At 49.5% G+C, this 461,373-nt stretch carries 390 protein-coding genes, 6 tRNA genes, 1 riboswitch and 1 other annotated feature (1 of these 398 only partly in view); of the genes, 173 read left to right on the top strand and 223 right to left on the bottom strand.

The window, feature by feature from the left end:
• Positions 1 to 252: 252 nt before the first annotated feature.
• From J0X00_RS18580 to J0X00_RS18565, 4 genes are all read right to left on the bottom strand, one after another.
• On the bottom strand, positions 253 to 1,227 hold the full coding sequence (locus J0X00_RS18580; RefSeq protein ID WP_168797059.1) for a chemotaxis protein: 975 nt from the start codon (positions 1,225 to 1,227) through the stop codon (positions 253 to 255).
• A 23-nt stretch (positions 1,228 to 1,250) separates the two neighbouring features.
• Positions 1,251 to 1,946, bottom strand: coding sequence for a transporter substrate-binding domain-containing protein (locus tag J0X00_RS18575; RefSeq protein ID WP_282477435.1), 696 nt, complete (start codon positions 1,944 to 1,946; stop codon positions 1,251 to 1,253).
• Between the two features lie 187 nt (positions 1,947 to 2,133).
• Positions 2,134 to 2,817: a response regulator gene (locus J0X00_RS18570; RefSeq protein WP_282477434.1), complete on the bottom strand. Its 684-nt coding sequence runs from the start codon at positions 2,815 to 2,817 to the stop codon at positions 2,134 to 2,136.
• Positions 2,814 to 4,439: a sensor histidine kinase gene (locus J0X00_RS18565; protein WP_282477433.1), complete on the bottom strand. Its 1,626-nt coding sequence runs from the start codon at positions 4,437 to 4,439 to the stop codon at positions 2,814 to 2,816. Before J0X00_RS18565 ends, J0X00_RS18570 begins: the two co-directional genes overlap by 4 nt.
• A 351-nt stretch (positions 4,440 to 4,790) precedes the next feature.
• On the opposite strand from J0X00_RS18565, the gene J0X00_RS18560 reads away from it, so the two are divergent.
• The 5 genes from J0X00_RS18560 (at position 4,791) to J0X00_RS18540 (ending at position 10,014) form a co-directional block, all read left to right on the top strand.
• On the top strand, positions 4,791 to 5,009 hold the full coding sequence (locus J0X00_RS18560; RefSeq protein WP_136487523.1) for a hypothetical protein: 219 nt from the start codon (positions 4,791 to 4,793) through the stop codon (positions 5,007 to 5,009).
• A 203-nt stretch (positions 5,010 to 5,212) separates the two neighbouring features.
• Positions 5,213 to 6,649, top strand: coding sequence for a TolC family protein (locus J0X00_RS18555; RefSeq protein ID WP_136487524.1), 1,437 nt, complete (start codon positions 5,213 to 5,215; stop codon positions 6,647 to 6,649).
• Positions 6,646 to 7,620 carry a biotin/lipoyl-binding protein gene (locus J0X00_RS18550; protein WP_282477432.1) on the top strand — a complete coding sequence of 325 codons (975 nt, stop codon included), beginning with the start codon at positions 6,646 to 6,648 and terminating at the stop codon, positions 7,618 to 7,620. Before J0X00_RS18555 ends, J0X00_RS18550 begins: the two co-directional genes overlap by 4 nt.
• Positions 7,621 to 7,622: 2 nt before the next feature.
• Positions 7,623 to 8,870, top strand: coding sequence for an ABC transporter permease (locus tag J0X00_RS18545; RefSeq protein WP_282477431.1), 1,248 nt, complete (start codon positions 7,623 to 7,625; stop codon positions 8,868 to 8,870).
• Positions 8,857 to 10,014: an ABC transporter permease gene (locus J0X00_RS18540; protein WP_282477430.1), complete on the top strand. Its 1,158-nt coding sequence runs from the start codon at positions 8,857 to 8,859 to the stop codon at positions 10,012 to 10,014. Before J0X00_RS18545 ends, J0X00_RS18540 begins: the two co-directional genes overlap by 14 nt.
• 86 nt (positions 10,015 to 10,100) lie before the next feature.
• On the opposite strand, the gene J0X00_RS18535 is transcribed toward J0X00_RS18540, so the two are convergent.
• Positions 10,101 to 10,475, bottom strand: a complete 375-nt coding sequence (locus J0X00_RS18535) for an ATP-binding protein (RefSeq protein ID WP_136487528.1) — start codon at positions 10,473 to 10,475, stop codon at positions 10,101 to 10,103.
• Positions 10,476 to 10,615: 140 nt separating this feature from the next.
• On the opposite strand from J0X00_RS18535, the gene metA reads away from it, so the two are divergent.
• Positions 10,616 to 11,557 carry a homoserine O-succinyltransferase gene (gene metA / locus J0X00_RS18530; protein ID WP_136487529.1) on the top strand — a complete coding sequence of 314 codons (942 nt, stop codon included), beginning with the start codon at positions 10,616 to 10,618 and terminating at the stop codon, positions 11,555 to 11,557.
• 310 nt (positions 11,558 to 11,867) lie between these two features.
• Positions 11,868 to 12,545 (top strand): type IV pilus biogenesis/stability protein PilW, encoded by a 678-nt coding sequence (gene pilW, locus J0X00_RS18525; RefSeq protein WP_282477429.1) that lies wholly within the window; start codon positions 11,868 to 11,870, stop codon positions 12,543 to 12,545.
• A gap of 66 nt (positions 12,546 to 12,611) precedes the next feature.
• On the opposite strand, the gene J0X00_RS18520 is transcribed toward pilW, so the two are convergent.
• The 3 genes from J0X00_RS18520 to J0X00_RS18510 all read right to left on the bottom strand — a co-directional run bounded on the left by J0X00_RS18520 (position 12,612) and on the right by J0X00_RS18510 (position 14,613).
• Positions 12,612 to 12,842 (bottom strand): hypothetical protein, encoded by a 231-nt coding sequence (locus J0X00_RS18520; RefSeq protein ID WP_136487531.1) that lies wholly within the window; start codon positions 12,840 to 12,842, stop codon positions 12,612 to 12,614.
• 53 nt (positions 12,843 to 12,895) lie between these two features.
• Positions 12,896 to 13,981, bottom strand: a complete 1,086-nt coding sequence (gene rlmF / locus J0X00_RS18515) for a 23S rRNA (adenine(1618)-N(6))-methyltransferase RlmF (protein ID WP_348984828.1) — start codon at positions 13,979 to 13,981, stop codon at positions 12,896 to 12,898.
• Positions 13,982 to 14,109: 128 nt separating this feature from the next.
• Positions 14,110 to 14,613 (bottom strand): M48 family metallopeptidase, encoded by a 504-nt coding sequence (locus J0X00_RS18510; RefSeq protein WP_218563193.1) that lies wholly within the window; start codon positions 14,611 to 14,613, stop codon positions 14,110 to 14,112.
• A gap of 221 nt (positions 14,614 to 14,834) precedes the next feature.
• Here J0X00_RS18510 and J0X00_RS18505 point away from each other — a divergent pair, with 221 nt between their 5' ends.
• Positions 14,835 to 15,068: a glutaredoxin family protein gene (locus tag J0X00_RS18505; protein ID WP_136487534.1), complete on the top strand. Its 234-nt coding sequence runs from the start codon at positions 14,835 to 14,837 to the stop codon at positions 15,066 to 15,068.
• 81 nt (positions 15,069 to 15,149) lie between these two features.
• On the opposite strand, the gene J0X00_RS18500 is transcribed toward J0X00_RS18505, so the two are convergent.
• Complete coding sequence (locus J0X00_RS18500; protein ID WP_136487535.1) at positions 15,150 to 16,019, bottom strand: LysR family transcriptional regulator; 870 nt, start codon at positions 16,017 to 16,019, stop codon at positions 15,150 to 15,152.
• Positions 16,020 to 16,137: 118 nt separating this feature from the next.
• On the opposite strand from J0X00_RS18500, the gene J0X00_RS18495 reads away from it, so the two are divergent.
• The 4 genes from J0X00_RS18495 (at position 16,138) to J0X00_RS18480 (ending at position 19,342) form a co-directional block, all read left to right on the top strand.
• Complete coding sequence (locus tag J0X00_RS18495; RefSeq protein WP_282477427.1) at positions 16,138 to 17,364, top strand: MFS transporter; 1,227 nt, start codon at positions 16,138 to 16,140, stop codon at positions 17,362 to 17,364.
• Between the two features lie 104 nt (positions 17,365 to 17,468).
• The gene (locus J0X00_RS18490; RefSeq protein ID WP_136487537.1) at positions 17,469 to 18,029 is read left to right on the top strand and encodes a DUF1415 domain-containing protein; all 561 of its coding nucleotides are present in this window, start codon (positions 17,469 to 17,471) and stop codon (positions 18,027 to 18,029) included.
• 208 nt (positions 18,030 to 18,237) lie between these two features.
• Positions 18,238 to 18,588 (top strand): DUF2750 domain-containing protein, encoded by a 351-nt coding sequence (locus J0X00_RS18485; protein ID WP_136487538.1) that lies wholly within the window; start codon positions 18,238 to 18,240, stop codon positions 18,586 to 18,588.
• Positions 18,589 to 18,766: 178 nt separating this feature from the next.
• A complete protein-coding gene (locus tag J0X00_RS18480; protein WP_282477426.1) occupies positions 18,767 to 19,342 on the top strand; it encodes a nucleoside triphosphate pyrophosphohydrolase family protein in 576 nt (191 codons plus the stop codon).
• Between the two features lie 87 nt (positions 19,343 to 19,429).
• On the opposite strand, the gene J0X00_RS18475 is transcribed toward J0X00_RS18480, so the two are convergent.
• Complete coding sequence (locus tag J0X00_RS18475) at positions 19,430 to 19,834, bottom strand: MazG nucleotide pyrophosphohydrolase domain-containing protein (protein ID WP_282477425.1); 405 nt, start codon at positions 19,832 to 19,834, stop codon at positions 19,430 to 19,432.
• Positions 19,835 to 19,871: 37 nt separating this feature from the next.
• Positions 19,872 to 20,180 carry a DUF1272 domain-containing protein gene (locus tag J0X00_RS18470; protein ID WP_136484021.1) on the bottom strand — a complete coding sequence of 103 codons (309 nt, stop codon included), beginning with the start codon at positions 20,178 to 20,180 and terminating at the stop codon, positions 19,872 to 19,874.
• A gap of 707 nt (positions 20,181 to 20,887) precedes the next feature.
• Here J0X00_RS18470 and J0X00_RS18465 point away from each other — a divergent pair.
• Positions 20,888 to 21,400 carry a DinB family protein gene (locus J0X00_RS18465; protein ID WP_282477424.1) on the top strand — a complete coding sequence of 171 codons (513 nt, stop codon included), beginning with the start codon at positions 20,888 to 20,890 and terminating at the stop codon, positions 21,398 to 21,400.
• Positions 21,401 to 21,481: 81 nt separating this feature from the next.
• Here the strand turns inward: J0X00_RS18465 and J0X00_RS18460 are convergent, their stop codons facing one another.
• The 9 genes from J0X00_RS18460 to J0X00_RS18420 all read right to left on the bottom strand — a co-directional run bounded on the left by J0X00_RS18460 (position 21,482) and on the right by J0X00_RS18420 (position 29,355).
• Positions 21,482 to 22,054, bottom strand: coding sequence for an NADPH-dependent FMN reductase (locus J0X00_RS18460; protein ID WP_282477423.1), 573 nt, complete (start codon positions 22,052 to 22,054; stop codon positions 21,482 to 21,484).
• A gap of 490 nt (positions 22,055 to 22,544) precedes the next feature.
• Positions 22,545 to 23,300, bottom strand: coding sequence for a vitamin B12 ABC transporter ATP-binding protein BtuD (btuD, locus tag J0X00_RS18455; protein ID WP_218563198.1), 756 nt, complete (start codon positions 23,298 to 23,300; stop codon positions 22,545 to 22,547).
• Positions 23,301 to 23,335: 35 nt separating this feature from the next.
• The gene (gene btuC / locus J0X00_RS18450) at positions 23,336 to 24,325 is read right to left on the bottom strand and encodes a vitamin B12 ABC transporter permease BtuC (protein WP_282477422.1); all 990 of its coding nucleotides are present in this window, start codon (positions 24,323 to 24,325) and stop codon (positions 23,336 to 23,338) included.
• A gap of 117 nt (positions 24,326 to 24,442) precedes the next feature.
• Positions 24,443 to 25,471, bottom strand: coding sequence for a succinylglutamate desuccinylase (locus J0X00_RS18445; RefSeq protein WP_282477421.1), 1,029 nt, complete (start codon positions 25,469 to 25,471; stop codon positions 24,443 to 24,445).
• A 249-nt stretch (positions 25,472 to 25,720) separates the two neighbouring features.
• Positions 25,721 to 26,341, bottom strand: coding sequence for a histidine phosphatase family protein (locus tag J0X00_RS18440; RefSeq protein ID WP_136484025.1), 621 nt, complete (start codon positions 26,339 to 26,341; stop codon positions 25,721 to 25,723).
• Positions 26,338 to 26,883, bottom strand: coding sequence for a bifunctional adenosylcobinamide kinase/adenosylcobinamide-phosphate guanylyltransferase (gene cobU / locus J0X00_RS18435; protein WP_282477420.1), 546 nt, complete (start codon positions 26,881 to 26,883; stop codon positions 26,338 to 26,340). Before cobU ends, J0X00_RS18440 begins: the two co-directional genes overlap by 4 nt.
• Before the next feature lie 7 nt (positions 26,884 to 26,890).
• The gene (locus J0X00_RS18430; RefSeq protein ID WP_282478321.1) at positions 26,891 to 27,700 is read right to left on the bottom strand and encodes an adenosylcobinamide-GDP ribazoletransferase; all 810 of its coding nucleotides are present in this window, start codon (positions 27,698 to 27,700) and stop codon (positions 26,891 to 26,893) included.
• Positions 27,701 to 27,702: 2 nt separating this feature from the next.
• On the bottom strand, positions 27,703 to 28,731 hold the full coding sequence (gene cobT, locus J0X00_RS18425; protein WP_136484028.1) for a nicotinate-nucleotide--dimethylbenzimidazole phosphoribosyltransferase: 1,029 nt from the start codon (positions 28,729 to 28,731) through the stop codon (positions 27,703 to 27,705).
• Between the two features lie 12 nt (positions 28,732 to 28,743).
• On the bottom strand, positions 28,744 to 29,355 hold the full coding sequence (locus J0X00_RS18420; RefSeq protein WP_136484029.1) for a flavin reductase family protein: 612 nt from the start codon (positions 29,353 to 29,355) through the stop codon (positions 28,744 to 28,746).
• A 435-nt stretch (positions 29,356 to 29,790) separates the two neighbouring features.
• On the opposite strand from J0X00_RS18420, the gene J0X00_RS18415 reads away from it, so the two are divergent.
• Positions 29,791 to 30,534, top strand: coding sequence for an NAD(P)H-binding protein (locus J0X00_RS18415; protein WP_282477419.1), 744 nt, complete (start codon positions 29,791 to 29,793; stop codon positions 30,532 to 30,534).
• 341 nt (positions 30,535 to 30,875) lie between these two features.
• Positions 30,876 to 32,252 (top strand): L-cystine transporter, encoded by a 1,377-nt coding sequence (locus J0X00_RS18410; protein ID WP_136484031.1) that lies wholly within the window; start codon positions 30,876 to 30,878, stop codon positions 32,250 to 32,252.
• Between the two features lie 202 nt (positions 32,253 to 32,454).
• On the opposite strand, the gene J0X00_RS18405 is transcribed toward J0X00_RS18410, so the two are convergent.
• Positions 32,455 to 33,504: an NAD(P)-dependent alcohol dehydrogenase gene (locus J0X00_RS18405; RefSeq protein ID WP_136484032.1), complete on the bottom strand. Its 1,050-nt coding sequence runs from the start codon at positions 33,502 to 33,504 to the stop codon at positions 32,455 to 32,457.
• A 275-nt stretch (positions 33,505 to 33,779) separates the two neighbouring features.
• Positions 33,780 to 35,402: a methyl-accepting chemotaxis protein gene (locus J0X00_RS18400; RefSeq protein WP_282477418.1), complete on the bottom strand. Its 1,623-nt coding sequence runs from the start codon at positions 35,400 to 35,402 to the stop codon at positions 33,780 to 33,782.
• Between the two features lie 422 nt (positions 35,403 to 35,824).
• Here J0X00_RS18400 and sbcB point away from each other — a divergent pair, with 422 nt between their 5' ends.
• From sbcB to purT, 7 genes are all read left to right on the top strand, one after another.
• Positions 35,825 to 37,270 (top strand): exodeoxyribonuclease I, encoded by a 1,446-nt coding sequence (gene sbcB, locus J0X00_RS18395; protein WP_218563205.1) that lies wholly within the window; start codon positions 35,825 to 35,827, stop codon positions 37,268 to 37,270.
• A gap of 194 nt (positions 37,271 to 37,464) precedes the next feature.
• On the top strand, positions 37,465 to 37,839 hold the full coding sequence (locus J0X00_RS18390) for a CidA/LrgA family protein (protein ID WP_218563206.1): 375 nt from the start codon (positions 37,465 to 37,467) through the stop codon (positions 37,837 to 37,839).
• Positions 37,830 to 38,510 (top strand): CidB/LrgB family autolysis modulator, encoded by a 681-nt coding sequence (locus J0X00_RS18385; RefSeq protein ID WP_136484036.1) that lies wholly within the window; start codon positions 37,830 to 37,832, stop codon positions 38,508 to 38,510. Before J0X00_RS18390 ends, J0X00_RS18385 begins: the two co-directional genes overlap by 10 nt.
• 219 nt (positions 38,511 to 38,729) lie before the next feature.
• Positions 38,730 to 39,620 carry a cytidine deaminase gene (gene cdd / locus J0X00_RS18380; protein ID WP_282477417.1) on the top strand — a complete coding sequence of 297 codons (891 nt, stop codon included), beginning with the start codon at positions 38,730 to 38,732 and terminating at the stop codon, positions 39,618 to 39,620.
• Between the two features lie 320 nt (positions 39,621 to 39,940).
• On the top strand, positions 39,941 to 40,822 hold the full coding sequence (locus J0X00_RS18375; RefSeq protein ID WP_282477416.1) for an AEC family transporter: 882 nt from the start codon (positions 39,941 to 39,943) through the stop codon (positions 40,820 to 40,822).
• A 182-nt stretch (positions 40,823 to 41,004) separates the two neighbouring features.
• Positions 41,005 to 41,364, top strand: coding sequence for a hypothetical protein (locus J0X00_RS18370; protein WP_348984827.1), 360 nt, complete (start codon positions 41,005 to 41,007; stop codon positions 41,362 to 41,364).
• Between the two features lie 108 nt (positions 41,365 to 41,472).
• Complete coding sequence (gene purT / locus J0X00_RS18365; RefSeq protein ID WP_282477415.1) at positions 41,473 to 42,648, top strand: phosphoribosylglycinamide formyltransferase 2; 1,176 nt, start codon at positions 41,473 to 41,475, stop codon at positions 42,646 to 42,648.
• Positions 42,649 to 42,838: 190 nt separating this feature from the next.
• Here the strand turns inward: purT and J0X00_RS18360 are convergent, their stop codons facing one another.
• Positions 42,839 to 44,152 (bottom strand): PAS domain-containing methyl-accepting chemotaxis protein, encoded by a 1,314-nt coding sequence (locus J0X00_RS18360; protein ID WP_282477414.1) that lies wholly within the window; start codon positions 44,150 to 44,152, stop codon positions 42,839 to 42,841.
• A gap of 192 nt (positions 44,153 to 44,344) precedes the next feature.
• Complete coding sequence (locus tag J0X00_RS18355; RefSeq protein ID WP_282477413.1) at positions 44,345 to 44,992, bottom strand: thiopurine S-methyltransferase; 648 nt, start codon at positions 44,990 to 44,992, stop codon at positions 44,345 to 44,347.
• Positions 44,993 to 45,311: 319 nt separating this feature from the next.
• Here J0X00_RS18355 and J0X00_RS18350 point away from each other — a divergent pair, with 319 nt between their 5' ends.
• A complete protein-coding gene (locus J0X00_RS18350; protein WP_136484042.1) occupies positions 45,312 to 46,088 on the top strand; it encodes a phosphoribosylglycinamide formyltransferase in 777 nt (258 codons plus the stop codon).
• A gap of 75 nt (positions 46,089 to 46,163) precedes the next feature.
• On the opposite strand, the gene ihfA is transcribed toward J0X00_RS18350, so the two are convergent.
• The 3 genes from ihfA to pheS all read right to left on the bottom strand — a co-directional run bounded on the left by ihfA (position 46,164) and on the right by pheS (position 50,301).
• Positions 46,164 to 46,460 carry an integration host factor subunit alpha gene (gene ihfA, locus J0X00_RS18345; protein ID WP_136484043.1) on the bottom strand — a complete coding sequence of 99 codons (297 nt, stop codon included), beginning with the start codon at positions 46,458 to 46,460 and terminating at the stop codon, positions 46,164 to 46,166.
• Between the two features lie 451 nt (positions 46,461 to 46,911).
• Complete coding sequence (gene pheT / locus J0X00_RS18340) at positions 46,912 to 49,299, bottom strand: phenylalanine--tRNA ligase subunit beta (protein ID WP_282477412.1); 2,388 nt, start codon at positions 49,297 to 49,299, stop codon at positions 46,912 to 46,914.
• 18 nt (positions 49,300 to 49,317) lie between these two features.
• On the bottom strand, positions 49,318 to 50,301 hold the full coding sequence (pheS, locus tag J0X00_RS18335) for a phenylalanine--tRNA ligase subunit alpha (protein ID WP_136484045.1): 984 nt from the start codon (positions 50,299 to 50,301) through the stop codon (positions 49,318 to 49,320).
• A gap of 376 nt (positions 50,302 to 50,677) precedes the next feature.
• Between pheS and J0X00_RS18330 the strand changes: the two genes are divergently transcribed.
• Together J0X00_RS18330 and J0X00_RS18325 are read left to right on the top strand one after the other, a co-directional pair.
• Positions 50,678 to 51,178 (top strand): GNAT family N-acetyltransferase, encoded by a 501-nt coding sequence (locus tag J0X00_RS18330; protein ID WP_136484046.1) that lies wholly within the window; start codon positions 50,678 to 50,680, stop codon positions 51,176 to 51,178.
• A gap of 284 nt (positions 51,179 to 51,462) precedes the next feature.
• Positions 51,463 to 52,455 carry a PQQ-dependent sugar dehydrogenase gene (locus J0X00_RS18325; RefSeq protein WP_282478319.1) on the top strand — a complete coding sequence of 331 codons (993 nt, stop codon included), beginning with the start codon at positions 51,463 to 51,465 and terminating at the stop codon, positions 52,453 to 52,455.
• Positions 52,456 to 52,516: 61 nt separating this feature from the next.
• Here J0X00_RS18325 and J0X00_RS18320 read toward each other — a convergent pair.
• From J0X00_RS18320 to uvrY, 7 genes are all read right to left on the bottom strand, one after another.
• Positions 52,517 to 52,592: transfer RNA gene (locus J0X00_RS18320), tRNA-Gly, on the bottom strand.
• A 22-nt stretch (positions 52,593 to 52,614) separates the two neighbouring features.
• Positions 52,615 to 52,701, bottom strand: a tRNA-Leu gene (locus tag J0X00_RS18315).
• 68 nt (positions 52,702 to 52,769) lie between these two features.
• A tRNA-Gly gene (locus tag J0X00_RS18310) sits at positions 52,770 to 52,845 on the bottom strand.
• Positions 52,846 to 52,848: 3 nt separating this feature from the next.
• Positions 52,849 to 52,922, bottom strand: a tRNA-Cys gene (locus tag J0X00_RS18305).
• 273 nt (positions 52,923 to 53,195) lie between these two features.
• The gene (gene pgsA / locus J0X00_RS18300; protein ID WP_282477411.1) at positions 53,196 to 53,753 is read right to left on the bottom strand and encodes a CDP-diacylglycerol--glycerol-3-phosphate 3-phosphatidyltransferase; all 558 of its coding nucleotides are present in this window, start codon (positions 53,751 to 53,753) and stop codon (positions 53,196 to 53,198) included.
• 46 nt (positions 53,754 to 53,799) lie between these two features.
• Entirely contained in the window at positions 53,800 to 55,629 is a 1,830-nt protein-coding gene (gene uvrC, locus J0X00_RS18295; protein ID WP_282477410.1) for an excinuclease ABC subunit UvrC, read from the bottom strand.
• Entirely contained in the window at positions 55,629 to 56,273 is a 645-nt protein-coding gene (uvrY, locus tag J0X00_RS18290; protein WP_024374216.1) for a UvrY/SirA/GacA family response regulator transcription factor, read from the bottom strand. The genes uvrC and uvrY overlap by 1 nt, the downstream gene beginning before the upstream one ends.
• Positions 56,274 to 56,854: 581 nt before the next feature.
• On the opposite strand from uvrY, the gene J0X00_RS18285 reads away from it, so the two are divergent.
• Complete coding sequence (locus J0X00_RS18285) at positions 56,855 to 59,218, top strand: DNA polymerase II (RefSeq protein WP_282477409.1); 2,364 nt, start codon at positions 56,855 to 56,857, stop codon at positions 59,216 to 59,218.
• Here J0X00_RS18285 and J0X00_RS18280 read toward each other — a convergent pair.
• Complete coding sequence (locus J0X00_RS18280; RefSeq protein ID WP_282477408.1) at positions 59,200 to 61,281, bottom strand: EAL domain-containing protein; 2,082 nt, start codon at positions 61,279 to 61,281, stop codon at positions 59,200 to 59,202. The genes J0X00_RS18285 and J0X00_RS18280 overlap by 19 nt on opposite strands.
• 149 nt (positions 61,282 to 61,430) lie before the next feature.
• Positions 61,431 to 62,198 carry a nucleotidyltransferase domain-containing protein gene (locus tag J0X00_RS18275; protein ID WP_136484052.1) on the bottom strand — a complete coding sequence of 256 codons (768 nt, stop codon included), beginning with the start codon at positions 62,196 to 62,198 and terminating at the stop codon, positions 61,431 to 61,433.
• Positions 62,199 to 62,412: 214 nt separating this feature from the next.
• Between J0X00_RS18275 and yeiP the strand changes: the two genes are divergently transcribed.
• Both yeiP and J0X00_RS18265 read left to right on the top strand, forming a co-directional pair.
• Positions 62,413 to 62,979, top strand: a complete 567-nt coding sequence (gene yeiP / locus J0X00_RS18270; RefSeq protein ID WP_136484053.1) for an elongation factor P-like protein YeiP — start codon at positions 62,413 to 62,415, stop codon at positions 62,977 to 62,979.
• A 2-nt stretch (positions 62,980 to 62,981) separates the two neighbouring features.
• Positions 62,982 to 63,302, top strand: coding sequence for an HI1450 family dsDNA-mimic protein (locus J0X00_RS18265; RefSeq protein WP_136484054.1), 321 nt, complete (start codon positions 62,982 to 62,984; stop codon positions 63,300 to 63,302).
• Positions 63,303 to 63,440: 138 nt separating this feature from the next.
• On the opposite strand, the gene yqfB is transcribed toward J0X00_RS18265, so the two are convergent.
• Complete coding sequence (gene yqfB / locus J0X00_RS18260) at positions 63,441 to 63,755, bottom strand: N(4)-acetylcytidine aminohydrolase (RefSeq protein WP_282477407.1); 315 nt, start codon at positions 63,753 to 63,755, stop codon at positions 63,441 to 63,443.
• Positions 63,756 to 63,918: 163 nt separating this feature from the next.
• Here yqfB and J0X00_RS18255 point away from each other — a divergent pair, with 163 nt between their 5' ends.
• From J0X00_RS18255 to hutH, 6 genes are all read left to right on the top strand, one after another.
• Entirely contained in the window at positions 63,919 to 64,887 is a 969-nt protein-coding gene (locus J0X00_RS18255; RefSeq protein WP_282477406.1) for a DUF3187 family protein, read from the top strand.
• Positions 64,888 to 64,989: 102 nt separating this feature from the next.
• Entirely contained in the window at positions 64,990 to 65,703 is a 714-nt protein-coding gene (hutC, locus tag J0X00_RS18250) for a histidine utilization repressor (RefSeq protein WP_282477405.1), read from the top strand.
• A 320-nt stretch (positions 65,704 to 66,023) separates the two neighbouring features.
• On the top strand, positions 66,024 to 67,241 hold the full coding sequence (hutI, locus tag J0X00_RS18245; RefSeq protein WP_282477404.1) for an imidazolonepropionase: 1,218 nt from the start codon (positions 66,024 to 66,026) through the stop codon (positions 67,239 to 67,241).
• Positions 67,234 to 68,250, top strand: coding sequence for a formimidoylglutamase (hutG, locus tag J0X00_RS18240; protein WP_282477403.1), 1,017 nt, complete (start codon positions 67,234 to 67,236; stop codon positions 68,248 to 68,250). Before hutI ends, hutG begins: the two co-directional genes overlap by 8 nt.
• 148 nt (positions 68,251 to 68,398) lie before the next feature.
• Positions 68,399 to 70,096, top strand: coding sequence for a urocanate hydratase (gene hutU / locus J0X00_RS18235; RefSeq protein ID WP_282477402.1), 1,698 nt, complete (start codon positions 68,399 to 68,401; stop codon positions 70,094 to 70,096).
• Between the two features lie 11 nt (positions 70,097 to 70,107).
• Positions 70,108 to 71,643, top strand: a complete 1,536-nt coding sequence (gene hutH / locus J0X00_RS18230) for a histidine ammonia-lyase (RefSeq protein WP_282477401.1) — start codon at positions 70,108 to 70,110, stop codon at positions 71,641 to 71,643.
• Between the two features lie 107 nt (positions 71,644 to 71,750).
• On the opposite strand, the gene J0X00_RS18225 is transcribed toward hutH, so the two are convergent.
• The gene (locus tag J0X00_RS18225) at positions 71,751 to 71,903 is read right to left on the bottom strand and encodes a DUF2256 domain-containing protein (protein WP_136484062.1); all 153 of its coding nucleotides are present in this window, start codon (positions 71,901 to 71,903) and stop codon (positions 71,751 to 71,753) included.
• Between the two features lie 180 nt (positions 71,904 to 72,083).
• Here J0X00_RS18225 and J0X00_RS18220 point away from each other — a divergent pair, with 180 nt between their 5' ends.
• A complete protein-coding gene (locus tag J0X00_RS18220) occupies positions 72,084 to 72,809 on the top strand; it encodes a DUF3581 domain-containing protein (RefSeq protein WP_136484063.1) in 726 nt (241 codons plus the stop codon).
• 96 nt (positions 72,810 to 72,905) lie between these two features.
• Here J0X00_RS18220 and J0X00_RS18215 read toward each other — a convergent pair whose 3' ends face one another.
• Together J0X00_RS18215 and J0X00_RS18210 are read right to left on the bottom strand one after the other, a co-directional pair.
• Complete coding sequence (locus J0X00_RS18215; RefSeq protein WP_136484064.1) at positions 72,906 to 73,367, bottom strand: isoprenylcysteine carboxylmethyltransferase family protein; 462 nt, start codon at positions 73,365 to 73,367, stop codon at positions 72,906 to 72,908.
• 120 nt (positions 73,368 to 73,487) lie between these two features.
• Positions 73,488 to 76,526: an FAD-binding and (Fe-S)-binding domain-containing protein gene (locus tag J0X00_RS18210; protein ID WP_136484065.1), complete on the bottom strand. Its 3,039-nt coding sequence runs from the start codon at positions 76,524 to 76,526 to the stop codon at positions 73,488 to 73,490.
• Positions 76,527 to 76,848: 322 nt separating this feature from the next.
• Between J0X00_RS18210 and J0X00_RS18205 the strand changes: the two genes are divergently transcribed.
• The 7 genes from J0X00_RS18205 to J0X00_RS18175 all read left to right on the top strand — a co-directional run bounded on the left by J0X00_RS18205 (position 76,849) and on the right by J0X00_RS18175 (position 83,772).
• A complete protein-coding gene (locus J0X00_RS18205; protein WP_136484066.1) occupies positions 76,849 to 77,532 on the top strand; it encodes a DUF3334 family protein in 684 nt (227 codons plus the stop codon).
• Between the two features lie 177 nt (positions 77,533 to 77,709).
• A complete protein-coding gene (locus J0X00_RS18200) occupies positions 77,710 to 78,393 on the top strand; it encodes a DUF2786 domain-containing protein (protein WP_168796994.1) in 684 nt (227 codons plus the stop codon).
• A gap of 186 nt (positions 78,394 to 78,579) precedes the next feature.
• On the top strand, positions 78,580 to 79,248 hold the full coding sequence (locus tag J0X00_RS18195) for an OmpA family protein (RefSeq protein WP_136484068.1): 669 nt from the start codon (positions 78,580 to 78,582) through the stop codon (positions 79,246 to 79,248).
• 226 nt (positions 79,249 to 79,474) lie between these two features.
• The gene (locus J0X00_RS18190; RefSeq protein ID WP_282477400.1) at positions 79,475 to 80,503 is read left to right on the top strand and encodes a hypothetical protein; all 1,029 of its coding nucleotides are present in this window, start codon (positions 79,475 to 79,477) and stop codon (positions 80,501 to 80,503) included.
• 142 nt (positions 80,504 to 80,645) lie between these two features.
• Positions 80,646 to 80,840 carry a hypothetical protein gene (locus J0X00_RS18185; RefSeq protein WP_136484070.1) on the top strand — a complete coding sequence of 65 codons (195 nt, stop codon included), beginning with the start codon at positions 80,646 to 80,648 and terminating at the stop codon, positions 80,838 to 80,840.
• A gap of 410 nt (positions 80,841 to 81,250) precedes the next feature.
• A complete protein-coding gene (locus tag J0X00_RS18180; protein ID WP_282477399.1) occupies positions 81,251 to 81,646 on the top strand; it encodes a hypothetical protein in 396 nt (131 codons plus the stop codon).
• A gap of 287 nt (positions 81,647 to 81,933) precedes the next feature.
• Complete coding sequence (locus tag J0X00_RS18175) at positions 81,934 to 83,772, top strand: hypothetical protein (RefSeq protein WP_282477398.1); 1,839 nt, start codon at positions 81,934 to 81,936, stop codon at positions 83,770 to 83,772.
• Positions 83,773 to 84,180: 408 nt separating this feature from the next.
• On the opposite strand, the gene J0X00_RS18170 is transcribed toward J0X00_RS18175, so the two are convergent.
• The gene (locus J0X00_RS18170; RefSeq protein ID WP_282477397.1) at positions 84,181 to 85,020 is read right to left on the bottom strand and encodes a MurR/RpiR family transcriptional regulator; all 840 of its coding nucleotides are present in this window, start codon (positions 85,018 to 85,020) and stop codon (positions 84,181 to 84,183) included.
• A 362-nt stretch (positions 85,021 to 85,382) separates the two neighbouring features.
• Between J0X00_RS18170 and J0X00_RS18165 the strand changes: the two genes are divergently transcribed.
• Positions 85,383 to 87,218 (top strand): nitrilase-related carbon-nitrogen hydrolase, encoded by a 1,836-nt coding sequence (locus J0X00_RS18165; protein WP_218563225.1) that lies wholly within the window; start codon positions 85,383 to 85,385, stop codon positions 87,216 to 87,218.
• Between the two features lie 241 nt (positions 87,219 to 87,459).
• Here J0X00_RS18165 and J0X00_RS18160 read toward each other — a convergent pair whose 3' ends face one another.
• Together J0X00_RS18160 and J0X00_RS18155 are read right to left on the bottom strand one after the other, a co-directional pair.
• A complete protein-coding gene (locus J0X00_RS18160) occupies positions 87,460 to 88,662 on the bottom strand; it encodes an IS256 family transposase (RefSeq protein WP_282476317.1) in 1,203 nt (400 codons plus the stop codon).
• 233 nt (positions 88,663 to 88,895) lie between these two features.
• The gene (locus J0X00_RS18155; protein ID WP_020329986.1) at positions 88,896 to 89,375 is read right to left on the bottom strand and encodes a DUF1456 family protein; all 480 of its coding nucleotides are present in this window, start codon (positions 89,373 to 89,375) and stop codon (positions 88,896 to 88,898) included.
• Positions 89,376 to 89,795: 420 nt separating this feature from the next.
• Between J0X00_RS18155 and J0X00_RS18150 the strand changes: the two genes are divergently transcribed.
• Positions 89,796 to 90,254: a MerR family transcriptional regulator gene (locus tag J0X00_RS18150; protein WP_282477396.1), complete on the top strand. Its 459-nt coding sequence runs from the start codon at positions 89,796 to 89,798 to the stop codon at positions 90,252 to 90,254.
• Between the two features lie 84 nt (positions 90,255 to 90,338).
• Entirely contained in the window at positions 90,339 to 91,265 is a 927-nt protein-coding gene (locus tag J0X00_RS18145; RefSeq protein WP_282477395.1) for an SDR family oxidoreductase, read from the top strand.
• A 285-nt stretch (positions 91,266 to 91,550) separates the two neighbouring features.
• Here J0X00_RS18145 and alsE read toward each other — a convergent pair whose 3' ends face one another.
• The 5 genes from alsE to J0X00_RS18120 all read right to left on the bottom strand — a co-directional run bounded on the left by alsE (position 91,551) and on the right by J0X00_RS18120 (position 95,944).
• The gene (alsE, locus tag J0X00_RS18140) at positions 91,551 to 92,243 is read right to left on the bottom strand and encodes a D-allulose 6-phosphate 3-epimerase (protein ID WP_282477394.1); all 693 of its coding nucleotides are present in this window, start codon (positions 92,241 to 92,243) and stop codon (positions 91,551 to 91,553) included.
• Positions 92,244 to 92,361: 118 nt separating this feature from the next.
• Positions 92,362 to 93,468: a PTS fructose transporter subunit IIC gene (locus J0X00_RS18135; protein ID WP_282477393.1), complete on the bottom strand. Its 1,107-nt coding sequence runs from the start codon at positions 93,466 to 93,468 to the stop codon at positions 92,362 to 92,364.
• Between the two features lie 43 nt (positions 93,469 to 93,511).
• Positions 93,512 to 93,826 carry a PTS fructose transporter subunit IIB gene (locus J0X00_RS18130; RefSeq protein WP_240798148.1) on the bottom strand — a complete coding sequence of 105 codons (315 nt, stop codon included), beginning with the start codon at positions 93,824 to 93,826 and terminating at the stop codon, positions 93,512 to 93,514.
• A 64-nt stretch (positions 93,827 to 93,890) separates the two neighbouring features.
• On the bottom strand, positions 93,891 to 94,355 hold the full coding sequence (locus tag J0X00_RS18125; RefSeq protein ID WP_136484076.1) for a PTS sugar transporter subunit IIA: 465 nt from the start codon (positions 94,353 to 94,355) through the stop codon (positions 93,891 to 93,893).
• Between the two features lie 23 nt (positions 94,356 to 94,378).
• Positions 94,379 to 95,944 (bottom strand): transcription antiterminator, encoded by a 1,566-nt coding sequence (locus J0X00_RS18120; protein WP_282477392.1) that lies wholly within the window; start codon positions 95,942 to 95,944, stop codon positions 94,379 to 94,381.
• A gap of 601 nt (positions 95,945 to 96,545) precedes the next feature.
• On the opposite strand from J0X00_RS18120, the gene J0X00_RS18115 reads away from it, so the two are divergent.
• Entirely contained in the window at positions 96,546 to 97,502 is a 957-nt protein-coding gene (locus tag J0X00_RS18115) for a ParB/Srx family N-terminal domain-containing protein (protein ID WP_282477391.1), read from the top strand.
• Positions 97,503 to 97,894: 392 nt separating this feature from the next.
• The gene (locus tag J0X00_RS18110; RefSeq protein WP_282477390.1) at positions 97,895 to 98,998 is read left to right on the top strand and encodes a phosphoribosylaminoimidazolesuccinocarboxamide synthase; all 1,104 of its coding nucleotides are present in this window, start codon (positions 97,895 to 97,897) and stop codon (positions 98,996 to 98,998) included.
• Positions 98,999 to 99,091: 93 nt separating this feature from the next.
• Here the strand turns inward: J0X00_RS18110 and J0X00_RS18105 are convergent, their stop codons facing one another.
• Together J0X00_RS18105 and J0X00_RS18100 are read right to left on the bottom strand one after the other, a co-directional pair.
• A complete protein-coding gene (locus J0X00_RS18105) occupies positions 99,092 to 99,469 on the bottom strand; it encodes a transporter (protein WP_136484086.1) in 378 nt (125 codons plus the stop codon).
• 207 nt (positions 99,470 to 99,676) lie between these two features.
• Complete coding sequence (locus J0X00_RS18100) at positions 99,677 to 102,025, bottom strand: helicase-related protein (RefSeq protein WP_282477389.1); 2,349 nt, start codon at positions 102,023 to 102,025, stop codon at positions 99,677 to 99,679.
• A 219-nt stretch (positions 102,026 to 102,244) separates the two neighbouring features.
• Between J0X00_RS18100 and J0X00_RS18095 the strand changes: the two genes are divergently transcribed.
• The 4 genes from J0X00_RS18095 (at position 102,245) to J0X00_RS18080 (ending at position 106,160) form a co-directional block, all read left to right on the top strand.
• A complete protein-coding gene (locus tag J0X00_RS18095) occupies positions 102,245 to 103,933 on the top strand; it encodes an NAD-dependent malic enzyme (RefSeq protein ID WP_136484088.1) in 1,689 nt (562 codons plus the stop codon).
• 137 nt (positions 103,934 to 104,070) lie between these two features.
• The gene (locus J0X00_RS18090; RefSeq protein WP_168796980.1) at positions 104,071 to 104,394 is read left to right on the top strand and encodes a DUF3392 domain-containing protein; all 324 of its coding nucleotides are present in this window, start codon (positions 104,071 to 104,073) and stop codon (positions 104,392 to 104,394) included.
• A complete protein-coding gene (locus tag J0X00_RS18085; protein WP_282477388.1) occupies positions 104,367 to 105,206 on the top strand; it encodes an ElyC/SanA/YdcF family protein in 840 nt (279 codons plus the stop codon). Before J0X00_RS18090 ends, J0X00_RS18085 begins: the two co-directional genes overlap by 28 nt.
• Before the next feature lie 123 nt (positions 105,207 to 105,329).
• Entirely contained in the window at positions 105,330 to 106,160 is an 831-nt protein-coding gene (locus J0X00_RS18080) for a DUF2797 domain-containing protein (RefSeq protein WP_282477387.1), read from the top strand.
• Between the two features lie 91 nt (positions 106,161 to 106,251).
• On the opposite strand, the gene J0X00_RS18075 is transcribed toward J0X00_RS18080, so the two are convergent.
• The 4 genes from J0X00_RS18075 to J0X00_RS18060 all read right to left on the bottom strand — a co-directional run bounded on the left by J0X00_RS18075 (position 106,252) and on the right by J0X00_RS18060 (position 109,515).
• Complete coding sequence (locus J0X00_RS18075; protein WP_136484392.1) at positions 106,252 to 106,905, bottom strand: 2OG-Fe dioxygenase family protein; 654 nt, start codon at positions 106,903 to 106,905, stop codon at positions 106,252 to 106,254.
• A gap of 500 nt (positions 106,906 to 107,405) precedes the next feature.
• On the bottom strand, positions 107,406 to 108,599 hold the full coding sequence (locus J0X00_RS18070) for a sugar efflux transporter (RefSeq protein WP_282477386.1): 1,194 nt from the start codon (positions 108,597 to 108,599) through the stop codon (positions 107,406 to 107,408).
• 134 nt (positions 108,600 to 108,733) lie between these two features.
• Entirely contained in the window at positions 108,734 to 109,135 is a 402-nt protein-coding gene (locus J0X00_RS18065) for an ACT domain-containing protein (RefSeq protein WP_282477385.1), read from the bottom strand.
• 38 nt (positions 109,136 to 109,173) lie between these two features.
• Entirely contained in the window at positions 109,174 to 109,515 is a 342-nt protein-coding gene (locus J0X00_RS18060; protein WP_282477384.1) for a DUF4144 family protein, read from the bottom strand.
• A gap of 375 nt (positions 109,516 to 109,890) precedes the next feature.
• On the opposite strand from J0X00_RS18060, the gene trxB reads away from it, so the two are divergent.
• From trxB to cydC, 3 genes are all read left to right on the top strand, one after another.
• Complete coding sequence (gene trxB, locus J0X00_RS18055) at positions 109,891 to 110,850, top strand: thioredoxin-disulfide reductase (RefSeq protein ID WP_136484094.1); 960 nt, start codon at positions 109,891 to 109,893, stop codon at positions 110,848 to 110,850.
• A gap of 123 nt (positions 110,851 to 110,973) precedes the next feature.
• Complete coding sequence (gene cydD, locus J0X00_RS18050) at positions 110,974 to 112,761, top strand: cysteine/glutathione ABC transporter permease/ATP-binding protein CydD (protein WP_282477383.1); 1,788 nt, start codon at positions 110,974 to 110,976, stop codon at positions 112,759 to 112,761.
• Positions 112,754 to 114,475: a cysteine/glutathione ABC transporter ATP-binding protein/permease CydC gene (gene cydC / locus J0X00_RS18045; RefSeq protein WP_282477382.1), complete on the top strand. Its 1,722-nt coding sequence runs from the start codon at positions 112,754 to 112,756 to the stop codon at positions 114,473 to 114,475. The genes cydD and cydC overlap by 8 nt, the downstream gene beginning before the upstream one ends.
• A gap of 125 nt (positions 114,476 to 114,600) precedes the next feature.
• Here cydC and J0X00_RS18040 read toward each other — a convergent pair whose 3' ends face one another.
• The 4 genes from J0X00_RS18040 to J0X00_RS18025 form a co-directional block, all read right to left on the bottom strand.
• Positions 114,601 to 115,794 carry an ISL3 family transposase gene (locus J0X00_RS18040; protein ID WP_282476786.1) on the bottom strand — a complete coding sequence of 398 codons (1,194 nt, stop codon included), beginning with the start codon at positions 115,792 to 115,794 and terminating at the stop codon, positions 114,601 to 114,603.
• A 196-nt stretch (positions 115,795 to 115,990) separates the two neighbouring features.
• Positions 115,991 to 116,929, bottom strand: coding sequence for a 23S rRNA pseudouridine(2605) synthase RluB (gene rluB / locus J0X00_RS18035; RefSeq protein ID WP_136484097.1), 939 nt, complete (start codon positions 116,927 to 116,929; stop codon positions 115,991 to 115,993).
• Between the two features lie 120 nt (positions 116,930 to 117,049).
• Positions 117,050 to 117,670 carry an L-threonylcarbamoyladenylate synthase gene (locus J0X00_RS18030; protein ID WP_136484098.1) on the bottom strand — a complete coding sequence of 207 codons (621 nt, stop codon included), beginning with the start codon at positions 117,668 to 117,670 and terminating at the stop codon, positions 117,050 to 117,052.
• The gene (locus J0X00_RS18025) at positions 117,667 to 118,545 is read right to left on the bottom strand and encodes a PHP domain-containing protein (protein WP_136484099.1); all 879 of its coding nucleotides are present in this window, start codon (positions 118,543 to 118,545) and stop codon (positions 117,667 to 117,669) included. The genes J0X00_RS18030 and J0X00_RS18025 overlap by 4 nt, the downstream gene beginning before the upstream one ends.
• Before the next feature lie 93 nt (positions 118,546 to 118,638).
• Between J0X00_RS18025 and J0X00_RS21185 the strand changes: the two genes are divergently transcribed.
• From J0X00_RS21185 to J0X00_RS17965, 13 genes are all read left to right on the top strand, one after another.
• Complete coding sequence (locus J0X00_RS21185) at positions 118,639 to 118,728, top strand: Trp operon leader peptide (RefSeq protein WP_322972733.1); 90 nt, start codon at positions 118,639 to 118,641, stop codon at positions 118,726 to 118,728.
• Positions 118,696 to 118,798, top strand: a sequence feature (Trp leader region). It overlaps the preceding gene by 33 nt.
• Before the next feature lie 103 nt (positions 118,799 to 118,901).
• On the top strand, positions 118,902 to 120,467 hold the full coding sequence (locus J0X00_RS18020; protein WP_282477381.1) for an anthranilate synthase component 1: 1,566 nt from the start codon (positions 118,902 to 118,904) through the stop codon (positions 120,465 to 120,467).
• Between the two features lie 11 nt (positions 120,468 to 120,478).
• Positions 120,479 to 121,081: an aminodeoxychorismate/anthranilate synthase component II gene (locus J0X00_RS18015; RefSeq protein WP_136484102.1), complete on the top strand. Its 603-nt coding sequence runs from the start codon at positions 120,479 to 120,481 to the stop codon at positions 121,079 to 121,081.
• 134 nt (positions 121,082 to 121,215) lie between these two features.
• The gene (gene trpD, locus J0X00_RS18010; protein WP_218563231.1) at positions 121,216 to 122,214 is read left to right on the top strand and encodes an anthranilate phosphoribosyltransferase; all 999 of its coding nucleotides are present in this window, start codon (positions 121,216 to 121,218) and stop codon (positions 122,212 to 122,214) included.
• A gap of 7 nt (positions 122,215 to 122,221) precedes the next feature.
• The gene (trpCF, locus tag J0X00_RS18005; protein WP_136484104.1) at positions 122,222 to 123,673 is read left to right on the top strand and encodes a bifunctional indole-3-glycerol-phosphate synthase TrpC/phosphoribosylanthranilate isomerase TrpF; all 1,452 of its coding nucleotides are present in this window, start codon (positions 122,222 to 122,224) and stop codon (positions 123,671 to 123,673) included.
• A 49-nt stretch (positions 123,674 to 123,722) separates the two neighbouring features.
• Positions 123,723 to 124,913 (top strand): tryptophan synthase subunit beta, encoded by a 1,191-nt coding sequence (gene trpB, locus J0X00_RS18000; RefSeq protein WP_218563232.1) that lies wholly within the window; start codon positions 123,723 to 123,725, stop codon positions 124,911 to 124,913.
• Complete coding sequence (gene trpA, locus J0X00_RS17995) at positions 124,913 to 125,719, top strand: tryptophan synthase subunit alpha (RefSeq protein ID WP_282477380.1); 807 nt, start codon at positions 124,913 to 124,915, stop codon at positions 125,717 to 125,719. Before trpB ends, trpA begins: the two co-directional genes overlap by 1 nt.
• A 320-nt stretch (positions 125,720 to 126,039) precedes the next feature.
• Positions 126,040 to 127,302, top strand: coding sequence for a dicarboxylate/amino acid:cation symporter (locus tag J0X00_RS17990; RefSeq protein WP_282477379.1), 1,263 nt, complete (start codon positions 126,040 to 126,042; stop codon positions 127,300 to 127,302).
• Between the two features lie 166 nt (positions 127,303 to 127,468).
• A complete protein-coding gene (locus tag J0X00_RS17985) occupies positions 127,469 to 127,699 on the top strand; it encodes a phage protein GemA/Gp16 family protein (protein ID WP_136484108.1) in 231 nt (76 codons plus the stop codon).
• A 107-nt stretch (positions 127,700 to 127,806) separates the two neighbouring features.
• Complete coding sequence (locus J0X00_RS17980; RefSeq protein ID WP_136484109.1) at positions 127,807 to 128,352, top strand: septation protein A; 546 nt, start codon at positions 127,807 to 127,809, stop codon at positions 128,350 to 128,352.
• A 114-nt stretch (positions 128,353 to 128,466) separates the two neighbouring features.
• Positions 128,467 to 128,868 (top strand): acyl-CoA thioester hydrolase YciA, encoded by a 402-nt coding sequence (yciA, locus tag J0X00_RS17975; protein WP_136484110.1) that lies wholly within the window; start codon positions 128,467 to 128,469, stop codon positions 128,866 to 128,868.
• 110 nt (positions 128,869 to 128,978) lie between these two features.
• A complete protein-coding gene (locus J0X00_RS17970) occupies positions 128,979 to 129,275 on the top strand; it encodes a YciI family protein (protein ID WP_136484111.1) in 297 nt (98 codons plus the stop codon).
• Between the two features lies 1 nt (position 129,276).
• Positions 129,277 to 129,666, top strand: coding sequence for a GspS/AspS pilotin family protein (locus J0X00_RS17965; protein ID WP_282477378.1), 390 nt, complete (start codon positions 129,277 to 129,279; stop codon positions 129,664 to 129,666).
• 63 nt (positions 129,667 to 129,729) lie between these two features.
• Here the strand turns inward: J0X00_RS17965 and J0X00_RS17960 are convergent, their stop codons facing one another.
• The gene (locus J0X00_RS17960; protein WP_282477377.1) at positions 129,730 to 131,652 is read right to left on the bottom strand and encodes a methyl-accepting chemotaxis protein; all 1,923 of its coding nucleotides are present in this window, start codon (positions 131,650 to 131,652) and stop codon (positions 129,730 to 129,732) included.
• Between the two features lie 393 nt (positions 131,653 to 132,045).
• Between J0X00_RS17960 and metR the strand changes: the two genes are divergently transcribed.
• Positions 132,046 to 132,957 carry an HTH-type transcriptional regulator MetR gene (gene metR / locus J0X00_RS17955; protein ID WP_136484114.1) on the top strand — a complete coding sequence of 304 codons (912 nt, stop codon included), beginning with the start codon at positions 132,046 to 132,048 and terminating at the stop codon, positions 132,955 to 132,957.
• 58 nt (positions 132,958 to 133,015) lie between these two features.
• Here the strand turns inward: metR and J0X00_RS17950 are convergent, their stop codons facing one another.
• Both J0X00_RS17950 and J0X00_RS17945 read right to left on the bottom strand, forming a co-directional pair.
• Entirely contained in the window at positions 133,016 to 133,219 is a 204-nt protein-coding gene (locus J0X00_RS17950) for a DUF4250 domain-containing protein (protein ID WP_218563428.1), read from the bottom strand.
• Between the two features lie 229 nt (positions 133,220 to 133,448).
• On the bottom strand, positions 133,449 to 134,129 hold the full coding sequence (locus tag J0X00_RS17945; protein ID WP_282477376.1) for a hypothetical protein: 681 nt from the start codon (positions 134,127 to 134,129) through the stop codon (positions 133,449 to 133,451).
• A 377-nt stretch (positions 134,130 to 134,506) separates the two neighbouring features.
• Between J0X00_RS17945 and J0X00_RS17940 the strand changes: the two genes are divergently transcribed.
• The gene (locus tag J0X00_RS17940; RefSeq protein WP_136484117.1) at positions 134,507 to 136,036 is read left to right on the top strand and encodes an EAL domain-containing protein; all 1,530 of its coding nucleotides are present in this window, start codon (positions 134,507 to 134,509) and stop codon (positions 136,034 to 136,036) included.
• Between the two features lie 175 nt (positions 136,037 to 136,211).
• Here the strand turns inward: J0X00_RS17940 and J0X00_RS17935 are convergent, their stop codons facing one another.
• The 4 genes from J0X00_RS17935 to J0X00_RS17920 form a co-directional block, all read right to left on the bottom strand.
• A complete protein-coding gene (locus J0X00_RS17935; protein WP_218563237.1) occupies positions 136,212 to 136,910 on the bottom strand; it encodes an aspartate/glutamate racemase family protein in 699 nt (232 codons plus the stop codon).
• Positions 136,911 to 136,977: 67 nt separating this feature from the next.
• A complete protein-coding gene (locus J0X00_RS17930) occupies positions 136,978 to 138,285 on the bottom strand; it encodes a TRAP transporter large permease (protein WP_282477375.1) in 1,308 nt (435 codons plus the stop codon).
• A gap of 18 nt (positions 138,286 to 138,303) precedes the next feature.
• Complete coding sequence (locus J0X00_RS17925; protein ID WP_218563238.1) at positions 138,304 to 138,789, bottom strand: TRAP transporter small permease subunit; 486 nt, start codon at positions 138,787 to 138,789, stop codon at positions 138,304 to 138,306.
• A 127-nt stretch (positions 138,790 to 138,916) separates the two neighbouring features.
• Entirely contained in the window at positions 138,917 to 139,900 is a 984-nt protein-coding gene (locus tag J0X00_RS17920; RefSeq protein WP_282477374.1) for a DctP family TRAP transporter solute-binding subunit, read from the bottom strand.
• Between the two features lie 487 nt (positions 139,901 to 140,387).
• On the opposite strand from J0X00_RS17920, the gene J0X00_RS17915 reads away from it, so the two are divergent.
• The 9 genes from J0X00_RS17915 to J0X00_RS17875 all read left to right on the top strand — a co-directional run bounded on the left by J0X00_RS17915 (position 140,388) and on the right by J0X00_RS17875 (position 151,672).
• On the top strand, positions 140,388 to 140,897 hold the full coding sequence (locus J0X00_RS17915) for a GNAT family N-acetyltransferase (RefSeq protein ID WP_282477373.1): 510 nt from the start codon (positions 140,388 to 140,390) through the stop codon (positions 140,895 to 140,897).
• A gap of 245 nt (positions 140,898 to 141,142) precedes the next feature.
• A complete protein-coding gene (locus J0X00_RS17910) occupies positions 141,143 to 141,310 on the top strand; it encodes an entericidin EcnAB (RefSeq protein WP_206208391.1) in 168 nt (55 codons plus the stop codon).
• 369 nt (positions 141,311 to 141,679) lie between these two features.
• On the top strand, positions 141,680 to 142,939 hold the full coding sequence (gene codB, locus J0X00_RS17905) for a cytosine permease (protein ID WP_282477372.1): 1,260 nt from the start codon (positions 141,680 to 141,682) through the stop codon (positions 142,937 to 142,939).
• A complete protein-coding gene (locus J0X00_RS17900) occupies positions 142,929 to 144,134 on the top strand; it encodes a PucR family transcriptional regulator (RefSeq protein WP_282477371.1) in 1,206 nt (401 codons plus the stop codon). Before codB ends, J0X00_RS17900 begins: the two co-directional genes overlap by 11 nt.
• An 11-nt stretch (positions 144,135 to 144,145) precedes the next feature.
• The gene (codA, locus tag J0X00_RS17895; RefSeq protein WP_282477370.1) at positions 144,146 to 145,399 is read left to right on the top strand and encodes a cytosine deaminase; all 1,254 of its coding nucleotides are present in this window, start codon (positions 144,146 to 144,148) and stop codon (positions 145,397 to 145,399) included.
• A 493-nt stretch (positions 145,400 to 145,892) separates the two neighbouring features.
• Positions 145,893 to 148,238 carry a YgiQ family radical SAM protein gene (locus J0X00_RS17890; RefSeq protein WP_282477369.1) on the top strand — a complete coding sequence of 782 codons (2,346 nt, stop codon included), beginning with the start codon at positions 145,893 to 145,895 and terminating at the stop codon, positions 148,236 to 148,238.
• Between the two features lie 447 nt (positions 148,239 to 148,685).
• The gene (locus J0X00_RS17885) at positions 148,686 to 150,080 is read left to right on the top strand and encodes an MFS transporter (protein ID WP_282477368.1); all 1,395 of its coding nucleotides are present in this window, start codon (positions 148,686 to 148,688) and stop codon (positions 150,078 to 150,080) included.
• A 10-nt stretch (positions 150,081 to 150,090) separates the two neighbouring features.
• Positions 150,091 to 151,029 (top strand): glycoside hydrolase family 43 protein, encoded by a 939-nt coding sequence (locus J0X00_RS17880; RefSeq protein WP_282477367.1) that lies wholly within the window; start codon positions 150,091 to 150,093, stop codon positions 151,027 to 151,029.
• Between the two features lie 73 nt (positions 151,030 to 151,102).
• Complete coding sequence (locus J0X00_RS17875; protein WP_168796982.1) at positions 151,103 to 151,672, top strand: sugar O-acetyltransferase; 570 nt, start codon at positions 151,103 to 151,105, stop codon at positions 151,670 to 151,672.
• 128 nt (positions 151,673 to 151,800) lie between these two features.
• On the opposite strand, the gene serC is transcribed toward J0X00_RS17875, so the two are convergent.
• A complete protein-coding gene (gene serC / locus J0X00_RS17870) occupies positions 151,801 to 152,895 on the bottom strand; it encodes a 3-phosphoserine/phosphohydroxythreonine transaminase (RefSeq protein ID WP_168796983.1) in 1,095 nt (364 codons plus the stop codon).
• 122 nt (positions 152,896 to 153,017) lie between these two features.
• On the bottom strand, positions 153,018 to 154,286 hold the full coding sequence (locus tag J0X00_RS17865; protein WP_282477366.1) for a DUF945 family protein: 1,269 nt from the start codon (positions 154,284 to 154,286) through the stop codon (positions 153,018 to 153,020).
• Positions 154,287 to 154,503: 217 nt separating this feature from the next.
• Between J0X00_RS17865 and J0X00_RS17860 the strand changes: the two genes are divergently transcribed.
• The 3 genes from J0X00_RS17860 (at position 154,504) to J0X00_RS17850 (ending at position 157,853) form a co-directional block, all read left to right on the top strand.
• Entirely contained in the window at positions 154,504 to 156,423 is a 1,920-nt protein-coding gene (locus tag J0X00_RS17860; RefSeq protein ID WP_282477365.1) for an ATP-binding protein, read from the top strand.
• Between the two features lie 127 nt (positions 156,424 to 156,550).
• Positions 156,551 to 157,048 (top strand): response regulator, encoded by a 498-nt coding sequence (locus J0X00_RS17855; protein WP_136484132.1) that lies wholly within the window; start codon positions 156,551 to 156,553, stop codon positions 157,046 to 157,048.
• Between the two features lie 256 nt (positions 157,049 to 157,304).
• Positions 157,305 to 157,853, top strand: a complete 549-nt coding sequence (locus J0X00_RS17850; RefSeq protein ID WP_136484133.1) for a hypothetical protein — start codon at positions 157,305 to 157,307, stop codon at positions 157,851 to 157,853.
• Between the two features lie 100 nt (positions 157,854 to 157,953).
• Here the strand turns inward: J0X00_RS17850 and J0X00_RS17845 are convergent, their stop codons facing one another.
• Complete coding sequence (locus J0X00_RS17845) at positions 157,954 to 158,538, bottom strand: TfoX/Sxy family DNA transformation protein (protein ID WP_282477364.1); 585 nt, start codon at positions 158,536 to 158,538, stop codon at positions 157,954 to 157,956.
• Positions 158,539 to 158,901: 363 nt separating this feature from the next.
• On the opposite strand from J0X00_RS17845, the gene J0X00_RS17840 reads away from it, so the two are divergent.
• From J0X00_RS17840 to J0X00_RS17810, 7 genes are all read left to right on the top strand, one after another.
• A complete protein-coding gene (locus J0X00_RS17840; RefSeq protein ID WP_136484135.1) occupies positions 158,902 to 159,822 on the top strand; it encodes an HDOD domain-containing protein in 921 nt (306 codons plus the stop codon).
• Positions 159,823 to 159,843: 21 nt separating this feature from the next.
• Positions 159,844 to 160,749, top strand: a complete 906-nt coding sequence (locus tag J0X00_RS17835) for a lysine exporter LysO family protein (RefSeq protein WP_282477363.1) — start codon at positions 159,844 to 159,846, stop codon at positions 160,747 to 160,749.
• Positions 160,750 to 160,909: 160 nt separating this feature from the next.
• Complete coding sequence (locus J0X00_RS17830; protein ID WP_136484137.1) at positions 160,910 to 161,422, top strand: hypothetical protein; 513 nt, start codon at positions 160,910 to 160,912, stop codon at positions 161,420 to 161,422.
• A 141-nt stretch (positions 161,423 to 161,563) separates the two neighbouring features.
• Positions 161,564 to 163,207: a pyridoxal-dependent aspartate 1-decarboxylase PanP gene (gene panP, locus J0X00_RS17825; protein WP_282477362.1), complete on the top strand. Its 1,644-nt coding sequence runs from the start codon at positions 161,564 to 161,566 to the stop codon at positions 163,205 to 163,207.
• Positions 163,208 to 163,512: 305 nt separating this feature from the next.
• A complete protein-coding gene (locus tag J0X00_RS17820) occupies positions 163,513 to 164,367 on the top strand; it encodes a MurR/RpiR family transcriptional regulator (RefSeq protein WP_218563252.1) in 855 nt (284 codons plus the stop codon).
• A 291-nt stretch (positions 164,368 to 164,658) separates the two neighbouring features.
• Entirely contained in the window at positions 164,659 to 164,922 is a 264-nt protein-coding gene (locus J0X00_RS17815; protein ID WP_136484140.1) for a GrxA family glutaredoxin, read from the top strand.
• Between the two features lie 187 nt (positions 164,923 to 165,109).
• The gene (locus J0X00_RS17810; protein WP_136484141.1) at positions 165,110 to 166,792 is read left to right on the top strand and encodes an aspartate:alanine antiporter; all 1,683 of its coding nucleotides are present in this window, start codon (positions 165,110 to 165,112) and stop codon (positions 166,790 to 166,792) included.
• Positions 166,793 to 167,050: 258 nt separating this feature from the next.
• Here J0X00_RS17810 and fabV read toward each other — a convergent pair whose 3' ends face one another.
• The 3 genes from fabV to J0X00_RS17795 all read right to left on the bottom strand — a co-directional run bounded on the left by fabV (position 167,051) and on the right by J0X00_RS17795 (position 171,542).
• Positions 167,051 to 168,253, bottom strand: coding sequence for an enoyl-ACP reductase FabV (fabV, locus tag J0X00_RS17805; RefSeq protein WP_218563253.1), 1,203 nt, complete (start codon positions 168,251 to 168,253; stop codon positions 167,051 to 167,053).
• 241 nt (positions 168,254 to 168,494) lie between these two features.
• On the bottom strand, positions 168,495 to 170,777 hold the full coding sequence (locus J0X00_RS17800) for an acyl-CoA dehydrogenase (RefSeq protein ID WP_282477361.1): 2,283 nt from the start codon (positions 170,775 to 170,777) through the stop codon (positions 168,495 to 168,497).
• 138 nt (positions 170,778 to 170,915) lie between these two features.
• The gene (locus J0X00_RS17795) at positions 170,916 to 171,542 is read right to left on the bottom strand and encodes a TetR/AcrR family transcriptional regulator (protein WP_136484144.1); all 627 of its coding nucleotides are present in this window, start codon (positions 171,540 to 171,542) and stop codon (positions 170,916 to 170,918) included.
• 445 nt (positions 171,543 to 171,987) lie between these two features.
• On the opposite strand from J0X00_RS17795, the gene J0X00_RS17790 reads away from it, so the two are divergent.
• Positions 171,988 to 172,929 carry a 1-aminocyclopropane-1-carboxylate deaminase/D-cysteine desulfhydrase gene (locus tag J0X00_RS17790; RefSeq protein ID WP_282477360.1) on the top strand — a complete coding sequence of 314 codons (942 nt, stop codon included), beginning with the start codon at positions 171,988 to 171,990 and terminating at the stop codon, positions 172,927 to 172,929.
• 126 nt (positions 172,930 to 173,055) lie between these two features.
• Positions 173,056 to 173,346, top strand: a complete 291-nt coding sequence (locus J0X00_RS17785; RefSeq protein ID WP_240798149.1) for a DUF1496 domain-containing protein — start codon at positions 173,056 to 173,058, stop codon at positions 173,344 to 173,346.
• Between the two features lie 13 nt (positions 173,347 to 173,359).
• On the opposite strand, the gene J0X00_RS17780 is transcribed toward J0X00_RS17785, so the two are convergent.
• From J0X00_RS17780 to ascB, 9 genes are all read right to left on the bottom strand, one after another.
• A complete protein-coding gene (locus J0X00_RS17780; RefSeq protein ID WP_282477359.1) occupies positions 173,360 to 174,808 on the bottom strand; it encodes an NAD-dependent succinate-semialdehyde dehydrogenase in 1,449 nt (482 codons plus the stop codon).
• A gap of 279 nt (positions 174,809 to 175,087) precedes the next feature.
• Complete coding sequence (locus J0X00_RS17775) at positions 175,088 to 176,530, bottom strand: glycoside hydrolase family 1 protein (protein WP_282477358.1); 1,443 nt, start codon at positions 176,528 to 176,530, stop codon at positions 175,088 to 175,090.
• Positions 176,531 to 176,670: 140 nt separating this feature from the next.
• Positions 176,671 to 178,098, bottom strand: coding sequence for a PTS transporter subunit EIIC (locus J0X00_RS17770; protein ID WP_282477357.1), 1,428 nt, complete (start codon positions 178,096 to 178,098; stop codon positions 176,671 to 176,673).
• Between the two features lie 502 nt (positions 178,099 to 178,600).
• Entirely contained in the window at positions 178,601 to 179,101 is a 501-nt protein-coding gene (locus J0X00_RS17765; RefSeq protein WP_282477356.1) for a hypothetical protein, read from the bottom strand.
• 74 nt (positions 179,102 to 179,175) lie between these two features.
• The gene (locus J0X00_RS17760; RefSeq protein ID WP_282477355.1) at positions 179,176 to 180,357 is read right to left on the bottom strand and encodes an anaerobic sulfatase maturase; all 1,182 of its coding nucleotides are present in this window, start codon (positions 180,355 to 180,357) and stop codon (positions 179,176 to 179,178) included.
• A 344-nt stretch (positions 180,358 to 180,701) separates the two neighbouring features.
• Positions 180,702 to 182,387: a sulfatase gene (locus tag J0X00_RS17755; RefSeq protein ID WP_282477354.1), complete on the bottom strand. Its 1,686-nt coding sequence runs from the start codon at positions 182,385 to 182,387 to the stop codon at positions 180,702 to 180,704.
• Between the two features lie 157 nt (positions 182,388 to 182,544).
• Complete coding sequence (locus tag J0X00_RS17750; protein WP_282477353.1) at positions 182,545 to 183,957, bottom strand: carbohydrate porin; 1,413 nt, start codon at positions 183,955 to 183,957, stop codon at positions 182,545 to 182,547.
• A gap of 190 nt (positions 183,958 to 184,147) precedes the next feature.
• Positions 184,148 to 185,542, bottom strand: coding sequence for a PTS transporter subunit EIIC (locus J0X00_RS17745; RefSeq protein ID WP_282477352.1), 1,395 nt, complete (start codon positions 185,540 to 185,542; stop codon positions 184,148 to 184,150).
• A 535-nt stretch (positions 185,543 to 186,077) separates the two neighbouring features.
• Positions 186,078 to 187,481 carry a 6-phospho-beta-glucosidase gene (gene ascB / locus J0X00_RS17740; protein WP_282477351.1) on the bottom strand — a complete coding sequence of 468 codons (1,404 nt, stop codon included), beginning with the start codon at positions 187,479 to 187,481 and terminating at the stop codon, positions 186,078 to 186,080.
• 778 nt (positions 187,482 to 188,259) lie between these two features.
• On the opposite strand from ascB, the gene J0X00_RS17735 reads away from it, so the two are divergent.
• Together J0X00_RS17735 and J0X00_RS17730 are read left to right on the top strand one after the other, a co-directional pair.
• Positions 188,260 to 189,111, top strand: coding sequence for a PRD domain-containing protein (locus J0X00_RS17735; protein WP_282477350.1), 852 nt, complete (start codon positions 188,260 to 188,262; stop codon positions 189,109 to 189,111).
• A gap of 8 nt (positions 189,112 to 189,119) precedes the next feature.
• Positions 189,120 to 191,039 carry a beta-glucoside-specific PTS transporter subunit IIABC gene (locus J0X00_RS17730; RefSeq protein ID WP_282477349.1) on the top strand — a complete coding sequence of 640 codons (1,920 nt, stop codon included), beginning with the start codon at positions 189,120 to 189,122 and terminating at the stop codon, positions 191,037 to 191,039.
• 85 nt (positions 191,040 to 191,124) lie between these two features.
• Here the strand turns inward: J0X00_RS17730 and J0X00_RS17725 are convergent, their stop codons facing one another.
• A complete protein-coding gene (locus J0X00_RS17725; RefSeq protein WP_282477348.1) occupies positions 191,125 to 192,105 on the bottom strand; it encodes a DHH family phosphoesterase in 981 nt (326 codons plus the stop codon).
• A gap of 546 nt (positions 192,106 to 192,651) precedes the next feature.
• Here J0X00_RS17725 and fdhA point away from each other — a divergent pair.
• Positions 192,652 to 193,854: a formaldehyde dehydrogenase, glutathione-independent gene (fdhA, locus tag J0X00_RS17720; protein ID WP_136484148.1), complete on the top strand. Its 1,203-nt coding sequence runs from the start codon at positions 192,652 to 192,654 to the stop codon at positions 193,852 to 193,854.
• 436 nt (positions 193,855 to 194,290) lie between these two features.
• Here fdhA and nhaC read toward each other — a convergent pair whose 3' ends face one another.
• Entirely contained in the window at positions 194,291 to 195,853 is a 1,563-nt protein-coding gene (gene nhaC, locus J0X00_RS17715; protein ID WP_282477347.1) for a Na+/H+ antiporter NhaC, read from the bottom strand.
• 754 nt (positions 195,854 to 196,607) lie between these two features.
• Here nhaC and J0X00_RS17710 point away from each other — a divergent pair.
• Genes J0X00_RS17710 through J0X00_RS17700 form a run of 3 tightly spaced genes read left to right on the top strand, consistent with a single transcriptional unit; the run spans position 196,608 to position 200,494 of the window.
• Positions 196,608 to 197,339, top strand: coding sequence for a response regulator (locus J0X00_RS17710; protein WP_136484150.1), 732 nt, complete (start codon positions 196,608 to 196,610; stop codon positions 197,337 to 197,339).
• Positions 197,340 to 197,349: 10 nt separating this feature from the next.
• Entirely contained in the window at positions 197,350 to 198,141 is a 792-nt protein-coding gene (locus J0X00_RS17705) for a transporter substrate-binding domain-containing protein (protein ID WP_282477346.1), read from the top strand.
• On the top strand, positions 198,134 to 200,494 hold the full coding sequence (locus J0X00_RS17700) for an ATP-binding protein (protein ID WP_282477345.1): 2,361 nt from the start codon (positions 198,134 to 198,136) through the stop codon (positions 200,492 to 200,494). Before J0X00_RS17705 ends, J0X00_RS17700 begins: the two co-directional genes overlap by 8 nt.
• A 218-nt stretch (positions 200,495 to 200,712) precedes the next feature.
• Here J0X00_RS17700 and J0X00_RS17695 read toward each other — a convergent pair whose 3' ends face one another.
• The 4 genes from J0X00_RS17695 to J0X00_RS17680 all read right to left on the bottom strand — a co-directional run bounded on the left by J0X00_RS17695 (position 200,713) and on the right by J0X00_RS17680 (position 208,469).
• Complete coding sequence (locus J0X00_RS17695) at positions 200,713 to 202,071, bottom strand: SidA/IucD/PvdA family monooxygenase (protein WP_218563258.1); 1,359 nt, start codon at positions 202,069 to 202,071, stop codon at positions 200,713 to 200,715.
• Between the two features lie 10 nt (positions 202,072 to 202,081).
• Positions 202,082 to 204,757: a GNAT family N-acetyltransferase gene (locus J0X00_RS17690; RefSeq protein ID WP_282477344.1), complete on the bottom strand. Its 2,676-nt coding sequence runs from the start codon at positions 204,755 to 204,757 to the stop codon at positions 202,082 to 202,084.
• 308 nt (positions 204,758 to 205,065) lie between these two features.
• Positions 205,066 to 207,255 carry a TonB-dependent receptor gene (locus J0X00_RS17685; protein WP_282477343.1) on the bottom strand — a complete coding sequence of 730 codons (2,190 nt, stop codon included), beginning with the start codon at positions 207,253 to 207,255 and terminating at the stop codon, positions 205,066 to 205,068.
• Between the two features lie 20 nt (positions 207,256 to 207,275).
• Positions 207,276 to 208,469 carry an MFS transporter gene (locus tag J0X00_RS17680; RefSeq protein ID WP_282477342.1) on the bottom strand — a complete coding sequence of 398 codons (1,194 nt, stop codon included), beginning with the start codon at positions 208,467 to 208,469 and terminating at the stop codon, positions 207,276 to 207,278.
• A gap of 181 nt (positions 208,470 to 208,650) precedes the next feature.
• On the opposite strand from J0X00_RS17680, the gene J0X00_RS17675 reads away from it, so the two are divergent.
• Positions 208,651 to 210,366: an IucA/IucC family protein gene (locus J0X00_RS17675; protein ID WP_282477341.1), complete on the top strand. Its 1,716-nt coding sequence runs from the start codon at positions 208,651 to 208,653 to the stop codon at positions 210,364 to 210,366.
• A gap of 311 nt (positions 210,367 to 210,677) precedes the next feature.
• Here J0X00_RS17675 and J0X00_RS17670 read toward each other — a convergent pair whose 3' ends face one another.
• Positions 210,678 to 211,142, bottom strand: coding sequence for a MarR family transcriptional regulator (locus J0X00_RS17670; protein WP_136484158.1), 465 nt, complete (start codon positions 211,140 to 211,142; stop codon positions 210,678 to 210,680).
• Positions 211,143 to 211,454: 312 nt separating this feature from the next.
• Here J0X00_RS17670 and J0X00_RS17665 point away from each other — a divergent pair, with 312 nt between their 5' ends.
• Complete coding sequence (locus tag J0X00_RS17665; protein WP_282477340.1) at positions 211,455 to 212,222, top strand: prolyl oligopeptidase family serine peptidase; 768 nt, start codon at positions 211,455 to 211,457, stop codon at positions 212,220 to 212,222.
• A 229-nt stretch (positions 212,223 to 212,451) separates the two neighbouring features.
• Complete coding sequence (locus J0X00_RS17660) at positions 212,452 to 212,646, top strand: hypothetical protein (protein WP_136484159.1); 195 nt, start codon at positions 212,452 to 212,454, stop codon at positions 212,644 to 212,646.
• A gap of 188 nt (positions 212,647 to 212,834) precedes the next feature.
• Here the strand turns inward: J0X00_RS17660 and J0X00_RS17655 are convergent, their stop codons facing one another.
• The 18 genes from J0X00_RS17655 to J0X00_RS17570 all read right to left on the bottom strand — a co-directional run bounded on the left by J0X00_RS17655 (position 212,835) and on the right by J0X00_RS17570 (position 241,721).
• Positions 212,835 to 212,978 (bottom strand): DUF2474 domain-containing protein, encoded by a 144-nt coding sequence (locus J0X00_RS17655; protein WP_136484160.1) that lies wholly within the window; start codon positions 212,976 to 212,978, stop codon positions 212,835 to 212,837.
• Between the two features lie 18 nt (positions 212,979 to 212,996).
• Positions 212,997 to 214,004, bottom strand: a complete 1,008-nt coding sequence (cydB, locus tag J0X00_RS17650; RefSeq protein WP_136484161.1) for a cytochrome d ubiquinol oxidase subunit II — start codon at positions 214,002 to 214,004, stop codon at positions 212,997 to 212,999.
• Position 214,005: 1 nt separating this feature from the next.
• A complete protein-coding gene (locus J0X00_RS17645) occupies positions 214,006 to 215,421 on the bottom strand; it encodes a cytochrome ubiquinol oxidase subunit I (protein ID WP_282477339.1) in 1,416 nt (471 codons plus the stop codon).
• A gap of 452 nt (positions 215,422 to 215,873) precedes the next feature.
• On the bottom strand, positions 215,874 to 217,001 hold the full coding sequence (locus J0X00_RS17640; RefSeq protein WP_282477338.1) for an HNH endonuclease: 1,128 nt from the start codon (positions 216,999 to 217,001) through the stop codon (positions 215,874 to 215,876).
• A gap of 3 nt (positions 217,002 to 217,004) precedes the next feature.
• Positions 217,005 to 217,613, bottom strand: a complete 609-nt coding sequence (locus tag J0X00_RS17635; protein WP_282477337.1) for a class I SAM-dependent methyltransferase — start codon at positions 217,611 to 217,613, stop codon at positions 217,005 to 217,007.
• 537 nt (positions 217,614 to 218,150) lie between these two features.
• Positions 218,151 to 219,824, bottom strand: coding sequence for an NERD domain-containing protein (locus tag J0X00_RS17630; protein WP_282477336.1), 1,674 nt, complete (start codon positions 219,822 to 219,824; stop codon positions 218,151 to 218,153).
• A gap of 16 nt (positions 219,825 to 219,840) precedes the next feature.
• Entirely contained in the window at positions 219,841 to 220,986 is a 1,146-nt protein-coding gene (drmC, locus tag J0X00_RS17625; protein WP_282477335.1) for a DISARM system phospholipase D-like protein DrmC, read from the bottom strand.
• A complete protein-coding gene (locus tag J0X00_RS17620; protein ID WP_282477334.1) occupies positions 220,986 to 222,863 on the bottom strand; it encodes a DUF1998 domain-containing protein in 1,878 nt (625 codons plus the stop codon). The genes drmC and J0X00_RS17620 overlap by 1 nt, the downstream gene beginning before the upstream one ends.
• The gene (drmA, locus tag J0X00_RS17615; RefSeq protein WP_282477333.1) at positions 222,863 to 226,861 is read right to left on the bottom strand and encodes a DISARM system helicase DrmA; all 3,999 of its coding nucleotides are present in this window, start codon (positions 226,859 to 226,861) and stop codon (positions 222,863 to 222,865) included. Before drmA ends, J0X00_RS17620 begins: the two co-directional genes overlap by 1 nt.
• A 13-nt stretch (positions 226,862 to 226,874) precedes the next feature.
• Entirely contained in the window at positions 226,875 to 230,921 is a 4,047-nt protein-coding gene (locus J0X00_RS17610) for a type IIL restriction-modification enzyme MmeI (protein WP_282477332.1), read from the bottom strand.
• Positions 230,921 to 234,043, bottom strand: a complete 3,123-nt coding sequence (gene drmD / locus J0X00_RS17605; RefSeq protein ID WP_282477331.1) for a DISARM system SNF2-like helicase DrmD — start codon at positions 234,041 to 234,043, stop codon at positions 230,921 to 230,923. The genes J0X00_RS17610 and drmD overlap by 1 nt, the downstream gene beginning before the upstream one ends.
• A gap of 162 nt (positions 234,044 to 234,205) precedes the next feature.
• Complete coding sequence (locus tag J0X00_RS17600) at positions 234,206 to 235,249, bottom strand: DNA cytosine methyltransferase (RefSeq protein ID WP_230850522.1); 1,044 nt, start codon at positions 235,247 to 235,249, stop codon at positions 234,206 to 234,208.
• A gap of 82 nt (positions 235,250 to 235,331) precedes the next feature.
• A complete protein-coding gene (locus J0X00_RS17595) occupies positions 235,332 to 236,180 on the bottom strand; it encodes an HNH endonuclease signature motif containing protein (RefSeq protein ID WP_282477330.1) in 849 nt (282 codons plus the stop codon).
• 50 nt (positions 236,181 to 236,230) lie between these two features.
• Positions 236,231 to 237,408 (bottom strand): IS3 family transposase gene (locus tag J0X00_RS17590; RefSeq protein WP_282477329.1). Its coding sequence is split into 2 segments (ribosomal slippage): positions 236,231 to 237,141 and positions 237,141 to 237,408, totalling 1,179 coding nucleotides; the frame shifts between segments, so codons are not numbered across the junction.
• A gap of 60 nt (positions 237,409 to 237,468) precedes the next feature.
• Entirely contained in the window at positions 237,469 to 238,335 is an 867-nt protein-coding gene (locus J0X00_RS17585; RefSeq protein WP_282477328.1) for a DUF6538 domain-containing protein, read from the bottom strand.
• Between the two features lie 51 nt (positions 238,336 to 238,386).
• Positions 238,387 to 238,474 (bottom strand) — tRNA-Ser (locus tag J0X00_RS17580).
• 136 nt (positions 238,475 to 238,610) lie between these two features.
• Positions 238,611 to 239,060 (bottom strand): L-alanine exporter AlaE, encoded by a 450-nt coding sequence (locus J0X00_RS17575; RefSeq protein WP_218563274.1) that lies wholly within the window; start codon positions 239,058 to 239,060, stop codon positions 238,611 to 238,613.
• Positions 239,061 to 239,297: 237 nt separating this feature from the next.
• On the bottom strand, positions 239,298 to 241,721 hold the full coding sequence (locus tag J0X00_RS17570) for a hybrid sensor histidine kinase/response regulator (RefSeq protein ID WP_282477327.1): 2,424 nt from the start codon (positions 241,719 to 241,721) through the stop codon (positions 239,298 to 239,300).
• A gap of 215 nt (positions 241,722 to 241,936) precedes the next feature.
• Here J0X00_RS17570 and J0X00_RS17565 point away from each other — a divergent pair, with 215 nt between their 5' ends.
• Positions 241,937 to 242,506 carry a UPF0149 family protein gene (locus J0X00_RS17565; protein ID WP_136484176.1) on the top strand — a complete coding sequence of 190 codons (570 nt, stop codon included), beginning with the start codon at positions 241,937 to 241,939 and terminating at the stop codon, positions 242,504 to 242,506.
• Positions 242,507 to 242,671: 165 nt separating this feature from the next.
• Here the strand turns inward: J0X00_RS17565 and nadA are convergent, their stop codons facing one another.
• The 17 genes from nadA to cysS all read right to left on the bottom strand — a co-directional run bounded on the left by nadA (position 242,672) and on the right by cysS (position 257,959).
• The gene (gene nadA / locus J0X00_RS17560; RefSeq protein ID WP_136484177.1) at positions 242,672 to 243,733 is read right to left on the bottom strand and encodes a quinolinate synthase NadA; all 1,062 of its coding nucleotides are present in this window, start codon (positions 243,731 to 243,733) and stop codon (positions 242,672 to 242,674) included.
• Between the two features lie 168 nt (positions 243,734 to 243,901).
• Positions 243,902 to 244,678, bottom strand: a complete 777-nt coding sequence (gene ybgF / locus J0X00_RS17555; RefSeq protein WP_136484397.1) for a tol-pal system protein YbgF — start codon at positions 244,676 to 244,678, stop codon at positions 243,902 to 243,904.
• An 18-nt stretch (positions 244,679 to 244,696) separates the two neighbouring features.
• Positions 244,697 to 245,236 carry a peptidoglycan-associated lipoprotein Pal gene (pal, locus tag J0X00_RS17550; protein WP_136484178.1) on the bottom strand — a complete coding sequence of 180 codons (540 nt, stop codon included), beginning with the start codon at positions 245,234 to 245,236 and terminating at the stop codon, positions 244,697 to 244,699.
• Between the two features lie 31 nt (positions 245,237 to 245,267).
• Positions 245,268 to 246,587 (bottom strand): Tol-Pal system beta propeller repeat protein TolB, encoded by a 1,320-nt coding sequence (gene tolB, locus J0X00_RS17545; protein ID WP_282478318.1) that lies wholly within the window; start codon positions 246,585 to 246,587, stop codon positions 245,268 to 245,270.
• Between the two features lie 57 nt (positions 246,588 to 246,644).
• Positions 246,645 to 247,754 carry a cell envelope integrity protein TolA gene (tolA, locus tag J0X00_RS17540; RefSeq protein ID WP_282477326.1) on the bottom strand — a complete coding sequence of 370 codons (1,110 nt, stop codon included), beginning with the start codon at positions 247,752 to 247,754 and terminating at the stop codon, positions 246,645 to 246,647.
• A 14-nt stretch (positions 247,755 to 247,768) separates the two neighbouring features.
• Entirely contained in the window at positions 247,769 to 248,212 is a 444-nt protein-coding gene (tolR, locus tag J0X00_RS17535; RefSeq protein ID WP_136484181.1) for a protein TolR, read from the bottom strand.
• Positions 248,213 to 248,215: 3 nt separating this feature from the next.
• Positions 248,216 to 248,899 carry a protein TolQ gene (tolQ, locus tag J0X00_RS17530; RefSeq protein ID WP_136484182.1) on the bottom strand — a complete coding sequence of 228 codons (684 nt, stop codon included), beginning with the start codon at positions 248,897 to 248,899 and terminating at the stop codon, positions 248,216 to 248,218.
• The gene (gene ybgC, locus J0X00_RS17525; protein ID WP_136484183.1) at positions 248,889 to 249,296 is read right to left on the bottom strand and encodes a tol-pal system-associated acyl-CoA thioesterase; all 408 of its coding nucleotides are present in this window, start codon (positions 249,294 to 249,296) and stop codon (positions 248,889 to 248,891) included. Before ybgC ends, tolQ begins: the two co-directional genes overlap by 11 nt.
• 191 nt (positions 249,297 to 249,487) lie before the next feature.
• On the bottom strand, positions 249,488 to 249,790 hold the full coding sequence (ybgE, locus tag J0X00_RS17520; RefSeq protein WP_282477325.1) for a cyd operon protein YbgE: 303 nt from the start codon (positions 249,788 to 249,790) through the stop codon (positions 249,488 to 249,490).
• Entirely contained in the window at positions 249,783 to 249,890 is a 108-nt protein-coding gene (gene cydX, locus J0X00_RS17515; protein WP_000270284.1) for a cytochrome bd-I oxidase subunit CydX, read from the bottom strand. The genes ybgE and cydX overlap by 8 nt, the downstream gene beginning before the upstream one ends.
• 12 nt (positions 249,891 to 249,902) lie before the next feature.
• Positions 249,903 to 251,039, bottom strand: a complete 1,137-nt coding sequence (gene cydB / locus J0X00_RS17510) for a cytochrome d ubiquinol oxidase subunit II (RefSeq protein WP_282477324.1) — start codon at positions 251,037 to 251,039, stop codon at positions 249,903 to 249,905.
• Between the two features lie 17 nt (positions 251,040 to 251,056).
• Positions 251,057 to 252,643 carry a cytochrome ubiquinol oxidase subunit I gene (cydA, locus tag J0X00_RS17505; protein WP_168796985.1) on the bottom strand — a complete coding sequence of 529 codons (1,587 nt, stop codon included), beginning with the start codon at positions 252,641 to 252,643 and terminating at the stop codon, positions 251,057 to 251,059.
• Positions 252,644 to 253,103: 460 nt separating this feature from the next.
• A complete protein-coding gene (gene ruvB, locus J0X00_RS17500; RefSeq protein WP_282477323.1) occupies positions 253,104 to 254,108 on the bottom strand; it encodes a Holliday junction branch migration DNA helicase RuvB in 1,005 nt (334 codons plus the stop codon).
• Positions 254,109 to 254,226: 118 nt separating this feature from the next.
• Positions 254,227 to 254,844, bottom strand: coding sequence for a Holliday junction branch migration protein RuvA (gene ruvA, locus J0X00_RS17495; protein ID WP_136484188.1), 618 nt, complete (start codon positions 254,842 to 254,844; stop codon positions 254,227 to 254,229).
• 127 nt (positions 254,845 to 254,971) lie between these two features.
• Positions 254,972 to 255,493 carry a crossover junction endodeoxyribonuclease RuvC gene (ruvC, locus tag J0X00_RS17490; protein WP_282477322.1) on the bottom strand — a complete coding sequence of 174 codons (522 nt, stop codon included), beginning with the start codon at positions 255,491 to 255,493 and terminating at the stop codon, positions 254,972 to 254,974.
• Between the two features lie 14 nt (positions 255,494 to 255,507).
• Positions 255,508 to 256,257: a YebC/PmpR family DNA-binding transcriptional regulator gene (locus J0X00_RS17485; RefSeq protein ID WP_282477321.1), complete on the bottom strand. Its 750-nt coding sequence runs from the start codon at positions 256,255 to 256,257 to the stop codon at positions 255,508 to 255,510.
• Between the two features lie 319 nt (positions 256,258 to 256,576).
• Positions 256,577 to 257,959 (bottom strand): cysteine--tRNA ligase, encoded by a 1,383-nt coding sequence (gene cysS / locus J0X00_RS17480; RefSeq protein ID WP_136484191.1) that lies wholly within the window; start codon positions 257,957 to 257,959, stop codon positions 256,577 to 256,579.
• A 145-nt stretch (positions 257,960 to 258,104) separates the two neighbouring features.
• On the opposite strand from cysS, the gene J0X00_RS17475 reads away from it, so the two are divergent.
• The 4 genes from J0X00_RS17475 to J0X00_RS17460 all read left to right on the top strand — a co-directional run bounded on the left by J0X00_RS17475 (position 258,105) and on the right by J0X00_RS17460 (position 261,312).
• The gene (locus tag J0X00_RS17475) at positions 258,105 to 258,599 is read left to right on the top strand and encodes a peptidylprolyl isomerase (RefSeq protein WP_136484192.1); all 495 of its coding nucleotides are present in this window, start codon (positions 258,105 to 258,107) and stop codon (positions 258,597 to 258,599) included.
• Positions 258,600 to 258,641: 42 nt separating this feature from the next.
• Entirely contained in the window at positions 258,642 to 259,379 is a 738-nt protein-coding gene (gene lpxH, locus J0X00_RS17470; RefSeq protein WP_136484193.1) for a UDP-2,3-diacylglucosamine diphosphatase, read from the top strand.
• A gap of 151 nt (positions 259,380 to 259,530) precedes the next feature.
• Entirely contained in the window at positions 259,531 to 260,748 is a 1,218-nt protein-coding gene (locus J0X00_RS17465; protein ID WP_282477320.1) for an HDOD domain-containing protein, read from the top strand.
• A gap of 96 nt (positions 260,749 to 260,844) precedes the next feature.
• Positions 260,845 to 261,312 (top strand): YchJ family protein, encoded by a 468-nt coding sequence (locus tag J0X00_RS17460; RefSeq protein WP_282477319.1) that lies wholly within the window; start codon positions 260,845 to 260,847, stop codon positions 261,310 to 261,312.
• Between the two features lie 79 nt (positions 261,313 to 261,391).
• Here J0X00_RS17460 and J0X00_RS17455 read toward each other — a convergent pair whose 3' ends face one another.
• Positions 261,392 to 262,108 carry a DUF2057 family protein gene (locus J0X00_RS17455; RefSeq protein WP_282477318.1) on the bottom strand — a complete coding sequence of 239 codons (717 nt, stop codon included), beginning with the start codon at positions 262,106 to 262,108 and terminating at the stop codon, positions 261,392 to 261,394.
• A 63-nt stretch (positions 262,109 to 262,171) separates the two neighbouring features.
• Positions 262,172 to 263,119, bottom strand: a complete 948-nt coding sequence (locus J0X00_RS17450) for a porin (RefSeq protein WP_136484197.1) — start codon at positions 263,117 to 263,119, stop codon at positions 262,172 to 262,174.
• Positions 263,120 to 263,631: 512 nt separating this feature from the next.
• Here J0X00_RS17450 and dinG point away from each other — a divergent pair.
• From dinG to rsmS, 3 genes are all read left to right on the top strand, one after another.
• A complete protein-coding gene (gene dinG, locus J0X00_RS17445) occupies positions 263,632 to 265,707 on the top strand; it encodes an ATP-dependent DNA helicase DinG (protein WP_282477317.1) in 2,076 nt (691 codons plus the stop codon).
• Positions 265,708 to 265,842: 135 nt separating this feature from the next.
• Positions 265,843 to 266,391, top strand: coding sequence for a primosomal replication protein (locus tag J0X00_RS17440; RefSeq protein WP_282477316.1), 549 nt, complete (start codon positions 265,843 to 265,845; stop codon positions 266,389 to 266,391).
• Complete coding sequence (gene rsmS / locus J0X00_RS17435) at positions 266,391 to 266,555, top strand: pleiotropic regulatory protein RsmS (protein ID WP_136484200.1); 165 nt, start codon at positions 266,391 to 266,393, stop codon at positions 266,553 to 266,555. Before J0X00_RS17440 ends, rsmS begins: the two co-directional genes overlap by 1 nt.
• Before the next feature lie 153 nt (positions 266,556 to 266,708).
• Here the strand turns inward: rsmS and J0X00_RS17430 are convergent, their stop codons facing one another.
• A complete protein-coding gene (locus tag J0X00_RS17430; protein ID WP_282477315.1) occupies positions 266,709 to 267,722 on the bottom strand; it encodes an NAD(P)-dependent alcohol dehydrogenase in 1,014 nt (337 codons plus the stop codon).
• Between the two features lie 229 nt (positions 267,723 to 267,951).
• On the opposite strand from J0X00_RS17430, the gene xthA reads away from it, so the two are divergent.
• Complete coding sequence (xthA, locus tag J0X00_RS17425) at positions 267,952 to 268,761, top strand: exodeoxyribonuclease III (RefSeq protein WP_282477314.1); 810 nt, start codon at positions 267,952 to 267,954, stop codon at positions 268,759 to 268,761.
• Between the two features lie 95 nt (positions 268,762 to 268,856).
• On the opposite strand, the gene J0X00_RS17420 is transcribed toward xthA, so the two are convergent.
• The 4 genes from J0X00_RS17420 to J0X00_RS17405 all read right to left on the bottom strand — a co-directional run bounded on the left by J0X00_RS17420 (position 268,857) and on the right by J0X00_RS17405 (position 272,190).
• Positions 268,857 to 269,534, bottom strand: a complete 678-nt coding sequence (locus J0X00_RS17420) for an ABC transporter permease (protein ID WP_136484203.1) — start codon at positions 269,532 to 269,534, stop codon at positions 268,857 to 268,859.
• A gap of 2 nt (positions 269,535 to 269,536) precedes the next feature.
• Positions 269,537 to 270,277 carry an ABC transporter permease gene (locus J0X00_RS17415; protein WP_136484204.1) on the bottom strand — a complete coding sequence of 247 codons (741 nt, stop codon included), beginning with the start codon at positions 270,275 to 270,277 and terminating at the stop codon, positions 269,537 to 269,539.
• A 219-nt stretch (positions 270,278 to 270,496) separates the two neighbouring features.
• Positions 270,497 to 271,273 (bottom strand): ABC transporter substrate-binding protein, encoded by a 777-nt coding sequence (locus J0X00_RS17410; protein ID WP_168796987.1) that lies wholly within the window; start codon positions 271,271 to 271,273, stop codon positions 270,497 to 270,499.
• 146 nt (positions 271,274 to 271,419) lie between these two features.
• Entirely contained in the window at positions 271,420 to 272,190 is a 771-nt protein-coding gene (locus J0X00_RS17405; protein WP_136484206.1) for an ABC transporter ATP-binding protein, read from the bottom strand.
• A gap of 605 nt (positions 272,191 to 272,795) precedes the next feature.
• Here J0X00_RS17405 and J0X00_RS17400 point away from each other — a divergent pair.
• The 5 genes from J0X00_RS17400 (at position 272,796) to J0X00_RS17380 (ending at position 279,482) form a co-directional block, all read left to right on the top strand.
• Positions 272,796 to 274,340 carry a DUF3360 family protein gene (locus tag J0X00_RS17400; protein WP_136484207.1) on the top strand — a complete coding sequence of 515 codons (1,545 nt, stop codon included), beginning with the start codon at positions 272,796 to 272,798 and terminating at the stop codon, positions 274,338 to 274,340.
• A gap of 375 nt (positions 274,341 to 274,715) precedes the next feature.
• Positions 274,716 to 276,992 carry a formate C-acetyltransferase gene (gene pflB / locus J0X00_RS17395; RefSeq protein ID WP_218563286.1) on the top strand — a complete coding sequence of 759 codons (2,277 nt, stop codon included), beginning with the start codon at positions 274,716 to 274,718 and terminating at the stop codon, positions 276,990 to 276,992.
• A 305-nt stretch (positions 276,993 to 277,297) separates the two neighbouring features.
• Positions 277,298 to 278,038: a pyruvate formate lyase 1-activating protein gene (gene pflA, locus J0X00_RS17390; protein WP_282477313.1), complete on the top strand. Its 741-nt coding sequence runs from the start codon at positions 277,298 to 277,300 to the stop codon at positions 278,036 to 278,038.
• A gap of 87 nt (positions 278,039 to 278,125) precedes the next feature.
• On the top strand, positions 278,126 to 278,767 hold the full coding sequence (locus J0X00_RS17385; protein ID WP_282478317.1) for a hypothetical protein: 642 nt from the start codon (positions 278,126 to 278,128) through the stop codon (positions 278,765 to 278,767).
• Positions 278,768 to 278,981: 214 nt separating this feature from the next.
• The gene (locus J0X00_RS17380; protein ID WP_136484211.1) at positions 278,982 to 279,482 is read left to right on the top strand and encodes a YfbU family protein; all 501 of its coding nucleotides are present in this window, start codon (positions 278,982 to 278,984) and stop codon (positions 279,480 to 279,482) included.
• A gap of 91 nt (positions 279,483 to 279,573) precedes the next feature.
• Here J0X00_RS17380 and J0X00_RS17375 read toward each other — a convergent pair whose 3' ends face one another.
• On the bottom strand, positions 279,574 to 280,329 hold the full coding sequence (locus J0X00_RS17375; RefSeq protein ID WP_282477312.1) for a MipA/OmpV family protein: 756 nt from the start codon (positions 280,327 to 280,329) through the stop codon (positions 279,574 to 279,576).
• Positions 280,330 to 280,685: 356 nt separating this feature from the next.
• Here J0X00_RS17375 and J0X00_RS17370 point away from each other — a divergent pair, with 356 nt between their 5' ends.
• The 3 genes from J0X00_RS17370 to J0X00_RS17360 all read left to right on the top strand — a co-directional run bounded on the left by J0X00_RS17370 (position 280,686) and on the right by J0X00_RS17360 (position 285,616).
• Positions 280,686 to 282,620 carry a PrkA family serine protein kinase gene (locus tag J0X00_RS17370; protein WP_136484213.1) on the top strand — a complete coding sequence of 645 codons (1,935 nt, stop codon included), beginning with the start codon at positions 280,686 to 280,688 and terminating at the stop codon, positions 282,618 to 282,620.
• A gap of 167 nt (positions 282,621 to 282,787) precedes the next feature.
• Positions 282,788 to 284,056, top strand: a complete 1,269-nt coding sequence (locus J0X00_RS17365) for a YeaH/YhbH family protein (protein ID WP_136484214.1) — start codon at positions 282,788 to 282,790, stop codon at positions 284,054 to 284,056.
• Between the two features lie 12 nt (positions 284,057 to 284,068).
• On the top strand, positions 284,069 to 285,616 hold the full coding sequence (locus J0X00_RS17360) for a SpoVR family protein (RefSeq protein ID WP_282477311.1): 1,548 nt from the start codon (positions 284,069 to 284,071) through the stop codon (positions 285,614 to 285,616).
• A gap of 123 nt (positions 285,617 to 285,739) precedes the next feature.
• Here J0X00_RS17360 and kdsB read toward each other — a convergent pair whose 3' ends face one another.
• Genes kdsB through J0X00_RS17335 form a run of 5 tightly spaced genes read right to left on the bottom strand, consistent with a single transcriptional unit; the run spans position 285,740 to position 291,712 of the window.
• Positions 285,740 to 286,486: a 3-deoxy-manno-octulosonate cytidylyltransferase gene (gene kdsB / locus J0X00_RS17355; protein ID WP_136484216.1), complete on the bottom strand. Its 747-nt coding sequence runs from the start codon at positions 286,484 to 286,486 to the stop codon at positions 285,740 to 285,742.
• Positions 286,486 to 286,665: a Trm112 family protein gene (locus J0X00_RS17350; RefSeq protein ID WP_136484217.1), complete on the bottom strand. Its 180-nt coding sequence runs from the start codon at positions 286,663 to 286,665 to the stop codon at positions 286,486 to 286,488. The genes kdsB and J0X00_RS17350 overlap by 1 nt, the downstream gene beginning before the upstream one ends.
• Positions 286,646 to 287,653 (bottom strand): tetraacyldisaccharide 4'-kinase, encoded by a 1,008-nt coding sequence (lpxK, locus tag J0X00_RS17345; RefSeq protein WP_136484218.1) that lies wholly within the window; start codon positions 287,651 to 287,653, stop codon positions 286,646 to 286,648. Before lpxK ends, J0X00_RS17350 begins: the two co-directional genes overlap by 20 nt.
• A 21-nt stretch (positions 287,654 to 287,674) precedes the next feature.
• On the bottom strand, positions 287,675 to 289,426 hold the full coding sequence (gene msbA / locus J0X00_RS17340; protein WP_136484219.1) for a lipid A ABC transporter ATP-binding protein/permease MsbA: 1,752 nt from the start codon (positions 289,424 to 289,426) through the stop codon (positions 287,675 to 287,677).
• 33 nt (positions 289,427 to 289,459) lie between these two features.
• Positions 289,460 to 291,712 carry a DNA internalization-related competence protein ComEC/Rec2 gene (locus J0X00_RS17335; protein ID WP_282477310.1) on the bottom strand — a complete coding sequence of 751 codons (2,253 nt, stop codon included), beginning with the start codon at positions 291,710 to 291,712 and terminating at the stop codon, positions 289,460 to 289,462.
• Positions 291,713 to 291,720: 8 nt separating this feature from the next.
• Between J0X00_RS17335 and J0X00_RS17330 the strand changes: the two genes are divergently transcribed.
• Positions 291,721 to 292,251 carry a DUF2062 domain-containing protein gene (locus tag J0X00_RS17330; protein ID WP_136484221.1) on the top strand — a complete coding sequence of 177 codons (531 nt, stop codon included), beginning with the start codon at positions 291,721 to 291,723 and terminating at the stop codon, positions 292,249 to 292,251.
• 239 nt (positions 292,252 to 292,490) lie between these two features.
• Here the strand turns inward: J0X00_RS17330 and lolE are convergent, their stop codons facing one another.
• The 3 genes from lolE to lolC are packed head-to-tail and all read right to left on the bottom strand — an operon-like array spanning position 292,491 to position 295,623.
• Positions 292,491 to 293,735 carry a lipoprotein-releasing ABC transporter permease subunit LolE gene (gene lolE / locus J0X00_RS17325; protein ID WP_282477309.1) on the bottom strand — a complete coding sequence of 415 codons (1,245 nt, stop codon included), beginning with the start codon at positions 293,733 to 293,735 and terminating at the stop codon, positions 292,491 to 292,493.
• Complete coding sequence (lolD, locus tag J0X00_RS17320; RefSeq protein ID WP_136484223.1) at positions 293,736 to 294,422, bottom strand: lipoprotein-releasing ABC transporter ATP-binding protein LolD; 687 nt, start codon at positions 294,420 to 294,422, stop codon at positions 293,736 to 293,738.
• Entirely contained in the window at positions 294,415 to 295,623 is a 1,209-nt protein-coding gene (lolC, locus tag J0X00_RS17315) for a lipoprotein-releasing ABC transporter permease subunit LolC (RefSeq protein ID WP_168796988.1), read from the bottom strand. Before lolC ends, lolD begins: the two co-directional genes overlap by 8 nt.
• A gap of 175 nt (positions 295,624 to 295,798) precedes the next feature.
• Between lolC and J0X00_RS17310 the strand changes: the two genes are divergently transcribed.
• The 4 genes from J0X00_RS17310 to J0X00_RS17295 all read left to right on the top strand — a co-directional run bounded on the left by J0X00_RS17310 (position 295,799) and on the right by J0X00_RS17295 (position 301,285).
• Positions 295,799 to 296,368, top strand: a complete 570-nt coding sequence (locus tag J0X00_RS17310) for a PilZ domain-containing protein (protein ID WP_136484225.1) — start codon at positions 295,799 to 295,801, stop codon at positions 296,366 to 296,368.
• An 8-nt stretch (positions 296,369 to 296,376) separates the two neighbouring features.
• The gene (mfd, locus tag J0X00_RS17305) at positions 296,377 to 299,838 is read left to right on the top strand and encodes a transcription-repair coupling factor (RefSeq protein WP_282477308.1); all 3,462 of its coding nucleotides are present in this window, start codon (positions 296,377 to 296,379) and stop codon (positions 299,836 to 299,838) included.
• Between the two features lie 70 nt (positions 299,839 to 299,908).
• Positions 299,909 to 300,685, top strand: a complete 777-nt coding sequence (locus J0X00_RS17300) for a peptidoglycan binding protein CsiV (protein ID WP_218563292.1) — start codon at positions 299,909 to 299,911, stop codon at positions 300,683 to 300,685.
• A gap of 63 nt (positions 300,686 to 300,748) precedes the next feature.
• The gene (locus J0X00_RS17295) at positions 300,749 to 301,285 is read left to right on the top strand and encodes a GNAT family protein (protein WP_282477307.1); all 537 of its coding nucleotides are present in this window, start codon (positions 300,749 to 300,751) and stop codon (positions 301,283 to 301,285) included.
• Between the two features lie 122 nt (positions 301,286 to 301,407).
• Here J0X00_RS17295 and J0X00_RS17290 read toward each other — a convergent pair whose 3' ends face one another.
• The 7 genes from J0X00_RS17290 to hinT form a co-directional block, all read right to left on the bottom strand.
• Positions 301,408 to 302,697 (bottom strand): NAD(P)/FAD-dependent oxidoreductase, encoded by a 1,290-nt coding sequence (locus J0X00_RS17290; protein WP_218563293.1) that lies wholly within the window; start codon positions 302,695 to 302,697, stop codon positions 301,408 to 301,410.
• Positions 302,698 to 303,051: 354 nt separating this feature from the next.
• A complete protein-coding gene (gene ycfP, locus J0X00_RS17285) occupies positions 303,052 to 303,591 on the bottom strand; it encodes an alpha/beta hydrolase YcfP (RefSeq protein WP_282477306.1) in 540 nt (179 codons plus the stop codon).
• A gap of 103 nt (positions 303,592 to 303,694) precedes the next feature.
• Entirely contained in the window at positions 303,695 to 304,546 is an 852-nt protein-coding gene (locus tag J0X00_RS17280; protein WP_218563294.1) for a phosphotransferase, read from the bottom strand.
• A 40-nt stretch (positions 304,547 to 304,586) separates the two neighbouring features.
• The gene (gene lpoB, locus J0X00_RS17275) at positions 304,587 to 305,177 is read right to left on the bottom strand and encodes a penicillin-binding protein activator LpoB (protein ID WP_136484232.1); all 591 of its coding nucleotides are present in this window, start codon (positions 305,175 to 305,177) and stop codon (positions 304,587 to 304,589) included.
• 28 nt (positions 305,178 to 305,205) lie between these two features.
• A complete protein-coding gene (locus tag J0X00_RS17270) occupies positions 305,206 to 305,595 on the bottom strand; it encodes a YcfL family protein (RefSeq protein WP_136484233.1) in 390 nt (129 codons plus the stop codon).
• The gene (locus J0X00_RS17265) at positions 305,595 to 306,944 is read right to left on the bottom strand and encodes a hypothetical protein (RefSeq protein ID WP_282478316.1); all 1,350 of its coding nucleotides are present in this window, start codon (positions 306,942 to 306,944) and stop codon (positions 305,595 to 305,597) included. The genes J0X00_RS17270 and J0X00_RS17265 overlap by 1 nt, the downstream gene beginning before the upstream one ends.
• Before the next feature lie 103 nt (positions 306,945 to 307,047).
• A complete protein-coding gene (gene hinT, locus J0X00_RS17260; RefSeq protein ID WP_136484235.1) occupies positions 307,048 to 307,398 on the bottom strand; it encodes a purine nucleoside phosphoramidase in 351 nt (116 codons plus the stop codon).
• Positions 307,399 to 307,651: 253 nt separating this feature from the next.
• Between hinT and J0X00_RS17255 the strand changes: the two genes are divergently transcribed.
• Together J0X00_RS17255 and J0X00_RS17250 are read left to right on the top strand one after the other, a co-directional pair.
• Positions 307,652 to 309,643, top strand: coding sequence for a methyl-accepting chemotaxis protein (locus J0X00_RS17255; RefSeq protein WP_282477305.1), 1,992 nt, complete (start codon positions 307,652 to 307,654; stop codon positions 309,641 to 309,643).
• A gap of 174 nt (positions 309,644 to 309,817) precedes the next feature.
• Positions 309,818 to 310,978: a DUF1887 family protein gene (locus J0X00_RS17250; protein WP_282477304.1), complete on the top strand. Its 1,161-nt coding sequence runs from the start codon at positions 309,818 to 309,820 to the stop codon at positions 310,976 to 310,978.
• Between the two features lie 113 nt (positions 310,979 to 311,091).
• On the opposite strand, the gene fadR is transcribed toward J0X00_RS17250, so the two are convergent.
• Positions 311,092 to 311,931: a fatty acid metabolism transcriptional regulator FadR gene (gene fadR, locus J0X00_RS17245; RefSeq protein ID WP_136484238.1), complete on the bottom strand. Its 840-nt coding sequence runs from the start codon at positions 311,929 to 311,931 to the stop codon at positions 311,092 to 311,094.
• Positions 311,932 to 312,598: 667 nt separating this feature from the next.
• On the opposite strand from fadR, the gene nhaB reads away from it, so the two are divergent.
• Both nhaB and dsbB read left to right on the top strand, forming a co-directional pair.
• Positions 312,599 to 314,191 carry a Na(+)/H(+) antiporter NhaB gene (gene nhaB / locus J0X00_RS17240; protein WP_282477303.1) on the top strand — a complete coding sequence of 531 codons (1,593 nt, stop codon included), beginning with the start codon at positions 312,599 to 312,601 and terminating at the stop codon, positions 314,189 to 314,191.
• Positions 314,192 to 314,273: 82 nt separating this feature from the next.
• Entirely contained in the window at positions 314,274 to 314,795 is a 522-nt protein-coding gene (gene dsbB / locus J0X00_RS17235) for a disulfide bond formation protein DsbB (protein WP_218563298.1), read from the top strand.
• 124 nt (positions 314,796 to 314,919) lie between these two features.
• Here the strand turns inward: dsbB and J0X00_RS17230 are convergent, their stop codons facing one another.
• Both J0X00_RS17230 and lrp read right to left on the bottom strand, forming a co-directional pair.
• Positions 314,920 to 317,925 carry a DNA translocase FtsK gene (locus tag J0X00_RS17230; protein WP_136484241.1) on the bottom strand — a complete coding sequence of 1,002 codons (3,006 nt, stop codon included), beginning with the start codon at positions 317,923 to 317,925 and terminating at the stop codon, positions 314,920 to 314,922.
• A gap of 183 nt (positions 317,926 to 318,108) precedes the next feature.
• Positions 318,109 to 318,603 carry a leucine-responsive transcriptional regulator Lrp gene (lrp, locus tag J0X00_RS17225; protein ID WP_004726475.1) on the bottom strand — a complete coding sequence of 165 codons (495 nt, stop codon included), beginning with the start codon at positions 318,601 to 318,603 and terminating at the stop codon, positions 318,109 to 318,111.
• Between the two features lie 155 nt (positions 318,604 to 318,758).
• On the opposite strand from lrp, the gene ald reads away from it, so the two are divergent.
• Entirely contained in the window at positions 318,759 to 319,883 is a 1,125-nt protein-coding gene (gene ald / locus J0X00_RS17220; protein WP_136484242.1) for an alanine dehydrogenase, read from the top strand.
• A gap of 135 nt (positions 319,884 to 320,018) precedes the next feature.
• Here the strand turns inward: ald and J0X00_RS17215 are convergent, their stop codons facing one another.
• Positions 320,019 to 321,206, bottom strand: coding sequence for a methyltransferase (locus J0X00_RS17215; protein WP_282477302.1), 1,188 nt, complete (start codon positions 321,204 to 321,206; stop codon positions 320,019 to 320,021).
• Between the two features lie 167 nt (positions 321,207 to 321,373).
• Positions 321,374 to 322,348, bottom strand: a complete 975-nt coding sequence (gene cysB / locus J0X00_RS17210) for an HTH-type transcriptional regulator CysB (protein ID WP_136484244.1) — start codon at positions 322,346 to 322,348, stop codon at positions 321,374 to 321,376.
• A 297-nt stretch (positions 322,349 to 322,645) separates the two neighbouring features.
• Here cysB and J0X00_RS17205 point away from each other — a divergent pair, with 297 nt between their 5' ends.
• Entirely contained in the window at positions 322,646 to 323,410 is a 765-nt protein-coding gene (locus J0X00_RS17205) for a DNA repair protein (protein WP_136484245.1), read from the top strand.
• Positions 323,411 to 323,481: 71 nt separating this feature from the next.
• Positions 323,482 to 324,258: a tRNA isopentenyl-2-thiomethyl-A-37 hydroxylase MiaE gene (locus J0X00_RS17200; RefSeq protein ID WP_282477301.1), complete on the top strand. Its 777-nt coding sequence runs from the start codon at positions 323,482 to 323,484 to the stop codon at positions 324,256 to 324,258.
• A gap of 140 nt (positions 324,259 to 324,398) precedes the next feature.
• On the opposite strand, the gene pyrF is transcribed toward J0X00_RS17200, so the two are convergent.
• The 13 genes from pyrF to tig form a co-directional block, all read right to left on the bottom strand.
• A complete protein-coding gene (gene pyrF, locus J0X00_RS17195) occupies positions 324,399 to 325,094 on the bottom strand; it encodes an orotidine-5'-phosphate decarboxylase (RefSeq protein WP_282477300.1) in 696 nt (231 codons plus the stop codon).
• Positions 325,095 to 325,183: 89 nt separating this feature from the next.
• Positions 325,184 to 326,353, bottom strand: a complete 1,170-nt coding sequence (lapB, locus tag J0X00_RS17190; protein WP_218563303.1) for a lipopolysaccharide assembly protein LapB — start codon at positions 326,351 to 326,353, stop codon at positions 325,184 to 325,186.
• A 12-nt stretch (positions 326,354 to 326,365) separates the two neighbouring features.
• Positions 326,366 to 326,650 carry a lipopolysaccharide assembly protein LapA domain-containing protein gene (locus tag J0X00_RS17185; RefSeq protein ID WP_136484249.1) on the bottom strand — a complete coding sequence of 95 codons (285 nt, stop codon included), beginning with the start codon at positions 326,648 to 326,650 and terminating at the stop codon, positions 326,366 to 326,368.
• A gap of 279 nt (positions 326,651 to 326,929) precedes the next feature.
• The gene (ihfB, locus tag J0X00_RS17180; RefSeq protein ID WP_136484250.1) at positions 326,930 to 327,214 is read right to left on the bottom strand and encodes an integration host factor subunit beta; all 285 of its coding nucleotides are present in this window, start codon (positions 327,212 to 327,214) and stop codon (positions 326,930 to 326,932) included.
• Positions 327,215 to 327,447: 233 nt separating this feature from the next.
• On the bottom strand, positions 327,448 to 329,118 hold the full coding sequence (rpsA, locus tag J0X00_RS17175; protein ID WP_282477299.1) for a 30S ribosomal protein S1: 1,671 nt from the start codon (positions 329,116 to 329,118) through the stop codon (positions 327,448 to 327,450).
• A gap of 104 nt (positions 329,119 to 329,222) precedes the next feature.
• Entirely contained in the window at positions 329,223 to 329,903 is a 681-nt protein-coding gene (gene cmk, locus J0X00_RS17170) for a (d)CMP kinase (protein WP_136484252.1), read from the bottom strand.
• A gap of 291 nt (positions 329,904 to 330,194) precedes the next feature.
• A complete protein-coding gene (locus J0X00_RS17165) occupies positions 330,195 to 330,506 on the bottom strand; it encodes a ComEA family DNA-binding protein (RefSeq protein WP_136484253.1) in 312 nt (103 codons plus the stop codon).
• Positions 330,507 to 330,641: 135 nt separating this feature from the next.
• On the bottom strand, positions 330,642 to 332,501 hold the full coding sequence (gene ppiD, locus J0X00_RS17160; protein WP_282477298.1) for a peptidylprolyl isomerase: 1,860 nt from the start codon (positions 332,499 to 332,501) through the stop codon (positions 330,642 to 330,644).
• A gap of 189 nt (positions 332,502 to 332,690) precedes the next feature.
• A complete protein-coding gene (locus tag J0X00_RS17155) occupies positions 332,691 to 332,963 on the bottom strand; it encodes an HU family DNA-binding protein (protein WP_136484255.1) in 273 nt (90 codons plus the stop codon).
• Between the two features lie 190 nt (positions 332,964 to 333,153).
• The gene (lon, locus tag J0X00_RS17150; protein WP_282477297.1) at positions 333,154 to 335,508 is read right to left on the bottom strand and encodes an endopeptidase La; all 2,355 of its coding nucleotides are present in this window, start codon (positions 335,506 to 335,508) and stop codon (positions 333,154 to 333,156) included.
• Positions 335,509 to 335,628: 120 nt separating this feature from the next.
• Complete coding sequence (gene clpX / locus J0X00_RS17145) at positions 335,629 to 336,909, bottom strand: ATP-dependent protease ATP-binding subunit ClpX (RefSeq protein WP_136484257.1); 1,281 nt, start codon at positions 336,907 to 336,909, stop codon at positions 335,629 to 335,631.
• Between the two features lie 83 nt (positions 336,910 to 336,992).
• The gene (gene clpP, locus J0X00_RS17140) at positions 336,993 to 337,619 is read right to left on the bottom strand and encodes an ATP-dependent Clp endopeptidase proteolytic subunit ClpP (RefSeq protein ID WP_136484258.1); all 627 of its coding nucleotides are present in this window, start codon (positions 337,617 to 337,619) and stop codon (positions 336,993 to 336,995) included.
• A 107-nt stretch (positions 337,620 to 337,726) separates the two neighbouring features.
• Positions 337,727 to 339,031 carry a trigger factor gene (gene tig, locus J0X00_RS17135; RefSeq protein WP_136484259.1) on the bottom strand — a complete coding sequence of 435 codons (1,305 nt, stop codon included), beginning with the start codon at positions 339,029 to 339,031 and terminating at the stop codon, positions 337,727 to 337,729.
• Positions 339,032 to 339,544: 513 nt separating this feature from the next.
• Here tig and J0X00_RS17130 point away from each other — a divergent pair.
• From J0X00_RS17130 to J0X00_RS17120, 3 genes are all read left to right on the top strand, one after another.
• Positions 339,545 to 341,395, top strand: a complete 1,851-nt coding sequence (locus tag J0X00_RS17130; RefSeq protein WP_136484260.1) for a sensor histidine kinase — start codon at positions 339,545 to 339,547, stop codon at positions 341,393 to 341,395.
• Positions 341,388 to 342,725: a sigma-54 dependent transcriptional regulator gene (locus tag J0X00_RS17125; RefSeq protein WP_282477296.1), complete on the top strand. Its 1,338-nt coding sequence runs from the start codon at positions 341,388 to 341,390 to the stop codon at positions 342,723 to 342,725. The genes J0X00_RS17130 and J0X00_RS17125 overlap by 8 nt, the downstream gene beginning before the upstream one ends.
• Positions 342,726 to 342,805: 80 nt before the next feature.
• Positions 342,806 to 342,985 (top strand): hypothetical protein, encoded by a 180-nt coding sequence (locus tag J0X00_RS17120; protein WP_136484262.1) that lies wholly within the window; start codon positions 342,806 to 342,808, stop codon positions 342,983 to 342,985.
• A gap of 7 nt (positions 342,986 to 342,992) precedes the next feature.
• On the opposite strand, the gene J0X00_RS17115 is transcribed toward J0X00_RS17120, so the two are convergent.
• From J0X00_RS17115 to J0X00_RS17070, 10 genes are all read right to left on the bottom strand, one after another.
• Positions 342,993 to 344,354 carry a TRAP transporter large permease gene (locus J0X00_RS17115; protein WP_218563305.1) on the bottom strand — a complete coding sequence of 454 codons (1,362 nt, stop codon included), beginning with the start codon at positions 344,352 to 344,354 and terminating at the stop codon, positions 342,993 to 342,995.
• Between the two features lie 3 nt (positions 344,355 to 344,357).
• On the bottom strand, positions 344,358 to 345,026 hold the full coding sequence (locus J0X00_RS17110; RefSeq protein ID WP_136484264.1) for a TRAP transporter small permease: 669 nt from the start codon (positions 345,024 to 345,026) through the stop codon (positions 344,358 to 344,360).
• 69 nt (positions 345,027 to 345,095) lie between these two features.
• Positions 345,096 to 346,094, bottom strand: coding sequence for a DctP family TRAP transporter solute-binding subunit (locus J0X00_RS17105; protein WP_136484265.1), 999 nt, complete (start codon positions 346,092 to 346,094; stop codon positions 345,096 to 345,098).
• A gap of 537 nt (positions 346,095 to 346,631) precedes the next feature.
• Positions 346,632 to 347,744 carry a sn-glycerol-3-phosphate ABC transporter ATP-binding protein UgpC gene (gene ugpC, locus J0X00_RS17100; RefSeq protein ID WP_282477295.1) on the bottom strand — a complete coding sequence of 371 codons (1,113 nt, stop codon included), beginning with the start codon at positions 347,742 to 347,744 and terminating at the stop codon, positions 346,632 to 346,634.
• A gap of 5 nt (positions 347,745 to 347,749) precedes the next feature.
• Positions 347,750 to 348,607 (bottom strand): carbohydrate ABC transporter permease, encoded by an 858-nt coding sequence (locus tag J0X00_RS17095; RefSeq protein WP_136484267.1) that lies wholly within the window; start codon positions 348,605 to 348,607, stop codon positions 347,750 to 347,752.
• Complete coding sequence (locus J0X00_RS17090) at positions 348,604 to 349,527, bottom strand: sugar ABC transporter permease (protein ID WP_136484268.1); 924 nt, start codon at positions 349,525 to 349,527, stop codon at positions 348,604 to 348,606. The genes J0X00_RS17095 and J0X00_RS17090 overlap by 4 nt, the downstream gene beginning before the upstream one ends.
• A 97-nt stretch (positions 349,528 to 349,624) precedes the next feature.
• Positions 349,625 to 350,872: an ABC transporter substrate-binding protein gene (locus J0X00_RS17085; protein ID WP_282477294.1), complete on the bottom strand. Its 1,248-nt coding sequence runs from the start codon at positions 350,870 to 350,872 to the stop codon at positions 349,625 to 349,627.
• 121 nt (positions 350,873 to 350,993) lie between these two features.
• Positions 350,994 to 352,448: an ATP-binding protein gene (locus tag J0X00_RS17080; protein WP_282477293.1), complete on the bottom strand. Its 1,455-nt coding sequence runs from the start codon at positions 352,446 to 352,448 to the stop codon at positions 350,994 to 350,996.
• 2 nt (positions 352,449 to 352,450) lie between these two features.
• Complete coding sequence (locus J0X00_RS17075) at positions 352,451 to 353,176, bottom strand: response regulator transcription factor (RefSeq protein ID WP_218563308.1); 726 nt, start codon at positions 353,174 to 353,176, stop codon at positions 352,451 to 352,453.
• 118 nt (positions 353,177 to 353,294) lie between these two features.
• Complete coding sequence (locus J0X00_RS17070; protein ID WP_282477292.1) at positions 353,295 to 354,764, bottom strand: protein adenylyltransferase SelO; 1,470 nt, start codon at positions 354,762 to 354,764, stop codon at positions 353,295 to 353,297.
• A 612-nt stretch (positions 354,765 to 355,376) separates the two neighbouring features.
• On the opposite strand from J0X00_RS17070, the gene J0X00_RS17065 reads away from it, so the two are divergent.
• On the top strand, positions 355,377 to 356,744 hold the full coding sequence (locus J0X00_RS17065; RefSeq protein WP_282477291.1) for an L-serine ammonia-lyase: 1,368 nt from the start codon (positions 355,377 to 355,379) through the stop codon (positions 356,742 to 356,744).
• 5 nt (positions 356,745 to 356,749) lie between these two features.
• Here the strand turns inward: J0X00_RS17065 and J0X00_RS17060 are convergent, their stop codons facing one another.
• Positions 356,750 to 357,502 (bottom strand): hypothetical protein, encoded by a 753-nt coding sequence (locus J0X00_RS17060; RefSeq protein WP_282477290.1) that lies wholly within the window; start codon positions 357,500 to 357,502, stop codon positions 356,750 to 356,752.
• 252 nt (positions 357,503 to 357,754) lie between these two features.
• On the opposite strand from J0X00_RS17060, the gene J0X00_RS17055 reads away from it, so the two are divergent.
• The 3 genes from J0X00_RS17055 (at position 357,755) to J0X00_RS17045 (ending at position 362,048) form a co-directional block, all read left to right on the top strand.
• On the top strand, positions 357,755 to 359,287 hold the full coding sequence (locus J0X00_RS17055; protein ID WP_282477289.1) for a bifunctional GNAT family N-acetyltransferase/carbon-nitrogen hydrolase family protein: 1,533 nt from the start codon (positions 357,755 to 357,757) through the stop codon (positions 359,285 to 359,287).
• Between the two features lie 328 nt (positions 359,288 to 359,615).
• A complete protein-coding gene (locus J0X00_RS17050) occupies positions 359,616 to 360,098 on the top strand; it encodes an oxidoreductase (RefSeq protein ID WP_240798150.1) in 483 nt (160 codons plus the stop codon).
• Between the two features lie 24 nt (positions 360,099 to 360,122).
• Positions 360,123 to 362,048, top strand: a complete 1,926-nt coding sequence (locus J0X00_RS17045) for a bifunctional diguanylate cyclase/phosphodiesterase (protein ID WP_282477288.1) — start codon at positions 360,123 to 360,125, stop codon at positions 362,046 to 362,048.
• 102 nt (positions 362,049 to 362,150) lie between these two features.
• Here the strand turns inward: J0X00_RS17045 and J0X00_RS17040 are convergent, their stop codons facing one another.
• Positions 362,151 to 362,906 (bottom strand): ferredoxin--NADP reductase, encoded by a 756-nt coding sequence (locus J0X00_RS17040; protein WP_282477287.1) that lies wholly within the window; start codon positions 362,904 to 362,906, stop codon positions 362,151 to 362,153.
• A gap of 172 nt (positions 362,907 to 363,078) precedes the next feature.
• Between J0X00_RS17040 and J0X00_RS17035 the strand changes: the two genes are divergently transcribed.
• The 7 genes from J0X00_RS17035 to J0X00_RS17005 all read left to right on the top strand — a co-directional run bounded on the left by J0X00_RS17035 (position 363,079) and on the right by J0X00_RS17005 (position 371,634).
• Positions 363,079 to 363,558, top strand: a complete 480-nt coding sequence (locus J0X00_RS17035) for a thioesterase family protein (protein ID WP_218563312.1) — start codon at positions 363,079 to 363,081, stop codon at positions 363,556 to 363,558.
• Positions 363,559 to 363,653: 95 nt separating this feature from the next.
• Positions 363,654 to 364,274, top strand: a complete 621-nt coding sequence (locus J0X00_RS17030) for a LysE family translocator (protein ID WP_218563313.1) — start codon at positions 363,654 to 363,656, stop codon at positions 364,272 to 364,274.
• 254 nt (positions 364,275 to 364,528) lie between these two features.
• Positions 364,529 to 365,161: a recombinase family protein gene (locus J0X00_RS17025; RefSeq protein WP_282477286.1), complete on the top strand. Its 633-nt coding sequence runs from the start codon at positions 364,529 to 364,531 to the stop codon at positions 365,159 to 365,161.
• A gap of 293 nt (positions 365,162 to 365,454) precedes the next feature.
• Complete coding sequence (locus J0X00_RS17020; protein WP_282477285.1) at positions 365,455 to 367,338, top strand: beta-glucoside-specific PTS transporter subunit IIABC; 1,884 nt, start codon at positions 365,455 to 365,457, stop codon at positions 367,336 to 367,338.
• Between the two features lie 11 nt (positions 367,339 to 367,349).
• A complete protein-coding gene (locus J0X00_RS17015; RefSeq protein ID WP_282477284.1) occupies positions 367,350 to 368,789 on the top strand; it encodes a 6-phospho-beta-glucosidase in 1,440 nt (479 codons plus the stop codon).
• A 136-nt stretch (positions 368,790 to 368,925) separates the two neighbouring features.
• Positions 368,926 to 369,912: a LacI family DNA-binding transcriptional regulator gene (locus J0X00_RS17010; protein ID WP_282478315.1), complete on the top strand. Its 987-nt coding sequence runs from the start codon at positions 368,926 to 368,928 to the stop codon at positions 369,910 to 369,912.
• Between the two features lie 195 nt (positions 369,913 to 370,107).
• A complete protein-coding gene (locus J0X00_RS17005; protein WP_282477283.1) occupies positions 370,108 to 371,634 on the top strand; it encodes a hypothetical protein in 1,527 nt (508 codons plus the stop codon).
• Positions 371,635 to 371,795: 161 nt separating this feature from the next.
• Here the strand turns inward: J0X00_RS17005 and J0X00_RS17000 are convergent.
• Positions 371,796 to 371,872: transfer RNA gene (locus J0X00_RS17000), tRNA-Arg, on the bottom strand.
• A gap of 202 nt (positions 371,873 to 372,074) precedes the next feature.
• Between J0X00_RS17000 and folD the strand changes: the two genes are divergently transcribed.
• Positions 372,075 to 372,932, top strand: coding sequence for a bifunctional methylenetetrahydrofolate dehydrogenase/methenyltetrahydrofolate cyclohydrolase FolD (gene folD, locus J0X00_RS16995; protein ID WP_136484282.1), 858 nt, complete (start codon positions 372,075 to 372,077; stop codon positions 372,930 to 372,932).
• Positions 372,933 to 373,043: 111 nt separating this feature from the next.
• Here the strand turns inward: folD and J0X00_RS16990 are convergent, their stop codons facing one another.
• From J0X00_RS16990 to J0X00_RS16975, 4 genes are all read right to left on the bottom strand, one after another.
• Entirely contained in the window at positions 373,044 to 374,249 is a 1,206-nt protein-coding gene (locus J0X00_RS16990; RefSeq protein WP_282477282.1) for a NupC/NupG family nucleoside CNT transporter, read from the bottom strand.
• 316 nt (positions 374,250 to 374,565) lie between these two features.
• Positions 374,566 to 375,504, bottom strand: a complete 939-nt coding sequence (locus J0X00_RS16985) for a LysR family transcriptional regulator (protein WP_282477281.1) — start codon at positions 375,502 to 375,504, stop codon at positions 374,566 to 374,568.
• A 96-nt stretch (positions 375,505 to 375,600) separates the two neighbouring features.
• A complete protein-coding gene (locus tag J0X00_RS16980; protein WP_282477280.1) occupies positions 375,601 to 376,572 on the bottom strand; it encodes a lytic murein transglycosylase in 972 nt (323 codons plus the stop codon).
• A gap of 24 nt (positions 376,573 to 376,596) precedes the next feature.
• Positions 376,597 to 376,875, bottom strand: coding sequence for a YcgL domain-containing protein (locus J0X00_RS16975; protein WP_136484286.1), 279 nt, complete (start codon positions 376,873 to 376,875; stop codon positions 376,597 to 376,599).
• 191 nt (positions 376,876 to 377,066) lie between these two features.
• Here J0X00_RS16975 and minC point away from each other — a divergent pair, with 191 nt between their 5' ends.
• Genes minC through minE form a run of 3 tightly spaced genes read left to right on the top strand, consistent with a single transcriptional unit; the run spans position 377,067 to position 378,847 of the window.
• Positions 377,067 to 377,729 (top strand): septum site-determining protein MinC, encoded by a 663-nt coding sequence (gene minC / locus J0X00_RS16970; RefSeq protein ID WP_136484287.1) that lies wholly within the window; start codon positions 377,067 to 377,069, stop codon positions 377,727 to 377,729.
• Between the two features lie 35 nt (positions 377,730 to 377,764).
• The gene (minD, locus tag J0X00_RS16965) at positions 377,765 to 378,577 is read left to right on the top strand and encodes a septum site-determining protein MinD (protein WP_136484288.1); all 813 of its coding nucleotides are present in this window, start codon (positions 377,765 to 377,767) and stop codon (positions 378,575 to 378,577) included.
• Between the two features lie 6 nt (positions 378,578 to 378,583).
• Entirely contained in the window at positions 378,584 to 378,847 is a 264-nt protein-coding gene (gene minE, locus J0X00_RS16960) for a cell division topological specificity factor MinE (protein ID WP_136484289.1), read from the top strand.
• 49 nt (positions 378,848 to 378,896) lie between these two features.
• On the opposite strand, the gene J0X00_RS16955 is transcribed toward minE, so the two are convergent.
• The 8 genes from J0X00_RS16955 to J0X00_RS16920 form a co-directional block, all read right to left on the bottom strand.
• The gene (locus J0X00_RS16955; protein ID WP_282477279.1) at positions 378,897 to 380,744 is read right to left on the bottom strand and encodes a M3 family metallopeptidase; all 1,848 of its coding nucleotides are present in this window, start codon (positions 380,742 to 380,744) and stop codon (positions 378,897 to 378,899) included.
• Positions 380,745 to 380,949: 205 nt separating this feature from the next.
• Entirely contained in the window at positions 380,950 to 382,065 is a 1,116-nt protein-coding gene (gene rnd, locus J0X00_RS16950) for a ribonuclease D (RefSeq protein ID WP_136484291.1), read from the bottom strand.
• Between the two features lie 105 nt (positions 382,066 to 382,170).
• Positions 382,171 to 383,868 (bottom strand): long-chain-fatty-acid--CoA ligase FadD, encoded by a 1,698-nt coding sequence (gene fadD / locus J0X00_RS16945; RefSeq protein ID WP_136484292.1) that lies wholly within the window; start codon positions 383,866 to 383,868, stop codon positions 382,171 to 382,173.
• A 107-nt stretch (positions 383,869 to 383,975) separates the two neighbouring features.
• Positions 383,976 to 384,833, bottom strand: a complete 858-nt coding sequence (locus J0X00_RS16940; protein ID WP_282477278.1) for an alpha/beta hydrolase — start codon at positions 384,831 to 384,833, stop codon at positions 383,976 to 383,978.
• Between the two features lie 43 nt (positions 384,834 to 384,876).
• Positions 384,877 to 385,437, bottom strand: a complete 561-nt coding sequence (locus J0X00_RS16935) for a Slp family lipoprotein (RefSeq protein ID WP_282477277.1) — start codon at positions 385,435 to 385,437, stop codon at positions 384,877 to 384,879.
• A gap of 38 nt (positions 385,438 to 385,475) precedes the next feature.
• The gene (locus J0X00_RS16930; RefSeq protein WP_136484295.1) at positions 385,476 to 385,775 is read right to left on the bottom strand and encodes a chromosome partitioning protein ParA; all 300 of its coding nucleotides are present in this window, start codon (positions 385,773 to 385,775) and stop codon (positions 385,476 to 385,478) included.
• A 70-nt stretch (positions 385,776 to 385,845) separates the two neighbouring features.
• Entirely contained in the window at positions 385,846 to 386,547 is a 702-nt protein-coding gene (gene tsaB / locus J0X00_RS16925) for a tRNA (adenosine(37)-N6)-threonylcarbamoyltransferase complex dimerization subunit type 1 TsaB (RefSeq protein ID WP_136484296.1), read from the bottom strand.
• Positions 386,548 to 386,624: 77 nt separating this feature from the next.
• Positions 386,625 to 388,547 carry an ATP-dependent DNA helicase gene (locus tag J0X00_RS16920; RefSeq protein ID WP_282477276.1) on the bottom strand — a complete coding sequence of 641 codons (1,923 nt, stop codon included), beginning with the start codon at positions 388,545 to 388,547 and terminating at the stop codon, positions 386,625 to 386,627.
• Positions 388,548 to 388,881: 334 nt separating this feature from the next.
• On the opposite strand from J0X00_RS16920, the gene purU reads away from it, so the two are divergent.
• Positions 388,882 to 389,715 carry a formyltetrahydrofolate deformylase gene (purU, locus tag J0X00_RS16915; RefSeq protein ID WP_218563328.1) on the top strand — a complete coding sequence of 278 codons (834 nt, stop codon included), beginning with the start codon at positions 388,882 to 388,884 and terminating at the stop codon, positions 389,713 to 389,715.
• A gap of 75 nt (positions 389,716 to 389,790) precedes the next feature.
• Here purU and J0X00_RS16910 read toward each other — a convergent pair whose 3' ends face one another.
• Positions 389,791 to 391,794 carry an NADPH-dependent 2,4-dienoyl-CoA reductase gene (locus J0X00_RS16910; protein WP_282478314.1) on the bottom strand — a complete coding sequence of 668 codons (2,004 nt, stop codon included), beginning with the start codon at positions 391,792 to 391,794 and terminating at the stop codon, positions 389,791 to 389,793.
• A gap of 383 nt (positions 391,795 to 392,177) precedes the next feature.
• Between J0X00_RS16910 and sppA the strand changes: the two genes are divergently transcribed.
• Both sppA and ansA read left to right on the top strand, forming a co-directional pair.
• Complete coding sequence (gene sppA / locus J0X00_RS16905) at positions 392,178 to 394,028, top strand: signal peptide peptidase SppA (RefSeq protein ID WP_282477275.1); 1,851 nt, start codon at positions 392,178 to 392,180, stop codon at positions 394,026 to 394,028.
• Between the two features lie 152 nt (positions 394,029 to 394,180).
• The gene (ansA, locus tag J0X00_RS16900; protein ID WP_282477274.1) at positions 394,181 to 395,194 is read left to right on the top strand and encodes an asparaginase; all 1,014 of its coding nucleotides are present in this window, start codon (positions 394,181 to 394,183) and stop codon (positions 395,192 to 395,194) included.
• Positions 395,195 to 395,246: 52 nt separating this feature from the next.
• Here ansA and J0X00_RS16895 read toward each other — a convergent pair whose 3' ends face one another.
• On the bottom strand, positions 395,247 to 395,531 hold the full coding sequence (locus J0X00_RS16895; protein WP_136484301.1) for a DUF1315 family protein: 285 nt from the start codon (positions 395,529 to 395,531) through the stop codon (positions 395,247 to 395,249).
• Positions 395,532 to 395,648: 117 nt separating this feature from the next.
• Between J0X00_RS16895 and J0X00_RS16890 the strand changes: the two genes are divergently transcribed.
• Positions 395,649 to 396,470 carry a DUF2989 domain-containing protein gene (locus tag J0X00_RS16890; protein ID WP_218563330.1) on the top strand — a complete coding sequence of 274 codons (822 nt, stop codon included), beginning with the start codon at positions 395,649 to 395,651 and terminating at the stop codon, positions 396,468 to 396,470.
• 60 nt (positions 396,471 to 396,530) lie between these two features.
• Here J0X00_RS16890 and msrB read toward each other — a convergent pair whose 3' ends face one another.
• Complete coding sequence (gene msrB, locus J0X00_RS16885; RefSeq protein ID WP_136484303.1) at positions 396,531 to 396,938, bottom strand: peptide-methionine (R)-S-oxide reductase MsrB; 408 nt, start codon at positions 396,936 to 396,938, stop codon at positions 396,531 to 396,533.
• A gap of 336 nt (positions 396,939 to 397,274) precedes the next feature.
• Here msrB and gap point away from each other — a divergent pair, with 336 nt between their 5' ends.
• The 5 genes from gap (at position 397,275) to J0X00_RS16860 (ending at position 402,083) form a co-directional block, all read left to right on the top strand.
• The gene (gene gap / locus J0X00_RS16880; RefSeq protein ID WP_282477273.1) at positions 397,275 to 398,270 is read left to right on the top strand and encodes a type I glyceraldehyde-3-phosphate dehydrogenase; all 996 of its coding nucleotides are present in this window, start codon (positions 397,275 to 397,277) and stop codon (positions 398,268 to 398,270) included.
• A 295-nt stretch (positions 398,271 to 398,565) separates the two neighbouring features.
• Positions 398,566 to 399,450 carry a D-hexose-6-phosphate mutarotase gene (locus J0X00_RS16875; RefSeq protein WP_136484305.1) on the top strand — a complete coding sequence of 295 codons (885 nt, stop codon included), beginning with the start codon at positions 398,566 to 398,568 and terminating at the stop codon, positions 399,448 to 399,450.
• A gap of 179 nt (positions 399,451 to 399,629) precedes the next feature.
• Positions 399,630 to 400,454, top strand: coding sequence for a 23S rRNA (guanine(745)-N(1))-methyltransferase (rlmA, locus tag J0X00_RS16870; RefSeq protein ID WP_282478313.1), 825 nt, complete (start codon positions 399,630 to 399,632; stop codon positions 400,452 to 400,454).
• 174 nt (positions 400,455 to 400,628) lie between these two features.
• Entirely contained in the window at positions 400,629 to 401,549 is a 921-nt protein-coding gene (locus J0X00_RS16865) for a ChaN family lipoprotein (protein WP_282477272.1), read from the top strand.
• A gap of 168 nt (positions 401,550 to 401,717) precedes the next feature.
• On the top strand, positions 401,718 to 402,083 hold the full coding sequence (locus J0X00_RS16860) for a hypothetical protein (protein ID WP_282477271.1): 366 nt from the start codon (positions 401,718 to 401,720) through the stop codon (positions 402,081 to 402,083).
• Between the two features lie 68 nt (positions 402,084 to 402,151).
• Here the strand turns inward: J0X00_RS16860 and J0X00_RS16855 are convergent, their stop codons facing one another.
• Positions 402,152 to 402,715, bottom strand: a complete 564-nt coding sequence (locus J0X00_RS16855) for an SOS response-associated peptidase family protein (RefSeq protein WP_282477270.1) — start codon at positions 402,713 to 402,715, stop codon at positions 402,152 to 402,154.
• 549 nt (positions 402,716 to 403,264) lie between these two features.
• Between J0X00_RS16855 and J0X00_RS16850 the strand changes: the two genes are divergently transcribed.
• From J0X00_RS16850 to J0X00_RS16830, 5 genes are all read left to right on the top strand, one after another.
• Positions 403,265 to 403,441 (top strand): DUF4223 family protein, encoded by a 177-nt coding sequence (locus J0X00_RS16850; protein WP_136484310.1) that lies wholly within the window; start codon positions 403,265 to 403,267, stop codon positions 403,439 to 403,441.
• A 250-nt stretch (positions 403,442 to 403,691) separates the two neighbouring features.
• On the top strand, positions 403,692 to 404,363 hold the full coding sequence (locus J0X00_RS16845; protein ID WP_282477269.1) for a cupin domain-containing protein: 672 nt from the start codon (positions 403,692 to 403,694) through the stop codon (positions 404,361 to 404,363).
• Positions 404,364 to 404,995: 632 nt separating this feature from the next.
• Positions 404,996 to 405,523 carry a sugar dehydrogenase complex small subunit gene (locus J0X00_RS16840; RefSeq protein ID WP_282477268.1) on the top strand — a complete coding sequence of 176 codons (528 nt, stop codon included), beginning with the start codon at positions 404,996 to 404,998 and terminating at the stop codon, positions 405,521 to 405,523.
• A complete protein-coding gene (locus tag J0X00_RS16835; RefSeq protein ID WP_282477267.1) occupies positions 405,523 to 407,103 on the top strand; it encodes a GMC family oxidoreductase in 1,581 nt (526 codons plus the stop codon). The genes J0X00_RS16840 and J0X00_RS16835 overlap by 1 nt, the downstream gene beginning before the upstream one ends.
• 3 nt (positions 407,104 to 407,106) lie before the next feature.
• Positions 407,107 to 408,444 (top strand): cytochrome c, encoded by a 1,338-nt coding sequence (locus J0X00_RS16830; RefSeq protein ID WP_282477266.1) that lies wholly within the window; start codon positions 407,107 to 407,109, stop codon positions 408,442 to 408,444.
• Positions 408,445 to 408,559: 115 nt separating this feature from the next.
• Here the strand turns inward: J0X00_RS16830 and J0X00_RS16825 are convergent, their stop codons facing one another.
• Entirely contained in the window at positions 408,560 to 409,912 is a 1,353-nt protein-coding gene (locus J0X00_RS16825; protein WP_282477265.1) for a sigma-54 dependent transcriptional regulator, read from the bottom strand.
• Positions 409,909 to 411,363: a HAMP domain-containing sensor histidine kinase gene (locus tag J0X00_RS16820; protein WP_282477264.1), complete on the bottom strand. Its 1,455-nt coding sequence runs from the start codon at positions 411,361 to 411,363 to the stop codon at positions 409,909 to 409,911. The genes J0X00_RS16825 and J0X00_RS16820 overlap by 4 nt, the downstream gene beginning before the upstream one ends.
• A 364-nt stretch (positions 411,364 to 411,727) precedes the next feature.
• Between J0X00_RS16820 and J0X00_RS16815 the strand changes: the two genes are divergently transcribed.
• The gene (locus J0X00_RS16815) at positions 411,728 to 412,123 is read left to right on the top strand and encodes a DUF4168 domain-containing protein (protein WP_282477263.1); all 396 of its coding nucleotides are present in this window, start codon (positions 411,728 to 411,730) and stop codon (positions 412,121 to 412,123) included.
• Between the two features lie 75 nt (positions 412,124 to 412,198).
• Here the strand turns inward: J0X00_RS16815 and J0X00_RS16810 are convergent, their stop codons facing one another.
• The 3 genes from J0X00_RS16810 to J0X00_RS16800 form a co-directional block, all read right to left on the bottom strand.
• The gene (locus J0X00_RS16810; protein WP_282477262.1) at positions 412,199 to 415,396 is read right to left on the bottom strand and encodes an alpha-amylase family glycosyl hydrolase; all 3,198 of its coding nucleotides are present in this window, start codon (positions 415,394 to 415,396) and stop codon (positions 412,199 to 412,201) included.
• Positions 415,389 to 417,725: a starch-binding protein gene (locus J0X00_RS16805; protein WP_282477261.1), complete on the bottom strand. Its 2,337-nt coding sequence runs from the start codon at positions 417,723 to 417,725 to the stop codon at positions 415,389 to 415,391. The genes J0X00_RS16810 and J0X00_RS16805 overlap by 8 nt, the downstream gene beginning before the upstream one ends.
• 484 nt (positions 417,726 to 418,209) lie before the next feature.
• Positions 418,210 to 418,647, bottom strand: a complete 438-nt coding sequence (locus tag J0X00_RS16800; protein WP_282477260.1) for a YcgN family cysteine cluster protein — start codon at positions 418,645 to 418,647, stop codon at positions 418,210 to 418,212.
• Between the two features lie 156 nt (positions 418,648 to 418,803).
• On the opposite strand from J0X00_RS16800, the gene J0X00_RS16795 reads away from it, so the two are divergent.
• Entirely contained in the window at positions 418,804 to 419,052 is a 249-nt protein-coding gene (locus J0X00_RS16795) for a YkgJ family cysteine cluster protein (RefSeq protein ID WP_136484402.1), read from the top strand.
• 66 nt (positions 419,053 to 419,118) lie between these two features.
• On the opposite strand, the gene recR is transcribed toward J0X00_RS16795, so the two are convergent.
• From recR to J0X00_RS16760, 7 genes are all read right to left on the bottom strand, one after another.
• The gene (gene recR, locus J0X00_RS16790) at positions 419,119 to 419,718 is read right to left on the bottom strand and encodes a recombination mediator RecR (protein WP_136484322.1); all 600 of its coding nucleotides are present in this window, start codon (positions 419,716 to 419,718) and stop codon (positions 419,119 to 419,121) included.
• Between the two features lie 15 nt (positions 419,719 to 419,733).
• Positions 419,734 to 420,063 carry a YbaB/EbfC family nucleoid-associated protein gene (locus J0X00_RS16785; RefSeq protein WP_136484323.1) on the bottom strand — a complete coding sequence of 110 codons (330 nt, stop codon included), beginning with the start codon at positions 420,061 to 420,063 and terminating at the stop codon, positions 419,734 to 419,736.
• Positions 420,064 to 420,140: 77 nt separating this feature from the next.
• A complete protein-coding gene (dnaX, locus tag J0X00_RS16780) occupies positions 420,141 to 422,255 on the bottom strand; it encodes a DNA polymerase III subunit gamma/tau (protein WP_282477259.1) in 2,115 nt (704 codons plus the stop codon).
• Positions 422,256 to 422,268: 13 nt separating this feature from the next.
• Positions 422,269 to 422,814, bottom strand: a complete 546-nt coding sequence (gene apt / locus J0X00_RS16775; protein WP_136484325.1) for an adenine phosphoribosyltransferase — start codon at positions 422,812 to 422,814, stop codon at positions 422,269 to 422,271.
• A gap of 135 nt (positions 422,815 to 422,949) precedes the next feature.
• A complete protein-coding gene (locus J0X00_RS16770; RefSeq protein ID WP_136484326.1) occupies positions 422,950 to 423,354 on the bottom strand; it encodes a YbaN family protein in 405 nt (134 codons plus the stop codon).
• A 90-nt stretch (positions 423,355 to 423,444) separates the two neighbouring features.
• Positions 423,445 to 423,576, bottom strand: coding sequence for a hypothetical protein (locus tag J0X00_RS16765; RefSeq protein WP_136484327.1), 132 nt, complete (start codon positions 423,574 to 423,576; stop codon positions 423,445 to 423,447).
• A gap of 459 nt (positions 423,577 to 424,035) precedes the next feature.
• The gene (locus J0X00_RS16760; protein ID WP_282477258.1) at positions 424,036 to 425,139 is read right to left on the bottom strand and encodes a response regulator; all 1,104 of its coding nucleotides are present in this window, start codon (positions 425,137 to 425,139) and stop codon (positions 424,036 to 424,038) included.
• Between the two features lie 251 nt (positions 425,140 to 425,390).
• On the opposite strand from J0X00_RS16760, the gene J0X00_RS16755 reads away from it, so the two are divergent.
• Positions 425,391 to 426,266, top strand: a complete 876-nt coding sequence (locus tag J0X00_RS16755; protein WP_136484329.1) for a LysR family transcriptional regulator — start codon at positions 425,391 to 425,393, stop codon at positions 426,264 to 426,266.
• A gap of 98 nt (positions 426,267 to 426,364) precedes the next feature.
• On the opposite strand, the gene J0X00_RS16750 is transcribed toward J0X00_RS16755, so the two are convergent.
• Positions 426,365 to 426,913 carry an NAD(P)H nitroreductase gene (locus tag J0X00_RS16750; RefSeq protein WP_136484330.1) on the bottom strand — a complete coding sequence of 183 codons (549 nt, stop codon included), beginning with the start codon at positions 426,911 to 426,913 and terminating at the stop codon, positions 426,365 to 426,367.
• 243 nt (positions 426,914 to 427,156) lie between these two features.
• On the opposite strand from J0X00_RS16750, the gene J0X00_RS16745 reads away from it, so the two are divergent.
• Positions 427,157 to 428,350, top strand: coding sequence for an ISL3 family transposase (locus J0X00_RS16745; RefSeq protein ID WP_282476786.1), 1,194 nt, complete (start codon positions 427,157 to 427,159; stop codon positions 428,348 to 428,350).
• A gap of 55 nt (positions 428,351 to 428,405) precedes the next feature.
• Here the strand turns inward: J0X00_RS16745 and fadJ are convergent, their stop codons facing one another.
• Positions 428,406 to 430,544, bottom strand: a complete 2,139-nt coding sequence (gene fadJ, locus J0X00_RS16740) for a fatty acid oxidation complex subunit alpha FadJ (protein ID WP_282477257.1) — start codon at positions 430,542 to 430,544, stop codon at positions 428,406 to 428,408.
• The gene (gene fadI, locus J0X00_RS16735) at positions 430,544 to 431,851 is read right to left on the bottom strand and encodes an acetyl-CoA C-acyltransferase FadI (RefSeq protein ID WP_218563391.1); all 1,308 of its coding nucleotides are present in this window, start codon (positions 431,849 to 431,851) and stop codon (positions 430,544 to 430,546) included. The genes fadJ and fadI overlap by 1 nt, the downstream gene beginning before the upstream one ends.
• A gap of 646 nt (positions 431,852 to 432,497) precedes the next feature.
• On the opposite strand from fadI, the gene J0X00_RS16730 reads away from it, so the two are divergent.
• From J0X00_RS16730 to J0X00_RS16715, 4 genes are all read left to right on the top strand, one after another.
• Positions 432,498 to 433,004 (top strand): sigma-70 family RNA polymerase sigma factor, encoded by a 507-nt coding sequence (locus J0X00_RS16730; protein ID WP_240798158.1) that lies wholly within the window; start codon positions 432,498 to 432,500, stop codon positions 433,002 to 433,004.
• Complete coding sequence (locus J0X00_RS16725; RefSeq protein ID WP_282477256.1) at positions 432,997 to 433,722, top strand: DUF3379 family protein; 726 nt, start codon at positions 432,997 to 432,999, stop codon at positions 433,720 to 433,722. The genes J0X00_RS16730 and J0X00_RS16725 overlap by 8 nt, the downstream gene beginning before the upstream one ends.
• A gap of 232 nt (positions 433,723 to 433,954) precedes the next feature.
• Entirely contained in the window at positions 433,955 to 435,217 is a 1,263-nt protein-coding gene (locus J0X00_RS16720; RefSeq protein WP_282477255.1) for an outer membrane protein transport protein, read from the top strand.
• A gap of 300 nt (positions 435,218 to 435,517) precedes the next feature.
• Positions 435,518 to 436,789, top strand: a complete 1,272-nt coding sequence (locus J0X00_RS16715) for an outer membrane protein transport protein (protein ID WP_282477254.1) — start codon at positions 435,518 to 435,520, stop codon at positions 436,787 to 436,789.
• A gap of 114 nt (positions 436,790 to 436,903) precedes the next feature.
• On the opposite strand, the gene J0X00_RS16710 is transcribed toward J0X00_RS16715, so the two are convergent.
• Complete coding sequence (locus tag J0X00_RS16710; RefSeq protein WP_282477253.1) at positions 436,904 to 437,386, bottom strand: low molecular weight protein-tyrosine-phosphatase; 483 nt, start codon at positions 437,384 to 437,386, stop codon at positions 436,904 to 436,906.
• Between the two features lie 226 nt (positions 437,387 to 437,612).
• Between J0X00_RS16710 and J0X00_RS16705 the strand changes: the two genes are divergently transcribed.
• A complete protein-coding gene (locus J0X00_RS16705; protein WP_282477252.1) occupies positions 437,613 to 438,911 on the top strand; it encodes a PAS domain-containing methyl-accepting chemotaxis protein in 1,299 nt (432 codons plus the stop codon).
• Positions 438,912 to 439,167: 256 nt separating this feature from the next.
• Complete coding sequence (gene cobO, locus J0X00_RS16700) at positions 439,168 to 439,773, top strand: cob(I)yrinic acid a,c-diamide adenosyltransferase (protein WP_136484338.1); 606 nt, start codon at positions 439,168 to 439,170, stop codon at positions 439,771 to 439,773.
• A 218-nt stretch (positions 439,774 to 439,991) separates the two neighbouring features.
• Here cobO and J0X00_RS16695 read toward each other — a convergent pair whose 3' ends face one another.
• The 3 genes from J0X00_RS16695 to apbC all read right to left on the bottom strand — a co-directional run bounded on the left by J0X00_RS16695 (position 439,992) and on the right by apbC (position 444,145).
• Complete coding sequence (locus J0X00_RS16695; protein ID WP_282477251.1) at positions 439,992 to 442,118, bottom strand: AsmA family protein; 2,127 nt, start codon at positions 442,116 to 442,118, stop codon at positions 439,992 to 439,994.
• Between the two features lie 133 nt (positions 442,119 to 442,251).
• A complete protein-coding gene (udk, locus tag J0X00_RS16690) occupies positions 442,252 to 442,893 on the bottom strand; it encodes a uridine kinase (protein WP_136484340.1) in 642 nt (213 codons plus the stop codon).
• Positions 442,894 to 443,068: 175 nt separating this feature from the next.
• Positions 443,069 to 444,145 carry an iron-sulfur cluster carrier protein ApbC gene (apbC, locus tag J0X00_RS16685; protein WP_136484341.1) on the bottom strand — a complete coding sequence of 359 codons (1,077 nt, stop codon included), beginning with the start codon at positions 444,143 to 444,145 and terminating at the stop codon, positions 443,069 to 443,071.
• Positions 444,146 to 444,451: 306 nt separating this feature from the next.
• Between apbC and metG the strand changes: the two genes are divergently transcribed.
• On the top strand, positions 444,452 to 446,518 hold the full coding sequence (gene metG / locus J0X00_RS16680) for a methionine--tRNA ligase (RefSeq protein WP_282477250.1): 2,067 nt from the start codon (positions 444,452 to 444,454) through the stop codon (positions 446,516 to 446,518).
• A 216-nt stretch (positions 446,519 to 446,734) separates the two neighbouring features.
• Complete coding sequence (locus tag J0X00_RS16675; RefSeq protein ID WP_136484343.1) at positions 446,735 to 447,541, top strand: hypothetical protein; 807 nt, start codon at positions 446,735 to 446,737, stop codon at positions 447,539 to 447,541.
• A gap of 123 nt (positions 447,542 to 447,664) precedes the next feature.
• Here J0X00_RS16675 and udp read toward each other — a convergent pair whose 3' ends face one another.
• The 8 genes from udp to moaA form a co-directional block, all read right to left on the bottom strand.
• Entirely contained in the window at positions 447,665 to 448,426 is a 762-nt protein-coding gene (gene udp / locus J0X00_RS16670) for a uridine phosphorylase (RefSeq protein WP_282477249.1), read from the bottom strand.
• 278 nt (positions 448,427 to 448,704) lie between these two features.
• Positions 448,705 to 451,089, bottom strand: a complete 2,385-nt coding sequence (locus J0X00_RS16665; RefSeq protein WP_282477248.1) for a zinc/cadmium/mercury/lead-transporting ATPase — start codon at positions 451,087 to 451,089, stop codon at positions 448,705 to 448,707.
• A gap of 407 nt (positions 451,090 to 451,496) precedes the next feature.
• Positions 451,497 to 451,913: a CBS domain-containing protein gene (locus tag J0X00_RS16660; protein ID WP_136484346.1), complete on the bottom strand. Its 417-nt coding sequence runs from the start codon at positions 451,911 to 451,913 to the stop codon at positions 451,497 to 451,499.
• Between the two features lie 333 nt (positions 451,914 to 452,246).
• Positions 452,247 to 452,702 carry a molybdopterin synthase catalytic subunit MoaE gene (gene moaE / locus J0X00_RS16655; RefSeq protein ID WP_282477247.1) on the bottom strand — a complete coding sequence of 152 codons (456 nt, stop codon included), beginning with the start codon at positions 452,700 to 452,702 and terminating at the stop codon, positions 452,247 to 452,249.
• 1 nt (position 452,703) lies between these two features.
• Positions 452,704 to 452,949 carry a molybdopterin synthase sulfur carrier subunit gene (gene moaD / locus J0X00_RS16650; protein ID WP_136484348.1) on the bottom strand — a complete coding sequence of 82 codons (246 nt, stop codon included), beginning with the start codon at positions 452,947 to 452,949 and terminating at the stop codon, positions 452,704 to 452,706.
• A complete protein-coding gene (moaC, locus tag J0X00_RS16645; protein ID WP_136484349.1) occupies positions 452,946 to 453,425 on the bottom strand; it encodes a cyclic pyranopterin monophosphate synthase MoaC in 480 nt (159 codons plus the stop codon). Before moaC ends, moaD begins: the two co-directional genes overlap by 4 nt.
• A gap of 11 nt (positions 453,426 to 453,436) precedes the next feature.
• A complete protein-coding gene (gene moaB / locus J0X00_RS16640) occupies positions 453,437 to 453,949 on the bottom strand; it encodes a molybdenum cofactor biosynthesis protein B (RefSeq protein ID WP_136484350.1) in 513 nt (170 codons plus the stop codon).
• Positions 453,950 to 454,057: 108 nt separating this feature from the next.
• The gene (gene moaA / locus J0X00_RS16635; RefSeq protein WP_136484351.1) at positions 454,058 to 455,047 is read right to left on the bottom strand and encodes a GTP 3',8-cyclase MoaA; all 990 of its coding nucleotides are present in this window, start codon (positions 455,045 to 455,047) and stop codon (positions 454,058 to 454,060) included.
• Positions 455,036 to 455,189: riboswitch (molybdenum cofactor riboswitch) on the bottom strand. It overlaps the preceding gene by 12 nt.
• A gap of 188 nt (positions 455,190 to 455,377) precedes the next feature.
• Between moaA and J0X00_RS16630 the strand changes: the two genes are divergently transcribed.
• Positions 455,378 to 456,283 carry a YvcK family protein gene (locus J0X00_RS16630; protein ID WP_136484352.1) on the top strand — a complete coding sequence of 302 codons (906 nt, stop codon included), beginning with the start codon at positions 455,378 to 455,380 and terminating at the stop codon, positions 456,281 to 456,283.
• Positions 456,284 to 456,503: 220 nt separating this feature from the next.
• On the opposite strand, the gene luxU is transcribed toward J0X00_RS16630, so the two are convergent.
• From luxU to uvrB, 4 genes are all read right to left on the bottom strand, one after another.
• Positions 456,504 to 456,842, bottom strand: coding sequence for a quorum-sensing phosphorelay protein LuxU (luxU, locus tag J0X00_RS16625; protein ID WP_136484353.1), 339 nt, complete (start codon positions 456,840 to 456,842; stop codon positions 456,504 to 456,506).
• A gap of 6 nt (positions 456,843 to 456,848) precedes the next feature.
• Positions 456,849 to 458,213 (bottom strand): quorum-sensing sigma-54 dependent transcriptional regulator LuxO, encoded by a 1,365-nt coding sequence (gene luxO / locus J0X00_RS16620; protein WP_282478312.1) that lies wholly within the window; start codon positions 458,211 to 458,213, stop codon positions 456,849 to 456,851.
• A 289-nt stretch (positions 458,214 to 458,502) separates the two neighbouring features.
• The gene (locus J0X00_RS16615) at positions 458,503 to 459,696 is read right to left on the bottom strand and encodes an ISL3 family transposase (RefSeq protein WP_282476786.1); all 1,194 of its coding nucleotides are present in this window, start codon (positions 459,694 to 459,696) and stop codon (positions 458,503 to 458,505) included.
• A gap of 101 nt (positions 459,697 to 459,797) precedes the next feature.
• Positions 459,798 to 461,373: the 3' portion of an excinuclease ABC subunit UvrB gene (gene uvrB, locus J0X00_RS16610; protein ID WP_282477246.1), read on the bottom strand. The gene runs 455 nt beyond the window's last position; only the last 1,576 of its 2,031 coding nucleotides appear in the window; the start codon falls outside the window, past its right edge — the gene reads right to left on this strand; it ends in the stop codon at positions 459,798 to 459,800.

The raw sequence follows: 461,373 nt of genomic DNA, 5'->3' as shown, positions 1-461,373 counted from the left end.
TGTGTAAACCTGACACTAAGTTCCTCGAGCTATCTCCAGTCCATATAACTATCTCCAGTCCGGAGAACTATCTCAAAGCCGAAAACGCTCGCAAAGCCACACAACTATGGTGAAGCAGCCAAACTAACAAGAAGACCCGCCAATGCGGGCCCCAATCACTCAACAAAACGCAATAAGCTTAGCCGCGCCCCGTCATTACTGTGACGATTCATGTCACAATGCTGGCTCGCGCTTTAGCTCTGGTCGGAAGACTTAACTGAAGATTAAACCGTCCATTAAGGATACCAGCTTGCCAATTTGTGGTTTGGTAATGGTGTCATTGGCTCCGAGCGACAAAGCTTTGGTACGGTTGTCGTCACTCATCAGAGACGAGAACATCACGATGGGGGTGTTACAGTACGCTTCGGTATCGCGTAATCGCTTCAGTAAATGCATTCCATCCATGCGCGGCATTTCCACATCAGATACAATCGCATCAATAAGCTCACTGACCGCCAGATTTTCTTCTTTTGCGATACGCTCGACGTCCATCAATTTCTCATGCGCTTCACCACCATCTTTGCTGGCAATAACGTTATAGCCAGCAGTACTTAACGTATCTTGAATCAGACTGCGGATGAATGCTGAATCATCGACCACCATCACCGTTTTCGCATTACGCTTACTGACCATGGTCTGATTCAGGTTGACCGAGCGGTCGACTTTCACATCATACTTCTCCATACTCAATTCCGGATTGATGTCAGCAATAATCTTCTCGAAATCGAGGATCATGATCAGCTTGCCTTCTTTACGCACCACAGCAACCACACAGTCCTGTTCACCTGACTCCAGAAATTGACTCGGAGATTCGACATCATTCCAGGAAATACGATGAATGCGGCTGATGCTGTCAATCAGGAAGCCATTGGTCATACGGTTAAAATCAGTCACAATCACATATTTGTTGCTGTTTACCGAGCTGGTCGGTACACCGAGCCAACCGGCCAGATCCACTAACGGTGTCAAAATGTCGCGTGAAGAGAACACACCAATCATATGAGGCTGAGCATTAGGATAGTCGGTGGTGTCCGGTACACGGATCACCTCTCTGACTTTGGCGACGTTAATGCCGTAATAACAGGTTTTGGTTTCGCCATTTGCCAGTTGTTTTTCGAGATGAAATTCAATTATTTCTAATTCGTTGGTACCGCTTTCAAGAAGAATGTTACTGCTGGGGTTACTCATATTGGTCACTTCAGTTAGGCAAGTTATCGGTATTTGTCTAAAATGGCCTGATATAAGTTCACGCCATCTTTACCGGAAGTATCCCTAATTATATCAATCCCTTTTTGTAAGTCATTCACCAACTGCTGATCTATTTCTTTATTGAAGGCAAAATAGAGTAAGCCTTGCTGCAAAACAAAAATTGTCGCCAGATCTTCTGCCTGGTAGCCCGACCTGATAGCCCACCAGTGCGTCGCCTGTTCGTTATAGGCGATAAGATCGATACGGTTTTTGAGCAGCAATTCGGTCAGCACGCCGACATTGGCCGCTTCCTGCATCAACTCTCGCGGGATGCCGAGTTGGAGCAGGAGCTGTTCACCGACATCATCCCGGATAACGCCGATGCGATATTTCGCCAGGTCAATGGGCTGGTCAATTTTTATTTTGGTGTCACTGCGAGCCAACACGGAAACCCGGATTTCCCCTATCGGTCCGACCCAGTTGAACAGGGATTCGCGGTGCTGAGTCCGGGTTGCAGAAAACAGAACCGAACCGGGTTTGAGCAACACCGAGCGATAAGCTCTCGGCCAGGGCTGCATGACAATTTGCTCACTTGAAATTTCACGGCCAACTTGCTGGCTGGCCTGTTGCAACAAATCCACTGCAATGCCGGTAATCTGGCCATTATTTGAAAAATTATAAGGCGGGTACTCTTCAGTGTAGAAAGTCAGCTCGCTCATATCCGCAGCTGATGACACAGACCAGACCAAAACCGACACAACAGCCGACTTTGCTAACCGTTTCGTTATTCTCATTCTGATGCCCTTGCGACTCTACTGAACTTTAACGCTAGATGAGTCAGATGGGCTTAGACGAGAGCAAGGTCGCAAAAATTCTACTCTGCAATGACTGGCTGTCCGATTAACCTCATATTCGAGTGACTTTCTTATAGCTGCGCTCAGGACGGCCCACAGAACCATAACGGACATCCGCTTCCAGCTCTCCCGAACCAATCAAATACTCAAGATAGCGTCGTGCGGTCGTGCGGCTGGCCCCTATTTTCTCACCGGCCTCATCGGCAGTGAGAGTGACAGAATCGGCGAACAACTGGCGGATTTTATCCAGCGTTACACTGTCTATGCCTTTCGGTAACCGCGAGGCTGACATATCCTGCTGAGCAGAAGAGGTTAACATCTTATCCACCAGTCCCTGATCCAAGTCGGCCAATTTTCCCAACTCAACCTGACGTGCCAAATACTTTTTCAGGGCCGTTTCCAAACGAGGAAACATCACGGGTTTGAGCAGATAATCGACCACACCGCCGCGCATCGCCTGCTGCAGTGTTTCCACATCACGCGCCGCGGTAATTAGGATCACGTCACAGCGGGCATTACGGCTGCGTACCCACTGCAGAATATCCAAGCCCGTGCCGTCCGGCAGATAAACATCCAGTAACACTAAATCCGGTTGCAGCACTTCTAACTGCATCTCGGCTTCCGCTTGTGAGGTTGCAATCCCGACCACATCAAAGCCACCCGTCTGGTTAAGATATTTATGATGCAACTGAGCGATCGCCACATCATCTTCAATGATCAATACCCGGGTTGTCATAGCAGCTCTTCCTTGGGCAGATAAACCGTCATACGTGTTCCATATTCTTTGTCATTACTATACATCTCTAATTGACCCTGATAGCGATCAGATAACTGCTTGACCAGATACAATCCAACCCCCCGGTTATACTTCGCTTTACTCGATACCCCTTTTTGCAGCAACAGATCCGGGCTGAAATCCTGAGGCAAACCACAGCCCTGATCTTCAACCTCAAGTATGATTTCATTGCCGTAGTCGCTGATCGAGACATCGATAACACGCCTCTCCTTTGGAAAACGTTGCGAGTGGCGTATCGCAGTCAGTGTCGCATCAAAGGCATTGTCTATCAGGTTGCCCAGAATAGTCACTATGTCTTCCGCGTTGATATAACCCGGTAAACAGGCCAGATGCGAGCCATCATCGACATTAAGCTCCAGGCCAATCTCACGCGCTCGCTCTGTCTTACCCAGCAGCATACCGGCGATCAACGGGTCTTTAATCGTTTCACGCAGAAACTCGATCAAACTCTGGTAATGGGCGGTTTCCTGACCAATTAGCTGCTGTACCGCCTCCAGCTCTCCCATTTGCACGAGTCCACTGATGGTATTGAGTTTATTGCGATGTTCATGAGTTTGAGAGCGCAGCATTTCTGCGTACTCTCTGGTCTGGGATAGCTGCTCCGTAAGCTCGTTGATCTCACCACGCAAACGAAAGCTGGATACCGCCCCGACCACTCTGCCTTCAACAACAATCGGACTTCGGTTGGCAATCAAACGCTGTTTGTTGAGATACAACTCGATATCATGGTCTATGGCCCCGGTTTCCAGCACTTTGTACAGATCGCTATTGGGTAATGAGTCGGTCAACAAGCGATTAATGGCCTTATCGCGGTCGATACCTAAAATGTCACAGGCACTTTTATTAATTGAACGCAATACGCCTTTATCATCAATACTGAGAATACCCTCTCTGATCGTACTCATGGTGACATCCAGCTCGACATACAGACGGCCAATCTCCTCCGGCTCAAAGCCCAGAATCGCCTTTTGAAAACGACGTGACACATAACTTGAGACAATACCATTGGCAATTAGCACCAAAAAGGTGATCGCGATAAGGTACGTCAGAAATGGTTCGATCCTGTCTTGTAAACGAGCGAGCAGATACCCCACCGAAACAACGCCGATCACCTGGCCGTTGCTGTCAACTACCGCGGCCTTACCGCGCACCGACTGCCCCAGAGAGCCCTGTGCAAACGAGATGTACTCTTCACCGCCCAGCAAAGCGCGCTCATTATCACCGCCTACCATTGGCTTACCGATTCTCGCGTCAATCGGATGAACAATCCGCATCCCTTTATCATCACCAATCACGATGAAAGTGGCGCCGATCAATTGGGTTAAATCGCGGAAACGTTGCTGGATCTCATCAGAGTCATCCGCACGTTGAATAACGTCAATCACTATCGACGAGCGGGCCAGAAACGAAGCCACGCCCAGAGCCTTAAGCCCCATCTCTTCTTCCTGAGAATGTTTGATGTAGGCAAAGCCGGCGGCGACCAAGACCAACAACTCAATCAAGCCGGACAATGTCATTATGATCAGCATACGTTTGCGAAAGCTGATATCGTTCCATGTCATGAATATCTCCCTGTCCGCCCAAAACTAACACTAATTTAACAAAGGTGCGAAAAGCGGGTTCGATAACTGTGAACACAGCGTGTGTTAGCAACTTGCTCATTTTAGTGACAAATTTTCATACATCCTCGCCAGCATCAAATTGAGTAAAAAACCATCAACAACTGGATTTTTTTGCAACAATAAAACATGACATAGATCACATGCGATTTAGTTTTTTTTAGCCTGTAGAGGTTCATTCGGTCATATACTGATTGGGCAGTGAGGGCAGAAACGTTGCAGGCAGGGCCAACATAATAATTAACTCAATCCTGGTTTGTCGCTTGCGCTACTATCGTAAGAAGGATACTCACCATGGAAAGAGATGCGTTTGGAATATGTTTGTCGCAACAAATGCTGGCCGAGCACCTGCAGTCAACTTTTACTCATGTTCGTGCTTACGGATCAGAGCAGCAGGATGATCTGCAAGTCGTGCTATCGATACCGCAAATGACAGGACAAGATCTGCTCGATACCATTCAAAGCACAGAAGAGCTGGTGTGGCGCGCCGACTTTCACTGTCCCGGACGATGAGCCTGTCTACAAGCAGAAACAGGACTGGGCTCCTCAGCAACGATAGAGCCCAAAGGCATCATAAAATTGGCCTAACCAACGCTAAATCGACTCTAAGTCTACGCATTTGACTCTTGATGTGTTGATTAGGAAAATGCTGTTATACTCAACGGAAAACCGATAACATAGAGTATAAACTCTAATATCGACGTTTGAGCTTAAGCATGAAAGTGAAATCAATCAGTGTGCTGTTAACTTCTCTGTTGGCGCTCCCGTCAGCGTTTGCAGCGCCGATCTCCTTTGACCAGGCGTGGGAGATTTTGCAGCGTCAAAACCATTCGTTAGCCGCCGAGCGTGCCAACGTAGATCATTTTGAGCACCTGCATAACGCCACTTCCAGTCTGAATTTACCTTCAGTGACCGTGGGAGCCAATTATACCCGCCTCGACCAAGATGTGACATTGTCACTTAAGCAGGTCGCAGACAGCGCAGGGGGCATCGTCGCACCGGCTGCTCTAGCCCCTCTTTTCACCTCTCTCGGCTCTCTGACCTCTACCATCACGGAACGCGATATTTTCAGCTCTTCGATTCGGGCAGTCTGGCCTATTTTTACCGGTGGTCGCATTACTGCTGCGCAAAATGCTGCCGAAGGCAAAAAGGAAGAAGCACAAAGCCAACTGGCTATGGAAGTTCAGGCACGATATGAAGACCTGGCAAAATATTATTTCAGCGTGGTCTTGGCGCAGGAAGTGCTGCAAACCCGTATTGAAGTAGAAAAAGGGCTGACTCAACATCGGGACAACGCGCTTAAGCTCGAACAGCAAGGCCAGATCGCCAGAGTCGAGCGGTTGCAGGCCGAAGCATCGCTTGATAAAGCAACCGTTGAGCGTAAAAAAGCGCAAAAAGATCTCGATATTGCTCAAAGCGCCCTCACCCAAATCCTCAACCAACCACAAATGGTTGAGCCGAGCGGTGATTTGTTTATTAACCCCAGCTTACCGCCAATGAGCGCCTTCATCGATCAGACCCTGGCGACTTACCCGGGGCTGGACTTGCTCAACGCGAAAGAAAAACAGGCCAGCAGCCTTATCAAAGCTGAAAAAGGCAAATACTACCCAGAAGTCTATCTGTACGGCACTTACAACTTATACGAAGATGACTCCCTCGCCAGTGACCTGCGCCCGGACTGGTTAGTCGGCGTCGGCGTCAATGTGCCACTGGTGGAAAATACCGGGCGTAGTGAGCAAGTGAAAGCCGCCAGCAGTCTGGTCACCCAGGTGAAATACCGTCGTGAACAGGCTAAGCAAGATCTCAGTGTGCTGGTTGAAAAAACCTATAAAGAAGCCGAGCAAGCTCAGGAAGAAGTGGAAGGACTTAACTCGAGCCTGCAACTGGCTCAGGAAAACCTGCGCTTACGCCAGAAAGCCTTCACTCAAGGACTGTCGACCTCAGTGGATGTAGTCGATGCCGAGTTATACCTCGCCAGCATTCGTACCCAACAGGCGGTGGCCGGCTTTCACTATCTGATCGCACTGACCAAACTACTGGCTATTTCCAGTGAAATGGCCACTTTCCCGCAATACCAGCAAAGTGCACAGCCACTCAGTACAGCGCCGAATCCATCTGCTGCCATTTCGATGACGGAGAACCCAATTTCATGAAAACCGTTAAAACGCCTCTGCTCGCGATTATCGCTCTGGCCGCCGCAGGCTGGATCGGTTACAGCTTTTATCTGGCCTATCAACCAGAACCGGTGCGCCTGCAAGGTCAGATAGAATCCCAGCAATACAGCATTTCTTCCAAAGTGGCCGGTCGTATTGATCAGGTGTTCGTGCGTAAAGGCGATGAAGTAAAAAAAGGCCAGTTAATCTTCAGCCTGCACAGCCCGGAAATCGAAGCCAAACTCGAACAGGCGGTCGCCAACCAGAAAGCCGCTGGTGCCATGGCAAAAGAGGCTGAAAACGGCGCGCGTCAGCAACAGGTACGTGCGGCGCAAGATCAATGGTTAAAAGCTAAAGCCGCTGCAGAACTGGCCGAGAAAACCTACCAGCGGGTCAATAACCTTTATAAAGACGGCGTAGTGGCTGAACAGAAACGCGATGAAGCCAACACCCAGTGGCAAGCCGCCAAGTACACCGAAAGCGCAGCGTTGCAGATGTATAACATGGCACGTGAAGGTGCGCGCAGCGAAACCAAACAAGCCGCTCAGGAAAAAGTCAACGTCGCAGCAGGTGCCGTGGCGGAAGTTGAGGCCTACGCTGCCGATACTAAGATTGAAAGCTGGTTTGACGGCGAAGTCGCGCAAGTCCTGATGCAAAGTGGTGAATTAGCACCACAGGGCTTTCCCGTGGTCACCGTGGTGGATAGACAGGATTCCTGGGCAGTACTCAATGTGCGTGAAGATCTGCTCAGTCAGTTTAAAAAAGGCAGCACGTTCAAGGCCTATCTTCCCGCACTCGATAAGCAGATTGAATTTACCGTTTCCCATATTGCAGTCATGGGTGATTTTGCCACCTGGCGTTCGACAGATTCGGCGCAGGGCTTTGATCTACGGACTTTTGAAGTCGAAGCGCGCCCGACAAATCCACAGGCGGATTTACGTATGGGCATGAGCCTGGTGGTTGAGTTGTAGCCATGAAGCACGCTTCGGTTGACCGCAGTCATAGCGGCGCTCATCACGTGGCGAGCCGTGCTACCGACGGTACCAGTCCGGCTGAAGGCGACGCTGGTCGCCTGCCTGCACAGTGGCCGCTGCTGCGCAAGGATAAATGGTTGCTGGCCTGCCTGACCTGGTTGCCTATCCTGCTGGCGGCCAGTATTTGGTGGATATTCTCAGCCGGTATCGTTCATAACCTGCCCATCGGTGTGGTGGATTTGTCACACAGTCAGCTATCGCGTCAGTTGCAGCGCCATCTTGATGCGACGTCAACCTTAGCGGTCACCCGCCATTACCAGAATGTCGCTGCAGCGAAGCAGGACATGGTCACCAGCAACATCTACGCGTTTATTGTGATTCCCAGCCAGTTTGATAAGTCGGTCTATCGCAGTGAATTGCCGCAGGTCACCACGTTTTACAACAGCCAGTACATTCTGGTCGGACGGGTCATCAGCTCAGCAATCATGCAGGCCGTCGCAACGCTCAACGCTGAAATCGGGATCGTCACAAGCCTCTCCGCCGGCAATCAGACCACCCAGAGCGCAATGGGCCAGGTCGTGCCGGTACGCACTCAAATCACGCCATTATTTAATAAGAACACCAATTACGCCCAATTTCTGGTGTCTGCCATTATTCCGGCCATCTGGCAGATTGTTATCGTGGTGAGCACCATTCTGATTCTCAGCGCCAATACTCGAATTTATGGATTACATCGCTGGCTTGGCCAACGGCCCTTATTGCATCTGAGCCAGACACTGCTGCGTTACTATCCAATTTTCATTATTCAGGGCGCAGCGTATCTGTTCTGGTTCTACAGCGTATTGCAATGGCCGATGCATGGTAACCTGCTGGTCTTAATCCTGGCCCAGATGATTACCACTATCGGCTGTATGATCATGGGCGCCGTTTTTTTCTTCCTTAGCCTGGATCCCGCACGTGCTATGAGCTTCGCGGGTGCATTTACCGCCCCCAGTTTTGCCTTTATGGGCATTACCTTTCCAACCAGCGATATGGGGACGATTGCCCAGGCCTGGCGCAGTCTGCTGCCGGTCAGTCACTATATCGAAGTGCAGGTCAGTCAGGTCAGCTACGGTCTGGGCGGGTTCCAGTCGCTAACACATCTGTTGCCGATGTTCGGGTATTTATTCCCACTGCTATTAACGGTCGTCCTGATGCGCAAGCATCTGCGCACGACACCGGTAAGGAGTGACCATGCGACTGACTGATTTATTTAAAGCCGAATTAAAGGCCTTATTGAGCAATCCGGTCGTGATGCTGACCATGTTTGGTGGCGTGCTGTTTTACTCATTCCTCTATCCACTGCCCTACAGCCATCAAACGCCGCGTGAGCAGGCGATCAGCATCGTGAATCTGGATAAGAGTCAGATTAGCTATCAGCTCGAACGCATGGTCGATGCCACCCCGCAGGTCAAAGTGGTGCAACGGGATCATTCGCTGGAACAAGCAAAGCAGGCTTTTCTGGATCGGAAAGTGAGCGGAATACTGGTGATACCAGAGCACTTCTATAAAGATCTGCTACTTGGTACCAGCCCGACCCTGGCATTTGCCGGAGACGCTTCCTACTTTCTGGTCTACGGCACTATCGTTGAAGGTCTGGCGCAAGCGGGCGGCACGCTGTCGGCCCGTGCCCGGGTGACCCGCCTGCTGAGCCAAGGGGAACCTCTTGAGAGTGCGGCCCATCACTATGCCGCAGTGCAATCGAATTTAAAGCCGACTTTTAACCCGCGTGTCGGTTATGTCGATTACGTCGTTCCTGCGGTGTTTATCCTCATTCTGCAGCAAACTCTGGCGATGTCTGCCGGGCTGTTAACCGGCACGCAGCGAGCTGAGTCAGGCGACTGGCAGCAGATTCCGGTACTGCCCCTGCTCTTCATGCGTACCTTCATCATAGTGGCGTTCTACTACCTGCTCAGCATGTACTATTTCGGGGCCAGCTTCAGCTTGCAAGGCGTGAGTACAATAGGTCAGCCGATACAATTACTGACTCTGCTGCTGCCGTTTTTGCTCACAGCCTGTTTTATCGGGATCTGGCTCGGAGCGGTGACACCACGCCGCGAACTGGTCACATTGATCGTGCTGATAAGCTCAATGCCGCTGGTGTTTTCCGCCGGATTTATCTGGCCTCTGGAAGCTATACCTACACCTATCATCTGGCTGTCGAACCTGTTCCCGAGTACACCCGGCATCCAGGGCTTTCTGGCACTCAATCAGATGGGGGCAGAATGGCGCCAAATCGCGCCGCAATGGACCCTGCTGTGGGCACAAGCCGTGGCATGGGGCAGCCTCGCTTGGTGGCAGCTGCAGCGCAATCACGGCACTTTAACTGTGAAAGTCAGTCAAGCAGGATAGCTGTCAGGCTAGCCCGCCTTGTAACACCGCGGATGTGAGATGAGGGACGGTGGGGCAAAGCGCGCATTAAGCCGTGCTCGCTGATGTTAGTCCTGCCATTTTTTACGCATACGTTCGATGGTCGCCTGCTCTACGCCATGGATGTTGGGATACTCGCCACGACATACCTTAATCACCAGTTTTGCCCGGTACTGACGGGCGATTTTCTTATACGCGGTCATCTCCCAGTGCCGCACAAACGTGTTGGCGACCACTACGCTTTTGCCCTGCTTGAGGCAATTTTCTGTCTCTTGCTGACACCAGGCGTGTGCCTGTGCTATCTGCTCCGGACGGTAGTGATATTCGCCCTGCGCATTGATAAAAAACATATCCGCTTCAAGATGCACCGCCGGTAAAGACTGGGCTAACGTCGATTTTCCCGAGCCGGGTAAACCACGAATTAAGGTCAGTGTCGGAATCATATGTGTTCAAATTATGCAAATCATAGCCGGCATACTAACTTAATTTTGTGGCGCACGCATTTTGCTATCGACAACGCCTATCAGTTAGGTTATAAGTCTAGATGTATAGACGTCCAAATGTAACGCTTAGGGAGAAAGCTGTGCCGATTAAGATCCCCGATCAACTGCCTGCAACTGATGTTTTACGTACTGAGAATATCTTCGTCATGTCGGAAACCCGCGCATCGACCCAGGGTATTCGTCCGCTGAAGGTTCTGATTCTTAACCTGATGCCAAAAAAAATTGAAACCGAAACTCAGTTCCTGCGTCTGTTATCAAATTCACCGCTTCAAGTGGATATTGAACTGCTGCGTATCGATGATCGCCCAAGCAAGAACACACCAGAAGAGCACTTAAACGAATTTTATCGCCAGTTTGAACTGGTCAGACACCGTAACTTCGATGGTCTGATCATTACTGGTGCGCCTTTAGGTTTAGTGCAATTTGAAGATGTCGTCTACTGGGATCACCTGCAGCAGATTATGAAATGGGCCAAAGAGCATGTGACCTCAACACTTTATGTATGTTGGGCAGCACAAGCCGGCCTGAAATTGTTGTATAACCTGCCCAAACAGACACGTGAAGAGAAACTGTCCGGGGTTTATGTGCATGAAAACCTGCAGCCGTACCATCCGCTGCTGCGTGGTTTCGATGATACCTTCCTGGCACCGCATTCACGTTATGCCGATTTTGCGCCTGGTTATCTGGAAACTCATACCGACCTGGATATTCTTGCGACATCTGATGTCGCAGGCGTTTACCTTGCATCGACTAAAGATAAACGTAACGTGTTTGTGACTGGTCATCCGGAGTACGACGCACTGACCCTGCATAACGAGTACATTCGTGATCTGGGTGCGGGCTTGGAACCGGTCATGCCGGTGAACTATTATCCGAATGATGATGTTGATAACACCCCACGTGCCAGCTGGCGTAGTCACGGACACTTGTTGTTCGCTAACTGGCTGAACTACTGCGTTTATCAGCAAACGCCGTACGATCTGGAGCATTTCAGCGAAGATAAGTTCACCAAAGACGATTAATTCTCCATCGAGATTCGCCACAGTTCACTAACATGTTTTGATGACATTGGAAGGCCGCCCATCACGCGGCCTTTTTTCATCCCCTCAGCCATTAGGTCTCTCTCACAAGCCACAATAAATATGCCGGGTGGCTCGCATTATCCTCTCAGACCGCTGCCGCGCCACCACCATGCTGCTTACTATTTGTTAATCGAAGCAAAGCTAGCAGACGCTAAGGGGTTAGCTGCAAGCAAAAGTATCGCTGCAAGCGCGCAAAGCATCGTTAGCTTTGTACTGCAACGCGCGGTTGGGGTATACAGAGGTGGATAGAATGCAATTCAAACAACTGATGCTAGTGGGGATAATAACGACGGCAGGCTGTGTCACTGTTACCGATATCCCTGACAATCATCCTCAGGCGATGGCCGATTCAAGAATTGATCTGGGATTAGGCTATCTCAGCCAAGGTAATATGAATAAAGCACGTGAAAATCTTTACCGCGCTGCGCGTCATGCGCCGGACTACGCCCGTTCTCAATTAGCGCTGGCGCACTATCTGGACCAGGTCGGTGATACTGAAAAAGCGCGTCACGTCTATCTGCAAGCCCGGCTAGACCATCCTGAAAATGGGGATGTGTTGAACAACTTTGGCACATTTTTATGTAAGCACGGCGACTACCTTTCTGCTGATACACTGTTTAATCAGGCGCTGCAAAGGCCGGATTACAATCAGCCCGCCGCCACTTTAGAAAATGCGGCGCTGTGTGCAAACAAGTCCGGCAACCAAAAACAAGCGATACACTATCTTGACCGCAGCCTGGATTATGACCCGTCTCAAGCCTCCGCTTGGCTGGCACTGACCCGCATGCAATTAGCTGCGGGTAACACAGAAGGTGCTCGCAACACGCTGCGCGGGTTTAGCCAGCGTTTCGGTAACCCAAAGGCAGTGCAACAACTTTGGCTGGAAGTGAATGCGGCTTGGGGGGAGACACAAAAAAACCAGCGCTGAGCGCCGGCTTCTGTTGGAGTGAATGACTTATCATGTAAATCAACAACTACCTCTGTCATTTAGTCACTAGCGTTTTTGGTTGATATTGGTCGGACGGCCATCCTTGCCACCTTTGCGATCCCGATAATGGGTCCGGCGCAGGCGACGCACCTTGGTGGAACGGTTAATCTTTTTGTATTCACGATACAGGATGCGAATAAACAGCCCCAATCCGATCAAAAACAACACGGACAAAATGGAAAGTGAAGGCACACACAACCAATCCGGCTGACACGGTGAATAGAATTCGAATTCCATTCTACACCTCCTTGACTGTTTATTCCGTTGAGTAGGCTAACTTCTACATAAGTTTAGCGCTTTAAGCTTAACCACAGCTTGCGTTGCTCCGCATTGTGAAAAGTCCAGGCCACAAAACGACTGATTTTCTGGCCTTGCTGCATCTCTACTATCTGTATCGACGCCGCGCCGACTTTCTGAAGCTGTTTTTTCATCCAGCGTACGTTATCGCTTTTCGAGATCAAGGTCGTGAACCACAGAACCTGCCTGGCAAAGTGCTGACTTTCCTGCGCCATATTCTTAATAAACTCGGCTTCGCCTCCGGGGCACCACAACTCAGCCTTCTGACCACCAAAGTTAAGCGTATTCGCGCTATGTTGCGGCGCTGTCATTTGCACGACCGGCGCTCCACGTTTACGCTGGTTATCACGCAAGTTACGAATTTTACGTTCAGTGCCTTGCTGCGCTTCGGCCAGCGAAGCATGAAACGGCGGGTTACAAGTCGTCACATCAAAACGCTCATCAGCCCCGATAATGCCGCTGAACATCGCCTTACTGTTTTTTTGCAGTCGCGCTGCAATTTTTCCTTTCAATAGCGGATTATTGCTGGCAATCAGATTGGCCTGTTTGACCGATACCGGATCGACGTCGCTGCCGACATAACTCCAGCCATACTCGGTCACGCCGATGATCGGATAAATGCAGTTGGCACCAATGCCAATATCTAACGCTCGTATGGCTTTATGATTCAGCGCCAGAAAATCCTGGCTGAGCAAGTCCGCCACGCGGTGGATATAATCTGCACGTCCCGGAATAGGCGGACATAAATAGCCTTCCTGAATATCCCAGTTCATCACACCATAATGATGAGCCAGCAAGGCTTTATTAAGCAGTTTCACCGCCAGTGGATCAGAAAAGGCAATCGTCCAATCCCCTTTGGGATTTTTGATCAGGTGACGCTTGAGATCCGGTAAAGCCTGACACAAAGCATCAAAATCATAATTCCCTTTGTGACGGTTACGGACATGCAGACCGGCTTTTCCTGTCTGTTTCGCCGATTGCGGCTTCGCCGAGGGCGATTTGCCAGGCTTCTGACCCGGCGTTCGCTGACTCGCCGTTTGCGGATTTGTTTTGCCAGACGGCTTACGACCAGGTTTCACGTCCGACTTACGTTGATGCTCTGCTTTCGGCTGCTCTGCTTTATCCTGACGGTTTTTATAACGACGCGGTTTGTCAGTGACACGAGCTGGGTGGTTGCCGGATGATTTAAGTGGTGGTTTAGGCATGATTATTTTCCTGCTCTCAGTTCAAGAACCATCATGTATAAGCGCGCATCCAATTCGAGTTGATGGTAATTCGGTTCCATATGGCAACAAAGCTGATAAAACGCTTTATTGTGTTCCTTTTCGCGCAGGTGAGCCAGTTCATGCACCACTAACATACGCAGCAGCGGCTCCGGCGCATTTTTAAATGCACTGGCAATTCGAATTTCATTTTTGGCTTTGATTTTGTTGCCATGCACCCGGGAAACATAGGTGTGCAGGCCCAGCGCGTTATTGATGAGGTGAATCTTGCCGTCATACACTACTTTGCTCAGTGGCGCGGTCTTCTTCATGTACTGGTTTTTTATCTCCAGCGTGTAGGCATACAGTGCCTTCTCACTCTGGACGTCATGGCGCTGCGGATAACGCTGCTCGAACCAGCTGACCAGTTTATCGGCGTCGACCAGGCGTTCTACCGATTCGATAATGTGAGCAGGATAACCCTGGATATATTTCAGTACGGGATTCATAGTGACAACGCTTTTTCAGGTCAAACATGTTCGCGAAAAGTCGGGGGCGCAAAGTGTACCCGAAACCTGGCGCTGAATCATCCGCGATTTACTCGCCACGGATTCAAAAAATCCGTCAAGCCGGGGCAGAAGATTGAATGCTGACAAAACCGATGCGGGTTTGCATCTGATCCGCTGGATGGTTAAACTCAGCGCCCTTGTTCCATTTACAGGCCCGAACCATGAAACGAGTTGTACTTTACGTTAAAGATAAATGTCCGCATTGCAAAGATGCCCAGCGCCACCTGGACGCCAAAGGCATCAAATACCGTTTATGCAACGCGAAAATGGAACGCGGCCGTAAAGAGCTCGACGCTATGGGTGCACGCAGCCTGCCAGCGCTGAAAATCGGCGATCGCGTCATGATCGGCTGGAATCCCAGCAACTTTGAGCGCATTTACAACAGCAAAAACTAAACGCCCGCAGAAAGCCACCGTACCGAAAAGATTGACCGGCACTCATAGTGGGACGAACCTCTGGATCGCTCATGCACGGGATCACACGTACTGCTTCACAAACTCTATAAAGGTCCGGTCGGCATTGGATAAGTAGCCATCTTTGCGCCATGCCAGTGCCAGATCGAGCCACACCGGCGGATGGAACGGAATCGCTTTTACCTCCGGTTCGTTATCCGTAACCAGCTCCAGTAGCGCCGTTACCGCATATTCATGCTTCACAATGCTTAGGATCATCGGCAGCAAATTGGTTTCAAACGAGAAATTGGCGTTTAGCTTGTGCTCTTTGCAGACCTTGTCGATGAATTCACGGTGAAAATAACCCGGTTTGAACATCACCAGCTCGTGCCGGAAGAACTCTTCAAATTCAATTTGCTGATGCTGCGCCAGTTCGTGCTCTTTACCGACCACCGCAACCATCTGGGAAGCAAGCAGTGGATCCACTTCCAGATCCGGCGGCAAATCCTGATTGAGAATCACCCCGATATCCAGCTCGCCGGATAACAACATCTTACGAATTGATTGCGTGCCTGCGTCGACTACCGTCATCTTAAGATGCGGAAAGTGGCTTTTAAACGCCATCACAATTTGCGGAAAAAAGTAAGAGCCCATCATACTCGGTGCACCAAGGCGCACTTCACCTTTGACTAACCCTTTCAGCTCATCGATAGCCAGTTGTGCATCTTCGATTTGCTGTAAAATCCGCGTCGCATGCTCCAGCAGTACCTGACCTTCATGGGTCAGCGTCACTTTACGCTCATCGCGCTTAAACAGGACCACACCAAGTTGCTGCTCGAACTTCTTGATTGAGATACTCAGGGCCGGCTGAGCGATATGCAGCGCCTGAGCAGCATGAGTAAAACTTTCATTGCGCGCCACGGTGACAAAATGACGCAGGTGCCGGGTTTCCATCACTGACGTTCTCCATATATAAAATATATTACAACCATATTTTTAATATATTTTATTAATTCGCTTCACACTGGTAGTTTGATCACATTGCCGTAACCGCCTTATCCGAGTTGTTAACATGATCGAATTGCACAGTCCACAGTATCGTAAAGTCACTTTCGCCCTCGCCTTCGGCTCGTTCCTGGTCTTTTGTAATTTGTATCTTTTCCAGCCGATGTTGCCCTACATGGCCAAACACTTTGCGGTCTCTGAAACCCAGATCAACTGGGTATTCGCCGCCGCAACACTCGCGCTTTCCGTCAGCCTGGTGCCTTGGGCGATCAGCTCCGAAGCGATTGGGCGACGCCGCGTTATGTTGCTTGGTCTGTTCGCTATGCCGGCTATTGGCGCCCTGATGCTGATCAGCAGCGAATTCTGGGTACTGGTTCTGGCACGCGCATTAATGGGCGTCGCGCTAGCTGCATTCGCCTCAGTTGCCGTCGCCTATATGGTCGAAGAGCTGTCTCCACAAGCATTCAGTAAAGCGATTGGCGGTTATATTGCGGCGAACTCCCTTGGTGGTATCAGCGGCCGTATCGTCGGCGGGCTACTCACCGATGCCATGGGCTGGCAGCAAGCCGTGATGGCCATGTCCGCCTTTACTCTGGCCGGTGCCGTCATCGTACTCTTCTGTCTGCCGGTACAAGCACACTTTAAGCCCCAGCGCGGTATGTTCTTTCATCACAACCGTGCGCTGGTCAAACACCTTTCCAACCGCACAATATGGCTGGCGATGCTGATTGGCGGCACCAACTTCGCTTTGTTTGTTAACCTCTATTCGGTGATGGGTTTTCGTCTGGTCGCTGAACCTTACAACATGCCGATCGGGCTGGCTTCGCTGATCTTCCTGTGTTATCTGGCCGGGACACTGAGTTCAAAACTGACTGCCAACTGGAGCAGGCGTTATGCGCCGATTCCGGGCATGGTGCTGGGCGCTCTGCTCAGTATGTCCGGTATGCTGATTGCGATGATTGAATCTATTCCGTTTATGATGCTGGGGCTGATGCTGATCAGTTTCGGCGCGTTCTTTACTCACACACTGGCGTACGCCTGGGTCAGCCAGAAAGCGACCGAAGCCAAGGCCACCGCGACAGCCCTGTACCTGGTGCACTATTACGTCGGCGGTAGTATCGGCGGATTCTTCCTGCTCTATTGCTGGCAGCATGGCGGTTGGGAGATGGTAACCAGCGGTGGCATGGCACTGTATGCGATGCTGTTTACTTTGTGCTGGCGCCTGAGCCTGCGCCAGAAAAAGATCGTTAACAACGGCGCAACGGCAGTACTGAACTCATCACACCAGAATTAAGCTTAGTGCTCGCGCGCAACCGCTATCCAAGCGACAAATTATGTTATTCTTGGCGCCAATTTTATTCGCAACACTATTTCTACCGATAAAGGCGACAAAATAACATGAGCTCAACCATCAACAATCAGGCCATTGCTGCCAGCGTTAACCAATGGTTAGACGACGTAGTCATTGGCCTGAACCTGTGCCCTTTTGCCGCAAAGCCCCAACGCAATAAGCAGATCAAAATCCAGGTCAGCAACGCAACCCGCGAAGAAGATCTGCTGCAGGATATCTTGGATCAACTGCTGGAACTCGACAGCAAGCAGCCCGACGAACTGGAAACCACCCTGGTAGTGGTGCCGGACATGCTGCATGATTTCACCGATTACAACTTCTTCATCGACTGGGTGGAAGCACTGATCCGCCAGGAAAACTGGGAAGGTGTCTACCAGGTCGCCACTTTTCATCCGGATTACTGCTTTGCCGGCAGCGAACCGGAAGATGCCGAAAACCTGACTAACCGCGCCCCTTACCCGATCTTTCACCTGATCCGCGAAGAGAGCATGGAAAAGGTGCTCAAGCACTATCCGAACCCGGAAGCGATCCCCGACATCAATATCGAGCGGGTCTCCAACCTGAGTGAAGCCGAACGTAAAGCGCTGTTTCCTTATCTGTTTGGTTAATTCCGTTATCCGATGAGCTAACCGCCGATATCCGTAGCGGTTAAATGATGCTATACCCAAACAATCTGGAGTTGTAGCCAGCACCGCTGCAGCTTCGAGTAAGAAGGGGATATTTCTTGCTGTTACGGCAGGACAGGAACCAATTCTTAATGGGATTTAGCCGTTGAAAATGCTACTCTTACGCCATCATTCTTAGTGAGAGAATAAAATGAGCAAATTAACGACAGATATTCAAGCTAACCTTGAGCTGTTCATCAAAGAGTCCAAAGAAAACAACCTGGTTTGGGGTCTGCGCAATGAAGAAGGCTGGTTGTCTTGTGAGTCGACAGAATTTGAAGAAAGCGAAGTCATGCCTTTCTGGTCTTCAAAAGAAGATGCAGAGCTGCATAACGTTGAAGAGTGGGCCGATTTTGAAGTGCTGGAAATCCCGCTTGATATCTTCGTTGAAGACTGGCTGATCACGCTGGATGAAGACGGTGTACTGGTTGGTATCAACTGGAACGCGACACTGGAAGGCAAAGAGCTTGAGCCAGTAGAACTTGCCAAGCTGTATCTGTAATTGCTTTTAATTAAGGCGCCTGATGTGGCGCCTTAATTGTTTCTGCCACTCTCTGCCTTTACACCCTGTATCGGCCGACAAATCTCCAATCAGTCGACATCCTTTATCATGCCAATAGATGCGGGTCGCAACCTCTGTTACCATTAGTGTTTTGATTTTGACTAACCGGACTGACAGCATGCATTTATCTAAGCTGACGCAAGAGATTTTTGATCACCTTTACCGCGATATCACTGAGTTTCGCAGCACTTTTGACCTGCCGGTTGCTGCACCAGCCAGCCTGGACGATAAAGCAGATACGCTGCACACATCTCTGGCGATTGAAGAACTGACCGAGCTTGCTGAAGCCGACAACAAAACTGAACAGGCTGATGCGATTGTCGACAGCGTGTATGTCCTGATGGGCCGCCTGGTGCACCTCGGCGACGCCAAAGTCAGTGACAACCTGGCAATCAGCTATCTGATTGACCTGTTGCTCAACGTTGCCGTTAACCGTGGTATCGACTTCGTTCCGTGCTGGGATGAAGTACATAGCTCGAACATGAGTAAAGTGTGCCGCAACGAGCAGGAATACGCGGAAACTGAAGCCTTCTACGCTGAGCAAGGTATCAAGTTAATGGCAGTACAAAAAGGCGATTACATTATCGCGAAATGTGCTGAGGACTTCGTTGCTGAGGGCAAAACCATTCGTCAGGGCAAAGTGCTGAAATCCGTGTATTACCGCCCAGCCGATCTGGCCAAGCTGACTCAATAGTATGAGTCCGGCTTAGCAGCCTGAGTCAATGGGCCGGCAGTCATGGCAAAAAGCCAGAGCGATGCGAATCACTCTGGCTTTTTAGTATTATTTCTCGCAGATCACGTTACGCTGGAGCACTACATTCTGAGCGGCTAAGTATTCCTGTTGCAGATTTTGTTGCTGTTTACGCTTAATCTCATCCCATGAACCACCCGCTTCGAGCGTCGCCAGACGCTGTTGGTATTTGTCACAGGCCCGTTGAATCACAGATTCTACGCTGACACCTGCCTCTTTTTGCAGAGCTAAGATCGCGTTTAGATAATCCCACAGCACATCACCTAATTCATCTTCCAGATAACAGAGACGATGTTTAGGGATCTCCTCACTGACCTCATCCACTTCACTTTTTAACGCAGCTAAATAGGTTTCAGGCCCGGTGTACCAGGGATTATTTTCATCAAACCCGGCTTTGCGTCTGGCGATATCCAATAATCGTTCAAAATCCTGCATGTCATATCCTTCGCAATGGGTGACTCTAAGGAAAAGCTCAACGCTGTGCTGGCTCAATATGACGGACTTTGGCCGCAAATGCTCTCAGCTCCTGCTCAGAATACGGCGTATGTACCCGTTCGCTTGATGGCGGCCGTTGGGTAAGGCTGACTCCGGTACGCCATTCATTGTGCGGACGAATCGGACGAGCCACAAAGCCACCACCGCAATTAGGGCAGACGTTATCAAGAATCTGTTTAACGCACGAAGCGCAAAATGTACATTCAAAGCTGCAGATCATGGCCTGAGTGGAGTCAGGCTCCAGATCTATATCACAACACTCACAGTTTGGCTTTATTTGTAGCATGGTTGAGTTCCCTCTCCAATGATGATTTTTCCGCATAGTTAACTTATGCTTTTTCAACTGATAAAAACAATACGCAGAGAAAAATAAATCAGAAAATATCGTCTTCACCTCACACAAAAATTTAATTATCAGAAATGTCAGCACTATTATTCGTTATGTGTGCAGTCGTGCGAGCGATTCCCTTTAAGCACGATATTATCGCCAAATAACAAAATTTCGATAAACGGCTGACAAAATTTGCGCTATGGTGGGTAGATTGAAATATATCTAACGTCTTCACTTTCATCATATTAATTTATTAAGTTAACTAATAGGTGCAAATTATGAATTTATTTCCGCTTGACGCACAGCAGCAGCCACTCGTCACGATAAAACAGAGGCAATTGGCCGGGACCACGGCAGAAAATATTACTATTTTTAAAGGGATTCCTTATGCCGCGTCCCTGGTTGGCAACTTACGCTGAAAGCGTCTCAGCCAGCCGCCGCGTGGCAAGACACACGGCAGGCGGTAATTTTTGAGTCAGCCGGTACGCAGCCGGGAAATCCCTTCACCTATGTTCCGGGTCAGACCCGCAGTAAGGACTGCCTGTACCTCAATGTCTGGTCACCGGCAGCCGCCAAGACGAACCTCTGCCCGTGTTGGTATGGATACATGGTGGTGGATTCTCCTCTGGCTCGATTAGAACAAAGCAACCAGCGAGGCAAGCATGAACTGGGTAAAAGCGTTTGAGTATAAGAAGTGGGCCAATGACGAGTTATTAAGCCTGGGCGAGCAACAGTGGAGCGCGCTGCCAGAAGATGACGCAAAATTTTTTATCCGTATCCTCCAGCATACAACCGTCGTGGATGCTTTGTTCATCCATCGTATCCTGGGTAAACCTGATCCCTATCAGGCAGACAATGCGGAACAAACACCCTCGCCCATTGAGCTGCGTCAAGTAATGCAGCAAAGGGATAACTGGCTGATTGATTACAGCAAAAATGCCGATGAACAGGAGTTAAAGCGTGAAATTTCGTTTTGTTTTACCGACGGTAAATTGGGTTTGCTCACGGTCGAAGAAATCCTGCTGCATCTGTTAACGCACGGCAGTAACCACAGAGGCATGGCGTCCCGGACTCTGGCTGTGAACGGCTTACAGCGCCCGGCCGACACCTTTACCCGCTACCTGCATCAGGCTGAGCCAGGCCGCAGAGTCACGGCGGCCGAAGATCTGGGTTAACACCCAGCAAATCGCATCATAAAGAAGCATAGAGCGACTCCAAACGCCGCTCTATGCTTTAGAATATTCCCGTCAAACCGGCTAACTGTGACGCGGCAGTACCGTCAGTACCCGCACTACAAACGCATGCAGTTCGTGCATGTACTTTTGCAGGAACTGCTCTGTTCGCTCGTTGGTGATGGCGTGATTATCATCAATCATACCATCATGGTACTGAATATAAGCCTCCATCGTATTCATCAGCGGCGAATTACAAAAACACAGCACACTGCGCAACTGGCTCTGTGCGATGGCCGTACCAATCGCGCCAGGCGAAGTACCAATGACCGCCGAAGGCTTACTTGAGAAAGAGTTCTGGCCCCAAGGGCGGCTGGCCCAGTCAATCGCGTTTTTCAGGCAACCGGGAATCGAGCGGTTAAATTCAGGGGTCACAAATAACAAGCCATCACATTCAGCAATAGACTGTTTCAGCGCGCGCGCAACCGGCGGAAAATTATCATCGTAATCTTGGCTGTAAAGCGGCAAATCCTTAATGGGTATTTCGACTAACTGCATGTCAGGCGGTGCAAGTTTAGCCAAGGCCAGGGCGAGCTTTCTGTTTATCGACGTCGAAGATAAACTGCCGACAAAGTAACCTATTTTATAGTTAGCCATAGCAACTCCTCATCAGAATAGCGGCATCTACTATCGGTAGATTTTATCGCTGCCACCAAACCAGCACGCAGCAACGACTCGATTTAATCAGTATTGAGTCTAGTTGAAATAACGTCCTTTATACACGAGCAGGACTGAACCATTGGATTGGTTGAATACGGATTTGGCTGACGGCCAGCGATAGTCAGGAGTTCAGAAATCATGACGCCATGTACGGTCAGCAAAGCCTTGGAGAACAAAAAACCAACAAAGAAACCAGAAAATAGTCGGAAGACAGGTAAAAAAAGGCCACCTTGGGAGCAAGGTGGCTAAGGAGACTATAAAAAGCCTAACAAGAACGAGAATGTATCGATCTTACTAATGCCATAACTGTGCCAACTTTTAAAAACAACATAACTGTTTGTTTTTAATAAAAATAATGGATTGTGCTATTTTTAGCGTTCTGACTCTAAAGGAGTAGCTGAACCAGAGTTGTGCTCAGTGCACCAAATTAGTCGAAGATCAGGTAAGGTTTACCTTCCAGCTCAACCCGCTTGATTGAGGTTTCAAACACTTGGGCCAGATTTTCCGCACTCAGTACCTCATCTGCGCGGCCAAAGCGATGGACAACGCCCTGATTCAGCAACAGCACTTTATCGGCATGACGCAGTGAACGGTTAAGATCATGATTCGCCATAATCACCGTGATACCCTGCTCTGCCATTTGCTCAATCAGGGCATACAGCAAACCTTCCTGAGCAATATCGAGCGGAGCAGCTGGCTCATCAAGAATCATCAGCTTGGCATACGGGTTGAGTGGCAGCCAGACTTGCAGACAGCTGCCGGCTAAACGCACACGCTGCCATTCTCCTCCGGACAGATGATGAATGGAACGATGCAACTTATCCGCAATTTTCAGCATGGCGGTGATGGTTTTAATCGCCTGATTAACCTCTTCTTCCATCCCGGTCGCGCTGGCTGGTAATGACAATGCCAGATACTGGAACACGTCCAGATTAAAGGCAGGCTTTTCACTTTGTGACAGATAAGCACGATGCAGGGCTAAATCTGCCAAACTGGCCCCCCGAACATCCATCTCACCCACCCGGATGTCGCCATCACTGTCGAGTACGCCGGCCAGAGCCGCCAGCAGTGTACTTTTACCGCTGCCATTCGGGCCCACAACGTGCAGCACTTCGCCCGCCTGGCAATCAAACGAGAGAGGTAATAAACGTGAGTCTACATTGAGGCTTTTAATCTGAATCATGGCGTCGCAATTCCGGACAGTTCGAATAACAGGAGCTAGTGGTGATTTTTAATCAACATCCAGATAAAGATAGGTGCACCGAGTGACGTGGTCACTACCCCGAGTGGCAGTTCAGCAGAATTGAGTGCCAGACGTGCGATGGTATCGGCAAACACCAGCAGCAAAGCGCCACTTATCGCTGAAAGCGGTAACAACATACGATTTTCAGTACCTAGCGCCAGACGCAGCAGATGCGGTACCACCAGGCCAACAAAACCAATCACTCCGCCCAGGGCGACCGCCGCACCCACCAGAACAGAGACGGCCAGGATCAATTGCCAGCGCAAACGAGCGACATCAACACCTAACTGCTTGGCGTGGGTTTCTCCCAGCATCAGCTTATCGAGTGTTTTCCCCTGCAGCATCAGCCAGATGATGACTGGCACCGCGACCAGAGACAAAGTATGCTGATACCAGCTTGCCCCGCCGATACTGCCCATCAGCCAGTACATCAACTGACGTAAGCTGAGATCATCGCTAAAGTAAAACGCCCAGGTCACCACCGCACCGGATAAGATGCCCAGCGCCACCCCGACTAACAGTAACCGAGTTGTGGTGAGACGCATCGCTTTCGCTATTGAGACCAGCAGCAGAGTAAACAGCAAAGAGCCAATCACGGCCGAGATCATGAAAAGCTCCGGGCTGGCAGACTCTGGAAAGAAGAACAGCACCACAACCATAGCCACGCTGGCGCCGCCGGAAATGCCAATCACGCCCGGTTCGGCCAGTACATTGCCGAGCAGCACCTGCAAAGTCGCGCCGGAAACGGCCAGCGCAGCACCAATGACGATAGCGGCGAACAGACGCGGCAGACGCAAATCCAGCAATAGTTTCTGCTCCAACGGGCTCATGGGTTCGAAGGGTGAGACAAACAGTTCTCCGACCATCAGATAGGACAGACTGGCCACCAGCAACAGGAGCAGCATGACCACCGCGGCGCGCTGCCAACGGCGCTGTTTATGTTGTATTAGCTGACTAAAATCCATGAAACTCGGGCGATAAATAAGAATGGCCTAACATTAACGTTAAGCCACTCAAATAGAAAGAACTAACTTTGCTTGCAACCGACGCACCGCCGCATTAAGCGCCAGGCTGGTTACGCTTTAATCGTATACCAGTTGATCGTCTTCGTAACGAACATCAACTTTACACACCATCAAAGCGGCACGTTGACCAATCGCGACCCGGCGGTTGGGGAACACAATGGCTTCCCCTTCATTTTTCGCCATTAAAGGTTTATCACCATCATGACCGAACACTTCACCATGGACGAACGAAGTAAAGTTTTCGACCGCATCATCGAAACGGAAATCGAAATCGTCATGCAGACGCACAATGGTGCGACTGACCCGATACATGACTGCTTTTTTCGGTAAATGCTCGGAAGGTTCGCGCGAAATCAGGTCACGGGTTGCCAAATCAAAAGCAACCAGACGCTTCAAATCGTTCTCACCGATCCGGGCCACCTGGCCCAGTTCCAGCGTCAGTGCCTGGGCACCAAATGTCTCAGCGCTATACCAGCTGAATGTCGCCGAAGGGGCATTGGACAGCATCACCGCTTCAACATGAGCACTTTCAACAAAATCCATCAGGGCACGGCTGCGCACTGCATGGCGGGCGCGAGGGCTGACCGCAAACGAATAGTGTTTGGAACCACGGATCGCGCAGTGCAAATCAAGGTGCCAGCGCTGCTCCATCGGCGTATCGGCAAAAAACTCATGCAGTAAGATTTTAAGCTGATCAGCAATCACCAGCTCAGTGCTGGTTTCTCGCGGCTTGTCATCGAAAAGGCGGTTAAGGTTCTCTTCGATAAAACGGGTGTGCTGATTGGTAGCTTGCGGATGCGCGATAATCAGCAATAGACGCTCGTTGACCGGCTGGAAACCGCTCATGATATCTTCAACCAGCTTATCAATGAGTTCCATCGGCGCGGTTTCATCGCCATGGATACCGGTAGAAATCACAATGTGTCGGGTTTCGTGGTCAAGCCGGGCCGGTATCACTTCGAGAATACCGCGCTCATGGAGCTTAAGTGTCACCCCGCCGCCAGTTTGCATTTCTGCTGCACTGACCGCCTGGTCGAGATCTAAACTGTCAAAAAGAAAAGATTGGCGAAATAGAGACTTCGTCATGCGCTACTCCTTTATTGCACAGCGGTATGTTAAAGAATTGTGCAGCCAAATTATGTTGGTACGATCCCACTTATGGAGACCTGTTGGCCGGGTTCAGTCAAAAACAGCGACTCTTTAAATGCCCACACCGAATCATCAGATAAAAACAACGGGGTGACGAATTGCTGGTTAGCGCGAATTCTATCACTAACTGCTTCAGATACTCTATATTGAATTAGTTCAACACGTTATCTTTTCATTCACTATGAATTACTCACCACTAACCGGCGGGGCCGAGAGCTCACTGCCAATACACTTCACGCTAACCACTGGTGGCTGAGCAGGATAGATATCCAGCCGGGTCAGCGTTTGATTACCAATCGCCAGTGAAGCGAACCAGGCCGGGTTACGCCAGTCCACCTTGAGAATATGCGCCAGTAACAGCCGGATCGTTCCGCCATGGGCGATAATCAGGCTGTTATCCTGCAAAGAAGGCAACCAACGCTGCCAGGCTGCCGTGACTCTTTGATAGCAAGCCTGTAATGTTTCGGCCTGTGGCAGAGGATTATCGGCAGGTGAACGCCAGAACGCTTCCAGCTCCGTCCAGTACGGCGCAAGATCATCAAAGCTGCGCCCGTCATACAGACCAAAATCCATCTCCTGAAAGTCAGCTTCCAGGCTGACAGGCAACTGCGGAGAGTGCTGCTGCAACAACAGCGCTAAATCGGCGCAGCGGCTAAGCGGCGAGCTGATCACCTGCTGAAAGTGGTACGCTTGCAACTGACTGGCTACCTCACGCTGACGCTCCGGTGCCACCAAAACATCAGTCCGGCCATTTAACGCCGCCGGACCTTGCGTTTTGGCATGCCGTAACAGGGACACCCGAATCATGAGGAACTCTTCAGTGTCAGTGGCAGACCTGCCGCGACTAACACAACGGAGTCTGCGACCGCGGCAATCGCCTGGTTCATCCAGCCTGCGTGGTCGACAAACAAACGGGAGACCTCGCCCATCGGCACCACCCCCATGCCAACCTCATTAGAAACTAACAGTACCGTGGCTTGCGTGCGCGCCAGAGACTGAGCCAGCTGTTCCACCTGCTGCCTGATTTGCGTGGCATTCATCGTCTGGCCATCATTGTAAATGACGTTATTAAGCCACAGAGTCAGACAGTCAACCAGCACCACATCGCCGGCTTGCATCTCAGCCAGAGTCTGAGCCAGTTGCGTCGGCGCTTCATGCTCTTGCCAGTCACCACCACGCTGCTGCTGGTGATGGACAATACGTTCACGCATCTCGTCATCAAACGCAATCGCGGTCGCCACGTAATGCAAACGCCCGCCCGGAGTACTGGCCAGATGCTGCCTGGCCTGACGCTCGGCATAGCTGGATTTACCGCTGCGGGCACCGCCCAGAATCAGATGAATACTCATACAACCCCTACCAAAATGCGCATAGCACTCCTCCAAGAATGGTCATGCCGTTGTGTCCTAACCCAATCAAAAGGATGTAGAGCGCTAATTCAGTGATCTGCTGAACCCCGCCCAAACAGTCGCCGGTAAAGCCGCCCAAGCGCTTCATCAACCAGTGCTTCATTGCGTAGCGCAGACCTAAACAGATGAGCACAGCCCACAACCAGACCACCGCAGTGAATGCCAATAACGGCAAGAGACCACACAGACACAATACCACCAGTTCCAGGCGGCTCTGCCGGTTAGCTAACGGTTTGGATTTACTGCTGTCGGGATCGGAGACATAAGGCATGTCATAAATCAGCGTCGCGGCGACAGTGCGGCTTAAGGTGTAGCCAAGCAGCAGCACCGGAACCAGCGAGATTTGCCCGGCCAGCGTAGTCAGCAACACATACTTGCCAAGCAACGCCATGATCAGAGCTGATGCGCCGTAAGTGCCGATACGGCTGTCTTTCATGATCGTCAGGCGCCGTTCCAGCGTCATGCCACCACCGATACCATCCGCCATATCGGTCAGGCCATCTTCATGAAATGCGCCGGTCAGCAGTAAGCTGGCTGCCATGGTCAGTAATATCGCGATATTAGCAGGCAGAAACTGGCTTAGTAAGCCATACACCGCGGCACAAATTGCCCCCAGCAGCAAACCGACCAGAGCGAAATAGCGCCCGGCCTGATTCATTCGCTCACTGCTGTAAGGTAAATTTCGGGGTACTGGCAGACGGGAAAAGAAGCTTAATGCCAGCAGAAACAGCTGGCATTGATAAGTCATGCCGCGCAGCATTACACGGTTACTCCTGCCTCAGCAAAGCTGGCCATTGAGTTGTAAAATTCAGCTGCGGCGCGCAGCAGAGGAACCGCCAGCACAGCGCCGGTGCCCTCGCCCAGACGCAGGTCCAGGTCAAGTAAAGGTTGCGCTTGCAGAAGTTCCAGCACCGCTTTGTGGCCTGACTCATGGGAACGATGGGCAAACAGCATATAATCGCGGCATTCAGGTTGGAGCAGAGTCGCAATATAAGCGGCAACAGTGACAATAAAGCCATCAACCAGAACCGGTGTGCGTTGTTCACAAGCCCCCAGAAAAGCGCCCACCATCTGCACTATCTCAAAGCCACCCACTTGTGCCAGTGCGGCTTTTGGATCCGCACGCTCACAACGGCTGACGCCCTGGGCAACCAACTGACACTTTTTCTGGTACTGCTGTGCGGAAATACCGGTGCCTAAACCAACACACTGTTCAACCGGTAAAGCACTCAATGCCGCCAATAATGCCGCTGCGCTGCTGGTATTCGCGATACCCATTTCACCAAACATCACCAGGTTAGATCCGGATTCAATTACCTGTCGGGTAATCCGACGGCCATACTCCAGCCCTTGCTCAACTTGATCTGCCGTCATTGCCGGCTGCTGCGCCAAGTTAGCGGTACGCTCGCCCAGACGCTGCATCACAAAATCCTGATGGTCCGATTCCACTGGCATTAAAATGCCACAATCAATCACCTTCATGGCGACCTGGTTAGCACGACAGAAACAGTTAACGGCCGCTCCGCCAGCCAGAAAGTTCAGCACCATTTGTTGAGTGACAGCACTCGGTGCAATGCTGACCCCTTCATCGGCAATACCGTGGTCACCGGCAAATACCAACACTGTCGGTTGGTGAATCTCAATCTGAGTTGTCGCTTCACTGCGTCCCTGACTCTGAATCAAGGCAAGCTGCGCGGCAACAGTTTCTAATTGGCCAAGCGCGCCAAGCGGCTTAGTTTTTTGATCAATTCGCTGCATAATCGCATCGCGAAAAGAGAGATCTAACATGTGTGTTCCTGATTATTTCGGTCGTTGAAAACTGAATACTTTATCTAATGTGGCATATTCACCACCGCCCAAACGGGACAGCGGGTTGAGTTTACGTGCATCGACCTTCAGCCCTTCGCCATGTTGCTCTGCGATGTAGCTGGCCAGATAGACTTTTTCTACCTTAGCGATCAGCAGAGTTTGCGGCGTCGCGCCGATTTCCTGAATCTCGTACAATGAGCAACCAAAGGCCACCGGACAATTACTGACTCTTGGCAGCGAAAATCCTTCAAATTCTTCCAGTTCAATATCGTTAGCGGTCACTTCTGACTCGCCATGCTCAAGCGTTGCCGCAGTGCGGGTAACGCTCTTAGCTAATGAGCCATTAGCAATATGGATCACCAACTTACGTGTTTTTTTCACGTTGACCGCAGTGTCCTTGATATCTCCATTGGGCTTTTTACCAATCGAAATCATCAACAGAGGCGGATTACTCGACACCGGAGTAAAATAAGAAAAAGGCGCCAGATTGAAATTATCTTCCTGAGATTCGGTTAATACCCATGCGATGGGACGAGGGACGACGGTCTGTGTCATTAAATGATAAATGTTAGCCGGGTCCCACTGACTTAAATCAATATACATACAATTTATCCGTAAATTGGGTAAACACATTAAGATGAAGTCTTTTAGGCAGTCTAACCGTAATCGTTTACCGATAACAAACGAAACCCACTCGCCAGCCTATTTAAATCACAAAATCGATCAAACATTCACCATCGGATATGTAAAAAGTTGCTCATAAACTTAATAAGTGGTTGATAGAAATATGGTCTACACTAATTAATGACAAACCATCCTATCAAGGAGATGTTATGTTTGCTAATCAACGTTCACAAAAACAACCCGCAAAGCCTTCTGACCATAAGAAAAGCCATCAGGTCCCTCTGGGTTTAACATAACTGTGATGCTCTTTAAGACCGCCATTATCGTGTGTCTGTTAAACATCCATACACTCACCAACCGACTGTTAACTCACTAACTGTGTCAGTCACGCCGGCTCACCCTACAGCGACAGCAATGAATCATCATCACTCAGACAAAAAGGTACCTTCACCACCTATGGTTTCATCAGCTAAACCTACTCATTGCGTTATGATTGCCGGAGCCAGCGGATTGGTCGGCTCACATACTCTGGACCAGTTACTGCGGCATGCGGCGATCGATCAGGTCATCGCCCTTACCCGCTTTCCTCTCAAGGTTCAGCATGACAAACTGAGCGAAGTGATTTCGCCAGTGCTTGACACCAAAGACGGGGTAAAAGCGGCCATAACAATACAACTTGGCATCATCGCTTTAGGCACCACCCTTAAACAAGCCGGTTCAAAGTCTGCGCTGGAGTTGGTGGACTATACCTTGGTGTGTCAGGTCGCCCAACGAATGAAAGAGGCAGGAGTCACCCGTTTAGCGGTGGTATCCAGTTATGGGGCCCGTCCCGACTCAATGTCGCATTATCTGCGGTGCAAAGGGAGAGCTGAACAGACCATCAGTCAAATGGGGTTTGAACAGGTTATCTTTGTACGCCCCGGCCCCTTACTCGGAAAGCGGAAAGAAATTCGGTCCAGTGAGCTATGGTTGCAGCGCTTCATGACGTTTGGCCGATACCTGATGTTAGGCGAGTTAAAAAATTTTATTCCGATCTCAGCGAAAGATGTCGCTGCCGTGATGATAGACGGATTATTGAATGACCAGCACGCACCTGTTACGTGCTTAAATTCACAAGCCATGCGCCGGGTGCTAACCAAGACCGATAAATCGTTATAAGCACGTATTCCTTTTCGGACTGCTCATTCTTTCTGGGTGAGCTTTGGTTACTGCCCGTCAACACGTCCGCCAAGCCCAGTAGACACTCACTTTATTACCAGTGAATAGAAAATAGGCAAATTAACCAGAATTTACCGACAACACCCAAATAAAACACCAGTAATATAACTTTTAATTATAAATAATTCGGTTTTTATCTTTTCTATTTGAAATCATCCTCGCTAGAGTGCGCCCTGAATCACTGACTCTCTTGTATATCCAATGCAATTCGTCTTAATTGCATCGACGAGTTCCAGCCTGGTCTGGCTCGTGGATATAACCCCAATTTAAGGATTTTGACCATGTCATTTGCCTCTATCGCAGCGATTGCGGTATTTGTCGGCATTCTGTTCTTCCTATTCGGACAACAGAAAAAGTCACACACCCTGTCTCGTATGGTTTTAATGGGCCTGGTACTGGGCAGCGTTTTTGGCCTTGCCCTGCAACTTATCTTCGGAGAAGGCAGCCCTGTCATCAGCGATACTCTGTCATGGGTTGCTATCGTTGGTAACGGCTACGTTGGCCTGCTTAAGATGGTAATCATGCCACTGGTGCTGGTTTCCATGATTTCAGCCGTGGTTAAACTGGATAAGAACGGTTCACTGGGAAAAATCTCCGGTCTGACTATTTTTGTTCTGCTGATCACAACAGCGATCTCAGCACTGATCGGTATCTTTGTGGCTCAGGCTTTTGGCCTGACCGCTGCCGGACTGACTGAAGGTGCGCGCGAAACCGCACGTATCGCTGTACTGGAAAGCCGCGCTTCTACTGTGGCTGATTTAACTATTCCGCAGATGCTGTTGAGCTTTATTCCGACCAACCCGTTTGCCGATCTCACTGGCGCCCGCTCAACTTCGATCATTGCCGTGGTAATTTTTGGGGTGCTGGTCGGCATTGCAGCCCGTAAAGTGATCATCGAAAAAGAACAGCTGGAAACGCCTATCCGTACTTTCGTTGAAGCAATTCAATCGATTGTGATGCGTCTGGTTAAAATGATCATGGCACTGACGCCTTACGGCATTGCCGCTCTGATGGCGAAAGTTGTCGCTACCTCAAGTGCAGGTGACATCCTCAACCTACTGGGCTTTATCGTTGCCTCTTACATTGCTATCGCCCTGATGTTTGTGGTGCACGGCATTCTGGTCTCGTTTGTCGGTGTCAATCCGAAAACCTACTTCAAGAACATCTGGCCAGTACTGACTTTCGCTTTTACATCACGCAGCTCAGCCGCCACCATTCCTCTTAACGTGGAAGCGCAGATCACCAAACTGAATGTGTCTCCGGCAATTGCCAACCTGTCTGCGTCATTTGGTGCCACGATTGGTCAGAACGGCTGTGCGGGTATCTATCCTGCCATGCTGGCTGTGATGGTGGCTCCGACAATGGGCATCAACCCGCTTGATATTCAGTTCATTCTGTCACTGGTTGCGATTATCACCATCAGTTCGTTTGGGATCGCCGGTGTCGGCGGCGGTGCCACCTTCGCAGCACTGATCGTACTGCCAGCAATGGGCTTGCCTGTCACTATCGCAGCCCTGCTGATTTCAATTGAACCGTTAATTGATATGGCCCGTACTGCACTTAACGTTTCGGGCGCGATGACAGCGGGTACCATTACCAGCCGCGTGCTGAACCAAACCGCTGACAAACAGAGCCAAGGTGAACAGGCGTTGGCCTAAACATCCTGTCCCGCAATTCAAAGCCGACGCTCAGCCGTCGGCTTTTTATTATTGTGGACCGTCTAGTCACGCTGCCATGCCGTGTGGTAGCGGTGTCATAAAAAGCAGAAGCATGCGAAATCACAGGTACAAAAAAGGAAGCCTTTCGGCTTCCTTCAAACTGTTTGAATCTGAGTGCAATGCACCCTTTCATCATTCCCGATTATTCAGCGCTCAGAGACGCCATATCGATAACGAAACGGTGAGCAAGGTCACCTTGTGCCAGACGTTCAAATGCAGTGTTGATTTGATCGATGTTGATCATTTCACACTCTGGGTACACGTCGTGCTTAGCACAGAAATCCAGAACTTCCTGAGTTTCTTTAATACCACCGATCAATGAACCTGCAACGCGGCGGCGGCCCATAACCAGAGGTATCGTCAGTGGCTCATCCATCAGACCAATTTGGCCAACAATAACCAGAGTACCATCGACATCCAGCAGCGGAGTGTAGATGTTCAGGTCATGCTTCACTGGCGCAGTATCAACGATCAGATCAAATGACGATGCAGAAGCTTTCATCTCTTCAGCGTCTGTCGATGCCAGGATTTTCTTCGCACCGATAGCAACTGCTTCTGCTTCTTTCTTCTTGGTACGGCTGATTACCGTAACTTCAGCGCCCATTGCCACAGCCAGTTTAACTGCCATGTGACCCAGACCGCCCAGACCGATTACCGCAACGCGAGAGCCTTCACCGACATTCCAGGTACGCAGTGGAGAGAACGTGGTAATACCTGCACACAGAATAGGTGCAGTTTTTGACATATCCATGTTTTCTGGCACTGAAAGAACAAACTCTTCACGTACGACGATGTGCTTAGAGTAACCACCTTGAGTGATATCACCAGTTTGACGATCCGGCGCACCGTAAGTTGGTGTCATACCGTTACGGCAGTACTGCTCTTCACCATGTGAACACTGGTCACATTCCATGCAGCTATCAACCATACAGCCCACTGCAACACGATCACCAACGTTATACTTAGTGACGTCAGAACCAATAGAAGTAACCACACCTACGATTTCGTGACCTGGTACCAGCGGGTAAGGCTGTGGACCCCAGTCGCCATTCACAGTGTGCAGATCTGAGTGACACACACCACTGTATAAGATTTCAATCGCAACGTCATTTGAGCGAAGATCACGACGCTCAAAGTGATAAGGTACTAGCGCTGAATCAGCGGAGTGAGCCGCATATCCTAAAGTTTTCATTGATTTCCAACCTCTCGTTGTATCTATGAGTTTTTCGTAACATGCCCGAAGACATAAAGCCATTATCCAATAATAGATACTCAATTGGGCATACCCAATTTTATTTTTCTTTTGCCCATTCCTACAAAATTGTCCATAAACACTCAGTTGTCGCTCAGAAATCTGCCACAAAGCATCACTCCAACCCCAAAATGAGTTTTACGACGACGAAAAAAATCCGGCCTGGCTGGCCGGATTGAAGATTCAAGCGAGACGCTGAGAGTGGCGTTCAGTCATCAGAATTTGAAGCGTTTCACCAACTGATTCAGGTGCTCGGCCAGTTTGGCTAATTCAGTACTCGAGGCTGAAGTTTGGTCGGCCCCGGCAGACGTCTGCATCGACAAGTCGCGGATGTGCACCAAGTTCTGGTCCACTTCTCTCGCCACCGTAGACTGCTCTTCAGCGGCACTGGCGATCGTCGCATTCTGGTCATTGATGCTGGAAATCAGTGAGGAGATCTCTTCGAATGCCGCACCGGCTGCATTGGCTACATTCAGGGTTGAACTCGCCATCTCATTACTGTTATGCATATTCTGCACTGCTTTGTCGGTTTCCGCGCCCACTTCCGCAATCATCACCTCGATATCCTTAGTGGAAGTTTGGGTACGATGCGCCAGAGCGCGCACTTCATCCGCCACGACAGCAAATCCACGGCCATTTTCCCCGGCCCGCGCCGCTTCAATGGCCGCATTCAGTGCCAGCAGATTGGTCTGGTCAGCGATATTGCGGATAACATCCAGCACCGAGCTAATTTGTCGGATACTGTCAGCCAGCGCAATAACACTTTGCTCTGACAGCTGAATCTCATTTTTCAACGTATCGACCGTACTGATGGTCTCTACGATCTTCACTTTACCCTGCTGAGTTTTACTGTCCACAACCTCTGCATTGTTACTGGCCGAGTTCGCCGAACGAGCGACTTCATCAATAGCACTGGTCAGTTCGCTCACCGCCGTTGCCGCCAGGTTAACCTGGTCACTTTGCTGTTCGATAGTCGACGACGATTGCTTGGTCACTGCGCTGAGCTCTTCAGAGGTAGTAGCAAGTTGTTGTGACGAGTCTGAAATCAGTGACATCGCTTCTTTAAGCTGGTTTTGCATGTCGGTTAAGGCACGCATCATGTCTGCCGCTTCATCGCGATGATCATCAGAAAAACGTTGGGTCAAATCACCGGTCGCAATGGTTTGAGCGATAGTCACGGCACGACGTAACGGAGTAACCAGGCTGCGGGTGTAGAAAAAGGCGAGCAGCACCATAACCACAAGCGATGCCACAATACCACCTATCATCCAAGCCTTAGAGCTTTGGTAATTTTCGGTTGCCGAGTTGTTTTCCTGTTCTGCTCTTTCTCGTTGAAAACGGCTATATTCATCAATCGCATTCTTAAGGGCAATGGCCGCTATTGACACAACCTCCTCTCGATAGTCGGTTGCAGGCTCCATATTGCCTATCACGGATAATTCATACAGGCGAGGCAGCGTGGCTAAGAAGTCATCATTTAACTGCACAACGTTGCGGTAAATCGCCTGAGAATCCGGTGAAGTCGAATACTGCTGCATTTTTTGCTCAGACTTGTCATAGTTCGCAGAAATACTATTGATATCCTGAACAATTATATCCATCTGCTGTTGAGTATCGGCATCCGATAACTGAGCAATACGCAGTTGCATTAACATAATATCGCGACGCATGTCATTGACGGTCGCAATAGCCGGCATCCGGTGCTCGGTCAGGACATCAGTGATCATATTCAATTTGGACAGCTGCGAAACGGAGAAAAGCCCTAAAGCCAAAATGATCAGCCCCAAAAATCCAAATGCCACTGAGGTTCGAACCCCGATCCTCAAATTTCTACTCATATTTCCTTACTCCTAATTGACTGCCTCCACTATTTATCCGGAGTACAGCCGATACATTAATTCGTTGCTGAATAGACAAACACAGCGTCCTGAAGCCCCGAAGCCGAGACTGTCGTGACGTCTCACTCACAATAGGCAAAATTTACGCATTAGTCATCAACTGTATGTCTCTTTTTAACCAAGCGTATTATGTCTTTAACCAGACATAGTATGTTTTTCAACAAACGCATATCGTCCTGTCGGTAATACAAACCAATAGGGGAAAGGAATCATGGAATATTGTCACAAAGGCTAATAGGACCATTGTAACCCCTGCTCAGGTACAATATCATGGCTCATCTATGATGCTCGTCACAGATGCCTGATTAGCTTAGACAAGAAAATACATATAATACATTAACTTAGAAAATATAAGGTTTGGCGTGAAAGACACCGCACCCCACCAGCAGCAAGATCATCAACCGACATTCTTCTTTTTCGACTACGAAACCTGGGGCACCAGTCCGGCGAAAGACAGACCAAGCCAGTTTGCTGGCGTACGTACCGATAAAGATTTCAATATCATTGGTGAACCACTGGTGATTTACTGTCAGTTACCCAGTGATTACCTGCCTGGTCCGGAAGCGGCGCTGATCACGGGCATCACTCCACAGAAAGCAATGTCACAAGGCCTGCCTGAACCTGAATTTATTGCCCGTATCCATCAGGAACTGTCGACCCCCAACACGACCAGTCTGGGCTATAACAGCATTCGTTTTGATGACGAGGTAACCCGTTACACCTGCTACCGCAACTTCTTTGACCCTTATGCCTGGAGCTGGCAAAACGGTAATTCACGCTGGGATCTGCTGGATGTAATGCGAGCCTGTCATGCTCTTCGTCCTCAGGGTATAGAATGGCCGGAGAATGAAGACGGTTTCACCAGCTTTAAGCTTGAGCACTTATCCAAAGCCAACGGTATCGAGCATGAGAACGCCCACGATGCAATGGCAGACGTTATCGCGACTATCGAGCTGGCTAAGAAAGTGAAAGCCGCCCAACCCAAACTGTTTGATTATTTCTACTCGATGCGAACCAAGCGCAAGCTGAATGAACTGATCGACATCGTTAATATGACGCCGCTGATGCATGTTTCCGGCATGCTGGGACGTGAGTGCCAGTATACCAGTTGGGTCGTCCCCGTTGCCTGGCATCCGACTAACCAGAACGCCGCCATCGTTGTTGATCTGGCCAAAGATCCACAGCCACTGCTCGACTTAGATGTCGATGCTCTGCACGCCCGTATGTATACACGACACGATGAACTGGGCCCGGATGAACTGCCGGTACCGGTCAAATTGATTCATCTGAATAAATGTCCGATTCTGGCGCCGGCCAAAACCCTGACGGCAGAAAATGCCGATCAGATTGGGATTGATCGTCAGCAGTGTCTGGCTAATCTGGCACTGATTCGTCAGCATCCGGAAATCAGGGAAAAACTGATTGGCCTGTTTAATATTGAGCGCGAATTCGATAACAATCACGATGTGGATACCCAGCTTTACAATGGTTTCTTCTCACCCACCGACAAAGCGTCGATGGATATCATCCGCTCAACGAACCCTGAGTTTCTGGGAGAGCTGGGCATCACATTCAGTGACCCGAGAATTGAACCTTTGCTGTTCCGTTACCGTGCCCGCCACTACCCATGGACACTAAACGAAAGCGAACAGCGTCGCTGGAACGCACATTGCCGGGAGTACTTTGAAACTCATCTGCCCGACTATATGCTGAACCTGGAAAACTTAGTTCACGAACATGAGAGTGACAGCAAAAAAATAGCCATATTAAAATCTGTCTATCAATATGTAGAAAAACTAGCCAGTTAGACGCAGGGTACAAAGTGCTTGTATTGAAGGGGCCAAGGCCCCTGATTTCTTTTAAGTTAACAGGCCGGTCTTTAATTGTTCCACAAACTTGTTAGTTGATTCACAAAACGTTTAGTTGATCCATAAAACGTTTAGTTGATTCACCCTCTTTTTAATTGACTTATCAGGTCAGAAATGGATAACGGCTGATATTCATGGCAAAAACCATCGCACAATATATTGTTTCATTCTTACTGATTTTTCTCTGCCTGCTGGCAGGTACCAATCTGCAGAGCTGGCTGGAAGTCTCTATTCCGGGCAGCATTATCGGCATGCTGATTTTATTCGGCCTGCTGGCCAGCGGCCTGGTACCAGTCGCCTGGGTTAAGCCGGGAGCCAACATCTTTATTCGCTATATGGTTCTGTTGTTTGTACCGGTCAGCGTCGGCTTAATGGTTCACCTTGATATGCTGGCCGCCAATATCTGGATCATTCTTGCCAGCGCCATCGGCGGCACAACGCTGGTCATAGTCACACTGGGATTCATCCTCGATCGACTACTAAAAAAAGGTAAAAAATCATGTGGTTAATCGTTACGATACTGGTTTTCTTCTTTGCCCGCTGGGTCGCAAAGAAAGCGCGTTCTCCTTTTGTGAATCCGCTTTTAGTCTGTATTGCCATACTTATCCCACTGTTACTGACGTTAAAAGTCCCCTTTGATACTTACTATGCTGATAACCGTTGGATCAGCTACCTGTTGCAACCTGCGGTGGTCGCACTGGCATTTCCGCTTTACGAGCAGCTGCCACAAATCCGTGCCAACTGGCGTATCATTACACTGGCCTGCGGGATAGGCAGCGTGATGTCGATGCTCAGCGCCAGCTTGATCGCAGTTTATATGCACGCTGACATCACTTTAATTGCCGCCTTAATGGCCAAATCGGTGACAACTCCCATTGCAATGGAAGTGGCCAGCAATCTCGGTGGTGAGCCGTCGGTTGCCGCTATCATGGTCCTGCTGGTTGGTTTGTTTGGTGCCATCATGGCCTATCCAATCTACAACCTGCTCAATATTTCCCATCCTATCGCCAAAGGGCTGACCATGGGCACGGTTTCGCACGCGCTCGGGACTGCGACCTGTGCGGAGAAAGATCCCCGTGATGCAGCATTCAGTTCTTTGGCACTAGTGGTCTGTGGTGTCATCACTTCGATTCTGGCGCCGACCGTTTTCAGCCTGGCTCTCTGGCTGTCCAACCTCTAACGTTATTCTCTGGCCACTACTCATACTCTCTTCACTCGCTCGGCTTTCTCTCACAGAGGCCGAGCTAGGCTGTTATGCCTCGCTGCAATCGATACCATGTGTGACATCACTCTAATTATGAAATATTAAAATACGTTACATTTATTTAAGTGATATTGATCACATCCATTTAGTGTCAGTTGCCTAAAATACACTTCAATACACCAATAAGGATTGAGTATGAAAAGCCGTATTGAACAGGCGCTGGCAGGCATGCCACAACCCGTCAGAGAATATCTGGCTCCGATTGTGCTGGCTGATGACTTTGACGCGACTTTGTCTTCCGATCAATTTGACCAGTTACTTACCATCGCGGAAATGAGCGATGCCGAACTGCGTGTCGCCTTACTGCCACTAGCAGCTGCATACGCCTACGTGCCAATTTCGGAATTTTATGTCGGTGCGATCGTGCGCGGTCTGTCCGGTCGCCTCTATTTCGGCGGTAACATGGAGTTTTCAGGCGCACAACTGAACCAGACCATTCATGCAGAACAAGCAGCCATCAGCCATGCCTGGATGAAAGGCGAAGAAGGATTGGCTGATGTCACCGTCAACTACAGTCCCTGCGGCCACTGCCGTCAGTTTATGAATGAGCTCAACACGTCGCAAACACTGACAATTCAGTTACCGGAACGCGAAGAAAAGTCACTGCAATACTATCTGCCTGAATCGTTCGGCCCTTCAGATCTTGGCATTAAGTCCGCTCTGATGGCCAAAGTTGACCATGGCAAAGTCAGCGACGAAGATGATGCGTTACTGCAACACGCTCTCCGTGCACTGAATAGCAGCCACGCGCCTTACACCAACAACCTGAGTGGTGTAGCACTGCAAACTCAAAACGGGCATGTTTATCTGGGTTCATATGCAGAGAATGCGGCATTCAACCCCAGCCTGCCACCACTCCAGGTTGCTCTGATTCAGGTTCGCATGGCCGGCGAAGAGTTTGAGCAGATCCAGGCTGCAGCCCTGGTTGAAATGAACTCAGGTCGCATCAGCCATCTGGCCGCAACCCAGTCAACGCTGGAAGTCATCCATCCTGATATCCCAATGACCTATCTGTCACTGGACTGAAGCCATAACTCGTCTTCAATGGATAAACACATTTCAGGACGACATCGCCGCTAGCAAAAAGCCAGACTTGAAGTCTGGCTTTTTCTGTTTTACTTGGCTTAACCTGAGCCGCTCACTTCTCTCTCGGCTGCTGTGAGCCGAACGTCTGCAGGGTCTGCTCTGTACCATCGGCTTGTATAAGTAATAACCCAGAATTTCATCTCACTCATCTAACATTCAGGATTGTTATCCAGCACGACGACCTGAACCTAAAAGCCTGATAGTTTTAAACATCGTCATCACACATGGCGCTATCGTCAGCACTGAAGAAAAGGATTTCTATGTTTGCGCAGGTTGTTAGTATTCTCTTTCCTGTTATGGCCCTGGTTGCGGTCGGGTTTGCCATCGGCTATTGGCTCAAACCCGACTTTCGCCCCATCAACCGCATTAACATGGATGCCTGTCTGCCGGCCCTGGTGTTCTCATCGCTCTCGACCATGCCGCTCAGTGACGGGCAGTTGCCCTTAATTTATGCTTCTCTTATTGCGGTACTGGTACCGGGTCTGCTAATGGTGCCGATTTGCCGTCTGGGTGGCTGGAATTTTAAAGCCTGGGCGCCGCTGCATATGTTTCGTAATAGCGGGAATCTGGCTATTCCACTCTTTACATATACCTTCGGTGATGCCGCACTCTCTTCGGCTGTGCTGCTGTTTGTGGTTTCCGCGTGCCTGCACATCAGTCTGGGGCTGGCTCTGCTCAGCAAAGGCGGTTCGCTGCGCCAGATCCTGACCGCACCGGTATTTATTGCCGCAGCCACCGCAATGGCTTTGAATCTTACTGGCAGCCAGGTTTGGTCACCGCTGCATGAAGCAACAGCACTGCTTGGCCAGGCTGCGGTGCCCGTGATGCTGCTGTCGCTGGGTTCGCAAATGACGAATCTGCGCTTGTCCGGATTAAAAGTCGGCGTCATTGCAACCCTGCAGTCACTGGTTACCGGCGCGATTGCGTTTGCCTGTATCTACTATTGGGTCCCCTTACCTCAAATGCAGTTGCAGATGATGGTGCTCTTCACCATGTTGCCTCCCGCGGTAATGAACTATCTCTTTGCTGAGCGTTTTCATATAGAACCGGAACACGTTGCCTCTATGGTGTTATTTGGTAATTTTTTCTGTGTGCTCACTCTGCCACTGTTATTAATTTTCGCGTTTTCTTTGGCGAGTTAAAAATAATCACTCTCGCTTGCATTATCGATTATTAATAGTTATGCACATGACATCTGATTTTTAATCAAAAACTTAGGCGACTATACCCATCAACTGTTTGAGCAAGTGTCAGTGAATCAAACGGTCAGAGTCGAGGGAGGCTACGGACGCTTTCAGATCCCCGGCATGAGCAGCAAGTCTGGATTGGTGCGGGTATCGGCATTGTCCCGTTTCTCGCCTGGTTACAGGCACTGCGGATAACACCTTCGTCATCAGCGCGTCACATCGAACTGTTTTACTGCCGTGAAAATGAAAATCAGCGCTACTTTGTCCAGTTGCTGGGTAAATTGGTACAAGTTTTACCAAAGGTAACCCTGCATGTTTACACGGCAAGTCAGAATCAATACCTGTGCGCAGAGAGAGTTGCCCGGCAACTCGACCTGGCCCGCTCCAGTGTCAGCTTCTGTGGTCCGGTCGGATTTGGTCGCAGTCTCAAAAACCAACTGGTAAACATGGGATTAGCTAAGCATTGTTTCTATTCTGAGCGTTTCGTCATGCGATAAGATTACAGCATACCACTCTTGCGCAAACGTTTGCTTTTTTATTTGGATCCAGTATCATTACGCTGTTTTCGCTAAAGTCATAAGCATTTTTATAAGGATTCTTTCTGTATGTTCGGGACTGCAACTCGAGAAAGCGCAACGCGCGTACTGTTACTGGGCTCTGGTGAGCTGGGCAAAGAAGTAGCGATTGAATGTCAGCGCTTAGGGCTGGAAGTGATCGCCTGCGATCGCTACGCCAACGCACCGGCTATGCAAATCGCTCACCGCAGTCATGTGTTTGACATGCTTGATGCTGACGCACTGCAGAAAGTGATCGAACTGGAACAACCTCACTATGTGGTTCCGGAAATCGAAGCCATTGCGACCAGCAAACTGGTAGAACTTGAAGCTCAGGGCCTGAATGTGGTGCCGACCGCAAATGCCACTCGCCTGACCATGAATCGTGAAGGTATCCGTCGCTTGGCTTCTGAAGATCTGTCGCTGCCAACGTCTCCTTACCGCTTCGCTGACAGCTATGAGGACTTTATTGCTGCTGTTGAATTCGTGGGTATTCCATGCGTGTGTAAGCCAGTTATGAGCTCATCAGGCAAAGGCCAGAGTGTGATCAAAACTGCACAAGATATCGATAAAGCCTGGCAATACGCCCAGGAAGGTGGCCGCAGCGGTGCCGGACGCGTAATCGTCGAAGGCTTTATCGACTTTGACTACGAAATTACCCTGCTGACCGTGCGCGCAGTGGATGGCGTGCATTTCTGTGCACCAATCGGTCACCGCCAGGAAGATGGCGACTATCGTGAGTCATGGCAGCCACAAGCCATGTCTGAAAATGCGCTTAAAGCGGCAGAATACGTTGCAGAACAGATCGTTAACGCGCTAGGTGGCTACGGTTTGTTCGGTGTGGAACTGTTTGTCAAAGGTGACCAGGTTATCTTTAACGAAGTGTCACCTCGTCCGCATGACACCGGCATGGTGACCCTGATTTCTCAGGATGTGTCCGAGTTTGCCCTGCACGTCCGTGCTTTCACCGGCCTGCCAATTGGTCAGATTACCCAATACGGCCCGTCCGCTTCAGCGGCTATTCTGGGTCAGGGTCAGTCTGGCGATATCCGCTTCTCGGGTCTGCAGGATGCGCTCAGCGTTACTCAGTCTCAACTGCGTTTGTTTGGTAAACCGGAAATCAACGGTCGCCGCCGTCTGGGTGTCGCGCTGACACGTGGTAAAGATACCACTCAGGCGACTGATCGTGCGATTGAATGTGCTAAACAGGTAAAAATTGAATACTAACGGGACAGTATCCGTATTCGCTGAATAAAAATAACAACGTCAAACACCAAAGACATTCCCAAGGGCTTTTAAAAATAGCCCTGAAGGAATCGTTCAGGTTGGCTACAAACAATAGGCGCGCCCAAGAGCGCGCTTATTCATACCTATTGTTTACCTGCCAGACAAGCGACCAGCCGGACAATCGCCGACTTTAATCGTTAACCAACTGTCCGACCGTTTCAGCAACATTATTAGCGCCACCACGAATTTGTTCGATCAAAGCCTGAGTGGCCTGCAACTGCTGGTTACACTCAATCACTTTACGTTGAATGTCATCCATCGTCTGACCGGAGATCTTAGTCAACTCACTGTTACGCTGCACTATATTGCTAATCTCATCGGTCGCATTCGAGGTGTTTGAGGCTAGCTTACGCACTTCATCCGCCACAACGGCAAAGCCGCGCCCGTACTCCCCCGCTCTGGCCGCTTCAATCGCAGCATTCAGCGCCAGCAAATTGGTTTGATCGGCAATGTTAGAAATCGTGGTAACAATCTTCGCGATCTGTTGCGACTGTTCTGTCAGCTGTTCCATCAAGGTCGAGGCTTTCTCTACCGAGCGATCAATGTTGTTTGCGATCTCGGTCACCGCATCCAGGGTATTGGCACCATCGTTAGCCATACCGAGCGTATCCAGTGACGTTTGCTGCGCCAGTCTGGATGCACGCTGGATGGATTGCATATGCAGCACCCGCTCCGTGATCTCACTGGCAAACTTCACCACTCGAACCACATTACCATTATGATCAACAATCGGGTTGTAGGTCGCTTCCAGCCAGATAATGTCTCCCTGGCGGTTGAGGCGCTCAAACAGGCCGGACTTAAAATCACCGCGCGCCAGCGACGGCCAGAAATCACTCTGCTTTTTCAAAAACTCATCGGTGCAGAACATACGGTGATGTTTACCCTGAATCTCTTCCAGGCTATAACCGACGGTGCGGCAGAAGTTTTTATTCGCGTTGAGAATATGGCCATCAGGCGTAAACTCAATAAACGCCAGCGACTTTTTCAACGCATAGAAAATAGCATCCTGACGCTTGAGCTGTAATGTTTCTTTCGTCACATCACTGGCGACTTTAACCACTTTCACTGTCTTGCCACTGTAGTCTTGCACCGGGATATAGGTTGCTTCAATCCAAATATCACTGCCGGTTTTGGTTATACGTCGGAACGTACCGTGTTGTGGCTGTCCTTGCGCCAGTTCACGCCAAAAAAGTTGATACTCCGGACTACCAGCCAGTTTAGAATCACAAAAAATACGGTGATGCTGACCTTCTATTTCCTGCGCTGTATAACCAACAGCCTGCAGAAACGCATCGTTCGCCGCCAGGATCCGTCCCTCGGTAGTGAATTCGATATAAGGTACGCTCTGTTTAACAGCATTGAGGATGTGCGAAGCCGAGCTCATCTCACTCACTTGCTCTGGTGACAATTGGGGATTTTGTTTACGGCTACCAAAAAGAAACATACTAGGACCTCTGTTCTTGCGGCAAGCGACCGCGGTTTAAGGAATAGCCACAACGTTCTTTGCGTTGTTTATTTTTTTCCACCTCGCAAAAAGGAGGCCACCTAGCGAAAAAAGGAGGCGTATTTTAGCGTATAGCGCCCCCTTTGCAATCTCTATTTTGACAATTCAATCATCAGGTAATCGCGCGCTCTGTTACGACTCGATCAGCCACACTTCCTCGGCAAAACGAGTCAATGCCTTTTCGCCGCGCTTAGGTTGCTGGGCTTCACTGTCATCACGATGCAAACGGGTGACTTTAAACTCACCAAACAAAGCTTCAACCTCGTGTTGCGGCACACTAAAGGGAGGACCACTAATTTCGTTTTGATCATAATCCAGGCTAACCAGTAAAATACGCCCACCGGGACGCAGTAATTGCTTTAAGCGCTGCGCGTAGTCTGTACGCATCTCTTCGGACAACGCCACCAAAGCCGCTCGGTCATAAATCAGGTCAACCGACTCCAGCGGCGCTGTAAAAAAGTCTCCGGTGTAAACCGACAGTTCATCAAACTGATACAGTTCGTGCTGACTGTTTACCTGAGTCACCAATGGAGTATAGAAGTGTTCTGCAAAAAACGCGCGTACCGCGATCGGGCTCAGTTCAACACCCTGAACATCATCATGTTTTTGAGCTAACCACACCAAATCTTCGCTTTTGCCACATAAAGGCACCAATACGCGATCTTCGCGCTTGGGTTGTGTCGCATGCCAGTAGTCGGTCAGCAGCGTATTGACATCCATCTGATGGAAACCAATTTTATTTGCGGCCCATTTCTGGTGCCAGAATTCTGGATCTTTCATACCCGCTCCGTGAAGATTTCCGAGCCCGCTAGAGTACCCAATTCCGGCACGATTCGGTAGCCGCTTTTCAAATTCCGGTCAGCATTTTGTGAAAGACACACTTGGTTACATGCTTACACGGAACTGTTTATGCTAATAATCGTCTGAATTAACGAGGATTGTGGTGTGATCTTGACCACAGTGTCTACAAGACGACGCAGCGTAGAATTGAATTTTAGCGCTCTCACCCACACCTCATAGAAGAGCAGCAGCCGTTTATCTCGTGTTAGGGCCTTTTAAATGCCACGTTTGACCTAACAGCGTAAGTTAAGGAGAGGGAATGAGCCTACTGCTACGAACGACTGCTTTAATGCTTTTGGTACTGAGCCGTGCGCCGGCATTCGCCGCGACTCTGCCGTATGACGTGTCAGCGGAAGAGACACGTGAAGAGTCCCGAGATCAGGTCAGTGCCCGATTTTTTAAACATAGCCTGAGTGGGCTATACGCCATCCATACCAGCGAACGTAACGTGCTGCAGCCTTATCAGGATTTAGATACCCTATACAGCCATGCAGCACAGGCGCAAACCGAATTAGAAACTCTGTGTCAAAGCACCGCTATGCTAACCTCTACCCAAGCCTACTTTGCCGGAGTAAAGTCTTACCCGCGTGCCGCAAAAAAAGTTGAACTCGAATTTGATGGCAACGCACAGCGCATTACCGACCTTGCGCGCGCCACATTAATCGCCGACGACGTACCAAGCCTGGTCGAAGCTTATGAAGTACTCAGCCGCGAAGCCACCATAGTCAAAGTCAAAAACCGTTTTAAAAATCCGGCACCTTCCGGCTATCGTGACCTCATGGTTCTGATTCAACTACCCGGCAGCAAACTAATAGCGGAAGTCCAGTTGCATCTGAAAGCCATCGCTGATGTCAAAAGCGGCCCAGAGCATCAATTGTATGAAGAGATTCAGGCGATTGAACGCAGAGCAGGACAGGAAAAACGTGGTCTTAATGACTGGGAGCAGGCCAAAATTCATCACATACGACAGCACTCGCGCGATCTGTACCAGAACGCATGGCAGCCGTATATCACAACCCGGATTCAGGCGGCATAAACAGCACGCTGCGCTGCTTGACCCGGCAGGAAAAATGAAAAGACCACGCAGCGATGCGTGGTCTAATGCGCGGTCTTATTCGGACGGTTCTATATTCTCGACTCGGGCTTTTAGTTTTTGCCCTGGGCGGAACGTTACGACACGTCGAGCGGTGATCGGAATATCCTCACCGGTCTTAGGATTTCGTCCCGGACGTTCATTCTTGTCTCGCAGATCGAAATTACCAAACCCGGAGAGCTTTACCTGTTCGCCACTTTCTAGTGCTTTGCGAATCTCTTCAAAAAACACCTCCACCGTTTCCTTGGCATCCCGTTTACTAAACCCAAGTTTTTCAAACAGGTTTTCAGCCAAATCGGCTTTTGTGAGCGCCATAAAACTTCCCTCAAAGCTATGTTAAACCTTGCTGCCCAGTGGCAACACCAAAGCAACTTTTACTCAGCCAATCAATAACCTATCGGCTTTCTCTGGAAAGTGTATGCCAACCGTATGATTTTCGCCAACTTTTTTATCCTTCTATTACAATTCAATCAGTTACAAAAGGGCGATATACAGGTGAAAAAGCAACACGTGACATCAAATTGAGTAAAAAATCACTGATATTTTAGTCAGTTATCATGAGTATACCAAAATCTTCAGAGGTTCTCTCTAGTTAGAGAGTAGGAAATTTTTTTTGTTCCGCCAAAAATTTTTTCAAATTGATCGTAAAATCAGGTGCTTGCTCACGCTATTTCCACCAAATGCAGCAAAATAGCCGATAATTGACAAATCGCGAATAAAAAAAGAGCAGACCGAAAGGCCTGCTCTTTCCACTCATTACACCAGATTAGTCGCGCAGAGCCGCACCAAATGTCTCAGACACATGAGCAACAATCGAGTCAACAGCGCCTGCGATGTCCGCATCTTCCAGCGTACGCTCGCCGGATTGCAGCGTCAGCGCGATAGCCAGGCTCTTCTTACCTTCCTCGACACCTTTACCGACGTAAACGTCAAACAGTTTGGCATCTTTGAGGAATTCACCGCCCTGAGCCAGGCAGGCATTAACGATTTCACCGGATGCTACGTTCTCATCAACAACCACAGCGATATCGCGACGGTTAGACGGGAACTTAGACAGTGCCACCGCTTCTGGGATCACTTTGCTGTTGATTGCAGACCATTCAATTTCGAATACGATGGTGCGACCATTCAGGCCAAACTTACGCTCCAGTTCAGGGTGAACAGTACCCAGGATACCCACTTCTTTGCCGTCAACCACGATAGCCGCTGACTGACCAGGATGCAGTGCCGGATGCTTAGCGGCAGTGAAGCTGTACGCTTTGCCATTCGCGGTCAGTTCCAGAATCGCTTCCACATCGCCTTTCAGGTCAAAGAAATCAACCGTGGCGGTATCAATATTCCAGTGCTCTTCGCTGCGGGTACCAGAGATAACACCTGCCAGCATCGGCTCCTGGCGCATACCATTTTCTGCCGCTCGATCCGGGATAAAACGCAGACCTTGTTCGAACAGACGGACACGTGGCTGCTGACGTTTCTGGTTGTGAACCACAGTGTTCAACAGACCTTGCAGCAGGCTCAAACGCATCGCAGACATATCGGCTGAAATCGGGTTAGGCAAAACCAGCGGCTCAACATCCGGCACGATCAGTTTTTGCTGCTCTGGCTCCACGAAGCTGTAAGTGATCGCTTCATGGTAACCACGGTCAACCAGCAGATCACGCACACGTTTCAGTGGCAGATTCGCTTCTTTGTGCAGGTTCATGTTCAGAGCCGCAGCCGGAGCCTGGTTTGGAATGTTGTCGTAACCGTAGATACGGCCAACTTCTTCCACCAGATCCTGCTCGATAGCAATATCAAAACGCCAGGTTGGTGCCGTTGCCGTCCAGCCTTCAGCGTGACTTTCAACACTCAGGCCGAGACGCTGCAGGATTTCAACCACGTCCGCATCAGCAATGTGATGCCCCAACAGGTTATCCAGTTTGCTGCGACGCAGAGTCACAGTGTTTGGTGTTGGTAGATCCGCCGCCGATTCAGCCGCCACCACTGGCGCTACGTCGCCACCACAGATGTCAACCAGCAGTTGAGTCGCACGTTCCATCGCCGCGTGTTGCAGTGCGTAGTCCACACCACGTTCAAAACGCATGGATGAATCGGTGTGCAGGCCGTAGCTGCGAGCGCGACCACGGATATGATCCGGTGCGAAGAACGCACACTCCAGCATCACGTCTTTGGTTTCTGCACTCACACCTGAGTGCTCGCCTCCGAAGATACCGGCCAGCGCCAGCGCTTTCGAATTGTCTGCGATAACCAGTGTGTCTTCGTTAAGTTCCGCTTCGTTGCCATCCAGAAGCGTCAGTTTCTCGCCCTGCTCTGCCAGACGCACCACGATGCCACCGTCGATTTGTGCCAGGTCAAATGCATGCATTGGCTGCCCCTGCTCCAGCATCACGTAGTTAGTGATGTCAACCACAGGGTCGATAGAGCGGATACCGCAGCGGCGCAGTTTTTCCTGCATCCACAACGGCGTTTTTGCTGCAACATTGACGTTTTTAACGATACGGCCAAGGTAACGCGGACAAGCAGCCGGCGCTTTCACTTCAATCGCAATGGTGTCATCAATAGAAGGCGCAACGGCTGCCACTGAAGGCTCAGTCACGTCAGTACGGTTAAGCACGCCCACTTCACGCGCCATACCGCGGATGCTGAAACAGTCAGCACGGTTTGATGTCAGGTCAACATCCACAGTCACATCGTTCAGACCCAGGAACTCACGGAAGTCAGTGCCGATAACCGCATCTTGTGCCAGTTCCATGATACCGTCAGAATCAACGTCGATACCCAGCTCAGAAAACGAACACAGCATGCCGTGTGAAGGCTGGCCGCGTAGCTTCGCTTTTTTGATTTTGAAATCACCCGGCAGCACTGCGCCAACGGTTGCCACAGCCACTTTCAGACCCTGACGACAGTTTGGTGCGCCACACACGATGTCGAGCAGTTCTTCTTCGCCCACATCCACTTTGGTCACACGCAGTTTGTCCGCATCAGGGTGCTGGCCACATTCCACAACGTGACCGACTTTAACGCCGTTAAAAGAACCCGCAACTGGCAGGACATCATCCACTTCCAGGCCGGCCATAGTAATTTGATGAGTAAGCTCGTCAGTGGTAACCGCAGGGCTTACCCACTCACGAAGCCAAGATTCGCTGAATTTCATAGTGATTAAACCTCTGGATTACTTGAACTGTTTTAGGAAACGAAGATCGTTTTCGAAGAACGCACGCAGGTCGTTCACACCGTAACGCAGCATGGTCAGACGCTCTACGCCCATACCGAATGCGAAACCAGAGTATTTTTCAGGGTCGATACCAACACTGCGCAGTACATTTGGATGCACCATACCGCAGCCCAGTACTTCCAGCCATTTACCGTTCTTACCTTTCACGTCCACTTCTGCAGAAGGCTCTGTGAACGGGAAGTAAGACGGACGGAAACGCACTTCCAGATCTTCTTCAAAGAAGTTGCACAGGAAGTCATGCAGGATGCCTTTCAGTTGCGCGAAGTTAACGTTTTCATCCACCAGCATACCTTCCACCTGGTGGAACATTGGGGTATGTGTCTGGTCGTAGTCGTTACGGTAAACGCGTCCCGGTGCGATAAAGCGCAGTGGTGGCTGGCTCTCTTCCATAGTACGAATCTGAACACCTGAGGTGTGAGTACGCAGCATCAGCTTCGGATTGAAGAAGAAGGTATCGTGATCAGTACGCGCCGGGTGATCGTCAGCAATGTTCAGGGCATCGAAGTTATGGAAATCGTCTTCGATTTCAGGACCAGACTCAACAGTAAAGCCAAGTTCACCAAAGAAGCTTTCAATACGCTCGATAGTGCGGGTTACCGGGTGCAGACCACCGTTTTCGATACGACGGCCAGGCAGGGTCACATCAATCGTTTCCGCAGCCAGTTTGGCTTCCAGTTCAGCACGTTGCAGGCTGTCTTTACGCGCAGCAATCGCTTTTTGAACCGTTTCTTTGGCGACGTTGATTTCCTGACCAGCAGCGCGACGCTCTTCTGGTGGTAGTTTACCCAGGCTCTGAAGCTGAGCGGTCAGCTCACCTTTTTTACCCAGATACTGAACACGCACTTCATCCAGTGCGACTAACGACTCCGCAGCATTGATGGCTGCTGTCGCGTTAGCAATGATCTCTTGTAGATGTTGCATCGTTTCCTCGTCTGCTAAGGAGCAGTTTCCTTAAGGAGCCCGAAAGGGTTACCTTGGTGCCCTTTTGGGGTACCGATAAGGGTGACCATAAGGGTTTCTTGGGGGTTTTTAAATAGCTGTACATAGTAACGAAAGCTGCTGTCAAAGCCAAATTGAAATCCGCTTTGACGCGACTTTCGCGTATTTGTTAGGCAGCTTTTTTCCTCTGGTTAAAGAATTGTTTCCAAACCAGGCCGGAAAAGGGCGCCGCCAAGACAAAAACAGCCCATCACGACTGGTTACGGCAACTAAATCTACCCCTGTCAGCTCAGGTTTTATGCTATGTTGCTGCACTAACCGCGATGAATAAAAACCGAATAATATGAGGTCACTCACTATGCAATCCAAGCAATCCGAGCAAACAGATATTTTCCCCATCTCAGCCGAATTTGATCCGTCAATTGGTGACATTATTCAAAAGGTCGGCGCGGAGTTCGGCGCTATTGGTGAAGGGTTCGGCCCGTCGGATGCCGAGGTCACGCAAATGAGTCACTATTACCGGCTGGATAATGGCTGGGGCTACTGGGTCGCGACACTGAATGGCGACGTGGTCGGCGGTGGCGGTATTGCTCCTTTCAATGGTAGCGACAGCGTGTGTGAACTGCGAAAACTGTTTCTGCTGCCGCAAAGTCGTGGCCATGGACTTGGCAAAAGACTCGCGGAGCAATGCCTGACTTACGCACGCCAACAGGGCTTTCGTGAATGTTATCTCGATACACTGTCGACGATGACCAGTGCTGTGCGCTTGTATGAAGCCCTTGGCTTTCAACATTTATCTGCGCCTATGCCCGGTACTGAGCATAACGGCTGTGATGTCTGGATGCTAAAGCAACTGTAAACACGTCTCCTCTTTACACACCTCTCCCCTGATGTAAATCCCACCCCTGATTTGTGCGGTTCATCCCCTGAACCGCATGATTCCAGACAGGCAAAATGTAACCGTTTCTTAACGCCTGACCAATTGCATATCTGAACTGCTAAGCTGTCTACAGTGACAACACATGTCTGTCAGAAACTATCAGGGAAAAGATTATGGTACGTTGGTTAAGCGGCACAGCTCTTAGTGTCGCGGCAGTATTAGCGGTCAATTCGCCAGCCTGGGCCTATCAGGCCGAAAAAGTCATGAGCGGTTTAATGGTTCCCTGGGGAATGAGTTTTGTCTCCGATACGCAGCTGCTGGTGACAGAACGCAACGGCGATCTGGTTTTGGTTGATCTGCGCTCGCAGAGTAAAACGTCGCTGCTCAGTGTTGAGTCTGTGTATGCCAACGGCCAGGGCGGTCTGCTGGATGTGGCCCTGTCACCGCGCGATCCGAAAACCTTCTATTTTACCTACAGCAAACAGCGTGATTCAGGTTCCGATACCACGTTAGCGGTTGCGACATGGGACGGAAAACAAGTTAAAGAGTGGCACGATTTATTGGTTACGACCTCTGGCTCTGACACTTCACGCCATTACGGCAGTCGCATCACTTTTGATGACCAGCATCTGTACTTTTCCGTGGGCGATCGAGGCAAGCGTCCGAATGGCCAGGATCTCAGTGTCCACTCCGGCAGTATTCTGCGCCTCAATCTCGATGGCAGTACACCGGATGATAACCCGTTCGCCGGCCAGGCTAATGCCCAGGCACAGATCTGGAGTTATGGCCACCGCAACCCGCAGGGGCTGTTTTATGATCAGCAGACTCAAAGCCTGTGGGAAATTGAACACGGGCCGAGAGGCGGCGACGAAATTAATCTGATTCACAAGGGTGCCAACTATGGCTGGCCGAGAACATCACACGGCAAAGAATACTGGGGTCCGCTCGATGTCGGTGACAGTGAAGAAGCGCCAGGGATTGAATCGCCGCGTCAGGTTTACATCCCCTCTATCGCCCCGAGTGGTTTACTGCTCTATCGCGGCCAGCGCTACCCGGATTTGAATGGCAAACTGCTGACCGGTGCACTCAAGCTGACTCACATCAACGTGATTACGCTCGATAGCAATCAGATAGGGGTAAAAGAAGAGCGCCTGGTCGATTCACTCGGCGAGCGAATCCGTGATATCAGCCGTTCACCAGACGATTGGATCTATTTCTCCACCGACAACGGTAATCTGTATCGGCTCAAGCCTTAGCGATGATTAAACCCCGGACACAAAAAAGCCTGACTAATGAGTCAGGCTTTTTTGTTTAGAATGGAGCGACACACGAGGTTCGAACTCGTGACCTCAACCTTGGCAAGGTTGCGCTCTACCAACTGAGCTAGTGTCGCATGTTCTGCATAAGCAGAGAGATGGTGCCCCGGGCCGGACTTGAACCGGCACGACTCGAAAGTCGAGGGATTTTAAATCCCTTGTGTCTACCAATTTCACCACCAGGGCACGCAAAATTGTTGCGATGGTAACGCCATCTAAAAGTATCGCTGTATCAGCCATACTAAAATAAAATATGGAGCGACACACGAGGTTCGAACTCGTGACCTCAACCTTGGCAAGGTTGCGCTCTACCAACTGAGCTAGTGTCGCAAATGGAGGCGCGTCCCGGAGTCGAACCGAGGTCCACGGATTTGCAATCCGCTGCATGGCCACTCTGCCAACGCGCCTTCGTGTACTTATTCGCTAACGCTTTACAACGTTGCTCCTGAGTACGGGATTGCATTCTACGGATTCGATGCCTTGAGTCAACACAATTTTTTTGATTTTAAATCGTTTGTCTATTTTACATTCAGAAAGCGTTAAATTGCTCATTTTGACGACAAAAAATAGCGTAATTTCCTCAACATAACCGACTTCTCTCCGCCGATTTCACGCTGTCAGCACTGCTAAAACGTCAAAGAAATAATGCCGAAACAAAAAACGGGCCGAAGCCCGTTTTTCTAATGATGTTCTGCGCTGAGTAAATCGTCTTTCGCGGCAGCGAGATACTGCACCATCGACCAGTAAGTTAGAATGGTTGCGATATAAATTGCGGCGTATCCCAACCAGACCATCCAGTCATCGTAATGCCAAATCAGTACCCACAAAGCAAACATCTGAGTCAGTGTCTTCACTTTACCAATCCACGACACGGCAACACTCGCGCGTTTGCCGATTTCTGCCATCCACTCACGTAGTGCCGAAATAATAATCTCACGCGCAATCATGGTGACAGCAGGAATGGTAATCCAGATATTGTGGTAGTACTCAGTGATCAAAATCAGCGCGGTGGCGACCAGTACTTTGTCGGCGACCGGGTCAATAAAAGCGCCAAAACGGGAAGTTTGGCCCAACTTACGCGCCAACATTCCATCCAGCCAGTCGGTGAAGCCTGCAACCCAGAACACCATTGCCGCAGCAAACGGTGCCCAGCTGTAAGGCAGGTAAAAAAACACGACAAATACCGGGATCAGGAAAAGTCGTATTAAAGACAAAATGTTGGGTATGTTCAAACGCATATTTTTAGGCTCTTATCAACTGCGCGTTAATGGTGCGGTATTTTTGTCATTGTTTCAATGCTTGATAAATGTTTTCTGCTAAAGAATGACTGATGCCGGGCACTTTGGCGATTTCTTCCACAGTTGCCCGTTTCAGCTCCTGCAAACCACCCATGTATTTCAGCAACGCCTGGCGACGTTTCGGGCCGATACCCTCGATACCTTCCAACGTACTGGTACGACGGGTTTTGCCCCGCTTTGCGCGGTGTCCGGCGATCGCGTGGTTATGACTTTCATCACGAATGTGCTGAATCAAATGCAGTGCAGGTGCATCACTCGGCAGATGGGACTCTTCTCCATCAGTAGTAATCAGAGTTTCCAGTCCCGGTTTGCGGGTCACGCCTTTAGCAATACCGATCAAACGTGGCCGCTTGGGCCAGTCCTGCCAACATTGCTGTAGAATATCATGCGCCCGGTTGAGCTGCCCTTTACCACCATCAATAAAGATAATATCCGGGATCTTATCGACATCCAGCTGTTTGCTGTAACGTCGCTCCAGTACCTGCCCCATCGCCGCATAATCATCACCGCCGGTAATGCCGGTAATGTTGTAACGACGGTATTCCTGCTTCACCGGCCCTTCCTGGTTGAAGACTACACAAGACGCAATGGTGCTTTCACCCATGGTATGGGAGATATCGAAACATTCCATACGGGCGATACTGGTCATCCCCAACTCTTCCTGCAACGCTTTGAAGCGTTGGCTGATGGTCATCTTATGATTGATCTTACTGGTCAGTGCCGTCAGCGCATTGGTGTTCGATAGATTCAGATAACGACGACGGATGCCGGTCGAGTTAGCATGAAAGGTGACTTTACGCCCCGCCAGCTGGCTCAGAGCCGCCCGCAGCGCGCTGGTGTCTGGCAGCAGTTCCTGATTGAGGATAATACGGCTCGGGACAGTGCGCGCCTCATTATGGCTGAGGTAATACTGACTGAGAAAGCTTTCGAACACTTCCTGCTGGGTGGTTTTGTTTGGGATCTTGGGGAAATGGCTGCGACTGCCCAGTACCTTACCCTGACGAATCATCAGGATGTGAATACAGGCGATGCCATTCTCCTGAGCAAAACCGAGTACATCCATGTCATCCATGCTGTCTTCCGAGACGAACTGCTGCTCTTGTACCCGGCGGATAGCATGAATCTGATCGCGATACTTGGCTGCCTGCTCAAAACGCAGTTCCTGACTCGCCTTTTCCATTTTGGCGATCAGGATTTCCAGCACCTGTTTATCTTTACCCTGCAGGAAAAGACGAACATAGTTGACCAGTTCGGCGTACTCTTCATCGGAGATAATGGTGCTGACACAAGGCCCGGCGCAACGCCCGATCTGGTACATCAGGCACGGTCGGGTACGGTTGCTATAAACCGTATCTTCACACTGTCGTACCGGAAAAATCTTCTGCAGCAGATGCAGCGTTTCACGCACTGCCCCGGAGTCCGGATAAGGCCCGAAATACTCCCCTTTGCGCTTTTTCGCGCCACGATGCATCGACAAACGCGGATGTTTATGGCCGCTGATAAAGATATAGGGGTAGGATTTATCATCCCGCAACAACACATTATATTTTGGCAAATACTGCTTAATATAATTGTGTTCCAGGATCAGAGCTTCGGTCTCGGTATGGGTCACCGTGACGTCGATTTTCTCAATATGACTGACCAGCGCCTTGGTCTTCTCACTGTCAATTTTCTTACGAAAATAACTCGAGAGGCGCTTTTTCAGATCTTTGGCTTTACCGACATAAATCACTTCAGCCTCGGCGTTGTACATACGGTACACGCCAGGCTGATTAGTGACAGTCTTTAGAAACGAAACAGAATCAAACGCAGACACTACAACTTCTCGGTATCCAGCATTCCGTGACGGATCGCCAGGTGCGTCAGTTCAACATCACCGCTGATGTCGAGTTTGGCAAACAGACGATAACGGTAGCTATTGACCGTTTTAGGACTCAGGTTGAGTTGCTCCGAAATATCGGTCACTTTCTGCCCTTTGGTGATCATCAGCATGATCTGAAGCTCACGTTCGGACAAATCTGCAAATGGATTTTCAGAGGCTGGCGAAAACTGGCTCAAAGCCATCTGCTGCGCTATTTCCGGAGAAATATAACGCTGACCACTGTGCACCACGCGAATGGCATTCACCATTTCATCCGGGGCGGCACCCTTGGTCAAATAGCCTGCCGCTCCGGCCTGCATAACTTTGGTCGGAAACGGGTTTTCTGTATGAACGGTTAACACGATGATTTTCACGTCAGGATTGAAACGCAGAATCTTTTTGGTCGCTTCCAGGCCACCGATTCCAGGCATATTCATATCCATCAATACAACGTCAGCATGGTGATTACGACACCATTTGACGGCTTCTTCACCGCTATCAGCTTCCCCTGCTACGTTCATTCCACGGACGTCTTCAATAATACGTCGTATCCCTGTGCGAACCAGCTCGTGATCATCTACAAGGAAAACACTTATCAAACTTGTATCTCCACACTTAACTAATGGCTCTGCACCCACCGAGGTAGTGGATAGCAGCATGGCTGCCCTAGTCTAACTTAAATTAAACTTTTTGCTTACCCTGAATATGTGCTGAAACGCAAACTTTAGCAAGCACTTATTAATCCTTAATGTCATTGATTATGCATTATTTATTAAATCAATAACTTAAGAAAACTTTCAACCTCAGAGTACCGCGCAGCACGCTTGCCGTCTACCCCTTTGAACAGAGCTTGCACAAGTGGCTGAATCGGTTCAATGAACAAAAACAGCTCATCTTGCTTAAGGTATCAGCAATCAGGCCCGGATCTGGTGGTTAAAAGCAGGATTGCGTCCGCTTTACACGAAAATTTGTTATAGTGCTCAGTCAACGACACCTCCAGCGACCCAAGAGCATGCCTGATGACGTCCCGGCACTGCCCTACGCGCAGTAACCACCCGTATTATTATATGCAATTTTCTTGGTCCGCTTGCGGACAAAGTCGCAGACTGGCAATGCTGAAGTCAATTATCGCCAGACGGCATAATAACCAGTCAGTCAACATAAATAGCGGATCAAGAACGTGAGTATTCAACAAGGCTTTTTATTAACCAGACAAGCCCGGGACGTCAGAGGTCAAACCCAGATCGAACTGTGGCTGGCGACTGATCAAGGCCCGACTCAACTGCTAATCCGTGGCGAACGGCCGGTGTTTTTTATCCTCCAGCAGGACATCGATGCTGCGCAGGACATCGCCCGTCAACATCGTCTGCAAGCCCAGTTTCGCCCACTGCCGCTCAAATCATTCGAGCAACAGCCATTAGCCGCTTGTTACAGTGATTCCATCCAGCATTCCAATGCGCTTGTCTCGCATCTGACGCAAGCGGAGTTGCTGACTCTGGAAGCGGATATCCGCCTTGCCGATCGCTATCTGATGGAGCGTTTTATCCGTGGTAGTGTCGAATTTTCCGGCCCGGCTCAATCGATGGGCTCCTACTCCAGTGCACGGCAGGTCAAGTGTCGACCGGGCGATTACATTCCCAATCTCAAGGTTGTCTCACTGGATATTGAGTGTTCAGAAAAAGGCATTCTCTATTCTATCGGACTCGACTCAGAAATGGACAGCCGGGTTATCATGGTTGGCAAGCCGCAAACGGCTGAGACTCAGATTCAGTGGGTTGAGGACGAATACGCCCTGCTGACCGCGATGGTAGAGTGGTTCGAACATTTTGACCCGGATGTCATCGTCGGCTGGAACGTGATTGATTTTGACTTTCGTCTGCTGCACAAACGCGCGGAGTGGCACAAGCTAAAACTGATGATCGGCCGTTCCCGCCAGCCAATTTTTTTTCGTACGGCCAGTCAGACGCAGCAAGGCTTCATCACCATTCCCGGCCGCGTCGTACTCGACGGCATCGATACCCTCAAAACCGCGACCTACCATTTCCGCTCCTGGTCACTGGAGTCGGTTTCCCAAGAACTGCTTGGCGCAGGGAAAGCGATTCATAACGTGCATGACCGCATGGACGAAATTAATCGCATGTATCGTGAAGACAAACCGTCCCTGGCCAAATATAACCTGCAGGACTGCGTGTTGGTAAATCGTATCTTTGCGCACACCCATTTGCTTGAGTTTGCCATTGAGCGATCCCGTCTGACAGGTGTCGAGCTCGATCGCGTCGGCGGATCGGTCGCCGCCTTCACCAATCTGTATCTGCCGCAGTTGCATCGCGCGGGTTATATCGCTCCCAACCTGCATTCGGAAAACTGGCTGGCCAGTCCCGGCGGCTATGTAATGGATTCAATCCCTGGCTTGTACGATTCAGTGCTGGTGCTGGATTTTAAAAGCCTGTATCCGTCCATTATCCGCTCATTTCTGATTGACCCGATGGGATTGATTGAAGGGCTGCAGCTTCAGATTGGCAACGCACCTGACCAGGCTGTGCCCGGTTTTCGCGGCGGCCAGTTTCATCGCAGCCGGCATTTTCTGCCACAGATGATCGAGAACTTGTGGGCCGCACGTGACGTAGCGAAAAAGAATAATGAGAAAGCCTTCTCGCAAGCGATAAAGATCATCATGAACTCGTTTTATGGCGTGCTGGGTTCCTCCGGCTGCCGCTTTTTCGATACCCGCCTCGCTTCCAGCATTACCATGCGCGGGCACGAGATCATGAAGCAGACCAAGCAGCTCATCGAAGCGCGCGGTTATCAGGTCATTTACGGTGACACCGACTCGACCTTTGTCTCGCTCGGCAGTGAACACTCGCAGCAGGATGCCGACCAGATTGGTCAGTCACTGGTACAACACATCAACCAATGGTGGCGCAAACACCTCAAACAAGAATACGCTCTCAATTCGATTCTCGAACTGGAATACGAAACCCATTACCGCAAATTTCTGATGCCGACCATCCGGGGGTCGGAAACCGGCTCGAAAAAGCGTTACGCCGGGCTGATTGGCGAGGGTGACAACGAAAGAATGGTGTTCAAGGGTCTGGAAAGCGCCCGCTCCGACTGGACTCCGCTGGCGCAACAATTCCAATCCGAGCTGTACCGGATGATTTTCCATGGCGAGCAGCCTGATGATTATATTCGCCGGATTGTCGAGGAGACGCTGGCCGGTGAACACGATAACGAACTGGTGTATCAGAAACGTCTGCGCCGTAAGCTGCATGAGTATCAGAAAAACGTGCCGCCGCAGGTGCGTGCTGCCCGTATGGCGGATGAAATCAATCAACGTCTCGGACGTCCGTTGCAATATCAGAACCGCGGGCTGATTGAATACTGCATTACCATCAACGGACCGGAGCCGAGAGAGTATCAACACAGCGCAATGGACTATCAGCATTACATCGACAAACAGCTCAAGCCGGTTGCCGATGCCATACTGCCGTTTATTGGCCGGCAATTCGACCAGCTCAGTGCGCCTCAGTTAGGCTTATTCTGAGCCTGGCGCACATACTCAAGTAAATCGTCACTATGGAGTGCTTTGGCGTAATACCAGCCCTGAACGGAAACCTCGGAGCGGGTTTCAATGCAGCTCAGCTGCTGCTCTGTTTCGACGCCTTCCACAATCACACTCAGATCCAACGACTCAGCCAGAGACTGCAGGCTGGCGAATACCTTTCTGCCTTTCGGATTGTCCAGCGCCAGCACAAACGAACGATCGATCTTAATACAATCGATATCAAAGCGGTTAAGATAGCTGAGTGATGAGTAGCCGGTACCAAAATCATCGATGTGGATTTCAACTCCCAGCTCACGTAAGCGTTTGAAGGCCGACATAATGTACTGCTCGTCCACCAGCAACGATTCTTCGGTAATTTCGATATGAACCAGACCACGTAGCGGTTTAATCAGTGCCGCGATAATATCCAGGCTATCGCGGTCGAGTAGTGTCTGCGGGCAAATGTTGACGCTCACCGGTAAATCAACTCCAAGAGAGCGCCAGTGACTCAAGTCCTGTGCAACCCGGCGAAATACCCATAAATCCATCTCTTTCATCATGCCAGCCTGTTCCAGCCACGGTATAAAACTGCCCGGATATTGCAAAGCACCCTTTTCATCCATGGTTCGAATCAGCGCTTCGCAGCCAGTCACCCGGCCAGTACTCAGATCCACCTGAGGCTGATATTGCAGACAGAATTCTTTACTGCTGATACCGCGCAGATGTTGCTCGACCGTATGCTGTTCACGTTGTTTTTGCTGCGCGAGCAGAATCGGGTCATCCTGCAGCCACTGCGCTTCTTCTTCACGACGCAGGTAAGAGGTATTCAGTGCAGAAATTTTGATTTCGCTGCCGGAATAGAACTTATTCATACGCTTCACTGCCGGGAAATAGATGGCACAACCCAGCAACACATTGAACAGTTGCAGCAACACCGCGTGCCAGTCCCCTTCTGTCGATACCCAGGCATTAAACAGCACCGGAGTATGAAAAGGCACCGAAACACTCGGGGCACTGACCCAGCCCCACTGTACCGCGAGCAGTCCGGTCACCACATTCAACATCGGAGTCAGCACAAAAGGCAGCAGCAGACGCGGGTTATAAATGATGGGCAGGCCAAACAGCAGAATCTCATTGACGTTGATAAACGCAATCGGAATGCTGGCCAGAGCAATCAAACGCAGGGTGCGTTGACGCGCAAACAGCAGCAAAGCCAATACCAGAGATAAGGTCGCACCACTGCCGCCGATAAACACAAACGTGCCCATAAAAGACAGGTTCATGACATAGGGTACAGCACCACCGGCAAGGACCGTCGAATAGCTCAGACTGCTGGCTTCCTGAAGCAAATCAACCATAGGTAACAGCGCATAATAACCATGGACACCGACAAACCACAGGAGTGAATTCAGAGCGGAAAACGTCAGACCAAACAACCACGGTTCATTGGCATAATCGGGGCTAAACAAGCTTTCAAACGGTAGATGGGATAAGAGGAGAAACAAACCACGAGTCACCAACATCACCACCGCGGCCACCATGATGGCCGGAATCACCATATTCAGTGACTCTTTAACGATGGATCCGGCACTGTTAGATGAGGTGATATTGAAGCGCTCAAAAGCGAGCAGTTTTGCCAGCAGAGGAACCGAGAACAGCGGGATAACGATCGAGAGCACGATATGAAAGGTCATCAGTGCCACATCAGAATGTGACATTGCCGCTGCCAGCACCAGATAAAAAATGTTGATCAGCGCTACCGGAGGCCTTGGCAGACGCCAGTGCATTGCCAACACGTAAGATAAGGTCGCTGTCATCAGATAAGGAAAAAACTCGCCGATAACCTGATTGGTGTTGTACATCACATCGACCCAACCCGGGCGTTCATCCAGCAGCCATTCACCCATGCTGGCCAGCAGCAGGGCAAACGATGACAAAATGAGACAAGGAATCAGCCAGACCATGCTTTCACGTACCGCCTGCATGGAACTAACGATAAACCGTGCGCCTTTATCCAGTAACCGCTCCCGACCAGAAGCGAGAGGTTTTGACAACTCAGGCATCTATAACTCCATTTACCCAGAGAACTCGATTTACTCAGAGAGCCAGAGCTTAACATATCAGTCACATATCATGATAATCCGCACGATACGTGGTAAATAAATCTTTCGGATATGGGAGAAATACCTCGATTTGAGCCGAATCTGAGTCTTCAGCCGATACGAAACTCGGTTTTTTCATATTGCTTCACTAACCAAACGCCAAAACTGTCCAGTAAACCAATTACCGAGCGCTTGGGAATGACTCTGGTGGAAAGCAGAATATTCAGCCGCTCTACCTCGAGCTGCTTTTCCGGATGGTAACGGACAAAATGCTGTCCACATTCCTTCGGATCGTCATACCAGTTTTTGTCGCGGTACATAATCAGCGAATAACTGGCGCGCAGCAGCTTTTTAGCAATGGTCTGCTGGGCCCTGATTTGCTCTTTGGCCGTGGCCGCTTTAGCGATTTTGTCCCGGTAGTAAACCAGCCAGTCACCCACATCCATATTCCAGTGTTTGGCGATTTCCCAGCTCGGTTCGTAATCACCAAAACAGTCGCCCAGGTTATCGCCATACACGCACACACAACAGTGGCGCAGCATCGGCCCCCAGGAAAAAATACTCTCCAGCGTCGCCACATCGCTCACCACAGCGGTTTTGATCGCCACATCGGTCACAAACGGGAAACTTTTCTGAAAACGCCAGCGAATCGTATTGAGCAGGGTAGCTTTCTTATCGTCAAAGTCACGATGAGTGACCAGCACCACATCCAGATTAGAGTGTCCGGGCTGGGCGGTTTTACGTGCCACGCTGCCGTAGATATAAATACTGTGCAGCACCTCCCCCAGCCCGGCCCGCAAGAAACGCACTAAGTCGTCAATGGCCGGCTGATAAGCAGGTTGAAAAGGCTGGTTAGGATCGATGACCGACAATGTCATGACAAACAGAAACTCCGCGCTGAATTAACTTATTGCTGTACTCATTGATATAATGTTCGCTGATGACCCGCCGCGAATCAATACCTTGCTGTTTACGCTGCCGAATAATCATCCACAAATACACTATCTTGAGGTCACTGTGTGCAGAGATATTCCTTTTTGCCCCGCCCTTTAGTTATAATGCCGCCAACTCTAGAACGAAGGATAAAAATCCATGCCAAAGGCAAGTGAACTGAAAAAAGGTTTTGCGATTGTTTCTAACGGCAAAACGCTACTGATCAAAGACATCGAAGTGACCACTCCTGGCGGTCGCGGCGGCTCTAAAATCTACAAACTGCGTTGTACTGATCTGACAACCGGTGCACGTGTTGACGAGCGCTACAAGTCAGACGATTTCCTGGATACCGTTGAGATGAACAAACGCAATATTTCGTTCTCTTACGTAGACGGTGACGAGTACATCTTCATGGATAACGAAGACTACTCACAGTTCGTGTTCAAACAAGCCGATATCGAAGATGAACTGCTGTTCATCACTGAAGACATTCAGGGCATGCAAGTGGTACTGGTAGACGGTACTGCTGTCGCCATCGAAATGCCTTCTTCTGTTGAGATGGTCATCGAAGAAACCGATCCGTCAATCAAAGGCGCCTCTGCTTCTGCACGTACTAAACCAGCGCGTTTTGCAACTGGCCTGGTTGTTCAGGTTCCGGAGTATATTGCGACTGGCGAACGTGTTATTGTGAACACCACAGAACGCAAATTTATGAGCCGAGCTTAATTATGTCTGATTTAATTTCTTACGACGATGCTATCGACGCCGCTTACGACATTTTCCTCGAAATGGCACCTGATAACCTCGAACCTGCCGATGTCATTCTGTTTACCGCGCAATTTGAAGACCGCGGTGCAGCAGAAATCGTCGAAGTGGGTGATGACTGGGACGCAGAAGTCGGTTTCGAAGTCGATAAGGAAGTGTTCGCAGAAGTACGCATTGGTCTGGTAGACGAAGAAAATGACGTACTGGATGACGTATTCGCCCGAATGCTGATCAGCCGCGACCCGGATCAGAAATCTTGTCACATGCTGTGGAAACGTGATTAATTTTCGTTTTTTGCGTTGATGCGGTTTTTGAGTTCATTCTGAACTGAATAAGCTCATCACAAAAAGTAAATACGCAGTGATAAGTCGAACGCCAACCTCAGGGTTGGCGTTCTTGTATTCAGGGCTGACAGCGCTCTGCTACACCAGCTGATAGTGAATCACATACAGCTCTTCGATACCGGGATAGATATCGACTATCACCTTCTTGAGCTGATCTAACGTCATATTCTCCTGCTCGGCATGAAATTCGGTCAGTTGCGAAAATTGTACCGGTTCTACTTTTTCAATCCGTAAATGGCAAAAATAGCGCCCCTCTTCCAGCGTTGACACTTCAACCACTGTACCCGGCTGATAGTCGCTCTCGCTTTCATCACGAATGGTGATCACTTTCTTGCCCGCCAGAATATCGGCTTCAAAACGGGCAAAAAATGTCATCGTTGTTGGCGCTGCCATACTGCATATTCCTTATTTAATACAATTAACTGACTGATATTTTACTATATCCAATCAAGGTATCTGCTGGTCAAGCCATACAAAATGTCCATTGGACGACACCAATTTAGATTGGTTAAATATCAACCTCATTTACGTTGATTAGGTTACTCTAGGATACATCATGATAAACAAGACCCGAAACGGCTTAATCGCTTTGCTGCTCTGCCCCTGTCTGTCGTATGCCAATAGCCAATATGGCCCGTTACAACTCTACGCTCAATCGCCGCTGCAGACCAACTCTCTGACCCCGCAGATACGTTCCGGTTTCTCCCTTCCGCAAGGCTCGATGGAATTTGCCACCAGCGGCACCATGGCCAGTGTCTGGGCTGTGACCGATGATTACGAAGCCGACTACTATCAGAATCAACTGTTTCTTGGTATGAAATGGCAGATGTCACCACGCTGGCAACTAGGCATGAATTATCGCTGGAACGTAGCATTCAACAACCATCTTGATGAAGTCACGATGGGATTCCATCGCATCTTTGGCCTCGATCAGGCAGGGCGAGAGGACGTCGATAGGGATCGGTTTTATCTCGACGTACCGGATCATGATGTCCATTACGATAACTTCGAGGGCAAAACATTAAGCAGTGCCCTGACGGCGTACCTGCAATATCAGCTGTATCAGGATCAGTACCAGGGCTTGTCATTGGGAGGCTCACTCTATTACAACGACCTCGACCACGGCTTACTCAGTAACAGTCGCTTCGAACAGGCACTGCAGCTCAATTACGCCTACCAATACCAACGCCATCTGCTCAACGTTCTGCTCGGTGTTTCTTTTCATCACAGTGAATCTGTGTTCCGCCATCTTGAATACCGTGACAATACCGCCACATTTGGCCTGAGTTACCAGTATGAGCTGGCCGCCCGCCATCATCTGATTGGCGAGGCTCATGTTTATGAAGGCGTGTCAGATGGCTTTAGTGAGATGTCCAAACCGTCAACCGAATTTGTGCTTGGTTATCGTTACCTGCTGCCAAACAGCGCGATTGAATTCTCTATGATCGAAAATGTATTCAATATGGACAATAGTACCGATATCGCGTTTAGCCTGGCCTACCGTCACCAGTTTAACCCCGGCTAAAACCGGATCCAGCTAACACCTTAAGATGAAAAGACAAACGATGAATTGCATTTTTATGCTCAGTTATAGATTATTTGTATATTCAAATTAAGGTTATTGTGTATGTCCTCTTCGCCCCTCTATCTGCAGATTAAACAGTTTATTCTGGACAACATTGAGTCCGGCCGTTGGCCGGTCGGTCATCGTATCACTACCGAGCTGGAGCTGACCGAGCAGTTCAGTGTCAGCCGGATGACCGTCAACAAGGCGATCCGTGATCTGGTTGCCGATGGTATTCTGCAGCGCCGCCCGCGTCTGGGGACATTTGTCTGCGCACCGGAAGAGAAAGCTGAATCCCCGTTGCTGGATATTCGTAATATTGCCGAGGAAGTGGTCAGCCGCGGCCAGCGTTACCACAACAAAGTCATCAGCCAACACGAGCTTATTGCCGATGACAACGTGGCGATAAAACTGGGCGTCATGGTCGGCACAGCGGTGTTTTACAGCGAGATCCTCCATTTTGCCAATGAGACCCCGCTGCAACTGGAGGTACGCTGGGTGAATGCCCGCTACGCGCCGCACTACCTCGAACAAGATTTTACCCGCATCACACCCAATCAATACCTGTCTGAGAATTGCCCGTTAAGCGCAATTGAGCATACGGTCGAAGCGATCGTGCCGGATAATCACATCAAAACCACTCTCGCCCTCAGCGCCAGCGAGCCCTGTCTGCTGTTAAACCGGCGCACCTGGAGCGGCGATCGCCTGGTCAGTTCCGCTCTGCTCTATCACCCGGGTTCCAAATACAAACTGACGTCAAAGATCGTTTTATCCTGATTGCCGGCATCTCCTGTTCCCTTTGATCTTTCAGGATTATTCACCTCGTGAAAGATCAAACCTCGCTTTACCGTAAAACCGCCCTCCATCGTAAGACGGAAAGTTGATCACAGTTTTGCAACATTCACCTTGTCGGTTGCGTTTAATTGCATCATTATTTGTATATACATTTAAGCAGACAATTAAATTGTCTTGTCACGACACAGCCAAACCACTGACGTTCAAAACAACGACGTTAAGCAACGAAAGGCCGGTGTCAAACAAGAAATGTCATAAGATCAAAGTACAGGCTAAATGACTTGTGACACCAAGAGGGAATTATGGACCTGATTCTGACCAATGCCCGGCTTGTCAGCATGCAGCCAAAAAATAGTGGCTACCAACCTACTGACCCGGTCAACATCGTGATTCGTGACGGCAAAATTGTTGCAATCAGCAGTGCAGCTGCCAGTAACGAAACCGTCAGCAGTGACAGTCGATACATCGACTGTAGCGGTAAACTGGTCACTCCGGGCTTGATTGACTGCCATACCCACCTGATTTATGCCGGTAACCGCGCGAATGAATTCGAAATGCGCCTTAACGGTGTGCCTTATCAAACCATCGCGGCACAGGGCGGCGGTATTCTTGCCACGGTGAAAGCCACCCGCCAGGCCACTGAAGAACAGCTGATTGAGCTGGCACTGCCTCGCTTAGACGGGCTGCTGCGCAGCGGTGTGACTTCGATTGAGATTAAATCCGGTTATGGCCTCACTCTGCACGATGAACTGAAGATGTTGCGTGCGGCGCAAGCCTTGCAGCAACACCGCCGGATTAAAGTCACCACAACATTACTGGCCGCGCACGCCCTGCCGCCGGAATTTGCCGGACGCGCTGACGCCTACATCGAACACATTTGTCAGACCATCATCCCGACAGTGGCTGAGCAGCAGCTGGCCAGCAGCGTCGACGTATTCTGCGAGTCGGTCGGTTTTAACCTGCTGCAGACCGAGCGCGTCTTTGCCTGCGCCCGTGAATACGGCCTGCAGGTCAAAGGTCATACCGAACAACTGTCGAACCTTGGCGGCAGTGCGCTGACCGCACGCTATCAGGGGTTGTCTGCCGATCATATCGAGTATCTTGATCAGGCCGGTGTGGCGGCGCTGGCACAATCAGGCACAGTGGCGACTCTGTTGCCCGGCGCGTTCTATTTTTTACGAGAAACGCAAAAACCACCGATCGAACTGCTGCGTAAATATGGCGTGCCGATGGCGCTGGCCAGTGACATCAATCCGGGCACATCACCTTTTGCCGACCTAACCTTAATGATGAATATGGGCTGCACTCTGTTCGGCCTGACCCCGGAAGAAACTCTGCGCGGTGTGACGCAGCATGCCGCGCGAGCGCTTGGTTTTGCCAAAACCCGCGGTCAAATTGCCACCGGCTTTGATGCAGATCTGGCGATCTGGAATATCGATCATCCGGCTGATCTCAGCTACCAGGTGGGCGTTCCGAGATTAGATGCACGAATCGTCGATGGAGTGCTGTGCAATGACTGATGCAATTCAAACCTCACACAACTTTACCTGGCAAGGTCGTCACGATGCCGAAGACGGCGCTTTAGGGACTCGCGTGCATCATGTGATGCAATGCCTGTCTGCGACCGGTCTTGAGCCCAACCAACAGGCCGTATCCATACTCGGCTTTGCCTGTGATGCCGGAGTAGCACGCAATAAGGGCCGCACCGGAGCGCAGCAGGCACCGGATCGGATCCGGCAGGCACTGGCAAATATGGCCTGGCATCGCGCTTCGCCACTGTATGATCTGGGCAACATTCACTGCCACGGTGACGCGCTTGAACAAACGCAAACTGACGCAGCCCGCGTGATTACTCAAGCCTTGCAACACACCCCGGTCATCGTACTGGGGGGCGGACATGAAGTGGCCTGGGCCACATTTCAGGGCCTGGCCGGGCACCTGCAGCAGACGTGCGCGCAGGCGCCGCGTATCGGAATCATCAATTTTGATGCTCATTTTGATCTGCGTGCGTTTAAATCAGAGCAGGCTGAGGTAAAACCCAGCTCTGGCACCCCGTTTTATCAGATTCAGCACTTTTGCGCCGAACATAACTGGTGTTTTCACTATGCCTGCCTGGGTGTGAGCCGGGCCAGCAACACGGCTGCCCTGTTTCAGCGCGCCGATGAGCTGGGCGTGTGGTATGTGGAGGACAAAGCACTCTCTTCACTCAACCACATCTATCACATGACTCAGTTACAGCATTTTATCGATGACTGTGACTACCTGTATCTGACTATCGATCTGGATGTCTTCCCGGCGGCCACGGCACCCGGCGTTAGCGCGCCGGCCGCCCGTGGTGTCAGTATCGAAGCGCTGAGTCCGTTTCTCGATCGTATCCTGCATTACAAAAACAAACTGATGATTGCCGATATTGCTGAGTACAACCCAAGCTATGACATCGATAATCAAACCGCCCGGCTGGCAGCCCGCCTGTGCTGGGATATTGCGAATACCATGGCGGACAAACCGCCTGCTTCACAGTGTGACTGAATCAAACTAACCCACACCAGCCTGCGTACGAGCAAGGCCGGATAAAACAGAAATACGCTCACGGACACCGAGCGATCTAACACTACGGCGCTGCCCCATACCCTACAAACTCAGGCTGCGCCAAGCTTAACCATGAAGGAGCTGTAACATGACCAAGCAAGCCGAACAAGGCACCCGTCTGGACACCAGTCGTATTATCCGCGCCCCGCACGGCACGACCCTGCGGGCCAAATCCTGGCTGACGGAAGCCCCGCTGCGTATGCTGATGAACAACCTGGACCCGGATGTCGCTGAACACCCGCAATCACTGGTGGTCTACGGCGGTATCGGTCGCGCTGCGCGTAACTGGGAATGTTATGACAAGATCGTTGAAGTTCTGGAACGCCTGGAAGACGATCAGACGCTGGTGGTGCAATCTGGCAAGCCTGTCGGTGTATTCCCGACCCACAAAAATGCACCGCGAGTGCTGATTGCCAACTCGAACCTGGTGCCACACTGGGCCAATTGGGAACACTTCAATGAGCTCGATAAACAAGGCCTGATGATGTACGGCCAAATGACCGCCGGATCTTGGATTTACATTGGCTCACAGGGCATTGTTCAGGGCACTTACGAAACCTTCGTTGCCGTGGCGAAAAAGCACTTTGACGGCAACGCCAAAGGACGCTGGGTACTGACTGGCGGCTTGGGCGGCATGGGCGGCGCGCAGCCACTGGCAGCCACCATGGCTGGTTTCTCAATGATCGCGGTCGAGTGTGACGAATCGCGTATCGATTACCGCCTGCGTACCGGTTATGTTGATAAAAAAGCCACCAGCCTCGATGAAGCACTGGCCATTATTTATGAATCAGACGAACCGGTCTCCGTCGGCCTGCTGGGGAACGCGGCCGACATCTTCCCGCAACTGCTGGAACGTAATATCACTCCGGATGTCGTGACCGACCAGACGTCAGCCCATGACCCGCTTAATGGCTACCTGCCACTTGGCTGGAGCATGCAGCACGCCGCCGACATGCGCAAAACCGATGAAGCCAAAGTGGTCAAAGCGGCTAAACAGTCGATGGCCATTCAGGTTAAAGCGATGCTGGAACTGCAACAGCGCGGCGCGGCCACGCTGGATTACGGCAACAACATCCGCCAGATGGCGCTGGAAGAAGGCGTAGAAAACGCTTTTGACTTTCCCGGCTTTGTTCCGGCTTATATCCGCCCGCTGTTTTGTGAGGGGATCGGGCCATTCCGCTGGGCAGCGCTGTCCGGCAATCCGGAAGATATCTACAAAACCGATCAGAAAGTCAAAGAGCTGATCCCGGATGATCCGCACCTGCACAACTGGCTGGATATGGCGCGCGAGCGCATTCAGTTCCAGGGCTTACCGGCCCGAATCTGCTGGGTTGGCCTGAAAGACCGTGAACGTCTCGGCCAGGCCTTTAACGAAATGGTCAAAAACGGTGAGCTAAAAGCGCCGGTCGTGATTGGCCGCGATCACCTCGACTCCGGCTCAGTTGCCAGCCCGAACCGTGAAACCGAAGGCATGCTGGACGGCTCAGATGCCGTGTCAGACTGGCCACTGCTGAATGCCCTGCTCAACACCGCCGGCGGTGCGACCTGGGTATCGCTGCACCACGGCGGTGGTGTCGGCATGGGCTTCTCCCAGCACTCGGGAATGGTGATCTGCTGTGACGGCAGTGACGATGCAGCCCAGCGCATCGGACGTGTCTTGCACAATGACCCGGCGACCGGCGTGATGCGCCATGCAGATGCAGGCTACGAGATAGCCAAACGCTGTGCGAAACAACAAAACCTCGATCTCCCTATGCTGAACGACGAACTCGCTCAACTGAAGTAAGGACTGTAACCATGTTGAATCTTGTGATTAAACCCGGCGCTTTGACCCTGAGCCAACTGCGCGCCGTGAGCCGCCAACCCGTGACACTGTCACTCGTTCCAGAAGCCATTCCTGCCATTGAACAGAGCACTCGTGTCGTTGAGCAGGTGATCGCTGAGAATCGTACCGTGTATGGCATCAATACCGGCTTTGGTCTGCTGGCCAATACCAAGATTGCTCCGCAGGACTTAGAAACTCTGCAGCGCAGTATTGTACTTTCCCATGCCGCCGGTATCGGCAAATTTATGGCCGATGAAACTGTGCGCCTGATGATGGTGCTAAAAATCAACAGCCTGGCACGCGGTTTTTCCGGGATCCGTCTGCAGGTACTCGAAGCACTGATGACGCTGGTGAACCATGAGGTTTACCCGTGCGTACCGCAAAAAGGCTCGGTCGGCGCCTCCGGTGACTTAGCGCCGCTGGCCCATATGAGCACCATTCTGCTTGGCGAAGGTCAGGCACGTTATCAGGGCGAAGTGATTTCCGGCCTGCAGGCACTTAAAATTGCCGGTCTGGAACCGATTACTCTGGCGCCGAAAGAAGGCCTGGCTCTGCTCAACGGAACACAAGCGTCAACCGCATTCGCACTCGAAGGCCTGTTTATGGCCGAAGACTTGTTCGCCTCAGCCACGGTATGTGGCGCGATGTCGGTTGATGCGGCGCTGGGCAGCCGGCGTCCGTTCGATGCGCGCATTCATCAGGTACGCGGTCATCAAAGTCAGATGGATGCTGCCGCCGCATACCGTCATGTACTGGATGAACGCAGCACCATTGGTGACTCCCATCAGGGCTGCGAAAAAGTACAAGATCCTTACTCACTGCGCTGCCAGCCTCAGGTGATGGGGGCCTGTCTGCAGCAAATCCGTAATGCTGCGGAAATCCTGCAGGTGGAAGCCAACTCCGTCTCTGATAACCCGCTGGTGTTTGCCGACGATGGCGACATCATCTCCGGCGGTAACTTCCACGCTGAGCCGGTGGCAATGGCCGCCGATGGTCTGGCTCTGGCGATTGCCGAAATCGGCAGCTTGTCAGAACGCCGCATGGCACTGCTGATCGACAGCGCACTGAGTAAACTGCCTCCGTTCCTGGTCGATAATGGCGGAGTCAACTCCGGCTTTATGATTGCTCAGGTCACATCAGCGGCGTTGGCAAGTGAGAACAAAACTCTGGCTCATCCGGCTTCAGTTGACAGCCTGCCGACCTCAGCCAATCAGGAAGACCACGTGTCGATGGCAACCTTTGCCGGTCGCCGCCTGAAAGACATGAGCGAGAACACCCGAGGTATTCTCGCGGTGGAATATCTCGCCGCCGCGCAAGGTCTGGATTTCCGCGCGCCGAACCTCTCTTCTGCCCGAGTGGAAGAAGCCAGGCAGATCCTGCGCCGTGAAGTCTCGTTCTATGATAAGGACCGTTACTTTGCGCCTGATATCGCCGCGGCAAATGAACTGCTGCTGCAGGCGGTACACAATCACCTGATGCCGGAGCAATTGCTGCCGAGTGTGGGGTAAAGGTTTTAGGGTTCTGGAACCTTAGAACCCGAATCCGACATTAAGATTGAATAAAGCAGCCAACACACTGGCTGCTTTTTTCGATAAGCGCCTCTGAGACCTAGGTGCTAGGTTCTAGAAACCGGGAACTTCACTGTCCGACATCTTTGCGAGCAATACTTCACTTCTTCCCAGCAATCGGCCCATTTTTTACGCCAGGTGAATGGCCGAGCGCACACCACACACTGTTTTTGCGGCAAATGCAGTTTTTTATGAGTCATGCTGTGTTTTCCTATACTGTGACGGGTTTCATTACGACTTCCGCTGCCAAAAGATCACGCTTTTGAGCTCTTATTATGTTGTTATTATGAATATTGTTTGTTCACTTCCAACTGATTGGACCATTAGACTCCGGGTTGAGAGCTATAATCCGTCACAGTTTTGTCGGAATAGCGTAAATTATGTTTCTAGCTCCTTACTTCTCAAATCAAGACCATCAATTCCAGTTCACTCGCGAACAGGCCAGTCACTTCGCCAAACGTGTAGCGGGCGACTTCAACCCGATCCACGATGAAGACAGCAAGCGCTTCTGTGTACCTGGCGATCTTCTGTTTGCAGTACTACTGAAACGTGAAGGCATCAGCCAGAAAATGCGTTTTGATTTCTCAGGTATGGTGGGTGACGGAACGGCTCTGCATATTGAGAACAAGTGCAGCAAAGAAAGCGCTGTCGTCGACGAGTCAGGTAAAGAATATCTGCACATGAACCGTGAAGGCGAAGTAAGCCATGACGCAGCTTTCATCGAACACGTGGTTACAAACTACGTTCAGTTTTCCGGCATGAACTTTCCGCACATCATGGTGCCGCTGATGGAAGAGCAGCAGATGATGATCAACTGCCAGCGTCCGTTAGTGATCTACGAGAGCATGGAAGTTGAATTCTCACGCCTTGACCTGACGCACCCTGAAGTAGAATTTACGGGTGCGACTTTCGATGTCGAGGGCAAACGCGGGATCGTGACGCTGAACTTCGCGTTTAAAGAAGAAGGCGAACAGGTCGGCAGCGGTGTAAAACGCATGGTAGCCAGCGGACTGAAACCGTACAACCAGGCAGATATTGATGATCTGGTTAGCCGTTTCAACGAGCGTAAGGACGCCTTCCTGGCAAAGTTCGCTAAAGCGGCCTAACAGCAGTCGCGTGCAAAAACCACAAATAAAAAAGCTTCACCACGGTGAAGCTTTTTTATTGCGCCATTACCTGGCCTAAAAACACTGATTTCAGGCTCACAGCCAGCGCCGTACCCGGGTTTTATAATCAACATAATCTTCCCCGAACAGGTGCTCCAGCGCCTTCTCTTCCGGAATAATCTGGAAGCGGTTCATGTACATCACAAATCCCGCCACCACAGCAAAACTTATCAGGTTCTGGTGCCAGTAGGCAAAACCAAACAGCAGCAGTAACAAACCAAGATACATTGGATTGCGGCTGTAGTGGAACACCCCGGAATCAACCACAGTGGTTGCTTTATAAGGCTGAATTGGATTGACTGTGGTTTTCGCACGCCGGAACTGCACCACACCGGCAATGCCGATCACAGCAGCCGCGACAAAACACACCGCAAACACCGCATATTTGTACGGCAGACTGACGTCAGTAAACGGAATCAGAACAGCTAAACGGTTGACCAGAACCAGAGCAACCAGAAACAACGCCACAGGCGGTATTTTCAATTCCAAAAAACGCATAATAGCTCCCAGACAGGTATTGCTTCATTATAAGCCTTTTTCTGTGACGATATAAAAACAAAGCCCGGTAAAACCGGGCTTTATCAATTAAATCAGTGCTAATCTGCTTGTTCCGCCCGATTACATCAACGACAGCAACGCCTGCAGAGGATGTTTCGGTTTGGCCTCTTCAAAGCGTTTTACCTGGCTGCGGCAGGAATAACCGGTGATAAGACAACGCTCTACCGGCAGCTTCTCAATACTTGGTTTCCAGCTCAGGCCGTAAATGTCTTTCGACATCTGGAATTTATCCACTTCGTGACCAAACGTACCTGCCATACCACAACAGCCGACCGGCACTGTTTTCAGTGTTGCACCAAAGTGGGCGAAGATTGCCCCCCACTCCTTCTCCGCGTTTGGCATCCGCGTTTTCTCAGTACAGTGCGCCAGCAGATACCAAGGTTCAGCCTGAGCAGACTCCTTAGCGTGGAATTCAGTCAGGCGTGGCTGCAGCCACTCGTGCACGGTAATAACGCTAAAATCTCCCCGTTCACTACCCAGCACCTCAGCGTATTCATCGCGGTAACACAGCACCAGCGCCGGATCGACGCCCACCATGGGAATGTTCAGATCCGCCACCTGGGACAGGAATCCTGCGGTATTGGTTGCTGTTGACTTAAACTGCTTGAGGAAGCCTTTAATATGCTGCGCCTTACCGTTGGGTTTGAACGGCAGCAGAATCGGTTTTTTGCCCAGTTTTACCGCCAGAGCGACAAAATCTTCCACCACATCCGCATCGTAATAGCTGGTAAACGGATCCTGCACGATAATCACGTGCTGGTTGCGCTCATCCTGCGACAACGACGCCAGGCGCTGCATATCAAACGGAGTCAGCGGATGGCGACGGGTGCGTTGTGCAAGCGTCGGCACAGACAGCATAGGGGCATCAACATAACCCACCGTAGACGCCGTGACCTTCTGTACCCATTTCTGAGCCATCACACCGTTGACCAATTTTGGCGCTTTAGCCATCACCGGCAGCATGGTTTCAATATTGGCCACCAGGTAATCTTTGGCCGGACGCTGATAACGCGAATGGTAGATATTGAGGAAACGGGAACGGAATCCGGGTACATCAACCTTAATCGGACACTGGCTGGCACACGCTTTACACGCCAGACAGCCATTCATCGCTTCGTACACTTCATGGGAAAAGTCATACTCATGACGCTGGTTGATACGGTTACGCACCCGGTCAATCATGGTCTTGATGGTTGGCGTGGTTTCCAGCGCCTTTTTCTCCAGATCCAGGATATCAATGCCCTGCTCGGTCAGTTGGCGCAGCCATTCACGCACCAGACCGGCACGGCCTTTTGGCGAGTGACGGCGATCGGCAGTGACCTTCATCGAAGGACACATCGGCGAGCTGGTGTCATAGTTAAAGCACAGGCCGTTACCGTTACACTCCATCGCACGTTTAAAGCTGTCGCGTACCTCGACATCAATCTGGCGGTCAAAATAGCCGCGCTTAGTGTCAGAGACTTTAACCAGTTCAAAGTTAGTATCGAGCGGCGTACAAATCTTACCCGGGTTCATCTTGTTATGCGGGTCAAACGCGGCCTTAACGCGGCGCAGTTCAGTAAACAGCTCGTCACCGAAGAATTCCGGACCGTATTCTGAGCGATAGCCTTTGCCGTGTTCACCCCACATCAGGCCGCCGTATTTCGCTACCAGCTTAACCACTTCATCCGACACTTCGTGCATCATCAGCTCTTGCTTCGGATCGCACATATCCAGCGCGGGACGCACGTGCAGAACACCAGCATCAACGTGGCCGAACATGCCGTAAGCCAGCCCTTTTGAATCCAGCAGGTCCCGGAACTCGGCGATAAAGTCAGCCAGGTTCTCCGGCGGCACACAAGTATCTTCAGTAAATGGAACCGGCTTGGCGCGGCCTTTCGCCGCCCCCAGCAGACCAACCGCTTTCTTACGCATGTTGTAAATACGGTTGATGCTCGCCAAATCATCACACACCTGGAAGCCGATAATCCCCGCTTCCTGATTCTCGACCATCACTTCCAGACGGGCGGTCAGCTGCTCCACCAGAGAACGCACTAAGGCTTCATCCTGATCAGCGAATTCAACAATATTGAGGCCGAGCATCTCTTTGCCCGGAACGCTGGTGATCAGGTCACTCACGCTGTGCCAGACAATGTCTTCACGCGCCAGATTAAGTACTTTCGAGTCAACGGTTTCCACCGACAGGGCATTCGCTTCCACCATCACCGGTGCGTTACGCAGCGCCGAATCAAAGCTGTCGTACTTGATGTTCACCAGCGTACGCGCTTTCGGAATCGGAGTCAGATTCAGCTTGGCTTCGGTGATAAACGCCAGTGAACCTTCCGCACCACACAGTACGCGGGTGATATCAAATCTATCATTGTCGGTATCAAGGGCGTTTTTCAGATCATAGCCGGTCAAAAAACGGTTCAACGGCGGGAATTTAGCAACAATCTGCTCACGCTTATCACGGCATACCGCTTCGGTCACCCGCATGGCCTCAGCAGCATAACTGCCAGCCTGCGGCAAACCTTGCGATAAATCGGTTTCCAATACCGAGCCATCAGCGAACACCGCCTGCAGGGAAAGCACATGATCCGAGGTTTTGCCGTATTTAAGCGAACCCTGACCGGACGCATCGGTATTGACCATACCGCCCAGAGTAGCACGGTTACTGGTCGACAAATCTGGCGAGAAGAAGAAGCCATAAGGGCGTACCGCATCGTTAAGCTGGTCTTTAACGACACCAGCCTGAACCCGCACCCAGCCTTCTTCGGCATTCACTTCCAGGATGTGGTTCATATGACGGGAAAGATCTACCACCACCCCTTTCGTCAGAGACTGACCGTTGGTGCCGGTGCCGCCGCCACGGGCAGAAAACGTGACGCGTTCAAATTCAGGTTTAGTGCTTATTCTACCGATGATCGACACATCCTGAGTCGATTTCGGATGGACAACGGCTTGTGGCAGTTGTTGATACACACTGTTATCAGTGGAAACAGCAAGACGACTTGAATACTGAGTTTCAATATCGCCGCTAAATCCCGCTGCTTCAAGTTCATGTAAAAACGTTAAAACAACAGGGTCAACATCGGATTGGAGGTGAAGTCTTGGTAACATTTGCTTCCTGCCCGTACTGCGCTGATCCTATCAGCTCTGGGTTATAAGTTATTTTTGGTATTAATATTTGAGTCATGTCACTTTACAACATTTAAAAAGGTGATCAAATCAGAATCTCAATGCCAGAATGAAATGAAACGGAATTTTTCACTAGTGATACCGACTTATGATTTATCACCAAGCCTGCTATGATGCGGTGTGGATTATTTCGCCCCTAACATGACGTTATACTGCGAATGGTGCATTTAATGGCACATCGGCTTAATGTGACCCAGTTTCTTCCATTACGCTTTGCGTCTAATCAGCTTTTACGGACAAATACATGAAAAAAAGTAAGATCGTCACCACCGAAGATATTTTGCTGAAACTATGCCAATCAGTGTCCAGCGTCCTGACTTCCGCCACCGCATCTAACATCTCTTACTCGGCGATGGTGCAGAAGATCAATAAAACGTCACTGAAACCGGACTTCGGTTGTTTTGTCCTGTTTGATGGCGGATTCAGCGGCCTGGTGGTCATCAACTTTACCGCCAAAGCGGCGCTGGAAGTCTACGCCAACTACATGCGCAACATGGGTATGCCGGAAGAAGAACTGGCCGTGCTGCACACTTCAGACGAAGTGGGTGATGTACTGGGTGAACTGATGAACCAGTTAGTGGGTGACTTCACCAAAAAAATACGCAAAGAGCTGCAAACTAACATTACCCAGAACCAGCCTAAAATGTTGTCGCTGAATAAGCAGGTCAATTTGTCGGTGGACACCAACCTGGATCGCCCGCAAGCACGCCGTGTCACCTTCTCGACCGAAAACAACAATATTTTCTATCTTGAGCTGGCGATGGATAAAACCGAATTTATCCAGTTGGAAGAATTTGAAATTCAGGAAGATGAAAGCCCGGATTCCATTTTAGCGGCTGCGCAACAGAAGATGGAAAGTAAGAAACAACCAGGCAGTGCAACGGCAGACGATGCCACTTCCGACCTGCTGGATGAACTCGGCCTCTGATCACAAGTTAGCCCGGCAGCGCCCCTGCTGCCGGTAAAACGCCCCCAATCACCGAACCGCAGGTACAAGACGGGCACTGATTCACATTCCTATTGGCTGCCCGGCTTTAAATTACGGCATAAAAACGGTAAAATAGCGGACTTTTCTCAATGCCGTAGTAACGTTTTTTTCATGTCGATGGATAAGCAAAAAGCCCTCAAAAAAATCGCAAAGTGCCTTGAACTGGGTAACTCCGCCAATGTGAACGAAGCCGCTAACGCCATAAAAATGGCGCACCGGCTGATGCTCAAGTATGGTCTGGATAAAGATGACATCGAGTTCATCAAAATGGGCAAAACCCAGTCCACCCACCTGCTGCCAGCCTCCATCTCATCCGCCATCTTGCGCGTGATCCGCGGCATCAATACCAAATTTGGCGTAGAAGCCGTGCTGCTTAACCATAAAGGCTTGAAACGAGTTGAATTTATCGGCGAAGCAGACCGGGCGATTTTTGCCGCTTTCGCCTTTGATATCATCTATCGGGAAATGAACGAGCAAACCGGGCAATTTCGTAACAGTTTTGCCGGTAGCGGTACACCAAATACCGAAGTCCAGCGCCGGGTAAACTCCTTTTTGTCCGGCTGGGTAGAAGGTGCGCTAGAGAAGCTGCCAGAGATAGCGCCAGACGATGAATCAGCCAACAAAATCAATAACTATATTGATAAAGAGTTTCAAAACATCGACCGGGAAACCTTCAAGCAACAGCTGCGGGAAGCCATGAAGAATCTGACTGAAGATTACGAAGTCGGACTTAAAAAAGGACGCCGGGTATCTGTAAGCCGTCCGATTGATGGTGGCCAGGCGCCGAAACTCCTTAAGTAAACGAATTTGAATCGACCGGCGGCCGATATGATTAAGCCGCAAATCGATAAGTTACTCAGTTGAATACGGTATTTAAGTAAATCCTAAGTCAAGAGTGAGTAAATTCGTCTATGCTTGCATTGACGTATGATCACTTTTCTCGTTTATTGCAATCCGGAAAACTGAATAACTCACGGAGATGAAGTTGTGAAAAAAATTACATTGGCTCTTGCAGTGTTAATTGCACTTTCTGGTTGTGCCGCCACACAACGCCAAAATGCGACCACGGGTGAAAACGAAACTAACTCAACCACCAAAGGGGCACTGTTAGGTGCGCTGGCAGGTGCTGCGGTTGGTTTAGCATCTGGTGATGACGCTAAAGAGCGACGCCAGAGAGCGCTGATCGGCGCGGCAGGCGGTGCTGCTGTCGGTGGTGGTGTTGGTTACTACTTTGACCAGCAAGAAGAAGCGCTGCGCCAGGAACTATTGAACTCAGGTGTTCAGGTACAGCGTGTAGGCGAAAACCAGCTACTGCTGCGCATGGAAAACGGCATCGGATTCCAGACCAACTCTTACCAGCTTGACTCTTCTATCCACAACACACTACGTGGCGTGGCACGCATTTTGGTTGAATACCCGGATACCAGCCTGGTGATTGATGGCCATACCGACAGCACAGGCAGCGACACCACCAACCAGGTTCTGTCTGAGCGTCGTGCTGAGTCCGTACGTTCATTCCTGTTGTCTCAGGGCGTAGCGGCAGGTCGTGCGGTAGCGCGCGGTAATGGTGAACGCTACCCGTTATGCAGTAACAGCACAGCAGATGGCCGTGCATGTAACCGCCGTGTAGAGATTCAAATCTTACCGCTGAAATGATTTAATAGGCGGGTGAGCAACGAATTGCACCATTCTGCCTGAATCGTTTAGTCGATACCCGTATGGATGTAGCCCGGCCTCAGTGCCGGGCTTTTTTGTTTTGTGGTGTGCCGTCCGCAATGTATTGACACATTGGCGGAGTATCATGACCGCTTCTGATATCCCGGCCAGTTGCATACCGTCGCTCACACGCAATTCACATCATGATAAAGGGAAACCAACCACAATGAAGAAAGCGCTTCAGGCATGGATAATCACATTGGGGTTACTGCTCTCAAGCCAGGCTGTGGCTGATCCTTCCGAGCTGATCCAACTGGCGAATCAAGGGGATCGCGCAGCACAATACCAACTAGGGGTCGATTATCAAACCGGCCACAACTTAACCATCAATCTGAACGATGCATTTTACTGGTTTCAGCAAGCGGCGCAGCAAGGTCATCCGCAAGCCATGCAGCAACTCGCCAACGCTTACCAGCACGGATTAGGCACCGAAGCCGATACGACTCAGGCGTTGTACTGGCTGACGCGCCAACTGCTCAGCGGTGACAGCAACGCAGCCATGGCCATCGGACAGCTTTATGAAAGCCTCGACAGCTCCCCTGCCCCGTCAGCGATGGCAGAGCTGTGGTATCACAGTCTGGCTGACCAGAATCCACAGGCAGAGCAGCGCTACAGCGCCATTTTGCAACAGCAGTTTGACCAGCAGCGTGCCCGCCAGGTCGCGTCAATTGAGCAACTCGAGAGTGCCATCAACCAAACCACTGCAGCCGCACAGAACCAAAACTCCACTCAGTCCGCCCCACAAACGCCAAGCCTGATGAGCGACTATCTGTTTGTCGTACTGTGCATTGTGGTTTTGATCGCGGGTCTATCCGTCTACCGCTACGTCAAAAAATCCAACAAACAGCAGACCCAGCACCAGAATTCACTCAATGAAAGCCTATCCCAGAAAGACAACCTGCTTAAACAGCAAAAGCGCCAGTTGGACACGCTGTATCATCAGTTGAAGAAGATGCAAAACCATCAGAGCCGTCAGACTCAGGATCAAAAGCTGCACCTGGCCTGCGCGATGTTTGGATTTGCACCGGGACAGTTACCAGAAGAGCGGCAAATCAAAATTCGTTACAAACAATTGTCGAAAATTTATCATCCGGATATGAAAGGCAGTGAAGACGAAATGAAGCGTCTTAACGGCGCGATGAAGGTGCTCATCAATGAAGTTAATAAATCGTTAAATAAAGTTTCATCCAACTGATGTAAAACCCTCAAAGCCCCAATTACGCTTGACTACGCAATCGATTACTCTCTCAATATTTACAACAAATGGTTAACAGGCAAGCCTGTGATATGCGATAATTCTGCGCGAATTTGGCACCTGCTTCAGGTGAGGAGACAACATGTTCACTATCTACGGTATTTGCGATTGGTGTAAAAAACCAAATCAGTTGACCAAACTCGAGTATCTCGACGGCAAAACCAATCACGCTTGTGAAAACTGTAATGACTTTGCTCGCATGGACGTAAGACAATTTAATATTGCCGAGCAAGCACAGCGTGAACGTCTGGCCAGCCAAAACGCAAACCGACCATAAACCCGATAAAAGCGCCAGGACGGCGCTTTTTTGATCCCTGCAATTGATGCCATCCAGCATTATCCCACCGCCAAAACAGACCACTGTATAACACTGGTATCCACCTTCTGCCCCGTCACTTAGGCGCAGCCGTTCTGCAGATACCACTAACCACAAGTACTGGATAGAAACTACTGTATAAAACCACTGTTCATACGCTAAAAAGTTAATTAGATCACAGAAAATCACACCAATCAGCGACTTTATCTCCGTATCAAATTTTTAAATTTATTAATCAAAATCAAATACTTAATATTGATTTCGTAAAAAGAAAGACAAGTTAAGGTCAATTTTTCATCAAATTCAAACTTGATCAGTATGATATTTAGGAATACTGTATAGAAATACAGCATGTATGAAAGGACAGTGTTATGCTTCATGTAGATTTCGATACCACACGTTTTGGCACCCAAACTTACACGACTGATAGCTACCGCCCGGTAAGCGTTAATCAGGACATGATGTCCCGCCTGGCGCGGCTTTCACAGCAGCAGCAATGGATTTTGTACACCGCGCAATGCCCGCGCCCTCAATACGATACCCTCGCCGCCCATCAGGTGCAGTGCGGAAAAATCATTCATATGAAGCCCTCACAATCCCAATCTGAGCTGGAGATCGTGATGAAAGCGATTCAGTCCGGCAATGCGAGCGCCATCGTCGCCTCCGGCGCGATCGATTTCGTCAACCAAAAACTGCTGCAACAGCTGGCTCGTGATCACCAGTGTGAAGTGTTTTTCTTGCACAGCACGCAGCACCATTTTCATTAACTTCTTATGTGAGTACTCACGGTGATTTTGCGCAATACACAGCAAATTTGAAGCGGGCAGCCGTATGTCCCGCTTAGATTTGGAGTCTGCTTTTTCACTGGATTTAGGTGAATCCACCCTGCCTATATTTTCAACATCAATTCCTTCTGAACCTTTGCTGAAACGAGGTTACGCATACAAAACAAGTGACATATCTAACAGTTTTATATCAAGGCACCTACATCATTAAATATGTGGTTCTAATATCATTAGAACTATTACGTATTTATTCTCAGGTTTGAAATACTATGAAGCTAAATCAAGTCTTAAATCATACCAATCAAGTAGAGCGTTCCAAGTTTGTAAACTGTATCGATAAACTTTGCCAAGATAACAAAAGCGACCCTGAATTAGCCAAACAGCTCAATAAGATTGATGGCCAGCTCAAATCTGCATCTGGTAACGAAATAAACCAACTTTTTAGCTTAGTAAAAAAACACTTCAAAAAACATATCATTGAGCAAGTATCGATAGGCGGTCCGCAAGCTTTTTTACTCATCAATATCCTATCACGAGATGGTAACTGTATAGCGACTATTCCTTGGATTGAACAGCTTTATACAAAAGAGTATCAGGCGATAGACACGCTCAGCAGGTCGCTATTAGAGGAGATTGAAGCTGACGAATCCAGCAATTTTGAACGATTAAATCGAATCGATATCTATAGAGATTGCATGCGAACCGCTTTTTGTAACGACTTAAAGGTTAATAGAACAGCAAAGATATCTGAGGATGAACGCAGTATTCTTAATGTACTGGCTCAACGCTTGGAACTTTCAAGAGAAGAAGTCAATGCTATTGAGCATTCGATAGACCCTATCCCTGAGCTTGGTATTGATAATGCACTCGAATACCTAAGAGAATGTGGCATCATAATGATCAACCGAAGACGTTCAGAGGTAATGGTTCCGGACGAAGTTGTTGACATTCTGCACGATGTATTAGGCAAAGAATTACACGATAAATATGTATTACGGATTTTGCGGTCACTATCAGATGCAGAGCTTTCTAGTACGTTGAAAAATCATGGGTGCAAAGTAAGAGGTGTGGATAGAAAGGAAAAAATAGCCATCATATCTCGCTCAGGCCTGTCTATTAAAAATATACTAGCAAACGACATACATTCTGAAGATGCAACACAAAATCAGAGAAAAGAAAGAATAAAACAACTCTTTGAAGATATGGATCTTGATATCACCAAAATAGGCTCTCGTTTGCAAGAGCGAATAGAGGTTTTAGTTGATCACCTTAAGAGTTCTGAAGAAGATGAGTTTAACTTGCTGAGCGTCAGTGGTTATAAAGAGCTTATGGAATCGCTTTCTCGCACCGAACCGAATGTTGAGAACCGTATACGCTCTGACTTCGAAATTGAAAACAAAGAATCTTTGGATCCTGAATATCTAAGATCGCTAAGTATTACACCTCTGGATATCCTTTATTTATATACCAATGATGAAATCAAGATTATACGAAATGATATGGGCTTGAGTCGAAGAGGTAATCCGAGAAGCCAAATCATCGATTATTTCGCCAGTGCCAGTGACCGTTTCATAGAGAACTACCATCTGCTTGCTAGTCGAGATTTACAAGGACTACATGATGCGGGCATCGATATCAAAGAATCCGATATTGGAATTAAATTCGAAGAAATCACTCGTTCAATACTGGAGCAATTAGGAATGAATGTAGATGAGGATCTGAGGAAAGATATTAATACAGCCAAAGATAAGACCGATATCATTGTTTCACTAGAAAACGATGACGTCATTATCGGTGAAGCAAAATCCTTTAAAAATGGCGAATTTGCCAAATACGCTACGACTTCCAGACAGGTAAAATCATACGTAAAACGCTGCGAAGCAAGCGGTCATCGCGTTGCCCAGGTACTTATCGTGGCTCCTGCGTTCTCGGCTGATTTCATTGATGCCGCAGATATGGATACAGAGATCAATATTTCTTTACTAGAAGCGAATGGATTACAAAAAATACTCGCAGCATACAAGCAACGGAGAACCCCCAATTTCTCCCCGAAATTATTGACAAAAGGTGGGTTGTTAAAAGCGGATCTAATTTCAAAATCAATCTAACCATTAGGCGTCCAATCCCCCCACATTTTCCTGTGGGGGGGCAAACAAGTATATTTTGGCCCCTGTTTACAGGGATGTCGAATGTTCCTCTTTTCAGGTACAAAGCGGAACCAGGAAATATCTTTAGCCCTTGGGCACTATCAGAGCCGATTTTATGCGTTCCCTGCGCCACAAACCTAATACTTCCGTCCTAGATTTTTGCCCTATGTATGAGTTCAAAACTAACGCTCTAGCGCACTTTTGGACATCTTTTAATTTTAGCAATGACTAGATTATAACCTCACAGATTATATCAGCTATTGCAAATATCTTTAGAGAAATTGATTAAGAAACGCATAGAAAGACTTGGTTATATTCACAGAGTTTATACATAATGACTTTCAGAAAGTTTATTTTCCTTGTCATCCCTCATATATAAGCTTTTGAAGATATAAAAAAATGTTCAGATTTTTTTATTTTCTCTAACGCACTTTCTCCATTAATTTTCACTAATTCTGAAGTAAGCCCTTCAACTAAACCAAATGCCGGTGTTAGAGATGGAAAAAAAGTAAGTCCTGTCGTCGGTATGTTTAAAACCATATCCGCCCCTATGGTAGCTGAAGCTGTTAACTTATCAGTAATAAACATCGTATTACACCCGGCAACTTTGGCTGCATTAAAGACCTGATTAATTTCTTTGGAAATGGGTTTAAAACCAATATGAATTACTACATCACCTTCTTCGAAATCACGAGTAAACTGTTCAAGATTACATGCTAAACCGTCAATCATATATACATTATTTTTAAACAACCTCATAATGTAATAGAGATAATAGGCAACAGAAAAACTCGCTCTAAATCCACATATGTATATTTTCTTTCCGTTATTGATTAAATTTGCAGCACCTACAAGGAGACCTACATTTAAAGACGAGGACTCCGTCATATTGTCTTGAATAGAAGAAAATAATGAATTGATAAACTCTTCATCGTCATTCATCAGAGATTGAGCTTTATCAGAATACCCTACTTCACTTGTCAGCCCGACTTCCTTTATCAAGTTATCTTTAAGATCCGTCCACCCTTTGTAACCCAACGCTTTAGCCACTCTTAACAGCGTCGAAGGTTGAACATCTGCATACGCAGCCAGAGAACGCATTGAATAGATAGCAATTTCATTCTGGTGCTCTAAAAGATAGCCTGCAGCCTTTTGTAACTCAGGAGTAAGCTCAGGAAAGTGCCTAATAATATTGTCGCTAACGGTCATTATTTTTCCTAAAAAATAAAAATTGATTAATACTGAACTAGAAGCTTAATAGAGTCAATTTAATCCAAACCCATTAGAAGCTAGAAGCGATAAGGTTGCCTCTATAATGGTGCAATTGAACCATTTTGTAGCAAGCTCCAATCAAGTTAACCCAAGCAAAACCAAACTAAACCCTAAAAACAATAATAAATACATGATATTCAGTTATTAATTAAAAATAAAACATATGTATCATTTATGGCACAAATAGTGCTTAAATGATACATATGACTCAAATGAGCCATTAATGATTCAAACGAATCATTGCGCCGCAAGCTAAGCAGCTCTGCGACCAAATCAAAATTTTCATTTTAGGATTAGTGATGATAATACATAAGAATCGACATGGAATATTTAGTAAGCTTAAACAAACTTTAGCTACTATGGTGTTGTTACCAATCATTCTAACAGGGACTCAAAGTGCGCAAGCAAGTGATACAGAGAAAATGACAGGCAAAATAAAAGTCGCCTCCGTTCAGTTTAACCCAGAAATGTATGAACTAGACAAAAACCTGGATCGCCTTGCTGAGGACGTTACTGTTGCCGCTAAGAATGGGGCTAAGCTCATTGTGACAACAGAAATGGTTACCACGGGCTATATGTATAGCAGTCGAAAGGAAATCAAACCGTTCGTCGATACTATTCCGGGAAAAACCACTGATTTATTTACCAAAATTGCCAAAGAATACGATACTTACATTGTTCTCGGCATGCCTGAAGTGGATCCTGAAACTGACCTATATTACAACTCTCAAGTTTTAGTCGGTCCAGAAGGCTACATTGGTAAATACCGTAAAGTTCACCAATGGGAAACCGAAGAACACTGGTCTGCCTGGGGTAACTTAGGCGTACCAGTGTTCGATACAAAAATTGGTAAAATTGCCATGATCATCTGTATGGATGGCGCTTATATGGAAACGGCTAGACTGGCGGCTGTACAGGGAGCAGATATTTTGGCTTTTTCTACCAACTCTGGTGGTCAAACAGTATCAGCATTACAGGGGAGAGCCGAAGAAAACGGTATGTATATTATTAGCTCAAACAGGGCAAATACCGAGCTTGGTTATCATAACGTAGGTGCAAGTGCTATCTGGAGTCCTGATGGTGAAAAACTTGCTGAATCACCAGCGGCGCCAACTAAAGACGATGACATTGACGAAACAACATATATCTATGCCGATATTGATACTGAGAAATATGACAACCCAGCTAAACGTCGTATTGCTGACGAAAGACGACCTGAACTTTACAAAGAGCTAATGCTATACATCGCTCCATGGGATTACTCTAAGGATAACACTGAACAAGACATTAGTGCTCTTGCTTTGCAATATGATGTTAATACATCAAGCAAAACAGAAAATATGTCGAAAATAGACAATATTATTCAGGAAAAATTGGATAGTTCTGATAGAGACATCAACCTTGTTGTACTGCCAGAGTTATCTCTGACAGGTTTAGTCAGCGATAAGTCGACTGCTGAATCTTTAGCTGAAGATATGAGTGGTCCAACTGTTGAGTACTTCCGAAAATTAGCTAAAAAATATGACACCTATGTGATTTTCGACATGATTGAACGTGACGGTTCCAAACTATACAACACAGCGGTTTGTGTAGAACCATCAGGTAAAATAAACGGGAAGTATAGAAAAACTCATTTAACTGCAAGTGAAAAAGCATGGGCGACGGCAGGCGATGAAATTCTTACCTTCAAAACTGATATTGGTCGAATTGGGATCATGATTGGGTACGAAGCAGCATTCCCTGAAATGTCAGGTTTAATGGCGGTCAAACGCGCTGATATGATTGTAATCCCATCAGCATTTAACGGTGAATTCGGTAGTGAACTAGATTTGAACTTAGATATCTATGCTAACGACTACCCTGAGCACAACACTAACTCAATTTGGCACGCTATTGGTTTGAACTCTCAAGCAACAACTATTGTTTCTAACTTTACGGGTAAAGATTACATGGGTGGTACTTCAATGTATGGATTAGACCCTATCTTTGCCTTAGACCAAGCAATTGTTGCTCCACGTGATTTCGAGGGTGCGATTGAGGTTGATTTTAAGACTGTTCAAAATGAATGGTGGTTTAACCAGCAAAAACTGATTGCTTCAAGACGGACAGACTACTACATCCCGCTGATTAAATAATTTAAACACCCTAAATTGAAATTAAGTAAATAATATTTCAACTAAATCAGCCTTACGGTTTTATATGACTGTAAGGCTTTTTTTAGGTTCATCGCGGCTTTCCGGGGAAAGCCGCTTTTATCTTTAAAAAAAGTAATGGCTTAAGGTTTTAGCTTGGGTTTATCTTGGTAGGGTCATAGGGGGGGCGGTGTGTGTCTTGATTCTAAGAGGGCGTTCAGAATTCTGTGTCAGCTAATTTTGGCTAAATATCTAAGACGTCATCCAAGCGACCTTCAAAATGAATCGCCAGTTGAGACAATGTCATATTCCAATTCTGTATTGGCATTGTCCATTTGTTAGAAGCATTCAATATCCCAGCATACAGTAGCTTGAGCAAGCTATTTTCATTTGGGAACCCTCCCTTAGTTTTGGTCAGTTTGCGGAATTGGCGATGTACGGCTTCAATAGCATTTGTCGTGTAAATAGCCTTTCGGACGTATTCTGGATATTTGAAGTAAACCGATAAATTTGCCCATTTGTTCCGCCAGGAACGAATCACTATTGGGTATTGCTGTCCCCATTTGGCTTCCAAACTATCCAACTCCATCTCGGCCGCTTCTTTACTCACAGCCCGATAGACTGGCTTCAAGTCGGCCATAAACGCCTTCTGATGCTTAGAGGCAACATATTTCATAGAGTTACGGATTTGGTGAATGATGCATTGCTGAACTTCTGTATCAGGATAGATGGTTGCTATCGCTTCTGGGAAGCCTGTTAGCCCATCTACGCAGGCGATCAAGATATCTTCAACGCCACGGTTATACAAATCTGTCAGCACTGATAGCCAATAGTTTGCCCCTTCTGACTCTGATAGGTACAGCCCAAGAAGTTCCTTTTTACCTTCAATGTTTAACCCTAGGATTGTGTATATCGCTTTACTGACATAGCGTCCGTCTTCTTTAATTTTGTAGTGGATTGCATCGAGCCAGACAAACGGATAGAGCGCATCGAGCGGACGTTGCTGCCACTCCTTCAGTTCAGGTATCAAACGGTCGGTAACACCTGTGATGGTGGCCTCAGAGACCTCAATGCCATACATATCTTCGACGTGACCACGGATATCACGGTAGCTCATACCGAGCGAGAACATGGATAGGATCTTACGGTCGATCTCATCGGTCAATTTAGTCTGGTTCTTCTTAACTAACTGGGGTTCAAATGTTCCAGAGCGGTCGCGTGGGGTATCCAGTTCAAACGTGCCGACAGAAGACTTAATCGTTTTCTTGCTTGAGCCGTTCTTACGGTTAGGTTGCTCATCACCTTCAAGGTGCTGTTCGAGTTCTGCTTTCAAAGCAGCTTCTGTGATTTGTTTAATGAGCGGAGTTAAGAAGCCATCTTTACCTGTCAGGTCTTGGCCTGACTGAAGGGCTTTAATAGCTTGTTCTAGATCGAAGTCTTTGTTCATGTGTCATTCCTGTTTTGTATATCATACTGAAATGACACAGATTTCTAAACACTACCGATTCTAAAAGCCGACCAGATTTCAGCGTGGTTTGATAGGTATCTACTTGAAGAAAGGCAAAGAGTAGACGTGATTGTGAAGCTCTAATATCGGTCTTTAGCATGATAAAAGCGAGTAGCCAAATAAAATGGTTCTCGCTTTTTTAATCAATTACCACGTTCGATTCGAGATAAAAATTACCCAGTAAACTCTTCAGAATCGGGACGATTGGTAAACTGCACACCATTTAAGAAGTCGCACAGCAGTTGGTCTTCACACTGTTTGTAGTTTTTGTTGTTTGGCTTGCGGAAATACGCACCAATTTCGTATTTACTTAAACTAGTACCAACCACTTCTAATACGTCCAACACATCTTCTGCTTTCATGTCTAGCGCAATGCGCAGCTTCATGAGAATCATGTTGTTGGTCAACGTGACTTCTGGCTTAGGTTGCTCGCCGTCTTTTTTTCCTCGCTTGAGGTTAATAAAGCCATTTAAGAATACCGCTAACTCTTGATCCTTCATCTTAACGCAAGATTTGTCGCTTTCATCTTTTAACCAGTTTGCCACTTTATCGTGAGCCACAGTGACTTCGGCCTGCCCGAAAGCTTTCATTATCTGCGCGTTTTTAAGGTTTAACGCGTGTTGGATACGACGTAAAATTTCGTTGTTAGTCACTAGGGATTCCTAAAATGAGTTCTAAGGGTGAATAAAAATCCATCAATGACATGCGATCTGTGGGTGTCTTTATTCAATAGCGTAGTTGACGGTGACTCTAACAGAGAACACGTTTCTTCGGTAGGTTAAAAAATAGAAATAAGACGGCCTATTCGAACTAGTTGGCTAAGTTGGTAAGACTCCACTTTCATAGACACTATGCTGATTAGAAGAAGTAGGTCAAACCACATCACTGTTATTTGTCAGGTAGAAGGTTACTGGCAAAGAATGGGGCAAAATCCATTTAGGTAAGTAACTGAAACCACTCCGCTAAGGCAAAAAATCAGGACGATTTTTTAGGTTTTCGGCGGCGGGAACGCCTAGCCACCAGCGCAACGAAATTGTGTTAGTGTTGTTGCAGGCAATCACAGCACGACGAGCATGATGAATATTGGTGAACTAGCAAAAAGAACCGGTTTAACTGCATCCAAGATCCGCTTTTACGAAAAGATTGGGTTACTCAAAACCGTGAAACGTAAAGCCAACGGTTATCGAACCTACCCGCCTGAAGCGGTGATGGTGCTGGATATGATTACCACCGGACAGCAAGCCGGATTCAGCCTGGATGAGTTACGCACCCTACTTCCAGGCGACTTATCGCAATGGGACCACAATCAACTGCTCGGTACGTTACAGAAGAAAGTGAAAGAGCTGGAAGACATCGAACAAAAGATCGCTCATAACAAGGCAAAATTACTGGCCGTGCTGAATGAAATAGAAGCCAAACCACAAGACATGGACTGCGCGCAAAATGCCGAGCGCGTGATGTCCCAGTTTGGCTGGGATATATTAACCCCCCATGCCACTAGCCCCGACGCCGCCAAATACAAATCATCCTGAGCAACATGCAACTTCGCCTTGACCTTAAACTAAGCTTTAATCTTACGATGCTGACTAAAGAATGCACATCAGGAGAAATCATCTATGCAAACCATTTTGGGAGCAAACGGGCAGATTGGTCGGGAACTGGCACTCAGTTTAAAACGCGACTACACCAGCCACATCCGCTTAGTCAGCCGACGTCCGCAGAAAGTGAACGAAAGCGATGAACTGGTTCAGGCCGATCTGCTCGATGCACAGCAAACCAGCGATGCGGTTAAAGGCTCAGAGATTGTCTATCTGACTGCCGGGTTACCTATGGATACGCAGTTATGGATAGAGCAATGGCCGGTTCTGATGAGTAATGTTATTGCAGCATGCCAAACTCACAACGCAAAACTGGTTTACTTTGATAATACTTATATGTATCCGCAAACCAGTACTCCACAGGCAGAAGATGCACCGTTTGTACCGAATGGCGGTAAAGGCAAAGTACGCGCTCAGAGTACGACGATGCTACTGGACGCTATGCAACGTGGGTCGATCAACGCTGTCATTTGCCGCGCCCCCGAGTTTTACGGACCGGGCAAAACGCAGAGTATCACGAACTCAATCGTGATTGATGCGCTATCAGCGGGCAAGCCGGCCAAAGTATTTTTACGTGACGATGTCAAACGCAGCCTGATTTTCACGCCGGACGCCAGCCGGGCGATGGCGCTGATCGGGAATACGCCTGATGCTTACGGTCAGACCTGGCATTTACCTTGTGACGATAATCGGCTCACCTATCGTCAGTTCATCGAACTGGCGGCCGGCATTTTCAACGTGCAACCGAAGTACCGGGTGCTGAAACGCTGGCAGTTATGGCTGGCGGGTAAATTCAACCCCACGGTCAGAGACGCGGCAGAACTACTGCCTCGTTATCAGACGGATAATATTTTTGTATCGGATAAGTTCAAACGCCGCTTCCCGGACTTTGCAGTCACGACGTTTGCCCAGGGGTTAACCACCATCAGGGATGAACGACAATAATCTTAGCCATGAGCCAGCCGTCAGGCTAGCTTGTTTGAATCATTCATCATTGCTCGGAAAGTAATACGGACAGTGGCTGAGGCGCATGTTGAGCTCGCAACGGCTCCAGAGTAACAAACGCCCCTTCAATTGTTTTTCCTTTAATCCACATAACGTTCCTATTGTGCTTATCACTCGTGTTTAGTCCGCTGGCAACCAGCGTACGATGAGTTGTAGCCATCAAGACAAGGCGAGCATCCGCAGATGCTCTCCTTTGATATCGCGGCGCTATGACGGCACGCTCAATCAGGCAAATTTTTCGCCGGTTGCCTGTTCAAACTCCGTTACCATCATCTCCCACGAGCTGTGGATATTATCAGCCAGGTTAAACAACCCGCTGCGCCCAATCACATAAATGTCCGGCTTGGCATCGTGAATCACTTTCCAGTGCTTCTTGTTGGTCGATCCATCCATCTCAATCTGATACTGGTAACCATACTCTTCACGCAGTTGACGCAGTTCGGTAATTTTATCCAGCATATTGACCAGGAAGCGCTGACCAGCAAAGCCAGGATCGACCGTCATCACCGTAACTTTGTCCAGCAGATCGATATACGGCAGAATCTCACTAACCGGTGTCTCCGGGTTTAAGACGATACCTGCCTTTAGACCCGCATCATGGATTTGGTCAATCAGCCTGAAAGCGATGCCATTGACGCGCTCAGCAGGCATGCAAATGACCTCACATCGAATATCAATCAGTTGCTGCACCCAGAATGACGGATCCGTCACCATCAAATGGGCGGACATCTCTTTATTGGTCAGCTTGCGGGTTTGTTCAATAAACCACGGCGATAAGCTGAGGTTAGGCACAAAATGGCCATCCATAATATCAATATGGAATGAATCGACATGGTCGTTTAAAAAAGTAATCTGCTCTTTGAACTGATCCAGGTCCATCGTCATTAACGATGGCGAAATATTAATATGTTCACTCATGGTTATATAATCCGTTCGTTAAAGAAAAGATAATCTGTTTTTCAGGGTGCAGAGACCCATCGACCAAAAAATTAATTAAGGCCGTTAAATAAACCGGATTGAAAATTAAAAAAGATATTTAGCTGATTTTTATATCGTCCAGGTCGATATCTTCCTCTTCATCATCGTTATTTATAACAACGTCACGAGGAACATCTTTCTTGATTAGCGCATAAACCGTGCCGGTCACTAGTATATAGACGACCAGCGCCATAATACCGGCCATGGGATTGGACATGGTCGGAATCATAAAAATGCCGCCGAAAGGTACTGTTGCGTCCGCACCGTAAACCATGGTCACCGCACCACCACAGGCACCGCCGATGGCCGCCGCAGAGATACCGCGCACAATATCATTCATCACGATAGGTATTGACCCCTCAACAATGTTCACCACGCCCATCGGTACCGCCGATTTTAAAGTTTCGATTTCTTCATTGTTATAAATGTTCTTGCGCAGAAGTTTACTAATGAAGTACGCCAGTCCAAAGCCGATAGGTGTGGCCGTATTGACTAACTGCAGTGCAGTAATCGGCTCGTTGATACCCTGCGCCTGAAGCGTGAGTACGAAGGCAAAACAGGTTTTATTGATCGGTCCGCCAAAATCCAGGATGCACAGAGCACCAATCACTGCGCCCAGTACCAGATTGGATGATGTCCCCATGCTTCTCAGGAAACCGGTCAGAGTATCGGTGAAGATGCCAATTGGCGTGCCGACGATATAGACCATAATTAAGCCACTGATCACCGAGGCAAAAAACGGCACAATCAGTGTCGGCATTAAGCCTCTGGCCCAGCTCGGCACTTTGACATTTTTAATGATACCCAGCGCGATATAACCGGCAATATAACCACCCAGAATCCCGCCAATAAAACCAGCAGAAATGGTGTTTGCCGCCAGGCCGACCACAAAACCGGGTGCGATGCCGGGTTTACCCGCAATCGAGCCGGCAATACCACAGGCAATCACAACGGGCAACAGTCCGAGCGCTTTGGCCCCCATGGTCGCCATTGACGTCCACAAATCAAACTCACCCAGTACCAAGGCGTCCTGAGGCTTGCCTCCCATCGCCATGCCGATGGCAATAATAAAGCCGGCACCACAGACAATCGGAATCAAAAACGAGATAGCGGTCAGCAGATGACCTTTAGGGTTAGCTGCTCTCCAGATGTCCTTTATACTCATAGATAAAACCCTCTGTTTGTTATTGTAATTCGTCTGGCTGAAATTACTCCGTCACTAACTGCTGGAGTTTTTCGATAAGCTTGTTAGGCGATTTAATAGCGACTTCTGTGGACACTTTAACGACTTTTTTTCCGGCAAATCGTTCTTCACCGGTGACATTAACATCGGCGGCTAACAGCACAATATCCGCTTGGGCAATATCTTCATCGGTCAATTTATTTTCGATACCGATCGTCCCCTGAGTTTCAATTTTTACGTTATTTCCCGCTTTTTTAGCGGCTAATTCAATTTTCTTTTGCGCAATATACGTGTGAGCAATACCGACAGTGCATGCGGTAATTCCTACAATATTCATCATTAACCTCGACAAGTTTATTTTTGGTTTAAACCACTAACGGATAGTTGAAAATAAATGAAAACCGTTATTCCGTTACCGTTTCCGGATTAAACAGCTCAACGATTTTTTGCGGATCTTGTTCTTGCAGCAACTGCTCAATGATCTCTTCATCTGCCAGTGCACTTGAAACTTGCGATAACAGACGAATATGCGTGGTATTCTGGTCAACCATGCGAACAGCAAACAAGATAATGCAGCGAATGTCACTGCCATCCATGGTTTCCCAAGGGATGTCGTTCTGGGTACGGCCAATCGCCAACGTAGTCTGGCGTACCGCCTCAGATTTACCATGTGGAATCGCAATGTGGTTTTCAAAACCGGTTGAGCCTTGTTCCTCGCGCAGCCATACATCGCGGACAAAATGCTCTTTATCAATCACAGCCCCATCGTCAACCAATAAATCGGTCAGTTCTTCAATCGCTTCTTTTTTGGTTGTAGCCACCATGTTTAATTTGATGTGCTTTACGCTGAGTACTTTTGAAATGTCCATAAATCACCTTCGATATCCTGGGATTAAGATTGAGTAACGTTGTATACATCGCTTGCGAGATGTAACTTTTCTGTTATGAGTTTTTCTGTAATTCGCTGCAGATCTGCATCGTTGAGAAACGCGGTGACATACACCACCGGAGTGTCAATTTCTGCCACATGAACCGTCGAGATAATCAGATCAGGCGCGAGTTCCTGATTGACGCTTTGTAAGTGGCTCGATGGCACCGTCGCCACGATTTCCCAATCGGGAAATGCCCGTACAATGCGGCTTTTGAGCAGGTGTGACGTCCCTACCCCGGTTGAACACACCAGTAATACGCGCTTGTGCGTGATCTGGCGTTCAATGGCAGCCTGAAAATGGACCGCCAGATAACCGACTTCATCATCAGAAACGGCCGCTGATATATCAGTGGTAAACACATCATTCACCGCAATACGAGTCAAATGATAGACATCCGCCAGCTCATTTTTAATTTCATCCAGCAGTGGATTACGAATGATAATTTGATAATGAAGACGGTTTATCAGCGGACGTATATGCACTTCCATGCCATCCAATAACTGTTTATCTGCAGCCAAATCAATATTAATCAGCTGCGAGAATCGTGTGACCAGTTGTAGGGAAATATCCCGTGCCTGATAACTGCATAATTCAGTATGCAATACACTGTTGTTTTGATTTTCAGACACCAATATTCCTGATGAAATAATGTACTGGTAAATAAACCACACCTCATTTTCCGGTAAAGATAAATCGATGTGCTGCTCGATTTTATCCACCATTTTACCCGCCACCCTGAATGCTGAATCCTTAGGATGCTGGCGCGCTTCATAGCATGGATTTCCCAGTAAATTACCCTTGATACGCCGGTGCATCATGATCAATATATGGGTGAAAATATTGATGTAGTAAGGTTCACCTAACGGATAGGCAAGATCTTCTTCCATGTCCTGTAGCAGAGCCTGAACAAACCCCACCTCGCCTTCGCCAAAATAGTGAACCAAAGCTTTATAGCTGCCCGGGTCAAGTCTTGAATGGTTCACCAAACCGGGATCCTGATGGTTGATTAGCCCGTTAATCAATGCCGCCATGGCCTGACGCACACTGTTCTCATCACCTTGAATTCGAGTGCCGCTTTGGCTGCGAATCAGTTCAAGCCCAAGTGGTGTGATCCAGTCTTCGATAACCTTTAAATCATTGACGATTGACGCATTGCTGATGTGGTGGCGCTCGGAAAGCTTGTTAATTGACGTTTCTTTAGGGGTTTCACTCAATAACCATGAGGCAATTTTTATCCGCCGCGCATGGCCCAGAACACCGTCGGAATCTTCATTGTCATCACTCAGTTGCAACTCCAGTTGCAAGAGGTCGGCGGTACTCTCAGCCACCAGCAAAACACCAGCACCTACTTTTTTATCGATTTGCACGTTCAAATCAGCCAGGTAGGCCGTAATAATATTCAGGTCACGCTGGATAGTTTTTGTCGACACACCAAGTTGTTCTGCCAGATTGAATAAAGTGACGTATTCCCGATGTTGTAGCAGGAATCGTAATAATCGATGTTGTCGAGAGGTAATCATTTTCATTTTTTACCTTGAGTTACAGATCAAATTAGTAAGTGTGACTATTTTTTAGTATTTATTTTTATCTGAGTGTTTATGCATCCTATGATGTTCAATCTAATGAGAATGTTCTAACACCACAATACTAAATAGTGTCCATAAGACGGGACAAAGGACAAACACGCAAGCATTGAATCAAGATAACGAATGAGGCGGAAGAAAAAGTATAAAGCGGAGGGAAACTGACTTAAGAAGCACGTATTTTAAGACAATTCTATTTAACAAGATAAATAGATCACAAATTTAAAAGTTTATTAACTGAGCCATTTAAAACAGATCAGAGGGAAATAGCTGTTATCAACCTGAGCCAGCCCCAGATCGCGGGCAAACTGCTCCGCCCCGTCACCGCGCCTTTAACCGCGTTAAACCAGATGCAATCTTCTAACCGGTTAACCGCCGCCTGAACGACATCAAGCGCATCCTTACATCAAAGAGTTTTTTGATACCGCAAAATTGATTTCGCACCTTGATACACTCTCAGCACTCAATGAAATAATCCCGACACTTTACTGCAATAGACTCTCATTAATTTATTCGTTTACTTTCCAGAAAAACCGAGAACCCTATGAATCACAAAGTCATTGTTACCGCCCTTGGTGCCTTGAGCCTGTTCATCCTGCCGGCGCACGCCAGCAATGTAAGCGAAGGTGATATCATCAGCGTCACTTTACACCAATTGAAACCCACGCAACCTTCCATCGGGTACGATCAAATCATGTATAAACTTGGCCGCTACCAGTTTGACCGGGAGAAAATGTTTGATGAGATCTGTGAAGCCAATGGTCAGAAAGGGGTAAAAAGCATTCAAGACAATGCCCAACCGAATGTACCTGCCACGTTCAAGTGCGAGTCAGAAGTCGGAACCCGTAAAAAAGACATGAAGACCATAGTGATTGCCCCAAATGGCGAATACTTTTTAACGGACGGCCACCACACCTTCAACGTCTTTTACCAGATGCCTCAGGGCGGCCCTGATTTCAATATCCATGTCACGGTAGATAAAGATTACCGTGATTTAAAAAACATGGATGAGTTCTGGAAGGCGATGGTAAAGGATGGCAACACCTGGCTATTTGACCAAAACGAACAGGCCATCACTTATCAGCAGCTTCCCACATCCCTTGGACTGAGTAACTTTGCCAACGATCCGTATCGTTCACTGATGTACTTTACCCGGGATATCAGCTGGGATAAGCCACCGCAACCTGTGCCATTTTTGGAGTTTTACTGGTCTAAACAACTTCGCAAAGAGGTCAATACCGCCGCCTTCGATTTAAACTCAACGGACGGTTACGCCAAAGCAGTCACCCGTGTGAGCGAACACATACTAGCGATGAAAAGCAGCAATGTGGGTGGATCTAACCGCAGCGTGAAAGAGATGGGACAGTTTGACCAGTTCAGCCAAAAAGGCTTCGATAAACTGTTCAAAAAAGGCGGCAAAATCGACTACATGCTGCGCTATAAAAACGCTTTAGGCTCAAATACCCACAGCAAAGAGTTAGCGGAAACCGCGGCCCATTAGGCTGTAAACGGGCCTGGCTTATAGGCTTGGTTCACTCCCCCCTCAATACCAACCTATGTCTTGGTATTGAGGGGGAACAGCAGAAAAGGCGCACGATGGCAGGTGTTGTGGGTGAACGCTGGGTTAAAGCAGCACATACCATTCAGCTGAGCTGAGATAAATGGTAAAACCGGAGCGGCGATGCCACACAAATCCAACCTCCCCGCTCGGCTGGACCCAGAATCACCGCATAATATAAACACTATCCTCGGCAAATCAGGCAAACGTTTGCTTTTTCTCTGGCGACAGAAAATAGTTCTGGTATGATGCGCTCAGTATTCGATATCTCATCCCGTTTTTACGCTACGGATATCTTCTCTCAACGACGTTTGAAACAAGATAGGAATGTCTAAATGAGCCTTGCTGACCAAGTTCTTGCCGTCAATGACGACCTCCCGATCCGCACCAACCAGCCGGTACACAGTGGTAAAGTCCGCTCTGTATACTGGTTAACCGAACAAGACAGCCGTCGCCTGATCAAAGAGAAAGGCTACAACGTGGCTGAAGATGCGCCGCTGGCGATCATGGTCATCAGTGACCGTATCTCAGCGTTTGACTGTATCTGGCATGCCGAAGGTGGTGTGCAGGGCGTTCCGGGCAAAGGCGCGGCGCTGAACGCAATCTCTAATCACTGGTTTAAACTGTTTAAAGACAACGGCCTGGCTGACAGCCACATTCTTGATATTCCTCATCCGTTTGTCTGGATCGTACAAAAAGCCAAACCTATCAAGATTGAAGCGATTTGCCGTCAGTACATTACAGGTTCCATGTGGCGTGCTTATTCCAAAGGCGAACGTGAGTTCTGCGGTATTGAACTGCCGGAAGGTCTGGAAAAAGATAAAGCACTGCCAGAACTGCTGATGACTCCGTCGACCAAAGGCATTCTGAAAGGCATTCCGGGCGTGCCGGAAGCGGACGATGTCAACATTACCCGTAAGAACATCGAAGACAACTTTGCGGCATTCAACTTCAGCAAAGCGTCAGACATCGCGCTGTACGAAAAATTACTGAAAGAAGGTTTCGGCGTGATCAGCAATGCGCTGCAGGCGATCGACCAGATTTTTGTCGATACCAAATTTGAATTTGGTTACGTCAACGATGCCAACGGCGTTGAAAAACTGATCTACATGGACGAAGTGGGCACGCCTGATTCATCACGTATCTGGGATGCGAAAGAGTATCAGGCCGGTAACATCGTCGAAAACTCGAAAGAAGGTTTCCGTCAGTTCCTGCTCAACTATTTCCCGGATCCGGATATCCTGCTGAACAAAGAGCGTATGCCGGAGCGAGAAGCACTGGCGCATGATAACGCTCTGCCGCTGGAAGCACTGATGGATATCTCACGCACCTACCTTGGTATTGCCGAGAAGATTGTCGGTCATAAGATTGAGCTGAGCGGCAATCCGAAACAGGAAATCATCGACGTACTGAACAAAGAGTACGGTCTGATCGACTGAGTGCTGAGCAGCGTCAGGTGAAAGATAAAAAACGGGGCCGATCATCGGCCCCGTTTTGTTTTACCCGTTGGCACTGAAAGCCTTCATCGTCACTTAAAGCGTAATAATGAACTCTTCCGGTGCGGTGGCTTTGATTTCAGCCTCGCCGCGCGCCTGGATGGCATTAATCTGCTCCGGTTCGAGCGAATAAGGCATCACTAATTTCAGTTCCTGAATCCCTTCCAGCTTGGCCAGTTTGACCAGAGTGACCAGATTGGATTCATCACTGCGACGGCTCGATAAGCGCTGAAGTGCCATTTCCCATAATCGCTCTTCATGGCTTTTGCCATCTCTGACCGTATCGTGCCATACGGTTCCGAATACAGGGGCAAATGAAACCAGGGCATCGGAAAACGTCCATTTTTTCGTGCAGGATGTGCCCAGGAAACTGGTGTAATCAAACACGACAGAGATTCGATTTGTGTTCGCCATTCTGTCCTCCGGCAGCTTTGGTTTCTCTTAACATCATCATATGCCGGATTTCTTATATAGCAATGCGATATATAAAAACGTTCTTTTATGCATCGTCTTCAACACTTAGTGCTATATAAAAATCAAAATGGTAACAATATTTGATCAAAGACAATAAACTCTCACTCCGCTTGGTTAATATTTCAGGCCGCTAACAAAATGGGGCGCTCAGACGATATCCACAATGCGGCTTGCTTTCTTAAACTGTACCTTGTAACCGGGCCACCGTGGCAGTTCCCAGCGTTTGGGCAGGGTTTTACGTAACCCGTTTTTGTATACCACATGGATAAGCTTACGTTTAATGTAATACTCCACGGTGAGATTCAAATCACCCAACTGAAGTTCAAACGGGTACGATTGTGCGAACTCATCCAGCTCCCAGTACGGTATGCCTTCAAACGGCAAATCGTCGGCCTCAAATAGTGCCAAATCGTCCGCGCTTTCCACACCAAGCGTTTCCAGTTGCTGTGCAAACCACTGTTCGAAGGTTAGATCATGATGCTGACTGGTGTTGGGATCCAGGCCGAGTTCGACATAGAGTTTCCACCAGGCAATCTGCTGCTGGCGCAAAGTAGCGAAACCGGGCAGGCACTCACCGGCCACCACCGCATCAACCAGAGGTTTGAGGGCCAGCTCACCGCTCGCTTCGACCATGCGGCTGGCGACCACGCGTCCGGCATAAACCAGGTTGAGCACAGTCTTTAACTGATGCTGTTCCTGCACGGTATCGGCCTGCTGCCACTCCCCCAGCTCAAGCTCTTCAATCACGGTAAAGGAAAGCGGCATCATCACGGTGGCGAGAGTCAGCGTCTGTTTTACCCCACGCCCGGGCAGGCTGTGCTGATCGAGCACAAGAGCCGCCTGTGCGCTGGCAGGCAGGCGACTGTGACGGCCGCACATCACTTCCATCCGGCCATTTGCCAACGCTTCGGTGCGGCGTTCGCGGCGCACAAACAGCAGCTCCGGATGCAAAGCGGCAATCGCACGCGCCAGATCGGGCTGTTGATAGCGGGAGGCAACGTCTAAGTCCGGTAACTGGTAGATGTCGCGCATCTGCTGCGCCAGTCCGCGCGCTTCACGTAGCGCTTCTGCATCCGGGTTGACGCCGGCAAATGACGCACCGCGTACCAGTTGGATCATCAAATGGGCGTCACAGCCCAGCGGTTCTTCCCGCGCCAGTTGCTCTAGCTGCTCTTCACTGCCTGATAGCGTATACAAGCTGGCCGGCACCGCTAATGCCGCCGTCAGGTCAACCATGGCTTCTTTGAGTGCCTTGGGTGCAATACGCGCCACCAGGTCGGCATATAAGGCATCGACCGGCAGCGGCGCCAGCTGGCGGCCATGTTCGGTAATATTACCCTCATCATCAAGCGCTCCCATGCCGGTGAGCCTGTCGCGCGCCTGAAGCAAGGTTTTATCCGGTAAGGATTCAAGGAACTCAATCTGGTCCAGCTGTACACCACAACTGGCAGCGGCCAGCATCGCTTCGGTCAGGTCTTCGCGCTGCATTTGTGGCGGCGTCACCGCATCCAGAGCCGCGTGCTGGCCGTATAAACGAATCGCCCGCCCCTGCATCACACGTCCGGCACGTCCGGCGCGCTGCTTGGCGCTGGCCTCGGAGATGGATTTGAGCACCAGCGCTGTGCGGCCATTACGTTGTTCATTGCGCCGCTCCAGTCCGCTGTCAATCACACAAGCAATATTGGGGATAGTGAGCGAGGTTTCTGCCACGTTGGTGGCCAGCACCACCTTCTGACGCGATTGCGGATTAAGCGCCAAGTGACGCTCACTATCGCTGACCGAGGCATGCAGAGGCACCACCAGCAGATCATTGTGGCTGCCAAGCAACTGTTGGCACTGCTGAATCTCTTTTCGCCCCGGCAGAAATACCAGAATATCCGCGTCCGTCTGCTGCAAGGCGGCCAGCACTTCCTGTTTAACCCGAATAGCGAGATCCCGGCTGTCCGGCAGTTGGCGGCTCTCTGTAGCGCGGTATTCAATATTGACGTCATACACTCGCCCGCTGGCCTGCAGCCGCTCGGCAGCCAGATAGGATGTAAGACGCTGCGCTTGCAGGGTCGCTGAAGTAATGACCAGGCGATGAGACGCGCTTTGCTTGAGCAGCGCAACCAGTAAGTCCGTATCCCAGCGCCGTTCGTGAAACTCATCCACCATAATGGTCTCAAAGCGGACCAGCCGATCTTGTGCAAACCAACGCAGCGCGACACCCGGCGTTACAAACACGACCGACGAGGCGTCACTAAAACGGTTTTCCAGTTTGATTGCGTAACCAATCGACGCTCCGACTTTCTCCTCGCGTTGCCCGGCGAGAAATTCAGCCAGCGATGTACAGGCGATGCGGCGCGGTTCGATGACCAGTACCCGGCCTTTTTCTGCCGCCCAAACAGGCAAACGGGTTGATTTACCTGAGCCAGTTTCCGCTTCAACCACCAAATCGTGATCGTTGAGCTGAGTCAGAAAAGTGGCTTTTAGCGTATCTATTGGTAATGAGTGCATAGTTAAACAAAAAACGTGAGTGAATAAGGATACTTATCAGATTGAATATGGCCTGCACCACATCAAAGCAGTGTTAACTGGCTATTTCTGACCTGTAATGAAAATATTGCTTATTTTTAGCAGAATAATCGCCTGATGGAGGCCGGTTGTCTATTTACAAGGTGCTGGCTAAGCCGTTATCATTTTTAAGTTTCCCGTTCATCCCTACAAAGGTCGAAAATGAATAACGACAAACGTCCGCTATATATCCCTTATGCCGGCCCAGCTCTTATGGGTACCCCTCTTTTAAACAAAGGCAGTGCATTTTCCGCTGAAGAGCGCGCCTCATTTAACCTTGAAGGGCTTCTGCCTGAAGCCACGGAAACAATACAGGAACAAGTGGTTCGTGCCTACCAACAATATCGCAGCTTTGAAAGCGATATGGACAAGCACATCTACCTGCGCAACATCCAGGATACTAACGAAACCTTATTCTACCGTCTGGTACAAAACCACATCACAGAGATGATGCCGATCATCTACACACCGACCGTTGGTGCTGCATGTGAAAACTTCTCTAACATTTACCGCCGTGGCCGTGGCCTGTTCATCTCTTACGCCAACCGTGACCGTATCGATGATCTGCTGAACAACGCAGCCAACCACAACGTCAAAGTGATCGTTGTGACCGACGGCGAACGTATTCTTGGTCTGGGTGACCAGGGGATCGGCGGTATGGGTATTCCAATCGGTAAACTGTCGCTGTACACCGCGTGTGGCGGTATCAGCCCGGCTTACACTCTGCCAATCGTGCTCGATGTCGGTACCAATAACCCGCAACGTCTGGCTGACCCTATGTACATGGGCTGGCGTCATCCGCGTATTACCGGCGCCGAATACGATGCGTTCGTGGAAGATTTCATCCAGGCAGTGCAACACCGCTGGCCGGAAGCGCTGATCCAGTTCGAAGATTTCGCACAGAAAAACGCGATGCCTCTGCTGGAGCGCTACAAGAACCGCATCTGTTGTTTCAACGATGACATTCAGGGCACCGCGGCCGTCACGGTAGGTTCTTTGCTGGCCGCTTGTCGCGCGGCAGGCAGCAAACTGTCTGAGCAGCGTATCACCTTCCTGGGCGCTGGCTCGGCTGGTTGTGGTATTGCTGAAGCGATTATCGCGCAAATGGTCTCAGAAGGCATTTCAGACGAGCAGGCACGCTCTCAGGTTTACATGGTTGATCGTTGGGGTCTGCTGGAAGAGGGCATGATTAACCTGCTCGACTTCCAACAACGTCTGGTACAGAAGAAAGCCAACATTGCCGAGTGGACCACTGAAGGCAGCGGTTACTCACTGCTGGACGTCGTCCGTCAAGCAAAACCAACGGTTCTGATTGGTGTATCCGGTGCGCCTGGCCTGTTCAGTGAAGATGTGATTAAAGAGATGCATCAGCACTGCCCGCGCCCGATTATCTTCCCGCTGTCTAACCCGACCAGCCGTGTTGAAGCGACTCCAAGCGACATCATTCGCTGGACCAATGGTGAAGCGCTGGTTGCGACCGGCAGCCCGTTCGATCCTGTGATCAACGAAGGTAAGACTTACCCTATCGCTCAATGTAACAACAGCTACATCTTCCCGGGTATCGGCCTGGGCGTACTGGCGGTTGGCGCAAAGCGTGTTACCGACGAAATGCTGATGGAATCAAGCCGTGCTCTGGCACTGTGTTCTCCGCTGGCGATTAATGGTCATGGCCCGCTGTTGCCGCCTCTGGAATCTATCCATTCGGTATCGAAGAAGATTGCTTTTGCGGTTGCGAAGAAAGCCATTGAGCAAGGTGTTGCGCTGGAAATCACAGATGAAGCACTGGAAGTAGCCATTGACCAGCACTTCTGGCAACCTGTTTACCGTCGCTATAAGCGTACATCGTTCTAATCAGAACGCTGACAGCACCCTAATCTCTCATGCTGACTGAGCATGGTTAAGTCGCGGCACTGTGAATTGCATCCTTTTGCATACCATAGTGCCGCGATTTTGTTCCGTCACAGGGATCATTAAAGACAGATACGGATATGATGAGTTTTTTCGCCCCGGCCGGGCATTACATCGCGCCCTACCTCAGTGAAATTTCTACCGCACTGATCGCCTGCTTGCTGGTGATGTGTGGCGGTGAAATCAACGCCCTGCTGCGCCGTTTGCTGCGCAACCAGCACTTTATCGTGCGTACCGTTATTTTTATTATGATTAACGCGTTTGGTTATGGATTAATCATAATTAAAGCAAGCCCTTACCTGACTCGGACACTTTCTGATTTAGAGCAAGGCATGATGTTTGCCATTATTTTCATCAGCTTTGTTGTAATTGGCCTATGGGCACAAAGAAACCGTCAAATTTAAACCCCAGAGTTATCCTGACTCGCTGCACAACCCTGCTGCGTCGCATGCGGTGGCGTGTGTGGCTGCGCCGCGCCCTGCTCAGCCTGCTGGCCGGAGTTGTATTAATCTTCTCAATTGACCGTTGGGTGAGTTGGCAAGCCAGCGATAAAATCATCAATGATATTACCCAGGTTCCTAAGTTTCAGGTAGCGGTGGTGCTCGGCACCAGCAAGTACCTGGGACGCACGCTTAACGATTACTACACGCACCGCATTAGCGCTGCGATTGAGCTTTACCAGCAGGGAAAAGTGAACGGCTTTCTGCTCAGCGGTGACAATGCTCATCGCTCGTATAATGAGCCGTGGACTATGAAGCGCGATCTGCTCAAAGCCGGCGTACCGGATCAGCAGATTTATCTCGATTACGCCGGGTTCCGTACTCTCGACTCGATCGTACGCGCCAAACGGATTTTCGATACTGATGATTTTCTGATTATCACCCAGCGTTTCCACTGCGAACGGGCACTGTTTATTGCCGAGCACCATGACATTCATGCCAAGTGTCTTGCCGTCGCCGGCCCGTCGAATCACTCTGGCTTCCAGGTGCGTCTGCGCGAAGTGTTTGCCCGCACCAAGGCGTTTTTTGATCTGTATATCTTCGATACCCAGCCAAAATTCCTCGGCCCGAAAGAGCCGATCGAGATACAGGATCCCGCGCAGCCGCCGCAAGCCACAGTTTCAGCTGCAGAAACCAGCGCGGACTCCGCCGCGGACGGTGCGGCTCAGTCCGCGACAGATACCGTTCCCTCATCAGCCACAGACAGCGCGCGATAGCAGACACACTGCCGCCTACCCGCTGTTTTCTGATAAACTATCCTAAGAGCTGGGCGCCGCAGGCCGATGCTGACCTTAGCGAGCGCTCAGCCAATAATAAATACATCAACCAAGAGTAATGTCATGTCACTAATCGCAACCGGCGTACTGGATAAAATGCGCGCCGATTTAGATGGAGTTGTCTCGTACCGACTGCCAGTCGGTGATGCCGAAATCGATCTTAACCCTTTGATCGGCCACACCATCACTTTGCAACACACCGGCAATATCTACTGCTGTTCATGCGGGAAAAAAACCAAAAAGAGTTACTCGCAAGGCCACTGCTTTGTGTGCATGAAAAAGCTGGCCAGCTGCGACATGTGTATCATGAAGCCTGAAACCTGCCACTTTGACCAGGGCACCTGCCGCGAACCGGACTGGGCACTGAGCCATTGTATGGTTGACCATTACGTCTACCTCTCGAACACCTCAAGCCTGAAGGTCGGCATCACCCGCCATACCCAGATCCCGACGCGCTGGATTGACCAAGGGGCCACACAGGGCCTGCCGCTGTATAAAGTTAAAACCCGTCAGATTTCCGGCTTGTTGGAAGTAGAACTGGCGCAGCACATCGCCGACAAAACCAACTGGCGTACCCTGCTGAAAGGCGATGGTGAACCACTGCCGCTGGAAGAGCGCGCAGCCGAGCTGAAACCTTTGCTGGCAGATAAAATCGCCGAGCTGAAACAGCGCTTTGGTGATGATGCGATTGTCGAAGTGAGTGATGCGCCAACTGAACTGGCTTATCCGGTTGAAGCGCACCCGACCAAGATCACCTCGCACAATTTTGACAAAGAGCCGCTGGTCAGCGGCGTGCTGCAAGGCATCAAAGGACAATACCTGATCCTCGATACCGGCGTGATTAACATTCGCAAATTCACCTCATACGAAGTCGAAGTGAGCAGCGACGTCTGACTGAGCTATTGAGCCAATGACAAGGTGAGCTGTCGAATAATCAGCAAGGGCCCGCGAACGGGCCCTTGTTATTCGTCCCGATCCCCACAGTTCATGAACGTAGCGCGCATCGCCCCTGCTTTGCCGTCAGCACAAATAGATCCATGTGGCCGCGGTTGTCATTACAGGCTCGAATCGGCTGAGCATTGTGCCACAACTGGTTATCCGCCAGCATCGCAATTTCACCATTGCTCAACACTTTACGGAAGAAAGGCTCTTCATCACAATTCTGGTACAGCAGAATATCCCCGCCCTCGATGTTATGACGATCGATAGCCACAATAGCGATATGATCGAACCCGTCCTGATGGACACCTTCAGGCGCTACTTGCGTTTCCTGGTACACGGTCGCGATGCGAATCTGATGAATCTCAATCTCCTGACCATCCGGTAAACCATTGGCCGCCACAAACAGTGCACACATTTCCCGCATGCCCTCACTGTCTAATGTAGCCGCAAGAACTGGTTCAAACTGACGGGCGATATTGCCTTGAAAGTGATTAAATTTGTCGGTCTGCATGAACTCATTTTTACCAGTATCAACCACCTGACCAGCGATAAAATTGATCACTGAGTAACGGCGCAGACGGTACTGTCCGTCCGCATGAGCGGTATGAGGCAAATCGACAAAAGAGGGAGCCAGCTGGCTCACTGAGTTAAGACTTAATTTGGTTATATGTAGCGTATTCTGGTGAGAATGTAACATCATCGACTCCATGAGGAATATACATTGATCAGCGAGTGAATTAACAAATATTTCACAACCAAGAATACGCAATCATGTCGTAAGATCAACTTTAAACAATAAATAAAACCAATATATTAAATAAATTAACATTATTAACTAATATATAAGGAAATATTAGCATTTAGGACCAATTTAGCGGTATCGATAGCTAAGAAAGCAAAGCTTTTCACCAATAAAATAATAAATCAATATTAATCAGTAATATAAATAAGATCAGACTTTATTAACCTATATTATTCCGTTTACGACTTTCGATTAGCACTGCAGAATTAAATTCTGCACAAATCGCAATATAACCACACATCATCAGATCAACCAGAATAAAACACTGTTTGGGGCTCGGCGCAGCCGCTCCGGGATACGCGCTCCGGGGTAAGCACAGCGACTCGGAGGATAAACGCAACCGCCGGGATGACCAGGGATAAAAAAGCCCGGCACAACCGGGCGATCGACAAAATTTACTCGGTCTGCGGTTGCGCTTGCTCGCCGCCGACCCGCTTCTCAAATCCGCTCATCACCGCAAAGGCCAGCACGATACTCAGCAGGCAAAGCAAAAATGGCGCTTTGAAACCAAAATACTGCGACACCAGCCCCATACTGCTCGTCCCCAGCATGGTACCGACTAACATCGCGTTGGTGTAAAACGCCGATGCTTTACCGATATTTTTGCCGGCATAGTCCTGCATCAACGTCACGCCGAGACCGGCAAAAATACCGAAAAACAGGCCGTTTAGCAGTTGCAGTGCCAAAATAGTCCAGACCGAGGAGCTAAAATAAACCGAGACATAATAAACCATGGCACACACAAAGGCGGCCTTCATAATCCATAGCTTGCCGACTTTCACGGCCCATCCGGCCACCAGCAGCATGACCGGGATTTCCACTGCCGCGGCCGCTCCCATCAACCAGCCCGGATAAGCCGTCGACAAGCCAAGATCTTTGGTCAGATACAACGGCATAGTGTTGATATAAGCGCTGTTGGCCATGTTGGCCAGTAACATCACCGCGCCCAACATCCAGACCTCATAACCCAGCCGGCTGTCAGCGATAGCACCCGTTTTGCTCTGTTGCTGATGATCCTCTTGCTCTGGCTTGGGCTGCTGCAAAACCAAAGTCACCCATATCATCACCAGTACCGCGATCAGCGCAGAAGTGCGAAAGTTGGCGGCAAAACCAAGCTGGTCGACTGAGAGAAATGCCAATGGCGGGCCAAACACCCACAACATGGAAACCGATGAACGCATTTGTGAGTTGAGCTTAGTGCTGTTTTTACCACTCGCGTCAGCGTAATGACGAATGATGGTCAGGATCAACGGAATCGATGACGAGGCGAACGGCATCAGCAAACACCCGACCAGTAACGCCTGCCAGAATTCGCTGGCCACAGAAAACCCTAACGCCGCAGCCACAATCCCCGTCAGAGAGATCAGCAGCAACCGTTTACCCGGAACCCCTTTGTCAATCAGCCCGGTCATTTTCTGACTGACCAGTACCGTCATTAAAGCCGTCAGCGTAGTATAAATACCAATATAAGCAGGCTCGGTGTGCAGCCCACTGACCAGAAACAGACTCATGACCGGTAACACCAGCGCGAACGCCAGCGCTGTAATGCCATTGGTTAAAAACAGCACCACGGTTTGGTTTTTTAACAACTGAGTATCCTTTGCGCTTAGCTGCGCGGTTAATGACGTCAACCGAGATGGTTCGCACTTTATTAGTCAGGCAGTAAATTGGGGGGCAGACGATAAATTATGTGTCGAACGGTAAACCATGCTCGGTTGAGCATTTACCTCTCTGATGACAAAGCCTGCAATGCCGCTAAAGCCTGCCCGGCCTGATGCGCCGGAACAAAAATATGGTCATGATAATAGGCCGCAATGACATTGGCACTGATCCCGCGCTGCGCCAGACAAGATGCCACCGCCGCGGTTAAACCGACCGCTTCCAGGCTGGAATGAACCGAGAGTGAAATCTGACGAAAGCAGCTTTCCACCGGCCAACCCTGTTGCTCAGCCTGCGCTTTACTGACCAGCAGCGTCAGACCTTCCCTTTCACGAATCATCGCCACAGGCTCCAAGCCGACATAATCTGCCATTTGACCCGCCACTGTACAGAAGACCATCTCACCGTTTAATAGTTCAGGTTGCATACTACGCAGCAGTTGATCGAGTGCGGTGATACCGGTCATATTAGGTTCCTGTCTGGTCAGTACGTCTCTGTCGCTATTCAGAATGCCATCGCTTTAACGGCTTGCTCGACGGTAGGGAAATAAATTTTGGTCACACACACCTGAGCAGCAGCAAACTCATGAGCCTGAATTAACTGACACACTTGTTCCGCACCATAGCGCTTGCCGGTCGGGCGCAATTCAATGTCTTGTGCGCTGTTCGCGCAACTCACAATGGCCGCACAACTCACAATGGCAAAGCTCTGACCACAACAATCAATCACATGATCGCCCTCACCGACGATCATCTCTGCACATTCTTCAATAAATTGCTGCTCGGAGGCGAGATAAAGCAGTTCATCATCACCGTCTAGTTTGAGCAGCGCAGGCCATTTTATCATGGGTACACTCCGCTTAGCATCAGCGCCAAACATACGCCTGATTACAACAGCTGTGCAAGTAATAACTCAACCTCCGTGCGTTACTGACAACAGCAACGATGAAAACCAAGGACTTCCCACGCGCCGCAGTTCACCATCGATAACGTTGACTGGCAACAAATCCAGCGTAGGTTAACAATTACTCACTAAAATGCAGAACCGGACCACTTGGGCAAAAAAACGACAACCCTATTGAATTTAAACATATTTTGCTAAGCATCAAGTTCTATCTAATAACGATTAATTACAGTTACGATGCCCCTTTATGCTTTTATTACCGTCCCAGATTTCCTACAATCGTTGCAATTTACTGAGCACTTCTAAAGTGGAGCAATCATGAGCGACGTGAAACATTGCAAACTTCTTATTCTGGGTTCGGGCCCTGCAGGCTACACGGCAGCCGTGTACGCAGCGCGCGCTAACCTTAATCCTGTTCTGGTAACAGGTATGCAGCAAGGTGGTCAGTTGACCACAACGACTGAAGTCGAAAACTGGCCGGGCGATGCAGAAGGCCTGACCGGCCCTGCTCTGATGGACCGTATGAAAGAACACGCCGAACGTTTTGAAACTGAAATCGTGTTTGACCACATCAACCAGGTTGATTTTTCACAGCGCCCTTTCCGCCTTAAAGGCGACAGCAGCGAATACACTTGTGATGCACTGATCATCTCGACCGGCGCATCAGCCAAGTACCTGGGTCTGGAATCAGAGCAAGCTTTCCAGGGCCGCGGCGTCTCTGCGTGTGCAACCTGTGACGGTTTCTTTTACCGTAACCAGAAAGTTGCCGTAGTCGGCGGCGGTAACACAGCAGTAGAAGAAGCGCTTTACCTGTCGAACATCGCCAGCGAAGTGCACCTGATTCACCGCCGTGACACGTTCCGCGCGGAAAAAATCCTGATTAACCGTCTGATGGATAAAGTGGAAAGCGGCAACATCGTGCTGCACACCAACCGTACTCTGGAAGAAGTGCTGGGCGACGACATGGGTGTCACCGGTGTGCGCCTGAAAGACACTCAGTCAGAACAGACGGAAGAATTTGATGTTATGGGTACCTTCATCGCCATCGGCCACCAGCCAAATACGGCGATTTTCGAAGGTCAGCTGGAAATGAAAGACGGCTACATCGTGGTTAAATCGGGTCTGGAAGGCAACGCAACCCAAACCAGCATCGAAGGTGTGTTTGCCGCGGGCGACGTGATGGATCACAACTACCGTCAGGCGATTACTTCAGCCGGAACCGGTTGTATGGCTGCACTGGATGCAGAGCGTTTCCTGGACGGTTTGAACGACAAATAATTACAAGATTATTTTTCAGTTTTGACAAGTTAGCAGCAAACCCGGTGGTATATCCACCGGGTTTTCTTTTGTATACTAGCCCACTTTCAAAATCATAAGAATTCAAGATAAGCCTTCAAGTATATGGATAAGAAAAAGCAACGGAGCTTGAATATCTGGCTCAAACAGCAGAGCAAACTGGCCAAGCGCTGGTTAATGCTGGCTATTGGGCTAGGCGTATTATCCAGTGTGTTTTTGCTCGCGCAAGCCGCTCTGCTCGCCTCGGTATTACATCAGCTCATCATTCAACATGTCGACAAGTATGAGTTAGTCCCCTACTTTGCGGGACTGATCGTCATCATTGCAATACGCGCCGCGTGCTCCTGGGGCCGCGAACTGGCTGGCTTTCGTGCCGGCAAAGAGATCCGGATCTACATCCGGCAACTGATTTTCGACAAACTGCGCACCCTTGGGCCTGCCTATATTAAAGGCAAACCGGCGGGTGCCTGGGCGACGCTGACCCTGGAACAGGTCGAAAATATGCATGACTTCTTTGCCCGCTACCTGCCGCAAATGTCCTTGTCTGTGCTGATCCCGTTTGTGATTCTTGTCGTGGTATTCCCGGTCAACTGGGCTGCGGGTTTGATCTTCCTGATCACCGCGCCATTAGTGCCGCTGTTTATGGCACTGGTCGGTATTAAAGCGGCCGACGCAGGGCGCAAAAACTTCAAAGCGCTGCAGCGCCTGTCCGGCCATTTTTACGACCGCCTGCAATCAATGACCACCATTCGTCTGTTTGACCGCACTGCTGCGGAAACCGAGCAGATGCGGGGCGCTTCGGAAGTATTCCGTAAGCGTACGATGGATGTGTTGCGGATAGCGTTTCTCTCCTCCGCTGTACTGGAGTTTTTCACTTCGGTTTCTATCGCCATTACCGCGGTTTACTTTGGTTTCAGCTTCATCGGTGAGCTGGACTTTGGCTACTACGGCGCTGGTGTGACCCTGTTCGCCGGTATTTTCATTCTGGTGCTGGCACCGGAATTTTATCAACCGCTGCGCGATCTGGGTACGTTCTACCATGCCAGACAGCAAGCCGTTGGCGCCGCTGAAAGCATCGTCGAGTTTCTTGATATCGACGTCAGCAAAGTCCAATCCGGCTCTGCGCAAATGCAGGATGCGGATGATGTCGAAATCATTGCCACTGATCTGCAGGTGTTCAGCCCCGAAGGTCAGCGCCTGGTTGGTCCGGTCTCATTCCGCCTCAATCGCGGCGAAACAACCGCCCTGGTCGGCCCGAGTGGTGCCGGTAAAACCAGCCTGATTAACGCGCTTCTCGGTTTTATGCCTTATGACGGCAGCCTGACCATCAACGGCACCGAGCTTAGTCAGCTTGATCACGCCAGCTGGCGTAAACACATCAGCTGGGTCGGTCAGAACCCGCTACTGGTACACGGCACCATTCGTGAAAACATTACCCTGGGCAAATCCAACATCAGTGACAACCAGGTGCAAGAGGTACTTGAGCACTCCTTTGCCGCTGAGTTTGTCAACAAACAGGGCCTGGATTACCCGATCAGCGACCGCTCCGGAGGCCTGTCAGTCGGTCAGGCTCAACGTCTTGCTCTGGCGCGTGCGATGCTGCAACAAGGCCGCTTCTGGCTACTGGATGAACCTACCGCCAGTCTAGATGCCCGCAGTGAGCAACTGGTAATGCAAGGTCTGACTCAACAAATCACCCACAAAACCGCGCTGCTGGTGACACACCAGTTACTGCCACTGCAATCTGTCAGTCAGATTCTGGTGATGCAGGATGGCGCCCTGGTCCAGGTCGGCGATTTTACTGCGCTGAGCCAGCAACCAGGACTGTTTGCCGATATGCTGGCGTCTAACCAGGCGCTGCACGAAGCCGATAAGGGGAACTTAGATGCGTGATTTATTACCCTACCTGAAACTGTATAAAAAGCACTGGTTTGGTCTGACGCTGGGCATGCTGCTTGGCCTCGCCACTCTGGGCGCGTCTATCGGCCTGCTTACCCTGTCCGGCTGGTTCTTGTCCGCCGCTGCGGTGGCCGGCCTGACCGTTGCGCGCGAAACCTTTAACTACATGCTGCCCGGCGCATTTGTGCGTGGTTTTGCAATGGGCCGTACTGCCGGTCGCTGGGGTGAGCGCGTGGTCAGCCACAACGCCACGTTTAAGCTGCTGACCGATCTGCGCATCTTTTTCTTCCAGAAACTGGCGCCAATGATCCCGGGCCGCGTGTCTAACCTGCGCGATGCGGATCTGCTCAACCGTCTGGTGGCAGATATCGATGCGATGGACCATGTTTACCTGCGCCTTATCAGCCCGGTCACCATTGGTGTACTTGGTGTAGCTGGCCTGACCGCGTTAATCTGCTGGTTTGATCAAACCCTTGGCCTGACGCTGGGCGCCATCCTGCTGCTTCTGCTGCTGACCTGGCCGGTGCTGTTTTACAAACTGGGTAAACGCAATGGTGCCGAGCTGACCCAAAATAAAGCCGACATGCGTGTCGCGACCCTGGACTGGCTGCAAGGTTACAGCGAACTGACCATCTTTGGCGCTGAAGCACGCTATCGCGCAGCGATTTACACCGCACAGGAAAAACTGCTGGCTAACCAGAAACTCAACGCCAGCTTTAACGGCCTGGCCTCTGCCCTGCTGATGCTGGCTAACGGCTGGACTCTGGTCCTGATGCTATGGCTCGCCGCAGACGGCGTTAACGGTCAGGCACCGGATCCTATGATTGCGCTAGTGGTATTCGCGACGATGGCCAGTGTTGAGCTGCTGATGCCGATTGCCGGAGCGTTCCAATATCTGGGCCAAACCCTGACTTCAGCGCGTCGTCTTAATGAGGTGATTTTAGCCGAACCGGATGTGGTATTCCCAACGGACACTACCCGCCACTCGGGCCAGTTTGATATCGCGTTTGATAACATCGGCTTTGCGTACAACGACAGCGAGCAGCCAGTCCTGCGTGATGTCAGCCTGACCATTCCGGCCGGCCACAAAACCGCCATCGTCGGTCAGACGGGCTCGGGTAAATCGACCCTGATCCAGCTGCTGTGCCGCTACTGGGATGTACAGCAAGGTGAAGTCCGCATTGCCGGAACCCGACTGCAAGACTGGAATGAAAGCGACCTGCGCGCGGCGATCAGCGTGGTCAGCCAGCGCGTTGATATCCTAAACGGCACGCTGCGTGACAATTTGATCATGGCCAAACCGGATGCCGATGATGCCCTGCTGAGTGAAACTCTGCAACGAGTCGGCCTTGGTAAACTGCTTGATGCTCCGGGATTGGATGCCTGGCTGGGTGACGCGGGTCGTCAGCTGTCCGGGGGTGAAAAACGCCGTATCGGTATCGCCCGTGCACTGCTGCACAACGGCCCGATTCTGCTGCTTGATGAGCCAACCGAAGGTCTCGACAAGCAGACCGAAAAGCAAATCATGGCGCTGTTTGAGTCGCACTTTACCAACAAAACGGTCATCTTCATCACCCACCGTCTGGTGGAACTGGAAAAGATGGATACCATTTGCCTGATTGAACAGGGCGAGATTGTCGAGCATGGCAACCATCATCAGTTGCTGGCCGAGCAAGGCCGTTACTTCCAGCTCAATCAGACGCTGTAACCTAAACCGTATCAGTGCTGCTTAACCTCAGCCCCGCTTATCCGCGGGGCTTTTTCTTGCCTGAACAACGCCAGTCTTAAAACGATCCAGCGGCAGTAAAATAATCCAACGGCAATAAAAAAGGTTCATCGCGGCTTTCCGGGGAAAGCCGCTTTTATCTTTAAAAAAAAGTAATCGATATCTCGGTAACCGTAGCCCATTCGTTTGATTAACTTTATCTTGTTGTTTATCCCTTCGAGCGTACAGGTATTGAGTGGGTAGCTTGCAGAAGCAACGATGCCATGAAGATACGGTTTGAGCTTTCTCGCGAAGTCCATAAGCGGCTTGATCCCGCTTTCTTGAACTTGCTCCCACCATACGTCCCATAAGTCTTCCGCTTCTCTTTCCGACTGGCACCTCCATAACTCTTTAAGCTGAGAGCCAAGTAAATACGTCACCATTAAGTCCTTGTTCATGCTCAGTATCTCACTCAGATAGCTCTCCTGCTTACCGTCTAAATTAGCTCTGTTTTTGAGGAGAACCCAGCGTGAACGTTTCACCCATTGGCGCGTTTTCTTGTCCTGTTTGAGTTGATTAGCTTGGTCAACTCTGACTCTATCCATCACTTCCCGGCCAAATTTGGCGACCACGTGGAATAAGTCGTACACAATGCGGGCGTTAGGACAATGTTGCTGCACTTCAAAGTCGAAAGCCGTATTCATATCCATTGCAACCGCTTCTATGTTCTGGCTATGCTCACCGAGTAATTCAAAGAAGGGACGGATATCTTTTCGGCTGCGTCCGACGCCTATCCAAAGCACTTGATGCGTCTTAGCATCCGCGATAACAGTGGCATAACGATGTCCCTTGAAGAGAGCAAACTCATCCATGACCAGTTGTCTCAGCTCTGCCCAGTTAACCTCTGGCACCACATGTTGCAGCCGACGCTTATCTATCGCCTTAATCGTATGCCAATGAACCCCCGTCATCTGGGCAATATGTTTGATAGGAAGAAGAGGCAACAACTGCTCAATGTAACTTCTTAAGCGGTTAGTCAGGCGAGCAAAAGGTTCAAGCCAAGAAATAGATTCGGTTTTGATACCGCAGTCAGGGCACTTGATACGCCTTGTTTGTAGGGATAGCTCGACGGGTACGCCGAGAATCATCGCTTCCTTAATCGTGCGCCACTGATAATCATGTATGGCTTGAACATGTTGCCCACATGAACATCGAGCAGTTGTGCTGGGTTGGAGAGTAATCGTGATGAGAGAAGACGTTTGTACAGACTTTACGACATGAAAGCCTTCCCAGAACGATGATAGGAAAGTATGATTCGGCATGAAAACGGTAGTTTGTGTAAGGTTGTGTTTGGCGATGTAACCTTATCACTTACTACCGTTTTTGTTTTAAGTTCCCGCTAATCCGCGATGAACCATAAAAAACCCGAGCATGGCCCGGGCTTTGCTATTCAATATGTTTTATCACTGCTGCTGTCATCAGGTTACGATTAACCAGACTCAGACCAGAGCGGCTGACTTAACGGCCTTTACGTGGTTCACTGGCTGCTTTACCGCGAGAGCCACCCTCTTTACGACGAGAGTTGGCACGACCGCCGGCTGGTGTGCTGACGCGCTCTTCATGGCGACGAACTGCACGACGAATCTTCTGGCTGCGTGAACGCTCACGTTTACGAGAAGTGTTGTCTTTCGACAGATCCAGCATAGTGCTGTTTTCCGGCTTCAGTTCGACCAACTCACGCAGATAGTTAACGTCTTTCAGTGACAGTTCCATCCAGCCGCCACGAGGCAGTTTTTTATCCAGGAAGATGTCACCGTAGCGCACACGCTTCAGTCGGCTTACTGTCGTTTCCTGTGATTCCCACAGACGACGAACTTCACGGTTACGGCCTTCGTTGATCACCACGTAGAACGTATGGTTCATGCCTTCACCGCCAGCGTAGACTACGTCTTCAAAACGAGCCATACCATCGTCCAGCTCAACGCCGCGTACCAGGTTGCGTACTTTGTCTTCAGTCACATCACCGAACACACGCACCAGATACTCACGTTCAACCTGACGACTTGGGTGCATCAGACGGTTTGCCAGCTCACCATCAGTGGTAAACAGCAGCAGCCCCGAGGTGTTGGCATCCAGACGGCCCACCGAAATCCAGCGCGAGCCACGAATTTTTGGTAGACGATCAAACACCGTACGACGACCTTCCGGGTCGTGACGGGTACAAAGTTCACCTTCCGGCTTGTAGTAAGCCAGAACGCGACATACAACTTCTTCCTGCGCTTTAGCTGACACAACGTGTCCGTCTATACGCACGATGGCGTTTTCATCATCCAGGCGTTCGCCCAGGACAGCTACCTTGCCATTAACACTTACGCGCCCAGCTCGGATCAGAGCTTCCAGCTCACGACGAGAACCATGACCAGCACGTGCTAAAACCTTTTGTAACTTTTCGCTCATTTATCTACCTATGATGTCGTCTTCTCAGACGTCGAATAACAAGATGCGATCTCAAAATCGCGGTCGCGTATTATCGCAAAAAATCCGCGAAAAAGCATCTTTTTATTAGCGCCTGTTCGATTACTCAAATGGTGTCGGATCGCCCGCACCTAAACGCACCACTTGCATTTCATCTTCGCTGAAATCAATCACTGTGGTTGGTTGTTCGCCCAGATAGCCGCCGGCCAGAATGACATCAACCGCATGCTCAAGGCGATCGCGAATCTCTTCCGGATCCGATTCCGTGGTTTGGTTACCCGGCAGAATCAGCGAAGTGGACATCAGCGGCTCACCCAGTGCCTCCAGCAGATCCAGCGCGATCTTATTGTCTGGCACGCGGATACCTATCGTCTTACGCTTTGCATTCATCAGGCGACGCGGCACTTCTTTGGTGCCCTTAAAAATAAAGGTGTAAGGACCCGGCGTGTTGTTCTTCAGCAGGCGGAAAGCCGTGTTATCAACGCGTGCATATAAAGATAGCTCAGATAAATCGCGGCACAGCAGAGTAAAATTATGTTTGTCGTCCAGACGGCGGATCTGACAGATACGCTCCAGGGCATGTTTATTTTCTAACTGGCAACCCAGCGCATAACCGGAATCGGTCGGGTAAACGATGACACCGCCATTGCGAATAATTGCTACCGCCTGATTGATCAAACGGGTCTGTGGATTCTCAGGATGCACATAAAAAAACTGGCTCATTGTGATACCTCATCATTGAGTCTCTCGACTGGATGTTTGGAAAGATTGGTCCAATCTTTCCAAACAGGTTCTACTCCGGAAGGCAACCAAAGATTGCGCCCTAATTCCATCCACGGGGACGGGTAATGAAAGTCGCTGCCTTGAGAAGCTAATAGATTGTATTGTATCGCATAATCGGCAAGATTGCGTTTTTCTTGCGGCGCTTGTTGTGGCTGAGCCACTTCCATCGCATCGCCACCCGCTTCACTGAACGCCTCGATAAGGCGTTTCAGCCATTTCGTGGTCAGATCGTAACGGGCCGGATGGGCCAGCACCGCCTGGCCGCCGGCAGCATGGATAGCATCAATCGCGTCCTTCATTGTACACCAGTTCGGTGGCACATAACCGGGATTGTTGCGGGTCAGATATTTTTTAAATACCTGCTGCATATTCTTCACATAGCCGGCATCCACCAGCCATTTGGCAAAATGGGCACGCGTGATCGGCGCATCGCCGGCAATGGCTTGCACTTCTTCTAAAACACCTTCACGGGTCGCCTTTTCCAGACGCTCGGCAATCATTTCCGCCCGCGCCACACGGTGCGCTTTTTGCGCTTCAATTAAACGCAGCAGCTCCGGCGTTTGGATATCGATATTCAGGCCGACAATATGAATGTCTTTGTTTTGCCACACGGTCGAGAATTCAATCCCGTTGATCAGGGTAATCGCATGTTGCCGGGACTGAATATACTCACGTGCCGGTTGCAGTGAATCGACCGTATCGTGGTCAGTGATCGCCAGCACATCGATGTTAAATTCAACCGCTCTTTCAATCAGTTGCTCGAAACTCAGACGACCATCAGATGCCGTGGTGTGACTGTGTAGGTCAATTTTCATAATTTTTTTAATTTGCCGGTTATTTGGGCTTGACTTTCGACCTCCGCACTAGTTTACTAGTACACAAATACGAGAGCACAGTTTAAGGTTCCCATGTTACTAGAAATTACAGCAAACCATAATCCCCAATTCAGCCCTGCTGTTGCAGCGCTAAACTGGTGGCACACTTGGACAAGTTCTTAGTGGGCTCGCGTATACCTGTCTGACAGGAAACGTCTTTCAAGAAGCCCGCTGACTTAGCGGGCTTTTTATTTTATTTTTCATTATATTATTCGTCGGGTTTCGCTCCATACATCAGTCTGCATTACAGCGAACAAACCCAACCGGCAAACGCAAAATTCAGATAAGGAGGTCTTGTGAACAAGGCCATTGAAATCAAAAATCGCGCAACCATTGAAGTACTGAATACGACGTTGCCGTACACCCAGGATCCAACCGCACTGTTTCACGCTTTGTGTGAAGGTAAAACAGACTGCCTGTTGCTGGAATCTGCCGAAATCGACTCAAAACAAAACCTGAAAAGCCTGCTGTTGGTTGATGCCGCTGCACGCATCATCTGTTACGGCCACGAAGTAACCTTTCAGGCATTAAGTGATAACGGCCGTGCTCTGATCGACGTTCTGGCGCAAAACGTTGTGGCAGACATCCCGAGCCAGCGCAGCGAGTCAACCCTGACGCTGACGTTTACCACACCATGCGATACATTAGATGAAGATTCGCGCCTGCGTGAAGCGTCATCATTTGATGCGCTGCGCCTGGTGCAGCACAGCTTTGATCTTAGCGATAAAGATAAATACGCGCTCTTCCTTGGTGGTCTGTTTGCTTACGATATGGTGGCAAACTTTGAACCACTCGGTGAAGCCGCGGCAATCAACGACTGTCCGGATTACGTGTTCTATGTGTCTGAGAACCTGATGATCATCGACCACCAGACCGCGACCTGCCAGTTACAGGCAACGGCGTTTACCTCTGACAGTGCCGTCAAAGCAACGCTGCGTGCCCGTCAGGAAGAAATCAAAGCGCAAACGTCGCAGAACCTGACTCTGCCGCAGGCCACTAAGCTGCCAAACGTTGAACTGACCACTAATATTGAAGACGCACAGTTCTGCGATATCGTGCGCGATCTGAAAGATCACGTGATTAAAGGCGATATTTTCCAGGTCGTCCCATCACGCCGTTTCTTCCTGCCTTGCCCTTCCCCTCTGGCCGCTTACCAGCGCCTGAAAGAGAGCAATCCGAGCCCGTACATGTTCTACATGCAGGATGAACGCTTCACCCTGTTCGGTGCTTCACCGGAGAGCGCGCTGAAATACGCAACAGACACCAACCAGATTGAAATCTACCCGATCGCCGGTACCCGCCCGCGCGGTAAAAATGCGGATGGTTCGATTAACTTCGATCTCGACAGCCGTCTGGAACTGGAACTGCGCTGCGACAAGAAAGAGAACGCCGAACATATGATGCTGGTTGACCTGGCCCGTAATGATGTGGCGCGTATTGCCGAAGCCGGCAGCCGTCACGTGGCGGATCTGCTCAAAGTTGATCGCTACAGCCACGTAATGCACCTCGTTTCCCGCGTAGTTGGCCAACTGCGCAGTGACTTGGATGCCCTGCACGCTTACCAGGCCTGCATGAACATGGGCACCCTGACCGGCGCGCCGAAAATCCGCGCCATGCAGCTGATTCGTGATGTTGAGAAAGAACGCCGTGGCAGCTACGGCGGCGCGGTGGGTTACTTGACTGGTGAAGGTGATTTAGACACCTGTATCGTCATTCGCTCTGCGTTTGTTGAAAACGGTATTGCCCAGGTTCAGGCTGGTGCGGGCGTGGTGTATGACTCTGACCCACAATCGGAAGCCGATGAAACCCGAGGCAAAGCTCAGGCGGTGATTTCCGCGATTCAATTTGCACACCAGGCGTAAGGAGACTCAACATGACGCAAACAACTCAAACCGCCAATATCGTTTTTATCGATAACTTTGACTCTTTTACCTACAACCTGGTTGATCAATTCCGTTCTCTTGGCCATCAAGTGACCATCTACCGTAATCACATCCCGGCCGATGTGATTGAGCAGGCGGTGGCCAAACTCGACAACCCAGTCGTGGTTCTGTCACCGGGTCCGGGTGCGCCATCGGACGCGGGTTCCATGCCGGAAATCCTGCAACGCCTGAAAGGCAAAGTACCGATGATCGGTATTTGTCTCGGACACCAGGCTATGGTGGAAGCCTACGGCGGCGTTGTGGCTGGTGCCGGTGAAATCGTACACGGTAAAGTCTCTATGATGGAGCATAACCAGCACCCGATTTATCAGGGGCTGCCTTCTCCGCTGGCCATTGCCCGTTATCACTCTCTGGTTGCGACCGAAGTGCCGGACAGCCTGACCGTCACCGCTGAAGTGGATGGCCTGGCGATGTCGATCGTCAACGATGCCGACAAACTGTGCGGTTTCCAGTTCCACCCGGAATCCATCATGACCACTCAGGGTGCGACTCTGCTCGCGAACGCGATTAACTGGGCGATGGATAAAGCATAACGACGTCCCTTTCATTTGACGTCAGACCGAATTCGCAGACGACAGATCCGGCGCGAACACGACAGACAAAAGATTAACCGCTCGCTGAATAACTGATATACATCAACGAGCTGGCAGGATACGGAGAGAAAGCAATGCAAGCGATCATTAATAAGCTGTATGAACAGCAGGCGCTGACTCAGGATGAGAGCCAGGCACTATTTGACTACATTATCCGTGGTGAGTGTGAGCAACCTCTGATGGCTGCCGCGCTGACCGCACTGAAAATCAAAGGTGAAACACCAGACGAAATCGTCGGTGCAGTACGCGCCCTGGTAGCGAATGCCAGCCCCTTTCCACGCCCGGATTATGACTTTGCCGACATCGTCGGTACCGGTGGCGACGGCGCTAACACCATCAACATTTCAACCACCTCAGCGTTCGTTGCGGCAGCTTGTGGGGTCAAAGTGGCCAAACACGGCAACCGCGGCGTATCGAGCAAATCCGGTTCATCGGATCTGCTCAGCGCATTTGGTATCAACATGGAAATGAGCGCACAGAATACCCGTCAGGCTCTGGACGATCTCGGCGTCGCCTTCCTGTTTGCGCCGCAATATCACGGTGGTTTCCGCCATGCGGCACCAGTGCGTCAGAGCATGAAAACCCGCACCATTTTCAACATTCTCGGCCCGCTGATTAACCCGGCTCGCCCGAATATCCAACTAATGGGCGTATACAGCCCAGAATTGGTTCGTCCTATCGCCGAAACCATGGTACAAATGGGTTTGAAACGAGCCGCTGTGGTTCATGGTTCAGGATTGGACGAAGTGGCAATTCATGGAGAGACACTGGTTGCCGAAATCAAAGATGGTAAAATTGTCGAGTACACCCTTACGCCGCAAGACTTTGGCCTGGACAGCTACCCGCTGCAAGCCATTGAAGGTGGCGATCCACAGGAAAACCGCCTCATCATCGAAAACATTCTGACTGGCAAGGGTACATCTGCTCAGGTCGCCGCAGTGGCGGTGAACGTTGCCCTGTTGCTGCGCATGTTTGGCTTTGAAGATTTGAAAGCCAACGCACAACAAGCCATTGATGTCATGAACTCAGGCAAAGCGTTTGATCTGGTACAACAACTAGCAGAGCGAGGTTAATCCCCTGATGTCTGAACAAAACGTGTCTGAACAGAACAAAGCACACACCCCATCATCCGGACAATTGTCTGAGCACATTTCGGTGCACAATGCCCAGATGGCCGAAGTACTGGCAAAAATCGTCACTGACAAAGTGACCTGGGTTGCTGAGCGCAAAGCCTCACAACCACTGGAAACCTTCAAATCTCTGCTGACTGCTTCCGATCGTAGCTTCTACGATGCGCTCAGCGGCGACAACACCGTATTCATTCTGGAATGCAAAAAAGCATCGCCATCGAAGGGATTGATTCGTCAGCATTTCGATCTGGACTACATCGCGTCGGTCTACAACCAGTACGCGAATGCCATCTCTGTACTGACTGATGAGAAGTACTTTCAGGGCAGTTTTGACTTCCTGCCACGCGTGCGTGCCCAGGTTTCCCAGCCAGTGCTGTGCAAAGATTTCATGATCGACACTTACCAGGTTTATCTTGCTCGTCACTACGGCGCCGATGCTATTCTGCTGATGTTATCTGTACTGGATGACGACACTTACCGTGAGCTGGCTAACGTGGCTCACGAGCTGGGCATGGGCGTGCTGACAGAAGTCAGCAACGATGAAGAGCTGGAGCGCGCCGTGGCACTACAGGCACGAGTTATCGGTATCAACAACCGAAACCTGCGCGATTTGACGACGGATCTTAACCGTACCAAACAAATGGCACCGAAACTGCCAAAAGGTACCACAGTGATTTCTGAGTCCGGTATCTACACTCACCAGCAAGTACGTGACCTGTCCCGCTTCGCCAATGGCTTTTTGATCGGCAGCTCACTGATGAGTCAGGACAATGTTGAACTGGCCGTACGTAAAGTGGTGCTGGGTGAAAACAAAGTATGTGGGCTGACTCATGCCGACGACGCGGTGAAAGCGTATCAGGCTGGCGCGGCATTTGGTGGTCTGATTTTTGTGGAAAAATCGAAACGCTACGTTGATATCGAGACCGCACGTATGACCATGAGCGGTGCGCCGCTGCAATACGTGGGTGTGTTCCAGAATCACAGTATCGATGCTGTCGTTGATATCGCAACTGACCTGGGTCTGTTTGCCGTCCAACTGCACGGTGATGAAGACCAGGCTTATGTCGATGAACTCAACGCCCGTCTGCCGGAGCAGACTGAAGTATGGAAGGCGTACGGCATCGAAGACACGTTACCAGCCATGCTGAATAACGTCGATCGTCACTTGCTTGATGCCAAAGTGGGCAACCAGAGTGGCGGCACCGGCCGTGTGTTTGACTGGAACCTGATCGACAACCCACAACGCATTATGCTGGCCGGCGGCCTCAATCCGGACAATGTCAAACAAGCGGCCCAGCTGGGCTGCCTCGGTCTGGACCTCAACTCAGGAGTTGAGAGCGAGCCGGGTAAAAAAGACATGGCCAAACTGCGCCAGGCATTCAACGAAATCCGTAATTACTAATTGACCATAACCATAAATCGCAAGAAACGGTTATTGAAGGAATAAGATCATGGCAAAATTAAACGCCTACTTTGGCGAATACGGTGGTCAGTTTGTACCACAAATCCTGGTTCCGGCACTCGACCAGCTGGAACAGGCTTTTATCGACGCACAGGAAGATCCTGAATTTCGTTCTGAATTTATGTCCCTGCTGCAAGAGTATGCGGGTCGTCCGACCGCGCTGACTCTGACGCAAAACATCACCAAGGGTACCAAAACCAAGCTGTACCTGAAGCGCGAAGATCTGCTGCACGGCGGCGCGCACAAAACCAACCAGGTACTGGGTCAGGCTCTGCTGGCTAAACGCATGGGAAAAACGGAAATCATTGCAGAGACAGGGGCAGGTCAGCACGGCGTTGCCACCGCTCTGGCTTGTGCGCTGATGGGGCTGAAATGCCGCGTTTACATGGGTGCGAAAGACGTCGAGCGCCAAAGCCCGAACGTATTCCGTATGCGCCTGATGGGAGCGGAAGTAATCCCGGTTCATTCCGGTTCCGCAACGCTGAAAGATGCGTGTAACGAAGCGCTGCGTGACTGGTCTGGCAGCTACGAAACTGCGCACTACCTGCTGGGTACTGCCGCAGGCCCTCACCCGTTTCCGACTATCGTACGTGAATTTCAGCGCATTATCGGTGAAGAAACCAAGAACCAAATCCTGGCGCGTGAAGGGCGTCTGCCGGATGCAGTGATTGCCTGTGTCGGCGGCGGTTCAAACGCTATCGGTATGTTCGCCGATTTCATCGAAGAAGAGTCAGTGCGCCTGATTGGTGTTGAACCAGCGGGTAAAGGTATTGATACCGACATGCACGGCGCGCCGCTGAAACACGGTAAAACCGGCATTTACTTCGGCATGAAAGCACCGATGATGCAGGACGAAGACGGTCAGATTGAAGAGTCTTACTCTGTGTCTGCTGGTCTGGACTTCCCGTCAGTCGGCCCGCAGCATGCTCACCTGAACGCGATTGGCCGCGCCGAATACGAAAGCATTACCGATGATGAAGCGCTGGAAGCATTCCAGAAACTGGCCCGCAATGAAGGCATCATCCCTGCGCTGGAATCTTCGCATGCACTGGCTCAGGCAGTGAAAATGGCGTACGCCGAACCTGATAAAGAACAATTGCTGGTGGTTAACCTTTCCGGCCGTGGTGACAAAGATATCTTCACCGTGTTGAAGATTTTAGAAGAAAAAGGAGAGATCTAATGGACCGCTATCAATCGCTATTCCAGCGTCTGGCTGACAACAAACAGGGGGCTTTCGTTCCGTTTGTCACCATCGGCGATCCGAATCCGGAGCAATCACTGCGTATCATGCAAACGCTGATCGAATCAGGTGCTGATGCTCTGGAACTGGGTATCCCGTTTTCTGACCCTTTGGCGGACGGTCCGACCATTCAGGGCGCAAATATTCGTGCTCTGGACGCCCAAACGACTCCGAGTGTCTGCTTTGAGCTGATTGGTAAAATCCGTGCTCAGTATCCGGAACTGCCAATTGGCCTGCTGATGTATGCGAACCTGGTTTACGCACGTGGTGTTGACAACTTCTACCAACGTTGCCAGCAAGCGGGCATCGATTCGGTGTTGGTGGCGGACGTCCCGACCAACGAAAGTGAAGAATTTGTCGCAGCGGCAAATAAATACGGTATCAAGCCAATTTTCATCGCACCGCCGACAGCGAGTGATGAAACATTGCAATCGGTAGCCAAACTCGGTGGTGGTTACACTTACCTGCTGTCTCGTGCCGGTGTCACCGGTACCGAAACTAAAGCTAAGATGCCGGTCCTGACTCAGCTGGACAAACTCAACCAGTATAATGCTCCACCCTCTCTGCTTGGCTTTGGCATTTCCGAACCGGAGCAGGTTAAACAGGCTATCGCTTCCGGCGCAGCCGGCGCTATCTCTGGTTCAGCCGTGGTAAAAATTATCGAGACCAACCAGGGTGACGATGAGAAAATGTTAACAGAGTTAGCACAATTCACCCGTAATATGAAAGCAGCAACTTATCGGTAAATGCTGTTAAGATAAGTGTTTGGTTTCTTACTCATGTCAGAAACCAAACACTTTACTAACAAGTCCCCGTTTTATTCCTTCCTTATACTGTGCTAGTTCATTGACATTTCACTTACTTAAAACTTCAAAGCAAACGTTTTCGTGTGCTTAAAAATCCTACTCACGTCAATAAAATAGTTGTTTGATGCCAAATTCCCCCTGATTACATATTGCCAATTGTGACAGGAACGTGTAAAAAGCGGGAACAATACAATTATCCACTGAATATATTATGCACAGAGGGTAATACTGGACATTTCAATATTGTTAGCACAGAGGTTATGGAAGTGTTAAAAGAAAAGAACTTATTAAGCAACATCGGCGTTCAGGTCGTGATTGCGATGATCCTGGGTACTGCAATCGGTGCCACCATGGGTCAAGACGCCGCAATGTTTGCACCTCTGGGTGCCATTTTCATTAATTTAATCAAAATGCTGGTGATCCCACTGGTCGCCGTTGCCCTGATTTCAGGTGCAGCCGGTCTGGGTGACAGCCAGTCCGCAGGTAAAGTCGGCTTCGTAACTCTGGGTTACTTTGCTGTGACTTCAGCGCTGGCGGTAGCTCTGGCTCTGGTAATGGGTGCCGTATTCCAACCAGGTCTAGGCATTGATGTCTCCGGCGTGGAAGGCATGTTCTCTTCTGAATATGCATCAAAAGGTGAACTACCAACTTTCTGGGCCACCATCATTGGTATGATCCCAACCAACGTTTTCCAGTCACTGAATGATGCGAACATCCTGCAGATTCTGGTCTTCTGCCTGTTCCTGGGCGTAGCGATTTCTAAGCAGCCAAAGAACAAACGTGAGCCAGTGATCAATGGCGTAAATACTCTTGTTGATGCCATGGTATGGATGATCAACAAGGTCATGATTATCGCCCCTATCGGTGTATTTGGCCTGATGGCTGAAGCCGTGGGTACATTCGGTTTCGGCGCACTGATGGTGGTGTTCAAGCTGTTTGTTGTGTACGTAGCCGCTATCCTGATCTTCGGTTTCGTGGTTTACCCGCTGATGATCCAACTGTTCACTAAGACTTCAGCGAAGAAATTCATCAAAGCGATGAAGAAACCGCAAGCCGTGGCACTGTCTACTGCATCATCAATGGCCACTCTGCCAGTAACGATGGACACCGTTGAAAACGAACTGGGTGTGCGTAACTCTACCGCGTCATTCGTACTGCCTCTGGGCGCAACCATCAATATGTCCGGTAACGCGATTTACTACGGTCTGGTTGCTGTCTTCTTCGCACAACTGTTCCATATTGACCTGAGCATGGGCGCTTACGTTGCTATCATCGTCACTGCAACTCTGGGCGCTGTTGGTCAGGCAGGTGTACCGGGTCCGTCATTCCTGGTTGTTGCTGTACTGCTAGCGGCAGGTATTCCAATCGAAGGTCTGCCACTGCTGTTCGCTCTGGACCGTATCTTCGATATGATCCGTACTGCGCTGAACATCACTGGTGACGCCGCGTGTGCGGTTATCGTTGATGCTCTGATCAAAGAAGAAGCAGAAGCTGAAAAAGAGTACCAGAATCAGGAAGCATAATTCTGATTGAGCGGGCACTGCACCGACAAAATTGCCAAAGCCACTCTTCGGAGTGGCTTTTTCATATCTGCTATTTTCTCCTGACCGTTGCACCTTTTACGTCATCGACACGTAGAAAACTTTGAAACCAGACTTCGCCTGAGTGGCTTTACTAAGGAGGTCTACCATGACCATGCAACGCCACTGCTATTATGCTCTGATTCACCAAGGTATCGAAACCCTGCTGCACGAGCGATTCGGAGCCAGCGACAATAGTGCCTACCATCAAACCTTACGTGACATGACCGGTAAGTCGAGCTGTTTTAACTTGTCCGATGACGAGTTGGAGCAACTGGTCGAAAACCTGAGCAATGAAGGCTACTTGCACAACGCTCAAGCACTCTCCTGCCAGTTGTAACCAAGCGCAAACGCCGACAAATTTGTTTCAAATTATCATTTAATGTTTAGCTGGCGGTCTTAATTCGTTAGACTGTCAGCAAGCTACTATTCGGACGTATCGACACCATGAAACAATTGCTCGACTTTATCCCACTGATCATCTTTTTTGCCCTGTTCAAGTTCTATGACATCTATGTCGCCACCGGCGCACTTATTGCCGCAACGGCAGTGCAGATAGTGGTGACTTACTTCCTGTTTAAGAAAGTGGAAAAAATGCAGATCATCACCTTTTTGTTGGTGGCGGTTTTTGGTGGCATGACCATCTTCCTGCACGATGATAACTTCATCAAATGGAAAGTAACTATTGTCTACATGATTTTCGCGCTGGGACTGACGATCAGCCATTTAATGGGCAAATCAGCGATTAAAGGCATGCTGGGCAAAGAAATTACTCTGCCGGAAGCGGTATGGAGCAAGGTAAACTGGGCCTGGGTGGGTTTCTTCTCTGTGTGTGCGGTCCTCAATATTTACATCGCGTACCAGCTGCCGCTCGACACCTGGGTCAACTTTAAAGTGTTCGGCCTGCTGGCGGCGACTTTTGCTTACACTCTGCTGACCGGTGTCTATATTTATAAGCACCTGCCTAAAGAGCAGAACAACTCTGGCGAGTAAAACAGCAAACAGTGCCCGAAAGGTGAATCACTGATACTTTTGTTGTTATAATTCCTATTATTGTTGTTACAGCGACCTATACGGTCGCTGTTTTGTTTATTGCGGATATCAAGAATGAATCAGGAAGTACACTCACCGAAGGGCCAGATGCTGCTCAGAACCCTGGCAATGCCAGCCGATACCAACGCAAACGGCGATATTTTTGGTGGCTGGATTATGTCTCAGCTCGATTTGGCCGGCGGCATTCTGGCCAAAGAAATCTCCTGCGGACGCATCGTTACTGTGTCGGTGTCGAGCATTACCTTTAAGAAACCGGTCCGGGTGGGCGACGTCGTCTGTTGCTACGGCGAATGCACCAAAATAGGCCGTACATCGATGTCAATTAATCTGGAAGTATGGGTAAAACCTGTCAAAGAAAACGGAGTATTGGACCGTTTTCAAGTCTGCGAAGCGACGTTTAACTACGTGGCCATTGATGCCGATGGCCGTCCACGTCCGATTAAGCCAGGCAAATAATCAAAAAATCTGTTTTTTGCCCTTTAAAACTCAATCTGTTTCAGTACATTAGTATCTCTGACCTAATTTAGGTATACACTTACCGATAAGCAACTTATAAGGAAATTAATATGTGGTACGTCATCTTCTCACAAGATGTTGAAAACTCGCTGGAGAAACGTATGAGTGTTCGCCCGGCTCACCTTGAGCGACTGACAACTCTCCAGGATGAAGGCCGCTTGTTAACAGCAGGTCCGATGCCAGCGATCGATTCAGATAATCCCGGTGAGGCAGGATTCACGGGGTCAACTGTGATCGCAGAGTTCAATTCACTGGATGACGCCAAAGCCTGGGCAGATGCAGATCCTTATGTAACTGCCGGTGTTTATGCTAACGTTATCGTGAAACCATTCAAAAAAGTATTCTGATATGAAAAAATCATCCTTTGGTCTGGCGCTGATCGGCCTGGCGTTACTGGCCGGTTGCAGCTCGACGGCTGAACGTGAAAAAAATCTGGAACTGCTGGCCGCGAATCGCGCCAGTATTCTGAGTGCAGAGTTGCCACTTGAACTCGGTCCGCTGAATATTATGCGTGCCAGCTCCACAGGCAGTATGATTGAGATGATGATGGTCTATAACATCGACCATCCGAAAGCCAAACCGGCCAGCCAGGTGCTGCAAAACAGCATTCACAGCTTCTGCAATGACAAAGACATCCGTGCCAATCTGGATGTTGGGCTAAGCTACCGGATTAAGATGCGCAATACGCGCGGTCAGCTGATGATTGACCAAATGGTGACTGAAAAAGATTGCCCATAGAATACAGGAGGCCTGAGCCTCCTGTTTTTTTATCTGTCGGTTAACGTATTTGCAGGTTAACCATCAAAGCTTAAAGCGGCTGATGGTCGAGACGATCTGCTGGTTGACCTGAGTGATGTCACTCATACCCGCCAGAGTGCGTGAGCCAATCTCATCCAGCTCGGTGACAATCTGGTTGAGCTCGTTCATACTCTCGCTGACACCATGCGTGACGCTGCTCTGTTCCTCCGCTGCGGTCGCAATCTGAGTGCTGAGGTCGTTGATGTCGTCAATGTAGCTTGCCATTGTTTCCAGGCTCTCAGCGACGTTCTGTGAACTGCTGGCCGTGTCGTGACAACGCTGCTTGGTTTTACTCATTGCATCAACCACAACCTGGTTGCCCTGCAATAAACGGCCAATCGCATTCTCGATTTCCTGGGTACTGTCTTTGGTGCGGTTAGCCAGATTGCGCACTTCATCCGCAACTACGGCAAAACCACGCCCCTGCTCACCAGCTCGCGCCGCTTCTATGGCCGCATTCAGCGCCAGCAGATTGGTTTGTTCTGCAATTTCGCCAATCACAGTCAGAACCGAATGAATACTCTGAGTTTCTTCACTCATGCTGCGCACACTGTCGACCGTCATGTCCACGTCTTTAATCAGTGCATCCACAGTCGCCAGTGAACGAGCCATAATCTGACGTGACTCAACACTGGTATGGTTAGCCTGCTGGGTAATATTGGACGTGTTGGCGGCGTCCGACGCGGTTGAACCGGCGGTCGCATTCATTTCTTCCAGCGCGGTGACGATCTGCTCAGTCTCAACAACGTGATGGCGCAGCTTGTCGGCGTTACGCTGTGACAATGTCTCGACCGAACCGACGTTCGACTGCAGCATTTGTGAAGCCTGCTTGATCTCCAGCATCATACTTTGTAACTGGCTGATGAAGTTGTTCACACCCTGAGCTATCTGGCCAAGCTCATCTTGTGATTTCACCTCAAGACGTTGGGTCAAATCGCCATTGCCGCTCGACAGGCTGTGGATGGTCTGTTTGAGCGATAAAATCGGACGGTACAGCATCTGAATCACCAGATAAGCAATCAACACGCTGACCAGGGTAACGACCAGGCCTATCACAATCGCAGAGTGCTTAGAGTCGGTAAGATTGGCAAAAGCGATACCCTTACTTTGCCCAATCACAAAGTACCAGTTTTTATTAGCCACTTTAATCTGGCTTGAGTAAAAGATTTTGTCTTCACCGTTCAGTTGGTAGTCCTGCACGCTGTGCTCAGAACCAATAATGCTCTTAGCTGCACCTTTAAACCAGTCGCTTTCCAGAGTCTTGTCACCGGGTTTTAGTGCGCTATTTTGTGAAGACGCAAGCACCGTACCATCATGGTTGATGATCATGGCAGCACTGCCGGCCAGATCGGTCGATTGTTCCACCAGCTTGTTGAGAAAACCCAGTTTCATGTCGACACCCAACATGCCATCCTGAGTTCGCTGCACAATACTGACCCAGTAAGTGTTCGGATCAGCGGAATCCGGATACGGATCCGTCAGTGAAGGGGTCGTCGACTGACGTCCTTCCTTGTAGTAACTCATGGTGCGAATATCACCATTGAATTTATGTCCGGGCCATGCATCGGTAATCTGGTTCCAGTAGGCATCACCGTTGGATTCAAAGCCGATAAAAGAGCTGCCGGTCGCCAGCGTGGTGGCAAACAGCTCGGTCAGATCGATGTAATCCTGCGCCGAATTACCCGGATAAGGCTGATCTTTATACAGCTCGCCTATTCCTTTCACCGCCGTGATTTTTTCCTGAATGAAGGTCTGCACCAGGTTGGCTTTATCCTGGGTGTAGATCTCGCCGCTGCGAGTGATCATTGCACTAATCACTTCCGATTCCTTCAGGTAGGAGATGGTACTGGATATCGCGACTGATGCCGCGACCAAGGCCATGACCGAAACAAGAAGGATTTGTTTAAGTCCGAATGATTTTGTCATATTACTGCTTTCCCTAAGAGTGCTGAACAGTGGAAATACTCCTTATCCACCATGTGTCATATTATCGTTGCTTTATTGACCTTGGCAGAATAGCATTCGTTACCGCCATATTGAATAACAAAAGGTGGCTTCAATGAGGCCTCTCGCTTTTTTTTGTAACACGGTGACTCCCTCACACGACAGATTAGGTGTATACAGACCAAAGTCCGCTCACTGAACACCCTCACCGTAAAATGAACCCTCGCTTTGATATTCAACTTGTTTATTAAAATAATTCATGGTGAACTACTCCTACTTTAAGTTTATTTAGATTAAATAGACGTCTAGATGTTTACACACCTATAGAAACGGCGTAAATTCAAAAATATAATTCCAAGTTGGACTAGGCAACTCATGATAGAACTCAAGCACCTGCGTACACTGGTATCACTGCGGGACACTGGTTCGCTGACTTCCACGGCTACAGCGCTGCATTTAACCCAGTCTGCCCTATCGCATCAGATTAAAGATCTCGAAGCACGCATCGGCGGACAGCTGTTTCTGCGTAAGACCCGTCCGGTACGCTTTACCTCCGAAGGAGAAATCTTACTTAAGCTGGCCGATGAGGTACTCCCTAAACTCGCCAAAGCAGAAAATGAGCTGGCCAGTCTGAAAGAAGATGTGAACGGACGCCTGCACATGGCGATCGAATGCCACTCTTGTTTTCAGTGGCTGATGCCTGCTTTGCGTGAATATCAGATTGCCTGGCCAAGTGTGGCACTGGATTTCTCATCCGGTTTCGGCTTTGAACCTCTGCCAGCCTTGCTGGCCGGTGAGTTGGACCTGGTGATTACTTCCGATATTCTGCCGCGTTCCGAAGTGCATTATGAGCCGCTGTTCGATTTCGAAATGCGTTTGGTGACGGCAACCAATCATCCGCTGGCGGAAAAAGAGTTCATTACACCACAAGATTTAGCCGGACAAACCATGCTCAGCTATCCGGTGCAAAAACAGCGCCTCGACGTGGTGAAACATTTTCTGCAGCCAGCAGGTATTGAGCCGGCCAAATGGAAACAAGCCGATAATACGCTGATGCTGGTTCAGATGGTCTCGGCCGGACTTGGCGTGGCGGCATTACCAAACTGGGCCATCAGTGAGTTTTCGCGCCAAGGTTTGGTTACCAGTAAACCACTTGGTAAAGGACTATGGCGTCGCTTGTTTGCCGCAACCCGTAACAGTGAGAAAGATAAACGTTATCTGCAGGCCTTTTTTGCGACTGCCCGTCAGCAATGCAAAAGCCACCTTGATGGCATCAAGATGGCCTGACTGGATACATTTGCCAATGGGCCTGCTCTTAAGCAGGCCCATTGATTGACTCGCTGCCCTAGCTAGTGCCGGCACATTTAAACTGATTGGTCAGCGGATCGTACTGAAATCCGAGAGCGCTCAGTTTGTCGACCACATGATCCACATCCATTTCATAAGTGGTCACCAACTCATCAAGGCTGTCACATTCAAGACGTAACTTTTCATTGACGATTCCCAACAGAATGGCACTGTCTAACTTACCGGCATTACTCAAATCCATCATGGTGCTCCTCAGGTTACAGAACGATAGGACGTGCAGACCTGCAAGTCGGCTTCAACCAGGTTAATTGGTCATGTCATACAACGCCCTTTCTCCGTATAAGCTTAGAACGAAATCCCGACCTGCGGGGTGAATTTACCCCCCTGACGGAGAGCAGAGTGACGCAGCAAAAACAAAAAGCGCCCAAAGGCGCTTTCTCAATATCTCTCACTTTTCATCCAGGCCCCTATTACATCAGGTAAAGGCCGTGGAAACCGGTCGATGCCGCAAGAATCATAACCTGAGCCACAGCAAGCTGCACTTTATCAACCGTCTTTGACATCATGATGTGCCAACTCCAGACTATGATACCGGCAACCAACAGTGCAAAACTGACAAGCAATGGCTGAGTCATGGCATACAAGCTGTCACTATCGAGACTGTGCGCATAAGGCACGATGCATAACGTGGTTAACATGGCAGAAAGAATACCAGCCACGGGCAGAATACGATGGAAAGCCTGTAAACGAGTTCGGGCAATGGTCATCAGCAGGTGACCGAACATCGCCCCCAATAGCGCAACCATGGTCAGCAGAGATAATGCAGCCGACCAGCTGTGCGCGTCTCCCAGCAAAATTGCCACGTAAGCAATCGCCAGTCCATCAGCCAGATACAGCACCCACATCGGCCCGCTGTCACGGGTTTTCTTGGTCTGAACCTGAGAATAAAAATAGAAAAGCGCAGCAACAATCATAAAGGCTTCGATTTTAATTGAAGTGACAGCCAACCAGAGTACAGCAATGGCCGGTAGTACTTTATGAATGCGTCCGCGCTGTCCGGGGCAGATATCCCCTTTAACTAAAACCAGCGTCAGCAAAATTTGTGCACCCAGTAACATAGGCGCAAACACAGTGAGTAGTGAATACAACATAAACCCAACCATCAATGGCGTAAAATCTGGCGCTGATGATATCAAAACCAGCCCTGTCGTGCCTACTGTTGACTGCTTTTGGTTGGTAATTCATCGGCCCTATTGACGGCCCGGCCATTAGCCGCACAGTTTAAGCCGAACCATTGCAATATAAATATTTACCCTCTTGGCGCTATACCGCTATAGAGACGCAGCGCCAAACATAATTTTAAATCATTAATTGCCGTCGTCACATGGAGATTCGTGTTGAGTTGAGCTTTAATAGAAGCACAGATTTCAGGTACACTATCATGTTGTAGCACAAATAAATTGTGTTATAAGCTAGGCAGTAGTCCGGTATTGAGCCTTTAACTTGTTGTCTTGCAGGAATAAACCATTTGTCTACAGCCACTTTAAGCAGTTATCGTCTGTCCAGAATAAAAAAAGCCCGGTTCTACACTGGCTTACTCTTTATTGTCCTGACACTGTCTTCCTTTGTTGCCGCCTACCAATGGGTTACCTATCAATTAGCCGAACAAGCCAGAGCTGAAATCCGTAATGTGATTGAACAAATAGACCAGTTGTTTATCCAGTTGGATAAGATAAGCCGAGATATCAGCGCATACCCGGATCAGGATTGTGCCTCGCTGCAGCCAGTTTTGTTACGCGAAATGCTCAAAATCCCCGGCGGACTCTCGGCGACAAAAAGTCAGCCTCAAGGCTACTGTCATTCAATGCAAGGTAGCCTGGCTGCACTACCTTTGACCATGCAGGGACCTTCGATTGAACTCACAAACGGTATGCTCGAAGCTGAATCTGTACTGTATCGGACTGATGGAATGTTGTACGAGGTTTCCGAGCGCTACTTTCTGTCCCTGCTCGATATTAATCCGGCCTTTATTAAACCTTCGCTACTGATCAATCACAGGAGTGTACTGAGCCTGGATCAAAACAGCGCTCTGGTCAGAGGAGGAATACTCAAGTCGAATCTCTACGACTATAGTTTGCAGTTCAACTACGACAGCAACATGTATCACTGGCGGATAATCAAGCAGGTAACTTACTATCTGCTGATCCCTCTGATGCTGTATGTGTTTGCCAGTTTCAGGATCTATCGTTTTTTGTGTCAGCCGGCATGGCTGGCCGGAGAGCTGGCTTCGGGCATCGCCCACCAACAATTTAAACCTTACATCCAGCCTATTTTTGATAGTGGCGGGCGCATGGTGGGCGGTGAAATTCTGGTGCGCTGGCACCACCCGACGCGTGGAATTGTTGGTCCGTACGAGTTCATTTCTATTATCGAACGTGGCGGGCTGTCACAAAAGCTGACCGAGGCGCTGCTCGAACAGACTGCGACGCATCTTGCCCCGGTAGCCAAACAGCTTCCGGACAATTTCCATATCGCATTCAACATCAGCGCCGAGCAGTTAATCAACGATAAAATCGTCCAAAGCTGCCAGCGTTTTCGCCAGCTGATGAATGCCCCGCATATCAACCTGGTGCTGGAACTGACTGAACGTGAGCAGGCCTTTCAGGTAGCCGAGGTCATGGACACCTACCAGGTCCTGAAAAATGAACATGTCCGCATCTCAATTGATGATTTCGGTACCGGCCATTCGAGTCTGCTCTATCTGCAGATGTTTCAGGCCGATTACCTGAAAATAGACAAGAGTTTTATCGACTTGATTGGTGAGAATGAGTTGTCCAATCACATTGTCAATAACGTACTGGATCTCGCCCGGCGCCTGAATATCCCGACGGTTGCCGAAGGAGTGGAACGTAACGACCAGCTGGACTACCTCACTGTGCATGGTGTCGATTATTTCCAGGGTTACCTGTTCAGTAAGCCGGTAAGCATGGAAACCTTTATTGAACATTACTGCGCTGAACAGGCGAGTGAGACAAAACCACTACATGACGATATTTAAATCGACCGGGATCAGGAAGAGGTATTTTCGGGTGCATCCGGTATGGATGCCTGGTTGTGCCTCACCTTGAGAAGCATGAAAAATCCGCATGCAGCTCTTTTGGCCCGGGTCGGCTGTTCCCAGGCTGAACTGGCGACACTAACCTCAATAATCTATTGTCCTCTCCCTGCCCTATCTAATCCTCAGACAATGCGAACTGCACCGCCTGTTCAGCGTGAATGCGGGTCGTATCGTACAACGGAACCGCTGTATGCGCTTGCTGTACCAACAGCGCGATTTCCGTACACCCCAAAATCACTGCTTGCGCGCCCCGGCGCTGCAAATCCTCGATAACCGTCAGATACTGCTGACGCGAATCGGAATTTATTTTACCCAGACACAACTCCTGATATATCACCTGATGGACGATGTCACGTTGTTCTGCATCAGGAATTAATACATCAATAGCAAAATTGTCGCGCAACCGGCCGCGATAGAAATCCTGTTCCATAGTAAAACGGGTACCGAGCAGCCCTACCCGGCTGACACCATCTTTGATCAACTGCTGCGCCGTAGCATCCGCAATATGCAGGATCGGGATATCGATATGGGCTTCAATTTCAGCGGCGACTTTATGCATCGTATTGGTGCAGATCAGTAAGAAATCGGCTCCGCCCGCCTGAACCGACATCGCCGCCTCGGTCAACAGTTGTGCCGTCTCCGACCACTTCCCCTGATGCTGAAGTTTTTCAATCGGATCAAAATTAACACTATGCAGGCAAATTTTGGCAGAGTTCAGTCCGCCCAGCCGCTCTTTCACTCCCTGATTGATTGCGCTGTAGTAACTGACCGTGGATTCCCAACTCATGCCACCTAACATACCGATGGTTTTCATCTCCCTTTCCTCTCCTGACGTAGTCGCTTGCAAATAGAAACAGCGAAATTAAAGTAAAACAACGAATTTAAAGTAAAAACAACGAAATTTGCGGGAACCAGACTAACAGGCACAGGCCAAGAATTGAAACCAGCAAGAACGGAATCACCCCTCTGGCGATAGAAGCAAGTGAGCAGTTGGTGATATTAGCAGCCACAAACAGGTTGATACCAACCGGTGGCGTAATCAGCCCAATCGACAACGCTGTCATCAGCAGGACACCGAACCAGGTCAAATCAATATTCAGCTCACGTACCACAGGCAAAAAAATCGGCAGGGTGATATACATGATAGTCACCGCGTCCATAAACATACCCACTGTCAGCAAAATAGCCAGAATCACAAATAAAATCATCTGGGGATTTTCGCTGATGGTCAGCATCACTTCGGAGTAATCAATCACCAGCCCGTCTATCTCAATCACCCAGCCAAACAGGCCGGCAAAGGCGACCACGATCATCACTACCGCAGATGAACACGCGGAATGGGCAAATGCGACATAAATCTGTTTGAGATTAATGGTGCGATAAATCAGGCTGCCGACAATAATGGCATACACAGAAGCAATGATGGCGGCTTCGGTCGGGGTAAATATACCGCCGTAAATGCCGCCGAGAATCAGTACCGGCGTAAATAAGCCCCAAAAAGCGTGGGTAAACGCCTGGTAAAGACGCTGAAGATAAGTACCTTCCTGATTGTTGGCAACACGCAGTGAAATGGCCTGATCCGCCTCTGAATCTGCCTGATAATGGCGCGACAACGGCAACATGAGCAGCATCAAGCAGCCCAGCAGAATACCCGGCACTATCGTGGCCAGAAACAAATCACTGATCGACGTCTCGGCAATCACACCGTAAATGACCAGCCCGATCGAAGGCGGAATGATCAGCGATAACGCGGCTCCGGTCGATACCAGCCCAGCGGCAAACGGTTTACTGTAGCCGTCTTCGACCATGCCTTTAATAATAAGCGGACCTATAGCAGCAACAGAAGCCGGACCGGAACCGCTCACCGACCCCCAGAACAGACACACAACCGTACCAACCAACCCCATATTGCCGGGCAGTTTTTCAACCAGTACCCGGAAAAACAGAATCATCCTTTCGGCAATACCGCTGATGCCCATGATGTTGCCGGCCAGAATGAAAAAGGGAATCGCCAGCAAGGTATACTTTGAGCTGCTGGCAATGACTAAATCGGCCACCATATCGAGGCCGAAGTCCATCTGCCACATGGCAAACAACGCAGACAGCCCTAAACAAAACGCCACTGGCACACCAAAGATGATCAGAGCGAAGAACAAAATGATCATCTGGCTCCCAACAGATATATCCACAACTACCACCTTATTTTTTTAATTCGTATGCCGCTTTAACTGGGTAAACAACCACTCAATCTGACGAATGATCATCAGAACAAACGCCAGAGGCAGGATGGTTGTGTAGTACCAGGCTTTAATCTGAAGTGCACTGGTGAGAGTTTGCGATTGGTATTGGTTCATCAACAGATCGACCATGTAATACAGCATCACCACCAGGGTAAACACAATCGCGCCGCTAATAGCGACCTGAAGCAGCTTGCGAACACTTGGAGTGACTTTATCGATCAGAAAATCAACCGAAAGCAGTTGGCTGCGCTTAATGGCAATAGCGGTACCAAACAGAGTCAGGGCCACCATACCGTTGATGACAATCTCTTGAGTTGAAGCTAAGGAATAGTTGGTAAAGGTACGCACGATGACATTAGCAAAACCCAGCACCAGCATAACCACGAAAATCATTACGCAGATGGTTTCTTCTAATTGCCGCCATGCTTTGTTGAACAGTGTGGCTGTAGTCATTTTATATTTTTAATCGAGTATGAATGAGTGTGAAAGACTTGCATGGAGTGGGATGACAGGGCCTGTTGAACAGCTGAGACAAGGCTCAGGCAGGCAGATCGCGGGTTCAACAGCCCCTGCAGGCTAATTAGCCCTCAAATAAGCCGACAATATCTGTACCGACTTTTTCTTTCCACTTATTGTAAGAAGGTTTGGTTTTTTGACGGAACGCGTCGATCTGCTCCGGCGTCAGCTCCATCACCTGCATATTGTTGTCACGCAGCACCTGAACACCATCGGCGGTTTTCTGGCGAGAAATCTCTCTTTGATATTGCATCGCTTCTTGCGCCGCCTTGGATACTTTCTGCTGCGTCTCTGCATCCAGGCTGTCCCAGACTTTGCGGCTTACCGCCAGGAAAATCGGGTCATAAGAGTAGTGCCACAAGGTGATGTTGTTCTGAATTTCATACAAACGCTGCGGAACAATAATCGCGCCTACCGGGTTTTCCTGACCATCCACAACCCCCTGCTGCAGAGCCGGGAAAGTTTCAGCCCACTGGATTTGTTGCGGGTTAGCGCCCAAATCCGTAAACACATCAATATACATAGGGCCGGCAACACGCACTGACATACCTTGCAGATCGTCCGGCGATTTCACCGCTTTCACGCTGTTGGTCAGTTCGCGAAAACCATTCTCACCCCAGGCCAGAATAATAATATTTTTATCCAGCGCGATTTGTTCGATCTTTTTACCGCCCGGGCCATTAATCGCGTCATCGACAGCTTTATAGTCATCAAATAAGTAAGGCAGCGAGAATACTGCCATTTCCGGAATTAACGGCGTCACGTTAATAGCAGAAGTCAGGACAAAATCGATTTTGTTTGCACCCAGCATTTCTGCCTGCTTGATTTGATCACCACCGGTCAGGACCGAGTTCGGAAAAATGCGCACCTTCATATCACCGTCAGTTACTTCAGAAAGCAACTCGTTAAACTTTTCCGCTCCTTCCTGCCAGGTCGTGGTATTCGAAACGTTGTGTGATAAACGGTAGGTCTTAGCCTGGACAGAAAAACCAATCGTTGAGCAGGCAAATAAAATGCAGAAGCATTTTATGGCAAGGCGTGAATACATAATAACATCCCTATTATTGAGCTTTTTAATATTAAATTAATGGTAATAATGAGGTATTTTCGATAGATAAGGATATAAGTGTCAATCAGGGAACCTGAATTCTGTGAAGTAATATAACTTGTAAATCAAACTGTTAAAGCAATCAAAACTTATATTATGTTGCCTTTATTCTGAAATCAAAAACAACATTGTATACAAATTTAGATTGGTGATATTTAAATTTGCAAATGAAGCAATAAGCCCGTATTTATATCGAAATTCTCTATGCAACTCCCAGCCGGGTTCAAATGGGAAAACCGGACCCTATCTGTACGCACAGCAGACACCGTTAGCGCACGATATCTTCATTGCATCACACCTTTATTGCGTAACACACGGTTAAATCAAACAATGACTACCCTGCATTATCTATTTGGTTTAATGTATAACGCCTTTTCACGCAGTTCGCTCTGCTCTGATAGCTGAGTAAAAAAGACCCCAACCCAGTATGAATATCGTCAGCGTTGATAGCAGTAACCAGTATATTTATCTTAATTTAGCCCAGGCTTACGAAGCAGAATTTTCGCAGATCATGCAAAAGAAACCGGATGAGCACGGACGTTTCGGCCTCGACACCGAAATAGGCGGTGTGGTCAGCGGTTATCTGCTTTTTATCAACGGAATCCCGGCCGGTCATTGTGCGATTGCCGAAGAAACAGACGGCCATTTTGAAGTGTGTGACTTTTATGTGGTGCCCTACTTCCGTGGCCGGCAGACCGGCCAGCGTTTTATCACCAAGTTGTTCGAAGACTTGGGGGGGCGCTGGGAAATAAAACAGGTCGCAGGAGCCGAGCACGCCATTCATTTCTGGCGTAAAGTGATCAGCCACTATACGCGTGGCCACTTTACAGAAGATGTATTCGATGACCCGAAATGGGGTATGGTTACCCGCCAGCGTTTTGATCATCAGCAGTCATTCACTGCTCACAGCGAACACTCAGACGCGGCACTGGTGTGATTCGCATTTCTTCTATACCCAAACAACTTGGAGTTGCAGGTAGGCGGCAAATGAGTGAATCCCCATGAGCATAGAGACACTATGTGATTGGGGTGAATGAATGCAGCCAACACCGCTGCAGCTTCAAGTAGGAAGGGTATACATAGTTCTGACACAGTGATGGCGCAATTTGCTAATACCCGTATTACTCTTTAAGCAATTTATTGTTATTTTATCTTCCATATTGATAATTTAAGGAATAAGCCATGAAAACTGCACTGACTGCCATCACTCTGGCTCTGCTGCTAAGCGGCTGCGCAGAAACCTGGAAAGGCGTGAAACAAGACTCTTCTACTATCTGGAATGAGACCAAAGAAGCGACTCAGGCCGGGGTACAAAACACGAAAGAAGCCATTCACGAAGCCACCGAATAACCTCGACAGCCGGTAATCCAATACCGGCTTTTTATTGTCGGTAATTGCTGATCTGACATTCACTCAATAGTGTCTCACATCGCTCACCACTCATGGCGTCATGTTGTGCACTCGGCCTACCCAGCCACATCACCAGCTCGCACCAAAATGACTCTTTTTCACCTTGGTGGTGCAAATTCAACGCATTATGGTTCTCTGCTCAAAATATCAACCCAAGCCACAATCTCGCAATGTGTGCAAATGGTACAGTTATCCGTGCGACTAGTGTCCCTTGCGCACAGTGCAAACCGAAGTGGGGACTGCTTACGGGTTTTGGCACAAATGTTGTTTTGAATCGGGAGTTAAACATCAATTCAAGGAATGAATGTTATGAATACGACAAGTGATTATCCGTTAAGTGCTGTACCCGCCGACCAGCGTAAGGGAATGTGGTCAATGATGTCAGTATTGCTCGGCTTTACCTTTTTTACTTCCACTATGTGGGCCGGCGGTACACTGGGCAGCGCGTTTAGTTTTTATGAGATGTTGGCCATCATTCTGATTGGCAACGCTTTACTGGGCATCTACGCGGCGGCCCTGGCTTATATTGCCTGCAAGACTGGTCTCAATACCGTGTTACTCGGACGCTACAGCTTCGGCTTGAATGGCAGTAAGCTGTCCGATTTTGTGCTCGGCTTCACCCAGATAGGCTGGTATGCATGGGGTACAGCAACGATCGCTTTAATTCTGGTCAAGCTGCTCGAGCTGCCAGAATCCTGGACCGTACCGTTGATGGTTGTGTTTGGTTTTGGCTTTTGTATCAGTGCTTCCATCGGCTACAAAGCGCTGGAGCTGCTATCAAAAATTTCTGTACCGGCGATGCTGTTTTTCATTGGCCTGAGTTTTTACAAAGGTTTGATCGATGTCGGCGGCATCGGTGAACTCATCAGCAAGCAACCAAGCGACAGCATGCCGGTAGCCGCAGCCATTACTCTGGTGTTTGGCACTTTTGTCAGCGGCGGCACTCAGGCCACCAACTGGAGCCGTTTTGCCAAAAACGGCAAGGTCGCCGTGCTCACGACCCTGGCCGCTTTCTTTGTCGGTAACGGCCTGATGGTGTTTGTCGGCGCATTCGGCGCATCGATTTATCAGCAGTCGGACATTGTCGATGTTCTGGTGTCACAAGGCTTCATGCTGGCTGCAGTATTGATGCTGTTTACCAATATCTGGACCACTCAGGACAACACTATTTATAACTTTGCGGCGGCAGGCTGTAACATTCTGCGCACCGACAAACGTCGCCTCATCACCTGGATTGGCGCCGCTATCGGTACCGCTATGGCGATCATGGGGATGTATAATATGCTGATCCCTTTCCTGATCCTGCTCGGTACCTTTATCCCGCCGATTGGCGCCATCATCATGACCGATTTCTGGGTCAAATACCGTACGCAAATGCCGGATTTAGCCACCGCTAACCTGCCAAAATACAATTGGTCAGGTCTTTTGGCTTACGCTATCGGCTCCGGCTGCGCTTATTTCTCGCCTTGGGTCGCACCGCTGATCGGCATTCTGGTCTCCGCCGCAAGCTATACCCTTTTGTTGTCGCTGTCGGGAGCTAAACAACGCGCGATGCAGAGTGCACAGTAAGATGGTCACCATTGAGTCATTAGCGTGTATTCCCGGTCTGGAGCCTTTGCAGCTCCGGGCCGGGCAACAAAGCCGGCACAATATCATCCGCTGGCCCTACGTCGCAGAAAATGCAGATATCAAAGACTGGATCGAAGGCGGCGAGCTTATCTTCGTGACCGGTTTAAACTGGAACTGGCAAGCCAATGATTTTATCCAGCTGATTACGACTGCAAAAGCGAGAAATGCCAGCGGTCTGGTACTGCTGACTCACTCTCCTTATTTGGATGAGATACCACACAACGTTTTGGCATTCGCCGACCAGTGCGGCTTTCCCGTGATTGAGCAGCCATGGGCACTGCCCATGGTCAAAGTCACCGAACTGCTGTCGAATGCGATCATCATGACCGATCTGCAACACAAGTCGACCCGCTGGCTGATTCAACACCTGCTGGAATCGGCCGTGCCATCAGACATGACGTTGCTCAAAGCCAGCGAGCACGGCATAGAGGTTAACAGAATCTGGTCTGTAGCGGTCATTAACCCGGCTTCGAATCAGACCAGCGATCTGATACGCAGCCAGCATTTAATCAGCCAGTTCCTGGCTGATTTTAGCGGCGCTCTCCCCGTACTCGAATATCACCAGGGCTGGCTGGCGTGCCTGCCACTTACCTCAAACAGCCCCGACACTCTTACGGTGTGGCAGCAACTGGCACAGTATCTTGCCCGTCAGGGGATTGATTGCCATCTTGGCCTGAGCGAAGCCAGAACGCTGCGCAGCCTGCGTCAGGCGGTGTTACAAGCGCGGCAAAGTGCCGATTTCAGTGCCGCCCATCAGGGGTATCCGGTAGTCCACTATAACAGCCTTGGCATCGCGCAAATTTTCAGTCGCCTTGAGGACCCGCAATTTCTGGCTGACTTTTGCAAGCAACACTTGGGCGGACTGTATGGCGATCAAGACAAACAGAATCAGTTACTCAAACACACGCTAAGCTGCTATCTCGACCACCTGGGATCGCTGCGCCAAACCGCCGCTCACCTCAATATTCATCGTAATACGCTCAGCAACCGGCTAAGTAAGATAGAGCAACTAACCGATCTGAGCCTCAACAATGCCCAGCAAAGGTTGAGTATCCAATCCGCACTGATCGCAGAACGTCTGCTGTTTTCATCGGCAACCAATACGCAGCCATCGGCTGACAAATTGCACTTTTGAAGGAAGGAACCATGATTATTATTAACGCCAGCCTGAGAGGCAAACAAGGACTGTACAGCTTAGAATGTGAACAGGGCCAGTTTACCGCTATCACACCGCAATCAGGCATGATCAGTGACGCCCGTGCTGAGATTGATGCGGCAGGTAACCTACTGTGCGCCCCTTTCGTTGAACCTCATATTCACCTGGACGCAGTACTGACCGCCGGGCAACCCAACTGGAACATGAGCGGAACGCTGTTTGAAGGCATTGAGCGCTGGGCGGAACGTAAGCCGATGCTGAGCCGGGAAGATGTGCAGTCGCGGGTACTGAAAACCATGGAACTGCTCCTAGAAAATGGCATTCAGCATATTCGTACGCACGTCGATGTGACGGACCCTGATTTAGTGGCTCTGAAGGCCATTAACGAATTACGCCCGCAGCTGGCGCCTTTTATTGATTTGCAAATCGTGGCCTTTCCGCAGGAGGGAATCCTGTCCTACCCTAACGGCACCGAGTTGATGGAAAAAGCCCTTGAACACGGTGCGGATGTTATCGGTGGTATTCCCCATTTTGAATTCACGCGCGAATATGGCGTGCAGTCGGTGAAATGGTTAATGGATCTGGCGCAAAAACACGACAAACTGGTTGATGTGCATTGTGATGAAATCGATGATGAAGCATCACGTTTCCTCGAAGTGTTGGCAACCGTGGCACTGGAAAAAAATATGGGCGAACGGGTCACCGCCAGTCACACCACGGCCATGCACTCTTACAACAACGCATACTGCTCTAAGCTATTCCGCCTGCTCAAGAAATCAAAGATTAACTTTATTTCCTGTCCGACAGAAAGCATCCACTTACAAGGTCGCTTTGATACCTATCCGAAACGACGCGGCATCACACGGGTAAAAGAAATTCGCGCGGCCGGTATGAACATCTGTTTTGGCGAAGATTCCATTCAGGATCCCTGGTATCCGGTCGGAAACGGTAAGCTGCTACGTGTACTCGATTCCGGGCTGCATTCCTGCCATATGATGGGCTATGAAGACCTGGCAACCGCGCTGGATTTAATCACCGATAACGGCGCCAAAGCGCTGCATATCTCAGATCGCTACGGTATTGAGGTGGGTAAACCGGCCAACTTTATTGTCCTGCAAGGCAGCAATGATGTAGAAGTGATTCAGAAACAGGGGGAGGTGCTGTATTCGGTGCGTTACGGTGAGATCCTGATTGCCCGCCAACCGGCCACATTGCTCAGCCGAGTATCTCTGACTTCATCATAGCTCACGATACCATCATGATATTGCCTTGCGAGCCAGCTGCGTCGCTCACCACTAGGATTACTCGTCGTTGTGACAGTGAATTTTACTGGTGATGAACTGTTGTGTTTATTAACAACAGAAACAGAGCGACTTCGCTGAGAACGTGATACACTCCAGCGCTATTTTGTCTGGCGTCTTTTTTCACCTGCTATTATTGCAAGATTGAGGAAAAAAGATTTCCATTCAGACCGGTTTGAGCACAGGTTGAACAAGCCTGCTCTAAGCCAGCCAACAGAGCTGACAGCGGATGTCTTCGGCTCTCAACACGCGCAATGTATGCGGCCAGGAGTGGTCGTCAGTGACTGTTTCAGGCCATTCGGGTTACAAACAGATCGGCGCGGAAAGAATTTCGGGCGTTGAGTGTGCGACCACACAACACAGGCACAAAGCCATATTACAACCATGGTCATGCAGCCGCTCAGCCCTTAGCGTAAAGTGAGCACGTTTTAAACATATGAATACACCAAAGATTAACGAATACAAAAAGTACTGGGCCGAATGTTTTGGCACAGCGCCTTTCCTTCCCACCTCACGTCAAGAGATGGATGCTCTGGGTTGGGACAGTTGTGACATCATCATCGTGACCGGTGATGCGTATGTTGATCACCCAAGTTTTGGTATGGCGATCATTGGCCGTTTGCTGGAATCCCAGGGCTTTCGGGTTGGTATCATTACTCAGCCGGAATGGCAGAACAAAGAGGCCTTCACCAGTCTGGGTAAACCGAACCTGTTCTTCGGTATCACTGCCGGCAACATGGACTCGATGATCAACCGCTACACCTCAGATAAAAAGCTGCGTCATGACGATGCCTATACTCCGAACAATGAGGGGGGCAAACGTCCGGACCGCGCCACTCTGGTGTATTCACAGCGTTGTCGTGAAGCCTATAAAGATGTGCCTATTGTACTGGGCGGCATCGAAGCCAGCCTGCGTCGTGTCGCGCATTACGACTACTGGTCAGATAAGATCCGTCGTTCAGTGCTGTTTGATGCCAAAGCCGACATCCTGCTGTTTGGTAACGCCGAGCGAGCGCTGGTCGAAGTCGCCCATCGTCTGGCGAATGGCGAAAATATTGCTGACATGACCAATGTGCGCGGCACCGCCGTGAACCTGCCGGCTGCACCGGAAGGTTACACCGTGATCGACTCATCACGGATTGATAAGCCAAGCAAACCGTTTGTGCCGACCAACCCGTACGAAGTTGAAACCCAGTGCGAAACCAATAAGAAAGAAGAAGTCGAAGCCAAGCCGATTACCATTCGTCCGTCGCGCCACGATGCTAAAACCACCGCGGTGCGTCTGCCATCGTACGAAAAATTGCAAAACGACCGTATTCTGTACGCGCACGCCAGCCGTGTTCTGCATCTGGAAACCAACCCGTATTCCGGCCGCGCCCTGCTGCAGAGCCATGGCAACCGTGAACTGTGGGTTAACCAGGCACCTATCCCGCTGACGACAGAAGAGATGGACTTTGTGTTTGGCCTGCCTTACGCACGGGTTCCGCACCCGATGTATGGCAAAGCAAAAATTCCGGCTTACGATATGATCAAGACCTCAGTCAACATCATGCGTGGCTGTTTTGGTGGCTGCTCTTTCTGTTCGATTACCGAGCACGAAGGACGAATCATCCAGAACCGTTCGCAAGAGTCGATCATTAACGAAGTCAAAGAGATTCGTGACAAAGTACCGGGCTTTACCGGCACCATTTCCGACTTGGGTGGTCCAACGGCTAACATGTACCGTCTGGGCTGTTCTGATCCAAAAGCGGAGGCAAACTGTCGCCGTCCGTCGTGTGTGTTCCCGGGTATCTGTCATAAACTCAATACCGACCACAAACACACCATCGACCTGTACCGTGAAGCACGTAAAGTTGAAGGTGTGAAGAAGATCTTGATCGCGTCCGGGGTACGTTATGACCTGGCAATCGAATCACCAGAATACGTTAAAGAGCTGGTGACGCACCACGTCGGTGGTTATCTAAAGATTGCGCCGGAGCATACTGAAAAATCACCGCTTGATCTGATGATGAAACCGGGCATGGGTACTTATGACCGCTTTAAAGAGATGTTCGAGAAGTTCAGTGCCGAAGCGGGTAAGAAACAGTACCTGATCCCTTACTTCATTTCTGCTCACCCGGGCACCAAAGATGAAGATATGCTCAACCTGGCATTGTGGCTGAAACAGAACAACTTTGAGTGTGACCAGGTACAGAACTTCTACCCGTCACCGATGTGTAACGCAACCGCGATGTATCACTCAGAAGTGAACCCGCTGAAACGAGTGAAGTACAAGAAACGTGAAGACATCACGGTACCGAAAGGTGAGCGTCAGCGTCGCCTGCATAAAGCTCTGCTGCGTTACCACGACCCGCTCAACTGGCCTTTGATCCGTGAAGCACTGATCGACATGGGTAAAAAACACCTGATCGGTGACAAACCAAGTTGTCTGGTACCGGCCGAAGACAGTGACCGCAGCACGCCGGCTCAACGCCGTAAATCAGGCCGCCACGGTGCCAACCGCTTTGCCACCAAGCATACCAAGTCACAGCCAGGCTTCGATGCACTGCGCGGCGACCAACCCAAAGGTCAACGCAAAGGCGGAAAGGCCGCAGGACAGGGGCAGCAAGGCGGCCCGGGCAAACAAGATGGTTCAAGTAAGCAAGGTGGACCCGGTAAACAAGGTGGCCGTAACCAGGCACCAAATGGTAAAACAAGCGGCAACCGCGGTCAGGGTAACAACCCGACGCGTGCCCGTGGTAAAGACCAGTCTCAGGGACGTAGCGGGCAGCGTGCCAACTGATACCGGTATCCCTCGTTAACCCAAACTACCGCCAACGATGGTAGTTTGGGGATGTAATCGAAAGCCGCCGCCCTGGCGGCTTTATTATTGTCTTTCACTCCCCCGTGAGAAGTTTATTCACGCCTTCTCTCTACATAATAAAACGTTATTTCATCTGGCGTTTTTAAGACTCTTTGTCTTTATTTCCCTGCTGTAACTACAGACGGCCAAAATAGCCATAACAGCACTTTTAATATATTAATCACTAAGAAACAAATGCTTATAAACAGTACGACTATTACTCTTTGATAGCACTTCATTGAGAAAATAGCCTGTTTAGTCATAACCAGATTAGCTAAAAATATGTACAAAAATGCTGCATACCTGGATATTTGAGACTTATAACAGTACCAGAACGCTATTCCCATTACATTATTCATCAGTTGTAAATCAACGGATGAAAATACAATGTATAAATATAAGCTGCCTGTATTAGAAAAAGTGGGATTTGGTGCCGGTGATATGGCCGTCAACGTGGTCATCTCTTCGATGATGTTGATCATCACCTTTTTCTACACCGATATCTTTGGGATCAAACCCCAGGATCTCGCCCTGCTGTTCATCGTAGTACGCCTGATTGATGCGGTCACTGATCCGTTAATGGGCATGCTGACCGATAAAATTCATACTCGCTGGGGTCGCTACCGGCCCTATCTGCTGTTTCTTTCTGTACCGTTCGGTTTATCGGTGTATCTGGCTTTCAGTACCCCGGATGCCGACTACAACAGTAAACTCATCTACGCCTACGCGACCTACATTCTGGTCACGATTATGTTTACCGCGGTGACGATTCCTTACATCTCGCTCATTAGCGTGCTAACGGACGATCCAAAAGAGCGCCTGTCTGCCAACGGTTACCGGCTGTTTTTTGCCAAGATTGCCGCGTTTCTGGTCACCATTATCGTGCCGCAACTGTCCGAATTCTGGGGGCAAGACAATATCCAGCTCGGCTACCAATATGCGATGGGACTGATGGGATTGATGGGCACACTACTGTTCCTGTTCTGCTTTATGACCACCAAAGAACGGATTGAGCACAAGGTGGAGCAGCGCAGTTTCACTCAGCAGGTCAAATTGCTGGCCAGTAACGACCAATGGCTGGTGCTGTGCGCTGTGTGCGTCACTGGTACGGTGGGTTATGTGATACGCGGCTCTGTTGCCGCCTATTACGCCAAGTATTATCTGGGGGGCGATGCCGGTACGATTTCAGCCTTCCTGGCGACTGGTGTGGTAGCGGCAATTCTGGCCATGGTCGCCTCGACCTGGATCACCAAACGCTACTGTAAAATTAAGCTGTTCCGCTACAGCCAGATTGCCGTACTGCTGATCAGCGCCCTGCTCTATCTGCTGGTTGGGCGCGGCGATTTTGCCTTGGCGTTCATGCTCTATTTCCTGCTCTCATTTGTGGTGGATTTGCATGCGCCGGTATTCTGGTCGGCGATTGCCGAAGCGGTCGATTATGGCACCTACAAAACCGGCCAGCGCGTTTCCGGCCTCGCCTTTGGTGGAATTTCTTTCTGTCAGAAATTTGGTATGGGCATTGCCGGCGCCATCGTCGGCTGGCTGCTGACCACGTTCAACTATGTCCCTAACCAGGATCAATCGGATTATACCCTGACCGGCATCGCCCTGATGCTGACGGTCATTCCCGGTCTGTTCCACTTTTTGATGGGCGCGTTAATGTTCAAGTACAAAGTCACCGATCGTTTCTACCACTCGATGACCGCAACCAATATTCTCGAGCAGGATGAAAACCTCAGTACGGTTACTCCGGATAAGCCACTGAAAGGTCTCACTCATTAAGGTTCACATTATGCAAACCCTGACTAATCCAATCATTGAGCAGCGGGCCGACCCGCATATCTACCGCCACAGTGACGGTTACTATTATTTCACTGCGTCCGTGCCTGAATATGACCGGATTGAAATTCGCCGCGCGCGTTCCATTGCCGAACTCGCCACCAGCAATGAACTTATTGATGCGTGGCACAAACCGTCCAGCGGCCCTTACAGCGACCTGATCTGGGCGCCTGAACTGCATTATATTAATGACTGCTGGTATGTTTACTTCGCCGCCGCGCCGTCACGGGAGATAGTCGACGGCCTGTTCCAGCACCGCATGTACGCTATTTCAAACCGCAACGCCAACCCCATTAGCGACAACTGGGTGTTTGAAGGGCAGATTGAGACCGGAATGGATACCTTTTGCCTGGATGCAACCGCGTTTTCTCATCGCGGACACAACTACTATGTCTGGGCGCAGAAAGAGAATGGCATTGGCGGTAATTCCAATCTGTATATCGCCGAACTGGAAACACCTTTGCTACTCAAGACTCCGCCGCAGCGGTTAAGTATCCCCGAGTTTGACTGGGAACAACGTGGCTTCTGGGTCAATGAAGGCCCTTCAGTACTGCACCGCCACGGTAAGTTCTGGATGACCTATTCGGCCAGCGCGACAGATGAAAACTACTGCATGGGCCTGCTCTGGGCCGATGAAGAGAGTGACTTACTCAACCCTGCCAGCTGGCATAAGTCTACCCAGCCGGTCTTTGCCACCAACTGGCAACTCAAGGTGTATGGACCGGGTCACAACAGCTTTACTCAGGATGAGCACGGTAACGATTTATTGGTCTATCACGCCCGCGATTACACCGACATTGAGGGTGACCCGCTCTGGGATCCCAACCGCCACACCCGGGTTAAAGTGCTTGAATGGCAGGATGGTCAGCCACATTTTGGCGATGCCGTCTAAGTCATGAACATGCCCGGCAGGCCCCTGCCGGGCGGGCTAACTAGTAACAGAACCACTTCAGACAGGAGTCCTGATGAGTGCACTGCAACAAATGCGCGCCGGTGAGCGCTACTGGATTAATGATCCCGAACTGATTGAGATCCGCGATACCACACGGGATTTAGCCGCCGAATATAACCAGTTGCCCCGAAGTGCCCGTGAACAGCAACGTACGATTTTGCAGCGCCTGTTTGCAGCGATTGGCGACGATGTGCATTTCGAAAAACAGATCAATATCGATTACGGCATCAATACCACGATTGGCAGCCATGTCTTTATCAATTTCAACTTCACGCTGCTCGATTGCGCCCCGGTTACCATCGGTGACCACGTATTTATTGGCCCGAACGTGCAGGTTTATACCGCTCATCACCCGCTCGACCGTGCCAGCCGCGACCAACATATCGGCTGGGCCGAGCCGATTACTATCGGCAGCCATGTCTGGATCGGCGGCAACTGTGTGATCATGCCCGGCGTATCGATAGGTGACGGTGCGGTGATCGGCGCGGGCAGTGTCGTCACCCGCGATATTCCCGCGAATACACTGGCGTTTGGTCATCCGTGCCGGGTGCAAAAGAGCATTACACAGACTGACACGCCCTAGGGCTGCCCGCCAAACCATTCCCTCGGGTCTCAAACGGGGCAAATGCCAGGCACAAAAAACCCGGTGAAATCACCGGGTTTTGCATGAGAGTAACTCAGTCACAACCGAGCTGTCATTGTTCAACAAGCTTAGGCGTATTTCGCTTCGAACTCTTGCATAAAGTCTACCAGCGCCTGCACACCTTCAAGTGGCATTGCGTTGTAGATAGAGGCGCGCATACCGCCAACCGCACGGTGGCCTTTCAAAGAGGTCAAACCACGTGCTTCAGCCAGCTCCAGGAAGGTGGCGTCCAGTTCTGGTTTCGCCAGTTGGAATGGTACGTTCATCAGAGAACGGTTATCCGGGTGGATATCGTTACGGTAGAACGGAGAAGCATCAATTTGTCCGTACAGCAGCGCCGCTTTGGCACGGTTAGTCTTTTCAATCGCCGCCACACCGCCGTTCTCTTTCAGCCATTTGAACACCTGACCAGACAGGTACCAGGCGTAGGTTGGTGGCGTATTGAACATAGAATCCTGCTCCGCCAGCAGCGTGTAGTTCAGAATGCTTGGCAGCGTTTGCTGCGCAACACCCAGCAGATCGTCACGTACGATGGCAATACAGATGCCTGCCGGACCGATGTTCTTCTGTGCACCTGCGTAGATCACGCCATATTTAGAAACGTCGATCTCACGGGACAGAATCGTTGAAGACATGTCTGCCACGATTGGCTTATCAGTCACAGGCAGGTCGTTAATTTCAATGCCGTCGATAGTCTCGTTCGGGCAGAAGTGAACGTATGCGGAGTCCGAATCAATGTTCCACTCGCTCGCTGGCAGAATACCGGTTTTGCCGTCTTTAACGATTTTTGCGTCGAAAACGTCCGGTGTACAGTATTTGTCCGCTTCTTTTACTGCGCTTGCAGCCCAGTAGCCACCGTCGATGTAAGTCGCTTTAGTCTTGTCACCCAGCAGGTTCTGCGGCACAGCAGCAAACTGCGCGCGCGCACCACCCTGACAGAACAACACCTTGTAGTTGTCCGGGATATTCAGTAAATCGCGCAAATCCTGTTCCGCTTCCTCTGCGACCTTGATAAAAGGTTTGCTGCGGTGGCTGATTTCCATCACTGAAACACCCATGTTGTTCCAGTTAACAAATTCAGCCTGTGCTTTTTGCATTACAGCTTTGGGTAACGCTGCTGGGCCAGCACTAAAGTTAAAGACAGTGTCCGTGATCGGCTCCATGTGTTCTTTGCTCCTGCTATCGAAAATTAGTGTGATTAATACCACTTTTTTAGCTGGATAAAAAGTGAGAAAAGAGGTCTTAAGACCTCTTTTCGTTAATAAGCACAAAATTCCTTTCGCTACTAACCTTGTTGCATCATCAAAGTCATAAATAATGCCACCAGCGGGACTTTCGTGCCGTTGGCAAATTGCAGATTACCGTCTTTCACATCCGCTTTTAACTGATAACCTTTATCATCCTGAGTCGCCATTTCCATCACAACCAACTCATCTGCTCCCTGCTGTATCATCGGATATGCCGCCGCAAGTTGATTAGAAACGGACGATTCCAGATGCCCGGTGAGCGCGGACAGCACGATACCGGGATCCTGCATCACATTGTCCGTCCCTTCAGGAATAGACAAACTCCAGCTGGAAGTAAACTCGCCTTCCCCCAGAGATGCAGACAGCTTGTCCATCGTCAAACGAAAGCCTTTAGAAAATAAAGTGTCCAGATATGGCATCGCCTGTCCCATCGCTTCATGGGTCATTTCAGGATAGCTTTGGTAAATATTCGACAGTTGCTCAAACGAATCACTGTCAACATCCGCCAGAGTAAAATCAAGCTGCACATCACGCAGAATGTTGTCCTGATTGACCACCTGGCCGATATTCACCACATGCTGGCTGCTGAAACGCTGAGTAGCCTCATCTAACGTTGAAGTGAACTGGTAACTGGCTTTGTCAGCACTGAATGGCGTCGTGCCATCAATATCTGTGGTGGTCAGCGCATCCAGAGTCAGGCTCTGTTTACCGATCCAGAAACCTTTGATTTGCTTGCCCTGTCCGTCAATACGCAGATGGCTGAGCTGGGCTTTTTCACCATTGGTAAAGTCCATATCAATCGATGGAACAGAAAGTGAATAAGTCAGCTCACCCAAGCGGGTCGCACTGCCCTCCAGCACCGCCGGAGTCAGAGAAATGGTGAACGGCGTTTCACCTTGATTCTGGTAATGCCAGTTGTCACTCTCCACTTTAAAACGGGTATTGCCGTTTAAGCTAGTCGTGCTGGTGATGGTAAGCGGTAACTCGGGATACTCAGGAAAATCCGACACCGCCGTTAAACTTATCAGCCCATGGGAGATTTCACTGTCCAGTAAAAATTGGGCCGGAATACCCTGTTCGGCCAGTTGCGCTTTCAACTGAGGATCAAGAATGGTGTAGCGGGTTTCAACATGGGAAGAAAGATAGCCGCGATCATAACTGACCAGTTCAGCCGTCACCTGTTCGTTACTGAAATGAGCAATACCATCGGTGATGACATTTTGTCCAATCTGACCGACTGCCAGTGGCCAGCACAGTACCAGGACGACCGCGCCACCCACTGCGCCAATGCGTTTTATCGTATTCATGTGTTCGGGATTCCTTATTGTTTGGCTCAGTCTACCGTAGATGCCCAAAGGACGAAACAGTAACAGCTGCCTGTCAGAAACGAGTAAGCAAAGTATGAAGTAAATCAGGGAATTGGTTGCCTTTGTGTCAGGATTTTTTGACTTCTAACCAGGCTCGCAAATTTGGTGGCTAAAGCCTGATAAAGTCATGGATAGTGATAGCCCGTGCGAGAGTCTTGTGAACCGATATGCCCTGCTCTGTTTAGACAACAATCCGCTCAGCGTGCAACACTGGCGTAACGAGCTGAGCGTGTTCGCCAGCCGCTTTGATGTGCTGAGCGCGGCTTCTTTGCAGCAAGCTCATCAGATCCTCGAGCAGGTTGAGCAACACCACCAGGTCGTAGCTCTGGTGGTGGCCAGTCATCATTCTGCTGTGGACGGTTCCGACTTTCTTATCCAGCTAGATAAGATGCCGCACACTCGTAACGCCCGCAAAATACTCATCAGCAGTGGCCAGGATATTCAGGCAATCGTTAATGCCGTCAATGAAGGCAGGCTCGATTACTGTCTGACCGAGCCACTGGCGGATAACCTGCTGCGCAAAACCGTGCAACAGGAACTCACCACCTATCTGCTCGACCACGATAGCGACAACGTGCTCACTTACAGCAGTGTGCTGGACCAGTCGCGTATTCTGCGTGCTCATATCGACAATAAGATGCGCAGTTACCGCGAGGGCTTCATCAGTGATTATCATCAGATGTCAGATACGGAACTGGCCGAGCAAGTGATTGGTGCCCTGTACCAGTTTTTTGAACACAATGACGAGACTCGCGCCTGTCGTACTTACTCGGCCCAACACCTGCTGACGGAAGAAGGCAGCGAAAACCGTTTTTTATGGTTCATTACCTCAGGCGAAGTCGCGCTGTACAAAAAAGATGACCAAGGCCAGCAGCGAGAAGTGGTGCGACATCCGAAAGGCAATATTGTCGGCGGCATGTCTTTTGTCACCGGTGAACCCTCGTTTTCAACCGCCATCACGCTGACGCAGACCGAAGTGATCAAACTCGACAGAAGCGTATTTGCCAAAGTAATGCACTCCGACACCCGTCTGCTGCCGTTGTTCACCAATTTACTGTTACGCCATTTTAACCGCCGGTTGCAGCGCAGTATCACCACTAAAATCACACTGCAAAAAACGCTGGAGTCGCTGGAAAGTGCCCATCAACAATTGATAGAGCGTGAAAAAATGGCCATGCTGGGCCAACTGGTGGCCGGTGTCGCCCATGAGCTGAACAACCCCGTCGCCGCCATACTGCGCGGCGCAGAAGCGCTGGCCCGTAACATTGAATCGATTGTTGAACACTCCCGCCATCTGCCCATCGACCATCACGGCGCGCAATTGTTACGCCTGGCGCTGCGGATCAACCCGCTCTCAACGGCGGAGGTACGCGCGAAAGCGCAGGCTCTGGAGGCGCGTATCCAGCACAGGTTACTGGCTAAAAAGCTGGTCACTCTCGGGCTGGATACAGACCAGGCCATACTCACCGTGGCACAGCAGGATGCAGAGCAAGCCTTGCAACTGGTCAGCGAGCTGGCAAGTTACCACCTCGCCGGGAGCAATTTACGCTCAATTACCGTCTGCTCGCAACGGATTGCCGATATGGTCAAAAGCCTCAAGGGTTATGCCCGCCCGGACGATGAAACTTTTCATCTGGTCGATATTCATGAAGGACTGGAAGATACCCTGGTGATCTTTGAAAACCGGCTCAAAATGCACCGGGTAGAGAAAGAATACGCAGAGTTGCCCCTTGTTCGCTGTCAGCCGATCGCTTTGCAACAGATCTGGACTAATCTTATCGCCAATGCGATTGACGCCCTGCCGGAGCGCGGCACACTTCATATACGAACCAGGCTGGCCGTTAAAGAGGACAAAACCTACGTGGTGGTCAGTATTACCGATGATGGCTGTGGCATCCCAGCACCATTGCGGGACAAAATTTTTGCTCTCAATTTCACCACCAAACGCGAAGGCAATTTTGGCCTGGGGATCGGTTTATCGGTCTGTCAGCAAATCGCCCTGCAGCATCAGGGCTGGATTGAGGTCGACAGTAAGATTAACGCCTATACCTCAATGAGCTTATGGCTACCGTTATAGTTTTAACGGTGCCTGGTGATTTTTCGGTATACGACGAGTTTGCAGCTAACACTCTGACTCAGCAAATACTACAGCCACATACCGTCACGCTGACCACGCATCAGGATTAAGTATTAAGGAGAACAACATGAATAAATACATGATTTTATGTGTTGATGATGAAAGAGAAGTGCTGGATAGCGTGGTACAGGATCTTGACTGTTTCGAGCAGGATTTTGTACTGGAAGCTGCCGAGTCGGTCAGTGAAGCAAGACAGGTTATTGACGATTATTGTCAGCAGGATATTCATCTGGCACTGATTCTGTGCGACCACATTATGCCGGAGCAAACCGGGATTCAGTTTTTGATCGAGATGAACCAGAATCCGGATACGGCCGCAACCCGCAAGGTACTGCTGACCGGTCAGGCCGGACTGGAAGATACCATTGAGGCGGTCAACCATGCCAGCCTTGATTTCTATGTTGCTAAACCCTGGCAGGGTGACCAGTTGCGCCAGATGGTCAAAGATCAACTGACCCAGTACATCATCGACCATGAAACGGATTTGATGGCTTGGGTACAAATTCTGGATGCCGAGAAGATCCTCAATGCCATGGCAGCAAAACGCACCACTTTTGGAGAGTAAGCATCCAATCTCACCAATAAACTGCAAATTTGGCTGTCGAGTCAGACAATAAACACAAAAGTTTCATATATTTGGCATTTAAATTGCTTATTTTTACCTGAACGACAAAACAATGACATTTTTCGGTAGAGCTCGGCAACACCGTGATTTATGATGTCGACACTTTTAGAGCTTGGTTATCTTGCAAGGCATTACGTTTATATGACCTCACCGTTGACCATGGAATTAATCATAAAGAGATAGGTTTATCGTGATTATGCGTAAAACAATCATTGCATCAGCACTTCTTCTTGCTTCAGCCCATTCAATGGCTGCGGTCAATCCTAACAGCCCGGCTGTGATGAGTAACTTCAGCTACGACTACGTTGAAGCGCGCATCGGCGCGAGCCCGGTTACCTATGGTGCGGCAATCAGCACTTCTATTCACCCTAATGCTCACATTATCGGCCGTGTGGATTCTGAGTTCGAAGACGACTACGACGCAGCCGCTGGTTTCGGCTTCCACGCGCCAATCAACAACTGGGCTGACTTCACTGGTGAGATGCTGTTCCGCATTCATGATGACGAATCTCGCAGCAGCGCGGATACCGGTATGGAACTCAACCTTGGCGTACGCCAGTGGCTTGGTCCGCAACTGGAAGTGGGGGGTAAAGCCGGTTACGTTTCTATTGATGATAACGACGACTGGATTGGTTCGGTTTACGGTCGTTTCCACTCAACAGAGCTGTTTTCTATCGGCGCTGAAGCCCGCTTCAACGATGCGTACGGCGACCAACTGATGTTTACCGCTCGTTTCAAATACTAAACAGCACTCTGCGCACTGCCGGATCACTGTACGTAAAGCTGGCGTCGTATATTTGTGTCAAAAAAACCGAGGCTTGCCTCGGTTTTTTTGGGTTTGAACGTCACTGCCGACAACTGTCGAGCAACTGGCGTTTACGCGGTTCCTGGAGCAGTTCCCAATGCACTCCTTCGATAGCGCCGGCAAACTTCCACAGCAGACTGACATCCAGATCATTGCCGTAAATATCGCGGACTTTATTAAAGACCTTTGGCGCTCCCAGATCAACGAAAGTCGCCACGTCCTTGATGCCCGCTTTTTTTACCATGCGCTCCAGTCTGAAATGCATATTCGGCATATCTCTTAAACGCTTCACGTTACCCAGGTTCTGGCGACAGCGCGATGCCACTGCATACTCAATCGAACGATGGATCAAATCGTCAAGGCAAGCCTTCTCAGCACGGTATAAATCCGTCACGTCATAATAATTAACTGTCGCCGTGGTCTGCTTTTTTATATGACGGAATTTTTCACATCCTAAAGCCAGAAACTCATCATCCAACACACAGCCGCCACGAATAAACAAGCGCCCTTGTGCCAATAATGCAAACATAGAGTGATGCCGGAACAATCCTGTACCACCGAACATGGAACGCTTCTCCAACGGACCAAATTGATTGAGGAATGAGATGTATCTGTTTGTACTCATTGTGGTAACACCTTCTTATTGAATGAATAAAGAGGTCACCAGACAGCAATAAATAGTATCGGCTAGCCAACCGATTAAAGTGCAAAGTCCATTTATCGAACGTTTGCTTATATTTTCCTTTATCATAATGAACTGACAAAAAATAATACCATACGAAATTCACAGCAATTTATTCTCAAGTTGGCAAAAAAGAGATATGCATCACGGCGCATTAAATCTCATACTTTTGCAGTAACTTACCGGGGAAAATGCACAACAGATCATCGAAATGCTCATAAACGGTGAATTTGTACTTGATATGAGTTGCGTATATTTGTCACCACTTTGTAGAATGGGGTTCACTAAAACGATTAATAATTAAAAATGAATCATCTATCTTTTTTTTGGCTTCCGGAAAACCGCCACAAACTCATTGAAGGGCTAGAAAGTGAGTTCGCACAGATGGTTAAAAATTCCATCAGTACCGGTAAGATCTCCTTACCACCTATTCCTGAGGTGGTAGTGAAAATTCAGAAACTGTGCACGTTAGAATCGACAGGTATATCTGACGTGGCCGACTGTCTGACCGATGACCCAGGCCTGGCGGCTATTGTGATCAGGGTTGCAAACTCTGTGGTCTTTAATCGCCGCAATATTACCTGCAACGATTTGTTCACTGCGGTATCACGCCTTGGCATTATGCGGGTTCGTGACATTGTCACAGCTCAGGCAATAGAACAGCTCAAGCACTCCATCAATCTGAGCAAAGAGTGCAATGCCATGCTGGTCAACAGCGCTTCGGTATCCCGTGAATTGGGCGCAACCATGGTCATAGTGGTGCAAAGTTTTAAAGCGCTCGAGCCGGGACGTTACACCTATCTTGAGCAGGAAAAAGCACTCTTGGTTGGCCTGCTGGCTGATATCGGCCTGTTCTGCCTGGTGAATGAGTACTATCTCTATCTGGAGAGCGGCAACTATCTTGATCAGGATATCGCGCTGCAAATTTTCCAATCCAGTTGTTCTCAGACCAGTAAACAAGTGCTTAACCATTGGGGATTCGATCGTGATTTCCTTGAAGTGGCCTGTAATCAGTCGCTGATTCAGCATGAAGAAGAAGTGAGTTATCTCGATGTCGCTCGCATCGCCCACCATCTGTTGCTGTACAGAAAGCAAGACGATGCGTATGACGAGCATGAAGTCGAGATCAACGCGACTGGTGCCGAAGTACTGTTTGAACTCAGCAACCTGAGCGAACTCGATTTTAAAGACAAACTCAGTGCGGTAATCAACGCCAGCGGTTTCTGACCCCCGACTTTTGAGGATTTTATGCTTTCAGGGATGCTGTTTATCTTTGCCCCGCTTGTCGTGGGCTATCTGTTTCGCGTGCGTAATAAAAACTGGCTCAATAAGCTCAATCAGGTGACGTCTAACCTCGTCTATATCATGCTGTTTCTGATGGGACTGAGCTTAGCGGCTCTGGACAACCTAGGCGACAATCTGCAACTGATCATTAAGTTTGTCAGTGTCTTTTTCGTGGCTCTCGGGGCGGCTAATTTGCTCTTCCTGCCGCTGATTGATCGCTTCATGCCACTCCAGACCGACTCTTCCCACAGCCAGTTGCCTCTTTCAAGCATGGCGCTGGAATCACTTAAACTGATTGTGGTTGTCGGTGGAGGCCTGTTATTGGGCGTAGTGCTGAATCTGAACTTGCCCTGGGTCGACAATGCGATGGAATGGTGTTTATCGCTGCTACTGTTTTTTATTGGTATCCAACTGCGCAACTGCGGCCTGACACTGGGACAAATCCTGATTAACAAGCTCGGAATGATGATTGCGGCCGTCATGATTATCACCAGTTGGCTGGGTGGCTTAGTGGCGGCATTGGTACTCGACATTCCCGTTTATAAAGCGCTGGCAATGGCGTCAGGTTTTGGCTGGTATTCGCTGGCCGGCATTCTGATGGGTGATGCATTTGGGCCGGTCTATGGCGGCGCGTCATTCCTGATCGAGTTAATGCGTGAACTGGTTTCTCTGGTGATGATCCCGATGCTGATTGGGCGTAAACCGTGCACCACTATCGGCTATGCTGGCGCCACGTCCATGGACTTCACTTTGCCGCTAATCCAGACCACCGGTGGTGTACGATGTGTGCCAGTCGCTATCGTTAGCGGCTTTATACTCAGCGTGTTAGTTCCGGTATTGATGCTTTTCTTTGTGTCACTTGCAGGCTAGATCGCAGGAATAGTGTTACTTATCTTATACAATAGGTATCTTTTACAATAGGCCATCTTGCATAGCAACGGCCTACGGTGAAATGAGCAATCCAAACTGGACGTAAACCTGTAGCTCCCTAAGCGAAAGGGAGGTCGATACAAGTCAGAAAGGAACTTTTATGAAACGCTTTCTTGTCACTCTGCTGTTATCAGCCGGTTCGATGAGCGCCGCAGCAGCGGACAATTCGTGCTTTGCACAAAAGTATGACGCCTACATTGATGCTTCCCTGACGTGGTATACCGACCTGGCTGAGATGACAACACAAAAGTATCCAGATTTAGCGGAAGTCAGCCAATGGTTCCTGCAAGGTCGTAAGCACCATTTTGAACTCAATCGCGCCGCTGTTCACTACTACCTTGAGCACGATCCGTCCAAAGTTGCCACCGGGCAACCGGTCGAAGCCTGGCTGCAGCTAGAGCAACAGGATGTCAAAGTCCTCGCTTCGCGTAGTGATGAACTGGGTCAAATCGCGAAAACGACGTTTGATGATCGCCAGGCAGAACCACATGCCAAGAACTACGAGCTGCGTTCTGCTTTTGCCGATTTGCTCAGCCATCCGAAACAGATTGAATCTGCGCTCGACAAATACAATCAGGCGATAGCCAAAACTGAGCAGATCACCTGTAACTAATTTACCTGTAACTTATCCCGCATGGCTATCATGACGGGTATCCGGGCACAGTCACCAACCGAATAAACACGGGACAAGAGTCCCGTTTTCGTTTAGATTGTTGTACTTAAAATCGGAAGATGAAACTTAAAACGACGCTGTATGGTATCTGAACACAAAACCGCAAATGCGAACTTTGAATCTTTACTTCGCATATTTACGGTGCCAGAAGGGCCGGACTCAACACTGACCCGCATCGAAGAAGAGCTCTCCCGCAATCTGAATCAGTTTTTGCGTGAACACATAGTGGCCGAAGAAAAGCCGCTCAAGCAGATCGAAAAAGATTTCTGTGATGCGCGTATTCCTGATGAACCTGTCTTTGTCTCAGACCATACCCAGCATCTACTTGATACTCTGGTGGCACAGTCAGTACACACCGCCTCACCCAGCTTTATCGGTCATATGACATCGGCACTGCCCTACTTCATGATGCCGCTGTCCAAGATCATGATTGCCCTTAACCAGAATCTGGTCAAAATCGAAACCTCCAAAGCCTTTACCCCACTGGAACGGCAAGTGTTGGGCATGCTGCACCGCCTGATCTACGGTAACGATGACAGCTTCTATCAACAGTGGATGCACAGTGCTGAGCACTCACTCGGCGCGTTTTGCTCAGGGGGCACGATTGCCAACATTACCGCGTTATGGGTAGCCCGTAACAGTGCACTCAAAGCCGATGGTGATTTCCACGGCGTTGAAAAAGAAGGCCTGTTTAAGGCGATGCGTCACTACAATTATGACGGCCTGGCGATTCTGGTGTCTGAACGTGGTCACTATTCACTCAAGAAAGCGGCGGATGTACTCGGGATTGGCCAGGACGGCCTGGTTTTAGTCCGTACCGATGAGCACAACCGGATCTGCCCGGACGATCTGCAGGCTAAAATCACCGAGTTAAAAGCGCGCAACATCAAACCGTTTGCCGTTGTCGGCGTCGCCGGCACCACTGAAACCGGTAATATTGATCCCCTGCAGGCGATTGCCCGCATCTGTCAGCAAGAGCAGTGCCATTTCCACGTTGACGCCGCCTGGGGTGGCGCCACTCTGATGTCGGGGAATTACCGCCATCTTCTGGATGGAATTGAACTGGCTGACTCAGTGACCATTGATGCCCATAAGCAGCTTTATATCCCGATGGGAGCCGGCATGGTGCTGTTTAAAGATCCACACGCGATGAACTCGATTGAACACCACGCGCAGTATATTTTGCGTAAAGGCTCTAAAGATCTCGGCAGTCACACCCTAGAAGGTTCGCGCTCTGGCATCGCGATGCTGGTGTATGCCAGTATGCACATCATCAGCCGTGCCGGTTATGAACTGCTGATTGATCAGAGCATTGCCAAAGCCCGCTATTTTGCTGATCTGATTCGTGCACAAGCCGATTTTGAGCTGGTTTCACAACCTGAGTTATGCCTGTTGACCTACCGCTATCTGCCGCAGCAGGTCAAGACAGCGATGCACAAAGCAGACAGCTCGCAACGTGCGCAATTAAATGCACTATTGAATGAACTGACCAAGTTTATTCAGAAAAAACAACGTGAAACCGGTAAGTCCTTTGTTTCACGTACCCGTTTGAATCCGATTTGTTGGGATAAGCTTGATACCATCGTTTTTCGTGTCGTACTTGCTAATCCACTGACAACAAACGAAATTCTACACTCGGTCCTGGAAGAGCAAAGAGAAATTGCAACTCTGGCACCACTTCTGATGGGCAGAATTGAGCGTTTAACGCAACAAATTCTGGCATAACCTGCTCGGAGAGAATTACAGCAAACTGAAAATTTCTTTCGTTTTGCTGTAATTCACATATCAAGACGATGCGTCTCGTTCGTATTTTGGATATGTTTCGCGCCTAAAGCTGTAGTTTTTATGAAATTTAGTTTGAGGCTTGTCATATTCTCATCATTTGATACGTCGTTTCATTTCTGGATTATCCCTGCTTAGGTTTATACTCATCCCATGGCGTTGGTAAATGGGCTTTTGGAAACGATTATTTCCCTCCCCCTTAATGGTTACCTTACCAACGAGTTGTTCTCTACGCCCGCGTGAACACTATGAATACATTAGAAAAAATTCAAAAGAACCTGGAAAATTTTAGCAAGTCGGAACGTAAAGTAGCGGAAGTTATTATGGCTTCTCCGCAGACTGCCATTCATTCGAGCATAGCCACCCTTGCTAAGATGGCGGATGTCAGTGAGCCTACCGTTAACCGCTTCTGCCGTCGCCTGGACACCAAAGGCTTCCCCGATTTTAAATTGCATCTGGCTCAGAGCCTGGCAAACGGTACCCCTTATGTGAACCGTAACGTCGAGGAAGATGATGGTCCGGATGCATACACTCATAAAATCTTCGAATCGACTATGGCGTGTCTGGATGTGGCGAAAAACAGCCTGGATCCGATGCAGATTAACCGTGCCGTCGATTTGCTGACTCAGGCGAAACGTATCTCATTCTTTGGTCTTGGCGCCTCTTCTGCCGTGGCTCGTGATGCACAAAACAAGTTTATTCGCTTTAATATTCCGATTACCTGTTTTGAAGATGTGGTGATGCAACGTATGAGTTGTATTAACTGCACCGACAACGATGTGATCGTGCTGATTTCACACACCGGCCGGACCAAAAGCCTGGTTGAAGTGGCGAATCTGGGGCGTGAAAACGGCGCAACCGTGATTGCCATTACCGCCAAGGATTCACCATTAGACCGAGCCAGTTCGCTGTCTATCTGTCTCGATGTGCCGGAAGACACCGATGTGTATATGCCAATGGCAAGTCGCGTGGTGCAGATGACCGTTATCGATGTCCTGGCGACCGGGTTTACCCTGCGCCGCGGCTCTGGTTTCCGTGAAAACCTGAAACGAGTCAAAGAAGTGCTGAAAGATTCGCGCTACGACAAATTGTCCAGTATCTGATAACGCACTCGCCTGCTGAACAAAAAACGGATCACAATGTGATCCGTTTTTTTATTGTCATTCAAATATTGTCGCAACGAGTCTTCACCAAAAATAATCCGGGCTGCTGTCATAAACTGCAACATGCGACCTCCCTTAGTTCACACACCTCACCACAACGATGACACTTTGTACGGCTCTGGGCGCAAATCGCACCGATAGCTTTTACCTATTAAAAGAACAGGTAATTGCCGCTTTATTTTCTATGTTGGATCGGGCATAGTGACGTCAATCGAAACAAAGGAGAAAGCTATGTTCGTAGTGATTTTTGGTCGCCCTGGTTGCCCATATTGTGTTCGTGCGAAAGAGCACGCTGATACGCTGAAAGAGAAACGTGACGACTTCAACTACCGTTATGTTGATATCCACGCTGAAGGCATCACCAAAGCTGATCTGGAAAAAACCGTTGGTAAACCAGTAGAGACTGTGCCACAGATCTTCATCGACCAAGAGCACATCGGTGGTTGCACTGAGTTTGAAGCTTACGCAAAAGAAAACCTGGGTCTGTTCGACTAATTGGTCGATGATGTGACGACAGTACTAATACATGAGAGCCCGCTGCACTGCCAGCGGGCTTTTTTCATAAATAGTTATTTCATAGAACTGTAAAACCTTAAAATTTTCACTTAATTTTTTAATTAATTACGCTACAATCCGCATAATTTAACTACACCCCTCTTCCGCGCTTGAATTGAGCTAAATTGTGAACATCGACGTCGTACTTTTGCTAGACCAAAACCCTATTCTTCTCATCTTTGTTGTTCTGGCCATAGGCCTTGCTTTTGGCAAAATCCGCTTTGGCAGCCTGCAGTTAGGTAACTCTATCGGTGTATTGATCACGTCGTTGATCATGGGACACCTCGGTTTCTCCTTCAATGCAGAAGCCCTTACCATTGGCTTTATGCTGTTTATCTACTGCGTCGGTATTGAAGCTGGCCCCAACTTTTTCAGTATTTTCTTTCGTGACGGCAAACATTACCTCATTTTAAGTCTGGTTGTGCTTATTACGGCGACCGTGCTGACCTACCTGGCCAATCATTACCTGAATCTCGATTTAGGCCTGGCAGCCGGTATGATGGCCGGAGCCCTGACTTCCACCCCGGTGCTGGTTGGCGCGCAGGATGCTCTGAACTCGGGTTTGTCGTCCGTGCCGCGTAACCTGGATATTTCTCTGGTGCTGGAAAATGTCTCGGTCGGCTATGCGATGGCGTATCTGATCGGTCTTATCAGCATGATTATGTTCGCAAAACTGCTGCCTAACCTGCAAAAGCAGAACCTGTCTGATTCTGCCCAGCAGATCGCTCAGGAGCGCGGCCTGGGGGGCAGCGGACAACGTAAAGTATACCTGCCGATCATTCGTGCCTACCGCGTCGGGCCGGAACTGGTGCAATGGGTCGACGGACGTAATCTGCGCGAACTGGGCATTTATCGTCAGACCGGTTGTTACATCGAGCGTATCCGACGTAACGGCATTCTCGCCCACCCTGATGGTGATGCGATTTTGCAGGAAGGCGACGAAATTGCCCTGGTGGGTTTCCCGGACAGTCACGCCAGACTGGAACCCAGTTTTCGTAACGGCAAAGAGGTGTTCGACCGTAACCTGCTTGACCTGCGTGTGGTAGAAGAAGAAATCGTTGTCAAAAGCGATACCATTGCCAGCAAGCGCCTGTCTGATCTGAACCTGTCTGAGGATGGCTGTTTCCTTAACCGCGTAGTACGGGCTCAAATCGAAATGCCGATGGACCTGGATATCGTGCTGGCCAAAGGCGATGTTCTGCAGGTCAGTGGTGAACGCAGCCGCGTTAAAGGCCTGGCAGACAAAATCGGTTTTATCTCGATTCACAGTCAAATGGCGGACCTGCTGGCATTCTGCAGCTTCTTTATTCTGGGTATTCTGTTTGGTCTGGTCACCATGACCTTCGGCCAGGTCTCATTCAGTCTGGGTAATGCAGTCGGTCTTCTTCTGGCGGGTATCACGCTGGGCTTTTTACGTGCCAATCACCCGACCTTTGGCTACGTACCGCAAGGTGCTCTGAATATGGTCAAAGACTTAGGCCTGATGATCTTTATGGTCGGTATTGGCCTGAGTGCCGGCGGGCGCATGTTTGAACACTTATCCGAAGTCGGCCCGCAGGTGATCGGCCTGGCCTTTGTGGTCAGTGTGCTACCGGTTGTCTTCGCTTACCTGGTGGGCGCACACATTCTGAAAATGAACCGTGCGCTGCTGTTTGGCGCTATCATTGGCGCACGTACGTGTGCACCGGCGATGGACATTGTCAATGATTACGCCAAATCCACCATTCCGGCGCTGGGCTATGCGGGTACTTATGCGATTGCCAATATTCTGATGACGCTGGCGGGCACTCTGCTCATTCTGCTTAGTTAACGGATTTAACTCATAAAACGACAAGCGTCGCCATCGAGCGGCGCTTTTTTATATCGGTCAGAACAAGCGCGTTGATTTTATCTTTTCCAGATCACCAGAGCGCTTATCCGTACGCAAGCTCAACGATAACTCTCATTGACCATAAATCTCATAGACCGTTAAATCGCAATAGCCGTAAATCGCAGAGACAAAAAAAGGCGCTGAAGCAATCAGCGCCTTTGGCGAGTTATCTGGTTATCGATGTATCAAACCATACAATTAGATATCGATAACGTCGAATTCAACCTGTGGGTTTACGTCAGCATCGTAATCAACGCCTTCGATACCGAAACCGAACAGTTGCAGGAACTCTTCTTTATATGCTTCGTAATCGGTCAGCTCTTTCAGATTCTCTGTCGTAATCTGTGGCCACAAATCACGACAGTGTTGCTGAACGTCTTCACGCAGTTCCCAGTCATCCAGGCGCAGACGGTTCTTGTCGTCTGTTTCTGGCTTGCTGGCGTCGTCTTTGTACAGACGCTGGCTGAACATGCGGTAGATCTGCTCCATACAACCTTCATGGATGCCTTCTTCACGCATTTTCTTGAATACCATCGCGATGTACAGCGGCATCACAGGAATTGCCGAACTTGCCTGAGTCACAACTGACTTAAGCACTGCCACGTTTGCCGTGCCGCCTTTCGCTGCCAGTTTATCGTTCAGAGCGGCTGATGCACGGTCCAGGTCCATTTTGGCACGGCCCAGAGCGCCGTCCCAGTAGATTGGCCAGGTCAGTTCAGTACCGATGTAGCTGTAAGCAACGGTTTTGCAACCTTCTGCCAGTACGCCAGCGTCATCCAGGGCCTGCATCCACAGTTCCCAGTCCTGACCACCCATTACCGTGATGGTGTCTTCGATTTCCTGCTCTGTCGCCGGCTCTACACTTGCTTCGATGATGACATCTTTGTTGGTGTCAACCGCAGTAGAAGTGTAAGTTTCGCCGATAGGTTTCAGTGCTGAACGTACCAGCTCGCCAGTTTCAGGCAGCTTACGTACTGGCGATGCCAGTGAGTAGACGACCAGGTCAATCTGACCCAGATCTTCTTTAATCAGTTCGATCGCTTTCTGTTTAGCTTCGTTCGAGAACGCATCGCCGTTCAGGCTTTTCGCATACAGACCTTCTTCATGCGCCAGCTTATCGAAAGCTGCTGCATTGTAGAAACCTGCTGTGCCTGGCTTCTTCTCAGTACCTGGTTTTTCAAAAAACACACCGATGGTGGCTGCACCGCCGCCAAATGCCGCAGCGATACGTGAAGACAAACCATAACCACTTGAAGAGCCGACAACAAGCACACGCTTAGGCGCGTTCTTGATTGGACCTTGTGCTTTAGTGTAAGCAATTTGTTCTTTTACATTAGCTTCACAACCCACTGGGTGCGTTGTTGTACAGATAAATCCGCGAATTTTAGGTTTGATGATCATATTCAACTTCCTTCAAAAATCTCCGCTAGGATAAAAGTTTCGCCCGCAGATCGCATCCTATTTCTGTCAAAATGGCGGTATTTTATAAGTGGTTGGATCACTGTGTGGCGTTTTTTAACCCACGCCCCCCGTAATTTGACCATGATAGATGGTCAGCCAAGCGTGAATCCGGGTTAACCTGCCAGCAAAAAAGAAGGCTTCCTGTCAGAAGCCTTACTGTTGATTATCCCACTGAGCAATCTCAGGCCACGTGATTAAGCTTAAGCTTACCACTGGTGTGGGTCAAAACCTCGGACAGGTCATGACTGAAGTGATCGACCTGAATGGCCTGATAACGCAGTTTATCGGCAGCGACAATCGCATCCACTTCATCCTGACTCAGCACGCCCGCGTCAAGGGCCTGCTGCAATCGTTCAGTGAGCGGGCCTTTGCGGGCCACTTTGCCCTCTTTCACGCCCTTGTTGAGCTTACGTTCCAGCCCCTGCACGCCATAGAGCTGCAAAAATGCCCGTTCCATCAAACCAACGCTGTCATCAGGATCTGCTCCGATATAACACAAATGGGTCAGACGATCGCGATGCGCTCCCGGCGTCATCAGGCTCTGCGCGATTTGAGTCGTCAACTCATCACCCGGTGGCTGGAAGTGATTACCGAGCGGGAACAGCAGCCCCTTCATCACCCGACCAACCGACTTGATTGGATAATTACGGTAAGCATCATTGAGTGACTTCGCCGCATGGTGCAAACAGTATTGCATCGCAAAATGGACATAGTTCAGATCCGCCTGCTGCCGTCCTTCATCCTCATAACGTTTCAGTACCGCCGATGCCATATACAAGTAACTCAGGCCATCGCCCAAACGGGCCGAAATCATCTCTTTGCGTTTCAGTTCACCGCCCAGGGTCAGCATGGCAAAATCAGCACTAACGGCCAGAGCCCGGCTCAGGCGTGTCATGTGACGGTAATAGTGCTTGGTTTCGCCACTCATATCGGCACGGATGAAACGTGAGCCGGTCAAAGCGGCGCCCAGCGCCCCAAAGGTGTTTCTGGCCGCATGGCCAATATGTTTAAACAGCAGCTCATCGAACTCTTTCGCTCCCTGCTCCTGATCAGGATTGGCAGCGGCAGCCATCTCTTGCAGCACATACGGGTGACAACGCGTCGCACCCTGACCGAAAATCATTAGGTTGCGGGTCAGAATATTGGCCCCTTCCACAGTAATTGCAACCGGTATGCCCAGGTAGTGCGTCGCGAGATAGTTCATCGGACCGTCCTGAATCGCGCGGCCGGCATGGATGTCCATCGCATCGTTCAGAATGCTGCGGCCAATCTCAGTCATATGATACTTGGCAATCGCGGTCACGATGCCGGGCTTTTCTTTCATGTCCAGCGACGTAGTCGTCAAAGTACGGGTGGCTTCCAGCAGGTAAGTCAGGCCGCCGATACGCCCCAGCGCCTCTTCAACCCCTTCAAACTTACCGATCGGCATGCCGAACTGCTTACGCACATAAGCATAAGCGCCGGTAGTACGCGAAGTCAGGTGACCAATCGCGGTGCCCAGCGCCGGCAGTGAAATACCGCGCCCGGCCGATAAACATTCCACCAGCATACGCCAGCCTTTACCGGCGTAGTCAACTCCACCAATCAACCACTCCATCGGAATAAACACATCCTGACCACGCGTCGGGCCGTTCATAAACGCCAAGCCAATCGGGTCGTGACGTTCGCCAATTTCGACCCCGTCATGATCCGCAGGAATCAACGCACAGGTAATGCCAATATCTTGTTTATCACCCAGCAGGTTGTCCGGGTCGTACATCTTAAATGCCAGCCCCAGCACAGTTGCCACTGGTGCCAACGTGATGTAACGCTTATTCCAGTTAAGACGCACACCCAGCACCTCTTTACCTTCATGCTTGCCGTAACACACGATGCCCTGGTCGGGAATACCGCCTGCGTCTGAGCCTGCTTCCGGCCCGGTCAGTGCAAAGCAGGGAATATCAGTACCGTCTGCCAGGCGCGGTAACCAATAATCTTTTTGCTCCTGAGTACCATAGTGCGACAGCAGCTCACCCGGGCCGAGTGAGTTCGGCACCATCACAGTCACCGCGGTACTGATACTTCTGGTGGCGATACGCGACACTATGGTCGAGTTAGCCAATGCAGAAAACTGACGGCCACCGAATTTCTTGGCAATAATCAGTGAGAAGAAGCGCTCTTTACGCAGATACTGCCATACCTCCGGCGGTAAATCGCGGTCCTGTTTGATGATTTTATGGTCATCAAGCATAGCAAGCAGTGTTTCGAGTTCATTGTCCATGAACGACTGCTCTTCTTCACTCAGGGTTGGCTTGGGATAATGGTGCAGCTTTTTGAAATCTGGTTTACCAGAAAACAATTCCCCGTCCCACCAGACACTACCGGCTTCCATCGCCTCTTTCTCTGTTTCAGAGAGCGGTGGCAGCACTTGCCTGAACAGTTTGAAAGCGGGGTCGCTTATCCATTTTCTTCGTAGAGAGCACATAGTTCAGATCCTTTTGTTCACTGGTCTTTTAAACTGATTGTGTTTACTTAATACGTAAACTTATTATGTTTTGCTTTGTGTTAGGCTGAGGTTCTCCGACCTTTAACCTTCGGTTAGTTTGTCTCGGACAAGTCACCCTTATCCGGCCGCCATACCAGCCGCAAGATACGGAATAATCTGGTCGACCATCACCTTGGCATCGACCTGAGTACCAAAATCATTCTCGGCAATCTCAGTCAGCGCCTGACTCGATGCCATCGTGAATACACAGGTCCCCAGAGTGAAATGTAGCCGCCAGAACAGGGTTTCACGGGTCAACTGCGGATTGGCTTTTAACACCGACTGGGTAAACAGTGTGAGTACGTCGTCATAACGGGTAGTGATAAACCAACGTAAATGGCCTTGCACATCGGTGTAACCGCGTCCAATCAGCAGCATAAAACGGCTGGTACCATTCGGACGTAACTCGTTCAGCGCCCGGAGCGGACTGCGCAGCGACTCAAATACATCCGCCATCTTATACTCATCGCGCAGATTGAGCGTGATCAGTGCATCCTTGACGGCCGGCATAAACGCTTCCAGATAACGGTTCAGTACTGCCCGCACCAACGTTTTCTTATCCCCAAAGTGATAATTGACCGAAGCCAGATTCACGTTGGCCTTGCTGGTTATCGTTCGTAGCGACGTATCATTAAAGCCGTGCTCAGCAAACAGGCCTTCCGCTACATCGAGTATTTTTTCCTTGGTACTACTTCTTGGTGCCATTACTAACCCACTTACCCAAAACGTTAATCACTTGTATAAAACATCTGTTTGAAAATATACTCCGCACATTGAGGGTTAACAAGTAATTAACATCACACTTTTCAATAATGGTCAGACCAGACAGTATTCATTCGGTGTAATAGCTTGTCCCGACTCGCATTTTGAAAAATGTGAATTTTTTTTCTCTTTATCGGGAACTCTTTTTATGGGGCCCGGTCTGAATTATCGTAGTTGACAGAGTTTTAAAAGTTTTACAGATCGTCGAACTGTCTGTGGTACTGACAGCTATACCTATGCTGCTTTTTCTTATTAACTCCTATGTTTGTATCAGCCCAAAACGACCTTGTTTTGGGCTTTTTTTCGCTCCGGATTCAGGGCAAACTGGGCACCCATTTGCCAAAACCCCATGTTTGCCACAGCGCATTTTTTGCTGAGACCGAATGTTATGAAACTTGCCGACAGTCCCGTTACCGTCCATCAGTTTGATGAATTTCCCTTTTATCTCAAGCGTGACGATCAGCTGCACGCACAGTTCAGCGGGAACAAAGCACGTAAATTTATGCCCTTGCTGGATCAGGCATTACCTAACATTCAGACCTTAATCTGTTACGGTTCCGCGCAAGCCAACTCGCTCTATTCACTGGCCGCTCTGGCCAATCTGCGCGGCTGGCAGCTGGAGTTTTATGTAGACCACGTACCGGGCTGGCTGAAACAGAACCCGAACGGCAACTATCGTGCAGCGCTGGCGCTGGGCGCACAAATCATCGAAACCCGCGCGCTGAGTGACTTACCCCCCAAACAATACATTGACCAATGTCGCCACCCGGACAGTCACTGCCTGATGTTGGAAGAAGGTGGCCGCAGCCCAATCGCCAAACAAGGGGTGACGGCACTGGCTAATGAGCTGATCAACTGGATTGCCCGGCAACCAGAGCAGCCATGGCGAGTTGCGCTGCCCTCGGGGACCGGGACAACGGCGCTCTATCTGCATCAGACATTAGCACCGCATGGCATTGAAGTGGTGACCTGCCCGTGTGTCGGCGATCAAGACTATCTGCTTGAGCAGTTTGACCAGCTCATCGGGCAAACCCAACCTGTCGCCCACAACCAAACTCCGGCTGAGCGCTACCCAACCATCATCAGCCCTTCATCCAAACATCATTTTGGTCGCCTATATGCAGAGGATTACCGGATTTGGCGGCAGTTACGTGCCCAAACTGAAGTGGAATTCGATTTGCTTTACGACCCTTTGATGTGGCGTTTATTGCGGCACTGGCTGCCAACGCAGCCTGATAAGTCACTGCTGTATATTCATCAGGGCGGATTGCTGGGCAATGAGAGTATGCTCGCACGTTATCAGCGTCAGTTTGGTCATTCGCTGGCTTGAGCTTAAGCTGCAAGTATGGCGGTGCAGGGCTGGGTGGTGCTACAAATCAGGCCGCTACTTATCTCACCGGCAGAGACGCGCAGGCAATGGCGCACAGACAGCTATCGGGTTTAAACGGAGAATACAATGAATCATAAACTCATCATGGCACAGGCCATAGCGCTGCTTAGCAGTACGCTGAATTCCGCTGCGGCGCAAGCCAACAGCATTTCCGTCAGCACGCCAAAACCGGCCATCGTGCTTGATGGCGGTGACATGGGTAAACGGGTCTGCTACTACGAAGATAAAGCCTATTCGGAGGGCGCGGTACTGCAGGTCGGAGAAGTGTATATGTTGTGTCAGCGGGCCAGTCAGATTGAAACCAACGGCCCGCTGAAATGGCGAGTGTTTAAGGCGCCGGAAACGAAAACGCCCTAAACAGCTCTGAGGGTTACAGACCACCCATCAGGGTATATTTCATTTCCAGATACTCTTCCATCCCCTGGCGTGCGCCTTCACGGCCCAAACCGGATTCTTTCACGCCACCAAATGGCGCCAGCGTGGTTGAGATCAGCCCTTCGTTAATGCCGACGATACCGCTTTCCAGTGCTTCACTCATGCGCCAAGCACGCGCCAGGTTCTGAGTGTAGCAATAAGCGGCCAGACCAAAATCGGTCGCATTAGCCCGTTCGATCACTTCGTCTTCCGCGCTGAAACGGAACAAACCAGCCAGCGGGCCGAACGTTTCTTCGTGGGCAACCAGCATGTCATCACTCATATTGGTCAGTACATGTGGCACAAGCAGACGACTGCCGTGTTGCGGCAGAGTACCGAATTCCACTTTCGCCCCTTTCTGCACCGCATCCTCAATATGACTGCGTACTTTAGCCACCGCGGCATCGTTAATCATCGGGCCGATGTGAGTCCCTTCTTCCAGGCCATTACCCACTTTCAGTTGGCTGACCCGCTCGACCAGTTTTGCAGTGAAGGTGTCGTACACGCTGTCATGAACATAAATCCGGTTAGCGCACACACAGGTCTGTCCCGCATTACGGAATTTGGCGATCATTGCCCCCTCAACCGCAGCATCGATATCAGCATCGTCAAAGACGATAAACGGTGCGTTACCACCGAGCTCCAGCGAGAGCTTCTTCACATTCGCTGCCGACTGCTCCATCAGGATCTTACCCACACGGGTTGAGCCCGTGAATGAGAGTTTACGCACCAGCTTGCTCTTGGTCAGCACCCGGCCCAGGCTTACAGCATCACCGGTCACAACCTGCAGCAGGCCATCCGGTAATCCGGCACGTTTGGCAAGCTCGGCCAGTGCCAGCGCGGTAAACGGCGTATCCGGCGCCGGTTTGAGCACCACAGCACAACCTGCAGCCAGAGCTGGTCCGGCTTTGCGGGTAATCATTGCAGCCGGAAAATTCCATGGTGTGATCGCAACGACAACTCCAACCGGCTCTTTGGCCACCAGAATTCGTGCATCTGCCTTGTGACTTGGAATCATCTCACCGTAAGCACGTTTGGCTTCTTCGGCATACCACTCGATAAAACTGGCGGCGTAGGTGATTTCACCTTTAGCTTCGGCCAGCGCTTTGCCTTGCTCGACCGTCATCATCTGTGCCAGATCATCTTTATGCTGTTCAATCAGATTGAACCAGCGACGCAACACCGCTGCGCGCATGCTTGCGGTCTCTTTCGCCCACAGACGCTGCGCCTTGTCGGCCGAGGCAATAGCACGCTTAACCTGCTCGTCCGTCAATTGCGGTACTGTTCCGATCACCGAACCATCGTAAGGATTGGTCACCGTCGTCGCCTGGCCATCCTCACTGGCAACCCATTGTCCGTCGATAAAGCAGTGCTGCTGGAATAATCCAGAATCTGATAATTGCATTCCCATCTCCTTAACGATTGATTTCTTTTAACACGCATGAGTGTGACACCCGTTATATCACTAATACACTACAAGTGCCGTCATCACAGGGAAATTTGTGTGCAACAGAATAAAAAAAACACAGTTCAATAGAAGCCAAAAATAAAAAAAATCCCACCCATAAATCGGGCGGGATCTTGTTCATGAAACGTTAGCATATCTTCTCTTTGAACTTCGCGTACAACAGAGAATCCCCAGCAAAACTCGGTTTTCTTATATATAAATAGCTCGTTGTTGGGCTTAAAGCGATTGTCCGTTAGAAGCAATTACTTTCTGGTACCAGTCAAATGATGACTTCTTGTGACGCGCCAGAGATCCCTGACCATTGTTGTCTTTATCGACGTAGATAAAGCCGTAACGTTTTTCCATTTCCCCCGTTGACGCACTCACCAGGTCAATACAACCCCAAGGTGTGTAGCCCCAAAGCTCTACGCCATCTTTAATCGCTTCTGCCATCTGCTCAATATGCGCTCTCAGGTAATCAATACGATAGCTGTCGTTAATAGAGCCGTCATCTTCGACTTGATCAAATGCACCCAAACCGTTTTCCACCACCATCATTGGGAGTTCATAACGGGCATAGATTTCATTCAGAGTGTAACGTAAACCAACTGGGTCAATCTGCCATCCCCAGTCAGACGCTGCCAAATACGGGTTCCTCACGCCCCCCATCAAATTACCTGAGCCAGTTTCCATATTCGGATCGGCTGAAACACAGTTCGACATGTAGTAACTGAAAGTGTAATAGTCAACGGTACCTTGCGCGAGGGTTTGCTCATCACCTTCAGCCATATCAACCTGGATATTGTGCTCAGAGAAATAACGTTTTGCGTAGTAAGGGTATTTACCACGGACCTGAATGTCAGCACAAAAATGGTTGTGCATTTTGCCGTGTTCTTGAGCTAGAATCACATCGTCTGGATTACAGGTGAACGGATAAGTGGTCATGTATGCAATCATACACCCGATTTTATAATTCGGGTTGATGTCGTGGCCGATTTGAACTGCCTTAGCGCTGGCAACAAACTGGTGATGTAACGCTTGAAAACGCAGTTGTGGATCGTCGACTTGGTTGATAAAATCGGTGGTACCTTCGTTCAGAATACCCAGGCTCAGATAGTTACCCAAAGGAACCGTGCCAACATTGATTTCGTTGAATGTCAGCCAGTACTTCACCTTGCCGTTAAAACGTTTAAACAAGGTCTCGGCATAACGGGTATAACAATCGATAACATCACGTCCCGCCCAGCCGTTAAATTTTTCAGTCAGTGCGAATGGCAGCTCATAATGGGAAATAGTGACCAAGGGCTCAATGTGATATTTTCTCAGCTCGTCGATCACATTTTCATAGAATTTGATTCCTGCCTCATTTGGCTCTAGTTCCATCCCTGTAGGGAAGATACGCGTCCAGTTAATCGAAAAACGGAACGTTTTGAACCCCATTTCAGCAAACAAGGCGATGTCTTCTTTAAAGCGATGATAAAAGTCAATCGCCTCATGGGATGGGTAATGTACGCCCTCTTCAATGGCACGGGTAATGCGACGAGATACTGTGTGATTACCGCCACTAAACATATCACTGGTACTCGGACCCTTACCATCAATATTCCACGCTCCTTCGAACTGGTTTGCCGCAGTCGCACCACCCCATAAGAAACCGTCAGGGAAAACTGTCGTATTCATTATTTTTCTCCGTTTATTACATAAAACATCAAGCGTAAGGAAAGATAATAAGACGGATAAGTATCCCTCAGCTTTCCTCAGATCCAGCTAACATGATCAGGAGGCGTTGATAACACCTCCTGAGATTTTTACGCAAACAACTAGCTTGCTTTGGCTTGTTTTAAAGAGCTGACCTTAGCTTTACCATTACTCTTAACCCCATTCACCTGACCAAACAAAACGGTCAGCAAAGTCGCAAGCACGATAGAAAAAAGCGCTGAAAATATGGAAACCCATAGCGTGATATCAACTCCGGTTGGCGGAATAATTTGAGGAAAGATTAACATGCTCACTGACGCAAACGAGTAAACCCGGACTTGGAAATAACCTATCACTGCAGCACCAAGCGCCCCGGCCACACACCCAAAAATAAATGGACGTTTCTTCGGCAGGTTTACACCATAAATAGCGGGCTCGGTGATACCAAACAGACCAGCACTAAATGCAGAACCTGCGATTGCTTTAAGTTTCTTATCGCGGGTGATAAGAAAGACACCCAATGCCGAACCAGCCTGGGCGAGTACTGCAGGTAATAGCAGCGGCATCATACTGTCAGAGCCCATAACAGCCATGTTATTGAGTAGGATAGGAACAAATCCCCAATGGAGACCGAAGATGACCAGTACTTGCCACAACGCGCCCATGATAAGGCCCGCCACAACCGGACTCATGCTATATAGCAATTCGTAGCCATGTGCCATAAATTCACTCACGCTAGTGGCCACTGGACCAATAGCCAGGAAAGTTAATGGCACAGTCACCATTAAACACAACAAAGGCGTAAAGAAGTTTTTCACTGCACCTGGTAACATTTTGTTAAACACAGGCTCGAGCTTACAAGAGATCCAAGCAGCGAATATAATAGGCATAACCGAAGAGGCATAGTTCATAAACGTAATCGGTATACCAAGAAAAGTCAGCACTTCATAATCGGCTGCTTGACTGGCAGTAAACGCAGCTATCATGGTCGGATGAACCAGAGCTCCACCAATTGCCATGGTGACAAACGGGTTACCTTTAAATTTTGCGCCGGCGGTATAACCCAAAGCCAAAGGGAAGAAATAAAAAAGTGCATCACTGGCTGAAAACAGCACCTGATAAGTACCACTTTGCTGGGTGGTCCACCCTGCTGCAATAGATAAAGCGAGGATACCTTTCAAAATACCCGATGCGGCCATAATGCCCAGCAAAGGGGTAAAAATACCGGAAATTAAGTCAATGAGAGTACTAAACACGCCTTCTTTTTTTTTCTTCTCCTTAGGTACTGAATTGACAGTACCTGTGCCTCCCATCGATGCTTTAACGGCATTAAACACTTGACTAACATGATTTCCTATCACAACCTGAAACTGACCACCACTCTGTACGGCAGCGATCACTTCATCAAGACTTTTAACCGCATCTTTATCAGCTTTAGAATTATCATAAAGTTTGAATCTTAAACGGGTTGCGCAATGCACCACGCTCTCAACGTTTTCAATTCCACCGACACCTTTCATGATATCGGCTGCAACTTGTTCATATGCCATATAAAATACTCCACGATTTCCTATATCTGCTACAACCACTGATTTCTGGCATAAAAAAACCCGGATTGCCTCAAACACTATGTTCGAGTCAATCCGGGTTTTGCCCTGTCAGATGGTTACAATCCCAGTGAAACTAATTAATAAATTTTAGATATAAAAAACCTGATCAGTGGTTCTAAAAACAATAACAACTGATCAGGTTTTGCCCGCATTTACGGTTACAATCCAACTATCAAAACAATAATATCAAGTCATTACAAAATCAATCATTTAAATTATTAGATGTGAATCAAGTCCAATTTAAACATAAAAACTCATAATTAAAACATTTAATATCGTTATACAAACAGTAAAAACATGAGTATATTACCATCTTATACTTTGCCTCACCAAAGGGAAGATAAGAATATGCGGTCAGTTCTTTTTCATGACAATTAGTCACTATTTGGTTAAACAATATTGTTTTCTCTGTAGGCCAGTTTGGTAACATTTTCGCAAAGCGTTAATTTGGATACGTAATCGAGAATAACGTTCCTGGCTCACCGTTGTTCAACGTCTGCATTCTGATCTTGACGTGAGGTATACGATAGTAGTCCTGGGGATAATTTCCGTTCTGAAGATAGCGTTCGAGCAACACAATATTATCGTCTGATTTTATCGCTGTATAATAACTCAATTCTTGCTGATAAAATTCCGCAACATCTTCGATCGGACTTTCAGTAATAAACAAGGCGTAAGGTAATGTCAAAGTGTCATCAAAATTCATTCCATACGGCTTATACAAAACCATTAGTGCCCCATCAAAGATTGGGAAACCAATCATATCATTATCCTGTTTAATATCAGAATCACTGTTCCCCATTTGGATTAACAATTTCTGTCGAGTTTGTAATAACGTATCTGAATACACCTGGCGATTTACCGCGTGAACTTCTTCAGCAAAACTCACATTGAATATAAGAGATAAACTCAATGCCAAGGACTTTAATACCAATTTAAACATATCTATTCCCCTATACATTCACAGAACGGATGAGAAATTATTTTTGTATGGGTACAATAAACAAAATCTAATCGTCATTTATTGCCAAAGATATTAGCAATAATATTATTCATATAAGGTAAAACATGCGTAAAGTGCTCTTTATATGACTGACACAAATAGTTTTTGTTACGCAAGCCATTTCTTGATGCCAAGAACCTGTGTTTAGGGCAACCGCCATTACACATTTTTCTGACCGGACAAGTTAAGCAGTCCTGATCAATGTTCTTGAGCTTGCTATGAGAAAATTCTAGTTGTTGATCTGAGTTAATCAGCATACTCAACTTATCTTCATTGATATTACCGATTTTGTTGTCCGGGAATACAAAATGGTCGCAAGAATAAATGTCACCATTTGCTTCAAGCGCTAAATTCGCTCCGCATTCTGGTTCAAAAATACAAATCCCTCGCCCACCAACTAACTGCGTCATCGTCTGTTCGAAATTCATAACAAAGCAATGACCGATGTCATTTCGATACCAATGGTCAAAAATTTTGTTTAGAAACTTCCCATATTTATCGTTCGGTACTGTCCAAGGGGCGATGTCGGAAGCTCCGCTAAAGTCAGGTTTAATAAGATACAGACCATCCTCAGTAGGCTGGTTAGCAATACGCTCCACCAACGGGATAAACTGCATATATCTAGAGCCTAATTTCTTCAGTGACTCATAAACTTGAATCGGTTCATCAACGTTGGCGTCGCTGACTACAGTAAGCGTATTAAAATCCACCCCATATTGATTCATCAAACCAATCGCTTTTTTTACTTTATCGTATGTTGATTTACCTGATCGCGTTTTACGGTACGCATCATGATGTAAACTGTTACCATCAATCGAAATACCCACCAAGAAGTTATGTTCTTTAAGAAACAACAACCATTCTTTATCTAGTTTAATACCGTTCGTCTGGAAATAATTATTTATCTGCTTTTTTCCAGCGTACTTTCTTTGTAGTGCCACCGCCTTTTTGTAAAAGGCTAACCCAGCCAGTGTAGGTTCACCACCTTGCCAGATAAAGTCAATCGTATCCGCAGGCTGTGAATGGATATTTTTTTTAACATAATTTTCCAGTGTCACTTCATCCATTTGCCAATTATGCTTTCTTTCTGGATAAAGGTGCTCTTTTTCTAAATAGAAACAGTACTCACAGTCAATATTACATACAGAACTTGTGGGCTTAGACAGTAGTTGAAAATTATCTATTCTCGGCTTCATGACATTACTCGACACATTGACTAATTGTTAGACGTTGACTTCGCTCATATCTTCCACATCGATGTATAACGATGTCTTTGAGTCAGTACAGGATTTTAAACAAAAAAACCCAGCACTAGGAATTAACGTAGTGCTGGGTTTTGCCCATTAATTATAATGGTAACAATCCGAATTAGTTAGAGGTTACTACATACAATAATTTCGTCAATTACCACACTCGATTTTCGTGACTTACATCGCTTCATCAACCGATAGAGTACAAGTGGTCTCAATCAACAAAGGGCCAAGATATAAAGCTGGCACCTAGGGGGCCAGCTTCCATCATAAATCAAGCAACATTCTGATTAAAAAGATGTTTTACTCTTTTCTTCTGCAATTGCTTTTTCCAGTGCGTCTTCGCCTTTTTTCATCCCTTTGATGATCTGTTGTAGAAACTGATCTTTGTTTGGACGATCTGGGAACCAACCACGGTATTTATCTTCAGGGTTGTATTCCTCCATCCAGTGCTCAGGGAAATTCGCAGATTTCTGACCTTCTGGACCATGGCGTTGCACTACACCTTCAGAGCGTCGCATGTTGTAAGGGATAATGTTATTGCCATTATGATCTTTTAGTTTCTCGAACAACTCTTTACGCAGTGCGATCTTAGTCTTAATGATATCCTCATCTTTAGAGTTGATAAGATTATGCATCTCGTCAGGATCATCTTTCAGATTGTAAAGTTCTTCGGTATCCCAAAGGCCGTAATACTGAATGTACTTGTAAGTGTTGTTACGTATAGCAAATGTGGTTGGTGTGTAAGGGAAATTGTATTCCCAGAAATATTCATACACAAATGAAGTATCACGTGGCTTCTCGGGTTTAGCACCGTGAGCAAGCGGATAGAAGCTTGAACCATCGTACCAGTCAGGTGATTTGACGCCAGCCGCATCCAGCAGTGTCGGCGCGATATCAATGTTCGCTACCACATCTTCAACCACGCGACCTTTATCAAAGCCTGGGCCCGATGCAATCAGAGGAACACGAATTGACGCTTCATATGCAGTACGCTTATCAGTCAGACCGTGTTCACCAAACTGGAAGCCATTATCACCCATCAGCATGATGATAGTGTTCTCTGCAAGATCATGCTCTTCTAAATATTGCTGCACACGACCAACACTGTCATCTACCGAGCGCAGTGTTTCGTAATAATCACGTTGGAATTCGTTAAGATCGATATTTTTCATGTATGGGAAATCAACACCGTGCCAACTATTACGTTGATCTTCTACCCAGCGCGGCTTGCCTTTGTAGTTATCTTCGGTGTTTGCATAACTATCTGGAACAGGGAACGTCTTACCTTTTAACGTATCTTTATGGCGAGGCGCTGGCAGAAAGTCAGCGTGGACGCCTTTGTGGGACAAATAAACCATAAATGGCTTAGATTTATCACGGTGCTCAATGAAGTCGAGAGTGTAGTCAGTCAGCTCATCAGTGATGTAGCCCTTTTGATTGACCATTTTACCGTCAATATTTAACTGAGCTGGATTACCTAGCATGTTAACTGGGTAGTAATCACCTTGACCAATTAAGCCAACCCAGCGGTCAAAACCGGCAAAGCCTGCCGTCGCTTTCTCTTCAATACCTCCAAAATGCCATTTACCGAAGAAGCCCGTCTGATAGCCTGCTTTTTTCAACTCTTGTGGGAAGTAGTTAAGCTTTTCTGCTACCGGGTTGGGGTTGTTATCCACGATACCGTGGTTATGAGAATACATCCCCGTAAGAACGCTAGCTCGGCTTGGAGAGCTCAATGAACTGGTTACAAAAGCGTTTTTAAAATGTACGCCGTTTGCCGCCATCTTATCCATGTTTGGTGTCACCGCCACTGGATTCATAAATCCTAGCGCATCAAAACGTTGGTCATCGACGATAATATATACGATATTTGGCTGTGCGCCTTTCTCAGGAGCAGAAGCCATCGCATTACTACCAAAAGCAGTGGACGCGCAGGCAACAGTGACAAGTGCCGATAGCATCTTTTTTTTCATTTTGTTTACCTCATTTCGTTAGGTTTACCAATCACCCATGAATTAAACTTCAGATATAGTTAAAATTTAATATTACGACGTCTTTCAGATTAGACATTAGACTATTCAACATGGAAAACTGTATTATGATTACGTAAGGTTAATCCTCACATAAATATTAGAAGTACCATAAATCCACGGTAACGCCAAATTTTAACTGATGATCATCACCATCAAAAGTAACGTTGTCAATATCATTTTCTAGCGCTTCTAAATATGATGCATAAAAACGGATTTCTGGAGAGCTATTAATACCTTTCCCAAATTTAATATTATGGAACAAAGTCGCTTTGTAACCAGATTCATTTAATGTTTCGCCTTCAGATTTTGACGTTTGCTTGAAATACCCCAACTCCATTCCCGTTTGGTTAAAGTTACTCCAAATGTAAGCAGGGCGAATAGCTGTACGTACGTAGTTAATGTCTGAGTGCGCAACCAATGCATCTGGATCATAGATATCGCTAGAAGTGGCAACAGCAATAGCGTGTGCAATACCAAAATGATCACCGATAAAGTTCTCGCCCTGACTAACAAATCTCACCAAAGCACCACCGCTCTGCTGGCTATAGTAGTTGCCACCATGCGCGAGTACTGGGTTTGCACCATGAATACGAGCCATGTTAGTGGCTATACCGTTGTTAGCCGCTTGCAGAACAAATTCATTGAAGCTACCGTCATTTGACTTTTGACGAACTACCGCCCCAACCATACCCGCATCTTTTAGCTCAACAATCGTACCAGCGGCTTCTGCAGCCTCAACAGAGCTGGACTTATTCGCCATTGTATATTTGGTCATTAAACCTAAAGTCAAATCATCGGATATAGGAATATCGTTATAGTGCATCTCCAATGTATTCGTATTAGTGCTAATCCCCGTATTTGAAAGCGTTGTACTGAACATTGTGTAGTCATAACGAGTTAACGCCAGGTCCAATACACCGGGACCGATGTGTAAGTCATTTATACCCACACCAGCACCGGCATTGCTCATCGCATATTTCCAGTCAAACAACTTAACGACACGATTTCTTATACCATGTTTACCCACCCAAAATTCAGCTTTAGGGTCGAGTGAAATTAAGCCTCTGGTGCTTAGGTACATGTCTGAGAACGTAAAAGTATCACCATCGCCATTAGTAATTTGCGCTTTGCTATCTTGCATGTTCAGCGAACCATCCATCATAACAACAGCCTTAGCACTGATTCCTTCTTTATCGTAAAATTGTTGAGAGAACAGAAAATCATACCAACCGTAGTATTCATTACCAAAGCGCCCCAACGCACCTTGAGCCCAGTTACCACGCTCACCAAATCTTGTAGTCGCGTTAGTGTCACCATTGGTTGACGTTTCCCAACCCGCGCGAAAATAACCTGCAAAGTTAAAGTCATTTAGACGTTCAACTTCGCTTTCCAGTTTATCAACCCTTGTTTCAAAAGAGTCGGCTACCAATGCGGCATTTGTTTCGGCTGCTACGTACCCCGAGGACAGAACCATCGCAATCGCGAACGGTAGGTATTTAATCTTGTTCATTGTTTCACCTTTATTATAGATAGCTCTAAACACAACAAGGAATGGGAATATATCCTTGATGTACTACACGTTCTAATTCTACTGATTAAATTATTATTATTTGATGCTAATTATATTATCTTCATTCTCCGATTATGTTTTATTTTTCAGATTATCTACTTCTCAAATATTTATATGGTGTAATATTTTTCTATGACATTTCAGTTTTTTCTTCTTGATTGACCCGGCCTGCAAATACTGTTAACAAAGCTGCCAATAAAAAGGAAAAAGCCGAAGAAAAAATAGTGACCCAAAGAGTCATATCTACACCGGTTGGAGGAATAATTTGAGGGAAAATCAAAGCACTTGGCATAGCAAACGAATAGACACGAACCTGAAAGTAGCCTAGTACTGCAGCACCGAGAGCACCAGCGACACACCCGAAAACAAACGGACGCTTTTTCGGTAAGTTAACACCATAGATAGCCGGCTCTGTGACACCAAAAATACCTGCAGTACATGCTGAACCAGCAATCGCTTTCAGCTTCTGGTTTTTCGCGACCAGGAAAACCCCCAGCGCAGCGCCAGCTTGGGCTAAGACAGCTGGGACAAGCAACGGTAGCATGCTGTCAGAGCCCATAACCGCCATATTATTCAACAGAACAGGAACGAATCCCCAATGCAGACCGAAAATGACAAAGATCTGCCAACCAGCCCCCATGAGCAAGCCTGCGAGTTCTGGGCTTGAGTTATAAATCACTTCGTAACCATGAGCCAAAAATTGGCTGGCTGTAGTAGCGGCCGGCCCGATAACCATGAAGGTAAGTGGTACAGTCACCATCAGGCACAATAAAGGTGTAAAGAAGTTTTTCACCGCACTAGGCAGTACTTTATTAAATACAGGTTCCAGCTTGCACGATACCCAAGCAGAAAAAATAATAGGCATTACCGATGATGCGTAATTCATAAAGATCAACGGCACGCCAAGAAAAGTTAAAGCGTCATAGTCTGCAGCTTGCGATGCGTTGAATGCAGTAATCATAGAGGGATGCACCAAGGCGCCGCCAATAGCCATAGTAACGAACGGGTTGCCCTTGAACTTCACGCCAGCGGTATAACCGAGCGCTAGAGGGAAAAAGAAAAATAGCGCATCACTAGCGGCAAACAGAACCTGATAAGTACCGCTTGTAGAAGTCATCCAGCCCGCAGTGACCGAGAGTGCCAGAATCCCTTTAAGAATCCCTGATGCAGCCATAACCCCCAACAAAGGAGTAAAAATACCGGAGATCAGATCAATAAAAGTCGCCAGAATACCTTCTTTCTTTTTTGTCTCAGCAAGCTTACTCGTAGACGTTACCGTCCCTCCAAGAACGGCTTTCACCGATTCGCAAACTAAGTTGACATGGTTGCCCACAACAACCTGGAATTGACCACCACTTTCAACCGCAGCAATCACTTCATCAAGCTTTTTAACGGCCTCTTTGTCCGCTTTAGAATTGTCATATAATTTGAAACGTAAGCGTGTTGCACAGTGCACTACACTTTCGACGTTTTCAGCACCACCAATATTTCTTACAATATCTGCTGCCACTTGTTCATATGTCATATAAATGCCTTACTTAAATCGGGAAGCTTCTCTATTTTCAGACATAAAAAAACCCGGATTGACCCAAAAGTAACTTAGGTTCAATCCGGGTTTTGCCCTAAAGATGGTAACAATCCCGCTGAATTTATTAATTTTATTTTAGATAAAAAAAACCTGGTAGATCTCACAACACTATTTAAAGCGAAGCAATCTAACCAGGTTTTGCCCGTTTTCACGGTAACAATCCTTTCCGAACAACGATAGATTATGCGTCGCCAACCTTATTTTCAACTAGCTAAAACCTCAGTTGTGACCTACATCGACAATTAATTAAAAATGGGTGAATAAACAATAAACGGCGTCACAATAGTATGCCATTACATGATTTTTAGCGCATGTAATCTAGGAAGAATCTCTATTAACAACCAAGAACGAGTATTCACTGATTTCATAACTTCGAGTAAAAAAATATGTTTAAATCGGATGAAAACCTAAAATTAAATCAAGGTTCACCAGCATCAGGAGCACCGGTGAACCTTTGGGGGGGACTATCCGATTATTTCGTAGACTTTAATGCTTCACCTTGTGAGGAAATAACCGATTTATACCAATGGAAGCTCTTCTTACGTTTACGCCCTAAAGTACCTTTACCTAAATCATCACGATCAACGTAAATAAAACCATAACGCTTGGACATTTGAGCTGTCGACGCGCTGACCAAGTCAATCGGGCCCCATGAAGTAAAGCCCATTACTGGTACACCATCTTGAATTGCTTCACCAACCTGGAACAAGTGATCATTGAGGTAATCAATACGGTAGTCATCTTCGACTTCACCTTGCTCATTGAGTTGGTCTTTGGCACCCAAGCCGTTTTCAACGATAAATAGAGGAAGTTGGTAGCGATCGTACAAGAAGTTAAGCAGATAACGCAGACCGACTGGGTCGATTTGCCAGCCCCACTCTGACGCTTGAAGGTGTGGGTTGGCAATCATACTCAGCATGTTACCACCAGCTTTCTCTTGCTCAGATGGATCTGCACTCGCACATCCCGTCATGTAGTAGCTGAAAGAAATAAAGTCAATCGTCTCTTCCAATGCTTCTTTGTCTTCTTCGGTAATGTTCAGCTCTACGCCTAATTTTTCAAATTTACGAGTCATATAGCTCGGGTAGTAACCACGAGCCTGAATATCACCGAACATCAACCATTCACGGTTTTGTGTTAAGGTTTCCATCACATCTTCGGGCTTGCAAGTCAGCGGATACTGCATTGCGCCAAGGATCATATTACCTATTTTGGCATCTGGAATGATGCTATGGCATGCTTTTACCGCTTTAGCACTGCCTACCAATTGGTGGTGAATAGCTTGGTAACGAGTTTGTTCACTGCAGTCACGCGGCAAGCCTGAACCAGTGAATGGTTCATGCAGGGTCACATTAATTTCGTTAAAAGTCAGCCACAGCTTCACTTTGTTCTTGTAACGCTCGAACACAACTTTCGCATAATTTTCAAAAAAACCAATCACTTCACGACTTGCCCAGCCTTGGTATTGATTAGCTAAGTTGAGTGGCATCTCATAGTGAGACAAAGTCACTAGCGGAGTTATGTTGTGCTTGGCCATTTCATCAAACACACGATCATAGTAAGCTAAGCCTGCTTCATTTGGCTCAGCATCATTACCATTTGGAAAAATACGGCTCCAGGCGATCGAAACACGCAGGCAGGTGAAGCCCATTTCTGCAAACAAAGCGATGTCTTCAGCGTAACGGTTGTAGAAATCAATCGCGACGTCCTTAATATTGAAGTCACCTTCTTCACGATAGACTAATTCTCCCATCGCGCCAAATGGCTGCACGTCAGAAGTGGAAAGCCCTTTGCCATCTAGTACGTGAGAACCTTCAATTTGGTTAGCTGCTGTTGCGCCGCCCCAAAGAAATGAATCAGGAAAACGAAAACTCATTGGATTAATCTCCTTAAAATGAAATCGACATCGGTTTAGACGACTAGTTTACGCTGCGTACTCGCGCAACTATCGGCCCACCCCTTAAGAATGCGAATCGTGTAAACAAAACAATGCTTTACCCTATCTCAGATAAACAACATAGACTGTAAACTGGGCTTACTGTCAGTGCTGTACTGATTTCCAGGTACAAAAAAACCTGACCACTTACCAAGAAAGATCCAAGGGGTAAGTTCAGTCAGGTTTTGCTCACTTGCGCGATAACAATCCGTTTATAGTGAACACTCTACTCCGTTCTAGAGTACTCATACTAAATGCAGCAGTCACATTAGTAGTAGATCTACTACTTACTGCTAGGTTGAGGAGCACATTAATTCCGGCCAATTTTCAGGTCAACGCACTCAACCATCAAATGTGATTAGCATCGATTTAATTGGGCTTATCTCTCAAAATAAAGAGATTTTAATCACATTTGTAACCGGTTCCAATTGAAGTTGGACATTTCAAAACTTTCAGCAATACCAAAAATTTTCAGCAATACTAGTAGCTAAATGCTAGGAAGAGTCAATCTTAAGCGCGAGTGATACAATAGTGTGTATTTATTCACACATTCACTCTCCACATTTGAGAGAATAAAAAGAAAACGATACACTATGTTTAAATTACCGGATTGTAACTGCGACCAGCAGGCAAAACCTAAGCTTCAGGACAAATCATTTGAATGATCTGACCAGCTTAGGTTTTTTTATGCACAAAACTGCCTATTACTCAAAATATTATGCGTGTATCAAAAGTATTAAATAATAACGTTCTTATTTCTACAGACGCCAATGAGCGAGAAGTCGTGGTGATGGGACGAGGGATCGGGTTTCAAATGAAAGCCGGTATGGAAATCGCCGCTGACAAAATTGAAAAAGTGTTCACTCTAGCTAAAAGCGACGATGACGCCATCGACAATCGTTATCGTGAGCTATTAGAAGAAATCCCATTGGAATTGCTCACCGCGACAGAACAGATTGTTGAACTTGCGCAGCAGTCATTGAACACCGAGTTGCATCCGAGTATCCGGATTTCGCTGGCTGATCATATCCACTTTGCCATAGAACGGTTACGTTCCGGTCAAATGGTAAAAAACGGTATGTTGTGGGAAATCAAGCAGCTTTATCCAGTTGAGTTCAAGGTCGGTTGTCAGGCTTTACAACTATTAAAATCTGTCTCTGGCATTACCTTCTCTGAAGATGAAGCCGGTTTTATTGCCTTACATCTAGTAAACGCTCAGTTGAATGAGGACATGAACAACACCATCAACGTGACCAACTTAATTCGCGACATCGTGCATATGATTAAGTACAACCTTGGCCTGGATCTGAATGAAGACAACGATGAGTTCCGCCGTTTGGTTACGCATCTTAAGTTCTTCGTTCACCGTCTGATTCATCAGACGACCATTTCTGATGATGACGATTCACTATTCCAGTCTGTGCGGGGTAAATACCCCACTGCATTCGCTTGTGTTGAAAAAATCAGCCGTTATGTAGATAAGCGGTTTAAACATGCCATGACATCAGAAGAGATGATGTTTCTGACCATTCATGTTGAACGGGTGCGCCGCGCCACGCCAACCAACTGATCGAAACCATGCAAATATCCAGTGACTATTATGACCGTCTGGCCCGGCAGATCATCACCAAGCTCGGTGGCACATCAAATGTGATGCGGGTGACCCATTGCACCACACGTTTGCGCTTCCAGCTTAAACAGATCCCCGCAGATGCGGTGAAAGAGATCCAACAACTGCCGGAAGTGATCTCTGTGATGCTGTCCGGTGGTCTGTTTCAGATCGTCATCGGAACCCAGGTCGAGAAACTCTTTCAGTCCGTCACACCATTGATAGATACTGCGGAAAATCACAACCTGCCAGGACACGTTAACACCCTAATCAACACCATTACCAACATTTTCAACCCCATTCTCTGGTTTTTGAGTGCAGCCGGAATTTTAAAAGGCACGATTATTTTGTGTGTCATTATGGGATGGTTAGGTATCGATACCGGCACTTACCGTATCCTCTATTCTGCCGCCGATACTGTGTTTTTCTTTCTGCCGATATTACTCGGCTATACGGCTTCAAAACATTTTGGTTCTAATCCACTGTTTGGGATCACTATCGCCGGAGCGCTGGTACACCCTGAAATTACCAATCATGTAAATACGCTTTTTTCACAACAAGCGGCAGCAGAGCCCCCCCAGCAAGCCGATTTCCTCGGCCTGCCCCTCCAGTTTATTAACTATTCAAACTCGGTGATTCCTGTTTTATTCGCCACTTGGTTTAATGTCTGGATGGAGCGGCGTATACCTAAGTCGTTACCCGAATATCTTTATAAGTGGCTGGCACCATTTCTGTGCCTGATGATCACCATCCCGTTAACCTTTCTGGTCATCGGGCCGCTCAGTACCACAATCGCCCAAACAATCTCCACTGTCGTGTTCTTTTTGTATCACTCCAGTCCGGTCATCGCCGGCATGATCATCGGAGCGATATGGCAAGTGCTGGTCGTGTTTGGCATCCACTGGGGCCTGGCGCCCATAGTGATGAGCAACATCGCAGTGAATGGTTTTGATGTTATTCCACCACTATTGGTTCCCGCTGTGTTTGGTCAGGTCGGCGCCTGTCTGGGAATTGTATTGAAATACCGTAAACAACAAAGTGTTGCTTACGCTGGCAGTGCAGCAGTCACGGCGATGTTTGGCGTTACAGAACCCGCTATATATTGCATTACTCTACCCAGACGATGGCCGTTTATTTTTGGCTGCTTCTCTGCTTCGATCGGCTCAGGTATTGCGGCCTACTTTTACGCCAAAGCCTATTCGCCGACGATGCCGGGCTTATTTTCTATCCTGCAGTTCATTCCGCCAACGGGCGTGGACAACTCAGTGTATGCCACAATTTTAGGCACCCTGCTCACCCTACTGCTGGCGATCTCCCTCACCTACTTTTTTACCCCGACCAGCCAGGCTGGTGAAAAAACCATGGTGCCTGCGAAGACAGAAACTTCCGCCGAGACTGATATGTACAATTTACCGGCAGAGCGAGCCAAAAGCCGCCACTTTGTAAAAATCAGCAGTCCGCTTTCCGGCCAGGTGGTTGCTTTATCTATGGTTGGTGACCCCACCTTCGCCAGTGAAATTATGGGGCAAGGCGTCGCCATTATCCCAGATAGCGGAGAGCTGCGAGCGCCGTTTGACGGTAAAGTCGCTTCGGTGTTCAAAACCCATCACTCGATCGGGCTGCAAAGTGAAGACGGCGTGGAAATGCTGATTCACATCGGCATCGATAGCGTGAAACTGAACGGCAAGGGATTTGAATTGCTGGTTGAGGCAGGCCAAGAGGTAGCCCAGGGACAAATACTGATACAGTTTGACCTGCAAGTGCTGACCACCCTCGGATATGACACCACCACACCGATAGTCATTACCAACAGCGATGACTATTTAGATGTGATTGTCACTAACTCGGCCAGGGTCAGCAGTGGCGATCCGCTGATGACCCTGGTTTAAACAGCCAGAACAGAAGTCAGGCCCATCAGTTTGATTGAGGTTTGGATAACTATCAGAGGGAGCGTGAGTTCCCTCTTCTCATTGGTCAGGCCTGTTTGAGTCTCAGTTGAGGCTTTATCAGGTCATACACGTATTCAAATTCATCCGCCAGCTGGTACATATGGTTAATAATGCCGCCCGCCATGTGAGGATGACCGCCGCCAAAACCAATACCGCTGTCATTGAGAGCGCGGCGCACAATCTTAGCGACGTTATTGTGCTTACATTCAGAACGCAGTGACAAAAATGTCTTTTCTTTACTGCGTGCGCTCAGTACCACCATATCGATTTCGTCTACGCCGAGCAGGAAATCCCCTAAAACACCGAGCATATTTTTGCTGCAGCCTTCTGGCAGCGCCGCAAATGCGCAGTTTTTCTCGCGTTTCATATTCGCCAGCAAGGTATCAAACAGCTTTAACTCATGAAACTCAATCTGGTTACGACAGATGCGATTCACCATCGTCATGTCCGCTTTGGCTTGTAATTGCAGTAACGCATTAATATCGGCCGCGCCAACTGCACGGGTGAAATTGGCGGTATCAAAAGTCAGTCCCACCAGTAGCGCTGTGGCAATCTTGGCCGGAATCTCCAGCCCAAACTGATTAAAGTATTCGACCATGATTGTGGCGGTAGAGCCATAATCCGGGCGGATGTCAGCAAACCAGACAAAATCCGGCGCGTTAACCTGATGGTGATCAATGATGCCGACTTCCAGACCGGGAAAATCGGTGACATTCTTTTCACCGATGCAGCCGTCCACCACAATGATTTTATCGTTCGGAGTCAAAGTCAGCTGATGCGGCTGGACAATCGGTATATTGAGCCAATGAATCAGATTGCGCAGTGAGATGCGGTCAATGAAGCCATTATAGGTAATGAATGGATTCAGTCCTTGTTTGCGCAGCAAATAGGCCATAGCAAACGCCGATGACAACGCATCGTGATCGGGAAAATCATGCGCCTGGACAATCACCCGCGGCTCATTGTTCAGACTGGCTATCAGCTGTTCAAATTCAAAAAATTTCATGACGTTGTTGTACTACTCTTCGAATAGAGACCTGAATAAAAGCGCTTACATCCCATGAGGCTATTAGGATTACGCATTGTTATGTATAGCCAGATTACACGCTTCACACGGTAAAAACACAACATTAATTCCAAAATGACCGACATCAAATTGACAAAAGTCTCACATCATCACCTCTCAGCCAATTTACGTGCCTGTTTTTTCTTTTTCCGACTAAATTACTCAACTTTTTCACACCTCTGTGAGCGCACTCTCAGCATCTCTTTTTATCCTTCCCCAGCGTCGTAAATGCACCATTACGCGGCGCATTGCGACATATGGGTGCAGCACTTGAGGGCTATTTTCGGTATGCAAAGCAAGCAGATAAACCAAACAAAGTTTGTAGTCGCTCGAATAACGCCGCTTTATGGGGCAGTCATTGTCCGTCACATTCTCGTCCGAATGACGACCTTGACTGCCCTGCCCATCGCGCCGCTAACCAAACAAAATGAATTTGTCTGGTTAAAGGGACGCTACAACTATAAAAAGCCTCAACAAGGAGACCCTATGTCCTACGAAAAATCCAACCGTGGTGTTGTCTACAAAGGCCCAGGAAAAGTTGCTGTAGAATCTATCCCTTATCCTGAACTGGCACTTGGTAACCGCAAGTGCGAGCACGGTGTTATCCTTAAAGTTCTGACCACCAACATCTGTGGTAGTGACCAGCACATGGTGCGTGGCCGTACAACTGCTGAAGAAGGTCTGGTACTGGGTCACGAAATCACAGGTATCATCCTGGAAAAAGGTCGTGACGTAGAATTCGTGGATGTGGGCGATATCGTATCGGTACCGTTTAACATCGCCTGTGGTCGTTGCCGCAACTGTAAATCTGGTTTGACCGGTATCTGTCTGAATGTAAACCCTGCTCGCCCTGGCGCCGCTTACGGTTACGTTGACATGGGTGGTTGGGTCGGTGGCCAGGCTGAATACGTCATGGTGCCATACGCAGACTTCAACCTGCTGAAATTCCCGGATCCGGATCAGGCACGTGAAAAAATTCAGGATCTGACTCTGCTGTCTGACATCTTCCCAACCGGTTTCCACGGCTGTGTAACGGCAGGTGTTGGCCCGGGTTCAACCGTATACATCGCTGGTGCAGGCCCGGTAGGTCTGGCAGCGGCGGTATCGGCTCAACTGCTGGGTGCAGCGTGTGTTATCGTCGGCGACATGATTGAAGATCGTCTGGCTCAGGCACGCAGCTTCGGTTGTGAAACCATCGACCTTCGTGAAGAAGGCAGCATGGAAGACAAACTGGAAGCGATTCTGAACGAACGCGAAGTTGACTGTTTCGTTGACTGTGTCGGCTTTGAAGCGCACGGCTGTGGCTGTGGTCACAAAGAAGAAGCACCAGCGACAGTACTGAACTCTGCCATGCAGATCACCCGCGCAGGTGGCTCTATCGGTATCCCTGGTCTGTACGTGACTGACGACCCGGGCGCTAAAGATGAAGCGGCACGAGAAGGGGCACTTAGCATGCGCTTTGGTCTGGGCTGGGCTAAATCTCACTCATTCCACACTGGTCAATGTCCGACCATGAAGTACCACCGTGGTCTGATGCAATCTATCCTGTTTGATAAGGTGAAGATTGCAGACGCAGTAAACGTGCAGATGATCTCTCTGGATCAGGCACCACAAGGCTACGCAGACTTCGACGGCGGTGCAGCGAAGAAATTCGTTATCGACCCGCACGGTGAGTTCATCTCTAAATAATATGACCCAACCTCTTCTCGGAAGTTAAGTCATGAAAAACCGCAGACCTGTTCTGCGGTTTTTTATACCTGTCTGTTAACAGAAACCTGTCAGTTATGAAATGCCTGCCAGACTTTGTGTTCTCTAAGCGTGTCTTCTCTGTCAACCTTTGCCACCTTTCAGCCACTTGAAAAAGCAGCTGGCGCTACTGCATGAGGCCAAATTACGATGCTAAAACACCAGCCGCACCATCAGTGCAAAGTGCAGCGCTCAATAAGCGCAGTCAAACGCACTCAGCAAGCAGAGTCTTCGGAGAGACGCCGCAAAGAAGAGTTGCGCACCGTGCAAATGGCAAACACAAGCCGTACAAGTACAGGAAGAAAATACAGCGCACCAGTGACACCTGCAAAAAAGCCGCTGCGAGTGCAGCGGCTTAGCGGGTTCAAAACAGTGAGAATCAGTATTGCACCGCCGGTTTACCCAGCGGACGCTCTTCATTAATCGGCTCAAGGATCAATTCACCCTGTTCGGCCCACTGACGTTTTTCTTCTTCCGTCGCTTTCGGGCAAAATTTACCAAACGCCGCGTAGATAATGCCCAGTAACGGCGAAGCCCAACATGCCACGGCACAGACGATGTAGAGCAGGTTTTCGGTGTGGCCGGCAGCGATGCCAAGGCCCAGCGCATGAATCACAAACGCGCCACCTGCGTTCCACGGAATGAGCGGAGAAATCAGGGTTCCGCCCTCTTCTACCGAACGGGACAGACACAAGGTTGAGTAACCCATACCGCGATACGCCTGGCTGAACATACGTCCCGGCAGCGCAATCGACAGATATGGGTCACCTGCGACCAGGTTGGTACCAGCGGCGGTCATGGTTGATGCCAGTTGCAAGCCAAAGATAGTGCGTACGCGGCTCATAATCGACAGAACAATCGTTTCCAGACAGCGGGTTTGCTCCAGAACGCCCCCCAATGCCAAAGCAATCAGTACCAGAGTAATGATCCAGGACATCGATTGTATTCCGCCGCGGTTAAGCAAGGCATCAGCGGTGGCGTTGCCAGTTTCAACACTAAAACCATTTTGTAGGAACGTCAGCGCATCGTGGACTGATACCCCCTGCACCACCACCGCAATCAGCATACTGAACAGCACGCTCGCCATCAGGCTCGGAATCGCAGGCATCTTCATCAATGCCAGGCCAAACACGACCACTGCCGGTGTCAGCACCAACCAGTTAAATTCAAAGTGATCATTGAGGGCAGTACTCAGCGCTTCAATCTTAGCGATATCCACTTGCTGGGCATCAATGATGTTAAAGCCAACAAACAGATAGACCACCAGTGCAATACACATCGCCGGGAAGGTGGTTGGCAGCATGTTACGAATATGGGCAAACAGGTTGGTGCCCGTGACAGCCGGAGCCAGGTTGGTGGTATCAGACAGCGGCGACATTTTGTCGCCAAAGAAAGCGCCGGAAACCACAGCGCCGGCAGTCCAGTACATCGGTATACCAAACCCTTCACCAACGCCCATCAGCGCCAGGCCAACCGTCGCGGTTGTGGTCCAGGATGTACCCAGTGACACAGAAATCACCGCACACAAGATCATTGCCGCCGCCAGGAACGTTTGCGGGGTCAGCACCTGAAAACCGTAATAGATCATCATAGGGACGGTACCACTGGCGATCCAAATCCCGATAATCATACCGATGATCAACATAATCACGATCGCCGACGTGGCGACCTTAATCACGTGGAACAAGCCCTGCTCCATATGATTCCAGCGATAACCGCGCAACCAGGCAATCGCACAGGCAAACACAATCCCGATCGCTAACGGGGTATGCGGGGTAAAGTCACCAAAGTAAAACAGCTGGATACCGAGCAACCCTATCGTGATAGCGATCGGCAAAATTGCCAAAAATAGTCCCGGACGTTCAATTTGCTCTTGATAAGACTGCTGTTCTTTAGACCGACTTGCTTGTTCTGTAGACCGACTTATTTGCTCTTTAGACATAATGCCTCCTTGCGCAGAGCAGAAAATGATTCAGATGCCAGTACACCGGAAGTACACAAGGATTGCTCCTCAATCTGTTGTTGCTTAAACGCATCAGCACTCTGCCCGCGTTTATCCTCCGGCTTGGTAGGTTAAGTTGTAGCCCTATCCTGTCCACAAGTCTCAAACCACGCGTAACAGCTTGTAATTAAGTTGTAAATCAAGCCAAGTACCACAAGGACAGCCATATCCACCAAATATACAACAAATAGCAGTATTAAAACCCATTAAGTAACCGTTGATTAACATCGCATTATTTGCCTGTAGCACAACATTCATGCAGGCATCCGTTGTCCCTGCCTCTGACCCATCTCCCGTCATGATTGGGATTCTCACCACCTCCTGCCCGGCCGCCGGATATCCGGCACTAACCTGGTGCGAATGTTGCACTTTTGTAGGAAATCCGTTTCAGCGCGTTGACCGCCATGCAATCCTCCTGAGTACTCGTTAAACAGTGGTTGACAGCCATCAACCATAAGTAATAACAAGTAAAATTCAGCCAACAGATTGTGAAAGTATGTAAACCAAACGGATTAAAATGTAGACTGCTTCATCTCTGGCGGGCAGCAAGCTTGCTTATCAAGCAAATTAATATTTACAGTTGGTATAAAGGGAACGGCACTTGCTACTTATACGATTGCAAACCTGTATATCTACAGACGCTTAAACGTGTAAACAAGCCAGTCAATCAGCCGCACTAGAAAGGATTCTGATTATGACCCCCGTGGTAAACGCACAAGCTCAGATACTGGTGATCGACGATTCCGATGTCACCAGAGAAACGCTGGTCAGCTATTTTGAGGAAGAGGGCTTTATTGTCCATTCGGCAGAAACCGCCGAGCACGGCGAAGAGCTGCTGGCGATACATGATATCGACATGGTGCTGCTCGACATTCGCCTGCCCGGCAAAGATGGCCTGACCCTGACACGCGAATTACGCAGTGCATCAGAGATTGGCATTATTCTGGTCACCGGTCGTCAGGATCAGATTGACCGTATCATCGGCCTGGAATGCGGCGCCGATGAATACGTCACCAAGCCTTTCAATCCGCGAGAAATTCTGGCACGTAGCAAAAACCTGATTCGCCGGGTCCGAAAGCTCAAGACGCTGGAACGCAGTGCGGAAAAAGAACCTGGTGGTTTTATCGACATCGGACCGTGGAAAATGGACATCCATCGCCGCTGGCTGAAAAAAGCGGACGGCGATGAACCGGTCCAGCTGACCGAAGCGGAATTTCAGTTGCTCAACGCGCTGGCCACCAACCCGGGCCGCTCTCTGTCGCGCGATGAACTGATGGACAGATTAAGGAACCGCTCCTGGAACGCCACCGATCGTACCATAGATGTTCTGATCGGCCGTATTCGCCGCAAACTGCAGGATGACAGTTACAGTCCGAAATGGCTGATCACCGTGCACGGTGTCGGTTACCTCTACTCACCTGAATAACGCAGCCGGCATGAAAACGTTACTGGCTTTCGTTTGCCTGCTACTGATACCGCTCGCGCAGGCAAACCATTTTGATCATAACCGCACTTATAGAGCGTGCGGGCTGCCAATCTATCCGCCGATTTCCTGGGTCGATAACCATCAGGTAAAAGGCGTCGGCGCTCATCTGCTGCAACAGTTGTTTCAACGCTTTAACCTCACCCTCTCATTTGAGCAGGACTTTAACTGGCAACGCTGTTTAAAGGAAATGGAACTGGGCCATATTGATATCGCCACTGCGATGTATAAGGTCGCCGGGCGGCAAAACTACAACCATTATCTCTCGACGCCGATCGTCAAAGAGCCGATTGTGCTGTTTTACAATCGCCAGCACCCCCAAAAGTTTAGCCAACTGAGCGATTTGAAAGACAAAACCTTAGGCGTCATTCTGGGTGACTCCTACGGGGATGAAATGGACGACTGGATAGCGCGCCATATGCAGGTCGACTATGTGTCCAGTGGCGAGCAGAACTTCGCTAAACTGCTGCGCGGACGTATTGATATGATGCCTCTCGGTCGCTATGGCGGCCAGTTGCAAAACGAGCGCCTGGGTTATCAAGACATCATCGTCCCGCTGGAGCGTCCGTTGACCACCGATTACTGGTATATTGCGATTGCGAAAAAATCACCGCTCTCTGCTCATCTGACTGAACTGGATCAGGCCCTGCAACAGATCACCCGCCAGACTGATATTGGTGAATTGATGGCACAATACGCCGAACAATACCGGATATCGACCCGGAACGGAGGTGCGCATGACTGATACTTCTGCCTCCTGGCTTGGTAAAGCACGTGGTTACCATACCGATCACCCTCTGGTTTATCAGGTACTTAAACGCTTTCTGCTCTGTGGCCTGGTGCTGATTGTGGTCACCACTGCGCTACAGGTGTGGGCCGAATACCGCCGTGAACAACACAGCCTGCAGACTCGCCTGAGCCTGATCGCTTCTTCCCAGTTAGACGGTATCGCTAAGAGCGTGTGGAATCTGGATAAAGAGCAGGTCAACCTGCAACTGCAGGGCATCATGAACTTTCCCGATATTCAGGCCGTGACTCTCGACAGCGCTGACTGGCCGGAGAAGCTGCAGTTTGGCACGCTACCTGCCAAAGCCGAGGCCTCCAACCAGTTTGCGATTGTTTATCACACCTTGCAGCGCGAGCCGCGTCAGTTAGGTATCTTGACTGTCTTTCACGATGTGGCGGCAGTGCATACCCGGCTGATTGAATCTGCGCTGTGGAGCTTTCTGGTACAGTCGCTGATGATTTTGGCCACCAGCGTGGTGCTGTTTGGCATCGTACACTTTAATATCACCCGTCATCTGGAACGGATGGCACAGTTCACCCGTCAAATCAGTAAAAGTCATCTCCGACAACCGCTCACTTTGCAAAAACGCGCCCGCCAGCGCAGCAGTAATGAACTGGATCAGGTGGTCGAAGCGATCAATGAAATGCGCCTGGCCATTTTGCGTGATATTGAGCGGCGTGAGTCGGAGCAACAGGAGCTGAGGTACAGCCGGGACCAGTTGCAGGAACAGGTCGAACAACGTACCCGGAATCTGCTCGAAGCCAAAGAAAATGCCGAAGCCGCCAGTCAGGCCAAAACCAAGTTTCTCGCCACCATGAGTCATGAGATCCGCACCCCGCTCAATGGCATCCTGGGGATGGTGCAGCTACTGGGTCGCACTGAACTTTCGGCGGAACAACAAGAGCGTCTTAATACCATTTATCAGTCCGGTGACGCACTGCTGGAAATCCTCAATGGCCTGCTCGACTATGCCCGATTAGAAGAAGGCGCTTATATTCCGGAGAACCAGTTGTTTTCCCTGCATGAACTGGTCAGAACCAGCTGCCACCTGTTTTCTGCTGGTGCGCTGGAAAAAGGCCTGGATTTACAATTTGATATTGACCCGACGGTGACGGATGTTTGCCAGAGTGCACCGGGCGCGCTGCGCCAGATGCTGGCCAATATGATCTCCAATGCCATTAAGTTTACCCAGCAGGGCTTTGTGCATGTCACCCTCACCCGCTCCCGTACCGGGCCAGATCAGCAGTGGGTGCGTTTTGCCGTCAGCGACAGCGGAATCGGCATCGAACAAAGTGATTTAGCACGTATTTTTGAACGTTTCAGCCAGGCCGACGACAGCATTACCCGCCGCTTTGGCGGGACCGGGCTTGGCCTCGCGATCACCGAAAAACTGGTACACAGCCTCGGCGGAGAAATTGGGGTTACCAGCCAGCCCGCCTGCGGCAGCACATTCTGGTTTGAACTGCCGCTCAGCACACCACCTGAATTGGCGCAGTACCCGGCGTTAACCCAAGCCAGTCATCCAGCCAGGCTGGACGGGCTTCAAATTTTGTTGGTGGAAGACACGCCGGTGAATCAGGAAGTGACCATGGCACTGCTCAGTCAGGACGGTCACCAGGTCGAACTGGCACAGACGGGCAGTCAGGCTCTACTGGCGGCCAGCGAGCGTAAGTTTGATGTCATCCTGCTCGATGTCCACTTGCCGGACATCAGCGGAGTAGACATTGCCCGCCACATCACCAGCCAGTCCGGGCTCAACACCAATACGCCTGTCATTGCACTGACTGCCAATATTCAGCCCGGGCTGATTCAGAAATATCACGCCGCCGGTATGGTTGCCATTGAGCCGAAACCGCTCAAAATCGGGCGATTGTATAAAGTGATCAATCAGGTGATCGCCAAAGCAGAAATTCTGCCAGAGACAGAACCGCCTGATACCGCTGCCACCGCTGCGGCATTGATTGACTTCGCCGTTTTTCAGTCGCACAGCACGATTCTGGGCTCCGCCCGGGTAACCAATCTTATCCGCACACTGCAACGCAGCTGTGACAAGATTCTGCCCCGGATTGAACAAGCCATGCAACGCGGCGATCACTATGACATCGCAGAGCAGGCCCACCGTCTGGCCGGTGATGCGGAGTCTCTCGGCGCCAGTCAGTTAGCACACCAGTTACGGGCGCTGGAAGATTTAGCCCAGCAGGGTTTAGAAGAAGCTTTGACATCTCAGCGTGGCAGGGACTTGGCTCAGTACAGTCGGGCCAGCCTGGCCGAATTGACGCGCTTAACCGCCGCATTAAACGCACCAACATAAGATTCGTTGCCTGGCAGCATTTCGTTTTCTGGACGCTTTTGGTTTCCTGAAAGTTTTTGATCTGCTGAAAGCTTTTGATCTGCTGAAAAATAGGGGCTCGCCCTAGAACATCGCGCCAAATAAAGTAAAGCCTGAGCCCGGTTTACCGGGCTCAGGCTTGGCTATTTTGCTCCAAGTTCGCTTTATAAACACAACAGTCCAGACAAACCGCGTGCCTGTCAGGAGATTAAACGACTGCTGACGCGCTCCTGGCTCGCCTGGGTCGCCATGCCCCAGTCAAGCATATTACGGTGCTCGACCGGATCATACACGGTGTAACCGGCAACATGGTTAAGGATACGTGCCGCGCGCCAGCAGGCCAGGCTCAGTTGCGGCTCGGCAATCCCATGCGAGGCGATCCCGGCATTGACCATATAGATCCGGTTGTGCGGCGCGCCCTGCCAGTCGACACAGAAATCCGCCGACAAGATTGGCCGGCCATGTTCATCCCAGGATATCTGATCCTGCAGATCGCGCAGACAATGCGGCACGATGCGCTTAAATCCGGTACACATTATCACCACATCGGCGCTGATCTCACGGGTTTCTCCGGTCAGGCCGTGGGCCAGAGTGATGTGGTAACCGTCTTCATCCTGACGCATCGCCACCAGCGACTGGTTCGGGCAAATGTTCCACCAGTTAGGCTTACGCAATACATACTTATCGTGATACAGACGCTGGTAAATGCCTTGCAGACAGTCGCTGGTGATGCCGTCACTGGTCAGCTTCTGGCGTGCCACCTCGCGCTGTTTAGTGGCCTGATCAAGCTGATAGAAATCGTTAACGTAGTCCGGCATGAAGTACTGGTCGGTAAAACAGGCTTCATCCAGCACTTCAATATTGGCGCGGCGTGAAATCCAGTTCAGCTCGCGCGCGTGGCCGAATTCGCCGTCAAACGCATGCTGGAACACGTCCGCACCTGTTTGTCCGCCACCAATAATCGCCACCCGCTTATCGGTCAGCTGCGGATCGCGCAGCGCCAGTTCGCTGGCGTGGAAACAGTGCTTACCGACAAACGGCGTCACACACTCCGGCATACTCGGGGTCAGGCCGGTGCCCATCACCAGATGTCGGGTCAGGTACTGCTGCTGCCCGACTGAGACTTTGAACACGCCGTCGCTCTGTTCAATCGCCGTCACTTCCTGATTAAAGGCAACGTTCGGCAGTTGACTGACCACCCAGCCCAGATAGTCCGAAAACTCAAGACGGCTGATGGTCGTCTGGCCGGAGGCCATAAACGGATAGAATTTACGGTTGGTGACCAGGTAGTTGAGAAAACTGTAACGACTGGTCGGATCCACCGCCGAAACCAGGTCTTTAAGGAATGACGTCTGCATCTTGGCATCATTCAGCAGCAATCCCGGATGCCAGGCGAAATGTGCTTTCTTATCGAGGAACAGCGTCGACAATGACGCTTTCTCCGCCGCCAGTGCCGCAATACTGAGATTGAACGGCCCCAGGCCAACGCCGATCACATCATAGATATGTGCAGACTGGGGTTGAGTATCGTGACCTTTCCTTGTGTGTGTGCCTTGCATGATGAGCTCCTTAAAAAGCGAATTGCTGGAAAAAGCGTTCTCGACCGCACTGGATCAATGCTGAACGTTTGTGTGGAAAATCAAATTCGAACTGAACCTGCATACCCACCCGGGCATTCAGTTTCAGTACGCGCTGGTTATCGGCACGTGGTTCTCCGACCACAGATTCAGTGCGCGGCTCTTGCTGGAAGCAGTAATGGACAATCGATTTCGCCCAGGTATCAAAGTAAGTACCGCCACGATAGGCAAAGTTGCCCACCAGCATGTGCACACCTTTATCAAACAAGCCGTATTGGTAATGCGGTCCGATGCGGTCTTCTGCCGCCCAGTACACTTCAAGATAACCAAAGGATACGCCGTCAAATTCTGCGATTAAGCCGTAAATATGGTCATCTTGTTTCTGCTTATTGAGATACTGGCGATGCTCCTCCAGGCTGCCCTCCAGTTCCCACATCTGAGCCACCACCGGATGATTGTGCCAGCGATGGAAGGTCGGCAGATCGCGCTCAATCTCAATCACACGGAAAGTGAGCGTGCGTTTGAGGTGATAAAAATAACGCTGGAACACAACACCGGTCGGGTGCAGCGGGCGCAGCGGATGACGGGAACCATTCACCGCCGTGGTCATAGTGACAGCGCAAGTATCCTGCGCGGCATGCAGCCACAATGGCGAGTGCTCGAGAAATTCGGCTTTACTCAGCAGTTTGCTGCCCTGCGGCCAGCCGGGAATTCGAATCTGCTCCAAACGGGCGGTATAAAACGCATGTTCAATCGCGCTCCACCACAGCATGGCATCGCTGACATCGACACTCTCGCTGTGCAGTTCAGTGACATCATCACCACAGGTACGCAGCGAGAACGCGGCCACGCTGCGGCCATGCTCCAGCAGTTCGAACTGCGCCGCAGCGTCGGTATGCTGTTTTTCAGCAATCGTGATACGGCGCCCGCCCGGCAGCGGTTTGTGCACTCGTGACAGACTATTGTCGCCTGCAGGCCATTGCAGCGGGTTAGCAATATCACAGTAGATGATCGAAGGATCTTTCAGCGTTGCTTCATTGTGCGCTGACAGGAAGCAGAAGAAGTTACGTTTCCAGCGCAGGGTTGGCGATTGCAACACGTACTGATAAAAAGAACTGTCTTTCGGATGCTGTTTGGCCAGCGCATCCAGTTCCAGACGGCACAGTTGCCACAAATCGGCTTCACTGATGATGCCGGACACCGCAATAGATGCGATGGTATTGAGCAGGGTATTACCGATGACGTAGTAGGCGTGATAAGGATTGAGTTCATCCCATTCCATAAAATACTGCGGCGCTTCGTTATCGAGCACATCAGCGAAACGCTCTTTGGCCAGCGTGGTCAGGCCAAATCCCTGACAATCACGCACCGCCACACCGACCGGCATGCCGTGCTCAATTTCCAGCAGCAGATTCTGCTGATGGGCCAGCATCACAATGCCGTAATCGCTGCGCGCCACGCACAGTGGCGCCATCACGCGCTGCATAAACGCGCTCATCCAGTGGCGAGCGGCCAGCTCATTGGTGTAACCGTGTTGTGCGGCGTACGCTTTAATCCAGGCGGTGAGACGATTGTCCTTGCCAGCACCGGCATCCTGATTGAGGCTGGCCAGCATATAGAAGCGCTCACCATTAAGCGGCGCTTGCTCATCCTGCGCGGCATAAAACGGGTTATGGCGAAAGCTGACCAGCGGCAAATCCAGCGTCTGGCCATCATCATCCTGCACCGAACACCACATCGGCTCTTGGATAAAACAGGCATGTTCAAAGCGCTGCTGCAGCTCTTCACCCGCTGGGGTGGCCATCAGTTTGCTGAACTGGGTGCCACGCCGTGCTTCCGGCTCGGTCATCAAACGCAGTGAGTTGGTGAGGCGCACCGGCAGCGACACTTTCAGCATCCACGGACAGTGGGGATGGTAAATGGCGCGCGAAGATGACGTCGCGGTCCAGCCGCCACTGCTCAGCTTCAGATCCTGCACCGCATCGGCCGCAAGGTGATATTGTCCTCGGGTACGACGCCACTCTCTGGCCTGCAGCGGATGCAGCGGCAGCGGCAGCCACTCAGCGCCGGGCAACGCCGCCACACTCTGACCTGTCTGCTGTTCAAACAAGGCCATCAGCGCCTGCGCCATATCACCACCAACATACTCACCCACCAGGCAAGAACGCTTGACCGCGAACCATTCAATCGCAAACTGAGCGCCAAATTCCGGCAGATAGGCCTCTTGTTCCTGCTCGCTGAGCGGCTCATTGCACTTCGGTGCCGGGTGCATACTGTGCCCTCCGCTCAGGCTCTGCTCTGAAGCAATAAAGCCCTGCGCCGCGGCACGCGCGTGCAGCGCGGCATCCGCGCGCTGGACATAACTATCCGAGTCCAGCACACGCTGGACAAACTTAGCCTTATCGCTAGCCGCAACCGAATCAAAATAATGCTCGACAATCTCAGCCATAGCACTGTCAAAATCGACCGACAGCTGGCCTTGCGGTGTCGATAACAGCAGATCGCCGCGATAACGGTGCCTGCCCGCCGCCGATACATAAGCCAGGGGGATCACCAGTTCACGCCCTGCATTCAGAGGTAACCGAACCACCTGCTCTTCTACTCGCGCCGCTCCGGTTTCGAGCAAAAAGCTGTTTAAAAAGTGCTGCATGGTCAAAGCATGAGTCATAAAGTAATCCTTCATCGTTTGTAAGGTTAGTTAAGGCCTGGCCTGTAAAATGTGTGTCCTGAAAAATGTAAAAGTCTCTGTTGGCTGCCCACCGCCCCAAATTAGGGATGCACGAAGCCAAAGCTGGTCGTTACTGACAGCCGCACAGGGAGGTAAACAGAGAAAAAGTTGAAAGCTGGCCAGATAAGCCAACGGGGGAACCGACCGGGTCAGGCCGGTTCCGCCATTGAGATCAGCACGAGCGGTTAAGTCGTCATACCAACAACTCCTGAGCTTTGGTAAACGTTAACGGCTTCATGCTGCACACCTTAGAAGGTCGCGCTGTAACTGACCGCAAGAGTCCGGCCCAAACCATTGTGGGAGTAGATCTCCGGTGATGAGCTTGCGCCGTACAGCATCTGTGCACGTTGGCTCCAGATGGTTTCGTAGTCGCGGTCAAACAGGTTCTGAATACCGACGTTAAGGCGGCCTACCGGCAGTGCGTAGTACGCACTCAGGTTTGCCAGGGTGAAACTCTCCAGTTTCTCACCATCTTCATCTTTGTAGCTGATGAAGCTGTTGACACGCAGTTCAGCGCCATACTGGTAGTTATCAAAACCAAACCAGGCACTGCCTGAGCTCGGGCTGGCCGACGCGGCTTCCAGCTTCTCCCAGCTGCCGTCGACCTTGGTTTCACTTTTCACGTAATGCGCCTGAACACCGGTGTAGAAATCATCGTTGATCTGGTAAACAGTCTGACCTTCGATACCGTAGATACGCTTATCGTCATCTTCAACGCCGACAGCAAAGGTGGTGCGGTCATAAGACACCGTTTTATCTGACAGAGACAGGTAACCGGCGACCTGCACATCCCACGCTCCCTGCGACATACGCCAGCCGAGTTCGTAAGAGTTGGTTTTCACGCCCTGTAAACTTGCGTTGTCGACCGAAGTTGACCCAGACAGAGATCCGTCTAACTGGTACGTGCCCTGGCCAAAGAAGCGAGCCGGATCCGGCACGTCAAAGCCTTGCGAGAAGTTGCCCCATACCTGCATATTGTCAGTAAGGTGATAAACCGACCCTAAATTGAACAACCATTCATCGTAATCAATATCACCACCGGTAATCGCTTCCGGCTGATTTGGCAGCAAGCCTGCATCGTAGGCGTACTGCGCTTCAACACCGACATGGTCACTGATCTCATGTTCCATAATCGCATAACGGAAACCACCGCTGACCGACCAGTCCGGCATCACTTCCCAGTCCACCTGAGAGAACAGCGCATAGTAGTTACTGTCGATATCCGGATAACGCGAAACCGTATCGACCGGATCAAACACCAATCCGCCGGAAGCGAGAGCCTGGTTTGCATCAAAAATAGTCTGGTCCGCTTCAAATGAATCGCGCGAGGCGTCCATACCGTAAGTCAGTTTGACTTGTTCCCAGCGCTTGATTAACGCCAGATTCAGGCCATAAACGGTCGATTTCTGTTCCGATGCGCCGTACAGAGGAATCGTCGCTCCGCCAATCCGTCCGGTTGAAGGGTACGGGAAGTAACGCAGCGATTCAGTACGAAAATATGCCTGTGCCAGAAGTTGCAGCCCCAGCACATCATCGTGGCTGTATTGAGCATTCAGCATGACACGTTCAGTATTCGGCTGCTTGTCGAGTTGTAAACCTTTACGGGTTTCTACCACCGATGGGTCAGTAATACCCGTCAGGTTCGGACCGAGATACGTCGCATAATCCGAGTCCTGCTCACTGTTGTAATACTGCGCCGTTACCGACAGCTTCTGGTGATCGTCCGGCGTGAATTCGACATTACCCATCACATCAATGGTTTCATTAAACTGCAGGTCTGTCTGAGTAATATCCGGGCGAATCATTTCACCGTGAGAATCGTAAGCCCCACCGTTTTTTGAATACGCCACAGACGCACGACCACGTAAGGTATCGGTACCGCCGGACAGCGCCACCGCAACATTTTTATTGAGGTCATTGCTGTCATTAAAGCCGGTCTGGCCACCCACTTTGGTTTCAACCGTCAGTTCATTGCCGGTCGCTTTCTTGGTGATGATGTTGATGATACCGCCAGCCGCACCCGCGCCGTAAATAGACGTGGCACCTGACAGCACTTCCACCCGGGCAATGTTGAACGGATCGATGCTGTCGAGCTGACGGCTGATGTTACGAGTTGAGTTAAGAGACACACCGTCAATCATCACCAGTGCCGAACGGCCACGCAGGTTTTGCGAATAGTTGGTACGAGCGTTACTCCCGAAATCAAACCCCGGGATCAGCTCGCCCAGCGCATTCTTCAGATCAGCACCTGAATTGAGAGCACGCTCAAGTTTTTCCTGATCAACGACCCACATCGTTGAAGCCACATCTGCGATGGCTGTTTCCGAACGGCTGCCGGTGACCACGATAGTATCCGGTGATGCTGCCTGACTGACACTGGCAAAGATCATTAAAGCGATCGGGCTTAACTTCGCCACACATCGAGTGGTATTTTTCATAATGTTAGATATCCATTCTTCTAATTAGATTGCATAAAGGAACAAGTGCCGGACTCAGTGTTTTTCCTGAGTTTTAGCACGGTGAAGAGCAATAACAGGACCAGGGCAGAAATAAGCACGGATAAGCTCCATTGCTGATGTAAAAACAGCGAAGCCAACCCGGTTCCGACCATGTGTCCGGTTGTGTGAGAGCGCGTCAGATAGCCACTGCTTTTGGCTTGCCGGGCAGGTTCAGATTCCCGCTCCAACAAACGACTGGTATACCAGGCCGGTAAACCAGCGACAGCTAATAACAACCCCACCACTGCGAAAAACAAGCCCCACCAGTTCGCACCGCCTGTCACCAGTATTATCCAGCCAATAACGAGAGAGAGGAGTAAAACGGGCAACAATGCAGAGGAATAACTGCGACTTATTTTCGGGATCACGCGCAGTTGATAGACCACCAGCAGCACACTGGTCGCCAACATCATCAGCGCGTAAACTTTAGAACCTTCTTCACCCTCATAGCCGTGCGAGGTGATAAACTGCAGCACATAAAGCTGAAATGCCGCAACAAATCCGGTCGTCAGTAATGCAGCGCTGTAAACCACGCGTGCGTAACCGCTTTGTCCCCGGGCTTTTCTCTCCTCTGACGGACGTGCAAGTTGCGCAGACTGGCCAGAGGCATGACATTGACCCGGCAGGGCCATGAAGAGCACAGGCACCACCAGGGCAATCGGGACCAACAAGATGACCGGAATCGATACCGGCAACAGAACCAACGCTGGTCCGGCCAGGCGACCGATAGTCAAACCACCACTCAATGCCGACAGCGCACCGGGGGTCGCTTTGCCCTGCGCGGCAAGTTGCGCCTGGCTAAGCGGCAAAAACGCGCTGCTGAATCCGCCAATCGCAAAACGACACACGCCAATCAGCCAGATGTTGCCTGGCGCCAGCAGCAACAGACAGATAAAACTCAGGTTAGCCACTATGTAGCCGCAAGATGCCAGACGAATCGCTCGGCCGAATCCCAGCTTTTCAGCCACTCCGCCCCACCAACCGGCTCCCAGCCAGTAGCTGACCAAATTCATGTTCACCATCGCGACCAGCAAGCCAACCGAAGCTGCGGAATCACTCTGACCGACCCACTCAACCAAGGTGGGGATTGCGGACAGCAGTACAGTTTGGTTGATACCAAGCGATATCAAAGCCAGGGTTAAAACAGGCATCATGGAACGCAAACTTAAATCTAAATGATAATAGTTACTATTATGATTGCCTGATATGTAAAGATATGTCAATAATAACGTAAAGGTATGTCAGCGGTTTTGTAGCAACAGCACACAGTGCAACGTTAAAAAACCGTTGAACATGTCATTGATTCAATCCACTAACGACACGGAATTGCCCCTAATGAATAAGCAATACTGGCTTTCAGCCAACCAGCATCTTTGCGCTAAAATCATCACCGAATTGCACTATGAGGAGCGGCTTCAGCCCAGAGCTGCAGGTGCAGGTTGGGTGCTTGCCACTGCCGATCGTGAGTGGCGCTTTAAGGCTGACGTGACGGTGTGGGGCATGCTGAATATTGATGAGGCTTCACTGCATTGCTCGGACCTTCGCGAGCCACTCGCTGCGCAGCTACTGCTCGATGTCCAGGCCGATCTGGAAATCAACGATATCAATCTGGCCAATTTGTTAGAAGAAGTGCAGCAAACCCTGTACAGCGATATGCAGCGCTTAGCTCAGTTGCAGCACGTGACCGCGAGTGACATGGCGCAAATGCCTGAAACGCTGCGCCAGCGTTATATCGACTCTCATCCGAAAGCGATTGCCAACAAAGGGCGCCTTGGCTGGGGAGCCGACGATCTGCAGCGCTACGCGCCCGAATCCGGAACGGCATTCAAACTGCGCTGGCTGGCGGTGAGAAAATCCTTGTGTCAGTCTGGTATTGCGGCCGGGCTGGAGTATCAGCAGTTACTGGAAAATGTGCTTGAAGCGGAGACTCTGCGCGCATTACAGCACTCGCTTGGCAAGCAAGCGCAAAATTTCTGGCTGATTGCCGTTCATCCGTGGCAATACCAACGTTTTCTGACCGGGCAATACGCCGGCCTGTTTGCTGATGGGGATCTGATTGATTTGGGCGAACATGGCCCGGACTGGCTGGCACAACAGTCGATTCGCACCCTGAGCGCAGAAGATACAGCCGTCCAGTACGACGCTAAAACCGCGCTGAGTATTCTCAATACCTCCAGTTATCGCGGTATTCCGGGCAAGTTTATCGTTCAGGGACCAGAGCTTTCTGCCTGGCTGGCCAAAACCGCCGCCAGCGATCCAACCCTTGCTCAGCACGGATTGAAAGTGCAGCAGGAGGTGGCCGGATTCTACTGTGCTCACCCGTTTCAGGCGCAGATCAAACAAGGTCCGTATCGCTATGATGAAATGCTGGGCTGCATCTGGCGTGAGCGGGCCGAAGCCGTAGTCGGCGCCAGTCAGCGCCCGATGACCATGGCGGCGTTAATGCAAACCGATCAAAACGGTACACCGCTTATCGGCGCACTCATTGACGCTTCAGAACTCAGCGCCAAAGCCTGGCTGGCGAAACTGTTTAACCATGTGGTGGTACCGCTCTACCATCTGATGTGTCAATACGGCGTTGCGCTGGTGGCTCATGGCCAGAACATCACCCTGATCCTGGAAAACAATCAGCCGGCCGGCTGCATTATCAAGGACTTTCACGGTGACCTGCGCCTGGTCGATCAAGCCTATCCCGAGCTGGAAAGTCTTAACGCCGATATCCGTAATACCCTGACCCGCTTGCCGCCTAAATACCTGGTGCATGACCTGCTGACCGGCCATTTTGTTACCGTGCTACGTTTTATCTCACCGCATCTGATTGGCCTTGGCGTTACTGAACAGGAGTTTTATCAACTGCTGCGTCAGACACTGACCGACTATCAGCAACAACATCCGGATTTAGCCGAACGTTACGCTCAGTTCGACCTGCTATCGCCGACCATCGATAAAATCTGTATCAACCGGGTGCGCTTCCGCATCGGTTATGGCGACAGCAATGAGCGACCTCTGCCGGATATCGGCCAACCGATACCTAACCCGCTTAACCCTTAGAGCGGTCTAAAACACAACGGGCCATTTCTGCACAGGAAATGGCCCGTCAATACATCGGACATGAAGCAACGAATTTTCTTCAGGCAAAAAAAAGTCATCTCCGAGGTATAGGACTTAACTACCCCGAGATGACACGTTTCCGTATATACGGAACAACTCGTATATTAATAGGTTTGCAGTGGATTAATATTAATATGGGAGAAGAACTCCCCAACTTTGTTGACGAGAAAGGAAAAACTAGGCGGACAAGCGCTTAGGCACATCATCCACAGCCGCCGCTCAACGCCACGACTGACTATTCGGTTTCATTCTCATTTATCGCATTTACAGTGCTGTACATATTCCGTCGCGCGGGTTTCAAACTGTCTTAACACCCGGGTGGCGCATTCAATGTCTTCAGCAGAGACATCGGCCATCAGCTCCTGACGTAACTCATCGGCGACTTTAACCAGTTTTTGTGCTAATTCCGTACCCCGAGGTAATACATGCAGCGTTTTTACCCGGCGATCACCGGCCACTTCACATCGTTCCAGCCACTGCTCTTCTGCAGCCTGGTCCAGCAAACGCACCAGTGCACCTGGGTTAATCCCCAGCTCCTCGGCCAGCAATTTCTGGTTAATGCCGTTCGGATGTCGGTACACCAGCACCATTAGCATCGCCAGAGACATCGAAATATCGTATTCAGCAATCACTTCCGAGACGGCTCGTTGCCAAGCTCTTTTTACTGGCTGAAGGCTGTTGGTCAGCTCACATAAAAGCAACGCTTTGTCTGGCATTTTTTCTTCCTAGAGCCCGTAAAGTTTGTGTAACTGCGATTCGGAGTACAGCATAATAGAATATACTTGCTTAAGCAATTATTTTTTAGGCAACTATATCTTAGGCAATGATATTGACTAAGCTGATAATTTTGTACGGCCAGCGATGAAGGTTAATCAGTCGCCCGCATAACTGCGCCGAATCAACCTGGAACCAGGTTAAAATATTCACCTCAGACATCAGCCATATTTGTGAAAGCAATCATACGCAACAGCGTGCGCTCACTGATATGATACCGGTTACATTACAAGTACAAATCTATCGAGGTCTTAATGTTAAAACCGTTTCTGTCAGTCGCTATTTCTGCCCTCTGCGCCACACCGGCCTTCGCTGCCTGGCAAGCTGAAAACTACGACGATGGCCAGTTTACCCTTCCATACCAGCTCTACACTCCGCAGCAACATGGCAAGCTGCCGCTGATCATTCATCTGCACGGCAGCGGTGAAGCCGGGACTGATAATCAGGCGCAGATGTATCAGGGCACCAACTGGGGCCCGCAATATTTCGCCAGCGCGGAAAATCAGTCCATTCAAGCCGCTTACGTGCTCGCACCGCAAACTCCGGGGCCGATGCGCTGGGCAAGCACAACGTTAGCCCCCTATAACTATAAGAAAACGCCATCGACCGAGTCCATGACCGCTCTGCTCCACCTGGTGGATAGACTTCTGGTTGAAAATCCCGATATCGATCCGGCACGCGTCTACATCACCGGATTATCAAGAGGTGGTCAGGGCGTGTGGAACGCGATGATGCAGCGCCCGGAGTTGTTTGCTGCCGCACTGCCTATCGCTGGCAGCGCCGACCCAAAGCAGGCCAAAACCATCAATCATATTCCGACCTGGGTATTTCATGGCAGTGCTGACGAAGTCACTAATGTGGATTATTCGCGCCAGATGGTCGATGCTGTCATTCGATCAGGCGGCTCCACCTCAACCATTCGCTACAGCGAAATCGAAGATGGTGGCCACTCGGCATCCTGGGTCACTGCTTACGGTAATAGTGACGTCTATCGTTGGCTGATGAAACATCATAAACAGTAACTCACCGCGGCTTTACCACAGATACGAACAGCGGGAGGCTCACCCCGCTGTTCTGCGTTTTCACCCAAGACAAATACCCTTACAACAAGTGTTTCCTTACTGTCATAAAAGCCAGTCCTATCTATACTCATTAGTAGTTCAAACACCGGTAAGCCCAAGAGGCCCAAACCGGGTACCCTTTGCTGGCATAAAACAATAATCAACAGCAATGCGAACTTGAGGAGCACTTATGTACAAAGTTAAAGACGAGGGATATACACCACTGTTTTTAGCTGGCCTGTTTGTCGCCTTAATGCTTTATGAATTACTGGTGCAGGACGGCAGCGCATGGCTGTGGATTCCGACCCTACTGCTGGCGGGCGTAACCGCCTCACTGACCTACGTGGTGCACTGGCATCGCCAACATCAGGGGGGTGGAGAATGATCCTGCTTATCAGTGCCATCGGGCTGGTAGCCGGTCTAATCGCCCTCTACGCCGACATGATCCTGGTCTGGCTCGATTCGGTGATTTGACCTATTCACCCTGAACGTCATAAGACAAACCCCGGCTACTAAACCGGGGTTCTATTCGCTTGACTGAAATGATTATGATATGAGTAACGCACCTTCTACTTAAGCACGCAGCCCTGCGGCATTCATAAAGCTTTTCAGCAACAGAGAGACCACAAACAAGGCCGCCACACTGCCACTCCAGATAACCACCAGCCACATGACCTTTTTCCACCATGGACCCGGTGTTTTTTCAGTCGTGTTCATCGTGTCACCCCCCACGCGTTAATGGTAGTTCTCGCCTGGTTTCACTTTGCCGCGGAAGACGTAATAGCTCCACGAGGTGTAAACCAGAATGACCGGAATAATCAACAAGCCTCCGACCAGCATAAAGCCCTGACTTTGCGGGGGTGACGCAGCCTGCCAGATACTGATCGCCGGCGGAATAATATTCGGCCACAGGCTGATACCCAGCCCGGTAAAACCCAGGAACATCAGCAGCAAGGTCAGCATGAAAGGCAGATAGTGAGCATGATTATAGACCGAACGAATCAACCACCAAGAGCAGAGCACGACCAGAATCGGCACCGGCGCAAACCACAGAATCTGCGGCCAGGTAAACCAGCGCGCAGCGATGTCACTGTGCATCAGCGGTGTCCAGATACTGACAATAACAATCGCGGCGAGCATCACGTAGGTTAACGGCACAGCAAGTTCACACATACGCTTATGCAGGTCACCTTCGCTTTTGAGAATAAGCCAGGTACAGCCCAGCAACGCGTAAGCAACCAATAGTCCGAAGCCACAAAACAGCGGGAATGGTGCCAGCCAGATCAACGACGGGCCGCTGTAGGTTCGCCCGGTGACTTCCAGCCCGTTGATGATGGTGCCGAGCACGACGCCCTGGCTGAACGTCGCAACAATCGACCCACCGATAAACGCTTTATCCCAAAAGGCACGGTGCTCAGGAATGGCTTTAAATCGGAACTCAAATGCCACCCCGCGGAAGATAAGACCAATCAACATGATGGTCAGCGGGATAGCCAGCGCATCAGCTATCACCGCATAAGCAAGCGGGAATGCGCCGTACAAGGCTGCGCCACCAAGAACCAGCCAGGTTTCGTTCCCATCCCACACTGGCGCGACCGTGTTAACCATAACGTCACGATGCGTTTCATCTTTATTGAACGGGAACAGGATGCCTATCCCCAAATCAAAGCCATCCATCAAAATGTACATCAGGGTCGAAAAAACAATAATCACAAACCAGATAATCGAGAGATCAATACCCATGTTATTTCCCCCCTTCCGGACCATCAATTCTGTCACGCACCGCCGACAACGGCCGTGCTGGCGTGTGTGAGATATCCGGCTCGTCATGATGAATATCACCTTCTTCCGGCCCGATTTTAATCAGTTTCATCAGATAGACGTACCCAATACCAAATACCGAGGTGTACACCACAATAAACGCCACCAAGGTGAACGACATGTGTAACTCAGAATGCAGTGAGACCGCATCACGAGTGCGCTGCAAGCCATACACAACCCACGGCTGACGGCCAATTTCAGTGGTAAACCAGCCAGCCAGAATCGCAATCAATCCGGATGGCCCCATGTAAAGCGCAAAGCGATGAAACGCCCGGTTTTGATACAGTGTTCCTTTGCGCCGTAACCATAACCCGATAACACCCAGCAGTATCATCAGCATGCCGAGCGCGACCATAATTCTGAACGACCAGAAGATGATGGTAGAATTTGGACGGTCCTCTTTAGGGAAACTTTTCAGCGCCGGAATTTGTTTATCCAGGCTGTGGGTGAGAATTAAGCTGCCAAGATACGGGATCTCAAGCGCGTATTTGGTGCGCTCTTCTTCCATATCCGGAATACCAAACAAAATCAGCGGCGTCGGCTCACCGGGTTCGTTCTCCCAGTGCCCTTCTATCGCAGCGATTTTAGCCGGCTGATGCTCAAGCGTATTCAGGCCATGCGCATCGCCCACCACCGCCTGAATCGGAGCGACAATCAACGCCATCCAGAGCGACATTGAAAACATCTTTCTTATTGCGGGACTATCATTGCCTTTCAGCAGGTGCCAGGCAGCAGAGGCACCAACAAACAGAGCACTGGACAGGAAGGCTGCAATCGTCATGTGAAACAGTCGATACGGGAAAGAAGGGTTAAAAATGATTTCCATCCAGCTTTCCGGGATCACCACGCCATCCTGAATACTAAAGCCCTGTGGCGTGTGCATCCAACTGTTCGATGACAGGATCCAGAAGGTCGACATCAGCGTGCCCAGTGCCACCATGCAGGTCGCAAAGAAGTGCAAACCTCTGCCGACCCGATTCCAGCCAAACAGCATCACACCGAGAAAGCCCGCTTCAAGGAAAAAAGCGGTCAGCACCTCATACGTCAGCAGCGGCCCGGTGACACTACCGGCAAACTCCGAGAACCCGCTCCAGTTGGTGCCGAACTGGTAGGCCATCACCAATCCGGATACCACACCCATACCGAAGTTAACCGCAAAAATCTTCGACCAGAAATGATAAAGCGACAGATACGTTTTATCGTTTGTTTTCAGCCACAGCCCTTCCAGCACGGCCAGGTAGCTGGCCACACCGATGGTAAGTGCAGGAAAAATAATGTGAAACGAAACGGTAAACGCAAACTGTATTCTGGCAAGTTCAAATGCATCCAATCCAAACATTACCAACCCCTGTATTATTCGAGTTATAACCCTTAAACCCTAATTCAAGACCTCAGGATTTGCCAAAATTAGTAACAAATTTAACAAAGCAATACAGCACTTTCTGGCTATTTCAGGACCAGAAAATCACACTTATAGAATATTATTCAATAAAGTCATAGTGTTAATCTGGATTGTTGCAAAACTGCTCTGCATATTGGATACGAAGGTTTATCGGTAAAGGTTCACAGTGAATAACAGCTTATTTTGTGTGGGTAATTCGTGATTTAATATAATTTTTAAACTTGGACTGACTCTCTTCTTATTCAGATGATATTTATGTAACCAGTAAGTCACATGAAATATATGATCTTATCTAAACGTGCCTAAAAATACTAAAAATACATAATTAAATAGACTATAAAATAAGAGGAGCCGATACTTAAGAATAGTAATTAATCACAAGCTGTTTATCATATTCCCTTAAACAACTCACTTCTATGATGTGCTAGATATGGCTTGTGTTCACGAATGATCCTAAAAGACATATCTTCTCTGAGCCCTATGACTTCTGGCGCTTCAAGATACTCTGAAATTAGCACCTTGCCGTTGTCATCAAATGATATAAAGCCAAGATCAAAAGCTTTGTCCAAGTTGGCTAACAGCAATAACCCGTTGAACTTATCCAGCCTTTCGCGATTATTTGAATCACGCCAAGGCTTAATATGAGATGCAAGCAGAAGTTGAGTATTACGATATCCTGTCACGGCGCAACCACCCCACATTTGAACCAATTGAGATCTGAAGAGACCTTGGCCCATTCTGGTTTTAACCATGATGCTCTTTTCAGTATCCGTTAGCTTTTTGTTCGACATAACCTGGCGAATATCTGCGTTAACATCGATTTGAGCTAAGTCCGCTAGGAACTTGTGATAGTGAGTTAACGCAGCACTATACATCCCCTTACCCTTTCGATCCGTCAGCTTAAAAACTTCTAACTGTCTGACTTTCTCTTCATACTGGGTAAATCTCCGGTAGGATGTAATGTCGGTTAATGGCTCACAGATTTGGTACGTATCCATTAGCCAATTAGAAATTGAACCACGAATCGCTCCGAGATAGTTTTTAGCGGTTTTCTCCGACTTACCAATATCCATAAGCCACTGATAATATAATGCAGCTAAATCAGTAAGATTTGAAACCAGCGCTTCTTTAAGTTCGTTGCTGATGATAAAGCTCTTCATATCTTCAAAAAGCTCATCGTCTAAGTAGGCATACGCGATCGCTTTTGAAGAATAGCGACGAATAGTCGTTTCGTCATAACCAGCGTGATAGGCAAGGTGCCAGAACCCCTCGCTTCTCAGATGGAAGAATGGATTCTCTGGCGTATTCTTATCTTTACCCTGAGCAAAGCTGTTAAAGTGTTCTGTGAATCTGTCTTTTAAAGGCTGATTCAGTTCAATTTTGTTTGAAGCGATATGTCCCACTTGGATGAGATCCATGACCGCAAGTAGCATGCATACTTTATGAGGGATCTTCTTACCACCAGCAATATTCATGTTCAGCGTACGAAACTTATCGGCATAATATTCGTGTGACATGCTCTAGCCCTCCAAACCTAAGGTTTTCTTCATTACAACGGTTTGCCACATAACCTCTTCTCGGTTAAGGAAATCTTTTTCATCTTCGACATGACAGCAAACCAATCCGAAATCACCCGCTAACTTATCCAACTCCGAGACGGAAACACCAAAAGTCTCACGACCGTCTCTAAATCCACCGTGACGTAATGTGATAACTAGAATTCCATCGTCAACCAGAAGATTAGAAAGCACTTTAATTGCGATGGAACGTTGTTCGATAGGAATATGCATCCAGACAGCGGACAGCATCACTAAGTCATAACGCTTAGCCAGCCCTACTACATGACTTAAATAAGGTAACGAGTCATCTAAACAAGTAACGTCTTCAGAGCAGCTTTGCTGTACAAGATCACGCAGCCTGATTGATGGTTCCACAGCGACAACCGAACAGCCTCTCTCACTCATCCACCTCGCATCTCTTCCAGAACCAGCACCAACATCTAATACCGCTGCTCCCGACTTCGGCCAGTATTGAGACCAAGATTGGTGGACAGATTCAAACGCGAGGGAATTGTATTGCTGAGCTAGATGAGTGGCATTTTCGTCGTAAAAAGAGGTAGTTGCGGACATATATCAAACCAAGGAACATAGTACGTAAATCATATATGGCTCATTGACACAAGGCGATAAAGTATTAGAAAAGAATGAATAATTGTGACGACAATCGTATCTAAGCACCGGTTGAGCTGGAACTTAGGAACCGAAGTTTCGTGCTTAATAGTGAATAATCACTACGAACTGCCTCCAAGAATTGATCCCAAACTTCGTTAGTAATGCTTGTTAATGACACGAATCCCGTTTCAATACCGCTTGAAAAGCAATCACCAAAGATGAAGGTACAATCGTAATTTGAGCGGGACATAAAACACAACTCACCTAAACGTCCCAACCCCAGAAACGAGAAAACCCCAGCATTTCTGCTGGGGTTTTGAATGTGGCGGTGAGTGAGGAAGTCGAACTACTAGGTTATCCAGTTGAAATTTAACAAGTTATAGCAAGTCGATTTTCGGGAATATACACCCTGTCATACATTTCATTTCTGTGATATTTATCACAATTATCTTTAAGCAACCACACTCTAGGTTATTTAACTCAAAAAATATTCGTTCAATACTCATTAATAACGACTAACAAGTGTTTAGCTCTTGAACATGCAACATAGTAATCAGCTCGTTGAAAAATGGGGGACTCCCTGTTACAAGGGATATCTATGAGCATTATCGCGTCAGCCTCCAGGCCCTTAAATCCCTTAACTGTGGAGAACAAAATTCCCTTTCCTTCCTGCCAACGTTCTATGTCGTCAGTAATCTCAACTCCTCTAGCTTTACTTAACGTAGCTAAGGAAGAATTACTCTGCTTAAATGGGCTCAAAATGGCTACTTGATTTGGCTTTAACTTGCCCTTATTGACCCATTCATCCACATATCGCTCTACGTGCTTTTGAATTTCAAATCTATTATCTAATCGAACGATAACCGGCTCATCACCGACAGGTGCATCAACTTTAGTAGGGATTTGCTTATCAAGAATCTCGCTACACAAACTGGCTATAGATTTAGTATTTCGACAATTGACCGGAAGATTAAATGGCTGCCCTAACGCAGGTAAAGAAGGATCTTGATCTACATATAAATTCTGATTGGGATCATAGAAGACATACATAGCCCCCTCGTCACCATTTGTATTGATAAGCTCTAATGGCATCCACCAATCTGATTGAAAGTCTTGGCCTTCATCAACAATGACGGCATCATACCTATCTTCCAAAGTGTCAATTGCTTCTATCAACAGCTCTGGTGCTTCTTCCCGCCAAAACTCGTCTTCATTTTGAGTGTAAGGATTAAATGGAATTCGAGCTTTTCTACATAAATCTGAGCAAAGACCGTGAAAATGTGTAACCGTGATTCTGTCGGTATAAACAGGAGAGATGCTGTCCCTCAACCATTTTGCAAGGGCTTTGTTGTAACACACAAGCAGAGTCTTCATTCCTTGGCTAGCAAACTTCTCTGCTTGAGCTTGTGCCAACATGGTTTTTCCTGAGCCAGCTACACCATTTATGCAAGCTCTTTGTGTATGCGATAAAAAATCCAAAAGCATGAGCTGGTCGTTAGTAAGACGAAATAATTTTTCTTCTTGGTCTTCTATTTTCCGAAAAAGAACTGGAAGCAGAGCAAAACTTGGCGAAATGGACTTGTAGATTCTTTGTCTATCCTCTTTTGAAAGAGGAATTGGGTTTTCACGCCTAACCCATTGAGATAAGGCGGACTTAATTCTTCTGTCTAAAAACGGGAGGTCATTTGCAGATAGTATGACTGATGGTGTAGCTCCTGCCGGAGTCTCCCCAATATATTCACAATCAGGAAACACGGCGGCATAACCGTAACCAAATGGCAAACTGTTTGCTCCGTTATAACCCTTTTGCTTAATCTCCTTCTCCAAGAAATGAGTATTTCTTCGTGCCTGTTCAAAAGGGTCTTGAATTGACCTTAAATTTCCATTAGGTAAAACCCTGCTCCATTCACGAGTTTCGTTATCATATTTAATTTCCCCCCCCTTGACCTCAAGCACCAACATTCCGTGAGAAGGAAGGATAACTACAAAATCCGTTTCACCTTCTTTGAGCGTCGTATTACCTTTGTCATTTCTGTCGACCCTAAGCCATGGGTAACTATGGTAAATAACACAATCATCAGGTAACAAATCTACCAGAAACCTTGCGACATCCCTTTCCGACTTAACGCTTATATCTTCAATGTTAACCTTTGGTATTAATCTAGCCAAAATCAATATCCTATTTCTATATAAATTCCATAGCTAGTGGCATGAAATCCAACCACTCACTTTCATTTATTTTAATTTTCTCAGTCGGGCCAAAGCCCTTAACCGTCACAAGATAGTATTGCTGTCCATCAGCAATATTTTGCTGCTTATTCCAGCGATAGTTGCCCAAATACAGTTTTCCATCAAAGCTGATTATGACCAATGTGCCAGCTTTTGGCTTGCCCTGGTTAGAGTCACACTTGATAAATTCCCGCACATCTTTAAAGCCAGTTTTTTGGTTTTCAAACTCTATGCGTACGGGTTCACCCTCTTCCAATGCCTTTGGCGCATCATCTAAATTTATTGTGTTTTTATCTGTAAGCTCAGGAATATTCTTGTTTACAAAGACCGATGAAGTATACGGAAGAATCTCTTTAGAATTAATCATAGAGTTGAGTTGACTACAAATATCAGCCGGAATACTTCCTCCTTCAATATTGATGCCCATTTCTATATTTCTATCGAGCGCAGCTTCGGTCAAGTTCGCACTAGTTATAAATGCCCCTCGCCTATCAGCAACAGCGCACTTTGCGTGTACTCGAGCAAATCCACTTTGATACTTTTCTCTGTTCTCACGAGGCCAAATATACAACTGAATGTTTGGGATGTTCGTATGGAGTCTCTCAAGTGTCTTTAAAAAAACGCTTGATGACTCCTTATCCTCAGACTCCAAAAGCATTCTTACTTGTACACCCCTCGCAATTGCCTGCTTAAGTGCTTGCTCAACATTGGGAATATTCACCAATACGAACGAAACGATAAATAACGTCTCTTTAGCAGAATTTATAATGTCTAATAGAACTTGTTCGGACCTTCGAACAGGAAATAAGTTTGAGTCAGGGCCTGTCCATACAAGCTCTGTCGATTCATGCTCTCTTTGTTTTGATGACGCATAAGAGGCGCCGAGTATCAGCGCCGCTAACTCTTCACTGGTACAAGTACTGTTCTTCCAAGCACTTAAAAGTGAATTAAGTGCATCATTGGAAGCTTCTGCATTAAAAAAACCCTTTAATACAAAAGAATCCATTGATTCAGTCACTTTAATTTTCTTTGAAAGTGACTTTATTTTATCAAAGTGCTGATCTTTGACGACATCATAGATACACAGAAGTAAGTCATCCATCAACAGTCAACCCCAAAAAACGCTGCACCATCATTATCAAGCGTTGGTACTACCAACGCTCTATCTAAGTAGCGGTTGTTTTTTTCACATGACGTTTCAGCAGCAAAAGTACAAGCGTGGCAAGCCGCAGCATGTAAAGTTCGGTCTTTTTCAGGATTATGCTCTGAGCAGAGTGGATCCGATGAACAAACTCTCGCTCGATTTAGTGCTTGATGGAGTAGTCTTTCCAAGTTTTCAGCCTTGCCTAACTCAACTAACCCTCCGAGGGTACCATCAGAGTCAGCAGCCGCGGTGTATATCAAGATACCAGCTTGGTTGTTTTCACCACTTGTATCACCATAAATTCTTTCACGAATACTTGCTGCATTGTAGCCACATTCAAGAGCGAGCTCCCTAATTAGTAAATGAGCTATAGTGTGTAGCAAAACATAACGAACCCCTGGATACCCGCTATCTGGAGATAATCCCCTAGCTAATCTCCAGCCTTTATGGCCATTAATTAACTTTTCATTAATAACCTGAACAGCCGGAATCTGCTCCCATTGATTCAGTCCTTCCTCATTGAAGCGAATAAAGATACCTTCACCATGTACTTGGCTAGCTGGTACCCAGGTCGGCGTATCATTACATAACGAAGCCATTGGTGGCTGCTCATCAGGATTATTACTTTCCTCAGGAGCTTCCACTCGCGTGAAGCCAATCAAGGCATTCACTTCCCTCAACCGTTTTAGTAACAAAACATTGGATATTTGCTTTTTGTATTTTACCGGTACACTTGTCGCTTCACTTAAAAAATGCGGCCAGTCGGTTGGGGGCGTCGGATTGATAAACACATCCCACTCAGGGCCCTTGATATCTTCTTGGGTAACAGTTCCACTGACATCACCATTTCTAATCAATTCTAGAACTTTCCAAACTTCTTCTGGAGAATACTTATCAATTCCCGGTAAAAGCGCATTCTCCACTAGCAATTCCATTCTAATCTCTACATCAGCTGCTGACTTAGCTTTAGAAAGGTTATTCCAACCATCTTGAACCAGCTGAATAATTGGATCACGAGTTAGTGGGATAGCGAGAGCTGATAAAGTTACTGGGAACCAGCTATTCGTTGCTCCTAACAGTACGCCTTTGGCATCTTCATCACAACTAGAATCAAATTTGTCTAAATGAGGGTGTCGTCCCCTACAAGCAGGGAGATTATCCTTACCTGCTTTTCCAAAAGCTTGAGCTAAATTTCGTTTAGCGTCACATTCATCACACTTAACCCACAGGTTTTCTGTTTGCAACGAAGCACCGCTTTCGAAGAAACGTAAACCTCCAGTACAAGTAGAATGCCCACCATGCACATAGTAGCGCCATGGGAAGTCATCTAAGTGACCATTGCGACATGCCAAGAGAAAACGAGCAGGTACAGCATCAGCATCTTTCGCTGGTTTATCCCCTTTGGAACCTCGGCACATTGCATGTACAAATCTCGTTTGCTCCGGTCTGTATATATTCTCTTTAATATCAAAGAGGCCGGAATCATACTCAGCTAACATTCCACACTTAACACAGCGTAACCATCGAGGAAACGGCCTAACTGGAACTCCCACTCTTGCTTCCGCCGAATAACGGTCAGTCGTTTCTTTATTAGGAAAGGGAGGCATCCTCATACTTTCGACTTGCTGTCCAAGTACTTTTTTTACCGCAGACAGTAGCCGAGCTTCAGTGATAGGAGGACACCTATCTTTATCCCAACGGTCGATTCCCTGAGTAACAACCGATAGACTTGGCATATCTATTAATGCTCCTGGTCCATAGGTCCAAAGAAGCTGACTTGGCCTTACATCACCAACAGGAGTAATGTTTGAAATCGTCTTTTTACCACCGCTCATTATGAATCACCTTCTGTTGCACTTTTCTTCTTCACTGGAGGCTTCCAAGAAGGTCCATCCGGGAGCTTTTGAGTATTCATTTGTAATTTAACTCCAGGCTCAACTTCACGCATAGACATAGGAACAGTAAATCGCCCCCACTCACCTATACCTGGTTTATTAATCAAAGCAACTTTTGAGTCGACCTTTTCACCTTTTTTCTCATAGGCTACTGTTCGACCAGGAACGTTGGTTTCTTTTACCCACTCATCAACTCTTTGTTTAATAGCAGCGCTTGCTAATTTCTTTGACTCGGAGTTCTCTTCAACCAAGTGCACCCTGTTCGTAATAGAACTAATCGTTGTTTGAACAATACTTGAACTTGGCGATTTTAGTTTTGCTGCCCCATCATTAGGGTTCAACTCATCATCGCTTAAACGCATTAAACTCAGCATTGAGCCAGTCAGCCCTCTATCCATCGCTCGAGGGGAAAACGGAGTCACTGATTGCGCTTCAACATGTTTGTAGAATGTTGAATGATAGTGCTCGAAAGTTTCATAATGCGATAAATCTCTCGGCCTTGACCATGTCAATACGGTACAAACCAGCCCCGGAAAACTACGCCCAACACGGCTGGTAGCCTGGATATATTCGGCAGTACTCTTTGGCTGACCATTGACTGCCATCACTCCAAGTCTATTAACGTCAACCCCAACTGATAGCATATTGGTTGCTAGTACTATATCAATAGCGCGACTTTCTCCCTCATCCCACCTAGTAACATACTTACCTTCAACAGGATCGAAATCTGCCTTAAATTTGACTTCTAGCTGATCAAGATATTTAGGAATATCTTGGCTTGATACACGAGAAGTCAATTCTCGTATATTGTTGACACTTCGCTGCTGTAATCCAGGTCGCTCAACCAAACTCATTTGCACTCGGTAAGAACGAGTTTGAACATCATCCTCGGCCAGTCGTTTCATACCGCCTAACTCACGTAAAGAGTTGAAGTAACCAACACTTGTCATGTACGGGTCAGCTACTTGACCAAAGCGTTCAAACAACGCTTGAGATGCAGTCAAAAAGGCTGTGTACACACGTATTAATACTGCAGGTCTTGCACTGCCCGGGGAACACACTCCCATATAGCGGCGGCCGTAATGATCTTTGATTGGTCGCTGGACAGAAAAGAAGTTGTCTTCTATGTCTAATCCATGTGGTGGAAATACCGCGACTTGACGATTAAAAACACCGCTAACTTGTTGCTTTGCTTTCCTAACTGTTGCTGTTGAAGCGATAACTTTAGGTCGGATAGGCATACCATCAAGTGTCCATGAGCACAACTCATCGACTGCCGTTTCATATAAGCCCACCATCGTCCCTAATGGACCACTAATTAAGTGAAACTCATCTTGAATGATTAGATCTGGCGGGCGGATTTCAGAAATAGCTTTGACTTTTACTGTAGGACCTGCTTTAGATTTTGGATGATTACCATTACACGAATTTGAATCAGACCAGATCAAACCATGCCGCTCACATTCAAGGCTTGCTTTGCCAAACAAGTTTCTGATTTCACCTCGCCACGCCATCATCGCAAACTTATCTACCGTGGCAATCATCATTGAAGGTGGACGGTGGTACATCTCTTCATCAACTACTAGAGCAGGAATACCCGGATGTGCTGACTTGGCTGACTTGCCTTTAGAAAACTCACAGCGTGCTTTTTTATCACCACAGTAGATTGCTGTTTGTAACTTATCCTTGTTAACCTCAATATGCTTACCAGGGTCAATCTCTTCACCACACCAAGGACAACTCGTTAACTGCGCTGGTGATGAACCTCCTGCATTGTATTTATCAGGGTCTCGAATATCTTTTATCGCTTTTGCGCTATCATCAGTGCTACCGGGTGCCACCTTATTGCCAACCCATAAGCCGATCGTAAAAGGGGTTTCTCCAAGCCGCGTATCGCCATTTTTCACAGACTCCTGACGAATGACTTCCATCGCACAAATCAATGTAGTCGCACGTTGGAACTGCTGTAGCGTAAGCAGTCGTAGGGTGTAACGCATTATTACCGCTAGGCCTCGACTTGCATCATAGCCTCCTAAGTTGCCCTGCAAACGACGAATCGACATAGTGAATGCAGCCACACCAAGGTAAGCTTCTGTTTTACCACCACCAGTTGGGAACCATAACAAGTCGGCAAATGACTCAGCCGATTCTGTTCTATCTTGGTGATCTGGCTGTGCTAAAGCAGGAATAGACAACAGAAGAAATGCTAGCTGAAAAGAACGCCATGAGTAGTTTTTTGGATCTTTGTAAAGATCATCAACTTTTATGGCTTTATCTGTTCTGCGTTTATGAGCATAAATACTCTGTACACGTTGCTTAGCCATAGCAAGGTTTGCAAAACGAAATGCTTCCAATGCATTGTCGTTTTCGGGATCTGCTAATACCTCTATGCCTTCCTTTAAGCGCTGATTTATTTCCGAACAACTAGCAATAGCTCGATATGCAGCATCATCATGATTGACGACATCATCACCTATTCGGTGTTTCTGCTCATCTATCCAAGCGGTGTAATCGTCGGTCATCTGAGTTAACGCAACGACAAGGTCTTCTCTTGTCATTTCAGCTAACTTCAGCATATTCAAATAGCCACCGGATACCATTGCCTTTAGCGCTGGCCTGTCCCCATCACGGAGGCCTGGAACTTCCGTTACTGGCACTTCATATTGTGGCATGACAACGGTTTTGACTTTCGACGCCCTCTCTACGTCCTCTGATGACACATCTGCATGAACGGCGATACCGTGTCCTGAGGCAAATTCCACTTGGTTGCGATAAACCATTTCCAATGATTCTCGCTCCAAGTCTTCACCATCAGGTTTTAATACGGGGCGCTTACGGAAAACGTCTTTGTTTGAGGATTCGCTAACAGCAGAGGCTGAAATCTCAGGTTGAAAAACCCACGCTGCATCTCTGTTTGACTCTGGTTCTTCTTGTGTATTGACCAAGAAAACTGTAACAAGTCGATCGCCATTTTCATTTGGCTTTCTCACCGTTCCTTGAATAACGACCGCAGGGTTTTCTTTGTCGATAGCAACAGGCTTAATCGACCCCGTTTCTAACGGTAAATTTATGGAACCACCACAAGGTATACGTTGCCAAACTTTAACTTTGGCACCTTGCGATTCTTCACCTGTTTCAGGATCAGTATGAGTCTTGTACATATCATGCTCATAGAAGCGCTGATAACGTCCCCAAGAGGCTTGAAGCTCAATACTTTTTTCCTCACCAGACACACAGAATGTAAAACCCATGCTTGAGGGAATTAATGATTGGTTACTCGCAGCATCAACCTCTTCGCTAGAATCGGGGTCAGGCTTAACACTGCCAGACGGAGAGTCAGATTTCGTCGAGGTAGCTTTGACTATTAAATCTTCAGGCTCATCGTCCTCATCACCAGAGCCATCAATACCAAACTCCCCGCCTTTTTCTGCAGCATCCAATGGTGCCAAACGACCAACTAAATAGCGGTCACGAACACTCATATCAAGGATTTGCTCATGAGGTCCATTTGCAGGACCTAACAAATCATCCATCACTGCATACTGAAGCAGTTCCCTTACATAAACATCATCTTGAATGAGGGGGACTTCAGCTAGCGTTTTACCTAAGAGCTTAGGGATCTCTTCAGCAAATGTTGTCCACTCAATACGAGATATTTGACCTGAACGCATAAACGGCACTGCCACAGGTAGTTCAGATTTCAGGTACTTATCGAAAAATAATGTTGTTGAATCTAAATCACTACGCTGTCGATAAACACGTCCTACACCCAGTAGTACATTTGTGCTATCTACCACAAGTACCCAACAGCCTTCAACAATACCTGAGAACATTTCTCTCTTACCGTGCAACTGTACGCAATAATCCGAAAAACGTGAATTACCTAGTTTTGTAGTATTTAGTGCAATAAATGCTTTGTTCTTAGTTTTCCTAACCATTCAACTCTTATCCTTATTCAGCCTCATATCTAGCTTTATTCAACATTGAGAGACGATATAAGATTTCTTCTCTAGCCTTCTCACTAATAGTGAAGCGAGTATTTTTCCCTTCAGGTAAGTAACCCACACAGTGAAACCCATACTCTGGTTCTAAATCGTTGAAACCGTAGGCGGACAAAACAGCGTCGTTTAGAGCGATTTGCTTTTCTCGCAACGCACTAATCTCAAATGAATATAAAGTCTGATCATGTAAATCATTGTAAAACTTAGTCATGCCTTTTTGATTTTCAAGCATGTATTTCGCTCTCAAATCAAAGAATTCTTGTCCCTCTCGATTTAAATCGTCATGCGTGCCTTCCAACACTTTTTCTGGGAATGGGAACGTTTCAAATACATCACCATGAGTGTATCTAAGGTCTTGCTTCATTCTTGAGCCATGCTCCCAAGCCCAAACGGCATGGATATCTGATGATAGGCAAGCAAATAAAGACATACTGTCACTTGTTACTACACATAATGTATTAGCGTAAATATACTTGTTAGGAACAAATGTGAAACATGGGTATTTGGTCGCTCCAGTTGCAAAAACCAAGACCTTCTCCATCGGTTCCTGCATTACATCCCAATGTTTGGGATGCTGTTCAAATGAATGCCCCCTTCCAACCTTATGGTACAACTCTGGTCTTGGTCTCAAATGTCTCCACCAATATTCCTGAGCTCCTTTATCTTTACCAGATAACCTCTCTTGCTTTACATTTTCCTCTAAATGCACAAATGGCAATTCATATTTTTCAGCTTCTTCTATCTCCCAATCAAAAAAGGAAATAACCTTCCTTTCAGGAGAGTGCGTAGAACTCTGGTTTACTTCTCTACCAATTAAAAAGTCAAAAATCACATTTTTAGTTTCAGGCTGCTGCTTCACCCACTTTTCTGTTGTGTCTGAGTCAACCAAAAAACCATCCCCAAGGAGGATACTACCTTGGTAAACCATTTTTTTATTTGAGTTTATTTTTGCAGGGGACCAGTTATCTCTATGACTTAAACTTGGAGATATATAATCAACTTTCTGACCATTTATGGTTTTTTCTCCAGTCCAGCTCCCTTTGTATAAATGCACTCGGCTAGTAACTACACTTGCATTACCGGGCCAAACTTCGCTGGGTACAGCCTGATAAATGCTAGCACCTATTGCCAACATTTGAGATAGTGATATGTCTCTCGTATTTCCTTCCGCAATGGTATTAACTGCAATCAGTCCCATTGTTTTATTGGGAGCTAGTAGCTTATAAGCCTGTAAGAAAAAGTAGGCAACTAGGTCTGCAGAACCTCTTTTACCATCAGCTAAACATTCAACTAAATAATCGCGATAACATGTACCCATGAATCCCGTTATTTTTTGACCACCAAGGAAAGGAGGATTTCCGACAATTGCGTCAAAGCCACATCTTTCGGTACTGAATACCTCTGGAAACTCTAAACACCAATGAAAGGCCATTCTTGCTTTTTTCCTGTCTGTTAGGTCAGCAGACAATCCATCTAAGGCTGCAGACTTCAAGTCATGAGTACACTCTAAATCACCAGCTATGGATTGCGGTAACAAAGCTGCAAGAACGGAAGTGTCAGCTAACTTTCCACCAGACTTTAATGTCATACCAACCAAGGCATCTGCTACTAACTTTGGAAACGCTATTGCTTCTTTAACCTGATCAGCCGTGAGTTCCATTTCCGCTATATCAGACACTCTATTGATATCATGAACTGCAATTTGTTTTCTCAGTTCTGCAGCATCTGTTACCCGCTTTTTTACTTGCTCTGCAATAGGTAGCTCTACCAACTGTGATTTTTTAGCTTGAGACGGATTTAAATTTAAGAAGCAGAGCTGATCTAGGTCATGTATACCTAGTAAACTATCACCTGACTTTAGATTGTGATCTAAAAATCCAAAAGGTCGATCCTTAGATAAAGTAACAAGCCAAATTGATAGTTTTGCTAGTTCAACCGCTAGCGGGTTGATATCAACACCATAGAGGCAACGTTCTGAGATTAACCGCCTAGCGACAATCAAACGCTCTTCAGCATCAATAGGCAACAACTCCATAGTTTCATCGTGAGTCGTTGCTCCCTTCACTGTGACAAAAACACCTGTTTGCTCGGCTATTAACCATGATTCACACACTCGTTCAGCCAGCCATCGACACACTTGAACAAGAAATGCACCAGAGCCCATTGCTGGGTCACAAATTTTTAGATCAAGTAGTTCTTCTGGTGACTTAAGCTGCCACTCTTCGCGAGGTTTACCTTCAGCAGGCCCAGTATATACAACGGGCTCAAGCGTTTCGGTCACTATGGATTCGGTTAACGATTTAGGCGTATAGTGAGAACCTGTTTCTCGTCTATCAGTACCTGTTGTGAGCATAAAAGCACCTTTGGGGTAAAGCAAAGGGTTACCCCAAGCATCAAACCTTAAAAAGTGATAATAAGGCTTAATGCGCTGACACAGTTCCATGTCGTTATAGCAAGCTACCAAAAGCTTATCGACATCTGCGTCGGTCACTTCTTTATTCAAATCATTCGTGATTCGAGATGGAGAACTGCCAGTGCGTTCTTTGAGAAGACTCTTCAATGTAGGCAAACCATCAAGAGCTGCTGAGGCCAACTCCCCTAGCAGAACCCAAGGCTTTTTGCAGCTTTTGCTACCAGATAACTCCAAAGTAACATCAGGAGCACGCTTTACCGTCTGCTCCAACAAACCTTCATAGACATAACCAATTTGTTCTACATCTAGCGCTCGATAAGACAGCGTTCTACCTTGATACAGTTGAATTGCATCAAGGAACAATAAGACAGTACGGTTATCAATTGGTAGTGGTTTTGCGTCATCTTCAAGCCATTTGCTACCTTTTTTCCTGCCTTCTAAGAAAGGGAACCTATCGGGATCAAAAAGCGAGCCGCCCAATGCGGGCATTCGCATATTTTCATGTTCAACACCAGAGTAAACAGATCGGAAGATAGCTAGTAAACGCGCCCATGCATTTTTACGATAAGAGAGCACTTCATCACCATGTAGACTCGCATCTTCTCTTAACTTAGCTCGCAGTGTCGATATTGCATAATTAGCTTCATAGGCTTGATCACCTAAGAGCAATAGGCCACGTTCTTCCGCACAAAGTAAAAATACCAAGCGCATCATTAATGTTAAACCGGCCTCGTATAACTCTTCCGGCTCAACGCCCTCCAGCAGTTCTCCATTGTGATCATAGTTAATGCGGTCAATCGACTGAATAAGCACTTCAACCGCTCGACTTACTTGAACGCCAAGTGTTTGGGTGACATCATCTTGATGCTGCAATGATTCATCAATTAGCTCAGGAAGAGTTTTAGCTTCATCAAAGCCGTTAAATACAACTCCTATGTTAAACAGGCTATAGAATGCTTTTAACGTTATAGGTTCAAGTCCCCATAGACGAGCATACCAGCTGGCATAGGTCGTTATTCCACCAACAGGAGCATCAATGAACATCCATTGTTCTCCATTTGTGATCAGCCCCAGTCTAGTTCCAATACCTCGACATAAATGTGCCATGCGTTCCGCTGGCGTTGTAGACCAGCTGTCCCCCGGAAATACTTCACTCAGAGCCGTACCTGCCGGATAGAATTGTATCAACATATAAGGTTTGGTTTCGTCGCTAGCAATGACCACATAATCTGGTTTTATCGTTACTTGATGTCCCGGAATAGTAACTTCAATTGAGGCATGCATCTTAGATTGATCTTTAAGTACATCCCCATCTTCATCCTCGTCTAACTCCAATCCAAATTTTAAAACCCAGTTGGTCCATTGCTGATGAATCTTGTCTTTGATTTTTAAATCTTCTAGTGCATCACTATCAATGACTTCTCGCCATTCATCGTAAGTTTGACGAAACTGTCTCTTCTTTACTGAGTCTAGTTTTTCAAGTCCCTGTGGAAATGCTTGGTTTAGAATAGGCTCAGCCAGAAACGGGCCAGATACTTCAATGAGTGACAGCCAGTCAGCATGTTGATTTGTGGAAAATGCCATCAGTTCGCCTCACATAGGTTATCTGGTACCAGGAAAATTACCGCTACGGGGAATGTACGGTCGATGTAGTTTGCGTAGCGTTTCTCGATTGCTTCGGTCTCTGCCTTTTTGTCCGACTCGATTCGCTGCTGCCTTGCTTCAATTGCTGCTCTGTCTTTTCTCACTTCAGTCCTCTCATCTTCTCCAAATAAGCTCAACTGTTCGTGAAGAACACCTTCGAGTGATAGCTGTTCACCAATTGAATGATCTAACTCATCAAGCACGGTAGTAATATCGTCTATCTCTTTCTGTTTGAGTCGATCTAGAGTACTTTCCAAGTTGGTAAGGCGCTCTTTTGATCTTGCTTCTACAGACTGATGAATTGATTGGGCTTGATTCGTAAATCTGGTTTTTAGCGCATCTTTTGTTTGCTGAGAGACAGATGCTGGTGTTGATAGCTCAAGCCATGTGTTTATTTGATTCACACCTCGCTCTCGACTATATCCACTGTCTTTGAGATAACCACCAGCATAGGTAATTTCTTCATGTAGGCGGTTATGTGTCCCACCAACTACAACTAGCCTTGATGCAACAATCGCAACCACACTTTGCAGTTCTGATGAAGTAACACTTCTTACTGTAACTCGGTGGAGCTTATCGTCCTTCTCCCAAATTTTACTGCGTAGTAGTCGTAAGCACATTTGTACTAAACGATGATTTAAGTGCACAAGCACTACATCATCTCTCCCTTTAGCAACGTTATGATCAAACGTTATTGGCCTAATCTGTTTGGTAAATGGGTGGCGTAGACCTTTGTTGCAAGGCGCCCAAGAGCCTGTAAACTCTGGCATTATGTACACACTACCTTCAGGTGTATCTGCCAGAGTTGTTGGTTTTAGTTGTGGTTTCTGAGCAACTTCCAAGGCTGTCTGAACAGCAGCTAATACATGATCAGGTGTTAAGTGAAAATCTTCTTGAGTCGAGATAAGTTGCTGGTGTAGACGCTTTATCTTTTCTTGTAAGTCCCTCTCTGCTCTGACCGCCTTTCTCGCTTTGGCCATTTTGGCTTCAGCTTGTAGTGTATTGAGCTCAGTGGCTCGACCTTCAATTAATCCCGCCATTTGAGGAGCGATGACCGGGTTTACACTCCCCATATCTTCACGCATCGACTCTAGCTTGATAAGTGCTCTGATGATGTCATCTTTATGGCCACCAACAGTGTCACTATCAGTTGCTGAGCCAGCATCAACAGGGTGCCAAATTAGAATTTCCTTTGCTTTTTGGCCATGTCGGTCGATACGGCCATTCCGCTGCTCCATTACATTTGGATTGTATGGAATTTCTAAGTGTATTAGACAATTACAATGATTCTGTAAATCAATACCTTCGGAAGCTGCGTCTGTAGCTAATAATATTCTAACGTCAGATTGCTCTGGATGGGTTTGAAAAGCAGCTTTAACACCCTCACGCTCTTCATGATCCATACCTCCATTGATGATAGCCAGGCGTTTACCAGCCAACCCTTTTTCAGTAAGAATTTTTTCCAACCATTGTTGAGTTGTTCGATACTCTGTAAAAAGGATAACACGCTGATTATTCCAATTTTTACCATCTTTTAAATTGCGATTAATCCAACTACAAATAGCATCAGCTTTTGAATCTGACTGGTGTTGTGCTACTTGAGCCCAACTCCGCAATTCATTTATTAAAATGCGCTCTTGCTGACTCAGTGGTACCGTTCGACTGCTTGCCTCCTCGATAGCTTCTTCTTGTGCCAATTCAATATCTTGATCATTTGCGTAATCTTCGTCAGCTTTAAGCATCGCTTTGCGAAGGATACGCTCTTCAATAACTGTCGTTTGTGTTGACTCAGAGGCCTTGTTTAAAGTGTTGATATGTTTTTCTAGCGTTGATGCAAAAGACGCGGGTGAAGAGAAGAGTCTTTTCTTAAGTAAACCGTTAACAAACTTTGTTGCCATCGCATTTTTTGCATCAGCGTTTGATAACTCACGACTTTGCGCATACTGATCAAGCTTTTTATGCATGCTGCGCTCAAGCTCAGTGAAATTAACCTCCAAAGCTTGCAACTTTCTCTTCGGATAAAGAGCCTCTCCATTTTCATCGACAAGATCGGTTTTCAAACGCCTAATCATGACTTTCTGGAGTTGTTTCTCGTTCGGTAAGATATTACGAGAGAAACGCTGGTCATCAAGGATTTCTAACAGCGATGTAAATGACTCAGTGTAGCCATTGTGGGGTGTCGCCGTTAAAAACAACTTGTGCTGAAAGTGTGGCGAGATTTCTCGAATAATTTTTGTGCGCTGACTTGCAACTGCGTAATTGGCTGAACCAGAAGGAGCGGCATTATGCGCTTCATCAATGACCAACATATCAAACTTACGAGGGTACTCTGCTTTCGCAGGCATAATTTCTCGGAGTAGTCTTAAACCTTCACCACTTTTGATCCAGTCTTGAGAAGCGATAAGTCGAGGAAACGACGTCCAAGGGTTTGCGTGAATACCTCTTTCACGGCGAAGCAGCTTTACATAATCAGTATTAACAACTTTAAACTCTAGCCCGAACTTTTCTTGCATCTCATCTTGCCACTTTAACTGTAGCGACGCGGGACAAATAATAAATACAGTTCGAGCACGATGCCGTAATAGCATTTCCTGAATGACTAAACCTGCCTCTATGGTTTTACCCAAACCAACGTCATCTGCAATAAGGAGATTGACACGAGCCATGTTGATAGCTCTAACTAAAGGATCAAGCTGAAAGTTCTCAATGCTCACACCGCTGCGAAAAGGGGCTTGTAAGAAGTTTCTATCTGCATTGGTAGCAGCCCCCCAACGTACAGCATCTAGAAATGCATCCAGCTTGCTTGCATCATCAAAACCAGTTATTTCTGGCAGGCCTGATTTTTCGATAATGTGAGCGCCGGGCTCAATCTCCCAGATCACTTCAAGTTCTTCGCCTAAGCCATCTTCATCAATAGAGGATAACTTTACATAATTTTGCTTTTTATGAAATGAGGTTGGGAGTTGTGAGGAGTTCACATCAGCGACAATCCATTGTCGTTTTCTAACTTCAACCAGTTGGCCTGGTTCTGGAGTGACTGAATATTTGATGGTTTGTGTCATAGCTACTTATTGCTGATAGAGAAAGCAGCCTATGATTATAGCATTGAACACTCAGTTATGAGGAGTTACTTAAACGCTAAAGTTGCTTCACATCAATAAGTTAACTGTACATTTTTCACTCTAACATGTGCAAATCAATACTATCGAGCCTTAAAGTAAAAACTACTGATTGGGTTGCTGGTTGATATGATTCTGTAGGGAAGTACCGACTATTTCACCAAGACGCACAGGTACTGCGTTTCCAATCATTTTACCAAGGTTTTTTATCGCATATTCGCCATCTGGCTCAACGAACTCATAGTCATCAGGAAACGACTGTAAAATTGCGGCTTCCCGCAATGAAATTGCTCGGGCTTGAGTTGGGTGCCCAAAACGACCATTCCCAAAACCAAAGCATTGAGTCGTGATAGTTGGACTAGGCTCATCCCATGTCATGCGACCATAAACACTAGCATAGCCTTTTCCACTAGCTTTCGTATGGCATTTAGCCCGTAGTTCCTCAGGCCAATCTCGCCACGTGCCTCCTGGTTTTGATGCTTTTATTCGCTTCAGATTCAACTCAGACAAACTACTTGAGCGATGCAATGGATCATGCTTGCTAACACTACCCGCCTTAATTCTTGGCAGATGTCCTATAACATCTTTGACCGTTATGTATTTGCTTTTATCGTGAGTTGGTTTTATTAATTCAATTTTTCCAAGACGGGAAGCTAATAAAACGAGCCTACTTCTAGTCTGTGCCATCCCATAGTCCGGACAAAAAACAACTCTCTCATCAACGAAGTAACCTTCTGATTTTAGGCCTTCTTTAAAGTCAGTGTAGACTTTATGCTTATTCAAATCAGGAACATTTTCCATAGTAATGAAGTCAGGTTGTGATTCTTTAACTAGGCGAGCGAACTGATAAAGTAGCCCCCATCTCTCATCTTGTTCTTTAGGTTTCGCTTGAGTGTACTTAGAGAAAGGTTGGCAAGGTGCACAGCCAGCAAGTAACGAGTATGCACTATCGTCAAATCTTGACTTAATGTCTTCGGCTGTAACATCCGCTACACTTTTTAGAACAAACTCAGCACTGTTGTTGTGCTCATACGGAAATTTGCAGTTCGCCTCAATATCAAACCCAGCTTTTACATCAATCCCTGCCTTTTGTAAGCCATGGGTCAGGCCACCAGCACCACAAAATAGGTCAACACCTACGATTTTCACTTTAACTACCAAAATCAACTTTAACTTTGCGAGGACTATAGCATAAATCTAGTAAAGCATCGAGCACGATAGTGAAGTGTAACTATGAACAGCAAGAATCATCGTTACTAACAAACAGCTCGTTGATTATTGTAATATACCGCTCAGCCACAGTGCCAACCTCACGGTATGCCATTTCGAGAATCAGTGACACCTGCTCATTGTTCTCTAGAGGTACGTAGTTTTTCTCGTCCATATAAGATTCAATCACCGCAATCTTGTCATCCCGCCCTTCTAGAAACTCACGAAAATCTTTACTTGCTTTTGCGCTATTACATTCTCTACAGCTCGGTACCAGATTTCCGAGTCGATGCTCTCCTAGGTAAACCTTATTAATAGGAATTGCGTGCTCAATCACCAGTTCCTTTGACTCTCCACAATAAGCACATTGATGGTTGAAGTAGGCTTTGGTTGCCTGCCAATCCTCTTCAGAAAACTGCTCTGTTCCAAGGTTACTAAGGATATTTCGTACTATTAGGTTTTGAGCATTACCTATCGCATTACCACGGTAGCGGCTATTGGCTCTGGCAGTTGGTGCTGATAGCTTGCGCGAGGGGGTTGTTTTGGATTCGAGTAACTCACTCTCCAACGGAGATGGGTCATAGTCGATGCCGATCCGTTTTAAGTACTTAGCAAAGTAAACCGCGTCTTTTTCAAACCAGTGATTGCATGCACGAACAGTTTGCCCACGCACCAAGTAAACTTGGGTCCAGTATCGCTTGGATAAATCCGAAGGAAGACTGCTAATTGGATTCAAAAAAGGAAAGTTAAGGTTAAAATTGCGCTTGGAATAATCAGCATCGCAAAGACGCTCGAACTCATTGTGATTTTTTTGCTCGCAATACTCCAGCACCTTGGGTAGAAGTGTCTGTACTAACTTTCCAATTTTCATAGCCGGTCTGACCTCGTTCTGAAAATACTAATAAGTATATACTGTAGTGGTCAACTAAAATTGGCCACGGTTTTAGAGTTTTCCCAATACAGTCGTTCAGACTCATTGGGTGTTAGACCACCATTATATTGATGTAGCCTGAGTTGGCTGTAGTAGCCCGAGATGTATCGAGTTATATGTTCTCTCGCTTCGCTAAAACTCCGATAACCCGACACGGGTATCCATTCTGTCTTTAAGCTTCTGAAGAACCGTTCCATCGGACTGTTGTCCCAGCAATTACCTCGCCTAGATAAGCTTTGCTTGATTTGATAACGCCACAACAGTTGCCGATAAGAACGACTGGTGTAATGACTTCCTTGGTCGCTGTGGAACATCACGCCTTTGGGCTTACCTCGTGATTCAAACGCCATAGAGAGTGCCTTTCCTGTCAACTTGCTATCAGGCGAGACTGACACCGCCCAACCAATTGGCTTTCTCGCGAACAGGTCGATGACAACAGCAAGATACATCCAGCGCTGTCCCGTCCAAACATACGTCACATCACCTACCCAGATTTGGTTGGGAGCGGTAACGGCAAATTGTCGAGACAGATAGTTGGGGATCTCTACGTGCTCTTGTGATGCCTTTCGATATCGGTGCTTCGGTGTTTGACAGCTTACCAGCCCTAATAATTTCATTATCTTAGAAGCTCGATAACGTGTCAGTTTTATACCTTGAGCTGTCACCATGTCGGCAATGCTTCTCGCACCCGCAGAGCCGTTGCTTGCTGTATGAACTTCTTTAATAAGACTTTTTAGCTTCACCAACTCTGGAGAAACACGCTTAGGGCGACAACGCCAGTATTTGTAACTGCTGCGGTGGACACTGAACACATGACACAAGGTGGTTATATTAAAGCTCTGCCTGAGTTTCTCGATTATCGCGAGTTGTTCAGTGAATCCGACATCAAGAGAGCTGTAGCCTTTTTTAATATTTCATTGTGCTCTTCAAGGCGTGCAAGTTTCTTCTTCAGCTCTCGTATCTCAATCTGCTCTGGTGTCATTGGTGAGGCTTGAGGTGCTACTCCCATTCTTTCTTGCTTGAGCTGCCTTACCCACTTATCCATTGTCGATTTACCCACACCCATGGCTTTTGCGGCTTCAACAACGGTGTAGTTTTGGTCGAGAACAAGTTGCGCTGCTTCGAGTCTAAATTCCGCACTGAAAGTACGTCTGATTCGCTTAGTCATAGTTTCACCTGTCATTCTATGAGGTGTATCTTAACACCTCTAATCAGGTGGCCAAATTCACTATGCCACTACAGTAACATCGATATCCCCAATGACCTCAATAAGGCGGTCGATCTGAAGCCCGTACTCAGAGAGAGACTGAGGGGCCTTTCCTCTAAGCGTTGCAGACTCCACATAGCGCGCGAACACTTTTGATATAGGGTTCTGTGCACCTCTAGGGCTTGTAGAGACTTGTTTCACCGTTGGAGAGGACACAGACAAAGGATTCCCCGCGATAGACGTAGAAATCGGGTTATAACCAAAGTCCCGCTTGTGACGTGCTCGGCATAAAGCTTCTAGGCGATGCACGTAGTGGTAGAAGGCAACAGCCAACCGCCGGAATGAATCACTAAGTATAGAGACAACCAACCCTTCACGGTCGAGCTGTTCCAGCATGAATTCTTTCAAGTGTTCCGCTAGCTCTTGAAGCTGGCTATTAGTAGCGGTCTCAATCTCATAACCACTTAGTGGAAGGGTATCAGAGAGACCAAATTCGTGAATACTACCGTCAGTGTCACGGGTGAGCTTGAGGACGTCCCTATAGGCCCCTGTAGCGTCTAAATCGGCCTTAACGTGCTCATACCATCGCTCAGCGATAATCGCACATTCGATAGCATTCAGCTCGATATCAGACGAGCCTAACAGCTTCAGCTTAGCTAACTCAATCTGCTTTTGAGCTTCTTCAAGATAAGCGGGAAACAGACGCTTGGCATCTTTGAGGTTCTTGGTGCGTAGTGATGTTTTGAACTCGATCTTACCTATGGTGTCCCGTAACTCTTTCGGAACGCCCCTTCTGAAGAAGTGGACCCCAGTTCTAGGATGTTTGTGAGGTGATGATGCCCATTTGTACCTACCCTTTGTACCACTAGGTAGCCACGCCAGAAACAACTAAGCCCCTGTAACATAAGGATTCCTTACGCTACAAGGGCTTGCAGAAATTGGCGGTGAGTGAGAGATTCGAACTCTCGATACGTTGCCGTATACACACTTTCCAGGCGTGCTCCTTCAGCCACTCGGACAACTCACCGGTGCGTTAACCTCATCGGCTAACGAGGCGCTAATTTAATGATTATGCTGGGAATGGTCAAGTGCAAAACTAAAAAAAATCGCCCCTAGTGGTTTGTTTGTCTACTAATTGTCTTATTCGTGCAATTAAACGACGATTACACACTCTGATAGTAGCCAGGCACGCGAAACCAGCGGCGGCATAGATCGAGGAAATGGCCGTACAACACACCCATGCCGCAGGAAATCGCAGCGTTACTCGCCACCGCCGTGATGATTTGGTCAGTCGATGCGCCCACTGTATAAAGAATCGCGGCATATACCGGGGACTGAAACAGCACGTAAGCCACCAGGTCCGCGATATTCTTCATAACGCTACCCTCAGACAGCCTTCTCCCCTGACGCAGGAAAAAGTCGCGAAACACACCATAGGGCCATGCAATCGCGATATTGACCGGAATGGATAAGGTGCGTGAAGCCAGGGATTGCTCAAAACTCATCCCGGAAACAAAAATTTCGATGATCATGCCGGCTACAAAGCAAAACACCACCATAGCGAAAGTGTCCGCCGCCGCGTGCCTGATACAAAAAGGACCACGTGCTTTCATTTACATCCTCAAATAAAACATAAAACTATAAAATTGCGACTTTTGTAAAACATATTACTGGATATTGTTTTAATACCAGTTTATGGCGCTATTAAATCACAACAATAATAGTTTTAGGTTCCGTTTTTAAATTCGAATGGTAAATAAACTACCAAAAAGAAAGCACGAAGTAGCATCTAACGCTGATTTTACAAGCGTTTAACAAGCAATCGTTTATCTAAATGCCGGTTATGTAATTTAATTACAAAAATCCGTCAGTAGTACGGTAAGAACGTCCAGTTCTTTGGCTGGAGGCAGGCGTTTCCGACACAGGTGAGAAAGCAAAGACTGTATACTCTGCGACAGAGAATGATTGTCAGGCAGTTCCAGTGACTGCTGCAAGTTGTGCAGTATGCTGACGGCTGCTTCGGTCGAACGGTTATCCAGCGCAATATAGAGCTGAACCAGCAGCTCTTCAGTGTTCCCAGAGAAGGTCGGTAAACTGGCACCAGAGCGGAACTGATACAGTTTGTTGGTGAATCGGTACAGCGCATCATCCAGCTCGTTCTCATCGATAGGCTTAGCGATAATGGCATCCGCACCGGCATTAAGCATCTGCTCACGGGTTTCACGAAACACATCAGCGGTGCAACCAAAGATGAGCACACCAGACTGTCGGACATTAAGACGCCGGATACCATCAATGGCGGAAATGCCATCTTTGACCGGCATATGGTTATCCATTAACACCAAATCGAAGCAGCGCTCCTGCACCGCTTTGATCGCCAGAGCGCCATTATCCACACAGGTGCAGTCGAAACCTTTGTTCTTCATAAAGGCTTCGAGAATGATGCTGTTGGTGCGGTTGTCTTCAACGATCAGCACGCTCAACCCGGTGCAGTGAATATGGCGTGAGGGCTTATCTGCCGCGACTTGAGGCTCTGCCTTATCCACGGCGACCCGGACGATAAAATTACTGCCGATGCCGACTTCGCTGATAACGCTGACGCTGCCTCCCAATACCTCGGCGATTTGTTTAACGATGGCCAGGCCAAGTCCGGTGCCGCCAAAGCGCCGGGTGGTGGAAGACTCTTCCTGTTCAAACGGCTTGAAGATTTTGTCCTGCGCCTCTTTGGCAATCCCGATCCCGGTGTCACGAATTTGCATACTCAGATAGAGCTGTTCATGTTGCTGCTCTTCAGTAAACGTCACTTCAACCAGGCCGCGATGGGTAAATTTCACGGCATTGTTGAGGAGGTTAAACAGAATCTGGCGCAGGCGGGCTTTATCCGAGTAATACCAGCGATTGTCTTCTATATTGTTATAGACTTTGAACTGTAGCCCTTTTTCGTTGCACAGGGTTGAATAAACACTGGTGATACTGCCTATGATCGATTCCAGTGAAAACGCGCTGTAATCGAGCTCGAGGCGCCCCTGCTCGATTTTTGAGAAATCCAGAATTTCGTTCAGCAGCGTCATCATGTGCTCGCCTGATTCATACAAGCTTTTCATTTGCTGGCGCTGGCGAGGTTGCAGATCGCCTTTTAGCAGGATCTGTGCGGTGCCCAGTACTCCGTTCATTGGTGTACGGATTTCATGAGAGAGCGTGGCGAAAAAGGCACTTTTCGCCTGCGTTGAAGCCTGGGCCTTGATTCGCTCTGCCTCGAGATACACGGTTTTCTGGTTAAATGTATCGATCAGATAGCGAATCTCGTCCTGACTGTTGTAGTTCACCTCTATGATTCCCCCCTCGCGGGATTCATCGACCTGGCGCGCAATCACCACCACCGGGTTAATCAGGTAGCGATTGATCAGGTAATAGCCCAGCATGACGCACAACAACAACAGCGGGATCAGCCCCTGCTCTACCCGGGTGACCAGTTCAAACACTTGATCCTTAATTAATCTATCGGCATTGACCACATCGAGATGCCAATCATATTCACTGAATGGGTAGTGGGTAATATAAGCATCTTCACGTAAGCGAAAATTATGCTCGGTGATAATCGAGCCCATCGCATCGCGCAGCCTGACTCCCAGACCATACTCTTCTGTCTGCGCTTTGATGAAATCCGTAAAGCCTTCCAGGGAAATATCAACCGTTGCGACTCCGGCAGATTCGCCCTGTACGTAATAAGGCATGGAAGCGGTGATCATCGGCACCTGGGTGTAAGAGTCGACATAGACTGGTGACCAAACAACCTTGCCGGGACGTTTATCGACTGCGGACAAATACCAGTCTTCCCCGCTATAACCGCCAGCGGCGGGGTTATTCCAGGAAATGAGCTGATCGACCTGGCCGTCCGCCGCTTTGTTAAAAAACAGGCTGGCAAATTCCTTATTGGTAGAAACAGTGCCCGCTTTTGGCCAGATTCCACCGCTAATCACAACCCCGTCCAGCACTTCAAACAGAGAGCGCAGCATACGTCCCTGCTCACTTTGATCCCGCCCGCTCTGGCCAATACTAACAATACTCTGCAGTACACCGAGCGAGCTCTCGAGTGGCTGGCGAATCTCCGTCGCCAGCATCTGGGTTCGTAAATCAAAATTTTGTTGCGCCTGTTGGCGCAGCGGCGCTTCCACAACCCAATACGTTACCGAGCCGGCGGTGACCAGAAAGAGAAACAGGTACACCGCCAGCGCTATCATACTTTTGCGTTTGAGTGAGGAGTGAATTTGCATAACTGTTTGAATTATTTCCGTTTGAGGCTGGCATCCTGCAACCAGTATAGTGAAAAACTGCCTCAGTTATACCAGGCTGGATCTGAATTCGTGACTAAAGCAGTGCTTACTTGTCCTGCCGTTCGTCGCCGCAAGGCCAAACTCACTCGCGTTAAGCGGTGGTTTAAGGTTAATATGGGCGCTTTATTTCCACCAGATAAGCATGGAACTCTATTTTGACCTTAAACGACATTCTTTCCTTACCTGAACTTGAAGGCCGCCTGCTGGGCGAAGCGAAAACCCGTGGTTTTGTCACCGCAATGGCCTCCGCGCCGAATATTCTGCCACCGGAAGAGTGGTTGCCATTTTTGTGGGGCGGCGAAGAGGTCGCACCGTTCAAAGATGCTGAACTGATGGAAAGCTATTTTCAAACTATCATCGATATGTGGAATCTGTATCGCGCAGCACTGCTGGAAGGCAGCTGGGCCTGGCCGGAAGGCTGTGAGCTGGACGAAGCTGAGATTGTGAATCAGGCTGCACGTGATTTGTGTGAAGGCGTTCTGCAAGGCTGGCAATTAACCCGTGACGACTGGGAAGTGCTGATGCCACAAGAGAGCCAGGACAACGCGCTGCTGGGTGGAGTCCTGCTGTCACTGAGCATGCTGTTCGATCCGGAAACCTCGCTGGCGACCTTGTCTGAGCAAGGTCTGGAAGGTCTCGACCAATTCGAAGAAATTTACCACGCCATTCCGGTCATGCTGTGCGGCCTGACCCAGCGTGGCGTGGCGCTGGCAGAACAAATGTAAGCTCCGGCCTATCAGGCTATTTTGCGTTTTTGCTTTAGGACTGCGCATCATAGAAAAAGCCCGCTTCAACAAAAGCGGGCTTTATAATGTTTGCTGTCTAGATAATGTTTGCCGTCTGACGGTCAGATGCCGCGCCAGATTGTGTCACGGCGATAACAAATCAAATCAGGCGTTGCCTTTGACTTGCATGTTGAGCTGCTCAGCAAAATCGAGCATGCGGTTCAGCGGGATCAGCGATTTCACTCGCAGCGCTTCATCAACAAAGATTTCGTGCTCTTCGCCGCCATCACGCAGTGCTTTCTCAATCGCTTTCAGGCCGTTCATCGCCATCCAGGGGCAATGCGCACAGCTGCGGCACGTCGCGCCGGCACCGGCGGTTGGGGCTTCAATCAGCTCTTTTTCCGGCACCATTTGCTGCATCTTGAAGAAGATGCCTTTATCGGTAGCAACGATCATTTTTTGCTGTGGCAGTGATTTGGCCGCCTTGATCAACTGGCTGGTTGAACCAACCGCGTCGGCCAGTTCGACCACACTGGATGGTGACTCAGGGTGAACCAGAATTGCCGCATCCGGATAGAGCGCTTTCATTTTTTTCAGCGCGTCAGCGGAGAACTCATCGTGCACCACGCACTCACCCTGCCACAACAGCATGTCAGCACCGGTTTTATCAGCGATGTAAGAACCCAGGTGACGATCCGGGCCCCAGATAATTTTTTTATCTTCGCCATCAAGATGCTCAACGATTTCCAGGGCGATGCTCGAGGTAACAACCCAGTCCGCACGCGCTTTCACTGCGGCTGAGGTGTTGGCATAAACCACAACGGTATGGTCAGGGTGCGCATCACAGAACTCGGTAAACTTGTCCGCCGGGCAACCCAGATCCAGTGAACACTCGGCATCAAGCGTCGGCATCAGGATCCGTTTTTCCGGAGTCAGGATTTTTGCCGACTCACCCATAAAACGCACACCGGCAATAATCAGTGTGCTGGCCGGGTGGCGGTTACCGAACTTAGCCATTTCCAGAGAATCACCGACGAAGCCGCCAGTCTCTTCCGCCAGAGCCTGAATTTCAGGGTCCGTGTAATAGTGGGCAATCAGCACAGCGTCTTTTTCTTGCAGCAGCTGTTTGATGCTCGCGATATAGGTCTGTTTTTCTTGATCTGTTAACGGGATCGGTTTTGGTGGGAACGGGTAAACCGTATCAATCTTATCCAGTATATGACTCATTGCTCTGCTCTACGCAACTTCCTTTAATCCGCGCATTGTACACCGTAACCTCAGCGATAGGCAAAAGTGATTCCGGCCTGGGTTGGCAATTCAGGCAATCAATAATTCACAATATTCAGATAACAAAAAGGCCGCATACGCGGCCTTCGCAGAATCAACAAATCAGCATCACTTAAGATTTTCTTTGGCCAGGCTGGCCGAAGCGCTGTCGGGATATTCATCCACAACTTGCTGGTAATATTTGTTTGCCTGCTCTGCATTATTATTACGTTTGGCGATATCGCCCAGCTTCACCATCGCATCCGCACGTTTGTTTGAGTCTTTGTAGGCTAGCACAGCGCCAAAGCTCTTCGCGGCGTCGGTGTCTTGCTTCTTGGCAAAGTAAAGTTGTCCCAACCAATAGTGCGTATTAGGCGCAAATGAGGAGTCAGGGTAGTCGCTCTGAAATTTTTTAAACGCGGCAATTGCGCCAGCATAATCACGCTTTTTCAAAATCAAATCGACGGCGTTCTGATAAGCGGCCTGTTCATCCGCATCGCTGCTGAACGTACCATCCACAAGTTCCTGTTGCGCGCTGTTAGCGGCGGCAGCAGGCGCTGGTCGGGATTTGATTTCACTACGAACTTTGTCGAGCTCAACAAACAGTTCACGCTGGCGCTGTTGCATCTGCTGCATATCGTAGTTATTACGTTCGATTTGACCGCGTAAATTGTTCATTTCCAGGGACATATCGTCCAATTGCTTTTGCATTTGCAACTGAACACGATTGCGGTTATCCAGCAGGCGCTCTAACCGTTGCACATCGCTTTCGGACGAAGCCGAACGAGTGGAGGAAAGTTGGCTACTGTTACTAAGGTCCGATACTGGAGCTGGTGCAGCGAACGAAGCGCTCGCTGCACTTGCCAGTAACGTAAGCGTGAATACGCGCTTTAAGTTACTGAACATGAGGTTCATCCTCGATTATTAGTACACTAGAACTGCACGGCGGTTCTTAGAGTATACTTCTTCGCTCTGGCCAAGAAGTAGTGGCTTCTCTTCACCGTAGCTTACGATAGAGATTTGCTCAGCCTGAACACCCAGCGCCTGCAGGTATTTAGATACGGCTTGTGCACGACGCTCGCCCAGTGCGATGTTGTACTCTGGCGTACCACGTTCATCAGCGTGACCTTCGATAGTCACCTTCATGCCTGGGTTTTTGCTCAGGTATGCTGCGTGTGCAGCCAGCATGTCTTCGTAGTCGCTCGCGATAGTTGCGTTGTCGAATGCGAAGTAAATAGTTTGAGTTTCACGCAGAGCCTGTTCTTTCAGCTCTTGCTCAGAAAGTTGTGCATTCTCATCCATTGGCGAAACAACCGTGGTGTCCATGTTGTTTGCTGAACCTGATGTAGTTTGGTTGGTTTCAGAACCAGCGGCGCCTGTTGCTTCGTCGCTTGAACTACATGCAGTCACTGCTAGAACAGGTAGCGCAATCAGTAGCCCTTTAAGAACTTTGTTAAGTTGCATCTTATTTTCCTTACTATGTAATAGTTAGTTGCTATAAAAACGGAGACCAAGCAGGAGCTCTTACGCGCCCGTTTGTTGCCGGTAATCTAGCTTTAAATCGTCCATCTATTGAAACCATCGACAATACGTTTGTTTTGTTATAGATAGAACTGTAAACGACCATGCCACCATTCGGTGCAATGCTTGGCGATTCATCCAACAGCGTCTTGGTCAGAATTTGTACCGAACCGGTCTCAAGATCTTGTTTTGCCAAATTGAAACCGGAATTGCTGCGATTCACCATAACCAGGAATCGACCATCCGGTGTAATTTGACCACCCAAGTTTTGACTACCTTGCCAAGTCAGACGTTTTGTCGAACCATCAGCCAAATTTACTTGATAAATCTGTGGTTTACCACCCCGATCCGAAGTAAATATCAATGACTGACCATTCGGATTCCAAAATGGTTCGGTATTGTTCGAACGACCATGCGTGACCTGAGTCAGCTTACGGGTCGCCAGATCCAGAGTATACACTTGCAGGGTTCCGGTTTTCGACAACACCAATGCCATGGTTTTACCATCCGGTGAGAATTTTGGTGCACCATTGTGACGTGGGTATGAAGTCAGTTTCTCACGCTTACCGGTATAGATGTTCATCATGAAGATTTCGGCCTGGCCGTTCTGGAAACTCACGTACGCCAGCGTCTTGCCGTCCGGTGACCAGGAAGGTGACATCAGCGGCTGTTTAGAACGCAGTACTAGGCGTTCGTTGTAGCCGTCGTAGTCTGCCACACGCAGCTGGTACGGGTAGTCATCCTTATCGTTGACAACCACGTAAGCAATACGGGTCAGAAACGCTCCACGCTCTCCGGTTAGCTCTTCGTAGACCAGATCAGAGATGCGGTGTGCGTATTCACGCATGCGCTGCGCCGGAACGGTCGCGACCTTGTTCAGCAGAACATGATCTTTAGACTCCACCAAATTACCGTCTGCGCTTAAAGCGCGGCTCTGACCTTGGGTCAGCTGGCCACGCACCACATCGACCAGCTGGTAGCGAATCACATAGTTACCTTCCGCATTTTGGCTGATGCTGCCGGTCAGCAGTGCGTCCACACCCAGACTACTCCAGGCATCAAATTTTACATCGCTCTCGGTGTAGGGGGTTTGCGGCATTTTGTTGGTCGGAATCGGGCTGAACTTACCACTGCGCTGTAAGTCAGAGGCAATCACACCCGAGACATCCTGAGGTAATCGATTGGCGCCTTCCCATTTGAACGGGACAATCGCGATTGGACGCGCTGAGTCAATACCGTCTGTGATGACGATTTCCAGCTTGGCGAAGGCAAAACTGGAGAAGAACATTACCATCAAAGATAAGGCTCTTAGTGTATTCCCTTTAATAAACATACAAATCCCATTATTAAATTAAGGAGTAAACTTAAAATTAAAATCCCGGAACAAAGCCTGTAACTCTGGATCCTTAGGGAAATCAAACTCTCTCGCTTTCACTACTGCCGCTTTTGCCGCGGCGCAGAGTCCAGAGGGCCCTTCAATAATTGAAGCAGAGCGAACAAAGGCTTTGTTTCCGCCCGCTGGAGTAAGTTTAATATTCAAAACACACTCTCGCCCCCGATAAGAATCTTCCATCAACAGGTTTCTTTGCACCGTTTGCTTATAGATGCTGATGAAACGTGATTTTTCATCATCCAAGTGTCGGTTGCGAGCTGCAGAGTTACTTTGTGCTTCAGATTCCAGGCCGGAGAAAATATCATTCAAAGCCGCTTCCTGCTCTTTACGCTCACGTTCGGCACGCGCCGCCCGCTCTTTCTCCAGACGAGCCTTTTCAGCCGCTTCTTTCGCAGCCTTCTCTTTCGCGGCTTTCTCTTTCGCTAATCGTTCCTGCTCAGCTTTGGCGGCAGCAGCTTCACGCTCACGACGCGCTTTTTCTTCCGCTTCTTTTGCGGCTTTCTCACGCGCGATGCGCTCTTGTTCTGCTTTCGCTTCGGCGGCGGCTTTTGCTTCAGCAGCGGCTTTCGCTTTAGCGGCACGCTCTGCTTCGGCTTTGGCCGCAGCTTGTTCTTTGGCTTTGCGCTCAGCTTCTGCTTTTGCAGCACGTTCCTGCTCAGCTCGGGCTTTTTCGGCCGCTACTTTGCGTTCCTGCTCTTTCTGCTGGCGCTCTTTTTCAGCCTCACGGGCCGCTTTCGCTTCGTTGGCTTGCTGCTCTTTCAGCTGGCGAATTCGTTCTTCTTCCGCTTTGCGGCTTTTTTCCAGTTGTTCGCTTTCACGGCGCAATTTGTCCAGGCGCTCCTGCTCCTGTTTTGCTGCCGCTTCACGCTGGTTGCGGATCTGCTGCGCCTGCTGTTTGACCAGATTTGGGTCAATCACCACAGCTTCAACCATGTTGCCACTCGGCTCAGGTTTGGACATATTGAAATCAGTGCCCCACAGCAGCGCCGCGACTAATGCCGCATGTAATGCAACCGAAACAACCAGCGGTTTCTTGAAATCGTTGTTTTTCGATTTGTTCTCTTTCATGGGCAGTCTGTGGCCTATTCCTTGATATCCGTCAGCAAGCCCACTTTCGGGATACCTGCCTGACTCAATTCATCCAGCACCAGGACCACATCCGCGTACGGCGTCGCCCGATCACCACCGACCGCAACCGGTGAATTCGGATTGATGGAGCGTTCCGCCTTGATGCGCACAATGACATCCTGCAGCGACAAACCACGTTGCACATCTTCATCGTTCACGCTCAGGCCAAGATTGCCGTCTTTATCAATTTCAACAATGATAAAGCTGGCATCGCTGTCACCAGCGAGTTCCGAGGCCGGCTTGGCGGTGGAAGTTTTTGGCAGTTCAACGTCGACGCCCTGGGTAATAAAAGGCGATGTGACCATAAAAATGATTAACAGTACCAACATCACATCGATATAGGGCACGACGTTAATCTCAGCCGTCATCTTCCGTTTTTTCGGTTGATAACCTGCCATCGCTTATTCCTTACCTGCCATCGCCTGACGGTGCAAGATGCTGTGAAACTCTTCCGAGAACGTGGCGTAACCGTGTTCCAGTTTGCCGACTTTGTTACTCAGGCGGTTGTAGGCCATCACCGCGGGAATCGCAGCAAACAGTCCCATTGCCGTCGCGATCAACGCCTCAGCAATACCCGGTGCAACCATCGCCAGCGTCGCCTGCTTCACTTCGCCCAGTGCGATAAATGCATGCATGATGCCCCATACAGTACCGAACAGGCCGATATACGGGCTGATCGAGCCAACCGTCGCCAGAAACGGCAAGCTGGTTTCCAGTTCGTCCACTTCACGCGCAACGGCAACACGCATCGCGCGGCCGGTGCCTTCCATAACATAATCAGGGTGAGCTGCGTTGGTTTTACGCAGGCGGGCAAATTCGGTGAAACCTGAATAGAAAATCTCTTCGGTTCCGAACAGTTCATCACGACGCTTTTTGACATCCTGGTACAGTACCGACAAATCACTGCCAGACCAGAATTTATCTTCAAATGCTTCCGCGCTGCGGGTAGCCTGTGCAAGCACCTTACTGCGTTTGATGATCATGGCCCATGACACAATCGACATTCCCAAAAGGATAAGCATCACCACTTTCACCAGGAAACTGGCCTGCAAAAATAGGTCGAGGATTGAAATATCAGCAGTCACTATGGGTTAACTCCAAAATAATTGATTGAGGCATCGCCTTGGGTTTCATCTTCTCATTGTCGATACATGCTACCTTAACTATTGCTTTACACAATAGTTGCCCTTCAGGATTGACCAGCTCTTGACAGAAGGTCAGAGAGGCCTTTTTTAAGTCAGCAATTGAGGTTACGACGGTCAGTTGATCGTCAAGACGTGCGCCTTGCTTAAAGTCGATCTCAGCATGTCGGACAACAAAACCTACCCTTTGTTCCAGCAAAACCTGCTGTGACACGCCGATGGCGCGCAGCATTTCGGTTCGGGCACGTTCAAAAAATTTGAGGTAATTGGAATGGTACACCACGCCGCCGGCGTCGGTATCTTCATAATAAATGGTAATGGGCCAGTGAAATACTTGCATAATGGGCGTATACCGAGTCACTCGATGTTTGATCAATAGGTTACTATAACGCATCTGATCGCGGTTAGTACAAGGGCCTGAACCAGATTTAGCGGCTCAGGACTAAAATATCACGGACAATTGCTAAAAAAATAAGCGCTGACTCAGAGAGAAAGCGCTTATTCAGATAAATCATCAACAATATGCCTGTATCAGCTGAGACGTAAACCCAGCAGATACAGCAAAATCGGCAGTGAAATGTAAGGGCTGAACACTAACTGCCAAATCCAGCTGCGCGGTTTAAAGCCAACACCGAACACCATGCTGGAGCACACGGCCCATATCAGCAACGGGGCGACAAAAGCGTTAAAACCACCAATACTGCTGCTGTACGCCGCCGGATCCCACATCACCATAGCAACGTGATAGAAACCCAGTACCAGGGACAAAACCTTGATTAACGTCTTGTCCACCGGGGCGTGCATATTGGCCAGTTGTGTCGACCAGTTACTCACTGTCTTTGTCCATCATCTCTGAATGCTCTAACCAGAGAGCGTTGATGATGCCGAACGCGCAGGCAAGCAATACACCCAGAATCCACGCAAAATACCACATAAGTCAGGCTCCTTAGTACAGTGAGTTTTTGTTTTCTTCGATGAATTTGTCATCCAGGCGACCGAACATCTTGTAGTAACACCAAGTGGTGTAACCCAAAATGATAGGTACCATGACAAACGCAACACCAGTCATCAGGTTCAGCGTCATCTCACTTGAAGTCGCATCCCACATGGTCAGGCTATGGCTTGGCTCCAGGCTGGAAGGCATCACAAACGGGAACATCGCCAGGCCGGCCGTGAAGATCACGCCAGCGTTACCCAGGCTGGACGCCAGGAATGCAAGGCCGCCTTTCTCAACTCGGGAAGCAATCACGGCCAGCAGCGGCATCACTACGCCCAGCACCGGAGCCGCCCACAGCAGTGGGTACTGCTCAAAGTTATGCATCCAGGCACCAGCTTCCCGCACCACTTCTTTGCTGAGTGGATTCGACGGGCCAGCCGTATCGATCACGCTGGTGATCACATAGCCTTCAATGCCCTGCACCCAGAAACCGGCTGCAACAAACAGAATCACGGTCAGCAGGCCCATCGTCTGTGCCACGTTGCGGGCACGGACATGCACGGCGTCAGTGGTTTTCATCTGTAGCCAGGTCGCGCCCTGCATCAGGATCATCGCCAGGCTGACCAGACCACACAACAGTGCAAACGGATTCAGCAAACCAAAGAATGAACCATGGTACGACGGCATAGAGAACTCATTGAGCTGGAACGGTACGCCTTGCAGCAAGTTACCAAAGGCCACACCAAAAATGATTGGCGGTACAAAGCCACTGATCGAGATACAAATATCCCACACCTGACGCCATTTCGCGTCTTCCAGTTTAGAACGGTAGTCCAGACCAATCGGGCGCAGCCAAAGCGCAGCCAGAGTCACGATCATCGCCAGGTAAAAACCTGAGAATGACGTCGCATATACCAGCGGCCATGCAGCAAACAGCGCACCACCGGCGGTGATAAGCCATACCTGGTTGCCGTCCCAGTGCGGTGCGATTGAGTTGATCATCACACGGCGTTCATTGTCGTTTTTACCGATCACAGGGAGCAGTGCGCCGACACCCATGTCAAAACCATCGGTAATGGCGAAGCCAACCAGTAACACACCAATCAGCACCCACCAGATAAATCGTAGGATTTCGTAATCAAACATAATCTTATCTCCCTGCCTTACGCTTCGACTTGACGGCTAACTTTGTCTTCGACACTGTTACCAGCCTGCTCGAAGTGGTAGCGACCTGTTTTCAGGCTGCTTGGACCTTTACGCGCAAATTTCACCATCAGGTACACTTCTGCAATCAGGAACACAGTGTACAGTGCCACAATCGCAATCAGTGATGTCCACAGCTCTGCTGCACTTAATGCAGAAGCAGCAACATGAACCGGCAAAATTTCACCCACCGCCCAAGGCTGGCGACCAAACTCAGCCACAAACCAACCCGTCTCGATTGCGATCCATGGTAGTGGAATACTAAATAGCGCCGCTTTGAGTACCCAGCTCTTCTGTGTGATCTTCTGACGACAGGTCTGTACGAACGCAGCGCCAAACACCAACAGCATAATAAAGCCACAGGCAACCATGATACGGAATGACCAGAATAGCGGCCATACTGTAGGAATAGAGTCGTCCGCAGCAGCCTGGATTTGCTCTTCTGAAGCATCGGTCACCTTGTCGGTGTAACGTTTCAGCAGCAGACCGTAGCCCAGATCTTCTTTCACTTCATCGAATGCCGCGACGTTTTCTGGTGTTTTATTACCAGCGCGCAGTTGTTCAAGCAGTTCGTAAGCGTACATACCGTTACGAATACGATCGACGTGCTCTTCACGCAGGTCACGCAGTCCCGTCACCGGTGTATCAATAGAGCGTGTGGCAATAATCCCCATCAGGTAAGGAATTTTGATTGCATAATCAGTGTGCATATCTTCCTGATTCGGCAAACCAAACAGGGTAAATGCCGCCGGAGCTGGCTCGGTGTGCCATTCGGCTTCAATCGCAGCCAGTTTCACTTTCTGAACTTCACCGACTTCGTATCCGGATTCATCACCCAGTACGATAACCGACAGCACTGAAGCCATACCGAATGACGCGGCAATAGCAAATGAACGACGGGCGAAGGCAATGTCACGGCCTTTCAACAGGTAGTATGCGCTGATGCCTAAAATGAACATAGCACCTGTTGTGTAGCCGGCTGCAACGGTGTGAACGAATTTAACCTGGGCAACCGGGTTAAACACCACTTCCGCAAAGCTGACCATTTCCATACGCATGGTTTCAAAGTTGAAGTTCGCACCCACCGGGTTTTGCATCCAGCCGTTGGCGATAAGGATCCACAGCGCAGAGAAGTTAGAACCCAGAGCCACCAGCCAGGTTACTGCTAAGTGCTGGCGTTTTGACAGGCGATCCCAACCAAAGAAGAATAAACCAACAAATGTCGATTCCAGGAAGAACGCAACCAGGGCTTCGATCGCCAAAGGAGCACCGAAGATGTCGCCTACATAGTGAGAATAGTATGACCAGTTAGTACCAAACTGGAACTCCATGGTCAGACCGGTGGCCACACCCAGAGCAAAGTTAATACCGAACAGCTTACCCCAGAACTTGGTCATGTCCTTGTAGATTTGCTTATCAGTCATTACATACAAAGACTCCATGATGGCAAGCAGGAATGCCATACCTAGAGTCAGTGGAACGAACAAGAAGTGATACATCGCGGTCATTGCGAACTGCAATCGCGACAGATCAACTACGTCAATCATGGTAACTCCTTTGTGTCGGCTGAGTGACACTTTCGACATAAAGCAACCATAACTCACCTGGTTAATAACAAATCACATTTGTTAGTTATGCCACGTAAGTTGTTGCAATTATGTACCATTGTGGTTAGTTAATTGTTTAAGCATCAGCTAATATAGCTGCGGTGATATTACTGCCAAAAACCTCTTGTTTCAAAAGGTTTATAGGAAGAAAGCGCCTTGATACAAATCAATTTTTGCCTTCCAAAACTGTACAGAAATCACACAAAATGATGCAGATCAATGAAAGGCAAAATATCTTGTTAGGAATAGGTAAAATACGCCCTTGGTTCCACGAATCTGAAAACAAAGGGTTAACAACTACCCCCAAATAACTAACCCCTACTCATTAAGGGAAAATACCAAAATGTGATCTAGATCCACACATTGACGTTCTTAGTCTTTAGTAAACTTAATTGTAACCTTATTTTTCCAAGCCGAAATGCAGGTAAGCCCGGTCTGTCGCAATCCGTCCGCGCGGCGTACGCTGCAGATAACCCTGCTGGATCAAAAACGGCTCCAACACATCTTCAATGGTATCTTTTTCTTCACCGATGGCCGCTGCCAGGTTATCCAACCCGACCGGTCCACCGCTGAACTTTTCCATGATCGCCAAAAGCAGTTTACGGTCCATATAGTCAAAGCCCTGATGGTCTACATCCAGCATATTCAACGCTTTATCGGCGATGTCGACACTAATGTGACCATCACTTTTCACTTCCGCGTAATCTCGCACCCGGCGCAGCAAACGGTTAGCAATTCGCGGCGTACCACGCGCACGGCGTGCTACCTCAAGCGCGCCTTCGGCGTCCATGGATAAACCCAGGCAATCGGCACTGCGCTGCACAATGTGCTGCAAATCTTCGATCTTGTAGTACTCAAGGCGCTGGACAATACCAAAGCGGTCACGCAGCGGTGAGGTCAGCGAACCGGCTCGCGTGGTGGCGCCGATCAAGGTAAACGGCGGCAAATCAATTTTAATCGAACGTGCCGCGGGTCCCTCACCGATCATAATATCCAGTTGATAGTCTTCCATCGCCGGATACAACACTTCTTCCACCATCGGGCTAAGACGATGAATCTCGTCGATGAACAGCACATCGTTCTCTTCCAGGTTGGTCAGCAGCGCTGCCAGATCACCGGCCTTTTCCAGCACCGGGCCGGATGTGGTGCGAATATTGACTTCCATCTCGTTGGCGACAATGTTGGCCAGCGTGGTCTTCCCCAGTCCGGGAGGACCAAATATCAGCAAATGGTCGAGCGCTTCACTACGACGCTGCGCAGCCTGGATAAAAATATCCATCTGATCACGCACGTGATCCTGACCTCGGTAGTCAGCCAGTTTCTTAGGGCGAATCGCGCGGTCGATAACTTCTTCATCTTTAAATGAAGGGTTGCTCGGAGCAATTAGGCGATCGGCTTCAATCATTACAGAGTTCCTGTCGGCACACAGATGATGACTTTGACCATCATCTCAGTAAAAGTTAACAGACGTCGAAACAGAAAGCGGCCCTTCCAGCCGCTTTCTGTTTCACTCAGTCTTCTGGCTACACCATAGATTTTAGTGCTTCTCTGATCAGCTGTTCACTGCTCATCTCTGGTTTCGCTACCTGAGAGACCGCCTTCGAGGCTTGTGCCGGTTTGTAACCCAACGCCAACAGCGCGCTCACCGCTTCTTCCTCGGCGCTCTGGTCTGCAATACCAGACACAGAATCTAACGGTGCGGCATCGGTTGCCGGAGTAAACAGGTCACCCGCGCCCCATCCTTTAAGGCGATCTTTCATTTCGACCACCAAACGTTCGGCGGTCTTTTTACCTACGCCAGGCAGTTTGACCAAGGTTGAAATATCTTCCCGTTCAACACAGGCGACAAACTGACTGGCTGTCATGCCAGACAGGATCGCCAGCCCCATTTTCGGGCCGACGCCATTCGCTTTTATCACTTCACGAAACAGTGCTCGTTCATTGACAGTATTGAATCCATACAGAAGTTGTGCATCTTCCCGAACGACAAAATGGGTATAAATCACGACCTCGGTTCCAACATTGTCGAGCTCGTAAAAGCAGCTCATTGGCATTTGAACTTCATAACCGATGCCACCGACATCAATCAATACTTGAGGAGGTTGTTTTTCTATCAGGGTGCCACGAAGACGTCCAATCACAGGGAAAATCCTTGGTTTTTTATCAGTACGAATGGCAAAGATGATAATCAATAACTGGATGGATAGCCAGTGAAAGATAGGTAACCGGCGCTGGGGACGCCGGCTTTATCAAGGCTGGAAACGAGAGTTAACGGTATCGGCCGCGTCGGGCACTGGTCGCATGTCCGGCCAGTGCCACCAGGGTTTTATTGGTGTTGGCATGACAAATTGCCACCCCAAGCGCATCCGCGGCATCGGCCTGCGGCTTAGCCGGCAACTTGAGCATCTGCTGCACCATGTGCTGGACCTGTGCTTTGTCGGCGCCACCAGTTCCCACCACCGCCTGTTTAATCAGACGGGCTGCGTATTCAAACACCGGCAATTCGGCATTCACGGCAGCCACAATCGCACTGCCGCGCGCCTGGCCGAGTTTGAGCGCTGAATCGGCGTTCTTGGCCATAAACACCTGTTCAATGGCAAATACATCCGGCTGAAACTGAGTGATGATCTCGCTTACGCCAGCATAAATCTGCTTGAGACGCAGCGGCAGCTCATTTTCAGACATTCGAATACAACCACTGCCGAGATAGTGCAGATGCCGTCCTTGCTGACGAATCACACCGTAACCCGTGATGCGTGAACCCGGGTCAATGCCCAGAATAATCGACATGTTGTCTTCCTGTCCTAAAGCGAGAGCGTTGCGGCAATCTCATCAGAGATATCACCGTTATGATAGACTTCCTGCACGTCATCGAGATCTTCCAGCGCATCAATAAGGCGCAGCAATTTAGGGGCTGTGTCCTCATCGAGTTCAGATTTGGTTGCAGGAACCAGGGTCACTTCAGCATTGTCGGCGGCAAAACCGGCCTCATCCAGTGCGTCTTTCACCGCGCCAAACTCGTCCGGTGTAGTGTACACATCAATCGCGCCGTCTGCTGCGGTGTCGATGTCTTCTGCACCGCTCTCCAGCGCCACTTCCATCACCTCATCTTCTTCCAGTCCAGGCAGATAAGAGATGACGCCTTTTTTGTTGAACAGGTAATTAACACTACCGTCGGTACCCAGGTTACCGCCCGCTTTGGAGAAGGCATGACGAACACCGGACACGGTGCGGTTGCGGTTGTCGGTCAGACACTCGACCATTACCGCCGTGCCGCCCGGACCATAACCTTCATAAATGACGGTTTCCATTCCTTCATCACCTTCACCGCCAGCGCCACGCGCGACCGCTCGGTTGATAGTGTCACGGGTCATGTTGTTGGAGAGCGCTTTGTCTATCGCTGCACGCAAGCGCGGGTTATTTTCGACCTCTGCACCGCCCTCTTTGGCTGATACCACAATTTCGCGGATCAGCTTAGTGAAAATTTTACCGCGTTTGGCGTCTTGCGCCGCTTTGCGATGTCGGATGTTTGCCCACTTACTGTGACCTGCCATAGGATTTCCTTACTGCTTGGTGTCATGACTGGTGACGTTTGTGCGTGCTCGCAATCGTTGTCACAATGTTGTTGGTTGAGAGTTGTACGGATGAGCGCCATTGCACTGCCCCGCACAAGCTTGAAGACTGTACCGGCTGCAACCAGAGAGCCCGGTAAATACGATGATTGATGACTGAATCGTTATGATAATCACTGTATCGTTTTAGTGATAGCGGAAGCGTTCTAATGATAACCAATCGGCTGACTGTAATTCACCCGGCACTATTCACCTGGAACTAAAAGCAAAAGTGGGCGATAACGCCCACTTTATACAGCTGTTACTTACGACGCCAGGTCGTACCGTCCGGACCATCTTCAAGGACGATGCCCAGCTCGTTGAGTTTATCTCGTGCCATATCTGCGTTCGCCCAATCTTTGGCAGCGCGCGAATCGTTACGCAGCTTGATCAGAGCTTCAATTTCAGCCACTTCATCATCACTGCCTGCATCACCCTGCAGGAAGGCTTCAGGATCCTGATACAGAATGCCGATAACATCAGCCAGTTCACGCATCAGTGCACCCAGTGCGCTGGCTTTATCCATATCTTCGGTTTTAAGGCGGTTAACTTCACGCGCCATATCAAACAGCACTGAGTACGCTTCCGGAGTATTGAAATCATCGTTCATAGCGCTGGTAAAGCGGCTGAGGTATTCCTCACCACCGGCCGCCGCAACCGTCATGTCCAGACCACGCAGCGCGGTGTACAGGCGTTCCAGTGAAGCACGAGACTGGTTCAGGTTCTCTTCACTGTAGTTGAGCTGGCTGCGGTAGTGACCGGACATCAGGAAGTAACGTACCGTTTCAGCATCGTAATGTTTCAGAACATCACGGATGGTGAAGAAGTTGCCCAGTGATTTAGACATCTTCTCACGGTCCACCATTACCATGCCGCTGTGCATCCAGGTATTAACATACTGAGTGCCGTGCGCGCAGCAAGACTGGGCGATTTCGTTCTCATGGTGCGGGAACTGCAGATCAGAACCGCCGCCGTGGATATCAAAGTGATTACCCAGAATCGACGAGTTCATCGCTGAACATTCGATATGCCATCCCGGACGACCCGGGCCCCAAGGTGATTCCCAGGTTGGCTCACCCGGTTTGGACATTTTCCATAGTACGAAATCCAGCGGGCTGCGCTTCGCGGTTTCGATGTCCACACGAGCACCAGCTTGCAGCTGATCCAGATCCTGCTTTGATAGCTTGCCGTACTGATCAAACTTATTGACTTCAAACATCACGTCGCCGTTGTCGGCAACATAAGCAAAACCACGTTCAATCAAACGTTCAACCAGAGCAATGATCTCTTCGATGTAAGCCGTTGCGCGCGGCTCAACATCCGGGCGTTTGATGTTCAGTGCATCAAAGTCTGCGTACATTTCCTCGATCAGGCGCTCTGTGAGCGAATCACAGGATTCCTGATTTTCCGCCGCACGCTTGATGATTTTGTCGTCGATGTCGGTAATGTTACGCACGAAGGTCAGGTCGTAACCCAGGTAACGCAGGTAACGGGACACCACGTCGAATGAGACGAAGGTACGGCCGTGCCCGATATGACAGAGATCGTATATTGTGACTCCACACACGTACATGCCAACTTTACCGGCAGTGATGGGTTTGAATTCCTCTTTCTGTCTCGTGAGTGTGTTATAAATCTTCAACATGATCGCTATCTAATTACCGTTAAAACCAAAATAGTGCCACAGTATAACAACTCTGTTATCGTCTGGTCATCCATTTGATGTTTTGAATGGACAAAAAGTTAGGCTAAAATCGCCTATTCACACAAAACAAGCAAAGGTAATGCACATGATCACCCTTCACACAAACTTTGGTGACATTAAAATTCAACTGAACGAGGAAAAAGCGCCGGAAACCAGCGCAAACTTTCTGCAATACTGCCGTGACGGTTTCTATGACAACACTCTGTTCCACCGTGTTATCGATGGCTTTATGGTTCAGGGCGGCGGCATGACGTCTGGTCTGCGTGAAAAGCCAACTCGTGCACCGATTCGCAACGAAGCGAATAACGGCCTGAGCAACAAAGTTGGTACGCTGGCAATGGCGCGTACCATGGAACCGCACTCTGCAAGTTCTCAGTTCTTCATCAACGTAAACAACAACACTTTCCTGGATTTCCGCTCAGAAAGCCTGGATGGTTGGGGTTACTGTGTATTTGGTGAAGTGGTTGAAGGCATGGACGTGGTTAACCAAATCAAAGGTGTAAGCACCGGTTCTTACGGCATGCACCAGGACGTACCACTGGATGAAGTGGTCATTACTGGCACCACCATCGAAGAATAATCGACACAGGAGCGCCGCCCGCGGCGCTCCGAATCAAACTCTATGCATACTTTATTTATTTCAGATCTCCACCTGACCCCCCATCGCCCGGACATTACCGGTTGTTTCATTCAGTTTATGCGTAACGAAGCCGTCAATGCCGATGCGCTTTACGTGCTGGGAGACCTGTTTGATTTTTGGATTGGTGATGATGACCCGACCGACTTTGCCAACCAAATCAGGCAGGAATTCAAACGTCTGACTCAACATGGCGTACCCTGTTATTTTATCCACGGTAATCGTGATTTTTTGGTCGGCCGTCGCTTCGCCAGACAAACAGGCGTCACCTTACTTGACGAAGAAGCCACCATCGATCTTTATGGTACCAAAGCCGTTATTCTGCATGGCGACACGTTATGTACTCACGATGTGCGCTATTTGGCATTTCGGGAAAAAGTCCATCAGCCCTGGCTGCAGTGGCTGTTTAACCGCTTACCTTATTGGGTTAAAAAGCGTATTGTGGCGAAAATTCAGACAGACATCCGCAGTGATAAAAGTCAGAAAGCGATGGAGATTATGGATGTAACTCCAGACGAGGTTATCCGCGTGATGGAGCGCCATCAGGTAAACCTGATGATTCATGGTCATACTCACCGTCCGGCCATTCATCAGTTAAGTGATGACCCGCAAAAAACCAGGATCGTTTTAGGCGACTGGTACACACAGGGCTCAGTATTGGTCTATTCTGACAGTGGTTATTCACTGGAAAATCGGTTATTCACTCAGCAATCGTCGCCCTAATCGCCAGCGCCTCAACATCGTTTCTGAAGTTTGTCGCCGCTGGCACGATTTTATTGCATGATATTATTGCAGTAGTAACACGTTATTATATTCTGCCTGGATTAAGTTCAACCTAGTTTCGACAACGTCAATTTTTGGGGTAAATGCTGCCTTGGCCAATTCATATATCGCACGTCAGCCTATTCTTGATAGCAACCGAAAAACCATTGGTTACGAACTGCTGTTTCGTGATGGGCCTAAGAATACGTTTCCGGAGATCGATCCGGATTTAGCCACCAGCCGACTGCTGTCAGATCACTTTCTTTCCACCCATTACAGTACCCTGGGTAAGCATCTCGGCTTTGTTAATTTTCCTTATCAAAGCCTGATCAACTTAGTGCCGACGCTGTTCCCAACCAATAGCCTGGTGGTCGAAGTGCTGGAAGATTGCCTTCCGACTCCAGAGCTTTTAGAAGCGGTGCGCAAGATGGCACGCATGGGCTACAAAATTGCCTTGGATGATTTTGTCCCCAGTGTGGAATGGAAAGCCTTTTTGCCCTACGTTTCTATCATCAAGTTCGATATCCGGATTGTTCCGATCGAAAAGGCCAGACAATTCATCTATAAACTGCGTGAGTCCAAGATTGTGTTTCTGGCAGAGAAAGTTGAAACTTATCAGGAATTTGAGCAAGCAAAAGCGGCAGGGTTCAGCTACTTCCAAGGCTATTTTTTCAGTAAACCCGAAGTGTTACAGCGCAAAGCATTAGAACCTGCGTTCTGGACCATGGTTCAGTTGTGTAAAGAAGTCGCCAGTGAGGAGATTGACTACAAGAAGCTTGAGTCGTTGATCGTTCAGGACGTCACCCTGTCTTACAAACTGCTTGCTCTGGTGAACTCCTCATCCGTGGTCAGCTCTAAAATTCAGTCTTTTAAACAGGCACTGGTTTATCTGGGTGAAGAGCGACTACGCAAGTTTGTCTCACTGGTGGCTATCGCATCCACTCAATCAGACAAACCGGATTATCTGTATGGCTTGTCCATTCAGCGCGCTCGTTACTGCGAGCAGCTCTACGCCACGCTTAACAAGAATGGCGAAACCGGTAACGCTTTTCTGACCGGAATGTTCTCCCTACTCGACAGCCTGCTGGATCAACCCCTCGAGTCAATCGTCAGCGAGATCCCGCTCGAAGCTCAAGTCAAAGAGGCGCTGTTGGAAGAGAAAGGCGTGTTAGGTACTATTCTGGCACTGACCAAAGCGTATGAACAGGCACAATGGCAGAAGGTGTCGGAACTTGCCAGCCAACTCGGCATCGCCGATGCAGAACTGAGTGCCTGTTACGACGATGCCGTAAAATGGACTGCGGACTTGCTCAATATCAGTCCAGAATAACCCCTACGACTGATGCCTATTCACACCAATTCTCGACATGCGCACAGGTAGCCCATACACTGTGCGTCATTATTTTGTTACGTCAGAGAGTAGAACATGACTCAATGTTACTGCGGCAGTCAAAGCAGTTACGCTGATTGTTGCCAGCCGATCCATCAGGATCACCGTCAGGCAAACACACCGGAGCAGTTAATGCGCTCCCGTTACAGCGCCCATGTCCTCGGCCTGGTCGATTTTGTTGTCGCCACTTACCACCCAAGTTGTGAAGCCGAGTCCGAACGTGAGGCAATCGCCCAGTCGATTGATAGTGACTGGCAGAAGCTGGAAGTGATCGGCGCCAGTCCGGGTAGCCATGCGGACGAGGGGTTTGTTCACTTCAAAGCCTATTTTAGCGATGGGAGCCAAAGCTATTGCCTGGAGGAGCGTTCGCGCTTTATCCGTGAAAACGGCCTGTGGTTTTATATCGACGGCGAATTTCCGCGACAAAAGCCAAACGTAAAAGCAGGCCGTAATGATCCTTGCCCGTGTGGCAGCGGTAAAAAATTCAAAAAGTGCTGCGGCTAACCTCAGACGATAATAAAGACTGCACCAGAACAACAAAGGGCCGGATAATCCGGCCCTTTGTCTATCAATCTTATCAGTATTATTCCTGATCGATCATCCACTTGCGGAATGCTTTACGCTCTTCTTTAGATGCCTGCAGGTAAAGTCGCTGCAGGCCGCCCAGCACACTACCTTGTGGTGCAGGCTGCGTATCTACGATCTGGGTGCTTACTGCCGCTGCAGGACGCGCAGAAGCCGCTTGCGGAGCGGTCGCCATGTTGGCCGCTGGATTCGCGATGGTGACGTAAGTCAGGCCTACGGCCGCTTTACCACCTTTTTTGTTGTAGCTCTCGACTTCATCACTGAAGTTTTGGCCAAATACAAAACCGGACACTTCAACTTCATCGGTGACCAGTTTGATATCTTTGTTGGTCTTAGCATCAACCAGACCCCAGTTATAATCATTGATGTCACGCTCAGCTTCTTTAGCATCACGGTATTCAGGCACACGGAAAGTCAGCTCTTGATCCGTGGCTTCGAATTTCATAATAATTAATTTACTGTATACACGTTCTGCTTTATCACGCTGAACAAAATTATGTGAATAACGGAATGCGACTTGGTTTAAACCATCCGGTAGTTCAATACTGCGCACCGAATCAAATGCACTGCCGCTTAATTTTGGTTTTTCCAGGTTCACCACTTGTAAGTCTATTTCTTCCGGAACATTGACTTTCACCGCTGCTTGAGCGGTGGCTGACAACATCAAACTTACTACGAATGCACTACCTATATTTTTCAAAGAAGAAATAGCCACTTTTTTGTCTCCTACTAAAAAGCCCAGCTTTGCTGGGCTTTATATTAACAGTAACCGGTTGAATTACCAGTATACGCGAGCACCTAGTGCTAGCTTGTTAGAATCGTCTGAACCTTCTTCTGAGTGGAAGTTGTACTCAGCGTAAGTACGAGCCCAAGAAGCGAAGATGTATTCTACACCCAGTACAACGTTCTGAGTTTCATCAACGTTCTCGTCGAAGTCCCAGTACTGGTACTGACCGTATACAGAAGTTTTCTCAGCAACTTCGAACTTAGCACCCAGGTGGAAGCTGTTTGACTCAGAGTCGTTCGCTGAATCGTTGTTGTCATCCAGTTTGTTGTACGCGTAAGTCAGACCGATAACGCCTTTACCGATTGCGTATTCAGCAGTCGCTTCTGCGTAGGTAGATTCACGATCCAGAGTACCTACTTGGTTGTCCATGAATGCACCACCAACGTGTACAGACAGGTCGCCGAATGCAGTACCTACGTACGCTTCACCCATTTCTGCGTTCGTATTGTTTTCTGGCAGGTTGTACATAGCTTTTACCCAGAACTGATCAGTAGACAGTTGGTAAGCCATTGCGCTTGATTGCCAGAAAGTGTCATCACCTGAGAAGTCGTTCGCGTATGGTGACATATCGTATTGGTATGGGTAGATCGCACCGTAGATGTCATCGTAGAAAGGTAGGTGTTGACCGAAAGTGATCGTGCCGTATGCATCAGATGCAAAACCGATGTAGTGTTGACGAAGCTCTGCGTCGTCTACGTATACTTCAGCTTTACCCAGAACAGCCAGGTCGTCGTTTGCTTGGTAGCTTACGTTTAGACCCCAACGAGAAGAACTCTTGTCGATTTTCGCGTCGTCTTCGCCATCTACGTCTGAGAACTCAACGTATTGACGTAGTTGACCGTAGAAATCTACAGTTGCGTCGTCAGTTTTGTATACTTCAGCTGCATTCGCTGAACCGGCTGCTGCCATAACAGCAAGCGCTAGTAGCGTCTTTTTCATATTAATCCACTGCCTTTTCTTAGATGGGAAGTCCGTTTCGATTCCCTATTGTTTTTATTGATGATGGTTGCATGACTCTGCGTTCACTTACCATCGCCACTAATTTCGAGGTTTAGATTGCAAAAGATAATGCTGGCTGTCAAATGGCTTATAAAAATTTTATAAAAAGCAAAAAAATAAATATAAATCAATAACTTAAAGATAAAGTACATCTAAAAAAGGCCAATTTATAAGCAAAAAACTAAGAAAGCCTAAATGTTAAATACTTTAACATTGCAGAATTTAAAACCAATAAGTTCGGTTTATAGAGACTTACACAGAATAATATACATGCAACTATCCTTTTTTGGGGTTTTATATTTTTCATATTTCAAATTAAATTTAAGTGTATGAAGGTTCAGTTTTTTTTTGTGAACGGGATCTAGATTTAATGTAAAAGCATTCAATTTCGTGAACTACTTATCGCTTAGCAAAGTGTGCTAACATCCCGCTCCCGATATGCAGGTCCCGTTATGCTCACAACAAAAATTCAAAAATCGATCAAAACCAGCTACCAAAACCTCCAAAGTCAGCTGGACAATTTCGTCCCGCGACGCGCTCAAAATTTTCTGGTGGCGGAAATTGCCAAAACATTATGTGGCAATTATCACAAATCGACCCGAATGCTGGTTGCTGAAGCCGGGACCGGGATTGGCAAATCGCTCTCGTATCTGATGGGCGTGATTCCTGTCGCGGTGAACAACAACCGCAAAGTGGTGATTTCCACCGCGACAGTGGCACTGCAAGAACAGCTGATAAACAAAGATTTGCCTCTGTTTCGCCGCATCACAGACCAAAATTTCTCTTTTATTCTGGCCAAAGGTCGTCAACGTTACTGCTGCGCGGAAAAACTGGCCGTGGCGAGCGGAGCCGATGGCGGTCAGATGGCGATGTTTGAATCCAAGCCATCGCAAAACGACATCGAAACGCTGCAGGAGCTCTACAGCCAGCTTTCACAAGGTAAATGGGACGGTGACCGGGATTCATGGCCAGATACCCTGTCTGACGCGATTTGGAGCGCCATTGTCAGTGATAAACACAGCTGCAACGGCAGTTTCAGCGCTCATCGTCAGTGTCCGTTCCAGAAAGCGCGCTCAGAACTGGATAAAACCGATGTCATTATTGCCAACCATAGCCTGGTAATGGCTGATGCCGATCTCGGCGGCGGAGTGATCTTGCCTGAGCCGGAAAACACGATTTACGTGTTTGACGAAGCCCACCACCTTCCTCACGTAGCACGCGAGCACGCTTCTGCAGCCGCAACCATGAAAGGTGCAGCTTCCTGGCTGGAAAAACTCAATCAAACGCTGACCAAATTTGCCGGTCTGGCAGACGAGAAACGCGTGGCCCGCTTTCGTAATGAAACCCAGGTCGCCTTACAGCACCTGATTCCGACCCTGACCCAGATGCCCAAACAATTTGACCCGATGGCCTTTGAAGAGAAACGCTATCGGTTTGAGCACGGCGATTTACCAGCCTGGCTGGAAGAGGAATCAAAAGAGCTCAAGCGTCAGAGCCAGAAAGCCAATCAGGCGGTGGCTAAAATTGCCGATTTGATTGCCGAACGGGTCAAAGAAGGTGAACTGGCTTCACGCCTGGCAGAACCTGCCCTGGCCGAACTTGGGTTTTATATTCAGCGCCTGGAAAACCTGGCTCAGGTATGGCATTTAATGGCAGAACCAAAACGTGAAAAAGGCGCTCCCCTCGCCCGTTGGCTGGAATTAAGCCCGGAGCGCGAGGGGGACTATGTGGTCAACGTATCCCCGTTAGAGATTGGCTGGCAGCTGGATCAACAGATCTGGAGCCGCTGTGTTGGCGCAGTCTTGGTATCGGCCACCATGCGCGCACTCAATTCATTCAGTTTTTTCTGCCGTCAGGCCGGCATCAGTGATAGAGCAGAAGATGGCGTGCAATTTCTCGCTCTGGCCTCGCCGTTTGATTATCAGAATCAGGCAGAGCTGCTGATACCAGCGATGAAATATGAACCGCAGGCTCCGGAGTACACCCGTTATCTGGCCGATAAAATCGACACTTACATCCAAGATGGCAAAGCCAATCTGGTGCTTTTCGCCTCTTACTGGCAGATGAAAGAAGTCGCGGAAATTGTTTCCAAGTTATTCATCAAAAAAGGCTGGGCGCTGCAAGTTCAGGGTGAAAAATCGAGGAAAGAAATTCTCAATAAACATAAAAACCTGGTCGAAAAAGGTAAAACCAGCGTGCTTTTTGGCACCGGAAGTTTCTCAGAAGGCCTTGATCTCCCGGGAGAATTACTGGAAAACCTGATTATCACCAAGATTCCGTTTGCGGTACCAACCTCGCCGGTAGAACAAGCGCACGCAGAATACATCCAGAACCGCGGCGGTAACCCGTTTTTACAGATTACCGTACCAGAAGCGAGTAAAAAGCTGATTCAGTCAGTGGGGCGTTTGCTGCGTAAGGAGCGCGATTGCGGTAGAGTGGTGCTACTCGACCGCCGCATCGTTTCCAAGCGATACGGTAAGTCTCTGCTCGACTCTTTGCCGCCGTTTAAACGTAAAATAGAATATTGATCGGTTCGGATTCATACAGACACAGTACAATGGTGGGTTACCCTTGTCGGACGCCAGATGTGAACGCATTACGTACTTTTAACGCATAACGCACTTTGAACGCAAAACCTACCTGAACGGACAATAAGCTAAATTATGAGTGATTTTTCCCGTTTAAATAACCTGTTAGAGCAGCTTAAACAGAACGCTGCGCAATTAGATCGCCGCCGTGGTGAGCATCACCAACCGCTGTTTGATGAGGTGCTATTTCACTGCCACGGCAAACTGCTAACGCCATGTGTTCAGGAAGCGCAAAGTACCCTGACCACTATTTTGCGTGAACAGGAGGCGGGTAAACTGACTCAGCCGCGCGCTGAGTATCTGACCGAACGTCTTCTGGCCCAGATTAGTGCTATTCAGCGCGAGTTATCCACCCAGACAATCCGCAAAAGTGAACCGAAACACAGCAGTTATTATCGCAAACCCATCAGCGACCTGTATCAGGAGCTTGCCCAACACCAGGAGTGGGAACGCCGTCTGATGGAGATGGTCAGAGACAAACAATACGCCCTCGATAGCGCCCCGGCCTTCCAAAAACAAGTGGCCCAGACAGCATTGCTGACTGTTGAGCAGAGACTAAAACGCTGTCAGGATGCCAAAGCTAAAATTGAAAAACAGATTACTTACAGAGAGAAGAACCAGTAATGAACGAGCCTAATGTTCCCCTCAGTGATGCACCGGATGAAATTAAACTGGCCGTTGATTTGATTTACCTGCTGGAAAGCAATGAGGTTGACCCTGAAGTTGCGCTCAAAGCCCTCGAATTCGTCAAGGCTGATCTGGAACACAAGATTGCTCAGTCATCCTGATAAACGAGTTTATAGCCAGAGAGTTCTTAGGCACGAGCAAAACCCGCCTTCCTGCGGTCAAAAAAGAAAAAGCGAGAGTAGCCTCTACGCCACCCTCGCTTTTCGCACTGTCAGTAATTCAGCTCACTATGGGCAGAACGTCCGTCAACAGACTTACCATTCCACACACACCTTTCCAAAGTGTTGCCCGCTGGCCTGATAAGCAAAAGCTTCTGCCAGTTGCTCAAACCGGAACGTTTTGTCGATAACCGGGCGCAAACCATTTTGCTCAAGCGCAGTGATAAACTCCTGCTGATCCTGGCGACTGGCAACGATCAACCCCTGCAAACGGCCCTGTTTAGCCATCAGGGTCGCGGTCGGTAAATCACCCTGCACGCCGGTCAGCACACCAATCAGGGCGATATGACCGCCGACTCTGATTGCATTGATTGACTGAGCAAGGGTGCCGGGACCACCCACTTCCACCACATGATCCACCCCCAGCCCGTCAGTCATTCGCAGCACTTCCTGTGCCCACTCAGGTTGGGTGCGATAGTTGATCACGTCATCGGCGCCCAAAGCCTTCACCTTGGCCAGTTTTTCATCAGAAGACGACGTTGCAATTACCCGGGCGCCCATGGCTTTAGCAATCTGAATTGCTGCGATCGAAACTCCGCCGGTACCCAGGGTTAACACAGTGGCACCCGCTTTCAGCTGGCCATCAACCACCAACGCACGCCATGCCGTCAGTGCAGCCGTCGTAATCGTGGCCGATTCAGTATGACTCCAGCCTTGCGGAGCTTTGGTGAATGCGTTAACCGGTCGCACAACAAACTCAGCTGCCATACCTTGTACGCCATCGCCCGGCGTATGCCCAAAGTGACCAACACCCGCAAATGCTTTACCCGCCACCCAGTTGGGAAAGAAGGTCGACACCACACTGTCACCCACAGCAAATTCCATCACACCATCACCGATAGCTTCAACAATACCTGCGCCATCCGACATCAGGATACGATCCGCTTCTGTCGGTACTGTGCCATTTGCAACCAGCAGATCATGGAAATTCAGTGAACTTGCTTTGATCGCGACCCGGATCTCGCCCGGACCAGGCTGACCAGGATCGGCAACTTCACTGACAACTATCTGTTCAAGACCACCGGGTTGAGTCAACGTTAACGCTTTCATGAAACCTTCCTTCAATTGTAATTACGCCTATTCAGGACCAAGAATGCAATGGGCATCACTGTAGCAATGGATACCGCAGTTTTCGAATGCCAGCGGATTCAGTGATGCATGCAAAAGCCGTTCATTTCTCTTCATCCGCAATGCGGCGATTGTCTGTAAACAACAGCGAAAAGTGTTACTATTCCGGCTAATAGAAAACCACCACAGCATTCAAGGGGTTCCAGTTTATATGAAAGTGATAAGCTTTAACATCAACGGCTTGCGAGCACGTTTGCATCAACTGCAGGCGGTGATCGACAAACACCAGCCGGACGTGATTGGTCTGCAGGAAATTAAAGTACACAATGAGGCATTCCCGTTAGCGGATGTCGAAGCGATGGGCTACAAAGTTTACTTCCACGGCCAGAAAGCGCATTACGGCGTGGCCATGCTATGTAAGCAAGAACCGATTGAAGTACGCAAAGGTTTCCCGACCGACAGTGAAGAACACCAGAAGCGCATGATTATGGCCACCTTCCTCAATGAGCAAGGTGAAAAAGTGACCGTGCTCAACGGTTACTTCCCGCAAGGCGACAGCATTCATCACGAAACTAAGTTTCCGTACAAGCGTCAGTTCTACCGCGACCTCATGACCTACCTGCATGATTACCATACCCCTGATGACCAGTTAATCGTGATGGGTGATATCAACATCAGCCCTATCGATCTTGATATCGGTATTGGCGAACCGAACCGTAAGCGCTGGCTGAAAACCGGTAAGTGCTCGTTCCAGCCGGAAGAGCGCGAGTGGTTGCATACATTGCTGAACTGGGGCTTTGAGGACACATTCCGTAAGTTGCACCCTTCAGTCGACGACCAGTTTTCGTGGTTTGATTACCGCTCTCGCGGCTTCGATGATAACCGCGGACTGCGGATTGACGTGATTCTGGCGACACCGGTCTTGGCAGCGAAATGTAGCGAATCCGGAATTGATTATGAGCTGCGTGGTATCGATAAGCCATCCGATCACGCGCCGATCTGGTCGACCTTCAGCGCTTAATCTGGGTTCAACCCTCACGTGAGCACAAATACAAATAGCCCTGCAGATGCAGGGCTATTTTTTTCTGTCTCTTTCTGTTCACTAAACGATAGGCATTAACTCAGTGGGCGTAAATAAGCCAGAAAACGTTTTTCGGCTTGTTTGAAACACCAAATGATGATAAAGGTCAGGCACATGTAGAACAGACCTGCCGTCAGGAAAGACTCAAAAGGTGCATAGTAGCGCGAGTTAACCAGACGAGCGGCGCCGGTTAAATCCATAATGGTTACGATACCCGCGACCGCACTACCGTGAACCATAAAGATCACTTCATTGCTGTAGGCCGGCAGTGCGCGGCGCAATGCACTTGGCAAGATAATGCGGCGATAAATCTTCCAGGTCCCCATACCGTACGCTTTAGCGGCTTCCACTTCACCTTTTGGCAGGCCATTGATGGCGCCGCGGATGATTTCTGCTGTATAAGCAGAGGTGTTAAACACAAATGACACCAGCGCGCAGAACCAGGCGTTTTCCCACAAAGTATCTTTCACCGGGAAAAACTGGTCCATACCGTAATAAATCAGGTACAGCTGCACCAGCAGCGGGGTACCGCGGAAAAAGTAGATGTAAGCCCATGCCGGAGCGTTAAACAGATAATTGCGGCTGTTGCGTGCAATCGCTAACGGAATAGCAATGCTCAGACCGATAATTAACGACAGACCAACCAGCCATACCGTAGTCCACAGGCCGCTGAAGTAGATAGGTAAACTATCAATGATTAATGAAAAGTCCATATCTACCTCATATGAATACTGAATTTGCGTTCAACCAGTTTCAGTAAACCGGTAGAAATGCTGGTAAAGACCAAAAAGATGATCGACACCGCCATGTAAAAAGTGAACGGCATTTTCGTTGAACCGGCAGCGAGCGAGCTGACCCGCACCATGTCTTCCAGACCGATGATTGAAACCAGAGCGGTGGTTTTCAGCAGTACCAGCCAGTTGTTACCGAAACCCGGTAAGGCGTGACGTACCATCTGCGGCAGCAGAATACGGCGGAACGCCAGTACTGAGCTCATGCCATACGCTTTAGCGGCTTCCATTTCGCCTTTGTCGACCGCCATGATCGCACCACGAAATGTCTCAGCCATGTAGGCACCGAAGATAAATCCGATCGTCAGTACACCGGCGATAAACGGACTGACATCAATGTAATCCGGCAGATAAGAAACCCACTCGTGATTCGGATCACTGGAAGTGAACCAGTTATTCAGCCACTCATTGATGGCATACAAGCTGTTGTTAAGCAGGATCTGTCCGCCAAAGAAAATCAACATCATCAGCACCAGATCCGGGATGCCGCGAATAATAGTGGTGTAAACGGTCGCGACTGCGCGCGCCGAACGATAAGGTGACATTTTGGCAAGTGCACCCAACATACCAAGTACCATCGCAAGCAGCAGCGATAACAACGCGACTTCGATGGTCAGAACCGCCCCTTTTAGAATAGAGGCTTCATATCCCTGTAAATCCAGCATAAAAAAATGTTTCCTAGTCCTAGGGTCAATCCGGTTAACTCAATGGATTCGCTGTTCTCTCGAAAGAGTCATGTTAGTCACACAGGATCACCTGACCCTAAACACCTGGTTGCCGGGTACTGCTACGAACTAGGAGCCAGCAACCAGGAATGCCTTTTGTCTTTCAGCGCGGCCTTATGGCCGGCAGCCCAGCATTACCACTGGAGACAAGCGGGCTAATTATTCACCGTAAACGTCGTACTTAAAGTACTTCGCCGCGATCTTCTGGTATTCACCTTTGCTGCGCAGCGCGTCGATTGCTGCGTTCAGTTTGTCCGTCAGATCTTTATCTTGTTTGCGAGTCGCGATACCGAAACCTTCACCAAACCATTTTGGATCAGTCAGAGAAGGGCCAACGAATTCGTAGTTTTCGCCACCTTCTTTGTTCAGCACGCCATCTTCCAGCGCTGAAGCATCGCCCAGTACAGCGGCAATACGACCGTTTGCCAAGTCAAGGTAAGCTTCATCAAATGAACCGTAACGAACAATTTCTACCGAGTCACCGTAGTTATCTGTCAGGTATTTGTCGTGAGTAGTCGCACGCTGCACACCAATTTTCACACCTTTCAGACCATCAGCAGAAAAATCCAGGTTAGCGCCTTTCTTAGCGATAAATTTATTTGGAATCAACGCGTACTTATGAGTAAAGTCGACCTTCTTACGACGTTCATCAGTGATAGACATCGCCGCAATAATCGCATCGTACTTACGCGCCAGCAGTGACGGAATAATACCGTCCCAGTCCTGAGGGACGATCTTACATTGCACCTGCATTTCTGCGCACAATGCATTGGCCATATCCACATCAAAACCCTGCAGTGAACCATCTGCTTCAGTCCAGCTGAACGGCGGGTACGCGCCTTCAATACCGAAGCGTACGGTTGTCCATTCTTTAGCCTGTGCAACACCTGTTGCAGCTGTCGCGGCTAATGCTGCCACTAGTAACCACTTTTTCATTTCCATACTCCTGTGATCGTATTGTTTTGTTTATAAAATTTTTAATTAAAAAAATTAGTATAGGTGAACTGTCCGTCGCTGCCGTCTTACATCCTGTGCAGACCACATGACTCCTCTGCTTTATCGTCGGTACGAAGGCAATAAACTCAGTAAATCGAGGAAATAAACTGCTTCAGACGCTGTGAATCCGGATTCTTAAATAATTTAGCCGGATCACCCTGCTCTTCAACCCGTCCCTGATGCAAGAACATCACGTGGTTAGACACATCGCGGGCAAACGCCATTTCATGCGTCACCACCAGCATGGTGCGGCCTTCTTCGGCCAAGTCCCGCATTACGCCTAAAACCTCACCAACCAACTCGGGATCGAGAGCTGATGTCGGTTCATCAAACAGCATCACTTCCGGATCGACAGCTAAAGCCCGCGCAATCGCGGCACGTTGCTGCTGACCACCGGACAGGTGACCCGGATAATAATCACGCCGTTCGTATAAACCTACTTTTTTCAGCAATAGTTCGGCATTTTCAATAGCTTGTGCTTTAGGTACACCAAGAACGTGCACCGGAGCTTCAATCACGTTCTCCAGTACCGTCATGTGTGACCACAGATTGAAGCCCTGAAAAACCATCGCCAGGCGTGAACGGATACGCTGCACCTGTTTTTCATTGGCTGGTGAAGAGTGACCCTGACGGTCTTTCTTCATCTGAATTTGTTCGCCCTTAACCCAAATATCCCCTGCTGTCGGGGTTTCGAGCAAGTTAATGCATCTTAGAAAGGTACTTTTACCCGAGCCGGATGATCCGATAATCGAAATTACGTCACCCTTGTGAGCCTGAAGAGAAATACCCTTCAGTACTTCATTCTGGCCAAAAGTTTTGTGCAGGTCTTTTATATCCAGCGCTGGTACATCTGTCATGCGCTCTAACTCCCTGAATTTTATATCTGTCGAGCTTTCGCTCTTAATTTTCGATACAAACTAGCATTGTCACCCTTAACATGCAACAAATTATTAACCTGCAAAACAATGATATTTAGTTGTTTTATCTGAGTATAAATTCATATTTTAGCCAATTCATCTTCAAAATACGCATATAAACACATTGTACAAGCACAATATTCCACTCAGATTCATTAACATTTTCGTAAAAACACGAACTGGTACTAAATTTATCATTAACACATTTCACGTTTTGCTAAATATCTGTGTTCCACTTTGGAAATGGTAGTAAACATTACACACTGAAATATATTTTCCTGATGACTGAACGTTATGTGGCTGATTTCTCTCCCAATATGTAGCTTTCTTTCATTTCGGTTCTTTACCTGATCAAGATCAATCAGCCTCCGATTTAAGCACGTTAAACTCGCCACTAATAAAAGTATTAATAATACCATCCACTTTATAGGGTTAACTGTCTCCACACCGGCTCTCAGCCCGTGCGGTCAAGGTTTCCCCCTGTGACAACGACGTGTTTTTCAAAATTCAATCAAAAATTACTTACTTTTAAATATGAGGAATCTATGTCAGACGTAGCCAACCTAGAGCGCTCAGACATCGACACACAGAGCTACAGTGAGCTCCATCGTCCTGCATCTGAGTTTGCAAGCCGTTCCGATTATCTTGATCACGAACTGCAGATCATGAAACCGCGCCGTTTCGGTCTCAATTTGCCCGGACGTGATTTTCGTTTTGAACTGGAAGACCTGGTCCCCGCTCTGGCTGGTACTATCGGTATTATCGCGATGTATTCTGCGGTGATGATGTCCTGGGCCGATGGTCTGACTCAGGCCTGGGACCATATTAACCTCGGTAAAGAGTTCGCCATCGAAGTCTCCCGGGTAGAAATGCTGCTGCCAGCACTGTTTTTCTGTGTGCTGGCCTCTGGCTTTATTAATCCCAAAGCCAACCTGGCAGGCAACCACGGACCAATGATCCCTCTTATCGGCTCTATTGCACTGGCCGGTGCCCACCCTCTTGCATTGGCTATCCTGCTTGGCGTATTCGGTTTACTGCTGAGCTACTTTAAGGGTGGCTCCAAGCTGGTCAACCTGACCTCTGAAGGCACTGCCGGTGGTCTGCTCATCTTCCTTGGTTTTACCGGTACCATGAGTCAGATTACTTCGATTCAAACCTGGGCCACCAACCTGCAGTCTGCGGATGTCGTGGCGGGAAGCATGGGCTATGTCGGCTTAGTCGTACTGGGCATCAACATCGTTATCTACGCGATTCTGGCCAAGTTAAGTCTGCGCTGGCTGGCTATCCCGGTCTGTGCAATGAGCGGGCTGCTGATCGCCATGGTATTTGGCGCGGGTTTTGATTTGCGTTTTGAAACCCAGATGGGTCTGCCAAACCTGAACCCGGTCTACTGGTGGGGATCAACGACAGAAGGCTGGATGCTGGGTCTGCCAAATCTGCAACACTTCATCGCTTCGCTGCCGTTTGCCATCCTGGCCGTTGCAATGTGGTCACCGGACTTTCTGGGTCACCGAATCTTCCAGGAGCTCAACTATCCGCGTAAGACTGAAAAAGTGCTGATGGACGTCGATGACACCATGACCATGTGTTCGGTTCGTCAAATGGTGGGCACGGCACTGGGTGGCGGTAACATCACTTCGTCATGGGGCACCTATATGATTCCTGCGGCTATCGCTAAACGTCCGATTCCCGGTGGCGCCATTATTCTCGGTCTGCTGGTCATGACCATCGCTATTCTTGGCTTCCCGATGGACGTTGCCGTCTGGCCACCGGTCATGCGCTGTGCCCTGCTGGTTGGTGTGTTCCTGCCCCTGCTGGAAGCAGGCATGCAAATGATTAAAGACACTAAATCGTCACAAGCAGCTGGTATCTGTATTTTCGGCTCAGCCGTGGTTAACCCGGTTCTTGCCTGGGCACTGACGATGCTGCTGGATAACAACGGTTTGATTGGTGACAAAGAGCGCGCCGCTAAGCTTTCCTTTGTTGATAAAGTGGTCATTCCGGGTGGTGTGTTAATTATCTGTTTAGTGGCTATGCTTGCTGTGGGCATGCTAGAGAGCCAGTACGGCTTGCAAGCATGGCTGCACTGATAGGCGACATGAATCAACCGCATTGATAGCGCTTCGGCCTGTCACTTTAAAGTGGCTGACCGCAGTGAATTCAGCAACATTCTTGGGTAGTGCCAGTCACTACCCAAACTTTATTTTAATTTTTTAACTTTTATTGATTTAGTTTAAGGTTTGCGGATTTTTTTTAGCTTAAATTGTCAATCAAGGGAAACAAATACCAATATCTATATTCAAACAGGTGAGTATCTTTTTCGTGAAGTGAACTAGGATACCGAATTAAATTTGAATACAGATATTGTTATTAAGAGTGTACTGCTTCTCTCCTGTCAGAGAGATAGCTGGCTCAACGGCGAAACAGTACGTATATTTTTTTGCTACTAAAAAGGTAGGTATGTCATGGCAGAGCAATTTGCTAAAGCTTGGGAAGGTTTTGCAGCAGGTGACTGGCAAAACGAAGTAAACGTTCGTGATTTCATTCAGAAGAACTACACACCGTACGAAGGCGACGAATCTTTCCTTGTTTCTGAAGGTACTGAAGCAACCAACAAGCTTTGGGCACAGGTAATGGAAGGTATCAAACAGGAAAACTCCACCCACGCTCCTGTTGATTTTGATACTTCAGTTATCTCTACCATCACTGCTCACGATGCAGGCTACATCAATAAAGATCTGGAAACGATTGTTGGTCTTCAGACTGAAAAACCACTGAAACGTGCCATCATCCCTAACGGCGGTATCCGCATGGTTGAGGGTTCTTGTAAAGTGTACGGCCGTGAGCTGGATCCTCAAGTCTCAAAAATCTACTCCGAGTACCGTAAAACTCACAACCAGGGTGTATTTGATATCTACACACCTGACATCATCAAATGTCGTAAGTCCGGCGTTCTGACCGGTCTGCCAGATGCCTACGGACGTGGCCGTATCATCGGTGACTACCGTCGTATCGCTCTGTACGGTATCGACTTCCTGATGAAAGACAAATTTGCTCAGTTCAGCTCTCTGCAAGCGAAATTCGAAAATGGCGAAGATCTGCAACTGACCATGCAACTGCGTGAAGAAGTGGCTGAACAGCACCGTGCGCTTGGCCAAATCAAAGAGATGGCAGCAAAATACGGCTACGATATTTCTCGTCCGGCTGAAACCGCACAAGAAGCGATTCAGTGGACTTACTTCGGCTACCTGGCTGCAGTGAAATCGCAAAACGGCGCGGCCATGTCTCTGGGTCGTACTTCAACCTTCCTGGATGTGTACATTCAGCGTGATATCGAAGCGGGTAAACTGACTGAGGACCAAGCTCAGGAAATGATCGACCACTTCGTGATGAAACTGCGTATGGTACGTTTCCTGCGCACTCCTGAGTACGATGAACTGTTCTCTGGCGACCCAATCTGGGCAACGGAATCTATGGGCGGTATGGGCCTTGACGGCCGTACACTGGTCACTCGGACTAACTTCCGCTTCCTGAACAGCCTGTACACCATGGGTCCTTCTCCAGAGCCAAACATCACTGTGCTTTGGTCTGAAAGCCTGCCTGAAGGCTTCAAGAAGTTCTGTGCGAAAGTGTCTATCGACACCTCATCTATCCAGTATGAGAACGACGACCTGATGCGTCCGGACATGGAATCTGACGACTACGCCATTGCATGTTGTGTATCACCAATGGTGGTCGGCAAACAGATGCAGTTCTTCGGTGCTCGTGCCAACCTGGCAAAAACCATGCTGTACACCATCAACGGTGGCGTGGACGAGAAACTGAAAATCCAGGTCGGCCCTAAGATGGAAAAAATCAGCGCCGAAGTTCTGGACTACGATGACCTGATGCAACGCATGGACCACTTCATGGACTGGCTGGCAAAACAGTACGTTACTGCACTGAACGCGATTCACTTCATGCATGACAAATACAGCTATGAAGCGTCTCTGATGGCTCTGCATGACCTGGACGTGAAACGTACTATGGCATGTGGTATTGCTGGTCTGTCTGTTGCGGCTGACTCTCTGTCTGCTATCAAGTACGCGAAAGTGAAACCAGTACGTGACGAAGACGGCGTAGCGATCGACTTCCAAATCGAAGGCGATTACCCTAAATTTGGTAACAACGACCCTCGTGTTGATGATATCGCTTGCCAGCTGGTCACCATGTTCATGAACAAGATTCGTGCACTGAAAACTTACCGCAATGCGATTCCGACTCAGTCTATCCTGACTATCACTTCAAACGTGGTATACGGTAAGAAAACAGGTACGACACCTGACGGTCGTAAAGCAGGCGCGCCATTTGCACCGGGTGCTAACCCAATGCACGGCCGTGATGAGAAAGGCGCCGTCGCCTCTCTGACTTCAGTCGGTAAACTGCCGTTTGCAGATGCGAAAGATGGTATCTCGTACACCTTCTCTATCGTACCAAATGCACTGGGTAAAGATACTGAAGCGCAGAAAGCGAACCTGGCAGGTCTAATGGATGGTTACTTCCACCACGAAGCGGGTATCGAAGGTGGTCAGCACCTGAACGTGAACGTACTAAACCGTGAAACGCTGCTTGATGCAGTGAAACATCCAGAGAAATATCCGCAGCTGACTATCCGTGTATCCGGTTACGCAGTGCGCTTTAACTCTCTGACTACTGAGCAGCAACAAGACGTTATCGCTCGTACTTTCACTGACTCACTGTAATCGCTGAGCTGATTAACACACTCTGTTAATGCGCAATCCCCGCTCCTGGAGCGGGGATTTTTTCTTATCAACAGGCATCACCGCCTGCGCTCTGTATTCGATACCAACAACAGCAGCGCCCGGAGATTTGTTTAACGCAGTGAAAGTAACAACCTACTGATTCATAAAAAGTTCAATACTGAGAATGCCCCCTCAGTGGCGAGATGTCGCACGCAAATTTAACCTCACTTAAGGTAAGGTAAAGCTATTTTCACCCCCCATTTTGTAATAAAATAACGAAAACAGTCAGCAAACGAGAGCAGCTTATGTCTACTACTGGTCGTATCCATTCTTTTGAGTCTTGCGGTACCGTTGATGGTCCGGGAATCCGATTCATTATTTTTCTGCAGGGTTGCTTATTCCGTTGCAAATATTGTCATAACCGCGATACCTGGGATACCCATGTCGGCAAGGAAGTGACGGTCGATGAAATCATCACAGAAGCCAAATCCTACCGCCACTTTATGCGCGCATCCGGCGGTGGCGTCACCTGTTCCGGTGGCGAATCTATGCTACAACCTGAATTTGTACGTGACTTTTTCCGCGCAGCTCAGGCTGAGGGCATGCACACTTGCCTCGATACCAACGGTTATATTCGTAAATACACGCCTGTTATTGATGAAGTACTTGAAGCAACCGATCTGGTGATGCTGGACATCAAACAGATGCAGGATGAAATTCATCAGGATCTGGTGGGTGTCTCCAACAAACGTACCCTGGATTTTGCCCGTTATCTGCATCAACTGGGTAAAACCACCTGGCTGCGTTATGTCGTGGTACCGGGGTATACCGATGACGAAGAGTCAGCCCACCTGCTTGGCCAGTTTATCCAGGATATGGACAATATAGAGAAAATTGAACTGCTGCCTTATCACAAACTGGGGGCACACAAATGGGAAGCGATGGGCGAAGAGTATCCGCTTGAAGGCGTTAATCCGCCGAGCAAAGAAACCATGGATAACATCGTAGCAGTTCTTGAGCAGTATCACTCAAACGTAAAATACTGATTTAATCTGCGCCGCGAATCGTAAACAATACCAGCCTGATGCTGGTATTGTTTTGGAGTTTACGTGAAGCCTGAAACTGTCTTCTCTCTGATCATCGCCCTGACCTTTGTTGTCATTGCCTTGCGCGATGTGCGGACCAATTTCTGGCCCAAGTTTAGCGCTGATAAATCATTTCAGCATCTGACCTTTTTTGTCATCTTCGCCCTGTTTCTGCTCTGGTCAGCGCGCGCCAGCGTCAAGCAAGACCTGCACATTCATTTTCTCGCCCTGACAACATTAACCATGATGTACGGCTGGCGCTGTGCTTATTTCCTAACCATCCCTGTTATTGGCGCCCTGATGACAGTCGGCAGCCTCAGTGCTGCTGACGCCCTGCATACGCTGATGATTTCTGCGCTGCTGCCAATTTTAATCAGCTACGCAGTTTTTGCTCTCAGTTATCATTATCTGCCACGTAATATTTTTGTATTTATTTTCGTGGCCGGCTTCTTCAATGGCGGTCTTACCGCGCTGCTGCACCTGCTGTTCAACTCGCTGTATCAATACACATTCAGTCGCTACGACTGGGCGACCATCGTCGATAATTACCTGATGCTGGCCCCATTGATCGCTTTTCCGGAGGGGCTACTTAACGGCATGGCCCTGGCCATCCTGTCGGTATTCAAGCCTGAATGGCTGAGAGTCTTTTCAGATCGGGATTACATTTACAATCACTATCACAACAAGTAATCCGCAACTCTGTTTTCGTTACCTTTTGTGCCTGTAATAAGAGCATGCGTGACTGGGTAGCCTGTATCGGACCAGAGCAGAATTTGATCAAAGACGGGAAAGATAATTTTGATTTTCTGACGCAGATAGGTGGTCAGATCAAGATTGACCAATCATGAAAACTGGTAATCTTAATTTAGCAAAATTACACAATTTAACTTTAGTGAGGCCAGCGATGGAAATGACTAACGCACAACGTCTTATCCTGTCTAACCAGTACCAGTTAATGTCTCAGCTCGATCCGGCCAATGCCGCTCAGTACAAACGTCTGCGCACCATTGTAGAGCGTGGTTACGAGCTGCAGATGCGTGAACTCAATAAAGAGTTCGGATGTCTGTCTGAAGCACAATGCCGTGAAGTCATCGATATTATGGAGATGTATCACGCGATGCAGGAATCCCATAACCTGCTCAAAGATGCCGAGCGCGCTGACGTGGATAGCCGTCGCCTGAACTTCCTCGGTTTCGATCTCGCAGCCGAAGCATCGTTGGTCAATTATGTGCGCTTTCTGGTGAATTCAGAAGGACTGTACCCACAATTTGAACAAGGCGACCACCACTTTAACAGCCAGGTACCGATGTTGGATAAATATCGCCGTATGCTGGTGACATGGCATACTTGCCCTCGTCAGTACCATTTATCCGCGGCTGAGCTGCGTCAGATCGTCAGTGCCTGAACACCCTTGTCTTAAGAGCTGTACAGAATAAAGAAAAAGGCCGGATAAATTCCGGCCTTGTCACTATCAACATTGGTACATAATACCAATATCAGAACTGGTACATAATACCAATCGTACCCATGGTCGCAGCACTGGAACCGACCACCGGGCTGTCAGATACTGTACTGTCCAGGTTCGAATAACGGATACCACCGTTAACCTGAATATTCTGCGTCACCTGCCAATAGGCAGAAGCACCGATAAAGTATTGTCCGTCCCATCCGGCATCAAATTCTCTCAGCCCGGTGCGATCCGATTCCGCTTTCGACACTCCGTACAAATGGTTATTAAGCTGACTCGAGTTGTACGAGTAACCGATACTCGGGGTCAGGCCCCAGTTGCCGAAATTGAACGGCATGCGCCACGCAAGTTCACCGTACAAACCATTGTGCCGCCCGGCCACGTCACCACCAAAGGTCGCTTCCCATACACCAGCCAGGGTGCGCAATTGATAACTGACCCCACCAAGAGCGGTGGACTTACGTTTGTCCAGCTGGCGGATCTGCGCATCATCCGAATCTTCCGGCTGTAATGTACGAGGATCATAAGCAAGGCGGAAAATGATATTTTGCTGTGAGCCGCGAGGGAACAGACGGTACCCTGCATTGAAGCCGCGCAAAAACAGGTGTTCGCCTTCATAGCCAATCACAGGGATCACCGTGCGATCCGAGTCTGTGTCCTTATAAACCGCTGGCGAGTACGCCGCCGCCACCCCTACAGACCACGGAGAAGTGTCGGCTTGAGCTGCTGTAGCCATCAGCAGCGCAGCCGCAGCCACGCTTAACGAAGTAGAGTTTAATCGCATACTTTGTGAACTCGTTGCATATGTTTAAGAGCTAACGATGATATATCCTGCCCTGTGCAGACACAATCTTTGCCCCGTTTTTTCTCGGTTTTCCGCCCCAATCCGGTGATTTCTCATCCTGACCGCCCCTTCATGGCACTGCTTTTGCTGAGGATATATCCAGCATAACCATTGAACATTTAGTTCCTATTCATCGTAAAAACATTGTGAGCGTAAGACGTAATTTCAATCACGAAATTGAAATAAATACATAATCTCTAAGCAAAATCGACAATACCGAACTAGGCTTAAGTTGTTAGGGAATTGTGTTTTTAAGCGGTTGTATGTCACTACGACATTTTTAGAGGGGAATTACTATGAGTATTTTTGACCACTTTCAGGCACGCTATGAAGCAGCCAAGGACGAAGAGCTTTCCATTCAGGAATTTCTTGCTCTGTGTAAAGAAGACAAAAGTGCTTACGCCAATGCTGCCGAGCGCTTACTGATGGCCATTGGCGAACCCAAGCTTGTGGATACGTCCAAAGACTCTCGCCTGAGCCGACTTTTCTCCAACCGGGTCATTTCGCGCTATAAAACGTTCGAAGACTTCTACGGTATGGAGGAAGCCATTGAACAAATCGTTTCTTATCTGAAACATGCGGCCCAAGGCCTTGAAGAACGCAAACAAATTCTGTACTTACTCGGCCCGGTGGGCGGCGGTAAGTCATCGCTGGCTGAAAAACTGAAAGCATTAATGCAACAGATGCCGATTTACGTCTTGTCAGTCAACGGTAAACGCAGTCCGGTCAACGACCATCCATTTTGTCTGTTCGATGTCAACGAAGACGGCGACCTGCTGCAAAAAGAGTATGGTATCGAAAAACGTTACCTGCGCTCAATTATGTCTCCTTGGGCGGCTAAGCGCCTGCATGAATTTGGCGGCGACATCACCAAATTTAAAGTGGTCAAAGTACGTCCTTCCATTCTCGACCAGATTGCCGTGGCGAAAACTGAACCAGGCGATGAAAATAACCAAGACATCTCATCTCTGGTCGGTAAGGTCGACATTCGTCAACTTGAGCACTTCTCACAAGACGATCCTGATGCCTACAGTTACTCAGGCGCGCTGTGTCGTGCCAACCAGGGGTTGATGGAATTCGTCGAGATGTTCAAAGCGCCAATTAAGGTGCTGCACCCGTTACTGACTGCCACACAGGAAGGTAATTATAACGGTACCGAAGGCCTGTCTGCGCTGCCGTTTGACGGCATGATTCTGGCCCACTCTAATGAATCGGAATGGCAGACTTTCCGCAACAACAAGAACAACGAAGCATTTCTCGACCGGGTTTACATTGTGAAAGTGCCATACTGTCTGCGTGTGTCTGAAGAGGTGAAAATTTATCAGAAACTGCTCGACCACAGTGAACTGTCCAACGCGCCGTGCGCGCCAAGCACTCTGGATCTGCTCGCCCAATTCAGTGTGCTGTCACGCTTGAAAGCCCCGGAAAATTCGTCAATCTTCTCGAAGATGAGGGTTTATGACGGTGAAACACTGAAAGACACTGACCCGAAAGCGAAAAGCTATCAGGAATATCGCGATTACGCTGGTGTTGACGAAGGGATGTCCGGCCTGTCGACTCGTTTCGCCTTTAAGATCCTGTCGCGCGTGTTCAACTTCGACCAAATCGAAGTGGCCGCAAACCCGGTCCACCTGTTCTACGTGATTGAACAACAGGTTGAACGCGAACAATTCCCGCAGGAAACCGCCGATCGCTACCTGGAATTTGTGAAAGGTTATCTGGTACCGCGTTATGTCGAGTTCATTGGTAAAGAGATTCAGACCGCTTATCTTGAGTCTTACTCCGAATACGGTCAGAACATCTTCGACCGCTACGTGACGTATGCTGATTTCTGGATTCAGGATCAGGAATACCGTGATCCGGAAACCGGCCAGCTGTTCGACCGCTCAGCCCTGAACAGTGAACTGGAAAAAATTGAAAAAACCGCCGGTATCAGTAATCCGAAGGATTTCCGTAATGAGATCGTTAACTTCGTATTGCGTGCCCGCGCCAACAACAATGGCCAAAATCCGGTTTGGACCAGTTACGAAAAACTGCGTACGGTCATCGAGAAGAAAATGTTCTCCAATACAGAAGAGTTACTTCCTGTTATCTCTTTCAATGCGAAAACCTCTTCTGAAGATCAGAAGAAACACGACAACTTTGTCGCTCGTATGATGGAGAAAGGCTATACAGAGAAGCAAGTACGCTTGCTGTCTGAGTGGTATTTACGCGTGCGTAAATCCTCTTAACAGCTAGCCACCCCTGAGCAAAAAGGTGACGGCGCCCCAAGCGCCTCACCTGACTCCGGTCAGATGATGGTGACGGCACAACCGTCCCTCATCCATGAGTTCAGGGAATGCCCCAGGCGGTAGGAGCAAGTGATTGCTCACTGAGGGATGTTTACAGGGAGAATCTCATGGCGCAGTTTATCGATAGAAGGTTGAACGGTAAGAACAAGAGCGCAGTCAACAGACAGCGCTTCTTACGCCGTTACAAGGAGCAGATTAAGGAATCGGTTGCCGATGCCGTTAATCGTCGCTCAATCACCAATACCGAAACCGGTGAAGATGTCTCGATTCCGAACCGTGACATCAAAGAGCCCTCTTTCCATCAAGGCAAAGGCGGGCACAGAGAACGCGTTCACCCCGGCAATGACCAGTTCACCCGCGGTGACAAAATTGAACGGCCAAAAAGTGGCCAGGGAGGCGGTTCGGGTGAAGGTGAAGCCAGCCCGGACGGCGAAGGTCAGGACGATTTTGTATTTCAGATTTCCAAAGATGAGTATCTCGATATTCTGTTTGAAGATCTGGAACTGCCTAACCTGGAAAAAAACCAACTCAACAAGATTACCGAGTGGAAAAATCATCGCTCAGGTTTCCAGACAGCAGGTGTGCCTGCCAATATCGCTATCGTGCGGTCACTGCAGCAATCGCTGGCCCGTCGTACTGCGATGACCGCGGGCAAACGCCGTTTGATGCGTGAACTTGAACTTGAGCTGGATCGCATTCAAAACAGTGAACCGGCACAGTTACTCGAAGAGCGTCGCATCAGGCAGGAGATCGAGGATCTGCGCAAAAAAATCGACAGTGTCCCGTTCATTGACACCTTCGACTTGCGCTTTAAGAACTATGAGAAACGCCCGGTACCCTCTAGCCAGGCAGTGATGTTCTGTCTAATGGACGTTTCCGGCTCAATGGATCAGGCGACCAAAGATATCGCCAAACGTTTTTATGTTTTGCTCTATCTGTTTCTGACCAGAACCTATGAAAACGTGGAAGTGGTGTTTATTCGCCACCACACCCAAGCAAAAGAAGTCGATGAACACGAGTTTTTCTACTCGCAGGAAACCGGCGGTACCATAGTCTCCAGCGCACTGAAACTGATGGATGAAATCATCCGGGAACGCTATCCGCTTGGTGAATGGAACATCTATGGCGCACAGGCCTCGGACGGCGATAACTGGGCCGATGACTCGCCGCGCTGTAAAGAGCTGCTGACCAATAAGCTGTTACCGTGTTGTCAGTATTACGCTTACATCGAGATCACGCGTCGTTCACATCAGACACTTTGGCACGAGTACGAAAAACTCCAGCCTTCATTTGGTAATTTTGCCATGAAAAATATCCGCAGTGTGGAAGACATTTTCCCTGTGTTCAGAGAATTGTTCCACAAGGAAACGGCATAAGGGGGAGCGCATATGACGACGAAAACCAAAGCCGCGCCGAAGCGTAAGCCAAAAAGTAAGCTGCTGCCGGATGGTCCGGACTGGACCTTCGACCTGCTGGAGCGTTACCACACCGAAATTAAACGGGTGGCAGAACATTACCGGTTAGACACCTATCAGAACCAGATTGAGGTGATCACCTCTGAGCAAATGATGGATGCCTACTCGAGCATTGGTATGCCGATTAACTATAACCACTGGTCATTCGGTAAAAAGTTCATCCAGACCGAGCAAAACTACAAACATGGCCAGATGGGTCTGGCTTATGAGATCGTAATTAACTCCGATCCGTGTATTGCCTATTTAATGGAGGAAAATACGGTCACCATGCAGGCACTGGTTATGGCCCACGCCTGTTATGGTCACAATTCGTTTTTCAAAGGGAACTACCTATTCCAGACCTGGACCGATGCCAGTTCGATCATCGACTATCTACTGTTCGCGAAAAATTACATCGCCGAATGTGAAGAGAAGTACGGTGTCGCGGACGTAGAAAAACTGCTCGACTCCTGTCATGCGCTGATGAATTACGGTGTCGACCGTTACAAACGTCCGGAAAAGATCTCGATAGCGGAAGAAAAAGCGCGTCAGGAAGAGCGTGAGGCCTATCTGCAATCCCAGGTTAACGCCTTATGGCGCACCGTGCCGAAAAAGGCCCAGGAAGAAGAAGCCCAGCGCCACTTCCCGAGTGAACCGCAGGAAAACATTCTCTATTTTGTCGAGAAGCATGCACCGCTACTCGAGCCCTGGCAGCGCGAAATCGTGCGCATCGTGCGTAAAGTCAGCCAGTATTTCTATCCTCAGAAACAGACTCAGGTAATGAACGAAGGTTGGGCGACCTTCTGGCATTATACCATCCTCAACCATATGTACGACGAAGGCTTGGTTTCAGATAAGTTTATTCTGGAGTTTCTGCACAGCCACACCAGTGTGGTGGCTCAGCCGCCTTATAACAGCCCTTACTACAGCGGTATCAACCCTTATGCACTGGGTTTTGCTATGTTCCGCGACATCCGCCGCATCTGTGAAGAGCCCACTGATGAAGACCGGGAATGGTTTCCTGATCTGGCCGGCAGTGACTGGCTGGACGCCGTGCACTTTGCGATGCATAACTTCAAAGATGAAAGCTTTATCAGTCAGTACTTATCACCCAAACTGATCCGCGATTTTAAACTGTTTGCGATCAGCGATGATGACCATAAAAACTTTATCGAGGTGAGTGCCATCCACGATGACCTGGGCTATCGCCAGATCCGAGAAAAACTGGCGTCCCAATACAATCTCAGTAACTTAGAACCAAACATTCAAGTCTACAACGTGGATGTCAGAGGTGACCGTTCGCTCACGCTGCAATACATTCCACAAGATAGAATTCCTTTAGATCCAAGCTACGAGGAGGTGCTGAAACATATGCACCGTCTATGGGGTTTTGAAGTCAAACTAGAGGAGGTCAAAGAAACAGGAAGACGAGAGATCCTCTCAACCTGCCCAAAGAAGAATGATCACGACAGTAACGTCTGATCTGGGCAAAAAACACAACATCTAACACTCACTTTAATAACAAAGCCCCAGGATTCTGGGGCTTTGCATTTATTAGGTCGAGTTGTCAGGTAACCACAAAGGTCAATTGCCGTCAAAGACCGTTCAACCAGCAACTATCTTGCGTACTGCGGCCAAATCTTCCGGAGTATCGACCCCCGCCGGAGGGGCTTCCAGGGCCACGGCTACGTGAATCTTTTCGCCGTACCAGAGAACCCGCAACTGCTCGAGGCTTTCGATTTTTTCCAGCTGACTCGGCTGCCAGTTTATATAGGTATTAATGAAGCCTGCACGGTAAGCATAGATACCAATATGGCGCATCAGCGGTTGCACAATGTTCTTGTCCTGAGCGAAATTATCGCGATCCCAGGGAATCGTGGCACGGCTGAAGTACAGCGCATAGCCATCCTTGTCAGTGACAACTTTAACCGCGTTTGGATTAAACACTTCTTCCGCATCGCTGATTTCCACGGCCAGCGTGGCCATTGGCGCGCTGCTGGCAGCCAGATTATCCGCGACCTGGCGCACAATGCTCGGCGGGATCAGTGGCTCGTCGCCCTGCACATTAACAATGATGTGATCATCTTCGATGCCCATCAGTTGCACCACTTCCGCCAGGCGCTCAGTGCCTGACTGATGGTCAGCAGAGGTCATGCACACCGTACCACCAAACGCTTCAACGGCACTTTTCACCCGCTCATCATCTGTTGCGACGATGACACGTTCCGCACCAGCTTGCATTGCCTGTTCGTAAACCCACTGCACCATCGGCTTACCACCAATGTCCGCCAGTGGTTTACCCGGCAAACGGGTTGACTGGTAACGAGACGGAATAACGACCGTAAAAGACATTAGCGTCCCTCATCCATCGACATGGTACGCGCTTCAGTTTCAAGCAGGACCGGGATGCCCTCTTTGATTGGATAAGCCAGGCGGTCTAATTTGCAAATCAGTTCCTGATTATCTTTGTCGTAAGTCAGTTTGCCTTTACATACCGGGCAAGCGACAATCTCAAGCAGACGGTGATCCATACTGTTCCATTACCTCTTTAATAGTTTCCACAATGCACTGTTCATCTTCGGCGGCAATCTGCGCAGACACCGGCAGATACCACCAGTTATCCTGTGCAAAGCCGGTGCATTTCACGGCATCTTTTTCTGTCATTATGACGTTGTCTCCGCGCATGGCGAGCGCCTTGAGCTCGGAGACATCAAAATTCTTATGGTCGGCAAAACTGTGCGTCACTACAGGCGTCGCGCCCAGTTGCTGCAGGGTGTTAAAAAATCGTGGTGGATGACCGATACCGGCCCAGGCCACTACGTTACCCAACTCACTCACCGGCAACTGCTGTTTGGTCACCAGATTGACGGCTAAATCTGCCTGCAGTGTCATGGCAATTTCACCATCCTGCGCTTCACCGCCATTGGTGATGATAAAATCCACTTCTTTCAGGCGTCGCAAGGATTCGCGCAGTGGCCCCAGAGGGATCATCTGTTCATTGCCAAACCGGCGTACGCCATCCACAACCACAAATTCGATATCACGTTCCAGGGCATAATGTTGCAGCCCGTCATCGGTCACCACTATATCCACACCCTGGGCCAACAAGGTTTTCACCGCGTTGGCCCGCACCGGATCGACGGCAACCGGCACTCCGGTACGCTGCTGAATCAGTTTCGGTTCATCACCGCAGTGCGCAGTCGGCGTCGTGTTCTGTACCAGCAATGGATAACGCGGTGCTTTGGCACCATAACCGCGTGATACCACACCCGGCTTATAGCCTAACTTTTGCAACGTCTCCACCAGCCAGATCACAACCGGTGTTTTACCGTTACCACCCGCGGTAATATTACCCACCACAATCACAGGAATCGGCGCGTGATAACGCTTTTTCTTCCCCGATTCAAAGTCGCGGCGGCGTGAGCGGCTTATCATGCCGAACACCCGACTCAGTGGCCACAACAGGGGCCACAATACATATCGCATCGGATGTTGGTGAAACCAAATTTTCTCGATCATGCTCTGTTCACCAGCCAGCGCTTAGCCTTCACCAAACTGGATACGGTGCAGTTGTGCATAAGCGCCGTCTTGTTGCAATAACTCGGCGTGTTTACCACGTTCAATAATTTCACCTTCATCCACAACCAGAATTTCATCTGCTTGTTCGATAGTAGACAAACGGTGCGCAATAACCAGCACAGTTTTGTTCTTCTGCAGTTCATCCAGCGCCGCCTGAATCGCACGTTCTGATTCAGTATCCAGCGCAGACGTCGCCTCATCCAGAATCAGTACCGGCGCATCACGCAGCAAGGCACGGGCAATTGCAATACGCTGACGCTGGCCACCGGACAAGCTGGCCCCGTTCTCACCAATCATAGTGTCCAGACCATCGGCCATGTTATCGATAAAGTCCATCGCATGCGCCAGACGCGCCGCCGCTTCAATCTGCTCGCGACTGTATTCACCTTCCGCTGCATAAGCAATGTTATTGGCAATGGTGTCATTGAACAGATGGACATTTTGCGAAACCAGCGCGAAGTGCTGACGCAGATTAGTCAGTTTATAATCGCGTACATCGTGCCCATCGAGCTCAATGGAGCCAGAATCGACATCATAAAAACGGGTAAACAGGTTCGCTATGGTTGATTTACCCGATCCCGAACGCCCCACCAGAGCCACGGTTTTGCCTTGCGGAATATGGAAACTCACGTGCGATAAAGCCGGCTTTTCTTTACCCTGGTAGGTAAACGTCACATCGTTCACCGCAATGTCACCACGCGCTTTTTCAGTGTGGAAAGAGCCGTTGTCACGTTCTGTCTCCAGCGCCATCAGGTCAAACAGCGTCGAGCTTGCCGCCATACCGCGCTGGAAATCTGAAGTAACGTTGGTCAGTGCTTTTAGTGGACGCATCAAGCCAAACATCGCCGAGAAAATCACGGTAAAGGTGCCCGGAGTCAGTTGGTCACGAATCGAGTCGAAACTTGCCAGATAAAGCACCGCAACCAGCGCCATCGACGCGATCATCTGAATGACAGGGTTGGCGATGGCCTGGGCAGAAACCAGCTTCATCGTTTGCTGACGCATCTTATTGCTGACCGCTTCAAAGCGTTTGCGCTCAACATCCTGACCACCATAGCTCAGCACCACTTTATGGCCTTTGAGCATCTGCTCAGCCGACGCCGTGACGTGGCCCATGGTGGTCTGCATGTTTTTCGAGATCTTACGAAAACGTTTCGAGACCACACGGATGCCGACCGCAACCAGAGGAGCCACCACCAGCAGGACCAGCGATAACTCCCAGCTGTTCCAGAACATCAGTACTAACAAGCCGACAATACTGGCACCTTCACGCACAATACTGACCAGCGCTTTACTGGTTGCTCCTGCAACCTGTTCAGTGTCGTAAGTAATGCGCGACAGCAGACCGCCCGTCGATTCACGGTCAAAAAAGCTGACCGGCATGTGCATAAACTGATTAAAAATCCGGCGACGCATCAGCATCACCACGTTGCCTGACACCCAGCTCAGACAGTAGGACGAGACAAAACCACTCATACCGCGCACAAACATCAGGCCGAGAATAATAAATGGCAGAGTCTTAAGAAAGTTGGACTCACTGTTGCCAAAACCTTCGTCCAGCAGAGGCTTCAGCAGGGAAATCATATAAGTATCAGAGACCGCATTAACAACCAGTGCGATAACAGCAACCACGAGCCCTGACTTGTACAGGCGAATGTAGGTCCACAAACGTTTAAAGGTTTGCCAGGTTGTTTCGTCAGAATTCAGTGACATAGATAGGCTTTATTTTGATGACAATATTGGCGCTCATTCTACCTCTTTACGCAGCATCTGCCTATACCAAGTCGAAGCTGTACTTTGGCGCATAGTCGATAAGTGGCGAGTTTGTGCGCGATATATCAATGAAACCTGGCCGCTCGCGCCGGTATCAATCCATTGTGCACCGGCCGCCTGATAGCGGGCAACCACCCGTGGATGAGGCAGATTCCATTGGTTGCCTTTAGCCAGTGACGCAATCGCAATCTTCGGTTGTACCCGTTCAATCAAGCCGGAGCTGGAAGAAGTCTGGCTGCCGTGATGTGGTACGATCATCACATCACTCTTTACCACCGAAGGCTCGCGACTAAGTAACCACTCACCGACAGCCGTCACATCACCGGACAGCAGCAGCGAGTGACCAAATGTTTTATCTTCAATCCGAATCACACAGGAATGCAGATTGTCAGCCCGCGATACTTGCGCAGGAGGCCACAAGGCCGTCAACTCCAGCCCCTGCCAATGCCAGCGCTGCCCTTTCGTACAAGCCAGCCAGTCAGGATGCTGCTGACTGGCAATAATCCAGCCAGGCTGCAGACGCTCAATAACATCGGCCAGGCCTCCGGCGTGATCATTGTCAGTGTGGCTGATGATTACCCCATCGAGTTTCCTGGCCTGCCAGTAAACCAGCAGTGGCTCAATCAGGCTGCGCGCAAAACTGCCGCCGGGCCAGCTACGTGCGGTGTCATACAGCAGATAATGTCCGTGGCGCTCTATCATTACCGCCAGGCCATGCCCCACATCGAGCACTTCAACCCGCCAGCCGTCCTTATGCGGTATCGACAACCAGTGAGTCGCAAATAGCGCACCGATAGCCAGCAGCAAGCGCCGACTGATCACTTCACGTATGGCCCACAACACTAAGCCGGTCAGCAGCAGTAAGCTGCTGGTTTGGCTGACAGAGACCCAACTCGGCCCAACCCAATCCAAAGCATAATCGAGCGGGATAAAACTGATACCCACCCAATCCCATATCCATACGCTGTCAGGCAGTATCTGACTCAGCAGTAACGCAATAAACAGTCCGGGCACAATCACCAGAGTAAACCAGGGAATAAACACCAGATTGTACAGGGCTGAGCTGAGACTGAATCCGGCGAAGAAAAACGCGGAAACCGGTAACATTAGCAACGTAAGGCTGAACTGACTATAGAGCAGTTTTTTCCACCAGGGACGCTGTGAAGCCGCATCGCACAGGTGATAAAGCACAATACCGACCGCGAGAAACGATAACCAGAAGCTGCGACTGAGCGAAGAGAATGGCGCCAGCAGCAAAACCACAGCCAAAGTGAGCAGCAGACGCTGCGGGGCCGTAATAGTAACCCGGCTGAGCGTCAACGCTACGTTGAGCCAACACATGATAAGCGCACGTTGTGTGGGGATGGTAAAACCGGCCAGCCACGCGTACCCCAGAGCCAGACAAGCACCAAGTAGCATCGGGCTCCACAACAGATGGCGATGAATACGCATCAGAGGCAGGCCAAGCAGGTAACCGATGCCAAACGCCATACCGATATGCAGTCCGGAAATCGCCACCAGATGAATCAGGCCGCTGTCACGCAAAGAGAGCCACTGCTGGTCTGAAATCAGGTCACGCTCGCCAAATGTCAGTGCCAGCACCAGGCCCTTAGCCTGACTGTGCTCCATCCATTCCCGTACTTGCTGATAAAGCTCAGAGCGCCAACTGGCATTAGACACGATACGAAATGAGGATGCCCGTTGCACCGTTGCCCGGGCAACCCAACCCTGGCTCAAATAGAAAGATTCGAGGTCAAAACCGACCTGATTCAGGCGGCCGAACACAGGCTTTACCGTCACAGAAAATTCAAAATCATCGCCCGGATAAAGCAGCACGGGCGATATTAAGCGTATAGTTGGATATTGATACTTGGACAGAGCTTGACCATTTATTGATCTGACTACCACACTTCCTTCATATCCGTAAGTAATTTGTTTAAAAAAGCTGTCAACTTCGCCTTTTATGGTAATATCTTGCCCTGCTTGAAAAATAGTGTTGGATTGAGATCTCACTAACTGTGCATGTGTTATGATAACCAGCACGGCGAACGCAATCCCTCCCACTCCTCTCAATCTGCCCGTCCATTGTGGCAGAGTAAGAGCAGCAAAGCACAATGCAAGGCATAAAAGTGCAACGCCCCATCCCGGCATCCACGGCCAGTAAGGCGCTGACAGTATGGTGAGCGAGAACGAAGCGAGCGTCCAGTAATTCGAAAAGAGAGTCATGTTCCCCGATGCCAAGAAAATACATTAAGCGGTTCATGCCTAACCCTGATGTCATCAGACGTCAAAAGGCATTAAAAGTTTTTGGCAATGTGCTGTATAACCCCAACCTGTGGTGTCTTAACCGACGCTCAGCGGCTGGTGCGTTTGCAGTTGGCCTGTTTATGGCGTTTGTGCCCCTTCCAAGCCAGATGATTATGTCCGCCGGACTTGCCATCGCCTGTGGCGTTAACCTGCCACTGTCTATCGCTCTGGTGTGGATCACAAACCCGATAACCATGCCGGTCATTTTTTATTTTGCGTATAAATTGGGTGCCTGGTTAATGAACGTACCACCCCAGCCGTTCCATTTTGAACTCAATTGGGACTTCATCATGCAACAGATGAGTACCATTGGACCTCCGTTTTTACTCGGCTGTGGTGTATGCGCTGTGGTGTCATCAATCATCGGCTACTTTGGTATCCGCGGTTTGTGGCGTTATTCTGTGGTGCGCAGCTGGCAAAAACGCCGCGTCACCAAACTGCCGCAAAATCTAACCTGATTTGCAGCTGGCTTGGCGTGATTTTGCCGGGGGTACGACCGAGCAGGCATTTTGCTCTGCAACGCTTGTTGAGAAAAACTTGCTGAACCAGACCTGTTAAGCGCGAACCGGTTAGGCAAATGGTATTCGCCATTACACAGTGAGCGGATATAACCAGCAGTCACTCCATCCAGCGCTGACTAACAGGCACAAAAAAAGGACCGAGAGGTCCTTTTTTGTGCCTGTTGACCCGTAAATAATTATTTACTGCTCAGTACACTGGCCGGATTGAGTTTGCTGGCCCGTTTCGCCGGATACCAGGTCGCAAGCAGACTGAGGACAATCGCCGTACCGGAAACCAGCAGCACATCGCCACTTTGTACCTGTGATGGCAGGAAATCGACGAAGTAAATGTCGCCGGACAGGAAGTGGTGACCAATCAGTGACTCCAGTCCTTTGATTAAAGTGGTCAGATTAAAGGCGACAAGTACCCCTAGGATACTGCCGACAATACTGCCCAGCACACCGGAAAAGACTCCCTGCCAGACAAAAATCCGTTTTACCAGGCCATCGGAAGCGCCCATGGTACGCAAAATCGCAATTTCTGCGGCCCGATCTTTGACCGCCATCATCAGCGTCGAAACAATATTGAAGCTCGCGACACCAATCACCAGCACCATGACCAGATACATGATGGTACGCACCATCTGAATATCGCGGTACAGGAAGCCGAATTTCTGTTGCCAGCTACGCAGATAGACATATTCGTTCAGGGTCTGACCGACATCGCGCACAATGCGGCTGGCATTGAGCACATCCGTAACTTTAATCGCCACTCCCGAGACAGCATCGCCAATCCGGGCATACTGCTGCGCATCTTGCAGCGGTAACAGAGCCAGACTGTGATCAATCTGACCATTGAGCGCCAACAAGCCACTGACCTGAACCCGCACCCGGCGCGGTGCCTGCACTCGGGCCGAGCCGTCACTGGCGGGGATCATCAGAGTCAGATAATCACCGACACCGACACCAAGCTGATCGGCCACACCTTTACCGAGAATGACCTGCTGCTGCCCGGGAGCAAACTGCGCCCAGGCCTCATCAGTCACATACTCGGACAAACGAGACACCGCCCGCTCACGCTGCGGATCCACGCCGCGCACTTCGATCGCTTTAAGCTGAGTGCCTTTTTCCGCCAGCGCGGTAAATTTGACATAAGGCGCGGCGGCCACCACCTGCGGACTCTTGGTCGCCTGAGCCATCAGTGTCTGCCAGTCATTGATCGGGCCTTTCACGCCTTCAAATTCACCGTGCGGAATCACGGACAACACCCGGTTTTGCAGCTCACGTTCAAAACCGTTCATCGCCGATAAGCCAATGATGATCACGGCAACACCGACTGCAATCCCAATCGTCGATGAGAGTGAGATAAACGACACCATCTTGTTGCGCTGCTTGGCACGGCTAAAACGGCCACCGATAAACAGAGAGAGAGAACGAAACACTCACGCCCCCTCTGCATTGAGCAACAGACCATCTTGCATGTGCAACTGGCGATCCATTTTGGCCGCCAACTCACCATCGTGAGTAACAACCAGAAATGCGGTGCCTGATTCGCGGTTCAGCTCACGCATCAGATCGTAAATCGATAGCGCGGTTTTATGATCCAGATTACCGGTCGGCTCATCTGCCAGCACCAGGTCCGGCTTATTGACCAGCGCGCGCGCAATGGCAACACGCTGGCGTTCACCACCGGACAGCTCGGACGGGCGGTGCTCAAGACGATGTGACAAACCGACTCGGGCCAGTAGAGCTTCCGCTTCCTGTTTCGCGTGCGCCACTTTTTTACCACCGATCAGCAAAGGCATCGCGACATTTTCCAACGCAGTGAAATCGGCCAGCAGATGGTGAAACTGATAGACAAAACCCAGATGCTGGTTGCGAATTTTCGCCTGTTTGTTTGAACTCAGCGTACTGAGCTGCTGGTCAAGAAACTCGACCTGACCTTCGGACGCGTCATCCAGTGCGCCCAGAATGTGTAACAGGGTACTTTTACCCGAGCCGGATGAGCCGATAATCGACACCAACTCACCGCGCTTGAGTTCAAAACTGACCCCTTTCAGCACTTGCGTTGCCAGATCCCCTTCCTGATAGGTTTTGCAAACTTGGTGACAACGTAAAAGGTTATTCATAACGTAAAGCCTCGGCGGGTTTAACAGAAGATGCCCGGTAAGAAGGGAATAAGGTCGCCAGCAGGCTGAGACAAATCGCCAGCACCACCACGATACAGATTTGCAATGGATTAATCACCACCGGCAGTTCGCCTCCCATCGGGAACAGCGCAACCCCGGTCGATTCCATTACTGCGTTAAGATTTTTGGCCAGTAATACCCCAAGGGTACCGCCTACAATAGCGCCAATCACGCCGCTGCTGGCGCCCTGCACCATAAAGATGGTCAGCACCTGACGGTTCGTCATGCCCTGAGTTTTGAGAATCGCGACTTCAGACTGCTTTTCCATCACAACCATGATCAGCGCAGAAATGATGTTGAATGCGGCAACGCCAACGATAAGCCCCAGCATCAACCCCATCATGTTCTTTTCCATCCGTACCGCCTGGAACAGTTCACCTCGCTGATCACGCCAGTCGCTCCACTGCCAGCCCTCGGGTAGGGGTTGCTGGGCCAGATCGCCAACCACAAACGGGTCATCGAAGAACAAACGCCAACCGGAAACGGTGTGATCATCAAAGCGCAGCAATTTACCCGCGTCATGCAAATGTGCGATCATCAGCTGGGCATCCACATCGGAACCGGTATTAAAAATCCCGGCAACGGTGAAATTACGCTGGCTCGGAATGCGCCCAAGCGGCGTAAACTGACTGGCGCTGGTCACCATCAGGCGCACTTTATCGCCCACCGACACATCGAGGTTGCGTGCCAGCGTGTGACCGAGGAAAACCCGGTACTCACCTTCCTGCAACGCCGCCAGACGGCCTGCGATCAGGAAATCACCAATCGGGTCGTCCTGATCCGGTGCAATCCCGACCAGTAACCCGGCCGAGAGCTCAGACGCGCTCTGAATGACAGCTTCACTGCGCACCACAGGTTCGGGCTCGCGTTGCGTAGACAAGGTACGGATAAACTCAGGTGCCTGCTCAGTGAGCGCAGTTTTATCCTGCTGCTGCGAAATCACCGCCTGAGGCAGTACACCAAGAATACGGCTCTTCAACTGCGCTTCGAAGCCATTCATCACCGAAAGCACGGTCACTAAGGCCATCACGCCAATTGTAATACCGGCAGTGGACATGTAAGAAACGAATCGACTAAACCTGTCACCGGAGCGACCACGCAAATAACGCAGGCCGATAAAGGTCGAAATCGGATGAAACATAATTAAAACCAATCAAATAGGATGGCGCTACTGTAACGATAATCCGCGCAAGGTTGTAGTTTTTCTTTGCTAAATCTCTGTAAGAGCGCGCTTATTTCACACCAATAACAATGACATACCTTGATTAGTTGGACTGTATGACGATAATCAACACAGAGGTGAGAAGGAACCGACTATGACAGAACAAGAATATTTTACCGTACACCACGCACTGACAATCAATGTTGAGCCGTTAGCGGCTGACTATGACCTGCCTTCTCCCACCGATTTCGAAGCGGAAATTCCGGCACCTTTTGTTGTTGCCAGTGAATTCAGCCAGCTTGATCAACTCAGTGAAGCGGCGCGCCTGGAACTGAAAAACAGCGATTTCAAAAATGTCATCCAGTTACTGGAAACTCAGAACTCTAAACTCAATCTGTTGCTGAGTTTTATGCTGTCACAGCAGGATGACTCGCGCTTTCGTACTCATACTACCGGCTTTGGCGCCAGTCAGTTCACTTATAAGAGCCCTCAAGCCGTCAACCCGGGCCACTTGGTTCGTGCTAAGTTGTTTCTGGAATATCCGGCTGCCGCCATTTATTGTTATGGCCAGATAGTGACCTGCGAACCGGCTGACGACCACTTTATGGCAACGGTAAAATACACCCTGCTGCGCGACACGGACCAGGACCTGCTGATTAAAGCGGCCCTGCATCAACAACAGAAGCTGCTGCGTCAACGCTCCTTAGACCGAGAAAAATCATAACTGTTAACATGACTACACATACTCTTTTTTCTTTGCCGTCGGCCACTAGGGCGGGCGATAAAAAACACATTGGTAATCTGCACGGCGCCAGTCTGGCGCTGGCGATCGCGGAACTGGCCAACCAGCATCCGGGCCATACCCTGCTCGCAGTGCCTGATCCGCAAACAGCACTAAAACTGCAACAAGAAATCGAGCAATTCTGCCAGGCCGGTGTGGCGCTGTTCCCGGATTGGGAAACCCTGCCCTACGATAGTTTTTCTCCCCATCAGGAGATCATATCGGAGCGTATTTCTCGCCTGTACCAACTGTCGGGGCAAAGCTGTGGTATCACCATCGTTCCGGTCAGCACGTTATTGCAACGCCAGTCACCGCGTGATTTCCTGCTGCAACATACCCTGATGGTGAAACAGGGTGACCGTTTCTCGCTCGACAAACTGCGTGTGCAACTGGATAACTCCGGCTATCGCCATGTTGATCAGGTGTTTGGGCCGGGTGAATACGCCAGCCGCGGCTCAATCCTGGATCTGTTCCCAATGGGTAGCAGCGATCCATACCGGATCGACTTTTTCGATGACGAAATAGACACCATCCGCACCTTCGATCCGGAAAACCAGCGCTCGATCGAAGAGATCCGTGAGATTTGTCTGCTGCCGGCGCATGAGTTTCCATCCAACGAGCAGGCCATTGAAGAGTTTCGCACCCGCTGGCGCCAGCGTTTTGAGGCGCGCCGCGAACCCGAATCTGTCTACATGCAGGTATCGAAAGGCACCTGGCCGGCCGGTATCGAATACTGGCAGCCGCTGTTTTTCGAGCATACCGAAACCCTGTTTGATTACCTGCCCGAGGGCAGTCAGCTCATCACCGTCGGCGCGCTGGAACAGTCCGTGGATCACTTCCTCAACGATGTTGATTACCGCTACGATCAGCGCAAAATTGACCCACTGCGTCCGCTGTTACCGCCGCACGAACTGTGGCTGAAAAAAGACGAACTGTTTGCGCGCTTTAAAACCCTGCCGCAACTGACCGTTTCGGTTGATGTGGTGGAAGAGAAAGCGGGCCGGGTCAATCCGGATATCCGCCCGCTGCCGGATGTTGCCGTACAACATCAGCACAAGGAGCCGCTGGCTGCACTGCGTCAATTCAGTGAACAGTTTGCCGGCAAAATCATCTTCTCGGTTGAGTCGGAAGGTCGCCGCGAAGCTCTGCTGGAGCTGCTGCAACGTATCAAGCTACGCCCGATCAGCCAGCCTGATTTTGCCACGGCGTGCCATAGCGATGAAAAATTTGCCCTGATTCAGGGCTCGGCCGAACACGGCTTTATTTTCGGCGATCAGCAACTGGCGCTGATTTGCGAAAGCGACCTTCTCGGTGATCGCGTTGCCAAACGACGTAAAAAAGAGCGCAAAGCGACCAACAGCGATGCAGTCATCCGTAATCTGGCCGAACTTAAGCCTGGCCAGCCAGTGGTGCATATCGACCACGGTATCGGCCGTTACGTTGGTCTGCAGACACTGGAAGCGGGCGGCATGACCACCGAATACGTCACCCTCGAATATCAGAACGATGCCAAGTTGTATGTGCCGGTGTCATCGCTCAATCTCATCAGCCGCTACTCCGGCGGTGCAGAAGAGGCTGCGCCGCTGCATAAACTGGGTGGCGAAGCCTGGGCTAAAGCGCGCCGTAAAGCGGCAGAGAAAGTACGCGATGTGGCCGCTGAACTGCTTGATGTCTACGCCAAACGCGAGCTCAAGCCAGGCTATAAATTCCAGCTTGACCGCGGCCAGTACGCCACCTTCAAATCCGGCTTCCCGTTTGAAGAGACCGACGATCAGGCGATGGCGATCAACGCGGTGCTGTCAGATATGTGCCAACCAAAAGCGATGGATCGTCTGGTGTGTGGCGATGTCGGCTTTGGTAAAACCGAAGTGGCGATGCGCGCGGCTTTTGTCTCGACCGACAACAGCAAGCAAGTTGCGGTGTTAGTACCGACAACCCTGCTCGCCCAGCAACATTTTGAAAACTTCCGGGATCGCTTTGCGAACCTGCCCATCCGGGTTGAGGTGCTATCGCGTTTTAAATCGGCCAAAGAGCAGAAGCTCATTCTGCAGGATGTAGCCGATGGTAAAGTCGATATCCTGGTCGGTACCCATAAACTGCTCTCCAGCGAGATCAAATTTGCCGATTTGGGTTTGCTGATCGTGGATGAAGAACACCGGTTCGGCGTGCGCCAGAAGGAAAAAGTCAAAGCGATGCGCGCCGATGTCGATATTCTGACTCTGACCGCAACGCCGATCCCACGTACCCTGAATATGGCGATGAGCGGCATGCGCGATCTGTCTATCATTGCCACGCCGCCCGCGCGCCGCATGGCGATCAAGACCTTTGTCCGGGAAAGTGACGATAACGTCATCCGTGAAGCTGCACTGCGTGAAATCATGCGCGGCGGCCAGGTCTACTTCCTGCATAATCAGGTCGAGACGATTGAGAAAGTCGCCGCTGATCTGGAGAAGCTGATTCCGGAAGCGCGTATCACCATTGCCCACGGCCAGATGCGCGAGCGCGAGCTGGAACGGGTCATGAACGATTTTTACCACCAGCGCTTTAACTTGTTGGTGTGTACCACCATCATCGAGACCGGTATCGATGTTCCGACCGCCAACACCATCATCATGAATCGGGCGGATTCACTGGGCCTGGCCCAATTACACCAGTTGCGTGGACGGGTTGGCCGCTCGCATCACCAGGCGTACGCGTATCTGCTGACACCGCATCCGAAAGCGATGACCAAGGATGCGCAGAAACGCCTCGAAGCGATCGCCTCACTGGAAGATCTCGGTGCCGGTTTCACGCTCGCGACGCACGATTTGGAAATTCGTGGTGCCGGTGAACTGCTCGGCGATGAACAAAGCGGCCAGATTCAGTCGATCGGTTTCACGCTGTACATGGAAATGCTCGAACAAGCGGTTGAAGCGTTGAAGTCAGGCAAAGAGCCGTCGCTGGATGATTTGCTGCGTGAGCAAACCGAAGTGGAACTGCGCATCCCGGCCCTGCTGCCGGACGATTACATCCCGGACATCAACACGCGCCTGTCGATGTATAAACAGATCGCCAGCGTCGGCCACAGTGATGAACTGGCCGAGCTGAAAGTCGAGCTTATCGACCGTTTCGGTAAGTTACCTGATGCCGCAATGAATCTGCTCTCGGTTGCCGAATTGAAACTGGATGCAGCCACGCTGAAAATCCGTAAAATTGAAGCACACGAGAAAGGCGGCTACATTGAGTTCTATCCGAATGCTGACATTAACCCGATGTTTTTGGTTAAACTATTGCAGTCTCAACCGAAACAATTTTCGATGGAAGGGCCGACCAAGTTCAAATTTGCCATACCTTTGGTCGATCGCCGAGAGCGAATTCAGTTCGTAGCAAATATGCTGGAAGAGTTTCAGCAAAATCTGCTACCAGCAGCTTAAACGTACCGGCGCAGCGCAAGCGCCGGACGCATAATGAACCAAGTGCGTTGCACTGAATGACGGAGTCATAATGAAAAAACTGATCCCACTACTGCTTTTGCTTGTCTCTATGCCAAGCTTGGCTCAACGACAGTTTGATATTGAAGTGATCATTTTCAAACGGGCAGTTGATGCAGAGAAAGTCAGTGAATCCTGGCCGGATGACCTGCCAGAAATTAGCATGAAACGTGCTGGCAGCTTTAACGACGCCAGTTATCGCCAGAGTAAAGGCGTGACCATGCTGCCTGCTTCGCAATATCAGCTTAATGATCAGGAACAGCGCCTGAAAAACCACGCCGGTTTTAAAGTGCTGATGCACACAGCATGGCGTCAGGGTGATGAAGGACGCTCCGCCGCACCGGTGTTTCATATCCGTGCTGGCCGCGACTATTCAGAACAGTTTCGCGCAGACGGCAGCCAGGCGGGACAAAGAAATGCGGCAATACCCGTTAATGATGTCATCGAACAGAGCGTCGCTAAACCTTTGTACGAACTCGATGGGACGCTGCAGATCTATGTTCAGCATTACTTGTACGCCGAAACCACTCTCGATCTGAAAGAGCCGAGTGTACGTGACGTTGTCATCAAAGACGCGCCGTTAAGCCTGGCACTAAACCCGCAAGACGAAGGCGCGACCGTGCAGTCCGGTAATCTGGAATCCGTCTCTCCGCAGGTAGAAACTGAGTCTTTCCTGAAAAGTTACCGCATGGACCAGAAGCGCCGCATGCGCAGCAGCGAAACCCACTATCTGGATCACCCACTGATGGGCATGATCATTCAGGTACGTAAAGTCGCCGACAGCCAGTAAAGATATCGGTATAAACGCCCCATGCGGGCGTTTATGTTATCGGCACAAAACCAGGTTATCACTATGAGCCCTGATTTTCAGATAGTCACCCAACACCTGCAACTGCGCTTAATCACACTCGATGAAACTGAGCAGTTAGCCAAGTGTGTGCGCCAGTCACCGTCACTGCATCAGTGGGTAGACTGGTGCAGTGCTGACTTTTCTGCTCAGGAAGCCGAGCGCTTTGTGCTGGCGACCCGCCTCAACTGGGTTAAGGCCGATTCTTACGGCTTTGGTATTTTCGACAAACGGCAGCAAACGTTGCTTGGCATGGTCGCCATTAACGAGTTCTATCACACCTTTAATATGGCCAGCCTTGGCTACTGGGTTGCTGACGATCATCAGCAACAAGGCGTCGGACGTGAGGCGCTGAACGCTCTGATTGAGTACTGCTTCAGTCACCTGAAACTGACCCGGCTGGAAATCGTCTGTGACCCGGACAATGTCCCCAGCCAGCGTCTGGCCATAGCCTGTGGCGCACAACAAGAGAGCCTGGCCCATAACCGCTACCTGTTTAACGGCCAGCCCAGAGATGGCATTGTGTTTGCCCTGATCCCCTGAAGCCGTCATTCTCTTTACTGCAACCAGAGTGAACCAAGAGCAGCTTAAGACATAATAACCTATGAACTTAAGAATTTTGGATATAAAAAAAGCCCCTTCCGGGGCTTTTTACGTTTCAGCCATCAATGCAACTTCAGGTTTGGTCGCAGTACGCGGTTAATGCGTCCGACCAGCATCATCAGGCCGGTTTTAAACACACCGTGCAGCGCCATCTGGTGCATACGATACAGCGAGATGTACACAACACGGGCAATGCGGCCTTCGACCATCATCGAACCTTTGGTCAGGTTACCCATCAGGCTGCCGACTGTGGAGAAACGGCTCAGAGAAACCAGAGAACCGTGGTCTTTGTACACGTACGCTTTCATTTCACGCCCGTTGAGCTTAGCCACGATGTTTTTGAACGCCTGAGACGCCATCTGATGCGCAGCCTGAGCACGAGGTGGAACGAATGAGCCGTTCGCCTGGGTGCACTGGGCCAAATCGCCGATAACAAAAATATTGTCATCACGTGTGGTCTGCAATGTGTCTTTCACCACCAGCTGATTAATGCGGTTGGTTTCCAGACCGGCGATATCTTTCATAAAATCCGGAGCTTTAATGCCTGCCGCCCACACCATGATTTGCGCCGAAATTTTCTCGCCATCTTTCGTCGTCAGGCCATCTTCGTCCGCCTGAGTAACCATAGTGGCAGTGCGCACGGTCACTCCAAGCTTAGTCAGCTCACTGTGAGCCGCAGCAGAAATACGTGGCGGCAGTGCAGGCAGGATACGTTCACCGGCTTCAATCAGGTTAACATTCAGCTTGCTGGAATCCAGATCGCCAAAGCCATAGGTACGCAACTCTTTCACCGCGTTGTGCAGCTCCGCCGACAATTCAACACCAGTCGCACCTGCGCCAACGATCGCGATATCGACGGTACCGTTACCGTTCTTCGCATGCAGCTTGAGGAACTCGTTGTTCATTTCGGTACGGAAACGGTGGGCTTGCTCAGGGCTGTCCAGGAAAATACAGTGTTGACGTACACCCGGCGTGTTGAAGTCGTTAGAAGTGGAACCGATCGCCATCACCAGCAGGTCATAGCTTAGTTTGCGGGTTGGCATCAGCAGTTCACCGTGCTCGTCGCGCAGTTCGCTTAACTGAATGGTTTTATTGTCCCGGTCAATGCCTTCCAGGCTACCCCATTGGAAATCAAAACAGTGGTTTTTGGCATGCGCACGGTAACTCAGTGCGTCCACGCCTTCATCAAGAGAACCCGTGGCTACTTCATGTAACAAAGGTTTCCACAGATGGCTTGAATTACGGTCTACCAGCGTGATTTCTGCGCGGTTTTTACGGCCAAGGGTACGTCCCAGCTTGGTTGCAAGCTCAAGACCACCCGCGCCACCGCCTACTACGATAATGCGTGTCACAACAACAATCCTCAAAAAACATAGATCAATTTTTATGGTTCGGCACGAAAACTCATACCGAGCGGAATCTGTTTAAACTGTCGTTTGGGTATCAATGCCTGTCTGAGGTTTCACTGTGTTCTATCGACACAAATATTGGCCTGAATATCGACTAAAAGGCGTCTCGGGACGCGAATTTCGGGCAAGTTTGCTTTCTTGCTCTTGCTGTATTTTTTTGACGGCTATCAAATTTTTTTTGTTAGTCCGACATTATATAGAGCTAAATGCGCCACGCAAGCCAATAATCACAGCTCGAAAGCGACACGACTAGAACAAAAAGCGGCCCATAACGCGGACCGCTGCAACTCAATATCATCAGGCATTTTTAAACGCTTTCATCGCCTGGAGATGATGGGAAATCTTCTTGAATTTGTGTGACTGGGCATCATCCCAGATGATCTGATAGTAATCTTGTAATTCAGCGGCTGTCTGACTGTTATCCAGTCGTTCATCATTGCGTGACAGCACCACCAGACAGCGACCTTTATTCTTAACCCGATACTGCTCAACACACTTGGTTGCGATGTCGTCGTACTCTTCCGGACGATCAATACGACCGACCATGTTACGTTCCGGATGCAGATTCGGGTTGAATATTACCTGTTTAATACCACACAGAAAGCCGATACGTTCAGACCAGTAGCCCCCCAGGCCAACACCACAAATGAGCGGATGCAGATCATCCGACTGCTCGATGGCTTTATGGACCTCTTTGAGCAGATGCTGCATATCATGTTTGGGATGTAAGGTACTGTAGTTGATGAAACGTACATCGTCGTCGATGAACTGAAGTTGCAAAACTTTCTCGTGGTTTCCCGGGCTGGTTGAATCAAACCCATGCAAATAAATAATCATACTATCCCCCAATTCCCTTAAGGTTTTAATCTACCACGAAAAGTAAGGCTTTGATGAATCTTTTACCGGATTGACGGCGCAAAGCCCGCAAAGCGTGATCCTATCAACAGAACGTTTCCTGCAAATGACACGCCTGTCGGTAGTACTCTTCATCACCCCACAACTGGTAAGCGAGCAGATACCACAGCAACGCCATCATATTGGTTCTTGGCAGCCAGGCTTTCACCCCGCTGACCCACTTATCGACATCTTCAATTTCACGCAGCTGGCAATAACGGAACACCGCATCGAGTATCTTCTCTCCTGCCACATTGATGCTTAATGCCAAATCGAGGCGCGGATCGGCAATCCCGGCATACTCCCAGTCAATCACCTTGTAACCCGATTCGGTTTTGACCATGTTATAGCCCGCCAGATCAAAGTGACACAGGCACTGGGCAACCTCAGCCAGATTGGGGGGATTACGCCAGTCCTCATATAAGGCCCGGACTTGCTCCGTTTTCAGCTCTGGCTTTATCTGCATCCAGTAGTGATCAACCCGGGCGGTAAAACTAAACGGCACCACCGGAATATGATTGATGGCCAGTTCATGAATACGCGCCTGCATACGCAGCAGGCCATCAAAGGAGGGCTTATCGGTAAGCGAGTCACCTTCTATCCATTCCACCAGCAATCCCCACTCGTTGACCAGCATTGCGGCCGGACTGAGCTGGCTGGATTGGATAGCTTTAAGAATTTGGTATTCCTGATAACGGGAAATAGAAAAGGCTTTGGTGATGAGTGTCGTCGGCCGCCAGACATACGCTTTGCCTTGCGAACAGACCACTTTCCAGCAGCGATTGGTGAGGCCGCCTGTCAGCGTTTGCGCGTATTCAGGCGGAAAACTAAAAAAATGAGTCAACCCTTGCAGGGTCGGATCCAGCTTGCATGCTTCTTTCCATGACATTCTTGCCATGACTCACCTCATAGTATTCAGTCACCGGGTTACAGACGGTTTACAGTCCGAACAGACTCTTAGACTGCTGTTTACGAATTTCGGTTTCGTCTGCCCATTCAATCAGGCCAGTCTTCAGATCCATCAGACGCATGGTCATTTTGTAGTAAACGTCTTTGTCACTACCGGCATTTTTCACAATGCTCGACAGGTTGCCGTACAGCATGTATTCCGCGCCGACCATTTTACCAAACTGGATAGCGGTGCTCTGGTTGACCAGTTCATCATTGTTCTGGAACTTGAGCTGATCACGAACTGATTCGACGCGGCCCATATCAACAAAACGGAATTTACCCGAGTTGAGAAGCTTAGTGCTGATAGTGTCAGTCACAGATTCGGTATCGATATGCTCACTGGTTTTGTTCTTAATCCGTTCAACAAACACAATCGGACGAGAATCACGGGTAATGGCGGCCACTGAGCCTGACATCATCATGCTGTCGACCATGTCCGCCGCTATTTTTTGCAGATCGGTAGAACCAAAATCCGCAGTAACGGTTTCAACCGCTTGTGCATCACCATAGCTGACTCGGTTAGCACAGCCACCTAACAGCATTACCAGACCCAGCAATGCAATAACACTTTTTTTCATGACGCTTCCTCTAAACTTAAACTACAAATTAATCATTTGCTGCACGAATTTGGACCCGGAACTGAGTACCGTCCGGTTTAACCGACACTTCAGACAGCGACACTGTTTCTTCACCATGGATCACGATCTGTTTCCAGGCACCAGGCTGAGTGTTCACTTCCAATCCCTGAGCGTCATACCAGTAAAAGCGGTATTGCAGATTCTGATCACCCCGGTAATTACTCAAAAGACGAACCACACCCCGGGTATGCCCGTTAACCATACTGGATGAGATATCTTCGATATGCAGACGTCCGGCCAGAACGTTATCTCCGATCAGCACTCGCTGAGTCGCGCCGTCCACCCGTAAACCTGCGGTATTATCGGCACAGCCCAGTAGAGCCAGAGCGGCCAATACACTGACAAACCAATTTTTCATCACAATCTTCCCAGTTGTTTATGCCATATTGTGGCGTTACGCCCCTGACGCGACAGCCACACCAAGGTTGTACCCTGTTGCGGTACATTGAAAGTATAGGTACGCCCTTCCACCTCGAGAACTTGCTCACCAGCCGCAACAGTTTGCTCTGTCGCATTCACTGCCGCAGGCAGCGTCAGCCAGCTACGCGTATCCGGTTGCTCGGTTAGCGTGTTGAAGACGTTAAAGAGCAGATTGCCAAGGCCGTCACCCTTGGTCGTTTCTTTACGAACCTGATCTTTGGCCACCACGCGTAATGCCTGACGAATCACCATTTTGGGCATGCGTTCGGACAAATCACGTTGCGCCATCAGATCCACGTCGGTCAGCCGCTCACTGTTCAGCGGCTGCTTATTCAATATTAGCGGTGCAAATTGAGACCGTGACTGCTTGGGATAATACGGTAACGCTATAGAGTACAACGCGGTATTGCCCCGGCTGTCAAAAAGCGGTAAAGATAAACGCCAGCTGTCGAGTGCCTGCACCACACCTTGTTCATCCAATACAATGACCCTGCCCTGTTGTTGCGACAAGGACGACACATCACCATAACGTGCTTTGAGTTGTTGCAAATCCTGCTGCATACCCAAGCGCCTGGCCACGCGCAAAGTGCCGTCGATCACCGCCCGGTTATCGGGTGCGACTGCCAGCGCGCGCCGGTAATCAACATAGGCGTTATTCGGGTCGTCCGCAGCCTCGTACAAAAGCGCCGATAAATAGAGCAAATAAGCGTTTTGTACCGCCTGCAAGGTTTTACCACCATCCGGATAACGGGCCAGCACACTACCAAGATTAGGCGTAACGCCTTTCTCTTCCAGCTCCTGCTGTGCCTGCTCAAGTTCGGCTTCACGAGTTTTACGCGCCTGTTCCTGCACTTGATTAGCGCGGCGCATTTCCACCAGAGCATCTTCTAAACTGTTGTTTTGAATATAGTTCAAACCCAAATAAAGATGCAAAAAACCCAGTTCATAATCTGCCGGCGTGTAGCTATTCAAGTTATCATTCACCGCCAGAGACCCAATACTGCTGGCGCTCTCACTCAGTGAAATGGTGGCTTGCTCCTGCTGCTCTCTGACTGCCTGATCCGACAGTTCTAATGCCGCCTGACTGTCCGGATACTGTTGGTTAAGAAAATAAACCCGGCCTTTTTCCAGGTTGTCCAGAATGCCACCGGCGACATAATCAGGCAGCTCTTCGCTCGCCTGCTGATAATCACCCGCTTGCAATGACTGGTAGAGATCTGAATTTTGCGCGCTGTAATGACTGAACAGATTGCCGGCGGTGAAATTGGCACAGGCACTGAGACACATACAGCTAAGCGAAACCGTCAGGTGTCGTAAATCAAACTTCACTGCACACTCCGCTTTAGGAAATGAAGACGGTTACCCGACTGATACGGGTAACCGGCCGGAATTAGCTCATCAATAGCGGTCCTAGCGGGCGGCCACCCACCAGGTGCATATGAATGTGGTAAACCTCTTGGCCACCGTGTGAGTTACAGTTGACCAGCAGGCGATAGCCATCTTCGGCAATGCCTTCCTGCTCGGCAATTTTTTTTGCCACGGTAAACATACGGCCCAGCGCCAGTTCGTCAGCTTCCTGTACCTCGTTGACCGTCGGGATCAGTTTGTTCGGGATGATCAGCACATGGCTTGGTGCGCGCGGATTGATGTCACGAAACGCCGTCACTAAATCATCCTGGTACAGGATATCAGCCGGAATTTCTTTGCGAATGATTTTGCTAAAAATTGTTTCTTCAGCCATGAAGGTCTCCACCAGACGTGTTTGCAATAATCGTTGTTGGAATGAGTATGCGACAAGGCGGATCAAAGCTCAATAATAAACACTGTTCAGTTAACAGAAACCGAGATTGCTCTACACAAAAAACTGCTTTTGTCGCCCCGATCATGAAATGTGCGCGTCTCAATTCATAGAATGTGGCTCATTTTATTAATTTTTAGACAGTTTTTCTGTCTTTGTGAGACTTCAGAACATGAATGTAACAAGGGAGAGACGTATGCAAGGTTCAGTCATCAGGCGCATGTACGCCGGCTTTGCAATCATCATTGTAATGTTTGCCGTCACGGTCGCCATTATGATGAGCGGTATGAGTCAGATTCATGCCAATTTTGAGGGCGTGTCCAAAACCGCCTTACCTTTAGTTTCACTGTCGAATAAAACCAGTGTTCAGTTGCTGACTGCCGACAAATCTTTCAAAGATTTTCTGACGACCCAGGATGCCGGACGTATGGTCAGCATGCGTCAGGATTTCGATAAAGCCAAACAGGCTTTCAGTCAGGTATTGGGGCAACTGGAACAGGCCAGCGCCAGTCACCCTGATCTGCAGGAAAAAATGAATGCCCTCAATGCGCTGGAAACCCGTTACTTCAGTGAAGCCAATGATGCGATGAACAACTATCAGGCCATGTTTGCCGCTCAGAGCAAAGTGCAAAAATCGGTGCGTGAATTCCAGCGCCTGCATTCAGAGCTGAGCATTGGTATGAAGGAATACGTGGATGATCAAAGCAGCATTTCCGTTAAGGTGATGGCCAAAAGCTATTTCATCAAACTCAAAGATGCCGAGCTGATCACGTCTGATGCGCTGGCCAGTTCAGATATGGCGTTTGTCGACAGTGCGGTACAAAAAAATAATAAAGCCGTCAGTCACCTTAACTACGCCTATCGCGGACTGACCTCACAACTGCCTGAACTTAAAAAAGTATTTGATGAACCGGTAAAAAAATTCACTCAGGATATCGGTGAGAAAGGTGGTGTTCTTGACCAGCACAACGAATATCTCAAAGCCCGTGCGGCTCTATACGCCAATATCACCAACCTGGCCAGGGAAGTCGACAATGCGATGGCACTGCTCGACAGCTTTAACCAGAGTGCTTCACAGGATCTCGACCGGGCCCTGGCTGATGCCGGCCAAGTCTATCAGCAAGGCGTTTACAAAGCCGTTGGTATCGGTTTGCTTGTGGTCCTGGTGGCCGGCGCTATCGGTTACCACATCGCAAGCAGCGTTCGTTCACCTCTCAAACAGATCCTGACCACACTGGAAAGCCTGACAGAAGGCGATATGACTCAGCGCATTCGCATCACGCATAATAATGAGTTCGCGCGCCTGAGCCGTCATATCAACTCGCTGGCTGACAGCCTGCAAGATATTCTGCTTAAGCTCAATGACGCGTCCGATAACCTGACCAAAACGGCAGGACACAACCAGGCCACCTCACAGCACGCGCAATCGCAACTCAACAATCAGCGTGAACAAACCGCCAATGTAGCGACGGCAATGACCCAGATGGCGCACTCAGTCCAAGAAGTCGCACAAAGTGCACAAAGCTCGTTGCAGATGGTGCAGCAAGTCGAAAACGCGGCCCAGTCCGGTCGTCAAGTGATGAGTGATAACATCAGTACCGTCAAGCAGCTTGAGGTCCGCCTGAATGACTCGGTGGCAGCAGTGACCGAGTTGCAGAACATGAGCAGCCAGATTGGTTCCATTCTGGATGTGATTCGCGGCGTAGCCGAACAGACCAACCTGCTGGCTCTTAATGCGGCGATTGAAGCAGCGCGCGCGGGTGAACAAGGGCGTGGTTTTGCCGTCGTGGCCGATGAAGTACGGGTACTGGCGCAACGCACTACCGACTCAACCACTGAAATCGAAAACATGATCAGCCGGTTACAAAGCAGTTCGAATGCAGCCAGCCAGGTGATTGAAAGCTGTAAACAAGGCATGGAACAATCGGTACATCAGGCCTCCAACGCCAACAGCACCATGGAAGAAATTCAGGCTCTTATCATGGAGATAAGCCAGATGAGCACCCACATTTCCCAGGCCGCGGCGGAACAGAGTGATACCACCAGCGATATCGCGCAACGCATTGAGGATATCAATCATATTGCGGACGAAAGCTTGCAGGCCATGAGCAACATCGCACACACCAGTGGCAATCTCACCCAACTGGCAGGGCAGCAAAGTCATCTGGTGCACAGATTCAAGCTTTAGACAATTCCCCGTTGGTTTTGTAAGGACCAGGTCAATTATCGCTATCCAGGGTGACTTTTATCCGCAGTCACCCTTGTTTTTTGTGTGGGGGATCGTTATATGAATAGTATGGCTTGCATCACGCTTTGCTCTACCTATTCCAAAAATTTCGCAAGCCAAACATGAGGATAACGTATGGCCGTTCATGTTGGCATCATAGATCAGGATCCGGTTCGCCTGATCACTCCGTTACTGGATAACCGAACCCAGAGTCGTCATATCGTCTTTATTGGCGACAATTCGCAACAAACCATGTATCAGCGGTTGCACGCCGTATTAACTCAACGCGGCATCACGTCTGAATTCTTTGAAATTCCCAACGGCTCTAATATCTCCGAAATCAAGGCTTCAATTAAACACTTAGCGGAAGATCTTAAACAACGCAATCTGGAAGTCCGGCTTAACGCCAGTTGTGGCTTACGCCACCGCCTTTTATCCGTCTATGAAGTGTTCCGCACTTATCACTGGCCGATTTTTGTTGTCGAACCAAGCAGCGACCGTTTGTGCTGGCTCTATCCGGATGGCAACAAAGATACCCAGGTGCAGGATCGGATCACCATCTCTGACTATCTGACCATCTTTGGTGCGCGCGGCGAATTCAGCGAGCACAACCTGCCTCCGCAGCTTGACCAGAAGCTGTATGAACTGGGCGAACGCTGGGCGAGCAACGCACTGGAATTGGGTCCGGGCCTGGCCACACTTAACTATCTTGCCACAACGTGTCGTAAAGAGCAGTGCCTCGATGTCGAGTTATCAGAAAAGCAACAAGGCTATCGTGAACTCAACATGTTGCTGACCGATCTGGTCGAGGCGAAGATCGCGACCTATGAGAATGGCATTCTGACCTTTGCGAACGAAGACGCCCGCCGCTTCTCTAACGGTGAATGGCTGGAAACCCTGGTTCATAGCACGGTACGCCAGATTCAGGACGACTTGCCAACCATTCAGGATCGCTCTCTCAACGTGCAGGTCTATCGCCAGCTTGGGGAACGCGAAGTGCGCAACGAACTCGACGTCGCCACTGTCGTGAACAATAAGCTGCACATCATTGAATGTAAGACTAAAGGCATGCGTGATGACGGTGACGATACCCTGTATAAACTGGAATCGCTGCGTGATTTGCTTGGAGGTCTGCAGGCAAGAGCCATGCTGGTCAGCTTCCGCCCGCTACGTTATAACGATATCACCCGCGCCGAAGATCTCGGCCTGGCACTGATTGGCCCGGATGAACTGAAAGATCTGAAAAACCATCTCAAAAACTGGTTTATGGCCGCCGGCGGCAGTGAAGACCTTTAATCGTCTTCAAAGTCGCAACTTTAGCTGCGCGGCATCGATGTGCGTAAACCAAAACAAAAAGCCCGCGTTGATCGCGGGCTTTATTATGTGTATCGATGACAGCTCAGATAAACTCAGCTGTCATCTTCTGTAAAGCTCGATGGCAGCGTGGTCTTCATCAGGTTCCAGACCTGTGCGCTGGCAATACCGTACTGACGAATCAGATTTGGCAGTTGTTCGCGATCACCGCTCTCACATACGTCCAGCAGATCACGATAAAAACGCAATGCCAACTGGCGCGCTTCCGGGTTAGAGAAGTAGTAACTGCCTACCCGGTCGTAAAGCTTTCTCAAGCCGTTAAAAATCAGGCCGTAAATTTGGTTTCCTGAGTGGAATGCCAGACGCTGGAACAACATGTAATCGTAGAAGTTAAACGTTTTAGCCAGCAGCAGTTGCTGACGTTTCTCTTCATCTTTCTCACCGTCATCTTTAACTTGCTGGAGAATCTTCTCTGCATAAGGTGACGAGGCGATAAACTCATCCCAGGATTCAGACGCAACCAGCGCTTCACACGATTCAATCACAGTGTGAATGGTACGAGCACTGTTTTCCTTATTTACTTTAAAAGCATAACGCATGAAAATCGGGCTGATGTTAGTACGAGCCGCCAGTAAGTCCTCAACGATGTTGGTCGCGTTATCCACGTCCAGCGTCATTAAGGTATCCAGAATATGCAAACCTGACGTTTCCATAAACTGATTTACTTTGGTCGGTTTGCCGTGCTGGATGGTCAGCCATCCATCGCGAGCCAGACGCTGTAGCACTTCACGCAGCGTGGTTCGTGTCACACCAATCAATTCGGAGAGCTCTCGCTCGGCAGGCAGAATGGAACCCGGTGGAAAGCGACCATTCCAAATGCTTTCAATAATGTATTTCTCTGCAAAGCCTGCTGGGCTTTTTGCCTTGATGACCATTAAGTACTTATCCAGTTTTCTATTTTTTCGGGTCGAATGGCACTCATCATACCACTAGTTTTCATCCAGCGGAAACAAACCATTGGTAAACTGGTAACAACCGCTCAAATAGAGTAAAAACTTTATATGCACTTGATTTCGCTCAAAGTAAGCCCAATTTGCTCACAAAACAGCTGGTTAAATTTGTTTCAGAATGTATCAAAATAAAGTTTGTTTCACATTTAGTAAATATATAAAGAGAACTTGCTCACATAACTATTTTTTATTTATTTCAAAATAAACTTACTGAAAAGTGGTATTTTTAATCAGCTAAATGATATTTACTCAAACCTGCTCTTGCTCTAGCCTGCTCAATGAAATTTTCCGATGCTTTGTGTTATGCTAACGTCGCTTCAAACGATCTTTACTGCGAAATAGTTGAGGTAGGTATAGCATTTCGACCTTGATTATTGACTAAAAAACCGCCCGCTGTATTGTTGCTGACAACGTAAGGAAAGCGTATTTTTAGGGAATGACGGTTCAGGAAAAGAGGCAAAACCCGGCCATTTCTTGTTCTAAGTCATTGTTGATAAAGATTTTTGTTTAGACTTTCATCAGACGTTACTGCACAATTAAATGTGCAGCTACAGAGCTATGTCTATCTATAACTAATTTAAGAGTAATCACCATGCCCATGTCGCTTGGAAGCGCATTTATCAAAAATTTCTTAGGTAAAGCGCCAGATTGGTACAAAGTTGCCATCATCGCCTTTCTGATAATAAACCCGATCGTTTTCTTTTTAATAAATCCCTTTGTTGCCGGCTGGTTATTAGTCGCGGAATTTATTTTCACCCTGGCGATGGCATTAAAATGTTATCCGCTGCAACCTGGTGGTTTATTAGCTATCGAAGCCGTTGCGATTGGCATGACCAGTCCGGAGCAGGTAAAACACGAACTGGTTGCCAATATTGAGGTGCTGCTGTTACTGGTATTCATGGTAGCGGGCATCTACTTTATGAAGCATTTACTGCTGTTTATTTTTACCAAAATTTTACTTGGGATCCGCTCAAAAGCGATTTTATCGATCGCCTTTTGTGTGGCTGCCGCCTTCCTGTCAGCCTTCCTGGACGCGCTGACTGTTATCGCGGTAATCATCAGCGTAGCGGTAGGTTTCTACTCAATCTACCACAAAGTCGCTTCCGGACGGCCGTTTAACCAGCCCCATGACCATACTCAGGATGAACAGATCCCTGAACTGACCCGTGATGACCTTGAAAACTACCGTGCCTTCCTGCGTTCGCTGCTGATGCACGCTGGTGTCGGTACTGCACTGGGTGGCGTGACCACTATGGTTGGCGAACCGCAAAACCTGATCATCGCAGACCAGGCTGGCTGGTTATTCGGTGAATTTCTGGTGCGTATGGCTCCGGTTACCCTGCCGGTATTTATCTGTGGTATCGCAACCTGCTTCCTGGTCGAGAAATTCAAAGTATTTGGTTACGGCGCTAAGTTGCCGCCAAACGTACGCAAGATCCTGATCGACTTCGATACAGAAGAGCGTAAAACCCGTACTAAACAGGATGTGGCAAAACTGTGGATTCAAGGCCTTATCGCGCTCTGGTTGATCCTTGGCCTGGCGATGCATTTAGCCGCCGTGGGGCTGATTGGTCTGTCGGTGATTATTATGGCCACCGCGTTTACCGGCGTGATTGAAGAGCATTCACTGGGTAAAGCGTTTGAAGAAGCCCTGCCATTTACGGCTCTGCTGGCGGTCTTCTTCTCTATTGTGGCTGTGATTATCGATCAGGGACTGTTCAAACCGATTATCGATGCAGTTTTGCATATCCAGGACAACGAAACTCAGTTAGCGCTGTTTTACATCGCCAACGGTCTGTTGTCGATGGTCTCGGATAATGTGTTCGTCGGTACTGTGTATATTAACGAAGTGAAAACCGCGATGATGGAAGGCGTGATCTCACGTGACCAGTTTGACTTACTGGCGGTCGCGATCAATACCGGTACCAACCTGCCTTCTGTGGCTACACCGAATGGCCAGGCAGCGTTCCTGTTCCTGCTGACTTCAGCCCTGGCACCGCTCATCCGTCTCTCTTACGGTCGCATGGTGATCATGGCTCTGCCTTACACTGTGGTACTGACCTTGGTAGGCTTAGCCGGTATCATCTACCTGGTGGAGCCGATGACAGCACAGTTCTACGATTTGGGCTGGATTACTCATCACAGCGTGCCGCATATGGAAAGCGTTGTCTCCAGCGGCCATTAAAAATTGATTGAATAGGAAACTATTCCAAGATACAAAGCTCTGAGTAATCAGAGCTTTTTTATTATTATCCAAGGACTGTCCTGTGAATATTTTATCGAGCCTTAAAACCTTTTCTGAAACTCGTCTGGCCTGGCTGTTACTGCTGCTGTTTGTGGTCTTTTTTGAGGCCTGTGCCCTATTCTTCCAGCATGTGATGATGCTGGCACCGTGTGTGATGTGTATCTATGAGCGTATTGCCATGCTCGGCATCGGAGCTGCCGCACTGATTGGTTTGGTTGCACCGCAGAATCCGGCTATACGCTGGATCGGATTAGCCGTTTGGGGCGGCAGTGCATATTCCGGCCTCAAACTCGCTTTGCAGCATGTCGATTACCAGTTTAATCCATCACCGTTTAAAACCTGCGACCTGTTTGTTACGTTTCCGGACTGGGCACCGCTCAACCAATGGGCGCCGTGGATGTTTGAAGCGTACGGCGATTGCAGCAAGGTAGTATGGCAATTTTTAAGCCTGTCCATGCCACAATGGCTGGTGATCATTTTTGCCGCCAACCTGGCAGCCGTGGCACTCTTTATCGTGGTGCAATACGCCAAACCAAAACGCTGAGCAGCTTGATAAACAGATGTTGCTTGAGACCAGAATGACAAAAAGGCGCCGGATGAGGCGCCTTCTTTATTTGCTCAGAATCTTTATTGGCTCAGAATCAATGATCTGCAGCGATAGGGCTAACTCAGTCGCGGGGCGGCGCCGGAGCCAGAACCTCGCGGTTACCATTGTGACCTGGCGCGCTGACAATCCCCTGCGCTTCCAGCTGTTCTACGATACGCGCGGCACGGTTATAACCGATTTTGAAGCGGCGCTGAACACCGGACACTGAACCACGGCGGGTTTCCACCACGTGCTCGACCACCTGGTCAAACAGCGGGTCCACTTCTTCGTCACTCTCCATTTTTTCACCAGGCAACAAACCTTCCGGCCCTTGATCGCCATTGGTAATTTCAGTGATGTAGTTAGGTTTACCGCGTGCTTTCCAGTTATTCACCACCGCATGCACATCATCGTCTGAAGCAAACGCACCATGTACCCGAACCGTATGGCTTGAGCCAGGCGGTAAGTACAACATGTCACCCATGCCGAGCAGTGATTCTGCCCCACCCTGGTCAAGAATAGTACGCGAGTCCGTCTTAGTTGATACCGTAAATGCAACCCGGGTCGGAATGTTGGCTTTAATCAGGCCGGTGATCACATCCACTGACGGGCGCTGGGTCGCCAGAATCAGGTGAATACCGGCTGCACGAGCTTTCTGAGCCAGACGGGCAATCAGCTCTTCGACTTTCTTACCCACCACCATCATCAGATCAGCAAACTCGTCGACCACGACCACAATATAAGGCAGTTTCTCCAGCAGTGGCGCTTCAGGGTCCATGCTGTCACCAGGCTGCCACAATGGGTCATGGATCGGATGACCCGCTTCAGCTGCCATTTTAAGCTTGTCGTTGAAGCCTTTAATATTACGCACGCCCAAAGCAGACATCAGCTTGTAGCGGCGCTCCATCTCGCCCACACACCAGCGCAGGGCATTGGATGCGTCTTTCATGTCAGTCACCACCTCAGACAGCAGGTGCGGAATCCCTTCATAAATCGACAACTCGAGCATTTTCGGGTCAATCATGATGAAACGCACATCTTCCGGCGTGGATTTGTACAACATACTCAGGATCATCACGTTCACACCAACCGATTTACCGGATCCCGTGGTACCTGCCACTAATACGTGCGGCATCTTAGCCAGATCGGCCACCACAGCTTCGCCGGCGATATCCTGACCCAGTACCACAGTCGTTGGTGATTTAGACTGCTCAAACTGCGGGCTGTTAATCACGTCTGACAGATACACGGTCTGGCGGCTCATATTCGGCAGCTCAAGGCCAACGTATGGCTTACCGGGAATGACTTCCACCACCCGTACCGCCATCGCGGACAGAGAACGTGCTAAATCCATCGACAGACTGGAAATACGGCTAACTTTAACCCCCGGAGCCAAATCCAGCTCAAAACGGGTGATCACCGGACCAGGGAAGATATCGACAACCTCAGCCTGGATCTTGTAATCAGCCAGTTTGGACTCCACCAGACGGGCAATCTCTTCCAACGCTTCGCGGTCAATAAAGTCTTCCCGCTTTTCCGGATGATAGAGCAGTTCCAGAGTCGGCATCGGTTCAGCCGGCTTAGGCAGATTGACCTCTTGCTGAACCAGGAACGGGTTCTGTTTGCCGGCCATATTAGCCTGGGCCTCAGAGACCATAGTCTGGAAGGCTTTCACATCCTGATCCTGGTCGTCGTCCTCTTCTTCCAGCCACTCAGGTTGAGAGTCCTCAGCAGCATCCTGGTAGTCAGCAGACATCTCAGGCTGTTGCGACTCTTCGTCATCCAGCACATCAAAATTAGAAATCGTCGGCTCAATATGCGCGTCATCCTGCTCGACATCAGCGATGGTTTGATCGAATTCCTGCACATCAACGCGAGGTGCGCTGAACGGCTCTTCCTCAATGACAGGCTCTGCGGTGTATGCAGCAGGCTGTGACTGCACCGGCTCAGTTTGGTGCGCTTGGTTCACTTCATCCCAAGGCAAGGTATCGTCTGCCCAATCATCCTGCTCGCGGGCAGCAAATTCCAGCTCTTCAATCGTAGAACCCAACTGAGCCGTGCGCTCCGGCTCATCGGAGTCATCCTGCGCGTAATGGTAAACCGGTGCCGGCTTGCTCACAGGCTGAGCCTGAGCTGGCTGGCTTGGCGCTGGCTGCACTTTACGGACCGCAGGTTCGCTGCGTTCCGGCATATGAATATTAAAGCGGCGTTCATTGTCTGAAGCCCGCGGCGAACTCACCTGCGCTTGTGGCTCAGGATTCGCTTGTCGGGCAGGCTGCGCGCTCAACATCGGCTCTGACTTGCCGGCGAGCGGATCCGCCACTAAATCGTCGTCTTCTGAATCAAATCCATCCAACAAATGGTGATCGGCAGCAAAGGCAGGTTCACTGCGCTCGTCGATTCGGGCAGACATCAGCTGCGGTGAAACCAGTTCATCTTTTTCACCGCGCATGCGATTCAACAGACGATTAAAACCACGGATGCTCGCCTCACCAAGACGCTCAACAATACTCAGCCAGGAAATACCGGTCAGCAGAGTGAAACCCGCGCCCCACAGAAAAAGCAGCGCCAGTGTCGTGCCAAGCACGTTCAGAGTCGGCAGAGCCAGGCTGGAGAGTACATCCCCGACCACGCCACCGGAAGAGAAATACCAGATATCGTCAAAGTTGATATCCGCTAAGCCGCAACTGGTCAGCATCAGAACCACTAACCCCAGCAGGCGGGTACCCCACAACATAAAATCGATGTTTTCATCGGCATCGCGGTTACGCAGCAAAATCCAGGCTGTTGCGGTCAGGATGACCGGCAGCGGATAGGCCAGTGAGCCAAAAACAAAAAACAGGGTATCAGCCACCCAGGCACCGACGATACCACCGGCGTTCTGGATATCTGAGCCCCAGGCCGTTTGCGACCAGGAAGGATCCGCCGGATTGAAAGTCAACAGGGCGACAGCAAGAAGAATAGAAGCCAATACGGCCAGAATCAGACCGCATTCACGAAGACGTTGTGCACCATTGAGGCGAGAAGACTGAGGCTCTTCACTCGTCTTAATAATGGTCTCAACTTTATTGTTGTTCTCTTTGAACATAAACCAACTTGACTATGATGATGGCCAACCTGGCTAACACTATACGCAGGTTGGTCTGGTGAAAACAGTCCGAGCGGCAAAAGCCGCTCGGTTTGTTCGAAGATTTAACCATATCAAGCACAAAAACCCAATTGTACAAAGTCAGAATGTGGCAAGAAGTACCACTATTCTGACTTTTACTCTTTAGCGGGTCTTGATAACAAGCTGGTTAGTCTGCTTCACTTCTTCCATAACCACGTACGTACGCGTGTCGTTTACACCCGGCAAACGCAGCAGCGTATCACCCAGCAGTTTACGATACGCGCCCATGTCGGATACGCGAGTCTTGAGCAAGTAGTCGAAATCACCCGATACGAGGTGGCATTCCTGAATATCATCCAGTTTTTGAACCGCAGTATTAAACTGTTCAAATACATCCGGAGCACCACGGTTCAGCGTAATTTCGACAAACACCAAAAGCGAAGCATCAAGATATTGCGGATTCAGCAATGCTGTGTAGCCCGTAATATAACCCTGACGTTCTAAACGACGAACGCGTTCTAAACAGGGTGTTGGCGAAAGACCAACACGTTTAGACAATTCAACGTTCGAAATGCGACCGTCTTTCTGCAATTCATTCAAAATATTGCGATCGATACGGTCTAGATCCTTGGACGGCCTTTTATAGTTGTCTGCCATTTTTTATTCCACCTTATTACTTCCTTGCAAAAAAATATACTACAACTTTTTAATATTCGGTATCAAATCCCACATAACGCTGACTATACTAGCAATAAATTCGATACAAAAACCTGCTGATAGTCAATACAACCACGTAAAGATAAGGAGTCAGGATGATCATTGGCGTACCGAAGGAAATCAAAAACCACGAGTATCGTGTGGGCATGATTCCGGCAAGCGTGAGAGAAGTGCTCTCACACGGCCACCAAGTGTTTGTCGAAACAAACGCCGGAGCCGGTATCGGCTTTTCAGACGATGATTACATCGCCGTAGGCGCATCCATTCTTCCTACTGCCGCCGACGTTTTCACGCAGGCAGATATGATTGTAAAGGTTAAGGAACCTCAAGCTGTCGAACGAGCTATGCTCAGAGAAGGACAAATATTATTTACTTATTTGCACCTCGCTCCAGATTTTCCACAAACTGAAGAGCTAATCAAGAGCAAAGCTGTCTGCATAGCCTACGAGACTGTAACAGATAATATGGGTCGCTTACCACTATTAGCACCAATGTCTGAAGTCGCCGGGCGCATGTCTATTCAAGCGGGTGCACTTGTACTCGAAAAATCACGCGGTGGCAGTGGATTATTACTCGGTGGCGTCCCGGGTGTCGCCCCGGCCAAAGTGGTTATTCTCGGTGGTGGCGTCGTGGGTGCCAACGCGGCGCGCATGGCCATCGGTCTGCGTGCAGATGTGACGATTCTCGACCGTAATATCGATGTATTACGCCATCTTGATCAAGAGTTCCAGGGCCGGGCCAACGTGGTTTTTTCTACTGAAGATGCCATTGAACACCATGTGCTGAATGCTGATCTGGTTATCGGTGCGGTCCTTATCCCGGGAGCGGCAGCGCCGAAACTGGTGACTGAGCAGCATATCAAGGCCATGAAGCCTGGCTCTGCGGTGGTTGATGTCGCAATCGATCAGGGCGGCTGTTTTGCCACTTCCCACCCGACCACCCATGCCGACCCGACGTTTATCGTCGATGATGTGGTGCACTATTGTGTCGCCAATATGCCCGGTGCGGTCGCGCGGACTTCAACCTTTGCCCTCAATAATGCAACCCTGCCCTATATCATCAAACTGGCTAACCTGGGTTACCAGCGTGCACTGAGCCAGGATCCCGGCTTCCTCAAAGGGTTGAATGTGATATACGGGAAAGTGACCTGTCAGCAGGTCGCCGAAAACTTTAACCTCGACTACGTAGACCCGGCACGTGCGCTGACCATGATTAGTTAAACGAATTCGGTTCAGTTAAGCAAAAACAATTCAGCTAAACGACGACGCTCCTGCCGCAATGGAACGGCAGGAGCGTCGCGTTATTCGATAAATTAGTTATTAATTATGAGAAAAAAATCTGACAAACCGGCTTCATCACCCGGACTTAACGGCATGAATCAGGATATTACGCGGCGTTGTGGCCCGGTCGCAGAATTCGCTCAGGGTCACCTGGTAACCTTGCTCGTTCAGGTAAAGCGCTTTATCCAGCACTAACCACATTTCCAGCAAACGTCTGAATCCCTGTTGAACCAGACTCAGTCGTTCCATTAACCAAAAGCGCTGCTCACCACGCTGCTGATAGCCCGCATAATCGACCTCAGGCAAACTGAGCTGTTTTTGCTGCGCCGCCCACTGGCAGAAAGCTTCAAAGCCTGCACTCAACTGAGATTTTTTAATGCTCGGCACAGGCAGGTATTGCTCCATGCTCAGTTCATGCCTGAGCAGTTCATCCAGTCCGAGCCGATAACTCATCTCAGCAAAACGGTGACGTCGTACCCGTTCGCCTCCAGTGACCGTTTCCTGAAGCGGAATACGCAATTCGCTCCGTGAAAGATGCAGAGCTGAATTCCGGGCGAATTGTGATAGTGGCTGATACGTTTCATCTTCAATCAAATGGTAACAGCACGGGGATAAGGTAATCGCACTCAGTGATGCCCGGCTGGCATATTGCATCAGACGAACATGCAGATCGCCGCAGGCGTGCAACGCCACCGCGTGCTGCTGCCGATGAAAAACGGCCTGACTCGCGCCATCAAACGCATCGCCCTGAATAAAGTGCATCTCCAGTTCCAGTGCGTCCGCGTCTGCCTGACCACTCTCACACAGCGCTTGCTGAAACTCAAAACTGGTCACGCGCTGCTGACTGTTTTGTGCCAGCACCCGGCCCAGATAACCTTTACCGGAACACCACTCCAGCCACTCACTACCGTGATGGTGTGCTAACGCTGCCCCGCCCATTAACCGAACCTGATCGTATTTACGGCCCGGAACACCCTGCTCAATAGCGGTCAGCTCGGGCGCACTGTGCTGACTCTTGTGCAGTGCCGTCAAAGTATGGAAATCAGTAAGATTGGCAATAAACGGCGCCAGTTGCTCAATCAGCGTATCCGGCTGCGCTTTGAATGTCTCTATCTGGCGCTCAGAGAGGCCAAGTAACCACTCTTTCAGCTTTGGCTCTGACCACGGCAGTGCAGGCTCTGCACTGTGATGAAATGGCTCGAAACGCCAGTAATTCTGGGTATGAGTCAGAAAGGTATCGAGCTGTTGAAATAGAGTTTGCATACGCATCGGTGTCGCCTTGCCGCAGGGAACGCTATTGTATGAATCCCGGCTACAAGATCAATCATTGCACCGCACAATCCGCACGGCTGTCGTTGACGAGCAACGATAATCGTTAACCAACCCATTCAATTGTTCGTAAACCAACTCAGTACTTAGCAAACTAATCGTCAACGTACCGGCAGGTCGATGTCGCGGAACATCTCTTCAATCTCGGCACCCGATTTAAGTGAAATGGCTTGTTCAACCACAGGACGAGTCAGATGAGGGGCAAAACGCTCCATAAAATCAAACATATAAGAACGCAGGAAAGTACCGCGACGAAAACCGATACTGGTTACGCTCGGGCCGAAGATATGGCTGGCATCAATCGCAACCAGATCTTTGTCCTGCTCTTTGTCCACGGCCATACTGGCAATCAGGCCGACACCAATCCCCATGCGGACATAGGTTTTAATCACGTCAGCATCGGTGGCCGTGAACACGACCCGCGGACTGAGACCAAAACGGTGAAACGCGGCATCCAGCTCTGAGCGGCCGGAAAAGCCGAACACATAAGTCACCAGCGGGTAAGCGGCCAGATCAGCGACACTGACCAGCTCCTTCTTTGCTAAAGGATGGTCTTTGCTGACCACAATCGCACGATTCCAATGATAACAAGGCAACATAATGGCATCCTGATACAGGTGCATGGCCTCGGTCGCAATGGCAAAATTGGCGCTGCCTTTGACTATCGCTTCTGACATCTGCGCCGGACTGCCCTGATGAAGATGCAGCGAGACTTTCGGATAGCGGGCAGTGAACCCCTTGATGACGCCCGGCAGCGCATAACGGGCCTGAGTGTGGGTGGTGGCAATATTTAAGGTACCCATTTCAGGATGGGTGTGTTCACCGGCCACCGATTTAATACTTTCCACCCGCGACAAAATCTCAGTTGCGATTCTGACAATATCTTCGCCGGCCTGGGTTACCTGAGTCAGGTGCTTACCACTGCGTTCAAAAATCTGGATACCCAGTTCATCTTCCAGCAAGCGAACTTGCTTACTGATGCCGGGCTGAGAGGTATAAAGACTTTCGGCGGTAGCTGATACGTTCAGATTGTGATTGACCACTTCAACAATGTATTTCAACTGCTGCAACTTCATAACCGACCCTGTAGATTTTGAGCGACGCACGTCATCGCAAATTCATAGTTTATAATTATTAGTTATAACGCGTTGAGAACATAATTCAAAGAGGAACGGCGAAATTGTTTTTGAAAACACTGCCCTTTTCGAGCAACTGAAGAAAAAACTGCCACCGGGCACCCAAAGTTACCAATCCGTTAAAGCGTCTGCGCAATAAACAGACGATAATACGATTTATAAAATTGTTGGTGTAGTAGAAAGTTAGGATAGTGTATCCTTTGTCAATAGGCCTTTGAAAATGAAGACACGGATTATATGAATATCGGTTTAATTATCGCTCTGATTGCCATCTTATTGGTGCTGGTTTTGGGCTATAACATCATGCTTCAGTACAAAGTCAAAGTTGAAACCGCGAAGAAGCAAGAGTCATCCCGTTACCTGACCATCATCGATGCCACTGAGGATCTCATCGGTAATGCGCACCATTTGCCCTACAGCAAAGAGTTATTGGTGTGCCTTAACAACCGGATTCTCGACGCACTGCAAAACATGTACGAACTCGATCCGAAGAACAAGCAACTGGCGCAGCGCATCGAGAACATGAAAGAGCAGATCAACAATCTGCAGCAAAATCATTCCGGCAGTGAGAGTACAACCTTTAAAGTGCCAAGCAGCGATAAACAGGCGATTGTGATGCTCAAACTGGTGAAGCGTCTGCGCGATACTATTCGCAGTGAACACAATAAAGGCCGTTTTGAAACTCAGGCTTATGTGGCAGAAAATGCACGCCTGGAGACCATTCAAATTCGCATCAACATCGAGAACGTGATTAAACGCGCCAACGACTCGATTGTGCGTGGTCAGCCAGGAACAGCAGTACAACTGCTGCGCAAAGGCCTTGATGTTCTGAGTTCGAAGAGCGACAGCTATTCGGTACAGGCTCGGGAAAAGCTGCAAACCATGTACGACGATCTCGAAAAACGTCGCCAGAGCAAAAATGCGGCGGATTTGGAGAAGAAAGAAGAAAGCGAACGCCAGCACGACATGGACATGCTCTTTGGCGAAAAGAAAAAATGGTAATATACTAGCCGTTTTCGAACCGATTAATTAACACAAAGGTCGCCAAGGCGGCCTTTGTTATTGTTGCGACCATGATAAATACCCCTGCGATTGAAAAACTTCTCGAGCCTATCCATCAGTTTCTGCATTGCGAGACCCCGGTTGAATGGATAGAGGAAGCGCGTAAGCCGGACAACCTGCCGGTCATTCTGCTTGATCACCTGATGTGTGAGCTCAAGGCAGGCCAGTCAGCCATGTATCTGATTCGTAAGTATGCGGTAGACCAACAGAGCCAGCACTCGCTGCTCGACTGGTTTAAACCTTATGAAGACTTTACCTATCGCAACATTGGCAGCATTGAGACGCTGAAAGGCAAAAGTCAGATCTCCAAGGCTATCATGGCCAAATCAGATTCGCCCTACAGCCAGGATCTGATTGATAAGATGGTATTACTGATCAAAGAAGAATTGCACCACTTCTATCAGGTACTGGAAATCATGCACAGCAGAGGCATCAGTTACGAATCAATTCCGGCCAGCCGCTACGCCAAAGGATTGCTGTCGCATATGAAAACCCATGAGCCGCAAACCCTGATCGACAAACTGATCATCGGTGCGTACATTGAGGCCCGCTCATGCGAGCGCTTTGCGCGCCTGGCACCTCACCTCGATGATGATATCGCCAAATTTTATATCTCGTTGCTGCGCTCAGAAGCGCGTCATTATCAGGATTACCTCAGGCTGGCTGAGCAGATTGCCGGGACAGACATTTCACAGCGCATTGCCTATTTTGGCCAGATAGAAGCAGAATTGATTCGCTCGCCGGACAGTGATTTTAAATTTCACAGCGGTAAGCCAGTGTTAAACTGAGGCCTGCGTTAAACAGAAGCCCGTGTGAAACAGAAGCTAGTGTGAAACAGAAGACTCACTGCCTGGCTATGCAAAGCCAGGCAGTAAAAAGGTCAGCCTGTGAGCTGACCTTTTTCGTTTTGTCCGAGCCTAGCAAAGATTTACACCAGCGAGGCGTTAATCGCCGTCAGAACTTTGGCCGGATCGGTGGCCTGAGTGATTGGACGACCGATAACCAGGTAATCCGACCCTGCCTGAAGCGCTTCATATGGCGTCATAATACGGCGCTGGTCACCCGCATCAGAGCCCGCAGGGCGAATACCCGGAGTCACCAGTTTGAACTCTTTACCCAGGCCCCGTTTCAGCACTGACGCTTCCTGTGCCGAACACACCACGCCATCCAGACCCGCATTCTTGGTCAGAGTCGCCAGACGCATCACTTGCTGCGCAGGTGCGACATCCAAACCGATCCCGGCCAGGTCGCTCTGTTCCATACTGGTCAGCACAGTGACTGCGATCAGCAACGGACGATCTTTACCGTAGGGCTCAAGAATTTCGCGTGATGCGGTCATCATGCGTTCCCCACCGCTGGCGTGAACATTGACCATCCAGACACCCAGTTCAGCAGCAGCACGAACCGCTTTGGAACAGGTATTTGGGATATCGTGGAATTTCAGATCCAGAAAAACCGAAAAGCCCCTTTTGTGTAGTTCACGAACGAATTCCGGACCAAAGAGCGTAAACATCTCTTTGCCGACTTTTAACCGGCAACTGGCAGGGTCGATCTTGTCGACAAATGCCAGGGCATCCGCTTGGTTGTCATAATCCAGTGCAACGATCACTTTCTGGTCGTTCATTTCTACTCCTAAGATATGCTTTTAGCCTATAAAAATGCAGCTCATACAAGCTGCAAATCTGAAACAACCGGCGTAAGGCCAATCATTATTTATTCTCCGTCCAAGCCTCGAATCGGCTTGATCGAACCCCACCCCTTACATGAAGGACAATGCCAGTATAGTGAATGGGTAGAAAAACCGCAGCGGCGGCAACGATAATGCGGTTTGACTTTGAGCTGCTCACCAACCAACTTTTGCAAAGTCGACAAACTGGCCTTGGCACGGCCCTCTTCCGCTTCGGCAATATGGTAATCGATCAGGCGATAAAAGCCTTTCATGGTCGGGTTTTTAACCAGCTGACGGGTTAATAGCTCCTGTGCTGAAGCCACGCCTTCATGTTGCGCGACCAGTTGAGCCAGCATCAGCTCCGCAGATACCCCTGCCTTGTTCGAGATACATTCACGCAGAAACTGAACCAGTTCCTGCTCACGGCCGAGGTGGTGATAGCATTCCGCCAGTGTCGGCAGGACTTCACCAATGAAATCGATATCCTGTTCGAGCACCTTTTCCATGTATTGAATGGTTTTGTCATACTCTTCATTCTCGAGATGCAGCTTACCCAGAGAGATGCTGGCTCGCACGCATTTAGGATCTTCCTGCAAGGCCTTTTTAAACAGGTTAATCGCTTTGCTGTTATTGCTGTCTGCTTTTTCCAGCATGGCCAGCTCACACCAGTAATGGGCAATGCTGGTTTTCATCCGTTTACGGCCCATCTTGACCAGTGCCTGCGCGGCATCAATAGCTTTATGCCATTCACGGGTTTGCTGGTAGATAGACGCCAGTTGTTGCAGCGCCGACTCACGATGTTCCGGCTCATCGACCAACTGCTCAAAGATTTTCTCAGCCCGATCCAGAAAACCGGACACCATGTAATCTTTAGCCAGTTGCTGCAACGCCAGATTTTTCTGGTCTATGGTCAGCCCGGAGCGGGAGATAAGATTCTGGTGGATGCGGATAGCGCGATCCACTTCGCCGCGCGAACGAAACAGGTTACCCAACGCCAGGTGGGTATCAATGGTTTCATTGTCGACTTGCAACAGTTCAATAAAGTGATCAACCGCTTTGTCTGACTGATCAGACAACAGCAGGTTAAGACCCGTCACGTACTGACGGGAAATTTGGTGGGAATGTTTCTGCTTGTCTTGCTGGGCACTACGATTACCCATATACCACCCGTAAGCGGCAGCAATTGGCAATAACAAGAAGAGGATTTCTAACATCTAAAAACGACCTTATTCGATATTCGCTTTCTGCTCTGAAACGTCGTTGGCCGATGACTGTTTTTTCAGCTTTCTGTTTAGCTTGCGAATTTCAAGTTGTGATTTTAAATGCATGCTGCCAAAAATGAGCCAGGCAATCAGAAAACCAACCACAAACACTGAACCCAGAAGGGTAGATAAATGGAACTCGCCCTGTGCCAGCAGATAATTGAAAGTCACTATCTCCTGATTCTGCGAGCCTAATGCCAACGCAATCAGGAAGAGAGCAAGTAACACCACGATTTTTATTATTTTCATAATCCATTACCTATCTATTCACGAATACAAGCACCCTGATTATGCAGGAAAACAGCCTGACAAACCATGGCTATTATCGGTACTTCAGCGCTTTTAAACGTATTTTTGCAGCGTATGTAGACGCATTAACCGCTGCCCGATAAAGAGTGTGTTTAATTCAACACCAATCCGGGATCTCACCATAGTCTGGATAGCACTGACAGGCCGGGCACGACATCAGATCGCAAAAAAGCGGCACACTGAGACAGTATGCCGCTTTAACAAAATTCGCTACTTAAATCAGATAGCTTCGTTTACACGCTCACGAAGCTCTTTACCTGGTTTGAAATGAGGAACGTACTTACCTTCCAATTCCACCTTCTCACCGGTTTTCGGATTACGTCCGACTCGAGGCTCACGATAGTGCAAAGAGAAACTACCGAAACCACGAATTTCGATGCGTTCCCCATCTTCTAAGGTTTTCGCCATGTGCTCAAGAATGTCCTTCACCGCGTCTTCGATCTCTTTCGCAGACAAGTGGGTTTGCTCGGCACAGAGTCTTTCAATTAATTCAGACTTAGTCATAGTTTCCCTCTTCGAGTTTTTACCTGATTATAGTCAGTATTCTCAGTTCCAACAAACACTTGCTTAATATTGTAGGAAAAGATTTCAAACTTAACTAAATCTTTTCATCACTCAAATCAGCCGTTGACTGTGTCAGCACGCTGTAGAGCTTAAAAACAGAGGCTTTCAAGTGTGTGGTCAAGCAAGATAAAAAAAGGAGCCTTACGGCTCCTTTTTATTCAGCGATAATTAAATTATTCGCCTTTAGCTGCTTTGAAAGCGTCAGCCATTGCGTTACCGAATGCGCCGTCATCTTGCTTGTTGATAGATGCCATTGCTTCTTGCTCTTCAGCTTCGTCTTTCGCTTTGATAGACAGGTTGATTACGCGGTTCTTACGGTCAACACCAGTAAATTTCGCTTCAACGCTGTCACCAACGTTCAGGATCAGAGTCGCATCTTCTACGCGGTCACGAGAAACTTCAGATGCACGGATGTAACCTTCAACGCCGTCTTCCAGCTCGATAGTTGCGCCTTTCGCGTCAACTGCAGTTACAGTACCGTTAACCAGAACACCTTTCTTGTTGTCTGCAACGTAAGCGTTGAATGGGTCATTTTCCATTTGCTTAACGCCCAGAGAAATGCGCTCACGCTCTGCGTCTACTGCTAGAACTACTGCAGAGATTTCGTCGCCTTTCTTGTAATCACGTACTGCTTCTTCACCTGGAACGTTCCAAGAGATGTCAGACAGGTGAACCAGACCGTCGATGCCGCCGTCAAGACCGATGAAGATACCGAAGTCAGTGATAGACTTGATCTTACCAGTTACTTTGTCGCCTTTAGCTTGTAGCTCAGCGAATGACTGCCATGGGTTAGCTTTACACTGTTTCAGGCCTAGAGAGATACGACGACGTTCTTCGTCGATATCCAGAACCATAACCTCAACTTCGTCGCCAACATTAACAACTTTAGATGGGTGGATGTTCTTGTTAGTCCAGTCCATTTCAGAAACGTGTACCAGACCTTCAACGCCTTCTTCGATTTCAACGAAGCAGCCGTAATCAGTCAGGTTAGTAACACGACCAGTCAGTTTGTGACCTTCTGGGTAACGCTTAGCGATTGCTACCCATGGATCTTCACCCAGCTGTTTCAGACCTAGTGATACGCGAGTACGCTCACGGTCGAACTTAAGAACTTTAACTGTGATTTCATCACCAACGTTAACGATCTCAGATGGGTGCTTAACGCGTTTCCAAGCCATGTCAGTGATGTGCAGAAGACCGTCAACACCACCAAGGTCAACGAATGCACCGTAGTCAGTAAGGTTCTTAACGATACCTTTAACTTCAGTACCTTCTTGCAGAGTCTCAAGAAGTTCGTCACGCTCAACGCTGTTTTCAGATTCGATAACAGCACGACGAGAAACAACGACGTTGTTACGCTTCTGGTCCAGCTTGATTACTTTGAACTCTAGCTCTTTGTTTTCCAGGTGAGCAGTATCACGGATAGGACGTACATCAACCAGTGAACCTGGCAGGAATGCACGGATACCGTTCAGTTCAACAGTGAAACCGCCTTTAACTTTACCGTTGATGATACCAACAACAGTTTCAGCTTCTTCGTAAGCTTTCTCAAGAACGATCCAAGCTTCGTGACGTTTCGCTTTCTCACGAGAAAGTTGAGTTTCACCGAAACCGTCTTCAACAGCGTCAAGTGCTACGTCTACTTCAGAACCAACTTCAACTTCAAGTTCGCCAGCAGCGTTCTTGAACTGTTCAGCAGGGATTGCAGACTCAGACTTAAGACCAGCGTCAACCAGTACGTAGCCGTTTTCGATAGCAACTACAGTACCTTTAACGATAGTACCTTGTTGGAATTCAGTCTCGTTTAGAAACTCTTCAAAGAGTTGAGCAAAAGATTCAGTCATTTAATTAATCTTCAATAAGTAAACTACCACGGGTGTCCTACCACATGGGGTTATTAAATTCGCCGGTCATCATCCTTGCGACCAACGCTCTTAACTGACGTGGTTTATTCCGCCAGCTTCGATTCGATATATTGTAGTGCCTTTTCTACCACTTCGTCGATAGACATTTCGGTAGAATCAAGCAACAGCGCATCCTCTGCAGGGCGTAATGGAGCCACTGGGCGGTTACGATCACGATCGTCACGCTCTTGGATTTCGCTTAAAAGGGCGTCAAATTTAACATCAAGCCCTTTCAGTTGCAACTGCTTGAATCGACGACGTGCACGCTCTTCGGCACTGGCGTCCAAGAAAATTTTCACTTCAGCCTGCGGGAAGACAACCGTTCCCATATCGCGGCCATCCGCAACCAGACCTTTTTCATCGGCAAATGCACGTTGACGGCGCAACAATGCTTCACGAACACGTGGTAAAGCAGCGACTCTTGAGGCTGCCATTCCGGTCTCTTCTTTGCGCAGCTCTTTCGACACATCCTCGCCTTCCAGAATCACTTTGACGAGATCGCCTTCCGCAATAAACTGGACATCAAGGTGCGTTGCCAGCGGCACAAGTGCATCTTCTGATTCGATATCGACACCGTGATGAATGGCAGCCAGAGCCAGCACACGATAAATGGCACCAGAATCTAAAAGATGAAAACCGAGTTTGTTAGCCAACAGCATGCAAAGCGTACCTTTACCCGCTCCGCTTGGTCCATCAACGGTAATCACCGGTGTTTGAGAGGACATGTTTTACTCCACTTTGTTTTTGTTCGCGACGGATTCTGTCTGCGATTTACCGGCGGCAAATTATAGTTGGAATCGTCTCCGGGTGCTAGGCAGGATTGGGTAAACGGTTATATTTTGCTACAAAACAGAAAACAAAAACTCAGATCTGGGATCTGAGTTTTTTCTCATTATGGGCTGTGGCAGGTAACAGACAATAGCAACAGAGCAAGACTTTAGAAAAGAGCAGTCGCAACGTACTCTTGACCGCAAAAACCTGCACATGGCCCAATAGCGGATCTTCTGACTAAAGGCCTAGAGCAGAATGCGCGCTTCGTTTTTCGCCACGGTGGCCTCCCCTATCCCCTTAACCTTGGTCAGATCCTGCTTGGTTTGGAACTGTCCGTTAGCCTGTCGGTAATCAACAATGGCTTGCGCTTTTTTCAGCCCTATCCCGGACAACAGCGTCGCGATCTCTTCGGCAGAAGCTGAGTTAACATTCACCGTGATTTCGATACCCTGTGACGTTTCGGCTTGCACCGGATTCTCTTCTGCGGCAGCCAATGCATTTGCAGCAGGCCAGCTCAACGCCAGTAATGCAGACAACAGTAAAGATTTAAGTTTCATCGTGGACTCTCCTTGTTAGGTTATGAGCCCCGATAATAGGGGAAGCGGAAAGGCGCATCTAACGCCAACACGACAAAGTAAAATGGGCTGCATTCGCAGCCCATTCTGTTAAACATCTCAGTTACACTACAGCCATTACTGGCTCGCAAGGTAATATTCGATATCGGTATTATCACGCAGTACGCTGATCACACCAGACAAGTCCTGCTGGGTGCCGATACGGGAAAGCTGAGCGCCAATCTGATCCTGATACTGCTCATTCACTTTCGCTTCCACTTTGTTCAGCTCAACCACCACGACGTTGCCATCAAAATCTGTGGTCTGCGAGTAAGTCACAGCATCCTGCTCTGGCTTAGGCATCGCATAAACCGTTTCAGCCAGTGGTGAACTACGATCAATCATCTCAAGCTCGCCAAACGCCAGGTTATGCTCTTGCAGCAGAGATTTGTCACCCTGTTTCAGTGCATCAACCAGATTCGTGGCCAGCTCTTCGGCCTGCTCCTGACCTTTTTGCTTAGACAGTTCAGCAACAACCTGATCTTTTACTTCATCCAGTGGCAGAACCACCTGCGGACGCGCTTCTTCAACACGAACCACAACCACATGTTCAGGAGCGACTTCAATCACTTCTGAGTTCAGGCCGTCTTCTTTCACTTCCGGAGAGTCAATCGCCTGAATCACGCTTGGGTTATTCAGCACTGATGGCAGATCCTGCTCAGAGACAAAATCGGTCTTTTCGATTTTGGCTGACACTGCTTTGGCGGCGTCATCAAGTGAATCCGGCGATTCAAAAGCTACTTTCTGCAGCTCAGTTTGCAGTTCGTAGTAACGATCAATTGCCTGCTGGTCGGTCAGCTCAGTTTTGATCTGCTCAGCCACTTCCTCATAAGGTTTGGCAACCGGAGCTTTCAGCTCATCAAGCTTGATGATGTGGTAACCAAAGTCAGATTTGACCAGACCAGACACATCACCGGCTTTTTGCAGGGCAAATGCCGCAGCATCAAATGCCGGGTCCATCGTGTCACGTTCGATCCAACCCAGTGAACCACCGTCCTGTGCGCTGCCGATGTCTTCCGATTTTTCTTGTGCCAGTGTCGCGAAATCTGCACCGCCATTCAGCTCGTCAAGAATCGCCTGCGCTTTTTTCTCATCGTCGCCCTGAATCAGGATGTGGCTGACTTTACGCTGTTCTGCCGAAGAGTACTTGTCGAGGTGCTCCTGGTAGTACTGTTTGGCCTGCTCGTCGCTGACCGCCAAATCGCTCTTGAGCTGCTCGGCAGAAAGTTCGATATACGCCAGTTTTACCTGCTCCGGACGAGTGTAGTTATCCGGATTCTCTTTGTAGTACTGGGTAATCTCGTCATCCGTCAGTTTCACGTTTTTAGAAAACTCCTGCGGAGACAGGGTAATGGTGCGGATGTCACGCGTTTGAGCAACCAGTTCACCTTGCGCAGTGACTTCACCCTGCAGGGTAAATTCGCTGCCCTGCAGCGCAGAAACCAGCTGGTTACGCACCATGTCGCGGCGCAGATACTCAGCAAACGAATCCGGTGAGAAGCCAGCACGACGTAACGCAGACTGGTAAATATCCTGGTCAAATTTGCCTTCGTTTTGGAACTGAGGCATGTCCAGAATCGCCTGACGTACCTGGTCATCACTCACGCGCAGACCCAGAGATTCAGCATGCTGCTCAAGCAGCAGGTCGTTAACCATGCGATCCAGGACAGATTTACGGAATGATGCGACGTACGACGGGTCCGCCAGCAGGTTGGAGAAGTAATCACCCAACTGCGACTGCATACGGTTACGTTCGTTTTGGTAAGCTTGTTCAAATTCGCCGCGCGCAATCTCGGTTCCGCCGACTTTGGCTGCTGCATTATTGCTGCCGCTAATCAGGTAGTTACCTACCCCTGCGAAGATAAAAGAAAGGATGATTAATCCAAGGATAATTTTTACCGCGATGCTGTTCACGCCTTCGCGTAATCGATCCATCATAGTTTTACTGCTCTCCGGGTTTGAAGTGACACACTTCAGCCAAAAATTGAATAGCGCGATAATATCAGAAAAAGAAATGCGCATCAGTATGATGCGCATAATTTCAAAAGGTTCGAATTAATTTTGCCTCTAAACGGCCAAAATCATTCTATTTGATTAAAAACTGATGGGTCGCAACCGATGAACCGATTAGTTGCAAGCGTCTTTCAACGCTTTACCAGCTTTGAACGCAGGTACTTTAGCTTCTGCGATTTGGATTTCTTCACCTGTTTTAGGGTTACGGCCAGTGCGAGCTGCACGAGTGCGAACTGCGAATGTACCAAAGCCAACCAAAGCCACCTGATCACCTGATTGAAGAGTGTCACTAACTGCGTCGATGAATGCGTCTAGTGCGCGACCAGCTGAAGCTTTTGAGATATCAGCATTTGCTGCAATTTGTTCTACTAATTGTGTTTTATTCACTGTGAATTCCCCTTCGGCCACCAATTATTATTTTGTTCGGTGCCTATTTCGTTCCATTAATGTAAAAACTGGCCTAAAGCCTTGTTACAACTGGGCTCAAGACTTAGTGAGTAACGTTAGCGCCCAAAAAAAACGCTGACAAGCCTTTTTAGACCTATCAGCGTAAACTTTTACTTATTTTTGCTGCACATCACTCTTTTTTAGCGCCAAACTCGACACCAGTCGGGTCATTTTCCAGCGCTACCTGCAGCACTTCATCAATCCAGCGCACAGGAATCACCTCAAGATCTGCGATGACGTTTTCCGGAATCTCTTCCAGGTCGCGCTCGTTATCTTTAGGAATCAGCACAGTTTTAATACCACCACGGTGAGCAGCCAGCAGTTTTTCTTTCAGGCCGCCGATAGGCAGTACTTCACCACGCAGAGTGATTTCACCCGTCATCGCCACTTCCGCTTTCACCGGATTACCGGTCAGGCTGGAAACCAGCGCAGTGCACATCGCCGTACCCGCGCTCGGGCCATCTTTCGGGGTCGCACCTTCAGGGACGTGAACGTGAATATCACGCTTCTCGTAAAAATCAGGATTGATACCCAGTTTGTCAGCACGTGAGCGAACCACGGTCATGGCTGCCTGGATAGACTCCTGCATCACATCGCCCAGCGAACCGGTCTGCGTCAACTTGCCCTTACCCGGCATTGACTGCGCTTCAATCGTCAGCAGATCGCCGCCAACTTCAGTCCAGGCCAGACCAGTCACCTGACCCACACGGTTGAATTCATCCGCTTTACCGTAGTCAAAACGCTGTACGCCCAGGAATTCCTTCAGGTTTTCCTGATTCACCACCACTTGCTTGGTACCGCCGTTCAGCAGAATCTTCTTCACTGCCTTACGACAGATTTTCGAGATTTCGCGTTCCAGGTTACGCACGCCCGCTTCACGGGTGTAGTAACGAATCACACCAATGATGGCTGAATCTTCAATCTCGATTTCACCGGCTTTGAGGCCGTTACGCTCAATCTGTTTGTTAACCAGGTGGCGCTTGGCGATGTTGAGTTTTTCATCTTCGGTATAACCCGACAAACGAATCACTTCCATACGGTCCAAAAGCGGGCCTGGAATGTTCATTGAGTTGGACGTTGCCACAAACATGACGTCCGACAAATCGTAATCCACTTCCAGGTAATGGTCGTTGAACGAGTTGTTCTGTTCCGGATCCAGTACTTCCAGCAGAGCTGACGCCGGATCGCCTCGCATGTCGGATGCCATCTTGTCGATTTCATCCAGCAGGAACAGCGGGTTTTTAACCCCGACTTTCGACATTTTTTGGATCAATTTACCCGGCAGTGAGCCGATATAGGTACGGCGGTGACCGCGGATTTCCGCTTCGTCACGCACGCCACCCAGCGCCATACGCACATACTTACGCCCCGTCGCCGATGCAATAGAACGCCCCAACGACGTCTTACCGACACCCGGAGGACCAACCAGACACAGAATCGGACCTTTCAGCTTATTGATTCGGCTCTGCACGGCGAGGTACTCAAGGATGCGTTCTTTCACGCGATCCAGACCATAGTGGTCTGCATTAAGGATCTCTTCCGCTTTGGTCAGGTCTTTTTTCACTTTGGAACGTTTGTTCCAAGGCACGCTGACCATCCAGTCGATATAACTGCGTACCACGGTCGCTTCGGCTGACATCGGCGACATCATTTTCAGCTTTTGCAGTTCCTGCTCGGTCTTCTCGCGTGCCTCTTTAGGCATCTTCGCGTCTTCGATTTTCTTCTGCAGAGCTTCAAACTCATCCGGCGCGTCATCCATCTCGCCGAGTTCTTTCTGAATCGCTTTCATTTGCTCATTCAGGTAGTACTCGCGCTGAGATTTTTCCATCTGCTTTTTAACTCGGCCACGGATGCGTTTCTCAACCTGAAGCAGGTCGATTTCTGACTCCATCTGACCCATCAAAAATTCCAGACGTTCCGACACGTCCAGAATTTCCAATACTTTCTGCTTGTCGACCAGTTTAAGTGGCATATGCGCAGCGATAGTATCAGCAAGGCGAGCGGCCTCATCGATACCATTCAGTGACGTCAGCACTTCCGGCGGAATCTTTTTATTGAGCTTGATAAAGCCTTCGAACTGATTGATCGCACTGCGAACAATCACTTCCTGCTCTTTTTCATCAAGTTCTGGTGTCAGCAAGTACTCGGCGTCTGCCGAGAAGAACTCGCCTTCATGAAATTGGTGAATTTTAGCGCGCTGCTGACCTTCCACTAACACCTTCACGGTACCGTCAGGTAGCTTCAACAACTGAAGAATGGTGGCAACCGTGCCGACTTCGAACAGATCGGCGATTTTAGGTTCGTCAGTCTCCGGTTGCTTTTGAGCGACCAGAAGAACCTGCTTGTTGTTATCCATTGCCTCTTCCAGGCACTGAATCGATTTTTCGCGACCAACAAACAGAGGAATCACCATATGTGGATAGACCACCACATCGCGCAGAGGTAGTACTGGGATCTCGATACGCTCGGAACGTTCCAAGTTCATATTTTTCTCTCTTCTGCTTTCTATATATCGCAGTATATGGGGGCTAACTGACTGGATTCAATGACAGAATAAAAAAAAGGAGGTAATAATTACCTCCTTTTTCTCATTTAGTGACGGGATTTACTCTGCGCCGGCAGCCTGGCTTTCACTACCAGAGTAGATCAGCAGCGGGTCAGACTCGCCGTTGATCACAGACTCATCAATCACCACCTTCTCAACTTCGTTCATCGAAGGCAGTTCATACATGGTCTCCAGCAGCACGTTCTCAAGGATAGAACGCAGGCCACGTGCACCGGTTTTACGTTTCATTGCGCGAGCGGCAATGGCACGCAGTGCATCTTCACGGAATTCCAGGTCCACGTTTTCAAGCTCAAACAACGCCGAGTACTGTTTAGTCAGTGCGTTCTTAGGCTCTGACAGGATCTGAATCAGCGCTTCTTCATCCAGTTCAGTCAGCGTCGCCGTAACTGGCAGACGACCGATGAATTCAGGAATCAGACCGTATTTCACCAAATCTTCCGGTTCAACCTGAGTGAAAAGTTCACCCACGGATTTGCTTTGATCTTTCGAACGGACTTCTGCGCCAAAACCGATACCGGTACCGGTTGCCACACGTTGTTCAATCACTTTATCCAGGCCAGCGAATGCACCGCCACAGATAAACAGGATCTTAGACGTGTCTACTTGCAGAAACTCTTGTTGCGGGTGCTTACGACCGCCTTGTGGCGGAACGGAAGCGACGGTCCCCTCAACCAGTTTCAGCAGCGCCTGCTGCACACCTTCACCAGATACATCACGGGTGATAGATGGGTTTTCAGCTTTACGTGAAATCTTATCGATTTCATCGATGTAGACGATACCACGCTCTGCTTTCGCAACGTCGTAGTCACACTTCTGCAGCAGTTTCTGGATGATGTTTTCAACATCTTCACCCACATAACCTGCTTCAGTCAGCGTCGTAGCATCTGCCATCGTGAACGGTACATCAAGGAAACGAGCCAGCGTTTCAGCCAGTAGAGTCTTACCACTACCGGTCGGACCGATCAGCAGAATGTTACTCTTGCCCAGCTCTACGCCTTCACTTGTTGTATCACCGTTACGTAAACGCTTGTAGTGGTTATATACTGCAACCGCGAGCACTTTTTTAGCGTGTTCCTGGCCAATCACATAGTCGTCCAGATGTTCACGAATTTGACGTGGCGTAGGAAGCGCCGACGACTCTTTCTTAGGCAGAACATCTTTAATTTCTTCACGGATAATATCGTTACATAAGTCGACACATTCGTCACAAATGTAAACAGAAGGACCTGCGATTAGCTTGCGAACTTCGTGCTGGCTTTTGCCACAGAAAGAGCAGTACAGCAGTTTACTACTACCACCCTCTTTGCTTTTGTCTGTCATTCGCTAACCTCTTAGCCTTTACTCTCTATGGTTTGAGTGTATAACAATTTGAACCAAATTGCGTTAAACAATTCCCAGAACTGTTACTCGCCACGATGGGTCAGAACTGCGTCCACCAGACCATAATCTACTGCCTGCTGGGCAGACATGAAATTGTCTCGGTCAGTATCACGTTCAACCACTTCCAAAGGCTGGCCGGTATGTTCTGCCAGCAAGTGGTTCAGCTTATTCTTAATGGTCAGGATTTCCTGAGCGTGGATCTGAATATCCGACGCCTGACCCTGGAAACCACCCAGTGGTTGGTGAATCATGACACGCGAGTTCGGTAACACGTAACGTTTACCTGGCGCACCGCCAGCTAACAGGAACGCCCCCATTGAACAAGCTTGACCAATACACAGTGTGCTCACGTTTGGCTTGATAAACTGCATGGTGTCATAGATCGACATACCCGCAGTTACACTGCCACCCGGAGAGTTAATGTAAAGGAAAATGTCTTTATCAGGGTTTTCAGATTCTAAGAAAAGCAGTTGAGCCACGACAAGGTTCGCCATGTGATCTTCTACTTGACCAGTTAAAAAAATCACGCGGTCTTTTAATAAGCGAGAATAGATGTCGTATGAGCGCTCACCACGAGAAGTTTGTTCGACCACCATGGGTACTAGCGCGTCAATGATTGGCGACATTGCATTTTTTTCTTGGTAGCTCATAGTCTTATGTCCCTAAAATAAATGGCCCGGATGATGGGCAATCACACGGACCATTGTTAGCAGAATAGTTAACGTCTCGTCAACCTTTCTACACGAGAACTTGCTTATTAAGCAGCAACTTGAGGGTTCATTAGCTCGTTGAAGCTAACTGCTTTCTCAGTTACGTTTGCTTTAGCAATGATTGCGTCGATTGCTTGCTCTTCTAGAGCAACGTTACGCATGTTGTCCATCATTTGTGGGTTTTGCTCGTAGTAAGCAATCACTTCTGAAGGATCTTCGTAAGCAGTCGCCATCTCTTCGATCAGCGCTTTCACTTTCTCTTCGTCTGCTTTCAGTTCTTCAGCTTTGATCACTTCACCCAGCAGAAGACCTACTACTACGCGACGTTTTGCCTGCTCTTCGAACAGTTCACGTGGCAGTTGGTTAGCCGCTTCAACGTTACCACCGAAGCGCTGCGCAGCTTGCTGACGCAGTACGTTGATTTCTTGATCAATCAGAGCAGAAGGAACGTCGATGTCGTTCTCTTTTACCAGACCTTCCAGAGCTTGATCTTTGATGCGAGCTTTGATCGCTTGCTTCAGTTCGCGATCCATGTTCTTACGAACTTCAGCTTTCAGTGCGTCAACGCCACCTTCAACCACACCGAACTTAGCAACGAATTCGTCGTTCAGTTCTGGCAGTTCCTGAGCTTCAACTTTGCTTACTTTGATTGCAAACTTAGCTGCTTTACCTTTCAGGTTTTCTGCGTGGTAATCTTCTGGGAAAGTCACGTCAATTTCGAATTCCATACCAGCAGTCTTACCTGCGATACCGTCTTCAAAACCTGGGATCATGCGGCCTGCGCCCATTTCCAGAGGGAAGTTTTCAGCTTTACCGCCTTCGAATTCAACGCCGTCAATAGAGCCAACGAAATCGATAGTTACGCGTTTGCCTTCTGCTGCTGCTTCGTCAACTTGAGTCCAAGAAGCTTGCTGCTTACGCAGAGTGTCCAGCATTTCAGTTACGTCTGCATCCGTGATTTCTGTAGTTGGTTTTTCTACAGTGATGTTTTCCAGGCCTTTCAGTTCAACTTCTGGGTAAACTTCGAAAGTCGCTGTAAATACTAGATCTTCGCCTTCATTGTTAGCTACTGGAGCAAACGTTGGTGCGCCCGCTGGGTTGATCTTTTCTTTTACGATCGCTTCGATGAAATGACGTTGCATAACTTCACCAAGAACGTCTTGACGTACTGCTTTACCGTACATCTTAGCAACCATCTTCATCGGCACTTTGCCTTTACGGAAACCATCGAAACGACGGTTTTTCGCGATGTTGCGTAGTTCAGCTGATACTGCATCTTCGATGTTAGCAGCAGGAACAGTAATATTAAGACGGCGCTCTAGGCCTTCTAGCGTTTCAACAGTAACTTGCATTGTTTATAAACCTCAAAACTGGCTCAGTATTCCTGAGCGTCATGAGCCAGAACCCGGTTCTGGCTGCATCCTTGTGTGGTACCCGTAAGAGCACTTAACTGTAATTATTGAGCATCGGTATTCAAGCGCTTGTGGCCTCAATACCGGACTAATGAGTGATATCTTTGCCGCAATGAGCAGCCAACGGTATCTCTGATTAGTCTCAGGACAAAAATTTAGACGCCGCATTCTACCGACCAGAAGTATGGCTGTCGAGCTAATCCCCGGTCAGAGAAAGGTCAATGTCTTAAAAAGTCAACTGAGTGCTAAAAAATCCATCAAACCAAAGTGTGATTGCCATGAAATGGGGACAATAAAGGCTTTTTCAAGGGAATCGAGGCTTTTTTTTCTGCAAAAGCCCAAAAAGAGATCTTGCTCTTGTTTTGTGCTCGCAATTTACCATCTTTTAAACCACTCGACAGCCAACTCCCAGTATCATGGAGGCCGGGCTTAAACACCACGCGGGACAACAGGATGTTATCGATTCGCCGACTCAGTATACTGTTTTTTATCGTATTTATTACGGTCACCGCGGTTTGCGCCCATTTGGCCTGGCGTTACCAGTATCAGAGCCTGCTCACCGAGCAGCAATCGGAGCTGGATAAGTTTTCCAGTCACATCGTCACCAAGCTGGACAAGTACGCTCACATCCCGCGTCTGCTGTCAAAAGACAAAGAGTTAATTGATGCCCTGCTCAATCCGCACAATACGGCTCAGCTCGAAATCACCAATCGCTATCTGGAGCAGGTCAACGACGTCATCCAGGCCGCAGACACCTACCTGCTTGACGCTTATGGCAATACTTTAACGGCCAGCAACTGGAACCTTGAACGCACCTTCATCGGACGTAACTTTGCCTGGCGTCCCTATTTTTATCAGGCCATTCAGGGCAACAGCAGCCAGTATTTCGCCCTGGGCTCCACCTCAGGTGAACGCGGTTACTACTACGCCTATCCTGTGGTATACGCGGCTGAAATTCTCGGTGTGGTGGTAGTGAAGATGGACTTATCAGCGATCGAAGAGAACTGGCAAAGCCGCAACAGCTATTTTGTCGCCACCGATGTCAATCAAGTGGTTTTCATGTCCAGCCAGCCTGACTGGCTGTTCAAAAGCGTCGCCACCCTCAATGAACAGACCCGCGATGCGATCCGCAACAGCCGTCAGTATCTCAATCAGCCCATCATTTCTCTTGGTCTGCAAGGCGATTTTTCTGCCGCGCAAAGTGAATGGAAAAACCCCAGCCAGGGCTGGATGAAAGGCGACTTTATCGTATCAAGCCGGCGCCTGACCTCACCACAACTGACCATCCATGTCCTGTCCCCCAAGATTGAGGTGTTCTGGGACGTATTCGGACTGATCATGATTTTAACCATGTTGTTTATCATTGTTTATCTGGCGCTGTTGCTTAATCAGCACCGTAAACAGCGTCAGCGCCAGATTGACCAGTTGCAGCTCGAAGCAAAACAGAAGCTTGAGTTCCAGGTCATGGAGCGGACTGCTGAACTGCATGCCGAAATCCGGGAACGGATTAAGACCGAAGACGCCCTGCGTCAGACTCAGAATGAGCTGATCCAGGCTGCGAAACTAGCCGTCCTCGGCCAGATGTCGGCCAGCATCAGTCATGAACTGAACAATCCGCTGGCGGCGATTCGCAGTTTTGCCGACAACGGACGCCGCTTTCTCGCCGGCGGCAAACCGGAGCGTACCGATGAAAATCTGACCCGCATTTCCGCTCTGACCGAACGTATGGCCAAGATCAGCGAACAACTCAAATCGTTCGCGCGTAAAAGCAGCAGTGAAGAACGGGCTGACGCTCAATTACAACCGATTGTGGTTTACGCCAAAGAGCTGATGCAGGCCCAGTTTAAGTCGCAAGGTGTTAAATTTGAGGTCAGCACGCCACCGCAACCGGTCTGGGTCAGTATCAACCCGATACAACTCGAGCAGGTGCTGATTAATCTACTGACTAATGCAATGCAGGCTGTGGCAGATCAGGCGCAACGACAGGTTCATCTCACCTTAACCCGGGATAATCAGCGGGCCTATATCCATGTTGACGACAATGGCCCGGGCATCAGTGAAGACAAACGAGCTCAGCTGTTTGAGCCCTTTTTCACCACAAAGCAGAATGGTCTCGGACTCGGGCTGTCTATCTCACAACAGATTGTCCAGAGTATGGACGGTGAACTCGATGTCAGCACCGCGCCGCTTGGGGGTGCCCGGTTTACGATTCGTCTTCCGATCATTGCACCCCGTCAGCCAAGCCTGACCCCCTCTGCTGATTCAATACCACAAGTAACTACCCAAGGAAGTCAGGATGTGTGACGTATTTTTCATCGATGACGAAACCGACATTCGTATCGCTATCGAACAGAGCTTTGAACTGGCGGATATTGAAGCGCGCTATTTTGCCAGCGCAGAAGAAGCATTACTGGCAATAAAACAAGGGGAAATGCCCCTGGTTGTGGTCACCGATATCTGCCTGCCGGGGCTGAGCGGCCAGAACTTGCTGACCTCGATTCATCATCAGGATCCGGATGTGCCGGTGATCCTGATTACCGGCCACGGTGATATCTCAATGGCTGTTCAGGCCATGCACGACGGTGCCTACGATTTTATTGAAAAACCGTTTTCTCCTGAAAGGCTGATTGAAACCGTCAACCGGGCGATAGATAAACGCAAACTGACCTTAGAAAACCAGCAACTTAAACGCAGCCTGAAAGCGAGCCAGACCCTGGGGCCGCGCATTATCGGTGATACCGACAGTATCCAGTCCCTGCGTGATACCATCGCCACCGTCGCCGACACCGATGCCGACATTCTGCTGTTTGGCGAAACCGGTACCGGTAAGGAACTGATTGCCCGTTCACTGCATGAGCAGAGTTCACGCCGAGAGCAAAACTTTGTCGCGGTCAACTGCGGGGCGGTGCCGGAAAATCTGATTGAGAGTGAATTATACGGCCATGAAAAAGGCGCGTTCACCGGCGCTGACAACAAACGAATCGGTAAATTTGAACACGCCCAGGGCGGTACTCTGTTCCTGGATGAAATCGAATCAATGCCGATGCAGGCGCAAATTCGCTTGCTGCGGGTGCTACAGGAACGGGTGATTGAACGGGTTGGCTCCAACGAATTGATCCCGCTAAATTTTCGTGTCATTGCTGCGACCAAGGTCGATCTTAAACAAGCGGCGATGGAAGGTTCGTTCCGCCAGGATCTCTATTACCGTCTCAATATCGTCACCCTCGATCTGCCACCGTTGCGCGAGCGTAAAGAGGATATTGCGACCCTGTTCCACCACTTTTTACTGGTGGCAGCCGCGCGTTATGGTAAAGCGGCGACTGCGCTCAATGCCCAGGATCTGCAAACTTTGATGAACCATGACTGGCCGGGCAACGTGCGCGAACTGCGTAACGTTGCCGAACGCTTTGTGCTACTTGGTAAACTGGCGCAATTGGATGATGCTCCGGTCGTCAGTAGCTCCGGCAGCCTGGCCGACCAGGTGGCAGAATTTGAAAAAGTTGCGATCGAAAAGGCGCTGATTGAAAGTAACGGCAGTATTAAGCTCACCATGGAACAACTCAATATTCCGCGTAAGACGCTGTACGACAAAATGCAGAAATATCGTATCGACAAAGATAACTTTAAAAACTGAGTCGCCTACTTCACCCTGTCGGTGAGAGGTTATACTTAACCTATCGGGGTCCTAGGATCCGCAGCCACCGGTACGCCGTCATGAAAAAGTTACCTCTGGGTTATATTACCGATACAGTTCTGCATGACGGTGTCTATTACCCGGAAAAACGCTTTCATCGTGAACGCCGCACTCATCTCCAGAAATGGCGCTTTTACGAACGCAGAAAAATGCCCGGAAGCAGACGCCATCCGGGCAAAGTCATCGACGAAATCATCTGATTTGAAATTACTTCGTCAGGATTTCCGGCCCCATCAGTGTGGTTGGCAGCCAGGTAGAAACCCAAGGCACATAAGTGACGATGATAAGGAACAGGAACATCACCGCAACCCAAGGCAGGGCAGCTTTGACGACCCGCATCATCGACATTTTCGCTACCCCGGCGGTCACGAACAGGTTGAGACCAACCGGAGGGGTAATCATACCGATCTCCATGTTAACCACCATGATGATACCAAGATGAATCGGGTCAATGCCCAACGCCATCGCAATCGGGAACACCAGCGGCGCGACGATAATCAGCAGACCTGACGGCTCCATGAACTGACCACCAATCAGCAGCAGAACGTTGACCACGATCAGGAAGGTGATGGGTCCGAGACCGGCGGACAGCATCGACTCAGTAATCATTTGCGGTACACGTTCTTCGGTCAGCACGTGTTTCAGAATCAATGCGTTGGCAATGATAAACAGCAGCATAATGGTCAGTTTGCCCGCATCATACAGCGTCGCTTTGGTGTCTTTGTGCACCAAAGCCTGAAACACCTTGATCAGCGCCGGTTTAGTGTTGGTTTTATCGGCAAACGGGCCCATATCGCAGTAAACAAAGTTCGCAATCAAGAAGGCGTAAACGGCGGCCACGGCGGCGGCTTCAGTCGGAGTAAAGATACCGCCGTAAATACCACCCAGGATAATAACCACCAGCAATAATCCCCAGCTGGCATCTTTAGCTGCCGCGAAGGCTTCGCTCCAGCCAACAAAAGGCTGCTTAGGCAGGTTCTTTACCCGGGCTGTAATATAAATGGCGATGATCAACATCAGTCCTGCCAGCAAACCGGGGATCACGCCCCCCAGGAACATACGTCCCACAGACACATTGGTTGCCGCAGAGTAGACCACCATCACAATCGACGGCGGGATCAGAATCCCTAACGTACCGGCGTTACAAATCACCCCGGCAGCAAACTCTTTGCTGTAGCCGTTTTTGACCATACCAGCGATAACAATACTACCGATAGCCACCACGGTGGCCGGTGATGAACCGGACAGCGCCGCGAACATCATACACGCCACAACAGAAGCGACCGCCAGACCACCACGGAACCAGCCGACCATCGCAATCGCAAAGCGAATGATACGTTTCGCCACACCACCGGTAGACATAAAACTGGAGGCCAGAATAAAGAAAGGGATCGCCAGCAGTGTGTAGTGACCTTCAAACGCATTAAACAGAGTCTGTGCCACCGAAGCCAGCGAAGCTTCTGAATGCCACATCAAAAACAGAATACTGGATAAACCCAGTGACACAGCAATCGGCACGCCCACCAGCATGAAGCCAATCACCATGATAAAAAGCATAAGAATAGCCATGGCTTACTTCTCCTTACCGTTCGCGTCAGGCTTGGTGCCCATCACATCACCCGCATCTTTCAGCTCTTCTTTCAGCGCTTCCAGCTCCTCTTCCGCTTCATGACCGGCAATCAGACGATCCAGTTTTCCGGTCAGGATTTGATAGGCGATTTGCAGAAAACGGAAAGTCATCAATGCCATCCCCAATGGCAGGGCCATATAAGGAATGAAACGCGGCATTTTTTCGTAACGTTCACCCTCGTTGAACCAGTCAGCCAGGAACTGCAGCATGTCGGGCATCGGAATATCATCGGTTTCATACCAGGCGCGTTCGCTGATAAACGGATACCAGTAATTCCAGGAGCCAATCAGCAACAAAATAGAGAAAGCGAGACAGCAGGCAACCGAGAACAGAGCCAGCAGTTTACGCCCCCCTTCCGGTGCCAGGTTGATCACCACATCAACCCCGATATGGAAATGTTTCTTCACGCCGTAAGAAGCACCAACCAGAACCATCCAGGCGAACATGAATACGGTCAGCTCAAGCGCCCACAGAATGTTGTCGTTAAAAAGATAACGTAAAATAACGTTGACGAAAGTCAGCAGAGTCATGGCACCCAGGAAGAAGGCGATCAAGGTTTCCTCCGCCTTATCCGTCCATTGACCTACTTTTGCAAAGAAGGACTGTTGCATAAGATACATCGCTCTGATAATTGAGTATGGCGGGCAAATGGCCCCGGCGCATTCCCGGGGCCGCTTGCTTTACTTCTGATTTGACGCCAGGGCAGCGTCAATCAGGTCCGAACCAATATCTTTTTCAAACTTCTTCCAGACCGGTTTCAGAGCGTCAACCCACTGCTCACGCTGTTCCGGAGTCAGCTCACGCACCACACCGCCTGCTTCAACGATGTACTGCTTGTTCTGCTCTTCCACGCGGTTAGATTCAGCGTTACGGGTTTGAGTCACTTCCTGAAGGATAGTAGCGAACTGATCACGTACGTCTGCTGGCAGACCATCCCACCATTTGGTTGAGGTCACCACCAGGTAATCAAGAATACCGTGGTTAGTTTCAGTGATACCGTCCTGTACCTCGAAGTACTTCTGGCCATAGGTGTTTGACCAAGTATTTTCCTGACCATCGATAACTTTGGTTTGCAGGCCGCCATACACTTCAGCAAACGACATTTTCTGCGGGTTAGCGCCCAGCTGTTCAAACTGAGCCACCAGCACATCCGATGCCTGAACACGGAACTTGAGACCTTTCGCATCTCCAGGCACCAGCAGCGGTTTGTTCGCAGAAATTTGTTTCATGCCGTTGTGCCAGAATTCCAGACCTTTCACGCCACGACGGTTCATCGCATTTTTCAGCGCTTCACCCGACTCAGAGTTCTGGAAACGGTCTACGGCATCAACATCATCAAAAAGGAAAGGGAGATCGAACAAACGGAACTTTTTGGTGAATTTTTCAAACTTCGACAGTGAAGGTGCGGCCAATTGAACATCGCCATTGAGCAGCGCTTCCAGCACTTTGTCATCATCGTACAGAGTCGAGTTAGGGAACACCTGCATACAGGCTTTACCATTCATCTCTTCGTTAACGCGTTTTTCCAGCAGCGAAGCAGCGATGCCTTTCGGGTGTTTATCGGTGTTGGTCACGTGACTGAACTTGATCACGATTTCACCCGGATCACAGTTTGCGGCAGCGTTGAAGCTGGTGACAGCAAGAATAGAGGCAGTTAACAGAGTAAGAGGCTTGAACATTATAATTCTCCTTAGTTTCATTTATCAGCCCCATCTATGGGTGCTGGTTATTCACTAAGGAGCAATTAGCAGGCCAATATGCTACATTTTATTAACATTACTTATTTTACAAACAGTTACACTCTGTTACCTGATTTTTAACAATGACTAAGCCGCTGAAAGTCAGTACAAATGGGTGGAATCTGACCCATAGAAAAATAGTGGTTGGGTCATTTTCCATCCATATCCTTATCCCTGCGGATATCGGCTATTCAGGCTATTGACGTTCGACTAAAAAGTATCAACATTCTACGTGCCGACAACGACCAAGATGATAACCATTTGAAAAATTATGCTAAACAGGACAAAGCGGGGAAATATGAGGGAATGAGGGAAACGTTAATAGTGCCGAGAGTGAAGAGGTAAGTGCACTCTCCGTCCGGGTCGCAAGCCTGACCCGGCAACACCCCATAATTAACCCAAGTCTCCCCCGAGTACCTGAGTCATTGATTGGAGAGTGCACTTAAACTGGCGGGCTGGTATCACAGCACCAGCCGGTTAAAAATGAATGCGCTGCTCAGTCGCAGCGTCGAAAAACACGGCCTTTGACAAATCAAAATGCAAAGTCGCCGTTTGTCCAGGTTTGACCTGATACTCAGGTGACAAGCGACACGCCACCTCTTCATCATTCACTTTAACCATAGCAATAATATCCGGCCCTGTCGGCTCAAGTACTTCGAGCAGCAGTTCAAGTCCGGTCGATGTTTGCTCATCCTTACCCGGCTGCTCAGTGATATGCTCCGGGCGTACGCCGATGACAATTGAGCGGCCAGCTTGCTCACGCAGCGCCGCTGGCAGCTTGATTTCATGCTCTCGGGCATCACTGCCACGCACTTTAATCACTGGCTGCTGCTCACTGTTCCGTTCCACCAGAGTATGAATAAAATTCATCGAGGGTGAGCCCATAAAGCCGGCAACAAACATGTTGTTCGGATGATTGTAAATCTCCTGCGGCGTTCCTAACTGCTGCAACTCGCCATCTTTCATTACCGCAATTCTGTCCGCCAGCGTCATGGCTTCTATCTGATCGTGGGTCACATAAACAATGGTTGTTTTTAACTGCTGGTGCAGACGCTTAATCTGATGACGCATATCCACTCGCAGTTTCGCATCCAGATTCGACAAAGGCTCGTCGAACAGATACAGCTTAGGCCGACGTGCCAATGCGCGTCCCATCGCTACCCTTTGGCGCTGACCACCGGATAATTGCGATGGTTTACGCTCCAGAAGATGGCTGATTTGCAGCATTTCGGCGACTCGATTCACTTCCGCATCGATCGCCTCTTTGGCCATTTTGCGGATCTTCAAACCGAAAGCAATATTATCGCGCACCGTCATATTTGGATACAATGCGTACGATTGAAATACCATTGCGATGTCACGATCTTTGGGTTCAACATTGGAGACATCTACGCCATCAATCACAATTTCACCTGAGGTAATATTCTCCAGACCCGCGATGGTATTCATCAACGTTGACTTACCACAACCGGATGGGCCAACCAGAATCAAAAACTCACCGGACTCGATACTGATATCAATTCCCTTCAGGGTTTCCTGTTCCGCATTGCGATACGTTTTGCGAATCTGTTTTAAATCTAATGCTGCCATGCGGATTATCCTTTTACTGATCCTGCGGTCAGACCGCGTACAAAATACTTCCCGGCCAGCACGTACACCAGCAGCGTCGGCAACGCTGCAATGATGGCGGCGGCCATATCTACGTTATATTCCTTCACTCCGGTACTGGTGTTGACCAGGTTATTCAGAGCAACGGTAATCGGCTGTGTATCGGAGCCGGAATACACCACACCAAACAAGAAATCATTCCAGATGGCGGTGAACTGCCAAATAATGGTGACCATGATGATCGGGGTTGAAATCGGCAGTAAGATGCGGAAAAAGATGGTAAAGAACCCTGCGCCATCCAGTTTGGCCGCTTTGACCAGTTCATCCGGCACCGCAATATAGAAATTACGGAAAAACAAGGTGGTAAAAGCCATCCCATAAATCACATGCACGATGACCAGCCCCGTGGTGGTGTTCGCCAGACCAAGCTTGCCCAGCACCGCCGCCATCGGCAGCAGGATCACCTGAAACGGGATAAAACAACCAAACAGTAGCAGGCTGAAAAACAGGTTAGAGCCGCGGAATTGCCACTTCGTTACCACATAGCCATTGAATGCGCCCAGCAGGGTCGAAATCAGCACGGCCGGGATCACCATCTGAAACGAGTTCCAGAAATAACCTTTAATGCCGTCACAACTAACACCGGTACAGGCGCTGTCCCAGGCTTTTAGCCAGGCATCCATCACCCACTCCTGAGGCAATGAAATCAGGTTCCCGGCACGAATATCCGGCAAGGATTTGAATGACGTCAGCACCATCACCAGCAGCGGCATCAGATACATCAGACAAAATGCCAGCAGTAACGCATAGATTCCTAAACGGGCGAAATTCATTGAACGGTTCATGATTTTTTCTCCCTTAATTCGGAATAAAGGTATGGCACCAGAATGGCGAGAATACCGCCCAGCATCATCATCGCACTGGCCGCACCCAGGCCAATCTGACCACGGGTAAAGGAGTGCGCATACATAAACAGCGCAGGCAAATCGGAAGAATAACCAGGGCCACCGGCCGTCATAGCGGTCACCAGATCAAAGCTTTTGATGGCGATGTGCGAGGTAATGATCACCGCACTGAAAAAGACCGGGCGCAGACACGGCAGCACAATTTTCCAGTAAATGACCGGCAGACTGGCACCATCAATTTGCGCCGCTTTGATAATCGAGGCATCGATACCACGCAAGCCGGCCAGAAACATGGCCATTACAAAACCGGAGGATTGCCACACTGCCGCGATCACCAGGGTGTAAACCGCCATGTCTGAATCCACCAGCCAGTCAAACTGAAATCCGGTAAACCCCCAGTCATGCATCAGTTTTTCAAGCCCGAGCCCCGGGTTAAGAATCCATTTCCAGGCGGTACCGGTCACGATAAAAGAGAGCGCCATCGGATAGAGATAAATGGTGCGAATCGCTCCTTCCTGACGGATATTCTGATCAAGAAAGATGGCCAGAAAAACGCCGAGTACGATGGCAATCAGCATAAACAGCAGACCAAATATTCCCAGATTAGTAATCGAGGTCAGCCAGCGATCGTTGTCCATCAGTTTGCTGTACTGAGTGAAACCGACAAAATTAAAACTGGGTAAAAATCGGGAGTTGGTCAGTGACAGCGCGGCGGTCCAGAAAATAAATCCATAAATACACACCAAAGTAACCACTATGGTGGGTGACAGGACGATTTTCGGCAGCCAGTGCTGCAGTCTGTCGGCAAAGCTTCGCTTTGGCGCAGAATAAGTCGTTGGACGCTTCAAAACATGCTCCATAACTTTCCTTGTAAGAAAACAGCTTGTGACAAGACAGAGCGCAGATGCTCTCTGTCTTGCACAATTCAACAGTAACGGTTGGAGATTGAAGCAGCACTTACATGGCTGCTTTCACAGCCTTAGCCAGTTTCTGCGCCGCCTGTTTTGGATCGGCATCGCGGTCATTGAAGAAGTTAGTCACGACGTCAAAGATGGCACCCTGAGCATAGCTGGTGGTCGACATACCGTGCGCCATACTCGGCACCAGCCCACCATCTGTAGACGATGACTTGAACTCTTTCATTGAGTCCATCGCGCACTGGTCGAATTTCGCCATGTCCATATCCGTACGGACCGGAATTGAGCCTTTATTGAGGTTAAAGACTTCCTGGAACTGAGGTGAAATGATGGTTTTGGCCAGGGCTTTCTGTGCTTTGATGTTTTCTGCATCTTTCAGCTCAAAGAAAGCAAAGCTGTCCACGTTATAAGTAAATTCCCCTTGCGTGCCCAGAGCAGGGAAGCACAGGTAGTCCTGACCAGGCACCTTACCCGCTGCGGTAAATTCGCCTTTCGCCCAGTCGCCCATGATCTGCATCGCAGCATCACCATTGATCACCATAGAAGTCGCAACGTTCCAGTCTCGGCCTGGTGAGTTGTCATCGATATAGTTGTGCAGTTTTTTGAATTGAGTGAACACCTGAACCATCTTATCGCCGGATAAGGTATCCATATCCAGATCAACGAAAGCTTTCACATAGTCTTGCGGTCCGAGCACATCCAGAGCAACCGCTTCAAATACAGTCGCGTCCTGCCACGGTTGACCACCGTGCGCCAGAGGGATGAAACCAGCCGCCTTGATTTTGTCTGCTGCAGCAAAGAATTCATCCAGATTGGTCGGCACTTTCGCTCCCGCTTTCTTGAACACTTCCGGGTTGGCCCACATCCAGTTCACACGGTGCACGTTGACCGGTACTGCCACGTACTCGCCGTCATACTTCATCACCTGGTTGATCATCGGCGGAATGATGTCATCCCAGTGCCCGTCGGCAGCCACATCATTCAGATTGGTCAGAAAACCCAGCCCTGCCCATTCCTGAATATCATGACCTTTAATTTGCGCCGCTGATGGCGGATTCCCGGACACCGCGCGGGTTTTCAGTACCGTCATGGCACTTTCACCACCACCACCGGCTACAGCAAAATCTTTCCAGGTGTGGCCTTCTTGCTCCATCAGCTGTTTCAAAACGGCGACGGATTTCGCTTCACCACCGGATGTCCACCAGTGAAGTACTTCGACTTCACCAGCCTGAGCCAGTGACGTTGCGGATAGCAGAGAGAGAGTCAGTAGAGTTTTGGTTAGTTTCATTCTGGTTATCTTCCATGTTTGGATTTGGCTGTCGGCGCTTAAAGCGCTCTACAACCAGCATAGATAACTCTAAAACTTTGTCTGCAACATATAGTAACAACAAGGTAACATATGAGTTACATTAAACATCAATGTTAGGGGGAACAAAGACTTGCACTAATAGGCCACCCTGCAGCGAGTTGGCAATAATGAGATCTCCGCCGTGTCCGTGCAAAATGTTACGGCATATCCCCAGCCCTAAACCATGCCCCTCTTCATCATCAGCCAGACGAAAATAGGGTTCAAAAACCGCTTCCAGTTTGTCAGCCGGAATACCGGGCCCCTGATCCTGCAAAGTGATGACGATCCACTGCGGCGTTTCCCTTAGCGTCACTGTCACTTCCTCACCATATTTCACCCCGTTATCAATCAGGTTACTAAGGACACGACGCATCGCGAGCGGTTTGACAATCAAAGGCTCCATCGTTACCGGAGTAAAATGGACCCGTTCCCGCTCAAAATTGTAGCCTTCCGCAATGATCTGAATCAGCTCGCTGAGATCAATGTAATCATTATTTTCATGCAATTCAGTATCACGTACACATTGCAAGGCGCCTTTGACCATCATCTCCAGTTCATCCAGATCACGATTAAATTTGGCGCGTTTAACATCGCTCTCCAGCAGCTCCGCGCGCAGTCGTAAACGGGTGATCGGGGTCTTTAAATCATGGGAAATGGCGGCAAAGAGATGCTCACGGTCAGCGACATAACGCCGGATACGCTGCTGCATCCGGTTGAAGGCGCGGGTCGCCATTACCAGCTCACTTGCTCCCTCTTCACGCAGCGGCCGCTGGGCGATATCCATACTGAGATCATTGGCCGCCCGGGCGAGATTTTTCAGCGGCCGGACCTGACGCCGCACCAAAAGATAAGTCAGCAGCAATAAAATCGTGGTAGACAGCAGCAGGAACAGCAGTTGCTCACGGCCGAGCAGATTATCATCCAGATTGACATAAGGTGCGGGCAACAAGGCTGCAATATACAGCCACTCATGGCTGGCCAGTTCAATCTGGACCACCATGACCGGCGGATTGAGCGGCTCCAGCGTCAGAGTGTGATGCGCCCAGGAACGAGGCAGATCATTTAGATAAATGTCATTTTTCAATAAGCGCAGGTGCTCGGGACGGGTAAAATCGACCCGAATCTCACCAACGTTGTTGAGCTTTTGCTGCAACACCTGACGCACAGCACTGACTGACGCCAGTTTAAAGCGGGTATTTTCAATCGGGTCAACGAGCAGCTGCTGCTTATTGAACGAAACAAAGAAGCGGGTGCCGCCCATATTGCGGATCTGGTCCAGCACGATATGACGGTAACGCACCGGTAAGGACTGGAAAAAGGTTACGGTCGAGGCAAACATACCGGCCATGCTGGAAGATGCCGAGCGTATCCCTTCCAGTTCATTTGATTTGGACTGGCTGTACCATATCGAGGTTGCCAGCCCTTGTGCCAGTAACACCGCCAACAACGTCAGCAGCAAGGTACGCGCCACCAGCGAGGTCGGCTTAATAAACTGCAATATCCGGCGGACAGACATCGTCAGTACTCAAAGCTGACCGGCACAGACAGAAGATAGCCATTGCCACGTAACGTTTTGATGTAGTTAGGGTATTTGGCGCTGTCCCCCAGCCGTTGCCGCAAACGGCTCAATTGGACATCAATACCGCGTTCAAATGGCAGGGCTTCCCGGCCCCGGGTCGCAAAAGAGATGGTGTCGCGATCCAGAACCTCATTGGCCCGGGACAGGAACAGCATCAGCAGAGCAAAATCGCTGCCCGATAATTCATGTTCCTCACCACTTTGCTGATGAGTCATACGATGCGATAAGGTATCGAGTCGCCAGTCACCAAAAGCGATGCGCTTGGGTAACGGATCGGCCGATTTATCTTCACTGACTTGGGCCCGGCGCAGCAGAGCTTTAATGCGTGCCATTAACTGACGCGGGCTGAAAGGTTTGGCGATGTAATCATCGGCGCCAATTTCCAGACCGATGATCTGGTCGGTTTCATCGGAGACTGCGGTCAGCATAATGATAGGCACATCGGAACTGCGCCGGATTTTCTGACATAAAGTGAAACCGTCATCCCCCGGCAACATGACATCGAGCAGCACCAGATCCGGATAACCGTGCTGCTCGATATGAGCGAGTAACGCCCGTCCATCGCATACTGTCGCGACCTGATAACCTGATTTACTCAGATACTCGTCCAAAAGCTCACAGATTTCGCGGTCATCATCCACGACAACAATACGTGTGCCTTCCATTGCTCACCTGTCTTGTACAAATTTTTAACAAGCAGTGTATCGGGACGGATAGCGAATGATTATCGATATTTAACGGAAATTTGATGCCGTTCTAAACCAAGATCACACTTTCAGCCGCTCATGATGAGCAGCTGATTTCCAGCTTCTTACCCCACTCCGGCGGCAGACGGGCGTAATCTTCATACTGCGGCTGATCCTCAAAAGGCGTCTTGAGAATTTCTGCCAGGCGGTGCACCTCACTAAAGTCTCCCTGCTCTGCCTTATCTATCGCCAGTTGCGCCAGATAATTACGCAAGATGTACTTCGGATTAACACGGCGCATCGCACTGCAGCGCTCACCAGAGCTGAGCGGTTGCCCTACTGCGTCCAGCTCTTGCTCACAACGGCTCAAATAACGCTGCAGCCAGATTTGTGCTGCCTCGCGATCGATAAACAGGTCCAGTACTGCCTGCTGAGCATCACGATCTAACTCAGATAACTGACGCATGAAGCGGGTGTAATCAACTTTGTGCTTTTCCAGTAGCCCGAACATGTCGTCAAACAGAGCGCCGTCATTCTCCAGTCTGCGATTGAGGCCAAGCTTGGCACGCATCAGCGCACTGAAATGGCCGTTAAGCTGGGTTTCGTAGGCACTCAGCGCCGCTTCCAGCTCCGAACGCTCAACCAGCGGCGACAAAGCCTGAGCCAGCGCAGACAGATTCCACAACGCCACTCGCGGCTGCTGATCAAACGCATAGCGGCCCTGGTAATCAGAATGGTTACAAATGAAATCCGACTGATAATCATCCAGGAAGGCAAACGGACCGTAATCGAAGGTCTGCCCCAGAATCGACATATTGTCGGTATTCATAACACCATGGGCAAAACCGACCGCCTGCCACTGGGCAATCATCTGCGCGTTGTGATCAACCACCTGATTGAATAGAGCGGCATAAGGGGCCGCTTCATCGGCACAATGCGGGAAATACCATTCAATCACTTTGTCGGCAAGCAGCCGTAGCTCTTCATGTTGGCCGGTGTAAAAGAAGTGTTCAAAGTGACCAAAGCGAATGTGGCTTTGGGCAACGCGCACCAACAGCGCGCCGCGCTCTTGTTTCTCGCGGTAAACCGGAGTGTCACTGTGCATTAGTGCCAAAGCCCGGGTCGTAGCAATCCCCAAACCCGCCATCGCTTCACTACACAAATACTCGCGAATTGATGAACGCAGAACCGCACGGCCATCCCCCATACGGGAATACGGCGTCAGACCGGCACCTTTAAGATGGATGTCAAATACCTCTCCTTGCCGGGAGCGCATTTCTGCCAACAGCAGGCCGCGGCCGTCACCGAGATCCGGGTTATATACCCCAAACTGGTGGCCGGCATATTTCATCGCCAGTGGTGCAAACGCTTCAGGCATTGCCTGTCCGGACAGAGCCTGGAGCAACTCATCGTTCGGTTGTGCTGGCAGGTCAAACTGCCTTGCCAGTTCTGCGTTCCAGGCGACCCAACCGACATTCAGCAGCGGTTGTGGCTCAACCGGGGTATAAAACACCTCAGGCATCGCCCGAAAACGGGTGGATAATGTGACGCTGTCCCAAACCGACATACTTGTTCTCTCATTGACTGTTTGGGTAAAACGTTAGCAAATACCCGACTGCAATACTAGGTTTTACGAGACGACCAGCACTGAGCGGCAAAATTTAACTGCGCAAGGACTAGCTTGCGCTCACTCGCACGGCGGGCACTTCGCTCTGCGGCAAACCGGATGTCAGGAGCAACTCAATCGGGTCACAGTGCACACTTGCCTGTTGGTACTAAAAACCAACAGGCCCGCGGCAATACTGCTGCGGGCCAGTTTCTGTCTGCCAGCCGTGTGGCCATAGGGCGCTATGCAATCATTGGTCTGCAAACGTGATAATTACACCACACTGAACACGGCAACAATCGCAAAGAGGGAGAACAGAATGGTTCTGCCTACCACACCTAACACGCTGGGTTGAATCATTTCTTGATGCATTTTATCTCCCTTTGAATGTGACAACCTAATGACAATATGATGAAATTTTGCGCTGTTCTCAAGCATTTTAGATATTAAATTTTTGTTACATCCATTGTGATAAAAGGCGTCGACCGCGATCATTACGGTCTATTCTTGAAAGTGAATCTGCGTCAGATATATAGCCAGCAGCCTGTTCATTTATTGATTAAAGGTGTCCGTATGTTATCGATCTTTGATATTTTCAAAATTGGGGTTGGTCCTTCCAGCTCGCATACCAATGGCCCGATGATCGCCGGCCATCACTTTCTCAGCCTGCTCACTCCGCAACAGCGGGTGAAACGAGTGCAAATTGATTTGTACGGTTCGCTGTCATTAACCGGCAAGGGTCACCACACTGATAAAGCCGTTATTCTTGGCTTGCTGGGTAATCAGCCAGACACCATAAAAATGACCAGTGCCAACAATGCGTTGCAACGCGCGCTTGACGAAGGGGTTCTTCTGCTCGGTGGCCAGCACGAAATAGGCTTTGATTACGCTGGTGATTTGCTCTTTCATACCAGCAACCTGCCGCTGCATGAAAACGGCATGACTCTGACCGCATTCGACTCTCACGGCCAGCCGATAGGCTTTGAAACCTACTACTCTATCGGGGGCGGATTTATCGCGACAGCCGACGAACTCGAACATGGCACCAAGACACCTAAAGTCCTGGTCGATTATCCGTTTGACTCCGCCGAAGCCCTGCTTAAAAAAGCGGAACGGCATGGTTTGAGTCTGGGCGGGCTGGTGCTGCGCAATGAACTGGCTTTCCATACCCAAAAAGAAATTGATGACCGCACCGATCAGATCTGGAAAGTCATGTCGCTTTGCATGCAACGGGGATTTGAGACCGAAGGCATCCTTGATGGCGGCCTGAATGTGACGCGTCGTGCGCCGGCTCTGCTCAAAAAGCTCGAGGCGAATGCCAAAATTGAAAACGACCCGATGGAGATCATGGACTGGATAAACCTGTACGCCTTTGCGGTCAGTGAAGAAAATGCCGCCGGTGGCCAGGTCGTCACCTCCCCCACCAATGGCGCAGCAGGCGTCATTCCGGCAGTACTGATGTACTATCACCGCTTTATCCGCCCGCTTGATAGCAAACAGCTGAAAGACTTTCTTGCGGTGGCCGGTGCCATCGGCATCCTGTACAAAACCAATGCCTCTATTTCCGGTGCCGAGGTAGGCTGCCAGGGTGAAATCGGCGTTTCATCCTCGATGGCTGCTGCCGGTCTGACATCCCTGCGCGGCGGCAGTAACGAACAAATGTGCATTGCGGCAGAAATCGCGATGGAGCACTCGCTTGGCATGACCTGTGATCCGATTGGCGGCCTGGTGCAGGTACCCTGTATCGAACGCAATGCGATGGGCGCGATGAAAGCCATCAATGCCTCGCGCATGGCGCTCAAACGTACCAGTAAATGTTTAATCTCATTGGATAAAGTGATTGATACCATGTACCAGACCGGCAAAGACATGAATAAGAAATACCGTGAAACCTCCCTTGGTGGCCTGGCATTAATTCATCTCGCACCGCCATGTGAGTGAAACGCTTAAACAGATTTATAGGATGACGCTCTGCCAGGATGATTGAGAATTTTCTCAATCGCCTGGCGCTGCACGATCCATTGATAGCTGAGCGATAGAACACAAATCTCATAAGCCCAGGCCAGATAAGCAACCGGACCAATCAACACAGCCACCGCGACATGGTCAAAACTAGCACTGACCAACAGCAGAGCCAGCAGCGCTGGCAGCAAGCCGATTAAGACAAACAGAGCACCGCGATACTGACGAGAGACCTGCCAGGCAAAATATAAACCATACTCTTTATCCTCAACCGCCGTGGCGGGAATGGCCAGCCCCCAGCGCGAAATCACCCAGGCCAGCGGAACCATCAGCATCAGCTCTGAGCCAAGTTGTAACCACAGCACCTCGCTTTGCGTCAGCATACCAGCCAGTAAACAGATCAGCCCCACCAGCATGATGACCAGCACATAGCCCAGAATACGAACTTCGGGCTTCGCGCTCAGAACCACATTCTCCGGCTGCGCTTGCGACTGACGCATTAAAATAGCCCGGTGCCAGCGTACCGTGGCCCAGACCAACACCGCAATAAACACCGTTATGTTGAGCAGCGTTGCCAACAGGCCGTCATCAGACTGAAAATACCACACTCGCAGCGCCGTTAGCATGCTCACTAATAAACAAGGCCAGGAAAGACATAACAGCAGACGCCATTGCCGTTTCATCAGCGTTGCCGAGCTGACTAACATATAAAGAATAGGAAGGTGGTCATTTTTCATGTCAGGTTCCCTGAACGTACCTGTATAAACTATGACTCACATCGCCTTAGTTTACACTTCAAGCTAAGTGACCTTATTCAAGATTATATAACCAGTAAGTAATATATTACTTACTAATAAACCGATCCGGCCTGCCCTTTTCTCAGGACAAGAGCGCGTTAAAATTAACCACAGTGCTTGAATTGACCTAACAACTTGTTCAGTATGGATTAAATAACGGAAAGAATAAGAAGCCACTGAGGAATAAAGTGCATGAGTAGCGATACACCACGTTTAACATTACGTGTGATAGAAAAAAGCGATTACCCCGAACTAGCAGAACTGATGGATTTGGTTTTCCATGATGTGGGTGGGGCCTGGCCACGCATGACCATTATGGACTTGATCCACCAGTTCCCTGATGGTCAGATATGTATTGAAGACAACGGTAAAATCATCGGTGCCGCACTCACCATCAAAGTCGACTACAACCGCTTTTCCCTCCCTCACGTCTACACTGACATCATCAACGAACACAACGTCATCCAACACAACCCCAACGGCGATGCCTTGTACGGGCTGGATGTTTTCGTTCACCCGGATTATCGCGGCCTGCGTCTCGGCCGACGCCTGTATGCCGCACGTAAAGAGCTGTGCCGCAGCGACAACCTGAAAGCCATTCTGGCCGGCGGACGTATTCCCGGTTACATCAATTACGCGGATTCGATGAAGGTGACCGACTACATTGAGAAGATCAAACGCCGTGAGCTGTACGATCCGATCTTGTCGTTCCAACTCGCCAATGACTTCGACGTCAAACGTATGATGCGCCATTACCTGCCGGAAGATGACAGCTCGCGCGGTTATGCGACGTTACTGGAATGGGACAACGTTTTTTATGAGGAAGATGTTCATTCGATCCACGATATCGAAAAAACTCTGATTCGTATCGGTATCATCCAGTGGCAGATGCGTGCCATGTTAAGTGTTGAAGACCTGATGGATCAGGCGGAGTTTTTTGTTGACTCACTCTCCAAGTACCAGGCGGATTTCGCCCTGTTCCCGGAGTTTTTCAACGCCCCGCTGATGGGATTGCAAAATGACCAAAACAGCGTAGAAGCGATTCGTTTTCTGGCATCGTTCACCGACGAAATTAAAAGCCGCTTCTCGCGTATGGCGGTCGAGTACAACATCAACATCATCGCAGGCAGCATGCCGGTGATGCAGGATGGTCAGCTGTATAACGTGGCTTATCTGCTGCATCGTGATGGCTCTATCGACGAACAGTACAAGATTCATATTACTCCGCACGAAAAACGTGACTGGGTAATCGACGGCGGCAACCAGGTCCAGGTGTTTGATACCGATGCCGGCCGGGTGGGGATTTTGATCTGTTACGACAGTGAGTTCCCCGAGTTGGGACGTATGTTGGCCGAACAGGATGTGCAAATCATTTTCGTGCCGTTCTGGACTGATACCAAAAACGGATACCAACGTGTTCGTCTGTGCGCTCAGGCGCGTGCGATTGAGAACGAATGTTATGTCGCGATTGGCGGCAGTGTGGGTAACCTGCCCCGGGTCGACAACGTTGATATTCAATATGCCCAGTCAGCGGTATTTTCACCATCCGACGTGTTCTTCCCGCACGATGCGACCATTGCTGAAGCCAGTCCCAACACGGAAATGATCATCTTTGCCGATGTGGATCTCGACAAACTAAAGCAACTGAACACTGAAGGCTCAGTGACTAATATTCGCCACCGACGTCTCGATCTTTATGGAGGTTTCACCCAGCCCAAATCCTGATAATTGATTGACGACGTTCACATAATTCTAACAAAGTATAACGAACGGAATTTATAACATTCCGTTCGTTTTTTTCAATTTGGGAACCAAAATATAATTACAATCATTATATTAGGTTCACGCTTGTGTAAAATGCAACCAGCTTCGCAATTTGCAAAAACAAAAAACCTTAAAAATCATAGCGTTATACCGATCACCACTTAAGAGTTATAGACTATGCTCACTCTTGCATTAGGTTTTGAATCCTTTTATAAGAATCAGTTAATAGAAAACCCAAAACCATCACCCCTGAAAATACCATCTATTGCTGTTCGTTAAGGAGCCCAATATGAGCACATTTAAACTTTTTCGTCCGTTCATAGCTGCGCTGCTATGTACCTGTTCTGCATTGAGTTTCGCCAATGAAAACGATGCAATCCTGACCGTAAATGATCACGGCAAGAAAGCCTATTTCACCCTTGAACAGCTATTGGCTCACGCAGATCAGGAGATCATGACGGATACGCCATGGACCCAGGACAACACCAAGTTTGTCGGGGTATCAGCCCAAGAATTACTGAAGCTTATCGGACGAGATAATGCGGATCTGAAAGTGGTCGCATTGAATAATTACTGGTCAACCATTCCCTACAGTGATATCGAAAAATACAATCCACTGTTCGCGGTGAAAAAAGATGGCGAAGTGATGAGTGTGCGCGATAAAGGGCCAATCTGGGTTATCTATCCGCTGACGGATTTTGACGAACTGAACAATGAAGTTCTGCACAGCCGTATGGTTTGGCAAGTCAGCCAAATTGAAACGATGAACTAACTGCCGACAGGATTGAGTTTATCTGTGAGTATCAGCCGTCATATTGCATTTTATATCGTATTTGTTTTTGGACTGTTTCTGTTTTCCATCTGGACACTGATTTCATTCCATAATACCTATAACCTGCTGACTAAACATACCCAACTGTCCGCCTGGTCTCTGTCCCAGCTGGAGATAGAGACCTTGGAGTTTTCCAATCAGCTGGATCTGTTTTTGCTGCGCGACAGACGCTCGTTACGTCAACTCAATCTTAAGTACGATATTCTGTGGAACCGTTTCGATACCTTTCTGACCAGTGATGAAACTGAAGCGGTTCGCCTGCAGGGCAGCGCTCAACCTATCATTTCCGCTGCGTTCGACATCCTACGTAAATATGAAGCAGCAGTCATTGCTGGCAGAGTCGAAGCGCTCAATCAGTTTTCTGATGAACTGAAGTCATACATGCCGCTGATTCGCAACCTGATCATTACCACCCTGACCGGGGAAGAATCAGTGCGCAGCCGCGCCATTATTGAAGAGAACAAACAGACGGTTCTGTACAACATGGCGTTGATTTTGGTGGTTCTGGCCTACCTCTCTTTTCGGGTCTATCGCGATACCCGCTACCAAAAGTTCATGGCCTGGCACGACCCTCTGACCAAACTGAAAAACCGCAACTATCTGTTAAAGCAGATTCGCAGTCTGGGCAAACAGCGCGCCGATTTTTCACTGGTGCTGCTGGATATTTGCCATTTCCGTGAAATTAATGACGTGATCAGCTATGAATACGGTGACCGGATTCTCAGTGATATCAGCCATATCATCAACCAACACGCTGAGCATTATCAACTGCTGTGCGCGCGGGTTGGCGCAGACCAGTTTGCTATTGTGGTTGACCGTCTCGATATCAATCTTGATATGTTCATCGCCAGCCTGCGCAGTGAACTGGATAGTAAACTGCAATTTCTCGACCCTTCACGCCGGATGCACATCGCGATTGGTATCGCATCCAGTGATCAGGTTGAACACACTCACCCTCAGCAGAGTAAAAAATTCAGTGTCTTACTCAACAATGCCGATTTAGCGTTAAACGTAGCGAAGAAAAACGCCGCACAGCGGATCATCTACTTCACCAAAGAACGCGATCTGGCACACCGTAAAAAACGCGAACTGTGTGATGAACTGGAAGTGTTGCTGTCCATAGACGATCAACAGCAACTGTTTATGGTCTACCAACCGATAATCAATCCGGGCTGTGCACGTCTGGGCTGCGAAGCTCTGTTACGCTGGGATCATCCGACCTACGGTTTCATTAATCCTGAGTACCTGATTCGCATTGCTGAGGAAACAGGCCAGGCCAAAGCTCTGGGGCGCTGGATTATGGAGCAGGTTTATCGGGCTCTGTCCACCGACTGGCATCACTTCGATGCGCGGATTGATGTCGCGATCAACCTTTCAGACTCGCTGTTTGATGAAGAGTTGCCTGAGTTGGTGCAGGAGATTTTTAGCAGAGAGAAAAACTATCTCGACTCGATTGTGCTGGAAATTACCGAAACCATGACACTGGATGAAATTGACCGCAGTGTCAGTATTATCCGCCGTTTGGAAGATCTCAATATTCGTCTGGCTCTGGATGACTTCGGAACCGGTTGGTCATCCCTGTACAACCTCAATCATTTACGTTTCAACAAACTGAAAATAGACAAATCGTTTGTGCGTGATTTATGCACCATGGACCAACAGAAATTCTTTATTTCTGCCATCGTGACCCTCTCACATCAGTTGGGCATTAAAGTCGTCGCCGAAGGGGTCGAAGATGAGATCCAACTGCACCACCTGCAGCAACTGGGGGTCGACGAATATCAGGGCTACTACTTTTCCAAGCCCATCAGCAAGCAACAGTTTGCTCTGTTCAGCCAGCAGTATTTCGCCAACCCCCGGGAGAAAGTGCTAAGCAGCCACTACGCGTAACTACTTTAAGCGACTGATTCCGTTGTGAGAGACTAATTCCGTTTTGAGAGACGGATGCAATAGCGCTCTGTTTTCTGCTCGTCGCTTTCTAATCATCGCTTTTTACCAGTAGCGTTCATGCATGATATTGCCGCCAGTAGCCTGACGATAGCGTTCCAGACCCTGGTTTTGCAGTGACTTAATCGTGTCTTTAATCATATCCGGATTGCCGCATAACATGGCAAAGCTGTGCTGTGGTGACATCCGGACTCCGGCTGCATTTTGCAGCGCAGCGCTGTCAATCAGAGCAGGGATTCGCCCTTGCAGCGTATTTTCCACCGGCTCGCGGCTGACCACCGGATGATAACTAAGCTGGCCCTGATACTCATTCAATAGCTTGTGAATCAAAGCCTGATACGCCAAATCCCGGGCAAATCGCACCCCATGTACCAAAATGATTCTGCGCGGCGCAAGTTGCCGCCCCTGCAACAAGGAAAGAAAAGGTCCGATCCCGGTCCCCGTCGCTAACAACCACAAATCCTGAGTCTGCTCCGGGACAGAAGCCCGGGTCAAATCGCCGTGCGCACTGTCACCGACCCAGATGCTATCGCCCGCAACCAGAGCCTGCAGCGAGGGAGAAAGTTTCCCTTGTGGCACAGTCGTAATCAGAAATTCATGCCCGTTTTGTGTATCCGGGGCATTAACCAGTGAATACGCGCGGCTGATTAACTCACCATCAGCCGTTTCCAGGCCCAGCTTAGTAAACTGACCCGCGACAAAATCCAGTGGGGTATGAGAGACGCGCAATGAAAACAATTCATTGGTCCAGTCAACACGTTCAACAACCTGTGCGCGATGATATCCGGTATGTGAACTCATGATTGTTCCTCCTCACCAGTGAGTGGATCTTCACGTTACGCCTGACACCTAAATATGTAAAGTTTTAAGTTTACATATTTAGGTTAATATTTTGTTAACGACCTCACCGACAACCCTATCCGATAAAGCTTAGAATAATTAGTCTAAATTACCGCTATTAAGGAACCAAGGTATGAACGAGCTGCTGAATGATTTCCCGGTTGTCACTGAGATTCCGGTCGCCTGGGGAGAGATGGATGCGCTGCAACACGTCAATAATGTGGTCTATTTTCGTTATTTCGAAACCGCACGTATCGATTATTTCCACCATATCAATCTGATGGATGAACTCGCCCGTGACAACATAGGTCCTGTGCTGAGCGAAACCCATAGCCGTTACAAGATCCCGGTAACCTATCCGGACACCCTGCTGGTTGGCTCCAGAGTGTGTGATATTCACTCCGACCGCTTTAGCATGGAATATCAGATTGTCAGTAAGAAACTCGGTAAAGTGACCACCACAGGCACAGCGACGGTGGTGATGTTTGATTTTAACCACGGCAGTAAAGCGCAATTGCCGGACAGTATCGTCAGTGCTATTCGCCGTCTGCAAGGCTCAGATATGGCCGTTCCGGTACAGAGCCTGAGTGAAAACGATAACGCAGAGCGATAAGAGTAAAAAAACGGCCCGCAACGCATTTGGTATATTGCTTAACCGAGTAGCACGGATTATTGTTGGCCTTTCAACAACATCTTTTAGGCTTTGCTATGAATACCGCCCTGCTCGGCATGTTTATTCCGACCTTTTTCTTTGTTTCTATTACTCCGGGGATGTGCATGACTTTAGCACTGACTCTGGGAATGAGTATTGGCTACAAACGCACCCTGTGGATGATGATTGGTGAACTGGTCGGTGTGGCTGTGGTCGCAGTCTCCGCAGTGGTCGGTATTGCCGCCATCATGCTTAACTATCCGTGGCTGTTTGTGGCCTTTAAAACCGTAGGCGCAGCTTACCTGTTCTACCTTGGCATTCAGATGTGGCTATCTAAAGGCAAGCTGGCCCTCAGTGCAGAAACCGGGGCCACTTACCAAGGCAGCCAATGGGGCCTGGTGGTGCAGGGATTTGTCACCGCAATCGCCAACCCGAAAGGCTGGGCATTTATGATCTCGCTGCTGCCTCCCTTTATCGATCAGTCCGCCAGCCTGGCGCCGCAGCTGATATTTCTGGTCTCTATCATCATGCTTTCTGAGTTTGTCTGTATGACGCTGTACGCCACCGGAGGAAAAGGACTGAAACGTGCGCTGAGTAAATCCCAGAATGTACGCCTGATGAATCGAATCGCCGGCTCACTGATGATGGGCGTCGGTATCTGGCTTTTTGTCAGCTGATTGCCCCGCATCCCACCAATTTCTCTTGTAACCAGCGGCCCAGGCCGTTGGTTTTGTTTTGCAGCATAGGTTGAGCAGACCAAACATAGGTTAAGCGGACCAAACATAAGTTAAGCGCACCAAACATAGGTTAAGCAGCCATGGTTCCGGCAAATATGCTTCAAGCAAACATGGCTTGATGAAGCGCAGGTTTACATAAGATGACGAAACGGTATATTTATGAGCTATAACATCAAATAGACCCAAGTGCCGTGATGACCCAATATACCTATTCACGCTTTTCTCCGCGAAATCCGGATTTTCAGCGTAATAAGCAAGCGTTGCAGGCTGCGTTTCCCGCAGCGATTCATATCGAAGATTCAGCGCGCGGCCGGATGGCTCCACTGGAACGACCGGATTTCGCCGCTCTGCTGGCGTCGCTGCAGCCCGGCGATGTACTGATCGTCAACTGGCTGACGAGTATCAGCCGTGACTTTCAGTTATGTCAGCAAGTGATTGCCCAGCTAATAGAAAAGAGAGTCACGCTGCAAACCCACCAGCCTGCACTGGTCATCCAGCCTGACAGTGAAAGCGCCACAACCGTATTGGCATTGCTGCATGGTTACGCATTAGCTGATACCCGCTACAGACTGCAGGCGGCAGAATTAAGCCGGCAAGTGCTACGCGACGATCCTAAAGCATGGCAGGAAAAATTCCGCGGTCGTCCGGCGGACAAAAAAAAGCACCAGCAGATAGCTGCCTTGTTGTGGGAAGGCAAGACGCTCGATGAAGTCGCACAACGCTGTCAGTGCAGTTTATCGACCGTGAAACGGGTCAAACGTAAAATCCGCCATTTTGATGAATCCGATTCACTGCGCGACCGGACTAAGAAACCCGCCAACCATTAACGCTTTTTTGGGTGACGTCAAACAATCGCTAATCCGTTGAAAGTCACCCGAAATTAAAATCAAACAATTTCAGCACCTTAACTACATTTCTCACGATTCACACCTCCTCTCTTCACTCTGACTTGACGAAAAAGCGATCAAGCTCGCAGAACAATCGCAATTTGATAACAGGCACACACTTCACTTTGAAACCGGTTGCAGCAACCGGTTTCAAACTATACGCTGCAACCGGTTTCAAAAAATAAACACAACAGAAACAGCCCACTGAACGTTAAACAAAAAGGTGATAACTCATGGCTACCATCCGAGATTATGCCCAGCTGGCGAAGGACATCCTGTCCCACGTCGGCGGACAAGAGAACATCATTAGTTTTACCCGTTGTGCCACCCGCCTGCGCCTGGTTTTAAAAGAGGTTCCCGATTCTGCTGCCGACCAGATTAAATCCCTGCCCGGTGTCATCACTGTCGTGATCAGTGGCGGTCAGTTTCAGGTCGTCATTGGCACGCACGTTGCCGATGTGTACGAAAGCTTATCAGGCCTGGTTGACCAGAGCCTGCTGCAAAACAGTGACAGCAAGGTGCGTATTTTCGATGCGGTTATCGCATCGATGTCCGCCATCTTTGCGCCGATCATTTTCGTCCTCGCCGCAGCCGGTATTTTGCAGGGCGCACTGATCGTCACCCGCCATTTTGCACCGGGCGTCAGTGAGAGCGGTACCTTCGCGGTGCTGAACTTTATGTCCTGGACCCCGTTCGTGTTCCTTCCTGTGTTCATCGCCATGACGGCCGCCAAACATTTTCGCTGTAACCCTTTTATTGCGGTGCTGTGCAGCTGTGCGTTGATCAACCCGTCATGGGGTGAGATGGCTGCGCAAATCGCCAATGGCGAGCTCATCACCTTCCTGTCGATCCCGCTGGCTAAAACCGTCTATACCGCTTCCGTTTTGCCGCCGATTTTCATGGTGTGGGGCATGTCTTACGTGGAGCGCTTTGCCAAGCGTGTCATTCCGGCCGTGGTCAGCGAACTGTTCACGCCGCTGGTCTGTATGCTGGTGATGGTTCCTCTGACTCTGATCCTGATTGGTCCGGTTACCAGCGCTGCCGCGAGCGGTATTGCAGCAAGCTATAACTGGCTGTTTGATACCTTCCCGCCGCTGGCTGCCGCTCTGGTGGGTGGTGTCTGGCAGATGATCGTGGTGTTCGGTGTACACTGGGGTATTACCCCCGTCGTCATTTCCAACTTCGATACCTATGGCCGCGACTCCTTCCAGGCCTTTCAGTCAATTGCCGTGATTGCCCAGATGGCCGCTGCATTTGCCGTCGGCTTTAAGTCACGCAATAAACTGTTCAAAACCACCTCGTTCTCAGCAGGTATTACCGGGATTTTTGGTATTACCGAGCCCGCGCTGTACGGTGTCACGCTCCGTCTGAAAAAGCCGTTTCTGTGCGGCTGTATCGGTGGTGCTATTGGCGCTGTCGTCACCAGCCTGTTTGGCAGCTACTACTACGCTTATGCGGGTCTGCCTGGCCTGCTGACAATTGTCAACGCCATCAGTCCGGAGAACCCGATGTCCTTTATCGGTCTGCTGGCGGGTGTTGCGACTGCGATTGTCGTCACCACCACACTGGTGTACATGATTGGGTTTGAAGATCCTCAGTCTGAATCGGACCAGAAAGCAAAAGCGCCAACCAGCGAGTCACAACCTGCTGTGGAACCCGCAGCCAAAGCTCTGACCCTGCTCAGCCCGGCCAACGGAGCCCGTATTGCCCTGAGCTCAGTCAATGACGAAAGCTTTGCGCAAAAGCTGCTGGGTGATGGTATTGCCATCGTGCCAAGTGAGGGATTGATCACCGCCCCCTGTGACGCTGAAGTCTCTTCGGTTATCGAAAGCCAGCACGCGGTCGGGCTGACCTGCAGTAATGGCGCCGAGCTGCTGATCCATGTCGGCCTCGATACCGTCAATCTCAAAGGACAATACTTTAAAACTCTGGTTAGTGTCGGCCAGCAAGTGCGCGCCGGTGATGCCCTGATTGAATTCGACAAACAACCGATTGAACAAGCCGGTTACGATCTCACTACGCCGTTCATTATTCTCAACAGTGACGAGTTTTCACTGCAGTTTCTTGCTGATGACGGTCAGATTTCCACCGGTCAACCTATGATTCAAATGTCTTAACAGGAGTAGTTATGAACAACACATTTCCAAATGATTTTCTCTGGGGCGGCGCGGTCGCGGCACACCAGCTGGAAGGTGGCTGGGACCAGGATGGCAAAGGTATCAGCGTAGTCGACGTACTGACTGCCGGAGCCCATGGCGTACAGCGTCGTATTACCGATGGCGTGCAGCCGGATGAGCAGTACCCTAACCAGGTCGCGATTGATTTTTACAACCGCTACCCGCAAGACATTGCACTGTTCGCCGAAATGGGCTTTAAGTGCTTCCGCACCAGTATCGCCTGGACGCGTATTTTCCCGAATGGTGACGAAGCTGAACCGTGTGAAGCCGGACTGAAATTCTACGACGACCTGTTTGACGAGCTACTCAAATACGGCATCGAACCGGTCGTGACCCTGAGCCATTTCGAGATGCCGTATCATCTGGCTAAAGAGCACAAAGGCTGGATGAGCCGCAAGGTGATCGATTTCTTCGTCAAGTATTCTATGACCGTGATTGAACGCTACCAGCACAAGGTCAAATACTGGATGACCTTTAACGAGATTAATAACCAGAAGAACACCTCGGCGGATATCTTCGGCTGGATGTGCTCCGGGGTGAAATTTTCTGAATACGAACGCCCGGAAGAAGCCATGTATCAGGCGGTGCACCACCAGTTTGTTGCCAGTGCCATGGTGGTCAAGCAGGCCCATGCGCTTAACCCGAATCTGCAGGTCGGCTGTATGTGTGCCATGGTGCCTTTCTACCCGTTCTCTTCCAAACCGGACGATGTGATGCTGGCCGAAGTGGCGATGCGTGACCGTTATTTCTTCTCTGACGTCATGGTGAAAGGCCACTACCCGTCTTATGCCAAACGCGACTGGGCACTGAAAGGCTATCAGATTGCCATTGAAGAGGGCGATGAAGCCATACTCAAAGAAGGCAAAGCCGATTACATGGGTTTCAGTTACTACATGTCAAACACGGTTGATTCCACGGTGCGTAACTCAAACGGTGAGAGCATGGACGGCAGCAGCGAGTTCTCGGTGAAAAACCCGTATGTGAAAGCGAGTGACTGGGGCTGGCAAATTGATCCGGTTGGCCTGCGCTTCTCTCTCGCTTCGCTGTATGAACGTTACGAAGTGCCGCTGTTCATTGTCGAAAACGGCTTTGGCGCCGTAGACACCATCGATGAAAACGGCGAAATCAACGATGACTACCGTATCGATTATCTGCGCGAGCACATCCGCGAAATGAAAAAAGCAGTCACTATTGATGGTGTTGACCTGATGGGTTACACCCCTTGGGGCTGCATTGACCTGGTCTCCTTTACCACCGGCGAAATGAAAAAACGTTACGGCTTTATCTACGTGGATAAACACAACGATGGCAGCGGCACGCTGGAACGGATGAAGAAGAAGTCATTCCACTGGTACAAAGAGGTGATTGCTTCCAATGGGGAGACTCTCTAATATTGCTGACCTGACGCCAAGCCATTTCGCTTGGGGACACAAGCCTTAACCGCAATATGCAGTCAGCACCGCCAGAACAGTCAGCCCCCCGCGACGGTTCTGGCAGGTGTGGCACTGATAATGAATGGAAAACACTATGGTGACCATGCAGGACGTAGCCAGACGAGCTGGCGTATCGAAATCGACCGTATCACGCGTGCTGAACGGCAAAAACATCGTGCGTCCCGAAGTCACTCAGGCGGTATTTAAAGCAATAGAAGAGACAGGTTACCGCCCTAACCTGCTGGCCAGGCAGCTCGCCACGCAAAAGACTCACTTTATCGGCTTTGTCATGACCAACGCGCTGTATAACGGCCCGTATTTCTCCTCTTTGGTCTATCATGCCGCCGCTTTCAGCGAACAACATGGCCACCAGCTGGTTCTCGCCGATGGCAAACACAGCGCCGAAGATGAGCGCAACGCAATTAATTTTCTGCTCGATATGAAATGCGCCGGGATTGTGGTTTATCCAAAGTACCTGAGCGACCGGGCACTGACCGAGATTATCCAAGCGACCCCCACCCCGATTACTGTGCTTAACCGCAGTCTGGAACCCTACAGCGTAACCACCGATCACTACCACAGTGCCGTCATGATGATGGAGCATATCCTGCAGCAGGGCCATCGTCGCATCGCCTTTATCCGCGGCAGCAACGGCTCAGTAACCGGAGAGATCCGCTATCAGGCCTATTGTGACCAACTGGCACAGCATGGTTTAACGCCAGATCCTCAACTCATCGTCCAGGGTAACTGGACTCCCGAAAGCGGCTATCACGCTGCACAGCAACTTATCGCCCGCAAGACAGATTTCAGCGCCGTATTATCCGGCAATGATGATATGGCGCTGGGCGCGATGAAAGCCCTGATGGAACTTGGATACACGATTCCACAGGATATCTCGATTGCCGGGTTTGATAATATCAAGATGGGTAAATTTGTCACACCGAGCCTGACGTCCGTCAGCGTCCCGCTGGAGCAGATGATTCAAAAAGGAATTTTACTCGCTTTGGGTGAAAAAGAATCCGCCAACGCGCTTAGCCTGGCCGGAGAACTCAAGATCCGCGACTCAATCGCCGCACGCTAAGCGCCGGTTCAAAATATCAGCCGCAGTGGAAGAGTTTTGCCACTGCGGACATCAATGACTTCCTCCGGCGGAAAAGCTCTGCCACCATCAGATCCCAAAAGCGAAAAAACATAATATTAAATTGATTTTACTGAAATATTTTTCAGGTACGCTTTTTGCTTTCATCTGATCATTATTTGTATTGAGAGACTTCTGATGAATGCTAAGCTAACCATAACAGCGAACTTACTGGCTGCAACCCTACTGACCGGATGTGGCGGCGGTGGCGGTGGTGGCGGTGGCTCCACGCCAGCTCCGGTAGCGTATTTCAATGTCGATTTCATTAAGCTATATGCTATGTCAAATAGCACAACAACCAATTGTCAGATATTTGGCTACGATGACGCTGAAAACCCAGGCTCAAAAGTGATCGGCTATGAGGCGACCTCTGATTCGGACGAATACAGCTTTAGCATTGTCATCCATAATGCTGATGGTTCTGTTGCGCACACCTTTACATCGGCAAACTGGGGTGCAAGTAGTACTCATTACCGTTTCCGTCAGTCACTTGTACCAAGTGACGGCTACGTTAGCTTTGTTCGTAAACTTAGTGCGGGCGGCGTTGACTCTTTTGATGCAACAACCTTTTCTAAAGAAATGCTGCCAACCAATTTTGATCTGGCTGTTCGACGCACTACTGCATCAGGCGGTTCCTGTATTCTCGCGAATACCATTTCTTCTGTGGATAGGAATTCGTACATCGCCAATGCATCCACAGCTCAACAGTACTACTACGGATTTAACACTTATAACCAGGACTTATCTGACCTGACTGGTTATTATGCAAATCTGGGTACTAACTCCACCCCCTTAAGCTTTTCGACTTTATCGAACAAACAAGTACTAGCAGTTCGTTACGGTAACTCTTCAGATACCATCAACTATTTACAAGCGTTTAAAATACTTAGTCTTTCCGAACTCAGTGACTATAGTTTCTCATCACCGATTGTTCTGGATGATGTGACGTATTCTGATCTGGACTGGACTGCGCCAACCGACGTTGACACGCTCAGCGAAGCAAACATGTACATCTACCAGCAAGGTACTGGCGCGCTTCTATGGCAACCGCTGTCTGCTAATGATGAAAGCTATAGTTACAGCTCACAAATCAGTGATGACAACTATTTCGTGAATATGGCCGGGATTCGTAACGACTGGAATTTCGAACATACTGAAGCGATGACGACACCAGACATCTCACATGATTCCTCAACCTCAATGAGCAGTGTTAATTTGCCTGCGTCAGAAGCATTATCTATCGAATCTTGCAGCACGTCAGACTTGGGAACTTGTCTTGTTACCTCATCCGACCCAACTGCTCATGACGATACAATCCAGCGTCTGCTAGTCACGGTTTCCGCTGGCGGTAACAGTGCTACACAAGTCATCTACTCAGCTTATAACACTTCGGTGCCGGTGATGAGTTTTGATGACTCCATAGATGGTTTATGGTCAGGCAATACTGCAGCTAAATACGAAATTTCGTTACTACATACTGACGCCGACGATCTGGAAGAAGCTTTCACCTTCGGCCACCTCAATGCCTACCCGCTTACTAGTGGAGGCATCAACAGTGTGGATTTCGCTGACCGACTGCCGCTGCTTAGCTCAGTCCAACAACAAGAAGCTTATCAGGACGAACTGAAATACCAGCCGCACACCTGGCTGAGTGCTTCGTTCTAAACTGAAAACAGCGCCTGCGGGCGCTGTTCTTTTATTGCGGTTCAGATTACGCTGATAATTGCCACACCAGTGCCAAACTCAGTCGCTAGCATCACAAAGTTAATCGATGAGCTAGAATGCAAAAGGCCCCGACAGAAACTGCCGGGGCCTTTTTAAATAAATGGCACGCCCTGTAGGATTCGAACCTACGACCACATCCTTAGAAGGGACGTGCTCTATCCAGCTGAGCTAAGGGCGCGCTACAGGGAAAGGATTATACGAGTTCAAATGTGTAAATCAACGGCTTTCACTAACATTCTGTTTCAAATGACTAAAAATTTGTCACTTAGTGGGTAAGCGTTGAAAAACACAACAAAGCAAACGTTTGCTTATAGATGTTATCTCAAATTTCTGCGACAATGCGCGCGAAAATTTTCGCTACGAATGTGTAAAGGAAAGTCATGACCGCTCAAAATATTGATGGGACACTCATTTCTCAAACAGTCCGCTCCGAAGTTGCGGCCCGTGTTAAGGCCCGTACTCAGGCAGGGCTACGCGCTCCCGGACTGGCTGTTGTGTTAGTGGGTGAAGACCCGGCTTCTCAGGTGTATGTCGGCAGTAAACGCCGCGCGTGTGAAGAAGTTGGCTTTGTATCTAAGTCGTATGACTTACCGGCCTCAGCCACTGAAGCCGAGCTGCTGGCCCTGGTTGACCAACTGAACGAAGATCCTGAAATCGACGGTATTCTGGTTCAGCTGCCACTTCCAGCCGGAATTGACAGCACACATGTGCTGGAGCGTATTGTTCCTGAGAAAGACGTTGATGGTTTCCATCCATACAACGTGGGCCGTTTAGCGCAACGCATTCCAAAAATTCGCTCTTGTACGCCAAAAGGCATCATTACCCTGCTGGACCGTTACAATATCCCGCTGCGCGGCAAACACGCTGTTGTGGTCGGTGCATCGAATATCGTTGGCCGCCCAATGACACTGGAACTGCTGCTGGCAGGTTGTACCACCACAACGTGTCACCGCTTCACTAAAGATCTGGAGCACCACGTACGTCAGGCTGACGTTCTGGTTGTCGCTGTGGGTAAACCTAACTTTATTCCGGGCGCCTGGATTAAAGAAGGTGCGGTGGTGATCGATGTCGGTATCAACCGTCTTGATACCGGTAAACTGGTTGGTGATGTGGAATATGATGTTGCGCGCAGCAAAGCCAGCTTCATCACTCCGGTACCAGGCGGTGTGGGTCCGATGACGGTTGCCAGCCTGATTGAGAACACCATGCTGGCGTGCGAGCAATACCACACCAAGTAAGTGCCGTATCTCAGTCGGTCGATGTCCGAGTCAGCGCTGCGGCGCTGAACAGTAAAAAAGCACCCCAGCATGGCTGGGGTGCTTTTTATCCGGATAAAGGTCAGAGGCGGCTTACAGTGACAAAATCACACCGGCAATTGCCGCACTCATCAGGTTCGCCAGTACACCAGCTGCAATCGCGCGGAAACCGTATTGCGCGATAAAAGGACGACGCTCAGGAATCAGGCTGCCCAGGCCGCCAATCAGGATCGCCATACTGGAGATGTTGGCAAAACCACACAGAGCAAAGGTCACGATGGCCTGAGAATGCGCACTGAGCTGGCTCTTGACATCCATCAGCTGGATAAAGGCCACAAACTCGTTCACCACAATCTTGTTACCGATCAGCGAACCTGCCACCATGGCTTCGTTCCATGGCACACCAATTAACCATGCCAGAGGCGCAAACAGGTAACCCAGCAGCAGCTCAAAGCTCAGTTGCATGCCAAACAGGTCACCCACCCAGCCTAACAGGCCATTCAGCATCGCAATCACACTGACAAAGGCCAGCAAAGTCGCACCAACGGCAACAGCAATGCGCAGACCAGACATGGCACCATCTGCGACCGCTTCCACCACGTTGGTCGCTTGCGGCATTTCAGGTTTAAGATCTTGTGCCTGAACCTGCAACGGCTCCTGCTCAGGAACCAGCAGTTTCGCCATCAGCAGACCGGCTGGCGCTGACATAAACGCCGCCGCAATCAGGTAGCCAAGATCCACACCCAGAGATGCGTAGCCAACCAGAGTACCACCCGCAACAGAAGCCAGGCCGCAGGTCATCACCGCAAAGAACTGCGAATCGCTCATCTGTTTCAGATACGGCTTCACCACCAGCGGCGCTTCAACCATACCGACGAAAATGTTGGCTGTGGCAGACAAAGATTCCGCGCGGCCAGTGCCGAGCAGTTTCTGAATACCACCGCCGATCAAGTTGATAATGCGCGGCATCAGGCCAATGTGGTACAAGCCGGAAATCAGCGCCGAGAAGAAAATAATGATACCCAGCACGTTGATGGCAAAAACAAAACCGACACTGCCGGTCGCAATGCCACCAAACATGAAGTTGATGCCTTCCTGACCATAGTTGATCAGGTTCGATACGCTCTGGGTGACCGTATTGAGCACCTCTTTACCGGCCGGTACGTAAAGCACCAACAGTGCGAACAGAACCTGCAGCGCAAAGGCCAGGCCAACGGTACGCAGCCGAATATTTTTTCTGTCAGTAGAAAGTAACCACGCAATCACCAGAATTGCGCCAACACCAATAAGAGAAGACATACGCCATCCAATCACAAAAGGGAAACAGGAAAGGCGCCGGATTCTATAGCAGGAAAACGTGTGCGCAACCGATGTTTGTTAATCAGGTGTAGGGATGCAACAAGCTGACGACGTGTTAGAAATAAGCCATTGATCTGCAATAACTTAAACGTTTGCCTTGGCTTTTATTTTCTATATGGAAAAAATATTTTGAGCCTGAGAAATAATGTTTTGAGACTGGGAGCCATATTTTGAGGCTGGAAATCGTGTTTCACTCACGACAGGTCGCCGTTTGCTAACCAAACCGATCCGCCGGAACGCTGCGCGATCAATGCGATCAGAGCCGGACATAAGGCGCAAGACGGGCGTCCCAATAGCAGGGCTCACCAATCCGTTGCTTGAGGAAATCGATCACCGCTGAGGTTTTCCTGGGCAGATGTTTACGACTTGGGTAAACCGCATAAAATGGCATATTCTGACACGCCTGCCAGTCCGGCAGCAGCTGAATCAGCTGGCCATTACGAAACTCATCGCGAATCAGATAGGTCGCCAGGTAGGCAATGCCCCAACCGGCAACCGCCGCTTCGCGTACCGCTTCGGCCAAATCCACCGAGTAGTTGCCGGCCACCTTAATATTGAGCTGCTGCTCACTCTGTCGAAAGGCCCAACTGGTGTAATCACGTTCCCAGCTACGGTAAATCAAGCAGTTGTGGGTCTGTAAGTCATAAGGCGTCTGCGGAGTATCGTGATGCAGCAGGTATTCCGGAGAAGCGGCCACCACAAACTGGCAATCTGCCAAACGGCGGGCAACGTAGCCCTCCGGTAAATGCTCATTACTGGTAATCCACAAATCCAGCCCTTCACTGAGCATATCTATCTTGCCGTCAAACAGATGCACTTCAACCTTCAGGCTCGGATACAACTCTCTCAGCTCTTGCAATGCCGGCAGCACATGTAAGCTGTCAAATGACTGGGATAAACCAAGGCGCAGCAGGCCGGACACTTCCTCACGCTGACTGTCGAGCTCACTCTGAGCATCACTGACCAGCGCCACCAGCTGCTCGCTGTGCCGATACAACGCCTGCCCGGCTTCCGTGACCGTAAAACTGCGCGTGGTGCGCTGCACCAGTTTCATGCCAACCGAAGCCTCAAGCTGAGCCAGTTGTTTACTGACATGCGACACGGAGACACCCAGGCTGTGGGCTGCCGCAGTAAAGCTCTGATGTTTAATCAGCGTAGCAAACATCACCATCTGACTGGCCCGTTCAGCAAACACTATGGCACCTCAGGCAGCGGAATAGCCGCAAAAAATGGCAAAGACATAACAACCTTTTTAAATAAATAAGGGCTCTGATGAGCCCTTAAGATGAAATTAAAACTTAATCCGGTCGGCGAGATGGCTGACCGCGAGCGCAAAGTAGTACGAGCGGTTCCATTTCATCAACACGTTGTAGTTATTATAAACCAGATAAATACGGCCGCTTTCATCATCCGGCATGATCAGCCAGGCTTTGATGTCATTATCCAGTTTTGGCAAAGGCTTGCCGTCGTATCGGGTCACGCCCAGTTTGCTCCATTCCTGCAGCAACTTACCTTTATCGGCTTCACGTCCTTGCAGGTCATGATCAAAACCGTGCGGGATCTTCACCTGGCGGCCCCAGGTAAATTTGTCATCCCAGCCTGAACTGCTCAGATAGTTGGCGGTAGAAGCAAACACATCGGCTTTGGTGCCCCAGATGTCTTTCTTACCGTCGCCGTCGCCGTCAGCGGCAAAAGAGAGGAACGAGCTTGGCATAAACTGACATTGCCCCATCGCGCCCGCCCAGGAGCCTTTCATTTTATCTGCGCTGATATGACCCTGTTCGAGGATTTGCAAGGCAGCCATCGCCTCTTTACGGAAAAACTCCTCACGGCGTCCTTCGTAAGCCATGGTCGACAAGGCATCAATCACACTATAGTTGCCCATATGACGGCCGAAATTACTCTCGACGCCCCACAAAGCAACGATAAAGCGCGGCTGCACACCATATTGTTTGCCGATACGCTGTAGCTCGTCGTAGTGCTCGTCGTACAATTCCTGCGCTTGTTTGACTTTCCAGTCCGGTACCGCGCGCGGAATGTATTCATCCAGAGTGAGTTTTTTTTCTGGCTGATTGCGATCAGCCACCACAGCGCGTGGCTTGTACTCGACGCCGTCAAACGCCTCCGTCAGTATCTGTTCTGAAATACCTTCCTGACGCGCCTGCTGTTTAAGACCTTCGACATATTGTTCAAAGCTGACCTCATTGGCCAGAACGGGTGTTGCAAGGGTGAATCCCAGAATAACTGACAGTAATTTTTTCAAGATGCCCTCCCCGAGTCATCCCGCTCAGTGTTTGGTTTGAGCTTTTCGTTGTTTGTGTTGTTCTAACAGGTTCTCTGGTGGTGGCGGCAATTGCAAGAAGAAGCCTTGTTCGTCAAGCGAGGCTTTGACCTTCTCCACATCAACCAGCGCTAACTGGCGCTTTTCCAGATTCACCAGCATAACAAAGACAGGTTTACCAAACATCTGCATCAAAGTGTCAGGAACCTGTGAAAAGTCATCGCGTTTCGGAATGTAAAGGTAAGTACCTTCTTTCTTAGAACTTTTATAGATAGAACAAAGCATGAGGAGCCTTTTATTAACCTAATGGCGGTTTTTGTTTATAAATGGTCAACTTTTACCAAAATTGTGCCCAAATCACTCATTTGACCGCAAGACTGCTTGCTGCGTCAATGCGCTGAATATAACATGAGTCACCTAGTCTCAGGCAACGCTCTTTGTCATGCAGCCACGAGTTTATTGAGGTCAACGTTACAATGTCGAATACCCATGACCTGAAAGGTAGCAGTTTTACTTTATCGGTTTTACACCTTTCTGATAATCACATCGCCAGTGCGGTCGATTTTCTGAAACAGAAGGTGTCACAGGCGCCTGCATTTTTTGCTAATGCACCTGTGGTGCTCAATATTGCCAAAGTCGAACAGGATCTCGACTTTCCGGCCCTGAAACAGGGCATGAGTGAAGCCGGCCTGATCCCGGTTGGTGTGACCGGATGTAAAGACAAGCGTTGCCAGTTACAGGCATCAGAGGCCGGGTTTGCAGTGATGACCACCAGCAATAACCCGAATAAAGCGCCGGCAAAAATGGCACCGACAAAAATAGTCCGTACGCCGATCCGATCCGGTCAGCAGGTCTATGCTAAAGATGGTGACCTGGTGATCCTTAATCACGTCAGTCCGGGTGCGGAAGTCATTGCCGACGGGTCTATTCATATTCATGGCACACTGCGTGGCCGGGCAATAGCCGGGGCCAGTGGCCAGAAAGAAGCTAAAATTATCTGTCATGATTTACAAGCTGAGCTGGTATCTATCGCGGGTAATTACTGGCTGAGCGATAAAATTGAAAGTGAGTTCTGGCAGAAAAAAGTGATGCTCAGCATGACTGATGACTCACTGCATTTTGAAGTACTCACCATTTAAAAAAATTCGTAAAAAATTCGGAAGGAAAAACTCAAATGGCACGCATCATTGTCGTTACGTCAGGAAAAGGTGGGGTTGGTAAGACCACCTCCAGCGCAGCTATCGCGTCAGGTTTAGCGCTGCAAGGTAAAAAGACCGCGGTAATCGATTTTGATATCGGTCTGCGTAATCTGGATTTGATCATGGGTTGTGAGCGCCGCGTAGTCTACGACTTTGTTAATGTGATCAACGGAGAAGCCACACTGAACCAGGCGCTGATTAAAGATAAGCGCAACGAGAATCTGTTCATCTTGCCGGCTTCACAAACCCGCGACAAGGATGCCCTGAGTAAAGAAGGCGTACAGCGCATTCTTAACGAACTGAAAGAGATGGATTTTGACTTCATCGTATGTGACTCACCGGCCGGTATTGAGCAAGGCGCTTTGATGGCATTGTATTACGCCGATGAAGCGATTGTGACCACGAACCCGGAAGTCTCATCGGTGCGCGACTCTGACCGTATCCTGGGTATTCTGGACTCTAAATCACTGCGTGCTGAACAAGGCCTTGAGCCAGTGAAACAGCACCTGCTGCTGACCCGCTACAGCCCGCTACGTGTCACTCAGGGTGAAATGCTGTCGGTGCAGGATGTGGAAGAAATTCTGCATGTGCCTCTGGTTGGTGTCATTCCGGAGAGCCAGGCGGTACTGAATGCGTCTAACAAAGGTATTCCGGTCATTTTTGACGATCAGTCGGATGCGGGCCAGGCTTATCAGGACACAGTGTCACGTCTTCTGGGTGAGCAAGTGGAATTCCGTTTCCTGACCGAGCCGAAGAAAGGCATCTTTAAACGACTTTTTGGGGGCTAAACCGTTATGTCATTACTTGAGTTTTTTCGACCACAGAAGAAAACCTCAGCCAACCTTGCCAAAGAGCGTCTGCAGATCATCGTGGCCGAGCGCCGCAGCCAGAATGATCCGGCTCCGAACTACCTGCCGCAGTTGAAAGAAGACATTCTGCAGGTGATTGCCAAATACGTAGCAATTGACCCAAACATGGTCGAGCTGTCGTTTGAACACAAGGGCGACGATCTGGCAGTGCTGGAACTGAACGTTAAGCTACCGGATGACGAGAAGTAAGTGACAAAGAGCCGACCTCAGGTCGGCTCTTGTTTTTCTGCTATCCGGCTCAGCAGTGATAATGCTTGGCAATATACTGCTCAAACTGCTGGCATAACTCTTCATCAGACTGCTCATTCGACGCAATCTCTTGTGCGCCGTTGACCACCTTAATGGTTGCATTGAGCGATGCGACCGGTGCCCGCTCACGTGTCGCCAGCGCGGTTATCTTATCCTGCTGGACCTGCCAGGCCTGCTCTGGCGATAAGTTACACACATCCGCCAGGTACTTGGCATTAAAGCCCTCTCCGGTCAGGCTCTTGATTGTGTCATTGTGCGACTGACTGTTTCCGCAATGCCAGTAGTTTTCGGCCAGTAGCGGACCAATACGCGGGTTATCGGTCAGATAACCCAATGTGTCGAGGAAATAGGCCCGGGTCTGGTAAACCGCCATGTGCGCCAGCAGATAACCGTGATAGGCACAAGCCGATTCATCGGACAGCAGATGCGGAATCGCCAGCAGCGGTCGCGGACTGCACCCTAAACCGACAATACGCTGCTCCGTTTCACGCGCCAGTGCGGTAATGCGTTGCGGCGTTAGCTCTGCATCGCTGAGCTCATAGAGCGCACGTTCAAAGTACGGCACCAGCAGAATACTGCGCTCCTCATAAGCTTTAAATGGCTGGCGGCTGAAGACCATGCTTTTAATCACTTCATCCGGCACCGCCTCACCTTTAGCGTTAAGAGCGTAGGTTTTCAGCCAGTCAGCATCGGTCAGAAGACTGTCGCAGAACATTGACTGGGTTTCAGCATAGGCCATGGAGGTGGGCGCAAACTCCTGAGAAAAACACGGAGCGTTCATTTTCACGTTGGCAAAGTGCGCCGCGTGACCACCTTCATGGAACAGAGTGTTAATACCGTCGTAGCCGCTGCCGACCTGATCCGGCTTAGCGTTACTGGTGAAGTTGACTTTTGCCGCCACCCAGTGGCCCTGGTCATAAAACGACGGAATCGGCCCGTGGCAAAAACCGTTCGGATATTTGCCTTTGCGATCGAGCAGATCCAGAGTCAGCTCAGCACCGGAATAATCAATATTCAAACGACCAAACGATTCTACCCAGCGCCGCAGGGAGCGGGAAAACGGCACGTAAGGGTCCAGTTCACGCATCACATCGCCAGCAAAAGAGAAGATGAAGTTATGCCCGCTCAGCGACTGCTCACCTTTCTCATCGGCCAGATTATTCAGGCTGCGCAAATGGCTGTCACGGGTACGCAGCTCAAAGTCATCCAGGATGGTAAACAGCTGCTCAGTGGTCATTTTTTCTTTTTTCGCCACCGAGTAATCAAAAAAGGTGGCGTAACCCAGGCTGCGGGCAAATTCATTGCGCAGCTTCACCAGTTCAATAAAACCATTCTCCAGCAGCCACTGCTCCAGACCGAGCAGCGCCTGATGAGCACTCTCACGTACCGCTTCGTTAGCATGGGTACGAATAGTGGACGACAACGTCACAATCGAGGCTTCAACCTGCTCGCCCTGTTCATTACGGTAATAGAGCGGATGCTGCTGCTTTTTCTCAAACAGGTCAGACTCAAACTGAATCAGCCTGGATTTAAACTGCTGAGCCGATTGGGACTCCAGCGCATGAGATTCAAACATCGCCAGCCAGCCCTTGAGACCGGTCAGAGTCTGCTGTTTCAGATCAGGGTCGGCAATATTGTGGGCCGCATCAATCTGTGCCCGGATGGTGGTTATCTGCTCACCAGCACTGAGAAACTGGGTCCAGGCGGTTTGTGCCTGAGTCGATCCATCATGATCATCACTGATCCCCATATAGGTATCCCAGAAAAAGTCTTCTTTGACCCGATGAAGTTGCAGATAACGCTGATTGAGATCGTTGAGATATTGAGTCGCTGTCATTGGATTCCTTTTCAACCTTAACCGCCGTGCTCCAGTCAATACGCCTGCACCGCGCGATAAAGAATAATCAACCGAATCCATATCATAGCACAGCGAGGTCAGTGCTTTGCGATCCGGCAGGCAGAACCGGATACCGTTCGATACGCCAGAAAAGCAAAACCGGCCTCAAGGCCGGTTTGTCACGATATGCGTTCAGAAACTGGCCTTACACCAACGCCAGTAACTTGTTACCGAGCAGCGGCTGACGCCAGCTCTGCATCAGATCAGGCAATTTGGCCGGATCTTTATCTTCAAACCACACCCAGTTCAAAAGCTGGTTGATCTGTTTTTTAGACGCCAGAAACTCAGCCGCCAGACCTGAGGTTTGTGAAACATTTTTCACTTCATCTTTCAGCTTTTTGAACAGCTGCTTATAGCCCGGATAATCCATCAGCGGCACGATTTTAGCCGGGTACTGATCCGGTGGCGTTTGCTGCGCGGCTTTCACCAGGGTAATGATTTTGCTGCTGTGACGACGAATCACATGCGGGTCAATCCCCTCTTCTTCCATCCGTTTCGGACTGCGCAGCGCCAGACGGGCGATGGTCAGCAAATCGTTTTCACGAATCACAAAGTTGAGCGCCAGGTCGCGTTTAACCGCTTCATTATAACGCCAGGTCGCCAGAGGCTTAAGGACCGCCAGTTCACGCGGTTTAAGTTGCCAGGCTCCCTTGATATCCAGGTAGGCACACTCTGGATCGCTAACCCGGACACGCTTGTCCGACAACAGTTCAGATTCCTGCTGCGCCGCTTCCCACCAGCCGGCTTTCGTCACTCGTTCCAGCAACTGTTCATACATCGGCAGCAGATAGAACACATCCGCTGCTGCGTATTCCAGCTGCTTTTGCGACAGCGGGCGGGCCAGCCAGTCGGTACGCGATTCGCTTTTATCCAGTTCCACGCCTAACAGATCCTGGGCCAGTGCCGCAAAACCGGTCGACAGACCATAGCCCAGAAACGCGGCCATGATTTGGGTGTCAACCATAGGAAACGGCACACAACCGAAGCTGTTTTTAAACACTTCAATGTCTTCACCACAAGCATGCAGTACCTTGAGTACCGAGGTATCCTGCAACAACTCCACAAACGGAGACATCTCGTCCAACGCCTGCGGGTCAATCAGCGACAGGTTCTCGCCATCGAACAACTGAATCAGGCCCAGCTGCGGGTAAAAAGTACGGGTGCGGACAAATTCAGTGTCCAGCATCACCACGTCTGCGTCGCGTGCCAGGCTGCAGACACGTTGAAGATCATTGAGTTGATTGATTATCTGATAATTCACAAATGGCTCGCTTTAAGGCTCCCTGCTGAAATCGCCCTGACTCCATGGGAATAAAAATGCCGACAATTAAAGCCGGCATTGTAACATTAAATGGTGATATGTGCGTTACGCGCTTTTTCTCTGCTCCGCGTGCTGCGCTTCGTTTTCTTCACGCAAAACCCGGCGCAGGATTTTACCGACGTTACTTTTCGGCAGTTCATCGCGAAACTCGACCAGTTTCGGAACTTTATAGCCGGTCAGATGCTGGCGACAGTGAGCGATTACTTCATCTTTGGTCAGGCTGGCATCGCTTTTCACCACGTAAACCTTGACCACTTCACCGGACACTTCGTGCGATTGCCCGATCGCCGCCACTTCCAGCACCTTGCTGTTAAGCGCCACCACATCTTCAATCTCATTCGGATAGACGTTAAAACCGGACACCAAAATCATGTCCTTCTTGCGGTCAACAATGTAAATCATGCCCAGCTCGTCAAAGCGCACGATATCGCCGGTCGACAGCCAGCCGTCCTGATCGATCACCTCTTTGGTCGCTTCCGGACGCTGCCAGTAACCCTGCATCACCTGCGGACCACGCACCTGAAGCTCACCGGTCTGATCAAACGGCAGCACATTGCCCTCTTCATCGACGATACGCGCTTCGGTCGAAGGCACCGGCAGACCAATCGCACCGGAGTAGTCCACCAGATCATACGGGTTACCGGTCACCAGAGGCGAGCACTCAGTCAGGCCATAACCTTCCAGCAAATGGATACCGGTGATCTTTTTCCACTTCTCCGCCACCGCGCGCTGCACCGCCATACCACCGCCGACCGACAATGTCATATTGCTGAAATCGAGCTCGCGGAAATCTTCATTGTTGACCAGCGCATTGAACAGGGTATTCACCCCGGTAATTGCGGTAAACGGATGCTTTTGCAGCTCTTTAATAAAGCCGGGAATATCGCGCGGGTTAGTGATCAGTAAATTCTGCGCGCCCATTTCAATAAACAGCAGGCAGTTCACCGTCAGGGCAAACACGTGATAAAGCGGCAGTGCCGTCACCACCAGCTCACGCCCTTCCCGCAGTACCGGCCCATAGGCACCTTTGGCCTGCAGCACGTTAGCGACCATGTTGCGGTGAGTCAGAATGGCCCCTTTGGCCACCCCCGTGGTGCCGCCGGTGTATTGCAGAAAGGCAATGTCTTCGCCGGACATGAAGGGTTTGACGTATTGCAGACGACGCCCTTTGTGCAGCGCTTTGCGCATCGAGATTGCACCGGGCAGATTGTACTTCGGCACCATGCCTTTGATGTACTTGACCACAAAATCAACCACCGTGCCTTTGGCACGCGGTAGCATCTGACCCAGGCTGGTCAGCACCACATGCTTGACGGCGGTATTGGCGACGATCTGCTCTAGCGTATTGGCAAAGTTGGAAACAATCACGATTGCCCGCACATCAGCATCGTTGAGCTGATGCTCCAGCTCGCGAGGGGTATACAGCGGGTTAACGTTCACGGCAATCATACCCGCTCGCAGGATGCCGAACAGCGCAACCGGATACTGCAACAGGTTAGGCATCATTAGTGCGACGCGGTCGCCCTTTTTCAGCTTGAGTTCGTTCTGCAGGTAAGCCGCAAACGCCCGGCTTCGCTCCTCCAGTTTACGGTAGGTCATCACTGACCCCATGTTAATGAACGCAGGCTGATCAGCATACTGGCGGGCAGATTGCTCGAACATTTCGACCAATGACAGATATTGGTCCGGATTTATGCTTTCCGGTACATCACTTGGATAACGTGAGAGCCAAGGTTTATCCACGGTAAAACTCCTCGTCATAGGCTGGCATTATTATCGTTTATCATTATTAGAATGATGCTATTACAGCACAGCCGGCGAGCTTGAGCACGAAAGTCTCAAACACTTGTTTAAATTTTGTTAACTAAGCCTAAAATTAGTTCTGCGACGAGGCCGGGTTGCTCAAGATGGCAATGGTGACCACCAGAAATAGTAAACATCTCCAAGCGATCATCGGGGTAAATGCGGCGATCCTCTTTTAAATGAGGGTAACCTCGCTTACCCAGAATAACACGCTGTACACAGCGTATCTGCGCCATTATCGTCTCAGCGTGCTCAGGGGACATGCGATACAACGACTCACCTTTCAGTGCGCTGTCGTGGCGCCAGCGCCATTGTCCGTCCACTTGGGCAATGCCTCGTTCCACTACCGGCGTGATTAAGGGCGCGGCAATCTGATTGGCTTCGGCCCGTCGCTCGACTGCCTGCTCAAAGCTGCGATAGCCGCGCTCCGGTTTACGCCGCAGACGCTGGCGGCTGAGCACGCCGCGCCGTAAACGCTCAACACTGAGTTCAGGCGCTTCGGACAAAGGGGCCAGCCCTTCAATCTGAACTAATCCTACCACTTGGTCAGGAAAGGCGGCACTATAGCAACTTGCGATTAATGCACCAAGTGAATGACCGACTAATATCCGTCTGTTTGGCGAAAAATGCGCCAAAAATTGGTATATATCGTCAATATAGTGATGAAATGGATAAAAGTGGTTATCCGCTTTATGGCTGGATAAACCATGACCGGGCAGATCCACGGCACACAGATGCGCGGTTGGCCAGACCTGCTGCAGCTCTGCCATTACTGAGATAAAACTGGCGGCATTGTCCATCCAGCCATGTAAAAAAACGACCGAGAACTCGGCCGTTTGCAGGTCACCGGTTTCCAGCGCAGCAAGCTGACCACCGGCTATCGGATAAGAGGTTGAACGCAGCATTATTTCACTTCTTGAATCGCTCTATTTGATTCCCTGCATCGCTTTATTTGACTTCCTGAATGACACGCCCGTCACGAGGAAAATCATCAAAATGACGACAATAGAAATTGCGACACGGATAATGGTAAGGCCCGATATCGTCAATCACTACCCGCTCAGTCACTTTCCACAGATAATAGCCACTGGCTTTCATCACCGGCAGCATCTGCTCGAATTCACCGACTTTGCCCATTTCCGGCGATGTAGTGGTGCCGACCAGGGTAATCAGACGTCCCTGACCGTAGGTGATCGGATCAAGAAAGCCGTTCACATAGGCGACGAATCGCCCCTGCGGCTCGCTGGTCAGACTCGGACGCCCCACATCATCAATCGGCAGATTAACGATTTCAATCCGGGTTTTATCAGCCAGGTTCGTGACACTGGCAATCACACCACCGAGACGAACTTCGGCCTGACTGGCCGGATCAATCTCACTCCAGCGCGAGTAATCACTGATCACATTGTCGCTGTTTACCGTGAGCTGGGAAGGTAAAGTGGCGCAGGCTGACAACAGCAGAGCTGCCGCCAGTGCGGTAATAACAGACTGAATCTGGAAACGTTTCATAATGAGCCCCTATTCGATCAGACAGGCATATCTCGCCATCAGATATAGATATCGACTCCGAGTAACTGTGCCAGTTCCTCTTTTCTGGAGTGATTCATTATATCCATATACTCTTCGAGCGCCTTTCTCGATCGCCCTTCCGGCAAATCATACTGTACCTGAGCACGCTGGAAATCAGACGCATCCATATGGCGGATAGAGTGAGACACCGCCGTGGCAACTTTGCTGGTCTGGGCGACCTCGGACGCGGCATGGTCAGCCTGCGGCTTCTTCTTCGCTTTGGATGTCCGGTGGCCGCCCGGTATCCTTGCGGGAGGCAGACCGTTAATTGAAACCATACTGTGCGCTCCAGTTAAATGACGTTCACCTTCATTGTGGCCCAGGGGGCTGCATTATGCATTCTGTCCGTTATTCACGACCCGGCAGTTTTTTCCATGCCACAGTATCACGCAGATAGACCGGGCTGGAGTCCTCCACTGCGACGGTGTGACCTTGCTCAAACGCCTGCTTGGCCAGAATCACCATATCCTGCGCCTGCGGATAAAGCACTTCACTGCTCTGAATCGTCAGCGGTAGCGTCGCCAGCTCCTGCGGATAAGCATCCCAACCGGTCCCCACCGTGGCCCAGGTCTGTGCATCGGCGGCGATATTGTCAGCCAGAGCCTGAGGTGGAATCACACACTCTTCATCCACCGTCTGCCAGCTGCCGTCGGCCTGACGCACATAGCGTCCCCAGTACACTTCACTCATACGTGCATCAATCGCACACGCAACATGGGTTGCCCCCTGAGTCCGGTAAGCTCCCTGAGCCATTGCCGCCAGAGTCGACACGCCGATCATCGGCAGGTCGGCACCAAAAGCCAGTCCCTGCGCAATACCGATACCAATCCTAACCCCGGTGAAACTGCCAGGGCCACGACCAAACGCCAGCGCGTCTAACTCTTGCAGTGTTAAACCCGCTTCTTTCAGCACCTCATCGACCATCGGCAGAATCTTTTTGGTGTGATCACGGGGAGCCACTTCACTGCGAGAATACAGTTTATCGCCCACCAGGAGTGCGACCGAACATGCTTCGGTTGCGGTATCGATGGCAAGAATTTTTGCGCTCATGAATATCTCTAAATTATTGCTGTAGTTAATAAATCCAAACAAAGTCGCCCGGGCAGGATACCCCTACTTTCACTGGCCTACTTTGCCTGATGTATATGTTGCAGAAAGTCCTTCACCACTTCCAAGTCCCGGGTCCTCGGGATGGGCGGTAAACTACTGAGGAAGATACCGCCATAATCTCTGGTGACCAAACGGTTATCACAGATGATCAGCGCTCCCTGGTCTTTCTTATCGCGAATCAGTCGTCCGACGCCCTGTTTCAGGGTGATGACCGCCTCGGGTAACTGAACCTGTGCAAACGGATCGCCGCCACGCAGACGACAATCTTCAATTCGTGCTTTAAGCAGCGGATCGTCCGGTGCCGTAAACGGAAGTTTATCGATGATAACACAGCTTAAGGTATCGCCTCTAACATCGATCCCTTCCCAGAAGGCTCCGGTCGCCACCAGCAAAGCATTCCCCAGCTCCATAAATTCCGCCAGGGTCTTTTGCTTACTGGTTTCGCCCTGCATCAGCACTGGCAGAGAGAGCTGTTCGCGAAATCGCTCACCCAGTTCACGCATCATACTGTGTGACGTGCAGAGGAAAAAGCAGCGCCCCTGGTTTTGCTCAATCACAGGTGCCAGCATAGAGACCAGTTTATTCGCAAGACCGGGACTGTTCGGCTCAGGCAGATAGCGCGGCACGCACAATTTGGCCTGCTGCGCATAATCAAACGGGCTGGGCAGAGAAAACTGCGCCGCCGGCTCTAATCCGAGCCGATGGGTAAAGTGGCCAAAATCGTCGTTCACTGCCAATGTCGCCGAGGTGAATATCCACGCGCCCTGCTTCATTTCCATCTGTTCGTGAAACTTATCTGCCACGGTCAGCGGGGTAATATGCAGGCTAAACTGACGCGGTGTGGTGTCGTACCAGTAGGAATAACCGGTAATCGAGACATCACATACCCGCTCAACGCGCCCTTTGATCAGGTTAGCCCGTTCAAAAGCGGTATCGAGCAGTTGACTGCGGCCCAGGGCCAGTTTGAGCACGTCGATGGCAAAATCCAGACTCTCCCGCACCCGCTCTACTTCGCGGGCAATGGACGGCGACTGAATCGCCTCGCGCCAGTTGCCGCGAAAACCGGTATCACCCAGCGCGATGCGCAAATCCATCGCTGACTGCACCAGCTTATCGCCGACTTTTTGTAGCTGGCGCATATCTTTCGCTTCGGTGCGATAACCAATCTCGATGTCTTTGGCCAGCTCCTGAATCTGACGGCTGGATACCGACTGACCAAAATATTGGCTGGCGATATCAGGCAGCTGATGTGCTTCATCAAAGATAAACACGTCCGCTTCCGGGATAAGCTCCCCAAAGCCGGTTTCTTTTATCGCCAGGTCTGCCAGAAACAAGTGATGGTTCACCACCACCACATCGGCATCCAGAGCTTTGCGGCGGGCTTTGGAGACAAAGCAGTCCTGATAGCTGGCACACTCTTTACCCAGGCAGTTATCGTTGGTAGAGGTGATGGTCGGAATGATCATGCTGTCTTCCGGCAGCTCATCACAGTCACCCAGGTCACCGGTTTTGGTCTCCGACGCCCAACTACGCACTTTGACTAACTGGGTCAGCAATGTCGGGTCCGTCTGATTGGTGTGACTTTCCACCATCTGGCGACTAAGCCGGTCGAGACAAAGATAGTTCGCCCGACCTTTCAGCAAAGCAACACTGCCGTGAAAACCGAGCGCACCGACCATTAAAGGCAGATCGCGGTGAAATAACTGCTCCTGCAGATTTTTCGATCCGGTGCTAATGATCACCTTCTTGCCACTCAGCAGAGCTGGCACCAGATAGGCGAAGGTCTTACCGGTTCCCGTCCCCGCCTCAACCACCAGCTGCGAGTCGTCTGCAATGGCTTTAGCCACTGCTTCAGCCATATCGAGTTGCGCCTGACGAGCCTGAAAGCCGGGAATGGCTTTACCCAGAGCGCCCTGCTGAGAAAAGGTTTTTGCAATCATCCTGCGAGCTGTCGAAAGAGAGAATGCGGCGATTATGGCAGTTTTCCCCCCCGGGTGCGAATCCGATTCTATCGGCGTGATCTTAGCGGGTTACATCACCGAACCAGAAATAATGTGACCAAGCGCCCAGATAGTGGTTGAAACCATACGGAGAATCGATTAATTATAAAGACTGCTTGGGCAGCCTTACCGTTCCGGCTTGCCTACCCTGTAATACCTCTGACCTCATTGAAGTCGTGCTCGGACCACCAGCCGGTGAACCGACTGCCGCAGACCACTTCACCTCAGAAAGGTGTACATAACCAAAAAAGAAAATGCACGGAAGTTGTCATTAATGGAAAAGAAAACGCTGCTTACGCATTGTACCGATGCGCCGGGTCTGATCTCGAAGATCACCAATATTTGTTACAAACATCAACTCAACATCATCCACAACAGCGAATACGTGGATAACACCAGCGGCCACTTTTTCATGCGCACCGAGCTTGAGGGCTACTTTAACGATGAAACCCTGCTCGCCGACCTGGACAACGCACTGCCACAAGGTGCCAAACGCAAACTGATCAGCTCAACCCGCAAACGTGTGGTGATTCTGGTCACCAAAGAGTCGCACTGTCTGGGCGACATTCTGATGAAAAATTTCGATGGCAGCCTCAATGTCGATATCGCTGCAGTTATCGGTAACTATGATGTGCTGCAGGGACTGACGGAGAAGTTTGATATCCCGTATCACTGCGTGTCACATGAAGGCCTCAATCGTCAGGAACACGAGCAGAAGATGCTGGAAGTGATCAACCAGTACGATCCGGACTTCGTGGTGCTAGCCAAATACATGCGTGTGCTGACTCCTGCTTTTGTTGAGCAGTACCACCACAAGATCATCAACATTCACCACAGCTTCCTGCCAGCCTTTATCGGCGCACGCCCCTATCAACAGGCTTACGAGCGCGGTGTGAAGATCATTGGTGCCACAGCGCACTTTGTCACCAACGATCTCGATGAAGGTCCAATCATCAAGCAGGATGTGATTCCAATCGACCACACCTTCAGCGCAAAAGACATGGCGCAGGCAGGACGTGACGTTGAGAAGAGCGTGCTGAGTAAAGCGCTGAGCAAAGTGGTTAACGACCACGTCTTCGTGTACGGCAACAAAACCGTTATTCTATAACGCCAGTGACCGAATCCGAACCAACAGAGGGCGCCAAAAGGCGCCCTCATCAGTAATGGATACAGACAACGCCTGTCAAAGCGTCAGCGCTAGCGTGACTCCCTGACGGATGGCGCGCACAGCATCCAGCTCACCGGCCACATCCGCTCCACCGATAACATGCAGCTTATCGCCCAGCTGTTGCCACTTGTCCTCAAACGGACGTACCGACTCCTGACCGGCACAAATTACCACTTTGTCCACTTCCAGCAGCTGCGGATTACCATTTAACGAAATATGCAGTCCCTGGTTATCGATACTTTCATAACTGACTCCGCCTATCAGATGCACGCCGCGTTTTTCCAGAGTGCGTTTATGGATCCAGCCTGTAGTTTTACCCGGCCCTTTGCCAACCCGGCCTTTGCGCCGCTGCAGCAGCCACACTTGTTTATCACTCAGCATCTCCGGATACGGGTACAACCCGCCCGGATAGGCAATGTCGGTATCAATGCCCCATTCGTGCAGCCAGTCGTCGAGTTTATAAGCTGCAGGCTCAGTAATCATGGTTGCTACATCCACCCCAATACCACCAGCGCCGACAATGGCGACCTTGTCTCCGACCGGAGTTTTGTCACGGATTAGGGTCTGGTAATCCACTACCTTATCCGGATTATCAATGCCTTCAATCGTCACTTTACGCGGCGTAACCCCGGACGCCATCACGACCTCATCGTATTCATCCAACATCGAATAAGTCACTTCGGTATCGAGGTGCAAACGCACGCCGGTCTGTTCAATCCGGTTAGCAAAATAGCGAATGGTCTCCCGGAACTCTTCTTTACCCGGGATCTGCATGGCGAGGCGAAACTGACCTCCTATCCGGTCATTGCGCTCAAACAAATCCACCTGATGGCCACGTTCCGCCAGCATGGTCGCGCTGGCAAGTCCGGCGGGCCCTGCGCCGATCACGGCGATGTTTTTCTTCACAGCCGCCGGAGTGACCGTCAGCTCGGTCTCATAGCAGGCCTGCGGATTGACCATGCAACTGGCGCGCTTAGCCTGGAAAACATTATCCAGACACGCCTGATTACACCCGATACAGGTGTTAATCAGATTAGCCTGACCTTGCTCTGCTTTCGCGACAAAATAGGGATCGGCCAAGAATGGACGAGCCATCGAGACCATATCGGCCTGCCCGCTGGCAAGAATCTGCTCGGCCTGACCCGGGGTATTAATGCGGTTACAGGTAATCACCGGCACCTTAAGATGCGGTTTGATTTTTTCGGTCACCCAACTGAAGGCAGCACGTGGCACCTGAGTTGCAATGGTAGGAATGCGTGCTTCATGCCAGCCGATACCGGTATTAATCAGGGTGACACCAGCCTCCTCAAGCGCTTTGGCCAGTTGAACGACTTCTTCAAAGGTGCTGCCTTCTTCTACCAAATCAAGCATCGAGAGGCGGAAAATAATAATAAACTCTTCACCGACTGTCGCACGAATGGCCCGTACAACTTCAAGCGGGAAGCGAATTCGGTTCTCATAACTGCCGCCCCAGGCGTCATAACGCACGTTGGTACGTTTACAAATAAACTGGTTGAGCAGATACCCTTCCGATCCCATCACCTCGACCCCGTCATAACCCGCTTGCCGGGCCAGCAGCGCACTGTTGGCAAAGTCATCGATGGTGGACCAGATCTGGCGCTCGCTCATTTCTCCCGGCGCAAAACGGGCAATCGGCGCTTTGATAGCGGAGGCGCTGAGAGAAAATGGATGCATCGCATAACGGCCGGCATGCAAAAGCTGCAGGGCAATTTTTCCGCCGTGATGGTGCACCGCTTCGGTCACCACCTGATGCGCTTTTGCATGTTTGCCACTACTGAACTGAGCACTGAAAGGGTGCAGACGACCACGCAAGTTCGGAGAGAATCCGCCGGTCACAATCAGTCCGACGCCACCTTTGGCGCGTTCGGCGTAAAAAGCAGCGAGCTTTTGCAGACCTTCCTTGTGCTCTTCAAGGCCAGTGTGCATTGAGCCCATCAGGACCCGGTTGCGCAACTGAGTAAATCCAAGATCTAAAGGCTGAAGCAGATTTGGGTACATGGCAGCGTCACTTTTATCGTTATCTTTAATGGTCTGACCAGAATATGCAGTCATTTACCAAAAATCAAACAGGCGTTTACATTTCTGTAACCACGATCAATCTTGCGGTTGTTTGAGTATAATGAATAACGTAGGATGACGAGGATACCCAAGTGACTGGTCTTAAAGGCGAACCAAGCCGTCTCTCCTTTGCTGAGATCAATTCTGTGTGAGACTGCCCCTCCGGCGGGGCTGGACGTTACACTGTGCGCCATAATGCTGTGGATGCGCACTGCCGCTTAACCGCTTGTTCACTTTAAGCGGTAGTTCACTTGGTTGTCTTATCCCGGAATTACCCGCGTATCATCCTCAGCAAGCCATTTACTTGTTGCGTTGGAGACAAGATGAAACAAACATTTCGATTTATAGGCCTGATTTTCAAAGGTATTTGGAAATTAATCACCTTTGTCAGACTGGCTCTGACCAATCTGCTTTTTCTCCTCAGCCTGGCAGTTATCTATTTCATTTACATTCATGCTGATTCACCAGCGCCGACCGTCAGACAAGCCTCGGCTTTGGTTCTGAACCTGTCCGGCCCCGTCGTTGAGCAGAGTACTTACATCAATCCACTCGACTCGTTTGCCGGTTCTGTGCTGGGTGATGATCTGCCGAAAGAGAACGTCTTGTTTGACATCGTCGATACCCTGCGTCAGGCCAAAGATGACAGTCACATCAGCGGGCTGGTACTGGCGCTGCGCGACCTGCCGGAAACCAATCTGACCAAGTTGCGTTATATCGCCAAAGCGATCAACGAATTCAAAGCATCCGGTAAGCCGGTGTACGCGGTTGGCGATATGTACAACCAGAGCCAGTACTACCTGGCGAGCTATGCCGACAAAGTGTTCCTGGCTCCCGACGGCGCCGTGATGCTGCGTGGCTACAGCGCCTACAACATGTACTACAAGACTCTGCTGGAAAATCTCGACGTTAACACTCACGTTTTCCGTGTCGGCACCTATAAATCCGCTATCGAGCCTTTTATTCGTGACGACATGTCCGATGCCGCGCGAGAATCAGCGTCACGCTGGCTAAGCCAGTTATGGGGAGCCTATGTAGACGATGTGGCGACCAATCGCCAGATTGATGCGAAGACCCTGACCCCGAGCATGGATGAATTTCTGGTGCTGCTAAAACAGTCCTCCGGTAATCTGGCCGATCTGTCACTAAAAGCCGGCCTGGTCGACGAACTGGCCACGCGCCAGCAAGTGCGCGCACAACTGGTCGATGCCTTCGGCAGTGACGGTGAGGACAGCTACAATGCGGTCAGCTACTACGAGTACCGTTCATCAGTCAAACCTAAATTTGACATGAATGCGGACGATATCGCAGTGGTCGTGGCCAGCGGCACCATTATGGATGGTGATCAGCCACGCGGCACAGTCGGCGGCGATACTCTGGCCTCACTACTGCGAGAAGCACGTATCGATGACAAAGTGAAAGCCGTCGTGCTGCGTGTCGACAGCCCGGGCGGCAGTGCATTTGCTTCGGAAGTGATTCGTAACGAAATCGATGCCATTAAAGCAGCCGGCAAGCCTGTGGTCATTTCGATGTCGAGCCTGGCCGCTTCCGGCGGTTACTGGATCTCCATGGGCGGTGACCAGATTGTGGCTCAGCCAACCACGCTCACAGGTTCGATTGGTATTTTCAGTGTCATCACGACCTTTGAGAAAGGGCTCAACAAGCTTGGCATCTACACGGATGGTGCGGGCACCTCGCCATTCTCCGGCGTCGGCATCACGACGGGTCTCAATGACGGCATTAAACAAGCACTGCAAATGGGCATTGAAAACGGCTACCAACGCTTTATTTCTCTGGTGGCAGAGAACCGTGACATGTCAGTGGATGCTGTTGATAAAGTTGCTCAGGGCCGGGTTTGGACTGCTCAGGACGCACAAAAATATGGCCTGGTCGATAAACTGGGTGATTTTGATGACGCAGTAAAACTGGCAGCGCAACTGGCTAATCTCGACAACTACAACCTGTATTGGGTCGAAGAACCGCTCAGCCCGGCGCAGCAGTTTGTGCAGGACCTGTTTGCTCAGGTGCGGACCAGCCTGGGAATGGATTTCGCCACTATGTTACCAGAAGCGCTGCAACCGGCAGCGAAGCAGCTAACTGCCGATGCCAGTCTGATGAGCAGTTTCAATGACCCGAAAGGTTATTACGCGTTCTGCCTACCCTGCCAGGTACAGTAGTAACAATTGACGAAAAATAACATCAGATACCGTACGTAACACTGATCTTACCACTCGTTACACTGGGGGTGCTTTGTTAGAAGCGCCCCTTTTTATTGGCTAAGATTTCGCTATAATCCGCGCTCTGTTCCCTACAATAAGTGGTTTCCCCCATGACAAGAAAACATATCTATATCGCTTACACCGGCGGTACAATCGGTATGAAGAAATCCGACCATGGCTACGTTCCTGTTGCTGGTTTTATGGAAAAGCAGCTGGCTGCCATGCCGGAATTCCATCGTCCGGAAATGCCGGAATTCACCGTGCATGAATACGATCCGCTGATCGACTCGTCAGATATGACCCCGCAGGACTGGCAGAAAATTGCCGATGACATCCGTGAAAACTACGAAAAATATGATGGCTTCGTGATCCTGCATGGTACTGACACCATGGCCTATACCGCCTCGGCACTGTCATTTATGCTGGAAAATCTGGGTAAACCTGTCATCGTCACAGGCTCACAAATCCCGCTGGCAGAACTACGCTCAGACGGTCAGGCCAACCTGCTCAATGCACTGCACATCGCGGCCAACTACCCGATCAACGAAGTGACCCTGTTTTTCAACAACCAGTTGATGCGCGGTAACCGCAGTACCAAATCCCATGCTGACGGTTTCAACGCCTTCACATCACCGAACCTGCCGCCTCTGCTGGAAGCCGGTATCAATATTCAGGTCAGCAACAACGTCAAACTGGACGTCAAACCTGAAGGTGCATTCCGCGTGCAGAACATTACGCCACAGCCAGTCGGTGTGATTACCATGTACCCGGGTATCTCCCATGAAGTGATTCGTAACACTCTGCTGCAGCCGGTTAATGCGATGATCCTGCTGACCTTTGGTGTCGGTAACGCACCGCAGAACAAAGCACTGCTGGCTCAGTTGCATGATGCGTCTGAACGCGGCGTGATCGTGGTGAACCTGACTCAGTGTCTGGCCGGTAAAGTCAATATGGGCGGCTACGCCACCGGTTGTGCTCTGGCCGATGCGGGAGTCATCAGCGGTTTTGATATGACGCCGGAAGCGGCGCTGGCGAAACTGCACTACCTGCTCAGCCAGAATCTTTCTTACGAGGAAGTGAAAAACCAGATGCAGCAGGTGCTGCGCGGTGAGATGAGCTTGTAATTCGAACGACGGTGTTCCAAGCCAGGCCCTAGATCCTAGGGCCTAAACCCTACTACTCTTGGTTGGGATTAACCCGAACGATATCTTCCTGCCCCTGTTGAAAACGCTTTTTCAACTCTGCCTTTGACTTAAACATCATCTCGCCACCGGCACTGATACTCATGTGATCCGCATCTTTATTGTGCTTAGATTGATACAACATCACAGCTTGCATACAGTAATCTCGCTGCTCCGGAGAAAGTAGTGTACCCTCAGGCCACTTACCCGTTTCCACGGCGAATACCAGGCGTTCATACGCTTCGGGAGTGATGGCATCGATTAATTGATTAGCATCCATGATGATTTCCTACTTACTACTGTGTGATAAATTACGTGCTTGGGTCACAGTAACGACCTGGCGTATTCAGTCAAGATTAGCTAAATAAATAAGTGTATCGGATCACAAGCCATAATTATGAACAACGTCAAAACTCTAGTTATCTTGTCTTTGCCCCTGATCCTGAGCGGTTGTTTTGAAAACCGCAACAACACCGACAAACTGTGTGCGGACAATCCGGGGCTGCGCTGCGAACTGCTTAATATCGATGACGGCCAGTGCCGTGTCCCGCGCACGGATCTGATTTGGCAGCGTTTTGAAGTACTGAAAAAACCCAGCGTCGACAATAAAATTCACGAGTACCAACTGGTCAGTGAATACCGTAAATGCCTCGAACTGGCCGCGCAGATTCTGCCTATCGACCAAACCGAACTGAAACAAAAACGCTTTTCCGCCCTGATGCACAGTGGCGATGAACAACAACGTCTGGTGGATGAACTGCACCAGATGCGTACTCCGCAATCCCTCTATTTTCTCTGGAGCCAGATCGGCGATAATCAGGCGCGACGCGAGTTTTTGCAGATGGAAGGTAAGCCTGAACTGGATACCGCAGAAATGCAGTACGCTCTAGCCACCTTCTACACCAGCCGGGATCGCGAGAAAACTATCCAACTACTTAACCGCGCTCTGGAACTCAGCCAGGGACAAGCAGTGAATACCGAGATCTTTAAATCTTTGGCCAGCACCTATCAGGTACTGAACGACAAAGAGCACGCTTATGTGTGGGCCATGGTGGGTAAAGAGTATGGCGTCCCTCTGGCTTCGAAAGCAGAGCTGGACTTGTTGTATGGATTTGATGACGAGAAGTTTGAACGGCTGGAGAATGTCGCGGCTGAAGTTGTCAGTGCAATTAAAGCCGGCCAGTTCTCCAGCCATATGGTTCCTAATTCATTAGAATAAATTCCTAACTCATTGGAATAATGTAACCTTTTAACATCTCATTGCGCAGAATGGCGTCGGTTAGTTACTTTTGTTGAAAATTAACGACACTGAGTTAACACAGTAACGCTCCCCGGTCGTCTTCGGCCCATCGGGGAAAACATGCCCCAAATGGCTGTCACAGGCTGCACAACGAATCTCAGTTCTGCTCATTCCGTGACTATGATCATCTAAATATCGGATAGCACCGTCATGCGCAGGCGCATCAAAACTCGGCCAGCCACAGCCAGAATCGTATTTGTTCTCTGAGTGAAACAGTGCGGCTTCACAGCAGGTACAGTTATACAGACCGGTGTCCTTATTGTGCAGTAACTTACCGCTGAATGGCGGCTCGGTTCCCTGCATTCGGCATACGTAATACTGCTCCTCGTTCAGGCGCTCACGCCAGTATTCATCAGGCTTCTCGACGGTTTCAACTGTTGGATTCACGTTATTTTTCTTCCTTATACACTACCTAGTTATGTGCTTTTTTAGATAAAAACTTGCGCGTGGCGCGCTTTGTGGCACATACTTTCTCACCATAACATGGCGCGCTTTCTATTGGTAAGCGACCAACGATAATTTAGGGATTTTACATCAATTTGGTAGAGGACTCGCAGAGTCCAGTGTAAAAAATAGTCATTTGCAACCTAATGTTAAAAAAAGCGGTGCTTTTTTTTGACTTTAAACAAGTTAAGTCGGATTATCTGTTGCAGATGTTTACTGGATTTTGTAATTTTACTACCAGTTATCTTTAATCAGAAATTAAGTTGTGGAGCAACTATAATGACTATCAAAGTAGGTATTAACGGTTTTGGCCGTATTGGCCGTTTCGTTTTCCGTGCAGCACAAGAACGTAATGACATCGAAGTGGTAGGTATCAACGACCTGATCGACGTAGATTACATGGCATACATGCTGAAGTACGACTCAACTCACGGCCGTTTCAACGGTACTGTTGAAGTTGAAGGTGGTAACCTGATCGTAAACGGCAAAACTGTACGTGTAACTGCAGAACGCAACCCAGAAGACCTGAAATGGGACGCAATCGGTGTTGATGTAGTTGCTGAAGCAACGGGTCTTTTCCTGACTGACGAGACTGCACGTAAGCACATCACTGCTGGTGCGAAGAAAGTTGTTCTGACTGGCCCTTCTAAAGACGCAACTCCAATGTTCGTTAACGGCGTAAACTTCGACACTTACGCAGGTCAAGACATCGTTTCTAACGCTTCTTGTACTACTAACTGTCTTGCACCTATCGCTAAAGTACTGAACGACAAGTTCGGTATCGAATCAGGTCTGATGACTACTGTTCACGCAACTACTGCAACTCAGAAAACTGTTGACGGTCCTTCTGCGAAAGACTGGCGCGGTGGTCGTGGTGCTTCTCAGAACATCATCCCATCTTCAACTGGCGCGGCTAAAGCAGTAGGCGTTGTACTTCCAGAAGTAAACGGCAAACTGACTGGTATGGCTTTCCGCGTACCAACTGCTAACGTTTCTGTAGTTGACCTGACTGTTAACCTGGTTAACGGTGCTTCTTACGAAGACATCTGTAAAGCGATGAAAGAAGCTTCTGAAGGCGAACTGAAAGGCGTTCTTGGTTACACTGAAGACCAAGTTGTTTCTCAAGACTTCATCGGCGAAACTTGCACTTCAGTATTCGATGCTAAAGCTGGTATCGCACTGACTGATAAATTCGTTAAAGTTGTATCTTGGTACGACAACGAAATCGGTTACTCAAACAAAGTTCTTGACCTGATCGCTCACATCTCTAAGTAATGTAAGCATTAGCGATAAGCTTGTCTTTGCAAGATAAGACGTGAAGAAAGGCGGCTCTCGAGTCGCCTTTTTTGTCTCTGATTTTTGCCGATATAGCCGCATATTGCGTGATTGATGCGCTAATCTGTATCAAGCAAAACACTAATCTATATCAATCAAGACACTAAATTACATCAATTAGTACGCTGAGTTATACCAATTGATACACCAAGCGATGAGCCGTTGTGCACTGTGCGCAGCCAATGACCTTGCGAGCCTATGACCTTACAGTTCGCCAAATTCAGGAGCGTTACTTATGGATTTACACTCTCTGCCTGCCCTTACTGTCCTTTCCGATTGCGTGACCATTGTCGAACATGACCAGGTAAAAATGGTGCGTATCATCCACGATAAAGCCTCTGCCGCTGTTGCGCTGCACGGCGGTCACGTGGTCTCTTTCCAACCGGCAGGTCAGGCTGACCTGATTTGGATGAGTGACGCGGCTCTGTTTGACGGCAAGGCCGCATTACGGGGCGGGATCCCGGTGTGCTGGCCCTGGTTTGGCCGTCTGGCAACGCCGGCCCACGGATTTGCCCGAACCAGTGAATGGCAGCTGATCGAACATCGTGAAAATGAGCAGGGTGTCATCCTAGTCCTTGGTTTGCATGACAGCGAAACCACTCAGGCTATCTGGCCCTACCAATTCGATTTACGCCTTGAAGTCGAAGTCGCTGAGCAGCTTAAAGTCAGCCTGCAAGTCACCAACCAGGACGAAAAGGCCTGGACCTTCTCGGGCGCCCTGCACAGCTACCTGAATGTCGGCGATGTGCGTCAGGTGCAAACCACAGGTATGGGTAGTGAATATATCGACAGCCTGCAAGATGCCAAAGTATGTCAGGGCGGAAATACTCTGGTCCTGACCGATACCATTGACCGGGTTTATACCCAGCCGGCAGCGCAGATTGAAGTGCAGGATCCGCTGTTGGGCCGCTCTTTAGTGGTGGAAAACAGTGGCCACAACTCTGCGGTTCTGTGGAATCCGTGGGCACAAGGCGCTGCTGCCATGGCCGATATGACGGATGATGGCTACCAGACCATGCTGTGTGTCGAATCCGCCCTGCACTCACCTTGCCTGTCCGCAGGCCACACTCTGCAGCCTGGCGAAAGCCATACGCTCACGACCGCGATTTCAGCCCGCTAAAGCGCTGCCGTTTCAGAGCACAGACTCTTGCTCAGAGTCTGTTAACAAGAGCTAAGGACAGTCTGCACTGTCCTTTTTTATTGCCCGCTTGTTCAGGTCATTAACGCTTAAATTATCCCAATCATTCCGGCCGGAATTGGTATAGAATGAGCGCTTTGATTTTTTTAGCCGAGATGACCATGTCTTATCAGTGTCCCCTTTGTCAGCACTCTTTGCAGCTAACCGACCGTACTTACACCTGTGATAACCGCCATCAGTTCGATATGGCGAAAGAGGGCTATGTCAACCTCATGCCGGTTCAGCACAAGCGTTCCAAAGATCCGGGTGACAACAAGGAGATGATGCAGGCAAGACGCCGTTTTCTCGAAGCCGGACATTACCATCCGATGCGTGCGGAAGTCGCGCGTTTATGCGCCGAAGCTCTGCAAGGCAGCGAACACCAACTGCTCGACATCGGTTGCGGCGAAGGTTACTACACAACATTTGTGGCCGAGGCACTGCTTGCCCAGTCATCGCAAGCCCAAGTACACGGCCTGGATATCTCTAAAATAGCGATTCGTTACGCAGCCAAGCGCTACCACAACTGCCAGTTCGTGGTTGCCTCCAGTCACCGACTGCCGTTTGCAGACCAGTCTCTGGACGCAATTGTGCGTATTTACGCCCCTTGCAAAACTGAAGAGCTGCAACGCTGCGTGAAAGACAACGGCGTAGTCATCACCGTAACCCCGGCAGGCCGCCACCTGTACCAGTTTAAGCAAGGCATCTATCAGGACGTGCGCCTGCATGAAGAAGAGCCGGAGCAGATCGATGGCTTTGTGCTGGAAACCCAGCAAAAGCTTAATTATCCGATGACGCTTGATGGCGAGCAGGCCTTTGATCTGCTGCAAATGACACCGTTTGCCTGGCGCGCCAGTGAAGCATTCAAAGCAGAAGTGAAATCAGCGACGCAGTTCGAGTGTGAAGCCGACTTTATGATTCGCGTCTACCGGAAAACAAATTCCTAATTCACCGCACTGGGCCCGTGCTCCGGCAGTACTATTCATTGACTCTGGAAACATGGCACCTTGACTTCAGCAGTAGCAGCGCAGGACATGCTCTCCATCTCAGCTTCACGTGGTGCGTTTGCAATTCCTTGCCGACTCACTCACCATGCAGTGAACCTAAACGGAGAGTTTGCGATGCGCGCTATTATTTACTGGCTGAGCAGTATGATATTGCTGGGCTGTACCTCGACCCGGCCTGTCCAGCATTTTTATGATTACCAACTGGCCACGCCGCACGGCAAGCCTCTCACCCTGACGCCACTTCCCGCAACCTTGGCAGCCGCCGAAGTGATACTGGTCGGCGAATGGCACACCCACCCCGGCATCCATCGTTTCCAGACGGATTTGTTATATCATCTGCTGCAACAAAAACGACCGGTTGCTCTGTCGATGGAACAATTTGATCGCTCCGCTCAACCGACCCTTAATCAGTATCTGCGTGGTGACATCGGCGAACAATACCTCATCAAACAAACGAAAGCCTGGCCGAATTACCAAAGTGACTATCGTCCTCTGGTCGAGCTGGCCAAACAGTATCAGGCTCCGGTCATCGCCGCCAATGCGCCGCAAGATATTGTGCGCTGTATCGGGCGGCAAGGCCCCGAATACGTTGATCGTCTGGACAGCAAGCAGAGAACCTGGATCGCTCGCGAGGCAGATAGCTCTGATTCACCTTATAAACAGCGCTTTATGGCCTCGATGCACCATGGTACAGAGCAGCAAAACGAACGTCAGTTTGCCGCGCAAATCACCTGGGATGAAACCATGGCAGAGAGTATCAGCGATTATCTGCTTACCCATCCCGGACATCAGGTCATGCATATTGCCGGACTGTTTCACACTCAAGAGGGGCTAGGTATTGCCGCGGCACTACAGCGCCGCCTGCCGGATATCCATATCCTCATTATCACCCCAGTGAGCGAGATAACAGCCGACCACAGCGACTATCAGCTGCAGGTGTTAGCGCCACCCGTACGCTATATCCAGCCAGAGCATCAACGCCAGGCATTTCAAGCCTTAGCCCAACGTAACGATGATCTGCAGTGTAACCCTTAAGGCTCACCTTAGATGAAGTCACGGCCTCTGGCGTGTCTCTCTCGTGGTTAAGGCACATTCTTTGCTTATTGAAGTCATCATGACCCCTGCGACAATCTGAGAAAAAAGTGCAAAAGTTTTTCCTCGCCCTGTCGATATTATGACTGTAGCAAGATTAAGGAGAGATGTATGAATCTAGTAGGTGTAGGCACAGCGCAGCTGCACACTACTCAGACGGTGAAATCTCAGGCTCCGGTAAACACCGAAACCAAGGCTGAAAACCAGTCAGCCGCACCGCTCAAGGTAGAACAAAATAAAGTGACTTTGTCTGATGAAGGTAAAGCCTTGCTGGCTGCTCTGAAAGATATCGAACAGGGTGAAAAGCCGGACATCAAAGACAAATCGCTTGGCGACAAAGTCGAGTCTTTCACTTACGGGGCTCTGGGCATGGACCGTCCCGACGATGTGAAGAAAGATGATGATTCGTCCTACTCGGCAGGGAAATATCTTTCTGCAGCGGCCACAGTTGGCAGCTTGCTTCTTTTACTGGCATAAAGAGAAATTGACTCGCATAACTCGTGATTGGCGTAACGGGCAGGAGTATGGAGAACTGACTCCATCATTTACTCCGCCCTAATCGCCAGTGGCTGAGCATACACTTCAGTCAACAGCGCAAAAAACTGCTCAGGATGCCCCGCGATCCAGGTCATCGCCGCTTGCGGTTGAATCAGCAGCGGCATCCGTGCGTGATAATCACGACACTCCAGATTCGCTGACGTTGTTAAGGTCACCAAACGTTGGCCATTCTCCAGCGCAATACCCGCCATGTAGAGCACATCATCGTGCCTGGAAGCAAAGTGAAACTTGTGTTTTTTGCCCTGTTCTTCACGCCATTCATACCACCCCGAGCAAGGTACAACCACCCGGTGCTGTTCAAATGCTGCGGCAAACGTTGCTTTCACCGCCACCGTTTCAGCCTGAGCATTGATAATCAGCGATTTGGCCCAGTAAGGCTGAGTACCCCAGATCAAGTCAAGTTGACCGACTTCGCCATGACTTACAGCCACCGTCGCTACGGTTTGCGTCGGTCGCAGATCATGATTTGTTCTGGCGGTAAAACGGATGCCGAACATCTCACTAACCAGTCGGTTGAGCGGATCATCGATAACATTCAATCGGCCACACATATGTTTGTCTCTTTATGATGCCAATAGTAAGTGTAGAAGAAAATAGTGCAAAGAATGAGGTCGTGAAATAACAGCCTGGGCAATTCATGCCCGCTAGCACTATTTTAAAATAACGGAAAAACTCATCCCCCCTAACGGAAAATTTATTTCCGTACGGTAAAAAGGCCAGAAAAATGCACGCAAACCAATAAGAACAACAGACACTAATTAAGAAACACCTTAATTAAATATACACACCTTGAAAACCAAATAACTAATTAACAACAATAAAAACAAGCCCAAAAATTAAACAAAACAGCGTAATTTACCGTACTGTAAATGGTAAATATATTGGTTATAGACAACAGATGTATTATTAACATTATCAGTAATAAGTCATGAAATGATTACATTACTTCGTAAATCCACTGCATAAATGATTAATCAATAATTAAAATATTCATTATCCGGAAGTAATGTAACGATTATATAATAAAACTAAATTAAGACATGGACATTATTATTCATGTAATCTAATTTGCGCACTTCAACAAACCAAGGAGTATTATAATGAAATCTTTTTCTAAAGTTGCAAAATTAACGTTGGTTGGTGCTGCGTTGGCTATTCTTGCTGGTTGTACTGGTACCACTTACAACAAAGAGAAAAACTGCTCAGAAGATTACCTAATCCACCCTGCGATTTCTATCCCTTCAGTAATCGGAGCTTGTGACTCAGTTAATAAATAACTGTCACTACATGCTGATTTTGCAAAAACCCGCTCTCAAGGCGGGTTTTTCTGTTTACTGCTCCTTGCCCACTCAATATGCCCGACCAGCGCCTCCGCTTTCCACGCTTTGATCCTCGCTCCTGCGCGTGACCACAGCCAAGGTACACTTGATCCCATCACACCACTCTTATATTTTACCTCTCTGACCCTTCAACCAGCCTGACTATCCGCTTGATTGGCGCCGGACAGGTCTACTCAGGATAAAAATCATGCACATCAACGCCGACTTTGCTCTGCCTGTATTCATCACCCCCCAACAATATCAATGGGTATTGTCGACCCAATCCGGCGTCGAGCGCATGATGCTGGACAGAATCGGAGCGGAAAAAGCCCGCGCCACCAGCATAGTAAAATACGCACCGGAATCTGTCTTTCCGCAACATGCCCATCCCGGCGGAGAAGAAATTCTGGTTCTGAGCGGTACCTTTTCTGATCAGAGCGGAGATTATCCGGCGGGGTGGTACCTGAGAAACCCACCCGGTACCGCGCACAGTCCGCATAGCAAATCAGGGGCAACCATCTTTGTAAAACTATGGCAAATGGGTGCCGCAGACACTGAGACGGTAAGTATCAATACACACGATGAGCAGAACTGGCAGCAGCACACGGACCGACAGATCTGTCCGTTATACAGCAACGGTAACGAGACGGTGAGCGTGCAAAAAATCACTGCACAGCAACCTATTTTCACTGCGCCGGGCGCTGCCGCCGAACTTTTGATCCTGCAAGGAAGTATCGACAACGCCGGTAAGCAGTATGCTGCGGGCAGTTGGATCCGACTGCCCGCAGGAGAGTACCCGCCACTCAAGTCAGGCCCCGATGGCGTTACCCTTTATTTGAAACGTGGTGATTTCCCCAACATTGATTTTGACGCTGAATAGCAACTACCTGACCCACTTAATACCTACGCACTTAGTATGGGCTATTTAAATCAGCCGAGTCAGGTTAGCCCACCGTATGTAAATAAAGATTGTGCAAACAAAGATTACGTAAACCGATTGCTAAATTTAAGTGGTCTAATTTGATCGGTATCATCACAGGCGTAAACTTTTTCTGTACACAAATAGTAAAGTGTATAACTAAAACTCAGGCAATTGACTTAATCTATTGCCAATATAAATTATAAAAAACCTCTCATAACCCTACGTTATGTCTCCGTTATCATTGTGTTTTTAACGTTTCTGCAACCGGCTTACGCCTTGTCGGATTCAGCGAATATCTTTGATTGCGGTCAGCTAATAAGCAGACTCTGCTACACTTATTATTGCTATATCAATAACGATTCATCGGGTAAATAATTTCTTGCAGGTTTCATCTGCTGTTGCAGAAATCAATGTTCCCAAAACCGTCTATCTAGTGACACCGCTCTCAATGGCTTGGTTCTGTCAATCCATTGCGTGATTCAATTTTGTCCGGAGATGACAAAAACCGTCTATTGATACAGCAAAAATAGTTCAGCACTTCATCATTATTATTCTAAAAAACATTTAAATGTTAGGAATCAATGGAAGCTATGAATAAAAAATCTCCCCACCTGGAGACATCGGCTCAACAGATGTCACGCAGGAACATACTCAAAGGGGTGGCGTCAATCGGCTTGCTTTCGCTTGTTGCTCCGCTGCCTCTGAGCGTACTGGCTCAGGAATCGGCCTCCGTCGATCCTATTGCTTTGTTCACTCTTGTGTCAGAACGACTGACTCAGCATCAGAACCTGCCTCCCATCCTCTCTGAACGTTTCTTTCAGGCACTGCAGGCGCGTAACCCAGATTTTGAAGCCCATCTGAAATTATTGGTTAAAGAGATGGCGCAAATCGAGACTCGCTTGCTGGCGACTACGCTGTCGCCTTCGGCGCAGCAAACCGCCAAGTCCATCATTTCAGCCTGGTATACCGGTATTGTCGGTGCCGGACTTGATGCTCAGGTCATCACGTACCGCCACGCGCTGCAATTTAATGCCGTCGATGATGTCCTGGAGATCCGTTCTTACTGCCCTAACAAGCCCGGATTCTGGGCCGCTAAACCAATCGAGAGGAAAGCATAATGACCACCACCCAACAAGCAGATGTCGTCGTTGTAGGTTCAGGCGTTGCGGGCGGACTGGTCGCGCACCAACTGGCGCTGGCCGGTAAATCCGTCATCATTCTCGAAGCCGGTCCGCGTTACTCGCGTGGCGAAATTGTCGAACGTTTCCGTAACCAGCCGAACAAAATGGACTTCATGGCGCCGTACCCGTCAACGCCCTATGCGCCTCATCCGGAATTTAATCCGGACAACGGCTATCTGGTACAAAAGGGTGAGCAGGCCTATGACGCGCAGTATATTCGTGCGGTCGGCGGTACGACCTGGCACTGGGCCGGTTCGGCATGGCGTTTTATCCCGTCCGACTTCAAACTGAAATCGATTTACGGTGTTGGTCGTGACTGGCCACTGGAATACAAAGACCTTGAACTATGGTATCAGCGCGCCGAAGAAGAGCTTGGCGTCTGGGGGCCAGCGGATGAAGAACTGGGGTCACCGCGCTCCAAGCCGTATCCGATGGCCCCGCTGCCAATTTCTTACAACGAAAAAGTGATTAAAGATCGTCTCAATGACAATGGATTTTATGTCGTCACTGAGCCGGTCGCGCGTAACAGTCGCCCGTACGACAACCGCCCGACGTGCTGCGGTAACAACAACTGTATGCCGATCTGTCCGATTGGTGCGATGTACAACGGCATTACCCACGTTGAGAAAGCCGAAGCCGCCGGTGCCAAGCTGATCGATAAAGCGGTGGTGTACAAGATTGAAAAAGGTGCCGACAACCGTATTGTTGCCGTGCATTACAAGACCCCGGACGGTGAATCGGTCAAAGTCGAAGGGAAATACTTCGTTCTGGCCGCCAACGGAATCGAAACACCCAAACTAATGCTGATGTCCGATGTGGGTAACAGCTCAGACATGGTTGGCCGTAACCTGATGGACCACCCGGGCACCGGTATCCGCTTCTTCGCTGACGAGAAATTATGGCCAGGTCGCGGCGCGCAGGAGATGACCTCAATCATTGGCTGGCGTGACGGTGATTTCCGCTCTGAATACGCGGGTAAGAAAATTCACCTGTCGAACCTGTCTCGTACTGATCAGATGACGCAGGAAATTCTGGCGCAGGATCGTCTGATCCTGGGTAACGTGCTGGATAATGAGATCCGTGATAAAGCCGCTCGATACGTCCAGTTCGACAGCTTCCACGAACTGCTGCCGCATCCGGAAAACCGCATTGTCGCCAGCAGTTCAAAAGACGCAATGGGCATTGCCAAACCTGAGTTCTACTACGCGATTGATGACTACGTTAAACGCAGTGCGGTTCACACCCGTGAAGCTTACACTAAGATTGCTCAGCTGATGGGGGGCACTGAGATCCAGTACAGCGACGACTTCTCGAACAACCAGCACATTTGTGGCACCGTTATCATGGGTGACAACCCGAAAGACAGTGTGGTGGATAAAGACTGCCGAACTCACGATCACGATAACCTGTTTATCGCCAGTTCCGGCACCATGCCAACCGTGGGCACCGTCAACTGTACCCTGACTATCGCCGCATTGTCGCTGCGTATTGCAGCCACGCTGAACAAGGAGGTGTAAGCCATGACACTGAAACGGTTAATCCTGTCAGTAATTGCACTGGCTGTCATCGTCTTTGGCCTGATTGTCACTGGTATCTGGGGGCCAAACGGTCACAATCCGGCACCGGAGCAACAAGTACAAACCACGCAAACGCCGCCAGGCATGAGCCGGGGTGAATACGTGGCGAAAATGTCTGACTGTACGGCCTGTCATACCACCGAGAAAGACAAACCTTTCGCCGGCGGTCTGGGCATGCCACTGCCAATCGGTACACTGTATTCGACTAATATTACCCCAGATAAAGAAACCGGTATTGGCAATTATTCGCTCGACGACTTCAAGCGCGTGCTGCGTGAAGGGGTGCGTAAAGATGGCGGTCACCTGTATCCGGCCATGCCGTATACCGAGTACACCAAGCTGTCCGACAACGACATCGCAGCCATGTACGATTACTTTATGAACTCGGTGCAACCGGTCAAACAAGCCAACCGTCCGAATGATATTCCTGCGCTGCTGTCGATGCGCTGGCCACTGGCTATCTGGAACTGGATGTTCCACGAGCAAGGCGCTTACCAGACGCAGCAGGACAAAGGAGCAGAGTGGAACCGTGGCGCTTACCTGGTGCAAGGTTCAACCCACTGTGGTACCTGTCACACTCCGCGCGGCGTCGCGATGCAGACCACGGCCAATGATGAAATCGAAACCGGCTTCCTGTCAGGCGCTGATCTGGCCGGCTGGCATGCATTCAATATCAGCAATGATAACGCCAATGGTCTGGGTGACTGGAGCAATGACGAGATTGTCCAGTATCTGAAAACCGGTTCAGTGGCAGGCAAGGCTCAGGCGGCAGGTCCGATGGCTGAAGCGGTGGAAAACAGCTTCCGTTTCCTGACGGATGATGATCTCAATGCCATCGCAGTTTACCTGCGCTCAGTACCGGGCGTGTCTGAGGGCAGCACATCACGTTATGCACAGGGCGAAGCGGTGGCTCAGGATCTGCAACTGCGCGGTCTGCCAATCGAAACCACGCGTGAGGAGATGCCAGGAGAATACCTCTACATGGCCAACTGCAGCACCTGTCACGATGCGGACGGCAGCGGCTCTCCGGATGGTTACTACCCGTCGGTGTACCACAACAGCGTGGTGGGTAGCGAGAAAAGCGGCAACCTGATCCAGGTCGTACTGCACGGCGTGAAACGCGATACCAATGACGGTGAAGTGTTTATGCCCGCCTTCGGCCAGCATCTGTCTGATGACCAAATCGCCACTCTGGTTAACTTCCTGACCGATACTTATGGTCAGGGCAACGCTCAGGTTGAGCCACAAGATGTCGCCGAACTGCGCGCCACTGCCGAGTAAGTGCTCAGTCAGTGAAAAGCAAGTAAGTGATGAGGGAGCAGGTGTCTGCTCCCTTTTTTGTTAGCGTGGATTGACAGCAATGATGTCGCGCAATCAGTCTCTTATTTGACTGCCCTCAATCTTTGGAAATTGACTCTTCGGCCTGCGCCTCTTCCAGCCAGCGGTACAAGGTCCGGCGTGTCACGCCGAGGATCTGTGCCGCCTGCGCTTTGTTACCCTGGGTCTTTTTCATCACGTAGTGCACATAGTCTTGCTGCAGCGACAACAGTGGCGGCATGGCCTCAGACGATAAGCCCTCAAATACATTTTTCAACGCAGAGTCCTGCGACTGGCGCATACGTTGCGGCAGATGTTCCGGCATGATCTCTTCACCATCACAAAATACCGCGGCACGTTCTATCGCGTTTTGCAGCTCGCGCACATTACCGGGAAAACCGTAATTGAGCAGGAGTCGCCATGCCGCCTGACTGAGTTGATGTGCCTGCGTTTTACCCTTTTGCTGTTGCTGAGTCATAAAGTAACGGGTGAGCAGTGCAATGTCATCGCCGCGCTGACGGAGCGGTGGTACCTGCAGGGTGAAGGTTTCCAGCCGGAAAAACAGGTCTTCACGGAACTGATTCTCAGCCACCATGGCTTCCGGATCTCGGTGGGTAGCAGCGATAATGCGCACATCAACCGCCACTTCTTTATCACTGCCGACCGGACGCACCGTGCCTTCCTGTAATACCCGCAGCAGTTTCGCTTGCAGCGCGAGCGGCATTTCACCAATTTCATCCAAGAGTAGCGTACCGCCCTGCGCTTCGCGCAGCAGGCCCTGCCGGGACTTGCCCGCACCGGTATACGCCCCGGCCGCATGTCCGAAAAACTCGCTTTCTAACAGCTCATTGGGAATACCGGCACAGTTCACTGCCAGAAACGGCCCTTGCTTGCGCTCACTCTGCTGATGAATCGCTTTTGCCACCAGCTCTTTACCGGTGCCACTCTCACCCAGCACCAGCACCGGACTGTCAGCCCGCGCAACCTGTTCTATACTTTTGAACAGACTTTGCATCACAGTACTTTCACCCAATATGCCGTGAAAACGGCGTCCGCCGATACTTTCTTTTAACTGACGATGCTCTAGTAAGCGGCGTACCGTTAGCAGGCAGTGGTCCATATCAAACGGTTTGGTCAGAAAGTCGTCCGCCCCGGCTTTAAGCGCCTGCACGGCCTGGTCGACCGAACCAAACGCCGTGATGAGCAACATCGCCGGCGCATTGTTCATCGCCTTCACCACAGGCAGCAGAGTGATACCGTTACGCCCCGGCAGACGTAAATCAGAAATCACCAAATCAACATTGGTCGTGGCCAGAAGTGGCTCGGCGGCTTCTACACAATCGACCACCGTAACCTGATAGCCTTCGGCTTCGAGCTCTTCACACAACAATTCCGCCAGATCGGCATCATCTTCCACTAATAAAATATTCATGCTTTCACTTCCTCAGGAAAACGCAGTGACACTTGCAGACCGCCCGTCTGAGCATGGCTTAAACGCAACTCACCGTGATGATCGCTCACGATATTATGCACAATCGCCAAGCCTAACCCTGTGCCCTGCCCTTTGGGTTTGGTGGTAAAAAACGGCTCCAGCAGTCGCTGTGGATCGAGTTCAGCGTCAATACCAGCGCCATCATCCCACACCGACAGAGACCAGCTATCCGCATCGCTTTGATAACTCACGCCGACCTGAGAAACGGCCGCCTGACAGGCATTGCGCAATAAGTTCACCAACAACAGCTCAAAGCGGGCCGGATCGACCGTGACGCTGACCTCAGGCGGGATATCCACTGTAATTTTCGGAGGCACAGATGCCAGTTCATGTTTGATTGAATCCACCGCAGCCTGCACCGATTCACGCAGCTCAATCGCTTCACGCTGTGCACCGCTGCGTGAAAAATCCAGCAGTTGATGGACAATGCGGGTCAGGCGCTGCACCTGGCCACGAATGGCACTGAGTTCATGTTGTGCAGACTCTTGCTGATGATGCCGGCTAAGACGACGTGCCCGGCCATCAATCACATTGAGCGGCGCGCCGAGTTCATGCGCGATACCACTGACTAAACGCCCCAAAGCCGCCATCCGTTCCTGACGTTCCAGCTGCTGGTTTAGGGTTGCTTCCTGTTGGCGGTGTGCGGCAATCGCCTGCTGAGCCTGTTCGATATCATCCAGCATCTGGTTAAACGCCTCGGCAATCGTGCCCAGCTCAGTGGCACTCGATTGCGGCGCCCGCACTCCCAGCTGTCCGCGGCCCACATCCGCCATGACGTTGGTTAAGTTCGCCACCTGGCGGCCGACCGCCTGCCGATAGCCGAGCAGTACAATACCCAGCGTCAGCAACCCCACTACACCCCAGCAGCCCCACGCCCAGAAAATGATGCGGTCCATGGTGGCAGAGAAATCACTGGCGCGGCGAGTCACTTCCACCATGCTGGAGATTTTGCCGGTTTCATCGGTCACCGGCACAAAATGGGAAAACACCCGGCGACCGGCCTGATGCTGGTAGGCATCGCCATCCTGACCAACGCGCACCAACTGTTCAGCCAACGGGTTATCGGTACTGTCTTCCTGGCCGGCAATACCGGCTGCTGCGATACGCTGACCATCTTCGTTATAAACCGACGCGCCATACACCTGCCCGAGAGAAAACACCGCATCCAGCGTACGCCGAACCGTGGCTAAATCCCCCTGGTTAATCGCTTCACCGATGGGCACCCGGATCGCGCGCGCGATCAATTTAATGTCATCTTTGAGCTTACGCGTCTGCTGCTCAGCCATGTAATGAGTACCAATTCCTATCGAGGCTCCGGATAGCGCCCATAACGGCACAAACACCAACAGCAATATGCGCATGGTTAAGGTCATGCGATACTTTTTCTTCACAAGTGCCTCCGTACCCGTCTTTATTCAACTCAATCTCCCTTACGGTGACTGTCTCTTAAGGTCACTTTCTTCAGGAAAACCGCTGTTCAGGGGGCAGGATGCCCATAATTTGCTGAGTCGATGCATTTACTTCGGGCCCCTGTTTGTCCCCGCTCACCCGCTTCACGCGAGTGTATACTTTTGTCACAACCGACAGATTCAACCGTATCACAAGGACACATTACGGCTCACAATACGCAGGTCAAATTCATGTCAAAACTACAATTAATTCAATATAAACAAATAGATAATTTTAGATTTAAAAAGTTGGCAAGGTTCTCGCAATAGTTAGAGCGAATCACATAAAACGGAAGGAAGTTCTATTATGCGCAAACTAACCATGACCGCCCTGATGACTGCAATGCTAGCCTCTGTCACTGCCACCTCGGCATTTGCTGCCCAAGAGGGACAGACACAGCAGCAACAACAGCAAGCTGCTGCACCGCAGCAAGCTCAACCGATTGAAGTTAACGACGAGCAACTGGAGCAGTTTGCCGAGGCTCAGGCATCCGTCAATGAGATCCGTGTTGACGCGATGACCAAACTGAAAAACAGTGAAGATCCAAAAGAAGCACAAGAGATTCAGCAGCAAGCCAACCAGGAAATGGTTGATGCCGTGCAGGACACCGGTTTGTCCGTAGAAGATTACAACCTGATCGCGCGTGCCGTGCAGAACGACACTTCACTGCAATCGCGCTTACAGCAGATGAGCGAAGGTTAATGACCCATTGGCCGATATAAACAAGGGAGCCGCGCGGCTCCCTTTTCTTATGGTTAACTATAATTAGCAGCCAAGTTACTTAAGATATTTTCCCGGCTCTCCGATTTGTCCGCTACCGTTGAGTACCCAGATCCTGACCGAATATGCCGGTACAGTAAACGACAAAGACCCACCAGACACTTGCCTGGTTTCACCGGACACCACATCGGTGTACGAGCCATTCATCACCTGGCTCATCGTCACTTTCTGGTCACTGCCCGCAGCAAGCCCGACCAAGGCATAACTGCCCTCCGAGCTCAAATCGCGAATAAAACTGATACCCGCCCCCCACTCATTCACTGCACTCATCGGCGCTTTTTGCAAAGCAGGCACTGCAGCCCGGAGCATATTCAGTCGTTTGATATGCTGATAAAGCGGATGTGACCGGGTAGCCGCCACGTTGTCGAGATGCTCGCCGTAATACGCCCTGCCAGTTTGATCGAGGGTATCATTAGAGCTGGCAATATCCTGAGGTAAACCAGCCTGAAACATGATTTCTTCACCATAATACAGCGTCGGAATGCCACGTGCGGTCCACAGTAAATTGTACACCAATGCCGCATTCGCTTCGTCTCCGCCATAGCGGTATTTGAAGTCATTGTCGGGTCCAACATCATGGTTCTGGAAAAAGGTCACCAGCTGAGTCGCGTCACCGTAAATCCAGTCCATCGAGAAGATGCCGCCAATTCCGCCAAAATTGCCGCGGGTCACATTATCACGGAAGGTAGAAAACAAAGAGAAATCAAGTACCGAGAAACCTGAATCGCCGCCGCCATTCGGGTCAGACGGATCCTGAGTCGTGCGGGTGTACCACCAGGGACGGATCACCGCAGAAGCATTATCATTGGCGATTTCAGCCCCCCAACCGGTCCCTTTGACCAGATTCTCGCCGAATACAAACAGATCCGGCTTGTAAGCTTTCCAATTATTGACGTACTCCAGCAGTTCATCGCGCTCTACGTGCTTCACCGTATCGAGGCGGATGGCATTCACACCCATGTCTAAATACTGATGAATAGCACCATTGATGTAATCTTTCACATTCTGGTTACCTGTTGCCAGATCTATGGTATCCCCTGCCATGTGCTTGTTTTGCAGCGCTTGCGGATTTTCCCAATCGCCCCCTGACATAAAACCATCGAGATGGTACCACTGCGGATCCAATCCCTGGGCATCAATACCAAAGAATCGGTTCGGATCGTAACCGGCCAGTGGCAGCGTTACCCCGCTTTTCGGATCAACTATCGGTTGCATACCATCAGGATCCGATTGACAGGCCTCACGATACCAAGCCGGGGCAGTCGGGTTATCATCATCACAGCGATTGGCAGTAATATAATCCCCCAGGTTGCCCTGGTACGGGCCATTATCAATCAGCCCCTGCTCCGAGCCTTGCGGCACGTAATATTTGATTGGCATATGATCGATCCATACTTTACCGCGCAGACCATATTGGCTGGAGTGATTAATAACCACATCCTGAATGACTTTCAGCCCTTTCGCATGAGCGGCATTGATGAAGTCCTGATAAGTACCGCTTTCAGATTCCAGCCTCGGATCGACGGTATAAAAGTCATACGCATGGTAACCGTGATAATCGAGCCCCGAGCGGTTTTCCACCGGGGGCGTGACCCAAATCGCGGTAAATCCGAGGTCCGTGATGTAATCCAACTGCTCAATCAAGCCTTTGAAATCACCACGCCATTGCGGATCACCGGCTTTGTAACGGTCACGGTTGTAGTAGTTATTGCTGCTGTCACCATCATAAAAACGTGCCGTCATCAGAAAGTAGATGGTTTCACTACGAAAATCGCTGCTGCCAGCACTGGCCTCACCAATACGATACTGGAAGGATTGCAGACGCCGGTTTCCCGCGACATCAACCGCTAAGGTTCGGATCTGTAAATCGACCCCGAACGAGATATCGCTGGCCACGATTTCCTGACCGGTATAGCGAGGGCTCTGTTCACTGGGCTCGCTGCCATCGGTGGTGAAGTACAACAGCGGAGCGCTGTCCTGATTATCACTGACTGCCAGCCGGATCGACTGATTGTCCGCATAACTGCCCGGTGAAGGTGTAACTGTAACCACCGGAGGAATAGTGTCTTCGCCCTGCGCCAGAGTAGCAGAGATGGTTTTGCTCAGCGCGTTAAAACAAATCTGATAATCCCCAGCCTGTGCTAACCGATAATCCTGCGCCGGATAGCTTTCTGCCCAATCACCATAGTGATCGATTTTGAAGCGGGGGTCAGCGCTGTCAAAACTTTGTTCGGTACAATATAAATCGCCGCCCTCGGTAGCCATCGATTCACTGGACCATGCGTTGGACGTGCCACGGAAATACCATGTGTCCTCATCACTGCCCACCACCTCGACCGTGACACTGGCTTGTGCAGACAAACCTTGGTCATCAGTCACCGTCACAGTCACCGTTTGCAACCCGGCCTGTGCAAAGATGACATCGATTGAAGCCGTGGTTTGACCGGTATTCCACAAGAAAGACCTAATGGTCCCGTCCGGATCATAAGAGCTGGCGGCAGAAAAAGTGACGCTCTCGCCCTGCACGGCCGGTTGATCGGTGGAAGCCTGTATGTGCGCGACCGGAGCCTGATTAATCTCACCGGTTTTCACCAGTGTGTAAGCCAGTGTCTGTTCATTCACCTCGACATCATAGGCTCCGGAAACAGCAGTGACGATATCGTCGCCCGAGAACTCCAGCACACCGTCTTGGTTAGTGTCACCGTAGTTTTGCGTCCAGTCTCCGAGCACGTCAAACTTAAAGCGCTGATTCGGCTGGCCGTCGAAGTTAACCGCCACTCGCCAGACATTTTCCGCTACACGCTGCATTGGCGTCACAGCCCAATCATTGGCCGTTCCACGAAAATAGAGCTGACTAAACACTGGCTCGCTCTGCGTCGCACAACTGTCAACCGGCTCTGCCAAAACCTGTTTGCTGCTGGCGTTAAACGTAATCGAAACAACCTGATTACTACTGACGATATAGTCGCTGGCAGGATAACTTTCCGCCCAGTCGCCCTCTCGGTCAATTTTAAAACGCGGCCCACCCGTCGCATCACCTTGGTTGAATACTTGGCATATTTGATAAATATCTCCGCCCAAGGCTCTCATTTGGGCTGCGGCCCAATCGTTGGAAGTACCGCGGTAATACCACTGTGCTGACAACGGCGAAGATATCATCGCGAGCCCTAGCGTGCTCAATAGGAATTTATTCATGTGCAGTGCCCACCAATGAGTTACTAACGGTGATCTGCTTAGTCACACTGTTAAAATCAATTTGGTAACTCGCATTGTCACCGACCTGATAATCACTGACCGGATAAGTGTCGGTCCAGGTTCCATCATCGATTTTAAAGCGCGCCGGAGATTCCTCGCCCTGAAAACTTTGCACAGTGCTATACAAACCCGTGTCAGCATCATAACGCAGCGCCGTCAGCCCCCAGCCATTCGGAGTTCCGCGGAAGTACCAGGCTTCATCCCCGCCAGCAACTGGCACAGCACCACAACTCGTTAAAGGTTGCCATTGACCTGACTGGTAACACAGGTTTGGCGCAGCCGTGGCTAAATCAGCACTCTGATTGGCTCCGACGCTGCTGAAGATAAGATTCACGCTCTGAACATCCGTGCCAAAATCATAACAGTACAGCCCCTCTTCATGCGTCATGACCACACCTGGCCAGGTCGCATCAGCCACGGGCTCACCAGCCACGACATCCCAGTAATAAAGGGTTGGCTGAGTATGGCCGGCTGCATTGTCATAACACACTCTACTTTGGGTCACGGGCTCAGGTTCGGTATTTCCACCGTCTTCACTATTCACGGTAAAGCCACAATCCTGCAACGCACGCCACTGGCCGTTCGAATAACACTGGCCGGAACTCGCTATCAGGTCATCAGTTTGCTGTGCGCCGTTATCAGAAAAAATCACCTTCACACTGTCAACCACAACGCCTAAGTCATGACAAAAGAAATCACCGTTAGCACTCATCGCCGCACCAGGCCACGAAGCATCGGCGATACTTCCCGCTGGCAGGGCATCCCAGTAGTACAGGTTAGGATGATTCAATCCGCTTCGGTTATCGACACACAGCGCAGTGGCGCTGACCGCAGAATCCGGGACAGGAGTCGGTCCTGGCGTTGGGTTACTGCAGCCTGCACAAACTTTAGCGCCCACATGAATCGCCGCCGCATCATGCTGAGTCACGGTAAAGTGAGCCCAACCGGACGAATCAACCGCCACCGTCGGACCGTCACAGATCCCGGTTGCCGCATCGTAGTCACCGGCAATCACATTGCAATATTCGCCCTCCGGCATACCGGTTTGAAAACCTTGATCGATGGCTTTGCTGTCATCACGATTAATCACCACAAAGCCTAAGCCGCCACGGCCAAATGCAATCTGGTTATAACCATCATCCCACCAGTTGGTCACACGCCACTCGGCTGCAGTATGATGACGAAACGCCACCATATTGGCAACGCCACGCCATTTGTGCTCACAAACCCAGTTACCGCCGTCAAAGCCACAACTGTTTCCTGAGTGGACACCGGAGGGCGGTGGTCCTGCGTCGAAATTGTTGTTGAAGTAATAACCGGACATTACTTTCGGATAACCATACGGGTAAGCCAGGGTAAACACGTTCCCTAACATGTATAAATTACCGAAATCCTGATGACTTAAAACCTGGCCCGGGTTATGACGCTCTTCATCATGGTTAGTCACAAACGTCACCGCATTTTCACTCGACAGCCATCCGCTCCAACTGCCGATTCCCTGCAACTGATTAATACCACCCTGCTTAAATCTCGGTCCAATCGTGCGGGCAAAATTAAATTCCGTCACATCACCAATATAAGTATATTCACTTGGCTGAACCGGCTCACCGCCGGCACCAATCACTTCCTGAAAGATATACGGTGAACCATTTAACTTACTTTTAATCGCGGCAATATCCGCGGCAGGTATATGTTTCGCAGCATCAATTCTGAAACCAGCCCCCCCCATACTGATAGCATCATTCATATAATCCGCGATTTTCTGGCGCACATATTCCGATTCGGTTTTTAAGTCATTCAGACCGACTAAATCACAATTTTGAATCGACCATCGGTCGGAATAATTAATATCGCTGGTACAAGTATGAAAGTCATTCGCGCCAAAAGGCACTTCAGGAAAAGAACGATTCCCCGCTGCCATATGATTGATGACCGCATCCAGATAAATATCGACACCCGCAGCATTACAACGCTGCACCATGCTTTGAAATTCTTGCCGGTTACCACTGCGTCCTTCAAATGAGTAGCTTACAGGCTGGTATCTTGACCACCAGGCAGGATTATCAACACTTTTTTGCGGTGGTGATACCTGAACAGCCGCAAATCCCTTCGGCCCCAAAAAGGTTTCGCATTCGGTTGCAATATCGTTCCACTGCCATTCAAACAAATGTACGAATGTCGACCCGGGTACTTGATTTGCGAATGTGACAGAGGGAAAGGCCAGCCCGGTAATAATTAACCCTGCGGCCAAGCTTAGCTTGGTTTTCATTTTTATTCCTTATTTTCAGATTTATTGTCAAATAACATCAACAAATAGAAATTAAGGTAGGTGTAAATTAATTCTTTGCTATAAGTTGTTTTATTTCAACGTGAGCAAAATCATGAATGGTACTGAATATAAATATCAATATTAGATCAATATCACCGAACGTATATATAGCCAGTGAACATTATCGCTGAAAATTTTCAAACATATACTTATCAATATATTATTATGATTTTTAAAATATTATTTAAAAATCAAATTCCAATCACAGATTGCGGGGGCTACATAAAGTGATCTGGCCGACACAAGGTTAATATCCATCTCCGCCTTTCCAAACTAATTGAATATTGTGTCTGTGGCATTTATTGATGTTCTTGCGCGAAAAAGCATGAGAGCCAAGAGCTGGCACATAACGTCCATCTGGCGATGTTCTCTGTTTAACTAAGGGTTAGCCAAATGCTAACCCTGATAATCTATTGATACCTTACTATCTGTTCGGGTGATTCAAAATGTGATCTTCCCAGTCCACCACATCAATCTCGTACACCACTTTATTGCGTACGCTTTCGCCGGCGGCGTGCATGGCGGCTTTGGAGCCGGTGATCAGCGGGTGCCACTTTGGTAGGGTTTCACCGTCGGCCAAAAGGCGGTACGCGCAGGTGTCCGGCAGCCAGTGGAATTCATCGATCTTGTCGCGAGTCAGCTTGAGGCACTCTTCGCCTGAGCTGAAACGGTTCGGGTAATCTTTGCAAGAGCAGGTTTCGCTGTTTAACCAGCTGCACGCGACATTGGTGTAATACACCTCGTCTGAGTCTTCGTCCATCAGCTTGTGCAGGCAGCATTTGCCGCAACCATCACACAGGGATTCCCACTCTGCTTCGGTCATTTGATCCAGGGTTTTGCTTTGCCAAAATGGAGTGCTCATAACGTCTGTTTTTCCTGTCTTGTTTCAGGGGGACGATTTATACCCTCCTGCCCTACAAAGTTCAAGGATAAATATTCTGCGATCCCGCTGCGAGCCGCGACGATTTCTGGTAGGATCGCCGCCCTTATTGAGCGAACACACAAAAGTAGGTAAATGATGGAATGTAGACTGGGTTGCGGCGCATGCTGTATTGCGCCGAGTATTTCTTCCCCGATTCCGGGTATGCCCGATGGTAAGCCGGCCGGTGTGCGCTGTATTCAGCTCAATGATGACAATTTATGTAAGCTGTTTGGCAAGGCGGAGCGCCCTAAAGTATGCCACCAGTTCAAACCGTGCCCGAGTGTGTGCGGCAGCACTAATCAGCAGGCCCTGGACAATATCACCGAACTGGAACAGCTGACCTGAGCCTCACGCTCAAACGCAGCTCAGATTGAGAGATTAAAAAACCGCGCCATGATGCGCGGTTTTTTATTACAGTTTTTGTCGGCCCAGCAGCGAGTGAGACAAGGTGGTCCCGTCGACCAGCTCCAGTTCACCGCCCACCGGTACACCGTGGGCAATACGGCTGGCTGAGACATCGTGCTCGCGGCACAGCTCTGCGATGTAGTGCGCCGTTGCTTCACCTTCCACCGTCGGGTTGGTGGCCAGAATCACTTCGGTCACGTCACCACGTTGCAAGCGAAAATCGAGCACGTCCAGGCCAATATCACTCGGCCCGATACCATCCAGCGGTGACAGGTGGCCCATCAGCACGAAATAGCGACCGGAGTACTGACCCGTGGCTTCTACCGCCGCAATATCTGCCGGGCTTTCCACCACACAGATCTGGCCGTTTTCCTGACGCTTCGGATTTTGACAAATATGGCAAATGTCCTCCTCAGTAAAGGTACGACATTCGCTGCAATGGCCGATTTCAACCATTGCCTGACTCAGAGCATCTGCCAGTTGCAGGCCACCTTTACGGTCTCTCTGCAACAAATGAAAGGCCATACGCTGCGCTGACTTGGGGCCAACCCCAGGCAGACAACGTAAGGCCTCCATCAAATGCTCCAGCATATGACTGGTGCGCATTAAACTGACTCGTAATTAAAACGGCATTTTCATACCCGGTGGTAGTTGCATACCTCCGGTAACGCTTGCCATTTTTTCTTTCTGAGTTTCTTCAACGCGACGCGCCGCATCGTTAAATGCGGCTGCAATCAGGTCTTCCAGCATTTCTTTGTCGTCTTCCATCAGGCTGTCGTCGATTTCGACACGACGTACGCTGTGACTGCCAGTGATAGTGACTTTAACCAGGCCAGCACCAGATTCACCGGTGATTTCCATGTTTGCAATTTCTTCTTGAAGCTTTTGCATGCGATCTTGCATCTGTTGGGCTTGCTTCATCAGGTTGCCCATTCCGCCTTTACCAAACATCTTTATCTCTCTGGTTTATCTCATTGTTTCACATACTGTGGGGGTAATTGAGCGAAATCTCAAGTCCACAGTCGCAGTTATATCGGTCTAACACTGTCTTTATCGAGAGCAGCGCTAAAACGGCGTTCAATAAATTGTACGTTAGGATCTGCCACAAGGTTATCAATCGCCTGTGAAAGTTTGCTCTGATACAGGCGCTCTCTCAATTCCAGCGGCGTTTCGCCCTCTTCACCAATAGTCACCGACAATTGACACTCTTCATTAAGTTGGTCATTTAATGCCTGCAGAAGTTCACTCTGGGCACGGTCGGTGTTGAGGTGGGCATGAGTCGCACGCAGAGTCAGCTCAATGGTTGCCCCCTGTTTACGGTAAGTCGAGTTAAGTGCTAACTGTTCCACCAGCTTAGGCGTATTGAGGCGCTGGATAAGGGCAGCCCACTCATCCTGGGCATTCGCCTCATCGATAAGCTTTTGCGTCATCTCCGGCGTTTTTTCATGCTCCAGCGCGCGTTTAATCTGGGTTGGAGTCAGCTCATTTTTTTGTGGCGCTTCAATCGGCGCTTCTTGCATCGGGCGCCACTGGTAAGCTTCATCACTCGGCGCTTGATCTTCGCTCTGCTGCGCAGTATAGGGCGACATCTGCGCGGCATGCTGACCACGCTGGGCTACACGCTCAAGAACCGAAACCGGCTTGGCAGATGTCGCATCAGACTTTTTTGTATCATTACCCTTTTGCGCTAGCCCCTGACGCTGCGAGCGCAGTTGATGGCGCAGCCCTGCAACCGGTGATGCCGGCGGAGCTTGTTGTGGGGTAACCTGAACCTGCTGCGCTGGCTGAGGTGCCGGTTCTGAACTATCAGATGGCATTGGCTGCTGATAGCCACCGCTTTCCGTCGAATTGGCTGGCATGCTTTGCGGGTTCGCAGGCATGCTTGGCTGAGTAGCCGGAGCATAGCCGGATGCCGGTTCTGAAGGCTGCGTCGCCGCTTGAGCCTGAACCGCCTGCGGCTGAGCGGCCGGAGTGTGTGTCGTATCCGCAGGAGCCGATTGCGGCCGGGCAATCTGCTGTGCAGCCGGCTGCGGCGCAATTACATTTGCCAGCGAGGTCTGTGATGGACGAAATGCCATCATACGCAGCGCAATCATCTCAATCCCGATACGCGGGGTGGGTGACAGCGCCAGATCATCACGGCCTTTGAGCGCGATTTGGTAATAGAGTTGGACATCCTGCGGCGCCAATGCTTTGGCGAGCCACTGAATTTGCTCAGCATCCGGCTGCGCTTTATCGACACTGGAAGGCAACGCCTGATACATGGCAACACGGTGCAATTGAGTCGCGAGCTGTTGCAACAGACCATCCCACTCAACCCCGTTTTGCGCCAGAGCGTCGATACGCTCCATCACGGTTTGTGGTTGCTGACTGCTGATGGCCTGGAGCAGATGGAGTGCCTGATCCGTATCGAGCGTGCCGAGCATATGCGCCACAACATCTTTTTGTACCTGGCCATTACCCAAAGCAATGGCCTGATCGGTCAGGCTGAGCGCATCACGCATACTGCCATCGGCAGCGTGCGCAATCAGTGACAGGGCTTTCGCCTCACTGTCGACCTGCTCTTGCTGCAGAATATGACTGAGCTGCTCAGTAATGGTGTCAACATTGATCGGTTTGAGGTGGAACTGCAGACAACGCGACAAAATGGTGACCGGCAGTTTTTGCGGGTCGGTCGTCGCGAGCAGGAATTTCACATACTCAGGCGGCTCTTCAAGCGTTTTAAGCAAAGCGTTAAAACTGTGGCGCGAGAGCATGTGCACTTCGTCAATCAGGTAGACTTTAAACCGGCCACGGGCCGGTTTGTACTGCACGTTATCCAGCAGTTCGCGCGTATCTTCAACTTTGGTTCGTGAAGCGGCATCGATCTCTAACAGGTCAACAAAACGGCCCTGATCAATCTCTTTACAGGTATCACACTCACCACAAGGGGTGGCCGTAATGCCCGTTTCACAGTTCAGCCCTTTCGCAAACAGACGACCTATGGTCGTTTTACCGACACCGCGTGTTCCGCTGAACAGGTACGCATGGTGGAGACGGTTCTGTGCCAGAGCATTTTCTAAAGCTGTTAATACATGTGCCTGACCCACGACTTCTTTAAATTTTGTGGGCCGCCACTTTCGCGCTAAGGCTAGATAACTCATGAAACCTTCCGATTTAGTGACCTTCAAATTCACAGATGCTGTAAACGTTCAAGCCTAAACCTTCCAGCCGCTTGTCACCACCAATTTCTGGCAGATTGATTACGAACGCCGCATGCTCCACTTCACCGCCCAGTTGACGAATCAGTTTTGCCGTCGCTTCGATGGTACCGCCGGTTGCCAGCAGATCGTCCACCACCAGTACTTTGTCGCCTGGCTGAATAGCGTCTACGTGAATTTCCAGTGTGTCTGTACCGTATTCCAGATCGTAAGTCTGACCCACGGTTTCACGTGGCAGTTTGCCTGGTTTACGAACAGGAACAAAACCTAACCCCAGCTCCAGAGCCAGTGGCGCACCAAACAGGAAACCACGTGCTTCTGTGCCCACTACCTTGGTGAACCCCATCTCTTTGTAACGATCAACAAACAGCTGGATAGTCGCCTGGTAAGCTTTTGCATCTTCAAGCAGACTGGTCACGTCGCGGAACAAAATGCCCGGCTTTGGATAGTTCTCAATGCTTTTGATGCTGGATTTAATCAGTGAAAGAGTTTCGGTTGTCATAACAAAATTAACTTTGATTGGCCCGACGCGGCATCTCTCCGCTTGGGGTATTTACGGTTTCTGCACTGTAAAAAACTTTCCATGTGCCGAAAAAACAAACGCCCACTCGAAGAGCGGGCACACTTCTCCACAATGCTAGTGATTTTCTTGTTGGTTAGCAACCAGCTCGTGAGTAGGAAGACGCAGAAACACGATAATCAGCACCACTAAACCGACCAACAGCAGACTCTTTAACCAAAGATGAGGAACAACAGCGATAGAAAGCGCAAAGCTGAGCACAATAAATACGCAACCGCGTTGCTTAACCTGCTTCGATACTGCTTTGTTCTGCTGCCAGTTGATAATGATCGGCCCGAACAGCGAATGCTCATGCAACCAGCGATGAAATCTGGGGCTACTGCGGAAAAAACACGCACTGGCCAGCAGAATAAAGGGCGTGGTGGGAAGAAGAGGAAGTATGATACCCAGAACACCCAGGCAAACGCTCAGCACACCAACAACATTGAGTACAGCATGTCGAATATTGATGGTGAACCTCACTTAACTATTGTGCGCGCTACCTGGTCAAAAGCATGGTTGCGCGTTGGTGGAATAACCGACAGGCAGCCGTCATTCCAACCTTAACCGATATCAGAACCCGGCGTAGCCATTGACCACACGAAGCCAGGTCAGGGTCGCAGGTAAGGTCGGTACTAACAGGGCCAGGATGAAACCTAAAAAGTATAAAACATTATAAGGTTCTTTAAACTCTTTGTCTGCCATGATTCGCTTCTCTGTTGTAGGTGACTTTTTGTTATTGCCGACTTGTTATTGCCGACTCCCGTCTCCGGTAAACCAGCTTATCCCCCGACTTTATGGCGACTTACTGCGGAAATAGGCTTGCTACAGCCGGCGTTATCCCAAACCGCACGCCAGGCGGTGGTTAATTATTGACGCTGACTATAACTTAAACAACCCACCATAAACACTGACTATAAACAGGGATATTAGTAACCGGTTAACTGGCTCACATTTGCCTTTGCACGTGATAAGCCTGATGCAAACCAGCTCAACTGCTGAAAAGAAAATGCAGGGCCAAAGCCCTGCATCTGACAAAATATGATTGACGTACACTACCCATGTTACCAAAGCAACTAAGTTACCTGAGGTAGCTAAAAGGGTAACTAAAAGCAACCGAGCCAGTGTCCATCGCTCTGGCCTGCTGTCAGTTTTAGTCTGCGATCAGTTATTGCTGCCCTGATAAATGTCCAGCACAAAGCTACAGGATCCGAGACAACTCAACGACAGCTGACAGGCATCGTGAATCAGTAAGTCTTTGGTAATGAAGTTTTTAAGGCAGTTTTCACCCAGGTTCAATCCCGCGGCTATGTGCTGCGTCATGTAACCGTTCGACCACTGGCTATCCAGCCCGGCGGGCAAGAGAGACAAGGTTCCGTCTGACAAATTAGCAACCCCAAACAGAGCCGCGACGGGCTCGGCGCACTCGGAGCATTCCAGTCCACGCTCGACAATCTCCGCCAGATCTTTCAGATCAGCACTAAAACTGCGCAAGTTACGTAAGTAATCATTAAACAGGGCACGGACCAGCAAAGTACCTGCCACCCCTTTGTCGTGGCTACTCGATGAATCCACCACATAAAACGCAAACTGACCATTCATCAGCCACGCATAGTCAAACACTAACGGCATCACATCCGCTGACTGCAACAGACGATAGCTGCATTTCCACGCGCCCTGCGCAGTGTCTTTTTCCGGCAGCAACGCATGTAACAGATCTTTGGCCGCACTCGGGTTGTCTCGCAAATACTCCAGATGCCAGTGCAACTCCTGCTCTTCAGGAATATCACCGCCGCCATCGACCTGGAACCACTGACTGGCAAAATCGCGTTGATCCGCCAAATGGTTACAGGTGTCCTCGAGCGTACTCTCAATGGCACAACTTAAGTGTTCATGATTGCCAATCGGCTTGGCGAGGAAATCTTTAATGCCATAACGCAGCGCTTTGGCAACGTCGGACATTTCGTCGGTGGCCGACACCACAATCATGGGCAGCGACGGATACTCCAAGCTGACCTCTTCCACAAACTCAATACCGTCCAGCACGGGCATCGACAAATCACACAGCACCAAATCCGGTTCGGTCTTCCTCAGTTTCCTCAGCCCGTCCAGTCCGTCTTCGGCTTCCATCACTTTATAGCCTTGCGCAGACAGGTAACCGCTGGTGATACGCCTGAATATCGGGTCATCATCCACCAGCATAATTAACTTCTCATCTGGCACTTTGGTAGCCGAAATATCTGGCGTTTCGATGTGTGTTTTGTACATAGCCCCCTACCCCACTATGCGTTTGCAATGTGTTTGCTGTTCACAATTTGAATTATTGTTATAAGATGGTTTCTCACGTTACTTAAAAGTAGCCTTGAAATAAGATTTATACAAATATTCCACTTTGCACCTGGGTTGCATACTATATGTATGGAATATCACAAATCGTCCAACAAGTTGACATCACTCAATCTTTGCCTTTGGATATCCGTATAAATTACTCAAATTCGTAAAATAATGTGTCAGGAACGATGAAACTAGATGATCTAAACCTTTTTCGACTGGTTGTCGAAAACGGTAGCTACACCGCCACTTCTCGTAAGACGATGATACCTGTAGCGACCATTACCCGACGCATTCAAGCGCTTGAAGATTCGCTGAATCTAAGACTTTTGAATCGCCACGCTCGTAAACTGTCGCTGACCGAAGCCGGTGAACGTTTCTTTAAAGATTGCTCACCCTTGCTGCAGCGCCTGGCTTCCATGACGGAAGAGATTACCGATGAATGTCGTGGTGCCTCCGGTAAAATTAAGATTTCAGCGCCCTACAATTTGACCAAACGCATGATGATGCCGATGTTCAATGACTTCATGCGCGAGTATCCTGAAATCAATATTGAGCTGACCACCAGCAACCATGCGGATCAGCTTGACCCAACCGAATGGGATGTCATTTTCCGGGTCGGACCACAACGAGATTCTAGCCTGATTGCCCGTAAAATCAGCGATGTGAAAGATATTTTGGTCGCAAGCCCGGAGTACCTGGCCACCAATCCGGCGCCAAAACATGCCGAAGATCTGGTGCGTCACTCACTGCTGAAAGGCTACCCGCTGATCAAGTGGCAACTGACCAGCACCAAAGGCGAAGTCGTCACCAACAACGACAAAGGACGCTTTCAGGCCAACGCACTGAATGTCGTGCGCAGCGCCTGCTCCGAAGGTTTAGGCATCACTCTGATGCCAGACGTCATGCTGCGCGAATTTATTGCCGACGGCAGCCTGGTTCGGGTGCTGGAAGACTGGAGTGCTAACCCGCGCGACATCTATATGCTCTACAACCATAAAGACCATCTGCCGGAGAAAGTGCGCTTGTTCATAGATTTCGTGATTGCCTACAACATTCACTAACAGGCTACAGTAACCCAATAAAATGCCAGTAACTTAGCGTTACTGGCATTTTTTGTTCTGGTCCGAACAGAAGGCATACAGGCTGACATTCAGCGCAGTTATAGGTATTCCACAAACTGGCTCAGCTCACGTTCCGGAGCTTTCATCGGAGTGCTGGTCGGGGTCCCAAGATACAGGAAACCGACGATTTCATCTTCACCTTCCAGACCAAATGCCGCACGCACATCGGCATGGAACATCCAGTTACCTGAACGCCAGATCCCCTGATAGCCTTGTGCTACCGCTGCCATTTGCATCGCCTGCACCGCACAGCCAGCCGATAAATGCTGCTCCAGTGCCGGAACTTTCTCATGCGGCGTGACCTTGGCAATCACCGTAATGACCATCGGGGCACGAAACGGCGCATTCTTCAGTTTGGTGACCACGGCTTCTTCACTGTTTTCTGCCAGCGCTGCCTTAACCAGAATATCGGACAGTTTCTGCAAACCGCGCCCCTGAGCAATCACAAAGCGCCACGGGGTCAGATTGGCGTGGTCCGGTGCACGCAGGCCCGCGCGAATGATGTTCTCCAGCGCTTTACCTTCCGGCGCAGGTGCTTCCAGTTTGGCGACCGAGCGACGGTTTAACAGCAGTTCAAGAGCGTCCATATTGGGTCCTTCTTAGGTTCTTGATTATTCGGGTAATGCTAGCACACTCGGCAGACAAGTTAGAATACCAGCCATCACGCATCGCCGCCTTTATTGGAAAGCGTAAGCCGGGAAACGTCAGCCAAGGCAAAGTCGGAGCAAATAAAAAAGGTTCATCGCGGATTAGCGGGAACTTAAAACAAAAACGGTAGTAAGTGATAAGGTTACATCGCCAAACACAACCTTACACAAACTACCGTTTTCATGCCGAATCATACTTTCCTATCATCGTTCTGGGAAGGCTTTCATGTCGTAAAGTCTGTACAAACGTCTTCTCTCATCACGATTACTCTCCAACCCAGCACAACTGCTCGATGTTCATGTGGGCAACATGTTCAAGCCATACATGATTATCAGTGGCGCACGATTAAGGAAGCGATGATTCTCGGCGTACCCGTCGAGCTATCCCTACAAACAAGGCGTATCAAGTGCCCTGACTGCGGTATCAAAACCGAATCTATTTCTTGGCTTGAACCTTTTGCTCGCCTGACTAACCGCTTAAGAAGTTACATTGAGCAGTTGTTGCCTCTTCTTCCTATCAAACATATTGCCCAGATGACGGGGGTTCATTGGCATACGATTAAGGCGATAGATAAGCGTCGGCTGCAACATGTGGTGCCAGAGGTTAACTGGGCAGAGCTGAGACAACTGGTCATGGATGAGTTTGCTCTCTTCAAGGGACATCGTTATGCCACTGTTATCGCGGATGCTAAGACGCATCAAGTGCTTTGGATAGGCGTCGGACGCAGCCGAAAAGATATCCGTCCCTTCTTTGAATTACTCGGTGAGCATAGCCAGAACATAGAAGCGGTTGCAATGGATATGAATACGGCTTTCGACTTTGAAGTGCAGCAACATTGTCCTAACGCCCGCATTGTGTACGACTTATTCCACGTGGTCGCCAAATTTGGCCGGGAAGTGATGGATAGAGTCAGAGTTGACCAAGCTAATCAACTCAAACAGGACAAGAAAACGCGCCAATGGGTGAAACGTTCACGCTGGGTTCTCCTCAAAAACAGAGCTAATTTAGACGGTAAGCAGGAGAGCTATCTGAGTGAGATACTGAGCATGAACAAGGACTTAATGGTGACGTATTTACTTGGCTCTCAGCTTAAAGAGTTATGGAGGTGCCAGTCGGAAAGAGAAGCGGAAGACTTATGGGACGTATGGTGGGAGCAAGTTCAAGAAAGCGGGATCAAGCCGCTTATGGACTTCGCGAGAAAGCTCAAACCGTATCTTCATGGCATCGTTGCTTCTGCAAGCTACCCACTCAATACCTGTACGCTCGAAGGGATAAACAACAAGATAAAGTTAATCAAACGAATGGGCTACGGTTACCGAGATATCGATTACTTTTTTTTAAAGATAAAAGCGGCTTTCCCCGGAAAGCCGCGATGAACCATAAAAAGCGGGGCCGATACTGGCCCCGCTGATGTCGGATCATTCCCGCTATTTATGTCGCCACTGATCCCGCATAAAAGCTCTCACCCAATCCTGCCCGGGTCAGCAGCCCATCACAAGGCGCAAAGCGGTCACCGTATTTTTCAGCGTGCTGGTTCATTATCTCAACCAGAGCTTTAATCCCAATCTGATCGATATAACGGAACGGACCACCGAGAAATGGCGGAAATCCAATCCCGAAGATAGCGCCGATATCACCGTCACGCGGACTGCGGATGATGCCCTCATCTAAGCAACGTACCGCCTCATTTAACATCGGCAATATACAGCGCATCGCGATATCTTTATCACTCAGCTTCGATTGCGGCGTCAGTTTAAGCAGCTTATAGACCGATTTATCCACCTCTTTCTTTTTGCTGCCTTTATAAAGATAGAAACCTTTACCGGCTTTACGCCCTTTGCGGCCATCCTTGAGCAGAGTGTCAAAGACCTCCGGACCTTTAAATCTCGGACCAAGCTCATTAATCAGAATCGGCATGATCTTGGCGCCAATGTCGACACCCACTTCATCGAGCAGCGTGATAGGTCCAACCGGGAAACCAAAATCAAGCAACGCAGAATCCAAACGCTCAATCGGCTCACCGCCCATCAGGATCTGCGCGGCTTCATTCATGTAAGGTGCAAGAATACGGTTCACATAAAATCCGGCACAGTCTTTGACTACAATCGGCGTTTTACCCTGCTTACGCGCCAGCTCGACCACAGTCGCGATGGTTTGATCCGATGTGGTCGCGTGCGGGATGACTTCCACCAGCGGCATTTTCTCCACCGGACTAAAATAATGCAGGCCGACAATCTGTTGCGGGCGCGCAGCTTTCTCCGCTATCTGACCAATCGGCAGAGAAGAAGTATTGGTAGCGAAGATGGTGCTGTCCTGTGCATTGGCTTCAATATCCGCCACCATTTGCTGCTTAAGTTTCAGATCTTCAAATACCGCTTCAATCACCACATCAGTGTGGTTAAAGGCAGTAAAATCGGTTCCACCACTGAGCAGGGTCATTTTAGCCTGCAACTGCGCCTGGCTCAGAATGCGGCGCTTACGCTGCTTAGTGAACAACTTATAGTTGTAACTTAATGCGTTAAGCACACCGTCATTAGACACATCTTTAATTCGTACTGGCAGCCCGGCTTTCGCAACACTGACGTGGCTGATCCCCGCGCCCATCAGCCCCCCGCCAAGCACACTAATCCGGCGCACTTTAGCGGGTTTAGCGTCGCCGCCATGGTCCTTTTTCATTTCTGTGGTAGCGAAGAAAATCGAGCGCAGTGCTTTGGACTCAGAGGTCATCACCAGTTCACCAAAGCGCTTGGCCTCAAGTTCCAGGCCAGGCTGCAATCCCTTTTCCAGACCATGTTGGATCACTTCCAGAATCGCTTTGGCGGCAGGATAATTATCGCGTGTCTTCTGCCGGGTCTTTTTCTCAGCCTGATCGAAGATCACTTTACGGCCGACACCGGTACGCGACATCAGACGTTCTTTTGCCGACAGCTTAAGCGGAGACTTTCGCTTACCCTTGTTGTCGATAAAGCTTCTGGCCACATCGAGTAACACCGATTGCGGCACACACGCATCCACCACACCAAGCTTTTTGGCCTTTTGGGCACGTAATTGTTTACCAGTCAGAATCAAATCTAATGCTGGCAGCAAACCGATTAAACGCGGTAAGCGCTGGGTCCCACCGGAGCCAGGCAGCAGCCCCAGCATGACTTCCGGCAGGCCCAGCCGGGTTTTATCATCATCGCTGCAAACCCGGTAATCACAAGCCAGAGCGAGCTCCAGACCACCGCCGAGACAAGGGCCATGAATCGCCGCCACTACCGGAAACGGCAGCTCACTCAATTGCTGAAACATCTGCTGCCCTTGCACTGCCAGTGCCTGAGCTTCCGGAGCAGATTGACACGCCTCCAGCATGCGCACATCAGCACCTGCGATAAAGTTGTCCGGCTTGAGTGAATGCACAATCAAACCTTTGAGCTGATTTTTCTGGCTGTCGAGCCGGGCAAAAACGGCAGCCATTTCATCGGCAAACGCAGCCTGCAAGGTATTCATTTTTTCACCGGGAACATCAATCGCCAGCCAGGCAATGTGCTGTTCATCCACACTCAGCTGGAACGCTTTCGCTTCACTCATTACTCCACCTCCAGAATCATGGCTGCACCGAGGCCACCAGCTGCACAGGCGGTATTGAGCGCCAACCCACCGCCGCGTCGTTTTAACTCATGCAGAGTCTGGGTGATCATGCGAGCGCCGGTTGCGGCAAACGGATGGCCGTAAGCGATAGAGCCACCCAGTACGTTAAATTTATCCATATCCACTTCACCAATCGCCTGACTGCGCCCCAGCTTTTGCTGGGCAAACGAATCACTGGCGAACATTTTCAGGTTAGCCAGTGTTTGCGCGGCAAAGGCTTCATGCATATCAATTAAGGTCAGATCGCCCAGGGTAATACCTGCTCTGTCCAGCGCCAGAGGTGTGGCATACGATGGCCCCATCAGCATGTCCTGTTCGACGCCAATCGCAGAAAAGGCGTAGGAACGCAGATAACCCATGATCTCCATACCCAGCTCTTTAGCCTTTCCTTCCCGCATGAGTAGGATTGCCGCAGCACCGTCGGTAAGTGGTGTACTGTTGGCTGCAGTCACACTGCCGTAATCGCGATCGAATGCCGGACGCAGTTTGGCATAACCTTCCAGGGTCGAGTCATGACGAATATTGTTGTCGCGGTCGATCCACTTTTTATACGGCTCAGGAAACGCCGTCATCACTTCATCACGAATTTTCCCTTCCTGCCATGCCTTAGCAGCCAGCGTATGAGAACGATGAGCCAGAGCATCCTGATCATGGCGGGAAATCGCATGTGACTTCGCCATCTGCTCAGCGGTTTGTCCCATTGATAAACCGGTCGAATACTCCGCGACCGCAGGAGGTACCGGCATCAGATCTTTCAACGAAAGGGATTTGAGAACCTGCAGTTTCTGGCCCAGAGTTTTGGTTTTACTCAAAGCCAGTAAACCGGAAGCAAGCTTTTTAGACACGCCAATCGGCAGTACAGAAGAAGAGTCCGCACCGCCGGCAATACCGATGTCTATTGTGCCGGCCATAATGCTCTCGGCGACATTCACCGCAGACTGAAAGCTGGTTGCACAGGCTCGGGTAACGCTGTAAGCGTCAGTATGGATGTTCATTCCGGTGCCGAGCACAATTTCACGCGCAATATTGGGCGCAGCAGGCATCTGAATAACCTGACCGAACACCACTTGCTCAATCAATGCCGGATCCAAATCGCAACGTGCCAGCATTTCGCTGACCACCATTTTGCCCAGATCCAGCGCCGGAACCTGCGCAAACTCGGTACTTTGCCGTGCAAAAGGCGTACGTAGCCCCGCAACGATAGCCACACGCTCTCCCGAACGTGTTGTGACTTGCTGAGTGCCCATTGTTTCTCCTTCCAATAAGAGGTCTGACCTGAACTCATTGTAACCAAGTTGTTAACACAATCAAACGAGCGTTTAAATAAACGTGATATGCACACTGAAACACACGATTTCTTGTTTACTCTCGCACAATCACCCCAGTTGTTAGTAAAGAGATTGAAAGTTTTTCAATAAACAGACAGAGAGCACGTATGCAGGTAACCTGACGCTGTGCCGGTAACCGGTACCGTCGGTTGGCAAATGACCGGCAAAAAAAAACCACACAGAACTGTGTGGTCGGAATGTATTCAAGCAATTAACTTACGCCAATTGAAAAGTAATCAGTTTCCTGATTAGGAGAAAGTAAAGTCAGCCTTCAAAAGGAAGTGTCATCTTGCTCAACACGCTAGCCACAAGGACTAACTAGATGACGTGAACCACTATAGCGCGCTCAGCACAGCACATTTTGAATTAGATCAATTTTATCGTGGTTTTGAAGGGGCATTACTGCCTAAACTTGATTCAGAACAATCTCTGACCACATTTCACAACCGAACCGGGACTCAGCCTGGTAAGTAAGCTGAGCACATACGGTTAGCGCACGGAGAATTTTGTGTCATTACTGAAAAAAATCGGAAAGAAATTTTCCAAACCTCCGGTCAATACCGGTATGGACAGACAAAAAAAATATGAAGCACTGGTTCGTGCTTACCACCGCGATCTCTACCGCTATGCCTACTGGCTATGCCAGGATCAAAGCGTGGCTCAGGATCTGGTGCAGGAAACTTGCCTGCGCGCGTGGAAATCACTCGATAGCCTGCAAGATGAAAAGGCGGCAAAATCCTGGCTGATCACCATCTTACGCCGGGAGAATGCGCGTCGTTTCGAACGCAAGCAATTCGATTTGGTCGATTTGGATGATTATAGTAGCGAAGCCAAAGTCTCTGATGATGCACATCATCAACAGGAATGGCTGCAGGCACAAATCATGAAACTGGACATCGACTACCGCGAACCGCTTTTTTTGCAGGTAATCGGTGGCTTTAGTGGCGAAGAAATCGCCGATATACTGGAGCTCAATAAAAACACGGTGATGACTCGTTTATTCAGAGCCCGCAATCAATTGAAAGACATGTTAGATTCCGCAGACAACTACAGAGGGCAGCAAAATGGATGAATTAGAATTCCGTCGTCGCATTCTGTCCGATCCGAAGCATCGCGATAAAGAGATACAACAGGCCATCTCGGCCAGTGACAGTCACGCCAGGTATGCGGAAGATATTCTCAATCTTGATGCGAAAATTGCCGAGGCGATGCGGGTCGATGTGCCCGACAGCCTGGCGGATCGTATCTTGTTCAGTCATAACGCCGTCAATGATAATGTTGTGCGTCCACGCTTTATGCGCCGCGCCATGGCAATGGCCGCCTCGGTCGCATTTGTGTTCGGCCTTCTGGCTGGCCAAGTGAACTGGGGTAACCTGTTGGTGCCACCTGCCCAGGCCAGCCTGGCAGAGATGGCGGTCAGCCACGTGTTGAATGAAGAAGGATTTGTAGCTTCGATTGACGAACAGGTCAGCTCACGGCAAATCAACGCCAAGATGCGCCCGTTCCATTATCAGTTCGACAAGAGCTTTCCGTATCACGTCTACTACCTTAACCACTGCGGTTTCGGAGACTCCAACGCCTTGCATGTGGTATTCCAAGGCGAAACCGGCAAAGTCACGCTGTTTTTGACCCATATGCCCGCTGAAGGCAAAGTCAATTTCAACCAGAATGGCATGACAGGCGTGATTAAACCGGTTGGTAATATGAGCCTGATACTGGTTGGTGGCGAGGGTGAAAACGTCGACAAAATCGCCCGCCATCTGATGCCGATGATAAAATCATCAAAATAATCTTTCCGACCCGCTCTATTGAGCGGGTTTTTAAATGTTAAAGTAGAGTTAAAACTCTAAATTTTTACATTTATCCGCATTTTCGTGCCAATTAACCTCCAATTCTGTAACTTTACCGTCCAATTAGACAATGGTCGGATTTCTATCTTATATACTAGCGTCTAGTATCAGCCACCAACTGAGCAATTGCTCAAACTAACGCCCGAAGAGGCGAAATAAAAAGGAAAAAAGCATGAACAAGACGCGTCTGTTTAAGCAGTCACTATTAGCAGTGACAATCTCTCTGGCTACGCAGCAAGCAGTAGCTGCGGGCTTCCAGCTCAATGCACAATCGGCAACCGGCCTTGGCCGTGCGTTCGCCGGTGATGCCGTAATCGCCGATAACGCAGCGGTTATGGCACGTAACCCGGCCGCCATGGCGCTGTTTGACAAAACCGCGCTGTCGCTGGGTTTCGAGACCATTACCACCGATATCGAAGTGAAAAATGCCACTTATACTAATGCCGCAGGCCAAAGCAAAAACGCCGATTATGACGATGCAGGTGCAACCTCGGTTGCTCCCAACATTCATCTGATCGTGCCAGTTAATGACACATTTGCCTGGGGTGTGGATGCCTACTCAAACTTTGGTACCAAAACCAAATTCAGCAGCTCGTACAACGGCGGTGAATACGGTGGTGAAACCGAGATTCTGAGCATGAACTTTGGTGTCGCTGGTTCATACCGCTTAAACAAGCAATGGAGCTTCGGTGCCGGCCTGGATCTGATTTATGGTCAGGGCACACTAAAGCGTACGTTCAGCGATGAGTACTACACCGGTCTGGTTGTCGACCAAACGACCGGGCTGCTCAATGCTCTGAATGGCCGTGAAGCTGTCGACGTCGATAAAGCGGATGGCTGGGGTGTTGGTTTTAACGTTGGTACCGTGTACGAACTGGACGAAAACAACCGTTTTGGCCTCGCTTACCGCTACAGCCCGGAAATTACCGCCAAAGACGGCGATAAAGAAGTGAAACTACCGCTGCCTGATATTGCTGAATTCTCCGGTTACCATCGTATCGATAACACCCCGTTTGCGGTGCATTACAGCATCCAATACATCGGCTGGAACACGTTTGACCAAATCAAGTTCAAGAACGAGAACGTAGACAAAAAAGAATACGAATGGCAGGACGGCTGGCACTACTCAATTGGTGGTACTTATTACATGAATAAAGACTGGACCCTGCGCGCCGGTTATATGTATGACACCAGTGCGCAAGATGAGTTAACATCAATTTCAGTCCCTGACTCTGACCGCCAATGGTTCTCAGCCGGTTTCACCTATCATATCGACGAGCAGTCCAATGTCGATTTTGGTGCCACTTACCTGTTGGGTAAAGATGTGGACGTGTCTGAAGCGACCGAGGTGAGTGGTGTAACAGTCTCTAACCTCAATGGTACCACGCATGCCAACGCTATCCTGTTAGGCTTACAGTACAGCCGTACTTTCTAAGCGAACTGAGATCCGCAACACCACGTTAAAGGGCTGGCTTACCAGCCCTTTTTTGCTTTCAGAGTCCTACTGTTCACTCTTTCAGTGCACATCCGTTCGCCTAAAAACCAACTACACCCTACATGTGTACGCTGAAAATCCGATACCCCTACAATCAATATCAGTTAATTTAACCAAATATCGTACGTTTTGCGGTGTATTTATTCAAACAGCCACTTTGTGACAATTTTAATTTTTAAAGTAAAAGCTCTACCCGTAAGATCGCAGATCCACTTTCAGATAAATTCAGCGAACATGATAATGACAAAAAATAAAACTCTACTCTCTTCTGCTATTGCATGTGGTTTATTGAGCGTTTCAACTGTCACTCAGGCAGCTGGCTTCCAATTAGCCGAATACTCCGCCACCGGACTAGGACGCGCTTACGCCGGTGAAGCCGCTATGGCGGACAACGCCAGCGCCCAGTGGCGCAACCCGGCCATGCTAACGTATCTGAAAGGGACCCAAGTGTCAGTCGGTGCGGTTTACGTTAATCCGAATGTGGATGTCGACGGCAGCGTTTCTCACGCTCTGCTGGGCAGCACAAACGCCAGTGCCAGTGATTATGCCGATGACGCTATCATCCCTAACTTTTACTTTTCTCAGCAGATCGACGATCGCTGGGCCATCGGCTTTGCTCTGGGCACCAACTACGGCATGAAAACTGGCTTATCTGGTTTCAACGCCAGTCATTTTGGTGATTCAGCCAACATTGAATCCATGGAAGCCAACCTCAACCTGGCGTATAAGTTAACTGACGCGGTCAGCGTTGGGGCGGGTATTCGTTATGTTGAAGGTGAAGGCCACTTTGGTGCCAGCGCACCGACCCGTAACGCACTGTCACTGCCGCAGGGCACAACCTTGAAATATATGAAAGGGGATGACGAAAGCTGGGGCTGGCAGGTTGGTACTGCATGGCAAATCAATGACGCACACCGGGTAGCCATCACTTATAAATCTGAAGTCGTGATGGACTTCGAAGGACATGCTGAAGGCGTCAGCTATGGTACGCATAAACCGGGTAAGCTGTCTGTCACGCTGCCGGCGACCGCTGAACTGGCAACCTTCCACCAGTTGACACCAAGCTGGGCGGTGCATACCAGCATCAACTGGACCGACTGGAGCACATTTGATCAGCTGACGGCCGAGTTTAACGACGGCAGTTCGGATTTGATCAAATCGGAAAACTGGAAAGATAACTACCGCTTTGCTGTCGGTACCACCTACGCCCTAAACCAGGATTGGGTAGTGCGTGGCGGTATCGCGTATGACCTTTCCGCGGTCAGTGATGAACATCGCACTGCGACGATTCCGGAAACCGATCGTACCTGGCTGAGCATCGGTGCCGGTTATAACGTCACCCAACAACTGACCATCGACGCTGGCTTTACCTATATTTTTGCCAAAGATGCTTCCATATCTGAACCACGTGATGCATCCGACCAGACGGCAGCAGCGATTGGCGGCGCCTTCGATGCCCAGGTCACAGGTAATGTCTGGATCGCCGGTGTGCAAGCCAGTTACCAGTTCTGACGTCCTCTTTTGTGCTTATCCCCAGGCCCGATACGGGCCAGAAGGATGACAATAAAACGGCCCGCTGTGATAAGCGGGCCGTTTACATGTTGGAGCCGGGCCAAATCATTTGATCTAGCACTGACCTTTACTTTTCAGTTTGTGCAACAAACTGTCAGACGCCTCTTCAATCAAATCCAGCACCAGTTCAAAACCATTCTCGCCACCATAATAAGGATCGGGAATTTCATCATATTCTGAACGGCCATGGCTTAAGAACAGCGACAACTTATGCTGATGCTCTTTCGGGCAGCGATTAGCGAGGTCGTTGAGGTTTTCACTGTCGGCAGCCAGAATCATATCAAAACGGGCAAAATCCTCATCGGTTACTTTACGCGCCTGCATGCCTTCAAACGAGTAGCCACGCCTCTCTCCAGCAGCCCGTGCACGCGCATCCGGCGGATTCCCCTGGTGGTAACCGATCGTCCCGGCAGACTCAACATGCAATTGAGCGCCAAGCTGCTGCGCTTTTGCTTTCAGTACGGCTTCGGCTGTCGGCGAGCGGCAAATATTGCCCATGCAGACAACCAGAATTGATAAATCATCTGAGTTGTTCATTGTTGTCCATTCACTTATCCAACATTCCATCTTCCAATGAAACCGAATGCCTCGCGCAGGTCAAACAAGCAAGGCGGTTTTTTTAGTTATTCGTGTTATCGCTCACGAATAACTACTTAGTCGATATGCAGTTCACGTCAAAATAATCATCTGATGAATTTGATAATACTGCCATTCAGGTCGATATTTATCATTTGGGCCAAAATTAAGTTGTTGAGGGAAAAACATGTTTGGGTCAAACAAAATTAAAAGTGCCTATCGAGCATTAGAAAGTGAAAATCGTCAGTTACACAGCTTTAAAGAGTCCATTAAGGAGCAGGTTCCCTATATCGAATTTACTCCCGATGGGCACATTCTGTTTGCCAACTCACTGTTTCTGAATGTGGTCGGTTATCGCCTGGAAGATATCCGGGGACAGCATCACAAAACACTCTGTTTTCCGGAAGACACAGAGACCGAAGAATATAAGAAACTGTGGCAAGACCTGCGAAGTGGTCAGCCGGTGCGCGGACGCTTTATTCGTAAAAACAGTCAGGATCTGGCCATTTGGCTCGCCGCTACCTATTTCCCGGTTAAAGTCGAGGGCAAGGTTGCCTACATCGCCAAAGTGGCCTCCGACGTGACGCAAGAGCAACAAGAGCTCGAACGTAACCAGGCTCTGATCAAAGCCATGGATAAGTCGTTAGCCGTAATAGATTTCACTCCGGACGGCACCATACTCAATGCCAATAAAAACTTTTCACTCTGTATGGGGTATGACCGGCAGGAGATCATCGGCCAGCATCACCGCATGTTTTGCGATCAGGAATTTCTCACCCAAAACCCCAATTTCTGGAAAGATCTCGGCGCAGGAAAAATCCAGTCAGGCCTGTTTAAACGCGTAGATAAATATGGCCGGACTGTGTGGCTGGAAGCCACTTATAACCCGATTTTTAATCATGAGAACAAAGTGGTAAAAATCATCAAACTGGCCAGTAACATTACCGAGCGGGTTGAACAGGCGATGGTCGTTCGCGATGCTGCGAAAAAATCCAGTCAGATCGCAGAAGAGACTGTCGCCATTGCCCGTCAGGGGCAGGACTCGGTCGCCTCGATGCTCGCCAACTCAAAACAGATTAATGAAGCGGTCGATATGGTCACTGAACTCATCAACCAGCTCAATAATCAGTCCAAGCTGGTTGAAGCGATTGTCTCCACCATCAGCGATATTGCCGGACAAACCAACTTACTAGCGCTCAATGCGGCCATCGAAGCCGCCCGGGCAGGCGAGCAGGGACGCGGCTTTGCCGTCGTCGCCGATGAGGTGCGTAAACTGGCTTCTCGCACCTCACAATCCACCACCGAAATTGCATCAGTGATCGAAACTAACTCAACCATTATCAACCACATTGATGACAAGATTAAGGTGGTGCTCAGCAAAGCGTTGCATGGTGAGCAACAGGCAAATAGCGTGTCGGAAGTGATCGAAGAAATCATTGTTGATGCCGATTTGGTATCTGAGACCGTGAAAAAACTCGCCATTTAGAGAGGACGTTGACTACGTGGCTTTGTCAGTTGCCAAAGTCTGTAAGTCACCTCTGGTGACGATAAGAACAGGTAGCCTAGCCTGCCTGTTCTTGCATTCAACGCTGGCACTGACCAGCCAACAACTCGCCTCATCTATCTCCATACGAATCGTTGGTTTTTGCCATGCCTGAGTTACGCTATGATATGGGCCATAGTGATGATAGCGCTTAACGTTATCATCCCGATATCAATGAAATAAATCAAAAGGATTGCGCATGTCCAACGATGACATCAAACAAGAACGCCATCAGGCACGCCAGCAGAAAGTAAAAGAGAAAGTCGACGCACGAGTTGCAGCGGCTCAGGAAGTCAAAGGCCTGCTGCTGATCATCACCGGTAACGGTAAAGGTAAATCGACGTCAGGCTTTGGCACCGTCGCGCGTGCGGTTGGACATGATAAAAAATGCGCGGTTGCCCAGTTTATTAAAGGGACGTGGGACAACGGCGAACGCAACCTGCTGGAAAAACTGGGCGTTGAATTCCAGGTCATGGCCACCGGCTTTACCTGGGAAACCCAGAATAAAGAAAGCGATACTGCGGCTGCACAAATCGTGTGGCAGGAATGCAAACGCATGTTGCAGGATGAGTCTCTGGATGTGGTTCTGTTTGACGAGCTGACCTACATGGTGAACTACGGCTACATCGAACTGGACGAAGTGGTGGAAGCCCTGCAAAACCGTCCGCACATGCAGTCCGTGATCATCACCGGACGTGGCGCGCACCGTACTCTGATCGAAATGGCCGATACCGTTTCCGAAGTAAAAAACGTGAAACACGCCTTTGAATCCGGCGTCAAAGCACTACAAGGCGTAGACTGGTAATCGCAGGTCACCGTTCAGCTGTGCGGGCACTCGCGCGGCTCAGAGTAAACCGTCGCCCATCTCAATGGGCCGGTTCATAACAAAATTGGTTCGTTACAAAATTGGTTCGTTACAAAATTGGTTCGTTACAAAATCGGTTCATAACAAAATCGGTTCATTACAAAAGAAAGGGGCTGGAAATTCCGGCCCCTTTGTTTATCTTCCGCAATGGTCATTGATCAGTTGAACAGACCTTTCAGTAAGCCATCAACGGCCTTCTTGGTCTTTTCATCTTTGATCTTTTCATCCAGTTTCTCGTTCAGTTTTTCCAGACCGCGATCCACTTCTTTCTTGGCTTTTTCCTTCAACACATCGTCGAACACCAAGCGGAACTTAGGATCAGCCCACTGCCCTGAGACATTGATTGGAATGGTCACGTCACGCAGTTCATCCAGATTCTTACCGCCCTGTCCCTGCAGCGTACCAACAATCGAAGTGCGCACCAGAAAATCGACCGTTTCCTGAATGTAGTTCGCTTTACCTTCACCGTGAATACGCAGCAACGGTGATTGCATATTGAGGTCATTGGTCGTCACTTCACCCTTGCTCAATTTCAGCGTCGCGGTCATCGCACTGAAGTCGGTTTTCTGCACCGCTTTGGTTTCGTCAACCGCTTCGCCTTTAAAACGTGCGTAGTTGGTGCGGATCATCTGCGCAATGTTGATGCCATTAACCGCACCGTCAGCAAAGTTGATCCCGACGGTACCGGCCAGGTTCTGCTTGATACCGGTCGGCGTCAGGCTTTTACCCTGCAGATTCATCTCAATGTTACCGGTGCCTTCCAGACGATCATTATCGGCGACATCTTTGAGCAGAGGCTGCACTTTCACCCCGCTGACACTGTTTTTGACCGTGTAAGAGGCTGGCGACTGGCGCGCATCGATGCGTGCGTTCGCCGCGATACGACCTTCATACAGATTGGCACTGAAGGACTTAAGATCCACGATGCCACGGTTGACGGCAAAACTGGTTTTGACGTTCTGCATCTTGGCATTACTGGCCTTAAATTTATCGATCACGATATCACCGGCAACATCCAGCGTTTTCAGCGCAGACAAGTCCGGTTCCGCTTCCGCTTGTTTCGCAACCGCTGGTTTACTCTCCCCTGAACCCGCCGCTGCATCAGAGTCAACCGCCTTTTGATTCAGTCCCAGGAACTCATCCAGATCGATATCCGGGCTGTGCAGGTTAAAACGTACTTTCGCGATATCGCCCAGAACCACGTTGGCTTTGCCATCGAACTGCAATGCATTGGCGGTCAGTTTTTCCAGCACCAGATTGAGCGTGCTCTTGGTGATATCAAACGCCACATCCGATTGCATAGTCACTTTCATCGGTGACTGCGGTAACGCTGCACCTTCCAGGTTGGCAGTCATATCGAGTTGATTCACCGCCACTTTGGAAATGTCTTTATCAACTTCGACCGATGCGCCACCACTGGCATCCAAATCCATATCCGCTGCTTTGCCTTTGACCGCGAAAGTCAGTTTATTGGCTTTATCAAACTCAAAAGTGTCCAGCGTCACTTTGGCGGAATCAATCTTAGTCGCCGCATCGCTGAAGTTGGCGTCCAGATTAATGTTGCGCAGCGCGTACTGTGTGAAATCTTGTGACAGTTTGATTTCGGCCTGACCACTGGCACCAAACTGTTGCTGGTTCATGCTGCCTTTAGCGGAGAAATCCACGCTGGTCCAGGTATCGGCAGCAAATTCTGACACGGCAAGCTGAACATCATACAGCTTGGTCATGGTGCCGGCCTGCTGATCCTGGATTTCCAACAGCGCGTTGTTGACCGAAACGCCAGCCAGGTTAATGCTCCACGCCTGCTCAGTTGACGCTTGCTCGCTCGGTGTCGCAGATTCGGTATTGGCTTGAGAAGACGAATCGTCCGTCTGTTTTGACGCTACATCCTGCGCTTTACTCAGGCTATCGAGGTTAGTGCGACCATCTTTCAGCGTTTCCAGATGAACTTCGGCCCCATCAAGACGAATATTGCCGATATGCAGTTGTTTATCGAGCAACGGCATAACAGAGACGTCGATGCCGACACTGTCTACTTTGAATAAATTCGGGCTGCTAAAGCCCTGAGGATTCTTGAGCTCCGTTTTGCCCAGCTCAAAGCCGATAGCCGGGAAAAACTGCCAACCGATGTCACCTTCGATCACCAGATCAAGGCCGGTCTGTTTTTTGGTTTGCTCAACCAAAAGTGGCTTAAACTGGTTTGGATTGACCAGTGTGACCAGTGCTGCGATCGCCCCTAGCACGACGACAACTAACACCCCTACTACCAGGAACAGTTTTTTCATCTGTTTGTTTCCTTGTATGACGGATAAATGTGGTAAAACAAGTAAACTCGTATTACGGATAAAGAAAGTGGCACTTAAAGTGCCACTAAACTTATCAGAAATAAAGAACGCTATTGCTAAGCATCGGTTAAATTTACGATTTTAGCAACTTTGCGATGTGCGCTTTCAGTACATCGATAGCAATGCGGTTTTTACCGCCACGAGGCACGATGATGTCGGCGTACTGCTTGGACGGTTCAATAAACTGCATGAACATAGGACGCACTGTCTTCTGGTACTGAGAAAGCACGGAGTCCATGGTACGGCCACGCTCTTCAACGTCACGTTTTACCCGACGCAGCAGACAGATATCGAGCGGCGTATCCATAAAGATGCTGGCGTGCATCAGATCACGCAGACGAGGATCCGTCAGCAGCAGGATACCTTCCAAAATGATCACCTTCTTTGGCGTCAGAGGAGTCGTTTTTGCCGTGCGGGTATGTTCTGTGTAGCTGTATTCTGGTACTTCAACCGCTTCACCACGGGTCAGTTGCTGCAAATGCTCACACAGCAGATCATGATCCAGCGCATTCGGATGGTCGTAGTTGGTTTTGACACGCTCTTCCATGCTCAGATGGCTTTGGTCTTTATAATAGCAATCTTCCGTGATCACACCGATTTGATGGTCGCCTACTTTCGCACTCAGCTCGTTATAAATCGTTCTGGCGATCAGACTTTTTCCAGAAGCAGAGGCGCCCGCGATACCGACGATGACGCATTGATTATTATCAGACATGGTTGTGCACTCGATACAAATAGAAGAGGAAACTTGGGTAAACCGCCTGATTATAGGGAGTTCACAGGGTAGATACCAGTTTGTATTGGATCAAAATGTCAGTAATTTTCAGGATTGAACAATATTAGTGCAGAGCAAACGATTACATTCGCTCTGCAAAATAATGTGATCTACATCAATCGACTACCGTGAAGCTGATCGGGTCAGGTTTGGCGCTGCCGTGCCAATACAAACTGGCGCAAATTCGCTCTGCCAAATCGAGATAAATCGCGCTATGTTCACTATCCGGACGCGCGACGACGGTCGGTTTACCGGCATCGATATCTTCACGTACGTGCAAATGCAATGGCACCTGCGCCAAGAGTGACAAGCCGTACTCACTGGCCAGCGTCTGCGCGCCGCCGACACCGAAAATATGCTCTTTACCACCACAGTGACTGCAGATGTGGTAACTCATGTTCTCGACCAGGCCGACCACAGGTACTTCGACTTTGTCGAACATCGCTGCCCCTTTACGCGCATCCGCCAAAGCGAGATCTTGAGGGGTGGTGACGATCACCGCGCCGGTTACCGGGATCTGCTGCGCGAGAGTCAATTGGATATCACCGGTACCCGGCGGCATGTCGATGACCAGATAATCCAGATCCGGCCATTCGGTCTCATTTAGCAGCTGCGCCAGTGCTTTGGAGGCCATCGGTCCGCGCCAGATAGTAGCGTCAGACTGATCCACCAGATAGCCAATCGACTGGGTTGCGATCCCATGCGCCATGACCGGTTGCATCCACTTGTTATCGCGCACTTGGGGCTTAGCATTCAGCTGGGCAAACATCATCGGCACCGAAGGGCCGTAAATATCCGCATCCAGCAGACCAACTTTCGCGCCGCAAGCCGCAATAGCCAGCGCCAGGTTCGCCGCCGTGGTCGACTTACCGACTCCGCCTTTGGCCGAGGTCACTGCAATCACGTTTTTAACCCCTTTGATCGGGTTCGCGACTTTAGTCTGCATCGCTTTCGGCTTAACCACCACATCGTACGCAAACCCGGCCACCTGGCCTGAAGCTTGCTGCTCAGCAATCCATGCTTTGAGCTCTTGCACCACGGAATGCGCCGCAAACGGCAGTTCAATCTTAAACTGACCCGACGCAGCAACGGTCACCAGACCCGGCGCAGCGGCCCAGTCTGGCGTTAAATTCGGATGTTGAAACTGAGATAACCAGGCACAAAAGTCCTGTTTGGACGTAAACGTAAGCATAAGCCCTCCTTTTCGCATCATGCTATCACTCTCCCGCCTTAAGCAGAACCCACAAACAGTCAGGGCATTGGCTTGATCACCAAAAGAGCATCAGCCTTTGTATATCAAAGGTTTCTTTTTATCCCAAACTCAATAAACGCTCAGCTCCAGCCCCGACCCGACACTGACAACCTGCGACGTCCGCACGGTAATACTGAGCACAACCTTTGCCCGCCTCGGCACCATTCATACCTTGGCGTACAGGGCGTCATCAGGTAATATTGTCCATCACATTAAATACCTATCAAACAAAGCGAATAATTAAGTATGGCAACTGAACCAAGAAACTTTCCTGCCAGGAAAATGCTGGTAACTTGTGCCCTTCCGTACGCTAACGGTTCGATCCACTTAGGTCATATGCTTGAGCATATCCAAGCGGATATTTGGGTTCGTTACCAACGCCTGCGTGGCAACATTGTAAACTTCATCTGTGCTGACGATGCTCACGGCACGCCGATCATGCTTAAAGCGCAACAGATGGGTATGACTCCGGAAGAGATGATTGCCGCGGTCAGTGAAGAGCATCAGAAAGATTTCGCTGGTTTTGACATCAGCTTTGATAACTACCACAGCACACACAGTGAAGAGAACCGTGAACTGGCTTCTCATATCTACCTGGAGCTGAAAAAGAACGGTTTTATTTCCAGCCGTACCATCTCTCAATTGTTTGACCCTGAAAAAGAGATGTTCCTGCCGGACCGTTTCGTTAAGGGCACCTGTCCGAAATGTAAATCAGAAGACCAGTACGGCGATAACTGTGACGCCTGTGGCGAGACTTACAGCCCGACAGAGCTGATCAACCCGCGTTCTGCCGTCTCTGGCGCCACGCCGGTCATGAAAGATTCTGAGCACTTTTTCTTCGACCTGCCTCAGTTCGAGAGCATGCTGAAAGAGTGGACTCGTTCTGGCTCACTGCAGTCAGAAACCGCCAACAAGATGCAGGAGTGGTTTGAGTCAGGTCTGCAACAGTGGGATATCTCCCGCGATGCACCTTACTTTGGCTTTGAAATTCCTGGCGAGAAGAACAAGTTCTTCTACGTATGGCTGGATGCTCCGATTGGCTACATGGGCTCGTTTAAGAACCTGTGTAATAAACGTGATGACCTGGATTTCGATGAATACTGGAATAAAGACAGCCAGACTGAGCTGTACCACTTCATCGGTAAAGACATTGTTTACTTCCACAGCCTGTTCTGGCCGGCCATGCTGGACGGCAGCGGCTACCGTAAGCCAAACAACGTCTTTGTGCACGGTTACGTGACCGTGAACGGCGCGAAAATGTCGAAATCAAAAGGCACGTTCGTTAAAGCCAGCACTTACCTGAAGCATCTGGATCCAGAATGTCTGCGTTACTACTACGCCGCTAAGCTCAACAGCCGTATCGATGACCTCGACCTGAATCTGGAAGACTTCACCCAGCGTGTCAACGCTGATGTCGTCAACAAGATCGTGAACCTGGCATCACGTAACGCAGGTTTCATCACCAAGCGTTTTGACGGCAAACTGTCGGCTGAGTTTGCAGAACCTGAGCTGTACAACGAATTCGTTGCAGCTGCGGATCGCATCGCAGAGCTGTACGAAGCGCGCGAATTTGGTCGTGCGATTCGTGAAATCACGGCCTTAGCGGATAAAGCCAACCAGTATGTGGATGAAAAAGCGCCTTGGGTTGTCGCCAAGCAAGAAGGTCAGGATCAGGCACTGCAGGACATCTGTACTGTCGGTATCAACCTGTTCCGCGTGTTGTTGACTTACCTCAAGCCAGTGATGCCTGGCCTGGCCGCTCGTTCTGAAGCCTTCCTCAATCAGGAACTGACCTGGGATGGCGTTGCACAGCCGCTGACCAACCACGATATCAGTGCTTTTAAAGCTCTGTTTAATCGTATTGATCCAAAGCACATCGAAGCCATGATTGAAACGTCGAAAGAAGAAGCTGCAGCCGAGAAAGCCGCCGCAGAAGCCAATGCGCCAAAATCTGAGCAAACCGAGCTGAGCAAAGACCCGATTGCTGATGAAATCGAATTTGATGATTTCGCCAAAGTGGATCTGCGTATTGCGAAAATCGTGTCATGCGAATCGGTGCCAAAAGCGGATAAACTGCTGAAGTTCCAACTCGATATCGGCGGCGAAATGCGTCAGGTATTCTCGGGTATCAAAGCCGCTTACAACCCGGAAGATCTGGTCGGTAAATACACGGTTGTCGTTGCCAACCTGAAACCTCGTAAGATGAAATTCGGTATGTCAGAGGGCATGATTCTGGCCGCTGGCCCTGGTGGCAGCGAACTGTGGATCCTGGAGCCGCATGAAGGTGCTCAACCTGGCATGCGCGTAATGTAACCAGCTGTTCTGTAAGAACATTTAATTGAAGAACTCCCACTCTCTGTTGAGGTGGGAGTTTTTTTATTGAACCCGCTCACATTTTTAGTTCATCGTGCACACATTTAGTGCAAAATAAAGTTTAAAAACTTGTTAATTCGTTGATTTTAAAGAAATAAAAAATTGGCATCAACCCTGCACTGGTTTAGGTACAGAAACAGTAACAAGGAGTTGGTTATGTTTGTCTTAATATCAATGCTGATTTCTATCGGGATTTTAGGCCTGATGTTTTTCTTTGCCAAACAAAGAGAGTCAACCCTACAACGTAAATACGAGCTGCTGGTTGATCTGCGCCAGGTGCTCTACCTCTGCCGCCAACATCGCAGTGCGACTCATCATGCGCTGATGTTTGGTGAGCACCGAGAGACCGAACTGAATCATCTGCATGATCTAATCCATGAGAAATCTAACCATCTTATTGCTATCGCACACTTCGACAACAAACCTATGTACCGCATTTTACAGTTGAAGTTGAAAACGCTGATGAAAGAGTGGTCCGATCGCAACATAGCCCGCAACCAGATGGTACATGGTAAAGCGATTCGTCACTGTATGTTCCTGATGGATGAGGTGATGCTAGCCTGGCTGGTTGAATCCAACCGCGAAGATCTGAGTGACGAATACCACATGAACTGGCAGCAAGTGATTGATACCATGGAAGCACTGACTCAGCTGCGCATCTCTATCGAGGATATGCATAGCACCGAGGGGCGTGCCCGCATGCAGCATTACTGCGATGTGGTACGACGTAAACTCAATCAGCTGGCGCTGATTAGTCCACTCTCTATCGCCGCACCTGCGTGTTCAAAAGCGATGCACACCCTGTCCGAACTGCATGACAATCCATCCTATGAAATTGATGCAGAACGTCTCTATCAGCTGACCTCCGACGTGTCACTCAGCATCGCGCATGTGTATGACCATATGCTGGCCGAGCTGACCGAGAGCCTGTACATACCGCTTCCCAAGCTGGTGATTGCATAGTCTGTTGATTAATAAAGTAAAATAGATGGTAGAGTCAGCAAAGATAATAACCACTAACACGTTCATTTGGCATAAAAAAAGCGCCCTTGCAGGCGCTTTTCCTTTTCATCGTATCGGTCACAATCAGCTCAGCATCTTGCGCGCCGCTTCGACCACAACTTTGATCGAACGAGCTTCTGTCTCTTTCAGCGTCGCATGATCAGGAATCTCTTGTTGAGTACGGTTGATAATAACCCCGGCCACACAACCGGCTTTGAGGCCTGAGCTGGCACACATGGTCAGCAGAGTCGCTGATTCCATCTCAAAGTTAAGCACCCCCATCTCCTGCCACTCTTTCATCGAGCCCTGGAAACGGCGAACAACGCGACCGGTAAAGGTATCGTAACGCTCCTGACCCGGGTAGAAGGTATCGCTCGATGCGGTCACGCCCATATGCACTGTAGCGCCACTCTCTTCAGCCGCCTGTTTCATCGCCGTCGCGACAGCAAAGTCCGGGACTGCCGGGAATTCCATCGGCGCGAAGTGCAGGCTGGCACCATCCAGGCGCACTGAACCTGTGGTCACGATCATATCACCGACATTAACATGGGGTTGAATCGCCCCTGTGGTACCGACACGCAGGAAAGAACGCACGCCAAGCTGCGCTAACTCTTCAACCGCAATCGAGGTCGAAGGACCACCGATACCAGTAGAACAAACCACAACCGGCTGGCCATCAAGCTCTGCACGATACAGGGTGTATTCACGTTGGCTGGCGAGAAACACATGGTTTTCCATCAGGTCTGCAATTTTTTGTACACGGGCAGGATCACCAGGGATGATCGCCAGAGTTGCACCATTCAGATCTTCTTGAGTAACACCAAGGTGGAACACAGCTTGAGACATAAGTTTCTCCTAGATTGTGGCTTATTCAGCGCATAGGTATAGTTGGGTACAGAGCCACTTTAGCCGACTCACTGGCGACAATGAGTGACTAAAATCACAATACAATGAATACGAACACCTTCATTTTCACAATAAAGAGATAAAGATCACACATAACCGTAATTTAGGTACAAATAAGCACCAGTTCAGAACAATCACACCAGCCACCGACTTTCTGTCCCGCCAAGTATAGACCATTGCCAGACCAGCTTTGGCACGGCCAGAAACCCGCGGATGAATTACTGTTTAAACTTGAGTAAACGCAGTGCATTCAGGGTGACCAATGCCGTTGCACCACTGTCTGCCAGTACTGCGACCCACAATCCGGTAACACCAAACAGACTGGTCACCAAAAACAGCCCCTTTAAACCCAGCGCCAGAGTGACATTCTGAGTGATATTATCCATCACCGCGCGTGACAGCTTAATCATCCCAGCCAGTTCCGTGAGACGGTTATGGGTAAGCGCCGCATCCGCCGTCTCCAGTGCAACATCTGTCCCACCGCCCATCGCGATACCAATATGGGCTGCCTTCATCGCCGGCGCATCATTGATTCCGTCCCCAACCATAGCGACCCGCCGACTGTTTGCCAGCCGGGCAACATGCGAGACTTTATCCTGTGGCAGCAAACCCGCCGCGAACTCAATATTAAGTTTTTCGGCAATCGCCGCCGCACTGATTGCATTATCACCAGTCAGCATCGTGGTACGAATACCGAGTGCCTGCAATTCACCTATCGCCCGGCATGCATCTTTGCGCAAAGCATCCTGCCAGGCGATCAGCCCGATAGTCTGCTTGTCCTGCAACACCACAACCACTGTCTTGCCCTGCGCTTCTAGCTGGCGGATATTTTCCTGCAGGTCCGCCCCTGCGACTTGGTCGAGATAAGCCGGTGCGAGAATCTGATAATGGTGACCGCCGAGTTCACCGCTGACTCCGCGGCCAACTTGCACTTGTTTATCAGTGGCATGCGGCACAGAAATGTGACGTCGTTCAGCTTCTTGCACCACTGAAATCGCCAGCGGATGTCTGGATCCGATCTCGATCGCCGCGACACAGCGCAACAAAGCCTCGGGGCTCCAGTCCTGCACAGGCACCACATCCGTCACTTGCGGTTTCCCCTGAGTCAGTGTGCCGGTCTTATCAAATGCCACAGCTTCTACCCGGCCCAGGCGCTCCAATGCCGCACCGCCTTTGATTAAAGCACCGCGGGAAGCGGCGGCTGCCAATCCGGAAGTAATGGCCGCCGGTGTCGAAATTACTAAAGCACAAGGACAGGCGATGAGCAGCATAGCCAGGCCGCGATAAATCCAGGTGTCCCACGGCTGGGCAAACATCAGCGGCGGAACCAGTACCACCAAAAGCGCCACTGCCATCATTAACGGTGTATACCAGCGGCTGAATGAATCCATAAAACGAGCCACCGGCGCTTTATGCGATTCCGCCTCTTCGATCAAATGCAGGATGCGGTCAATGGCATTGTCACCGGGACTGGATGTGATGGTCATCTCGATTACCCGATCGACCACCACAGAACCCGCCGCTAACGCATCTCCGGCGATATGTTCCACTGGCATTGGCTCTCCGGTCAGAGCGCTTTCATCAATACTGGCCGCCGTATTCATCAGCTGACCATCAGCCGGTAGACGCCCGCCCGGTGCCACTTCCACCCGATCACCCGGGCGCAATTCAGAGACCGCCACTTCGACACGTTGCCCTGAGCGGAGACAAACGGCTGTTTCCGGCACCAGAGCCATTAACGCCTGCACACCACTGCGGGCACGTGATGCGGCAAAACCTTCCAGTCGCTCACCAATTAAAAATAGCAGCAATACCATCGCCGCTTCAGCAGTCTCGCCCAGATACAACGCACCTAATGCCGCCACTGTCATCAGGGTTTCAATCGCAAAGGGGGTACCGCTGCGCATCAGCCGCCATGCTTTGGTCGCAATCGGCACTAATCCCACCAAGCAGGTCGCGGCAAACAACCAGCCTCCCGTCTCAGGCTGCCACCACTGCACCCCAGCAGCAATCAACATCATCAGCACCAACATGACGATGCGGCCCGTGTCCGGCTGCAGCCAGGTATTCGTCGGTTTATCTGCAGCGGCAGACTGACTTTGACCGCTGCTGCGGATATCAAATCCGGTCTTGATCACGGTTTGCTCAATCGCCTGAGCGGTCGCCGCATCATTAAACTGCACCACCAGCTTTTCAGTGGCAAACAGCACTCTTACATCGACAATATCGGCTAACTGACCAACCGCATTTTCGATTTTGCGGGCACAGGACGGGCAATCCATCCCTTCGACCTGCCAGCTTTGACGGTAGTTACTGTGATGCGCGGTTGTTGCCTGATCCTCGGCCACTTTTGGCTGTGTTTCATCATGATGTGAGTGCTCACAACAGCCGTGGTGATCTTGCTGTTGGGCGTGATTGCTTTCACCCTGTGACTCACCGCTTTGAGACTCATCGCTTTGTGACTCTCGGCTCTGGCTCTGCGAATCAGCACTCTGTGGCTGAGAACAATGATGCTCAAAGCAGCAAGACGTTGCCAATTTAGATGTAGCAGGATTGGGATCTTTGGAATGCGATGCGCCGCAACCCTGATGTGACAGGCTCATGTTGGTCTCCTCTTATCGGCTATCAGGTCGCTGTCTCTTTCCGGCTGGCATTGCTGCTGCACACCTTTACCGCATGCAGCTTTGCCGTACTTTAAACGGCAGTATCAACAATAGATGGAAAGCGACATTTGCTAACAGCATACACCTTGGAGCTAACTCCAGGGTCAAGCCTTTCTGGTAAAAAAAACGATGATGACAAAACATAAAGACGATGCTTAAAAAGCACGAGGGAGATGGTGAATAGGCACGAGAAAGATAACTAATAAGCATGAGAAAGATAGTTATTAAGCACGAGAAAGATAGCTAATAAGCACGAGCGTAACAGGGACAAAAAACGGGCACCGTGGTACCCGCAGACTGTTTAACAGCATTGACTGACCACCAGCAGCGCTGGCTCAGCGTAATCGTTATACCGGATGCTTGAAGCAGGTCGTGAGATTTTTGCCAATTGCCAACAGCACATCCCGTCGGGTTATGATACCAACCAACTTATTATCGTCGACAACCGGATAGACTTTCGGTTTACCCACTTTCATCATCTGCGCCAGTTCGATGATCGACATTTCCGGCGAAACTGAGAGGACTTCTTCATGCATGCAGTCGCTGACAATATGCGTATCCTGACAGTGGTAGCTGACTTTAATCAGCTTTTCCAGTAAGTCTTGTTCGGACAAAAAGCCTATCACCCGCTCCCTGTCATCAATCACAGGCCCACCCAAATGGTTCGAATGGATTACCCTATCCAGCGCTGCGGTTAATGACATTTCAGGTCTAAATGTCACCGCTTTTTTAGTCATATAGTCTCTTACTTTTAGCGAATCCATGTCTGTCTCCTTAGCACACCGCTCCCTAAAGCTACTTATAGGTTAAGTGTTGACTAATTTCTTGATTTTACTAAATGGAAACTGTCAATTTTGTTGATAGTTTTTTCCAATCAACTCAGAACGCAGGCTGAAAAGAGATCATGGAGATGCATAAACCCAAATAATAACAACAGCTAAAGCAAACAGAGATAATCAGTAGGCAAAACAAAAGCGGCAGAGAGTTCTGCCTCTCTGCCGCTTTCCAAGTCAACATTGTCGCCGTTAAATTGTCATCCGCTTAAGAAAAATATAGCCGTTTAAGGACAATCTCTGTTTACGCGAAATAAATCGGGCTCATTTTTGCCAGCGTTGTGCGGCTTTATTATCCGAATCTCGTGACTCAACCCAACGCGTGCTGTCGGTCGTGCGTTCTTTTTTCCAGAACGGCGCTTTGGTTTTGAGGTAGTCCATCACAAACTCACATGCCTCAAAAGCCGCACCGCGATGGGCACTGCTCACACCAACAAAAACGATTTGATCGCCGATATCGAGCTCGCCAACCCGGTGAATGACACGCAACTGCAGCAGTGGCCAGCGACTTTGCGCCTCGTCGCAGATTTCCAGCAAGGCTTTTTCCGTCATCCCGGGATAATGCTCCAGATGCAGACCGGTCACATTGTCGCCCAGATTCATATCACGTACTTTACCGATGAAGGTCACCACCGCACCAGCTTGTGTACCCTCAGCCAATACCGCATACTCGTGCGCCACTGAAAAATCGTCGTGCTGTACGGAAACTCGGTTATCCATTTCAGCCCCCAGTCACCGGCGGGAAAAACGCCACTTCATCACCGTCTTGCAGAGCTGAATCGAGCGCCACAATCGATTGATTGACTGCCGCTAAAAGCTTGCCTGGTTGTAACGCCAGCTCCCATTTACCTGGCTGGGCCGCCAGATGGGCACGTAACGCTTCAACTGTTTCAAATGCCCCCTCAACGGTCAGACTGTCACAGTCCACCAGCTCGCGCGTTTGAGCAAAAAACAGAACTTTAATCATGCATCCACCTTAAAGTGCCCGGATTTACCGCCGGTTTTTTCCAGCAAACGGACCTGTTCAATCACAATATCTTTCTGTACCGCTTTGCACATATCGTAAATGGTCAACGCAGCCACAGATGCCGCCGTCAGCGCTTCCATTTCCACGCCAGTTTTACCCGCCAGTTTGCACACCGATTCAATCCGGACCAGGTTGTCAGCTTCTATCGCCTCCAGTTGTACTTCAACTTTCGACAGCAGCAGAGGGTGGCACAGCGGGATCAGCTCCCAGGTCTTCTTCGCGGCCTGAATACCGGCAATACGCGCCGTGGCAAACACGTCACCTTTATGGTGCTGGCCCGAAACAATCAGCTGCAGGGTTTCGGGTGCCATGCGTACAAAGGCTTCGGCACGAGCTTCGCGTACAGTGTCCGTTTTGCCTGACACGTCGACCATGTTGGCCTCACCGGAAGCATTGATATGAGTAAACTGGTTCATCCGCCTCCCCCTTACACTGACAAGTGTGGCATGAAGTTACACGGACGATGGCTGGCATCCATTTGCTGGCGGATAATCTTGGTCCAACCGGTACGGCAGGCGCCGGTCGAGCCAGGCATTGCAAAAATTACTGTGTGGTTAGCAAAGCCTGCCAGCGCGCGCGACTGAATCGTCGAGGTGCCGATTTCCTCATAAGAAACCATACGGAACAGCTCACCAAACCCCTCCACTTCTTTATCAAACAGTGGCTTAAGCGCTTCCGGAGTGCTGTCGCGCGAGGTAAAACCGGTACCGCCGGTAATCATTACTGCCTGCACATTTTCATCCGCAATCCATTGGGAAACAATCGCACGGATCTTGTACATATCATCAATCACGATCTGTTTATCCGCCAGTTTGTGTCCGGCTTCCTGCAGTTGTTCCGCCAGATAGCGGCCCGAGGTATCTGTCTCTTCAGTACGAGTATCTGATACGGTCAGGACGGCAATGTTAGCCGCTTGAAATTTGTTTTCTGCGTGACCCATTTGTTCACCTTTCAGTTCTTTGTAATGACATTAAGCTTTGAATGAAATTTAGCCTTGTCGGCAAGGCCATCATAAATTTGTGCTTTTGAACCGCTCACCGTCGGCCGTTTAGCCGCCGATAGAAGCGAGATGAGGCGTCATGCCCGGATTTCCGTCATGCAGAAAATGGCTGACCGATTTGGTTTGCAACTGGGACTGAATACGTTCAATCAGCTCATTCTTCTGCTCGTCCTGTTGTAAAAGGTCACGCAGCTCGACGCCATGCTCACCAAACAGACATAAGTGCAGCTTACCCAGCGCAGAAATACGCAACCGGTTACAGCTGGTACAGAAGTTTTTCTCATACGGCATGATTAAACCAATCTCGCCCTGATAATCCGCATGGACAAACACCTGAGCCGGGCCGTCATTGTTGGCGCGCGCCTTCAAAATCCAGCCATCAGCGATCAACTGATTACGAATGGCCGTGCCGGATACATGATGTTTGTTGAACAGATCATCCATCTCACCGGTCTGCATCAACTCAATAAAACGCAATTGAATTGGACGATGGCGAATCCAGTCCAGAAACTTAGGCATGTCCTGAGTGTTGAGATCTTTCATCAGCACCACATTGACTTTAACCTGTTCATAGCCCACCTCAAAGGCGCGTTCGATCCCTTGCATCACCTGATGAAAGCGGTTTTCGCCGGTGATCTGGTGAAACATACGCGGATCCAGGCTATCAAGACTGACATTAATATGGGTCAGCCCTGCTTCTTTCCATTGCGCCACATTGTTGGCCATACGGTAACCGTTGGTAGTGGTCGCGACCTTCTCGATACCGGACGTTGATGCGACGGCATGAATAATATCGGTAAAATCTTTACGCAGACTAGGCTCTCCGCCGGTAATACGGACTTTAGAAGTCCCGCATTCAGCAAACGCGCTCACCACACGTTCGATCTCTGGCAGAGTTAAAAAAGAGGAGTTTTTATTGCCCGACGGATGATAGCCGTCAGGTAAACAGTACGTACATTTAAAGTTACAGACATCTGTAACCGACAAGCGCAAGTAATAGAACTTGCGTTGAAATCTATCTTCGAATTGTTGCGCCACGATACACCTTTCCAAACACGGGAGGCAACGTCATTTCTAACTATGCCCTTGTGACACGAAGTCACTGGCCGAGACAGCTTATCTGACATATTTTTGATATATAGCAGACTTAGCTGAACTAAGCTCGGAGTTATGGCAACTAAAGAGAAACAGCTAAAAAGCGCTCAATAGCAGCATATTGGTAAAATACTTAAAAAGTATAAGTGATTCCACCCTCGGTGGAAAAAAAACTTATCCGGGGCGCAAATTACCCCGAAATAAGTATCCGTAGGGCGGCCTTTGCTCTACATTGTCTTGGGTTGTAATACTAAATACGAACAGCAGAATACAATGACGCTTTACAAGAATAAAAAAGTGGTCGCTATCGGTGGCGGGCACGGCTTAGGACGCATGTTGGCTGCGTTGAAAATATTTGGCTCAAACGCAACCGGTATTGTGACCACAACCGACAACGGCGGCTCAACCGGACGCATCCGGGATTGTCAGGGCGGTATTGCCTGGGGTGATACCCGCAACTGTATCAATCAGTTGATTACCGAACCGTCTATCAGCTCGATGATGTTCGAATATCGCTTTAAAGGCTCAGGCGAACTCGACGGCCACAATCTGGGGAACCTGATGCTAACCGCCCTCGATAACCTCTCGGTCAGACCGTTGGAAGCCATCAACCTGATTCGGACCATGTTGAAAGTTGATGTCAATATCGTCCCTATGTCAGAGCATCCTTCTGATCTCAAAGCCTTGTCCGTTGATGGCCTATGGGTTACCGGTGAGACCAGCGTTGATGAGATGGAGCAGGATCTAAAGCGTCTCGACCTGACGCCAGCAGTACCAGCGACCCGGGAAGGAGTCAGCGCGATAGAACAAGCCGACGCCATTATCCTCGGTCCAGGCAGTTTCCTGACCAGTATCATGCCACCATTGCTGTTGCCGGAAATCGGTCAGGCCATTGAAAACAACACGTCGGCCAAACTGATTTTTGTCGAGAATCTGTCGCCGGAATATGGCCCGGCAGGACGCATGTCACTGGAACAAAAACTGAGCTGGTGCGAGCGAGCCTGTCAGGGGCGGCGTATCGATGTCGTTTTAGGTGGTAAACCGCATCAGGCACCTTTAACCGATGCCTGGAACTGCGTGACCCGTGATCTGGCCTCACCCAACCGTGACTGGCGCCATGACCGGCTTAAACTACGCCAAGCTATCGAAGAACAACTGGCATTAATGCCGCTGAGTTAATAGCCTAAAGCTGAATTGGTTGTAGCGATTAATGAGGCTGGCAGAAACTGATTGGATTGGCAAAAATGCAGATCTGCATTAACTCATTGATACCAAAGTCATTGCATCTACATTGCCGCAATTCATAGCCGGCTAAACAAGCAGAGCCGCAAATTTGCGGCTCTGCTTGTTTAGGCGTGATTATCATCCTGAGATCAACACCCTTAGCGCAGCGTGTATTTCAGCAGGCAAGCTGTGAATAACGCTGATGGGTACGCTCAAGCAGTTCAATCATACTGGCGGTATCATGCGCTTCATCGATGCCCTCACCGGACTTGGCACGACTGTCGATCTCAGCGGCTTTCGCACACAACAGCTCGGCACCAAAACTCGCCGCGCTGCTTTTCAAAGCATGGCTGATCTCTTTCAGGTACTGCACCTTATCATCCAGCTGATCGCTGCTGAGATTTTGCTGGTACATATCAAGTTCACCAAGAAAAATTTCGACCAAAACCGGCACATTCTCTTCACCGATCTCCCGCGCCAGACTGTCTACCTTAGTTTGATTCAACACTTCCATATAGACCTACTTTTCATTTTCCTTTTCTTGTTCTTTTTCGTTCCAGGTCTGCAGCTTACGATAAATGGTCGATGGACTAACATCCAAATAACCCGCCGCACGCGGAATATTACCATCACACGCTTCGATAGCGTTTTCAATCGCCTGTTTCTCTGTCATCCATAATGGGAAAATTTCATGCACAGAAATGCGACCCTGACCAACATTTGGCAAGATATTTTCCGATTCAATCGGCTGACTCAGCGGCGGTGGCAGCATTTCAAGCGCGATCTCACTGCCTTCATTCAATACCACCACATTACGCAGCACGTTCTGCAGCTGGCGCACATTGCCCGGCCACTCGTACTTTCTGAACCGTTCGACCACCCCCGGAGCCAGGCGGACAAAGCCTTTGCCTTCTTCTTTAGACATGTAGCCCAGCAGGGAATAAGCAATTTCAATCACATCGTCACCACGCTCACGCAGTGGCGGTAAATGGAGCGGAATCACGTACAAACGGTAGTATAAGTCTTCACGAAAACGTCCTTCCTGCACCTCTTTCCAGGGGTCGCGGTTGGTTGCACAGACAAAACGGACATCCACACTCTTCATTTTCGATGAACCGACTTTCTGAAAGGTACCGGTCTGGATAAAGCGCAACAGCTTGGTCTGTAAGTCCAGATCCATTTCACACAATTCATCCAAAAACAGAGTGCCGCCGTCTGCCAGTTCAGCCGCACCCTGACGATCGGTGGCAGCACCGGTAAAGGCACCTTTTACGTGGCCGAACAACTCACTTTCGATCAAGTCTTTTGGAATCGCAGCACAGTTAATCGCGATGAACGGCTTGTCACCGCGCTTGCTGGCGGCATGGATGGCTTCGGCACACACTTCTTTACCTGTACCGCTTTCACCGGTGATAAAGATACTGGCTTTACTGCTCGCAGCCGAGTCAATCGTGCGATAGACCGCTTGCATATTGTGACTGCTGCCGATGAAGCCCTGGTAGTTCTGATTGGTGCTGTCGGTGTCATTTTTAAGCTTGCTGGCCTTGCGGATCGCATTATTTACTGTGACACGCAAACGGTCCGCTTCACACGGTTTGATAAGGAAATCCTGAGCACCGTGGCGCATCGCTTCCACTGCGGTATCGATAGAGCCGTGCGCTGTCATGAAAATCACCGGGACATCCGGCGATTGCTTCTTCACTTCGTGCAGCACATCCATACCCGTCATATCTGGCAGGCGTAAATCGAGCAGGATCAGATCCGGAGTCCGTTTCTCGATACTTTCGATCGCGTCACGCCCGGTACCGACAATATTGATATCGATCTCCAGAGGAGTCAGATAAGAACGATACAGCGCCGCGACCGAAGCCGTGTCTTCGACCATCAGCAAATACTTCGACTTTTGATGTATATCATTAAGTTGCATAACCTAGCCATTTATTTTTGCATTTTGCTTAATAATTGCATTTGAAATTGCATTTTGCAAACAAAAGGCAGATGAACAGCTAAAATAAGGTCAACATTCCGCCACTTAACCGCTTTTGTAACGCTGGCATACAAAATGCTTAAATCTGTATGACCCGCAAGGGTCACCTAGCCAACTGACGTTGTTAGTGAATACGATATTCACGATATAACAGCCAATAGACGATTACTATTGGCTTTTTTTTGGTTCATCGCGGCTTTCCGGGGAAAGCCGCTTTTATCTTTAAAAAAAAGTAATCGATATCTCGGTAACCGTAGCCCATTCGTTTGATTAACTTTATCTTGTTGTTTATCCCTTCGAGCGTACAGGTATTGAGTGGGTAGCTTGCAGAAGCAACGATGCCATGAAGATACGGTTTGAGCTTTCTCGCGAAGTCCATAAGCGGCTTGATCCCGCTTTCTTGAACTTGCTCCCACCATACGTCCCATAAGTCTTCCGCTTCTCTTTCCGACTGGCACCTCCATAACTCTTTAAGCTGAGAGCCAAGTAAATACGTCACCATTAAGTCCTTGTTCATGCTCAGTATCTCACTCAGATAGCTCTCCTGCTTACCGTCTAAATTAGCTCTGTTTTTGAGGAGAACCCAGCGTGAACGTTTCACCCATTGGCGCGTTTTCTTGTCCTGTTTGAGTTGATTAGCTTGGTCAACTCTGACTCTATCCATCACTTCCCGGCCAAATTTGGCGACCACGTGGAATAAGTCGTACACAATGCGGGCGTTAGGACAATGTTGCTGCACTTCAAAGTCGAAAGCCGTATTCATATCCATTGCAACCGCTTCTATGTTCTGGCTATGCTCACCGAGTAATTCAAAGAAGGGACGGATATCTTTTCGGCTGCGTCCGACGCCTATCCAAAGCACTTGATGCGTCTTAGCATCCGCGATAACAGTGGCATAACGATGTCCCTTGAAGAGAGCAAACTCATCCATGACCAGTTGTCTCAGCTCTGCCCAGTTAACCTCTGGCACCACATGTTGCAGCCGACGCTTATCTATCGCCTTAATCGTATGCCAATGAACCCCCGTCATCTGGGCAATATGTTTGATAGGAAGAAGAGGCAACAACTGCTCAATGTAACTTCTTAAGCGGTTAGTCAGGCGAGCAAAAGGTTCAAGCCAAGAAATAGATTCGGTTTTGATACCGCAGTCAGGGCACTTGATACGCCTTGTTTGTAGGGATAGCTCGACGGGTACGCCGAGAATCATCGCTTCCTTAATCGTGCGCCACTGATAATCATGTATGGCTTGAACATGTTGCCCACATGAACATCGAGCAGTTGTGCTGGGTTGGAGAGTAATCGTGATGAGAGAAGACGTTTGTACAGACTTTACGACATGAAAGCCTTCCCAGAACGATGATAGGAAAGTATGATTCGGCATGAAAACGGTAGTTTGTGTAAGGTTGTGTTTGGCGATGTAACCTTATCACTTACTACCGTTTTTGTTTTAAGTTCCCGCTAATCCGCGATGAACCTTTTTTTTTAGCTGTTGACGATAAACTGTTGACGCAACTGCTCAATGTGATCACGCTTCTCTGCTGCCAGCTCAAACTCAAGATCCTGAGCGTGCTTGTACATTTGCCCTTCCAGCCTGCTGATCTCTTTTTCCAACTGCTGTGGTGACATAGTATCGTAGCTGGCTGACGTTTCCGCAACCTTGCCCAAAGGCACCACTTTGCTGGTTTTCTGCTTACGCGACTTGGTGATATCACCTAACTCCATAATGTCTTTAACATTACGCTTGAGCGCCTGAGGCTTGATGCCCATCTTCTCATTGTGCGCCTGCTGTTTCTCGCGTCGACGATTGGTTTCATCCATCGCCAGCTTCATTGAGTTGGTAATACGGTCTGCGTACAGAATCGCCTTGCCTTTCAGGTTACGTGCGGCGCGGCCGATCGTCTGGATCAATGAACGCTCTGAGCGCAGGAAGCCTTCCTTGTCTGCGTCCAGAATCGCCACCAGCGAAACTTCCGGCATATCCAGTCCCTCGCGCAACAGGTTGATGCCGACCAGCACGTCAAACTCACCCAGGCGCAAATCACGAATAATTTCGACCCGCTCTACCGTATCAATATCTGAGTGCAGATAACGCACTTTGACCTCATGCTCATGCAGATATTCAGTCAAATCCTCTGCCATACGCTTGGTCAGTGTAGTGACAAGCACCCGCTCATCCTGGGCGGCACGCATACGAATTTCTGATAACAGGTCATCGACCTGAGTCGCAACCGGACGGACTTCCAGCTGTGGATCAAGCAGTCCGGTCGGACGCACAACCTGATCGACCACTTCACCGTCTGATTTTTCCATCTCATATTTGCCGGGCGTCGCGGACACAAAAATCGTCTGCGGCGCGATCGATTCAAACTCTTCAAACTTGAGTGGACGGTTATCCAAAGCCGAAGGCAGCCGGAAGCCGTATTCCACCAGGGTTTCCTTACGCGAACGGTCACCCTTATACATGGCGCCAATCTGCGGCACGGTGACGTGGCTTTCATCGATGACCAGCAAACCGTCATGCGGCAGATAGTCAAACAGGGTCGGAGGCGGTTCGCCTTCCGAGCGGCCGCTCAGATAGCGTGAATAGTTTTCAATACCGGAACAGAAGCCGAGTTCATTCATCATTTCGATGTCAAACTGAGTACGCTGCGAAATACGCTGTTCTTCAAGCAACTTATTGTTATCAAGCAGATACTGGCGTCGCACCGCCAGTTCTTGCTTGATCTGCTCAATGGCTTCAAGAATGCGCTCGCGCGGCGTGACGTAGTGAGTTTTCGGGTACACAGTAAATCTTGGCAAATCCCGCTGTTTGATAACCCCGGTCAGAGGGTCAAACAGACTGATGCATTCAACTTCGTCATCAAACATTTCGACCCGCACCGCTTCCTGCTCGGATTCCGCCGGGAAAATATCGATCACTTCGCCTCGCACCCGAAACTGGCCGCGTTCAAATGCCACATCATTACGTGAGTATTGCAGCTCAGCCAATCGGCGCAGCATATCGCGCTGGTTAATCACATCACCACGGCGTAAATGCAGCATCATTTTCAAATAGGAA

The sequence above is a fragment of the Vibrio sp. ABG19 genome (assembly GCF_029962385.1).
Taxonomy (GTDB): domain Bacteria; phylum Pseudomonadota; class Gammaproteobacteria; order Enterobacterales; family Vibrionaceae; genus Vibrio; species Vibrio ostreae.
Note: the sequence above shows the minus strand (reverse complement) of the source record. Positions and strands in the feature narration are given on the sequence as shown.

Bases quoted from the DNA above. Each gene is read 5' to 3' on its own strand.
- J0X00_RS17005 (WP_282477283.1), top strand. From the start codon at position 370,108: ATGAATGCTAAGCTAACCATAACAGCGAACTTACTGGCTGCAACCCTA.
- J0X00_RS16810 (WP_282477262.1), bottom strand. From the start codon at position 415,396: ATGAATAAATTCCTATTGAGCACGCTAGGGCTCGCGATGATATCTTCG.
- J0X00_RS17030 (WP_218563313.1), top strand. From the start codon at position 363,654: ATGAATACCGCCCTGCTCGGCATGTTTATTCCGACCTTTTTCTTTGTT.
- J0X00_RS18265 (WP_136484054.1), top strand. From the start codon at position 62,982: ATGTCTGATTTAATTTCTTACGACGATGCTATCGACGCCGCTTACGAC.
- J0X00_RS16675 (WP_136484343.1), top strand. From the start codon at position 446,735: ATGTTTGTCTTAATATCAATGCTGATTTCTATCGGGATTTTAGGCCTG.
- J0X00_RS18100 (WP_282477389.1), bottom strand. From the start codon at position 102,025: ATGCACTCATTACCAATAGATACGCTAAAAGCCACTTTTCTGACTCAG.
- J0X00_RS17620 (WP_282477334.1), bottom strand. From the start codon at position 222,863: ATGAGCGGTGGTAAAAAGACGATTTCAAACATTACTCCTGTTGGTGAT.
- J0X00_RS17925 (WP_218563238.1), bottom strand. From the start codon at position 138,789: ATGACTACAGCCACACTGTTCAACAAAGCATGGCGGCAATTAGAAGAA.
- J0X00_RS17745 (WP_282477352.1), bottom strand. From the start codon at position 185,542: ATGACATATGAACAAGTGGCAGCAGATATTGTAAGAAATATTGGTGGT.
- moaD (WP_136484348.1), bottom strand. From the start codon at position 452,949: ATGATTAAAGTTCTGTTTTTTGCTCAAACGCGCGAGCTGGTGGACTGT.
- clpP (WP_136484258.1), bottom strand. From the start codon at position 337,619: ATGAGCTACCAAGAAAAAAATGCAATGTCGCCAATCATTGACGCGCTA.
- J0X00_RS17255 (WP_282477305.1), top strand. From the start codon at position 307,652: ATGCAAGGTTCAGTCATCAGGCGCATGTACGCCGGCTTTGCAATCATC.
- drmC (WP_282477335.1), bottom strand. From the start codon at position 220,986: ATGGATGACTTACTTCTGTGTATCTATGATGTCGTCAAAGATCAGCAC.
- J0X00_RS21185 (WP_322972733.1), top strand. From the start codon at position 118,639: ATGTTACTAGAAATTACAGCAAACCATAATCCCCAATTCAGCCCTGCT.
- J0X00_RS18440 (WP_136484025.1), bottom strand. From the start codon at position 26,341: ATGATTCGGGTGTCCCTGTTACGGCATGCCAAAACGCAAGGTCCGGCG.
- J0X00_RS17960 (WP_282477377.1), bottom strand. From the start codon at position 131,652: ATGACAAAATCATTCGGACTTAAACAAATCCTTCTTGTTTCGGTCATG.
- J0X00_RS16910 (WP_282478314.1), bottom strand. From the start codon at position 391,794: ATGTACCCAAATCTGCTTCAGCCTTTAGATCTTGGATTTACTCAGTTG.
- J0X00_RS17830 (WP_136484137.1), top strand. From the start codon at position 160,910: ATGAAACGCTTTCTTGTCACTCTGCTGTTATCAGCCGGTTCGATGAGC.
- cydX (WP_000270284.1), bottom strand. From the start codon at position 249,890: ATGTGGTATTTTGCGTGGATTCTGGGTGTATTGCTTGCCTGCGCGTTC.
- J0X00_RS18135 (WP_282477393.1), bottom strand. From the start codon at position 93,468: ATGAGTATAAAGGACATCTGGAGAGCAGCTAACCCTAAAGGTCATCTG.
- J0X00_RS17595 (WP_282477330.1), bottom strand. From the start codon at position 236,180: ATGAAAATTGGAAAGTTAGTACAGACACTTCTACCCAAGGTGCTGGAG.
- dinG (WP_282477317.1), top strand. From the start codon at position 263,632: ATGCTCACAACAAAAATTCAAAAATCGATCAAAACCAGCTACCAAAAC.
- J0X00_RS17280 (WP_218563294.1), bottom strand. From the start codon at position 304,546: ATGGCAAGAATGTCATGGAAAGAAGCATGCAAGCTGGATCCGACCCTG.
- folD (WP_136484282.1), top strand. From the start codon at position 372,075: ATGACCGCTCAAAATATTGATGGGACACTCATTTCTCAAACAGTCCGC.
- J0X00_RS17115 (WP_218563305.1), bottom strand. From the start codon at position 344,354: ATGGCTATTCTTATGCTTTTTATCATGGTGATTGGCTTCATGCTGGTG.
- rpsA (WP_282477299.1), bottom strand. From the start codon at position 329,118: ATGACTGAATCTTTTGCTCAACTCTTTGAAGAGTTTCTAAACGAGACT.
- J0X00_RS18280 (WP_282477408.1), bottom strand. From the start codon at position 61,281: ATGCCTGAGTTGTCAAAACCTCTCGCTTCTGGTCGGGAGCGGTTACTG.
- J0X00_RS16835 (WP_282477267.1), top strand. From the start codon at position 405,523: ATGACCACCACCCAACAAGCAGATGTCGTCGTTGTAGGTTCAGGCGTT.
- J0X00_RS17430 (WP_282477315.1), bottom strand. From the start codon at position 267,722: ATGAAAGCGTTAACGTTGACTCAACCCGGTGGTCTTGAACAGATAGTT.
- J0X00_RS17705 (WP_282477346.1), top strand. From the start codon at position 197,350: ATGAAAACGTTACTGGCTTTCGTTTGCCTGCTACTGATACCGCTCGCG.
- J0X00_RS18060 (WP_282477384.1), bottom strand. From the start codon at position 109,515: ATGATAAAATGGCCTGCGCTGCTCAAACTAGACGGTGATGATGAACTG.
- lrp (WP_004726475.1), bottom strand. From the start codon at position 318,603: ATGGCAGACAACTATAAAAGGCCGTCCAAGGATCTAGACCGTATCGAT.
- minE (WP_136484289.1), top strand. From the start codon at position 378,584: ATGTCATTACTTGAGTTTTTTCGACCACAGAAGAAAACCTCAGCCAAC.
- J0X00_RS18490 (WP_136487537.1), top strand. From the start codon at position 17,469: ATGAGCTCAACCATCAACAATCAGGCCATTGCTGCCAGCGTTAACCAA.
- J0X00_RS17890 (WP_282477369.1), top strand. From the start codon at position 145,893: ATGAATACACCAAAGATTAACGAATACAAAAAGTACTGGGCCGAATGT.
- fabV (WP_218563253.1), bottom strand. From the start codon at position 168,253: ATGATCATCAAACCTAAAATTCGCGGATTTATCTGTACAACAACGCAC.
- J0X00_RS18405 (WP_136484032.1), bottom strand. From the start codon at position 33,504: ATGAAAACTTTAGGATATGCGGCTCACTCCGCTGATTCAGCGCTAGTA.
- J0X00_RS16955 (WP_282477279.1), bottom strand. From the start codon at position 380,744: ATGACAGCGACTCAATATCTCAACGATCTCAATCAGCGTTATCTGCAA.
- clpX (WP_136484257.1), bottom strand. From the start codon at position 336,909: ATGACAGACAAAAGCAAAGAGGGTGGTAGTAGTAAACTGCTGTACTGC.
- J0X00_RS18115 (WP_282477391.1), top strand. From the start codon at position 96,546: ATGAATCACAAAGTCATTGTTACCGCCCTTGGTGCCTTGAGCCTGTTC.
- J0X00_RS16800 (WP_282477260.1), bottom strand. From the start codon at position 418,647: ATGAGCACTCCATTTTGGCAAAGCAAAACCCTGGATCAAATGACCGAA.
- J0X00_RS16745 (WP_282476786.1), top strand. From the start codon at position 427,157: ATGCCGAATCATACTTTCCTATCATCGTTCTGGGAAGGCTTTCATGTC.
- J0X00_RS17085 (WP_282477294.1), bottom strand. From the start codon at position 350,872: ATGAAACTAACCAAAACTCTACTGACTCTCTCTCTGCTATCCGCAACG.
- J0X00_RS17965 (WP_282477378.1), top strand. From the start codon at position 129,277: ATGAAAAAATCATCCTTTGGTCTGGCGCTGATCGGCCTGGCGTTACTG.
- btuD (WP_218563198.1), bottom strand. From the start codon at position 23,300: ATGATTCAGATTAAAAGCCTCAATGTAGACTCACGTTTATTACCTCTC.
- J0X00_RS18505 (WP_136487534.1), top strand. From the start codon at position 14,835: ATGAAACGAGTTGTACTTTACGTTAAAGATAAATGTCCGCATTGCAAA.
- J0X00_RS17795 (WP_136484144.1), bottom strand. From the start codon at position 171,542: ATGGCACCAAGAAGTAGTACCAAGGAAAAAATACTCGATGTAGCGGAA.
- J0X00_RS18275 (WP_136484052.1), bottom strand. From the start codon at position 62,198: ATGACATTGTCGGTCATCGATCCTAACCAGCCTTTTCAACCTGCTTAT.
- J0X00_RS17640 (WP_282477338.1), bottom strand. From the start codon at position 217,001: ATGTCACACGAATATTATGCCGATAAGTTTCGTACGCTGAACATGAAT.
- codB (WP_282477372.1), top strand. From the start codon at position 141,680: ATGAATACGACAAGTGATTATCCGTTAAGTGCTGTACCCGCCGACCAG.
- J0X00_RS17010 (WP_282478315.1), top strand. From the start codon at position 368,926: ATGGTGACCATGCAGGACGTAGCCAGACGAGCTGGCGTATCGAAATCG.
- J0X00_RS17270 (WP_136484233.1), bottom strand. From the start codon at position 305,595: ATGAAAAATTGGTTTGTCAGTGTATTGGCCGCTCTGGCTCTACTGGGC.
- J0X00_RS17120 (WP_136484262.1), top strand. From the start codon at position 342,806: ATGAAAAAGTTACCTCTGGGTTATATTACCGATACAGTTCTGCATGAC.
- J0X00_RS17920 (WP_282477374.1), bottom strand. From the start codon at position 139,900: ATGTATTCACGCCTTGCCATAAAATGCTTCTGCATTTTATTTGCCTGC.
- J0X00_RS17095 (WP_136484267.1), bottom strand. From the start codon at position 348,607: ATGAACCGTTCAATGAATTTCGCCCGTTTAGGAATCTATGCGTTACTG.
- J0X00_RS17380 (WP_136484211.1), top strand. From the start codon at position 278,982: ATGGAAATGACTAACGCACAACGTCTTATCCTGTCTAACCAGTACCAG.
- J0X00_RS16755 (WP_136484329.1), top strand. From the start codon at position 425,391: ATGAAACTAGATGATCTAAACCTTTTTCGACTGGTTGTCGAAAACGGT.
- J0X00_RS18350 (WP_136484042.1), top strand. From the start codon at position 45,312: ATGAGCCTACTGCTACGAACGACTGCTTTAATGCTTTTGGTACTGAGC.
- J0X00_RS18210 (WP_136484065.1), bottom strand. From the start codon at position 76,526: ATGTTACCAAGACTTCACCTCCAATCCGATGTTGACCCTGTTGTTTTA.
- J0X00_RS18570 (WP_282477434.1), bottom strand. From the start codon at position 2,817: ATGACAACCCGGGTATTGATCATTGAAGATGATGTGGCGATCGCTCAG.
- ybgC (WP_136484183.1), bottom strand. From the start codon at position 249,296: ATGCAAGTATTTCACTGGCCCATTACCATTTATTATGAAGATACCGAC.
- J0X00_RS16840 (WP_282477268.1), top strand. From the start codon at position 404,996: ATGAATAAAAAATCTCCCCACCTGGAGACATCGGCTCAACAGATGTCA.
- J0X00_RS17080 (WP_282477293.1), bottom strand. From the start codon at position 352,448: ATGTCTGTCCGCCGGATATTGCAGTTTATTAAGCCGACCTCGCTGGTG.
- J0X00_RS16860 (WP_282477271.1), top strand. From the start codon at position 401,718: ATGAATCTAGTAGGTGTAGGCACAGCGCAGCTGCACACTACTCAGACG.
- J0X00_RS17945 (WP_282477376.1), bottom strand. From the start codon at position 134,129: ATGTTGTATTCACTACTCACTGTGTTTGCGCCTATGTTACTGGGTGCA.
- nhaB (WP_282477303.1), top strand. From the start codon at position 312,599: ATGCCCATGTCGCTTGGAAGCGCATTTATCAAAAATTTCTTAGGTAAA.
- J0X00_RS16830 (WP_282477266.1), top strand. From the start codon at position 407,107: ATGACACTGAAACGGTTAATCCTGTCAGTAATTGCACTGGCTGTCATC.
- pheT (WP_282477412.1), bottom strand. From the start codon at position 49,299: ATGAAATTCAGCGAATCTTGGCTTCGTGAGTGGGTAAGCCCTGCGGTT.
- J0X00_RS18400 (WP_282477418.1), bottom strand. From the start codon at position 35,402: ATGAGTAGAAATTTGAGGATCGGGGTTCGAACCTCAGTGGCATTTGGA.
- J0X00_RS17670 (WP_136484158.1), bottom strand. From the start codon at position 211,142: ATGCCAGACAAAGCGTTGCTTTTATGTGAGCTGACCAACAGCCTTCAG.
- purU (WP_218563328.1), top strand. From the start codon at position 388,882: ATGGAAAAGAAAACGCTGCTTACGCATTGTACCGATGCGCCGGGTCTG.
- J0X00_RS17970 (WP_136484111.1), top strand. From the start codon at position 128,979: ATGTGGTACGTCATCTTCTCACAAGATGTTGAAAACTCGCTGGAGAAA.
- J0X00_RS17820 (WP_218563252.1), top strand. From the start codon at position 163,513: ATGAATACATTAGAAAAAATTCAAAAGAACCTGGAAAATTTTAGCAAG.
- J0X00_RS16705 (WP_282477252.1), top strand. From the start codon at position 437,613: ATGTTTGGGTCAAACAAAATTAAAAGTGCCTATCGAGCATTAGAAAGT.
- metG (WP_282477250.1), top strand. From the start codon at position 444,452: ATGGCAACTGAACCAAGAAACTTTCCTGCCAGGAAAATGCTGGTAACT.
- ihfA (WP_136484043.1), bottom strand. From the start codon at position 46,460: ATGGCGCTCACAAAAGCCGATTTGGCTGAAAACCTGTTTGAAAAACTT.
- J0X00_RS16855 (WP_282477270.1), bottom strand. From the start codon at position 402,715: ATGTGTGGCCGATTGAATGTTATCGATGATCCGCTCAACCGACTGGTT.
- ascB (WP_282477351.1), bottom strand. From the start codon at position 187,481: ATGAGTTTTCGTTTTCCTGATTCATTTCTTTGGGGCGGCGCAACAGCA.
- trxB (WP_136484094.1), top strand. From the start codon at position 109,891: ATGAGCGACGTGAAACATTGCAAACTTCTTATTCTGGGTTCGGGCCCT.
- pal (WP_136484178.1), bottom strand. From the start codon at position 245,236: ATGCAACTTAACAAAGTTCTTAAAGGGCTACTGATTGCGCTACCTGTT.
- J0X00_RS17760 (WP_282477355.1), bottom strand. From the start codon at position 180,357: ATGAAGCCGAGAATAGATAATTTTCAACTACTGTCTAAGCCCACAAGT.
- serC (WP_168796983.1), bottom strand. From the start codon at position 152,895: ATGGAGCCGATCACGGACACTGTCTTTAACTTTAGTGCTGGCCCAGCA.
- J0X00_RS18565 (WP_282477433.1), bottom strand. From the start codon at position 4,439: ATGACATGGAACGATATCAGCTTTCGCAAACGTATGCTGATCATAATG.
- J0X00_RS17755 (WP_282477354.1), bottom strand. From the start codon at position 182,387: ATGAAAAAAAAGATGCTATCGGCACTTGTCACTGTTGCCTGCGCGTCC.
- J0X00_RS17065 (WP_282477291.1), top strand. From the start codon at position 355,377: ATGTTATCGATCTTTGATATTTTCAAAATTGGGGTTGGTCCTTCCAGC.
- trpCF (WP_136484104.1), top strand. From the start codon at position 122,222: ATGTCTGAACAAAACGTGTCTGAACAGAACAAAGCACACACCCCATCA.
- J0X00_RS18495 (WP_282477427.1), top strand. From the start codon at position 16,138: ATGATCGAATTGCACAGTCCACAGTATCGTAAAGTCACTTTCGCCCTC.
- J0X00_RS17415 (WP_136484204.1), bottom strand. From the start codon at position 270,277: ATGCTGGATTTACAGGGATATGAAGCCTCTATTCTAAAAGGGGCGGTT.
- J0X00_RS18090 (WP_168796980.1), top strand. From the start codon at position 104,071: ATGATGAGTTTTTTCGCCCCGGCCGGGCATTACATCGCGCCCTACCTC.
- J0X00_RS17310 (WP_136484225.1), top strand. From the start codon at position 295,799: ATGACAGAACAAGAATATTTTACCGTACACCACGCACTGACAATCAAT.
- J0X00_RS16695 (WP_282477251.1), bottom strand. From the start codon at position 442,118: ATGAAAAAACTGTTCCTGGTAGTAGGGGTGTTAGTTGTCGTCGTGCTA.
- tsaB (WP_136484296.1), bottom strand. From the start codon at position 386,547: ATGAGCGCAAAAATTCTTGCCATCGATACCGCAACCGAAGCATGTTCG.
- lon (WP_282477297.1), bottom strand. From the start codon at position 335,508: ATGAACTTGGAACGTTCCGAGCGTATCGAGATCCCAGTACTACCTCTG.
- J0X00_RS17015 (WP_282477284.1), top strand. From the start codon at position 367,350: ATGAACAACACATTTCCAAATGATTTTCTCTGGGGCGGCGCGGTCGCG.
- J0X00_RS17865 (WP_282477366.1), bottom strand. From the start codon at position 154,286: ATGAATACGATAAAACGCATTGGCGCAGTGGGTGGCGCGGTCGTCCTG.
- J0X00_RS18165 (WP_218563225.1), top strand. From the start codon at position 85,383: ATGATAATACATAAGAATCGACATGGAATATTTAGTAAGCTTAAACAA.
- J0X00_RS17680 (WP_282477342.1), bottom strand. From the start codon at position 208,469: ATGATGCCTGTTTTAACCCTGGCTTTGATATCGCTTGGTATCAACCAA.
- btuC (WP_282477422.1), bottom strand. From the start codon at position 24,325: ATGGATTTTAGTCAGCTAATACAACATAAACAGCGCCGTTGGCAGCGC.
- hinT (WP_136484235.1), bottom strand. From the start codon at position 307,398: ATGGCTGAAGAAACAATTTTTAGCAAAATCATTCGCAAAGAAATTCCG.
- xthA (WP_282477314.1), top strand. From the start codon at position 267,952: ATGAAAGTGATAAGCTTTAACATCAACGGCTTGCGAGCACGTTTGCAT.
- J0X00_RS18485 (WP_136487538.1), top strand. From the start codon at position 18,238: ATGAGCAAATTAACGACAGATATTCAAGCTAACCTTGAGCTGTTCATC.
- J0X00_RS18420 (WP_136484029.1), bottom strand. From the start codon at position 29,355: ATGTATATTGATTTAAGTCAGTGGGACCCGGCTAACATTTATCATTTA.
- udp (WP_282477249.1), bottom strand. From the start codon at position 448,426: ATGTCTCAAGCTGTGTTCCACCTTGGTGTTACTCAAGAAGATCTGAAT.
- J0X00_RS17800 (WP_282477361.1), bottom strand. From the start codon at position 170,777: ATGTGCTCTCTACGAAGAAAATGGATAAGCGACCCCGCTTTCAAACTG.
- J0X00_RS16730 (WP_240798158.1), top strand. From the start codon at position 432,498: ATGGACAGACAAAAAAAATATGAAGCACTGGTTCGTGCTTACCACCGC.
- J0X00_RS17205 (WP_136484245.1), top strand. From the start codon at position 322,646: ATGAATATCGGTTTAATTATCGCTCTGATTGCCATCTTATTGGTGCTG.
- J0X00_RS17915 (WP_282477373.1), top strand. From the start codon at position 140,388: ATGAATATCGTCAGCGTTGATAGCAGTAACCAGTATATTTATCTTAAT.
- J0X00_RS17130 (WP_136484260.1), top strand. From the start codon at position 339,545: ATGTTATCGATTCGCCGACTCAGTATACTGTTTTTTATCGTATTTATT.
- drmD (WP_282477331.1), bottom strand. From the start codon at position 234,043: ATGACACAAACCATCAAATATTCAGTCACTCCAGAACCAGGCCAACTG.
- J0X00_RS16665 (WP_282477248.1), bottom strand. From the start codon at position 451,089: ATGAGCCTGTCACATCAGGGTTGCGGCGCATCGCATTCCAAAGATCCC.
- J0X00_RS17750 (WP_282477353.1), bottom strand. From the start codon at position 183,957: ATGAACAAGATTAAATACCTACCGTTCGCGATTGCGATGGTTCTGTCC.
- J0X00_RS17450 (WP_136484197.1), bottom strand. From the start codon at position 263,119: ATGAAAAAGACGCTACTAGCGCTTGCTGTTATGGCAGCAGCCGGTTCA.
- cydB (WP_136484161.1), bottom strand. From the start codon at position 214,004: ATGGGTATTGATCTCTCGATTATCTGGTTTGTGATTATTGTTTTTTCG.
- cmk (WP_136484252.1), bottom strand. From the start codon at position 329,903: ATGTCCTCTCAAACACCGGTGATTACCGTTGATGGACCAAGCGGAGCG.
- J0X00_RS18330 (WP_136484046.1), top strand. From the start codon at position 50,678: ATGCAATCCAAGCAATCCGAGCAAACAGATATTTTCCCCATCTCAGCC.
- alsE (WP_282477394.1), bottom strand. From the start codon at position 92,243: ATGAGTGAACATATTAATATTTCGCCATCGTTAATGACGATGGACCTG.
- J0X00_RS18390 (WP_218563206.1), top strand. From the start codon at position 37,465: ATGGCAAAAACCATCGCACAATATATTGTTTCATTCTTACTGATTTTT.
- J0X00_RS17855 (WP_136484132.1), top strand. From the start codon at position 156,551: ATGAATAAATACATGATTTTATGTGTTGATGATGAAAGAGAAGTGCTG.
- J0X00_RS17780 (WP_282477359.1), bottom strand. From the start codon at position 174,808: ATGCAATTATCAGATTCTGGATTATTCCAGCAGCACTGCTTTATCGAC.
- J0X00_RS17885 (WP_282477368.1), top strand. From the start codon at position 148,686: ATGTATAAATATAAGCTGCCTGTATTAGAAAAAGTGGGATTTGGTGCC.
- J0X00_RS17105 (WP_136484265.1), bottom strand. From the start codon at position 346,094: ATGTTCAAGCCTCTTACTCTGTTAACTGCCTCTATTCTTGCTGTCACC.
- J0X00_RS16875 (WP_136484305.1), top strand. From the start codon at position 398,566: ATGGATTTACACTCTCTGCCTGCCCTTACTGTCCTTTCCGATTGCGTG.
- J0X00_RS16990 (WP_282477282.1), bottom strand. From the start codon at position 374,249: ATGTCTTCTCTTATTGGTGTTGGCGCAATTCTGGTGATTGCGTGGTTA.
- J0X00_RS18085 (WP_282477388.1), top strand. From the start codon at position 104,367: ATGGGCACAAAGAAACCGTCAAATTTAAACCCCAGAGTTATCCTGACT.
- J0X00_RS17110 (WP_136484264.1), bottom strand. From the start codon at position 345,026: ATGCAACAGTCCTTCTTTGCAAAAGTAGGTCAATGGACGGATAAGGCG.
- J0X00_RS18205 (WP_136484066.1), top strand. From the start codon at position 76,849: ATGAAAAAAAGTAAGATCGTCACCACCGAAGATATTTTGCTGAAACTA.
- codA (WP_282477370.1), top strand. From the start codon at position 144,146: ATGATTATTATTAACGCCAGCCTGAGAGGCAAACAAGGACTGTACAGC.
- J0X00_RS17730 (WP_282477349.1), top strand. From the start codon at position 189,120: ATGCAAATATCCAGTGACTATTATGACCGTCTGGCCCGGCAGATCATC.
- yqfB (WP_282477407.1), bottom strand. From the start codon at position 63,755: ATGGCAGCGCCAACAACGATGACATTTTTTGCCCGTTTTGAAGCCGAT.
- pilW (WP_282477429.1), top strand. From the start codon at position 11,868: ATGCAATTCAAACAACTGATGCTAGTGGGGATAATAACGACGGCAGGC.
- J0X00_RS16825 (WP_282477265.1), bottom strand. From the start codon at position 409,912: ATGAATATTTTATTAGTGGAAGATGATGCCGATCTGGCGGAATTGTTG.
- fdhA (WP_136484148.1), top strand. From the start codon at position 192,652: ATGTCCTACGAAAAATCCAACCGTGGTGTTGTCTACAAAGGCCCAGGA.
- J0X00_RS17230 (WP_136484241.1), bottom strand. From the start codon at position 317,925: ATGTTCAAAGAGAACAACAATAAAGTTGAGACCATTATTAAGACGAGT.
- J0X00_RS17185 (WP_136484249.1), bottom strand. From the start codon at position 326,650: ATGAAAATAATAAAAATCGTGGTGTTACTTGCTCTCTTCCTGATTGCG.
- cydA (WP_168796985.1), bottom strand. From the start codon at position 252,643: ATGATTGACGTAGTTGATCTGTCGCGATTGCAGTTCGCAATGACCGCG.
- lpxH (WP_136484193.1), top strand. From the start codon at position 258,642: ATGCATACTTTATTTATTTCAGATCTCCACCTGACCCCCCATCGCCCG.
- J0X00_RS16940 (WP_282477278.1), bottom strand. From the start codon at position 384,833: ATGCTGCGTTCAACCTCTTATCCGATAGCCGGTGGTCAGCTTGCTGCG.
- trpD (WP_218563231.1), top strand. From the start codon at position 121,216: ATGCAAGCGATCATTAATAAGCTGTATGAACAGCAGGCGCTGACTCAG.
- J0X00_RS17335 (WP_282477310.1), bottom strand. From the start codon at position 291,712: ATGACTCTCTTTTCGAATTACTGGACGCTCGCTTCGTTCTCGCTCACC.
- J0X00_RS16725 (WP_282477256.1), top strand. From the start codon at position 432,997: ATGGATGAATTAGAATTCCGTCGTCGCATTCTGTCCGATCCGAAGCAT.
- J0X00_RS18545 (WP_282477431.1), top strand. From the start codon at position 7,623: ATGAAGCACGCTTCGGTTGACCGCAGTCATAGCGGCGCTCATCACGTG.
- J0X00_RS18575 (WP_282477435.1), bottom strand. From the start codon at position 1,946: ATGAGCGAGCTGACTTTCTACACTGAAGAGTACCCGCCTTATAATTTT.
- J0X00_RS18255 (WP_282477406.1), top strand. From the start codon at position 63,919: ATGATAAACAAGACCCGAAACGGCTTAATCGCTTTGCTGCTCTGCCCC.
- minC (WP_136484287.1), top strand. From the start codon at position 377,067: ATGTCGAATACCCATGACCTGAAAGGTAGCAGTTTTACTTTATCGGTT.
- moaB (WP_136484350.1), bottom strand. From the start codon at position 453,949: ATGGGTCACGCAGAAAACAAATTTCAAGCGGCTAACATTGCCGTCCTG.
- cydB (WP_282477324.1), bottom strand. From the start codon at position 251,039: ATGTTTGATTACGAAATCCTACGATTTATCTGGTGGGTGCTGATTGGT.
- nadA (WP_136484177.1), bottom strand. From the start codon at position 243,733: ATGAGTCATATACTGGATAAGATTGATACGGTTTACCCGTTCCCACCA.
- J0X00_RS18550 (WP_282477432.1), top strand. From the start codon at position 6,646: ATGAAAACCGTTAAAACGCCTCTGCTCGCGATTATCGCTCTGGCCGCC.
- J0X00_RS17950 (WP_218563428.1), bottom strand. From the start codon at position 133,219: ATGGATTTGAGTAATGCCGGTAAGTTAGACAGTGCCATTCTGTTGGGA.
- J0X00_RS18215 (WP_136484064.1), bottom strand. From the start codon at position 73,367: ATGCGTTTTTTGGAATTGAAAATACCGCCTGTGGCGTTGTTTCTGGTT.
- J0X00_RS17575 (WP_218563274.1), bottom strand. From the start codon at position 239,060: ATGAAAGCACGTGGTCCTTTTTGTATCAGGCACGCGGCGGCGGACACT.
- yeiP (WP_136484053.1), top strand. From the start codon at position 62,413: ATGCCAAAGGCAAGTGAACTGAAAAAAGGTTTTGCGATTGTTTCTAAC.
- luxU (WP_136484353.1), bottom strand. From the start codon at position 456,842: ATGGAAGTGTTGAATCAAACTAAGGTAGACAGTCTGGCGCGGGAGATC.
- J0X00_RS17330 (WP_136484221.1), top strand. From the start codon at position 291,721: ATGCCAAGAAAATACATTAAGCGGTTCATGCCTAACCCTGATGTCATC.
- sppA (WP_282477275.1), top strand. From the start codon at position 392,178: ATGAAACAAACATTTCGATTTATAGGCCTGATTTTCAAAGGTATTTGG.
- J0X00_RS17035 (WP_218563312.1), top strand. From the start codon at position 363,079: ATGAACGAGCTGCTGAATGATTTCCCGGTTGTCACTGAGATTCCGGTC.
- panP (WP_282477362.1), top strand. From the start codon at position 161,564: ATGGTATCTGAACACAAAACCGCAAATGCGAACTTTGAATCTTTACTT.
- J0X00_RS17060 (WP_282477290.1), bottom strand. From the start codon at position 357,502: ATGAAAAATGACCACCTTCCTATTCTTTATATGTTAGTCAGCTCGGCA.
- J0X00_RS18465 (WP_282477424.1), top strand. From the start codon at position 20,888: ATGAACTGGGTAAAAGCGTTTGAGTATAAGAAGTGGGCCAATGACGAG.
- J0X00_RS17250 (WP_282477304.1), top strand. From the start codon at position 309,818: ATGGCCGTTCATGTTGGCATCATAGATCAGGATCCGGTTCGCCTGATC.
- J0X00_RS17985 (WP_136484108.1), top strand. From the start codon at position 127,469: ATGACCATGCAACGCCACTGCTATTATGCTCTGATTCACCAAGGTATC.
- J0X00_RS17070 (WP_282477292.1), bottom strand. From the start codon at position 354,764: ATGTCGGTTTGGGACAGCGTCACATTATCCACCCGTTTTCGGGCGATG.
- J0X00_RS17840 (WP_136484135.1), top strand. From the start codon at position 158,902: ATGAATCATCTATCTTTTTTTTGGCTTCCGGAAAACCGCCACAAACTC.
- J0X00_RS18360 (WP_282477414.1), bottom strand. From the start codon at position 44,152: ATGTTTCTTTTTGGTAGCCGTAAACAAAATCCCCAATTGTCACCAGAG.
- J0X00_RS16660 (WP_136484346.1), bottom strand. From the start codon at position 451,913: ATGGATTCGCTAAAAGTAAGAGACTATATGACTAAAAAAGCGGTGACA.
- recR (WP_136484322.1), bottom strand. From the start codon at position 419,718: ATGCGCACCAGTCATATGCTGGAGCATTTGATGGAGGCCTTACGTTGT.
- moaE (WP_282477247.1), bottom strand. From the start codon at position 452,702: ATGGATAACCGAGTTTCCGTACAGCACGACGATTTTTCAGTGGCGCAC.
- J0X00_RS17460 (WP_282477319.1), top strand. From the start codon at position 260,845: ATGACTCAATGTTACTGCGGCAGTCAAAGCAGTTACGCTGATTGTTGC.
- J0X00_RS18040 (WP_282476786.1), bottom strand. From the start codon at position 115,794: ATGCCGAATCATACTTTCCTATCATCGTTCTGGGAAGGCTTTCATGTC.
- kdsB (WP_136484216.1), bottom strand. From the start codon at position 286,486: ATGTCTTTTACGGTCGTTATTCCGTCTCGTTACCAGTCAACCCGTTTG.
- J0X00_RS17815 (WP_136484140.1), top strand. From the start codon at position 164,659: ATGTTCGTAGTGATTTTTGGTCGCCCTGGTTGCCCATATTGTGTTCGT.
- J0X00_RS16930 (WP_136484295.1), bottom strand. From the start codon at position 385,775: ATGGTTTCAATTAACGGTCTGCCTCCCGCAAGGATACCGGGCGGCCAC.
- trpB (WP_218563232.1), top strand. From the start codon at position 123,723: ATGGCAAAATTAAACGCCTACTTTGGCGAATACGGTGGTCAGTTTGTA.
- J0X00_RS18535 (WP_136487528.1), bottom strand. From the start codon at position 10,475: ATGATTCCGACACTGACCTTAATTCGTGGTTTACCCGGCTCGGGAAAA.
- J0X00_RS17300 (WP_218563292.1), top strand. From the start codon at position 299,909: ATGAAAAAACTGATCCCACTACTGCTTTTGCTTGTCTCTATGCCAAGC.
- J0X00_RS18470 (WP_136484021.1), bottom strand. From the start codon at position 20,180: ATGCTACAAATAAAGCCAAACTGTGAGTGTTGTGATATAGATCTGGAG.
- J0X00_RS18355 (WP_282477413.1), bottom strand. From the start codon at position 44,992: ATGAAAGATCCAGAATTCTGGCACCAGAAATGGGCCGCAAATAAAATT.
- J0X00_RS18190 (WP_282477400.1), top strand. From the start codon at position 79,475: ATGAAGAAAGCGCTTCAGGCATGGATAATCACATTGGGGTTACTGCTC.
- metR (WP_136484114.1), top strand. From the start codon at position 132,046: ATGATAGAACTCAAGCACCTGCGTACACTGGTATCACTGCGGGACACT.
- J0X00_RS18460 (WP_282477423.1), bottom strand. From the start codon at position 22,054: ATGGCTAACTATAAAATAGGTTACTTTGTCGGCAGTTTATCTTCGACG.
- J0X00_RS18025 (WP_136484099.1), bottom strand. From the start codon at position 118,545: ATGAAAATTGACCTACACAGTCACACCACGGCATCTGATGGTCGTCTG.
- J0X00_RS17700 (WP_282477345.1), top strand. From the start codon at position 198,134: ATGACTGATACTTCTGCCTCCTGGCTTGGTAAAGCACGTGGTTACCAT.
- J0X00_RS18030 (WP_136484098.1), bottom strand. From the start codon at position 117,670: ATGAGCCAGTTTTTTTATGTGCATCCTGAGAATCCACAGACCCGTTTG.
- lolD (WP_136484223.1), bottom strand. From the start codon at position 294,422: ATGAATAACCTTTTACGTTGTCACCAAGTTTGCAAAACCTATCAGGAA.
- J0X00_RS17635 (WP_282477337.1), bottom strand. From the start codon at position 217,613: ATGTCCGCAACTACCTCTTTTTACGACGAAAATGCCACTCATCTAGCT.
- J0X00_RS17475 (WP_136484192.1), top strand. From the start codon at position 258,105: ATGATCACCCTTCACACAAACTTTGGTGACATTAAAATTCAACTGAAC.
- tig (WP_136484259.1), bottom strand. From the start codon at position 339,031: ATGCAAGTTACTGTTGAAACGCTAGAAGGCCTAGAGCGCCGTCTTAAT.
- J0X00_RS16785 (WP_136484323.1), bottom strand. From the start codon at position 420,063: ATGTTTGGTAAAGGCGGAATGGGCAACCTGATGAAGCAAGCCCAACAG.
- moaC (WP_136484349.1), bottom strand. From the start codon at position 453,425: ATGAACCAGTTTACTCATATCAATGCTTCCGGTGAGGCCAACATGGTC.
- purT (WP_282477415.1), top strand. From the start codon at position 41,473: ATGTTCGGGACTGCAACTCGAGAAAGCGCAACGCGCGTACTGTTACTG.
- hutI (WP_282477404.1), top strand. From the start codon at position 66,024: ATGGACCTGATTCTGACCAATGCCCGGCTTGTCAGCATGCAGCCAAAA.
- J0X00_RS17665 (WP_282477340.1), top strand. From the start codon at position 211,455: ATGTTAAAACCGTTTCTGTCAGTCGCTATTTCTGCCCTCTGCGCCACA.
- J0X00_RS17710 (WP_136484150.1), top strand. From the start codon at position 196,608: ATGACCCCCGTGGTAAACGCACAAGCTCAGATACTGGTGATCGACGAT.
- J0X00_RS17790 (WP_282477360.1), top strand. From the start codon at position 171,988: ATGAAACTTGCCGACAGTCCCGTTACCGTCCATCAGTTTGATGAATTT.
- pflB (WP_218563286.1), top strand. From the start codon at position 274,716: ATGGCAGAGCAATTTGCTAAAGCTTGGGAAGGTTTTGCAGCAGGTGAC.
- J0X00_RS17090 (WP_136484268.1), bottom strand. From the start codon at position 349,527: ATGGAGCATGTTTTGAAGCGTCCAACGACTTATTCTGCGCCAAAGCGA.
- yciA (WP_136484110.1), top strand. From the start codon at position 128,467: ATGAATCAGGAAGTACACTCACCGAAGGGCCAGATGCTGCTCAGAACC.
- J0X00_RS17725 (WP_282477348.1), bottom strand. From the start codon at position 192,105: ATGAAATTTTTTGAATTTGAACAGCTGATAGCCAGTCTGAACAATGAG.
- J0X00_RS16815 (WP_282477263.1), top strand. From the start codon at position 411,728: ATGCGCAAACTAACCATGACCGCCCTGATGACTGCAATGCTAGCCTCT.
- fadR (WP_136484238.1), bottom strand. From the start codon at position 311,931: ATGGTCATCAAGGCAAAAAGCCCAGCAGGCTTTGCAGAGAAATACATT.
- J0X00_RS16805 (WP_282477261.1), bottom strand. From the start codon at position 417,725: ATGAAAACCAAGCTAAGCTTGGCCGCAGGGTTAATTATTACCGGGCTG.
- J0X00_RS18445 (WP_282477421.1), bottom strand. From the start codon at position 25,471: ATGACGAAGTCTCTATTTCGCCAATCTTTTCTTTTTGACAGTTTAGAT.
- J0X00_RS17685 (WP_282477343.1), bottom strand. From the start codon at position 207,255: ATGAAAAATACCACTCGATGTGTGGCGAAGTTAAGCCCGATCGCTTTA.
- rsmS (WP_136484200.1), top strand. From the start codon at position 266,391: ATGAACGAGCCTAATGTTCCCCTCAGTGATGCACCGGATGAAATTAAA.
- J0X00_RS18520 (WP_136487531.1), bottom strand. From the start codon at position 12,842: ATGGAATTCGAATTCTATTCACCGTGTCAGCCGGATTGGTTGTGTGTG.
- J0X00_RS16760 (WP_282477258.1), bottom strand. From the start codon at position 425,139: ATGTACAAAACACACATCGAAACGCCAGATATTTCGGCTACCAAAGTG.
- J0X00_RS17400 (WP_136484207.1), top strand. From the start codon at position 272,796: ATGTCAGACGTAGCCAACCTAGAGCGCTCAGACATCGACACACAGAGC.
- drmA (WP_282477333.1), bottom strand. From the start codon at position 226,861: ATGGTTAGGAAAACTAAGAACAAAGCATTTATTGCACTAAATACTACA.
- J0X00_RS18220 (WP_136484063.1), top strand. From the start codon at position 72,084: ATGTTTCTAGCTCCTTACTTCTCAAATCAAGACCATCAATTCCAGTTC.
- J0X00_RS16935 (WP_282477277.1), bottom strand. From the start codon at position 385,437: ATGAAACGTTTCCAGATTCAGTCTGTTATTACCGCACTGGCGGCAGCT.
- J0X00_RS16845 (WP_282477269.1), top strand. From the start codon at position 403,692: ATGCACATCAACGCCGACTTTGCTCTGCCTGTATTCATCACCCCCCAA.
- J0X00_RS16795 (WP_136484402.1), top strand. From the start codon at position 418,804: ATGGAATGTAGACTGGGTTGCGGCGCATGCTGTATTGCGCCGAGTATT.
- J0X00_RS18145 (WP_282477395.1), top strand. From the start codon at position 90,339: ATGCAAACCATTTTGGGAGCAAACGGGCAGATTGGTCGGGAACTGGCA.
- J0X00_RS18075 (WP_136484392.1), bottom strand. From the start codon at position 106,905: ATGTTACATTCTCACCAGAATACGCTACATATAACCAAATTAAGTCTT.
- hutH (WP_282477401.1), top strand. From the start codon at position 70,108: ATGTTGAATCTTGTGATTAAACCCGGCGCTTTGACCCTGAGCCAACTG.
- ald (WP_136484242.1), top strand. From the start codon at position 318,759: ATGATCATTGGCGTACCGAAGGAAATCAAAAACCACGAGTATCGTGTG.
- J0X00_RS17420 (WP_136484203.1), bottom strand. From the start codon at position 269,534: ATGGACTTTTCATTAATCATTGATAGTTTACCTATCTACTTCAGCGGC.
- nhaC (WP_282477347.1), bottom strand. From the start codon at position 195,853: ATGTCTAAAGAGCAAATAAGTCGGTCTACAGAACAAGCAAGTCGGTCT.
- J0X00_RS18065 (WP_282477385.1), bottom strand. From the start codon at position 109,135: ATGACCGGTATCACCGCACTCGATCAACTGCTGCGTAGTATGCAACCT.
- cobT (WP_136484028.1), bottom strand. From the start codon at position 28,731: ATGTTAGATCTCTCTTTTCGCGATGCGATTATGCAGCGAATTGATCAA.
- J0X00_RS17655 (WP_136484160.1), bottom strand. From the start codon at position 212,978: ATGAACACGACTGAAAAAACACCGGGTCCATGGTGGAAAAAGGTCATG.
- J0X00_RS17165 (WP_136484253.1), bottom strand. From the start codon at position 330,506: ATGAAACTTAAATCTTTACTGTTGTCTGCATTACTGGCGTTGAGCTGG.
- J0X00_RS17785 (WP_240798149.1), top strand. From the start codon at position 173,056: ATGAATCATAAACTCATCATGGCACAGGCCATAGCGCTGCTTAGCAGT.
- J0X00_RS17440 (WP_282477316.1), top strand. From the start codon at position 265,843: ATGAGTGATTTTTCCCGTTTAAATAACCTGTTAGAGCAGCTTAAACAG.
- J0X00_RS18225 (WP_136484062.1), bottom strand. From the start codon at position 71,903: ATGACTCATAAAAAACTGCATTTGCCGCAAAAACAGTGTGTGGTGTGC.
- luxO (WP_282478312.1), bottom strand. From the start codon at position 458,213: ATGGTCGAAGACACGGCTTCGGTCGCGGCGCTGTATCGTTCTTATCTG.
- J0X00_RS18130 (WP_240798148.1), bottom strand. From the start codon at position 93,826: ATGATGAATATTGTAGGAATTACCGCATGCACTGTCGGTATTGCTCAC.
- J0X00_RS17350 (WP_136484217.1), bottom strand. From the start codon at position 286,665: ATGGATCACCGTCTGCTTGAGATTGTCGCTTGCCCGGTATGTAAAGGC.
- J0X00_RS17775 (WP_282477358.1), bottom strand. From the start codon at position 176,530: ATGAATACGACAGTTTTCCCTGACGGTTTCTTATGGGGTGGTGCGACT.
- J0X00_RS18150 (WP_282477396.1), top strand. From the start codon at position 89,796: ATGATGAATATTGGTGAACTAGCAAAAAGAACCGGTTTAACTGCATCC.
- J0X00_RS18555 (WP_136487524.1), top strand. From the start codon at position 5,213: ATGAAAGTGAAATCAATCAGTGTGCTGTTAACTTCTCTGTTGGCGCTC.
- J0X00_RS17990 (WP_282477379.1), top strand. From the start codon at position 126,040: ATGGAAGTGTTAAAAGAAAAGAACTTATTAAGCAACATCGGCGTTCAG.
- udk (WP_136484340.1), bottom strand. From the start codon at position 442,893: ATGTCTGATAATAATCAATGCGTCATCGTCGGTATCGCGGGCGCCTCT.
- J0X00_RS18175 (WP_282477398.1), top strand. From the start codon at position 81,934: ATGAAGCTAAATCAAGTCTTAAATCATACCAATCAAGTAGAGCGTTCC.
- apbC (WP_136484341.1), bottom strand. From the start codon at position 444,145: ATGCTTACGTTTACGTCCAAACAGGACTTTTGTGCCTGGTTATCTCAG.
- J0X00_RS16920 (WP_282477276.1), bottom strand. From the start codon at position 388,547: ATGATTGCAAAAACCTTTTCTCAGCAGGGCGCTCTGGGTAAAGCCATT.
- J0X00_RS16890 (WP_218563330.1), top strand. From the start codon at position 395,649: ATGAACAACGTCAAAACTCTAGTTATCTTGTCTTTGCCCCTGATCCTG.
- cysB (WP_136484244.1), bottom strand. From the start codon at position 322,348: ATGAAGTTGCAGCAGTTGAAATACATTGTTGAAGTGGTCAATCACAAT.
- J0X00_RS16630 (WP_136484352.1), top strand. From the start codon at position 455,378: ATGACGCTTTACAAGAATAAAAAAGTGGTCGCTATCGGTGGCGGGCAC.
- J0X00_RS17690 (WP_282477344.1), bottom strand. From the start codon at position 204,757: ATGACTCATGCTTTGACCATGCAGCACTTTTTAAACAGCTTTTTGCTC.
- J0X00_RS18560 (WP_136487523.1), top strand. From the start codon at position 4,791: ATGGAAAGAGATGCGTTTGGAATATGTTTGTCGCAACAAATGCTGGCC.
- J0X00_RS17770 (WP_282477357.1), bottom strand. From the start codon at position 178,098: ATGGCATATGAACAAGTTGCAGCCGATATCATGAAAGGTGTCGGTGGA.
- J0X00_RS18375 (WP_282477416.1), top strand. From the start codon at position 39,941: ATGTTTGCGCAGGTTGTTAGTATTCTCTTTCCTGTTATGGCCCTGGTT.
- J0X00_RS17055 (WP_282477289.1), top strand. From the start codon at position 357,755: ATGAGTAGCGATACACCACGTTTAACATTACGTGTGATAGAAAAAAGC.
- fadI (WP_218563391.1), bottom strand. From the start codon at position 431,851: ATGGGCACTCAGCAAGTCACAACACGTTCGGGAGAGCGTGTGGCTATC.
- J0X00_RS17215 (WP_282477302.1), bottom strand. From the start codon at position 321,206: ATGCAAACTCTATTTCAACAGCTCGATACCTTTCTGACTCATACCCAG.
- ruvC (WP_282477322.1), bottom strand. From the start codon at position 255,493: ATGTCGATTATTCTGGGCATTGACCCGGGTTCACGCATCACGGGTTAC.
- J0X00_RS18120 (WP_282477392.1), bottom strand. From the start codon at position 95,944: ATGAAAATGATTACCTCTCGACAACATCGATTATTACGATTCCTGCTA.
- tolB (WP_282478318.1), bottom strand. From the start codon at position 246,587: ATGGTAATGTTCTTCTCCAGTTTTGCCTTCGCCAAGCTGGAAATCGTC.
- J0X00_RS17025 (WP_282477286.1), top strand. From the start codon at position 364,529: ATGACCCAATATACCTATTCACGCTTTTCTCCGCGAAATCCGGATTTT.
- cobU (WP_282477420.1), bottom strand. From the start codon at position 26,883: ATGAGTATTCATCTGATTCTGGGCGGTGCCCGCAGCGGTAAATCCAGC.
- J0X00_RS18110 (WP_282477390.1), top strand. From the start codon at position 97,895: ATGAGCCTTGCTGACCAAGTTCTTGCCGTCAATGACGACCTCCCGATC.
- J0X00_RS17735 (WP_282477350.1), top strand. From the start codon at position 188,260: ATGCGTGTATCAAAAGTATTAAATAATAACGTTCTTATTTCTACAGAC.
- mfd (WP_282477308.1), top strand. From the start codon at position 296,377: ATGACTACACATACTCTTTTTTCTTTGCCGTCGGCCACTAGGGCGGGC.
- gap (WP_282477273.1), top strand. From the start codon at position 397,275: ATGACTATCAAAGTAGGTATTAACGGTTTTGGCCGTATTGGCCGTTTC.
- J0X00_RS17935 (WP_218563237.1), bottom strand. From the start codon at position 136,910: ATGAAAACCATCGGTATGTTAGGTGGCATGAGTTGGGAATCCACGGTC.
- J0X00_RS17675 (WP_282477341.1), top strand. From the start codon at position 208,651: ATGAATAAGCAATACTGGCTTTCAGCCAACCAGCATCTTTGCGCTAAA.
- J0X00_RS17050 (WP_240798150.1), top strand. From the start codon at position 359,616: ATGAGCACATTTAAACTTTTTCGTCCGTTCATAGCTGCGCTGCTATGT.
- lapB (WP_218563303.1), bottom strand. From the start codon at position 326,353: ATGTTAGAAATCCTCTTCTTGTTATTGCCAATTGCTGCCGCTTACGGG.
- J0X00_RS18125 (WP_136484076.1), bottom strand. From the start codon at position 94,355: ATGGACATTTCAAAAGTACTCAGCGTAAAGCACATCAAATTAAACATG.
- hutU (WP_282477402.1), top strand. From the start codon at position 68,399: ATGACCAAGCAAGCCGAACAAGGCACCCGTCTGGACACCAGTCGTATT.
- J0X00_RS18180 (WP_282477399.1), top strand. From the start codon at position 81,251: ATGCTTCATGTAGATTTCGATACCACACGTTTTGGCACCCAAACTTAC.
- J0X00_RS18325 (WP_282478319.1), top strand. From the start codon at position 51,463: ATGAGCGGTTTAATGGTTCCCTGGGGAATGAGTTTTGTCTCCGATACG.
- J0X00_RS17850 (WP_136484133.1), top strand. From the start codon at position 157,305: ATGCGTAAAACAATCATTGCATCAGCACTTCTTCTTGCTTCAGCCCAT.
- lpxK (WP_136484218.1), bottom strand. From the start codon at position 287,653: ATGATCGAGAAAATTTGGTTTCACCAACATCCGATGCGATATGTATTG.
- J0X00_RS17875 (WP_168796982.1), top strand. From the start codon at position 151,103: ATGAGTGCACTGCAACAAATGCGCGCCGGTGAGCGCTACTGGATTAAT.
- J0X00_RS17645 (WP_282477339.1), bottom strand. From the start codon at position 215,421: ATGTTTGGATTGGATGCATTTGAACTTGCCAGAATACAGTTTGCGTTT.
- J0X00_RS17360 (WP_282477311.1), top strand. From the start codon at position 284,069: ATGACGACGAAAACCAAAGCCGCGCCGAAGCGTAAGCCAAAAAGTAAG.
- J0X00_RS18510 (WP_218563193.1), bottom strand. From the start codon at position 14,613: ATGAATCCCGTACTGAAATATATCCAGGGTTATCCTGCTCACATTATC.
- ansA (WP_282477274.1), top strand. From the start codon at position 394,181: ATGACAAGAAAACATATCTATATCGCTTACACCGGCGGTACAATCGGT.
- cydC (WP_282477382.1), top strand. From the start codon at position 112,754: ATGCGTGATTTATTACCCTACCTGAAACTGTATAAAAAGCACTGGTTT.
- J0X00_RS17485 (WP_282477321.1), bottom strand. From the start codon at position 256,257: ATGGCAGGTCACAGTAAGTGGGCAAACATCCGACATCGCAAAGCGGCG.
- trpA (WP_282477380.1), top strand. From the start codon at position 124,913: ATGGACCGCTATCAATCGCTATTCCAGCGTCTGGCTGACAACAAACAG.
- ruvB (WP_282477323.1), bottom strand. From the start codon at position 254,108: ATGATTGAAGCCGATCGCCTAATTGCTCCGAGCAACCCTTCATTTAAA.
- lolC (WP_168796988.1), bottom strand. From the start codon at position 295,623: ATGTTTCATCCGATTTCGACCTTTATCGGCCTGCGTTATTTGCGTGGT.
- J0X00_RS18475 (WP_282477425.1), bottom strand. From the start codon at position 19,834: ATGCAGGATTTTGAACGATTATTGGATATCGCCAGACGCAAAGCCGGG.
- J0X00_RS18080 (WP_282477387.1), top strand. From the start codon at position 105,330: ATGTCACTAATCGCAACCGGCGTACTGGATAAAATGCGCGCCGATTTA.
- hutG (WP_282477403.1), top strand. From the start codon at position 67,234: ATGACTGATGCAATTCAAACCTCACACAACTTTACCTGGCAAGGTCGT.
- J0X00_RS17125 (WP_282477296.1), top strand. From the start codon at position 341,388: ATGTGTGACGTATTTTTCATCGATGACGAAACCGACATTCGTATCGCT.
- minD (WP_136484288.1), top strand. From the start codon at position 377,765: ATGGCACGCATCATTGTCGTTACGTCAGGAAAAGGTGGGGTTGGTAAG.
- J0X00_RS17660 (WP_136484159.1), top strand. From the start codon at position 212,452: ATGTACAAAGTTAAAGACGAGGGATATACACCACTGTTTTTAGCTGGC.
- J0X00_RS17265 (WP_282478316.1), bottom strand. From the start codon at position 306,944: ATGTGTCTCAGTGCCTGTGCCAATTTCACCGCCGGCAATCTGTTCAGT.
- J0X00_RS17695 (WP_218563258.1), bottom strand. From the start codon at position 202,071: ATGCAAGGCACACACACAAGGAAAGGTCACGATACTCAACCCCAGTCT.
- pflA (WP_282477313.1), top strand. From the start codon at position 277,298: ATGTCTACTACTGGTCGTATCCATTCTTTTGAGTCTTGCGGTACCGTT.
- J0X00_RS16765 (WP_136484327.1), bottom strand. From the start codon at position 423,576: ATGGCAGACAAAGAGTTTAAAGAACCTTATAATGTTTTATACTTTTTA.
- J0X00_RS18095 (WP_136484088.1), top strand. From the start codon at position 102,245: ATGAATAACGACAAACGTCCGCTATATATCCCTTATGCCGGCCCAGCT.
- cydD (WP_282477383.1), top strand. From the start codon at position 110,974: ATGGATAAGAAAAAGCAACGGAGCTTGAATATCTGGCTCAAACAGCAG.
- J0X00_RS16715 (WP_282477254.1), top strand. From the start codon at position 435,518: ATGACAAAAAATAAAACTCTACTCTCTTCTGCTATTGCATGTGGTTTA.
- J0X00_RS17370 (WP_136484213.1), top strand. From the start codon at position 280,686: ATGAGTATTTTTGACCACTTTCAGGCACGCTATGAAGCAGCCAAGGAC.
- tolA (WP_282477326.1), bottom strand. From the start codon at position 247,754: ATGAAAGAGAACAAATCGAAAAACAACGATTTCAAGAAACCGCTGGTT.
- J0X00_RS17910 (WP_206208391.1), top strand. From the start codon at position 141,143: ATGAAAACTGCACTGACTGCCATCACTCTGGCTCTGCTGCTAAGCGGC.
- J0X00_RS18540 (WP_282477430.1), top strand. From the start codon at position 8,857: ATGCGACTGACTGATTTATTTAAAGCCGAATTAAAGGCCTTATTGAGC.
- cobO (WP_136484338.1), top strand. From the start codon at position 439,168: ATGTCCAACGATGACATCAAACAAGAACGCCATCAGGCACGCCAGCAG.
- J0X00_RS17365 (WP_136484214.1), top strand. From the start codon at position 282,788: ATGGCGCAGTTTATCGATAGAAGGTTGAACGGTAAGAACAAGAGCGCA.
- J0X00_RS17200 (WP_282477301.1), top strand. From the start codon at position 323,482: ATGATAAATACCCCTGCGATTGAAAAACTTCTCGAGCCTATCCATCAG.
- J0X00_RS18415 (WP_282477419.1), top strand. From the start codon at position 29,791: ATGAATCATCATCACTCAGACAAAAAGGTACCTTCACCACCTATGGTT.
- dnaX (WP_282477259.1), bottom strand. From the start codon at position 422,255: ATGAGTTATCTAGCCTTAGCGCGAAAGTGGCGGCCCACAAAATTTAAA.
- J0X00_RS16895 (WP_136484301.1), bottom strand. From the start codon at position 395,531: ATGGATGCTAATCAATTAATCGATGCCATCACTCCCGAAGCGTATGAA.
- J0X00_RS17075 (WP_218563308.1), bottom strand. From the start codon at position 353,176: ATGGAAGGCACACGTATTGTTGTCGTGGATGATGACCGCGAAATCTGT.
- J0X00_RS18170 (WP_282477397.1), bottom strand. From the start codon at position 85,020: ATGACCGTTAGCGACAATATTATTAGGCACTTTCCTGAGCTTACTCCT.
- pgsA (WP_282477411.1), bottom strand. From the start codon at position 53,753: ATGCGTTTGAACATACCCAACATTTTGTCTTTAATACGACTTTTCCTG.
- pyrF (WP_282477300.1), bottom strand. From the start codon at position 325,094: ATGAACGACCAGAAAGTGATCGTTGCACTGGATTATGACAACCAAGCG.
- ihfB (WP_136484250.1), bottom strand. From the start codon at position 327,214: ATGACTAAGTCTGAATTAATTGAAAGACTCTGTGCCGAGCAAACCCAC.
- J0X00_RS18200 (WP_168796994.1), top strand. From the start codon at position 77,710: ATGGATAAGCAAAAAGCCCTCAAAAAAATCGCAAAGTGCCTTGAACTG.
- J0X00_RS18480 (WP_282477426.1), top strand. From the start codon at position 18,767: ATGCATTTATCTAAGCTGACGCAAGAGATTTTTGATCACCTTTACCGC.
- J0X00_RS17410 (WP_168796987.1), bottom strand. From the start codon at position 271,273: ATGAAAAAGTGGTTACTAGTGGCAGCATTAGCCGCGACAGCTGCAACA.
- J0X00_RS18015 (WP_136484102.1), top strand. From the start codon at position 120,479: ATGACGCAAACAACTCAAACCGCCAATATCGTTTTTATCGATAACTTT.
- J0X00_RS17020 (WP_282477285.1), top strand. From the start codon at position 365,455: ATGGCTACCATCCGAGATTATGCCCAGCTGGCGAAGGACATCCTGTCC.
- J0X00_RS17980 (WP_136484109.1), top strand. From the start codon at position 127,807: ATGAAACAATTGCTCGACTTTATCCCACTGATCATCTTTTTTGCCCTG.
- ugpC (WP_282477295.1), bottom strand. From the start codon at position 347,744: ATGGCAGCATTAGATTTAAAACAGATTCGCAAAACGTATCGCAATGCG.
- J0X00_RS18160 (WP_282476317.1), bottom strand. From the start codon at position 88,662: ATGAACAAAGACTTCGATCTAGAACAAGCTATTAAAGCCCTTCAGTCA.
- cysS (WP_136484191.1), bottom strand. From the start codon at position 257,959: ATGTTGAAGATTTATAACACACTCACGAGACAGAAAGAGGAATTCAAA.
- ybgF (WP_136484397.1), bottom strand. From the start codon at position 244,678: ATGTTCAGTAACTTAAAGCGCGTATTCACGCTTACGTTACTGGCAAGT.
- J0X00_RS18185 (WP_136484070.1), top strand. From the start codon at position 80,646: ATGTTCACTATCTACGGTATTTGCGATTGGTGTAAAAAACCAAATCAG.
- J0X00_RS16710 (WP_282477253.1), bottom strand. From the start codon at position 437,386: ATGAACAACTCAGATGATTTATCAATTCTGGTTGTCTGCATGGGCAAT.
- J0X00_RS17405 (WP_136484206.1), bottom strand. From the start codon at position 272,190: ATGACAGATGTACCAGCGCTGGATATAAAAGACCTGCACAAAACTTTT.
- J0X00_RS17295 (WP_282477307.1), top strand. From the start codon at position 300,749: ATGAGCCCTGATTTTCAGATAGTCACCCAACACCTGCAACTGCGCTTA.
- ycfP (WP_282477306.1), bottom strand. From the start codon at position 303,591: ATGATTATTTATTTGCATGGGTTTGATTCAACCAGCCCGGGAAACCAC.
- rluB (WP_136484097.1), bottom strand. From the start codon at position 116,929: ATGAGCGAAAAGTTACAAAAGGTTTTAGCACGTGCTGGTCATGGTTCT.
- msbA (WP_136484219.1), bottom strand. From the start codon at position 289,426: ATGTCACTGAATTCTGACGAAACAACCTGGCAAACCTTTAAACGTTTG.
- apt (WP_136484325.1), bottom strand. From the start codon at position 422,814: ATGACAACCGAAACTCTTTCACTGATTAAATCCAGCATCAAAAGCATT.
- J0X00_RS18500 (WP_136487535.1), bottom strand. From the start codon at position 16,019: ATGGAAACCCGGCACCTGCGTCATTTTGTCACCGTGGCGCGCAATGAA.
- J0X00_RS17570 (WP_282477327.1), bottom strand. From the start codon at position 241,721: ATGCAAATTCACTCCTCACTCAAACGCAAAAGTATGATAGCGCTGGCG.
- J0X00_RS18105 (WP_136484086.1), bottom strand. From the start codon at position 99,469: ATGGCGAACACAAATCGAATCTCTGTCGTGTTTGATTACACCAGTTTC.
- J0X00_RS16750 (WP_136484330.1), bottom strand. From the start codon at position 426,913: ATGGACGCTCTTGAACTGCTGTTAAACCGTCGCTCGGTCGCCAAACTG.
- J0X00_RS17845 (WP_282477364.1), bottom strand. From the start codon at position 158,538: ATGAGTACAAACAGATACATCTCATTCCTCAATCAATTTGGTCCGTTG.
- J0X00_RS18410 (WP_136484031.1), top strand. From the start codon at position 30,876: ATGTCATTTGCCTCTATCGCAGCGATTGCGGTATTTGTCGGCATTCTG.
- rlmA (WP_282478313.1), top strand. From the start codon at position 399,630: ATGTCTTATCAGTGTCCCCTTTGTCAGCACTCTTTGCAGCTAACCGAC.
- ppiD (WP_282477298.1), bottom strand. From the start codon at position 332,501: ATGATGGATCGATTACGCGAAGGCGTGAACAGCATCGCGGTAAAAATT.
- J0X00_RS17610 (WP_282477332.1), bottom strand. From the start codon at position 230,921: ATGGCATTTTCCACAAATCAACATGCTGACTGGCTGTCACTCATTGAA.
- J0X00_RS17765 (WP_282477356.1), bottom strand. From the start codon at position 179,101: ATGTTTAAATTGGTATTAAAGTCCTTGGCATTGAGTTTATCTCTTATA.
- J0X00_RS17040 (WP_282477287.1), bottom strand. From the start codon at position 362,906: ATGAGTTCACATACCGGATATCATCGCGCACAGGTTGTTGAACGTGTT.
- J0X00_RS16850 (WP_136484310.1), top strand. From the start codon at position 403,265: ATGAAATCTTTTTCTAAAGTTGCAAAATTAACGTTGGTTGGTGCTGCG.
- J0X00_RS16865 (WP_282477272.1), top strand. From the start codon at position 400,629: ATGCGCGCTATTATTTACTGGCTGAGCAGTATGATATTGCTGGGCTGT.
- fadJ (WP_282477257.1), bottom strand. From the start codon at position 430,544: ATGAGTGAAGCGAAAGCGTTCCAGCTGAGTGTGGATGAACAGCACATT.
- J0X00_RS18580 (WP_168797059.1), bottom strand. From the start codon at position 1,227: ATGAGTAACCCCAGCAGTAACATTCTTCTTGAAAGCGGTACCAACGAA.
- J0X00_RS16975 (WP_136484286.1), bottom strand. From the start codon at position 376,875: ATGCTTTGTTCTATCTATAAAAGTTCTAAGAAAGAAGGTACTTACCTT.
- J0X00_RS17835 (WP_282477363.1), top strand. From the start codon at position 159,844: ATGCTTTCAGGGATGCTGTTTATCTTTGCCCCGCTTGTCGTGGGCTAT.
- J0X00_RS18385 (WP_136484036.1), top strand. From the start codon at position 37,830: ATGTGGTTAATCGTTACGATACTGGTTTTCTTCTTTGCCCGCTGGGTC.
- J0X00_RS17880 (WP_282477367.1), top strand. From the start codon at position 150,091: ATGCAAACCCTGACTAATCCAATCATTGAGCAGCGGGCCGACCCGCAT.
- pheS (WP_136484045.1), bottom strand. From the start codon at position 50,301: ATGCAACATCTACAAGAGATCATTGCTAACGCGACAGCAGCCATCAAT.
- tolR (WP_136484181.1), bottom strand. From the start codon at position 248,212: ATGGCAGGTTATCAACCGAAAAAACGGAAGATGACGGCTGAGATTAAC.
- J0X00_RS16720 (WP_282477255.1), top strand. From the start codon at position 433,955: ATGAACAAGACGCGTCTGTTTAAGCAGTCACTATTAGCAGTGACAATC.
- lpoB (WP_136484232.1), bottom strand. From the start codon at position 305,177: ATGAAAAAAAGTGTTATTGCATTGCTGGGTCTGGTAATGCTGTTAGGT.
- J0X00_RS16615 (WP_282476786.1), bottom strand. From the start codon at position 459,696: ATGCCGAATCATACTTTCCTATCATCGTTCTGGGAAGGCTTTCATGTC.
- hutC (WP_282477405.1), top strand. From the start codon at position 64,990: ATGTCCTCTTCGCCCCTCTATCTGCAGATTAAACAGTTTATTCTGGAC.
- cdd (WP_282477417.1), top strand. From the start codon at position 38,730: ATGAAAAGCCGTATTGAACAGGCGCTGGCAGGCATGCCACAACCCGTC.
- J0X00_RS17375 (WP_282477312.1), bottom strand. From the start codon at position 280,329: ATGCGATTAAACTCTACTTCGTTAAGCGTGGCTGCGGCTGCGCTGCTG.